This is a genomic window from Pantoea sp. Mb-10 (assembly GCF_021272205.1).
GTDB lineage: Bacteria > Pseudomonadota > Gammaproteobacteria > Enterobacterales > Enterobacteriaceae > Pantoea.
The window spans coordinates 230,687-683,997 of record NZ_JAJSDX010000001.1; the positions used below are offsets into that span (position 1 = coordinate 230,687).

Annotated in this window: 420 protein-coding genes, 13 tRNA genes, 1 other RNA gene, 1 pseudogene, 1 riboswitch and 1 other annotated feature (1 of these 437 cut by a window edge); of the genes and pseudogenes, 175 read left to right on the top strand and 260 right to left on the bottom strand. The window is 57.0% G+C overall.

Annotation, left to right across the window (positions count from 1 at the left end; all coding sequences use genetic code 11):
- A protein-coding gene (locus tag LU196_RS01100; RefSeq protein WP_232757895.1) for a phosphatase PAP2 family protein crosses the window boundary here: on the top strand, positions 1 to 620 show its 3' portion. 136 nt of this gene lie to the left of the window's left edge; the window shows 620 of its 756 coding nt (coding positions 137-756); its start codon lies off the left edge, out of view; its stop codon occupies positions 618 to 620.
- The gene (gene ybjG, locus LU196_RS01105) at positions 607 to 1,212 is read left to right on the top strand and encodes an undecaprenyl-diphosphate phosphatase (protein ID WP_232757896.1); all 606 of its coding nucleotides are present in this window, start codon (positions 607 to 609) and stop codon (positions 1,210 to 1,212) included. Before LU196_RS01100 ends, ybjG begins: the two co-directional genes overlap by 14 nt.
- 903 nt (positions 1,213 to 2,115) lie before the next feature.
- Here the strand turns inward: ybjG and LU196_RS01110 are convergent.
- On the bottom strand, positions 2,116 to 3,321 hold the full coding sequence (locus tag LU196_RS01110; RefSeq protein ID WP_232757897.1) for a serine hydrolase: 1,206 nt from the start codon (positions 3,319 to 3,321) through the stop codon (positions 2,116 to 2,118).
- Positions 3,322 to 3,595: 274 nt separating this feature from the next.
- Between LU196_RS01110 and LU196_RS01115 the strand changes: the two genes are divergently transcribed.
- The gene (locus LU196_RS01115; protein ID WP_232758250.1) at positions 3,596 to 4,249 is read left to right on the top strand and encodes an HAD family phosphatase; all 654 of its coding nucleotides are present in this window, start codon (positions 3,596 to 3,598) and stop codon (positions 4,247 to 4,249) included.
- Here LU196_RS01115 and LU196_RS01120 read toward each other — a convergent pair.
- Both LU196_RS01120 and LU196_RS01125 read right to left on the bottom strand, forming a co-directional pair.
- Complete coding sequence (locus tag LU196_RS01120) at positions 4,179 to 5,384, bottom strand: PQQ-dependent sugar dehydrogenase (RefSeq protein ID WP_304622718.1); 1,206 nt, start codon at positions 5,382 to 5,384, stop codon at positions 4,179 to 4,181. The two genes, LU196_RS01115 and LU196_RS01120, sit on opposite strands and share 71 nt — an antisense overlap.
- 109 nt (positions 5,385 to 5,493) lie before the next feature.
- Entirely contained in the window at positions 5,494 to 6,129 is a 636-nt protein-coding gene (locus LU196_RS01125) for a carbonic anhydrase (RefSeq protein WP_232757898.1), read from the bottom strand.
- 294 nt (positions 6,130 to 6,423) lie between these two features.
- Here LU196_RS01125 and rimO point away from each other — a divergent pair, with 294 nt between their 5' ends.
- Positions 6,424 to 7,749, top strand: a complete 1,326-nt coding sequence (gene rimO / locus LU196_RS01130) for a 30S ribosomal protein S12 methylthiotransferase RimO (RefSeq protein WP_232757899.1) — start codon at positions 6,424 to 6,426, stop codon at positions 7,747 to 7,749.
- On the opposite strand, the gene LU196_RS01135 is transcribed toward rimO, so the two are convergent.
- Complete coding sequence (locus tag LU196_RS01135) at positions 7,746 to 8,195, bottom strand: DUF4385 domain-containing protein (protein WP_232757900.1); 450 nt, start codon at positions 8,193 to 8,195, stop codon at positions 7,746 to 7,748. The genes rimO and LU196_RS01135 overlap by 4 nt on opposite strands.
- A gap of 116 nt (positions 8,196 to 8,311) precedes the next feature.
- Here LU196_RS01135 and LU196_RS01140 point away from each other — a divergent pair, with 116 nt between their 5' ends.
- Complete coding sequence (locus LU196_RS01140) at positions 8,312 to 9,979, top strand: methyl-accepting chemotaxis protein (protein ID WP_232757901.1); 1,668 nt, start codon at positions 8,312 to 8,314, stop codon at positions 9,977 to 9,979.
- A gap of 39 nt (positions 9,980 to 10,018) precedes the next feature.
- On the opposite strand, the gene gsiD is transcribed toward LU196_RS01140, so the two are convergent.
- The 5 genes from gsiD to LU196_RS01165 form a co-directional block, all read right to left on the bottom strand.
- A complete protein-coding gene (gene gsiD, locus LU196_RS01145) occupies positions 10,019 to 10,924 on the bottom strand; it encodes a glutathione ABC transporter permease GsiD (protein ID WP_232757902.1) in 906 nt (301 codons plus the stop codon).
- Positions 10,925 to 10,934: 10 nt separating this feature from the next.
- A complete protein-coding gene (gsiC, locus tag LU196_RS01150; RefSeq protein WP_232757903.1) occupies positions 10,935 to 11,855 on the bottom strand; it encodes a glutathione ABC transporter permease GsiC in 921 nt (306 codons plus the stop codon).
- Positions 11,856 to 11,897: 42 nt separating this feature from the next.
- Complete coding sequence (gene gsiB, locus LU196_RS01155) at positions 11,898 to 13,433, bottom strand: glutathione ABC transporter substrate-binding protein GsiB (RefSeq protein ID WP_232757904.1); 1,536 nt, start codon at positions 13,431 to 13,433, stop codon at positions 11,898 to 11,900.
- A gap of 63 nt (positions 13,434 to 13,496) precedes the next feature.
- Entirely contained in the window at positions 13,497 to 15,350 is a 1,854-nt protein-coding gene (locus LU196_RS01160) for a dipeptide ABC transporter ATP-binding protein (protein ID WP_232757905.1), read from the bottom strand.
- Positions 15,351 to 15,359: 9 nt separating this feature from the next.
- The gene (locus LU196_RS01165; protein ID WP_232757906.1) at positions 15,360 to 16,325 is read right to left on the bottom strand and encodes an isoaspartyl peptidase/L-asparaginase family protein; all 966 of its coding nucleotides are present in this window, start codon (positions 16,323 to 16,325) and stop codon (positions 15,360 to 15,362) included.
- A 226-nt stretch (positions 16,326 to 16,551) separates the two neighbouring features.
- Here LU196_RS01165 and moeA point away from each other — a divergent pair, with 226 nt between their 5' ends.
- Positions 16,552 to 17,787, top strand: coding sequence for a molybdopterin molybdotransferase MoeA (gene moeA, locus LU196_RS01170; protein WP_232757907.1), 1,236 nt, complete (start codon positions 16,552 to 16,554; stop codon positions 17,785 to 17,787).
- Positions 17,787 to 18,566 (top strand): molybdopterin-synthase adenylyltransferase MoeB, encoded by a 780-nt coding sequence (gene moeB / locus LU196_RS01175; protein ID WP_232757908.1) that lies wholly within the window; start codon positions 17,787 to 17,789, stop codon positions 18,564 to 18,566. The genes moeA and moeB overlap by 1 nt, the downstream gene beginning before the upstream one ends.
- Positions 18,567 to 20,056: 1,490 nt before the next feature.
- Here moeB and LU196_RS01180 read toward each other — a convergent pair.
- The 8 genes from LU196_RS01180 to mntR all read right to left on the bottom strand — a co-directional run bounded on the left by LU196_RS01180 (position 20,057) and on the right by mntR (position 30,568).
- Positions 20,057 to 21,649 (bottom strand): ABC-F family ATPase, encoded by a 1,593-nt coding sequence (locus tag LU196_RS01180; protein ID WP_232757909.1) that lies wholly within the window; start codon positions 21,647 to 21,649, stop codon positions 20,057 to 20,059.
- A 353-nt stretch (positions 21,650 to 22,002) separates the two neighbouring features.
- Positions 22,003 to 22,404: an H-NS family nucleoid-associated regulatory protein gene (locus tag LU196_RS01185; protein ID WP_232757910.1), complete on the bottom strand. Its 402-nt coding sequence runs from the start codon at positions 22,402 to 22,404 to the stop codon at positions 22,003 to 22,005.
- 413 nt (positions 22,405 to 22,817) lie between these two features.
- Positions 22,818 to 24,293, bottom strand: a complete 1,476-nt coding sequence (locus LU196_RS01190) for a sugar porter family MFS transporter (protein WP_232757911.1) — start codon at positions 24,291 to 24,293, stop codon at positions 22,818 to 22,820.
- A 248-nt stretch (positions 24,294 to 24,541) separates the two neighbouring features.
- A complete protein-coding gene (locus tag LU196_RS01195) occupies positions 24,542 to 26,059 on the bottom strand; it encodes an efflux transporter outer membrane subunit (protein ID WP_232757912.1) in 1,518 nt (505 codons plus the stop codon).
- Between the two features lies 1 nt (position 26,060).
- The gene (locus tag LU196_RS01200) at positions 26,061 to 27,629 is read right to left on the bottom strand and encodes a DHA2 family efflux MFS transporter permease subunit (RefSeq protein WP_232757913.1); all 1,569 of its coding nucleotides are present in this window, start codon (positions 27,627 to 27,629) and stop codon (positions 26,061 to 26,063) included.
- Positions 27,626 to 28,795: an HlyD family secretion protein gene (locus LU196_RS01205; protein WP_232757914.1), complete on the bottom strand. Its 1,170-nt coding sequence runs from the start codon at positions 28,793 to 28,795 to the stop codon at positions 27,626 to 27,628. Before LU196_RS01205 ends, LU196_RS01200 begins: the two co-directional genes overlap by 4 nt.
- Before the next feature lie 183 nt (positions 28,796 to 28,978).
- A complete protein-coding gene (locus LU196_RS01210; protein ID WP_232757915.1) occupies positions 28,979 to 30,088 on the bottom strand; it encodes an SLC13 family permease in 1,110 nt (369 codons plus the stop codon).
- 21 nt (positions 30,089 to 30,109) lie between these two features.
- Positions 30,110 to 30,568, bottom strand: a complete 459-nt coding sequence (gene mntR / locus LU196_RS01215) for a manganese-binding transcriptional regulator MntR (protein ID WP_232757916.1) — start codon at positions 30,566 to 30,568, stop codon at positions 30,110 to 30,112.
- 255 nt (positions 30,569 to 30,823) lie between these two features.
- On the opposite strand from mntR, the gene LU196_RS01220 reads away from it, so the two are divergent.
- Complete coding sequence (locus LU196_RS01220; protein WP_232757917.1) at positions 30,824 to 31,018, top strand: hypothetical protein; 195 nt, start codon at positions 30,824 to 30,826, stop codon at positions 31,016 to 31,018.
- A gap of 165 nt (positions 31,019 to 31,183) precedes the next feature.
- On the opposite strand, the gene ompX is transcribed toward LU196_RS01220, so the two are convergent.
- Positions 31,184 to 31,696 (bottom strand): outer membrane protein OmpX, encoded by a 513-nt coding sequence (gene ompX, locus LU196_RS01225; RefSeq protein ID WP_232757918.1) that lies wholly within the window; start codon positions 31,694 to 31,696, stop codon positions 31,184 to 31,186.
- Positions 31,697 to 32,063: 367 nt separating this feature from the next.
- On the opposite strand from ompX, the gene rhtA reads away from it, so the two are divergent.
- From rhtA to glnQ, 5 genes are all read left to right on the top strand, one after another.
- Positions 32,064 to 32,972, top strand: coding sequence for a threonine/homoserine exporter RhtA (rhtA, locus tag LU196_RS01230; RefSeq protein ID WP_232757919.1), 909 nt, complete (start codon positions 32,064 to 32,066; stop codon positions 32,970 to 32,972).
- A gap of 286 nt (positions 32,973 to 33,258) precedes the next feature.
- A complete protein-coding gene (gene dps / locus LU196_RS01235) occupies positions 33,259 to 33,762 on the top strand; it encodes a DNA starvation/stationary phase protection protein Dps (protein ID WP_232758251.1) in 504 nt (167 codons plus the stop codon).
- Positions 33,763 to 34,079: 317 nt separating this feature from the next.
- A complete protein-coding gene (glnH, locus tag LU196_RS01240) occupies positions 34,080 to 34,826 on the top strand; it encodes a glutamine ABC transporter substrate-binding protein GlnH (RefSeq protein WP_232758252.1) in 747 nt (248 codons plus the stop codon).
- A gap of 83 nt (positions 34,827 to 34,909) precedes the next feature.
- The gene (gene glnP, locus LU196_RS01245) at positions 34,910 to 35,569 is read left to right on the top strand and encodes a glutamine ABC transporter permease GlnP (protein WP_232757920.1); all 660 of its coding nucleotides are present in this window, start codon (positions 34,910 to 34,912) and stop codon (positions 35,567 to 35,569) included.
- Positions 35,566 to 36,288 (top strand): glutamine ABC transporter ATP-binding protein GlnQ, encoded by a 723-nt coding sequence (glnQ, locus tag LU196_RS01250; RefSeq protein WP_232757921.1) that lies wholly within the window; start codon positions 35,566 to 35,568, stop codon positions 36,286 to 36,288. The genes glnP and glnQ overlap by 4 nt, the downstream gene beginning before the upstream one ends.
- A 104-nt stretch (positions 36,289 to 36,392) precedes the next feature.
- Here glnQ and rlmF read toward each other — a convergent pair whose 3' ends face one another.
- Positions 36,393 to 37,319 (bottom strand): 23S rRNA (adenine(1618)-N(6))-methyltransferase RlmF, encoded by a 927-nt coding sequence (gene rlmF / locus LU196_RS01255; RefSeq protein ID WP_232757922.1) that lies wholly within the window; start codon positions 37,317 to 37,319, stop codon positions 36,393 to 36,395.
- A 168-nt stretch (positions 37,320 to 37,487) separates the two neighbouring features.
- On the opposite strand from rlmF, the gene LU196_RS01260 reads away from it, so the two are divergent.
- Entirely contained in the window at positions 37,488 to 38,120 is a 633-nt protein-coding gene (locus LU196_RS01260) for a flavin reductase family protein (RefSeq protein ID WP_232757923.1), read from the top strand.
- 34 nt (positions 38,121 to 38,154) lie between these two features.
- Here the strand turns inward: LU196_RS01260 and hutH (LU196_RS01265) are convergent, their stop codons facing one another.
- From hutH (LU196_RS01265) to hutI, 7 genes are all read right to left on the bottom strand, one after another.
- The gene (gene hutH / locus LU196_RS01265; protein WP_232757924.1) at positions 38,155 to 39,657 is read right to left on the bottom strand and encodes a histidine ammonia-lyase; all 1,503 of its coding nucleotides are present in this window, start codon (positions 39,655 to 39,657) and stop codon (positions 38,155 to 38,157) included.
- On the bottom strand, positions 39,654 to 40,451 hold the full coding sequence (locus LU196_RS01270; RefSeq protein ID WP_304622719.1) for an ABC transporter ATP-binding protein: 798 nt from the start codon (positions 40,449 to 40,451) through the stop codon (positions 39,654 to 39,656). The genes hutH (LU196_RS01265) and LU196_RS01270 overlap by 4 nt, the downstream gene beginning before the upstream one ends.
- Before the next feature lies 1 nt (position 40,452).
- Positions 40,453 to 41,181, bottom strand: a complete 729-nt coding sequence (locus LU196_RS01275) for an ABC transporter permease (protein ID WP_232757925.1) — start codon at positions 41,179 to 41,181, stop codon at positions 40,453 to 40,455.
- Between the two features lie 10 nt (positions 41,182 to 41,191).
- Positions 41,192 to 41,911, bottom strand: a complete 720-nt coding sequence (locus LU196_RS01280) for an ABC transporter permease (protein WP_232757926.1) — start codon at positions 41,909 to 41,911, stop codon at positions 41,192 to 41,194.
- 12 nt (positions 41,912 to 41,923) lie between these two features.
- Complete coding sequence (locus LU196_RS01285; protein WP_232757927.1) at positions 41,924 to 42,766, bottom strand: transporter substrate-binding domain-containing protein; 843 nt, start codon at positions 42,764 to 42,766, stop codon at positions 41,924 to 41,926.
- Positions 42,767 to 43,041: 275 nt separating this feature from the next.
- Entirely contained in the window at positions 43,042 to 43,833 is a 792-nt protein-coding gene (hutG, locus tag LU196_RS01290; RefSeq protein WP_232757928.1) for an N-formylglutamate deformylase, read from the bottom strand.
- Positions 43,830 to 45,047 (bottom strand): imidazolonepropionase, encoded by a 1,218-nt coding sequence (hutI, locus tag LU196_RS01295; RefSeq protein WP_232757929.1) that lies wholly within the window; start codon positions 45,045 to 45,047, stop codon positions 43,830 to 43,832. Before hutI ends, hutG begins: the two co-directional genes overlap by 4 nt.
- Positions 45,048 to 45,132: 85 nt before the next feature.
- Between hutI and LU196_RS01300 the strand changes: the two genes are divergently transcribed.
- Together LU196_RS01300 and LU196_RS01305 are read left to right on the top strand one after the other, a co-directional pair.
- Complete coding sequence (locus tag LU196_RS01300; RefSeq protein ID WP_232757930.1) at positions 45,133 to 46,488, top strand: formimidoylglutamate deiminase; 1,356 nt, start codon at positions 45,133 to 45,135, stop codon at positions 46,486 to 46,488.
- Positions 46,485 to 47,078, top strand: a complete 594-nt coding sequence (locus tag LU196_RS01305; protein ID WP_232757931.1) for a HutD family protein — start codon at positions 46,485 to 46,487, stop codon at positions 47,076 to 47,078. Before LU196_RS01300 ends, LU196_RS01305 begins: the two co-directional genes overlap by 4 nt.
- On the opposite strand, the gene hutC is transcribed toward LU196_RS01305, so the two are convergent.
- Positions 47,008 to 47,763, bottom strand: a complete 756-nt coding sequence (gene hutC / locus LU196_RS01310; protein ID WP_232757932.1) for a histidine utilization repressor — start codon at positions 47,761 to 47,763, stop codon at positions 47,008 to 47,010. The two genes, LU196_RS01305 and hutC, sit on opposite strands and share 71 nt — an antisense overlap.
- A gap of 51 nt (positions 47,764 to 47,814) precedes the next feature.
- On the opposite strand from hutC, the gene LU196_RS20340 reads away from it, so the two are divergent.
- The 4 genes from LU196_RS20340 to LU196_RS01325 all read left to right on the top strand — a co-directional run bounded on the left by LU196_RS20340 (position 47,815) and on the right by LU196_RS01325 (position 53,884).
- Positions 47,815 to 47,949, top strand: coding sequence for a hypothetical protein (locus LU196_RS20340; RefSeq protein WP_255697696.1), 135 nt, complete (start codon positions 47,815 to 47,817; stop codon positions 47,947 to 47,949).
- A gap of 132 nt (positions 47,950 to 48,081) precedes the next feature.
- Positions 48,082 to 49,635: a histidine ammonia-lyase gene (hutH, locus tag LU196_RS01315; protein ID WP_232757933.1), complete on the top strand. Its 1,554-nt coding sequence runs from the start codon at positions 48,082 to 48,084 to the stop codon at positions 49,633 to 49,635.
- 10 nt (positions 49,636 to 49,645) lie between these two features.
- Complete coding sequence (hutU, locus tag LU196_RS01320; protein WP_232757934.1) at positions 49,646 to 51,331, top strand: urocanate hydratase; 1,686 nt, start codon at positions 49,646 to 49,648, stop codon at positions 51,329 to 51,331.
- Between the two features lie 1,395 nt (positions 51,332 to 52,726).
- Positions 52,727 to 53,884 (top strand): M20 aminoacylase family protein, encoded by a 1,158-nt coding sequence (locus tag LU196_RS01325; RefSeq protein ID WP_232757935.1) that lies wholly within the window; start codon positions 52,727 to 52,729, stop codon positions 53,882 to 53,884.
- A gap of 15 nt (positions 53,885 to 53,899) precedes the next feature.
- On the opposite strand, the gene ybiB is transcribed toward LU196_RS01325, so the two are convergent.
- The 4 genes from ybiB to LU196_RS01345 form a co-directional block, all read right to left on the bottom strand.
- Positions 53,900 to 54,868: a DNA-binding protein YbiB gene (gene ybiB, locus LU196_RS01330; protein WP_232757936.1), complete on the bottom strand. Its 969-nt coding sequence runs from the start codon at positions 54,866 to 54,868 to the stop codon at positions 53,900 to 53,902.
- A gap of 73 nt (positions 54,869 to 54,941) precedes the next feature.
- Positions 54,942 to 57,080: an ATP-dependent DNA helicase DinG gene (gene dinG, locus LU196_RS01335; RefSeq protein WP_232757937.1), complete on the bottom strand. Its 2,139-nt coding sequence runs from the start codon at positions 57,078 to 57,080 to the stop codon at positions 54,942 to 54,944.
- Positions 57,081 to 57,169: 89 nt separating this feature from the next.
- Positions 57,170 to 57,709 (bottom strand): N-acetyltransferase family protein, encoded by a 540-nt coding sequence (locus LU196_RS01340; protein ID WP_370640954.1) that lies wholly within the window; start codon positions 57,707 to 57,709, stop codon positions 57,170 to 57,172.
- Positions 57,706 to 58,269 (bottom strand): helix-turn-helix domain-containing protein, encoded by a 564-nt coding sequence (locus LU196_RS01345; protein WP_232757938.1) that lies wholly within the window; start codon positions 58,267 to 58,269, stop codon positions 57,706 to 57,708. The genes LU196_RS01340 and LU196_RS01345 overlap by 4 nt, the downstream gene beginning before the upstream one ends.
- Positions 58,270 to 58,419: 150 nt before the next feature.
- Between LU196_RS01345 and LU196_RS01350 the strand changes: the two genes are divergently transcribed.
- Both LU196_RS01350 and LU196_RS01355 read left to right on the top strand, forming a co-directional pair.
- Positions 58,420 to 59,157 (top strand): MerR family transcriptional regulator, encoded by a 738-nt coding sequence (locus tag LU196_RS01350; RefSeq protein WP_232757939.1) that lies wholly within the window; start codon positions 58,420 to 58,422, stop codon positions 59,155 to 59,157.
- Between the two features lie 73 nt (positions 59,158 to 59,230).
- Positions 59,231 to 59,338: a hypothetical protein gene (locus tag LU196_RS01355; protein ID WP_232757940.1), complete on the top strand. Its 108-nt coding sequence runs from the start codon at positions 59,231 to 59,233 to the stop codon at positions 59,336 to 59,338.
- Here LU196_RS01355 and LU196_RS01360 read toward each other — a convergent pair.
- The 7 genes from LU196_RS01360 to LU196_RS01390 form a co-directional block, all read right to left on the bottom strand.
- Positions 59,298 to 60,050: an ABC transporter permease gene (locus LU196_RS01360; protein WP_232757941.1), complete on the bottom strand. Its 753-nt coding sequence runs from the start codon at positions 60,048 to 60,050 to the stop codon at positions 59,298 to 59,300. The genes LU196_RS01355 and LU196_RS01360 overlap by 41 nt on opposite strands.
- On the bottom strand, positions 60,050 to 60,985 hold the full coding sequence (locus LU196_RS01365) for an ABC transporter ATP-binding protein (protein WP_232757942.1): 936 nt from the start codon (positions 60,983 to 60,985) through the stop codon (positions 60,050 to 60,052). The genes LU196_RS01360 and LU196_RS01365 overlap by 1 nt, the downstream gene beginning before the upstream one ends.
- Positions 60,982 to 62,124, bottom strand: coding sequence for an ABC transporter permease (locus LU196_RS01370; RefSeq protein WP_232757943.1), 1,143 nt, complete (start codon positions 62,122 to 62,124; stop codon positions 60,982 to 60,984). Before LU196_RS01370 ends, LU196_RS01365 begins: the two co-directional genes overlap by 4 nt.
- Before the next feature lie 18 nt (positions 62,125 to 62,142).
- A complete protein-coding gene (locus tag LU196_RS01375) occupies positions 62,143 to 63,051 on the bottom strand; it encodes an ABC transporter substrate-binding protein (protein WP_232757944.1) in 909 nt (302 codons plus the stop codon).
- A 156-nt stretch (positions 63,052 to 63,207) separates the two neighbouring features.
- On the bottom strand, positions 63,208 to 63,741 hold the full coding sequence (idi, locus tag LU196_RS01380; protein WP_232757945.1) for an isopentenyl-diphosphate Delta-isomerase: 534 nt from the start codon (positions 63,739 to 63,741) through the stop codon (positions 63,208 to 63,210).
- A 205-nt stretch (positions 63,742 to 63,946) separates the two neighbouring features.
- On the bottom strand, positions 63,947 to 65,842 hold the full coding sequence (locus tag LU196_RS01385; RefSeq protein WP_232757946.1) for a methyl-accepting chemotaxis protein: 1,896 nt from the start codon (positions 65,840 to 65,842) through the stop codon (positions 63,947 to 63,949).
- 165 nt (positions 65,843 to 66,007) lie between these two features.
- Positions 66,008 to 67,126, bottom strand: coding sequence for a suppressor of fused domain protein (locus tag LU196_RS01390; protein ID WP_232757947.1), 1,119 nt, complete (start codon positions 67,124 to 67,126; stop codon positions 66,008 to 66,010).
- 224 nt (positions 67,127 to 67,350) lie between these two features.
- Between LU196_RS01390 and LU196_RS01395 the strand changes: the two genes are divergently transcribed.
- On the top strand, positions 67,351 to 67,623 hold the full coding sequence (locus tag LU196_RS01395; RefSeq protein WP_232757948.1) for a hypothetical protein: 273 nt from the start codon (positions 67,351 to 67,353) through the stop codon (positions 67,621 to 67,623).
- Here LU196_RS01395 and LU196_RS01400 read toward each other — a convergent pair.
- Entirely contained in the window at positions 67,620 to 68,495 is an 876-nt protein-coding gene (locus tag LU196_RS01400; protein WP_232757949.1) for an oxygenase MpaB family protein, read from the bottom strand. The genes LU196_RS01395 and LU196_RS01400 overlap by 4 nt on opposite strands.
- A 124-nt stretch (positions 68,496 to 68,619) precedes the next feature.
- On the bottom strand, positions 68,620 to 70,917 hold the full coding sequence (gene bglX, locus LU196_RS01405) for a beta-glucosidase BglX (RefSeq protein WP_232757950.1): 2,298 nt from the start codon (positions 70,915 to 70,917) through the stop codon (positions 68,620 to 68,622).
- 154 nt (positions 70,918 to 71,071) lie between these two features.
- On the opposite strand from bglX, the gene dld reads away from it, so the two are divergent.
- Positions 71,072 to 72,781 carry a D-lactate dehydrogenase gene (gene dld, locus LU196_RS01410; protein WP_232757951.1) on the top strand — a complete coding sequence of 570 codons (1,710 nt, stop codon included), beginning with the start codon at positions 71,072 to 71,074 and terminating at the stop codon, positions 72,779 to 72,781.
- A gap of 43 nt (positions 72,782 to 72,824) precedes the next feature.
- On the opposite strand, the gene LU196_RS01415 is transcribed toward dld, so the two are convergent.
- From LU196_RS01415 to LU196_RS01425, 3 genes are all read right to left on the bottom strand, one after another.
- Positions 72,825 to 75,266, bottom strand: a complete 2,442-nt coding sequence (locus LU196_RS01415; RefSeq protein WP_232757952.1) for a DUF3772 domain-containing protein — start codon at positions 75,264 to 75,266, stop codon at positions 72,825 to 72,827.
- Between the two features lie 161 nt (positions 75,267 to 75,427).
- Complete coding sequence (gene pbpG / locus LU196_RS01420; protein ID WP_232757953.1) at positions 75,428 to 76,366, bottom strand: D-alanyl-D-alanine endopeptidase; 939 nt, start codon at positions 76,364 to 76,366, stop codon at positions 75,428 to 75,430.
- A gap of 180 nt (positions 76,367 to 76,546) precedes the next feature.
- Positions 76,547 to 77,134 carry a Yip1 family protein gene (locus LU196_RS01425; RefSeq protein WP_232757954.1) on the bottom strand — a complete coding sequence of 196 codons (588 nt, stop codon included), beginning with the start codon at positions 77,132 to 77,134 and terminating at the stop codon, positions 76,547 to 76,549.
- Between the two features lie 168 nt (positions 77,135 to 77,302).
- On the opposite strand from LU196_RS01425, the gene LU196_RS01430 reads away from it, so the two are divergent.
- A complete protein-coding gene (locus tag LU196_RS01430) occupies positions 77,303 to 77,878 on the top strand; it encodes a DedA family protein (RefSeq protein WP_232757955.1) in 576 nt (191 codons plus the stop codon).
- Here the strand turns inward: LU196_RS01430 and LU196_RS01435 are convergent.
- The gene (locus LU196_RS01435; RefSeq protein WP_232757956.1) at positions 77,875 to 78,654 is read right to left on the bottom strand and encodes an SDR family oxidoreductase; all 780 of its coding nucleotides are present in this window, start codon (positions 78,652 to 78,654) and stop codon (positions 77,875 to 77,877) included. The two genes, LU196_RS01430 and LU196_RS01435, sit on opposite strands and share 4 nt — an antisense overlap.
- A 118-nt stretch (positions 78,655 to 78,772) precedes the next feature.
- Between LU196_RS01435 and LU196_RS01440 the strand changes: the two genes are divergently transcribed.
- Together LU196_RS01440 and LU196_RS01445 are read left to right on the top strand one after the other, a co-directional pair.
- The gene (locus LU196_RS01440) at positions 78,773 to 80,587 is read left to right on the top strand and encodes a glycoside hydrolase family 15 protein (RefSeq protein WP_232757957.1); all 1,815 of its coding nucleotides are present in this window, start codon (positions 78,773 to 78,775) and stop codon (positions 80,585 to 80,587) included.
- Between the two features lie 198 nt (positions 80,588 to 80,785).
- On the top strand, positions 80,786 to 81,862 hold the full coding sequence (locus LU196_RS01445) for a L,D-transpeptidase family protein (protein ID WP_232757958.1): 1,077 nt from the start codon (positions 80,786 to 80,788) through the stop codon (positions 81,860 to 81,862).
- Positions 81,863 to 81,903: 41 nt separating this feature from the next.
- Here LU196_RS01445 and LU196_RS01450 read toward each other — a convergent pair whose 3' ends face one another.
- Entirely contained in the window at positions 81,904 to 82,929 is a 1,026-nt protein-coding gene (locus LU196_RS01450) for a transporter (protein WP_232757959.1), read from the bottom strand.
- Positions 82,930 to 83,095: 166 nt separating this feature from the next.
- Between LU196_RS01450 and LU196_RS01455 the strand changes: the two genes are divergently transcribed.
- On the top strand, positions 83,096 to 84,709 hold the full coding sequence (locus LU196_RS01455; RefSeq protein WP_232757960.1) for an inorganic phosphate transporter: 1,614 nt from the start codon (positions 83,096 to 83,098) through the stop codon (positions 84,707 to 84,709).
- A 39-nt stretch (positions 84,710 to 84,748) separates the two neighbouring features.
- Here LU196_RS01455 and LU196_RS01460 read toward each other — a convergent pair whose 3' ends face one another.
- The 4 genes from LU196_RS01460 to LU196_RS01475 form a co-directional block, all read right to left on the bottom strand.
- Positions 84,749 to 85,960 carry an MFS transporter gene (locus LU196_RS01460; RefSeq protein WP_232757961.1) on the bottom strand — a complete coding sequence of 404 codons (1,212 nt, stop codon included), beginning with the start codon at positions 85,958 to 85,960 and terminating at the stop codon, positions 84,749 to 84,751.
- Positions 85,961 to 86,034: 74 nt separating this feature from the next.
- Positions 86,035 to 86,994 carry a tRNA dihydrouridine(16) synthase DusC gene (gene dusC / locus LU196_RS01465; protein WP_232757962.1) on the bottom strand — a complete coding sequence of 320 codons (960 nt, stop codon included), beginning with the start codon at positions 86,992 to 86,994 and terminating at the stop codon, positions 86,035 to 86,037.
- Between the two features lie 3 nt (positions 86,995 to 86,997).
- A complete protein-coding gene (gene rhlE, locus LU196_RS01470; protein WP_232757963.1) occupies positions 86,998 to 88,401 on the bottom strand; it encodes an ATP-dependent RNA helicase RhlE in 1,404 nt (467 codons plus the stop codon).
- 195 nt (positions 88,402 to 88,596) lie between these two features.
- The gene (locus LU196_RS01475) at positions 88,597 to 88,989 is read right to left on the bottom strand and encodes a YbhQ family protein (protein ID WP_232757964.1); all 393 of its coding nucleotides are present in this window, start codon (positions 88,987 to 88,989) and stop codon (positions 88,597 to 88,599) included.
- Positions 88,990 to 89,164: 175 nt separating this feature from the next.
- On the opposite strand from LU196_RS01475, the gene LU196_RS01480 reads away from it, so the two are divergent.
- Genes LU196_RS01480 through LU196_RS01490 form a run of 3 tightly spaced genes read left to right on the top strand, consistent with a single transcriptional unit; the run spans position 89,165 to position 92,141 of the window.
- Positions 89,165 to 89,926 (top strand): endonuclease/exonuclease/phosphatase family protein, encoded by a 762-nt coding sequence (locus tag LU196_RS01480; RefSeq protein WP_232757965.1) that lies wholly within the window; start codon positions 89,165 to 89,167, stop codon positions 89,924 to 89,926.
- Complete coding sequence (gene clsB / locus LU196_RS01485; RefSeq protein ID WP_232757966.1) at positions 89,923 to 91,167, top strand: cardiolipin synthase ClsB; 1,245 nt, start codon at positions 89,923 to 89,925, stop codon at positions 91,165 to 91,167. Before LU196_RS01480 ends, clsB begins: the two co-directional genes overlap by 4 nt.
- On the top strand, positions 91,167 to 92,141 hold the full coding sequence (locus LU196_RS01490) for a lysylphosphatidylglycerol synthase domain-containing protein (RefSeq protein ID WP_232757967.1): 975 nt from the start codon (positions 91,167 to 91,169) through the stop codon (positions 92,139 to 92,141). The genes clsB and LU196_RS01490 overlap by 1 nt, the downstream gene beginning before the upstream one ends.
- Before the next feature lie 48 nt (positions 92,142 to 92,189).
- Here LU196_RS01490 and LU196_RS01495 read toward each other — a convergent pair whose 3' ends face one another.
- From LU196_RS01495 to moaA, 7 genes are all read right to left on the bottom strand, one after another.
- The gene (locus LU196_RS01495; RefSeq protein WP_232757968.1) at positions 92,190 to 92,897 is read right to left on the bottom strand and encodes a Bax inhibitor-1/YccA family protein; all 708 of its coding nucleotides are present in this window, start codon (positions 92,895 to 92,897) and stop codon (positions 92,190 to 92,192) included.
- A gap of 60 nt (positions 92,898 to 92,957) precedes the next feature.
- Positions 92,958 to 94,049, bottom strand: a complete 1,092-nt coding sequence (locus LU196_RS01500) for a DUF1615 domain-containing protein (protein WP_232757969.1) — start codon at positions 94,047 to 94,049, stop codon at positions 92,958 to 92,960.
- A gap of 68 nt (positions 94,050 to 94,117) precedes the next feature.
- Positions 94,118 to 94,570, bottom strand: coding sequence for a molybdopterin synthase catalytic subunit MoaE (moaE, locus tag LU196_RS01505; protein ID WP_232757970.1), 453 nt, complete (start codon positions 94,568 to 94,570; stop codon positions 94,118 to 94,120).
- Positions 94,571 to 94,572: 2 nt separating this feature from the next.
- Entirely contained in the window at positions 94,573 to 94,818 is a 246-nt protein-coding gene (moaD, locus tag LU196_RS01510) for a molybdopterin synthase sulfur carrier subunit (protein ID WP_232757971.1), read from the bottom strand.
- On the bottom strand, positions 94,811 to 95,296 hold the full coding sequence (gene moaC / locus LU196_RS01515; protein WP_232757972.1) for a cyclic pyranopterin monophosphate synthase MoaC: 486 nt from the start codon (positions 95,294 to 95,296) through the stop codon (positions 94,811 to 94,813). The genes moaD and moaC overlap by 8 nt, the downstream gene beginning before the upstream one ends.
- A 2-nt stretch (positions 95,297 to 95,298) precedes the next feature.
- Positions 95,299 to 95,814 carry a molybdenum cofactor biosynthesis protein B gene (gene moaB, locus LU196_RS01520; protein WP_232757973.1) on the bottom strand — a complete coding sequence of 172 codons (516 nt, stop codon included), beginning with the start codon at positions 95,812 to 95,814 and terminating at the stop codon, positions 95,299 to 95,301.
- 17 nt (positions 95,815 to 95,831) lie between these two features.
- Positions 95,832 to 96,818 carry a GTP 3',8-cyclase MoaA gene (moaA, locus tag LU196_RS01525; RefSeq protein WP_232757974.1) on the bottom strand — a complete coding sequence of 329 codons (987 nt, stop codon included), beginning with the start codon at positions 96,816 to 96,818 and terminating at the stop codon, positions 95,832 to 95,834.
- Positions 96,809 to 96,941: riboswitch (molybdenum cofactor riboswitch) on the bottom strand. It overlaps the preceding gene by 10 nt.
- 192 nt (positions 96,942 to 97,133) lie before the next feature.
- On the opposite strand from moaA, the gene yvcK reads away from it, so the two are divergent.
- Positions 97,134 to 98,036, top strand: coding sequence for a uridine diphosphate-N-acetylglucosamine-binding protein YvcK (gene yvcK, locus LU196_RS01530; protein WP_232757975.1), 903 nt, complete (start codon positions 97,134 to 97,136; stop codon positions 98,034 to 98,036).
- Between the two features lie 55 nt (positions 98,037 to 98,091).
- On the opposite strand, the gene uvrB is transcribed toward yvcK, so the two are convergent.
- Positions 98,092 to 100,113: an excinuclease ABC subunit UvrB gene (gene uvrB, locus LU196_RS01535; RefSeq protein WP_232757976.1), complete on the bottom strand. Its 2,022-nt coding sequence runs from the start codon at positions 100,111 to 100,113 to the stop codon at positions 98,092 to 98,094.
- 885 nt (positions 100,114 to 100,998) lie between these two features.
- Here uvrB and LU196_RS01540 point away from each other — a divergent pair.
- Complete coding sequence (locus LU196_RS01540) at positions 100,999 to 101,715, top strand: ABC transporter ATP-binding protein (RefSeq protein WP_232757977.1); 717 nt, start codon at positions 100,999 to 101,001, stop codon at positions 101,713 to 101,715.
- An 11-nt stretch (positions 101,716 to 101,726) separates the two neighbouring features.
- On the opposite strand, the gene bioD is transcribed toward LU196_RS01540, so the two are convergent.
- From bioD to bioB, 4 genes are read right to left on the bottom strand one after another with little or no spacing between them, the layout of a single operon-like run.
- Positions 101,727 to 102,398 carry a dethiobiotin synthase gene (bioD, locus tag LU196_RS01545; protein WP_232757978.1) on the bottom strand — a complete coding sequence of 224 codons (672 nt, stop codon included), beginning with the start codon at positions 102,396 to 102,398 and terminating at the stop codon, positions 101,727 to 101,729.
- Positions 102,395 to 103,150: a malonyl-ACP O-methyltransferase BioC gene (bioC, locus tag LU196_RS01550; RefSeq protein ID WP_232757979.1), complete on the bottom strand. Its 756-nt coding sequence runs from the start codon at positions 103,148 to 103,150 to the stop codon at positions 102,395 to 102,397. The genes bioD and bioC overlap by 4 nt, the downstream gene beginning before the upstream one ends.
- A complete protein-coding gene (gene bioF / locus LU196_RS01555; protein ID WP_232757980.1) occupies positions 103,134 to 104,285 on the bottom strand; it encodes an 8-amino-7-oxononanoate synthase in 1,152 nt (383 codons plus the stop codon). Before bioF ends, bioC begins: the two co-directional genes overlap by 17 nt.
- Positions 104,286 to 105,317, bottom strand: coding sequence for a biotin synthase BioB (gene bioB, locus LU196_RS01560; protein WP_232757981.1), 1,032 nt, complete (start codon positions 105,315 to 105,317; stop codon positions 104,286 to 104,288). It lies immediately after the preceding gene.
- Positions 105,318 to 105,403: 86 nt separating this feature from the next.
- Between bioB and bioA the strand changes: the two genes are divergently transcribed.
- Positions 105,404 to 106,696, top strand: coding sequence for an adenosylmethionine--8-amino-7-oxononanoate transaminase (gene bioA, locus LU196_RS01565; RefSeq protein WP_232757982.1), 1,293 nt, complete (start codon positions 105,404 to 105,406; stop codon positions 106,694 to 106,696).
- A gap of 69 nt (positions 106,697 to 106,765) precedes the next feature.
- The gene (locus LU196_RS01570; RefSeq protein ID WP_232757983.1) at positions 106,766 to 107,242 is read left to right on the top strand and encodes a kinase inhibitor; all 477 of its coding nucleotides are present in this window, start codon (positions 106,766 to 106,768) and stop codon (positions 107,240 to 107,242) included.
- A 33-nt stretch (positions 107,243 to 107,275) separates the two neighbouring features.
- On the opposite strand, the gene pgl is transcribed toward LU196_RS01570, so the two are convergent.
- Entirely contained in the window at positions 107,276 to 108,271 is a 996-nt protein-coding gene (pgl, locus tag LU196_RS01575) for a 6-phosphogluconolactonase (protein ID WP_232757984.1), read from the bottom strand.
- 148 nt (positions 108,272 to 108,419) lie between these two features.
- On the opposite strand from pgl, the gene LU196_RS01580 reads away from it, so the two are divergent.
- Complete coding sequence (locus LU196_RS01580) at positions 108,420 to 109,238, top strand: pyridoxal phosphatase (protein ID WP_232757985.1); 819 nt, start codon at positions 108,420 to 108,422, stop codon at positions 109,236 to 109,238.
- Positions 109,239 to 110,670: 1,432 nt separating this feature from the next.
- On the opposite strand, the gene modC is transcribed toward LU196_RS01580, so the two are convergent.
- From modC to LU196_RS01600, 4 genes are all read right to left on the bottom strand, one after another.
- Positions 110,671 to 111,732: a molybdenum ABC transporter ATP-binding protein ModC gene (gene modC, locus LU196_RS01585; RefSeq protein WP_232757986.1), complete on the bottom strand. Its 1,062-nt coding sequence runs from the start codon at positions 111,730 to 111,732 to the stop codon at positions 110,671 to 110,673.
- Positions 111,732 to 112,424 (bottom strand): molybdate ABC transporter permease subunit, encoded by a 693-nt coding sequence (gene modB, locus LU196_RS01590; protein WP_232757987.1) that lies wholly within the window; start codon positions 112,422 to 112,424, stop codon positions 111,732 to 111,734. The genes modC and modB overlap by 1 nt, the downstream gene beginning before the upstream one ends.
- Positions 112,421 to 113,194 (bottom strand): molybdate ABC transporter substrate-binding protein, encoded by a 774-nt coding sequence (modA, locus tag LU196_RS01595; protein ID WP_232757988.1) that lies wholly within the window; start codon positions 113,192 to 113,194, stop codon positions 112,421 to 112,423. Before modA ends, modB begins: the two co-directional genes overlap by 4 nt.
- Before the next feature lie 125 nt (positions 113,195 to 113,319).
- Positions 113,320 to 113,478, bottom strand: coding sequence for an AcrZ family multidrug efflux pump-associated protein (locus LU196_RS01600; protein ID WP_232757989.1), 159 nt, complete (start codon positions 113,476 to 113,478; stop codon positions 113,320 to 113,322).
- Positions 113,479 to 113,594: 116 nt separating this feature from the next.
- On the opposite strand from LU196_RS01600, the gene modE reads away from it, so the two are divergent.
- From modE to gpmA, 6 genes are all read left to right on the top strand, one after another.
- Entirely contained in the window at positions 113,595 to 114,377 is a 783-nt protein-coding gene (gene modE, locus LU196_RS01605) for a molybdenum-dependent transcriptional regulator (RefSeq protein ID WP_232757990.1), read from the top strand.
- 75 nt (positions 114,378 to 114,452) lie between these two features.
- Positions 114,453 to 115,937 carry a molybdate ABC transporter ATP-binding protein ModF gene (gene modF, locus LU196_RS01610; protein ID WP_232757991.1) on the top strand — a complete coding sequence of 495 codons (1,485 nt, stop codon included), beginning with the start codon at positions 114,453 to 114,455 and terminating at the stop codon, positions 115,935 to 115,937.
- Positions 115,938 to 116,167: 230 nt separating this feature from the next.
- Positions 116,168 to 117,211 carry a galactose-1-phosphate uridylyltransferase gene (gene galT, locus LU196_RS01615; protein WP_232757992.1) on the top strand — a complete coding sequence of 348 codons (1,044 nt, stop codon included), beginning with the start codon at positions 116,168 to 116,170 and terminating at the stop codon, positions 117,209 to 117,211.
- A complete protein-coding gene (galK, locus tag LU196_RS01620; RefSeq protein WP_232757993.1) occupies positions 117,212 to 118,360 on the top strand; it encodes a galactokinase in 1,149 nt (382 codons plus the stop codon).
- Positions 118,354 to 119,388 (top strand): galactose-1-epimerase, encoded by a 1,035-nt coding sequence (galM, locus tag LU196_RS01625; RefSeq protein ID WP_232757994.1) that lies wholly within the window; start codon positions 118,354 to 118,356, stop codon positions 119,386 to 119,388. The genes galK and galM overlap by 7 nt, the downstream gene beginning before the upstream one ends.
- Before the next feature lie 151 nt (positions 119,389 to 119,539).
- Positions 119,540 to 120,292 (top strand): 2,3-diphosphoglycerate-dependent phosphoglycerate mutase, encoded by a 753-nt coding sequence (gpmA, locus tag LU196_RS01630; protein WP_232757995.1) that lies wholly within the window; start codon positions 119,540 to 119,542, stop codon positions 120,290 to 120,292.
- A gap of 61 nt (positions 120,293 to 120,353) precedes the next feature.
- On the opposite strand, the gene aroG is transcribed toward gpmA, so the two are convergent.
- Positions 120,354 to 121,406: a 3-deoxy-7-phosphoheptulonate synthase AroG gene (gene aroG / locus LU196_RS01635; RefSeq protein WP_232757996.1), complete on the bottom strand. Its 1,053-nt coding sequence runs from the start codon at positions 121,404 to 121,406 to the stop codon at positions 120,354 to 120,356.
- Positions 121,407 to 121,703: 297 nt separating this feature from the next.
- On the opposite strand from aroG, the gene LU196_RS01640 reads away from it, so the two are divergent.
- The 4 genes from LU196_RS01640 to zitB all read left to right on the top strand — a co-directional run bounded on the left by LU196_RS01640 (position 121,704) and on the right by zitB (position 126,729).
- Positions 121,704 to 122,051, top strand: coding sequence for a YbgS-like family protein (locus tag LU196_RS01640; RefSeq protein WP_232757997.1), 348 nt, complete (start codon positions 121,704 to 121,706; stop codon positions 122,049 to 122,051).
- A 103-nt stretch (positions 122,052 to 122,154) separates the two neighbouring features.
- Positions 122,155 to 122,739, top strand: coding sequence for a response regulator transcription factor (locus LU196_RS01645; protein WP_232757998.1), 585 nt, complete (start codon positions 122,155 to 122,157; stop codon positions 122,737 to 122,739).
- Positions 122,721 to 125,807 carry an ATP-binding protein gene (locus tag LU196_RS01650; protein ID WP_232757999.1) on the top strand — a complete coding sequence of 1,029 codons (3,087 nt, stop codon included), beginning with the start codon at positions 122,721 to 122,723 and terminating at the stop codon, positions 125,805 to 125,807. The genes LU196_RS01645 and LU196_RS01650 overlap by 19 nt, the downstream gene beginning before the upstream one ends.
- Positions 125,776 to 126,729: a CDF family zinc transporter ZitB gene (zitB, locus tag LU196_RS01655; RefSeq protein WP_232758000.1), complete on the top strand. Its 954-nt coding sequence runs from the start codon at positions 125,776 to 125,778 to the stop codon at positions 126,727 to 126,729. The genes LU196_RS01650 and zitB overlap by 32 nt, the downstream gene beginning before the upstream one ends.
- On the opposite strand, the gene pnuC is transcribed toward zitB, so the two are convergent.
- The 3 genes from pnuC to LU196_RS01670 form a co-directional block, all read right to left on the bottom strand.
- The gene (gene pnuC / locus LU196_RS01660; protein ID WP_232758001.1) at positions 126,723 to 127,448 is read right to left on the bottom strand and encodes a nicotinamide riboside transporter PnuC; all 726 of its coding nucleotides are present in this window, start codon (positions 127,446 to 127,448) and stop codon (positions 126,723 to 126,725) included. The genes zitB and pnuC overlap by 7 nt on opposite strands.
- 24 nt (positions 127,449 to 127,472) lie before the next feature.
- Complete coding sequence (nadA, locus tag LU196_RS01665; protein ID WP_232758002.1) at positions 127,473 to 128,534, bottom strand: quinolinate synthase NadA; 1,062 nt, start codon at positions 128,532 to 128,534, stop codon at positions 127,473 to 127,475.
- Positions 128,535 to 128,669: 135 nt separating this feature from the next.
- Positions 128,670 to 129,176, bottom strand: a complete 507-nt coding sequence (locus tag LU196_RS01670) for a methylated-DNA--[protein]-cysteine S-methyltransferase (protein WP_232758003.1) — start codon at positions 129,174 to 129,176, stop codon at positions 128,670 to 128,672.
- 158 nt (positions 129,177 to 129,334) lie between these two features.
- Here LU196_RS01670 and LU196_RS01675 point away from each other — a divergent pair, with 158 nt between their 5' ends.
- A complete protein-coding gene (locus LU196_RS01675) occupies positions 129,335 to 130,804 on the top strand; it encodes an AlkA N-terminal domain-containing protein (RefSeq protein WP_232758004.1) in 1,470 nt (489 codons plus the stop codon).
- Positions 130,805 to 131,250: 446 nt separating this feature from the next.
- On the opposite strand, the gene LU196_RS01680 is transcribed toward LU196_RS01675, so the two are convergent.
- The 21 genes from LU196_RS01680 to sdhC form a co-directional block, all read right to left on the bottom strand.
- Positions 131,251 to 131,326, bottom strand: a tRNA-Lys gene (locus tag LU196_RS01680).
- A 26-nt stretch (positions 131,327 to 131,352) separates the two neighbouring features.
- Positions 131,353 to 131,428, bottom strand: a tRNA-Lys gene (locus LU196_RS01685).
- A 51-nt stretch (positions 131,429 to 131,479) separates the two neighbouring features.
- A tRNA-Lys gene (locus LU196_RS01690) sits at positions 131,480 to 131,555 on the bottom strand.
- Positions 131,556 to 131,721: 166 nt separating this feature from the next.
- Complete coding sequence (gene cpoB, locus LU196_RS01695; RefSeq protein ID WP_232758005.1) at positions 131,722 to 132,522, bottom strand: cell division protein CpoB; 801 nt, start codon at positions 132,520 to 132,522, stop codon at positions 131,722 to 131,724.
- A 9-nt stretch (positions 132,523 to 132,531) separates the two neighbouring features.
- A complete protein-coding gene (gene pal, locus LU196_RS01700; protein ID WP_232758006.1) occupies positions 132,532 to 133,053 on the bottom strand; it encodes a peptidoglycan-associated lipoprotein Pal in 522 nt (173 codons plus the stop codon).
- 64 nt (positions 133,054 to 133,117) lie between these two features.
- On the bottom strand, positions 133,118 to 134,413 hold the full coding sequence (gene tolB / locus LU196_RS01705) for a Tol-Pal system beta propeller repeat protein TolB (protein ID WP_232758007.1): 1,296 nt from the start codon (positions 134,411 to 134,413) through the stop codon (positions 133,118 to 133,120).
- Between the two features lie 114 nt (positions 134,414 to 134,527).
- Complete coding sequence (gene tolA, locus LU196_RS01710) at positions 134,528 to 135,808, bottom strand: cell envelope integrity protein TolA (RefSeq protein ID WP_232758008.1); 1,281 nt, start codon at positions 135,806 to 135,808, stop codon at positions 134,528 to 134,530.
- Positions 135,809 to 135,833: 25 nt separating this feature from the next.
- Positions 135,834 to 136,262, bottom strand: coding sequence for a colicin uptake protein TolR (gene tolR, locus LU196_RS01715; protein WP_034829164.1), 429 nt, complete (start codon positions 136,260 to 136,262; stop codon positions 135,834 to 135,836).
- A 13-nt stretch (positions 136,263 to 136,275) separates the two neighbouring features.
- Positions 136,276 to 136,962 carry a Tol-Pal system protein TolQ gene (gene tolQ, locus LU196_RS01720; RefSeq protein WP_232758009.1) on the bottom strand — a complete coding sequence of 229 codons (687 nt, stop codon included), beginning with the start codon at positions 136,960 to 136,962 and terminating at the stop codon, positions 136,276 to 136,278.
- On the bottom strand, positions 136,959 to 137,363 hold the full coding sequence (ybgC, locus tag LU196_RS01725) for a tol-pal system-associated acyl-CoA thioesterase (protein ID WP_232758010.1): 405 nt from the start codon (positions 137,361 to 137,363) through the stop codon (positions 136,959 to 136,961). The genes tolQ and ybgC overlap by 4 nt, the downstream gene beginning before the upstream one ends.
- 274 nt (positions 137,364 to 137,637) lie before the next feature.
- A complete protein-coding gene (gene cydX, locus LU196_RS01730) occupies positions 137,638 to 137,748 on the bottom strand; it encodes a cytochrome bd-I oxidase subunit CydX (protein ID WP_232758011.1) in 111 nt (36 codons plus the stop codon).
- 15 nt (positions 137,749 to 137,763) lie between these two features.
- Positions 137,764 to 138,903, bottom strand: a complete 1,140-nt coding sequence (gene cydB / locus LU196_RS01735) for a cytochrome d ubiquinol oxidase subunit II (RefSeq protein ID WP_232758012.1) — start codon at positions 138,901 to 138,903, stop codon at positions 137,764 to 137,766.
- 12 nt (positions 138,904 to 138,915) lie between these two features.
- Entirely contained in the window at positions 138,916 to 140,487 is a 1,572-nt protein-coding gene (gene cydA / locus LU196_RS01740; protein WP_232758013.1) for a cytochrome ubiquinol oxidase subunit I, read from the bottom strand.
- Positions 140,488 to 141,074: 587 nt separating this feature from the next.
- Positions 141,075 to 141,950 (bottom strand): succinate--CoA ligase subunit alpha, encoded by an 876-nt coding sequence (gene sucD / locus LU196_RS01745; protein ID WP_232758014.1) that lies wholly within the window; start codon positions 141,948 to 141,950, stop codon positions 141,075 to 141,077.
- On the bottom strand, positions 141,950 to 143,116 hold the full coding sequence (sucC, locus tag LU196_RS01750) for an ADP-forming succinate--CoA ligase subunit beta (protein WP_006118458.1): 1,167 nt from the start codon (positions 143,114 to 143,116) through the stop codon (positions 141,950 to 141,952). The genes sucD and sucC overlap by 1 nt, the downstream gene beginning before the upstream one ends.
- 72 nt (positions 143,117 to 143,188) lie before the next feature.
- On the bottom strand, positions 143,189 to 144,406 hold the full coding sequence (gene odhB / locus LU196_RS01755; RefSeq protein WP_232758015.1) for a 2-oxoglutarate dehydrogenase complex dihydrolipoyllysine-residue succinyltransferase: 1,218 nt from the start codon (positions 144,404 to 144,406) through the stop codon (positions 143,189 to 143,191).
- 15 nt (positions 144,407 to 144,421) lie between these two features.
- Positions 144,422 to 147,229, bottom strand: coding sequence for a 2-oxoglutarate dehydrogenase E1 component (gene sucA, locus LU196_RS01760; protein ID WP_232758016.1), 2,808 nt, complete (start codon positions 147,227 to 147,229; stop codon positions 144,422 to 144,424).
- A 206-nt stretch (positions 147,230 to 147,435) separates the two neighbouring features.
- Positions 147,436 to 148,152, bottom strand: coding sequence for a succinate dehydrogenase iron-sulfur subunit (locus tag LU196_RS01765; protein ID WP_232758017.1), 717 nt, complete (start codon positions 148,150 to 148,152; stop codon positions 147,436 to 147,438).
- Positions 148,153 to 148,166: 14 nt separating this feature from the next.
- On the bottom strand, positions 148,167 to 149,933 hold the full coding sequence (gene sdhA / locus LU196_RS01770) for a succinate dehydrogenase flavoprotein subunit (protein WP_232758018.1): 1,767 nt from the start codon (positions 149,931 to 149,933) through the stop codon (positions 148,167 to 148,169).
- Positions 149,934 to 150,281 (bottom strand): succinate dehydrogenase membrane anchor subunit, encoded by a 348-nt coding sequence (gene sdhD, locus LU196_RS01775; protein WP_232758019.1) that lies wholly within the window; start codon positions 150,279 to 150,281, stop codon positions 149,934 to 149,936. It lies immediately after the preceding gene.
- Positions 150,275 to 150,664, bottom strand: coding sequence for a succinate dehydrogenase cytochrome b556 subunit (gene sdhC, locus LU196_RS01780; protein WP_232758020.1), 390 nt, complete (start codon positions 150,662 to 150,664; stop codon positions 150,275 to 150,277). Before sdhC ends, sdhD begins: the two co-directional genes overlap by 7 nt.
- Positions 150,665 to 151,299: 635 nt before the next feature.
- Here sdhC and LU196_RS01785 point away from each other — a divergent pair.
- On the top strand, positions 151,300 to 152,583 hold the full coding sequence (locus LU196_RS01785) for a citrate synthase (RefSeq protein WP_232758021.1): 1,284 nt from the start codon (positions 151,300 to 151,302) through the stop codon (positions 152,581 to 152,583).
- 28 nt (positions 152,584 to 152,611) lie between these two features.
- Here LU196_RS01785 and nei read toward each other — a convergent pair whose 3' ends face one another.
- The 11 genes from nei to LU196_RS01840 all read right to left on the bottom strand — a co-directional run bounded on the left by nei (position 152,612) and on the right by LU196_RS01840 (position 161,873).
- Complete coding sequence (gene nei, locus LU196_RS01790; RefSeq protein WP_232758022.1) at positions 152,612 to 153,400, bottom strand: endonuclease VIII; 789 nt, start codon at positions 153,398 to 153,400, stop codon at positions 152,612 to 152,614.
- A gap of 11 nt (positions 153,401 to 153,411) precedes the next feature.
- On the bottom strand, positions 153,412 to 154,059 hold the full coding sequence (pcp, locus tag LU196_RS01795) for a pyroglutamyl-peptidase I (RefSeq protein WP_232758023.1): 648 nt from the start codon (positions 154,057 to 154,059) through the stop codon (positions 153,412 to 153,414).
- Between the two features lie 7 nt (positions 154,060 to 154,066).
- The gene (locus LU196_RS01800; RefSeq protein WP_232758255.1) at positions 154,067 to 155,086 is read right to left on the bottom strand and encodes a DUF979 domain-containing protein; all 1,020 of its coding nucleotides are present in this window, start codon (positions 155,084 to 155,086) and stop codon (positions 154,067 to 154,069) included.
- On the bottom strand, positions 155,083 to 155,811 hold the full coding sequence (locus LU196_RS01805; protein WP_232758024.1) for a DUF969 domain-containing protein: 729 nt from the start codon (positions 155,809 to 155,811) through the stop codon (positions 155,083 to 155,085). Before LU196_RS01805 ends, LU196_RS01800 begins: the two co-directional genes overlap by 4 nt.
- A 57-nt stretch (positions 155,812 to 155,868) precedes the next feature.
- A complete protein-coding gene (gene pxpA, locus LU196_RS01810; RefSeq protein ID WP_232758025.1) occupies positions 155,869 to 156,609 on the bottom strand; it encodes a 5-oxoprolinase subunit PxpA in 741 nt (246 codons plus the stop codon).
- Positions 156,599 to 157,531 carry a 5-oxoprolinase subunit PxpC gene (gene pxpC / locus LU196_RS01815; protein WP_232758026.1) on the bottom strand — a complete coding sequence of 311 codons (933 nt, stop codon included), beginning with the start codon at positions 157,529 to 157,531 and terminating at the stop codon, positions 156,599 to 156,601. Before pxpC ends, pxpA begins: the two co-directional genes overlap by 11 nt.
- On the bottom strand, positions 157,525 to 158,181 hold the full coding sequence (pxpB, locus tag LU196_RS01820; RefSeq protein WP_232758027.1) for a 5-oxoprolinase subunit PxpB: 657 nt from the start codon (positions 158,179 to 158,181) through the stop codon (positions 157,525 to 157,527). Before pxpB ends, pxpC begins: the two co-directional genes overlap by 7 nt.
- Before the next feature lie 185 nt (positions 158,182 to 158,366).
- On the bottom strand, positions 158,367 to 159,110 hold the full coding sequence (locus tag LU196_RS01825; protein ID WP_232758028.1) for a type 2 GTP cyclohydrolase I: 744 nt from the start codon (positions 159,108 to 159,110) through the stop codon (positions 158,367 to 158,369).
- 18 nt (positions 159,111 to 159,128) lie between these two features.
- Positions 159,129 to 160,556 (bottom strand): deoxyribodipyrimidine photo-lyase, encoded by a 1,428-nt coding sequence (gene phrB, locus LU196_RS01830; protein WP_232758029.1) that lies wholly within the window; start codon positions 160,554 to 160,556, stop codon positions 159,129 to 159,131.
- An 11-nt stretch (positions 160,557 to 160,567) separates the two neighbouring features.
- A complete protein-coding gene (locus LU196_RS01835; protein WP_232758030.1) occupies positions 160,568 to 161,524 on the bottom strand; it encodes a 2-thiouracil desulfurase family protein in 957 nt (318 codons plus the stop codon).
- Between the two features lie 148 nt (positions 161,525 to 161,672).
- Positions 161,673 to 161,873 carry a YbfA family protein gene (locus tag LU196_RS01840; protein ID WP_232758031.1) on the bottom strand — a complete coding sequence of 67 codons (201 nt, stop codon included), beginning with the start codon at positions 161,871 to 161,873 and terminating at the stop codon, positions 161,673 to 161,675.
- Positions 161,874 to 162,098: 225 nt separating this feature from the next.
- On the opposite strand from LU196_RS01840, the gene kdpE reads away from it, so the two are divergent.
- Positions 162,099 to 162,773 carry a two-component system response regulator KdpE gene (gene kdpE / locus LU196_RS01845; protein WP_232758032.1) on the top strand — a complete coding sequence of 225 codons (675 nt, stop codon included), beginning with the start codon at positions 162,099 to 162,101 and terminating at the stop codon, positions 162,771 to 162,773.
- Between the two features lie 39 nt (positions 162,774 to 162,812).
- Here the strand turns inward: kdpE and pgm are convergent, their stop codons facing one another.
- The gene (pgm, locus tag LU196_RS01850) at positions 162,813 to 164,453 is read right to left on the bottom strand and encodes a phosphoglucomutase (alpha-D-glucose-1,6-bisphosphate-dependent) (protein WP_232758033.1); all 1,641 of its coding nucleotides are present in this window, start codon (positions 164,451 to 164,453) and stop codon (positions 162,813 to 162,815) included.
- Positions 164,454 to 164,477: 24 nt separating this feature from the next.
- Complete coding sequence (gene seqA / locus LU196_RS01855; RefSeq protein ID WP_232758034.1) at positions 164,478 to 165,017, bottom strand: replication initiation negative regulator SeqA; 540 nt, start codon at positions 165,015 to 165,017, stop codon at positions 164,478 to 164,480.
- A gap of 236 nt (positions 165,018 to 165,253) precedes the next feature.
- Between seqA and ybfF the strand changes: the two genes are divergently transcribed.
- From ybfF to fur, 4 genes are all read left to right on the top strand, one after another.
- Positions 165,254 to 166,018, top strand: a complete 765-nt coding sequence (gene ybfF, locus LU196_RS01860; protein WP_232758035.1) for an esterase — start codon at positions 165,254 to 165,256, stop codon at positions 166,016 to 166,018.
- Between the two features lie 168 nt (positions 166,019 to 166,186).
- A complete protein-coding gene (gene ybfE, locus LU196_RS01865) occupies positions 166,187 to 166,462 on the top strand; it encodes a LexA regulated protein (protein ID WP_232758036.1) in 276 nt (91 codons plus the stop codon).
- Between the two features lie 137 nt (positions 166,463 to 166,599).
- Positions 166,600 to 167,130: a flavodoxin FldA gene (gene fldA, locus LU196_RS01870; protein ID WP_232758037.1), complete on the top strand. Its 531-nt coding sequence runs from the start codon at positions 166,600 to 166,602 to the stop codon at positions 167,128 to 167,130.
- Positions 167,131 to 167,484: 354 nt separating this feature from the next.
- Complete coding sequence (gene fur, locus LU196_RS01875; RefSeq protein WP_232758038.1) at positions 167,485 to 167,928, top strand: ferric iron uptake transcriptional regulator; 444 nt, start codon at positions 167,485 to 167,487, stop codon at positions 167,926 to 167,928.
- 63 nt (positions 167,929 to 167,991) lie between these two features.
- Here fur and LU196_RS01880 read toward each other — a convergent pair whose 3' ends face one another.
- From LU196_RS01880 to nagE, 3 genes are all read right to left on the bottom strand, one after another.
- On the bottom strand, positions 167,992 to 168,387 hold the full coding sequence (locus LU196_RS01880) for a hypothetical protein (protein ID WP_232758039.1): 396 nt from the start codon (positions 168,385 to 168,387) through the stop codon (positions 167,992 to 167,994).
- Between the two features lie 235 nt (positions 168,388 to 168,622).
- Positions 168,623 to 170,290: a glutamine--tRNA ligase gene (gene glnS / locus LU196_RS01885; protein WP_232758040.1), complete on the bottom strand. Its 1,668-nt coding sequence runs from the start codon at positions 170,288 to 170,290 to the stop codon at positions 168,623 to 168,625.
- A gap of 148 nt (positions 170,291 to 170,438) precedes the next feature.
- The gene (nagE, locus tag LU196_RS01890; RefSeq protein ID WP_232758256.1) at positions 170,439 to 172,466 is read right to left on the bottom strand and encodes an N-acetylglucosamine-specific PTS transporter subunit IIBC; all 2,028 of its coding nucleotides are present in this window, start codon (positions 172,464 to 172,466) and stop codon (positions 170,439 to 170,441) included.
- Positions 172,467 to 172,803: 337 nt separating this feature from the next.
- On the opposite strand from nagE, the gene nagB reads away from it, so the two are divergent.
- The 13 genes from nagB (at position 172,804) to LU196_RS01955 (ending at position 179,796) form a co-directional block, all read left to right on the top strand.
- Positions 172,804 to 173,604, top strand: coding sequence for a glucosamine-6-phosphate deaminase (nagB, locus tag LU196_RS01895; protein ID WP_232758041.1), 801 nt, complete (start codon positions 172,804 to 172,806; stop codon positions 173,602 to 173,604).
- A gap of 55 nt (positions 173,605 to 173,659) precedes the next feature.
- Positions 173,660 to 174,808, top strand: coding sequence for an N-acetylglucosamine-6-phosphate deacetylase (nagA, locus tag LU196_RS01900; protein WP_232758042.1), 1,149 nt, complete (start codon positions 173,660 to 173,662; stop codon positions 174,806 to 174,808).
- Positions 174,809 to 174,815: 7 nt separating this feature from the next.
- Positions 174,816 to 176,036: an N-acetylglucosamine repressor gene (locus LU196_RS01905; protein WP_232758043.1), complete on the top strand. Its 1,221-nt coding sequence runs from the start codon at positions 174,816 to 174,818 to the stop codon at positions 176,034 to 176,036.
- Positions 176,037 to 176,075: 39 nt separating this feature from the next.
- Positions 176,076 to 176,828 carry an HAD-IIA family hydrolase gene (locus LU196_RS01910; protein WP_232758044.1) on the top strand — a complete coding sequence of 251 codons (753 nt, stop codon included), beginning with the start codon at positions 176,076 to 176,078 and terminating at the stop codon, positions 176,826 to 176,828.
- Positions 176,829 to 177,144: 316 nt separating this feature from the next.
- A complete protein-coding gene (asnB, locus tag LU196_RS01915) occupies positions 177,145 to 178,812 on the top strand; it encodes an asparagine synthase B (RefSeq protein WP_232758045.1) in 1,668 nt (555 codons plus the stop codon).
- A 218-nt stretch (positions 178,813 to 179,030) separates the two neighbouring features.
- Positions 179,031 to 179,107, top strand: a tRNA-Met gene (locus LU196_RS01920).
- 10 nt (positions 179,108 to 179,117) lie between these two features.
- A tRNA-Leu gene (locus LU196_RS01925) sits at positions 179,118 to 179,202 on the top strand.
- Positions 179,203 to 179,223: 21 nt separating this feature from the next.
- A tRNA-Gln gene (locus LU196_RS01930) sits at positions 179,224 to 179,298 on the top strand.
- Between the two features lie 34 nt (positions 179,299 to 179,332).
- Positions 179,333 to 179,407: transfer RNA gene (locus LU196_RS01935), tRNA-Gln, on the top strand.
- Between the two features lie 28 nt (positions 179,408 to 179,435).
- Positions 179,436 to 179,512 (top strand) — tRNA-Met (locus tag LU196_RS01940).
- Positions 179,513 to 179,518: 6 nt separating this feature from the next.
- Positions 179,519 to 179,593 (top strand) — tRNA-Gln (locus LU196_RS01945).
- Between the two features lie 27 nt (positions 179,594 to 179,620).
- A tRNA-Gln gene (locus LU196_RS01950) sits at positions 179,621 to 179,695 on the top strand.
- 26 nt (positions 179,696 to 179,721) lie between these two features.
- A tRNA-Gln gene (locus LU196_RS01955) sits at positions 179,722 to 179,796 on the top strand.
- Between the two features lie 113 nt (positions 179,797 to 179,909).
- Here the strand turns inward: LU196_RS01955 and ubiF are convergent.
- Positions 179,910 to 181,082 (bottom strand): 3-demethoxyubiquinol 3-hydroxylase, encoded by a 1,173-nt coding sequence (ubiF, locus tag LU196_RS01960; protein ID WP_232758046.1) that lies wholly within the window; start codon positions 181,080 to 181,082, stop codon positions 179,910 to 179,912.
- Positions 181,083 to 181,270: 188 nt separating this feature from the next.
- Here ubiF and miaB point away from each other — a divergent pair, with 188 nt between their 5' ends.
- From miaB to LU196_RS02005, 9 genes are all read left to right on the top strand, one after another.
- Positions 181,271 to 182,695 carry a tRNA (N6-isopentenyl adenosine(37)-C2)-methylthiotransferase MiaB gene (miaB, locus tag LU196_RS01965; protein ID WP_232758047.1) on the top strand — a complete coding sequence of 475 codons (1,425 nt, stop codon included), beginning with the start codon at positions 181,271 to 181,273 and terminating at the stop codon, positions 182,693 to 182,695.
- Positions 182,696 to 182,900: 205 nt separating this feature from the next.
- A complete protein-coding gene (locus tag LU196_RS01970) occupies positions 182,901 to 183,971 on the top strand; it encodes a PhoH family protein (protein WP_232758048.1) in 1,071 nt (356 codons plus the stop codon).
- Positions 183,971 to 184,444 (top strand): rRNA maturation RNase YbeY, encoded by a 474-nt coding sequence (gene ybeY / locus LU196_RS01975; RefSeq protein WP_232758049.1) that lies wholly within the window; start codon positions 183,971 to 183,973, stop codon positions 184,442 to 184,444. Before LU196_RS01970 ends, ybeY begins: the two co-directional genes overlap by 1 nt.
- An 82-nt stretch (positions 184,445 to 184,526) precedes the next feature.
- Positions 184,527 to 185,408, top strand: a complete 882-nt coding sequence (gene corC, locus LU196_RS01980) for a CNNM family magnesium/cobalt transport protein CorC (protein WP_232758050.1) — start codon at positions 184,527 to 184,529, stop codon at positions 185,406 to 185,408.
- 4 nt (positions 185,409 to 185,412) lie between these two features.
- Positions 185,413 to 186,939: an apolipoprotein N-acyltransferase gene (gene lnt, locus LU196_RS01985; protein ID WP_232758051.1), complete on the top strand. Its 1,527-nt coding sequence runs from the start codon at positions 185,413 to 185,415 to the stop codon at positions 186,937 to 186,939.
- 429 nt (positions 186,940 to 187,368) lie between these two features.
- Positions 187,369 to 188,262, top strand: a complete 894-nt coding sequence (locus LU196_RS01990) for an amino acid ABC transporter substrate-binding protein (protein WP_232758052.1) — start codon at positions 187,369 to 187,371, stop codon at positions 188,260 to 188,262.
- 161 nt (positions 188,263 to 188,423) lie between these two features.
- Complete coding sequence (locus LU196_RS01995) at positions 188,424 to 189,164, top strand: amino acid ABC transporter permease (protein WP_232758053.1); 741 nt, start codon at positions 188,424 to 188,426, stop codon at positions 189,162 to 189,164.
- Positions 189,164 to 189,841 (top strand): glutamate/aspartate ABC transporter permease GltK, encoded by a 678-nt coding sequence (gene gltK / locus LU196_RS02000; protein ID WP_232758054.1) that lies wholly within the window; start codon positions 189,164 to 189,166, stop codon positions 189,839 to 189,841. Before LU196_RS01995 ends, gltK begins: the two co-directional genes overlap by 1 nt.
- Positions 189,842 to 190,567 (top strand): amino acid ABC transporter ATP-binding protein, encoded by a 726-nt coding sequence (locus LU196_RS02005; protein ID WP_232758055.1) that lies wholly within the window; start codon positions 189,842 to 189,844, stop codon positions 190,565 to 190,567.
- Positions 190,568 to 190,607: 40 nt separating this feature from the next.
- Here the strand turns inward: LU196_RS02005 and LU196_RS02010 are convergent, their stop codons facing one another.
- Positions 190,608 to 191,090 carry a zinc ribbon-containing protein gene (locus tag LU196_RS02010; RefSeq protein WP_232758056.1) on the bottom strand — a complete coding sequence of 161 codons (483 nt, stop codon included), beginning with the start codon at positions 191,088 to 191,090 and terminating at the stop codon, positions 190,608 to 190,610.
- A gap of 218 nt (positions 191,091 to 191,308) precedes the next feature.
- On the opposite strand from LU196_RS02010, the gene leuS reads away from it, so the two are divergent.
- From leuS to lipA, 13 genes are all read left to right on the top strand, one after another.
- A complete protein-coding gene (leuS, locus tag LU196_RS02015; RefSeq protein WP_232758057.1) occupies positions 191,309 to 193,891 on the top strand; it encodes a leucine--tRNA ligase in 2,583 nt (860 codons plus the stop codon).
- A gap of 14 nt (positions 193,892 to 193,905) precedes the next feature.
- Positions 193,906 to 194,505, top strand: a complete 600-nt coding sequence (lptE, locus tag LU196_RS02020; protein ID WP_232758058.1) for an LPS assembly lipoprotein LptE — start codon at positions 193,906 to 193,908, stop codon at positions 194,503 to 194,505.
- Positions 194,502 to 195,533, top strand: a complete 1,032-nt coding sequence (gene holA / locus LU196_RS02025) for a DNA polymerase III subunit delta (RefSeq protein ID WP_232758059.1) — start codon at positions 194,502 to 194,504, stop codon at positions 195,531 to 195,533. The genes lptE and holA overlap by 4 nt, the downstream gene beginning before the upstream one ends.
- Positions 195,526 to 196,170 carry a nicotinate-nucleotide adenylyltransferase gene (nadD, locus tag LU196_RS02030; protein ID WP_232758060.1) on the top strand — a complete coding sequence of 215 codons (645 nt, stop codon included), beginning with the start codon at positions 195,526 to 195,528 and terminating at the stop codon, positions 196,168 to 196,170. Before holA ends, nadD begins: the two co-directional genes overlap by 8 nt.
- A 175-nt stretch (positions 196,171 to 196,345) precedes the next feature.
- Positions 196,346 to 196,663: a ribosome silencing factor gene (gene rsfS, locus LU196_RS02035; protein ID WP_232758061.1), complete on the top strand. Its 318-nt coding sequence runs from the start codon at positions 196,346 to 196,348 to the stop codon at positions 196,661 to 196,663.
- Between the two features lie 3 nt (positions 196,664 to 196,666).
- Positions 196,667 to 197,137: a 23S rRNA (pseudouridine(1915)-N(3))-methyltransferase RlmH gene (gene rlmH / locus LU196_RS02040; protein WP_097094593.1), complete on the top strand. Its 471-nt coding sequence runs from the start codon at positions 196,667 to 196,669 to the stop codon at positions 197,135 to 197,137.
- Between the two features lie 34 nt (positions 197,138 to 197,171).
- A complete protein-coding gene (mrdA, locus tag LU196_RS02045) occupies positions 197,172 to 199,076 on the top strand; it encodes a peptidoglycan DD-transpeptidase MrdA (RefSeq protein ID WP_232758062.1) in 1,905 nt (634 codons plus the stop codon).
- A gap of 9 nt (positions 199,077 to 199,085) precedes the next feature.
- Positions 199,086 to 200,198 carry a peptidoglycan glycosyltransferase MrdB gene (gene mrdB / locus LU196_RS02050; RefSeq protein WP_232758063.1) on the top strand — a complete coding sequence of 371 codons (1,113 nt, stop codon included), beginning with the start codon at positions 199,086 to 199,088 and terminating at the stop codon, positions 200,196 to 200,198.
- A gap of 10 nt (positions 200,199 to 200,208) precedes the next feature.
- Entirely contained in the window at positions 200,209 to 201,300 is a 1,092-nt protein-coding gene (gene rlpA, locus LU196_RS02055; RefSeq protein ID WP_232758064.1) for an endolytic peptidoglycan transglycosylase RlpA, read from the top strand.
- A 127-nt stretch (positions 201,301 to 201,427) separates the two neighbouring features.
- The gene (dacA, locus tag LU196_RS02060) at positions 201,428 to 202,639 is read left to right on the top strand and encodes a D-alanyl-D-alanine carboxypeptidase DacA (RefSeq protein WP_232758065.1); all 1,212 of its coding nucleotides are present in this window, start codon (positions 201,428 to 201,430) and stop codon (positions 202,637 to 202,639) included.
- A gap of 110 nt (positions 202,640 to 202,749) precedes the next feature.
- Positions 202,750 to 203,013 carry a DUF493 family protein YbeD gene (ybeD, locus tag LU196_RS02065; RefSeq protein WP_232758066.1) on the top strand — a complete coding sequence of 88 codons (264 nt, stop codon included), beginning with the start codon at positions 202,750 to 202,752 and terminating at the stop codon, positions 203,011 to 203,013.
- A 69-nt stretch (positions 203,014 to 203,082) separates the two neighbouring features.
- Positions 203,083 to 203,766 carry a lipoyl(octanoyl) transferase LipB gene (lipB, locus tag LU196_RS02070; RefSeq protein WP_232758067.1) on the top strand — a complete coding sequence of 228 codons (684 nt, stop codon included), beginning with the start codon at positions 203,083 to 203,085 and terminating at the stop codon, positions 203,764 to 203,766.
- Between the two features lie 142 nt (positions 203,767 to 203,908).
- On the top strand, positions 203,909 to 204,874 hold the full coding sequence (lipA, locus tag LU196_RS02075) for a lipoyl synthase (RefSeq protein ID WP_232758068.1): 966 nt from the start codon (positions 203,909 to 203,911) through the stop codon (positions 204,872 to 204,874).
- A 115-nt stretch (positions 204,875 to 204,989) separates the two neighbouring features.
- Here the strand turns inward: lipA and tatE are convergent, their stop codons facing one another.
- From tatE to pagP, 5 genes are all read right to left on the bottom strand, one after another.
- Positions 204,990 to 205,193, bottom strand: coding sequence for a twin-arginine translocase subunit TatE (gene tatE, locus LU196_RS02080; protein WP_232758069.1), 204 nt, complete (start codon positions 205,191 to 205,193; stop codon positions 204,990 to 204,992).
- A gap of 119 nt (positions 205,194 to 205,312) precedes the next feature.
- Complete coding sequence (locus LU196_RS02085) at positions 205,313 to 206,119, bottom strand: deaminated glutathione amidase (RefSeq protein WP_232758070.1); 807 nt, start codon at positions 206,117 to 206,119, stop codon at positions 205,313 to 205,315.
- Between the two features lie 35 nt (positions 206,120 to 206,154).
- Complete coding sequence (locus LU196_RS02090) at positions 206,155 to 206,580, bottom strand: GNAT family N-acetyltransferase (protein WP_232758071.1); 426 nt, start codon at positions 206,578 to 206,580, stop codon at positions 206,155 to 206,157.
- Positions 206,581 to 206,927: 347 nt separating this feature from the next.
- Positions 206,928 to 207,137, bottom strand: a complete 210-nt coding sequence (gene cspE, locus LU196_RS02095) for a transcription antiterminator/RNA stability regulator CspE (RefSeq protein WP_010615627.1) — start codon at positions 207,135 to 207,137, stop codon at positions 206,928 to 206,930.
- Positions 207,138 to 207,289: 152 nt separating this feature from the next.
- The gene (gene pagP / locus LU196_RS02100; RefSeq protein WP_370640955.1) at positions 207,290 to 207,862 is read right to left on the bottom strand and encodes a lipid IV(A) palmitoyltransferase PagP; all 573 of its coding nucleotides are present in this window, start codon (positions 207,860 to 207,862) and stop codon (positions 207,290 to 207,292) included.
- 920 nt (positions 207,863 to 208,782) lie between these two features.
- Between pagP and LU196_RS02105 the strand changes: the two genes are divergently transcribed.
- Complete coding sequence (locus LU196_RS02105) at positions 208,783 to 209,028, top strand: hypothetical protein (RefSeq protein WP_232758072.1); 246 nt, start codon at positions 208,783 to 208,785, stop codon at positions 209,026 to 209,028.
- 82 nt (positions 209,029 to 209,110) lie between these two features.
- Here the strand turns inward: LU196_RS02105 and gntT are convergent, their stop codons facing one another.
- Entirely contained in the window at positions 209,111 to 210,427 is a 1,317-nt protein-coding gene (gntT, locus tag LU196_RS02110) for a gluconate transporter (protein ID WP_232758073.1), read from the bottom strand.
- Positions 210,428 to 210,712: 285 nt separating this feature from the next.
- Between gntT and LU196_RS02115 the strand changes: the two genes are divergently transcribed.
- Entirely contained in the window at positions 210,713 to 211,855 is a 1,143-nt protein-coding gene (locus LU196_RS02115; RefSeq protein WP_370640956.1) for an iron-containing alcohol dehydrogenase, read from the top strand.
- A gap of 28 nt (positions 211,856 to 211,883) precedes the next feature.
- On the opposite strand, the gene LU196_RS02120 is transcribed toward LU196_RS02115, so the two are convergent.
- The 3 genes from LU196_RS02120 to LU196_RS02130 form a co-directional block, all read right to left on the bottom strand.
- A complete protein-coding gene (locus LU196_RS02120; protein WP_232758074.1) occupies positions 211,884 to 212,711 on the bottom strand; it encodes a Cof-type HAD-IIB family hydrolase in 828 nt (275 codons plus the stop codon).
- A 108-nt stretch (positions 212,712 to 212,819) separates the two neighbouring features.
- Positions 212,820 to 213,233 (bottom strand): RcnB family protein, encoded by a 414-nt coding sequence (locus LU196_RS02125; protein WP_232758075.1) that lies wholly within the window; start codon positions 213,231 to 213,233, stop codon positions 212,820 to 212,822.
- 614 nt (positions 213,234 to 213,847) lie between these two features.
- The gene (locus LU196_RS02130; RefSeq protein WP_232758076.1) at positions 213,848 to 214,087 is read right to left on the bottom strand and encodes a DUF1272 domain-containing protein; all 240 of its coding nucleotides are present in this window, start codon (positions 214,085 to 214,087) and stop codon (positions 213,848 to 213,850) included.
- Between the two features lie 218 nt (positions 214,088 to 214,305).
- On the opposite strand from LU196_RS02130, the gene LU196_RS02135 reads away from it, so the two are divergent.
- The 6 genes and pseudogenes from LU196_RS02135 to LU196_RS02160 form a co-directional block, all read left to right on the top strand.
- Complete coding sequence (locus tag LU196_RS02135) at positions 214,306 to 215,409, top strand: AI-2E family transporter (RefSeq protein ID WP_232758077.1); 1,104 nt, start codon at positions 214,306 to 214,308, stop codon at positions 215,407 to 215,409.
- A gap of 195 nt (positions 215,410 to 215,604) precedes the next feature.
- A complete protein-coding gene (locus LU196_RS02140) occupies positions 215,605 to 216,159 on the top strand; it encodes a diguanylate cyclase (protein WP_232758078.1) in 555 nt (184 codons plus the stop codon).
- 114 nt (positions 216,160 to 216,273) lie between these two features.
- On the top strand, positions 216,274 to 216,837 hold the full coding sequence (locus tag LU196_RS02145; protein ID WP_232758079.1) for a fasciclin domain-containing protein: 564 nt from the start codon (positions 216,274 to 216,276) through the stop codon (positions 216,835 to 216,837).
- Positions 216,838 to 216,880: 43 nt separating this feature from the next.
- Positions 216,881 to 217,435, top strand: coding sequence for a sigma-70 family RNA polymerase sigma factor (locus tag LU196_RS02150; protein ID WP_232758080.1), 555 nt, complete (start codon positions 216,881 to 216,883; stop codon positions 217,433 to 217,435).
- Positions 217,432 to 218,079 (top strand): anti-sigma factor domain-containing protein, encoded by a 648-nt coding sequence (locus LU196_RS02155; protein WP_232758081.1) that lies wholly within the window; start codon positions 217,432 to 217,434, stop codon positions 218,077 to 218,079. The genes LU196_RS02150 and LU196_RS02155 overlap by 4 nt, the downstream gene beginning before the upstream one ends.
- A 75-nt stretch (positions 218,080 to 218,154) precedes the next feature.
- Positions 218,155 to 218,334: pseudogene (locus LU196_RS02160) on the top strand (integrase); the annotation flags it as partial.
- A gap of 15 nt (positions 218,335 to 218,349) precedes the next feature.
- Here LU196_RS02160 and LU196_RS02165 read toward each other — a convergent pair.
- A tRNA-Arg gene (locus tag LU196_RS02165) sits at positions 218,350 to 218,426 on the bottom strand.
- A gap of 95 nt (positions 218,427 to 218,521) precedes the next feature.
- Positions 218,522 to 219,025 (bottom strand): DUF1198 family protein, encoded by a 504-nt coding sequence (locus LU196_RS02170; protein ID WP_232758082.1) that lies wholly within the window; start codon positions 219,023 to 219,025, stop codon positions 218,522 to 218,524.
- Between the two features lie 168 nt (positions 219,026 to 219,193).
- Here LU196_RS02170 and folD point away from each other — a divergent pair, with 168 nt between their 5' ends.
- The 3 genes from folD (at position 219,194) to LU196_RS02185 (ending at position 226,140) form a co-directional block, all read left to right on the top strand.
- Positions 219,194 to 220,060: a bifunctional methylenetetrahydrofolate dehydrogenase/methenyltetrahydrofolate cyclohydrolase FolD gene (folD, locus tag LU196_RS02175; RefSeq protein ID WP_232758083.1), complete on the top strand. Its 867-nt coding sequence runs from the start codon at positions 219,194 to 219,196 to the stop codon at positions 220,058 to 220,060.
- A complete protein-coding gene (gene ybcJ / locus LU196_RS02180) occupies positions 220,060 to 220,272 on the top strand; it encodes a ribosome-associated protein YbcJ (RefSeq protein WP_232758084.1) in 213 nt (70 codons plus the stop codon). The genes folD and ybcJ overlap by 1 nt, the downstream gene beginning before the upstream one ends.
- A 273-nt stretch (positions 220,273 to 220,545) precedes the next feature.
- Positions 220,546 to 226,140 carry a hypothetical protein gene (locus tag LU196_RS02185; protein ID WP_232758085.1) on the top strand — a complete coding sequence of 1,865 codons (5,595 nt, stop codon included), beginning with the start codon at positions 220,546 to 220,548 and terminating at the stop codon, positions 226,138 to 226,140.
- Between the two features lie 156 nt (positions 226,141 to 226,296).
- Here LU196_RS02185 and cysS read toward each other — a convergent pair whose 3' ends face one another.
- Positions 226,297 to 227,682, bottom strand: a complete 1,386-nt coding sequence (gene cysS / locus LU196_RS02190) for a cysteine--tRNA ligase (RefSeq protein WP_232758086.1) — start codon at positions 227,680 to 227,682, stop codon at positions 226,297 to 226,299.
- Positions 227,683 to 227,890: 208 nt separating this feature from the next.
- On the opposite strand from cysS, the gene ppiB reads away from it, so the two are divergent.
- The 4 genes from ppiB (at position 227,891) to purK (ending at position 230,803) form a co-directional block, all read left to right on the top strand.
- Positions 227,891 to 228,385, top strand: a complete 495-nt coding sequence (gene ppiB, locus LU196_RS02195; protein ID WP_232758087.1) for a peptidylprolyl isomerase B — start codon at positions 227,891 to 227,893, stop codon at positions 228,383 to 228,385.
- Complete coding sequence (gene lpxH / locus LU196_RS02200) at positions 228,385 to 229,101, top strand: UDP-2,3-diacylglucosamine diphosphatase (RefSeq protein ID WP_232758088.1); 717 nt, start codon at positions 228,385 to 228,387, stop codon at positions 229,099 to 229,101. Before ppiB ends, lpxH begins: the two co-directional genes overlap by 1 nt.
- 131 nt (positions 229,102 to 229,232) lie before the next feature.
- On the top strand, positions 229,233 to 229,742 hold the full coding sequence (gene purE, locus LU196_RS02205) for a 5-(carboxyamino)imidazole ribonucleotide mutase (protein ID WP_232758089.1): 510 nt from the start codon (positions 229,233 to 229,235) through the stop codon (positions 229,740 to 229,742).
- A complete protein-coding gene (gene purK, locus LU196_RS02210; protein ID WP_232758090.1) occupies positions 229,739 to 230,803 on the top strand; it encodes a 5-(carboxyamino)imidazole ribonucleotide synthase in 1,065 nt (354 codons plus the stop codon). Before purE ends, purK begins: the two co-directional genes overlap by 4 nt.
- A gap of 44 nt (positions 230,804 to 230,847) precedes the next feature.
- Here the strand turns inward: purK and ybbP are convergent, their stop codons facing one another.
- Together ybbP and ybbA are read right to left on the bottom strand one after the other, a co-directional pair.
- Entirely contained in the window at positions 230,848 to 233,265 is a 2,418-nt protein-coding gene (gene ybbP, locus LU196_RS02215; protein WP_232758091.1) for a putative ABC transporter permease subunit YbbP, read from the bottom strand.
- The gene (ybbA, locus tag LU196_RS02220) at positions 233,262 to 233,948 is read right to left on the bottom strand and encodes a putative ABC transporter ATP-binding protein YbbA (protein WP_232758092.1); all 687 of its coding nucleotides are present in this window, start codon (positions 233,946 to 233,948) and stop codon (positions 233,262 to 233,264) included. The genes ybbP and ybbA overlap by 4 nt, the downstream gene beginning before the upstream one ends.
- On the opposite strand from ybbA, the gene tesA reads away from it, so the two are divergent.
- The 5 genes from tesA (at position 233,916) to LU196_RS02245 (ending at position 237,756) form a co-directional block, all read left to right on the top strand.
- Positions 233,916 to 234,539: a multifunctional acyl-CoA thioesterase I/protease I/lysophospholipase L1 gene (tesA, locus tag LU196_RS02225; RefSeq protein ID WP_232758093.1), complete on the top strand. Its 624-nt coding sequence runs from the start codon at positions 233,916 to 233,918 to the stop codon at positions 234,537 to 234,539. The genes ybbA and tesA overlap by 33 nt on opposite strands.
- A gap of 90 nt (positions 234,540 to 234,629) precedes the next feature.
- A complete protein-coding gene (locus LU196_RS02230; protein WP_232758094.1) occupies positions 234,630 to 235,403 on the top strand; it encodes an SDR family oxidoreductase in 774 nt (257 codons plus the stop codon).
- A 77-nt stretch (positions 235,404 to 235,480) separates the two neighbouring features.
- Positions 235,481 to 236,335, top strand: a complete 855-nt coding sequence (locus tag LU196_RS02235) for a co-chaperone YbbN (RefSeq protein WP_232758095.1) — start codon at positions 235,481 to 235,483, stop codon at positions 236,333 to 236,335.
- A 60-nt stretch (positions 236,336 to 236,395) separates the two neighbouring features.
- Positions 236,396 to 237,301, top strand: coding sequence for an SPFH domain-containing protein (locus LU196_RS02240; RefSeq protein WP_232758096.1), 906 nt, complete (start codon positions 236,396 to 236,398; stop codon positions 237,299 to 237,301).
- Positions 237,298 to 237,756, top strand: a complete 459-nt coding sequence (locus LU196_RS02245) for an NfeD family protein (protein WP_232758097.1) — start codon at positions 237,298 to 237,300, stop codon at positions 237,754 to 237,756. Before LU196_RS02240 ends, LU196_RS02245 begins: the two co-directional genes overlap by 4 nt.
- On the opposite strand, the gene cueR is transcribed toward LU196_RS02245, so the two are convergent.
- Entirely contained in the window at positions 237,732 to 238,148 is a 417-nt protein-coding gene (gene cueR / locus LU196_RS02250) for a Cu(I)-responsive transcriptional regulator (protein WP_232758098.1), read from the bottom strand. The two genes, LU196_RS02245 and cueR, sit on opposite strands and share 25 nt — an antisense overlap.
- A gap of 159 nt (positions 238,149 to 238,307) precedes the next feature.
- Here cueR and copA point away from each other — a divergent pair, with 159 nt between their 5' ends.
- The 3 genes from copA (at position 238,308) to ybaK (ending at position 242,343) form a co-directional block, all read left to right on the top strand.
- Positions 238,308 to 240,812: a copper-exporting P-type ATPase CopA gene (gene copA / locus LU196_RS02255; protein ID WP_232758099.1), complete on the top strand. Its 2,505-nt coding sequence runs from the start codon at positions 238,308 to 238,310 to the stop codon at positions 240,810 to 240,812.
- A 71-nt stretch (positions 240,813 to 240,883) separates the two neighbouring features.
- Positions 240,884 to 241,690 carry a TraB/GumN family protein gene (locus LU196_RS02260; protein WP_232758100.1) on the top strand — a complete coding sequence of 269 codons (807 nt, stop codon included), beginning with the start codon at positions 240,884 to 240,886 and terminating at the stop codon, positions 241,688 to 241,690.
- A gap of 173 nt (positions 241,691 to 241,863) precedes the next feature.
- Complete coding sequence (ybaK, locus tag LU196_RS02265) at positions 241,864 to 242,343, top strand: Cys-tRNA(Pro)/Cys-tRNA(Cys) deacylase YbaK (protein ID WP_232758101.1); 480 nt, start codon at positions 241,864 to 241,866, stop codon at positions 242,341 to 242,343.
- Here the strand turns inward: ybaK and LU196_RS02270 are convergent.
- Positions 242,340 to 243,209, bottom strand: a complete 870-nt coding sequence (locus tag LU196_RS02270) for a LysR family transcriptional regulator (protein WP_232758102.1) — start codon at positions 243,207 to 243,209, stop codon at positions 242,340 to 242,342. The two genes, ybaK and LU196_RS02270, sit on opposite strands and share 4 nt — an antisense overlap.
- Before the next feature lie 91 nt (positions 243,210 to 243,300).
- Between LU196_RS02270 and LU196_RS02275 the strand changes: the two genes are divergently transcribed.
- Positions 243,301 to 243,732 carry a multidrug/biocide efflux PACE transporter gene (locus tag LU196_RS02275; protein WP_232758103.1) on the top strand — a complete coding sequence of 144 codons (432 nt, stop codon included), beginning with the start codon at positions 243,301 to 243,303 and terminating at the stop codon, positions 243,730 to 243,732.
- Between the two features lie 27 nt (positions 243,733 to 243,759).
- On the opposite strand, the gene ushA is transcribed toward LU196_RS02275, so the two are convergent.
- On the bottom strand, positions 243,760 to 245,511 hold the full coding sequence (gene ushA / locus LU196_RS02280; RefSeq protein WP_232758104.1) for a bifunctional UDP-sugar hydrolase/5'-nucleotidase UshA: 1,752 nt from the start codon (positions 245,509 to 245,511) through the stop codon (positions 243,760 to 243,762).
- Positions 245,512 to 246,021: 510 nt separating this feature from the next.
- Between ushA and ybaL the strand changes: the two genes are divergently transcribed.
- Complete coding sequence (ybaL, locus tag LU196_RS02285; protein ID WP_232758105.1) at positions 246,022 to 247,710, top strand: YbaL family putative K(+) efflux transporter; 1,689 nt, start codon at positions 246,022 to 246,024, stop codon at positions 247,708 to 247,710.
- 47 nt (positions 247,711 to 247,757) lie between these two features.
- On the opposite strand, the gene LU196_RS02290 is transcribed toward ybaL, so the two are convergent.
- The 8 genes from LU196_RS02290 to LU196_RS02325 all read right to left on the bottom strand — a co-directional run bounded on the left by LU196_RS02290 (position 247,758) and on the right by LU196_RS02325 (position 256,296).
- Positions 247,758 to 249,059, bottom strand: a complete 1,302-nt coding sequence (locus LU196_RS02290) for an inosine/guanosine kinase (protein ID WP_232758106.1) — start codon at positions 249,057 to 249,059, stop codon at positions 247,758 to 247,760.
- 123 nt (positions 249,060 to 249,182) lie between these two features.
- Positions 249,183 to 249,827 carry an adenylate kinase gene (gene adk, locus LU196_RS02295; protein WP_232758107.1) on the bottom strand — a complete coding sequence of 215 codons (645 nt, stop codon included), beginning with the start codon at positions 249,825 to 249,827 and terminating at the stop codon, positions 249,183 to 249,185.
- Between the two features lie 235 nt (positions 249,828 to 250,062).
- Positions 250,063 to 251,937 carry a molecular chaperone HtpG gene (htpG, locus tag LU196_RS02300; protein ID WP_232758108.1) on the bottom strand — a complete coding sequence of 625 codons (1,875 nt, stop codon included), beginning with the start codon at positions 251,935 to 251,937 and terminating at the stop codon, positions 250,063 to 250,065.
- A gap of 99 nt (positions 251,938 to 252,036) precedes the next feature.
- Positions 252,037 to 252,642 (bottom strand): recombination mediator RecR, encoded by a 606-nt coding sequence (recR, locus tag LU196_RS02305; RefSeq protein ID WP_232758109.1) that lies wholly within the window; start codon positions 252,640 to 252,642, stop codon positions 252,037 to 252,039.
- Positions 252,642 to 252,971 (bottom strand): YbaB/EbfC family nucleoid-associated protein, encoded by a 330-nt coding sequence (locus tag LU196_RS02310; protein WP_031377860.1) that lies wholly within the window; start codon positions 252,969 to 252,971, stop codon positions 252,642 to 252,644. The genes recR and LU196_RS02310 overlap by 1 nt, the downstream gene beginning before the upstream one ends.
- A 50-nt stretch (positions 252,972 to 253,021) precedes the next feature.
- The gene (dnaX, locus tag LU196_RS02315) at positions 253,022 to 254,998 is read right to left on the bottom strand and encodes a DNA polymerase III subunit gamma/tau (protein WP_232758110.1); all 1,977 of its coding nucleotides are present in this window, start codon (positions 254,996 to 254,998) and stop codon (positions 253,022 to 253,024) included.
- Positions 253,619 to 253,680: a sequence feature (DnaX frameshifting element), on the bottom strand. Its footprint overlaps the gene before it by 62 nt.
- 213 nt (positions 254,999 to 255,211) lie before the next feature.
- On the bottom strand, positions 255,212 to 255,763 hold the full coding sequence (apt, locus tag LU196_RS02320) for an adenine phosphoribosyltransferase (RefSeq protein ID WP_232758111.1): 552 nt from the start codon (positions 255,761 to 255,763) through the stop codon (positions 255,212 to 255,214).
- Between the two features lie 149 nt (positions 255,764 to 255,912).
- Entirely contained in the window at positions 255,913 to 256,296 is a 384-nt protein-coding gene (locus LU196_RS02325; protein WP_232758112.1) for a DUF454 family protein, read from the bottom strand.
- 60 nt (positions 256,297 to 256,356) lie between these two features.
- Between LU196_RS02325 and priC the strand changes: the two genes are divergently transcribed.
- From priC to rsmS, 3 genes are read left to right on the top strand one after another with little or no spacing between them, the layout of a single operon-like run.
- Positions 256,357 to 256,869, top strand: a complete 513-nt coding sequence (gene priC, locus LU196_RS02330; RefSeq protein ID WP_232758113.1) for a primosomal replication protein PriC — start codon at positions 256,357 to 256,359, stop codon at positions 256,867 to 256,869.
- A gap of 53 nt (positions 256,870 to 256,922) precedes the next feature.
- Positions 256,923 to 257,168, top strand: coding sequence for a GlsB/YeaQ/YmgE family stress response membrane protein (locus LU196_RS02335; protein WP_232758114.1), 246 nt, complete (start codon positions 256,923 to 256,925; stop codon positions 257,166 to 257,168).
- Positions 257,169 to 257,176: 8 nt separating this feature from the next.
- Positions 257,177 to 257,326, top strand: coding sequence for a pleiotropic regulatory protein RsmS (gene rsmS / locus LU196_RS02340; protein WP_232758115.1), 150 nt, complete (start codon positions 257,177 to 257,179; stop codon positions 257,324 to 257,326).
- Here the strand turns inward: rsmS and acrR are convergent.
- Complete coding sequence (acrR, locus tag LU196_RS02345; protein WP_232758116.1) at positions 257,323 to 257,961, bottom strand: multidrug efflux transporter transcriptional repressor AcrR; 639 nt, start codon at positions 257,959 to 257,961, stop codon at positions 257,323 to 257,325. The genes rsmS and acrR overlap by 4 nt on opposite strands.
- A 141-nt stretch (positions 257,962 to 258,102) precedes the next feature.
- Between acrR and LU196_RS02350 the strand changes: the two genes are divergently transcribed.
- From LU196_RS02350 to ykgO, 4 genes are all read left to right on the top strand, one after another.
- A complete protein-coding gene (locus LU196_RS02350) occupies positions 258,103 to 259,293 on the top strand; it encodes an efflux RND transporter periplasmic adaptor subunit (protein WP_232758117.1) in 1,191 nt (396 codons plus the stop codon).
- A gap of 17 nt (positions 259,294 to 259,310) precedes the next feature.
- Positions 259,311 to 262,460 (top strand): efflux RND transporter permease subunit, encoded by a 3,150-nt coding sequence (locus LU196_RS02355; protein WP_232758118.1) that lies wholly within the window; start codon positions 259,311 to 259,313, stop codon positions 262,458 to 262,460.
- Between the two features lie 129 nt (positions 262,461 to 262,589).
- On the top strand, positions 262,590 to 262,847 hold the full coding sequence (locus LU196_RS02360) for a type B 50S ribosomal protein L31 (RefSeq protein WP_232758119.1): 258 nt from the start codon (positions 262,590 to 262,592) through the stop codon (positions 262,845 to 262,847).
- A gap of 14 nt (positions 262,848 to 262,861) precedes the next feature.
- Positions 262,862 to 263,002 (top strand): type B 50S ribosomal protein L36, encoded by a 141-nt coding sequence (gene ykgO, locus LU196_RS02365; protein ID WP_232758120.1) that lies wholly within the window; start codon positions 262,862 to 262,864, stop codon positions 263,000 to 263,002.
- 44 nt (positions 263,003 to 263,046) lie between these two features.
- On the opposite strand, the gene LU196_RS02370 is transcribed toward ykgO, so the two are convergent.
- The 3 genes from LU196_RS02370 to LU196_RS02380 are packed head-to-tail and all read right to left on the bottom strand — an operon-like array spanning position 263,047 to position 265,447.
- Positions 263,047 to 263,925 carry a metal ABC transporter substrate-binding protein gene (locus tag LU196_RS02370; RefSeq protein WP_232758121.1) on the bottom strand — a complete coding sequence of 293 codons (879 nt, stop codon included), beginning with the start codon at positions 263,923 to 263,925 and terminating at the stop codon, positions 263,047 to 263,049.
- A 32-nt stretch (positions 263,926 to 263,957) separates the two neighbouring features.
- Positions 263,958 to 264,797 (bottom strand): metal ABC transporter permease, encoded by an 840-nt coding sequence (locus LU196_RS02375; RefSeq protein WP_232758122.1) that lies wholly within the window; start codon positions 264,795 to 264,797, stop codon positions 263,958 to 263,960.
- Positions 264,794 to 265,447 (bottom strand): metal ABC transporter ATP-binding protein, encoded by a 654-nt coding sequence (locus LU196_RS02380; RefSeq protein WP_232758123.1) that lies wholly within the window; start codon positions 265,445 to 265,447, stop codon positions 264,794 to 264,796. Before LU196_RS02380 ends, LU196_RS02375 begins: the two co-directional genes overlap by 4 nt.
- 336 nt (positions 265,448 to 265,783) lie before the next feature.
- Here LU196_RS02380 and LU196_RS02385 point away from each other — a divergent pair, with 336 nt between their 5' ends.
- From LU196_RS02385 to LU196_RS02395, 3 genes are all read left to right on the top strand, one after another.
- Positions 265,784 to 266,137, top strand: coding sequence for a hypothetical protein (locus LU196_RS02385; RefSeq protein ID WP_232758124.1), 354 nt, complete (start codon positions 265,784 to 265,786; stop codon positions 266,135 to 266,137).
- A 146-nt stretch (positions 266,138 to 266,283) separates the two neighbouring features.
- On the top strand, positions 266,284 to 266,664 hold the full coding sequence (tomB, locus tag LU196_RS02390; RefSeq protein WP_232758125.1) for an Hha toxicity modulator TomB: 381 nt from the start codon (positions 266,284 to 266,286) through the stop codon (positions 266,662 to 266,664).
- A 24-nt stretch (positions 266,665 to 266,688) separates the two neighbouring features.
- Positions 266,689 to 266,907: an HHA domain-containing protein gene (locus LU196_RS02395; protein ID WP_232758126.1), complete on the top strand. Its 219-nt coding sequence runs from the start codon at positions 266,689 to 266,691 to the stop codon at positions 266,905 to 266,907.
- Between the two features lie 99 nt (positions 266,908 to 267,006).
- On the opposite strand, the gene ffs is transcribed toward LU196_RS02395, so the two are convergent.
- Positions 267,007 to 267,103, bottom strand: an RNA gene (ffs, locus tag LU196_RS02400) — signal recognition particle sRNA small type.
- 156 nt (positions 267,104 to 267,259) lie between these two features.
- Between ffs and LU196_RS02405 the strand changes: the two genes are divergently transcribed.
- Complete coding sequence (locus LU196_RS02405) at positions 267,260 to 267,571, top strand: MGMT family protein (protein WP_232758127.1); 312 nt, start codon at positions 267,260 to 267,262, stop codon at positions 267,569 to 267,571.
- 59 nt (positions 267,572 to 267,630) lie between these two features.
- Here the strand turns inward: LU196_RS02405 and LU196_RS02410 are convergent, their stop codons facing one another.
- Positions 267,631 to 268,188 (bottom strand): YbaY family lipoprotein, encoded by a 558-nt coding sequence (locus LU196_RS02410; protein WP_232758128.1) that lies wholly within the window; start codon positions 268,186 to 268,188, stop codon positions 267,631 to 267,633.
- Between the two features lie 204 nt (positions 268,189 to 268,392).
- On the opposite strand from LU196_RS02410, the gene tesB reads away from it, so the two are divergent.
- Positions 268,393 to 269,256 (top strand): acyl-CoA thioesterase II, encoded by an 864-nt coding sequence (tesB, locus tag LU196_RS02415; RefSeq protein WP_232758129.1) that lies wholly within the window; start codon positions 268,393 to 268,395, stop codon positions 269,254 to 269,256.
- A 45-nt stretch (positions 269,257 to 269,301) separates the two neighbouring features.
- On the opposite strand, the gene amtB is transcribed toward tesB, so the two are convergent.
- The 5 genes from amtB to LU196_RS02440 form a co-directional block, all read right to left on the bottom strand.
- Complete coding sequence (amtB, locus tag LU196_RS02420; protein WP_232758130.1) at positions 269,302 to 270,591, bottom strand: ammonium transporter AmtB; 1,290 nt, start codon at positions 270,589 to 270,591, stop codon at positions 269,302 to 269,304.
- A 33-nt stretch (positions 270,592 to 270,624) separates the two neighbouring features.
- Entirely contained in the window at positions 270,625 to 270,963 is a 339-nt protein-coding gene (gene glnK, locus LU196_RS02425; protein ID WP_003850469.1) for a P-II family nitrogen regulator, read from the bottom strand.
- Between the two features lie 259 nt (positions 270,964 to 271,222).
- Positions 271,223 to 272,998, bottom strand: a complete 1,776-nt coding sequence (locus LU196_RS02430) for a SmdB family multidrug efflux ABC transporter permease/ATP-binding protein (RefSeq protein WP_232758131.1) — start codon at positions 272,996 to 272,998, stop codon at positions 271,223 to 271,225.
- Positions 272,991 to 274,760, bottom strand: a complete 1,770-nt coding sequence (locus tag LU196_RS02435; RefSeq protein ID WP_232758132.1) for a SmdA family multidrug ABC transporter permease/ATP-binding protein — start codon at positions 274,758 to 274,760, stop codon at positions 272,991 to 272,993. Before LU196_RS02435 ends, LU196_RS02430 begins: the two co-directional genes overlap by 8 nt.
- A 22-nt stretch (positions 274,761 to 274,782) precedes the next feature.
- Complete coding sequence (locus tag LU196_RS02440; RefSeq protein ID WP_232758133.1) at positions 274,783 to 275,244, bottom strand: Lrp/AsnC family transcriptional regulator; 462 nt, start codon at positions 275,242 to 275,244, stop codon at positions 274,783 to 274,785.
- Positions 275,245 to 275,361: 117 nt separating this feature from the next.
- Here LU196_RS02440 and LU196_RS02445 point away from each other — a divergent pair, with 117 nt between their 5' ends.
- Entirely contained in the window at positions 275,362 to 276,396 is a 1,035-nt protein-coding gene (locus LU196_RS02445) for a PLP-dependent cysteine synthase family protein (RefSeq protein WP_232758134.1), read from the top strand.
- Positions 276,397 to 276,532: 136 nt separating this feature from the next.
- A complete protein-coding gene (queC, locus tag LU196_RS02450; RefSeq protein WP_232758135.1) occupies positions 276,533 to 277,228 on the top strand; it encodes a 7-cyano-7-deazaguanine synthase QueC in 696 nt (231 codons plus the stop codon).
- Positions 277,229 to 277,360: 132 nt separating this feature from the next.
- On the opposite strand, the gene LU196_RS02455 is transcribed toward queC, so the two are convergent.
- The 9 genes from LU196_RS02455 to bolA all read right to left on the bottom strand — a co-directional run bounded on the left by LU196_RS02455 (position 277,361) and on the right by bolA (position 287,742).
- Positions 277,361 to 277,765 carry a YbgC/FadM family acyl-CoA thioesterase gene (locus tag LU196_RS02455; protein WP_232758136.1) on the bottom strand — a complete coding sequence of 135 codons (405 nt, stop codon included), beginning with the start codon at positions 277,763 to 277,765 and terminating at the stop codon, positions 277,361 to 277,363.
- Positions 277,766 to 277,865: 100 nt separating this feature from the next.
- Positions 277,866 to 278,189 carry a helix-hairpin-helix domain-containing protein gene (locus tag LU196_RS02460; RefSeq protein WP_232758137.1) on the bottom strand — a complete coding sequence of 108 codons (324 nt, stop codon included), beginning with the start codon at positions 278,187 to 278,189 and terminating at the stop codon, positions 277,866 to 277,868.
- Positions 278,190 to 278,327: 138 nt separating this feature from the next.
- Entirely contained in the window at positions 278,328 to 280,196 is a 1,869-nt protein-coding gene (ppiD, locus tag LU196_RS02465) for a peptidylprolyl isomerase (protein WP_232758138.1), read from the bottom strand.
- 236 nt (positions 280,197 to 280,432) lie between these two features.
- A complete protein-coding gene (hupB, locus tag LU196_RS02470) occupies positions 280,433 to 280,705 on the bottom strand; it encodes a nucleoid-associated protein HU-beta (protein WP_232758139.1) in 273 nt (90 codons plus the stop codon).
- 213 nt (positions 280,706 to 280,918) lie between these two features.
- Entirely contained in the window at positions 280,919 to 283,273 is a 2,355-nt protein-coding gene (gene lon, locus LU196_RS02475; protein ID WP_232758140.1) for an endopeptidase La, read from the bottom strand.
- A gap of 189 nt (positions 283,274 to 283,462) precedes the next feature.
- Positions 283,463 to 284,734 carry an ATP-dependent protease ATP-binding subunit ClpX gene (clpX, locus tag LU196_RS02480; RefSeq protein WP_232758141.1) on the bottom strand — a complete coding sequence of 424 codons (1,272 nt, stop codon included), beginning with the start codon at positions 284,732 to 284,734 and terminating at the stop codon, positions 283,463 to 283,465.
- A gap of 125 nt (positions 284,735 to 284,859) precedes the next feature.
- Positions 284,860 to 285,483 carry an ATP-dependent Clp endopeptidase proteolytic subunit ClpP gene (clpP, locus tag LU196_RS02485; RefSeq protein WP_232758142.1) on the bottom strand — a complete coding sequence of 208 codons (624 nt, stop codon included), beginning with the start codon at positions 285,481 to 285,483 and terminating at the stop codon, positions 284,860 to 284,862.
- A gap of 336 nt (positions 285,484 to 285,819) precedes the next feature.
- On the bottom strand, positions 285,820 to 287,124 hold the full coding sequence (gene tig / locus LU196_RS02490; RefSeq protein WP_232758143.1) for a trigger factor: 1,305 nt from the start codon (positions 287,122 to 287,124) through the stop codon (positions 285,820 to 285,822).
- Between the two features lie 303 nt (positions 287,125 to 287,427).
- A complete protein-coding gene (bolA, locus tag LU196_RS02495) occupies positions 287,428 to 287,742 on the bottom strand; it encodes a transcriptional regulator BolA (RefSeq protein ID WP_232758144.1) in 315 nt (104 codons plus the stop codon).
- 266 nt (positions 287,743 to 288,008) lie between these two features.
- Between bolA and LU196_RS02500 the strand changes: the two genes are divergently transcribed.
- The 8 genes from LU196_RS02500 (at position 288,009) to LU196_RS02535 (ending at position 296,935) form a co-directional block, all read left to right on the top strand.
- Positions 288,009 to 288,587 carry a lipoprotein gene (locus tag LU196_RS02500; RefSeq protein ID WP_232758145.1) on the top strand — a complete coding sequence of 193 codons (579 nt, stop codon included), beginning with the start codon at positions 288,009 to 288,011 and terminating at the stop codon, positions 288,585 to 288,587.
- A 53-nt stretch (positions 288,588 to 288,640) separates the two neighbouring features.
- Positions 288,641 to 290,131 carry a muropeptide MFS transporter AmpG gene (gene ampG, locus LU196_RS02505; protein WP_232758146.1) on the top strand — a complete coding sequence of 497 codons (1,491 nt, stop codon included), beginning with the start codon at positions 288,641 to 288,643 and terminating at the stop codon, positions 290,129 to 290,131.
- Between the two features lie 428 nt (positions 290,132 to 290,559).
- A complete protein-coding gene (cyoA, locus tag LU196_RS02510) occupies positions 290,560 to 291,486 on the top strand; it encodes a cytochrome o ubiquinol oxidase subunit II (RefSeq protein ID WP_232758147.1) in 927 nt (308 codons plus the stop codon).
- Positions 291,487 to 291,490: 4 nt separating this feature from the next.
- Positions 291,491 to 293,473, top strand: coding sequence for a cytochrome o ubiquinol oxidase subunit I (gene cyoB / locus LU196_RS02515; RefSeq protein ID WP_232758148.1), 1,983 nt, complete (start codon positions 291,491 to 291,493; stop codon positions 293,471 to 293,473).
- Complete coding sequence (locus LU196_RS02520) at positions 293,473 to 294,090, top strand: cytochrome o ubiquinol oxidase subunit III (protein ID WP_232758149.1); 618 nt, start codon at positions 293,473 to 293,475, stop codon at positions 294,088 to 294,090. Before cyoB ends, LU196_RS02520 begins: the two co-directional genes overlap by 1 nt.
- On the top strand, positions 294,090 to 294,419 hold the full coding sequence (locus LU196_RS02525; protein ID WP_232758150.1) for a cytochrome o ubiquinol oxidase subunit IV: 330 nt from the start codon (positions 294,090 to 294,092) through the stop codon (positions 294,417 to 294,419). The genes LU196_RS02520 and LU196_RS02525 overlap by 1 nt, the downstream gene beginning before the upstream one ends.
- A 13-nt stretch (positions 294,420 to 294,432) precedes the next feature.
- Positions 294,433 to 295,320 carry a heme o synthase gene (gene cyoE / locus LU196_RS02530; RefSeq protein WP_034828090.1) on the top strand — a complete coding sequence of 296 codons (888 nt, stop codon included), beginning with the start codon at positions 294,433 to 294,435 and terminating at the stop codon, positions 295,318 to 295,320.
- Positions 295,321 to 295,570: 250 nt separating this feature from the next.
- The gene (locus LU196_RS02535) at positions 295,571 to 296,935 is read left to right on the top strand and encodes an MFS transporter (protein WP_232758151.1); all 1,365 of its coding nucleotides are present in this window, start codon (positions 295,571 to 295,573) and stop codon (positions 296,933 to 296,935) included.
- A 32-nt stretch (positions 296,936 to 296,967) separates the two neighbouring features.
- On the opposite strand, the gene adhP is transcribed toward LU196_RS02535, so the two are convergent.
- Both adhP and LU196_RS02545 read right to left on the bottom strand, forming a co-directional pair.
- On the bottom strand, positions 296,968 to 298,008 hold the full coding sequence (gene adhP, locus LU196_RS02540) for an alcohol dehydrogenase AdhP (protein ID WP_370640957.1): 1,041 nt from the start codon (positions 298,006 to 298,008) through the stop codon (positions 296,968 to 296,970).
- Positions 298,009 to 298,038: 30 nt separating this feature from the next.
- Positions 298,039 to 299,559: an aldehyde dehydrogenase family protein gene (locus LU196_RS02545; protein WP_232758152.1), complete on the bottom strand. Its 1,521-nt coding sequence runs from the start codon at positions 299,557 to 299,559 to the stop codon at positions 298,039 to 298,041.
- Positions 299,560 to 299,831: 272 nt separating this feature from the next.
- Between LU196_RS02545 and LU196_RS02550 the strand changes: the two genes are divergently transcribed.
- Positions 299,832 to 301,598 carry a sigma-54-dependent Fis family transcriptional regulator gene (locus LU196_RS02550; protein WP_232758153.1) on the top strand — a complete coding sequence of 589 codons (1,767 nt, stop codon included), beginning with the start codon at positions 299,832 to 299,834 and terminating at the stop codon, positions 301,596 to 301,598.
- A 10-nt stretch (positions 301,599 to 301,608) separates the two neighbouring features.
- On the opposite strand, the gene LU196_RS02555 is transcribed toward LU196_RS02550, so the two are convergent.
- A complete protein-coding gene (locus tag LU196_RS02555; protein WP_232758154.1) occupies positions 301,609 to 302,100 on the bottom strand; it encodes a YajQ family cyclic di-GMP-binding protein in 492 nt (163 codons plus the stop codon).
- Between the two features lie 121 nt (positions 302,101 to 302,221).
- On the opposite strand from LU196_RS02555, the gene panE reads away from it, so the two are divergent.
- The gene (panE, locus tag LU196_RS02560; protein ID WP_232758155.1) at positions 302,222 to 303,142 is read left to right on the top strand and encodes a 2-dehydropantoate 2-reductase; all 921 of its coding nucleotides are present in this window, start codon (positions 302,222 to 302,224) and stop codon (positions 303,140 to 303,142) included.
- Positions 303,096 to 303,710 carry a protein deglycase YajL gene (gene yajL, locus LU196_RS02565; protein ID WP_232758156.1) on the top strand — a complete coding sequence of 205 codons (615 nt, stop codon included), beginning with the start codon at positions 303,096 to 303,098 and terminating at the stop codon, positions 303,708 to 303,710. The genes panE and yajL overlap by 47 nt, the downstream gene beginning before the upstream one ends.
- A 43-nt stretch (positions 303,711 to 303,753) precedes the next feature.
- On the opposite strand, the gene thiI is transcribed toward yajL, so the two are convergent.
- The gene (gene thiI / locus LU196_RS02570; RefSeq protein WP_232758157.1) at positions 303,754 to 305,202 is read right to left on the bottom strand and encodes a tRNA uracil 4-sulfurtransferase ThiI; all 1,449 of its coding nucleotides are present in this window, start codon (positions 305,200 to 305,202) and stop codon (positions 303,754 to 303,756) included.
- A 233-nt stretch (positions 305,203 to 305,435) separates the two neighbouring features.
- Between thiI and xseB the strand changes: the two genes are divergently transcribed.
- The 4 genes from xseB (at position 305,436) to LU196_RS02590 (ending at position 309,504) form a co-directional block, all read left to right on the top strand.
- Complete coding sequence (gene xseB, locus LU196_RS02575) at positions 305,436 to 305,678, top strand: exodeoxyribonuclease VII small subunit (protein ID WP_232758158.1); 243 nt, start codon at positions 305,436 to 305,438, stop codon at positions 305,676 to 305,678.
- A complete protein-coding gene (ispA, locus tag LU196_RS02580) occupies positions 305,678 to 306,577 on the top strand; it encodes a (2E,6E)-farnesyl diphosphate synthase (protein ID WP_232758159.1) in 900 nt (299 codons plus the stop codon). Before xseB ends, ispA begins: the two co-directional genes overlap by 1 nt.
- Positions 306,578 to 306,596: 19 nt before the next feature.
- Positions 306,597 to 308,462 (top strand): 1-deoxy-D-xylulose-5-phosphate synthase, encoded by a 1,866-nt coding sequence (dxs, locus tag LU196_RS02585; protein ID WP_232758160.1) that lies wholly within the window; start codon positions 306,597 to 306,599, stop codon positions 308,460 to 308,462.
- A gap of 67 nt (positions 308,463 to 308,529) precedes the next feature.
- Entirely contained in the window at positions 308,530 to 309,504 is a 975-nt protein-coding gene (locus LU196_RS02590; RefSeq protein ID WP_232758161.1) for an aldo/keto reductase, read from the top strand.
- A gap of 41 nt (positions 309,505 to 309,545) precedes the next feature.
- Here LU196_RS02590 and pgpA read toward each other — a convergent pair whose 3' ends face one another.
- The 6 genes from pgpA to nrdR form a co-directional block, all read right to left on the bottom strand.
- Entirely contained in the window at positions 309,546 to 310,034 is a 489-nt protein-coding gene (gene pgpA, locus LU196_RS02595) for a phosphatidylglycerophosphatase A (protein WP_232758162.1), read from the bottom strand.
- Positions 310,024 to 311,001 (bottom strand): thiamine-phosphate kinase, encoded by a 978-nt coding sequence (thiL, locus tag LU196_RS02600; RefSeq protein ID WP_232758163.1) that lies wholly within the window; start codon positions 310,999 to 311,001, stop codon positions 310,024 to 310,026. The genes pgpA and thiL overlap by 11 nt, the downstream gene beginning before the upstream one ends.
- A gap of 47 nt (positions 311,002 to 311,048) precedes the next feature.
- Positions 311,049 to 311,468 carry a transcription antitermination factor NusB gene (nusB, locus tag LU196_RS02605; protein WP_232758164.1) on the bottom strand — a complete coding sequence of 140 codons (420 nt, stop codon included), beginning with the start codon at positions 311,466 to 311,468 and terminating at the stop codon, positions 311,049 to 311,051.
- A gap of 19 nt (positions 311,469 to 311,487) precedes the next feature.
- Entirely contained in the window at positions 311,488 to 311,958 is a 471-nt protein-coding gene (gene ribE / locus LU196_RS02610; protein WP_232758165.1) for a 6,7-dimethyl-8-ribityllumazine synthase, read from the bottom strand.
- An 85-nt stretch (positions 311,959 to 312,043) separates the two neighbouring features.
- The gene (gene ribD, locus LU196_RS02615) at positions 312,044 to 313,156 is read right to left on the bottom strand and encodes a bifunctional diaminohydroxyphosphoribosylaminopyrimidine deaminase/5-amino-6-(5-phosphoribosylamino)uracil reductase RibD (protein ID WP_232758166.1); all 1,113 of its coding nucleotides are present in this window, start codon (positions 313,154 to 313,156) and stop codon (positions 312,044 to 312,046) included.
- 3 nt (positions 313,157 to 313,159) lie between these two features.
- A complete protein-coding gene (gene nrdR / locus LU196_RS02620) occupies positions 313,160 to 313,609 on the bottom strand; it encodes a transcriptional regulator NrdR (protein WP_232758167.1) in 450 nt (149 codons plus the stop codon).
- Between the two features lie 270 nt (positions 313,610 to 313,879).
- Between nrdR and LU196_RS02625 the strand changes: the two genes are divergently transcribed.
- Positions 313,880 to 314,440, top strand: a complete 561-nt coding sequence (locus LU196_RS02625) for a DUF3251 domain-containing protein (RefSeq protein WP_232758168.1) — start codon at positions 313,880 to 313,882, stop codon at positions 314,438 to 314,440.
- Between the two features lie 53 nt (positions 314,441 to 314,493).
- Here the strand turns inward: LU196_RS02625 and secF are convergent, their stop codons facing one another.
- The 5 genes from secF to queA are packed head-to-tail and all read right to left on the bottom strand — an operon-like array spanning position 314,494 to position 319,928.
- Entirely contained in the window at positions 314,494 to 315,462 is a 969-nt protein-coding gene (secF, locus tag LU196_RS02630) for a protein translocase subunit SecF (RefSeq protein WP_232758169.1), read from the bottom strand.
- Positions 315,463 to 315,472: 10 nt separating this feature from the next.
- Positions 315,473 to 317,320, bottom strand: coding sequence for a protein translocase subunit SecD (gene secD / locus LU196_RS02635; protein ID WP_232758170.1), 1,848 nt, complete (start codon positions 317,318 to 317,320; stop codon positions 315,473 to 315,475).
- A gap of 24 nt (positions 317,321 to 317,344) precedes the next feature.
- Complete coding sequence (gene yajC / locus LU196_RS02640; RefSeq protein WP_232758171.1) at positions 317,345 to 317,677, bottom strand: preprotein translocase subunit YajC; 333 nt, start codon at positions 317,675 to 317,677, stop codon at positions 317,345 to 317,347.
- 25 nt (positions 317,678 to 317,702) lie between these two features.
- A complete protein-coding gene (gene tgt / locus LU196_RS02645) occupies positions 317,703 to 318,827 on the bottom strand; it encodes a tRNA guanosine(34) transglycosylase Tgt (RefSeq protein ID WP_232758172.1) in 1,125 nt (374 codons plus the stop codon).
- Between the two features lie 30 nt (positions 318,828 to 318,857).
- Positions 318,858 to 319,928 carry a tRNA preQ1(34) S-adenosylmethionine ribosyltransferase-isomerase QueA gene (queA, locus tag LU196_RS02650; protein ID WP_232758173.1) on the bottom strand — a complete coding sequence of 357 codons (1,071 nt, stop codon included), beginning with the start codon at positions 319,926 to 319,928 and terminating at the stop codon, positions 318,858 to 318,860.
- 106 nt (positions 319,929 to 320,034) lie between these two features.
- Here queA and LU196_RS02655 point away from each other — a divergent pair, with 106 nt between their 5' ends.
- Positions 320,035 to 320,616 (top strand): ACP phosphodiesterase, encoded by a 582-nt coding sequence (locus tag LU196_RS02655; RefSeq protein ID WP_232758174.1) that lies wholly within the window; start codon positions 320,035 to 320,037, stop codon positions 320,614 to 320,616.
- A gap of 192 nt (positions 320,617 to 320,808) precedes the next feature.
- On the top strand, positions 320,809 to 321,618 hold the full coding sequence (locus tag LU196_RS02660) for an inositol monophosphatase (RefSeq protein ID WP_232758175.1): 810 nt from the start codon (positions 320,809 to 320,811) through the stop codon (positions 321,616 to 321,618).
- A gap of 1,439 nt (positions 321,619 to 323,057) precedes the next feature.
- Here the strand turns inward: LU196_RS02660 and proY are convergent.
- The 6 genes from proY to phoB all read right to left on the bottom strand — a co-directional run bounded on the left by proY (position 323,058) and on the right by phoB (position 330,436).
- Positions 323,058 to 324,410 carry a proline-specific permease ProY gene (gene proY / locus LU196_RS02665; RefSeq protein ID WP_232758176.1) on the bottom strand — a complete coding sequence of 451 codons (1,353 nt, stop codon included), beginning with the start codon at positions 324,408 to 324,410 and terminating at the stop codon, positions 323,058 to 323,060.
- A 68-nt stretch (positions 324,411 to 324,478) separates the two neighbouring features.
- Positions 324,479 to 325,798: a branched-chain amino acid transport system II carrier protein gene (brnQ, locus tag LU196_RS02670; RefSeq protein ID WP_232758177.1), complete on the bottom strand. Its 1,320-nt coding sequence runs from the start codon at positions 325,796 to 325,798 to the stop codon at positions 324,479 to 324,481.
- 402 nt (positions 325,799 to 326,200) lie between these two features.
- Positions 326,201 to 327,307, bottom strand: a complete 1,107-nt coding sequence (locus tag LU196_RS02675; protein WP_232758178.1) for a cobalamin-independent methionine synthase II family protein — start codon at positions 327,305 to 327,307, stop codon at positions 326,201 to 326,203.
- 148 nt (positions 327,308 to 327,455) lie between these two features.
- Positions 327,456 to 328,400 carry a PstS family phosphate ABC transporter substrate-binding protein gene (locus LU196_RS02680; protein WP_232758179.1) on the bottom strand — a complete coding sequence of 315 codons (945 nt, stop codon included), beginning with the start codon at positions 328,398 to 328,400 and terminating at the stop codon, positions 327,456 to 327,458.
- An 18-nt stretch (positions 328,401 to 328,418) separates the two neighbouring features.
- The gene (phoR, locus tag LU196_RS02685) at positions 328,419 to 329,732 is read right to left on the bottom strand and encodes a phosphate regulon sensor histidine kinase PhoR (RefSeq protein WP_232758180.1); all 1,314 of its coding nucleotides are present in this window, start codon (positions 329,730 to 329,732) and stop codon (positions 328,419 to 328,421) included.
- A 14-nt stretch (positions 329,733 to 329,746) separates the two neighbouring features.
- A complete protein-coding gene (gene phoB / locus LU196_RS02690) occupies positions 329,747 to 330,436 on the bottom strand; it encodes a phosphate response regulator transcription factor PhoB (protein ID WP_232758181.1) in 690 nt (229 codons plus the stop codon).
- 198 nt (positions 330,437 to 330,634) lie between these two features.
- Between phoB and sbcD the strand changes: the two genes are divergently transcribed.
- From sbcD to LU196_RS02705, 3 genes are all read left to right on the top strand, one after another.
- Complete coding sequence (gene sbcD / locus LU196_RS02695) at positions 330,635 to 331,849, top strand: exonuclease subunit SbcD (protein WP_232758182.1); 1,215 nt, start codon at positions 330,635 to 330,637, stop codon at positions 331,847 to 331,849.
- Positions 331,846 to 335,520, top strand: a complete 3,675-nt coding sequence (locus tag LU196_RS02700) for an AAA family ATPase (protein ID WP_232758183.1) — start codon at positions 331,846 to 331,848, stop codon at positions 335,518 to 335,520. Before sbcD ends, LU196_RS02700 begins: the two co-directional genes overlap by 4 nt.
- Positions 335,521 to 336,937: 1,417 nt before the next feature.
- Complete coding sequence (locus LU196_RS02705) at positions 336,938 to 337,357, top strand: cell envelope integrity TolA C-terminal domain-containing protein (RefSeq protein ID WP_232758184.1); 420 nt, start codon at positions 336,938 to 336,940, stop codon at positions 337,355 to 337,357.
- Here the strand turns inward: LU196_RS02705 and LU196_RS02710 are convergent.
- Together LU196_RS02710 and LU196_RS02715 are read right to left on the bottom strand one after the other, a co-directional pair.
- Positions 337,317 to 338,375 (bottom strand): AraC family transcriptional regulator, encoded by a 1,059-nt coding sequence (locus tag LU196_RS02710; RefSeq protein ID WP_232758185.1) that lies wholly within the window; start codon positions 338,373 to 338,375, stop codon positions 337,317 to 337,319. The genes LU196_RS02705 and LU196_RS02710 overlap by 41 nt on opposite strands.
- Before the next feature lie 149 nt (positions 338,376 to 338,524).
- Complete coding sequence (locus LU196_RS02715; protein WP_232758186.1) at positions 338,525 to 339,529, bottom strand: phosphotransferase enzyme family protein; 1,005 nt, start codon at positions 339,527 to 339,529, stop codon at positions 338,525 to 338,527.
- A 265-nt stretch (positions 339,530 to 339,794) separates the two neighbouring features.
- Between LU196_RS02715 and eat the strand changes: the two genes are divergently transcribed.
- Positions 339,795 to 341,159, top strand: a complete 1,365-nt coding sequence (gene eat, locus LU196_RS02720) for an ethanolamine permease (RefSeq protein ID WP_232758187.1) — start codon at positions 339,795 to 339,797, stop codon at positions 341,157 to 341,159.
- Positions 341,160 to 341,202: 43 nt separating this feature from the next.
- Here the strand turns inward: eat and mak are convergent, their stop codons facing one another.
- Positions 341,203 to 342,120 carry a fructokinase gene (gene mak, locus LU196_RS02725; protein ID WP_232758188.1) on the bottom strand — a complete coding sequence of 306 codons (918 nt, stop codon included), beginning with the start codon at positions 342,118 to 342,120 and terminating at the stop codon, positions 341,203 to 341,205.
- Positions 342,121 to 342,265: 145 nt separating this feature from the next.
- On the opposite strand from mak, the gene rdgC reads away from it, so the two are divergent.
- Positions 342,266 to 343,177, top strand: coding sequence for a recombination-associated protein RdgC (gene rdgC / locus LU196_RS02730; RefSeq protein ID WP_232758189.1), 912 nt, complete (start codon positions 342,266 to 342,268; stop codon positions 343,175 to 343,177).
- Between the two features lie 62 nt (positions 343,178 to 343,239).
- On the opposite strand, the gene ppnP is transcribed toward rdgC, so the two are convergent.
- From ppnP to aroL, 7 genes are all read right to left on the bottom strand, one after another.
- Positions 343,240 to 343,524 carry a pyrimidine/purine nucleoside phosphorylase gene (gene ppnP / locus LU196_RS02735; RefSeq protein WP_232758190.1) on the bottom strand — a complete coding sequence of 95 codons (285 nt, stop codon included), beginning with the start codon at positions 343,522 to 343,524 and terminating at the stop codon, positions 343,240 to 343,242.
- Between the two features lie 105 nt (positions 343,525 to 343,629).
- A complete protein-coding gene (locus LU196_RS02740; RefSeq protein WP_232758191.1) occupies positions 343,630 to 344,307 on the bottom strand; it encodes an AroM family protein in 678 nt (225 codons plus the stop codon).
- Positions 344,304 to 345,242 (bottom strand): DUF1177 domain-containing protein, encoded by a 939-nt coding sequence (locus LU196_RS02745; RefSeq protein WP_232758192.1) that lies wholly within the window; start codon positions 345,240 to 345,242, stop codon positions 344,304 to 344,306. The genes LU196_RS02740 and LU196_RS02745 overlap by 4 nt, the downstream gene beginning before the upstream one ends.
- A gap of 14 nt (positions 345,243 to 345,256) precedes the next feature.
- Complete coding sequence (locus LU196_RS02750) at positions 345,257 to 346,816, bottom strand: OPT/YSL family transporter (protein ID WP_232758193.1); 1,560 nt, start codon at positions 346,814 to 346,816, stop codon at positions 345,257 to 345,259.
- Between the two features lie 184 nt (positions 346,817 to 347,000).
- A complete protein-coding gene (locus LU196_RS02755) occupies positions 347,001 to 347,759 on the bottom strand; it encodes an IclR family transcriptional regulator (protein ID WP_232758194.1) in 759 nt (252 codons plus the stop codon).
- A gap of 279 nt (positions 347,760 to 348,038) precedes the next feature.
- Positions 348,039 to 348,230 carry a YaiA family protein gene (locus LU196_RS02760; protein WP_232758195.1) on the bottom strand — a complete coding sequence of 64 codons (192 nt, stop codon included), beginning with the start codon at positions 348,228 to 348,230 and terminating at the stop codon, positions 348,039 to 348,041.
- 109 nt (positions 348,231 to 348,339) lie between these two features.
- Positions 348,340 to 348,864 carry a shikimate kinase AroL gene (aroL, locus tag LU196_RS02765; RefSeq protein ID WP_232758196.1) on the bottom strand — a complete coding sequence of 175 codons (525 nt, stop codon included), beginning with the start codon at positions 348,862 to 348,864 and terminating at the stop codon, positions 348,340 to 348,342.
- A 287-nt stretch (positions 348,865 to 349,151) separates the two neighbouring features.
- On the opposite strand from aroL, the gene LU196_RS02770 reads away from it, so the two are divergent.
- Complete coding sequence (locus tag LU196_RS02770) at positions 349,152 to 349,847, top strand: DUF2076 domain-containing protein (protein WP_232758197.1); 696 nt, start codon at positions 349,152 to 349,154, stop codon at positions 349,845 to 349,847.
- Here the strand turns inward: LU196_RS02770 and LU196_RS02775 are convergent, their stop codons facing one another.
- Positions 349,848 to 350,291: a YaiI/YqxD family protein gene (locus LU196_RS02775; RefSeq protein ID WP_232758198.1), complete on the bottom strand. Its 444-nt coding sequence runs from the start codon at positions 350,289 to 350,291 to the stop codon at positions 349,848 to 349,850. It abuts the gene before it with no gap.
- Positions 350,292 to 350,435: 144 nt separating this feature from the next.
- Between LU196_RS02775 and proC the strand changes: the two genes are divergently transcribed.
- Positions 350,436 to 351,248, top strand: coding sequence for a pyrroline-5-carboxylate reductase (gene proC / locus LU196_RS02780; protein ID WP_232758199.1), 813 nt, complete (start codon positions 350,436 to 350,438; stop codon positions 351,246 to 351,248).
- Between the two features lie 40 nt (positions 351,249 to 351,288).
- Here proC and LU196_RS02785 read toward each other — a convergent pair whose 3' ends face one another.
- The 3 genes from LU196_RS02785 to iraP all read right to left on the bottom strand — a co-directional run bounded on the left by LU196_RS02785 (position 351,289) and on the right by iraP (position 353,627).
- Positions 351,289 to 352,815, bottom strand: coding sequence for an FAD-dependent oxidoreductase (locus LU196_RS02785; protein ID WP_232758200.1), 1,527 nt, complete (start codon positions 352,813 to 352,815; stop codon positions 351,289 to 351,291).
- 190 nt (positions 352,816 to 353,005) lie between these two features.
- Positions 353,006 to 353,308, bottom strand: a complete 303-nt coding sequence (locus tag LU196_RS02790) for a PsiF family protein (RefSeq protein ID WP_232758201.1) — start codon at positions 353,306 to 353,308, stop codon at positions 353,006 to 353,008.
- Positions 353,309 to 353,372: 64 nt separating this feature from the next.
- Positions 353,373 to 353,627: an anti-adapter protein IraP gene (gene iraP / locus LU196_RS02795; protein ID WP_232758202.1), complete on the bottom strand. Its 255-nt coding sequence runs from the start codon at positions 353,625 to 353,627 to the stop codon at positions 353,373 to 353,375.
- Positions 353,628 to 353,916: 289 nt separating this feature from the next.
- Between iraP and LU196_RS02800 the strand changes: the two genes are divergently transcribed.
- Positions 353,917 to 356,997, top strand: coding sequence for a beta-galactosidase (locus LU196_RS02800; protein ID WP_232758203.1), 3,081 nt, complete (start codon positions 353,917 to 353,919; stop codon positions 356,995 to 356,997).
- A 279-nt stretch (positions 356,998 to 357,276) separates the two neighbouring features.
- The gene (locus LU196_RS02805; protein ID WP_232758204.1) at positions 357,277 to 357,528 is read left to right on the top strand and encodes a biofilm development regulator YmgB/AriR family protein; all 252 of its coding nucleotides are present in this window, start codon (positions 357,277 to 357,279) and stop codon (positions 357,526 to 357,528) included.
- Positions 357,529 to 357,676: 148 nt separating this feature from the next.
- Here LU196_RS02805 and LU196_RS02810 read toward each other — a convergent pair whose 3' ends face one another.
- Positions 357,677 to 357,970, bottom strand: a complete 294-nt coding sequence (locus tag LU196_RS02810; protein WP_232758205.1) for an I78 family peptidase inhibitor — start codon at positions 357,968 to 357,970, stop codon at positions 357,677 to 357,679.
- A 324-nt stretch (positions 357,971 to 358,294) separates the two neighbouring features.
- Complete coding sequence (locus tag LU196_RS02815; protein WP_232758206.1) at positions 358,295 to 360,889, bottom strand: EAL domain-containing protein; 2,595 nt, start codon at positions 360,887 to 360,889, stop codon at positions 358,295 to 358,297.
- A gap of 217 nt (positions 360,890 to 361,106) precedes the next feature.
- Here LU196_RS02815 and LU196_RS02820 point away from each other — a divergent pair, with 217 nt between their 5' ends.
- Positions 361,107 to 361,754, top strand: coding sequence for a CPBP family intramembrane glutamic endopeptidase (locus LU196_RS02820; RefSeq protein ID WP_232758207.1), 648 nt, complete (start codon positions 361,107 to 361,109; stop codon positions 361,752 to 361,754).
- Between the two features lie 38 nt (positions 361,755 to 361,792).
- On the opposite strand, the gene LU196_RS02825 is transcribed toward LU196_RS02820, so the two are convergent.
- Positions 361,793 to 361,978, bottom strand: coding sequence for a hypothetical protein (locus LU196_RS02825; protein WP_232758208.1), 186 nt, complete (start codon positions 361,976 to 361,978; stop codon positions 361,793 to 361,795).
- 207 nt (positions 361,979 to 362,185) lie between these two features.
- Between LU196_RS02825 and LU196_RS02830 the strand changes: the two genes are divergently transcribed.
- Both LU196_RS02830 and LU196_RS02835 read left to right on the top strand, forming a co-directional pair.
- The gene (locus LU196_RS02830) at positions 362,186 to 362,356 is read left to right on the top strand and encodes a hypothetical protein (RefSeq protein WP_007887091.1); all 171 of its coding nucleotides are present in this window, start codon (positions 362,186 to 362,188) and stop codon (positions 362,354 to 362,356) included.
- 109 nt (positions 362,357 to 362,465) lie between these two features.
- Positions 362,466 to 362,705: a hypothetical protein gene (locus LU196_RS02835; protein WP_232758209.1), complete on the top strand. Its 240-nt coding sequence runs from the start codon at positions 362,466 to 362,468 to the stop codon at positions 362,703 to 362,705.
- Between the two features lie 126 nt (positions 362,706 to 362,831).
- On the opposite strand, the gene LU196_RS02840 is transcribed toward LU196_RS02835, so the two are convergent.
- From LU196_RS02840 to lldP, 4 genes are all read right to left on the bottom strand, one after another.
- Entirely contained in the window at positions 362,832 to 363,260 is a 429-nt protein-coding gene (locus tag LU196_RS02840) for an OsmC family protein (protein WP_232758210.1), read from the bottom strand.
- A gap of 73 nt (positions 363,261 to 363,333) precedes the next feature.
- On the bottom strand, positions 363,334 to 364,506 hold the full coding sequence (gene lldD / locus LU196_RS02845) for an FMN-dependent L-lactate dehydrogenase LldD (RefSeq protein ID WP_232758211.1): 1,173 nt from the start codon (positions 364,504 to 364,506) through the stop codon (positions 363,334 to 363,336).
- On the bottom strand, positions 364,503 to 365,291 hold the full coding sequence (gene lldR, locus LU196_RS02850; RefSeq protein WP_232758212.1) for a transcriptional regulator LldR: 789 nt from the start codon (positions 365,289 to 365,291) through the stop codon (positions 364,503 to 364,505). The genes lldD and lldR overlap by 4 nt, the downstream gene beginning before the upstream one ends.
- Complete coding sequence (gene lldP, locus LU196_RS02855; protein ID WP_232758213.1) at positions 365,288 to 366,940, bottom strand: L-lactate permease; 1,653 nt, start codon at positions 366,938 to 366,940, stop codon at positions 365,288 to 365,290. The genes lldR and lldP overlap by 4 nt, the downstream gene beginning before the upstream one ends.
- Before the next feature lie 1,616 nt (positions 366,941 to 368,556).
- Between lldP and dbpA the strand changes: the two genes are divergently transcribed.
- The 3 genes from dbpA (at position 368,557) to LU196_RS02870 (ending at position 372,877) form a co-directional block, all read left to right on the top strand.
- Positions 368,557 to 369,936, top strand: coding sequence for an ATP-dependent RNA helicase DbpA (gene dbpA, locus LU196_RS02860; RefSeq protein WP_232761548.1), 1,380 nt, complete (start codon positions 368,557 to 368,559; stop codon positions 369,934 to 369,936).
- 125 nt (positions 369,937 to 370,061) lie between these two features.
- The gene (locus LU196_RS02865; protein ID WP_232761549.1) at positions 370,062 to 371,024 is read left to right on the top strand and encodes a chemotaxis protein; all 963 of its coding nucleotides are present in this window, start codon (positions 370,062 to 370,064) and stop codon (positions 371,022 to 371,024) included.
- Between the two features lie 299 nt (positions 371,025 to 371,323).
- Entirely contained in the window at positions 371,324 to 372,877 is a 1,554-nt protein-coding gene (locus LU196_RS02870) for a methyl-accepting chemotaxis protein (RefSeq protein ID WP_232761550.1), read from the top strand.
- Positions 372,878 to 374,223: 1,346 nt separating this feature from the next.
- Here the strand turns inward: LU196_RS02870 and LU196_RS02875 are convergent.
- From LU196_RS02875 to proB, 13 genes are all read right to left on the bottom strand, one after another.
- The gene (locus LU196_RS02875; RefSeq protein ID WP_232761497.1) at positions 374,224 to 375,513 is read right to left on the bottom strand and encodes an HAAAP family serine/threonine permease; all 1,290 of its coding nucleotides are present in this window, start codon (positions 375,511 to 375,513) and stop codon (positions 374,224 to 374,226) included.
- Positions 375,514 to 375,918: 405 nt separating this feature from the next.
- Positions 375,919 to 376,914, bottom strand: coding sequence for a glycosyltransferase family A protein (locus tag LU196_RS02880; RefSeq protein ID WP_232761496.1), 996 nt, complete (start codon positions 376,912 to 376,914; stop codon positions 375,919 to 375,921).
- On the bottom strand, positions 376,911 to 378,221 hold the full coding sequence (locus LU196_RS02885) for an oligosaccharide flippase family protein (RefSeq protein WP_232761495.1): 1,311 nt from the start codon (positions 378,219 to 378,221) through the stop codon (positions 376,911 to 376,913). Before LU196_RS02885 ends, LU196_RS02880 begins: the two co-directional genes overlap by 4 nt.
- Positions 378,222 to 379,112: 891 nt before the next feature.
- A tRNA-Thr gene (locus LU196_RS02890) sits at positions 379,113 to 379,188 on the bottom strand.
- A gap of 199 nt (positions 379,189 to 379,387) precedes the next feature.
- Positions 379,388 to 381,136 carry a glycosyl hydrolase family 28-related protein gene (locus LU196_RS02895; RefSeq protein WP_232761494.1) on the bottom strand — a complete coding sequence of 583 codons (1,749 nt, stop codon included), beginning with the start codon at positions 381,134 to 381,136 and terminating at the stop codon, positions 379,388 to 379,390.
- Positions 381,137 to 381,181: 45 nt separating this feature from the next.
- Positions 381,182 to 381,373 carry a hypothetical protein gene (locus LU196_RS02900; protein WP_232761493.1) on the bottom strand — a complete coding sequence of 64 codons (192 nt, stop codon included), beginning with the start codon at positions 381,371 to 381,373 and terminating at the stop codon, positions 381,182 to 381,184.
- Positions 381,336 to 381,629 (bottom strand): hypothetical protein, encoded by a 294-nt coding sequence (locus tag LU196_RS02905; protein ID WP_232761492.1) that lies wholly within the window; start codon positions 381,627 to 381,629, stop codon positions 381,336 to 381,338. Before LU196_RS02905 ends, LU196_RS02900 begins: the two co-directional genes overlap by 38 nt.
- Positions 381,626 to 381,970 carry a hypothetical protein gene (locus LU196_RS02910; protein WP_232761501.1) on the bottom strand — a complete coding sequence of 115 codons (345 nt, stop codon included), beginning with the start codon at positions 381,968 to 381,970 and terminating at the stop codon, positions 381,626 to 381,628. The genes LU196_RS02905 and LU196_RS02910 overlap by 4 nt, the downstream gene beginning before the upstream one ends.
- 2 nt (positions 381,971 to 381,972) lie before the next feature.
- On the bottom strand, positions 381,973 to 382,440 hold the full coding sequence (locus LU196_RS02915; RefSeq protein WP_232761491.1) for a glycoside hydrolase family protein: 468 nt from the start codon (positions 382,438 to 382,440) through the stop codon (positions 381,973 to 381,975).
- Positions 382,441 to 382,605: 165 nt separating this feature from the next.
- Complete coding sequence (locus LU196_RS02920) at positions 382,606 to 382,884, bottom strand: hypothetical protein (protein WP_232761490.1); 279 nt, start codon at positions 382,882 to 382,884, stop codon at positions 382,606 to 382,608.
- 411 nt (positions 382,885 to 383,295) lie between these two features.
- Positions 383,296 to 384,024, bottom strand: a complete 729-nt coding sequence (locus tag LU196_RS02925) for a S24 family peptidase (RefSeq protein ID WP_370640958.1) — start codon at positions 384,022 to 384,024, stop codon at positions 383,296 to 383,298.
- Between the two features lie 353 nt (positions 384,025 to 384,377).
- Positions 384,378 to 385,631 (bottom strand): glutamate-5-semialdehyde dehydrogenase, encoded by a 1,254-nt coding sequence (gene proA / locus LU196_RS02930; RefSeq protein ID WP_232761500.1) that lies wholly within the window; start codon positions 385,629 to 385,631, stop codon positions 384,378 to 384,380.
- A 10-nt stretch (positions 385,632 to 385,641) separates the two neighbouring features.
- Complete coding sequence (gene proB, locus LU196_RS02935; RefSeq protein ID WP_232761488.1) at positions 385,642 to 386,745, bottom strand: glutamate 5-kinase; 1,104 nt, start codon at positions 386,743 to 386,745, stop codon at positions 385,642 to 385,644.
- 247 nt (positions 386,746 to 386,992) lie between these two features.
- Between proB and LU196_RS02940 the strand changes: the two genes are divergently transcribed.
- A complete protein-coding gene (locus tag LU196_RS02940; RefSeq protein ID WP_232761487.1) occupies positions 386,993 to 388,129 on the top strand; it encodes a porin in 1,137 nt (378 codons plus the stop codon).
- Positions 388,130 to 388,231: 102 nt separating this feature from the next.
- Here LU196_RS02940 and crl read toward each other — a convergent pair whose 3' ends face one another.
- From crl to gpt, 3 genes are all read right to left on the bottom strand, one after another.
- Positions 388,232 to 388,633 carry a sigma factor-binding protein Crl gene (gene crl / locus LU196_RS02945; RefSeq protein WP_232761486.1) on the bottom strand — a complete coding sequence of 134 codons (402 nt, stop codon included), beginning with the start codon at positions 388,631 to 388,633 and terminating at the stop codon, positions 388,232 to 388,234.
- A 108-nt stretch (positions 388,634 to 388,741) separates the two neighbouring features.
- Positions 388,742 to 389,989 carry an esterase FrsA gene (gene frsA / locus LU196_RS02950; RefSeq protein WP_232761485.1) on the bottom strand — a complete coding sequence of 416 codons (1,248 nt, stop codon included), beginning with the start codon at positions 389,987 to 389,989 and terminating at the stop codon, positions 388,742 to 388,744.
- 120 nt (positions 389,990 to 390,109) lie between these two features.
- Positions 390,110 to 390,568, bottom strand: a complete 459-nt coding sequence (gene gpt / locus LU196_RS02955; protein WP_007887137.1) for a xanthine phosphoribosyltransferase — start codon at positions 390,566 to 390,568, stop codon at positions 390,110 to 390,112.
- Positions 390,569 to 390,821: 253 nt separating this feature from the next.
- On the opposite strand from gpt, the gene pepD reads away from it, so the two are divergent.
- The 5 genes from pepD (at position 390,822) to LU196_RS02980 (ending at position 397,085) form a co-directional block, all read left to right on the top strand.
- Complete coding sequence (pepD, locus tag LU196_RS02960; protein ID WP_232761484.1) at positions 390,822 to 392,282, top strand: beta-Ala-His dipeptidase; 1,461 nt, start codon at positions 390,822 to 390,824, stop codon at positions 392,280 to 392,282.
- Positions 392,283 to 392,606: 324 nt separating this feature from the next.
- Positions 392,607 to 392,936 (top strand): hypothetical protein, encoded by a 330-nt coding sequence (locus tag LU196_RS02965; protein WP_232761483.1) that lies wholly within the window; start codon positions 392,607 to 392,609, stop codon positions 392,934 to 392,936.
- 550 nt (positions 392,937 to 393,486) lie between these two features.
- Positions 393,487 to 394,992, top strand: coding sequence for a sugar ABC transporter ATP-binding protein (locus LU196_RS02970; RefSeq protein WP_232761482.1), 1,506 nt, complete (start codon positions 393,487 to 393,489; stop codon positions 394,990 to 394,992).
- Positions 394,989 to 395,987 (top strand): ABC transporter permease, encoded by a 999-nt coding sequence (locus tag LU196_RS02975; protein WP_232761481.1) that lies wholly within the window; start codon positions 394,989 to 394,991, stop codon positions 395,985 to 395,987. Before LU196_RS02970 ends, LU196_RS02975 begins: the two co-directional genes overlap by 4 nt.
- A gap of 27 nt (positions 395,988 to 396,014) precedes the next feature.
- Complete coding sequence (locus LU196_RS02980; protein ID WP_232761480.1) at positions 396,015 to 397,085, top strand: sugar ABC transporter substrate-binding protein; 1,071 nt, start codon at positions 396,015 to 396,017, stop codon at positions 397,083 to 397,085.
- 39 nt (positions 397,086 to 397,124) lie between these two features.
- Here the strand turns inward: LU196_RS02980 and LU196_RS02985 are convergent, their stop codons facing one another.
- The 32 genes from LU196_RS02985 to dinB form a co-directional block, all read right to left on the bottom strand.
- Complete coding sequence (locus LU196_RS02985; protein ID WP_232761479.1) at positions 397,125 to 398,537, bottom strand: hypothetical protein; 1,413 nt, start codon at positions 398,535 to 398,537, stop codon at positions 397,125 to 397,127.
- Between the two features lie 487 nt (positions 398,538 to 399,024).
- Positions 399,025 to 399,891, bottom strand: a complete 867-nt coding sequence (locus LU196_RS02990) for a transcriptional regulator (RefSeq protein WP_232761478.1) — start codon at positions 399,889 to 399,891, stop codon at positions 399,025 to 399,027.
- A gap of 239 nt (positions 399,892 to 400,130) precedes the next feature.
- Positions 400,131 to 400,364, bottom strand: coding sequence for an acyl carrier protein (locus LU196_RS02995; protein WP_232761477.1), 234 nt, complete (start codon positions 400,362 to 400,364; stop codon positions 400,131 to 400,133).
- A gap of 22 nt (positions 400,365 to 400,386) precedes the next feature.
- Positions 400,387 to 401,892, bottom strand: a complete 1,506-nt coding sequence (locus tag LU196_RS03000) for a hypothetical protein (RefSeq protein ID WP_232761476.1) — start codon at positions 401,890 to 401,892, stop codon at positions 400,387 to 400,389.
- A gap of 254 nt (positions 401,893 to 402,146) precedes the next feature.
- Positions 402,147 to 403,466 carry a hypothetical protein gene (locus LU196_RS03005; protein WP_232761475.1) on the bottom strand — a complete coding sequence of 440 codons (1,320 nt, stop codon included), beginning with the start codon at positions 403,464 to 403,466 and terminating at the stop codon, positions 402,147 to 402,149.
- A 51-nt stretch (positions 403,467 to 403,517) separates the two neighbouring features.
- Entirely contained in the window at positions 403,518 to 404,753 is a 1,236-nt protein-coding gene (locus tag LU196_RS03010; protein ID WP_232761474.1) for a hypothetical protein, read from the bottom strand.
- Positions 404,754 to 404,777: 24 nt separating this feature from the next.
- Positions 404,778 to 406,055 carry a type III secretion system translocon subunit SctE gene (gene sctE / locus LU196_RS03015; RefSeq protein ID WP_232761473.1) on the bottom strand — a complete coding sequence of 426 codons (1,278 nt, stop codon included), beginning with the start codon at positions 406,053 to 406,055 and terminating at the stop codon, positions 404,778 to 404,780.
- 550 nt (positions 406,056 to 406,605) lie between these two features.
- A complete protein-coding gene (locus tag LU196_RS03020) occupies positions 406,606 to 407,091 on the bottom strand; it encodes a SycD/LcrH family type III secretion system chaperone (RefSeq protein ID WP_232761472.1) in 486 nt (161 codons plus the stop codon).
- Positions 407,092 to 407,197: 106 nt separating this feature from the next.
- Complete coding sequence (locus LU196_RS03025; RefSeq protein ID WP_232761471.1) at positions 407,198 to 408,289, bottom strand: EscU/YscU/HrcU family type III secretion system export apparatus switch protein; 1,092 nt, start codon at positions 408,287 to 408,289, stop codon at positions 407,198 to 407,200.
- A 15-nt stretch (positions 408,290 to 408,304) separates the two neighbouring features.
- Positions 408,305 to 409,069, bottom strand: a complete 765-nt coding sequence (gene sctT, locus LU196_RS03030; protein ID WP_232761470.1) for a type III secretion system export apparatus subunit SctT — start codon at positions 409,067 to 409,069, stop codon at positions 408,305 to 408,307.
- Positions 409,066 to 409,326, bottom strand: a complete 261-nt coding sequence (locus LU196_RS03035) for an EscS/YscS/HrcS family type III secretion system export apparatus protein (RefSeq protein WP_232761469.1) — start codon at positions 409,324 to 409,326, stop codon at positions 409,066 to 409,068. Before LU196_RS03035 ends, sctT begins: the two co-directional genes overlap by 4 nt.
- Before the next feature lie 5 nt (positions 409,327 to 409,331).
- On the bottom strand, positions 409,332 to 410,009 hold the full coding sequence (locus tag LU196_RS03040; protein ID WP_232761468.1) for an EscR/YscR/HrcR family type III secretion system export apparatus protein: 678 nt from the start codon (positions 410,007 to 410,009) through the stop codon (positions 409,332 to 409,334).
- Positions 409,999 to 410,937: a FliM/FliN family flagellar motor switch protein gene (locus LU196_RS03045; protein ID WP_232761467.1), complete on the bottom strand. Its 939-nt coding sequence runs from the start codon at positions 410,935 to 410,937 to the stop codon at positions 409,999 to 410,001. The genes LU196_RS03040 and LU196_RS03045 overlap by 11 nt, the downstream gene beginning before the upstream one ends.
- Positions 410,937 to 411,857, bottom strand: coding sequence for a hypothetical protein (locus LU196_RS03050; protein WP_232761466.1), 921 nt, complete (start codon positions 411,855 to 411,857; stop codon positions 410,937 to 410,939). The genes LU196_RS03045 and LU196_RS03050 overlap by 1 nt, the downstream gene beginning before the upstream one ends.
- A gap of 32 nt (positions 411,858 to 411,889) precedes the next feature.
- Entirely contained in the window at positions 411,890 to 412,342 is a 453-nt protein-coding gene (locus tag LU196_RS03055; RefSeq protein ID WP_232761465.1) for a hypothetical protein, read from the bottom strand.
- The gene (sctN, locus tag LU196_RS03060; protein WP_232761464.1) at positions 412,326 to 413,618 is read right to left on the bottom strand and encodes a type III secretion system ATPase SctN; all 1,293 of its coding nucleotides are present in this window, start codon (positions 413,616 to 413,618) and stop codon (positions 412,326 to 412,328) included. The genes LU196_RS03055 and sctN overlap by 17 nt, the downstream gene beginning before the upstream one ends.
- The gene (spaK, locus tag LU196_RS03065; protein ID WP_232761463.1) at positions 413,618 to 414,019 is read right to left on the bottom strand and encodes an SPI-1 type III secretion system chaperone SpaK; all 402 of its coding nucleotides are present in this window, start codon (positions 414,017 to 414,019) and stop codon (positions 413,618 to 413,620) included. The genes sctN and spaK overlap by 1 nt, the downstream gene beginning before the upstream one ends.
- A gap of 15 nt (positions 414,020 to 414,034) precedes the next feature.
- Positions 414,035 to 416,101, bottom strand: a complete 2,067-nt coding sequence (locus tag LU196_RS03070) for an EscV/YscV/HrcV family type III secretion system export apparatus protein (protein ID WP_232761462.1) — start codon at positions 416,099 to 416,101, stop codon at positions 414,035 to 414,037.
- Positions 416,102 to 416,110: 9 nt separating this feature from the next.
- Entirely contained in the window at positions 416,111 to 417,262 is a 1,152-nt protein-coding gene (gene sctW, locus LU196_RS03075) for a type III secretion system gatekeeper subunit SctW (RefSeq protein WP_232761461.1), read from the bottom strand.
- A complete protein-coding gene (gene sctC, locus LU196_RS03080) occupies positions 417,235 to 418,935 on the bottom strand; it encodes a type III secretion system outer membrane ring subunit SctC (protein WP_232761460.1) in 1,701 nt (566 codons plus the stop codon). Before sctC ends, sctW begins: the two co-directional genes overlap by 28 nt.
- The gene (locus tag LU196_RS03085; RefSeq protein WP_232761459.1) at positions 418,932 to 419,693 is read right to left on the bottom strand and encodes a helix-turn-helix domain-containing protein; all 762 of its coding nucleotides are present in this window, start codon (positions 419,691 to 419,693) and stop codon (positions 418,932 to 418,934) included. The genes sctC and LU196_RS03085 overlap by 4 nt, the downstream gene beginning before the upstream one ends.
- Before the next feature lie 22 nt (positions 419,694 to 419,715).
- The gene (locus LU196_RS03090; protein ID WP_232761458.1) at positions 419,716 to 420,171 is read right to left on the bottom strand and encodes a transglycosylase SLT domain-containing protein; all 456 of its coding nucleotides are present in this window, start codon (positions 420,169 to 420,171) and stop codon (positions 419,716 to 419,718) included.
- An 84-nt stretch (positions 420,172 to 420,255) separates the two neighbouring features.
- Entirely contained in the window at positions 420,256 to 420,717 is a 462-nt protein-coding gene (locus LU196_RS03095; protein WP_232761457.1) for a helix-turn-helix domain-containing protein, read from the bottom strand.
- A gap of 119 nt (positions 420,718 to 420,836) precedes the next feature.
- Complete coding sequence (locus LU196_RS03100; RefSeq protein ID WP_232761456.1) at positions 420,837 to 422,381, bottom strand: winged helix-turn-helix domain-containing protein; 1,545 nt, start codon at positions 422,379 to 422,381, stop codon at positions 420,837 to 420,839.
- A 179-nt stretch (positions 422,382 to 422,560) separates the two neighbouring features.
- Complete coding sequence (locus tag LU196_RS03105; RefSeq protein WP_232761455.1) at positions 422,561 to 423,091, bottom strand: hypothetical protein; 531 nt, start codon at positions 423,089 to 423,091, stop codon at positions 422,561 to 422,563.
- A 188-nt stretch (positions 423,092 to 423,279) separates the two neighbouring features.
- Positions 423,280 to 423,948: a hypothetical protein gene (locus tag LU196_RS03110; RefSeq protein WP_232761454.1), complete on the bottom strand. Its 669-nt coding sequence runs from the start codon at positions 423,946 to 423,948 to the stop codon at positions 423,280 to 423,282.
- Entirely contained in the window at positions 423,926 to 424,462 is a 537-nt protein-coding gene (locus LU196_RS03115) for a hypothetical protein (protein WP_232761453.1), read from the bottom strand. Before LU196_RS03115 ends, LU196_RS03110 begins: the two co-directional genes overlap by 23 nt.
- The gene (gene sctJ, locus LU196_RS03120; RefSeq protein ID WP_232761452.1) at positions 424,443 to 425,204 is read right to left on the bottom strand and encodes a type III secretion system inner membrane ring lipoprotein SctJ; all 762 of its coding nucleotides are present in this window, start codon (positions 425,202 to 425,204) and stop codon (positions 424,443 to 424,445) included. Before sctJ ends, LU196_RS03115 begins: the two co-directional genes overlap by 20 nt.
- Complete coding sequence (gene sctI / locus LU196_RS03125) at positions 425,205 to 425,495, bottom strand: type III secretion system inner rod subunit SctI (RefSeq protein ID WP_232761451.1); 291 nt, start codon at positions 425,493 to 425,495, stop codon at positions 425,205 to 425,207.
- 9 nt (positions 425,496 to 425,504) lie between these two features.
- On the bottom strand, positions 425,505 to 425,783 hold the full coding sequence (sctF, locus tag LU196_RS03130; RefSeq protein WP_232761450.1) for a type III secretion system needle filament subunit SctF: 279 nt from the start codon (positions 425,781 to 425,783) through the stop codon (positions 425,505 to 425,507).
- Complete coding sequence (locus tag LU196_RS03135; RefSeq protein ID WP_232761449.1) at positions 425,773 to 426,978, bottom strand: PrgH/EprH family type III secretion apparatus protein; 1,206 nt, start codon at positions 426,976 to 426,978, stop codon at positions 425,773 to 425,775. Before LU196_RS03135 ends, sctF begins: the two co-directional genes overlap by 11 nt.
- A gap of 220 nt (positions 426,979 to 427,198) precedes the next feature.
- Positions 427,199 to 428,254 carry a DNA polymerase IV gene (dinB, locus tag LU196_RS03140; RefSeq protein ID WP_232761448.1) on the bottom strand — a complete coding sequence of 352 codons (1,056 nt, stop codon included), beginning with the start codon at positions 428,252 to 428,254 and terminating at the stop codon, positions 427,199 to 427,201.
- 242 nt (positions 428,255 to 428,496) lie between these two features.
- Here dinB and dpaA point away from each other — a divergent pair, with 242 nt between their 5' ends.
- Positions 428,497 to 429,240: a peptidoglycan meso-diaminopimelic acid protein amidase gene (gene dpaA / locus LU196_RS03145; RefSeq protein ID WP_232761447.1), complete on the top strand. Its 744-nt coding sequence runs from the start codon at positions 428,497 to 428,499 to the stop codon at positions 429,238 to 429,240.
- Here the strand turns inward: dpaA and LU196_RS03150 are convergent.
- Both LU196_RS03150 and lpcA read right to left on the bottom strand, forming a co-directional pair.
- The gene (locus tag LU196_RS03150) at positions 429,211 to 429,978 is read right to left on the bottom strand and encodes a class II glutamine amidotransferase (RefSeq protein WP_232761446.1); all 768 of its coding nucleotides are present in this window, start codon (positions 429,976 to 429,978) and stop codon (positions 429,211 to 429,213) included. The two genes, dpaA and LU196_RS03150, sit on opposite strands and share 30 nt — an antisense overlap.
- Positions 429,979 to 430,027: 49 nt before the next feature.
- Positions 430,028 to 430,606, bottom strand: a complete 579-nt coding sequence (gene lpcA, locus LU196_RS03155; RefSeq protein ID WP_232761445.1) for a D-sedoheptulose 7-phosphate isomerase — start codon at positions 430,604 to 430,606, stop codon at positions 430,028 to 430,030.
- A 242-nt stretch (positions 430,607 to 430,848) separates the two neighbouring features.
- Between lpcA and fadE the strand changes: the two genes are divergently transcribed.
- Entirely contained in the window at positions 430,849 to 433,293 is a 2,445-nt protein-coding gene (gene fadE / locus LU196_RS03160) for an acyl-CoA dehydrogenase FadE (protein ID WP_232761444.1), read from the top strand.
- Between the two features lie 44 nt (positions 433,294 to 433,337).
- On the opposite strand, the gene mtnK is transcribed toward fadE, so the two are convergent.
- Positions 433,338 to 434,537, bottom strand: coding sequence for an S-methyl-5-thioribose kinase (gene mtnK / locus LU196_RS03165; RefSeq protein ID WP_232761443.1), 1,200 nt, complete (start codon positions 434,535 to 434,537; stop codon positions 433,338 to 433,340).
- A gap of 105 nt (positions 434,538 to 434,642) precedes the next feature.
- Here mtnK and mtnA point away from each other — a divergent pair, with 105 nt between their 5' ends.
- Entirely contained in the window at positions 434,643 to 435,662 is a 1,020-nt protein-coding gene (gene mtnA, locus LU196_RS03170) for an S-methyl-5-thioribose-1-phosphate isomerase (RefSeq protein ID WP_232761442.1), read from the top strand.
- Positions 435,663 to 435,698: 36 nt separating this feature from the next.
- Here the strand turns inward: mtnA and LU196_RS03175 are convergent, their stop codons facing one another.
- From LU196_RS03175 to LU196_RS03185, 3 genes are read right to left on the bottom strand one after another with little or no spacing between them, the layout of a single operon-like run.
- A complete protein-coding gene (locus tag LU196_RS03175; protein WP_232761441.1) occupies positions 435,699 to 436,241 on the bottom strand; it encodes an acireductone dioxygenase in 543 nt (180 codons plus the stop codon).
- A 1-nt stretch (position 436,242) separates the two neighbouring features.
- Complete coding sequence (gene mtnC, locus LU196_RS03180) at positions 436,243 to 436,926, bottom strand: acireductone synthase (protein ID WP_232761440.1); 684 nt, start codon at positions 436,924 to 436,926, stop codon at positions 436,243 to 436,245.
- Positions 436,923 to 437,537, bottom strand: coding sequence for a methylthioribulose 1-phosphate dehydratase (locus LU196_RS03185; RefSeq protein WP_232761439.1), 615 nt, complete (start codon positions 437,535 to 437,537; stop codon positions 436,923 to 436,925). The genes mtnC and LU196_RS03185 overlap by 4 nt, the downstream gene beginning before the upstream one ends.
- Before the next feature lie 131 nt (positions 437,538 to 437,668).
- Between LU196_RS03185 and LU196_RS03190 the strand changes: the two genes are divergently transcribed.
- Complete coding sequence (locus tag LU196_RS03190; protein WP_232761438.1) at positions 437,669 to 438,829, top strand: pyridoxal phosphate-dependent aminotransferase; 1,161 nt, start codon at positions 437,669 to 437,671, stop codon at positions 438,827 to 438,829.
- Positions 438,817 to 439,587, top strand: coding sequence for an amidohydrolase (locus tag LU196_RS03195; protein ID WP_232761437.1), 771 nt, complete (start codon positions 438,817 to 438,819; stop codon positions 439,585 to 439,587). Before LU196_RS03190 ends, LU196_RS03195 begins: the two co-directional genes overlap by 13 nt.
- Positions 439,588 to 439,634: 47 nt before the next feature.
- Here LU196_RS03195 and katG read toward each other — a convergent pair whose 3' ends face one another.
- From katG to hpxU, 10 genes are all read right to left on the bottom strand, one after another.
- Positions 439,635 to 441,833 (bottom strand): catalase/peroxidase HPI, encoded by a 2,199-nt coding sequence (katG, locus tag LU196_RS03200; RefSeq protein ID WP_232761436.1) that lies wholly within the window; start codon positions 441,831 to 441,833, stop codon positions 439,635 to 439,637.
- A gap of 105 nt (positions 441,834 to 441,938) precedes the next feature.
- Positions 441,939 to 442,274 carry a hydroxyisourate hydrolase gene (gene uraH, locus LU196_RS03205; protein WP_232761435.1) on the bottom strand — a complete coding sequence of 112 codons (336 nt, stop codon included), beginning with the start codon at positions 442,272 to 442,274 and terminating at the stop codon, positions 441,939 to 441,941.
- Positions 442,271 to 442,765, bottom strand: a complete 495-nt coding sequence (uraD, locus tag LU196_RS03210; RefSeq protein WP_232761434.1) for a 2-oxo-4-hydroxy-4-carboxy-5-ureidoimidazoline decarboxylase — start codon at positions 442,763 to 442,765, stop codon at positions 442,271 to 442,273. The genes uraH and uraD overlap by 4 nt, the downstream gene beginning before the upstream one ends.
- The gene (gene hpxK, locus LU196_RS03215) at positions 442,746 to 444,029 is read right to left on the bottom strand and encodes an allantoate amidohydrolase (protein ID WP_232761433.1); all 1,284 of its coding nucleotides are present in this window, start codon (positions 444,027 to 444,029) and stop codon (positions 442,746 to 442,748) included. The genes uraD and hpxK overlap by 20 nt, the downstream gene beginning before the upstream one ends.
- Entirely contained in the window at positions 444,014 to 445,261 is a 1,248-nt protein-coding gene (locus tag LU196_RS03220; protein WP_232761432.1) for an alanine--glyoxylate aminotransferase family protein, read from the bottom strand. The genes hpxK and LU196_RS03220 overlap by 16 nt, the downstream gene beginning before the upstream one ends.
- Before the next feature lie 21 nt (positions 445,262 to 445,282).
- A complete protein-coding gene (locus tag LU196_RS03225) occupies positions 445,283 to 446,014 on the bottom strand; it encodes an amino acid ABC transporter ATP-binding protein (RefSeq protein WP_232761431.1) in 732 nt (243 codons plus the stop codon).
- On the bottom strand, positions 445,995 to 446,651 hold the full coding sequence (locus tag LU196_RS03230; protein WP_232761430.1) for an amino acid ABC transporter permease: 657 nt from the start codon (positions 446,649 to 446,651) through the stop codon (positions 445,995 to 445,997). The genes LU196_RS03225 and LU196_RS03230 overlap by 20 nt, the downstream gene beginning before the upstream one ends.
- On the bottom strand, positions 446,648 to 447,316 hold the full coding sequence (locus LU196_RS03235; protein ID WP_232761429.1) for an amino acid ABC transporter permease: 669 nt from the start codon (positions 447,314 to 447,316) through the stop codon (positions 446,648 to 446,650). Before LU196_RS03235 ends, LU196_RS03230 begins: the two co-directional genes overlap by 4 nt.
- A 12-nt stretch (positions 447,317 to 447,328) precedes the next feature.
- Entirely contained in the window at positions 447,329 to 448,114 is a 786-nt protein-coding gene (locus LU196_RS03240; protein WP_232761428.1) for a transporter substrate-binding domain-containing protein, read from the bottom strand.
- A gap of 214 nt (positions 448,115 to 448,328) precedes the next feature.
- Entirely contained in the window at positions 448,329 to 449,168 is an 840-nt protein-coding gene (gene hpxU, locus LU196_RS03245; RefSeq protein ID WP_232761427.1) for a MurR/RpiR family transcriptional regulator HpxU, read from the bottom strand.
- 120 nt (positions 449,169 to 449,288) lie between these two features.
- On the opposite strand from hpxU, the gene LU196_RS03250 reads away from it, so the two are divergent.
- The 4 genes from LU196_RS03250 to hpxZ are packed head-to-tail and all read left to right on the top strand — an operon-like array spanning position 449,289 to position 452,846.
- Positions 449,289 to 450,875, top strand: a complete 1,587-nt coding sequence (locus LU196_RS03250) for a gamma-glutamyltransferase family protein (protein ID WP_232761426.1) — start codon at positions 449,289 to 449,291, stop codon at positions 450,873 to 450,875.
- Between the two features lie 11 nt (positions 450,876 to 450,886).
- Complete coding sequence (hpxX, locus tag LU196_RS03255) at positions 450,887 to 451,072, top strand: oxalurate catabolism protein HpxX (RefSeq protein WP_232761425.1); 186 nt, start codon at positions 450,887 to 450,889, stop codon at positions 451,070 to 451,072.
- The gene (locus tag LU196_RS03260; RefSeq protein WP_232761424.1) at positions 451,069 to 452,457 is read left to right on the top strand and encodes an AtzE family amidohydrolase; all 1,389 of its coding nucleotides are present in this window, start codon (positions 451,069 to 451,071) and stop codon (positions 452,455 to 452,457) included. The genes hpxX and LU196_RS03260 overlap by 4 nt, the downstream gene beginning before the upstream one ends.
- Positions 452,458 to 452,459: 2 nt before the next feature.
- Positions 452,460 to 452,846, top strand: coding sequence for an oxalurate catabolism protein HpxZ (gene hpxZ, locus LU196_RS03265; RefSeq protein ID WP_232761499.1), 387 nt, complete (start codon positions 452,460 to 452,462; stop codon positions 452,844 to 452,846).
- Positions 452,847 to 453,311 lie beyond the last annotated feature (465 nt).

Below are 453,311 nucleotides of genomic sequence, written 5' to 3' on the forward strand. Positions count from 1 at the left end.
GGTCTCGCCACGAAAACCTGGATATCGCGATCAGCCGCATGTGGTTTGACGCGCAGACGGCACGCTTTCCCTGGCAGCATAACCGCTGGCTCGACCTGGTGAATCATCGCTTGGTGAAAGATGTGATTATCGCGGGGGCGATTCTGCTGTTGCTACGCGGCATCCAGCGCCGCCATGGCCGTTACGTGCTGGTGGCGCTGCTGTTTGGCCTCGGCCCGCTGGTGGTCGGCGTGCTCAAGGCGCACAGCGCCCACTCCTGTCCGTGGGATTTAGCAATGTTCGGCGGTAAAGCCGAAAGCTTTGTTCTGCTGGATAGCGTGCCGGCCAACAGCGGCCCGGGGCAGTGCTTTCCCGGCGGACATGCTTCCAGTGGATTTTCGCTGATGGCGCTGTTTTTCCTGTGGTGGCCGGAACGTCCGCGCCGTGCGTTGGTCGCGCTGCTGGTCGGTATTACCGTGGGTCTCTTGATGGGATATGGCCAGGTAATGCGCGGCGCCCACTTCTTTTCCCATAACCTGTGGGCAGGATGGTGGGTGTGGCTCACGCAGGTCGTGGTATTTGCCGGTTTTTCTTTTTGCCTAAATCAGTTGAGGACGAGAAATCATCATGGAAGCGCTTAACCATCGCCTTTTTTTGTGGATCAACGCGACGCCAGACTCACCGGCATGGCTCCTTTCCCTGGCGACCTTTATCGCCAAAGATCTGATCGCTATCGTGCCCTTATTGATCGTGGCGCTGTGGCTATGGGGACCGCGTGAGCAGGTGCCATCACAGCGCGCACTGGTGCTGAAAACCGGCATGGCGCTGCTCTACGCGCTGGGTATCTCCTGGTGTGTTGGTCAGCTCCTACCCCATCCGCGCCCTTTCGCGATTGGCTTTGGCCATCAATTTCTTCCCCACGCGGCGGATGACTCTTATCCGAGCGATCACGGCACCACCATTTTTACCTTTGCGCTGGCCTTTGTGCTGTGGCATCGCCTGTGGTCTGGTGTGCTGTTACTGGCGATAGGCAGTGCCATTGCCTGGTCACGCGTTTATCTCGGCGTGCACTGGCCACTGGATATGGTCGGCGGATTTTTGGTGGGCCTGCTGTCGTGTCTGGCGTCACATATGGCGTGGCAGCTTTATGGCAAGCGGATGCTGGAAGGCACGCATCAGGTGTACCGTACGCTGTTTGCTATGCCGATCAAAAAGGGGTGGATCAGGGATTGAGGCGGGCTCCGGTTGACGTTGAGCGGGTTCCGACCGCTCAGCCGGTTTTTTACCGAACCCTGAGCGGGTTCCGCCCGCTAACCCTGCGGGAGTTGCAGTCGCCCCGCTGCGGCGTACGGGCAAAGGGCCGATGGGCGCGGCCCTTTGCAATCCGCGCCCTGCGCCAGCCTGCGCTGTTCCCTCACTCCGCCGCGCCAGCCTCACGGACCGCGCGGATTCGCCATCCCTGGCTCATGCCGCCCTCTCAGCGGCATCCCTGCCGCTTCGTCCTGGCCGTCGCGCTCCGTTCGGCGCTCCGGATGGCGCTCAACACCACCGTCTGTAAGGGCTTTTTTCTTTTTTCTGTCTGGGGTTGTCTGGGTGGCCGTAAACGGGTCTGCGAAGACAGTGGCTGGCTGGAAAAGACAGAAGACAGACATTAGAAACGGCTTCTGGTTAACACTTCGCGGGCGGGAGGTTGCTTAAAAGTCTTTTCAGCAACGCGCTGGCGTCTAAAGACCAAAAACGCGAAAAAAGGTTGTTACTTAACGCCGCGCGTGCACCTTAAAAATCTTACCGCCACGCGCCGGCTGCGAAAAAAGTCATGGCTTGCAGCGGGGGTTGATAGCGCCATCCCCACTCGCTGAACGACTGAAGGCTTCCAGGGCGAGCGGCATGGATGCCGCGAGAGGCGGCGTTGAGCAGGAGCGAATCGACGCCGGTCCGTCAGGAAGGCTGAGGGAGTGAAGGCACCGCGCAGCGGCGAGCGGGGCTGGCGCAGGGCCGGGGAGTGCAGAGGGCGCGGCCTGGCGCCCTCTGCTCGGTCGCCGCAGCGCGGCAAAGGCACCTGCCGGTGCCATGGCGAACGAAAGTCGCTCCGTGCAAACGAAAGAGCGCGCCTGCAGCCCTAACCCGTGGCAATGATCAATTAAGCCACTTCCCAAACCAGCCGTTGAATTTCATCATAATGAAATCCCAGATGCGTCCGACAAAACCGCCCTCTGGCACCGACTCCATCACCACCAGCGGACGCTGTTCAATGGTTTTGCCATCCAGTTGGAAATCGATGGTGCCAACCACCTGATTCTTGGTAAGTGGCGCTTCCAGCTGCGGATTGGTGAGCGTAAAGCTGGCCTTCAGGTTCTTCATCTGCCCTTTCGGGATGGTGATAGCCGCATCTTTCGCCACGCCCAAATTCACCTGGCTCTTTTCACCGAACCATACGCGCTGCTGTGCGAACGGCTTATCGGCTTTGATGGGCGTCACCGTTTCATAGAAACGGAATCCCCACGTCAGCAGCTTCTCGCTCTCACGAAAACGTATCGCATCCGTTTGCGCGCCCAGTACCACCGAGATCAAACGCATATCCCCTTCGGTGGCGGAAGCCACTAAGTTGTTACCCGCGCCGGAAGTGTGTCCGGTTTTAATCCCGTCCACCTTGAGGTTTGAGCTCCACAGCAGACGATTGCGATTCATCTGCTTAATGTTATTAAAGGTGAACTCTTTCTGGCTGTTCAGCGCATACTCATCCGGCACATCGCTAATAAGACGTTGGCCGATTATCGCCATATCGCGCGCGGTGCTGTATTGCCCTTCCGCATCCAGGCCATGCACCGTCATAAAATGGGTGTTCTGCAGGCCAAATGCTTTGACGTAGTTGTTCATCAGGCCGATAAACGCGTCCTGACTGCCCGCCACATAATCCGCCAGTGCGATGCACGCATCATTGCCCGACTGAATCACAATGCCCTTGTTGAGCTCCGATACCGGAATACGATCGCCCGGTTTCAGGAACATCAGCGATGACCCACGCAGTTTTGGGTTGCCGGTGGCCCAGGCATCCTGACCGATGGTGACGTTGTCATCATTGTGAATTTTACCGGACTTCAGCGCCTGACCCACCACATAGCTGGTCATCATCTTGGTCAAGCTGGCAGGATCGAGACGCTGATCGGCGTTGGATTCCGCCAGCACTTTACCGCTGTTGTAATCCATTAAAATCCACGCTTTCGCATCAATTTGCGGGGCGGCAGGTGCGTCGACCGCATGGGAGGTGACCGGCAGGAACAGCAGCAGCAGCGGCGTGGCTGCCAGCGGGCGCAGCGCGGAGGTGAAGGCATTTTTTCTCATGAGCGTGACCAGATTGTCCTTGTTAAATCAGGTTTTTTGGCGGGTAAGACATGTCTTACGAAAACTACACGCTAAGGCCCTGTGAACAAAACCTTCCAATCGTAAAGTTTTATAGAGTTTATTAGAGTTACCTTGGAAGGCGTGCTGTTACGTTGCCCACTTTCGCACGCCCTCTGCGGCGAAAAAAGTGCGTGAAATTCCGATTTTTCGCAGAACAGTTAAGTCAGTCACAAAACTCAGCTAACCTGATGCCAGTCAGCCGAGGAGAAACATGATGGACTTAGCCGTTTTCGATCTGGATGAAACCCTGATTTGTGAAGACAGCACCAGCCTATGGCTGCGCTGGCTGGTGTCACAAGGGTATGCGCAGGAAGCGCTATTGCAGCAGGAACAGACGCTGATGGCGCAATATCACGCCGGAAAGCTATCCATTGAAGAGTACATGGGCACCACCCTCGCCCCGCTGGCCGGTATGGCCACCCTTACCGTTGAAGGCTGGGCGCGCCGCTTTATCCATCGTGACATCTTGCCGCGCGTCTTCCCGGCCGCGCGCGAACGTATTCGCTGGCATCAACAGCGTGGCGATAAAGTGGTGATCATTACCGCCAGCGGCGATCATCTGGCGCTGCCGATTGCTAAACGCCTTGAAGTGGACGATGCCTTGGCCATTGGCGTGGAGATCGCCGATGAGCGCTACACCGGCCGCATTTACGGTACCGCAACCTATCGTGAAGGCAAAGTGACACGCCTGCAGGCGTGGAAAGCGCAGCAAGCGCAGCCCTTTGCCCACACCTGGGCCTACAGCGACTCCATCAACGACCTGCCGTTATTAACCCATGCCGACAGCGCCTGGGTCATCAATCCGGATGCGATGCTGGCGCAGGAAGCGCAGCAGCGTGGCTGGGAGGTATGCCACTGGACGCGCTAAGTTTGTCGCGCGTGGGACTGGCGGCCTCCGTCAGCCCTACTTTGAGCAGCTTGCCGTTTGCCTCGTCAGTCAGCACGTAGAGATAACCATCTGGCCCCTGCCGCACATCGCGGATACGTTCGCCGCGATCGTGCAGCAGACGCTGCGCCTCCACCACGTTGCTGCCATCCACCTGCAAGCGGATCAGGCTTTTTTCTTTCAGCGCCCCGATGAAAACAGACTGTTGCCACTGCGGAAAACGCGCGCTGTTGTAAAACGCCATACCGCTTACCGCAGGTGAAATTTTCCACCAAAAGCGCGGCTGTTCAGTGCCGGCGACATGGGTTCCCTGCGCTTCCGGTACCTTTTCTCCACTGTAGTCGATGCCGTAGGTCGCCCGCGGCCAACCGTAATTTTTCCCTTTTTCAGGCACGTTGATTTCATCACCGCCGCGCGGACCGTGTTCACTCTCCCACATCTGCTGCGTCCACGGATTCAGTGCCAGCCCCTGCGGATTACGCACGCCATATGCCCATATCTCCGGGCGCGCACCCGCGCGCTGCACAAAGGGGTTATCGGGTGGCACGGCACCGTCCTGCGTCAACCGCACGATTTTACCGGAAAGGGTATTCAGCTGCTGCGCACTCGCGCTAACAAAATTATCGCCAAAGGCGATCCACAAAAAGCCGCGATTATCGAACGCCAGCCGCGTGCCGATATTGGCCCCACGGGAGAGCTTTGGCGTCTGCTCCAGCACCACCTTAAACGCCACCAGCTGGCGCAAATCGCTGCTCAACCGACCGTAGCCCACCACGGCGCCCGCGCGCTGCTGCGCGTCTGCCGTGGTATAGCTCAGCCACACGCGGCGGCTGGTGGCGAAATCCGGTGCCAGCGCTACGTCCAGCAGTCCACCCTGCCGCTCCGCCCACACGCGTGGGACGCCGGCGATCGGCTGCGACAGACCGCGTTGGGCATTCCAGCTGCGCAGCTGGCCGGACCGCTCGGTAATCAGCAATGTGTGGTTATCAGGGAGAAAGGTGACCGCCCACGGGTGATCGAGTTGGTCTTGTAGCACCTCGACGCTCACGTTCGCCGCTCCGGCTGAAAACGCCCCACTCAACGCGCCCATCAGCAGCGCAGCACGTGCGAAACGCATAAGGCTCTCCTTCTTCAACGGTGTGCCGTTAAGCGTAGTCAGAGCATCAGCAAGGGCGCGCGGGATTTACAAATCATTAAGCCCGGCAGGACGCCGGGCTGGAACGCGATTATTCGAAGCAGGTTTCAGGATTGTCAGACAGGGAAATAAAGCTTTCACCGCCTTTGGTCAACGCCATGATTTTGCCGCTTTCAATATCGTAAACCCACCCGTGCAGGCGCAGTTTTCCTTTACGCAATGCCACGGAAACAGAAGGATGCGTTTTGATATTGTTCAGCTGAGCAATGACGTTCTCTTTCACCATTTCAGTGAGACGCGTTTCAACATTGTCGTACTGGCGTTCATCCACCACCGCTTTTGCCGCGTTGGCGTAATGTAACCAGTGATCGACTGCCGGCATATGCTCCAGATCGGCATTCGACGCGATAGCGTTCATCGCACCGCAGTTAGAGTGACCACAGATAATAATTTCTGACACACCCAGCGCCAGCACCGCGTACTCAATGGTGGCGGACACCCCGCCCGGCTCTGGGCCAAACGGCGGCACGATGTTACCGGCGTTGCGGATAACGAAAAGCTGGCCTGGCTCCTGCTGCGTCACCAGCTCCGGCACCAGACGGCTGTCTGAGCAGGAAATAAACAGTGCTTTAGGATTCTGGTTGGACGCCAGACTTTTGAAAAGATCCTTCCTTTCTGGAAACACATTCTGTTGGAAATTCAGAAAACCTTTAACGATCTCTTGCATATGTCTGCTCTCACATTATCCACTTTTGCTCCAGCCTGAAAAAAACAGGCCGTTAGCGCGAGTTAAAATTCTTATTGTTGATAATCACTTACCATCAACAACCCAGCATTTAAGCAAAACAGCACGCCATGCACAACTCTGATCACCCGGTCATGCAGCGACAGGCTAAATAAGCATAGCGCGTACTGGTCCGGAAAGCGTGGCGGAGATTCTTGCGTCACCTATACATTTTCCCCGGCAACCTCTGTACAATCGCCCCCCAATCCACACTAATGATGATGAATTTTTATCCTTATGAGCCATGTCAAAAATCCGCCGCGCGTGGGGTTCGTTTCCCTCGGCTGTCCCAAAAACCTCGTCGACTCCGAACGCATTCTTACCGAACTGCGTACCGAAGGCTACGATGTGGTGCCACGCTACGATGACGCGGAGATCGTGATCGTTAACACCTGCGGATTTATTGATAGCGCCGTACAGGAATCACTGGAAGCGATTGGCGAAGCGCTGAACGAAAACGGCAAAGTGATCGTCACTGGCTGCCTGGGCGCCAAAGTCGATCAGATCCGCGAAGTGCACCCTAAAGTGCTGGAGATCACCGGCCCGCACAGCTATGAGCAGGTGCTGTCGCACGTGCACACTTACGTGCCTAAACCGGAACACAACCCGTTCCTGAGCCTGGTGCCAGAACAGGGGGTGAAACTGACGCCGCGCCACTACGCTTACCTGAAAATTTCCGAAGGCTGTAACCACCGCTGCACGTTCTGCATTATCCCCTCTATGCGTGGCGATCTCGACAGCCGTCCCGTGGGCGCGGTGCTCGACGAAGCCAAGCGCCTGGTAGAAGCCGGCGTGAAAGAGCTGCTGGTGATTTCGCAGGATACCTCCGCCTACGGCGTTGATGTGAAGCACCGCACCGGCTTCTGGAACGGATCGCCGGTGAAAACCAGTATGGTTGGCCTGTGTGAACAGCTCGCGAAGCTCGGCGTATGGGTTCGCCTGCATTACGTTTACCCTTATCCGCACGTCGATGACGTCATTCCGCTGATGGCAGAAGGCAAGATCCTGCCGTATCTGGATATTCCGCTGCAGCATGCCAGCCCACGCATTCTGAAACTCATGAAGCGCCCTGGCGCGGTTGAGCGCACGCTGGAACGCATTAAACGCTGGCGTGAAATCTGCCCCGAGCTCACGCTGCGCTCCACGTTTATTGTCGGCTTCCCCGGTGAAACGGAAGAAGACTTCCAGATGCTGTTGGACTTCATCCAGGAAGCGCGCCTGGATCGCGTGGGCTGCTTCCAGTACAGCCCGGTTGAAGGTGCCACCGCGAACCAGCTGCCGGATCCGGTACCGGATGATGTGAAGCAGGCGCGTTTCGATCGCTTTATGCAGCTACAGCAGAAAATCTCTGCCGAGCGCCTGCAGGAGAAAATCGGCCGTGAAGTGCTGGTGATCATCGACGAAGTGGACGAAGAAGGCGCGGTGGGACGCAGCATGGCGGACGCGCCTGAAATCGACGGTGCCGTCTATCTGAACGGCGATCGCCAGGTCAAAGTAGGCGACGTGGTGCGGGTGAAAGTCGAACACGCCGACGAATACGATTTGTGGGGCACGCGCGTTTAACCGTACTTCTCTTGATGGGCACGCTTCCGCGCCAGATAGTCTGCGTCAGCGCGAAGGCGATCCCAACACGCTTTAAAAATGGCCGCCGCAGCGGCCTTTTCTTTTTCTACCGTGCGCGGTAGCTCTTTGCCTTCGGCATCATATTTGCGACCGCCCTTGTGGTTGCTGTAGCGGCGCGCGCGCGTGTAGCCCATTTGAATAAACTTACGCGCCATGTCCATGCCAACGAAGTCGTCTGCGGCGCGATACGCTTCAAACATTGCCATAATCTCTTGAGAAGACGTTTTGGCCAGTTCTACGGTGCGAAAACGCCAGTGCGGTAAAATCTCGCCTTTATAGGGCTCCACCATCAGTACGCCCTGCTCGCCGCGCCCCACTTGATACAGCTCTGGGTGCTGTCGAAAATCAATGTGCTTGAAATCTTGCTCGTAATTAAACGGCTTCATCTGCTCACTCCCTGTTAACGGCCATCGCTGTCACATTTTTTTGCGCCCGGCACTTAAGCGCTCGGGTTTCAAACCGATAACTTTAGTATCCAAACCTTCCCCACAAAGAGCTTAGTATGTTTAAACAGATGAGAATTGTGACTGCCATCATTGCGATCCTGGTTGTATTTACCGTGATGCAGGCCGTTTCCGGCTCGCTTTTCCTGTCGTCATTGATTTCCGGGCAGCATAATTTTTCCACCAGCGACCAACTGTCACACCAACAGCGTGAGCTAACGGACGGCTGGCAAACGCTGATCAAAACCCGCGTCACCATCACCCGCGTGGCCATTCGCTTTTTGAAAAACCAGAACGATGAAGCGGCACGCGCCGGCATCAACAAGCTGCTGGCCGCGGCAGCCGTCTCCCTTGATGAAGCCAAACAGCACTATGACGCCTATAAAGCGTTGCCGATGCTGCCGGGCCAAAACCTGGACGCCGCGCGCGCCGTAGAAGAAAAGTTTACCGCCTATCAGACGTTGTTAAACCAATCCATGGGGTTCCTGCAAGCCAACAACTATGCCGCGTACGGCGCGCTGGATGCCCAGCAGGCGCAGGATGAATTAGAAGCGGCGTACAAAACCTGGCGTGAACAGAATGTGCAGCTGCTTAACGCGGGCAGCGTGGAAAATGCACAGACGTATCGGCACATGCTGGTCATGATGGCTGGCATGGCGCTGATTGTGCTGCTGCTGGTGCTGGCGGTATGGATGCTGGTGCGCAGCATTATGCTCAAACCCATGAAACAGGTTCAGCAGCATATTGAACGCCTGGCGGAAGGCGACCTCTCGACGCATTTGCACATTGAGGGGCGCAGTGAAATGGCGTCGATTGCCACCAGCCTGGAGCACATGCAGCAGTCGCTGCTGCGTACCATCGTGAAGGTGCGCGACAGCGCCGAAGTCATCTACAGCGGCGCGTCAGGCATTGCCAGCGGTAACACCGATCTCTCCGCGCGCACCGAGCAGCAGGCCGCTTCGCTGGAAGAGACCGCCGCCAGCATGGAGCAGTTAACCGCTACCGTGAAGCAGAACGCCGACAATGCCCGCCAGGCGGCCCATCTGGCGAAAACCGCCTCCGATACCGCCAACAAAGGCGGCAACGTGGTGGATGGCGTGGTAAAAACCATGCGTGATATCGCCCAAAGCTCACAGAAGATTGCCGATATTACCAGCGTCATCGACGGCATTGCTTTCCAGACTAATATTCTGGCGCTCAACGCCGCCGTGGAAGCCGCGCGCGCTGGCGAACAGGGTCGTGGCTTTGCCGTGGTCGCGGGTGAAGTGCGCAATCTGGCACAGCGCAGCGCGCAGGCCGCGAAAGAGATCAAATCGCTGATTGAAGGCTCTGTACAGCGCGTCGAGCTCGGGTCGCAGCAGGTCAGCAGCGCCGGCGACACCATGCAAGAAATTGTCGGTGCCGTCACGCGCGTCAGCGACATTATGGGTGAGATCACCTCGGCGTCTGACGAACAGAGTCGCGGGATCGATCAGATTGGTCAGGCGGTCAATGAAATGGATCGTGTGACGCAGCAGAACGCCACGCTGGTGCAGGAGTCGGCTAACGCCTCGGCCTCGCTGGAGCAGCAGGCCAGCAGCCTTTCGGCCGCCGTGGCGCGCTTCAAAACCGGTGCGCGCCAGGCGAGCGCGGCGGTGGCCCAGCCCGTGAAAACGCTCTCCGCGCTGCCCGCGGCTGCGCCGCGCACCGTCAGCGCAAGCAGTAACGAAAACTGGGAAACGTTTTAACGCTCAGCACCGCGCGGGCGCATCACGCGCCCGCGTCAGTCAACTCTTCAATTTGGGATCGAGCGCGTCACGCAGCCCGTCACCCAACAGATTAAAGGCCAGCACGGTAAAAAAGATCGCCAGGCTTGGGAAGATGGCGACATGGGGCGCCATCACCATGTCGGCACGCGCTTCGTTGAGCATCGCGCCCCACTCCGGCGTGGGCGGCTGCGCGCCAAGCCCCAAAAATGACAGGCTGGCGGCAGTGATAATTGAGGTGCCGATGCGCAGGGTAAAATAGACCACAATCGACGATACCGTGCCCGGTAAAATATGCCGTAGCAGAATGGTCCAGTCTGAGGCACCAATACTGCGGGCCGATTCAATATAGGTTTGGTGTTTCAGCACCAGCGTATTGCCGCGCACCAGGCGGGCGAACGCCGGAATGCTGAAAATCGCTACCGCAATGATCACATTGCTCATGCCGCTGCCCATGATCGCCACTACCGCAATGGCCAGCAAAATACCGGGAAACGCGAACAGCACATCGCACACGCGCATGGTGATGCGATCCCACCAGCCTTCGTAATAGCCCGCCAGCAGGCCAAACAGCGTGCCGATTACGCTGCCGATCGCCACCGAGAAAAAGCCGGCAATCAGGGAAATACGCGTGCCGACCAGCACCCGGCTAAAGATGTCGCGGCCCAGCGAATCTACGCCAAACAGGTGCATCAACGACGGCCCCTCGTTCAGACGGTCGTAGTCAAAATAGTTTTCGGCATCAAAGGGGACAATCCATGGCGCTATACATGCCACCACGATCAACAGCAGCACAAAGCCCCCGGCCAGCATCGCCACTGGCTGCTGGCAAAAGCGCCGCCAAAATTCGCGCCAGGGTGTGCGTACCCGATTTTCCGCGAGCGTTGGCATGCTGCGCAGTGCCGCTTCACGACGCCAGTTCTTCAATTGCAACTCCTTACCTGTAGCGAATAGCCGGATTGATTGCCGCATAGAGCATATCGACAATCAGATTGATCAAAATGAACTCCAGCGAGAACAACAGCACTTCCGCCTGAATCACCGGGTAATCGCGCATCGCCACTGAATCCACCAGCAGGCGGCCAAGACCGGGCCAGTTAAACACCACCTCGACCACGATGGAGCCCCCCAGCAGAAAACCGAACTGCAGCCCCATCATGGTGATCACCGGAATCATGGCGTTGCGCAAGCCATGCTTCACCACCACCAGCGATTCGCGCACCCCTTTGGCGCGGGCGGTGCGCATGTAATCTTCCTGCATCACCTCAACAAACGCGGCGCGCGTAAAACGCGCCATCACCGCCGCCACGGCGGCGCCCAGCGTGATCGAGGGCAGAATATAGTGCTGCCAGCTGTCTGCCCCCACCGTAGGTAGCCATCCCAGCTCTACCGAGAACACCTGCATCAGCAGCATGCCAAGCGCAAACGCCGGAAACGAAATGCCCGACACCGCCAGCGTCATGCCGAGGCGATCCGGCCAACGGTTACGCCATACCGCCGAGACAATGCCAATGGCCATGCCAAACAGCACCGCCCACACCATGCTGGTGAGCGTCAACCACAGCGTGGGGAAAAAGCGCGCCGCGATCTCCTGCGCCACCGGTCGTTTTGACACCATCGAGTGGCCAAAATCGCCTTGCACCGCGTTGAGCATAAAGTGCCAGAACTGCTGAATCAGCGGTTGATCCAGTCCCAACTCCTGCCGCACCAGCGCCACCACCGAGGCGTCAGCTTCCGGCCCGGCAATCAGCCGTGCCGGATCGCCGGGCAGCAGATGCACAAACAGGAACACCAGCACCGCCACAATCAGTAACGTGGGAATCAGCCCGAAGAGGCGCTTTAGAAAATAGTTAAGCATGCGAAATCCTGCGGGCCCGTCCCACCGGACGGGCCGCGTCCATTACTTCAGATCGGCCTCATCGAAATTAAACGAGGTATCGGGCATGACGTAAAAACCACTGAGCTTTTTATTGTTGGCAGACACCAGCTGCTCAACCACCAGCGGAATCCACGGATGATCGTTCCAGATGCGATCCTGTGCGTCTTTGTAGAGCTGGGCTTTCTGCGTGCGATCGGTGGTTTTGAGCGCATCGCTCAGATCCTTGTCCACGTCAGGATTGCTGTAAAACGCGGTATTGAAGATCACCGGTGGCCAGGAGCCGGTAGCAAACAGCGGCGTCAACGCCCAATCGGCTTCCCCCGTAGAAGCGGACCAGCCGGTGTAGAACATGCGCACCCCGCTCTCTTTCTGCCCTTTACCCTCGACTTCAGCAGCGCGCTGGCCCGCGTCCATCGCCGTAACTTTCACCTTCACACCCACCTGCGCCAGCTGCTGCTGGGTGAACTGCAGCACTTTTTGCGCGGTGCTGTGGTTGTGCGATGACCATAGCGTCGTTTCAAAGCCGTTGGGATAACCGGCCTCTTTCAAGAGCTGTCGCGCTTTCGCCGGATCGTAAGGGATGGCCGGATAGCGCTGGGCAAAATCAATCGCGGGCGGCACGATGCCGGTGGCCGGCGTGGCGTAACCGGAAAACGCCACTTTCGCCAGCGCCGTACGGTTAATGGCATAGTTCAGCGCTTCACGCACCTTGGGATTATCGAACGGCTTCTGCGTCACATTGAGGCTGATGTAACGCTGCATGATGGACGGCGTCGTGACGACATCCAGATTGCCATTCGCTTTCAGCCGCTGCGCCTGCTCAAACGGGATGGGGAACGCAAAGCTGGCTTCGCCGGTTTGCAGCATGGCCGCACGGGTGTTGTTGTCCACCACCGGGCGGAACGTCAACGCATCAAGCTTGGGATAGCCTTTTTTCCAGTAGCCGTCCCATTTTTTAACTTTGACAAAATCGGTTTGATTCCAGGCGTCAAACACGTAAGGCCCGGTGCCCACCGGATGGAACCCGATATCTTTGCCGTATTTCTTCAGCGCAGCGGGCGAAATCATCACCGCAGCCGGGTGTGCCAGGTTGTTAATAAAGGCCGAGAACGGTTGTTTGAGCGTAATCTTCACCGTGAGCGGATCGACCGCCTCGGTTTTTTCAACATACTTGAACAGGTTGTAGCGCTTGAGATGGTTATCCGGATTGCTGGCGCGATCGATATTGGCTTTCACCGCCTCGGCATTGAACGGCGTGCCATCCTGGAACGACACGCCCGGACGCAGCTTGATAGTGTACGTCAGGCCATCGCTGCTCGCCGTGTAGCTTTCGGCCAGTACATTTTGCAGCTTCATGTCTTTATCGAAGCCAAACAGGCCCTGATAAAACGCTTTGGCCACCGATTGCGACAGCGTGTCATTGGCATCGTAAGGGTCGAGCGTGGTAAAGGTGGACGCCACGGCAATCACCGCCTCTTTCGCCGCCCATGCCGGTAACGCCAGCGCCGAACTAAGCACGCCCGCTGCGATGGCCCCTTTTCGCAAAATATGGTGCATCGTATGGTTCTCCTGTAGTCCCTGTTATGTGCGACATCGGCTGATGGCGCGCTTGATTGCTGTTTACGCGCCGCTGATCGCATGGCGAGCAACAAAATGCCCCGGTGCAACTTCCAGCAGCGGTGCCACTTCCGGCTCATCATCCAATGGGCGAATCGGGCTGGGAATATCGTCCGCGATCAGCGCCCGCTCGCGGTGCCGATGCGCCGGATCGGCCACCGGCACCGCCGCCATCAGTTTTTTCGTGTAGGGGTGCTGCGGCTGTTCAAAGACCGCCTGGCGTGGCCCCATTTCGACAATTTGTCCGAGATACATCACCGCCACGCGGTGGCTGATGCGTTCTACCACGGCCATGTCGTGTGAGATAAACAGAAACGCGATGTTGAATTCTCGCTGCAAATCCAGCATCAAATTGACGATCTGCGCCTGGATCGACACATCCAGCGCCGAAACGGCTTCGTCGGCGATCACCACTTTGGGATTTAACGCCAGCGCCCGGGCGATACAGATGCGCTGACGCTGTCCGCCAGAAAACTCGTGCGGATAGCGCTGGGCATGTTCCGGCAGTAGCCCCACGCGCTCCAGCAGCCACGCCACGCGCTGCTCGGCCTGGCGTCGGCCCAGGGTCCGGTGCACCAGCAGCGGCTCCATAATGGAAAACCCCACCGTCAGGCGCGGGTCGAGCGAGGCGTAAGGATCCTGGAAAATAAACTGCATTTCGCGGCGCAGTGAGGCCAGATCGCGCCCTCGAAGCGCATCAATGCGCTGCCCGTTAAACGTGATGGTGCCGCCCTGGCTGGCCATCAGCCGCAGCAGCGAACGCCCGGTGGTAGACTTGCCGCAGCCGGATTCGCCCACCAGCGCCAGGGTTTCACCGGCGTAAAGATCAAAGCTGATTTTTTCCACCGCGTGTACCCGCTGTTTCACGCGATTGAATAGGCCGCCGCGCAGGTCAAAGCGCGTCACAAGGTTCTGCACCTGTAACAGAGGCGGCTGGTCATAGCGCACCGTATCCTGTGGCGTGCTGGATTCCTCACAGCCGTTCGCGTGCAGCAGGGGAAATTTGGCCGGCAGCGGCGCTCCGCGCATCGCACCCAGTTTCGGTACCGCCGCCAGCAGCGCGCGGGTGTAAGGCTCCGCCGGTGCCGCAAACAGCTGTTGCACCGGCGCACGTTCGATCACCTCTCCGCGATACATGACCTGCACGCGGTCGGCCATTTCCGCCACCACGCCCATATCGTGCGTGATAAAGATCACCCCCATCTGCATCTCTTTTTGCAGCACGCGGATCAGCTGGAGGATTTGCGCCTGAATGGTCACGTCCAGCGCGGTGGTGGGTTCATCGGCAATCAGCAGGGCTGGCTTGCATGACAGAGCCATGGCGATCATGATGCGCTGGCGCATACCGCCGGAGAGTTGGTGCGGATAGCGCGCCAGCACGCTTTGCGCTTCGGGAATCCGCACCAGATCCAGCATGCGGCGCGCTTCCGCCTGCGCCTGCTGATGGCTTTTGTGCTGGTGCAACCGAATGGATTCCGCGATCTGTTCCCCTACGGTAAACACCGGATTGAGCGAGGTCATCGGCTCCTGGAAAATCATTGCCATATCGGCGCCGCGTACGCGCCGCATCTGACTGGCAGGGGTGCGCATGATGTCGAGCACCTCGCCGCTGCGCCGCTGCAGGAACACCTCCCCGCTGACCTCAGCGTTGCGCGCCAGCAGGCGCATCAGCGCCAGCGACGTCACCGATTTGCCCGATCCGGACTCACCCACCAGCGCCAGCGTTTCGCCGCGATGCACCTCTAACGTCAGGTTGCGTACCGCCTCCGTCACGCCCCCCTCGTGCTGGAAGCGCACCTGGAGATCGCGCACCGCCAGCACCTGATCCGGGGTCAATCGCACAGCCCGATCCGTCATGCCTGCTCCTTAGTTGTCGCGGTAAATGGCAACCTCAATCTCGCCGTCAACGAAAGCGAATCCGCGGTACATGCCTTCGCTGTTAAACGGCAGTACCACGTTGCCGTGGCCGTCCACCGCAATCAGTCCTCCGCTGCCCTCAAGCTCCTGCACTTTATCGTGGATGACGCTAGCAGCGGCCTGTTGCAGCGACCGTCCACCATAAACCATCTGCGCAGCGACATCGTAGGCCGCCAGCGTGCGGATAAACACTTCACCGGTGCCGGTGCAGGACACCGCTGCGGTCTCATTACTGGCATAGCAGCCGGCGCCCGGCAGCGGTGAATCGCCGACGCGCCCTGCCTGTTTATTGGTCATGCCGCCGGTTGACGTCGCCGCGGCCAAGTTGCCGTGCAGATCGCAGGCCACCGCGCCCACGGTCCCCATTTTGCGCTCCGGGTCCAGCGGCTCAGCGCCGCTCTGCGCAGCGGCACCGTCATGGTCCAGCACGCTGTGCTGAAGGGAGATGGCGCGCTGCAGTTGCTCCCAACGTTCGGGCGTGGAGAAAAAGTCGGGTTCGACTGGCTCCAGGCCTTGCGCTTCTGCGAAGGCCTCAGCGCCTGTGCCGATCAACAGTACGTGCGGACTCTTTTCCAGTACGCTGCGCGCCGCCAGGATAGGATGACGAATACGGCTTACGCCGGCTACGGCCCCCACGTCCAGCGTGCGGCCATCCATAACGCACGCGTCCAGTTCATGCGTGCCCTGGTGGGTAAACACCGCGCCCTTGCCCGCGTTAAACAGCGGACAGGCTTCCAGCAGCCGCACGGCTTCGGTCACGGCGTCCAGCGCGCTGCCGCCTGTAGCAAGAATCTGCTGGCCCGCGCTGACCACGGCGCGTAACGCGTCACGAAAGGCCTGCTCTTTCTCCGCGCTCATCGCGGCGCGCGTAATCGCACCCGCGCCGCCGTGAATGGCAATTACGGCTTTAGTCATACCCGATTTCCTGTGGTGAGATCAGTATGAAAAACACTGATTTAAAATGGTTTTCATCATTTTTAAGCAATTTTTGAATATAGAAAGCCCCTTCTGCCTTGTAAAGCAGAAAATGTCTCCTTGGTCATAACGTTTTAATGTGGGTTATGCTTTTTCGTCGCATGTGACGCGGCCGCCCTTTGCCTGCCATAATAGGCACATCTGACGTCTACCCTTAGAGAACACGATGGAACCTTTTACCGCCGGACTACTTTCCCTCGAAGAGGCGCAGCACACCCTGCTGCAACAGCTGACGCCCATCCGTGATTGCCTTGATGTTTCCCTGTTTGAGGCCGCAGGCCGGATCACCGCGCGCGCCATCGCCTCGCCGATCAACGTGCCCTCGTTTGATAACTCGGCGATGGACGGTTATGCCGTCCGCATGGCCGACCTCACGGCGCACAGCGTGCTGCCCGTGGCGGGTAAAGCCTTTGCCGGGGCGCCGTTTAAGGGCGCGTGGCCGGCAGGCAGCGTCGTGCGCATTATGACCGGCGCCCCGCTGCCCGAAGGGTGCGATGCCGTTGTGATGCAGGAGCACACCGAGCCGCGCGACGAAGGCATTGTGATTACCGCCCCCGTGCACGCCGGACAGAACATTCGCCGCGTAGGCGAAGATCTGCAGGCCGGAAAAACGGTCTTGGAAGCGGGCGTGCGCCTTGGCGCTGCGGAGCTGCCGCTGTTGGCCTCGCTGGGCATCACGCACCTGAGCGTGCTGCGCAAATTGCGCGTCGCTATTTTTTCCACCGGCGATGAGCTGCAGGCGGTGGGCAAGCCGCTGGGCGAAGGCCAGATTTACGACACCAATCGCTTCGCCGTCTCATTGATGCTGCACAAGCTGGGGTGCGAAGTGATCGATCTCGGCGTGATTGCCGACGATCCCGCGCAGCTACGCCACGCCTTCGTGGAAGCCGACCGGCAGGCCGATGTGGTGATCAGCACCGGAGGCGTGTCGGTCGGCGAAGCCGATTTCACCAAAGCGATTCTTGAGGAGTTAGGCACGATCAGCTTCTGGAAGTTGGCCATTAAACCCGGCAAACCGTTTGCCTTTGGTCGCCTGGCGAACAGCTGGTTCTGCGGGCTGCCGGGCAATCCGGTTTCAGCGGTGGTGACCTTTTATCAGCTGGTGCAGCCGATGCTGGCGACGCTTACGGGCCAAAGCACGAATATCATGCCGCTGCGCCTGCGCGCGCGCGCCGCAGAACGGCTGAAGAAATCGCCCGGTCGGATTGACTTCCAGCGCGGTATTTTGCACCGCGACAAGGATGGCGAGTTAACGGTACGCAGCACGGGTGCGCAAGGCTCTCACATATTCAGTTCTTTTGCTCTGGCAGACTGCTTTATTGTGCTGGAGCGCGATCGCGGGACCGTAGAACCCGGCGAATGGGTTGACGTAGAACGCTTTAGCAGCGTACTGGAGGGATGATGGAAGGCGCGCTAAGCCATGATGAGATGCTGCGCTATAACCGACAGATTGTGCTGCGCGGCTTTGATTTTGACGGCCAGGAGCGGCTTAAAGCGGCGCGCGTGCTGGTGGTGGGGCTGGGCGGGCTCGGCTGTGCGGCAGCGCCCTATTTAGCCTCGGCTGGCGTGGGCCATCTCACGCTGCTGGATTTTGACCACGTGAGCCTCAGTAACCTGCAGCGGCAGATCCTGCACAGCGATGCGCGCATCGGCCAGCCTAAAGTTGAGTCCGCGCGTCAGCAGCTGACGGCGCTGAATCCCCACTGCGCGCTGGAGGCAGTGAATGCGCAGCTCGACGATGCGCAACTCAGCGCGCTGATTGCCCGCCACGATGCGGTGTTAGATTGTAGCGATAACGTCAGCACGCGTGAGCAGGTGAATCGACTCTGTTTCAGTCACCAAGTGCCGCTGATTTCCGGCGCCGCTATCCGCATGGAAGGTCAGTTGAGCGTGTTTACCTGGCAGGCCGATGAGCCGTGCTACCGCTGCATCAGCCGCCTGTTCGGCGAGCAAACCCTAAGCTGCGTAGAAGCCGGTGTGATGGCGCCGCTGGTGGGGGTGATCGGCACGCTGCAGGCGATGGAAACCCTTAAGGTGCTGGCTAAGGTCGGCCAGCCCGCGCGCAAACAGCTGTTGATGTACGATGCGATGAGCGCAGAGTTTCGCAACATGAAGGTGGCGCGCGATCCCGGCTGCGAGATATGCAGTTTGCGTGCCGCGGGTCGCGGCAAGGTGTTTTAGCCACAGGCCGTGGCGGGGCTTGTGCCACTTGCAGTGGCGGGGCTTATGCCGCAGGCAGCGGCACGGTGCCTTTGCCACAGGCCGTGGCGGCGCTTATGCCGCAGGCAGCGGCACGGTGCTTTAGCCACAGGCCGTGGCGGCGCTTATGCCGCAGGCAGCGGCACGGTGCCTTTGCCACAGGCCGTGGCGGCGCTTGTGCCGCAGGCAGCGGCACGGTGCCTTTGCCACAGGCCGTGGCGGCGCTTGTGCCGCAGGCAGCGGCACGGTGTTTTAGCCACAGGCCGTGGCGGGGCTTGTGCCGCAGGCAGCGGCACGGTGCTTTTCCGCTGGCGCGGTGCTGGCGTTAGCACGGAGCGACTTTCGTTCGCCATGGCAATGGCAGGTGCCTTTGCCGCGCTGCGGCGACCGAGCAGAGGGCGCCAGGCCGCGCCCTCTGCACTCCCCGGCCCTGCGCCAGCCCCACTCGCCGCTGCGCGGTCCCTTCACTCCCTCAGCCTTCCTGACGGACCGGCGTCGATTCGCTCCTGCTCAACGCCGCCTCTCGCGGCATCCATGCCGCTCGTCCTGGAAGCCTTCAGTCGTTCAGCGAGTGGGGATGTCGCCCAGCAAACCTCGCTGTGGGTCTTTTATGTTTTTGTAGCGACCGTGTGGCGGGATGATTTTTAAAGTGCATTCATACCGCGCGGCGTTAAGCAAAACCCTTCTTTCGTGTTTTTACGTCTTTTAAGGTCACTGCGTAGCTGTAAGACTTTTAAGTACCATCCAGACCGCGCTGCGTTAAATAAAAACCTTTTTCCGCGTTTTTGGTCTTTAGACGCCAGCGCGTTGCTGAAAAGACTTTTAAGCAACCTCCCACCCGCGCCGTGTTAGCCAGAAGCCGTTTCTAATGTCTGTCTTCTGTCTTTTCCAGCCAGCCACCGTCTTTGCAAACTGGCTTGCAGCCCCCAGACAACACCACACAGAAAAAAAGAAAAAGGCTCTTAAAGGCGAGGGTGTTGAGCGCCATCCGGAGCGCCGAATGGAGCGTGACGGCCAGGACGAAGCGGCAGGGATGCCGCTGAGAGCGCGGAATGAGCCAGGGATGGCGAATCCGCGCGGTCCGTGAGGCCGTTGCGGCGGAGTGAGGGAACAGCGGAGGCTGGCGCAGGGCGCGGATTGCAAAGGGCCGCGCCCATCGGCCCTTTGCCCGTACGCCGCAGCGGGGCGGCTGCAACTCCCGCAGGGTTAGCGGGCGGAACCCGCTCAGAGCAATGCCGACTGAGCGGTCGGAAGCCGCTCAGAGCAATGCCGACTGAGCGGTCGGAACCCGCTCAGGGTCAGGCCAGCGCAGCGGCCAATGCGCGAGCTCGCGCAAAATAAAACCGACTTTGCGGGCCGGAACCCGCGCAGAGCAATGCCGACTGAGCGGCCGAAACCCGCTCAGAGTCAGGTCAGCGTTCGGCACCCGCCAGGTGCCAAACCGGCTTGAGCGGGCCGGAACCCGCTCACCCTTACTGAATCCCCTGACTCCGCAGGTAATCCTCGTAATTGCCGGTGAAGTCCACGATGCGCTCGCCTTTCATTTCGATCACGCGGGTGGCCAGCGAACTGACAAACTCACGGTCGTGAGAAACAAAGATCAGCGTACCTTCGTACATCTCCAGCGCCATATTAAGCGACTCGATCGACTCCATATCAAGGTGGTTCGTCGGTTCATCCATCACCAAGATATTGGGCTTTTGCATCATCAGCTTACCGAACAGCATGCGGCCTTTTTCACCACCGGACAGCACCTTGGCGGGCTTATTGATCTCATCGTGACCAAACAGCAAACGCCCTAGCACGCTACGAACCGCCTGCTCATCGTCGCCTTCCTGTTTCCACTGGCTCATCCACTCAAACACACTGAGATCGTCGGCAAAGTCATGGGCATGATCCTGCGCGTAATAGCCAATGCGTGAATTTTCAGACCACTTCACCGTGCCGCTTTCTGGCGTCAGTTCACCAATCAGCGTTTTTAACAGCGTGGTTTTACCGATACCGTTAGCACCGAGGATGGCGACCTTCTCACCCACTTCAACCATCAGGTTGAGCTTATTAAACAGCGGGCCTTCATCAAATCCTTTGGTCAGTGCTTCCACTTCCAGCGCATTACGGAACAGCTTTTTGTCTTGGTCAAAACGGATATACGGATTCTGGCGGCTAGAGGCTTTTACTTCATCCAGCTTAATTTTATCGATCTGTTTTGCGCGGGAGGTCGCCTGACGAGATTTAGACGCGTTAGCGCTAAAACGACTGACGAAGGATTGCAGATCGGCAATTTGCGCTTTTTTCTTGGCGTTATCCGCTAATAAACGTTCACGCGCCTGCGTTGCCGCGGTCATATATTCATCATAATTGCCGGGATAAACGCGCAGTTCACCGTAATCCAGATCGGCCATGTGCGTACACACCATATTCAAAAAATGGCGATCGTGCGAAATGATGATCATGGTGCTGTTACGTTCGTTTAGCACCTGCTCCAGCCAGCGAATGGTATCGATATCCAGGTTGTTTGTCGGTTCATCAAGCAACAAAATATCGGGATTCGAGAATAACGCCTGCGCCAGCAGCACGCGCAATTTCCAGCCTGGCGCGATTTCACTCATTGGACCGTAATGCTGATCCACCGGAATGCCAACGCCCAGCAATAATTCACCCGCGCGTGATTCCGCACTGTAACCGTCCATCTCACCGTACGCGACTTCGAGATCGGCAACTTTATAGCCTTCCTCTTCGCTCATTTCCGGCAGTGCATATATCCGGTCGCGCTCTTCCTTAACCGCCCATAATTCGGTGTGCCCCATGATCACCGTGTCCAGCACGCTATATTGCTCAAACGCAAACTGGTCCTGGCGCAGTTTACCGATGCGCTCGTTGGGATCGAGGGAAACATTGCCGTTGGTGGGTACCAGGTCGCCGCCCAGTATTTTCATAAAGGTCGATTTACCGCTGCCGTTTGCACCGATTAAACCGTAACGATTACCGCCGCCAAATTTAACGGAGATATTCTCAAACAGCGGCTTGCTGCCGAACTGCATAGTGATATTGCTGGAAACTAACACGGCATGGACCTTTGTTACGCAGTGGAGGAAAAAACAGCGGGCATTATGCCAGAAGCGCGCTGCTGGGGCCACCTCTGCACGAATGACAAAGCAAGCATCGGCCTAAAACGTCTGATGTCAGGCAAAAAATAGGGCGTGCGGCGCAGGAGGGGCGCAAGAATATTTAGCGCCAGTTAAGTACTAAAGACCGCGTTGGCCTGGCAAAAAAATAACGATGCGCTTAACCTCCCGTGGCAATGGGATGTTTTGCCGCAGCGGTTTCTTTTCACGTTTGAATTAAGAAGAATTATTAAAGAAATAAAAAAGCCGGGGGCGATAACGCTCCCGGCTCCCGTTGACAAGGAGTGTGCGGATTATTTGATCAGGAAGCTATCGAGGCTTTTACCTGCATCCAGCGCTTTCTTAATTGCCGCTGGAGTACGACCCTGACCGGTCCAGGATTTTTGCTCACCGTTTTCATCGGTATAGGTATATTTCGCCGGACGCGGCGCGCGCTTAGCGCGTTTTTTACCGGTTTCCAGTGCACCTAACAATTCGTTCGGGTCAATACCATCTGCCAGCAGCATTTCGCGATATTTCGTCAGCTTTTCTTCTTTTTCACGATTCTGCGCTTCTTCCGCTTCTACTTCTTCACGACGCTCAGTGACCACAACGTTTAATTTTTCCAGAATCTCTTCGAGATCGGAGAGTGGCAGTTCACGAGCCTGCGCACGTAATGTACGAATGTTGTTCAGAACTTTAAATGCATCACTCATCACAATGTCCTTGCTTAAGGGGTTTAAATAAACTGTAGTGCCAAGATTACCCAATTCAAATAAAAAAATAAATTAATTTGTGCGTACAGATAATTCCGAAGTTATTAGTCTATTTCTTAAGGCGGATTTTAAACCCAATGTGCTGTGTTAATTAACCCAACATTAACAGCCGCAGCTTTGCACGTCCCCGCTTTGGTATCGATTTCAGAACAAAATTAGCCGTATTGTTCCATGAGGAAAAGATAATTGGGTGGATGGAAAGGGAACAATAACGGGGAACGCGGGAATGTAGTATCTGGAACACTGTTTTAGCGGATGTTTATACTTCAGCTTGTGGGATAAATCACATTTCGTTAATGCAAAAAAATGGCCGACACATCCGTCGGCCAAATGCCAGGTGAAAGGTACGGTTATTACACTTTTCGCACTGCGGTGTTAAGCGGTTGCGAGGCGCCATCGGATAATCTGTCGTGCAGATAATGCTCGATCTGCTCCAGCGAGCGATTGCGCGTTTCAGGTACGCAGCGCACCACAAACAGGGCGCCACCGATACCGATTGCAGCAAAAATAAAGAACGCACCGGACAAGCCCACAGAAGCCAGTAAAATGGGGAACATCAGTGAGATAAGAAAATTCGCGATCCACATCGCAAATACCGCCCCGCCCATAAATATGCCGCGTAGGCGCGTAGGGAATATTTCTGACAATAATAACCACGTCACCGGTGACAGCGCGCCCTGTTGAAAACTGAGAAACATCAGCATGCCGGCTAACACCATATAACTGCGGAGCAGATCAGGTTGATGATTAACGGCTTCCGGCATCAGATAACTGACGGCACCAATAAACACCAGGCAGGCCGTGCAGCCAAACTGACCGATCATCGTCATAGTACGGCGCCCAATACGTCCCAAAAGCCAAATGCCGACAAAGGTCATCAGCACCGAAATCACCCCGTTGGCGATCGTGGCAAACAGCGCGGCGTTATCGCTCATCCCCACCGCTTTCAACATGGTTGGCGCGTAATACATGATGGTGTTGACGCCCGTTAGCTGCTGGATCACCGCAATCCCCACGCCCATCAGAAAGAGTTTAAACAGCCACGGCTGGCGCAGTTCGCGCAGACGCGGCGGTGCTTTCTGCTGCTCTTCCGCCAGGGTCTCTTCAATTTCGGTGAGCTCCCACTCCACATCCCGTTGCGCCCGCGTGCGCTCCAGCACCTGGCGCGCCTCGGCTAACCGCCCTTTCATCGCGTACCAGCGTGGCGAATCAGGCATAAAAAGCATGCCGAACCACAGCAGCACCGCGGGCACGGTCGCGACGGCCAGCATCCAGCGCCAGGTAGCGTCACCCCCCCAGACCGCATTGAAGCCCGCATTGGAGATATAGGCCAGCATCTGACCGGACACAATCATCAACTCTTGCATGGTCACCAGCTGCCCGCGCTTGTTAGCCGGTGCCATCTCCGCAATGTACACCGGTACGGTTGCTGAAGCGCCGCCCACCGCCACGCCTAATATCAGGCGGAAGAAAATCATCCATTCAACGGCCGGCGCTAATGCGGTGCCGAGGGCGCCTGCCGCAAAAATAATCGCCAGCACCAGAATGATTTTTCTCCGCCCGACCGCCGCCGCAAAATGTCCTGACGCCAGCGCACCGAACGCAGCGCCAAACAGCAGACTGCTGGTGACCAGGCCGGTGGTAAACGGCGTCAGGTGCAAATCATTGCCCATAAACAACAGCGCACCGGAGATGACCCCAGTGTCGTAGCCAAACAGCAGTCCACCCAGCGTGGCGATCAGGGCGATGACTTTTACAAAAGGCTCAGTTGGGGTAGCGCTGTTTGGCCCGGAGGCCTTATTAAGAGTGAGATAAGATTCCCGTGGCATAGCAAACTCCTTTACGGCTGTAAGAGCTGTAAAAATAGATTATTTTTGCCACAAAAATTAATTATGAAACTTACGTTTTGCGCTACAGCGCAGAGTCAGGGGGTAAAAAAGCGCGCTTGATCACATTAACGCGCCTCGCGGGCAATGACTGACGGAAAAAAAACGGGTGGATTTTTCATCAATACGTAGAAAGTGAGCGTTTTTTTCACATGAAGAAAAACACGGGCGCGTCGCCGCGCGCCCGACGTTCACGGCACCGAGGTGGCCGGACCCAACACGCTGTATTCAGGAAGCGTGACGCGCTGGTAAGGTTCCCAGCCGCCGCCCAAGGCTTTGTAGAGCGCCACTAAATCCAATGCGCTTTGGACGCGCGCCTGAGTGGATTGCGCTTTTGCCTGCGCCAACTGACGTTGGGCATCAAGCACATCCAAAAAGGTGGTTAATCCCTGCTTGTAGCTATCGCTGGCAAGATCGAAGGTGCGCTGCAGCGCGCCCGTGGTGTCATCCAGCGCCGTGACCTGCTGCTGATCGGCGCGGTAACTCACCAACGCATTTTCCACATCCTGCAGGGCCGTCAGCACGGTCTGGCGATAATCCAACGCCGCACTCGCCTGCTGAGCCCGCGCCAGCTTCACGCTGGAGACCAAGCGCCCGCCCTGAAAGATCGGGATCGACAACGCTGGTCCGATGCTAAAGAAGTGGCTGCTCCAGTCATCAAGGTAGCTGGCATCGGTGTTGCGCACACCAAGCTGGCCGGTGAGCGACAGGCTGGGGAACAGGTTGGCCACCGACACACCAATATTGGCGGTTTGCGCGTGCAGGTTCGCTTCCGCCTGGCGTATATCCGGCCGCCGCCGCGCCAGCGTGGAGGGAATCCCCACCGCCACCATCTTCGGCAGCGCGGGCAGCGCTTTACTGCTCATTAGCTCGTTATCCAACGCGCCGGGGGTTTTACCTAACAGCACCGCGAGACCATTCATGGCCTGGCGCGCCTGCGCCTGATACTGCGGCAGCTGGGCGTTCAGTGATGCCAGCTGCGCGCGTGCGTTTTCCACATTGGTGGCCGGAGCCAAACCGTTTTGCTGCTGACTCTGAGTAAGCTCCCACGTTTGCTGCGCCAGGGTGATTTGGTCTTGCAGCGTGTCGAGCACGGCCTGTGCGCCGCGCAGTTGCAGATAAGCGCGTGCGACTTCCGCCTCCAGGGACACCAGCGCATCATTGCGCTGCTCAATCGCCGCCTGCTGCTGGGCATCGGCGGCTTCCATTTGGCGCCGCACTTTGCCCCACAAATCGAGCTCCCAGCTCGCGTCAAAGCTGCCCTGATAGAGCGTAACCGAATGCGTGAGGCCGTTAAGCTGATCGGCGACGTCGCTATCGACTTGATCGTAGACGCCGTTAGATTTCAGCAGGCCTTTCAGTCCCAGCTGTTGCCGCGTGACTTTGGCCGAGCCATTGAGCGACGGAAAGAGGCCGCCGCGCGCCTGCGCCAGCTGTTCGCGTGCGCCTGCAATGCGCAGCACCGACTGTTGCAGCGTCAGATTACCCGCGATAGCACGTGCAATCAGGCTATCTAGCTGCGGATCGTTAAAGTTTTTCCACCACTGCGGGTTGGTGGCGGTTGCGAGCGGCTTGGACGCTTCCTGCGAAGGCAGCGCGCGGAAGCTGCCCGGCGTCTGCGCGTGCGGAGGCTGATAATCGGGGCCAACGGCACAGCCAGCCAGCAGCAGTGACAGCGCCAGCAGCGAACGGCGCGGTGAGGTCGTCATTTTAGTGTGCTCCTGCACTGCCTTCGCTCTTGATCGGCGAAAGCAACCAACAAAAAGGAATTAACAACAGCGCGACAAGACTTAATCCCGTAAAGACATCGATATAGGCCAAAATACGCGCTTGGGCGATCATCTCTTGATAAAGCAGGCCGCTGGCCACCTGGATCGGGTCGCCCACCGCGGTGGTAAAATCGCGGATGGCTTGTGCCCAGTGCTGCAACGTCAGGCTGAATTGTTCATTAAGCGGCGTCATGTTATGCACCATATGGGCGGAACGCACCTGCTCACGCTCGGTGATGCCAGCGGTCGCCAGCGAGATGCCAATTGAGCCTGCCACGTTACGAAACATGGTAAACAGGGCGGAGGCATCTGCGTTAAGCCGCTGTGGCACGGTGACGAAGGCAATGGTGGTCAATGGCACGAACAAGAAGCCCAGCCCAATGGACTGCGCGCTGCGCATCAACACAAGCGTGGTGAAATCCACATTCGGCGTAAGCGTGCTGGAGTAGAAGAAGGCCAGCGCCAGGCAGGTGAAGCCAAACGCAATGATGTAGCGGGTTTGCACTATCGGCATCAGCTTCAACACCAGCGGGATCGTGAGGACAATCAGCACCGCGCCGGGCGAAAGCACCAGCCCCGACCAGGTAGCGGTGTAGCCGAGGTCCTGCTGCGCCAGCTGTGGAAGCACCACCGAACTGCCGTAAAGGATCATCGCCATGCCCGCCATCAGCAAGCCTGCGACCCAGAAATTGCGGTCTTTCATGACGGTTAAATCCACGACGGGCTTGCGCGCGTAAAGCAGCCAGTAAATGGCCCCGACGATGCCGACCGCAGCCAGCATGGCGAACAGGCGAATAAAGTGCGACGCAAACCAGTCCTCATCCTCACCGCGGTCGAGAAACACTTGCAGGCAGCCCAGTCCCAGGGTGATAAGGCCAATACCGATGTAATCAATGTTGAGCCGCCCTTTGTCCCATTTCCGCTCCCACGGCGGATCTTCGAGCAGCTGATAAATCGCCAGCACGGTCAGGATCCCGACCGGGATATTGATAAAGAACACCCAGCGCCAGCTGTAGTTATCCGTGATCCAGCCGCCGAGCGTCGGGCCAATCACCGGTGCAACGATGATGGCTATCGACGAAAGGCCAAACGCTTTACCACGATCTTCCGCTTTGAAGTAGTCCAGCAGCACAGACTGCTGAACCGGCTGCAGTCCGCCGCCAAAAAATCCCTGCAAAATACGGAATAAAATGATCTGCCACAGTTCGGTCGCGATGCCGCACAAAAAGGAGCACACGGTAAACATGACGATGCAGATAAGAAAGAAGTTCTTGCGGCCAAACAGGCGGCTAAAAAACGCAGAGATAGGCAAGACAATGCCGTTGGCGACCAGATAGGAAGTCAGTACCCACGTCGATTCGTCATAGCTTGAAGAGAGCGAACCGGCGATGTGCGGCAGCGCCACGTTCACGATGGTGGTGTCGAGGATCTCCATAAACACCGCCAGCGTCACCGTGATCGCCACCAGCCAGGGGTTGCTGGACGGACGCCAGCTTTCACCCCCACTCATTCGACGGTGACCTTAGGTTCAACCGATAACCCCAGCGGCAGCGGGCGATTCGGGTCCAGCCCTTTATCAATCACGATTTTCACTGGAACACGCTGCACAATTTTCACGTAGTTACCGGTCGCGTTTTCTGCCGGGAACGTCGAGAAGCGCGATCCCGATCCCATCTGCACGCTGTCTACGTGCCCTTCCAGCTTCATATCAGGCCACGCGTCAACGCCGATCTCGACTTTATCGCCCGGGTTCATGCGCGTGAGCTGCGACTCTTTAAAGTTAGCGGTAATCCAGATCTCAGGGGAAACCAGCGAGAACAGCGCCGATCCCGCCTGAACCAGCGTGCCTACCTGCACGTTACGCTTAGTAATAAAGCCGTCATACGGCGCACGCACTTGGGTATAGGAGAGATTGAGTTCAGCCGTGTTGAGCTGCGCCTGCGCCTGCGCTACCTGCTGCTGACGCGCTTCGACGTTGGTTTGCTGTTGGCGAATCTGCAGTGCGACCTGAGAGGCCACTTCCACCTGCGCTTTGGCGCTTTGGAATTGCGCCTCGGCCGAGCGCAGTTGCGCGGCGGCCGTATCGATATTGCGCTGGGAGGTGGCGCGCGGATCGACACCGCGCTGGCGACGATAATCTGACTGGGCGTTAAGCAGGTTTGCCTGCGCTTTGGCCTGATCGGCAAGCGCCTGATCGCGCTGGGCTGGATATTGCACGCGCGACAGCGCGAGCTGCGCTTCGGCCTGATGCAATTGGGCCTGCGCTAACCCGAGCTGCGCCTTGGCCTGATCGCGCTGGGCCAGATAATCGCGCGGATCAATTTCCACCAGCACATCGCCCTGTTTGACCCGCTGGTTATCCCCAACCAGCAATTTAACCACGTAGCCAGAGGCTTTAGGCGCAATAGTCGCCGCATTCCCTTCCGTGAAGGCGTCGTCAGTGGATTCAATATTACGGGTGGTAAACCAGAACCACAGCCCCACCAGCAGCATAATCACCACCACAATCACCAGAATAATGATGGGTTTTTTACCGGGACGCTTGCGCGGTTGTTCTGTGTCACTGCTGCTCTGATCGTTCTTCTGCTGATCGTTTTTGGGCTGATCGTTGTCGTTAGAACGGGGAGTGTTGCGATCGTTTTCGTTCTGCGTTGGCTGCTGTTGATTATCGCTCATAAGTTGTCATCACTGGCTGTGGCCCCGATCCTCGGGTAAACGGTCAACTTAACCTTAGATCGGAAATTGACAAAATCCAGTGCAACTTTACATAAGCCAACATTGCGCGCATTTTCTGCACCATCGACAGATAACGCGCTGAATTTTCAACGCGTCATGGGGCAATACAGGAGAGAAAATCGGTCAGCGTAGCCACATTAACAGCAGCCAGCCGCAGAGCATGGACCAGGCCAGCATCGGGAGGGAAAACAGGTGAAACTGCCACCACACGCGGCGATCGTTTGCCATGCGCAGCGCAATCAAATTGGCCAGCGATCCGGGCAATAGACCGAATCCACCAATGTTGACCGCCCAAGCCAGTACCTCAGAAGGCTGAACTTTTTGCAGCAGCAATATTGTCGCAGGCACATTACTGATGATTTGCGAGAGACCAATCCCCAGCAGATAGAGTCCGCCTTCGCCAAGCTGGCTGATGGCGGCGAAACGCGGCTGGAGGATCGGCAGATGCATCAGCAAAAACACATCGATAAACATCGCCACGAACACCAGCAGCAAACTCCAGTCAATGCTAAGCAGCACGCCGCGCGCCATAATCAGGAAGCAGACCGCCACCAGCAGCAGCGCCCAACCGGTGATTTTCAACTCCAGCGCGACGATAAATAGCACGTAGAGCGCCAGGCTGACAAAGAACAGCGGCTTTTGCCACGGATGCGTTTCATCTTGCGCGTGCTTTTGGATACTGTTCGCCGGGAAACTCCACCAGGTGAGTGCCATCAGCGTGATCATCAGCATCACCGCCAGCGGCGTCATCTGCCAAATAAAGCCGGGAACGCTGAGCGAACCGTGGCTCCACAGCAGAATGTTTTGCGGGTTGCCCACGGGCGTGAGCAGCGATCCGGCATTGACCGCCAGCGCTTCGAAAATAATCAGACGCGATATCGGCAAACTGGAGAACTTTTTCAGCGTTAGGGTGAGCGGCACCAAAATAAACAGCGCGACATCATTGGTGAGAAATGTTGAGAGTAGCGCAGCCGCACACACCATAAACAGCGCCAGCGCGCGTTCATGCGCGAAACGCTGAATGAGGCGCGCGCCCAGCACATCAAAGTAGCCGCTGTTTTCAAGGCCTTTGGTCAGCATCAGCAAACCGGTCAGCGTCATGATAGTTTGCCAGTCCACGGCTTTGGGTAAATCAGACCATTGATACTGCGCAAACGGCAGCAAGATAACACCCACGAGTAACAATAAATGCAGAATACGGTCACGCATTAAAGAACGCAGCACGATGGACATGATGGATGGAAGCCTTGTAGGTTAGCGACTTTCGTAAAATTGCTTGAAGATGGCCAGTGTTTCATCACTGACGTGATGCTCCAGGCCTTCAGAATCTCGGCGGGCGGTTTCCGGGCTAACGCCCAGCGCCAGCAGAAAGGTTTCAACAATATGATGACGCACGCGGCTCGCTTCCGCCAGCTTTTCGCCTTCCGCCGTCAGGAAAACGCCGCGGTAAGGCACTTGCTCCACCAAGCCAGTCGTGCTCAAGCGCTTGAGCATTTTCGCGACCGTCGGCTGCGACACGCCTAAACGCGCGGCCATATCAACCTGGCGCGCTTCACCAAATTCACGAATTAAATCAGAGATTAACTCAACATAGTCGTCAATCAATTCACGGCGATGCGCTTCACGCACCTGGCGAAATCCTTCGACATGCGCCTCAATATCTTTAAGCGGCCCTTGGGGCGTGTTGATGGCGCTTTTCGCACGACGACTCATTCAGCTTCCTCTTTATTATTTGACGCACCTTACCTACGGTGCGGCTGGCTCGGCTCATTGTAAACCAGGCACAAATAAGCACAAATTTTTCATAAATAGTGTTGGCTAAAGAGTATAGCCAATGCTATCTTTGTTCGTATTGTAAGCGAATAGCTTATAAAGGAGGCAGCGTCGATGTAGCGTGACGGCTCCTTTTCCTGCTGTGAGTGGCAGGATTTGCTTACTGTGAGAGTGTGTACCAATGCGGAGGTGACCATGAGCACCATGAAAAACTGCCTCGATTGCGGCAAGTGTTTTGGGGTTGAGCAATCTACATCGTCGGTTGAGCTGAAGTCCTGGCTATGCCTGTTGACTCGCTCCCCTTTTGCGCTGCGCTTAATGCTGATCGAAAAACTCACCGGTAAATCACTGACCTCGCGCCCCTGCCCCAATCTTATCTGGCGCGGTTAAACGACATTTCATTTTTTAAAAGGGCGGATTTGCCACGAGCGAGTCCGCCCTTTTTCGTCTTTGAGACACAGCCTTCACCCATAGCGCGGCGCTGACGCGTTTTCAGCGCATAAAAAAACGGCCCCAAAGGGCCGTTTCATAAAGCAATTCGGGTCTACGCTTAACTTAGAAGCTGTAGCCGACGCCTGCGATCCAGGTGCCAACGTCCACGCTGCGGATGCGGCTCTGCTCGTAGCCAACGTCCAGCGCAACGTTTTCGATTGGGTTGAACTGCATACCCGCACCGTAAGAGAAGCCAACGTCGCTTGAATCGTCTTTAGCGCGTGAGTTAGAGACGTTTTCCTGGTATTTGCCGTAGCCGATACCTACTACGCCGTAGATGCTTGCCCAGTCGTTCAGACGGTAAGCAGGACCACCGGTGATGCCGTAGTACTGGCCTTTGTTGTAAACGCCACCTTCAGTACGGTCTTTCTCGGTGTAGGTGAAAGAACCGATCCAGCCCAGTGGGTTAGATCCATCTTCGTAACGATATTTCAGGTTGAAGCCGTTTGCTTTGTTAGCAATACCTTGATAATCACTCTGCGCGTAGCCGGCAGAAACGGTGCTCTGTGCCATGGCTGAACCTGCAGAAACGGCCAGTACACAAGCCAGTGCTGAAAGACATGCAATTTTTTTCATAACCACCTCAAATGTGAATATACTTCTCTCCTGACAACGCTAAAAATATAACAAAACTTAGCGAGAAACTCTGCCCGGATTTTGTTGTCTAACGGATTGTTTCGTGTAACAGAAAGTTAATGAATTTTCATAGGTCATTCATTTTACTTATAAAAACTGTCATTTTCTTGCCATAAAACCCTGCCATGCAAATTGTGCCTTTAAGTAAATTCCTAAACTAACCTGACAATTCTTTACTTATCTGGCCCTGAAAACGGCTACTTTTTGACCTGCTGAGCGTTTTTTTTCATGCTTTCGCTGCTTTCTCCCGGTGCACTTCCAGTACACTGATGCTTCCTCTGCTGCATAAAATGGAACGGATAACAGGATGTCTGCCCCACATAAATCTTCTCCTTTGGCCCCGGTGTTATTGCCCGTTGCCGTACTGCTGATTGCAATGCTTTCGCTACAAGGCGGTGCGTCATTGGCAAAATCGTTGTTTTCAACCGTGGGCGCGCCCGGCATTACCGCGCTGCGTTTGGGGTTTGGCACGTTGATGTTGTGCATTATCTTTAAGCCCTGGCGCTTACGCTTTAGCGTTGCGCAGCGTAAACCGCTGGTGATGTACGGCCTGGCGCTGGGGTGTATGAATTACCTCTTTTATCTTTCCATTCGTACTGTGCCATTGGGCGTTGCCGTCGGCCTGGAGTTTCTGGGTCCTCTTACGCTCGCGCTGGCTGGCGCACGTCGTCCGCTGGATTTCCTGTGGGTCCTGCTGGCGGTCATCGGGCTGTGGTTTCTCTTACCGCTGGGTGAAGGCATTCGCCATATCGACCCGCTCGGCGCGCTGCTCGCCGTGGGTGCTGGCGCCTGCTGGGCGATCTATATTCTGGCGGGGCAGCGCGCAGGGGCGGAGCATGGTCCCGCCACCGTCGCAATGGGCTCGCTGATTGCGTCCGTGATTTTCGTTCCTCTTGGTCTGATTTTTGCCGCCCCGGGCGTTTGGGATTGGCATGTCGTTCCTCTGGCGCTGCTTATCGCGCTGCTCTCCACTGCCATCCCCTACTCACTGGAAATGATGGCGCTAACAAGGCTGCCTGCGCGCATCTTTGGCACGCTAATGAGCCTGGAACCTGCGGTAGCGGCTCTCTCAGGCATCCTTTTCCTGGGAGAACTGCTCAGCGCAAGGCAATGGATGGGCCTGCTGGCCATTATCGCTGCCTCAGCGGGATCCACCCTGACGATGAAACCCAAACGGGCCAAAATAAATCCAATTGACGTGAATGAATCACGTTAAATACCGTTTTGTTCGCCACCGTCTTTGTCTTATATAACGGTGACTTAATCGCTTATCTATATTCGCTGCTGGAGTTGTTATTATTTTGAAACAGGATTGAAACAAGTTGGACATAATTCATAAATCACTGTTTTATAAAAATTAAACCACATGACGCTGCCACTAATCAGTGCCCAGGATTCAACTATCTCTGCCATCGGTTTAAACAATCCGGCAAAGCGAGAATCTGTTGCTATACTTATTCTCGTGATTGATTAGGACAACCATCAATAAGAGGACATTAATGATGAGTACCGCAAAACTGGTTAAAACTAAATCTTCCGATCTGATTTACACCCGTAATGATGTTTCCGATAGCGATAAGAAAGCGACTATCGAGGTGCTCAACCGTCTGGTAGTGGAATTTATTGACCTGTCACTGATCACCAAACAGGCGCACTGGAACATGCGTGGCGCAAACTTCATTGGCGTGCATGAAATGCTGGACGGCTTCCGTACTGCCATCACCGATCACCAAGACACCATCGCAGAGCGTGTGGTTCAGCTGGGCGGCGTGGCGACGGGGACTACCCAAGTTGTAAATGATAAAACGCCGCTGAAAAGCTACCCGCTAAATATCCACAGCGTGCAGGATCACCTTAAAGCGCTGGCCGATCGCTACGCCATTGTGGCTAATGACACGCGTAAAGCGATCACCGAAGTGAGCGACGAAGATACCGCTGACATCTTTACAGCAGCCTCGCGCGATCTTGATAAATTCCTGTGGTTTATCGAATCTAACATCGAGTAACAGCATCACTTCACAAGGCGGGATATCCCGCCTTTTTTATATCTGTAACATTCTGGTGCTTTTTTGACGCCGTTAACACTTCCTTGATCCTCTCTTTCCCTGCTCTCGCGCTTGGTGCACACTGGTCTCGCACCATAACAGCACAACGCACTGTTTTGGCTCACCATAGTGGTGCAAATCATTTTCTCCAGCAAAATCGTGTCAGCTTTCACGATGAAAGTGATGGATTTTGCATGGGCTGAAAAGTTGGCATAGTTTTTTCATATGATAAGCCGTTATCAGGCCAGCAGGCCTGAGGGGTAATAAGGAAAAAAATGATGAAGTCACTGTTAAAAGTCTCCGCGGCCGCGCTGGCGCTGGCCTTCTCTCTCTCTTCAACCGCAGCAGAAAAAAAACTGATCGTCGCCACCGACACGGCTTTTGTGCCTTTCGAATTCAAGCAGGGCGATAAGTACGTCGGCTTCGATATCGATCTGTGGGACGCTATCGCTAAACAGCTGAAGCTGGACTACACCCTCAAGCCCATGGACTTCAGCGGCATCATTCCGGCTCTGCAAACCAAAAACGTCGATCTGGCACTGGCGGGCATCACCATCACCGACGAACGCAAAAAGGCCATTGAATTTTCTGATGGTTACTACAAAAGCGGCCTGCAGATCATGGTGCGTAGCAACGAAAACGACATCAAAGGCATTGACGATCTGAACGGCAAAACCGTGGCGGTGAAAAGCGGAACCGGTTCTGTGGACTATGCGAAAACCCACATCAAAACCAAAGATCTGCGTCAGTTCCCTAATATCGACAACGCTTACATGGAGTTAGGTACTAACCGCGCAGACGCTGTGCTGCACGATACGCCAAACATCCTCTATTTCATCCACACCGCTGGCAAAGGCCGTTTCAAAGCCGTGGGTGATTCCATTGAAGCGCAGCAGTACGGTATCGCCTTCCCGAAAGGCAGCGATGACCTGCGCGAAAAGGTGAACGGCGCGCTGAAAACCCTGCGCGACAACGGTACCTACAACACCCTCTATAAAAAATGGTTCGGTACTGAACCGAAATAATATTGGCTTACGCCGCTTTTTGAGCAGGGAACGCAGTTTCCCTGCTTTTTACCTTTCCGTTGCAACAGATTCTGGAGTTACCCATGGAGTTTGACTGGAGCGTCATTTGGCCTGCCCTACCGATCTTGATCGACGGCGCCAAAATGACCCTGCTTATTTCCGTTCTTGGCCTGGTCGGCGGCCTGATTATCGGCCTGGTTGCCGGCTTCGCGCGCGCGTACGGCGGCTGGATCACCAACAACATCGCGCTGGTGTTCATTGAGCTGATTCGCGGCACGCCTATTGTGGTGCAAGTGATGTTTATCTACTTTGCCCTGCCGATGGCCTTCCCCGATTTACGTATTGATCCCTTCACGGCGGCCGTGGTCACCATCATGATCAACTCCGGCGCCTATATTGCGGAAATTACCCGCGGCGCCGTGCTGTCCATCAACAAAGGGTTCCGCGAAGCCGGTCTGGCGCTGGGCCTGTCGCGCCGTGAAACGCTGCGCTATGTGATTATGCCACTGGCGCTGCGCCGTATGCTGCCGCCGCTGGGGAACCAGTGGATTGTCAGCATCAAAGACACCTCACTGTTTATCGTGATTGGCGTGGCGGAACTGACGCGTCAGGGACAAGAGATCATCGCGGGTAACTTCCGCGCGCTGGAGATCTGGAGCGCGGTCGCCATTATCTATCTGGTTATTACGCTGGTGTTGAGCTTTGTGCTGCGCCGTATTGAGAAAAGGGTGAAAATCCTGTGATTGAATTTAAAAACGTCTCTAAAAACTTCGGTCAGACCAAAGTGCTGCATGACATCAACCTGAAGATCAATCAAGGCGAGGTGGTGGTGATTATCGGGCCGTCTGGCTCGGGCAAATCCACCCTGCTGCGCTGCATCAACAAGCTTGAAGAGATCAGCAGCGGTGAACTGATCGTCGATGGCATGAAAGTGAACGATCCTAAAGTCGATGAGCGCCTGATTCGTCAGGAAGCCGGCATGGTTTTCCAGCAGTTTCACCTGTTCCCGCAGATGAGCGCACTGGATAACGTGGCCTTTGGCCCTATTCGGGTTCGCGGCAGCGGCAAAGAAGAAGCACACAAACTGGCGCGCGAGCTGCTGGGTAAAGTGGGCCTGGCCGAGCGCGCACATCACTTCCCGTCCGAGCTCTCCGGTGGACAGCAGCAGCGCGTGGCCATCGCCCGTGCGCTGGCGGTAAAACCGAAAATGATGCTGTTTGATGAGCCCACATCGGCTCTCGATCCCGAGCTGCGTCACGAAGTGCTGAAGGTGATGCAGGATCTGGCCGAAGAGGGCATGACCATGGTGATTGTCACCCACGAAGTCGGCTTCGCGCAGAAGGTCGCTTCGCGTCTGATCTTCATTGATAAAGGCACTATCGCCGAAGATGGCCACCCGGATGCGTTGATTACCAACCCGCCGAGTGAGCGCCTACGCGAGTTCCTGCAGCACGTTTCCTGATCGGCGTGGCGGCCTGCAGGCCGCCCGTTTTACCTTTTTAGCCGCAGTTTTTCCCGCTTATACGCTGCAATTCAACGCACGTTCTTTTGTCTTTACCCGCTGAATCAACGCCCCATGCGCTGCGCGCGCGTGGCAGGCGGCATAAACGTCCAGGCGAGAAAACGGCTCTGCTTTTGGCCCTGCGCCATATCAATAATACGCACCAGATAGGCGTCGATCGCCTTCAGACGATCGCGCAGCGCGGGCAAATGCTCCTTACGCGAGACCAGCGACGTGAACCAGATAATGCGATCGGCGTACTGCGCGCTCTCCTCAATCATCTGCCCGATAAACGCCTGTTCGCCCCCCTCGCACCACAGCTCGTTATGCTGTCCGCCGAAGTTAAGCGGCGTATCGCGTTTCAATCCCAGATTGCGCACTTTGCGCTGGCTGCCAGCTGCGGCTTCGGCGGCGGAGGCGTGAAACGGCGGATTACACATCACCGCGTGATAGCGTTCGTTTTTGTGCACCACGCCGGAAAAAATCGCGCCAGCCTGTTTTTGTCGGCGCAGGCGAATACCGCGCTGCAGGCCCGGATTGCTGGCTATAATTTGGCTGGCAGCGGTGATGGCATCGGCGCTGGTGTCGGTGCCGGTAAAGCGCCAGCCATATTCCGCGTGACCAATCAGCGGATAGATACAGTTCGCGCCGCAGCCAATGTCCATGATGTCGCGCTCGCGCGGAATAGCGCCGCCGTTATCGCTGGCCAGCAAATCCGCCAGCGCGTGGACATAATCCGCACGTCCCGGCACGGGCGGCGTGAGATAGCCCTCCGGCAGCTGCCAATTGAGGTTATAGAACAGCTTCAGCAGCGCCTGATTTAACAGCCGCACCGCCTGTGCATCGTCGAACGCAATCGACAGCTCGCCGTAACCGTTAGGCCGCACCTTGTCCGCGAGCGGCGGGTGCGCGGCGATCAGCGCAGCAAAGTCGTACCGTCCCTGATGACGGTTACGCGGATGAAAAGGCGAGGCAGCAGCAGACTTGTTCATAGCATCTCCAGAAAATAAGGCGCGTAAGATACTCCGGCTGGCGGCATCGCACAATCTGCTTACGCGATTTTCCGCCCGCGCTATCACGCTGATGCACGCCTTATTGCCGCAAGCACGCGTGCGCCTGAGATATTACGCCACGCAGACAGACCACAACCAGGAGCAGTCATGACACGCCACAAATATTCCTACCAGCCGCGCGCGGGCCACGGTTTACCGCACGATCCCCTGAACGCCATCGTGGGGCCGCGCCCTATCGGCTGGATCAGCTCGCAGAGCCAACAAGGCCAGCGCAATCTCGCGCCCTACAGCTTCTTTAACTGCTTTAATTACACGCCACCGATTATCGGCTTTGCCAGCAGCGGTTGGAAAGACAGCGTGCGCAACATCAGCGAGAGCAAAGCGTTTGTCTGGAACCTGGCGACGCGCCCGCTGGCAGAGGCCATGAACGAAAGCTCGGCCTCGGTGCCCGCTGACCAGGATGAGTTTGCCCTTGCCGGTTTGACGCCGGTGACCGCTTCGCACGTGGATGTGAGTATGGTGGCTGAGAGCCCGGTCAACTTTGAGTGTCGCCTTACGCAGCTTATTCGCCTGCAGGATGCCCACGGCGGTGAACTGGAAAGCTGGCTGGTGCTGGGGGAAGTGGTGGCAATCCACATCGATGAGACGCTGCTGGAAAACGGGATTTATCAAACGGCCAAAGCGCAGCCGATATTGCGCGCCGGGGGGCCTTCCGCTTATTACGCCATCAGCGAGGATCTGCGTTTTGACCTGACGCGCCCGGACGCACGCCGCAGCTAGATCGTTAAGGCGGCCGCAGGGTCGCCTTCTTCACTCAACCTGGCCCGCGCCAGTGCGCCGCATTTTGCTGTAGCACCTGCACCGCCGCGGCGATATCCGGTGCCAACCAGCGATCCGTCTGCCAGTTTTCCACCCGTGCGCGTAGCGCCTGCAGCGCCTGTTGCGTGCCCTGCGCCAGCTGCGCTTCGCCGTGGAAGTCCAGCGCCTGCGCGGCCAGCAGGTACTCAATCGCTAAAATGTGCCATACGTTCCCCACTAGCTTGAGCAGCTTGAGTGCCGCGCCGGTGCCAAGGCTCAGGTGATCCTCCTGCAAGCCGGAGGTGACATAGTTATCCAGTACCGCAGGCTGCGCCAGCTGGCGATTCTCCGCGCACAGCGAGGCGGCGACATATTGGGCGATCATCATGCCGGAGTTCACTCCCGGCTGTGACACCAGAAAGGGGGGCAAGCCGCTCACCAGCGGGTTAACCAGGCGGTCAAGCCGCCGCTCGGCAATGCTGCCGATTTCCGCCATCGCAATGGCCAGGAGATCCGCCGCCATCGCCACCGACTGACCGTGCGGATTGGACTGCGACACCACGCGCCAGTTATCCCGCGTTCCCAGCACCAGCGGATTGTCGGTGCAGGCGTTGAGCTCTGTTTCAATCTGCCGCACCGCGTGATCAAATTGATCGCGGCTGGCGCCGTGCACCTGCGGCATAGATCGCAGACTCATCGCATCCTGGGTACGCACGCCCACGCTGGCGGCCAGCAGGGGACTGTCTTGCAGCAACTGCCGCAGGCGTTGACCGCTGATTTGCATCCCTGGGCTAGCTTTGAGTGCCAGCACCTCCGCATCGAACGCCGCCCGCTGCCCGCGCAGCGCCTCAAAACTCATCGCGCCAGTGACATCAGCGCAGTCCAGCAGCTGGGCGGCCTCACCCAACGCCAGGCAGGCCAATCCGGTCATACAGGGCGTGCCGTTGACCAGACTGAGTCCCTCTTTGGCGCCGGGTTGATAGGGTTCGAGCCCGATGCGCGCCAGCGCCTCACGGGCGGGCAGCGTATGTTGCTGATAATCCACGTCCCCCACGCCGATCAGCGCCAGGCCAATGTGTGCCATGTGGCTGAGATAGCCCACCGATCCTTGCGAAGGCACCTGCGGCGTGATCTGCTGGTTGAGCAGCGCCAGTAAGTGCTGTACCAGCGCAACCGATACGCCCGATTTCCCCTGACTGTAATTGGCGATAGCGGCGCACATAATGGCGCGCGTCTGCGCGCGCGTCAGCAGCGGGCCCACCCCGCAGGCGTGGCTTAATAACGTATTGCGCGACAGCAGACACAGCTGATCGTCGGGCAGCGTGATGTTGCACAGCGCCCCCAGCCCGGTGTTGATGCCGTAGGCGATATGGCCACACGCCACAATGTGATCCACGATCGCACGTCCCTGCGCAATGCGCTGCCAGGCGCCCGCGCTGAGCGTTAGCTCCGCATCCTGACACGCCACCGCCACCACGCTCTGCCAGTTGATTGGCCCATCGCCCCACACCACGCTCATCGCGGCTGCTCCGCAACGTGCTGGTGACGCGAAATGAACTGCTGGAAACGCGGCGAGCCCTCCGCACCAAACAGGCGCTCCGGCGGACCTTCGCAGTCAATTTTCCCCTGATGCATAAACACTACGCGGTTCGACACATGCCGTGCAAAGCCCATTTCATGGGTGACCACCAGCATGGTACGCCCCTCCTCTGCCAAGCTGCGCATCACGCTCAGCACATCCCCCACCAGCTCGGGATCCAGGGCCGACGTCGGTTCATCAAAGAGCATCACCTCCGGGTCCATCGCCAGCGCACGGGCGATCGCGACGCGCTGCTGCTGTCCCCCTGAGAGCTGGGCCGGATAAAAATCTTTGCGGTTCAGTAACCCAACGCGATCCAGCAGCTGCTCAGCCTGCGCGATACAGCTTTTTTTGTCGCGCTTGAGCACGTAGTGCGGTCCTTCAATCACGTTTTGCAGCACGGTCATGTGGGACCACAAATTGAAATTCTGAAACACCATGCCGAGCCGCGCGCGCAACCGCTCAATTTGCTGAGGATTCGCGGCGAGCGCGCGGCCGCGTCCATCGCGCTTCATTGCGATGGTCTCGCCCCCCACGCTCACCACGCCGTTATCTGGCGTCTCCAGCAGATTGATACAGCGTAAAAAGGTGCTTTTTCCCGATCCGCTGGCACCCAAAATGGCGATCACGTCGCCCTGCTGCGCCTGCAGCGAGATCCCTTTTAATACCTCGAGCGCGCCGAACGATTTACTGAGTTCGGTCACGGACAACGTCACAGGTGAAGGCATTGACATATTACTCTCCGGCCAGCGGGTTAATGGCGGGCAGCGTTTTTTTTCCACTGCGCTGCATTGGGGTTAGACGGCGCTCAATCAGCGCGTAAAGTTGCACAATAATAAAATTGAGAAGCAGGTAGATCGCCGCCGCACAGAGAAACACTTCCATTGTGCGATAGGTTCGCTGGATGATCTGCTGCGCCACGCCGGTCACATCCCAGACGGTGACCAGACTGGCCAGCGCGGTAGATTTCACCAGCAAAATGGCCTCGGTGGAGTACGCGGGCAGCGCATAGCGCAGCACAATCGGTGCGACGATTCGCCGCAGCAGCACGCCGCGGGACATGCCGCAGGCCAGTCCCGCTTCCACCTGACCCGCAGGCACCGCCAGCAGCCCCCCACGCAATATTTCAGCGGTGTAGGCGGCGGTACACAGTGATAACGCCAGCACCGCGCAAATAAAGGGTTCACGCAGCAGCGGCCACAGGATGCTGTGTCGCACCGCACCAAACTGGCCCAAGCCGTAATAAATTAAAAACAGCTGAATCAGCAGCGGCGATCCGCGAAACACCAGAATGTAGCCGCGGGCAAACCCGCTCAGTAAGCGCCAGCGACTCATGCGCATCGCCAGAATCACCAGCGCCAGCAGCCCTCCGCACAGGAATGCGCTAATAAACAGCCCCAGCGTCACCGGCAGCGCGGCGCAAAGCGTGAGAAACGTGTCCAGAAGAAAGGCAAAATCAACCATAGAGAGCTCCTTAGGGCTGCGCCGCCGTGCGGCTCTGCCATGCGCGTCCCATGCGCTGTTCCGCACGGCGAAACGCGTGATTCGACAGCAGCGTCAACAGCAAATAGCCGCCCGCGCCTATCAGGTAAAAGGTGAAATAGTTACGCGTGGAGCCCGCCGCCACCTGACTGGCACGCATCAGCTCCACAATGCCAATCACCGAAACCAGCGCCGAATCCTTCAGGCTCATTTGCCAGACGTTAGACAAGCCGGGCAGCGCATACCGCACAATCTGCGGCAACATCACGCGCTGCAAAATGCGCCAGCGCGGCATCCCGATCGCCACTGCCGCCTCGATTTCGCCCGGTGCCAGCGCCAGGCGCGCCGCGCGATACACCTCGCCCTGATACGCACCCGAGATCAGTCCAATCGCCAGCGCGCCAATCAGGAACGGCGGCGCTTCAATAAACCCCTCGGCGCCAAACAGGTGCCCCATCAGCGTGATCATCCCCGACCCGCCGAAGTAGAACAGGTAGATCACCAGCAGCTCCGGGATGCCGCGGAAGCCAACGGAATAGCCTTCACCTGCCCAGCGCCATCGGCGTCGCGTCGACAGCCGCGCCGCCGCAACGGCAGCGCCCGCTATCGCGCCGATCAGCAGCGCCGACAGCGACAGCAGCAGCGTGGTCAACGTGGCCATCAGCAGGAGCCGTCCCCAACCGTCAGCGCCAAAACTCAGCAGGCTCAACATGTCTCACCTCACTCATGGGGTTACGTCGGTTTTAAACCACTTTTCACTGAGTTTCTTCACCGTCCCGTCCGCCAGCGCAGCCTTGATGGCGGTATCGAGTTTGGCTTTCAACGCGCTGTCCGCCATACGCACCCCCATGGCCTCACCCTCACCCCAGATCGGGCCACCTAACTGCGGGCCGCTGAAGGTCAGGTTGCTGTTTTCTTTACGCGCCAGCATCGATTGCGCAAACGTGACATCGTCAAACACCGCATCAATGCGTCCGGCCTGCAGATCCAAAATGGCGTCTGAGGAGGCGGTATATTCCCGGATGTCCGCGATATCTTTGAAATATTTATCGATAAACGGCGTGTAGACGGTGCCCGAAGCAATGCCGATGGTTTTGCCTTTCAGCGCCGCTCTGAGCGGCGCAATAGCCGCTTGTATGGCTTTTTCATCGTCATGCAATTTGAGAATGGTGTGCTCGGCAGGCAGCAGCGGCGCGTCTTTACTGCTGATGAATGTGGCCGGCGTGGAGGCATAGGGAACGGTAAAGCTGACCACTTTTTTGCGCTCCGGTGTGATCACTATCGCGTCCATGATCACGTCATATTTACCGGCGTTCAAACCGGCAATCATGCCGTCCCAGTTTTGCACCACCAGCTTGCACTCCGTGCCCATTCGCTTGCAGAGATCCGTCATCAACTCAGGTTCAAAGCCGCCCAACGCCCCGCCAGGCAGCGTCAGGTTCCAGGGCTCATAACTGCCTTCAGTGGCGATAGTCAGAGGTTTAGCCTGCGCACTCATTGCGCTCACCAGCAGGCTGGCAAACAGCGCGTTAAGACAAAAACGGCGGATCAAAGGGGTGGATGTCATGCGGTTTCTCCTGGTCAAGCGTCAACAAGCACGGTTAAAGGTGTCCATGCAGCAAATGACATTGCATGTATATACAACCTAGCAAGCGCTGTGCCAGAAACGCGCCCGCCGCCTGCTGGGCGTGGACGCGCGGCGGCACAGCGCGCACGCACCTTTTTGGCGCAGCGCGCACGCTTATAGTGAAATGCAGATCGGGAAAAGAAGAGGAGGTGCGGGCAGACGCTGCGCTGAGGCGCGTCGCGCTGCCCGCGGTCTGGCAAGGAAAACGGCGTGGTTCAGACAGCCGCGCCGGCGGCCAGCAGCGCCTTGATAAGCGCTTTTAACACGGTTTGCAACTGTGCGGCGCGCGCCTGCTGCCACGCGTACGGCGGCGTTTCATCCATGTAATTTAGCTGCGCCAGCTCCAGCTGTACCGCCTGTACCCGCTGTTCCGGCTGTCCGTAAGCGCGCGTAATATAGCCGCCTTTGAACCGGCCATTCACCACCCAGCTGAACGCCGTCTGTTGGGCGCACACGGCCTGCAACGCCTCACTAACCGCCGCAGAACAGCTGGCCCCGTCGTTGGTACCGATATTGATGTCCGGCAAGCGTCCGCTAAATAAACGCGGGATCGCCGAAGCAATCGAGTGCGCGTCAAACAGCAGCGCATAGCCGTGTTCCGCTTTCAATCGCGCCAGTTCGCGCTGTATCTGCTGATGGTAAGGCTGCCAGATGGTCTCAAGATCGCGCTGGCGCACCTTTGTATCCGGCGTGTTGCCCGGCGCGAAGGTGGGCGTGCCGTCAAACAGCGTTTCGGGAAAGAGCCCGGTGGTCGCCGTGCTATAGAGCGGCTGATTATCGGCGGGTCGGTTAAGATCGATCACATAACGCGAATAGCGTCCAATGAGCACGCTGGCACCCAGATCGCGCACAAAGTCATACAGCAGCGGTATGTGCCAGTCGGTATCGGGCAGGCCGCGCGCCGCCTCGCTCAATCCGGCTTCAACTTCCGGGGTTAACTGCGTGCCCGCATGCGGAATGCTCACCAGCAGCGGCAGCGTACCGGCGGTAAAATCAAAAGGTGTCATTGCGCGTCTCCACGATAGATAACCTGGCACGGCAGTTGCCCGCCCAGCCAGTAAGCCAACTCTGCCGGGCGCTGCAGATCCCAGCGCACGAAATTTGCTACCTTACCTGGCTCCAGCGAGCCGTGCGTCTGCTCCATTCCCAGCGCTTTCGCGCCCCACAGCGTCACGCCCGCCAGCGCCTCTTCCGGCGTTAAGCCAAACAGCGTACAGCCCATATTGAGCATCAGGCGCAGCGACAGCGCCGGAGACGTACCCGGATTGGCATCGCTGGCCAGCGCCATCGGCACGCCATGTTCACGAAACAGCGCCACCGGTGGACGCTGCGTTTCGCGCAGCAGGTAAAACGCGCCCGGCAGCAGCACCGCGACGGTGCCGTGCTGCGCCATGGCAATGACATCAGCCTCGGTCGCATACTCCAAATGATCCGCCGAGAGCGCACCATAGCGGGCCGCCAGCGCGGCCCCGCCCAGCGCCGAGAGCTGCTCGGCGTGCAGTTTCACCGGCAAGCCCAGCGCGCGGGCTTTATCGAACACCGCGCTGACCTGCGCCGGTGAGAGCGCCAAGTGCTCACAAAACGCGTCTACCGCATCCGCCAGCCCCTCGGCTTTGACCTGCGGCAGCAGTTGATCGCAGATGATATCGATCCAGTCCTGGGGCTGATGGGCAAACTCCGGTGGAAAACCGTGGGCCGCCAGACAGGTGGCGCGCACATCCACCGGCACTGTCTGCGCCAGCGTGCGTATGGCACGCAGCAGCCTCAGCTCGCTGGCCTCATCCAACCCGTAGCCAGATTTGATCTCTACCGTAGTGACGCCTTCCGCCAGCAGGCGCGCCAGTCGCGCGCGCGCACACGCCACCAACTGCGGCTCCGTGGCGGCGCGCGTGGCGCGCACCGTGGCCAGAATACCGCCACCTTGGGCGGCAATCTCGGCGTAGCTGACGCCGTTGAGACGCTGCTCAAACTCCTCGCTGCGGTCACCGCCGAACATCAGATGCGTATGACAATCCACCAGCCCCGGCGTAATGATCCCGCCGTCAAACGTGTGCTGCTGGCGTGCCGAGAACGGCGGCAGCGCGCGACGCGGCCCGACCCACACGATCTTACCGTTATCTACCGCCAGCGCCCCGTCAGGCACCAGGTTATAGCGCCCGTCGCGCATGGTGACGATATCGGCCCCCAGCCACAGGCTGTCGATCTGCTGCGTTGCTGCCATCTTGCTCCCCTTCGCGTCCGGCGATTTACACTGCGCGTTAAAGTATGTATATGTATATACAACTTAATGTGCGCGAGAATCAACCATGGCCGTGTTTTTTGCTCCCTCTGCACTGCTGCCGGATGGCTGGCAGCAAGACGTGACGATTGTCACCAATGATGCCGGTGACATCACCGCAATCGCCGCCAACAGCCAGCCAGGTGAGGCCACGCGCCTGGACGGCGCGGTCATTCCGGCCATGGCGAACCTGCACTCACATGCTTTTCAGCGCGCCATGGCCGGGCTGGCCGAAGTGGCGGGCGATCCGCAGGACAGTTTCTGGACGTGGCGCGACCTGATGTATCGTATGGTGCAGCGTCTCTCCCCTGAGCAGGTGGGCGATATCGCGACCCATCTTTACATTGAGATGCTGAAAGGTGGCTACAGCCAGGTCGCAGAATTTCATTATCTGCATCACGATCCGCAGGGTCTGCCCTATGCCGACGATGCGATGCTGCAGCATCTTATACACGCCGCCGACCGCGCAGGTATCGGCCAGACGCTGCTGCCGGTGCTCTATACGTGGAGCGGCTTTGGCGCCCAGCCCGCCAGCGCGGGACAACGCCGTTTTATTCAGCACACCGACGCTTATTTGCAGCAGCAGCAGCGCGTGGCGCACGCGTGCCGCGCGCATCCGCGTCTTAATCATGGCCTGTGCTTCCACTCGCTGCGAGCGGTTAGCGAGGCGCAAATGCACGAGGTGCTGGCCGCTACGGACGCCAGTTTGCCGGTACATCTGCATATCGCCGAGCAGGAGAAAGAGGTCAACGACTGTCTAACCTGGAGCGGCGAACGTCCGGTGAATTGGCTTTTCAATCGCTTTAGTGTCGATCGCCGCTGGTGCCTGATCCACGCCACCCATCTGGCGGCCGATGAAATTGCGCAGTTGGCCGCCAGCCAGGCGGTAGCGGGCCTCTGCCCCACCACCGAGGCTAACCTGGGCGACGGCATTTTCCCGGCCGTTGAGTATGTCGCACGCGGCGGTCGCTGGGGCATCGGCTCTGACAGCCACGTCTCGCTGAGCGCGCTGGAGGAGCTGCGCTGGCTGGAGTACGGACAGCGGCTGCGCGATCGCCGCCGCAACCGCATCGCGCTGCCCGACGCGCCTTCCGTGGGCGATCTGCTCTGGCAGCAGGCCGCCCTCGGAGGTGCTCAGGCCTGCTGCGTTTCAATGGGCGCGCTGGCGGTTGGCCTGCGCGCCGACTGGCTGGTGCTGCAAGAGGATGCGCTTCTTGCCAGCGTCACGCCCGCTGCGCGCCTTAATCGCTGGCTGTTTGCCGGTCACACGCAGCAGATTCGCGACGTCTTCGTTGCGGGTCAGCAGGTGATCGTTCAGGGTCACCACGCCGAAGAGCAAGCCGCCGTGCAGCGCTTCGTGGCGGCCGTGCGGGCGCTGCAATGAGAGCGTTTTATGCGTTTGAGAGCCTGCCAGTGACGCGCTGGCGCAACGGCGGCGGCGAAACGCGTGAGATCGTGAGCTTCCCTCCCGGCGAGGCGGAATTTGGCTGGCGCGCCAGCATTGCCACTGTCGCCGAAGACGGGCCCTTTTCCCGCTTTCCCGGCGTGGATCGGGTGATCACCTTGCTGGAAGGCGACAGCGTGCTATTACGCAGCGCGCAGGTCGAGCAGCAATTGCAGCGGCATCAGCCGTGGGCGTTTCCCGGCGAGTGGGCGATTCACGCAGAGATTAATGGGCGCTGTCTTGATTTTAATATCATGACGCGCCGCGATAGCTGGCAGGCGAACGTGGCGGTGGTGCAGCAGGCGGTTTCCGGTGTGCAAGGAGTCGCGTGGGTGCTGACTGGCACATGGCGCACCGCGCAGGGTGAAGCGCTGGATGCGCAACAGGGCGTCTGGTGGCTGGATGAGGTACTGGCGCTGACCCCTGCGACGTCAGAGGCCAGCCTGCTGTGGGTGACGCTTAACCGTGTCCCCGAAAACGGCCCAGCAGCTTGTAGCGCGAGCCCGGATAGAGCAGGCGCGCATAAGTAACGATTTTGCTATCGCTCCACGTCTGGCGGCGGATCAGCAGGCACGGCTCGTGCTCGTCCAGCGCCAGATGCTTGCGCTGACGCAGATCGGGCAGCACCGCTTCCACTATGTGCTCGCCGGCGGTCAGGGGTGCCACGCGCATCAAATAGGTATAAGGCGTCACGCTGTGATAATCCTGCGTGAGGTAATCCGGCGCCACCAGCGGATTAACCAGCCGATCCTCTAACTGCACCGGCAGCTCATTTTCGTAGTGCACCATGAGCGAGTGAAACAGCGTTTGCCCGGTTGACAGCCCCAGCACCGCAGCCTGCTCGGGATCGGCCTTGGTCTGACCGATCGATAAAATTTTACAGCTGTGGTGATGGCCGCGCTGAGCGATCTCATCGGCGATGTTGTGTACCTCCAGCATCGCGGTGTAGCCCTTCATCTCAGCAACAAAGGTGCCCACGCCCTGCATACGCACCAGAAACCCCTCGCCGGTGAGCTCACGCAGCGCGCGATTGATGGTCATGCGACTGACGCCGAGGGCGTTCACCAGCTCGCTCTCTGACGGCACGCGCTGATTGGCTTTCCAGTGGCCCTCACGGATCTGGCTGACGATAGCCTGTTTCACGCGCTGATAAATAGGGGCCGGTTCTTCGCCCATCGCTGCGGCCAGCTGCGCCACCGTCCTCTGCTCCGTCATGTGCTGTTCCTTTGATAAAAAGTGCCCAAAGTTTACTGCCTCAGTCTGTAAATGTATATACATCCAGAGGTGCAGCAAACGCGCGCGTGGTGCAGCGGTCGCGCCGTTTCGGTGCAGCGCCTGCGTCATGATGCCACGGTGCCGCCGTTGCGCCAGTTTTTCCAGAATGTGATCGACCTGGCATAGCGCTTGCTACTTGTATAGACAAGAATAGACGCTTGTGTTTCACTCAGGCATATTGTTCCGGTCCGATAGCGGCTAACGCAGCGCAAAGGCTGACGGATCGCCACTGATTACTTGTATAGACAGGAGTAGACTATGTCAGGTTTTGGTCAGGAAATTCGCCTGATTCCCGGTGAAGTGGACCTCGCCACGCTGCGTTGTATTTATCAGCGCAATGTCCATCTCACGCTGGCCGACGAGGCGTATGCGGCCATTACGCGCGCGCAGCAAACGGTGGACGACATTGTGGCCGCCGGTAAGGTGGTTTACGGCATCAACACCGGCTTTGGCAAATTGGCTCAGACGCAAATTCCGGCGCAGCGGCTGGCCGAACTGCAGCGCAATCTGGTGCTGTCGCATAGCGTGGGGCTGGGCGATCTGCTGCCCGACAATGTCACCCGCCTGGTGATGGCTACCAAAATTATCAGCCTGGCGCGCGGCCACTCCGGCGTGCGCATTGAATTGATTAACGCGCTGCTGGCGCTGTTCAACGCAGGCATTCTGCCCTGCATCCCTGAGAAAGGCTCGGTAGGGGCCTCGGGCGACCTCGCGCCGCTGGCACACCTGTCGCTGATGCTGCTGGGTGAAGGCCAGGTACGGGTTGACGGGCAGCGTATTCCGGCAACCGAAGGCCTGGCGCGGGTTGGGTTGCAGCCCATTGTGCTCGGTCCCAAAGAGGGCCTGGCGCTGTTAAATGGTACCCAGGTTTCCACCGCGCTGGCCCTGCGCGGCCTGTTCGAGGCTGAAAACGTCTTTGCCGCCGGTTTACTGGCCGGGGCGTTGTCGCTGGAAGCCATTAAAGGCTCGGTTAAACCGTTCGATGCGCGTATTCACGCCGCGCGCGGTCAGCCCGGGCAGATCGCCGTAGCGGCGGCGGTGTCCGACCTGCTGCTCGGCAGCGAAATCCTGCGCTCGCATAGCGAGTGCGGCCGGGTGCAGGATCCCTACTCCATCCGCTGTGTGCCGCAGGTGATGGGCGCTTGCCTCGACAATCTGCACCACGCCGCACGGGTGCTGCAAATTGAAGCCAACGCAGCCTCCGATAACCCGCTGGTGTTCAGCGACAGCGGTGACGTGATTTCCGGCGGCAATTTCCACGCCGAGCCGGTGGCGTTTGCCGCCGACATCCTTGCGCTGGCGATCGCCGAAATCGGCGCGATTTCTGAGCGTCGCCTGGCGCTGCTGCTGGATACCGGCCTGTCCGGGCTACCTGCGTTTCTGGTGCACGACGGCGGCGTTAACTCAGGCTTTATGATTGCGCAGGTCACGGCGGCCGCGCTGGCGTCGGAGAATAAGTCACTGGCGCACCCGGGCAGCGTTGACAGCTTGCCCACTTCGGCCAACCAGGAAGATCACGTTTCGATGGCCACTTACGCCGCGCGTCGCCTCGGCAGTATGTGCTTTAACACCGCAGCCGTGGTCGGCATTGAAGCCATGGCGGCGGCACAAGGCATTGATTTTCATCGTCCACTACAAAGTTCCGCCGCGCTGGAACAGCAGCTTAGCCGTATCCGCGCACGCGTGGCTTTTCTGGATCGCGATCGTTTACTGGCGCCGGATATTGAGGCCATGCGCCTGTGGGCCAGTAGCGATGTGTGGCCCGATACCTTAACTGCGCTGCTGCCCAGCCAGCGTGCTTTTACCCAGTGAGGAAATGATAATGAGCGAAACGTTAACGCAGGCCGTGGCGCGTGAAATTCGTGCGCCGCAGGGGGACACGCTGCATTGCGCCAACTGGCTGATCGAAGCCGCGTACCGCATGATCCAGAACAACCTTGATCCTGACGTCGCCGAGCGCCCGGAGGACTTAGTGGTGTACGGCGGCATTGGCAAGGCAGCGCGCAATTGGGCCTGCTTTGAACAGATCTTACGTTCACTGCGCGCCCTGCAGCCGGATGAGACGCTGCTGATCCAGTCCGGCAAACCGGTGGGGGTATTTCGCACCCACGCCGACGCGCCGCGCGTGCTGCTGGCGAACTCGAACCTTGTGCCGCACTGGGCCACCTGGGATCACTTTCACGAACTGGATAAAGCCGGCTTGATGATGTACGGCCAAATGACCGCAGGCTCGTGGATTTACATTGGCGCTCAAGGCATTGTGCAGGGCACCTTTGAGACCTTTGCCGAGGCGGGGCGCCAGCACTACCAAAACGATCTCAGCGGCCGCTGGATCCTTACCGCCGGTCTGGGCGGCATGGGCGGTGCGCAGCCGCTGGCGGGCGTGCTGGCAGGCGCCTGCGTGCTGGCAATTGAGTGCCAGGAATCACGCATCGATTTTCGCCTGCGCACCCGTTATGTCGATCACAAAGCCTATACGCTGGATGAGGCGCTGACGCTGATTAAAAACGCCACCGCAGCCAAACAGGCGATCTCGGTGGGCCTGCTGGGCAACGCCGCGGAGATTGTGCCTGAGCTGGTGAAGCGCGCCAAAGCGGGCGGCATGAAGCCCGATATCGTCACCGATCAGACCTCCGCCCACGATCCCATCAACGGCTATCTGCCGCTGGGTTGGGATGTGGCGCGCTGGCAGGCCGAACGCCTGAGCCATCCCAAAGCGGTGGAAAAAGCGGCGCGTGCTTCGATGGCCGTGCACGTCCAGGCAATGCTCGACTTCCATCACATGGGCGTGCCGACCGTGGACTACGGCAACAATATTCGTCAGGTCGCGTTGGAGGAAGGCGTAGCGAACGCCTTTGATTTCCCCGGCTTCGTGCCGGCCTATATTCGTCCCCTGTTTTGTGAGGGCAAAGGCCCGTTCCGCTGGGTAGCGCTGTCGGGCGATCCCGAGGATATTTACAAGACCGATGCCAAACTCAAAGCGCTGTTCCCGGAACATAAAAACCTGCACCGTTGGCTGGATATGGCGCAGACGCGTATCGCTTTTCAAGGTTTGCCAGCGCGTATCTGCTGGCTGGGCCTTGGCGAGCGACATCAAGCCGCGCTGGCCTTTAATGAGATGGTGCGCAACGGTGAGTTAAAAGCCCCGATCGTGATTGGCCGCGATCACCTTGACTGCGGCTCGGTCGCCTCGCCCAATCGCGAAACCGAGGCGATGAAAGATGGCTCCGACGCGGTGTCTGACTGGCCGCTGCTCAACGCCCTGCTTAACACCGCGGGCGGCGCCACCTGGGTGAGCCTGCACCACGGCGGTGGCGTGGGCATGGGCTTTTCTCAGCACTCAGGCGTGGTGATCGTGTGCGATGGCACAGCAGAAGCCGATGCGCGCCTGGCCCGCGTGCTGTGGAACGATCCCGCCACGGGCGTGATGCGCCACGCCGACGCGGGCTACGAGCAGGCGCAGGCCTGCGCGACCAAGTTTGGGTTGAATTTGCCTATGCAGGAGTGAGCGTTGAGCGGGGTCCGGCCCGCTATGTCGGTATGACTACGAGCGGGCTCCGGCCCGCAAAGCCGGTTTTTACTGAACCCTGAGCGGGTTCCGCCCGCTAACCGCACGGCAGTTCCATCCGCCCCGCTGCGGCGTACGGGCAAAGGGCCGGTTCTGAGCGGGTTCCGGCCCGCAGCCGGTTTTTACTGAACCCTGAGCGGGTTCCGCCCGCTAACCCTGCGGGAGTTGCAGCCGCCCCGCTGCGGCGTACGGGCAAAGGGCCGGTTCTGAGCGGGGTCCGGCCCGCTATGCCGGCATGGCTATGAGCGGGTTCCGCCCGCTAACCCTGCGGGAGTTGCAGCCGCCCCGCTGCGGCGTACGGGCAAAGGGCCGATGGGCGCGGCCCTTTGCAATCCGCGCCCTGCGCCAGCCTTCGCTGTTCCCTCACTCCGCCGCGCCAGCCTCACGGACCGCGCGGATTCGCCATCCCTGGCTCATTCCGCTCTCTCAGCGGCATCCCTGCCGCTTCGTCCTGGCCGTCACGCTCCGTTCGGCGCTCCGGATGGCGCTCAACACCGCCGCCTGTAAGGGCCTTTTTATCTTTTCCGTTTCGCGTTGTTTGCATGGCTGCAAGCAGGTCTGTGCAGACAGCGGATGGCTGAAAAAGACAAAAGACAAAAGACAAAAGATTCAAGATAGAAACGGCTTCTGGTGAACACCGCGCGAGCGGGATGGTACTTAAAAGTCTTACCGCCACGCAGTGACCTTAAAATACGTAAAAACACGAACGAAAGTTTTTTGCTTAACGCAGCGCTGCTTGAACGCACCTTAAAAATCTTCCCGCCGCGCGGCGGCTGCGAAAAAAATCATGGCTTACAGCGGGGGTTGATAGCGCCATCCCCACTCGCTGAACGAGTGAGGCCTTCCAGGACGAGCGGCATGGATGCCGCGAGAGGCGGCGTTGAGCAGGAGCGAATCGACGCCGGTCCGTCAGGAAGGCTGAGGGAGTGAAGGCACCGCGCAGCGGCGAGCGGGGCTGGCGCAGGGCCGGGGAGTGCAGAGGGCGCGGCCTGGCGCCCTCTGCTCGGTCGCCGCAGCGCGGCAAAGGCACCTGCCTGTGCCATGGCGAACGAAAAACGCACCGTGCTTCGCGCCAGCGAGAAAGCACCCGCCACGGCAAGTGGCTAAAGCACCCTGCCGCTACCTGCGGCACAAGCCCCGCCACGGCCTGTGGCAAAAAAGGCCCGTGGGCGCGGCCAAGCGCCCGCCCCCAGAGTTATGCCATCCTGTTATAGCCTATAGCCAAATTATCCCCTTCTTTAATGGACGTTGCCTGGCGCTTACCACTAAAGTGGAGACCGGAATCCCCCCATTGGTGAACATCTCACTGATGCTGCTGACGGAGAGCCTTATTGTATGAACCTGCCTGCTGCCCTGTTGGACAATGCCCTGCGCTGGCGTCATCAGTTACACCAACATCCCGAACTCGGTTATCAGGAGCAGCACACCAGTACGCTGGTGGCGCAGGTCCTTGAGGAAGCCGGTTTGCAGGTATTCCGCGGTCTGGCAGGCACCGGTGTGATTGCCACGCTGGAAAACGGACCGGGGCCGACGATTGGACTGCGCGCGGACATGGACGCTCTGCCCATCACGGAAAAAGGCACGCCCGCGTGGAAATCCACTCAGCAAGGCGTGATGCACGCCTGTGGGCATGATGGTCATACCGCGATGCTGCTGGCTGCGGCCTGTCAGCTGGCGGCCACCCGCAGCTTTAGCGGAACCGTGCACTTTCTGTTTCAACCTGCGGAAGAGAACCTCGGCGGTGCGCGCAAAATGGTGGAAGAAGGCCTGTTTACGCGCTTTCCCATGGACGCTGTCTATGCGATGCACAATTGGCCGGGACTGCCGCTGGGCCAGCTTGCGGTAAATCCAGGTGCCATGATGGCCTCGCTGGATTCGTTTGAGATCACCCTTAACGGCAAAAGCTGTCATGCCGCCATGCCGGAAAGCGGTGCCGATCCCATGGTAGTGGCCGCCGAGCTGATTCTCGCGCTGCAAACCATACCCTCACGCCGCTTGTCACCGCTGGCTTCTGCGGTGGTCAGCGTGACGCAAATCCACGGCGGCGAGGCGATCAACGTCATTCCTGAGCACGTGGTGCTGCGCGGGACGGTGCGCTGTTTACAGCCTGAGGTACGCGATCGCGTGCGCGGGCTGATCGAAGAGTTCGTCACGACCTTGCCGCGCCCATTTGGCGTGAGCGGCCACATTACATGGTACCCCGGCTATCCGGTGACGGCGAATCACGCGGCACAGGCTGAACAGGTGCGTGAAGTGGCCAGCGCGCTGCTGGGTGAACGCCAGGTGCGCTGGCAGGTCAATCCGTCCATGGCATCCGAAGATTTTGCCTGCATGCTGGAAGCCTGTCCGGGCGCCTATTTCTGGATGGGGGCCGACGGGGAAACGCCTTCCGCGCCGCTGCATAACGCCCATTACGATTTCAACGATGCGCTGCTGCCGGTGGGCATCGCCTTCTGGCAGCAGTTGGTTGAACACGTGCTGGCAAAAGCCTGACGCCAGCACGCGCGGTCAGATGCCCGCCTGCTGGAGCCGCTGCTCTGCCTGCGCGAGGTCAGCAGATGCGCCGGTAGCGACCAGGCAGCACGCCAATTGCAGACGCAGCGAGTGCGGCACCGCCCGCTCTCCATTGAGCACCTGCTGAATCCACGTCGCCGTGTGCGCCGCGCTTTTGCTCTCCGGCAATGCGAGGCTCACTTCAGGTTGCCGCTCCACCCACGCCACCGCTTCCGTGGCGGCGCCGCCAATATAGTTGATGGCCGGGCAGCGCAGCGGGTTGGCATACACCTCCCCTTCCGTGCCGTTGAGTAAAATCGCCGGGGCGTCGATCGCCTGGAAGAACGTCGCGACGCGCGGCACATACTCTGGATGCGACACGCTAGCCAGGCGCAGCGCCGCGCGCTCGGCAAAGGGCGTGGCCAGCTTAGCCAGCGTGTGCGCACTGTTGCGCACGCCCATGCGCCAGCGCAGCGAGAGCTGGCGCGCCATGGGCGCGCACAGGTGATCGATGGTGATAAACGCCAGCTCGCCGCCGTTCAGCTTTGCCTGCGCCTGCGCCGCCGTGGTCACGGGTGTCACGCCCAGCGCCGCCAGTACCGCTTCCGATGTCACGCGTGTCGGATCGTCGCTGATGCCGTGCAGCAGTACGGGAAAGCCGAGCTTCACCAGCAGCAGCGCCAGCAGCGGTGTCAGGTTGCCTTGACGACGCGCCCCGTTGTAACTGGGGATGACAATCGGCATGGCTCGACCCGCCGGCGCTTCCAGCCGCATCATGTGCTGCTGCATCGCGTGATAAAAACCGCGCATCTCTTCTTCGCCTTCGCCTTTGATGCGCAGCGCAATCAAAATGCCGCCCAGCTCCAGCTCAGGCACGTCGCCTGCCAGCATGGCGTTGTAGAGCGCCACTGCGGTGTCGAAATCGATATCGCGCGCGTGATTTTTACCGCGCCCAATCTCTTTGATAATTTTATTCAATTCCATCAAGGCATTCCTGCGTCCTGGTCGCGCTGCAGAGACGCGACCCTCATTGTGGTAACCGGCCTGTGCCGTGCATTCAGGATTTTTTGCCGCGTCGGGCCGCTTTTTTTGGCGCCGCCGGCACCGCAGGTTGCTCGATAGGAAAAACCGGCAGCGCCGCCAGCAAACGACTGCCGTAGGCTTTGTGCAGCAGGCGGCGGTCATAAATCACAATTTCACCAAAGCAGCTGTGGCTGCGGATCAAGCGCCCCACCTGCTGAATCAGCGTAAACGACGCGCTGGGTAAGCTTTGCACCTCAAACGGGTAGCGCTTGAGGCTTTTCAGCCACTCGCCCTCGGTCAAAATTACCGGACTGTCTACCGGCGGAAAAGCAATTTTGTGAATGTGCACTTGAGACAGCAGCTCACCTTTAAGATCCAGCCCCTCTGCGAACGATTGCAGCCCAACCAGAATGCTGGTTTTTCCCGCCTCAACCCGCTCGCGATGCAGCGTAACCAACCGTGAGCGCGGCTGATCCCCTTGCACCAGCATCAGCAAGCGCAGCGCAGGCAGCTGCGCAACGAATTGCTGCATGGCGCGTCCGCTGGCGAACAGCACCAGCACGCCTTTGTGCTTCTCCTCCACCATTTGCTGCTGAAAGAAGCGCGCCATCTCCGCGATATGCTCGGCCTCGTTAGCCATCAGCGGCTCAAAATGCATTTGCGGGATAATCAGTTTACCTTGCTCAACGTGGTTGAACGGCGAATCCAGCGCCACAAAGCGATCGCCCGCTTTCTCATTCAGCCCCGACATCTCCTGCAGGCGGCTAAAGCTATTCAGCGAGCGCAGCGTGGCGGAGGTAACCACCACGTGCGGAATTTTACGCCACAGCAGTTTCTCCAGCTGATCGCTCACGCGAATGCCCGCGCAGTGAAACAGCAGGTGCGCCTGACCGTCGCGTATCTCGCGCGTGACCCACTTCGATACCGGTGCATTCGAGGCTTTTTCCAGCGCCGCCAGGCGCCATAGCTTGCTGATCGCCTCAAACCAGCCGAAATGGCGATTAAGCTGCAAGATCGCTTTGTGCAGGCGCATGATATCCGCTTTGCCCGTTTGCTCGCCCAGCTCGTTGAGCAAGCCTTCACTCAGGCCACGCAGAGCGTCGCTCAGTTTGAACAGCCGCGCACAGATCGTCATCAGCGTCTCAGGCAACGTGCCAAGCACAAAACGGTACTCGCCCGCTTGATTGTGTGCCGGCAGCAGCGGATGGAGTTCACTGCTCAGCGCGTGCAACAGGTCGCGCATCTCATCACAGTGCCCTTTGAGCCGCTCCGGATTGGTCAGCGGCGGCGGCGATTTAGGCCGAAACTGCGCCATGATGGTTTCTACGAGACGCACAAAGAGGTCGAGCTGCAGGCTGCTCCAGCCGGGGGTAATTTCCGCGCTCATCTCCAGCGCATCGCGCGCGACCTCGGGCAGATGATGTCCTTCATCCATGATCAACATCAGATTTTTAGCCGGCGGCAGCACCGATTCATTCTCCATTGCCGCCATCACCAGCGCGTGGTTCGCCACCACCACGTCCGCCTGTTCGATTTCGCGGCGCGCGACAAAAAACGGGCATTCACGATACCAGCGACAATGGTGTCCGAGGCAATTCGCTTTATCGGTTGAGAGGCGCTGCCACAGGCTGTCGTCAATGGCGACATCGCTGTGGTCGCGCAGGCCATCCCACTGATGACGATGCAGATCTTTCTCCAGTCGGGCGCAGAATTTCTGCTCCTCTTTCGAACCGGTAACCGCCTCGTCATCGAAATAAAACAGCAGATCCCCCTGCTGCTCTTCGGTGGCCGCCAGGGCGGCGAGGTTACGCGGACAGACGTAGCGCCCACGGCCAAAGGCGGCGGTAAACGTTAAGTCAGGAATGATTTTTTTCAGCAGCGGCAGATCCTTGCTGAAGATTTGATCCTGCAGCGCCACGTTGGCGGTGCTGATCACCAGGCGCTTCTCCTCGGCACGGCTGACGGCAATCCCTGGGAGCAAATAGGAGAGCGTTTTACCCACGCCGGTTGGCGCTTCAATCGCCAGATGACGGCCTTCATCGCCAGCCAGGCTTTTTGCCACCTCGGCAATCATCTGGCGCTGTGGTGCGCGCGGAATGAAATCAGGAACCTGCTGCTGCAGCGCCTTATACCATTGCGCTATCTGGCTTTTTATCGCTGCTGTGAGGGCCATGTCGAATACTGTTTGCGAAATTGGCCTGTATTTTTACACAGTATGACCACAGCGTCAGCCTTCACGGCCATTTTTTCGCGCCCGATTCCTTATTCGCCCAGCGGCGCGCTTGTCTCCAACGGTTTAAACATCACCGTGGTGGCTTCAAGCTCGCCGGTGGTGGAGATCGCATAGCCGGGAATCGATCCGGCAATGTGCCAGCCCAGCGACAGATACAGTGACGTCGCAACATCACCGCTACGCGTATCCAGCACCAATAAGGTTTTACCGTGCGCGGCGGCCAACTGTTCGGCCTGCTGCATCAGGCGGCGGGCAATACCCTGGCGGCGCGCTGCCGGGTGCACCAGCAGCTTGGCGATCTCCGCACGATGCCGTCCGTTGGGCATCGCGCTGAACCCCACCATCACAGTCGCCACAATGGCACCCTCGACACGCGCCACCAGCAGATGGTTTTCTCCACCTGCCAGGCTCGCTATTTTGCTCTGCCAGAAGCGCGTCATTACTGCACGATCGCGGATGTCGGTAAAGCCCACGCTGGCCCCGTCGGCCACGCAGCCTTCCAGCACGTTGGTTAAGGCATCCAGCTGTGCGAGCGCATGCGCCGGGCATACGGTTTCAATTTGCATCATGGTTTACACACCACTAAAAGGTAGCGGGCCCCGCGTTCAGCATCCGCTTCAAACGTGGATCTGCCCGTAAGGTGAAAACGCAACGAATCGCCGGCCTGCAGCGTCCAGCGCTGGTCATCCAGCGTGAAGGTCAACCCGCCAGACTGCAGCCAGATATGTTGCTCCATGCCGTGCAGCGGCGGCGCGTCGTAATCAATACGCGCGCCCGGACGCAGCACGCCCTCAATGACTTCGGCTTTGAAATCGCTGGCGGACGGGGAAATACTCCGGCGCTGAAAGCCGCTGGCCACGTCGTGCCACACCGGCTGCTGCGCCGCGTGCAGCAACTGCGGCGTCTCCTCCTCTATGTCACGCAATAGGCGCGACATGGTGATACCGTAGGCAACGCACAGTCGATTAAGCAACGCTGCCGTGGGACTGGTTTCGGCGCGCTCAATGCGCGACAATGACGCGCGGCTGATTCCGGTTGCCTCTGATAACGCGTCTAGCGACCATCCGCGCTGCAAGCGCAGTGCGGCAAGTCGGGCGGCGAGACGCGCGTCGCTATCTGAATTCGTCATGTTTTCTCTCAAATATGGGATTAATTTCTCATATATGAAATAAAGCCTTGATTTGTGCCTGGCGTCAAGTTGTACAGAAAGAAAATCATTGTACAACCCGGCTCTGGCGGTTAAGGTATTGTTATGCAGGTCAGAATTTTTGAGGACGCTATGGCCTTATACAGTATTGGCGACGTCGCCGAGCGCTGCGGAATCAACCCGGTCACGCTTCGCGCATGGCAACGCCGCTATGGTCTGTTAAAGCCTCAGCGCACAGAAGGAGGTCATCGCCAGTTCGATGACGAAGATGTTCAGCGTATCGAAGAGATAAAACGCTGGATAGAGAGCGGTGTGCCTGTGGGTAAGGTAAAAGCGCTGCTCGAGGGCGAATCCTTCAATGTGCATGATGGCTGGACCGCGCTGCAGGAAGAACTGATGAGCGTGTTACGTCACGTCCGTCCTTCTAAACTGCGCACCAAAATTGCGACGATGGGCCGTGAACACCCGGTCGATGCGCTTATCGATCACGTGTTTGTTCCGGTACGTCAGCGTCTGGGTCTCGATCAGAATACGGCACGTACGATGAGCAGTTTACTGGACGGCGCGCTGATCGACTACGTGGCCTTCTGCCTGGCGGGAAGCCGAAAGAAACCGGGCAAAGATGGCCTTATGATCGGTTGGGGCGTAGAAGATCGCACCCGTATCTGGCTGGAAGCCTGGCGTTTAGCCCAGCACGGTTGGCGCATGGACGTTCTCGCTGAGCCGCTTGATATGCCCCGCCCTGAACTCTTTCCCGGGCAAAACCTGTTTATCTGGACCGGCAAAAAGCCTACGCGGCGTCAACTGGAGCAGTTCGAGCACTGGCAAGCACAAGGCTTTGCAACCCACAGCCACGATCCCATGCAGTAAACCGCACACGCGGCCTTTTCCGCGCCGAACTGGCGCGTTATCATGCCGCACTTCATGACTTTTAGGTTTTCCTATGAACTGGACAAAAATTCTGATCGGCTCGCTGTTTGCCCTGATGGCTATCGGCGGCATGGGCGGCGTTATGCTGGTGGGTTACAGTCTGTTGCTGCCTGCCAGCTAAATTGACGCTGGATGCGCGCCAGCAAGCGGTCGCAAATCAGCGCCAGCAGCGCCACTAACACTCCGCCCTGAATCACATAAGCGGTGTTGAAACCGCTCAAGCCAATGATTATCGGCGATCCCAAACTTTCTGCGCCCACCGTGGAGGCAATCGCGGCGGTGCCGATATTAATCATCACCGACGTGCGAATGCCCGCCAGCATCACTGGCGCAGCCAGTGCCAGCTCAATCTGCCACAGCTGCCGCCATGCACCCATGCCAACGCCGCGTGCAATGTCTCGATTGCTGTCCGGTACGCTATCCAGCCCCGCCAGGGTGCCTTGCACAATCGGCAGTAATCCATAAAGAAATAGCGCCACCACCGCCGGGCGCGCGCCAAACCCTATTACCGGCACCGCGATCGCCAATACCGCCACCGGGGGGATCGTTTGTCCTGCCGCCGCCACCGTTTCCAGCAGCGGACGAAAGGCGCGGCCAACGCGGCGCGTGGCGAAAATCGCGCTGCCTACGCCTACTCCAACTGCCAGTAAACTCCCGCTGCCGACCAATATCAGATGCGCCAGCGCCAGCCGCCAGAAGTCATCCTGCTGATAAAGCGGACGGACCAGATCGGGAAACCACCAGGCAAACAGCGGCCCGCTATGGGGCAGTCCCCACAGCAGCAGCAAAAATGCCGCCGCCAGCCAGCAGAGCGGGTCGCGTAGCGCCCGCATCAGTGCGCCGCCTGTTGTTGCAGCAAATCACCGAAGTGCAGCACGCCCAGCGGCTGCTGCTGCGCATCCACCACCGGCAGACGGTCGGCGCGACGCGCGATGAAGTGTGACAAGGCGTCGCGCAGCGTCAGCGTCGCCATAATGGGTTCTCCCGCCAGCCACTCGCCGCGTCGCACCACGCTGCCAACGCTGCCCAGCGCCAGCAGCCTGACGCCCAGCTCGCTGCGGCCAAAGAAAGTACGCACAAACTCGCTGGCTGGCTGCGTCAGCAGCGTGACGGGGCTGCCCTGCTGCACAACGTCACCGTTGTCCATCAGCACCAGCCTATCGGCCAGCGTTAACGCTTCGTCGATATCGTGCGTCACCAGTACGATCGTGCGGCTCGACAGGCGCTGAATGCGCAGCATCTCCTGCTGCAATGCCTGACGGTTAACCGGATCTAGCGCGCCAAAGGGCTCGTCCATTAGCAGCACTTCGGGATCGGCCGCCAGCGCGCGCGCCACGCCAACGCGCTGCTGTTGGCCGCCGGAGAGCTGATGCGGATAGCGCGTCGCGAGGTGCGCATCCAGATTGAGCAACGTCAGCAGTTCGGCTACGCGTGCGTTAATTTGCGCTCGCGACCAACCCAGCAGCGCGGGTACCGTGGCAATATTTTTCGCCACGGTCCAGTGGGGAAATAGCCCAATGGATTGGATGGCATACCCCATGCGTCGCCGTAACGCGCGTGCGTTCAGGTGTTCAATCGCTTCTCCGGCAAAGCGGATCTCTCCGCTGTCGTGTTCAACCAGCCGATTGATCATTTTCAGCGTAGTAGATTTGCCTGAGCCAGAGGTGCCAATCAACACCGTTATGCTGCCTTTTTCAATGTGCAGCGACAGATTGCGCACGGCGGCTTTTCCCGCAAACGCTTTGCTGACCTGGTTAAATTCAATCATGGTATCTCCAGCATAGCCGACAGCAAACGCAGCACGGCATCGGCTAGCACCGCCAGCGCCACCACCGGGATGACGCCCAGCAGCACCAAATCCAGCGCGCTGCTCAGCAGGCCCTGAAATACGATAGCGCCAAAACCGCCCGCGCCAATTAATGCGGCCACCACTGCAAGGCCGATGGTCTGCACCACGACCACGCGCAGGCCAGAAAGCCAGACCGGTAACGCCAGCGGCAGCTCCGCCAGCCAGAATTGTTGCCATGGGCTCATGCCCATACCGCGTGCGGTTTCTCTCACCTCCGGCGATACCTGCTGCAAGCCCGCGACCACGCTGCGCACCAGCGGCAGCAGCGCGTAGAGCACCAGCGCGATCAGCGCCGGGGCCATGCCAATGCCGCTGATCCCTAAGCGCGCCAGTAGCGGAAAAGCGCTGGCCAGCGCCGCCAGCGGCGCAATCAGCAGACCAAACAGCGCCACAGACGGCACCGTTTGAATCACGTTAAGCACGCTAAACGTGCCGCTTTGCCCACGCGGCGAGCGGGCAATGGCGACGCCCAGCGGCACGCCGACCAGCAAGGCGGGCAGCAGCGTGCCCCCTAACAGCCACAGATGCTGCCCCAGCGCGGCGTTAAATACCGTGCGGCGATTGGCATACTCTTTGAGCAGAGAGAGCGTATCAAGGTGGCCGCTGACCAGCAGCGCCAGCGGCAGCAGCCAGAGGTGCAGATTCAGTACGATGCGTACTGCGCTGCGCGCCGTTAACTGACGAATGATCTCTGCCGCCAACAGCAGCGTGAGCGCCACCGCGCACCAGAAACCGCTGCCAAAGGCGGTACGCACCAGCGGGCCGCCCTGCGCCAGCGCGGAGGCCGCCTCCCCGCTGAGCCAAAACAGCAGCGCCAGCAGAAGATCGACCGTTAACAGCATCGCTACCGCCCCAATGCGGCTAATGCGCCCCACCAGCCCGAGCCAAAGCGCCCCCAACGGCAGGAACAACAGCCACCCTTGCGCCACCTGCCACAGCCGCAGCGGCTGGCCCGATACCAATCGGTTAGGCGCGACGCTAAAAAGGGGTAAGGCAAGCAGCGCCAGCGACAGCAGCACCAGCAGCGTTATCAGCACCGGGCGCTGACGCGATGTCATCTCAGGCAGGCACACCGCTTACAGCAGCTTATTTTGCAGTAGCCACTGCTGTGCGACCTGGCTGGCATCCTGCCCTTCCACCGCAATCTGCGCGTTAAGCTGTTGCAGGGTTTTCTCATCCAGTTTGCTAAACACCGGCTTCAGCCACGTGGCGATATCGGGATAGTTTTCGAGTACGCTGGCGCGGATCACCGGCGTTGGCGCGTAGATGGGTTGTACGCCTTTGGGATCGCTCAGGGTTTGCAGGCCCAGCGCGGCTACCGGCCCGTCGGTGCCGTACGCCATCGCCGCGTTGACGCCCGAGGTTTGCTGCGCTGCCGCCTTCAGGGTGACCGAAGTATCACCGCCCGCCAGCGACAGCAGCTGCGACTGGTTGAGCGTAAAACCATACGCTTTTTCAAAGGCGGGCAGCGCATCGCTGCGCTCAATGAACTCGGCTGACGCCGCCAGCTTGAACGTCCCGCCTTTTTTTAGATAGCTGCTAAGGTCGCTGAGTGACGTAAGCTTGTTTTGCTGCGCGAGGTCGCCGCGTACCGCAAGGGTCCAGGTGTTGTTTGCCGGGGCGGGCGTCAACCACACCAGATGGTTTTTCTGCGCATCCAGCGCTTTGATTTTTTCATAGCCCTGCTGCGCATTTTTCCATGCCGCATCTTTTTCATCATTGAAAAAGAACGCGCCATTACCGGTATATTCCGGGTAAATATCCAGCTCACCGGCGAGAATCGCCCCGCGCACGACCTGGGTGTTGCCCAGCTGCACTTTGTTGACCGTTTTGACGCCGTGCTTTTCCAGCACCTGCAAAATCATATTGCCCAGCAGCGAGCCTTCGGTATCGATCTTTGATCCGACTTTTACCGGCTCGGCTGCGTTGGCTGCGCCCAGGCTGATTGCCAGGGCGATCGTCGCCATTAACCCCTGCTTGATCATGCCGCGTTCCTCTGAAGAAATGTCGCTGTGTGATAATCAAGCGTAGCCTGGCGCGGCCGTAAGGCCCATCCAACAGCATCATTTCCATCGGTTTTTGCAACGCAGCGCGCAGCGGGTGCAGGCAATGACTATTTCGCCCCTCCACAGGGGCGAAAATCAGGCGGTCAGGCGAAAGGTGCCAAACGTGGTGGGAATACGCGGGAAGGTGTGCAGAAACCACGGCGTGAACTGCTCGGGCGCGTGCTGCATCTCGTGCTGTACCTGCTCCACGGAGCGGTAGCACCAGGCGTCGGCTTCTTCGGGATTGAGCGCGGGCTCGTCGTCACTGATGGCGAAAAAGACGTGACCGTATTCGTGCTCCGTTAACCCATTACTCAGCGGCAAATTGTAGCTGAGCTCAAACACCGGCGTCAGCTCAAGCTGCATGCCCATCTCTTCGCGTAGCCGACGCTCGGCGGCATCACGCGTGGACTCCTGCGGATAAGGATGCCCACAGCAGGTGTTGCTCCACAATCCCCCGCAGTGGTACTTGTTGCTGGCGCGACGCTGCAGCAGCAGCTCGTGACGAGAATTAAACACGTAAACCGTCACCGCGCGGTGCAGTAACCCTTTTTCATGCACTTCCAGCTTTTCCATTTTTCCAGTGGGGCGATCGAGATGGTCAACGAGAATAACTTCAATGGCAGGCATGACAACTCCTTAAGATAAACCTCAGCTATTGTACACAGGCTGATGTGATGACGCAGAGATTCTGCGCACATTCCGTGCGATGGCGCGATCAACAGTAAGCTTAGCATTCATCACTAGAGGGGGTGAAACGGGCCGGGAGAGGCGGACACAGCAGCGGGAAAGATGAGGAAAAAACAGGGCGCTAAGCGCTAGCGCCCTGATACAGTTACAGTTTAAAGCTTTTCACCACCTGCTCAAGCTGCACGCTTTGCGCTTCCATCCCGCGGGCGGCCGCAGAAACCTGCTCCACCAGCGCGGCATTTTGCTGCGTGCTGCCGTCCAGCTGGGTAATCGCGAGGTTCACTTGCTCAATGCCCATGCTCTGCTCGCGGCTGGCAGACATAATTTCACTCATTAACGTGGTGACGCTGCTGACGCCCTGCATCAGCTCGTCCATGGTTTGCCCGGCTTGCTCTACCAGCTGACTGCCGGTGTCAATGTTCGCCACTGACTCCTCAATCAGCTTTTTGATTTCACGCGCCGAGTTCGCGGAACGCTGGGCCAGGTTACGCACTTCAGAAGCCACCACGGCAAAGCCGCGCCCTTGCTCGCCTGCGCGTGCCGCTTCCACCGCGGCGTTGAGCGCCAGGATATTGGTCTGGAAGGCGATGCTGTCGATCACGCTGATGATGTCTACCACTTTGCGCGAAGAGTGGTTGATTTCACCCATGGTGGTCACCACCTGACGCACCACGTCGCTGCCGCGTGCCGCCACCTGCGACGCGCCGTCGGCCAGCTGATTAGCGTGCGTGGCGTTATCGGCGTTTTGACGCACGGTACCGGTCAGCTCTTCCATCGACGCCGCCGTTTGCACAATTGAACTGGCTTGCGATTCGGTCCGCGCTGACAGATCGGCGTTGCCGCTGGCGATTTCGCGCGAGGCCGCAGTGATGGCCAGCGCACTGTCCCCCACCTGACGCATCAATCCCTGCAGATAAGAGATGAACTGGTTGAAGCTCTGCGCCACCGCGTTAAATTCCGGGCTGTTGCTGGCGGGCAGGCGCTGGGTGAGATCGGCGCCGCCGGAGGACAAGGCTTCAATGTTGCTGTTCAGCAGGCTGAGGCGTTTCATCATGGCGCGCACAAAGCCTAACAGCACCAGCAGCAGGATCACCACCAGCGGAATCTGCACCAGACCAAGACGGGTCAGCATACTGTGCGTCTGCGCATCCAGCAGGCTGGAAGGCACATCGCTGGCCAGATACCACGGGCTGCCAGCAATGGCCTGCAGGAACAGCGTGTGCTCGCCATCTTCCCCTTTAAAGGTGGTTTGCGTGGGCTGAGTGCCCGCCTGCGCCAGCAGCGTTTTCAGCGCACCCGCCATCGGCAGTTGGGTATCGGACAGATTCTCAAGCTTAGGCGCGCTGTTCAGCAGCGCAGCATTGCCCACCACTTTGCCATCCGCTTCCACAATCAGCACGCGACCTTTGATCGCATCGCCCATCTGTTTAGCCAGCTGGTTAAAGAAGCCCAGCGTCACGTCGATGGTGGCAACGCCCCAGACGGTGCCGTCACGGTAGATCGCCATGGCGCAGTTGGTGCGCGGCTGCGGACTGGCCGCGTCCTGGTAGGCTTTCGCCCAGGCACACTGCCCTTTTGCCGCCGCCATGCCGTCTTTATACCAAGGCTGCTCCCAATATTTGTCCGCCGCGTCGGAGTTCCAGTAGGTGTTAACCTGGAGCTGATTGCTGGCGTTGCGCGCAAAGAATGTGCTGTCTTTTTCTTTGGCCGGATCGCGACGATTGGGCAGCGGCCAGATCCCGCCGCCAAACACGTTGCTGTCCTGATACTGATTCACTAACGCCGGCAACAGGGTATCAATGGCCGCACTGTCCATGACGCCCGCCGCTTCAGTAATGGCGCGCTGCTGCGCCTGTACGCGGTTCATCTGTTCCACGATGCGCCCGGCCAGACCGTCCACCTCGTAACGCACTAAGCGGCTTTCGTTTTGCGAGAGCTGCGGCGCGATAAACTGATCGATGACCACCACGGTCACCAGCATCAGGCCAATGATAAACGCGACGAGCGCCGCGGTAAAACGTGACTGCGTAGTTTTTAACATGTGTATGCCCCTACCCTGGTTTGGACGTGCCTTGACGAGGTTAACGGCTTGTTAAAGCGGAACTTGAGGTGAGGAGGATCACAAAAAAGTGAAATAGTTGATTAAGGTGATAATTTACTCTATGGCGCCCGGTTTTGCGTTGCGCTGCACCGGGCAGAACTGCTGTTAGAGGGGAGAATCAGGCGGCGCGACCACTTCCTGACGCGGGCGGAAAATATGGTGATTGCCTTCGGCCAGCAGCCGCTGCAACAACAGCTGTCCACCGCGTTCGTCGGCTTGAGCGAAGCGGCGTTCAGCTTCGGTTATCGGCGTGGCCCACAGCAGCTGCGGGCGATCGCCTTCACGCTTGGGCAGCCGCAGCTGCCCCGTTTCAGGCGCCAGTCCATTCGCCAGCAGAAAACTTTCAAACCCGATGGGCGCCACCTCAGACGCTAAGGTGTGCCCTTCGCCGATCCAGGTCAGCCGCGCCCACGGCAAATGCGCAAATTCCGCCAGCGCACTGGCCATCTGAACCGCGTTGGCTTCGTCCATGACTTCGCCGTCCACGGCCATCGCCAGCTCAACGCGGCGATACTGCGGCGCCAGCTCGTCAAACAGATAATCTACCTGCGGCATAGGCCGAATGCTCATGCCGAGCGTCAAGAAGTACCAGACGCCTTGATGCCAGTGCTGTGAGATCGCCATCGGCGGCCAGCTGCCCTGATCGATAGCGTAATATTTTACCGACGCGCCAAACTGCGCCTCATACACGTCCATCAGCGCGCGCTGCACCTTGTCCCACAGCTGGCCGTCGTGCCAGTCACGCCAGAAGTGGCGCTGCTGCTCGGCCCGCGCGTAATACAGATTGGTGGAAGCGGACCCCAGCGGTGCGGTAAGCCAGTTCTCTTTAATGCAGCCCGCGGAAAAGCTCACCTGCTTGTGCTGATACAGGCTCCAGCCCGGAATCACCGCCAGCAGCTGGCCGTAATACCAGAGTGCGGCACCCTCATCGCTGGGCTCCCATAAAATTTGTAATCCCGCCGGATCGAGCATCGGCTCCGCTTCCAGCGTGCGGCAATATTCCGCGCTCAGCAGCGGTGCGATGCCCTGCTCCATCGCCTCGCGATCCTCTTCGGCAGGCGCGGGCAACAGATTCCGCAGCCAGCAGCCGCGCACCGCATACTGGCTGCGAAACAGATCGTTTGGCCAGATGTAAAAATAGGCGGTGCGGGCATCCTGTTCGACGATGGCGGTCAGTGTGTTTTGCTGATTCGGCACTTCAGCAATCAGGGGTTGATGTGTCATAACGCCTCGATATTGCCCGTAGGGATCCAATCTCCCTGAGAATAGAGCAGGATCGGCAGTCGCACCCTGTGACACAAGGGTAAAACTCTCAAAGTGGCGTTGCAAAACATAAGTTATGTTTATGTCTGTCAGCCGCTTAGCGGACAATGCTTAATATTTATTCGCGATTTATTTCCCGCTGCGCATGGTATTTTATTGACGCTATTCTACGTGGAGCGATGACCATGTTGCTGGATAACCTCAATCTGACCCTGGGCGATGCACTGATGCTCGCCCTGCTGCTGTGGCTGTTTATCCGTGCGCCGTGGATCATGTCAGCGCTGGCGCTGTTGTGCGTCGGGGGCACGCTGCTTATCCTGCTGCCGTTGGATATCTATTACAGCATGCTGCCTCTGCCGCTGTTGGGCCTTGGCCTCGGCATGCTGTTTCACACCCTGTATCAGCGCCGCACGGCTGCACCGGCCGCGCCGGTTCGCGCGACGCCGGGCGAATCCTAATCGCCTTCGCTGCGGCCCACGCGCTGCATGGCGCGCGAGTAGGCGCTGCGCTGAATTGACCAGCGCAGCACACTGCTGAGCACCGTCATTGCACCGTTAACCCGCCACTGCGCCAGTGGGCTCACCGGACGCTCAATGCACTGCTGCGCCCACGCAGGCAGTAACCCTGCCCCGGCCTCTAATACGATGCGCATGGCGGGTTTGGCGAGCCGGCTTGGCGCGGGCGCGTGCATCAGCACGTGCAGCACCTCGCGCGTGCGCGCATCGTAGACCAGTTCCGGGCGCATCGCCTGCAGATACGCGTCCACTTCCGGCACGCTTTTCGGCACCTGCCGCGCGCCCAGCGCTTCTGCCACCACCGCCGCCTCACGGTAATAACGATCTTGATCGGCGCGGCTGAGACACGGATTTTTATAGCGCAGGTGAGCGGCCAAAAAGCTCCGGGTTTCCGCCACGTGCACCCACGTAAGCAGATGCGGATCGCTTGCCGCATAGGCGCGACCATAGTTGTCCGTGCCGGTGACGCGCAGATGAATGCGTTTTACGCGCTCAATGAGCGTCTGTGCATCGGCGCGATTGCCAAAGGTCGTGACCGCAATAAATTGGCTGGTGCGACGCAGGCGGCCCAGCATGTCGTCGCGAAATCCTGAATGATCCCACACGCCAGCCAGCGCGGACGGATGCAGCATTTGCAGCATCAGCGCGCTGATCCCGCCGCAGAGCATGGACGGAAAATCGCCGTGTACGCGCCAGATCACGTGGTCCGGGCCGAATAAACCGGGATCGCCGAGCGGCAGCGAGAGGTCGAATTCGTTCATTGCCAGGCCGTTGATGCGGAAGATCTGTTGTTCGATGCGCGCGCGAAGGTTCATGGTAGCGAGAAAGGCGTCCGGTAGCGGGTAGATTCCGCGTCTAGCATAGCGTGCGACCGCGGTGGACGCACGCTATCCGTGCGGGCGAGCGGCGCTCAGGCCGCTCGCACCTTGAGGCTAACGCTTAGAGATAGTCAAACTCGCCGTGCTGGGTACGCACGGAATCCAGCCCGATAGCCACATTGAATTTGCCCGGCTCGGCCACCTGCTGCATCTTCTGATTCCAGAATTTAAGCGCATCCACGTCAATCTTAAAGCGCACGGTCTGCGACTCACCGGCTTTCAACATGATGCGCTGGAAGCCGCGCAGCTCCTGCACCGGACGACTGATACTGGCCACCGGATCGTTCAGGTACATCTGCACCACCGTTGCGCCATCGCGTTTGCCGGTGTTCGTCACCGTCACGCTGGCCTCCACCGTGCCGTTACGCGGCATGGTTTTCGCGGACATCTTCACCGGCGAGACGGTAAAGGTGGTGTAGCTCAAACCATAGCCAAACGGATAGAGTGGGCCGTTGACCGCATCGTAGTAATGCGACGTGTATTTGTTCGGTTTCGCGAAGTTATACGGACGACCGGTAGGCAGATGGTTGTAATAGATCGGAATCTGTCCCACCGAGCGCGGGAACGACATCGGCAGTTTGCCAGACGGGTTGTAATCGCCGAACAGCACATCCGCGATAGCGTTGCCGCCTTCGGTGCCGCTGAACCAGGTTTCCAGCATCGCATCGGCGATCCGATCTTCGTTGACCACGGTTAACGGGCGGCCATTCATCAACACGATCACCAGCGGTTTGCCGGTGGCCTTGAGCGCGGCCAGCAGTTTTTGCTGGCTGGCCGGCACGGAGAGCTCGCTGCGGCTGGACGCTTCGTGCGCCATGCCCTGCGCTTCACCCACGGCGGCCACGATCACGTCGGCTTTTTTCGCCTGCGCCACCGCTTCGTCAATCAAGGCCTGCGGCGAGCGCGTGTCCACGCTCACGGCGGGTTCGTACTGATTCAGGAAGGCCTGCACGCCCGGATTATCCGTGACGTTTGCCCCTTTGGCATACAGCACCGTGCCCTTACCGGCCATGGCGTTGCGCATACCTTGCAACAGGGTAATCGACTGCTTGGCTACGCCTGCGGCTGACCAGCTGCCCATGATATCGCGCTGACTGTCTGCGAGCGGCCCTACCAGCGCCACCGTCGCCTCTTTTTTCAGCGGCAGGGTGTCACGCCAGTTTTTCAACAGCACCATGCTTTTCCGCGCGACATCGCGCGCTTCAGCACGGTGCAGGCGGCTTTCCGCATTGGTGTCCTGCGGATCGCTGGCTTTTGGCCCTAAATGGCTATAGGGATCGTTAAACAGGCCCATGTCATACTTGACGTTCAGCACGTGGCGCGCGGCGTCGTTGATCTCCGCCATGCTCACCGCCCCGCTTTTCACCAGACCCGGCAGATATTTGCTGTAGTACTCATCGCTCATGCTCATATCAATGCCGGACTTCAGCGCCACGCGCACCGCTTCCTGCGGATCGCCCGCGACGCCATGTTTGATCAGCTCTTTAATGGCACCGTGGTCGCTGATGGTGATGCCTTTGAATTTCCACTCATCACGCAGCACGTCTTTCAGTAACCAACTGTCTGCGGTGGCCGGGACGCCGTTCAGGCTGTTCAGCGCCACCATCACGCCGCCGCTGCCCGCATCAAGCGAGGCTTTGTATGGCGGCAGATAGTCCTGGAACAGCCGCTGCGGGCTCATGTCCACGGTGTTGTAATCGCGTCCCCCCTCCACCGCGCCATAGGCGGCGAAGTGCTTCACGCTGGTCATGATGTTGTAGCGATCGGCGGCGCTGTTGCCCTGCATCGCCTTGACCATGGCGCGTCCCATTTGGGCGGTGAGCCACGTGTCTTCACCAAATCCTTCAGAGACGCGGCCCCAGCGCGGTTCGCGCGTGACATCCACCATGGGTGCCCACGTCATGTTCAACCCGTCGTCGGCAGCTTCATAGGCAGACACGCGTCCCACTTCCGCCACGGCATCCACGTCCCAGCTGGCAGCCAGACCGAGCGGGATAGGGAAAATGGTGCGCTGACCGTGCACCACGTCATAGGCAAAGAACAGCGGAATTTTCAGGCGGCTAAGCTGCATAACCTGATCCTGCATCGCACGGATGTCGGGGCGCGTGACGGTATTAAAAATGGCGCCAACCTGACCGTGCTGAATCATGTCGCGGATCGCCTCTTTCGGCGTATCCGGCCCCACGCTGATTAAACGCATTTGTCCGATCTTTTCATCGAGCGTCATTTTGCTGAGAAGCTGATCCACAAAAGCGTCGCGCGCCTGTTCCGTCATCGGATGGGGGCCAAACAGCGTCTCCGCGAACGCGGGTTGTATAGCAAGGGAAACAGCGAGGCTAACAGAGTAAATCCATTTCATCAGGTCGGGTTCTCTTAAGTAACTGCGCAATATGAAATAACCGGGGCAGTGTGCCACAACATCAGAATAGCAGGTAGCCACAGATGTCACAGTGCGACCACCTCGACGCTGCATGCTACAGTAAAAACGCTGCGTTATAGACAAGGACAGGCTAATGACTACTCACATCTCTCACTCTCCGCTGCTGGCTGAACTGCGTCGCCTCGTCGGATCGTCGCATGTGTTAACCGATGCAGAACAGACCGCACGCTATCGTAAAGGCTTTCGCTCCGGCGGCGGCGATGCGCTGGCGGTTATCTTCCCCGGCTCACTGCTGGAGCTCTGGCGCGTGCTGCAGGCGCTGGTACAGGCCGATGCCGTGATTCTGATGCAGGCCGCCAATACCGGTTTGACTGAAGGCTCAACGCCGAGCGGCAACGACTACGATCGTCCGGTCGCGATCGTGAGTACGCTGCGTCTCGACAAACTGCAACTGATCAAAGGCGGCGAGCAGGTGCTTGCGTTTCCTGGCAGCACGCTTTACCAGCTGGAGAAAACCCTCAAGCCGCTGGGCCGTGAACCGCACTCGGTGATCGGTTCCTCCTGCATTGGTGCCTCGGTGTTGGGCGGCATCTGCAATAACTCCGGCGGTTCCCTGATCAAGCGCGGCCCGGCCTACAGCGAGATGGCACTCTACGCGCAGCGTGATGAGCACGGCAAGCTCAAGCTGGTCAACCATCTGGGTATGGATTTGGGCCACTCGCCGGAAGAGATTCTCGGGCGGCTGGATGATGACCGCTGGCAGCAAAGCGACGTGCGCTGGGACGAGCGTCACGCCTCCGATCATGACTACGCCGAGCGGGTGCGCGATATCGAGGCTGATACCCCTGCACGCTTTAATGCCGATGCGCGACGCCTGTTTGAGGCCTCTGGATGCGCCGGAAAACTGGCGGTGTTCGCCGTGCGCCTCGACACCTTCCCCACGGAGCCTAAACAGCAGGTGTTCTACATTGGCACCAACGATCCTGCGGTGCTGGGCGAACTGCGTCGCCATATTCTCAGCCATTTCGCCAACCTGCCGGTGGCGGGCGAATACATGCACCGCGACATCTTTGATATCGCTGAAGTCTACGGCAAAGATACTTTCGTGATGATCGACAAACTCGGCACCGATAAGATGCCGCTGTTCTTTACGCTCAAAGGCCGCGTGGACGCTTGGCTTAACAAGCGCAGTTTCGTTAAACCGCACCTCACCGATCGCCTGCTGCAGCGGCTGAGCGGCTGGCTGCCGTCCCACCTGCCGGCGCGGCTCAAGCAGTATCGCGACAAGTTCGAACATCACTTGATGTTAAAAATGTCCGGTGAGGGCGTGGCGGAAGCGCAAGCGTACCTGCACGAATACTTCCGCGAAGGCGGCGGCGAGTTTTTCGTGTGCGATGCCAAAGAGGGGGCGCACGCTTTCCTGCACCGCTTTGCGGCGGCGGGCGCAGCGGTGCGCTACCACGCGGTGCACGCCGATGAGGTAGAAGATATTCTGGCGCTGGATATTGCCCTGCGCCGCAACGATCGCACCTGGTTTGAGCAGCTGCCGCCGGAGTTTGACGACGCGCTGCTGCACCGCCTGTATTACGGCCACTTCTTCTGCCACGTCTTCCATCAGGATTACATTGTGAAAAAAGGTGTGGACGTACACGCGCTGAAAGAGAGGATGCTTGCGCTGCTGAATGAACGCGGTGCCGAGTATCCGGCAGAGCATAACGTCGGCCATCTTTATCAGGCGAAACCGCAGCTACAGGCGTTTTATCGTCAGCTGGACCCAACCAATACGTTTAATCCCGGCATTGGTAAAACCAGTAAACAGAAAGGGTGGGCGGTAAAAACCTAAGCCAGACAAGACGGGCGGCTCTCTGGCCGCCCGCGCGTCAATGCTATTGCGTTAGCTCATCGCTCGCTGCCGCCTGTTGCAGCGCACGGCGTTCAATGATCATGGTCTGCGGCGTGGACAGCACAATGCCCTCTTTACGCAGCCGCGTTAGCATATCAAACAGCAGATCGCTCTTGGCGCCCGAGATTTGACGCTGGCTGGCAACGTTACCGGTGACGCTCAGCACAATGCCCGCAGGCGTGAGATCTTTAAAGGAAACCGACGGCTCAGGCGTGTCCAGAATGCGTTCGTTTTCCTGATACACCTCCAGCAAGATTTCACGCACCCGCACCGGATCGATATCCAGCGGGAAGGTCAGCTGGATAGTGACCACGCCCTGCGCGTTACCCATGGTGGCATTACGCACGTTCTGCGAGATGAACTGCGAGTTTGGCACGATTACCGTGGATTTATCCCCCAGCTGGATCTCGGTGGCGCGCACGTTGATGCGGCGGATATCCCCTTCAATACCGCTAATGCTCACCAGATCGCCCACTTTGACCGGGCGCTCGGTCAGCAGGATCAGGCCAGAGATAAAGTTCTTTACGATCTCCTGTAGACCAAAACCGATACCCACCGACAGCGCACTGACGATCCACGCCAGCTTGTTCCACTGTAGCCCCATGATCGACAGCGTCAGCAGAATGACCAACACATAGCCGATGTTGCTAAACAGCGTGATCAGCGAGACGCGCATCCCCACGTCCATGGTGGTTTTCGGCAGGAAGTCCTGATCCAGCCAGCGGCGTACCGCGCGCAGCAGATAGATGCCCACGATCAGACACAGAATCGCATTGACCATGTGCGCAGGCACAATGTTGAGCGACTCCAGGCCTTTGCCGCCCCAGAATTCAATCACTTTCTGGATAAGCTCAATCGGCGTGGACGAGGCGAAGGTGCCGTTCAATAGCGCCAGCGCCACAAAGGCCACCAGCACGGTTTTGCCCAGCGCCGCCAGCAGCGTAGCGGTTTGCTGCAAATGGCGTTCATCAATGTTGAGCGACGTCTGCAACCATTTACCGGTACGGTTACTTACCGAGAACAGGCTGTCGCAGCCATCGTTGAGTAAATGGCTCAGGAAATAGAACGAGCCAAACACGATACCGCAGGTAATGACCTCGTAAGCCAGGAAGCGCGCCAGCGTAACATAGCCGATGATCAGCGAAACCAGTATGGCCAGCGCCGTGAGCGTAAGTCCCAGCTGAATCAGCCCGACAATCGTCGGACGCGCCTCGGGCGCATTGCCCTCATGCGCCATACGTCGCCGTACCCGATTCGTACGCAGGCTGATCGCCAGTCCGGTGAGACCGATCAGCAGCGCGGTCAATCCGTTGGCGAAAATGGTGGTGTTCAGACTGGTGCCAACGCTGTAGTTAAAGGCTTCTACCGTCTGGAAGATAAACACCAGCGCCGCGGTGATCGGCGGGAAGGGTTTCAACGCCAGCGCCACTTCATTTGACAGGCTCGGCAGGCGCCAGCTTGGGCGGCGCGTGGAGAGAAACGCGCGTCCCAGGCCGGCAATCAGTCCGCAATAAACGCTCAGGCGTACCAGGCGATCGATAAAATCCTGCACGTCATCGGCGATTGCATCGCGCCGGGCGAACGCCAGCGCCACAAAGTTAAAGGTCAGCACCACCGCCGCGAGCGTGGTCAGCGCGATTGCGGCGGCCAAGAAACTGCGACGCAGACGCCCTTCCGGCAGCTTATGAATGCTCACCCAGGCAAGAAACTCTTCGCCATAGCGACGACCCAGCGTCATCACCAGCATCGCCGCCACCAGCCAACCAACGGTGCCTACGCGCCAGCCCGACTCCCACGACAGCGCGGCGGTGTCCTGCAGTTCGCTAATAAACTCGCTGATCTTCTCGCCGTCTAAATCCTGACGGCTGATCAGCGGTGCCCAGAAGCGCGGGCCAAAAATACTGCCGGAGTTCAGCGCCAGCTGGCTTTTTAACTGATCGCGCCGCAGGTTGACAATCTGTGAGGAGAGCATCAGCGCGCCATTTTTGATCCCTTCTGCCTGCTTGATTTGGTCGGCGAGCTTGTCTTTCTGGCTGCCCAGCGAGGCGCGTTTGCGCGTCACTTCAGCGGTCTCTTTGACGCCGCTGTCGGGCTTGGGTGCCGGTCCCAGCACCGCCAATTGCGCGTCCAGCTGCTGCATCTGCGGCACCAGCGCCTGCCCCAGGGTTTCGGCATTGCCCGAAAGCTCCAGCGCCATTTCATTCAGCTGATTGAGTTGGTTCTCATTGGTATCACCCGAAACTTGCCCCTTAATTTTGTCGAGAATTTTCTGCATTTTGGGCAGCTCGACAGTCGGATTAGCCTTGGGTGCGGCGTCCTCTTCCTGCTGTGCGGTCGCCGGATTGTCGTCCGCCACGCTAAGCGCGGGCGCCAGACAAACCATCAGCAGCAAGAGAGGCGTTAACAGGAAACGAAGCTTAAACATATCAATGTCATTCCAGCGGAAAACGGCCAATTGAAGAGGAAATCGCGCCCAGTGTAGGGCCTGCTTAAAACGGAAACCATAGGAATGAAGGCGTAAAATGAACGGGCACGCGAAGGGTCATTTACGTCCTCTGCGGGCGGCCAACAGGCCGCCCACACGGCTTACTCTGCGTCAGCAATCTTCGCCGTTTGCGACGATTTTTGCTTTTTATACGCCAGCGCCGCAGCCGGCACCGGCGCCGCTTTGCCGGTTTCCAGCCAGTCGCGCAGGCGGTTGGCATCGGCAAAATGGGTATATTTACCAAACGCGTCCAGCACCACCAGCGCCACCGGACGATTGTTCATCACCGTGCGCATCACCAGGCAGTGTCCGGCTTCATCGGTATAGCCGGTTTTGGTTAACGCAATGCGCCATCCCTCTTTATAAACCAGATGGTTGGTGTTGCGGAACGGCAACGCATAGCTCGGATGGCTGAACACGGCAGTCTCTTCTTTGGTGGTGCTCAGCTGGCCAATCAGCGGATACTGGCGCGTGGCTTTCACCAGCTTCACCAGGTCTTCCGCGCTGGAAACGTTATGAATGGACAGCCCGGTTGGCTCAACGTAGCGTGTGTGCGTCATGCCCAGCGCGCGCGCTTTAGCATTCATCGCGCGGATAAACGCGTCATAGCCGCCAGGATAGTGATGCGCCAGGCTTGCTGCCGCGCGGTTTTCCGATGACATCAGCGCCAGCAGCAGCATATTGCGGCGGCTGATTTCACTGTTCAGTTTGACGCGGGAAAAGACGCCGCGCATTTCCGGCGTGTGGCTGATATCCACCGACAGCTTTTCATCCAGCGGCAGTTTGGCATCCAGCACCACCATCGCCGTCATCAGTTTGGTGATGGACGCGATGGGCCGCACGCGATCGGGGTGGCTGGAGAACAACACTTTATTGTTCTCCAGATCGACAATCATGGCGCTGCCAGAGGCGATTTGCGGTTGGGCAATGGGTGCCAGATTGGCGAGTGACGCGGGCGCGGCCAGCGCGGGCGTCGTAACAGCGGACGCCGTGAACAGCAGCGCCAGTGACAGCAATGAAATACGTACGTTAACAGACATCGTGTCAAAAAAATCCGGTGAGAAGTTTCACGCTGTGTTGAGACACAGGCCGCCGACGTCAGGCCAGAGAGGACGCGGGCTGGCGGCGATATCATAGCGGGTTCCCTGCGAAATTTCTTAGGTAGATTGTTTCCGGGCGTTAAAAAAGGAGGCCCGCAGGCCTCCCTTTTAGAACCGCGGTCAGAACAGCCGCGGGCCATAGCCCCACAGCACCACCGTCAGCGCCAGCAGTACCTCAAAGACCAGCACGCCGATCGCCAGCGTCGATCCAGAAAAGCGCAGGCTCTCGTCGCGATCAATATTAAGAAACACCGGAATACCGACGTACAGCAAGTAACCGGTGTATACCAGCGCCACCGCCGCCACCATCACGCACAGCCACACCAGCGGATAGAGCGCCACCAGCCCGCTAACAAACAGCGGCGTCGCCACATAGCCGGCAAACACGGTACAGCGCTGAACGCCCGGACGCTGCGGATAATCCCGCGCCATCCAGTGGATCACGCGGCCCATCACCGCCACGCCGCCCAGCATAAGAAGATAAAAGATAATGCCCAATCCCAGACCGGTGAGCACATTGAGTTGAACATACTGCCCTTCACCCAGATTCCACCCCAGCTGGGTGGTGCCGATAAACGCGCTGATCACCGGGATCGCCGCCATCATTAGCACGTGGTGGGTGTAGTGGTGCGAGACGCTTTCGTTTTCCTGCTTGATGGCGTGCATTTCCTGATTCGGATGCGCCAGTAGACCCCAGACATGATTCATACAATCACTCCTCTGATGCGACGGGCTGCCACGTCAGCGCTTGGGCTGTCCCACTCAGGCAGCTTCCCTTCAAGTATAATGCGCAGCGCTGTTTTTGCGGCTCGCGCCCCAAAAAAAGCCGCGGGCGTATAAACTGTTACCGGGCTTCGTTTTTACAGGGAGAACAGTTTGCATCTGGATATCAATGGATTAATCACCCAGTACGGCTACTTTGCTTTGCTGATTGGCTGCATTGCCGAAGGGGAAACCTTTACGCTGCTGGGCGGGGTCGCCGCGCATGAAGGCTTACTGCACTTCAGCGGCGTGGTGGTGGCCGCGATGATCGGCGGCATTATCGGCGATCAGCTGCTGTTCTGGCTGGGACGGCGCTACGGCACGCGCATTCTGCGTCGCTTCCGCAAGCACGAAGACACCATTCGCAAAGCCAACCGGCTGATACAAAAGCGGCCAAGCTGGTTTGTGATTGGCGTGCGCTTTATGTATGGCTTCCGCATTATCGGGCCGATCATTATCGGGACCAGCCGCCTCAAACCGCTGCGTTTTTTTGTGCTAAATGTGATTGGCGCGGCGCTGTGGTCGCTGATTTTTGTCACGCTCGGCTACTTCGCTGGCGAGATGATTACGCCCTGGCTTCACAAGCTCGATCAGCACCTCAAACCACTGTTGTGGCTGGTGGCGGCGATCGTCTTTGGCGTGGTACTGCGCTATCTCATTCGCCGCTGGAATCGCCGCCGTGCAGGTTAAGCGTGATAGCCTTTGAACTGGGGGTTGGCGAGCATAAAGCCGCCATCCACCACAAAGGATTGCCCAGTGGTGTAGGTGGCGCCCTCTGAACAGAGCCACGCCACCAGACTGCTGATTTCACGCGGATCGCCGGGGCGCCCCATCGGGATTTCCGGCATGCGCCGCTGATGCGCCTCGTCATCGCCCATGTTGTTCATCGCCGTGGCAATCGCGCCCGGTGCGACCGCGTTCACCAGAATATGGTGCGGCAGCAGGCTCAGCGCCATGGATTTAGTGAGCCCACCCAGCGCGTGTTTGGCGGCGGTGTAAGCGGTAGCGTCCGGCAGCGGCGTATGTTCATGTACCGACGTAATATTAATAATGCGCCCGCCATCGCCTTGATCCACCATGTGGCGCGCGGCGATCTGCCCGCAGATAAATGCGCCATCCACGTCCACGTTGAAGGTCTTGCGCCAGTCGTCAAAGCTGAGATCGAGAAAATCCGCCTTCATCATTACGCCCGCATTGTTGACCAGTACATCGATGCGCCCCAGAGAATTAATCAGCTGGGTTAGCTGCTGCCCGCCCGCCTGTGGATCGGAGAGATCAAGCTGACGCACCTGCGCCACCTGCCCTTTGCTCTCCACCAGTCGCGCGGTCTCCTGCGCGCCCTCCTCGTCTGAGCGCCACGTAATGCCCACGGTATAACCGGCTTCCGCCAGCATGACCGCGCAACTGCGACCAATGCCCGAATCCGATGCGGTGACCACGGCAACTTTCTGTTTGCTCAACGCCATAACGTTCTCCTGACTGATGGGTGTGCCTTCAGTATAGAAGCTATCTCACCGCGCCTCGCCGCTGCTGAAATCGCCGTTTCGGCTATAGTTAACTGTTCCCAACGGCAAAGGAGGCGCAATGAGCGCAATAAAACGCACCATTGACGAACACGGCGTGATCGGCGATTTACGCACCTGTGCGCTGGTAGCCAATGACGGCACCATTGACTACCTCTGCTGGCCAGAACTCGACAGCCCGTCCATTTTTGCCGCCCTGCTCGACAGCGATGACGCGGGCCTGTTCTCGATTGCGCCCGACTGGCCTGATGCCCGTCGCCAGCAACTCTATTTGCCGGATACCAATATTCTGCAAACCCGCTGGCTGGATGAGGCCGGCGTAGCAGAAATCACCGACTACATGCCCATTTGCGATGAGCAGGGCAAAGTGCCGCGCTTAGTGCGGCGGGTCAAGATGGTGCGTGGCTCGGTGACATTTTCGCTGCGCTGCGCGCCGCGTCACGACTATGCGCGGGCCGATACCCGTACGGCGCTGCGCCCCGGCGGCATTGCCTTTCTGGCTGACGGCCAGCCCACGCTGCGTTTAAGCGCCACGGTCGTGATGACGCGTGAAGCGAGCAGCGCCGTGGCGACCTTTACGCTGCACGCGGGTGAGCACGCGGAGTTCGTGTTTGGCAACGATGATGACCCCCACGTGGCGCACATCGCCACCGAACGCTGCTTTCACGACACCCTTAACTACTGGCGGCGCTGGAGCAGCCACAGCTCTTATCGCGGGCGCTGGCAAGAGATGGTGCAGCGCTCGGCGCTGACGCTAAAACTGTTGACGTCACATCAGCACGGCTCCATCGCCGCCGCCGCCACCTTTGGTCTGCCGGAAGAGTTGGGCGGCGAGCGCAACTGGGACTACCGCGCGTCGTGGATCCGCGATGCCTCCTTTAGCATGTACGCCTTGATGCGGCTGGGCTATGTGGAAGAAGCGCGCGATTTTACCCGCTGGGTCGGGCGCTGCGTCGAACACAGCCACGAAGACACGCCGCACTTGCAGGTGATGTACCGTCTGGACAGCGGCACCGAGCTGCATGAAAGCGAACTGCTGAACCTCTCGGGCTACGCCAATTCACGTCCGGTGCGCATCGGCAATGATGCCTGGCGCCAAACCCAGCTGGATATCTACGGCGAGCTGATGGATGCCATTTATCTGGCGAACAAATACGGTGAAGCCATTTCGCAGCGCGGCTGGCGCCACGTTTCCAGCATGATTGATTACGTGTGCGATCACTGGAATGAGCCGGATGCCGGGATTTGGGAGATGCGCGGTGAGCCGGAACACTTCCTGCACTCGCGCCTGATGTGTTGGGTGGCGCTGGATCGCGCACTGCGTTTGGGGATGAAGCGTTCATTGCCCATGCCCTACGCGCGCTGGGATGCGGCGCGCAGCGCGATCCGCGACGATATCTGGCAACATTTCTGGCACCCAGAGCTGGGCCACTTCACCGCCACGCGCGGCGGCCGCTATCTCGATGCGTCCATGCTCCTGATGCCGCTGGTGCGCTTTGTTGGCGCCACCGATCCCGACTGGCTCGCGACGCTGGATGCCATCAAAGCCCAGCTGGTAAGCGATGGCATGGTGCGGCGCTACAATATTCATGAAACCCCTGCCGATGCGCTGGCGGGCGGCGAAGGGGCATTTGCTGCCTGCTCATTCTGGTACGTCGAGTGTCTTGCGCGCGCCGGGCGCGTACAGGAGGCACACGCCGAATTTGAGAAGCTACTCAGCTATGCTAACCCTTTGGGCCTGTATGCCGAAGAGTTCTCCCCGCACGGCAACGCGCTGGGCAACGTGCCGCAGGCATTAACGCACCTGGCGCTGATCAGCGCGGCGTTTTTCCTCAACCGAAAACTGAGCAACGAGATCACGCTGTGGCAGCCATAGTGCTTTTCACATTTTGGGCGATGAGACAAAGAGAATTGTCTGTTTATTACAACTAATTGCGTAAAGTATCTCCAACTGACGCAAATCCTGATTCCCATCATTGCAGCTATGCACATATAATGCGCAGCGGTCGCTTCCGACCACGATGGGTTCGACACACTGACAAGCCTCATTAAAGGCCATAACGACTAGTAAAATATGAAAAAGAGCATTCGCGCGTTCGCTTCACTCGCCCTTGCACTGGCGGCGTTCAGCCAGTCGGCATTTGCAGTAGTCTACCCGCTGCCACCGGCTAACAGCCGCGTGATCGGCGAAAACATTGAAATCACCGTGCCTCAGGACAGCAAGCTGCCGTTGGAGGCCTTTGCTGCACAGTACCAGATGGGCCTCAGCAACATGCTGGAAGCCAATCCGGGCGTGGATGTCTATTTGCCGAAAGCGGGCTCTAAGCTGGTGATCCCACAGCGGCTGATCCTGCCTGACGCACCGCGCGAAGGCATTGTGATCAACAGCGCCGAAATGCGTCTGTATTACTACCCGAAAGGCACGAAAACTGTGGTTGTGCTGCCAATCGGCATCGGTGAGCTGGGCAAAGATACGCCGGTAAACTGGACCACGGCGGTGGAGCGTAAGAAAGCCGGCCCGACCTGGACGCCAACCAAAGCGATGCATGCGGAATACGCCTCGCGCGGTGAAAGCATTCCTGCGGTGTTCCCGGCTGGCCCGGATAACCCAATGGGCCTGTACGCGCTTTATATCGGCCGTCTTTATGCCATTCACGGCACCAATGCCAACTTCGGTATTGGCCTGCGCGTGAGCCATGGCTGCGTGCGTCTGCGTGCGGATGACATCAAGTGGCTGTTCGATAACGTGCCGGTTGGCACGCGCGTTCAGTTCATCGATCAGCCGGTGAAAGCCGCGGTTGAGCCGGACGGCTCGCGCTACATTGAAGTGCACAACCCGCTTTCGACCACCGAAGAGCAGTTTAACTCGCGCGAACTGGTGCCTATCAACCTGACCTCTGCGGTGACCAAAGTCGTTGCTGACGCCAGCACTAACCAGGACGCGGTGAACAACGCGATCCAGGCGCGTACCGGCATCCCAACAAAAATCAACGGTCAGCCTGATGACGCGCAGCCCGCACCCGTGCAGGTGCAAGAGTCCTCTGACGCCATGCCGAAAGAGGAGCCGATGACGCCGCAGGGCGCCAACGGTGCCGCTCCGCAAGCAGAGAGCGCGCCTGCCGCGCAGCCTGCAACGGGCAACAGCCTGTAAGCACTGAGCGCCATGAGAAACCAGCCTACGGGCTGGTTTTTTTATTCCCGCCGTCGACGCAGCGCCAGCCAGCCCGCCGCCAGCGTAAACACCAGCACCACCAGCACCAACAGCAAGAAGCCGTGCGGATTATTGGCCAGCGGGATCCCGCCCACGTTCATGCCAAAAAATCCGGCGATGATATTGATCGGCAGCGCCAGCACGGTGATGACGGTCAGTAAAAATAGCGTGCGGTTACTCTGCTCCAGCAGGCTGGCGGCAATCTCCTCCTGCAGCAGGCGAATGCGCTCCATCAGACCGGCCAAATCGTTCAGCGCCACGCTAAACTCCTCGGTAAAAATGCGCAGCGCCGCCAGCGGTTCCCGTTTCAGCCACGACGGCGGTCGATTGAGTAAGCGAAAGAGCGCCGCAGGCTCCGGCGCCAGCAGCCGCTGTACGCGCAGCAGCATACGGCGCAGATGACCAAGCTCGCTGCGGTTGGTTTTGATCGCCGCGCTCAGCAGCCGCTCCTCAATCACATCCACCGCCTGGCTGGTGCGGCGCACTACCTGCTCCAGCTGCGCCTCCTGCTCTCCCAGCAGCCACAGCAGCATGTCGTCCGGTTGGGTAAAGCCCAATTGATGAATCTGCTCATGCATGCGCTCAATCATGCCCACGGGCCGATAGCGCGCGCTGACCATGAGCTGCGGACAGCACCAGAGCCACAGGGTGGCATTTTGCGTACTGCGCTCCTCCTGCCTGAAGGTTACGTCATTGAGCACCGCCAACAGCGCCGCGTTTTGGTGGGCCAGACGGGTGCGCGGCGACGCGGAGTGGATCTCGTCGAAAAAGTCATTGTCGACAATAAAATGGTCCTGCACCCAGCGCTCGGCCCGCGCGTGATTCAGGTTGATATGCAGCCAGAGAAAACTCGACGGCGGCAGCGCCTGCTGCCCTAGCTGTCCGGCTTCACGTGCGTTGAGCCGCTGCGGCGGCGCGTCTGACGTAAACAGATAGCCGTGAATCAGGCCGGCCACTTCGTTATTGAAGTCCGGCAGCGTGGTGAGCGGCGAAGCAGGTTGGCGCATAGCAGCGTGAGCGTTCCGAAAAGCACAGAGCCACAGCCTGCTTCAGCCCTGTTACAGCAGCATGACAGCCGCCACGCGCCATCATCTTTTTGTCACACAAACCCCGTATCACACTGGCAATAACGGGTGTGGGCTTACGCACCCTTCATTCACACTGGGGTGAGTTATGGCTGAAAACAGTATTCCTGCCTCTTCACGCGTTTCGCCGCTGAGCGGTCGCCCGAATCTCAACCACGGCAACGGCCGCCTGTCGCGCAGCGTATTTTTGCTGCTGCTGGTGGCGGGCTTACTGTTTGCCGGCATAAATCTTTTTAGCGATGTGGAGGACGCCGGGACGCCGGTCACCAGCTATACGCCTTTTCTGTTACTGGGTCTGGCGTTGCTGATTGCGCTGGGCTTTGAATTTGTAAACGGCTTTCACGACACCGCCAACGCGGTGGCGACCGTGATTTACACGCACTCGCTCTCTCCCGGCGCGGCGGTGGTATGGTCGGGATTGTGTAATTTCCTCGGCGTATTGCTCTCCAGCGGCGTGGTGGCGTTCGGCATTATCTCGCTGCTGCCGGTGGAGCTGATTTTGCAGGCCGGCAGCGGCAACGGCTTTGCCATGGTTTACGCGCTGCTGTTCTCGGCGGTTATCTGGAATCTGGGCACTTGGTATTTGGGACTGCCCTCCTCCTCGTCGCACACCTTGATCGGGTCGATCATTGGCGTAGGCGTCGCCAATGCGCTGCTGCACGGGCGCAGCGGCACCAGCGGCGTGGATTGGGATCAGGCGCTCAAAGTGGGCTATGCGCTGCTGCTCTCCCCGGCGGTGGGGTTTGTGTGCGCCGCCCTGCTGCTGCTGGCCATGAAAGCGCTGGTACGCAATCGCCAGCTTTATCAGGCACCCGACAGTCAGCAGCCGCCGCCGGCCTGGATCCGCGGCCTGCTGATTTTGACCTGCACCGGCGTCTCCTTTGCCCACGGCTCGAACGACGGGCAAAAAGGCATGGGCTTGATCATGCTGATTCTGGTGGGCACCATGCCGATGGCCTACGCGCTCAACCGATCGCTGCCGCCAGAGCAAATTCCCCGCGTGGCGGCCCTGACGCAAGTGACGGAACGGCAGCTGCTGGCGATCCAGCCAGCCCCGTCGCCCATGCCCGCGCCGCGCGACGTGCTGACCGAGTATGTGCGTACCACGCAGAACGTGCCGCCGGTGCTGCCTGCGCTGGCGCTATTGCTGGGGGATATCGGCGACCAGATTCGCCAGTATGGGTCGGTGGAGAATATCCCTGCCGCCGCGGTGACCAACACGCGCAACAACATGTATCTCGCGTCGGAAACCATTAAGCATTTACAGTCCGCGAAGGTCGCGCTGCCGGAAGAGACCGCGCGTAACCTTACGGCGGTCAAGCGCGAGCTGGACAGCGCTACGCGCTTTATTCCGATGTGGGTCAAAGTGGTGGTGGCGATCGCGCTCGGTCTCGGCACCATGGTGGGCTGGCGCCGCATCGTGATCACCGTCGGCGAGCGCATCGGTAAAACGCACCTCTCCTATGCGCAAGGTGCCAGCGCCGAGCTGGTGGCGATGGCGACCATTGGTGCCGCCGATGCGTTTGGCCTGCCGGTCTCCACCACGCACGTGCTCTCGTCCGGCGTGGCGGGAACCATGGCGGCCAATCGTTCCGGGCTGCAGCTCGCCACCCTGCGCAATCTGGCGCTGGCGTGGGTGCTCACGCTGCCCGCGTCAGTGCTGCTGTCCGGTTTACTGTACGCGCTGTTTATGCATTTTTAACTGCACACCGGGGCGCGCGTACGCCCCGGGGCTGAAGGGCTAACGCTCGCTCACCGGCGCTGCCGCCGCGCGGTGCTGCTGGTGCAACCGCAGAGTAATGACACCGGCCGCCATCACCGTCAGCGCCGCCGCCAGATAGACCGACTGCATGCCCCACTGGCCAATCAATAGCCCGGCCACCGGGCCGGTCAGCCCTAGCCCTAAATCCAAAAAGGCCGAGTAGGTGCCCAGCGCCGAGCCCTGATCCTGCTGCTGGACGCGCTTCACCGCCTCGACGCCCAGCGCCGGAAACACCAGCGAGAAGCCCGATCCGGTGAGAAAGGCACCGCAGTCCACCAGCCAGCGGCTGTCCGCCTGCCAAATCAGCAGCAGCCCCAGGCACTCCACCAGCAGCGACACCAGCGCCACGCGCAGGCCGCCAAAGCGCATGATAAAGCGGCCGCACGCCAGGCGCACCAGCACAAAGCCGAGGCTAAACAGCGTCAGCGCAAACGCTGCGCCCGTCCAGCCGCGGCCGGAAAAATAGAGAGTGATAAAGGTCGAAATCACGCCAAAGCCCAGCGTGCCAAGCCCCAACGCCAGCCCAAACAGCCAGACGCGACTGACCACGCGGTGAAACGGAATGCGCGTCCCGGCGGTTACGCTGACTGCGGGCTTGCGGCTGGCCAGCCAGAAGCCCAGCACACCCAGTGCCGCGACCAGACCGGCAAAGCCGCTCAGTCCCCAGACGTCATTCAACAGCACGCCGAGCGGCGCGCCGATCGCCATCGCGAAATAGGTGGCGACACCGTTCCAGGAGATCACGCGGGCGGTCTGCAGCGGCCCCACGATATGCATGCCCCACAGCGTGGAGCCGGTGCTGCTAAAGCTTTCGCCCACGCCCAAAAACAGCCTGCCCAGCGCCAGCAGCCCCAGGCTCAGCAGCGGTGAACCGCTGCATAACGCCGCCAGCAGCGACAGCGCGCCGCTGATGCCGCAGCCCAGCGTACCCAGCATCACCACACGCTTGGGCCCGAGCCGATCCGCCAGTCGCCCGGCGTGTGGACGGCTGAGGAGCGTGGCGAAATATTGCAGGCTGATGATTAGCCCAGCGGTAAAGGAGCTAAAGCCAAGCTGGTGATGCACAAATCCCGGTAGCACCGCGAGCGGTAATCCCACCGAGAGGTAGCAAAAAAAGGTGAAGATAATGACGGAGAGAATGCGTTTATTTAACTGAGCGGGGCTCAGTACGGGTACGGCGGCGTCAGACATGGGCAATCGGTCATAGCGTGGATGAGCGTAAGCCTCCACTATAACCGTTAGCCTGCTAGCAGATCGGCTTTTTTTTACGCGGTTGCGCGCATCAGCTGTGCAGCGTGGCGCTCGATAGCGGCGGCAATCTCGGCGGAGACGCGCAGCGTACGGATTTCACTGAACAGACCGTCGGCCTCACGATAGGCTTTACGCAAATACCCCAGCCACTGTTTGATGCGCGCCACGTGATACATGCCGGTATCGCCCTGCTTTTCAAGCTGAGTATATTTCAGCAGCAGCTCCACCACCTGCTGCCACGGCATCGGCGCCGCATTGTCTTTGACGACGCGCCCCAAGTTGGGAATATTGAGGGCACCGCGCCCGAGCATCACCGCCTCGCAGCCGGTGATGCGCAGACAATCCTGCGCGTCCTGCCAGCTCCAGATCTCGCCGTTGGCGATCACTGGAATGCGCAGACGCTGGCGAATCTCGCCAATCGCCTGCCAGTTAATGCATTCGGCACGATAGCCGTCCTCTTTGGTGCGGCCGTGCACCACCAGCTCGGTGGCACCCGCCTGCTGCACCGCGTCGGCGATTTCAAAGCGTCGCGCGCCGGAATCCCAGCCCAGACGTACTTTGACCGTAACCGGCAGGCGATCCGGCACCGCCTCACGCATTGCTTTCGCGGCCTGATAGATCAGCTCGGGATCCTTGAGCAAGGTCGCGCCCCCGCCGCTGCCGTTTACCAGCTTCGACGGACAGCCGCAGTTGAGGTCAACGCCCCACGAGCCCAGCTCAACCGCGCGTGCCGCATTCTCAGCCAGCCACGCGGGATACTGCCCCAGCAGCTGCATCCGCACGCGCGTCCCGGACGGCGTACGGCTGCTGTTGTGGAGCTCTGGGCACAGACGCAGGAAAGATTTTACCGGCAGCAGCTGATCCACCACGCGCAAAAACTCCGTGACGCAAAGATCGTAATCGTTCACGCCCGAGAGCAGTTCGCGCACCAGTGAGTCCAGCACGCCTTCCATTGGCGCCAGTAAAACCCGCATTGCTTAACGGTTTCCGCTGTCTTTTGGCGCAGCGCGACGGCGACCGCTGTTGGCCGCTGGCGCACCGTTACCCGCGTTACCGCCCTGGCGACGCGCGGGACGCGTTTCACCCTGCGGACGTGCGGCTTTATCGCCGGCGCCACGTTGACCGTTGCCGCCGTGCGAACGCGAAACGTTGCCGCCCTGACCGCGCCCCTGGCCTTGACCCTGACCGCGTCCGCGGGGTGCCTGCTGGCGGCCATTGACAATCGGCTCTGCTTTGATGCTGGGATCGGGCTCAAAGCCCGGCAGGGCGATGCGCGGAATTTCACGCTTCAACAAGCGTTCGATATCGCGCAGCAGTTTGTGCTCATCCACGCACACCAGCGACAGCGCCGCACCGGTGGCGGCGGCACGACCCGTTCGACCGATGCGGTGCACGTAATCTTCCGCCACGTTTGGCAGCTCGTAGTTCACCACGTGCGGCAGCTCCTCGATATCCAGACCGCGCGCGGCGATATCGGTGGCGACCAGCACGCGAATGCTGCCGGATTTGAAATCAGCCAGCGCACGGGTACGCGCGCCCTGGCTTTTGTTGCCGTGGATGGCGGCGGCGGTGATGCCGTCTTTGTTAAGCTGTTCAGCAAGGTGATTGGCGCCGTGTTTGGTGCGGGTAAACACCAGCACCTGCTGCCAGTTGCCCTGTCCGATCATCAGCGACAGCAGCTCCCGCTTACGCTTTTTGTCAACAAAGTGCACCTGCTGCGACACCTGCTCGGAGGCGGTGTTGCGGCGCGCCACTTCAACCTGTTCCGGGTTGGTGAGCAGTTTTTCCGCCAGCGCTTTGATCTCATCAGAGAAGGTCGCCGAGAACAGCAGGTTCTGCCGCTTAGCGGGCAGACGCGCAAGCACGCGGCGGATGTCGTGGATAAAGCCCATATCGAGCATGCGGTCGGCTTCATCCAGCACCAGGATTTCAACCTGTGACAGATCAACCGCGTTTTGCTGCGCCAGATCCAGCAGGCGCCCTGGCGTTGCCACCAGCACGTCAACGCCACCGCGCAGTTTCATCATCTGTGGGTTAATGCTGACGCCGCCGAAAACCACCAGCGAACGGATATCAAGATACTGGCTGTACTCGCGCACGTTTTCACCCACCTGCGCGGCTAACTCGCGCGTTGGGGTCAGAATAAGCGCGCGCACCGGGCGACGACCGCGTCCCGCCGAGGGGCGCGCAGAAAGGCGCTGCAGCAGCGGCAGCGTAAAGCCGGCGGTTTTACCGGTACCGGTTTGGGCGCTGGCCAGCAAATCTTTGCCTGCCAACACCACGGGAATCGCCTGACGCTGGATTGGCGTCGGTTCACGGTAGCCCTGTTCTGCTACCGCACGCAAAATATCGGCATTCAAGCCGAGAGAGTCAAATGACATGCAGGTGTATTACTCCGAACCGCCCTGTTCGCCGTTGGCGATGTAGTTTTCAGGGGGGATATGACGCTGCCTGAAGGCAACGTGTGAAAAGGGCACAAACTACCATGCGTAAGTGGGCGAGTTTACCAGCTTTCCGCGCCGTCTGCGACCCACAAAAAAAGGAGCCGCATCGGCTCCTTTTTTGTCGCGACCCAATCAGCCGCGCTTTTTCTCAATGCGCGGCGCGGGCGCTTTGGCGAGCAGTGAGACCAGCGCGGGCCCAACCAGCATCACCACGCCCAAACAGGCAATCAGCAGATTGTTGTGGACAATGCGCGAAATCAAAAACAGCGTCAGCATGGCTGCGCCAAAATAGTAGGTGGTGGTGACCTCTTCCAGAGAGTCGCCAATTCTGCGTAAACGGGCACTACGCTGAAGCGCCAGCATGGCGATAAACACCACAGCATACGCGGCAACCAGGGTACTGCTCACTTCGACCAGCGCCCGATGTTTCCAGCCCCACACCAGTGCGGCAATCACCAGCGCATGCATAGCGATATGCAGGCACGTTTGACCGGTAACAATCTGAACACGATTAGACCATTTCATTCTCTTCTCCTGGCAGACCCAACAGGTCGCCCAAGTGTATCTGGCCGCAGCCAGACGGATTTCCTCAATGTAAAGCAAATTTCAGATAACACCTTAATTTTCCGCTCGCCCCACCACTCAATTGTGACAAAGACTACACTTTGTGCTCTTGAGGATGAAAGGAGCGGGCCGCAGTATGCCACAAAACACGCAAGGATTTTCATTTAAAGTCCTGACGATCAATACCCACAAAGGTTTCACCAGCTTTAATCGCCGCTTTATCCTGCCGGAGCTGCGCGATGCTGTGCGCGCGACGTCAGCGGATATTGTCTTTTTGCAGGAGGTCATGGGCACGCACGCGATCCATTCGCTCAACATTGAGGATTGGCCAGAACGCTCGCATTACGAATATCTGGCCGACACCATGTGGCACGATTTTGCCTATGGCCGTAACGCGGTTTATCCCGAAGGACACCACGGGAACGCGATATTGTCACGATTTCCTATCATTGAACATGAAAATATCGATATTTCTGTGGCAGGTAGCGAAAAGCGAGGCCTGCTGCACGCCCAAATTGCGCTGCCGGATCGCCCGCAGCCGCTGCACGTGTTCTGCGTACACCTTGGCCTAAAGGCCGCCCACCGTCACGCGCAAATGAACATGATTTGTGACCGCATCAACGCCCTGCCGCCTGATGCACCGCTAGTGGTGGCCGGGGATTTCAACGACTGGCAAGTGCACGGCAACCGCTTCTTAAAACGCGGTGCCGGGCTGGTGGAGGTATTTAGTGTGAAAAATGGCCGCCCGGCGCGCACCTTTCCGGCGCGTTTTCCGCTGCTGCGCCTGGACCGCATCTATATTCGTCACGCCACGGTTAACCAGCCTTGGGCGCTGCCGATGAAGCCCTGGTCGCACCTGTCCGATCATGCGCCGCTGGCGGTGGAGATCTTCCTATGAACTTCGATTGGCGCGAAGGCAATCAGCTGCGGCTGCTGGTTAACGGCGATGAGTTTTACCCGCGCGTGTCGGGCGCGATTCAGCGCGCCGAGCGATCGCTGCAGCTGGAAACCTTTATCTTGTTTGAGGATGAGGTGGGCAAGGCGCTGCACCGGGATTTGCTGGCTGCCGCGCAGCGCGGGGTCCGCGTGGAGGTGCTGGTGGACGGCTATGGATCGCCTGATTTGTCTGACGAGTACGTAAACAGCCTGACCGAGGCCGGCGTGCGCTTTCTCTATTACGATCCACGCCCGCTGGTGCTGGGAATGCGCACCAACGTGTTCCGTCGCCTGCACCGTAAAATTGTGGTGATAGATGATGTGCTCGCCTTTGTGGGCGGCATCAACTTCTCGGCGGAACACAACACCGACTACGGCCCGGAGGCCAAGCAAGATTACGCGGTCGAGATCAAAGGACCGGTGGTGATCGACATCGCGCGCTACGTGCGCGACGCCATGGGCAGCGAGCCGGTCACCCGCCGTTGGTGGGGCGGACGCGGCCAGCGCATGGCGGTTAATAACATGCCCGGCGAGGCGCAGGTGCTGTTTGTGTTTCGTGATAACGACGCGCACCGCGACGACATTGAACAGCACTATCTCGATATGCTGCGCAAGGCGAAGCAGGATGTCATTATCGCCAACGCCTATTTCTTCCCCGGCTACCGTCTGCTGCGCGAAATGCGCAACGCGGCACAGCGCGGCGTGCGCGTGCGTCTGATCGTCCAGGGCGAACCTGACATGCCAATTGTCAAAGTGGGCGCCGAGATGCTCTATAACTATCTGGTGGATGGCGGCGTGGAAGTGTACGAATACTGTCGCCGCCCGCTGCACGGCAAGATCGCCGTGCAAGACCAGCGCTGGGCTACCGTCGGCTCCAGCAATCTTGACCCGCTGAGCCTGTCGTTGAATCTCGAAGCGAATGTCATCATCCACGACCGTCAGTTCAATCAAACCCTGCGCGACAATCTGGAACAGCTGCTGCAGGCGGATTGCGTGCGCGTGGATGAGGCAAAACTGCCGCCGCGCACCTGGTGGCATCTGACCAAGAGCGTGATTGTGTTCCACTTTTTGCGCCACTTTCCCGCGATTGCGGGGTGGTTACCGGCCCATACTCCGCTGCTTGCCCAGGCCAGTCCGCCTGTTCAGCCGGAAATGGAAACCCAGGATCGGGTCGAGCCCGACAATGAAGGAGCAAAATCCTGATGAGCAAAAAACCGTCGCGCTGGCAGACAGTAAAAAAAATCCTCACCTGGCTGTTTTTTATTGCGGTGATCGTGCTGCTGGTGGTGTATGCCCGTAAGGTGAACTGGGAGGATGTCTATAACGTTATCACCGGGTATAACCGCTATGCGGTGCTCGGCGCGGGCGCGCTGGTGATTGTCAGCTACCTGACCTACGGCCTGTACGATCTGATTGGCCGCGCCTACTGCGGGCACAAACTGGCCAAGCGTCAGGTCATGCTGGTGTCCTTTATCTGCTATGCCTTCAATCTCACGTTGAGCACCTGGGTGGGCGGCGTGGCGATGCGCTATCGCCTCTATTCGCGCCTCGGCCTGCCCGGTGGCACCATCACCCGCATTTTCTCGCTGAGTATCGCCACCAACTGGCTGGGCTACGTGCTGGTCGGCGGTATCGTGTTTACTGCCGGCATGGTTGACATCCCACCGCGCTGGTTTATCGGCGACGGTACGCTGCACGTCATCGGCGTGGTGCTGCTGGCGCTGGTGGCGGCGTATCTCTGGGCCTGCGCCTTCGCTAAAAAGCGCCGCTGGACGGTCAAAGGCCAGCATCTTCAACTGCCGTCTCTGCGGATGGCGCTGCTGCAATTTGCGGTTTCCAGCGCCAACTGGATGGTAATGGGCACCATTATCTGGCTGCTGCTGGCGCGCCAGGTGGACTATCCTCTGGTGCTGGGTGTGCTGCTGATCAGCAGTATCGCGGGCGTGATCATTCATATCCCGGCGGGGATTGGCGTGCTGGAGGCGGTGTTTTTGGCGCTGTTGGGGGGCGAACATCTCTCGCACGGCACCATTATCGCGGCCCTGCTGGCGTATCGCGTGCTCTACTTTATTCTGCCGCTGCTACTGGCGCTGGTGCTGTACCTGTGGCTGGAGAGCCGCGCCAAGCATTTGCGGCAAAAAAACGAGAAAAAGATGGCCAACGTCAGCGAGCCATAAAACGAAAAGGCCGCGCAGTCGCCGGATGGGCGACTGCGCCGCACAGGCTTAGCGGCGGTTGCCGAAGATGCGCAACAGCAGCAGGAACAGGTTGATGAAGTCCAGATAAAGCGTCAGCGCTCCCATGATGGAATAGCGACGCAGATTCTCTTTATCTGACACGTTAATGCTCTCCCCCATGGCCTTGAGCTTCTGGGTGTCATACGCGGTTAACCCCACGAAAATCACCACACCAATATAGGTAATGGCCCACATCAGCGCCGGACTTTTCAGCCAGAAGTTCACCAGCGAGGCCAGTAAAATCCCAATCAGCGCCATAAACAGCAGGCTACCGAACCGGCTCAGATCGCGCTTGGTGGTGTAGCCGTAGAAGCTCATGGCGCCGAACATGCCCGCGGTCACAAAGAAGGTGCTGGCAATCGAGGCGTAGGTATACACCAGGAAAATACTCGCCATGGTTAAGCCGGTGAGCGCCGAATAGAGCATAAACAGGCCGGTGGCGACGCCGCTGCTCAATCGATGCACCATGCCCGACAGCACAAACACCACCGCCAGCTGCGCAATGATCAGGCCAAAAAAGGTGATGCGATTAGCAAACACCAGCTCCATTACCGCCGGCGTGCGCGCCGCAAACCAGGCGACAAATGCGGTGAGCAGCAAACCGCAGGTCATCCAGCCATACACCTGCGCCATATAGGTTTGTAGCCCGGCTGACGCCTGCTGCACCAGCGAATCGTTACGGGGATATCTTTCCATGCTGTGCCTCCAAAAAAAGGGATTACGTGCCATGAAGTGTGGCGTCTGGACCTGCGCGCGTCAACGCCGCGACAGGCACTGCTGATAGCGGCTGTTAACCCGCTGTGCAAACCATGCGGTGGTGAGGTTTCGGGTGATTTTGGGGCTCTCCAGTTTGATGCCCGGCAGCATCTCACGCGGCACCGTCTTGCCGGCCATTTTATCTGCCAGGGTAAAAACTTGCTTCCACAGCGTGGTGTCGCTGAAGCTGGCGCTGTCGCCCTTTTCCAAATCGCGGCGAATTTCGCGCGGGCTCATATCCAGTGATTTGCTCAAGGTGCGCACCGCGCGCTCGGTGCTGCCCGCTTCGTCGCTGCCGTACTGAATCAGATCGCCGTCCAGGGCCAGCGAGATACCGCTGGCGCGCGACACGGCGGCCTGAAACGCCGCGTTACGGCTGGCATACCATCCGGCGTTGAAATCCGCAAAGCGGTACAGCGGTTGGCTATAGTCAGCCGGATAGCCCAGCAAATGCAGCGTGCCGAAGTAAATACCGCCGCGCCGGGTAAACACCTCGCGACGAATCGAACCGTCAATGCCATAGGGATAGCCTTTGGCATGCGCTTCGGCAAACGCAATGCTGACCTGCATCGGCCCACCGGTATGAATCGGGTTGAGGTTGCCAAACAGCGTCTGCCCCATCGGCACCATGTTGATGAAGTCGTCAAAAATGGCGCTGAGCGCTTTTTCGCTGCGCACCTTGTCCAGCCGCGCGGCGTAGCTCTCGCCGGTGGGGGATTTGATCAACAGCGCTGTGCGCACCAAAAAGGCGGGCACGTGCACGCGCGCCGCGCGCCGATCGATCTCAGCCCAGGCGATTTTAGGCAGCCCCGGCACCGGCGCATCGGCGCTGAAAGTAGACTCCTGGTCGGTCACGGCAATGATGGCGCACACGTTGCTGACGCTGGCGTCAATCTGCTGCACACGCAGCGCGGTATAGATATCTTCGGCCCACGCGCTTTTCTGCGTCACATCGCGTGGCAGAAGCTGCTGAATCTGCATTTTCACATCGGCAGGCTGGCGAGCCGGTGCCTGCGGTTCTTTTTTCGTGCTGCATCCAACCAGCACCAGCGCCGCCAATAGCGCCGCGCTCTTTATTGAGGTGATCTTCATCTTGTTCCCTGATAAGCCTGCAAAACGCTTACCTTAGCGTTTTCAGACGCATGCGGCCATCGGCACGATTAATCCCAGCGCTGCGCGGCCTGCCGATCGCTGTCGCGCGCGTCTACCCAGCGTTCCCCTTCGGCGGTGGCTTCTCGCTTCCAGAACGGCGCGCGGGTTTTCAGATAGTCCATGATAAATTCACAGGCGGCAAAGGCGCTGCCGCGGTGGGCGCTGCTGACGCCGACAAACACAATTTCATCGCCGGGAAACAGCGCGCCAACGCGGTGAATCACCGTGATTTGCTGCAAGGCCCAGCGCTGCCGAGCCTCGTCGACAATCTCGCCCAGCGCTTTTTCCGTCATGCCGGGATAGTGCTCCAGCGTCAGCGCGGCAACGCTGTCGCCGAGGTTGTGGTTGCGTACCTTACCGGTAAACGTCACCACCGCGCCGTCGCTGTCGTGTGCCGCCAGCCGGTGATATTCCGCGCCCACGTCAAACGGCGCCGAACCCACGCGAATGTGCGTCTGCATGGTTATCCTCCGGTCACGGGCGGGAAAAACGCCACTTCGTCACCGTCGTGCAGCGGGTGACTCATGGGCACCAGCGTTTGATTCACCGCCGCCAGCAGCTTGCCTGATTCCAGCGCCAGCGCCCAACGGTCGCTGCGCGCCGCCAGCGTCGCGCGCAGCGCCGCTACGTCGGCGAAAGAGGGCTCAACGGTCAAAGACGGCGTGCCCACCAGCTCGCGGACTTGGGCGAAAAACAGCACATTAATCATGGGCCACCGCCTGGAAATCGCCGGATTTACCGCCGCTTTTGTGCAGCAAACGTAGCTGGTCGATCACGATATCTTTCTGGACCGCTTTGCACATGTCATAGATGGTTAACGCCGCCACCGAGGCCGCCGTCAGCGCTTCCATCTCCACGCCGGTTTTGCCGGTCAGACGGCAGCGCGACGTCACGCGTACGCGGCTGTGTGCGGGTTCTGCCTCCAGCGTCACTTCTACTTTACTCAGCATAAGCGGATGGCAGAGCGGAATCAGTTCCCACGTGCGCTTGGCCGCCTGAATACCGGCGATGCGCGCGGTGGCAAACACATCGCCTTTGTGGTGATCGCCGCGCAGGATCATCTGCAGCGTTTCCGCATTCATTAAAACCAGGGCTTCCGCCTGCGCTTCGCGGACCGTTTCCGCTTTGCCGGAGACATCCACCATGTGGGCTTCGCCTGCGGCATTGATATGGGTTAACGAGGACATGCTTATAACTTCTTCAGGTGAGAAACGAAATGACAGGGACGCGTTCGCGCATCCAACTGCTCTTTGATGATGCGCTCCCAGGCGCTGCGACAGCCGTTGGTGGAGCCGGGCACGGCAAAAATCAGCGTCTGGTTAGCCATGCCGGCGACCGCGCGCGATTGCAGCGTGGCGCTGCCAATATCTTCATAAGAGACCATGCGGAACAGCTCGCCAAAACCGTCAATTTCACGGTCAAACAGCGGCAGCAGCGCCTCTGGCGTACTGTTTTTGGCGTTGAAGCCCGTACCGCCGTTGACGATCACCACCTGCACATCCTCGCTGGCAATCCAGCGCGACACGGTGGCGCGGATGCGGTAGCGATTGTCCGGCACGATAACGTGATCCACGACGTGATGACCGGTTTCTGTTGCGGCTTCGCGCAGGTAATCACCCGAGGTGTCCGTGCTGGCATCGTGACGGTCAGAGACCGTCATCACGGCAATGTTCAGCGCGATAAATTCGCCGGTGGATTGACTCATGGCCGTAACTCCTGTGTTTAGCCGCCAATGAAAGAGAGATTTTGCGTAATGCCGGTGTTGCCCTGGTGCAAAAAGTGCGTCTGTTTTTTCTGCCCGAGGCTATGCGCAATGCGCGCCTGCAGTTCCGCCTGCTGATCGTCCGTCGCCAGCAGATCGCGCAGCGGCACGCCGCCGCTGCCAAACAGGCACAGATGCAGATCGCCCGTCGCCGACACGCGTAGTCGGTTACAGCTGGCGCAGAAATCCTTTTCATAGGGCATGATCAGGCCAATTTCGCCCTGATAATCGGGGTGACGGAACACCTGCGCGGGGCCGTCACTGCGGCTGCGCACTTGACGCTGCCAGCCCTGCATAATCAATTGATCGCGGATTTCGGCGCCGGAGATATGGTGGCGGCGGAACAGATCGCTGCCCTCGCCCGTTTCCATCAGTTCAATAAAGCGCAGCTGAATCGGACGATGGCGAATCCAGTCAAGGAAGGTGCGCAGATGCTGACTGTTGACGTCGCGCATCAGGACGCTGTTGACCTTGACCTTCTCAAAACCGGCCTCGAACGCGGCATCAATCCCGGCCATGACCTCGGCAAACTTATTCTGGCCGGTAATGGCGTGAAACTGCCGCGCATCCAGGCTGTCCACGCTGACGTTGATCTGGGTCAGTCCGGCATCGCGCCAGGCACGAACGTCGCGCGCCATTCGGTAGCCGTTGGTGGTCATGGCAATCTGCCGGATCGCGGCGTTTTCACGCACGGCGGCGATAATGTCCGTGAAGTCACGCCGCATGGACGGCTCACCGCCCGTCAGGCGCACTTTCTCGGTGCCTGACGCGGCAAAGGCGCGCGTAATGCGGCGGATCTCGTCCAGCGAGAGGAAACTTTTGTTGGGTTTGCCGTTGGGTTTATAGCCATCGGGCAAGCAGTAGGTACACCGGAAGTTACACACGTCCGTGACCGACAGGCGCAGATAATAAAAGCTGCGCGCATAGGCATCTGTAAATTGTGGCACCTTAAACACCTTTCCAAATACGGGAGATGCAGGCATTTCTTTCTGCACCCTGGCAGCTGACGCTGCGGCCAGGCATCCTTATCCGCGGACTTAGGACACAAGGCTTGGGAGTTTGCTGTCGAATAGGACAACGCGGTAGCACCAAGAGTAGCGTGATTCTGACAAAGCATCCACGGCAGATTTTCGCTATATATTCTGTTTTATAACGTGTTTTCACCGCCTTTTCCCGCGCGGATAGGCTAAAATGCGCGACAAACCGTGATACCCACCCGTTGTGCCCTGCGTCACAAACCGCACGCAACGTTAAGGAGAGCTATGAATCGCACCCTGGCAGATTTAGACCGCGTTGTGGCATTGGGCGGAGGACACGGCCTGGGCCGCGTCATGTCTGCACTGGCGCCGCTGGGATCGCGCCTGACCGGTATCGTTACCACCACCGACAACGGCGGCTCCACCGGACGCATTCGCCGTTCGGAAGGCGGCATTGCCTGGGGAGATATGCGCAACTGCCTGAATCAGCTGATTACCGAGCCGAGCGTGGCGTCTGCCATGTTTGAGTATCGCTTTACCGGCAATGGTGAATTAGCGGGCCACAATCTCGGTAATCTGATGCTGAAAGCACTGGATCACCTGAGCGTGCGGCCGCTGGAGGTGATTAACATCATTCGTAATCTGCTGAAGGTCGACGCTTTTTTGATTCCGATGTCCGAGCAGCCGGTGGATCTGGTGGCACAGGACAGCGAGGGCAATATGGTGTACGGCGAGACCGCCATTGATGAAATGCACCAGCCGCCGCAGGAGCTGATGCTCCACCCCACCGTTTCGCCAACGCGGGAAGCGCTGGACGCGGTGGCCGAGGCGGACCTGATTTTGATCGGTCCCGGCAGCTTTTATACCAGCTTGATGCCGATATTACTGATGGAAGAGATGGCGCGCGCGCTGCGTCGCACCCCCGCCACCATGGTGTTCATCGGAAATCTCGGGCGCGAACTGAGCCCAGCTGCCGCCGGTCTGACCGTGGCTGATAAGTTGGCGATGATGGAGAAAGCAATCGGTAAACGGGTGATCGACGCCGTGGTGGTGAGCCCGGCCGCCGATATGCGTGAAGTGACGCAGCGCGTCATCGTGCAGGAACCGCTGGAGGCCGCCGACATCAAGTATCGTCACGACCGCCAGCTGCTGCGCGCTGCGCTGGAGCATGCCATTCAGGCGTTTTGACCGCTGCGCCCGCAGCGGTTGTCGGCGCAGCCGGACGCGCGCGATGCCATCGCCGCTATGACGCCGCGATAAACAGTTCGCGCAGTTGATGCAGCTGGTCGCGCACGCTGGCCGCTTCTTCGAACTCCAGGTTTTGCGCATGCTGCTGCATTTGCGTTTCCAACTCGTGGATTTTCTTCTGCATCGCCTGCGGCGTAAGCGCCAGATAACCGGCCTCGTTCTCGGCAGCGGTGCGCGAGGCGGTTTTGCCCTTGCCGCGCGTTTTCACCACATTTTTGCCCAGCTCAAGGATGTCAGTGATCTTCTTGTTGAGGCCTTGCGGCACAATGCCGCGCTCTTCGTTATAACGCTGCTGCTTCTCACGACGGCGCTCGGTCTCACTCATTGCCCGTGCCATGGACGGCGTGATTTTGTCCGCATAGAGAATCGCACGGCCGTTAACGTTACGCGCCGCGCGTCCGATGGTCTGGATCAGCGAGCGCTCGGAGCGCAAGAAGCCCTCTTTGTCCGCGTCGAGGATCGCCACCAGCGAGACTTCCGGCATATCCAGCCCTTCTCGCAGCAAGTTAATGCCCACCAGCACGTTAAATTCACCAAGACGTAAATCGCGGATGATCTCCATACGCTCAACCGTGTCGATATCCGAGTGCAGGTAGCGCACGCGCTCGCCGTGTTCTTCGAGGTATTCGGTGAGATCCTCCGCCATACGTTTGGTCAAGGTGGTCACCAGCACGCGCTCGTTGACCTCCACCCGCTTGCGGATCTCCGACAGCAAATCGTCCACCTGCGTAGCCACCGGGCGCACTTCAAGAATGGGGTCCAGCAGACCGGTAGGACGTACCACTTGGTCGATCACTTCGCTGCCCGATTTCTCCAGCTCATAATTGCCCGGCGTGGCAGAAACATAAATGGTTTGCGGCGCCAGCGCTTCGAACTCCTCAAAACGCAGCGGGCGGTTGTCCAGCGCGGAAGGCAGGCGGAAGCCGTACTCGACCAGGGTTTCTTTACGGGCGCGGTCGCCGCGGTACATGCCACCAATTTGAGGAATGGTCACGTGTGACTCATCTACCACCAGCAGGCCATCGGCGGGCAGGTAATCAAACAGCGTCGGCGGCGGCTCGCCCGGTCCACGGCCAGAGAGGTAGCGCGAATAGTTTTCAATGCCCGAGCAGTAACCCAGCTCGTTCATCATCTCAAGGTCAAACTGGGTACGCTGCGAAATGCGCTGCTCTTCTAACAGTTTGTTGTTTTCCAGCAGCACTTTGCGGCGGTCGCCCAGTTCATCTTTAATCTCTTCCATAGCCTGCAGAATACGTTCGCGCGGCGTAACGTAGTGCGTTTTGGGATAGATGGTGAAGCGCGGCACAACGGAGTCAATTTGCCCGGTAAGCGGATCGAACAGCGAGAGCCGCTCCACTTCTTCGTCAAACAGCTCGACGCGCAGCGCAAGATCGTCAGATTCGGCCGGGAAGATATCAATGACTTCGCCGCGCACGCGGAAGGTACCGCGCTGAAACGCCTGATCGTTGCGGGCATACTGCAACTCCGCCAGACGGCGCAAAATGCTGCGCTGATCGATCAGCATGCCGCGCGTCAGGTGCAGCATCATTTTAAGGTATAGATCGGGGTCGCCCAGGCCGTAGATGGCGGAAACCGACGCCACCACGATCACATCGCGGCGCTCCAGCATCGCTTTGGTGGCCGACAGACGCATCTGCTCAATGTGCTCATTCACCGCCGCATCCTTTTCGATAAAGGTATCGGAACTGGGCACGTAAGCTTCTGGTTGATAGTAGTCGTAGTAAGAAACGAAAAATTCCACCGCATTGTCGGGGAAAAACTCTTTCATCTCCCCATAAAGCTGCGCCGCCAGCGTTTTATTGGGCGCCAGCACCATGGTTGGGCGGTTGAGATCGGCGATGACGTTGGCGATGGTAAAGGTTTTACCCGAACCGGTCACCCCCAGCAGCGTTTGGTGCGCGAGCCCATCCTCCAGCCCTTCTTTAAGTCGGCGAATCGCCTCTGGCTGGTCGCCGGAAGGTTTAAAGGCGGAATTGAGTTTAAAAACTTTACTCATGGTTTTGCAGTTCCTGCTGAAGAAATCGACGGGCAGGCTGGTAATTCTACTCTGCCACGGTAAATTTGCCAGAAAAAAACACTGGATATAATCACAGATACTGGGCAGGATAGCGCGAAAATAGCGCACGTTGCATCAGGCCAGTTTATGCGGCAAACGCTAACTGCTTGTCGCTGCTGGTTATCCCCAAGCGAGGAAAGTTTTTAACAATTGTCAATAGAGCGTCATCAAATTGCACTTTGATGACAGAGCGGAAATTCCTTAGGGTTGCTTTTGTTTAACCTTTTGATTTTTTTGATTATACCTTTAAAGCCCAGATTCTCAGCATAATGTATGCAAACCGCGTATTTCCTCGCTTGCGCTCGGTTTTCAGTCGCTAATACACAAGGTTATCCACAGGAATGGTGGATAACTGAATCCAGCCCCGATCCCACCAGCTGTGTATAAATTTGGGCGCGCCTCCCAATCGTCAGGAAAAATTTTTTTTTGCGATTATTTTTCCTTCACTCTGCCCGGCTTTAACTATCATTTTTAAGCGTTAACGCGCGGCCTACACCCGATATGGGCAAAGTAAGGCCAGGCATTCTTCCGGTTTCTGCCTTCTAAACGTACAGATGCACCAGAAACGCTAAGCTGTCAGCACCGTCAAAGTGCAGCCGGTTTATTACCCGCTGGGATTATTAAGCAAAATTCACCGTTTCCGCATGCGCGCAGCCTGTTTGCGCCCTGAATACCGCTTTAATGGACCTGGCCTGGGAATTGCAAGGTTGAGTTCAGGGTGGCACACCCATGATGACAGCGGCATTTTTTTAATCGTGCACGACTGCATGCCAGACGACACAGAGCGGAAGCATTCAGGCAAACAATCTGGAAGGAGCGTGTCAGATGCTGAGTTTACGTTCGGTGAATCAATTTTATGGTCCTAACCACATTCTCTGGGATGTGGATCTCGATTTGCCGCCCGGCACCTGCACGGGCGTGTTGGGTAGCCCTGGCATGGGGAAAACCACGCTGGTGAATTGCATTATGGGGCGTTTGCCGGTCAATAGCGGGTCGATGACCTGGCAGGAGCACGGCGCGCCGCCGGAGAACTTGCTGTTGCAGCCTGCTGAACAGCGCGCACGCATGGGCATTGGCTATGTGCCGCAGGGACGCCACATTTTTTCGCAAATGAGCGTTGAAGACAATCTGCTGATCGCGCTGATGGCCGCGCAGGATGACCGCAGCCGCGCCATTCCTGAAATGGTGTTTGATCTTTTTCCCGCGCTCTACTCGCTGCGCCACCTGCGCAGCGGCGAACTGCCGCTGGATCAACAGCAGCAGTTGGCGCTGGCGCGGGCGCTGGTATTGCAGCCCAAACTGCTGATCCTTGACGAACCCACCGACGGTATGTCGCCGTGGCTGGAAGAGGAGATGGGGAATCTGATTCGCAGGCTGAATCTGGATTACGGCTTGACGATTTTACTGCTGGAGCAGCGCGTCTCGCTGATCCGCCGCGTCGCCGACTATTTTCTGCTGCTGCACCGCGGGCGTAATGTGGCGCAGGGCAGCGTGGCGCAGCTTGATGACCTTACCGTCAACAAGTGGCTGACGGTAAACTAGCGCCGGACCGGCTAGCGCGGCAGCGTCAGATACTGTCCGCAGTGCGCGTGCTGCGCGCTATCCGGTAAATGGGGAATTTCTCCCAGCATGGGGGCATCCAGCCGCGCGCGCAACGTGTCGAGGTAGGCCTGATGGCGCGTGCCGGGTGGCTGAATGCCGTTGGCGATCCAGCCTGCCAGCCGCAAACCGCTGGCCTGGATCGCCAGCGCCGTGAGCATGGCATGATTAATACATCCCAACTTGACGCCCACCACCAGGATAACGTCCAACTGCTCCGCCTTGACCCAATCGGCATAGGTTTGCGTGGCCGACAGCGGCGTAAACCATCCGCCAGCGCCTTCCACCAGCACCCAGTCCGCCTGCTGTTCCAGCGTGCGCAAACCGGCTGACAGCGCCGCGAAGGTGATCGGTCTGCCCGCTTCCTCGCTCACGATATGCGGCGATGTCGGCTCTTCAAACGCCAGCGGATTGACCTGCTCATAGCGCAGCGGCACGCTGCTGTAGCGCTGCAGCGCCAGCGCATCGGCGTTGCGCATGCCGTGGGGCGTCATCTCACAGCCGGAAGCCACCGGCTTATAGCCTGCAGTGCGCCAGCCAGCATCGCTTGCCGCCTGCAGCAGCGCGCCGCTCGCCACCGTTTTGCCCACTTCGGTATCGGTTCCGGTAATAAACCAGCGTGTCATGTGCGTAGCACTCCATATAATAGGTGATAACTCAAACGGTAACCCTCTGCGTCCTGCGGCCAGTGCGCTTCCAACAGCGCCAGCCGAGACCGGGTCAGTAATCCCGTGCCGCGCCCTTCATGCAGATGGGTGGCGCCGATGCCTTTCAGCGACCGCATGGCGCTCAGGGCACTGGGAAAATGCAGCGTGACGCACTGACGGTGCACCCGCAGCCGTAAACCGGTGCTGGCGGCCTTTATCTGGGCGTCACTGAGAAAGCGGTTGCCGTGGCGGCGCGCATCCAGCTGCGCCCAAGCCAGATGCAGCTCCGGCAGCGACCCCGCCAGCAGCGTGGAGAATAGCGCTATCCCGCCGGGTCGTAGCACCCGCTGGAACTGTCTCAGCGCCGTGCCCAGGTCACTGCTCCACTGCACCGCCAGGTTGCTCCACACGCCATCAATGCTGCCAGCGGCCAGCGGTAGCGCATCGATATCCCCTTGCAGGTAGTGCTGTGCAGAGTGGCGTTCGCGCGCGGTGTGCAGCATCTGGGCGGAGAGATCCAGCGCGGTAAGGTGATGGCCACGCTGACGCCAATAGCGGCTGTACCAGCCGGTGCCGCAGCCCGCGTCCAGCAGGTGCTCGCCATAATCCGCGGGCGCCAGCGCGGCCAGCGCATCGCCGCTCAGGCGCTGCAGCGTGGCGTGCTGCTCGTAGTGTCCGGCGGCGCGGCCAAACGCCTGCGCCACCGCCCGTTTGTTAACCTGCAGCGTCATACAGCGCCTCCAGCAGCCCGTCGATGTCATCCGGACGGTGTGCCGCCGTGAGCGTAATGCGCAGGCGTGCAGTGCCCGGCGGCACCGTCGGCGGGCGTATCGCGTTCACCCAATAGCCCGCTTGCGCCAGCCTGGCCGAGAGGGCAAGCGCCGCCGCGTTTTCGCCCACGATCAGCGGCTGAATGGCACTGCTGGAGGCCATTAGCTGCCACGGTAAACCGGCGGCACCCGCGCGAAACCGCGCAATGTTTTCCTGCAGCCGCGCCCGCAGCGCGTCACCGTGCTGAATCTGCGTAAGCGCAGCGCGCAGCGCGCAGCACTGCGCGGGCGGCATCGCCGTGGAGTAAATCAAGTGACGGGAAAACTGGAGCATATACTCGGCCATCGGCGCATCACAGAGCAGCGCCGCGCCGCTGACGCCAAAGGCTTTGCCGAAGGTGACAATCAACAGTTCGGGTTTGACCTGCTGCTGCCAGCAGCTGCCGCGCCCCTGCTCGCCCGTGACGCCGATACCGTGGGCGTCATCCACCAGCAGCCAGCCGCCCGCCTGTTGGGCGTGTTGCGCTATGGCCTGCAGCGGCGCACTGTCGCCATCCATGCTAAAGATGCCCTCCGTGACCACCAGCGAACCGCCCTCACAGGGCGCAGCCAGCAGCCTGGCCAGACTGTCAGGCTGGTTATGGGCAAAACGCCGGAGCATTGCCGGCGTGTGGCGCGCGGCATCCAGTAGCGACGCGTGTGCCAGCTTATCCGCCAGGATGCGATCCTGCTTTTCTGCCAGCAGATGGATCACCGCCTGATTGGCGGCGAAGCCGGAGATAAACAGCAGCGCGTGGGAATAGCCGAGCCATTCCGCCAGCGCCGCTTCCAGCTGCGCGTGGGTGCGGCTGTAGCCGGTCACGTGGCCGGAGGCACCCGCTCCCACGCCCACGCTGGACGCGCCCTGCTGCCAGGCGGCAATCACCGCCGGATGCAGACTCAATCCCAGATAATCGTTGCTGGAAAAATGGCGGTAGCGCTGGCCATCGAGCGTCAGCGTGCGCACGCGGTTGTCCGTCACCGTGCGGCGCTGCCGCCAGCGCGCGCTGTCACGCTGCGCGCGCAGCGCCCGTTCAATGCGTTGCGACCATGCCATTTACACCGCCGCGTTATAAAACTGCGCGCTGTCTGCCTGCATGAGCTGTTCCGTGAGCAGCTGCTGCTGCGCGTTGTCCCCGGCGGCCGTGGCGGTATGTTCTGGATTGAGGCCGAGTTTGCGGAACAGGATCACATCCTTGTCCTCTTCCGGGTTCGGCGTCGTGAGCAGTTTGCAACCGTAGAAGATCGAGTTTGCGCCTGCCATAAAACAGAGTGCCTGGGTCTGCTCATTCATCTGTTCGCGCCCGGCTGATAGGCGCACGTGGGAGGTCGGCATCATGATACGCGCGACCGCGATAGTGCGAATAAAATCGAACGGATCGACGTCATCGTTATCCGCCAGCGGCGTGCCTTTGACTTTTACCAGCATATTGATAGGCACGCTCTCCGGCGGTACCGGTAGGTTCGCCAGCTGCACCAGCAGCCCGGCGCGATCCTGAACCGTCTCCCCGAGCCCCACGATGCCGCCAGAGCACACTTTGATGCCGGCGTCGCGTACCTTGTCAAGCGTGTCCAGCCGCTCCTGATAGCTGCGGGTCGTGATGATGTTGCCGTAAAATTCCGGCGAGGTATCGAGGTTGTGATTGTAAAAATCGAGGCCCGCGTCGGCCAAATGCCGCGCCTGATCGCTATCCAGCGTGCCCAATGTCATACAGGTTTCCATGCCCAGTGCTTTGACGCCCTGCACCATTTGCGTCAGATAAGGCATATCGCGCGGGTGCGGGTTTTTCCACGCGGCGCCCATGCAAAAGCGGCTCGAGCCCGCCGCTTTGGCTTTCCGCGCGGCGTCGAGCACCGCCTCCACTTCCATCAGCCGCTCGGCTTCCAGCCCGGTTTTATAACGCGCGCTCTGCGGGCAATATTTACAGTCTTCCGGACAGGCGCCGGTTTTGATCGACAGCAGCGTGCTGACCTGCACCTGGCGCGGATCAAAATGTTGCCGATGCACTTGCTGTGCGTCAAACATCAGTTCAAGGAAGGGTTTTTCGAACAGGGCCTGCGCATCGGCCAGCGTCCAGCGGTTTGCCATTGCTTACTCCAGAAAAAGGGTTCATCCCGACAATGATCGTGGGTATACTTGTAAACTAAATCTTTTGAAAATGGTTTACAAGTCACATGTTTTCGCAGGACGACCTCCACTTTGATCGCCAGCATATCTGGCATCCCTACACCTCCATGCGCGATCCGCTGCCCTGCTACCCGGTGGTCGCCGCCCAGGGTTGTCAGCTGGAACTGGCCGATGGCCGGAAGCTGGTAGACGGCATGTCCTCGTGGTGGGCGGCGATCCACGGCTATAACCATCCGCGCCTGAATCAGGCGCTGCAGCAGCAAATGGCGCAGATGTCGCACGTGATGTTTGGCGGCATTACCCATCCGGCGGCCGTGGCGCTCAGCCGTCAGTTAATCAGCATGACGCCTGAGGCGCTGGAGTGCGTGTTCCTCGCCGATTCCGGTTCGATCGCGGTGGAAGTGGCGATGAAAATGGCGCTGCAATATTGGCTGGGACGTGGGCAGACGCGCCAGACCTTCCTGACGCTCAAGCGCGGTTATCACGGCGATACCTTTGCGGCGATGTCGGTGTGCGACCCGCACAACTCCATGCACGCGCTGTGGCGCGGTTATTTGCCTGAACACCTGTTTGCCGAAGCGCCACAGTGCGGCTTTGACGACGCGTGGCAGCCAGCGGATTTTGAGGATTTTGCCCGGCTGGCGGAGCGTCACCACCGCGACATTGCCGCCGTGATTCTGGAACCGATTGTGCAGGGCGCGGGCGGCATGCGTTTTTATCATCCGCGCTATCTGCAGCAGGTGCGCGCGCTGTGCGATCGCTACGGCCTGCTGCTGATTGCCGATGAGATAGCCACCGGATTTGGCCGTAGCGGCACGCTTTTCGCCTGCGATCACGCGGACATCGCCCCCGATATTCTCTGCCTTGGTAAAGCGCTGACCGGCGGCACGCTGACGCTTTCGGCCACGCTGACCACGCGCGAGGTGGCCGATACCATTAGCCGCAGCGCCGCAGGCTGTTTTATGCACGGCCCCACTTTTATGGGCAATCCGCTGGCCTGTGCGGTGGCAATAGAGAGCCTGGCCATGATTAATGAAGGGCATTGGCCTGCGCAGGTGGCGGCGATCGAACAGCAGCTGCGCGCTGCGCTGCTGCCGCTGCGCGACCACCCGGCCGTGGCAGAGGCGCGCGTGCTCGGTGCGATTGGCGTGATTGAGACGCACCATTTGGTCAATATGGCGCAGTTACAGCAGTTCTTTGTGACGCGCGGCGTGTGGATTCGTCCCTTCGGCAAACTGATTTATCTGATGCCACCGTATGTGATATCTGCCGCTGAGCTGCTGCAACTCACCCAGGCGGTGCGTGATGCGTTGGACGTTGAGGCACATTTCCTGCCCTAACCACACTGGAAGTCGTCGCGCTTTTCCACCATGATGAAAGGCTCTGCACAACGCAAAAAAGGAGAAGTGATGCGCATATTCAGCCAGGATTTTAACGACGGCGACAAAATGCCGGAACGTCACGTATTCAACGGCATGGGGTATCAGGGCGATAACCTGTCACCGCATCTGGCATGGGATGACGTACCCGCTGGCACCAAAAGTTTTGTGGTAACTTGCTTCGATCCGGACGCGCCAACCGGCTCCGGCTGGTGGCACTGGGTCGTCGCCAATATTCCAGCTGAGGTCACGGTACTGCCGCAGGGGGCGGGTTCCGGCGTTGCTGAATTGCCCGATGGCGCAATCCAGACGCGCACCGATTTTGGTCAAACCGGCTACGGCGGCGCGGCACCACCGCAGGGTGAGTCGCACCGCTATATCTTCACGGTCCATGCGCTGGACGCGGAGAGCATTGAAGTGGATGCCGGTGCCAGCGGCGCGATGGTGGGCTTCAATGTGCACTTCCACGTGCTGGCAAGCGCCTCTCTCACCGTTACCTACGCATGATAAAACGGCGCCTGCGGGCGCCGTTGTTTTGCATTATGCCAGGGCGTGAATCACCACCCACATCGGCCCTTGTCCCACTGCGTAGCGCGCCAGGGGCTGCAGCAGACCCCGTTCGCCAATGCTATACACTTCAATGTGGTGCGATTTTTGACCTGCTGCCACTACATAGCGACCGCTGTTATCGATATTAAACCCGCGCGGCTGGGTCTCCGTGGCCTGGAAGCCTTCAATGCGAAGCGCATCCCCCGCGTCGCTGACGCTGAACACCGTGAGGGTACTGCTGGTGCGATCGCAGGCGTACAGGTGGCGACCGTCCGGCGTAAGATGAATGTCCGCCGCCCAGCGGGTGCCCGAAAATTCCGGTGGCATCATGTCGAGGCTCTGCACGCGCGTCACCGCGCCGTTCGCGTTTTTCAGCGCGTAAACGTCTACCGTGCTGTTTAACTCATTAACCACATAGGCGTATTTTCCGTTGGGGTGGAATGCCATGTGGCGCGGACCGGCGCCTTTATCAGCGTCAAGCTGCGCCTGCGGGCGCGGTGTGAGCTGGCCATCCTCTCCAAGTTGATAGAGGCAGATACGATCTTGCTTAAGCGCGGGCACAAACAGCGTCTGGTTATCCAGGTCGATATTGGCCGAGTGGCAGCCGTCCAACCCATTAATTACCTGAATCGGCGCCTGCGGCAGGCCGTCACGGTTAATCGGGCTCACGCTTACACAGGCATCGCCGTAGGAGCCACTGAACAAAAAGTTACCGTGACGATCGGTTGAAATATGCGTTGGACTGCCTGGCAGCGGCGCTTCTCCGGCTAGCGTGAGCGATCCATCTGCGGCAATTTTATAGGCTAATACGCGAAAATTGGGACGCACGCCCACGTACAGAAAATCTTTTTTCGGGCTAACCACCATCGGCTGTACCTGACCGGCAACATCCGTCACCTGTAATAACGTCAGTGCGCCATCTTCCTGCATCTGCCAGGCGTGAATCTGTTGGCTTTCGGGACTGGCGGTATAGACGATTTGTTTCATGCGTTCTCCTTGTTCGCTGCCTGCTGAAAGGGGTAACTGTAGCGCGTTTCATTTCGTCGCGCTGGAATCATTTGTGCCGCGCTTTTTGTCTCCGTACCGCCGTCGGGTGTAGACTGCCCGCTCTGTTCACCTCCCGATGGAACCTGTAATGAGCTACCGCGTTATCGCCCTTGACCTCGACGGCACCCTGCTGACACCGGCTAAAACCATTTTGCCAGAATCGCTCGCTGCGCTAGCCCGCGCGCAGCAAGCCGGTGTAAAAGTGCTGATTGCCACCGGTCGCCATCACTGCGCCATTCACCCTTTTTATCAGGCGCTTCAGCTTGATACGCCGGCTATCTGCTGCAACGGAACCTATTTGTATGACTATCCCGCGCAGCGTGTGCTCACCGCCGATCCGCTGGATAAAGCGCAGGCGGTTGAGGTGATTGCCATGCTGGAAGAGGCGCGCATTCACGGGCTGCTGTACGTGGATGACGCCATGCTGTATCAGACGCCCACCGGCCACGTCACCCGCACATTAAACTGGGCGCAATCGCTGCCTGAAGCGCAGCGGCCGATTTTTCTGCAGGTACCCGATCTGGCGCAGGCCGCCCGCGACGCGCAATCCATCTGGAAATTCGCGCTCTCCCACCCTGACACGCGGGCGCTGCAGCAGTTTGCCGAACGCGTGCAGACCGAGCTGGGCCTGGCCTGCGAATGGTCCTGGCACGATCAGGTGGATATTGCTCAGGCGGGCAACAGCAAAGGCAAGCGCCTGCGCGAGTGGGTGGAAAGCCAAGGATTGAGCATGCAGGATGTGCTGGCCTTCGGTGATAACTATAACGATCTCAGCATGCTTGAGCAGGTGGGGCTGGGCGTTGCCATGGGCAATGCCGATGAGGCGATTAAGTCCCGCGCGAAGCGTGTGATTGGCACCAATTTGGAGCCCGGTATTGCGGAGGTGATTGACCAGGAAGTGCTGTAAGAGGGCCAGCGCGCTGGCGGGGCGCTGCGGGAGTCCGGCCCGCAAAGCCGGTAAGAGTTAGCGGGGTCCGGCCCGCTCAGCCGGTATGACTATGAGCGGGTTCCGGCCCGCTATGCCGGTATGACTATGAGCGGGTTCCGGCCCGCTATGCCGGTCTTTAGTTGCGCGGGATCGCGCGTTGACCGCTGCGCTGGCTTGACCCTGAGCGGGTCCGGCCCGCAAAGCCGGTATGACTATGAGCGGGTTCCGCCCGCTAACCGCACGGCAGTTTCAGTCGCCCCGCTGCGGCGTACGGGCAAAGGGCCGATGGGCGCGGCCCTTTGCAATCCGCGCCCTGCGCCAGCCTCCGCTGTTCCCTCACTCCGCCACGCCAGCCTAACGGACCGCGCGGATTCGCCATCCCTGGCTCATTCCGCGCTCTCAGCGGCATCCCTGCCGCTTCGTCCTGGCCGTCGCGCTCCGTTCGGCGCTCCGGATGGCGCTCAACACCGCCGCCTGTAAGGGCTTTTTTCTTTTTTCTGTGTGGTGTTGTCTGGTTGGCCGCAACGGATCTGCGCAGGCAGTGGATGGCTGAAAAAACAGAAGACAAAAGGTTTCTGGTGAACACGGCGCGGGCGGGATGTTGCTTAAAAGTCTTTTCAGCAACGCGCTGGCGTCTAAAGACCAAAAACGCGGAAAAAGGTTTTATTTAACGCAGCGCGGTCTGGATGGTACTTAAAAGTCTTACCGCCACGCAGTGACCTTAAAAGACGAAAACACGAAAGAAGGGTTTTGCTTAACGCCGCGAGGTATGAATGCAGCTTAAAAATCTTCCCGCCACGCGGCGGCTGCGAAAAAAATCATGGCGTGCAGCGGGGGGTGTGAAGCGCCATCCCCACTCGCTGAACGACTGAAGCCTTCCAGGACGAGCGGCATGGATGCCGCGAGAGGCGGCGTTGAGCAGGAGCGAATCGACGCCGGTCCGTCAGGAAGGCTGAGGGAGTGAAGGGACCGCGCAGCGGCGAGTGGGGCTGGCGCAGGGCCGGGGAGTGCAGAGGGCGCGGCCTGGCGCCCTCTGCTCGGTCGCCGCAACGCGGCAAAGGCACCTGCCAGTACCATGGCGAACGAAACACGCTCGGTGCCAGCGAGAAGGCACCCTGCCGCTGCCTGCGGCGAACCCACCCTCTGCTCGGTCGCCGCAGCGCGGCAAAGGCACCTGCCAGTGCCATGGCGAACGAAAGTCGCTCCGTGCCAGCGAAAAGGCACCCTGCCGCTGCCTGCGGCGAACCCACCCTCTGCTCGGTCGCCGCAGCGCGGCAAAGGCACCTGCCACAGCCTGTGGCGAACGAAAATCGCACCGTGCATCGCGCCAGCGAGAAAGCACCCGCCACTGCAAGTGGCTAAAGCACCTGCCGCTGCCTGCGGCACAAGCCCCGCCACGGCAAGTGGCTCACTAAGCAGAAGCGATCGACACGCTCTTGATCTGCGCGTAGAGCCACTGATCGGGCCGGATGCTCAGCTCGTCGCGCGCCCAGGGTGAAATGCGCGCCCACAGTTCGCTGACGCCGATGCGCAACTTCACCTCCACTTGATCGTCAATCTCCAACAGCTCAACGACCTGTGCCGGCAGAATATTGCGGATCGAACTGTTATGCGGCGGTTGCAACACCAGCGACACATCCGCCGAAGCGATGCGGATGCGCAGTGCGCTTTTCAGCGGTTTGTTGACGCGGCTGACCCAAATATGCTGATCCCCCAGCGACAGCGCGGTCATGGGATAATCGGGATGCTGCTCCAGCACCTGCACGCGCAGCACGCTGCTGCGATCGGCGGGCGGTAACCACGGTCGCATGGCGCTGCTGCCCCACACTTTCTCCAGTGCGCCAAACGCTTTCACGCGGCCCTGATCCAGCACCAGTACCTGATCGGCCAGCTGCAAAATCTCATCAAGGCTGTGCGACACATATAAAATGGGCACATCCACCTGCCTGGCCAGCGCCTGAAGATAAGGCATCAGCTCCCGTTTGCGCGGTACATCCAGCGAAGCCAGCGGTTCGTCCATTAACAGCATATCCGGTGCGGTCAGCAGCGCGCGGCCGATCGCTACCCGCTGCTTTTCACCACCGGAAAGCGAAGCAGGAAAGCGATCCAGCAGCGACTCAAGGCCAAGCAGCGCCACTAATGACGAAAACTGCGATTTCATTGAGGCTGCCATACCGTATTTCAGGTTGCCACGCACCCGATAGTGCGGGAACAGGCGCGCATCCTGAAAAACGTAGCCGATGCGGCGCTGCTCGGGCGGCAAATTGATCGCGTGTTGGCTATCAAATAGCAGCCGCTCGTTGAGCTGGATGCGACCGCTTTGCGGCTGCGTTAGGCCGCTAATGGCGTTGATCAAGGAGGTTTTCCCCGCGCCGGAAACGCCAAAAATGGCGGTGATGCCAGAAGCAGGCAGGTGTTCATCAATCTCAAGCTGGTGATCGCCCAGCCGCTGCGAAAAACGAAGCGTCAGCATCAGGCTGCCCCCAGCCGCTTGCGGCCCCATCGCGTCAGCCACTCAGACGCAATTAACGAGAGTAGCGCCAGGGCGATCGCCACAGCGCATAGGCGCGCCGCCGTGCCTTCCGCGCCAGGCGTTTCAATCAGGGTAAACATCGCCGAAGGGATCGTGCGCGTCTCGCCGGGGATATTGGAAACAAAGGTGATGGTGGCGCCAAATTCGCCTAGCGAGCGCGCAAACGCCAGCACGGTGCCCGCGATAATGCCGGGCAACGTAAGCGGCAGCGTAATGGTCAGAAATACGCGCCAGCGCCCAGCGCCCAGCGTGCGCGCCGCCTGCTCCAGCTTACTGTCCACGGCTTCCAGCGCCAGCCGGATGGCGCGTACCATCAGCGGAAACGCCATCACCGCGGACGCCAGCACCGCACCGCGCCAGCTAAACGCCAGCGTGAAGCCAAACCAGTCCCACAGCCACTGGCCAATCACGCCGCGTCGGCCCAGCGACAGCAGGAGCAAATAGCCAACCACCACCGGCGGCAGCACCAGCGGCAGATGCACAAGGCTGTCCAGCAGCGTTTTGCCAGGGAAGTGACGACGTGCCAAAACCCACGCCGTCAGGATGCCAAACGGCAGGCTGCACAGCACCGCCACGCAGGAAACTTTCAGGCTCAGAAACACCGCCTGCCATTCAGGATCGCTCAATATCATTTCTTTGGCGTAAATCCATACTGTTTGAACACGGCAGCGGCTTCCGGCCCCTGCAAATAGCTGTAGAAGGCGTTCACCGCTGCGTTTTGACGATCTTGCACAATGGCCATCGGGTACTCGACCGGCTTATGGCTGGCCCCGGGAAAACGTCCCACTACCTGCACGTTTTTGCTGGCCACGGCGTCCGAGCCATACACGATGCCATAGGGCGCCTCATTACGCTCCACCAGCGCCAGTGCGGCACGCACATCATTTGCCGGCGCCAACTGCGGCGCCAACGTCTCCCACGCGCCCAGCTTTTGCAGCGCTTCTTTCGCGTAGATGCCGGCAGGTACGTGATCCGGATCGCCTACCGCCAGACGCTCACCCTTCAACAGCGCTTTCCAGCGCGTCTGCGCATTAATGGTGACCGCTTTTTCCCCGGCGCTCTTAGGCGCAATCAGCACTAAATCGTTGCCTAAAAGCGTATAGCGCGTGCTGGCGATCACGCTCTTTTTGGCGACCGCATCATCCATCCACTGCTGGTCGGCAGAGATAAACAGATCGGCCGGTGCGCCCTGCTCAATCTGGCGCGCCAGCGTTGAGGAGGAAGCGAAGGACGACACCACCTCGACGCTGTGTTTTTGCTGGTACTGCGCGGCAATTTTTTGCATCGCATTGGTCAGCGACGCCGCGGCAAAGACGGTAATTTTCTCCGCCGCTACGGCGTGCGACGCGGCTGAAAAACTTAATACGGCGGCAGCCGTCCAGCGGATAGTCCTGTTTTGCATGAATCACTCTCCTGTTCGTTGTATAAAACATAATACAACGCTGTAATTCATGCTGTCAGGCTCTATATCGGCAAGAGAGAGAAAGACGTTAAAAAAAACGCCCGCTGAAGCGGGCGCGATGGGAATCAGTGATGAGAGCTGTTGGCGGGACGATCGTCGCGGCGGCCAAATTTTGAGATGACGTTAAACACTTCTCCCAGGCCGTAAATTAACCCGAGCATGATCGCCATCACCACGGGCACCATGATCACAGCAACCGCCAGGCTTTTTAACAGTTCCAGCATGGAAACCTCACGCAAAAGTAAAAAAGTGATTGTAACGGCTGGAGAAAAAAAGGCACTGCCCTTTTCGTGCTTTTACTTTAGACCGTAAACTGGGCGCTTAAATACAAGGAGCTGACATGCAGGCAGAACTCTCACTTCATATTCGTCTTCAGCAGAAACTGTTTGCCGATCCGCGCCGCATCGCACTGCTGCAGCGCATACAGGAAACCGGCTCGATCAGCCAGGGCGCAAAGCTTGCGGGCATCAGTTACAAAAGCGCCTGGGATGCCATCAACGAGATGAACCAGCTGGCCGATCACACGCTGGTGGAGCGCGCCACCGGCGGCAAAGGCGGCGGCGGCGCACGGCTGACGCGCTACGGTGCGCGGCTGGTTCAGCTGTTTCACCTGATGGCGCAAATTCAGGAAAAAGCGTTCAACGTACTGCAACACGATGCGTTGCCGCTGGACAGTCTGCTGGCCGCCATCGCCCGCGTTTCCCTGCAAACCAGCGCGCGTAATCAGCTGTTTGGCACCGTGGTGACGCGCGAAGGTCAGCAGGTGCAGCAGCAGGTACGGGTACAGCTCGCGGACGGCGTCACGCAGATTAACGTCGCCCTCACCCAGCACAGCGCCGAGCGCTTGCAGCTGGAGGCGGGCAAAGAGGTGCTGATTCTGATCAAAGCGCCGTGGGTCCGTATCTGCCACGACAATGACGGCGGCGATAATCAGCTGCGCGCGCACATCACCCATATTGAACCTGGCGACGAGGTGAGCGAAGTGGTCATGTCGCTCCCCGGCGGCGAGAGTCTGTGTGCCACCGTTGCCAGCGCCCGCCTCACGCAACAAACGCTGCGGCCCGGTGATGCCGTCATCGCCAGTTTTGCTGCGGAGCACGCCATTATTGCCACCCTGCTGTGACCGTGGGCCCTGCATTGACTTCGCGCCGAGAGCGGGCTAAAACTGAGCGATACGATGCAAAAAACGGAACAAATCATGGCTTCATTGCATATTTCGCAAGGCATATTTCATCTTAGCGATCGTAAAACGCTGCGGCTGAACGATCTCACGATCAATCGCGGCGAAAGCTGGGCGTTTGTCGGGGCCAACGGTAGCGGAAAATCCTCGCTGGCGCGGGCGCTTTCCGGCGAGATGGCACCGGTTAAAGGCCAGGTGACGCAGGATTTTCAGCGCCCTGTTCGCCTCTCCCTGGAGCAATTGCAGGCGTTGGTCTCACAAGAGTGGGAGCGCAACAACACCGACTTAGTCGGCGAAGGAGAGGACGATACCGGCCGCACTACCGCGCAGATCATCCAGGACACCGTCCACGACGAGGCGCGCTGTGAGAAGCTGGCGCAGCAGTTTGGCATTCACGCCCTGCTCCCGCGCCGCTTCAAATATCTTTCCACCGGCGAAACCCGTAAGACGCTGCTATGCCAGGCGCTGATGGCGCAGCCGGATTTACTGATCCTTGATGAACCGTTTGATGGCCTTGATGTGGCCTCGCGCGCCAACCTCGCGGAGATACTGCACGATCTGCATCAGCAGGGTTATACCGTGGTGTTGGTGTTAAACCGCTTTGATGATATTCCAGACTTTGTCCAGCACGTGGGCGTGCTGGCGGAGTGTACGCTCACGCACGTTGGCGCGCGGGAGGCCATTCTGGCCGAAGCGCTGGTGGCGCAATTGGCACACAGTGAAACGCTACAGGGTATGGCGCTGCCGGAGCCCGATGAGCCCGCCAGGCTGCCGCAACTCGCCAATGACACCCCGCGCGTGGTGCTGCGCAATGGGATCGTGGCCTGGAACGATCAGGTGGTTATCGACGGTCTTAGCTGGCAGGTCAATCCCGGTGAACACTGGCAAATCGTCGGGCCAAACGGCGCGGGTAAATCCACGTTGCTGAGCCTGGTCACCGGCGATCATCCGCAGGGGTACAGCAACGATCTCACGCTGTTTGGTCGCCGCCGCGGCAGCGGTGAAACCATTTGGGAGATCAAACAGCACATTGGCTATGTCAGCAGCAGCTTGCATCTGGATTATCGCGTCAGCTGTAACGTCCGCACGGTGGTGCTCTCTGGCTTCTTTGATTCGATCGGCCTGTACCAACCGGCGTCCGATCGGCTAAAAGCGCTGGCGCACCAGTGGCTGGCGCTGCTCGGCATGGATAATGCGCTCGCCGATGCGCCGTTCCACGCCCTGTCGTGGGGGCAGCAGCGCTTAGTCTTGATTGCGCGCGCGCTGGTGAAACATCCGACGCTGCTGATTTTGGATGAACCGCTACAGGGGCTGGATCCGATTAACCGCCAGCTGGTACGCCGTTTTGTTGACGTGCTGATCGGCGAAGGCCGCACCCAGTTGCTGTTTGTCTCTCATCACGCCGAAGACGCGCCGCAGTGCATTACCCACCGCTTAAGCTTTGTGCCGCATGACAGCGGCTATCGCTATCAACAGGATGTCCTGCGCCCGACCCTTTCCTGAATTTCCCTTGCCGAAGCCGCTGCGCGCGGCTCGGTTTCGGCCATCGGTGTAACCGCTACCACTGACACGGTCAAATATCCATCAGTTGTGCTATTGGACCCCACAAATTGAGAATCATCAGCTTGTGTAAACGATACCATTTATCCAGACTGGATCACGCTTTCAGGCGGTCCTTTATGCTACTTTGATCGCAGATCATTTTGTTTATTTGCCGTTTACCAGGACTCATCATGGAAAAATTCAACCCGGTCGATCATCCGCATCGCCGCTACAACCCATTGATCGATCAGTGGGTGCTGGTGTCGCCGCACCGCGCAAAACGTCCGTGGCAAGGCGCACAAGAGACGCCCTCGCTGGAACAACTTCCGGCACACGATCCCGACTGCTTCCTGTGTGCCGGAAACACCCGCATAACCGGCGACAAAAATCCAGATTATGCACGTACCTTTGTCTTCACCAATGATTTCGCCGCGCTGATGACCGATACGCCAGATGCGCCACACAGCGACGATCTGTTGATGCGCTGCGAAAGCGCGCGCGGCACCAGCCGCGTTATCTGCTTCTCCCCCGACCACAGTAAAACGCTGCCAGAGCTGCCGCTGAGCGGCCTTGAAGAGATTGTGCAGACGTGGCAGACGCAAACCGCTGAACTGGGACAGCAGTATCCGTGGGTGCAGGTGTTTGAAAACAAAGGTGCGGCCATGGGCTGCTCCAACCCGCATCCGCACGGACAAATCTGGGCCAACAGTTTTCTGCCTAACGAAGCGCAAAAAGAAGATGACAATCAGCGCCGCTATTTTGCTGAAAAAGGCACACCGCTGCTGGTGGACTACGCCGCACGTGAACAGGCCGATGGCAGTCGCACCGTGGTGGAAACCGAGCACTGGCTGGCGGTGGTGCCGTGGTGGGCGGCATGGCCCTTCGAGACCTTGCTGCTGCCAAAACAGCACGTGAAGCGCATCACCGACTTAACCGAAGCGCAATCCACCGATCTGGCGCGTGCACTGAAGCAGCTGACCAGCCGCTATGACAATTTGTTCCAGTGTTCTTTCCCCTACTCCATGGGCTGGCACGGTGCGCCCTTTAACGGCGAAGAGAACGCACACTGGCAGCTGCATGCGCATTTCTATCCGCCGCTGCTGCGTTCGGCCACGGTGCGCAAATTTATGGTCGGCTACGAAATGCTGGCCGAAACCCAACGCGATTTAACGGCGGAACAGGCAGCAGAGCGTCTGCGTTCTGTCAGCGACATTCACTTCCGCGAGGCACAATAAATGTCATTACCCTCTCTGACTCAGCAGGTGTTTGCTGACACCTTCGGTTATGCATCAACGCACCTTATTCAGGCGCCAGGCCGCGTTAACCTGATTGGCGAGCACACCGATTACAATGACGGCTTTGTTCTGCCCTGCGCCATTGATTATCAAACGGTGATTGCCTGCGCTAAACGCGACGATCGCACCGTGCGCGTGATTGCGGCCGATTATGACAATGAGCAAGACAGCTTTTCGCTGGATGCGCCGATTACTCCGCTGGACGCGCCCATGTGGGCCAACTACGTGCGTGGCGTGGTGAAACACCTTCAGCAGCGCGACGCCGGTTTCGGCGGCGTAGATATGGTGATCAGCGGTAACGTGCCGCAGGGCGCGGGCTTGAGCTCATCGGCCTCACTGGAAGTTGCCGTGGGTACTGTGTTTCGCGAACTCTATGCGCTGTCGCTGGACGGCGCCGCGATTGCGCTGAACGGCCAGGAAGCGGAGAACCAGTTTGTGGGCTGCAACTGCGGCATTATGGACCAGCTGATCTCCGCGCTGGGGCAGCCCGATCACGCCATGCTGCTGGATTGCCGCACGCTGGGCACGCGCGCCGTTTCCCTGCCTGAGAATGTCGCCGTGGTCATCATTAACTCCAACTTCCGCCGCAATTTGGTGGGGAGCGAATACAACACCCGCCGTCAGCAGTGCGAAACCGGTGCTCGTTTCTTCAACAAACCGGCGCTGCGCGATGTGACGCTGGCCGAGTTTGAAGCCGCCGTACACCAGCTCGATCCGCTGGTGGCCAAGCGCGTGCGCCATGTGATCACCGAAAACGCCCGTACGCTGGAAGCGGCCGATGTGCTGGGTCGGGGCGATTTAACGCGCATGGGTGAACTGATGGCAGAATCCCATGCGTCAATGCGCGATGATTTCGAGATCACCGTGCCGCCGATCGATCAGCTGGTTGATATTGTAAAAGCGGAGCTCGGCACCGCCGGCGGCGTGCGCATGACGGGCGGCGGCTTTGGCGGCTGCATCGTGGCGTTGATGCCAGAGGATCGCGTGGAACAGGTTAAGGCCGCCGTGGCGGAAAAATACCAGGCGCAAACCGGTATCAAAGAGACCTTTTACGTGTGCAAAGCCTCCGCAGGAGCTGGCCAATGTTAAGTGACGTCAATTCTCATGCGCCCGATGGGCAGCCGTGGCGCATTACCGTGTTACGCAATCGCAACGGTATGGTCGCCACCTTTATGGATTGGGGCGCGACCTGGCTCTCCGCCCGCGTACCGCTGCAAGATGGCAGCGTGCGTGAAGCCTTGCTCGGCTGCGCGACGCCTTCGGATTACCTGCATCAAGATGCCTATCTCGGCGCCACCATCGGCCGCTATGCCAACCGTATCGCTCACGCGCAACTGAAGCCGCTTGCGCTGCAGTTAGCGGCGAATCAGGGCCCGCATCAGCTGCACGGCGGCCCAGAAGGTTTTGATAAGCGTCGCTGGCAGATTGTGAGCCAAAGCGAGCAGGTGGTGCACTATCGTCTCGACTCGCCGGATGGCGATCAGGGTTACCCGGGTAATCTCATCGCCCACGTGTGGTTCCAGCTGGACGACGATAACTGCGTCTCGATTCGCTACGAAGCGCAAACCGATAAAGCGTGCCCGGTTAACCTCACCAATCACGCTTACTTTAATCTTGATGCCGATCATGGCGATGCGCGTCAGCATCGCTTACAACTGCATGCCGATCGCTACTTGCCGGTGGACAGCGAGGGGATTCCCAACGCGCCGCTGAAAGCGGTCACAGGCACCAGCTTTGATTTCACCCAGCCCAAGCGCGTGATGGATGATTTTCTGGCGGATGCGGATCAGCAAGCGGTGAAAGGCTACGATCACGCCTTTTTACTGCGCACTTCGGGCGACGTCAGCCAGCCGGCTGCACAGCTGTGGTCAGCCGATGAGAAACTGCAGCTCACGGTCTTTACCACGGCGCCCGCGCTGCAGTTCTACTCCGGTAACTATTTGGATGGCACCCGCGCGCGCGAGCATGAACGCTATACTGCGTTTCAGGGAATCGCCCTGGAGAGTGAGTGCCTGCCGGATTCGCCTAACCACGCGGAGTGGCCGCAGCCGGACTGCTGGTTGCAGCCAAGTCAGCGCTGGGAATCCGAGACGCGCTACCGCTTTACGTCGCGCTGAGCCAGCGGATGAAAAACGCGCACTGCGATGCTGACAGGCTTACGCCGTGCGCGGTTTTCCGTTATGGTATGGCGCTATCAGTGCGCTGCCGGTTAAGGTGGCTGCCGCCGGTTTCGACAACCATTTACATCAAGCATTAAGGAGTAAAGCTATGGCCGTAACTAAGCTGGTTCTGGTGCGCCACGGCGAAAGCCAGTGGAATCAGGAAAACCGCTTCACCGGATGGTATGACGTCGATCTGTCCGATAAGGGTCGCACCGAAGCCAAAGCAGCCGGTCAGCTGCTGAAAAAAGAAGGTTTCGTGTTTGATTATGCCTATACGTCCGTGCTGAAGCGCGCTATTCACACGCTGTGGAACGTGCTGGATGAGTTGGATCAGGCCTGGCTGCCGGTTGAAAAGAGCTGGCGCCTGAACGAGCGTCACTACGGTGCGCTGCAGGGTCTGGACAAAGCCGAAACCGCCGCGAAATACGGTGATGAGCAGGTCAAGCAGTGGCGCCGCGGCTTTGCCGTTACCCCCCCGGAATTAGACCGCAGCGATGAGCGTTTCCCCGGCCACGATCCGCGCTATAAATCCTTGACCGACGCGCAGCTGCCGACCACGGAGAGCCTGGCGCTGACTATCGATCGCGTGATCCCTTACTGGAACGAAAGCATTCTGCCGCGCATCAAAAGCGGTGAGAAAGTGATCGTGGCTGCCCACGGTAACTCGCTGCGCGCGCTGGTGAAATACCTCGACAACATGAGCGAAGATGAGATCCTCGAACTGAACATCCCCACCGGCGTACCGCTGGTGTATGAGTTCGACGAGAACTTCAAGCCGATCAAACATTACTACCTCGGTGACGCAGACGAGATCGCCGCGAAAGCCGCAGCGGTCGCCAACCAAGGTAAAGCGAAGTAATTTTCGCCTCCTTAGCAAAAAGGCCAGACGCGAGTCTGGCCTTTTTTTTGACTAATGCGCCTTAGCCGCGACGCTGTTGGATCGCCTGCGCCAGCTGACGCAGCACGATTTCCGTGTCGTCCCAGCCGATACACGCATCCGTCACGCTCTGACCATACACCAGCGCGTTACCGCTCTCCAGGCTCTGATTACCTTCCACCAGATGACTCTCAATCATCACGCCGGTGATCGCCTGCTCGCCGCCCGCAATTTGCTGCGCCACATCCTGCGCCACCACCATCTGGCGCTGGAACTGCTTGCTGCTGTTGGCGTGACTGAAATCGATCATCACCTGCGGTCGCAGCCCTGCACTCTCCAGCCCCGTTTTCACTGCCGCCACGTGCTCGGCGCTGTAGTTCGGGGCTTTGCCGCCGCGCAGAATTATGTGGCAGTCTTCGTTGCCGCGGGTTTCCACGATCGCCGAGTGGCCATATTTGGTTACCGACAGGAAGCAGTGTGGCGCGCTGGCGGCGCCGATTGCGTCAATCGCCACTTTGATGGTGCCGTCAGTGCCGTTCTTGAAACCCACCGGGCATGATAGGCCGGAGGCCAGCTCGCGGTGCACCTGCGATTCCGTGGTGCGCGCGCCGATGGCGCCCCAGCTCATGAGATCGGCCATGTACTGCGGCGTGATCATATCGAGGAACTCACCGGCGGTGGGCAAGCCCATGTCATTAATTTCCACCAGCAGCTTGCGCGCCAGGCGCAAACCTTCGTTAATTTGGAAGCTGCCGTCCATCCAGGGATCGTTGATCAGCCCTTTCCAGCCGACGGTGGTGCGCGGTTTTTCAAAATAGACGCGCATCACGACTTCAAGCTCCCCTTTCAGTTCGTCACGCAGCGCCAGCAGGCGGCGCGCGTACTCTTGCGCCGCGACCGTGTCGTGAATCGAGCAGGGTCCAATCACAACCAGCAGGCGGTCATCTTCACCGTGTAAAATCCGGTGGATCGCCTGGCGCGACAGCGCAACGGTTTTAGCGGCGCTGTCGGTAGCGGGGAATTTTTCAAGCAGAGCAACCGGAGGCAGAAGTTCTTTGATGTCTTTAATGCGTAAATCGTCGTTCTGGTAATCCATAGGTATTCCATTCAAATTTCTGGCCCAGCGCACGCCGGACGCAACCCGCTCAATGTATCCCGTCAGCAAGCAGGTGTAAAACGCGCCGCGTCGTCAATGGTATCGGTGAAATTTGCATTTATTCCGCAATGAACTAGGCTTATAAACGTTAGCGCTGAAGAATCCCGTGCTAACAATATTTAATTTTTATGCTGATCGTTTTTGATGAAATTTAATTTCGTCACGGCACGCTTTTTCCGTCACTCGGCATCAATGAGTGTCAGACAGCAACTCTTCCTTTATGACAGGAGCATAACGATGAATAAGTTTGCAATTATTTTTCTGACGGCAGCAATGGCATTGGGCAGCGGCGCGGCAATGGCTGACAACAACGGTGAAGCCAATGCTTCAGCGAAAGCCGGTGCAGCAGCGGGCGGCGCAAAAGAGAATCTGCCGCCAAACAAAGTTGATAATAGCAAAATTAATACCGGTAGCGAGAATACCAATACCGTGGCAACGCCTGGCACCAACACCAGCGATATGTCTGCTTCGGAAGTGCATAAAAATACGATGTGTAAAGACGGGCGTTGCCCGGATATGAATAAGAAAGTAGAAACGCAGAGCGGTAAAGACGTTAACACCAAGGTTGACGGCACCACCCAGTAATCACGCGTTTCGCATGACAAAGGGTACGCCACGGCGTGCCCTTTGTTTTTACGCCTGCACTTTTCCGCTATGCTGGAGCGATAAAAGTCTCAGGAATCGTTTCATGGCTTCCCTGCTCCTTATTGATGATCACCCGTTAGTTGAAGTTGCGCTGGAAGCAGCGTGTTTAAACGCCCCCATCCCGTTAACGCTCTATTCCGCGGCAAACGACGCGCAGGCGCGTCACCTCTTAAAGCAGCACGCCATTGACCTTATCGTACTCGATATCGGCCTGCCTGACAGCGATGGGCTGGAGCTGTTACGTCGCCTCCGCGCGCATGATGAGCGCTGTCCGGTGCTGATCTACTCAGCACAGCAGAGCCATCACACGCTGCTGCGCGCCGTTTCCCTCGGCGCGTCAGGCTATGTGGTAAAAAGCCAGAGCATGGCCCAGCTGCTGAGCGCCATTCTGGCGGTGCTGGGCGGCCAGCAGGCGTTCCCCCCTTTACCGCCGCGCGTCGCGCTGCCGCTCACCGACAAAGAGCAGCAGATTGCGGCGCTGCTGGTACGCGGTTTGTCAAATTTGCAGATTGGCGACCAGCTGCACATCAGCAATAAAACCGTCAGCACCCACAAAAAAAACATCCTGGAAAAAATGGGCGTTCAGTCGGTGGTGGAGCTGGCGGAACGTTGGAAGGCGCAGCCGTGAAAGCCTGGCGGCTGCTCGCCCTGCTGCTGTTTAGCCTGCTGGCGCGCGCCGAGCTGCAGCCCGCCAGCAGCGTGATGCTTCCGCCCATGATGCCTACCCCGCGCGCCGAACCTTGGTCCGCCGCCGAGGTGCGCGTGGGCGTGCCTGAGCAGAACAGCGCCCCTTGGTCGATGCGTATCGGCGATCGCATTTGGGGGATTGACGCCGACTACCTCAGCGCGCTGAGCCAACTTACCGGCATCCATTTCAGCCTGCGCGCCTATGCCAGCGAGGCCCAGCTGGTGGCGGCGCTAACGCAAGGCGAGGTGGATATGGTGCTCACGCAGCAGCATCACGCGCTGCCCGAGGATCTGGTTCTCAGCAACAGCTGGTACAGCAGCCCTATCCGTATCTATCGCAACCGCGACAATCAACGTGCGGTGATGTTTAACAGCCAGAATGCGCAGCTGACGATTGCCGCAAGCACCCTGGCACAGCTTCCGCCTCAGCAGGCAGATAAGCATCGCTGGCACGCGCTGCCGGGTAACTTGCAGGCACTTTACAGCCTGCTTAATCAGCAGAGCGATTACCTGGTGGCGGATGAAGCCAGCGCGGGCTTTTTGCTGAATCAGCTGCAACAGGGACAGATCTATGAGATCACCGCCGATCCCGGCGCTGGGGAAGTTTCGCTACGCGCAGTGGCGCGCGATCCGGCGCTGATTCACTGGCTCGATCAGCAGCTGCGCCTGCTGCCCGCCGAATTCAGCTTGCGCGTCCAGCAGCGCTGGAGCCCAGCGCTGCCGCGCTATCAGGACACGCAAACGTTGATGCTCACGCCCGGCGAAAAACAGTGGCTGGCGCAGCATACGGACATCCCTTTTGCCGCCGAAGCGGATAACGCCCCGTGGAGCTACCGCGACGCGCACGGCAACGCGCGCGGTTTCGGTATCGATCTGCTCAACGTGCTCAGCCAAAGCACCGGGTTGCGCTTTATCCCGCGCTGGGTCGCGAATCCGCAGCAGGCCGCGAGCTTACTGCAGCATCAAGAGGTGATGTTTAGCCTGATGCAGCCGCTTTACGACAACGCGGGCGACAGCGCCACGCTGTCGGTATGGCGCGCCATCTGGGGTATTTATACGCCGGTTGCGCAGCAGCCGATGAACTGGCAGGCGCTCGCGGGCAAACGCGTGGGCATTCTGCGCGGCGATCTGGCGCAGCAGGTGCTGCCCGCGGGTATCACGCCGCAGCGCTTTAGCGACCGCGATCAGCTCTGGCAAGCGCTCTACAACGGACAGCTTGATGCGGTCATGGATAACGTACTCTCTGCGCGCTGGCGCATGGCGAGCCGGGCGGACAGTCCCGTCCATTTGGCGTTCGCGGTGAGCGACATTGCCTGGCCTATGGCGATGCCGGTGAGTGACGCGCAACCGCAGCTGCGATCGTTACTCGACCGCGCCCTGCAGCAAATCCCCCCTGAGACGTTGAATCAGCTGCGTCTTAGCTGGTCACAGCCGCCGCAGCCCGGCACCCGCATGTCAATGCGCGCGATACCGCTGATGGTATTGATTGCCGCAGGCATCATTATTCTGCTGCTGCTTATTTTGCTGCTGCGGCGCTACCTGCAACAGCGTCGTGAACGTCTTCAGCGTGAGCAGGCTGAGCGCGCAAATGCCGCCAAGAGCCAGTTTCTTGCGGCCGCCAGCCATGAATTGCGCACGCCGATGCAGGCGATCCTGGGACTGCTGGAATTGGAGCAGCAGCAGCACCCCAACGAAAGGCTTGCGCTTATGCACAGCAGCGCACGCTCGCTCATGGCGTTACTGAATGATCTCCAGGATCACGCGCGCATTGAAAATCAGAGTTTTCGGCTCGCGCCGCGCCCGCTTGATTTGCGGCGCTGGCTGACGCAGCAGCAGCAGTTTTATCATCCGCTGATGCGCGAATCCGGACCGGTGCTGAAGGTTGAAGCACTCACGCCGCTGCCGGAGCGGGTATTGTTAGACGGTGACCGCTTGCAGCAGGTCGTAAATAATCTGGTGGCGAATGCCCTGAAATTCACCCGACACGGCGAAGTGCGGCTGTCGCTGGCGGTCACAGATGCGATCTGCTTAAACGTCGTTGACAGCGGCAGTGGCATTCCGCTGGCGGAACAGGCGCGGCTATTCGAACCGTGGTATCAGGCGCCTTCGGGCCGCAGCCATGCGGTGCAGGGCAGCGGACTGGGCCTGTTTATTTGTCGGGAAATCGTGCAGCGCATGGGCGGCTCGCTGCAACTCACCTCGACGCCGGGCCAGGGCACCCGCGTGGCGGTGCAGCTGCCTCTGGTGCTAAGCGATGCTCCCCTTTCTGCGCCGCCGCCGACGTGGCCACGCTATTCGCAGTTGCGCGTGGCGGTCGTCGACGACCATCCCACCAATTTGCTGGTGATGCAGCAGCAGCTGGCAGCTTTTGGTATTGAAGCCGTGCTGTTTGAAGAGGGGCGCGCGCTGCTGAAAGCGGATGCGGCGCACCCGTTTGATGTGCTGCTGATCGACCAGATGATGCCGCATCCCAACGGTTGGACGCTGCTGCGCATTCTCAGACGGCGCGAGCGAACGCGCGTACATTCGACGCTGCGCATCCTCTGCTCCGCAGATGTGCAGCTATTGAAAAAGCCGTTGCAGGCCAACGAAGCGCTGCTGCTCAAGCCGATTGCGCTGCAGCCGCTGGCCGATCTGCTGGCGCGGGCCGCGGAAGATCCGCTCCACGATCTGGCCCAGAACCTGTTGGCGCTCGCACAACACAATACGGCATTTCTTCCGCGCGTGTGCCAGAGCCTACAGCAGGTGTTGCAGCAAGACTGTGACACCCTGGCCCAAGCCTGGGCGCAGCACGACTGGACGACGCTGGCCAGCGCCGCTCATCGTCTGAAAGGCAGTTGGCTTATGCTCGGCCTTGAGACGATGGCCGCACGCTGTCAGCACATCGCTGACCAAGCGCACGCGCAGCAGATCGATGGCGATGCGCTCAATTTGCTACTATCAACCACTCACAAATTACTTCAACAATTGGAACGTTATGGCACACACTCACTCTCACAGCGAACATAGCGGGAACCGCACGCGGCTGGCCGCCGCGTTTGGCGTGACGGCGATCTTTATGGTGGCCGAAGTGGTCGGCGGCGTGCTGTCCGGTTCGCTGGCGCTGCTGGCGGACGCCGGGCATATGTTAACCGATGCCGCCGCGCTGTTGATGGCGCTGCTGGCCGTACAGTTTGCGCAGCGTAAGCCCAGCGGGCGCCATACCTTTGGCCTGCTGCGCCTCACCACCCTCGCCGCCTTTGTGAACGCCATTGCCCTACTGGCAATCACCGGTTTTATTGTCTGGGAGGCCATTCGCCGCTTCTGGCAACCGCAGCCGGTGCAAGGCGGTCTCATGCTCGGTATCGCGATTGCCGGGTTACTGGCAAATCTGCTGTCGTTCTGGCTGCTGCATCGCGGCAGCGAAGAGAAAAACCTTAACGTGCGCGCAGCGGCGCTGCACGTGCTCGGCGATCTGCTGGGCTCCGTTGGGGCGATCGCTGCCGCCGTGATCATCATGCTCACGGGTTGGACGCCCATTGACCCGATTTTGTCGCTGCTGGTGGCGCTGCTGGTGGTGCGAAGCGCCTGGGCGCTGCTGCGCGAGAGTTTGCATGAACTGCTGGAGGGAGCGCCGGGGAACATTGATTCGGAAAAGCTGGCGCGGGCGCTCACCCGTGACCTGCCAGAGGTGCGCAATGTGCACCATATTCATCTCTGGCAGGTGGGCGAGAAACCGATTCTGACGCTCCATGTGCAGGTGATTCCGCCCTACGATCACGATGCCCTGCTGCTGCAAATTCATCAATATCTGCATCAGCATTATCACATCGCTCACGCCACGGTGCAGATGGAGTATCAGCCCTGTACCGGTCACGAGTGCGAACTTTGTGCCGCCTCACACGACCATTCGTCCCATCCCGTGACGCTAGACGGGCACGCACATCACTGAGAAGCTGAAAGCGCACGCGAGCCGTGCTCGCGTGCGCTTCGCATCCACAATCGCGTACCGTTCAGGGCAATCAGCGTGAGAATGGCGTACTCAAGCGACATAGCATAAACCCCTTGCCGGGCGAAGATCATTACGCTTATCACGTTAATCACCACCCAAAGCAGCCAGTTCTCGACGTATTTGCGCGTCATGAGGATCATCGCCACGATGGAAAGCACCATCATGCAGGCATCCCAGAACGGGAAAGCATCCGGCTGCAGCTGCGGCATCGTTACCGTAAAGCCGAGGTTCTGCATAAGCATCACGGCGATACGCGTCAGGAAGCCAAACACCGGATCGATATAACGCGTCATCAGCGCAATGGCAATGACGCAGGCGGCGCCCCAGCCCAGCGCTTTAGGCAGCGACAACCAGCGGATCTTGAGCGCGGCCTCATTGGCGCTCGTTTGCCGACTCCAGGCGTACCAGCCGTAGACGTTGGCGACAAAAAAGAACAGCTGTAACAGCAAGCTGGCGTAGAGCTGAATCTGGAAAAAGATCACCGCGAACAGGCTAACGTTGATCAGGCCGAACAGATAATTGATGATTTTTTCTTTGCTGGCCAGCCAGATGCAGGCTAACCCGGCCAGCGTGCCGACGGCCTCAATCCATGACAGATCGTACCCCCCCACGCCCAGAGGTATATGCACCAGAATATTTTGCGTGCTAAAGAAATCCATAATTGGCACCTTTGTCATGTTGCATCAGGCATTGCCTTGCGCTTTGCGTTTCAGCTGTGCTGCAAAGTCTAGCATGCGGTTGAGCGGTCGCAGCGCCCCCTCGCGCAGCGCGGCATCGACGTGAATTTCGTGGGCGCTGCCTCCCTGCGCTAAGCCCTCGGCGATGGCCTGCAACCCGTTCATCGCCATCCAGGGGCAGTGCGCGCAGCTGCGGCAGGTGGCGCCCTCGCCCGCAGTGGGGGCTTCTAACAGTTCTTTATCCGGCACCGCCTGCTGCATTTTATAGAAAATGCCGCGATCGGTCGCCACGATCATCTGCGGGTGCGGCAGCGTTTTTGCCGCTTGAATCAGCTGACTGGTTGAGCCTACGGCATCAGCCAGATCGACAATGGCCTGTGGCGATTCCGGATGCACTAACACGGCCGCCTGCGGGTAAAGCGCTTTCATTTGCTGCAGCGCTTGGGTTTTAAATTCATCATGGACAATGCAGGCGCCCTGCCAGCACAACACGTCCGCACCGGTTTGCCTGGCGACATAGCGCCCCAGGTGACGGTCGGGCGCCCAGAGAATTTTTTCTCCTTGCCCATCAAGATAGTCAATCAGCTCAACCGCCATACTTGAGGTCACCACCCAGTCAGCGCGCGCTTTAACCGCCGCGGACGTGTTGGCATATACCACCACGGTGCGATCGGGGTGCATATCGCAGAAGCGAGTAAAGTCGTCGATTGGGCAGCCCAAATCGAGGGAGCACTCGGCCTGTAAGGTGGGCATCAGCACGGTTTTTTCCGGATTGAGGATTTTCGCCGTCTCGCCCATAAAGCGCACGCCGGCCACCAGCAACGTTTTTGCCGGGTGCGTACTGCCAAAACGGGCCATTTCCAGAGAGTCCGCCACACAGCCGCCGGTTTCTTCAGCCAGTGCTTGAATCGCCGGATCGGTATAATAGTGCGCCACCATGACCGCATCGCGCGCCTTAAGTAATCGTTTGATCTCGGACGTTAACGCCTCGGTTTGCTGCGGCGTGAGGCGGGCGGGCTTGGGGGGAAACGGATAGATCGCATTGTCGGGATCGAACATCAGGCTCATGACGCGGCTCTCGTTTTATGCATTTAACCCTGATGCCACAAAATACGCGTAAAAAGCATAAACAGGGCTTTCTTGTTTTGTATGCTAAACAAGATACGCGAAAGCCGCGCCGGTGTCGTGTTTTTTCTGGGTCCGTTACAGCAGAAGTGATCCGCTGGCCAGTGCAGCGGGACGCTCCAGCGCCAGTAAGAACGCTTTCACCTGCAGTCCGCCGGCAAAACCGGTGAGCGTGCCGTTGCTGCCAATCACGCGGTGGCACGGCGCCATAATCGAGAGCGGGTTTTTACCGTTAGCCGCGCCCACTGCGCGCACCGCCTTGGGATGGCCAATCTGTTCGGCGATCTGCCGATAGCTGCGCGTTTCCCCAAAGGGGATCGTCATGAGCGCCTGCCACACTTTTTTCTGAAATGGCGTCCCCACGGTATCAAACGGCATATCAAACTGCTGCCGCTGCCCGGCAAAATAGGCCTGCAGTTGGCGTTCGGCTTCACACAAAAGGGGATGTGCGTCATTACGGCTAACAGGCTGCAGCGGCACGCGCTGCGCGCGTTCGTTTTCCCATAAGATGGCGGACAGTCCACGATCGGTGGCAATGAGGGTCAGCTCCCCCACCGGCGTGTGGGTGGTTTTAGCGTGATACATGGGGCAACCTCCGGTCATAACAAGAGCGGCTATTATCGCACTTTACACGTGATGCACTGGCTGTTTTCGGACACGAGCATAAACTGATTAGCTGTCCGAAAACAGCGAGTACCCACGGCGGCATTAGATAAAGATGCTGTTCTTTGCCGGAGAAGATGATGTTCGATCCAGACACTGCCTACCAGGCGCTCACCGCGCGCGACAGCCGATTCGATGGCCTTTTTTTTGTGGGCGTCACTTCAACCGGTATTTACTGCCGACCCATCTGCCCGGTAAAAGCGCCGATGCAGAAAAATTGCCTGTTTTTTAGCAGCGCGGAAGCCGCAGAGCAGGCGCATTTTCGCCCCTGTCTTCGCTGCCGCCCTGAGCTCGCCCCGGGATTGGCCCCCGTGGACAGCCATCACCGCATCGCCGATCGCCTGATTCGCCGGATAGAAGAGGGGTTGCTGGAAGAGCATGAGACGCTGGCCGACATTGCCCGCGAGTTCAATCTCAGCGAGCGACAGTTGCGCCGCGTGGTACAGCAAGAGTTAGGCGTTTCCCCGTTAGCGCTGCGACAGACGCGACGGATGTTGCTCGCGAAGCAGCTGTTAACGGAAACCGCGTTGCCCATCACCGATATCGCCTATGCCAGCGGGTTTCGCAGTTTACGCCGCTTTAACGCGGTGTTTCAGGCACGCTACCGCATGACGCCGTCCCGACTGCGCAAACACCTACAGCAGGAGGCCGACACGGCCATGCAGGAGAGCGCCACGCTGCGCCTGAGCTATCGTCCGCCTTATGACTGGGACGCTCTGCTGGCGTTTCTTGCCCTGCGCGTGATGAAAGAGGTGGAGTGGGTGCACGCGGGCTTTTACCACCGAACCGTCTCGCTGGGCGGCCACCACGGCTGGATCCGCGTCGGTCATTTACCCGAAAAGCAGGCGCTACACGTCGAGTTCAGCACCACGCTGGTTCCGGTTTTACCTCTGCTGCTGCGCCGCTTGCGCGATCTGTTTGATCTGGATGCTCAGCCACTGCGCATCAGTGAGCAGTTGGGCGCCGATCCCCTGCTGCATGAGAGCGTAACGCGTTTTCCGGGCCTGCGCGTGCCGGGGGCGTTTGATGGCTTCGAGCTGGCGCTGCGCGCCATTCTAGGACAGCAGGTGACGGTTAAAGCCGCGACCACGCTGAGTTGCCGTATGGCGGAGCGCTTCGGCATCCCCTTCACCACGCCGTGGCCTGCCCTCTCTCGCCTGCCCCCTGACGCTGAGCTGCTGGCTGGCGCCTCCGTGGAGGAGATTGCCCCCCTTGGCATCGTACGCACCCGCGCGCAAGCTATCCTGCATCTGGCGCAGGCCTGCACATCAGGGGCGCTGCGTTTTCACGGTGCAACGCCACCTGATGAGGTTCAGCAGCAGTTGATGAGCATTAAAGGTATTGGGCCGTGGACGGCAAGCTATATCGCGATGCGCGCGCTGCGCTGGCCGGACGCATTTCCCAAAGAGGATATCGCGATCCGCAATAATCTAGGCGGCCTCAGCGCCAAAGCCGCTGAGCAGCGCGCCCAGGCCTGGCGGCCATGGCGCAGCTATGCGGTACTGCACATCTGGCAGAGCCTGACGCCGCCGAAAGCAACGAAGCCGTAGCGACCGTCCTGCGGCAGGTTCTCATCCTGCACGTTTTCGTTCCGCGCCCGAAAACGAAAAAAGCGCCTGTTAGGCGCTTTTCTCTAAATCTGGTGGGTCGTGCAGGATGGCCTCGTCCCCTTCGGGGACTCGCCCTGCGGGTGATGCTTACGCATCAGCCTGCATCGCAACGGCGATGCAGTCGACCTGCGGCAGGTTCTCATCCTGCACGTTTTCGTTCCGCGCCCGAAAACGAAAAAAGCGCCCGTTAGGCGCTTTTCTCTAAATCTGGTGGGTCGTGCAGGATGGCCTTGTCCCCTCCGGGGACTCGCCCTGCGGGTGATGCTGGCGCATCAGCCTGCATCGCAACGGCGATGCAGTCGACCTGCGGCAGGTTCTCATCCTGCACGTTTTCGTTCCGCGCCCGAAAACGAAAAAAGCGCCCGTTAGGCGCTTTTCTCTAAATCTGGTGGGTCGTGCAGGATTCGAACCTGCGACCAATTGATTAAAAGTCAACTGCTCTACCAACTGAGCTAACGACCCGCTCGAAAGGCTTCATTCTAATTTGATGGTGGGTCGTGCAGGATTCGAACCTGCGACCAATTGATTAAAAGTCAACTGCTCTACCAACTGAGCTAACGACCCATCAGAATTATGAAGCGCACTGAAGAAGATATCCCAACCATCGTGGAAAGATGGTGGGTCGTGCAGGATTCGAACCTGCGACCAATTGATTAAAAGTCAACTGCTCTACCAACTGAGCTAACGACCCCTCTTCAGCGTTGCCATTACTTATTAAGATATGTCCCGGCAACGGCGGCATATATTACTGATTTAGCGGGAGGGCGCAACCCTTATTTTCCCCCTAAACACTCAATCGCTTACCTTTCATGCTGCAAGACCAGAAATCATACGAAATCTGGTCTTTAATGCTCACATTACAAACTGGCGATACGCTTTTGCGCCAGCTTCGCAGACTCGGTGTTAGGAAACTGCTTGATCACTTGCTGATAGACCGCTTTCGCTTTGGCCGTATCATTTTTGTCCTGCATGATCACGCCCACCTTAAATAACGCTTCCGCTGCTTTCGGTGATTTGGGGTAATTTTTCACAACCGAGGCAAAATAATAGGCCGCGTCGTCTTTTTTACCCTTGTTGTAATACAGCTGACCGAGCCAGTAATTCGCATTAGGCTGATAGGTGGAGTCAGGATATTTCTTCACCCACGCTTGCAGCGCAGCGATTGCCTGATCGTACTGCTTTTTCTCCAAGATCAGCGCCACGGCTGCATTGTAGTCCGTGTTGGCATCACCGGTTTGCGCAGGCGCGGCGCTATCGCCTGCCGCACTATTGCCGGCGGAAGCCTCAGCGTTTCCCGCCGCGTTGGCGGCAGCATCACCGTTTGCCGGTGCGGATGCATTACTGTTGCTGCTGCTCAAACTATCGATCTGCTGATAAAGCTGCTTCTGGCGCTCAATCACCTGATTCAATTGATAGCTATTTTGCTGGATTTGACCACGTAGCGAATCGATATCGCTTTGGTTATCGCCCATCTGCTGCTGAAGCTGCTGCAGAAGCTGTGCCTGAGCATTGGAGATGCGTTCAAGATTGGTGACACGGTCTTCGACCGAGCCAGAGCCAACGTTACTGATTGACGCCTGGGCATTAGCGGCCCAAGGGGCCGCTACGCCAACCAGTAACGACAGACTCAACAGGTGAAGTCTGAAGTTACTAATCATGTGATTCTCTTAGTAAACCAGTACGGCACGACGGTTTTTAGCGTAAGCCGCTTCGTCATGGCCCAGTACAGCAGGTTTTTCTTTACCGTAAGAAACGATAGACATCTGGTCAGCAGACACGCCTTTGCCCTGCAGGTACATTTTCACGGCGTTAGCACGACGCTCGCCCAGTGCAATGTTGTACTCTGGGGTACCGCGCTCATCCGCGTGACCTTCGATGGTGACTTTATAAGACGGGTTGCCACGCAGGAAAGCCGCGTGCTGATCCAGCATCTGTGCGTAATCAGACTGGACGTCGTATTTGTCCAGACCGAAGTAAACGATGTTGTTCTGCTGCAGCTGCTGCATTTGCAGACGAGCCTGCTCATCAGAAGACATGTTGCCGTTCATGCCAGAACCGGAACCGTAAGCACCGTCAGTGCCGCCCATGCCGGTCTGATCGTTGTTGTTGTTTTTGTGAGAGCTACATGCAGCCACCGCGAGAACCGGCAGAGCCAGCATCAAACCCTTCAGCATTTTGTTCAGTTGCATTTTTTTAATCCTATTATTTTGTTTGCCACACATTTACTCCCCCGCCGCGCGAGGGAGCCATGCATCACAGATACGGCGACCAGGCAGGGAATTTGACCTGTCCATCGGTTGCCGGAAGACGCGCTTTGAAACGCCCGTCGGTTGACACTAACTGCAGCACGGAACCCATTCCCTGAGTAGAGCTATAGATAACCATTGTGCCGTTGGGTGCCAGACTTGGCGTTTCATCCAGGAACGTATCCGTTATTGTTTGAACGGCTCCCGTTACCAGATCTTGTTTGGCGACGTGCTGCGCGCCACCGGCGCTGCTAATCATCACCATGGTTTTACCGTCGGTTGACACATCCGCATCCTGGTTTTGCGCACCTTCCCAGGTAATACGTTGTGGCGTACCGCCGTTAATACTGACTTTATAAATCTGAGGCGCACCGGCTTGGTCTGAAGTGTAGGCCAGCGTCTGGCTGTCAGGGAACCACGTCGGTTCAGTGCTGTTGTAACGGCCGTCTGTAACCTGGCGCGTCTGACCAGAGGCTAAATCCATCACGTAAAGGTTCAGGCTACCGGTTTTTGACAGGGCAAAGGCCAGCTTAGAGCCGTCTGGTGAGAAGGCTGGTGCACCGTTGTGACGTGGATAGGAAGCGACCTGACGAATGGCACCGTTTGCCAGCGTCTGCACCACCAGCGCTGACTTGCCGCTTTCAAAGGTCACGTAAGCGACTTTGCTGCCGTCTGGGGACCAGGCGGGCGACATCAGCGGCTGCGGTGAACGATGGACCACAAACTGGTTGTAACCGTCGTAGTCGGACACGCGCAGTTCATAGGGGAACTGCCCGCCATTGGTCTGCACAACGTAAGCAATACGGGTACGGAATGCGCCTTTGATGCCCGTCAGCTTCTCGAAAACTTCATCACTGGCGGTGTGTGCCGCATAGCGCAGCCACTGTTTGGTGACTTTAAAGGAGTTCTGCGCCAGCACGCTGCCCGGCGCACCGCCGGTATCGACCAGCTGGTAAGCAATCTGATAGCTGCCATCGGGATTAGGCGTGACTTGTCCCACGACAACGGCATCAATACCCAATGCACTCCAGGCCGCAGGTTGAACTTCCTGCGCGCTGGTGGGCTGCTGTGGCAAGCGTGAGCGGTCCAGTGGGTTGAACTTACCGCTATTGCGCAGGTCGGCAGAAACGATGCCGCCGATATCTTCCGGCGCGGCACCGGAGCCAGCCCATTTAAACGGAACAACACCAATGGGACGGGCGGTATTCACGCCCTGCGTAATTTCAATGCGTACTTCCGCATGCAGCATGGCTGCCCACAGCAGTACAAAAAAACCTAAGGTTACACGAAGTGCCTGCTTCATTTTTTCTCCCTTACCTGAACCGGGGTTCACGATAATTCGCACAGTTCCTGAAAACACGAGTAGTCATAAAATACGGCAAGCTAACCTTAGTTCAACCTGCCGTAAGTTACTGCATTATTCCGGTTTGAAACGCATCGGCGCGTTTTTAAACACTTCATACACCGCCTGAGAAGGCGGCTTGGGAATACGGGCCTGCTTCGCGGCTGTGATGGCCGCCTGACACAGTGCGGGATCGCCACCTTCAGCTTTCACGTCAATCAGTAAACCATCCGGCGCCAGCTTAATGCGCAGGTTGCATTCCTTGCCACGGAACGTGTCTGCATCGTAAAAGCGGCTTTGAATCGCGCCCACCACTTGTCCAAGGTAGGAGTTGATTTCTGCACCAGAGGCGCCCGCCTTCTTCTGATTACCCTGGCCTGCTGCGCCGCCGCCAGCGGATGAACCGCTTTTCGGCGCATTCTTACCCGAGCTTAGACCGCCGAGCAGATCGTCCACATCGCTTTCATTCTTGGCCGCTTCCGCCGCCGCTTTTTTCTTCGCATCAGCAGCCGCTTTCGCTTTGGCTGCGGCTTCGGCCTTGGCTTTCGCAGCAGCGTCGGCTTTTGCTTTTGCTGCAGCGTCAGCTTTGGCTTTCGCTTCCGCTGCGGCTTTCTCTTTGGCCGCCTCGGCCGCTTTCTCTTTGGCTTCCTGAACGGCTTTGGCCTTCGCTTCTGCCGCCGCCTGAGCTTTGGCTTCCGACTCAGCCTTGGCTTTGGCCTCGGCTGCGGCTTTAGCTTGCTCGGCCGCTTTCTCTTTGGCGGCTTCGGCTGCGGCGGCTTTAGCCTGCGCTTCGGCTTTTTTCTTCGCGTCAGCGGCGGCTTGTTTCGCCTGCTCTTCAGCTTTGGCTTTCGCATCCGCAGCGGCCTTAGCCTGTGCATCTGCTTCAGCTTTCGCATCGGCTTTTGCTTTTGCGGCAGCCGCCTCAGCGGCCTTTTGCTGTTCCTGAGCCTGTTTCGCAGCCGTTTCAGCCGCTTTCTGCTGCTCAGCCTGCTGTTTAGCCTGCTCTTTGGCTTCCTGCTGGGCTTGCAAACGCTCTTTTTCCATCTCTTTCAGGCGCTGCTGCTCGGCGGCTTGCTTCTGCTGTAGCTCTTCTGCCTGCTGCTGTGCCTGCTTTTCACGCTGCTGTTCGGCGCGCTGACTGTCTCGCTGCTGATTCTGCTGGCGGTTATATTGCTCCACCATGGCACCTGAATCGACCATCACCGCATCGATATCACTGCCGCCCCCGCCGCCGCTGGATTCGATTTTTTCGTTAAACGAGCTCCAAATCAGCAGGGCAATAAGCACGATGTGCAGCAGCACCGAAATGATAATTGCGCGTTTTAACTTCTCGTTCTGTTCGGTTGCCTTCGACACTCTCGGTTCCCAAAAACAATTCGCTTTAAATCGGCTGCGTCATCAAACCGACAGATTTCACGCCAGCCTGATGCAGCAGGTTAAGCGCCTTGATGATTTCGTCGTAAGGCACATCTTTCGCACCGCCGATCAGGAAGACGGTTTTTGGATTCGCTTCGATGCGGCGCTGTGCTTCACTCACCACCTGCTCGGGGGGCAGCTGCGTCATGCGGTCGTGATCGACCACCAGGCTGTACTGCCCTACCCCTGCCACTTCCACAATAACCGGGGGATTATCGTCGGTCGATACGGTTTTCGAATCCGTAGCATCGGGCAGATCCACCTCGACGCTCTGCGTGATAATCGGCGCAGTCGCCATAAAGATGAGCAGCAACACCAACAGCACGTCCAGCAGTGGAACAATGTTAATTTCCGACTTAAGGTCGCGACGCCCGCGACCACGCGTTCTGGCCATCGTTAACCTCGACTTACTTGGCGTTGTCGGTGGAGAATGCCTGGCGATGCAGGATAGCCGTGAACTCTTCCATAAAGTTGTCGTAACCCTGTTCCAGCTTGTTAACACGCTGGTTCAGTCGGTTGTACGCCATGACGGCAGGAATCGCGGCAAACAGACCGATGGCCGTGGCGATCAGCGCTTCAGCGATACCGGGCGCGACCATTTGCAAGGTGGCCTGTTTAACGGCACCCAGCGCGATAAAGGCATGCATGATGCCCCAGACAGTACCGAACAGTCCGATATAAGGACTGATGGAACCCACGGTACCCAGGAAAGGAATATGGTTTTCCAGCGCTTCCAGTTCGCGATTCATTGAGATGCGCATTGCACGGCTGGCGCCCTCTACAACGGCCTCCGGCGCGTGGCTATTCGCGCGATGAAGACGGGCGAACTCTTTAAAGCCTGCGTAGAAGATCTGCTCTGAACCGTTGAGTTCATCGCGGCGCCCCTGGCTTTCCTGATACAGACGCGAGAGTTCAATGCCTGACCAGAATTTGTCTTCAAACGCCTCCGCTTCGCGATTGGCCGCGTTCAGGATACGGGTACGCTGAATAATGATTGCCCATGAGGCAATGGAAAAGCCGATCAAAATCAACATGATAAGTTTGACCAGAAGACTCGCCTTCAGGAACAAATCAAGTACGTTCATGTCAGTCACTGCTTGAACTCCGCGACAATAGACTTGGGAAGCGCAATCGGCTTCATTAGATGTGGATTGATGCAGGCAATCAGGACTTCCGCTTCATTCAGCACGTTGCCTTCTGCATTCACGATGCGCTGCGAGAATGTCATGGTCGCCCGCGTCATTGACGTGACTTCGCTCTGAATCTCGAGAAGATCGTCAAGACGTGCCGCAGCCACGTAGTCCACCGTCATGCGCCGTACCACAAATGCCACCTGCTGCTCGAGCAGGGCTTGCTGATTGAAATGACGCTGGCGCAGCATTTCGGTACGTGCTCGTTCATAAAAAGCAAGATAGCTGGCGTGGTAAACCACACCACCGGCATCCGTGTCTTCGTAATAGACCCGAACCGGCCAGCGAAACAGCGTTGTACTCACTCTACATCCCGGTCTCATTTTAAACGTTGCTACTATACGCAAGAGCGATCCGCTTGGGAATGCTCCGCTATGGCCAGGAGAAAATAATTATCACACGTTAACACTCTGAAGGATTTACCGGTGACTTCTTGACCAAAGACTGACACAGGCTCACTTTACAAGGAAAGTTTGCCCTTAAAAGTCCGGTAAATGAGGTTTAAGACGCTCTGGCGCCTCAAGGGAAGGGATAAGCCGGTGAGCAAGGACTCAACGGCCCTTGCTGCACCTTTTCGGGTTACTTTTGGCTCTGCGCACTCACGTCTTCTGCTTGCTCAATGGCCAGCGCCGTAATGATGCCAAACGCACAGGCCAGCAAGGTGCCAAGAATCCAGGCAAAATACCACATGGTGTGTCTCCTTTCTCAATATAGCGAGTGCGTGTTGCGCTCAATGTGTTCTTGGGTAATGCGACCAAACATCTTGTAATAACACCACGCGGTATAAGCCAAAATGATCGGTACAAAGATCATTGCGGCCACGGTCATCACCCGTAGCGTCAGCAGGCTGGAGGTGGCATCCCACATTGTCAGGCTGCTGCCCGGCACCGTGCTGGAAGGCATGATGAACGGGAACATGGCAACCCCCGCAGTCATGATGATGCAGGCCAGCGTGAGCGAAGAGCACACAAATGCCCACGCTCCCCTCTTACGACGCACACAGACAAGGGTCAATAAGGGCAATACAACGCCCAACAGCGGAAACAGCCACAGTGCGGGCGCGTGCTGGAAATTCGCCAGCCACGCGCCTGGTTGTTGCACCACCGCTTTGCCCAAGGGGTTAGAGGCCGCATGGTGATCCACAACGCTATTTAACACATAGCCATCAATACCGTACTTCACCCATGCGCCGGCCAGCGCGAATCCTACCAGCGTCACCAGCGCGCTGATCTGCGCCGTGCGCCCCGCGCGCTGGTGCAATTCCCCCTCGGTGCGCATCAGCAGATAGGTTGCTCCTTGCGTCAAAATCATCGCCACGCTGATCGCCCCCGCCAGCAGACCAAACGGGTTCAGCAGCTGAAAGAAGTTACCGGTGTAAAACAGTCGCAGATACGCATCCGCATGAAACGGCACGCCCTGTAGCAGGTTGCCGAATGCCACACCTATAACCAGCGGCGGAACACAACTGCCGATGAAGATCCCCCAGTCCCATGCGCCGCGCCAGCGCCTGTCCTCAATTTTTGAGCGGTAATCAAAGCCGACCGGACGAAAGAACAGCGACGCAAGCACCAGTATCATCGCAACGTAGAAGCCAGAAAAGGCGGCGGCGTAAACCATCGGCCAGGCAGCGAACAGCGCCCCACCGGCCGTAATCAGCCATACCTGATTGCCGTCCCAGTGCGGTGCAATCGCATTGATCATAATGCGCCGTTCGGTATCGGTGCGACCCAGTACGCGCGTCAGCATGCCAACGCCCATATCAAAGCCATCCGCCACGGCAAAACCAATCAGCAGAACGCCAATCAGCAACCACCAGATAAAGCGTAAAACTTCGTAGTCGAACATGATCGCTCTCCTTTATACGCGCGCAGGCTGTGTCGCCGCAGTGGCAACTTCGTGATGATAACGCCCGGTTTTAAGACTGCTGGGGCCGCGTCGCGCGAATGTGAACATCAGGTACATTTCTGCGATGAGGAATAGCGTGTAGAGCCCACAGATCAGGAGCATGGAGAAGAGAATATCGCCGGTGGTCAGCGAAGAGTTCGCCACAGCGGTGGGAAGCACCTCACCAATCGCCCACGGCTGACGGCCATATTCCGCAACAAACCAGCCGGACTCAATCGCGAGCCACGGCAGAGGAATGCCATACAGTGCCGCCTTGAGCAGCCATCGGCGTTGGCCAATGCGATTACGCACGACGCTCAGGAAAGCGAGCCCGATAATGGCCAGCATCAGTGCCCCACTGAGTACCATGATGCGGAAAGCAAAATAGAGGGGGGCAACCCGTGGTATAGAGTCTTGGGTCGCCTGTTGGATTTGGGCTTCGCTGGCATCGGCCACGTTCGGCGTGTATCGCTTCAGCAGCAGGCCGTAGCCGAGATCCTGCTTGCTGGCTTCGAAATCACGGCGTACAGCGGGATCCTGATTGCCCTCGCGCAGCGCGTTAAGCAGCGCATAGGCTTTCATGCCATTGCGAATGCGCACTTCATGCTGCGCCAACAGTTCTTTCAACCCTGTGACCGGTTTATCCACCGATCGCGTGGCGATAAGGCCGAGCAGATAAGGAATCTGAATCGCATAACGGTTTTCGCGCGTGGTTTGATTGGGCACCCCAAACAGCGTAAACGCCGCGGGCGCGGGCTGCGTTTCCCATTCTGCTTCGATAGCAGCCAGCTTGGTTTTTTGCACGTCGCCCATTTCGTACCCGGATTCGTCGCCCAACACGATGGCAGAGAGAATGGCGGCGATGCCAAAGCTGGCGGCAATGCCGAAAGAGCGTTTAGCAAAGGCCCGATCGCGTCCTTTGAGCAGATACCACGCGCTGATGCCCATGATAAACATGGCGCCCGCGGTATAACCTGCGGCCACCGTGTGAACAAATTTCACCTGTGCAACCGGGTTCAGTACCAGCTGGGAAAAACTCACCATTTCCATGCGCATGGTTTCAAAATTGAATTCCGATGCGATGGGATTTTGCATCCAGCCGTTCGCCACCAGGATCCATAAAGCAGACATATTTGAGCCCAATGCCACCAGCCAGGTTACGGCGAGATGTTGAACTTTTCCAAGGCGATCCCAGCCAAAGAAAAACAGCCCTACAAATGTGGATTCCAGAAAAAAGGCCATTAAACCTTCGATGGCCAGCGGCGCGCCAAAAATATCGCCGACATAGTGTGAGTAATACGACCAGTTAGTACCGAACTGAAACTCCATGGTCAGTCCGGTAGCCACGCCCAACGCAAAGTTAATACCGAATAATTTGCCCCAGAATTGGGTCATGTCTTTATATATTTGCTTGCCCGTTAATACATAGACGGTTTCCATTATTGCCAGTAAAAACGCCATTCCTAGCGTTAACGGCACAAACAGAAAATGATACATCGCCGTCAGGGCAAACTGTAAACGCGACAGCTCGACAACATCTAACATGATGACTCCTTGCTCCCTACGCGAGCGAACGCCGCGCACTCTGCCAACGGCAGTCATGACAGCGTAAAGTAAGATTCAGGAAGGACTGTTCATTCATTTCATCCGCCTAACCGGCAGCGCAACGCGCGCGAGTAAGGTTGATGAAAATTCCCTAAAAGACCGATCGCTTCACTCTGCTTCGTGCGGGAGGGGCGTGAGGGAGAAGGCTAAATTGATGCCATCGCGCCAGGCACAAGCCACTCAATTAACGGAAAAAAGAGTGAATTGATGCAGCGCAATTTATACCTGTTGAATCGTTCATCGCCAGCGATATAGTTGTTTATTTCCACGCCTTTATTGATCTGGATTAAGCCAAAAACTTTCCAAATATGTAGGGTAATAGGCGTTGTTAAAAAATTGTCACTCGTGGCGTAATTGTTCAGCGAGTTAATTACTTTTTGCGCAATTATTTAACGTTAACGCGTACAGACAGGACCGAAGACACGTTCATGGGTGCAGCACATCGGCGAGAAGAAAGTGAAGGCTTCACGACCCTGTTGCAAAAAAAAAGCCACCCGAAGGTGGCTTAAAGCACAAGCGATTGTGGCTTATTTAGCTGGCAACACGGCTTTTACTGCATCGCCGATGTCTGCCAGGCTGCGCACGGTTTTCACACCAGCAGCTTCCAGCGCGGCAAACTTCTCGTCCGCCGTGCCTTTACCGCCGGCGATGATGGCACCCGCGTGACCCATACGCTTGCCTTTTGGCGCAGTTACGCCGGCAATGTAGCCAACAACGGGCTTGGTCACGTGCTCTTTGATAAAGGCCGCCGCTTCCTCTTCCGCGCTGCCGCCGATCTCACCGATCATCACGATCGCTTCGGTCTGCGGATCGTCCTGGAACATTTTCAGGATATCGATGAAGTTAGATCCCGGAATCGGATCGCCGCCGATACCCACGCATGTTGACTGACCGTAACCGATATCGGTGGTCTGCTTAACCGCTTCATACGTCAGCGTCCCTGAACGTGAAACGATGCCCACGCGGCCTGGCTGATGGATGTGGCCTGGCATGATGCCGATTTTGCATTCGCCTGGGGTAATCACCCCTGGGCAGTTCGGGCCAATCATACGCACGCCAGCTTCATCCAGCTTCATTTTAACCGTGAGCATATCCAGCGTCGGGATGCCTTCGGTGATGGTGATGATAAGCTTGATACCCGCCTCGATCGCTTCCAGGATACCGTCTTTGCAGAACGGAGCCGGAACGTAGATAACGGTGGCCGTTGCGCCTGTGGCTTCAACCGCTTCGCGCACAGTGTTAAACACCGGCAGGCCCAAATGCGTGGTGCCGCCTTTGCCTGGCGTAACACCGCCAACCAGCTGCGTGCCATACGCCAGCGCCTGCTCAGAGTGGAAAGTTCCCTGGCCACCGGTGAAACCCTGGCAGATAACTTTGGTGTTTTTGTCGATCAGAATGGACATTATTTACCCTCCGCAGCAGCAACAACACGCTGTGCCGCGTCTGTCAGGCTGGTTGCTGCAATGATGTTCAGACCGCTGTCCGCCAGTTTTTTGGCGCCCAGCTCGGCGTTGTTACCTTCAAGACGTACCACCACCGGCACGTTAACACCCACTTCGGCAACTGCACCGATAATGCCGTCTGCGATGAGATCGCAGCGCACAATGCCGCCGAAAATGTTAACGAAAACCGCTTTCACGGCATCGTCAGACAGGATGATTTTGAAGGCTTCGGTCACGCGCTCTTTGGTTGCGCCGCCGCCGACATCAAGGAAGTTTGCAGGCTGACCACCGTGGTGTTTCACGATGTCCATGGTGCCCATCGCCAGACCCGCACCGTTGACCATACAGCCAATGTTGCCTTCCAGCGCGACGTAGTTCAGCTCCCACTGCGTTGCGTGAGCTTCACGAGGATCTTCCTGGCTTGGATCGCGCATTTCGCGCAGCTCAGGCTGACGGAACAGGGCGTTACCGTCTGCACCCAGTTTACCATCCAGGCAGATCAGATCGCCCTGCTTGGTAATCACCAGCGGGTTGATCTCGACCATGGCCAGATCGCGCTCCAGGAACATGGTTGCCAGGCCCATGAAGATTTTGGTGAACTGGCTGACTTGCTTACCGGTCAGACCCAGTTTGAACGCCAGCTCACGGCCTTGATAAGGCTGAGGACCTGTTAACGGATCCAGCGCCATTTTGTGGATCAGGTGCGGGGTTTCTTCCGCCACTTTCTCGATTTCCACGCCGCCTTCAGTCGATGCCATGAAGATCACACGACGCGTCGCGCGGTCAACCACTGCACCCAAGTACAGCTCTTGATCGATATCTGTCGCCGCTTCAACCAGGATCTGATTCACTGGCTGACCGTTTGCGTCTGTTTGGTAGGTGACCAGGCGCTTGCCCAGCCAGTTTTCAGCAAATGCACGGATATCTTCTTTGCTATTCACTACCTTCACACCGCCCGCTTTACCGCGGCCACCGGCATGAACCTGACATTTAACTACCCACGGGCCAGCGCCAATTTTAGAGGCGGCTTCTTCTGCTTCACGTGGCGTAGTACAGGCGTAGCCAGTGGGTGCCGGCATACCATACCGCGCAAACAACTGCTTCGCCTGGTATTCGTGTAAGTTCATGATGTTCTATCCATTCAGGTCTGAAAAGATTATAAATTTGGGCACATCACGCGGTGACGTGCCCGGCGAAAATTAGACATCCAGCAACAGACGCGCAGGATCTTCCAGCATCTCTTTCACGGCCACCAGATAACCCACGGATTCGCGGCCATCAATCAGGCGATGATCGTAAGAGAGCGCCAGGTACATCATCGGCAGAATCACTACCTGACCATTCACCGCCATTGGACGCTCTTTAATGGCGTGCATGCCCAGAATGGCGCTCTGCGGTGGGTTAATGATTGGCGTAGACATCAGCGAACCAAATACGCCACCGTTGGTGATGGTGAAGTTACCGCCGGTCAGTTCTTCAACGGTGAGCTTGCCGTCACGACCTTTGACTGCCAGCTCTTTAATTTTTTTCTCGATGTCCGCCATGCTCAGCGCATCAACGTCTTTGAGCACTGGCGTAACCAGACCACGCGGGGTGGATACGGCAATGCTGACGTCGAAGTAGTTGTGGTAAACCACATCTTCACCGTCAATCGACGCGTTCACCTCTGGGAAACGTTTCAGCGCCTCAACCACCGCTTTGATATAGAAAGACATAAAGCCCAGACGCACGCCATGACGCTTCTCGAACGCGTCACCGTACTGCTTACGCAGGTCCATGATAGGCTTCATGTTGATTTCGTTGAACGTGGTCAGCATCGCGGTACTGTTTTTTGCTTCCAGCAGACGCTCAGCCACGCGCTTGCGCAGACGGGTCATTGGAACGCGTTTTTCACTGCGGTTTGACACCGCAGGTTGCGCAGTCGCGGCAGCAGCCGGAGCGGCTTTACCGCCTTCCGCTTTCTTCGCCAGATGTTTCTCAACATCTTCCCGCGTCAGTCGACCACCCACGCCAGTGCCTTTGATTTGGCTGGCATCCAGATTGTTTTCAGCAATCAGGCGACGCACCGCTGGGCTCAGCGCATCGTTGCTCTCTTCTTCCAGCGACGCGGTCTGGCGCTGTGCAGGTGCGGACTCGTTGCTCTCAACCTTCGCTGCCGTCTCTTTACCGCCGCTGTTGCCTTCTTTCAGGCGTCCCAGCAGCTGGCGTGACGTCACGGTTGCGCCCTCTTCTTCCAGCACCGCTTCCAGAATACCGTCGGCTGAAGCAGGGACTTCCAGCACGACTTTGTCCGTCTCAATTTCAACCAGAACTTCGTCGCGGCTCACGGCGTCGCCAGGTTTTTTGTGCCACGTTGCAACCGTTGCGTCCGCTACGGATTCAGGCAAATCGGGAACCAGAATTTCTACGCTACTCATTTTCTTTCCTTTTAATTAACCAAGGTTCAGCGCGTCGTTAACCAGGTCTTGCTGCTGTTGTTGATGTACGGACATGTAGCCCACGGCTGGTGAAGCAGAAGCCGGACGGCCCGCGTAACGCAGGGACGCACCAAAGGGAACCACTTCGCGGAAATGATGCTGACTGCAATACCATGCGCCCTGATTCAGCGGCTCTTCCTGACACCAGACAAAATCCTGGACATGGGCATAATCTTGCAACGCGGCCTGCACCGCTTTATGCGGGAACGGATAGAGCTGTTCAATACGCACAATCGCCACGTCGCGTTGTTCATTCTTGCGACGCTGTTCCAGCAGGTCGTAATAGACCTTGCCCGAGCACAGCACCACGCGTTTTACCTGTTTTGGATCGAGGTCGTCGATCTCGCCAATCGCCGGTTGGAAGCTGCCGTTGGCCAGCTCTTCCAGGCTTGAGACTGCCAGCGGATGACGCAGCAGCGATTTCGGCGACATCACGATCAGTGGGCGACGCATACCGCGCAGCGCTTGGCGACGCAGCATGTGATAAACCTGCGCAGGCGTTGAAGGCACGCACACTTGCATATTCTGTTCAGCACAGAGTTGCAGGTAGCGTTCCAGGCGCGCAGAAGAGTGCTCTGGCCCTTGACCTTCATAGCCGTGCGGCAGCAGCATCACCAGACCACACATGCGGCCCCACTTCTGCTCACCCGAGCTGATGAACTGATCGATGACGACCTGAGCACCGTTGGCGAAGTCACCGAACTGCGCTTCCCAAATGGTCAGCACGCGCGGCTCGGCAGTGGCATAGCCATATTCAAACGCCAGCACGGCTTCTTCAGACAGGACGGAGTCCCAGACTTTGAATTGTCCCTGGCCATTGTGGATATGGTGCAGTGGGGTATAAGTGGAACCGTTGGACTGATTATGAATAACCGCGTGGCGGTGGAAGAAGGTTCCGCGACCGGAGTCTTCGCCAGAAAGACGAACCGGAATACCCTCATCAACCAGCGTGGCGTAGGCGAGGTTTTCCGCACCGCCCCAGTCAAACAGCTTGTTACCTTCCGCCATTTCTTTGCGGTCGTTGTAGATTTTCGCCACGCGAGACTGCACTTCTACCGCTTCAGGGATGCTGCTGATACGGCGTGCCAGCTCTTGCAAACGCTTGAGGTCAACCGTTTCAGGGTAGCTCTCATCCCATTCATGGTTGAGATAAGGCGACCAGGTAAAGGAGTGCAGGCTCATCGGACGCCATTCCGGCACGACACATTCGCCCTCATCCAGCGCATCACGATAGAGATTCACCAACTCGGTGGCCACTTCTTGCGTTGCCACACCTTCGCTTTCCAGCTGGTCAGCATAGATTTTGCGCGGCGTAGGATGCTTTTTGATTTTTTGATACATCAACGGCTGGGTTGCACTTGGCTCATCAGCTTCGTTGTGACCATGGCGGCGATAGCAGACCAGATCAATAAAGACATCGCGCTTGAAGGTATTACGGTAATCCAGCGCCAGGCGCGTGACAAAGGCGACAGCTTCAGGATCGTCCGCGTTAACGTGGAAAATCGGCGCCAGCACCATTTTACCGATGTCGGTGCAGTACGGCGTAGAACGTGCATCCTTGGGATTGGATGTGGTAAAGCCGACTTGGTTGTTGATGACGATACGGACGGTGCCGCCCACTTCATAACCGCGCGCCTGCGACATGTTCAGGGTCTCTTGTACCACGCCCTGACCGATCACTGCCGCATCACCGTGGATCGTGATAGGCAACACTTTGTTACTGCTCGGCTCGGCCAGTCGGTCCAGACGGGCGCGTACCGATCCCATTACTACCGGGCTCACGATTTCCAGATGCGACGGGTTAAACGCCAGTGCCAAATGCACTAAGCCACCTTCCGTTTCCACGTCAGATGAAAAGCCCATGTGGTACTTCACATCGCCCGTGCCAAGGTGCTCTTTATGTTTACCGGAAAATTCGTCGAACAAATCTTGGGGTTTTTTACCCAGAACGTTGATTAACACGTTCAGGCGACCGCGGTGGGCCATCCCCAATACCACTTCACGCGTGCCGCTTTTGCCGGCATGGCGAATCATTTCGCGCAGCATCGGCACCAGCGCATCGCCGCCTTCCAGCGAGAAGCGTTTCGCGCCAGGGAACTTAGCACCGAGATATTTTTCCAGGCCTTCCGCTGCGGTCAGCTCTTTCAGGAAACCTTTTTTCTCTTCGCTGCTGAACGAAGGCTGGCCCACCACAGATTCGAGACGCTGCTGGATCCAGCGCTTCTCTTCCGTGTTGTTGATGTGCATATATTCTGCACCAATTGAGCCGCAGTACGTTTTTTTCAGCGCGTCGAACAGATCAGCCAGCTTCATGGTCTCTTTGCCAATGGCAAAAGAACCTACGTTAAAGCTTTCCTGAAAATCGTCGTCGGTGAGGTCGTGGAAGGCCGGGTCTAAATCGGCTACCCGATCCTGCTTCCACAGGCCGAGCGGATCAAGGTTAGCGTGCTGATGGCCGCGGAAGCGGAACGCATTGATCAGCTGCAGCACTTTAACCTGTTTGGAATTGGTTGCCGGATCGGAGACTGTCGATGTATAGCGGGTGGCATCTTTTGCAAGGCGACGGAAATATTCACGCGTAGTGGAATGAAACTGCTCAGGTTTCACGCCAGTGCCGGGCAATTGACGGAAGAGTTCACGCCACATTTCATCAACAGAGTCAGGATCGGTCAGGAAATCCTCATAGAGCTGCTCTATGTAGGATTGGTTCGCGCCGGCCAGCCAGGAAGAGTCCAGCCAGGGTTTCATCGCGCTGTTCTGCATTGTGATCCCTTAAGCATTAATCTGCTTTTTATGAGGTTTCATTTGTTGCCGCTTACGCGACTTGCCGTAGTGAGTTCAGCGATACGAACCTGTGCGCTACCGGCGCCTGGCCCGTAAGGGAACCTTGATAAGCGTGGTAACTACCGCGCTTATCAAGGCTTCCGTAAACGGGTGGAGACCGCGGTCTCCACCCATTACTTCCGTTGTTACGCCCCGCGTTGCAGCAGCATCGATTTAATGTGACCGATAGCGCGCGTGGGGTTTAATCCTTTCGGGCAGACACTGACGCAGTTCATGATACTGTGGCAGCGGAACACGCTGAACGCATCGTTAAGGTTGTCCAGACGCGCATCCGTTTCGGTGTCACGGCTGTCAATCAGGAAACGATACGCGGCCAGCAGACCTGCCGGTCCAATGAACTTGTCCGGATTCCACCAGAACGACGGGCATGACGTCGAACAGCAGGCACACAGGATACACTCGTACAAGCCATCAAGATGCTCACGCTCGGCAGGCGATTGCAGGTGCTCGCGTGCCGGAGGATTTTCGCCATTATTCAACAGATAAGGCTTAATCTTCTCATACTGGGTATAAAACTGGCTCATGTCGACCACAAGGTCGCGTACCACGGGTAATCCGGGCAGCGGTCGGATGACAATTTTTTTGCTGCCGTTGCCTAACGCAGAAACGGGCGTAATGCAGGCCAAGCCATTTTTGCCGTTCATGTTCAGGCCATCTGAACCGCACACGCCTTCACGGCAGGAGCGACGAAACGCCAGCGTAGGATCCTTTTCTTTCAAACGGATCAGCGCGTCCAGCAGCATCATGTCACGTCCGTCTTCCGACTCCAGCGTGTAATCCTGCATGCGCGGCTTGTCATCGACTTCCGGATTATAACGATAAATTGAAAATTCGAGTCTCATGCTGATCTCCGCGATTAGTAGGTACGCGCTTTGGGCGGGAAGGCCGCACGCAGTTTCGGTTGCATATTCACCTCACGGCGCGTCATGCTCTCCGTTTCCGGCACATACAGGCTGTGGCACAGCCAGTTAGCATCATCACGCTCTGGATAGTCGAAACGGCTATGCGCGCCACGGCTTTCGGTGCGGAAGTTAGCCGCCACCGCGGTTGCGTAAGCGGTTTCCATCAGATTGTCCAGCTCAAGGCATTCAATGCGCTGCGTGTTGAAATCGGGAGAACGGTCATCAAGACGCGCATGTTTCAGGCGCTCACGAATGACTTTCAGCTCCTCCAGCCCTTCGCGCATGGCATCGCCTTCGCGGAAAACAGAGAAGTTGTTCTGCATGCAGCGCTGCAGCGCCTTACGAATTTCAACAGGATCTTCGCCGGTAGTGTTGTTTTCCCAGCGGTTGAAGCGTGACATGGCAGCGTCAATCTCATCCTGCGTTGCATCACGCAGCTCGCCCTGCTCTTCAATGCACTCCATCAGGTGCACGCCCGCTGCGCGGCCGAATACGACCAAGTCAAGCAGGGAGTTACCACCCAGACGGTTTGCACCGTGCACCGATACGCAGGCGATTTCACCGACGGCAAACAGGCCCGGGATGACTTCGTCTTCGCCTTGCGCGTTGACGCGCAGCGCCTGACCGGTCACTTTGGTTGGAATGCCACCCATCATGTAGTGACAGGTTGGAATCACCGGAATAGGTTCTTTGATGGGATCAACGTGCGCAAAGGTACGTGACAGTTCAAGGATGCCCGGCAGACGCGATTCCAGCACTTCGGCACCCAAGTGATCGAGTTTCAATTTGATGTGTGGACCCCATGGACCGTCGCAACCGCGACCTTCACGGATTTCCACCATCATTGAACGCGCGACCACGTCACGGCCTGCCAGATCTTTCGCGTTAGGCGCATAGCGCTCCATGAAACGTTCACCGTGTTTATTCAACAGGTAACCGCCTTCACCACGACATCCTTCTGTGACCAGCACGCCCGCACCGGCGATACCGGTTGGGTGAAACTGCCACATTTCCATATCCTGCACCGGTACGCCGGCACGCAGCGCCATGCCAACGCCGTCACCGGTATTGATATGCGCATTCGTGGTGGACTGATAAATACGGCCCGCGCCACCCGTAGCAAGAATGGTCGCTTTGGCTTTGAAATAGACCGTTTCTCCGGTCTCAATACAGATTGCGGTACAGCCGACGATAGCACCGTCTGCGTTCTTCACCAGATCCAGTGCATACCATTCGGAGAAAATGGTGGTTTTATTTTTCAGGTTCTGCTGATAAAGCGTATGTAGCAGCGCGTGACCGGTACGGTCCGCAGCCGCAGCGGTTCTCGCCGCCTGCTCGCCGCCGAAGTTCTTGGACTGACCACCAAACGGACGCTGATAAACGCGGCCATCTTCAAGGCGCGAGAACGGTAAACCCATGTGCTCCAGTTCCAGAATCGCTTCTGGCCCCACGTGACACATATACTCAATGGCATCCTGGTCACCGATATAGTCCGACCCTTTTACGGTATCGTACATATGCCATTCCCAGTTATCTTCATGGCTATTGCCAAGCGCAACGGTAATTCCCCCCTGCGCAGAAACGGTATGGGAGCGGGTTGGGAACACTTTTGACAACAGGGCACACGTCTGGCCCGACTGGGAGATTTGCAGAGCCGCGCGCATACCTGCGCCACCCGCGCCGATCACCACGGCATCAAATTCTCTAACTGGCAAAGTCATTTACACACCCCACACGACAACGGTTCCATAAATTGCATACGACAACAGCGCGACCACGATAACCAACTGGAGGATCAGGCGCGTCGCCAGCGGTTTTACGTAGTCGGTTAACACCTGCCACATACCAATCCAGCCGTGAATCAGAATGGAAAACAGCGTCAGTAGCGTAAACACTTTAGTAAATGAAGAGGCGAAGAAGGCCCGCCAGACGTCATACGTCAGGGTGTCGGTCATCACCACAAAACCGAGGAGGTAGATAATGTAGAGCGTAATCAGGATTGCAGAAGCACGTACTAATAGCCAGTCATGGATACCGTTACGTCCCAATGCAGAAGCGTTGCTTACCATACGAGGACTCCAGCCAAAATTGAGAGCACGACAGTGATAACAAAAACCGCTTGCGCGGTACGGGTTCCCACCTGCAGCGTTTCTGCCGTGTAGCCAAAGTCGGCCAGCATATGGCGAATGCCGCTTGCCGCATGATAAGCCAGCGCAGTCAAAATGCCCCACATGATGAATTTGGCAAAGAAGCTATCCATGATGGATGCCGCTTGCTGGAAACCTTCCGGAGAGGAGAGAGAGAGACCCAATAACCAGAGCAGAATTCCGAGGGCGACGAAGGTAATCACGCCGGAGACGCGGTGGAGAATGGATGATATTGCAGTCACGGGAAACCGGATCGTCGAGAGATCCAAGTTAACAGGTCTTTGTTTTTTCACGGTTTTGCCCACACAGCTCTTTTTATTGTGCTTCCTCCGGTCCTGAGTTGCAGCAGAGCACAGCGCGTGTTCAGACAGCAACCGCCACCAAAATAGCAACATCCAGTGTTAAATGAAGCGGGTAAAACGCTGGGTGGCTCCTGGTGTCAGGGTATTCCGGAGACCTGGCGGCAGTATAGGCGGTTCACATTCTGATTACAATTCCCCTACAAACTGTTTGGTCACATTTAAGCTGAACAGTGATCTTACTCACGATTTTTACAAATCGTGCATTTTTAATTATCTGATTTGACAAAAGATCAACAATTCAGTTACAAACTATGGCGTTAAATTCCTATGATGCGCAAAAGTTATGGGGATACACTTTCCCCTAAGCTCAAGTTATGTAACATTGCCGACATGAGCAACAAAATGCATCAGGTTATTGGTTACCAAGAAGTTATGTCGAGACAGGATCTTTAACATCCGCAATTTCAGCATGTCATGCCCGTACGCCACCAACGAGACCGACACAATTTATTCACTCTGTGACCTTGCATTGTTAACGTTACCGTAAAGTGAAACTGTGAAGATTGTGGTTTTACGCAACATGAAGACTAATCTGGTGTCTAAGATCCTTACCTACTCAGGCGCTATGGAGACGAAAAATGACAGATAAAAAAGTGACGCTAACCCTACAAGACAGCAATGCTATTGAACTGGATGTGATGCAAGGCACGCTGGGACAGGATGTTGTCGATGTCCGCGCTCTTGGTTCAAAAGGCCTGTTCACCTTCGATCCTGGCTTCACCTCTACTGCGTCATGCGAATCCAAAATCACCTTTATTGACGGTGACGAAGGCATCCTGTTGCACCGCGGATTTCCTATTGATCAACTGGCGACACACTCCAATTATCTTGAAGTGTGCTATATCCTGCTGAACGGTGAAGCACCGACGCAGGCACAGTTTGAGGAATTCCGTACCACCGTGACGCGTCATACCATGATCCATGAACAAATTACCCGTTTGTTCCACGGTTTCCGTCGCGATTCACACCCCATGGCCGTGATGTGCGGCGTGACTGGCGCGCTGGCGGCGTTCTATCACGATTCATTAGACGTGAACATTGAGCGTCATCGCGAAATCGCCGCGTTCCGTCTGCTGTCTAAAATGCCGACCATGGCTGCCATGTGTTACAAGTATTCCATTGGCCAGCCGTTTGTTTATCCGCGTAACGATCTCTCTTATGCGGGTAACTTCCTGCACATGATGTTCGCGACGCCGTGTGAAGAGTACAAAGTGAATCCGGTGCTGGAACGCGCGATGGACCGCATCCTGATCCTTCATGCCGATCACGAGCAAAACGCGTCCACCTCTACCGTACGTACCGCTGGCTCATCAGGCGCAAACCCGTTCGCCTGTATTGCGGCAGGTATTGCTTCGCTGTGGGGACCGGCGCACGGCGGTGCCAACGAAGCGACGCTGCGTATGCTCGAAGAGATCAGCACGGTCGATCATATCCCAGAGTTTGTCCGCCGCGCCAAAGACAAGAACGATTCCTTCCGCCTGATGGGCTTTGGTCATCGCGTTTACAAAAACTATGACCCGCGTGCCACCGTGATGCGTGAAACCTGTCACGAAGTATTGAACGAACTGGGTATGAAAGACGATCTGCTGGAAGTGGCGATGGAGCTGGAGCACATTGCACTCAACGATCCGTACTTCATTGAGCGCAAACTGTATCCAAACGTCGATTTCTATTCCGGTATCATCCTGAAAGCCATGGGTATTCCGTCGTCCATGTTTACCGTTATTTTCGCCATGGCGCGCACGGTAGGCTGGATTGCGCACTGGAAAGAGATGCACGACGAAGGCATGAAAATTGCGCGTCCACGTCAGCTTTACACCGGCTATACCGAGCGCGAGTTCACGTCAGCGCTGAAAAAATAATCACTCAGGGCGGGTTATCCCGCCCTGCTTACTTCTGGCATCCCGGACACCAGTAAAAAGGCCGCGATGACAGCACGCCCTTCTCAATAACACTTCCGCAGCGTCGGCACGTTTTGCCTTGTCGATGAAAAACCTCAAAGCGAAATGCCGCCTCGGCATGATACTTTTTCATACTGCCCCGCATTTTGTACGACAAACGCGGTACAGCCAGCATCGCCTGACTGAGACGATCCAGCTGCGTTTCATTTAAATCCTGCGCCCGATGCTGCGCCAGCAATTCCGCATGCCATAAGATTTCCACGCGCAAATAATTGCCCAGCCCGGCCAGAAAAGCCTGGTCCAGCAGCAACCCACTAAACTGGCGGCGGCGAAACTGTGCGGAGAGTAAACGTTCGCGCACCGCTTGCTCGGTGAGCGTGGCATCCAGCACGTCCGGACCGACGCGCTGCAGAAAAGGGTGCGCCGCAAGCGTATCGGCATTCAATAACGCAATGTCAGAGGCGCTATAAAGCAAAATTGTCTGATCCGCGTTCGCCAGGCGCACCCGCAGCTGCCGATTCGTTTGCAGTTCAGTGCCAGTAGGGACGACGCGCCACACGCCATAAAGCTGATTATGGCTGTATAACGTCAACCCGTTGGAGAAGTGCGTCAGCAGCGCCTTTCCACGCGTCTCAAAAGCATTAATCGTTTCCCCTAATAGCGCGGGCTCATAGGTTTTTAGCTGGGGAAACGCAAACCACACGTCGATAAGCGGCTTGTCACTCATCGCCGCCGCCAGCTGATCCGCCGCGCGGCGGATCTCCGGTCCTTCAGGCATAACGGCTCCTGTTAATGCGTCGCACCGCCTGAGGCGCGAATATCCTGATGAGTGCGCAGTATCACGCGCAATGTGGTTTCCAGGGCCTGGATAACCGTGGCGCTGGCCATACTGGGCGCGCCTGCGTGATGGACAGCCTGCTCCGGCATATAGGGAATGTGCAGGAAGCCCCCGCGGGCTGTGCTCTGCGTCGTGTTGATCCAGTGCAGCAGACGATACATAACGTGATTACAGGTAAAGGTCCCTGCGGTTTGTGAGACCGACGCGGGCACGCCCGTCTGCTTTAACGCCGCCACGATCGCCTTGATCGGGAGCGTCGCAAAGTAGGCGGCGGGACCGTCGGCCACGATAGGTTGATCGATAGGCTGCTGCTGCGCATTATCAGGAATGCGGGCGTCATCTACGTTGATCGCCACGCGTTCTACCGTGATGTCGCTGCGCCCGCCTGCCTGCCCTACGCTCAAAATGAGATCGGGCTTCAGCGCATCTAAGGCCTCTTGCAGCACGTCGCCACAGGTGGCGAATACCACCGGGAGCTGCCGAACCTCAATCCGCGCACCGTCGATCACCTGGCCTTCAAAGCGGCGCACGGCTTCCCAAGAAGGATTGAGCACTTCGCCACCGAAAGGTTCAAAGGCGGTCAGTAATACCGTTTTCATGGCAACCTCACAGGAACATCATGAACCAGAGCAGGAAAATATTTATCACCAACAGTAGCACACCGGTAGGGATCTGGGCTTTGATCACCGCGTTTCGATCGGGCAGCTCCAGCAGTCGCGCCGGCACAATGTTAAAATTGGCCGCCATCGGCGTCATCAGTGTGCCACAGTAGCCCGAAAACATCCCGATTGCCGCCATTACCGCCGGATTGCCGCCGTGCTGTAATACCAGAATGGGAATACCGATGCCCGCCGTCACGATAGGAAATGCGGCAAAAGCGTTGCCCATAATCATGGTCAACAGCGCCATACCGATGGCGTACACGGCAACCGCCACCAGCCGATTATTCACCGCCAGATAATGCTCGGTAAGATGTGAAATAGTCGTTCCGACCCCCGCAGTGGTAAACAACAACCCCAGCGTCGCCAAAATTTGCGGCAAAATAAACGCCCAGCCCACTGCATCCAGCAGCCGCCGCGTTTCCTGCATCGACTGCAGCGGCTTTTCCTGCGTAAATTTTAGCGCCAACAGCCAACCCAGCAGACAGCCTACCATCATCGAAAACAGCGTGACCAAGGTGGCGTGGTTGCCCGGCCCAAATACACGCGTTTGCAGATCGGGCAGGTGATTAAACGCCAGAACACCGAGTACGGTGACAACAGGAATCGCCAACGCGGGCAGGAACAGTTTGTTGCCAAGTCGCTGCGCGCTCGCCTCTTTTTGCGTATCACTGCGCTCCGCGTAGCTTCCCAAGCGCACGCCGCCAAACCCGGCAATTAACGCCATGATCACCACTGCAATCCCCACGCCAATATTCAGCGCACGTTTGCCCTGTGCGGCATCGTCCGCCCACTGTGCCGCGAACGCGTAGGCCCCGTCTCCAATCAGGAAGATCAGACCATAGAGCGCCCAGAATAGCCCCGTCGTGAAACGCCGAGGGTTCGCTTTATCACGCCACGACAGCAGCGCCACCATCAGCAAGATCGCGCCGGCCAGCCACATTAAATACTGTTGTTCAAACATTATTTCTCTCCTCTGGCGTGCAGCGCCTGCTGGTTAAGCGCACCGAGTTCACGTGCCAGTTGGCGATCCAGGCGGATCAGGCGGGCGGAATGAATGAGGAAGGCGCAAATCGCAGTGGGAATGCCCCACAGCGCGATGTGTAACGGTTCCGTGCTGATGCCTGCCGATTCCTGCATAAAGTTGTGCATAAAAATAATGGCACCAAACGCGACAAAAATGTCTTCGCCAAAAAACAGGCCCACGTTATCCGTTGCGGCAGACATGGCGCGCAGGCGTTGGCGTACCGCGGGTGATATCTCACCGTAGCGGTTTTCGGTTGCGCCTTCCGCCATCGGTGCCAGCAACGGGCGTACCATCTGCGGATGACCGCCGAGGCTGGTCAGCCCCAGCGCGGCCGTGAGTTCACGTACCAGCAGATACACGATCAGCAGCCGCCCCGCCGTGGCGGTTTTGATCTGCGCGATCCAGGTTTGCGCCCGCTGTTTCAGACCATGGCGCTCCAGTAGACCGATAACCGCGAGCGGCAGCAGCAAGATCAACGGCAGATTGCGGGTATTCAAAAAGCCCGCGCCCAGCTTCTCTAAAATGTCGGCGATGGGCATATTTGCCGCAATACCGGTGACAAACCCGGCCACGATCACCACTAAAACCGGGTTAAAACGTAAAACAAAGCCCAACACGATGGCCGCGATGCCGAGCAATGGCCAAAGATTAACGACGCTCTCCATGGTTTTCCCCTGATGAACAATGAAAAAGCCCGGCCATCAGGCCGGGCGACTAATACATTATGATGCGCTACTGACTTCAATCTGATGCGTCTCAAAGGCCATGCGCAGCGCACGCGCGAACGCCAGTGCGTGCGGCCCATCACCGTGCAGGCAAACGGTTTCCGCATTCACATTCACCCACTCGCCGCTGACGCTTTTCACCTGGCGCTGTTGCACCATCGCCAGCGTCTGTGCCAGCGCCTGTTCGGCATCGTCGATCATCGCGCCGGACTGACCGCGCGGCACTAGCGCGCCACTGGACAAATAGCCGCGGTCAGCAAACACCTCTTCGCGCGTGCGAAGCCCGTAATGCGCACCGGCGGCGATCAGCGCGCTACCCGCCAACCCCACCAGCAGCAGCGCCGGATCGATGGCGTACACCGCGCGGGCGATGGCATCCGCCAGCGTCCGATCGGCGGCAGCCTGGTTGTACAACATGCCGTGTGGCTTGACGTGTACCAAGCGTGTGCCCTCACTTTCGGCTATGTTTTTCAATGCGCCGATCTGATACAGCATCTGCGCGTAAACCGTTTCTGGCGGCAATTGCATTGCGCTGCGACCAAAATTTTCGCGATCGGGAAAGCTGGGATGGGCGCCGACTGCCACGCCAGACGCCTTCGCCCAGCGCACGGATTGCAGCATCGTGATTGCATCACCCGCGTGAAAACCGCAGGCAATATTCGCAGAGCTCACCAGCGCTAACAGCGCACGATCGCTCTCACTTCCTTCACCGAGGTCGGCATTAAGATCAATCTTCATGTGACAGTCCCCAAGCAATATGATCAAGGGCGCGCTGCTGCTGCTGCATGGCAAGCCGCGCCTCATCCAGCGTGCAGTGGATAAAATGAATGGGATCGCCAAGTCGTATCTGCGCCAAATGGTAGAGATCGGCTTCAATGACGCAGGCGATACGCGGATACCCCCCCGTGGTCTGCGCATCTGCCATCAGAACGATAGGCGATCCCTGCGGCGGCACCTGAACCACGCCGGGAACCAGGCCATGCGACAGCATCTCCCTGGGTGCATCCAACGTCAGTTCTCGTCCCTGTAAGCGATAACCCATACGATTGCTTTGTGGACTGAGCTTCCACGGCGTGCGCCAGAACGCTTCCTGCGATTCATGGCTAAAGGCGGTGTATTCTGGCCCAGGCAGCGTGCGCAGGCGATTACCCCACAGCAGCTGGCGCACGCCCGCCTTGCGGGTAAAGCGTCTCGTCGGCTTGCCCAGCGGCAACCTGTCGCCATCCTGCAACTTACGTCCCTGCCAGCCGCCAAAGCCGGCTTTGAGATCGGTGCTGGATGAACCGAGCATCTCCTCCATCGCCAATCCACCGTCGATAGCCAAATAGCTACGCATACCGCTTACGGGTGTGCCCAGCGTCAAGACTTGACCTTTTTTTACCGGCCAGCGCCAGCCCGTCCACACCGGTTTGCCATCCAGCTCCGCCTGGCAATCCGCGCCGGTTAACGCAAACCAGCCCGCCCGCCTGAACTCGGCTTTGAACTGGCCCAGCACGATCTCCAGTACCGCACCGCTCTCTGGATTACCCACCAGCAAATTGGCGGTGCGCATGGAGGGTCGATCGAGTGCGCCACTGAGGCTAATACCAAACTGTCGCCAACCGGGTCGACCACCGTCCTGTACCGAGGTCATGAGTCCTGCGCGTAAAACAGTTAGCATATGCCCTCCTTTTGCGGCACAAAGCGCACGCTATCGCCGGGACGTAGCAGCGTGGGCGGCTGCTGGCGCGGATCAAACAGCGCAAGCGGTGTATGCCCAATCAGCTGCCAGCCCCCCGGCGCCGCCAGCGGATAAATGCCCGTCTGGCTACCGCCGATTCCCACCGAGCCCTGCGGCACGCTGAGTCTTGGCTCGGCCCGGCGCGGCGTATGCAACCGTTCATCTAGTCCCCCCAGATAGGGAAAACCCGGCTGGAAGCCAATAAAGTAGACCACGTAGTCAATGCTGCTGTGTAGCGCCACCGCCTGCTCTACTGATAAGCCGGCATGTTCTGCTACCCACGGCAGATCGGGTCCCTGTGGTCCACCGTACACCACAGGGATCTCCACGCGCTGCGACTCCGGCTGTTGTGTTTCACTCTCTTCCCACCAGCGCTGTAAGCGCTCAACGGTCTCCTGCGCGTTATGCTGCGGATCGCGCAGTAACAGCGTCAGGTTATTCATCCCTGGGATCGCTTCTTCTATCTGCGCATTGTGCTGTAGCTGCTGGCAAAGCCCCCAAATACGCTGCTGGCTGCTTAGCGACAGCGGGGGTTCCAGCTCCAGCACCACGGCGCGTTCGCCCAGTAGATAACACCGTGCTCGTTGCAAACCTGACCTCCTGGTGATGTTAAAAGCGCGCGCAAGCTACTGGCGCAAAAAGAAATAAATAATTGATATGACAATAGGCGGCAGGTAGCAGCCTAAAGGAAAGACACTACGTTATGCGAAAGTGACAGGGATGTGTCAATGATTTTGCGCCTTTAAAACGAGGTTAAAGGCGCAGGAGAAGGATTTTACGCTGGGTTATCAATGTCAATGAAGGTCACGTCGAGACCGTGTTGCTGCGCCAACCACTCGCCCAGCGCTTTGATGCCGCCGCGCTCGGTAGCATGGTGTCCAGCCGCGAAAAAGTGAATACCCTGCTCGCGCGCGCTGTGAATAGTTTGTTCCGACACTTCACCCGTAATAAAGGCATCAACGCCAAACGCGGCCGCGCTGTCAATAAAGCCTTGACCACCGCCGCTGCACCAGGCAATGCGCTTGATGTGCGCAGGCGCATTATCACCACAATGCAAAGGCGTCCGTCCCAGCTTAACGGCAATTTTTTCGGCCAGCGCCTCACCGCTCAGCGGCTCGACCAGTTCGCCCCAAGGTACCAAGGGTTGAACCTCGCCTTTGACCTCGATGTCAAAGAGCGCGGCCAATTGAGCGTTGTTGCCCAGTTGCGGATGCGCATCCAGCGGCAGGTGCCAGCCATACAGGTTAATGTCGTTGGCTAGAAGCGTGCGCAAACGTTGACGCTTCATGCCTTTGATCAGCGGGGATTCGCTTTTCCAAAAATAGCCGTGGTGCACCAGCACCGCATCTGCCTGACGTATCACCGCTTCTTCTAACAGCGCCTGGCACGCGGTTACGCCGGTGATCACCGTGCGAATCTCTGCGCGTCCCTCAACCTGAAGGCCGTTCGGTGCGTAATCGCTAAACGCGCCGGTATTCAGTTTTTGATTAACAATATTTTCTAATTCAAGATTATTCATCGCGGTTTCCTGCACGCCTCAGGTCACGCTGCGCGCGTGCTCGAAGGCGTCTAATGTCTTTTTACGTGCATCCTTATGATCAACGATGGGCGCCGGATAATCGAGCGTCTTGTGATTTTTCTTTGCCCACGCGTGGGGCTGATGAATATCGCTGTCGGGCACACCCTCCAGTTCGGGCAGCCACTGACGGATAAAAGCCCCTTCGCTGTCAAAGCGTTCGCCTTGCGTCGTGGGATTGAAGATGCGGAAATAGGGCGCGGCATCGGTACCGGTAGAGGCGGCCCACTGCCATCCCCCATTGTTCGCAGCCAGATCCCCATCAATCAGCTGCTGCATGAAATAGCGCTCGCCTTCGCGCCAGTCGATCAGCAAATCTTTCACTAAAAAGCTGGCGGTAATCATGCGCAAGCGGTTGTGCATCCAGCCCTGCGCATGCATTTGCCGCATCGCGGCATCCACGATGGGATAACCGGTTTTACCCCGCTGCCACGCCTTGAAATGTGCGGCATTTTTTTGCCACGGCACATGACGCGTCCAATCGACAAACGGCTGGTGCTTGCACAGCGCGGGATAAGCGACCAGCAGATGCCGATAAAATTCGCGCCAGATCAGTTCGTTGATCCACGTGAAGGCTTTGCCCCCTTTCAGCGCATCCGGATGCTCCGTTAGCACGCGGTGCAAACATTGACGGGGTGAAAGCACGCCGGTGGCAAGATAGGCAGACAGGCGGCTGGTCCTGTCCAGGGCCGGCAGATCGCGCTGCGCCGGATAGTCCATCACCGCCGTTTTTGCGAAGTGGCGCAGTTTTTTCAAGGCCGCCTCCTCGCCTGCCGGGAACAGGGTGGCATCAACGTCCTCTGAGGCATAATCGAAAGCAGGAATCGCTTTTGCCGGTTTAAGCGGTGCGCCGCTGCGCGCTTTGGGCGCGTGGACGCACTCGGGCATCCCCTGCTCAAGGCGCTTCACAAACGCTTTACTGAACGGTGTAAAGACCTTAAACATCTCTCCACTGCCGGTTTGCACGCTGCCGGGCGGCAGCAGTAGGCTGTCATCAAACCCCTGACAAATCACGCCCTGTGCATCAAGACGCTTTTCCGCCGCCGCGTCGCGCTGACGCTCGTTAAATTCATACTGATAGTTATAAAAAAGCCGGTCAACCTTGTGCTGTTCACAGAAGTGGCAGAGGTAGTCCACCGATGCGGAAAAATCGTCGCACTGGTGATAGGCGAGCTCGATGCCGCGCTCGGCCAGCGCGGTTTGCAAATGGCACAGGTTTTGGTGAATGAACACCGCTTGCTTGGGTGACATGTGATGCTGCTGCCACTGTCCGGGCGTCGCAATAAATAGCGCAATAACATGGGCATCGCTATCTCTGCATGCCGCAGCAAGCGCGGTATTGTCGTTGATGCGCAGATCGTTACGCAGCCAGAGTAAATGGGTCGACATACTGGCCCTCTTTATTGCCCATAGCGCAGACGCAGCGCTTCGGGATAGGGATCAAAATAGCGTTGGCGCGCGAGCCACGGATGCGGATACTCCGCCATGTAATGCTTCAACATCGTAATGGGTACCAGCAACGGCTGAACCCCTTGGCGGTAACGATCGATGAGCTGGGCGAGTTCCTGACGCTGGGCGGAGGTTAGCTGCGGACGAAAATAGCCCTGAACGTGCATCAGCACATTGGTGTGGTTACGGCGTGATGCCTTGTGCGACATCAGCTGCATCAAACGATGACGGTATTCGAATGCGTACTCATCAAGGGAGTCCCACTGATCCATCGCCGCCACAAAGCGCCCCATTTCGCGGTACTCTTTCTGCGCGTGCGACAGTAAAAGCAACTTATAACGGCTGTGGAAATCCATCAATTTGTGACGAGTCAGGCCGCTGCGCCACATTTCGTTGAACTCGTGAAGCGCGTAAACGCGTGAAATAAAGTTTTCACGAATCGCATCGTCATGCAGGCGACCATCCTCTTCCAGCGGCAGCCAGGGCATCTCTTTTTGCAGAAAAGAGGTAAACACACCGGTGCCGGCTTTTTGATTGTCGTTGGTATCGGGCTGATAGACGCGCACGCGCTCCAGACCACAGCTGGGTGATTTAGCGCATAAAATGTAACCGCACAGGTGATGCAGTGATTTCACCCGCTCTTCGGACCAGCTGCGCATGGCTTCCGTGACCTCCTCTCCACCGTCTTTACTGAAACAGAGATGAATCTCGTCATCGCCCTTCTTCACCAGGCGCAAAGCCGGACGTGGCGTAGGGAGGCCAATCGCCATTTCAGGACACACCGGTTCGAAGTGGATATAAGGCGTGAGTTGGTCAGTTGCAAAAGCAAAACGCTTGTGGCCACCGTCAAATCGGACCTGATTCCCGAGCAGGCAAGCACTGATACCGACCGGAATTTTATCGCTCATACTTGTACAACCTCTAAAAACTTGTAGAGGTTTAATTGTAGCTGAAAACGCGCGAGATAACAGAGGGGAAGCGGGCTAAGCGGCGAAAATTCATATAAAAAAACCGGCGCCTGGGAGCAGGAACCGGTTCATTACGGCAGCAGGATACTTACCAATACGTGCCGCCAGCGGCTTCGGACTGGGCGAGCCATACCGGCTTGTTACTGGTTTTACACCACATGCGGTGAAGATAACTGTAAAAGCGCGCGCGATCGGCACGGAACAGCATAACCGGTAAAGCCAGCAGCCCCACTGCCACCACCAGCGTGCGGCGGAGCAGAATTTTAGAAAGTGGATAAGACCTGTACATCGCGTCCTCCTGGTCGTGCGTCGCGTTAAAATGTGATCCGTGTCTAATATTACTCCGCATCGATTATTTTTACTACTCCTCTGACCACTGATTGGCGGTTTTTTCAACCTCGGCGCGCGGCGCCACGCCCGCATGATTGCCGCTTAACGGGTGGAGATATCGTTACGGACGCCATGATTATTTATTGATAAAGTAAGGCGTTACCCCCTTTTGCCAGGAGTCAGCGTGCCGACCATTTTGATCGTGGAAGATGAAAAGGAAATTCGCCGTTTTGTGCGCCTGGCGCTGGAAAACGAAGGCCTCAAGATTGTTGAAGCGGGCGAACTGCAACGTGGTTTAATCGAAGCGGCGACGCGTAAACCGGATTTGGTGATACTCGATCTCGGCTTGCCAGACGGAGATGGAACCGATTTTATCCGCGAAGTGCGGCAGTGGAGCAGCTTGCCGGTGATTGTCTTATCAGCGCGCGACGACGAGCAGGATAAAATCGATGCGCTGGATGCCGGGGCGGACGACTACCTCAGCAAACCTTTTGGTATTGGTGAACTACTGGCACGCGTTCGCGTGGCCCTGCGGCGTCATCAGCGCACTCAGCCCGAACCGGTGGTGCGGTTTGGTGAAGTCAGCGTTGATTTAGCGGGTCGGCGCGTACAGCGCAACGGGGAAGAGGTTCATTTGACCCCGACGGAGTTCCGCCTGTTGAGCTTGCTCCTGAATAACGCCGGAAAAGTGCTGACGCAGCGCCAGCTCCTGAATCAGGTGTGGGGGCCAAATGCGGTTGAGCACAGCCACTATTTGCGCATTTATATGGGCCATCTGCGGCAGAAGTTGGAAAGCAACCCCACGCAGCCAAACCATTTGCTCACTGAAATCGGGATAGGTTACCGCTTTATGCCATAAAAAAAGGCCGCATTCGCGGCCTTCCATGTTTTCGCCCGATCAGGCGTTTTTCAGCACTTCACTGACAATCTCGACCGCTTCTTTCTCAATCTGCTGGCGATGCTCCGTCCCGAGGAAACTTTCGCAATAGATTTTGTAGGCATCTTCCGTGCCAGACGGACGCGCCGCAAACCAGCCATTTTCCGTCATCACTTTCAGGCCACCGATAGAAGCACCGTTGCCAGGCGCTGCCGTCAGGCGCGCGGTGATAGGATCGCCTGCCAGCGTATCGGCGCTGACCATTTCAGGTGACAGCTTCGACAGCGCCGCTTTCTGTGCGGACGTCGCGGGCGCTTGCAGACGGTTGTAGCTAGGTGCACCAAAACGTGCGGCCAGTTCATCATAGTGTTGCTGAGGATTTTTACCCGTCACCGCCGTGATTTCTGCGGCCAGCAGGCACAAGATGATGCCGTCTTTGTCGGTAGACCATGCAGAACCGTCAAAGCGCAGGAAAGAGGCACCTGCGCTCTCTTCGCCGCCAAAACCAAAGCTGCCATCAAACAGGCCATCGACAAACCATTTGAATCCGACGGGCACTTCCACCAGCTTACGGCCAATGTCGTTAACCACACGGTCGATCATGGCGCTGGACACCAGCGTTTTACCGACCGCTACCTCAGCGCCCCACTGCGGACGATGCTGGAACAGATAGTTGATAGCCACAGCCAAATAGTGGTTCGGGTTCATCAGGCCTGATGGCGTAACGATACCGTGACGGTCGTAATCCGGGTCGTTACCAAATGCGAGATCAAACTTGTCTTTATAAGCCAGAAGACCCGCCATCGCGCATTCAGACGAGCAGTCCATGCGCACCACACCATCTTTATCCAGGTGCATAAAGCGGAAAGTTTGGTCAATAGCATCGTTAACGATGGTCAGATCCAGATTGTAATGCGCGGCGATGCGCTGCCAGTAAGCCATACCGGAGCCGCCCAGTGGATCAACACCGATTTTCAAACCCGCTTTCTGGATGGCGGCAAAATCAATCACCTGAGCCAAACCTTCAACGTAAGGCTGGATGAGATCCTGCTCGATAATGTGACCGCTTTTCCACGCCTGATCCAGTGGCAGCCGCTTCACATCTTTCAGTTCGCCTTTGATCAGCTGGTTCGCACGATCTTCCACCACTTTGGTTACATTGGTGTCTGCGGGACCGCCGTTAGGTGGATTATATTTAATGCCGCCATCTTCCGGTGGATTGTGCGACGGCGTGATCACAATGCCGTCCGCCTGGGCGCCGCCGCGCTTGTTATGCTCAAGAATCGCGTTAGAGATCGCAGGCGTTGGCGTATAGCCATTATCCTGCTGCACGATCACATCTACGCCGTTGGCGGTCAGCACTTCCAGCACCGACAGAATCGCGGGCTCAGAGAGCGCATGGGTATCTTTGCCCACGTAACACGGCCCGGTGATACCATTTTTTGCACGCTCTTCCGCGATCGCCTGAGCAATAGCCAGAATATGCGCTTCATTGAAGCTGTGACGTCCCGCGCTGCCGCGGTGGCCAGAAGTGCCAAATTTCACCGCGTGGTCCGGGTTTGCCGTATCCGGCTTCAGGACGTAATACTGCGAGGTTAACTGTGCAACGTTAATTAAATCGCTCTGCTGGGCAGGCTGCCCGGCACGAGGGTGATTGGCCATTGGCGCTTCTCCCTGACGCTTCCGTTAAATGGTGCCGCAAACTTTCTCGGTCAATTCCTGAGGGAATTGCATGGCCAGCATGATGTGTTCCACCATGCTGCATTTGCGGCCTGTATTGGTGTTCGTAATTACCCAGTATGGCGTACCCGGCACATGTCTGGGCTTGGTGTGGGTGCCATTTTGCAGCAGCGTGTGCTCATCACCCGCAAAATAGACGCGGGTGCGCCCCTGCAGTGACGCAGTGGCGTCAGCAAACGCAGCGGGATCAAGACGATAAAGCGTTGACAGAACCAGCATAAAGCGGTTTACCGCCCGCTTCTGCTCCGCATATTCGTCAGAAAGCAACAACTCACGCACGGCGCGCACACGGTCTTGAGGACGCGCTTCACTGCGGGTGGGCTGCGTCTCTTTTGCCGACGAGCTTACCGCTGCGGCGGCGGTAGTGCTTTGCCCGGCGGTGAATTTCAGCATGCGCCGCAAAATGTCAGACGCGCTTTCACCAATGTGCTGCGTGTGGCTGGCAATATAACGGTAGAGTTCTTCGTCAACTTCGATCGTTTTCATCGTATTCCGTACAATTCTGGCAAAGGGTAGAACCGCGCGTTGATGCCGTTATAAGCAGCATAAAACGTGAGCCAGTTCTAACATAAGGATTATAAAGTTAAATCCGTGACAGTCGAAAGCGCTGGCATCAATTCCATGTAAAAGTCGGAATATGCCCTAATGCCCGTTCGGCTGGCTCCTGGACAGGTTAATCCATGATACCCTAAGCCCGGCTCTCAACCGTAAGAACTTTAACCATGATTTTGAACGCCCGTCTGCAAACTGAACAATCCGCCGTCCACGGCGACCCTATTCTGCTGATTCACGGCCTCTTTGGCAGCCTGGATAATCTGGGCGTGCTGGCGCGCGGCGTGCGCGATGCGCGCCCTACCCTGCAGGTTGATGTGCGAAATCACGGTCTTTCACCACGTAGCGACGAGATGCGTTATGCCGCTATGGCGCAGGATATCGTGGACACGCTCGACGCACAGGCAATCGAACGCGTGGATGTGATTGGCCACTCCATGGGCGGCAAAATTGCCATGGCGCTCAGCGCGGTTGCCCCGCAGCGCATGGGCAAAATGGTGCTTATCGACATCGCCCCCGTGGATTATCAAATCCGCCGCCATGATGAGATTTTTGCCGCCATTCGCGCCGTAACAGCAGCAGGCGTCACGCGCCGCAGTGAGGCGGCAGCGCTGATGCGACAGCATATTGCAGAAGAAGGCGTCATTCAGTTTATCCTCAAATCCTTCGTTGACGGCGAATGGCGCTTCAACGTGTCGGCGCTATGGGATAACTATGCAGCGATTTCCGGATGGGAAACGGTGCCGCCCTGGCCCCATCCGGCACTGTTTATTCGCGGCGGCGATTCGCCCTACCTCGACGGACAGCACCGTGAAGCGCTGTTGCAACAATTCCCACAGGCTCAGGCGCACGTTATCAGCGGCGCGGGCCATTGGGTGCATGCAGAGAAACCGGACGCGGTGCTGCGTGCCGTGCGCCGTTTTTTTAATCTGTAAAAGCAAAAGCTTGCCAGTGATGGTTTAGGATTGGCTTCATAGATAGCGCTGGAGTATGATGTCGCGCTAAAAATTTGCTGCGGGTGTTTTTTCACCGTGGCATGGCCGATAAATGTTTACATCGCGCAGCGCCTTTTCGCCGTTCGCGCCCACGCAGTTTCTCAAATCATGGCAAAAGAACAGACAGATCGAACTACCCTCGATCTCTTCGCAGATGAACGGCGTCCGGGTCGCCCTAAAACCAGTCCGCTGACGCGTGATGAACAGCTGCGTATTAATAAGCGCAACCAGCTTAAGCGCGATAAAGTTCGCGGCCTACGGCGCGTTGAGCTAAAGATGTCGAGCGAGGCGGTTGAGGCGTTGAACAGCTTGGCCGAACAGCAAAACATCAGCCGCAGCGAGCTGATTGAACACATGCTGCTGGCACAGCTCAAGCTGCGTTAGCACGTGCAGACCGCACTCAGGAGCACAAAGTCACCTTGCTGAGCGTTCCGACCTTTTTGCGGTTCTGCTATTATTCGCACTATTACACCGTCAATTCACTGACTTTCACATTCAGGATTTAAGAGGTTACTTAGCCCATGGCAATCGTAGGCATTTTCTTCGGCAGCGATACCGGCAACACTGAAAACATTGCGAAAATGATCCAGAAACAACTGGGTAAAGATGTTGCCGAAGTGCACGACATTGCCAAAAGCACCAAGGAAGATCTCGAAGCATTCGACATTTTGCTGCTAGGCATTCCTACTTGGTATTACGGCGAAGCACAGTGTGATTGGGACGACTTCTTCCCAACGCTCGAAGAGGTGGATTTCAACGGCAAGTTGGTCGCGCTGTTTGGCTGCGGTGACCAGGAAGACTACGCCGAATACTTCTGCGACGCGATGGGGACCATTCGTGACATCATCGAGCCTAACGGCGCGGTGATTGTGGGTCATTGGCCCACTGAGGGTTATCACTTTGAAGCGTCAAAAGGCCTGGCTGACGACAAGCACTTCCTGGGCTTGGCGATCGATGAAGATCGACAGCCTGAGCTCACGAATCAGCGCGTTGACGCATGGGTTAAGCAGATTTACGACGAACTGCAGCTCAAAGCGATTATCGAAGCCTGATCCCCTTTCCCAATGTGGGTTTCGGCTCACATTGGGGCAACGGATTTTCCTATAAAAATAATAGCTACGTTTTTTTAACTTTCCCCGTTAATTCTGTAGAATACCCATAACGGTCATCCGCTTATTCTTCAGCGCAGTAAGACGCTGAGTGAAATGAAAAACAAAGATCAGCACGATCCCCGCCGGCATTAGCGATTTTTCTCCCTATGGCCCTTGGTGATTTCCGACAATTCCGCTGGTTTTCATTTCGCTGCGCGAGCTCTATAATGAGACGCAAATGAGAATGCGTGATGCCCCAAACATCCAAGGCCGCTGCGCCGTAAGTGACTCGCAAAGTAACAGGACAATATCCGCATGACTGACAACAATTCCGCATTGAAGAAGGCTGGCCTGAAAGTCACGCTGCCCAGATTAAAAATTCTGGAAGTGCTTCAGGAACCCGAGTGCCATCACGTCAGTGCGGAAGATTTGTACAAACGCCTGATTGATATGGGTGAAGAAATTGGTCTGGCAACGGTATATCGCGTCCTTAACCAGTTTGATGACGCAGGTATCGTTACCCGCCATAACTTCGAAGGGGGTAAATCCGTTTTCGAACTGACCCAGCAGCATCACCACGATCATCTGATTTGCCTGGACTGCGGCAAAGTGATCGAATTTAGCGATGACTCCATCGAAACACGTCAGAATGAGATCGCCACGCGCCACGGCATCAAGCTCACTAACCACAGCCTGTACCTGTACGGACACTGTGCGCTGGGCGACTGCCGTGAAGACGAGACGCTGCACGATAAGTAATCGCCATCGTTATGGCCTCTCCGTAAAAAACCGGTGCTTGCACCGGTTTTTTTCTGTCTGCGATCAGGCGATCAGCGTTTCCTGCAGATAGCGCCAGCGCGGAATCGCGGTGCTGCAATCTAGCACGGCCAAAGCAATACGACTTTGGTTAGTGCCGTTCATCATCTGCACTTCACGATACTGAATGACAATTTCCTTGCCCTGCTGCGAAATAATCGCATGCTCACTGGTCGCAATGCGCATCCCCTCGCGCTGACCGTGCAGCTGACGAAACAGCGTCTCGACCTGATTAAAATCCAGCTGCTTGCCCTGCGGCGTGACCATCGTAAATTCAGGATGAAAGTGAGACAAAAACAGATCGATACTGTCATCCTGCGCGCTCGATTGATTGAAAATCCGTTCAATAAGCTGATGCAAGATGACGACGCTGTACCGTGCTTCCTGTGCGAGGTTTATCATTTTTTTCCTTAGATAACGCGCAATGATCTGTTTTAGAGCGCATAGCCTACCTGAAAAAAAATTTTTCACACTTGCAATTGGATTAATAATTCTAAAGTCAGAAAAGTCGTAACGTGCGGATAAATGGGGAGTTTTACCGGCGTAGCACAAACTGTTAGCTGCGGCGTCAGGCAGACAATAAAAAAGGGCGAATGCTCGCCCTTGCGTGATTATATTGGGTTAATGGCAAAAAATATTAGTCGCCAATTTTCGTCCAGGTGTCACGTAATCCAACCGTGCGGTTGAACACTAACTGCGTCGGCTGCGAGTACACGCTGTCGGCGCAGAAGTAGCCTTCACGTTCAAACTGGTAAGGTGAAGACGCTGCCGCCTCGCGCAGACCCGGCTCAACAAAGCCGTGTTTGATAGCCAGCGAGTCCGGGTTAATGGTGGTGAGGAAGTCGTCCGCTGCGGCCGGATTCGGCACGCTGAATAAGCGGTCGTAAAGACGGAACTCTGCAGGCAAACCGTGGATAGCAGACACCCAATGAATAACGCCTTTCACTTTACGGCCATCCGCCGGATCTTTGCTCAGCGTATCCACGTCACAGGTGCAGTAAAGACAGGTGATATTGCCATCTTCATCTTTTGCCACACGCTCCGCACGAATCACATAGGCATTGCGCAAACGCACCTCCTTGCCCAACACCAGTCGCTTGTACTGCTTATTGGCTTCCTCACGGAAGTCAGCGCGATCGATCCAGATTTCACGGCTGAACGGCACTTCACGCGTGCCCATCTCCGGTTTACTCGGATGATTCGGCATGGTGAGCATTTCTTCGTGACCGGCTGGCAGATTTTCAAGCACCACTTTGACTGGGTCCAGCACGGCCATCGCGCGCGGCGCATTCTCGTTAAGATCGTCACGAATGCAAGATTCCAGCGACGCCATCTCCACGATATTGTCCTGCTTGGTCACGCCAATACGGCGGCAAAACTCGCGGATAGACGCCGCCGTATAGCCGCGACGGCGCAGGCCAGAAACGGTCAGCATGCGCGGATCGTCCCATCCTTCCACCACGTTCTCGCTCACCAACTGGGTCAGCTTACGCTTCGACATCACCGCGTATTCGAGATTCAGACGCGAGAATTCGTACTGCCGTGGGTGCGCAGGAATGGTGATGTTATCCAGTACCCAGTCATAAAGGCGACGGTTATCCTGGAACTCCAGCGTACACAGCGAATGGGTAATGCCTTCCAGCGCATCAGAGATGCAGTGGGTAAAGTCGTACATCGGATAGATGCACCACTTATTGCCTGTCTGGTGATGTTCGGCAAATTTTATCCGGTACAGCACCGGATCGCGCATTACGATGAAGTTGGACGCCATGTCGATTTTCGCGCGCAGGCAGGCTTTACCCTCTTCAAATCCACCGTCGCGCATCTTCTGGAACAGCGCCAGGTTTTCCTCAATGCTGCGGTCGCGATAAGGGCTATTTTTACCCGGTGCCGTTAAAGTACCGCGATATTCGCGAATCTGCTCGGGCGAAAGTTCGTCAACGTAGGCGAGTCCTTTATTGATCAGCTCAACGGCATAATTAAAGAGTTGATCAAAGTAGTCTGAGGAGTAACGAATGTTGCCGCTCCACTCAAAGCCCAGCCATTGCACGTCACGCTTGATGGATTCAACGAACTCCAGATCTTCTTTAACCGGATTGGTGTCGTCAAAACGCAGGTTGCATTCACCTTGGTAATCTTGCGCAATACCAAAGTTCAAACAAATTGATTTCGCATGGCCAATATGCAGATAACCATTGGGCTCAGGCGGGAAACGGGTATGCACACGGGTGTGCTTACCGCTCGCCAAATCTTCGTCGATGATCTGACGAATAAAGTTCGTTGGGCGGGCTTCAGCCTCACTCATTTCAAAATCCTCAAACAATAGCGGGTGATTGGTATCACGAAGTAACGGAGTATGATCCACAAAGCGCTGACGGGAAACAACCGTTTGTTGGCGGTTTAAAATAAAAAAGGCAGGAATCGCTTCCTGCCTTTTCGCTGACATCAAGAACTTATTTTTTAATTTCGTACAGGGGCGTGACGCCGGCCACCACAGAACCGCTGGCGAGCAGCGTCAGTCCGGCAAACTCATCACTGTTGCTGACCACTACCGGGCTTATCATTGAGCGCGCGTGGGCATTAAGGAAAGCCAGATCCATTTCCAGCACAGGTTGACCGGCCTGCACGGCGTTCCCCTCTTCCACTAAGCGGGTAAAGCCTTTGCCCTCCAGCGCAACCGTATCCAGCCCCATATGCACCACGATCTCCACGCCGTTGGCGGTTTCAAGGCAAAACGCATGGTTGGTGTTAAAGATTTTCACCACGGTGCCTGCGGCGGGTGACACCACCGTTTTGTCCGTGGGTATTATCGCCAGCCCGTCGCCTACCGCTTTACTGGCAAAGGCTTCATCCGGCACGGCATCAAGGGCGACAATGTCACCGCTCACCGGCGCCACCAGCGTCGCCACGACCTGGCGTTCGCTGTTCAACACGGCCTGGGGCTTCGCGGCCGGGACAGGTTCAGCCGCAGAAGAGGCCGCTGTCGCCGCAACCGGACCTTTGTGCAGTACGGTTTTCATTGCACTGGCGATGATTTCCGCCTGCGTACCGACAATGATCTGCACGCTCTGTTTATTGAGGCGAATCACGCCCGATGCCCCGAGACGCTTGGCCACGCCTTCATTTACCTGACTTGAATCTTTCACGTTTAAGCGTAAACGGGTAATACAGGCGTCGATGTTAGTGAGATTCTCTGAACCACCAACGGCGGCAATATAGCGACGCGCGAGCGTTTCTGTCTGCGTTTCGTTGCTGCTGCTTTGATCGACATTAACGTCGTAGCCGTCCGTTTCATCCCCTGCAGACAGTTCACGGCCTGGCGTCATTAAATTGAATTTCTTGATGGTGAAACGGAACACCACGTAATAAATGACAAAGAACACCAGCCCTTGTGGAATCAGCATCCACCAGTGAACGGCAAGAGGGTTACGCGTCGACAGCACCAGATCCACCAGCCCGGCGCTAAAGCCAAATCCGGCAATCCAGTGCATGCTAGCCGCAATAAATACCGAGACGCCGGTTAAAAATGCGTGGATGAGATACAACACTGGCGCCACAAACATGAACGAAAATTCCAGCGGCTCAGTGATGCCCGTAAAGAAGGCGGCAAACGCGGCAGCCAGCATGATACTGCCAACCTTCACGCGATTTTCCGGGCGGGCGCAGTGATAAATCGCCAGCGCGGCGCCGGGCAAGCCAAACATCATAATGGGGAAGAAGCCGGCCTGATAACGTCCCGTGATACCCGGCACGCCGGTACCGTTGGCAATGGACTGCGCGCCTCCCAGGAACTTAGGAATGTCATTAATGCCGGCCACATCGAACCAAAACACCGAGTTCAGCGCGTGGTGCAGGCCCACAGGAATAAGCAGGCGGTTGAAGAACGCGTAGACACCCGCGCCCACTGACCCCAGTTTTTGGATGTGTTCACCAAAGTTCACCAATCCGTTAAAGATCAGCGGCCAGATGTACATCAGCACAAACGCCACGATGATCATCAGGAAAGAGACCAGAATCGGCACCAGGCGACGCCCGCTAAAGAAGGCCAACGCTTTAGGCAATTCAACGTGGCTGAAACGGTTGTACACCTCTGCGGACATAATGCCCACCAGAATACCCACGAACTGGTTACTGATTTTGGCAAAGGCGGCAGGCACCTGCTCCACCGGCATCTTCTGTATCATCGCGACCGCAGCGGGCGAGCACAGCGTAGTGACCACCAGAAAGCCCACATACCCCGACAGTGCCGCCGCGCCATCTTTATCTTTTGACATGCCATAGGCCACGCCAATCGCAAACAGCACTGACATGTTATCGATAATGGCGGAACCCGACTTGATCAACAGCGCCGCTAAGGCATTGCCAGCCCCCCAGCTGTCCGGATCGATCCAGTACCCCACGCCCATAAGTATTGCCGCTGCCGGCAGGGTCGCGACGGGCACCATCAGCGCCCGTCCGACCTTTTGCAGATATCCTAAAATACTCACCCTATTCTCCCCCTATGAGACTGGCATCTGACCGTGCGTGGGTTGTCGTTTTTATCCCACGGGACGGTGTGAGTGACCCTTTTCACTCCGATGCGCAGTGTAAAGATAAATTATTTCGCCTCGCAAATTAAAACCGCGATAACTGTGACTTTAATCACCACATGCAACCATTAATACCCCGAATTGCTGGCATGTACCACAAACTTATTTTATGATGAAAAATATCAGGTCGTAGGCTTTGTCATTGACGACGGCTCCCGCCATGATGGTTGGGCATTCGTATGAGGTTAGATAAGCGACCGCATTTTCCAACTCTTACCGAGGTGAAGACATGAGACTGATCCCCTTAGCCACACCAACACAGGTGGGGAAATGGGCTGCACGCCACATTGTTAACCGTATCAACGCATTCAAACCTACCGCTGAGCGCCCTTTTGTACTCGGTTTGCCGACCGGCGGCACGCCGCTTGAAGCCTACAAACACTTGATTGAGATGCACAAATCGGGCCAGGTCAGTTTTAAACACGTCGTGACCTTCAATATGGATGAATACGTGGGGTTACCCAAAGAGCATCCAGAAAGCTACTACAGCTTTATGTACCGCAATTTTTTCGATCACGTTGATATACAGCCCGATAATATCAACCTTCTGAATGGCAATGCGCCTGATATTGACGCAGAATGTCGCCGCTATGAAGATAAGATGCGCGCCTACGGCAAAATTCATCTGTTTATGGGCGGCGTGGGTAACGATGGTCATATTGCCTTCAACGAACCTGCATCCTCGCTCTCTTCCCGCACCCGCATCAAAACCCTGACGCATGACACCCGCGTGGCAAACTCACGTTTCTTTGACGGCGATGTCGATCAGGTGCCGAAATATGCCCTGACCGTGGGCGTGGGAACCTTGCTGGATGCAGAAGAGGTGATGATTCTGGTCACTGGCCACGTCAAAGCCCAAGCGCTGCAGGCCGCTGTAGAGGGCAACGTGAACCACATGTGGACCATCAGTTGCCTACAGCTCCATGCGAAAGCGGTCGTGGTCTGTGACGAACCCGCGACGATGGAACTGAAAGTGAAAACCGTGAAATATTTCCGCGAAATGGAAGCGGAAAACATGAAAGGCGTGTGAAATACGCAGTCATTAACCTGCGCCTCAGTCCGCAGGCTTAGCCGGGAGGAACGTGATGTACGCATTAGTGAACGGTCGGATTTTTACCGGCCATGAAATTCTGGATAATCACGCTGTTGTGATTGCCAATGGCTTGATTGAACGCGTCTGTCCACGCGATGCCCTTGACCCAGCCCTGACACAGCAGGATGTGGCGGGTGCGTTCATTGCTCCCGGCTTTATCGATTTACAGCTCAACGGCTGCGGCGGCGTGCAGTTCAACGATGATATCGAGGCGTTGAGCGTGGCCACGCTGGAAACCATGCAGCGCGCCAATGAAAAATCGGGCTGTACCAGCTTTTTACCGACGCTGATCACCAGCACTGACGCCTTGATGATACGCGCCATTGACACCATGCGCGCCTACCTGAATAAGCATCAGCATCAGGCGCTAGGCTTGCATCTTGAAGGACCTTGGCTCAACAAAGCGAAGAAAGGGACGCACGATCCCGCCCTGATTCGCCAACCCGATGCAGCGATGGTGGCATATCTGTGCGCCAATGCCGATGTCATTAGCAAGGTGACGCTGGCCCCTGAACACGCAGGCGCCGATGTGATTCACCAGCTTTGCGCGGCGGGCATTGTGGTCTCTGCGGGACACTCAAACGCGACCTATGAAGAGGCAAAAGCGGGCTTTGCTGCCGGAGTAAGTTTCGCTACCCACCTTTATAATGCCATGCCGACGTTTGCCGGACGCGAGCCGGGCCTGATCGGTGCGCTTTTTGATTCGTCCGATATATACTGCGGCATCATTGCAGACGGTTTGCATGTCCATTACGCTAACGTGCGCAATGCCAAGCGTTTGAAAGGCGACAAGCTGGTGTTGGTGACGGATGCCACGGCACCTGCGGGCGCTGCTATAGACAAATTCATTTTTGCAGGCAAAACAATATACTATCGCGATGGTCTATGCGTTGATGAAAACGGTACGTTAAGCGGTTCAGCGCTGACCATGATTGAAGCAGTGAAAAATAGCGTTGAACATTGCGGTATCGCGCTGGATGAAGCCTTGCGGATGGCAACGCTCTACCCGGCACAGGCCATAGGCGTGGCAAAACAGTTGGGTTCGGTGACAGCCGGAAAAGTGGCCAACCTGATTGTCTTTACCCGCGATTATCAAATCATTAAGACGTTCGTCAACGGAGAGGACGTCCTCAGCGAGTAAGCACTGAATGACCACTGGCGGCCAGACTCAAATAGGAAATGTCGATCTTGTCAAACAACTCAACAGTGCAGCTGTTTATCGGCTAATCGATCAGCAGGGGCCGATATCGCGCATTCAAATTGCCGATATCAGCCAGCTTGCGCCCGCCAGCGTCACCAAAATCACTCGCCAGCTTATTGAGCGCGGCCTCATCAAAGAGGTGGAGCAGCAGGCTTCCACCGGAGGCCGCCGCGCTATTTCAATCATCACGGAGACCCGGCATTTTCACACCATTGGTGTGCGCCTTGGGCGCAACGACGCCACGCTCACATTATTTGATCTGAGCGGGAAATCCCTGGCGCAAGAAGATTATGCCCTGCCGGAGCGCACGCAGGCTACGCTGGAAAATGCGCTGTTCAACGCTATCCATACGTTTATGTCCACGCACCAGCGTAAAATCCATGAGCTGATTGCCCTGTCGGTCATCTTGCCCGGTTTGGTGGATCCTATTAACGGTATTATTCGCTATATGCCGCATATTGAGGTCCATCACTGGCCCTTGGTCGCGGCAATGCAGAAGCGGTTCAATGTCACCAGCTTTGTGGGTCACGACATTCGCAGTCTCGCCCTGGCAGAGCACTACTTCGGTGCAAGCCGCGACTGCGCAGACTCGATTCTGGTGCGCTTGCATCGCGGAACCGGCGCTGGGATTATCGCCAATGGCCATATCTTTCTCGGTAGCAATGGCAACGTTGGCGAAATTGGCCACATTCAAGTTGATCCCCTGGGCGAGCGCTGCCACTGCGGTAACTTTGGCTGTCTGGAGACCATTGCCGCGAACGGCGCGATTGAAAATCGCGTACGTCATCTGCTTGACCAAGGCTATCCCAGCAGTTTGACGCAGGATGACTGTTCCATGTCGCAGATTAGCCGCGCCGCCAACCAGGGCGATGCGCTAGCGTGCGAAGTGGTTGAATACGTTGGGCGCTACCTGGGCAAAGCGATTGCCATCGCCATTAACCTGTTCAATCCGCAGAAAGTGGTGCTGGCAGGTGAGATTACCGAGGCGGAGAGAGTGCTGTTCCCGGCGATTGAAGGGTGCATTAACACACAAGCGCTGGACGCCTTCAGGAAAAACTTACCGGTCGTGCGCTCCGAACTGGACCACCGCTCGGCCATTGGTGCATTTGCCCTCGCGAAACGCGCTATGTTGAATGGCATCTTGTTGCAACATCTTTTGGAAGAGTAACCACCGCCTGCAAACGGGCAGGCCCACCGGAAACTATTTATGACCATCAAAAGCGTAATCTGTGACATCGACGGCGTGCTGATGCACGACAACACCGCTGTAAAAGGCGCAAAAGAGTTTCTGCAGCGCATCCTTGAAAAAGAGATGCCGCTGGTGGTGCTGACCAACTATCCGTCACAGACCGCCCAGGATTTGGCCAACCGCTTTGCCAATGCCGGCATCGACGTGCCCGACTCGGTATTTTACACCTCGGCGATGGCCACGGCCGATTTCCTGCGCCGTCAGGAGGGTAAGAAAGCCTATGTGATTGGCGAAGGTGCGCTGATTCATGAACTCTACAAGGCCGGCTTTACCATTACGGACGTGAATCCAGATTTCGTGATCGTGGGTGAAACTCGCTCATTTAATTGGGACATGATGCACAAAGCCGCATTTTTTGTGGCCAACGGCGCACGCTTTATCGCCACCAATCCCGACACGCACGCCCGCGGCTTCGTGCCCGCCTGCGGCGCACTGTGTGCGGGCATCGAGACCATTTCAGGCCGCAAGCCGTTTTACGTCGGCAAGCCAAGCCCCTATATCATGCGCGCCGCGTTGAATAAGATGCACGCCCACTCAGAGGATACGGTGATTGTGGGCGATAACCTGCGCACCGACATCCTGGCCGGATTCCAGGCGGGCCTGGAAACCATTCTGGTCCTCTCTGGCGTCTCGACGCTGAGTGATGTTGACGCCATGCCTTTCCGCCCCGACTGGACGTTCCCGTCCGTGGCGGACATCGATCTCTTCTAACTCGATTATCATGCCTCACGCCCTGCGCGCCTTGCTGGCCCGCAGGGCGTTTTTTTTGCACCACGATCTGCATCCCGTCGCGGAGTGCGCACAAAATAGCCAATTACGCCACTTCATTAGATACCATCTAATAAAACAATCATTATTTTAAATAAAATTTAAAACTAAAGGCTTTGCAACACCTCTTTTATCAGCAGATCGCTTTTTTGCTTGCATTAACAGTACCAAATAGCGCATTTTCTTATACATCACGCAGCCACTGCGCTGTCGGACTAACAACGAAAACATCACCGTCAGGTGCGCTCAGGAGTCAGATATGTGTTCAATTTTTGGTGTGCTGGATCTGAAAACCGATCCCGTTGAGCTGCGCAAAAAAGCGCTGGAATCTTCTCGTCTGATGCGTCACCGCGGGCCAGATTGGTCGGGCGTGTTCGCTGACGACAAGGCCATTCTGGTGCATGAGCGCTTGTCGATTGTTGACGTCAACAACGGCGCGCAGCCGCTGTATAACGCCGATCACACCCACGTACTGGCCGTCAACGGCGAAATCTACAACCACCAGGCGCTGCGCGCTGAATTAAGCGATCGTTATGCTTTCCAGACCGGTTCTGACTGCGAAGTGATCCTCGCGCTGTATCAGGAAAAAGGCCTCGATTTTCTCGACGACCTGCAAGGCATGTTTGCCTTCATCCTGTGGGATAGCGTGAAGCAACAGTATCTGATTGGTCGTGACCACATTGGTATCATTCCGCTGTATATGGGTAACGACGAACACGGCAACCTTTATGTGGCGTCAGAAATGAAAGCGCTGGTTCCGGTATGTCGTTCCATCAAAGAATTCCCACCGGGAAGCTTCCTCTCCAGCACGGATGGCGAAATTCGTCGCTACTGGCAGCGCGATTGGATGGATTACGCTGCCGTTGAGCACAACAGCACCGACGCGGCTGGCCTCAAGCACGCATTAGAAGAGTCGGTCAAAAGCCACCTGATGTCAGACGTGCCCTACGGCGTTCTGCTCTCAGGCGGCCTTGACTCCTCAATCATTTCAGCGGTGACCAAGCGCTTTGCCGCTAAACGCGTTGAAGATGAAGATAAAAGCGATGCCTGGTGGCCACAGCTGCACTCGTTCGCCGTGGGCTTAGAAGGGTCGCCCGATCTGAAAGCGGCAAAATCCGTGGCCGATCATCTGGGCACGGTACACCATGAGATTCACTTCACCGTACAGGAAGGCCTGGATGCCATTCGCGATGTGATTTACCACATCGAAACGTACGATGTGACCACCATTCGCGCGTCCACGCCGATGTATCTGATGTCGCGTAAGATCAAAGCCATGGGTATTAAGATGGTGTTGTCCGGGGAAGGTGCTGACGAAGTCTTCGGTGGCTATCTCTACTTCCATAAAGCGCCGAACGCGCGGGAGTTTCACGAAGAGAACGTGCGCAAGCTGTTGGCACTGCACATGTTTGACTGCGCGCGCGCCAACAAGGCCATGTCAGCCTGGGGCGTGGAGGCACGCGTGCCATTCCTGGATAAAAAGTTCCTGGACGTCGCCATGCGCATCAACCCGGCCGACAAAATGTGCGGCAGCAATGGAAAAATGGAAAAACACATTTTGCGTGAGTGCTTCTCATCGTATTTGCCAGAGAGCGTGGCATGGCGGCAGAAAGAGCAGTTCTCTGACGGCGTCGGGTACAGCTGGATCGATACGCTGAAAGAGGTGGCGGCCAAACAGATTAGCGACCAGCAGCTGGCGACCGCACACTTCCGCTTCCCCCATAACACGCCGGGCTCAAAAGAAGCGTATCTCTACCGTGAAATTTTTGAAGAGTTGTTCCCGTTACCCAGCGCCGCAGAATGCGTGCCAGGCGGCCCTTCCGTCGCCTGCTCTTCCGCGAAAGCGATTGAATGGGATGAAGCTTTCAAGAACATGGACGACCCGTCTGGCCGTGCAGTAGGCGTGCATCAGTCTGCCTATAAATAAGCTTTGGAATGAAGCTCATAAAGGGGGCCGCGCGGTCCCTTTTATGCTGTTTACGCAACGGCCACACGGTAAAGCTGTAGAATAATTCGCCAGCCTGGTTACAACCCAGACAAACAGACTTTCTCAGGCGAAAAACGCTAAAAAACTTGTTGACGCTACTAAACTCAATACGCATAATGCGCCCCGCAACGCCGATGAAGGTTACGCGAAAAAAAAGAGGCTACGTAGCTCAGCTGGTTAGAGCACATCACTCATAATGATGGGGTCACAGGTTCAAATCCCGTCGTAGCCACCATCTTTTTTTTGCGGGAGTGGCGAAATTGGTAGACGCACCAGATTTAGGTTCTGGCGCCGCAAGGTGTGCGAGTTCAAGTCTCGCCTCCCGCACCATTTCAATCTTCGGCAGCCGGATGGGGTATCGCCAAGCGGTAAGGCACCGGTTTTTGATACCGGCATTCCCTGGTTCGAATCCAGGTACCCCAGCCAATCCGACATGCTCTCGTGGATACGAGTCGATAAATGGGATATCGCCAAGCGGTAAGGCACCGGTTTTTGATACCGGCATTCCCTGGTTCGAATCCAGGTATCCCAGCCATCGTCGGATAAAATAAGCAGTATACTCAGGCTACGTAGCTCAGCTGGTTAGAGCACATCACTCATAATGATGGGGTCACAGGTTCAAATCCCGTCGTAGCCACCAAATTTTTGGGGTGTCGCCAAGCGGTAAGGCTCTGGTTTCTGATACCAGCATTCCGGGGTTCGAATCCCTGCACCCCAGCCATATTTAAGACAATTTGAACAGCATTATTGGGGTGTCGCCAAGCGGTAAGGCTCTGGTTTCTGATACCAGCATTCCGGGGTTCGAATCCCTGCACCCCAGCCAATTTAAGACAATTTGAACAGCATTATTGGGGTGTCGCCAAGCGGTAAGGCTCTGGTTTCTGATACCAGCATTCCGGGGTTCGAATCCCTGCACCCCAGCCAAATTGACAAAAAAGCCCGCTTTTGCGGGCTTTTTTGTTTTCTGTCTCTGTACCTTCTCGTTCATTTCTTCCAGCCCGACGCGCTGTCCGCGCCGGGCTGGCCTGATGACTCAGCTACAACCCCAGCGCGTACTTCAGCACGCGACGCTTCATGGGGGCCGCCTTTTCGGCCGCCGTTAGCGCGAGGTTACGCGCAAAGCGCAGCGGAGGCAGATCGTTGCTGAACGCGTAATAGAACAGATCCATTCCGCCCTGCATCAGCACATTATCCCGGTAACGCTGGCGATGATAGCGCTGGAGCACTGCATCGGACGACCATATCTGCGCCTGGCTGCGCGCCTCCACCAGCGTTGCGATCAGGGCATCAACGTCGCGATAACCAAGATTGACGCCCTGCCCCGCCAGCGGATTAATGGTGTGTGCCGCATCCCCCACCAACGCCAGGCCAGGCAGCACATAACGCGTCGCGTGACGGCGCACCAGCGGAAACGACGCCGCCCGCGTGACCTTAATGCGTCCAATACGCGCGGGGAAGTGCGCCGCGATCTCTTTTTCCAGTTGCGATAACGGGAGATTTTGCAACTGACGGATGCGCGCGGGCGCGTCATACCACACCAGCGAAGCATGATGACCAAACAGCGGCAGAAACGCGCGAGGTCCCTGCGGCGTGAACTGCTGCCAGGTCACATCACCTGCTGCCTGTTCTCTTTCCACGCTAATCAGCATGCAAGATTGGCCATACTGCCAGCCGCGGATACCAATCCCGGCCAGCTGACGAACGCGCGAATTGGCGCCATCGGCGCCCACCACCAAGCGCGTATTCAATGTCGTACCGGTGTCTAACTGCAGCAGCCAGCCCGTGCGGTGTGCGGAGAGCGCCTGCAGCGTCGCCGGACAGAACAGCGTGACCCCCTGCGCCTGCATTTTTTCCCACAGCGCGCGCTGCAGCACGCTGTTCTCGACCATAAAACCTAGTTCGGGTAAGCCAAGTGACGCCGCGTCAAAGGTGACGTGCGCGCTCTCCCACTCCCAGGTCTCCAGTTTGCGATAAGGCGCACAGCGCATAGCCTCCACGCGCGGCCATACATCAAGCTGACGCAGCAGCGCGACGGAAGACGCGCCTATCGCGGAGATGCGCACGTCCGGTGCCTGTGCCGCGCTGAAAACCTCCGGCTCTGCACGTTCAATCACGGCAACGCGAAAATTCTGCTGCGTTAGGCCACACGCCAGGGCCGCGCCGACCATGCCGCCGCCCACGATGACCACATCAAAAGGTGAATCCTGCATTGACTCAAATTCCTCCGCTATGCTGCACGCCTGATGAGCGCGCGAGTGCTAAAGTGTACCGGAAATTTGCCCTACATTCTCAGACACAAATCTGGGCGCGAACTCGCATCCGTGCGCTGGTCACAACAGCATCAAAGCATTACACTATGCCCCCTGCATTTACCTGTTCTGAATTAGTGGCTAGTCCGATGACCAAAAAACTGCATATCAAAACCTGGGGCTGTCAGATGAACGAGTACGATTCATCGAAAATGGCCGATCTGCTTAACAGCACGCACGGTTACACCCTGACCGAAAACGCCGAAGAGGCGGACGTTTTGTTGCTCAATACCTGTTCCATTCGTGAGAAAGCACAGGAAAAAGTTTTTGGCTTGTTAGGGCGTTGGAAAAAACTGAAAGCCAGCAATCCGGACGTGATTATCGGCGTCGGTGGCTGCGTTGCCTCGCAGGAAGGTGAACGGCTGCGCGAGCGCGCAAACTGCGTGGATATCGTGTTTGGACCGCAAACGCTGCACCGTTTGCCTGAGATGATTAATCAGGTGCGTGGCAGCAAGAGCCCGGTGATCGATATCAGTTTTCCGGAGATCGAAAAGTTTGACCGGCTGCCAGAACCGCGTGCGGAAGGCCCTACCGCGTACGTTTCTATCATGGAAGGCTGCAATAAATATTGCACGTTCTGCGTGGTGCCTTACACGCGGGGCGAAGAAGTCAGCCGTCCATGCGATGATATTTTGCTGGAGATAGCCCAGCTTGCTGCGCAGGGCGTGCGTGAAGTCAATCTGCTAGGGCAGAATGTCAACGCCTATCGCGGCGCCACCTTTGATGACGGCATCTGTACTTTCGCAGAATTACTGCGCCTCGTTGCCGCGATTGACGGCATTGACCGCATCCGCTTTACCACCAGCCATCCCATTGAATTTACCGACGACATTATCGATGTCTACCGCGACACGCCTGAGTTAGTGAGCTTCCTGCACCTGCCGGTGCAGAGCGGTTCCGACCGCATTTTGACGCTCATGAAGCGCGCCCATACCGCGTTGGAATATAAAGCCATCATCCGCAAGCTGCTGAAAGCGCGTCCGGATATTCAAATCAGCTCCGATTTTATCATCGGCTTCCCGGGCGAAACGCAGCAGGATTTCGAGCAAACCATGAAGCTGATCGGCGAGGTTAATTTCGACACCAGCTTCAGCTTTATCTACTCTGCGCGTCCTGGCACGCCTGCTGCCGATCTGCCTGACGATGTCTCAGAAGAAGAGAAGAAGCAGCGCCTTTATCTGCTGCAGGAGCGTATTAACCAGCAGGCGATGATGTGGAGTCGCCGCATGTTGGGCACCACGCAGCGCGTATTGGTTGAAGGCATCTCACGCAAAAACGTGATGGAGCTAAGCGGCCGCACCGATAACAATCGCGTAGTGAACTTCGAAGCCCCCGTTGAGCTCATCGGTAAGTTTGTGGATGTGGAAATTGTAGATGTCTATCCTAACTCGCTGCGCGGCAAGCTGGTACGCACCGAGGATGAAATGGATTTACGCCTTAGCCAGACCCCGGCGGCCGTTATTGCCCGTACCCGTCGTGAAAACGCCCTTGGCGTAGGCACCTTCCAACCTTGAGCGTACGCATTAAGATGACAGTGCAGCACGCGCTGTCATCTGTTTCACCGCGCTCCCCTTGCTTTCTCGCTCTCGCGCCCAAATATTTTGTTATCAACTTGCGCCGCGGTATTGCCCCATAAATACTTTCATTACGATGCTTACGCCGTAAGCGGTGCCATCTAATGCCTCTTTCAACTGGCCCTGAGTGACCCAAAGGATTCATTTGAACATCGAAACCCGTGAAATTAGCCTTGAACCTGCAGATAATCGCCGACTGATGAGCCTGTGCGGTCCGTTTGATGACAACATCAAACAGTTAGAGCGCCGTTTGGGAATCGAAATCAATCGTCGCGATAACCACTTTAAACTGGTCGGCCGTACGCTAACCGTCGACGCCGCCGCCGCTATCTTACGCGACCTCTATGTCGACACCGCGCCAGTGCGCGGAAACATCCCCGACATTGAGCCGGATCAGATCCATCTCGCCATTAAAGAGAGCCGTGTACTTGAGCAAACTGCAGAAAGCGTACCGGAGTATGGCAAAGCGGTTAACATCAAAACCAAGCGTGGCGTAATTAAGCCGCGTACGCCGAACCAGGCGCAGTACATTGCCCATATTCTCGATCACGACATCACGTTTGGCATCGGTCCGGCCGGTACGGGTAAAACCTATCTTGCGGTCGCAGCGGCGGTGGACGCCCTTGAACGGCAGGAGATCCGTCGTATTCTTCTGACGCGTCCAGCGGTAGAAGCCGGCGAGAAACTGGGCTTCCTCCCCGGCGATCTCAGTCAGAAAGTGGATCCCTACCTGCGTCCGCTTTACGATGCGCTGTTTGAAATGCTTGGCTTTGAGCGCGTTGAGAAGCTCATGGAGCGTAACGTGATTGAAGTCGCGCCGCTGGCCTATATGCGTGGTCGCACACTCAACGACGCGTTTGTGATTTTGGACGAAAGCCAGAACACCACCATCGAACAGATGAAGATGTTTTTAACTCGCATCGGCTTCAATTCCAAAGCGGTGATCACCGGTGACGTCACGCAGATTGACCTGCCGCGCAGCACGAAATCCGGCTTGCGTCACGCCATTGACGTGCTGGCTGAAGTGGAGGAGATCAGCTTTAACTTTTTCCACAGCGAGGACGTGGTGCGTCACCCCGTGGTTGCACGTATCGTTAACGCCTATGAAGCCTGGGAAGAAGCCGATCAAAAGCGTCGCGATCAGCTGGCGGAAGAACGTAAACGAGACGCCCTGGCGGCTCAACAAGCAGCACATTCAACCCCGCAGGAGCAGTAATGAGCGCGGCAATACTGGATTTACAACTGGCGTGCGCCAATGAAGCAGGCCTGCCTGAAGAGGCGGCCTTTCAGCGCTGGCTTGAAGCCGCGGCTACCCCGTTTCAAGCAGAAAGCGAGGTCACGATTCGCCTGGTGGATGAAGCCGAAAGCCACGAGCTTAATTTAACCTATCGTGGTAAAGACAAGCCCACCAACGTGCTCTCCTTTCCGTTTGAAGCCCCGCCAGGCATCGAACTCCCTCTGCTGGGTGACCTGATTATTTGTCGGCAGGTGGTGGAGCAGGAAGCGGCTGAGCAAGGCAAAGCACTGGAAGCCCACTGGGCACACATGGTGGTGCACGGCACGCTTCACCTGCTGGGCTATGACCATATCGACGATGCCGAAGCCGAAGAGATGGAGGCGCTGGAGACCGAGATAATGCTTGCTCTTGGGTATCCCGATCCGTACATTTCGGAGAAAGAAGACGCCTGAGCCTACGGCTTAGAGCAACGCACTGTCGGCCATTGTGCCGACAGTTCCTTTAACTCAAATGAGTGAACAAAATTAAAACGCCATGAGCGACGACCATTCTCAAAACAGCGACGCACCCAGTAGTAAAAAAGGATTTTTTTCCCTGTTGATTAACCAACTTTTTCATGGCGAGCCGAAAAATCGCGATGAACTGTTGGGCTTGATCCGCGATTCTGAGCAGAAAGAGCTTATCGATCAGGACACGCGCGACATGCTGGAGGGCGTGCTGGACATTGCCGAGCAGCGCGTGCGCGACATCATGATCCCGCGTTCGCAAATGATTACCCTGAAGCGCAATCAGAGCCTTGAAGAGTGCCTTGCGGTGATCATTGAATCCGCTCACTCGCGTTTCCCGGTTATTAGCGAAGATAAAGATCACGTTGAAGGCATCCTGATGGCCAAAGATCTGCTGCCGTTTATGAGCAGCGCATCAGAACCCTTCAGTATTGAAAAAGTGCTGCGTCCTGCGGTGGTGGTCCCCGAAAGCAAGCGCGTTGACCGCATGCTCAAAGAGTTCCGTTCACAGCGTTATCACATGGCTATTGTGATCGATGAGTTTGGCGGCGTGTCCGGTTTAGTGACCATCGAAGATATCCTTGAGCTGATCGTGGGTGAGATCGAAGACGAGTATGACGACGAGGAAGATCGTGATATCCGTCAGCTAAACCGCCACACCTACACCGTGCGCGCGCTCACGCCGATTGAAGATTTCAACGAGGTGTTCGGTACCAGCTTCAGCGATGATGAAGTGGACACCATCGGGGGGTTGGTGATGCAGGGCTTTGGTCACTTACCTGCGCGCGGTGAAAGCATCGACATTGAAGGTTACCACTTCAAAGTGGCGATGGCAGACAGTCGACGTATTATCCAGGTGCACGTAAAAATTCCGGAAGATTCACCGCAACCGCAACTGGACGACGAATAATTCTATGGCATTCGCCTCTCTTTACTCGCAGCAGCGGGTTCGCCTGCTGCTGGCCTTGATTCTGGGTGCGGTCGGCACCCTCTCCTTTTCACCTTATGATGTCTGGCCCGCCGCGATCGTCTCGCTGCTCGGCCTGCAGTTGCTTTTGCTTGATCGACGCACGCCGCAGGCCGCCGCGCTCGGTTTTGCCTGGGGCTTTGGCCTGTTTGGCAGCGGTATCAACTGGGTTTACGTCAGCATTGCTACGTTCGGCGGGATGCCGGGGCCAGTGAACGTGTTTCTGGTGGTGCTGTTGGCCGCCTACCTGTCGCTTTACCCGCTGCTGTTCGCTGCCGTGCTCACTCGACTCTGGCCGCGCGCCACCTTATGGCGCCTCGCGCTGGCGGCCCCCGCGCTCTGGCAGATAAGCGAATTTCTTCGCGGCTGGATCCTCACTGGCTTTCCCTGGCTTCAGTTTGGTTATAGCCAGATTGACGGTCCACTGAAGGGGATTGCACCGCTGGCTGGCGTAGAAACGCTCACGTTCCTGCTGATGATCATCGCCGGTTTGCTGGCGCACGCCTGCTATCATCGCACGGTGAAAAGTGCCCTCGTCGCGCTGGCGCTGCTACTGCTGCCGTGGCCGCTGCGCATGCTGCAATGGTATCAGCCGACGCCTGAGCGCAGCGTGGATATTGCGATGGTTCAGGGCAATATTCCGCAGTCTATGAAATGGGATCCTCAGCAGCTGCTGAATACGCTGCGCGTGTATACCGGATACAGTCAGCCGTTTATCGGCAAAGCGCCCATTATTATCTGGCCTGAATCGGCGATAACCGATCTGGAAAGCAACCAGCAGCCCTTTCTCCGGGCGCTCGACGGCGAACTGCGCGCCCGCGGTAGCGCATTGATTACCGGCATTGTCGACTCCCGCGTAGAAAAGGATAACCGCTACCACGATTACAACTCCGTGATCGTATTGGGCGGCAAACAGCCTTACAGCTACCAAAGCATGAATCGCTACCAGAAAAATCATCTGGTGCCTTTTGGTGAATTTGTTCCGCTGGAGAGCCTGCTGCGTCCACTGGCCCCGTTCTTTGATTTACCGATGTCCTCCTTTAGCCGGGGCGCTTACATCCAGCCGCAGCTAAACGTGGCGGGCTATAACCTTACTACCGCCATTTGCTATGAAATCGTGCTTGGCGAGCAGGTACGCGCGAATTTCCGCAGCAATACCGATTTCCTGCTGACCGTGTCAAACGATGCCTGGTTTGGTCACTCCATTGGGCCTTGGCAGCACTTCCAGATGGCGCGCATGCGCGCGTTGGAACTGGGACGCCCACTGCTTCGCGCCACGAATAATGGCGTGACCGCCGTGGTGAACGCGGACGGGAGCGTGGAAAAGATCATTCCGCAATTCTCGCGCCAGGTGCTGGAGGCAAAAGTTACCCCTACGCAGGGTGAAACACCTTACGCACGACTTGGCCTGTGGCCCGTATGGATTCTTACGCTGCTGGGCTTAGTCATCAGCCTGATACGTCGACGCGCTTGATTCTCTGCCACTGATACGAAAGCGAAGCAGTCATGCTTCGCTTTTTTTTTACGCCTTTCCTTCATTTTAACCTCCTAACCATTTTCATGTCGCGATGACACGCACTGGCACGATCATTGCTAACTATTTCAGGGTTTTTCACGGAGCGGGCGCATTGTCAGTCTTTTGCAATATGCGCGCACTATGATCAGGCAATGACGCGCACCAAAAAGTTGCAACCGCCCTTTTATGCGCTTTATTGGTGCGGAGCGGCTCGCAAAAAAGAAACTTTTTTGTTTCATTGCATTAACAGTTCGCTATGTTATTGATACTCACGCGCCTTCGCGCGCAGGCGGGTCAACACACGCAGCACGCAATACGCAATAAACACAACATCCCTTTGGGCGCAGTTTTATGTTCTGCGCGATATCGATAAACAGGAGTAGGAACATGCAGACACGCAAAGTGGCCTTATCACTTCTGCTGTTGGGCGCCACAGCAGGCGCAGCCCAGGCAGAAGATCTCAATGGCACACTGAAGAAAATCAGTGACAACGGCGTGATCGTCGTGGGCCATCGCGAGTCATCCGTTCCCTTTTCTTACTACGACAATCAGCAAAAAGTCGTGGGTTATTCGCAAGATTATTCCAACGCCATCGTCGCGGCCATCAAGGCGAAGCTGAATAAACCGGATTTGCAGATTAAAATGCTGCCTATTACTTCGCAAAACCGTATTCCTCTGCTGCAGAATGGCACCTATGACTTCGAATGTGGTTCCACCACCAACAACCTTGAGCGTCAAAAACAGGCGGCGTTTTCCGACACCGTGTTTATCATTGGCACCCGCTTGCTGGTGAAAAAAGGCGGCGATATCAAAGATTTCCCAGATTTAAAAGGGAAGACTGTTGTCGTGACCTCCGGCACCACCTCTGAAGTCCTGCTGCACAAGCTGAATGACGAACAGAAAATGGACATGCGCATTATCAGCGCCAAAGATCACGGTGATTCATTCCGTACTTTGGAAACCGGACGCGCCGTGGCCTTTATGATGGATGATGCACTGCTGGCGGGTGAGCGCGCCAAAGCGAAAAAACCAGACAACTGGGAAATCGTGGGTACGCCACAGTCAAAAGAAGCCTACGGCTGCATGCTGCGCAAAGACGACCCACAGTTCAAGCAGCTGATGGATGAAACCATCGCAAAAGCACAGACCTCAGGCGAAGCGGCCAAGTGGTTTGACACCTGGTTCAAACAGCCGATTCCACCGAAGAACCTGAACCTGAACTTTGAGCTTTCACCCGATATGCAGGCGCTGTTCAAAGCCCCTAACGACAAAGCACTCTGAATTAACAACGAAAACAAGGGCAGTGATGCTGCCCTCTCGATTGCTGAATAGGCGGTGCGGACAGACAAACTGCAATAGGTCGTTCCCCTGGCGCAGTTCCCCCAGGCCCGCTCAACAATCTTATGGGTAGCTTCGCTACCCTTTTTTTACCGGAGCTCGTTATGGGTATCGATTGGAACTGGGGCATTTTTTTACAGCAGGCCCCGTTCGGCAATACGACTTACCTTGGCTGGCTGTGGTCCGGATTTCAGGTTACCGTTGCGGTCTCCTGTTGCGCCTGGATTATCGCCTTCCTGGTTGGGTCTTTTTTTGGCATTTTACGTACCGTGCCTAACCGCCTGCTGGCGACTATCGGCACTTGCTATGTGGAACTGTTTCGCAACATCCCGCTGATCGTGCAGTTCTTCTTTTGGTATCTGGTTGCGCCGGAACTGGTCGGGGAAAATCTCGGCATGTGGTTTAAATCGGAACTGGATCCCAACGTGCAGTTCTTCCTCTCATCTACCGTGTGCCTCGGGCTGTTTACCGCCGCGCGCGTGTGTGAGCAAGTTCGGGCCGCCATTCAGTCTCTGCCACGCGGGCAGAAAAACGCCGGTCTGGCGATGGGTCTGACGCTGCCGCAAACCTACCGCTATGTGCTGCTGCCCAACGCGTATCGCGTCATTGTTCCGCCCATGACGTCTGAGATGCTGAACCTGGTAAAAAACTCGGCGATTGCCTCCACGATTGGACTGGTGGACATGGCGGCGCAGGCAGGAAAACTGCTTGATTACTCCGCCCACGCCTATGAATCCTTTACCGCCATCACCCTGGCTTACGTGGGAATCAACCTGGTGATCATGCTTATTATGAGTCTGGTTGAACGCAAAATTCGCCTGCCTGGCAATCTGGGAGGCAAATAATGTACGAGTTTGACTGGAGTTCTATTGCGCCCAGCCTGCCCTATTTACTAAACGGCATGGTGGTTACGCTCAAGATCACCGCCGTGGCGGTGGTATTTGGCATTTTGTGGGGCACATTCCTGGCGGTGATGCGCCTGTCGACATTCGCGCCGATTCGCTGGTTTGCCAAGCTATATGTCAACCTGTTCCGCTCGGTACCGCTGGTAATGGTATTGCTGTGGTTTTATCTGGTCGTGCCTAGTTTCCTACAGCAGGTGCTTGGGCTGTCACCCAAAACGGACATTCGCCTGATTTCGGCGATGGTGGCATTTGCGCTGTTTGAAGCCGCCTACTATTCAGAAATCATTCGTGCGGGTATCCAGAGTATCTCTAAAGGGCAATCCAACGCGGCGCTGGCGCTGGGGATGACGCAGTGGCAATCAATGAAGCTGATCATCCTGCCGCAGGCATTCAGAGCGATGGTTCCGCTGCTGCTGACCCAAGGTATTGTACTCTTCCAGGATACTTCGCTGGTGTACGTGTTAAGCCTGGCTGACTTCTTCCGTACCGCTTCCACCATCGGCGAGCGCGACGGCACCCAGGTAGAAATGATTCTCTTTGCTGGCTTGGTCTATTTTGCGATCAGCCTGAGCGCGTCGCTGTTAGTCAGCTATTTAAAAAGAAAAAGGACCGTATAAATGATTAGCCTGAAAAATGTTTCAAAGTGGTATGGTCACTTTCAGGTATTGACCGATTGCTCCACCGAAGTAAAAAAAGGTGAAGTGGTGGTGGTGTGCGGGCCTTCTGGCTCGGGTAAGTCCACGCTGATCAAAACGGTGAACGGCCTTGAACCTATTCAGCAAGGCAGTATTCAGGTTAACGGCACGGAAGTGAATAACAAGAAAACCAATCTGGCCCAGCTGCGCAGCAAAGTCGGCATGGTGTTCCAACATTTCGAGCTGTTCCCGCACCTGAGCATCATCGATAACCTCGTGCTGGCACAGGTTAAAGTGCTGAAGCGGGATAAGACAGCGGCGCGCGACAAAGGCCTGAAGCTGCTGACACGCGTCGGCTTGGCCGCCCATGCCGAAAAGTTTCCCGGTCAGCTCTCGGGTGGGCAGCAGCAGCGCGTCGCGATTGCGCGCGCCCTCTGCATGGATCCTATCGCGATGTTGTTCGATGAACCCACGTCTGCACTCGATCCGGAAATGATTAACGAAGTGCTGGACGTCATGGTAGAACTGGCTAACGAAGGCATGACCATGATGGTGGTCACGCATGAAATGGGCTTTGCGCGTAAAGTGGCTAACCGCGTCATCTTTATGGACGAAGGAAAAATTGTTGAAGACACGAACAAAGATGACTTCTTCAACAATCCCCAGTCGGAGCGCGCCAAAGATTTTCTGGCGAAAATTCTGCACTAAAACCACGCGGGCGCGGCTGCTGCGCCCGCTTATCTTGCGATCAAGGTTCGAATGGCTGACGCTGAAACTGATCGTGTCCGCATTCCGGGCAGCGAGTCAGGCTTTCTGGCGTATAAATGGCGCGCGTGAAGCCGCACTTTTCACACACCAAATTTCCTAACCCAACCACCTCGCCGCTTTGGTAGACGCCGTGATGGCGCAAATCCTGGAACACCTCACGCCACTCCAGTTGGCTTTTATCCGTGATATCCGCAAGCTCTTTCCAGATGCTCTCGCGAATGACGCGGAAGAATACCGAATCCTCCACACCCGTGCTGGATTCCTGGTAGCTTAACGCAAACTCCTGCAGGTCACGTCTCACTGCGCTCATCACCGCATTGACCTCGGCGGGCGTCAGCGTCTGCTTCGCGATTAACTGCGATTCTGCTTCATCGACCAGCGCGTCAACATCGCGATCACCCTGCTCCAGCCGCTGGGTTAATGTCGCCAACGTCGTGCGGTACTCCTGCGTCACATTATTCATTTTGTTCTCCTTTCTGCGGATAGGCTGCGGTTAAGTTTAGCTGTTTTGTCACAAATACCGCGTTGGCGTCTGGCTAAATCCCAAAAGGGTGAAAGCCGCGGCGCATTCAGCAGAAAAGGTGTCGCCTGCGGCGTGAAAAGTTGTTGAGGGGCAGCCTTATGGGTATGCTATGCGGATCTAAGTATGCTTCGCGATTTCATAAAGGACCACAGGCAGCCATGCAAGAGCAATACCGCCCGGAAGAGATAGAATCCCGCGTCCAGCAGCACTGGGACGAAAACGAAACCTTTAAAGTGACCGAACAGGAAGGCAAAGAGAAATACTACTGCCTTTCCATGTTGCCCTATCCTTCTGGTCGTCTCCACATGGGCCACGTGCGTAACTACACCATTGGTGATGTGATTGCGCGCTATCAGCGCATGCTCGGCAAAAACGTCCTGCAGCCGATTGGCTGGGATGCGTTTGGCCTGCCTGCGGAAGGCGCTGCGGTAAAAAACAACACCGCGCCTGCACCCTGGACCTACGACAATATCGCCTACATGAAAAACCAGCTCAAACTGCTGGGCTTTGGCTATGACTGGAGCCGTGAACTGGCAACCTGTCAGCCGGAATATTACCGCTGGGAGCAGTGGTTCTTCACCAAGCTGTATGAGAAAGGCCTGGTGTACAAAAAGACGTCCGCTGTGAACTGGTGTCCGAACGATCAAACCGTGCTGGCTAATGAACAGGTTATTGATGGCTGCTGCTGGCGCTGCGATACCAAAGTGGAACGCAAAGAGATCCCACAGTGGTTCATTAAAATCACCGCTTACGCGGAAGAGTTACTGAACGATCTGGATAAGCTGGAAGAGTGGCCTGAGCAGGTCAAAACCATGCAGCGTAACTGGATTGGTCGCTCAGAAGGCGTAGAGATCACCTTCGATGTGGTCGATAGCACGGAAAAAGTGACCGTTTATACTACGCGACCCGATACCTTTATGGGTGCGACTTACGTCGCCGTTGCCGCAGGCCATCCGCTGGCGCAGCAGGCCGCAGTATCGAACCCTGCGCTCGCCGATTTCCTCGAAGAGTGCCGCACCACCAAAGTGGCCGAAGCCGATATGGCGACGATGGAAAAGAAAGGCATGGCGACCGGCCTGTCCGTTACCCACCCGCTAACCGGCGAAGCGCTGCCAATTTGGGTCGCTAACTTTGTGCTGATGGAGTACGGCACCGGTGCGGTCATGGCAGTGCCGGGTCACGACCAGCGCGACTGGGAGTTTGCCACCAAATATCACCTGCAGATCAAACCCGTGATCCTCAACCTTGACGGCTCTGAACCCGATCTGAGCGCGGCAGCGATGACCGACAAAGGCGCGCTGTTCAATTCTGGTGAATTTGACGGCCTCGATCATACGGCGGGCTTTAACGCGATCGCCGATGCGCTGAGCGCAAAAGGCGTTGGCGTCCGTAAGGTCAACTATCGCCTGCGCGACTGGGGTGTTTCCCGCCAGCGCTATTGGGGTGCGCCTATCCCGATGGTGACGCTGGAAGACGGCACGGTGATGCCCACGCCAGAAGATCAACTGCCGGTTATCCTGCCAGAAGATGTGGTGATGGACGGTATCACCAGCCCCATTAAAGCCGATCCTGAGTGGGCGAAAACCACCGTCAATGGCCAACCGGCGCTGCGCGAAACCGACACCTTTGACACCTTTATGGAGTCATCCTGGTACTACGCGCGCTATACCTGCACCAACTATCAGGATGGGATGCTCGATCCTGCTGCCGCGAACTACTGGCTGCCGGTGGATCAGTACGTAGGCGGCATTGAACACGCGATCATGCACCTGATGTACTTCCGCTTCTATCACAAGCTGCTGCGTGATGCCGGTCTGGTAAATTCAGACGAGCCGGCCAAACGCCTGCTGTGTCAGGGCATGGTGCTGGCGGATGCGTTCTACTACGTCGGCGTCAACGGCGAACGTAACTGGGTTTCGCCAGTTGATGTCACCGTTGAGCGCGATGAGAAAGGTCGCATTATCAAAGCCGTGGATACGCAAGGCCGCGACGTGATTTATGCGGGCATGAGTAAAATGTCCAAATCCAAAAATAACGGCATCGATCCACAGTTGATGGTTGAACGCTACGGCGCGGATACCGTGCGTCTGTTTATGATGTTCGCCTCACCTGCAGACATGACGCTGGAGTGGCAGGAGTCCGGCGTGGAAGGCGCAAACCGCTTCCTGAAGCGCGTGTGGAAACTGGCTTACGATCACGTTGCGAAAGGGCCTACGGTGGCACTGGATGTCAGCAGCCTGAACGATGATCAGAAATCGCTGCGTCGCGATCTGCATAAAACCATTGCGAAAGTGGCCGATGATATTGGCCGTCGTCAGACCTTCAATACCGCCATTGCGGCGATTATGGAGTTAATGAACAAACTGATTCGCGCGCCGCAGGAAAGTGACCAGGATCGGGCACTGATGCAGGAAGCCTTGGTTGCCGTTACGCGCCTGCTCTATCCTTTCACCCCACATGCCAGCTATGTGCTGTGGCAGGAGCTGGGCGGTGAAGGTAACATTGACGAAGCCAGCTGGCCGGTTGCGGATGACGCAGCCATGGTCGAGGATTCTCTGCTGGTGGTGGTTCAGGTCAACGGCAAAGTGCGCGGTAAAATCACCGTCGCGCCCGATGCCACGCAGGAGCAAGTGCAAGCGCGTGCCGCACAGGAGCATCTGGTGGCGAAATATCTGGATGGCGTCACCGTGCGTAAAGTGATTTATGTCCCCGGCAAACTGCTTAACCTGGTCGTGGGTTGAGTTCAGGAGGAACTGTGCGACAACTGATTATCAGACTGTTTGTCCTTGCTGCGGTGATGATCACCGCAGGCTGTGGCTTTCATCCCCGCGGCACCACGGCGGTGCCTGCAGAAATGAAAACGTTAATCGTTCAAACGGGCGATCCGTACGGCCCGGTGGCGCGCGCCGTCCGTCAACAGCTGCGCATTAACGGTATCAACTTAGTGGATAACACTAAAAAAGCCAGCGCGCAGTATCCCACGCTACGCCTGGGTCAGGAATTATCCGGTCGTGATACCGCCTCGGTGTTCATCAGCGGCACCACGGCGGAGTACTCGTTGGTAACGACCTTGACCGCGCAGGTGCTTCTGCCGGGCAAAGGTATCTATCCGATTAGTACGACGGTGTACCGTTCGTTCTTTGATAACCCGAATGCTGCCCTCGCGAAGGATGCCGAGCAGGATATGATTATCCAGGAAATGCGTCAGCGCGCCGCGGAGCAATTGGTGCGCAAGCTGCTGACCGTTCACGCGGCGCAAGAGGCCAACAAGACCACATTGCCGCCTGCGGAAACCATTTTGCCTGGCCAGTCTTCACCTGAAGCGCCATCGTCATCCGCTACCAGTCTGCAATGATTAGGATTTACCCTGAGCAACTCAGCGCGCAGCTTCGAGAGGGGCTGCGCGCCTGCTACTTCCTCACTGGCAATGAACCCCTGCTTATTCAGGAGAGTGCGGATACGCTGCGTACTGCGGCGGCGACGCAAGGCTTTGAAGAGCACTTTAGCGTTAATCTGGATGCCCAAACCGACTGGGATGCCCTCTTTGCGCGCTGTCAGGCGCTCAGCCTTTTTACGCAACGCCAAACCTTAACGCTGCAGCTGCCCGAGAGCGGGCCAAATGCGGCGATGGCGGAGCGGCTTACCCAGCTTGCTGGCCTGCTGCACAGCGATATTTTGCTGGTGCTGCGTATGCAAAAGCTGACGAAAGCCCAAGAAAACAGCGCCTGGTTCAAGGCGCTGAGTGCACAGGCCGTTCTCGTCCCCTGCCAAACCCCGGAGCAGGCACAGTTGCCACGCTGGGTGCAAAACCGTGCAAAAGCGCTGCAGTTGACAATCGATGAGGCCGCCGTGCAGCTTCTCTGCTACTGCTATGAAGGCAATTTGCTGGCACTGGCGCAAGCGCTGGAGCGGCTATCGCTGCTGTGGCCTGATGGCAAACTGACGCTGCCGCGGGTTGAAGAGGCCGTGAATGACGCCGCTCATTTTACCCCTTTCCACTGGGTAGATGCGCTACTGGCGGGTAAGAGTAAACGCGCGCTGCACATTCTTTCCCAGCTGGAAAAAGAGGATGCGGAAGTGGTTATTCTGGTGCGCTCCCTGCAGCGCGATCTGCTGACGCTGCTGCAACTCCAGCGTCAGCAGGGTCAGCAGCCGCTGCGCACGCTGATGGATCAACAGCGCATCTGGCAAAACCGACGCGCTCTGTTTACCGAGGCGCTGCAGCGTCTGGATGCGCAACGTTTAGCGCGCGCGGTGCACCTGTTGGCGGAACTTGAGCTGACCCTGAAGCAAGATTACGGCCAGCATCTCTGGCCGCAGTTACAAACGCTGTCACTGCTGCTGTGTCACCGCAACTTTCCCCTGGAGTTTGCTGATGCCTGAGTTATACGCCCTGTTCGGTGGCACCTTTGATCCCATTCATTATGGTCACCTGCGACCGGTGGAAGCACTTGCACAGCAGATAGGGCTTACCGAGGTCACGCTGCTGCCTAACAATGTGCCGCCGCATCGGCCTCAGCCGCAGGCCAGCGCCGCGCAGCGCGTCGCTATGTTGCGCTGCGCTATCCACGATCGTCCGCTGTTTAACATTGATACCCGTGAGCTGGAGCGAGAAACGCCCTCATGGACCGTTAACACGCTTGAAACGCTGCGCGCCGAACGCGGTGCAAAGCAGCCTTTGGGGTTTATCATTGGTCAAGACTCTTTGCTCACGTTAGCGAAATGGCATCGCTGGCAGGATTTACTGTCGCTGTGTCATCTGCTGGTGTGTAAAAGGCCAGGCTATCCTGCCCAAATGGCCTCATCCGAGATGCAGCAATGGCTTGAAGACCACCTCGCTCATGACATTCAACAGCTGCATGCTGCGCCAGCAGGGAGGATTTGGCTGGCCGATACGCCGCTTTTTGACATATCAGCCACCGACATTCGCGCGCGCCGTCACCACGGCCAGTCCTGCGCGGATCTGCTGCCAGCGCGCGTCATGGCTTACATTGAACGCGCCGGGCTCTATTGCGATTAACGCACCTTAGCGCCCATTAAAAAGCTTAACGTTGCGCCCGCGCCTTGGCGCGGTGAAGTCGAGCCGGAATATATCGCCGCCTGTTTGAGCGTGCTATACTGCGCCGCTTGATTTTAGGCTATGTATTCCGGGCACTCGGCCAGCCCGTCATCACCTGTTTTATGAGGGGAACCTTTTGCAAGGTAAAGCACTCCAAGAGTTCGTTATTGATAAGATTGATGATCTCAAAGGCCAGGACATCGTCGCCCTGGACGTTCAGGGTAAATCCAGCATTACTGATTGCATGATTATTTGCACCGGCACGTCTACGCGCCATGTGTCATCTATCGCCGATCACGTTATGCAAGAGTCCCGCGCCGCCGGCTTAGTGCCATTAGGCGTTGAAGGCAAGGCCGCCGCTGACTGGGTTGTCGTGGATCTCGGTGAAGTCATCGTGCACGTTATGCAGGAAGAGAGCCGCCAGCTGTACGAGCTGGAAAAGCTCTGGAGCTGAGCAGTGAAACTGCAGCTCGTGGCCGTGGGCACCAAAATGCCCGACTGGGTTCAGACCGGTTTTATGGAGTATCTGCGCCGCTTTCCCAAAGACATGCCGTTTGAATTGATCGAAGTGACGGCCGGTAAGCGCGGCAAAAATGCCGACATCAAACGCATTCTTGAAAAAGAGGGTGAAGCGATGCTGGCAGCGGTAGGAAAAGGCAACCGTATCGTTACGCTGGATATTCCCGGTAAGCCGTGGGAAACCCCGCAGTTAGCGCAGCAGCTGGAACGGTGGAAGCAGGATGGCCGCGATGTCAGTTTGCTGATTGGCGGCCCAGAAGGATTGGCCCCGGCCTGCAAGGCCGCCGCAGAACAGAGCTGGTCACTTTCTGCGCTAACGCTGCCTCATCCGCTGGTGCGCGTGCTGGTCGCGGAGAGCCTGTATCGTGCCTGGAGCATCACCACGAATCACCCTTATCACCGTGAATAAACGCCTGACAACCTCCAGACAATAAACGCAGCGGATGAAATTACAGAGCAACGCTTTTCGCGATTACACTGCCGAGCAGAAACTGTTTGTCCGCCGGGCTCTGGTAGCCTTTGTGGTGATTTTTCTGCTCTCCTGCGTATTGGTGGTAAATCTCTACCACCTGCAAATCCTGCGTTTCGAAGATTACAGTACGCGCTCCAACGAAAACCGTATCAAGCTGGTGCCCGTCGCACCCAGCCGCGGCATTATTTACGATCGCAACGGCGTTCCCCTGGCGTTAAACCGCACTATCTATCAGGCGGAGCTGGTGCCTGAGAAGGTCGACGATCTCAAACAAACGCTGGATGCGCTGCGTCCGGTGCTCGATCTCAGCGACGATGATCTCGACGCGTTTGAAAAAGAGCGCAAGCGATCGCGGCGCTTTACGTCCATTCCGGTTAAAACCGGCCTCACGGAAGTGCAGGTGGCGCGCTTCGCCGTCAATCAATACCGCTTCCCCGGCGTTGAGGTCAAAGGCTATCAGCGGCGCTACTACCCTTACGGTCAAACCCTGACGCACGTGGTGGGTTACGTATCCAAAATCAACGATCGCGACGTGGCACGACTCGATCAGGAAGGCAAATGGCCTAACTATGCCGCCACGCATGACATTGGTAAGCTCGGCATTGAAAACTACTACGAAGATGTCCTGCACGGTAAAACCGGCTACGAAGAGGTTGAAGTTAATAACCGCGGCCGCGTGATCCGCCAGCTTCATGAGCAGTCGCCTCAGGCGGGCCGCGATATCTATCTCACGGTTGATCTCAAACTGCAGCAGTACATTGAAACCCTGCTTGCTGGCAGCCGTGCGGCCGTGGTGGTCAGCGATCCGCGCACCGGTGAAATTCTTGCGCTGGTCTCAACGCCGAGCTACGACCCCAACCTATTTGTGGATGGCATCTCCAGTAAAGATTACAAGGCGCTGCTGAGTGATGAAAATCGGCCTCTCTACAATCGCGCGCTGCAGGCCGCCTATCCCCCCGCGTCGACGGTTAAACCTTATGTTGCCGTTTCAGCGCTTAGTGCAGGCGTGATTAACCGCAACACCAGCCTCTTCGATCCGGGCTGGTGGCAGCTACCTGGCTCTGAGAAACGGTACCGTGACTGGAAAAAATGGGGTCATGGCCGTCTTAATGTCACCAAATCGTTGGAAGAGTCGGCCGATACCTTTTTCTATCAAGTGGCTTACGACATGGGCATCGATCGGCTGTCAGAGTGGATGACGCGCTTTGGTTATGGCCATCGCACCGGTATCGACCTCCCCCAGGAGAGTGCGGGAAATATGCCTACGCGCGAATGGAAGCTGAAGCGCTTTAAAAAGCCGTGGTATCAGGGTGACACCATTCCCGTGGGTATTGGCCAAGGGTACTGGACCGCCACGCCCGTGCAGATGAATAAAGCGATGATGATTCTGATCAACGACGGCGTGATTAAAGTGCCGCACCTGCTGCGTGCTACCCGCGAGGGCGATGCGATGGTGCCTTACCGTCAGCAGCCCGAGGCACCTATTGGCGATATTCACTCCGGTTATTGGGAGATCGCCAAAGATGGCATGTACGGTGTGGCAAATCGGCCGAACGGAACCGCGCACAAAAGCTTTGCGGATGCGCCTTACAAAATTGCCGCCAAGTCCGGTACGGCGCAGGTGTTTGGCCTGAAAGAGAATGAAACGTACAATGCGCACAAAATTGCCGAACGACTGCGCGACCACAAGCTGATGACGGCATTTGCCCCGTATGACAAGCCGCGCGTTGCCGTGACCATGATTCTCGAAAACGGCGGGGCCGGTGCCGCGGTCGGTACCGTGATGCGCCAGATTCTTGACCACATTATGTTAGGCGACAACAATACCGTGCTGCCTGAAGCAGCGCCGACGCCGCCCGGCTACGAAGGTGAATAAACGATGTCCATGAACGACAGCCCTCAGAAACGAACGATCTGGACGCGTATCCACATTGATCCGCTGTTTATGCTGCTTATTTTTGCGCTGCTTACCTACAGCGCCATCGTTATCTGGAGCGCCAGTGGACAAGATCCTGGCATGATGGAGCGCAAACTGGGTCAGATCGCCATGGGCACCATTATCATGCTGGTGCTGGCGCAGGTCCCGCCGCGCGTTTACGAAAGTTGGGCCCCTTATCTCTATATTGTTTGTGTGATCCTGCTGGTGGCCGTGGATGCGTTCGGGCATATCAGTAAAGGCGCGCAGCGCTGGCTCGACTTAGGCTTCGTGCGGTTTCAACCCTCGGAAATCGCTAAAATCGCCGTGCCGCTGATGGTTGCCCGCTTTATCAACCGCGATGTGTGTCCGCCCACGCTCAAAAATACCGGCATTGCGCTGGTGCTGATTTTTATGCCCACGCTGCTGGTGGCTGCGCAGCCCGACCTGGGTACCTCAATCCTGATTGCCGCGTCCGGTCTTTTCGTGCTGTTCTTATCGGGCATGAGCTGGAAGCTGATAGCCGTGGCGGTACTGCTGGTGGCCGCCTTCATTCCCGTTCTCTGGTTCTTTTTGATGCACGACTATCAGCGCGACCGCGTCATGATGCTGCTGGACCCGGAGAGCGATCCCCTGGGCGCGGGCTATCACATTATTCAGTCGAAAATTGCCATTGGATCCGGCGGACTCCGCGGTAAAGGCTGGCTACACGGAACCCAGTCGCAGCTGGAGTTTCTGCCGGAACGACACACCGACTTTATTTTTGCGGTACTGGCCGAAGAGCTGGGATTGGTCGGCGTGTTGCTGCTGCTGGCGCTGTACCTGCTTGTGATCATGCGTGGCTTGATCATCGCCGCGCGTGCGCAGACTACCTTTGGCCGCGTCATGGCCGGCGGCTTAATGTTGATTTTATTCGTCTATGTTTTCGTTAACATCGGCATGGTAAGTGGTATCTTACCGGTGGTCGGCGTGCCGCTGCCGCTGGTGAGCTACGGCGGCTCGGCGTTGATTGTGTTAATGGCCGGATTTGGCATTGTGATGTCGATCCATACTCATCGAAAAATGTTATCTAAAAGCGTTTAAGAGGCTGCACATGCGTAAGGACTGGCTTGGGGTTGCACTGGCATCACTGGTATTGGCGGCCTGTTCCACACCGGAACCGCAAAACAACACGGCGCCACCACAGCCGGCCTATAACGGTCCGGTCGTTGAAATCCCCGGCGTAGAGCCTCGCTATGAGCCGATTAATCCGTCAACCAGTCAGGATTACAGCGTCAACGGTAAAAGCTACCGCGTGATCAAAGATCCGTCGAATTACAGCGAAGTGGGATTGGCTACGTGGTATGGCGAGGAAGCGCAGGGCAACCGCACGGCCACCGGCGATACCTACGATCCTGATGCGCTCACCGCGGCGCACCCGACGCTGCCTCTGCCTGGCTATGTGCGCGTGACCAATCTGGCAAACGGTCGTCAGATCGTGGTGCGCATTAACGACCGCGGCCCTTACACGCCAGGGCGCATCATTGATCTTTCTCGCGCCGCGGGTGACCGCCTTAATATTTCCAACAATACGCGCGTACGGGTGGATTACATTAAAGTCGCGCCGGACGGCACGCTCTCCGGGCCGGGCACCATCGGCACCACGGTGGCAAAACAGAGCTATGCTCTGCCCGCACGCCCCGATCTTAGCGGTGGCATGGTGATGACAGGCAGCAGCAACACGGCCGCCGTGCCTGCCTCCGCGCCGCAAGACGTGCGCGCGGTAGACAACAGCACCCTGCAGAACAGCGACGGCATGGGCGCGCCTGTGCACAGCAGCGGGTTTTTAGGGGCGCCGCAGCCGCTGGCTAACGGTGTGTTAGAGGGCAGTGAGCCCCCTGCGCCTGCTGCGCCAGCCTCTACACCTGCCGCCTCTGCGCCTGAGGCCGCCCGCGCCGCGCCCGTCAGCGGCCATGCTACCGGTCATTACGTTGTGCAGGTGGGTGCCATTAATGATTCAGCACGCGCGCAGCAGCTGGCACAAAGTCTCGGCAAGCGCTTTGGCGTTCCCGGCGCCGTTGAAGCCAACGGTAATGTTTATCGCATCCAGCTGGGCGGCTTTAAGAGCCGTGCAGAAGCAGCCGCTTTGCAGCAGCGTTTAACCGCTGAAGCCAATTTGAACGGCTTTATTACCACGGCCCGTTAAGCGGTCTGGCGGGCCGGTATTTTTACAGCTAACACAGATAGCAAAGCAAGATGCTGGCCGCTGGGCCGTTTGCTATAGTGAGGCACTTTTTTTTACCCTTAACCCCACGGATGTTGTAGTCCTGAACATGAATACGCTGAAACCCTCTCGTTTTCTGAAACGCCTGACAGTGGGATCACTGGTCGCCTTCTCGCTCAGCCATGTCGCCATGGCTGATGATGTTAATCTCAAAACGATGATCCCGGGCGTGCCGGATATCGATGCCGAAGCCTATGTGCTGATTGACTATAACTCGGGCAAAGTGCTGGCAGAAAAGAACGCGGACGCGCGACGCGATCCCGCCAGCCTGACAAAAATGATGACCAGCTATGTGATTGGTCAAGCCGTCAAAGCTGGAAAAATTCATCAGGATGACATTGTGACCGTCGGTAAAGATGCCTGGGCTACGGGTAATCCGGTGTTCAAAGGCTCCTCGCTGATGTTCCTGAAGCCGGGAGACCGCGTACCGGTCTCTCAGCTCACGCGCGGTATCGTGCTGCAATCGGGTAACGACGCCTGCGTGGCGATGGCCGATTATGTCGCTGGCAGCCAGGACGCGTTTGTTAACCTGATGAATAATTACGTGGGCGCGCTGGGTCTGAAAAATACCCATTTCCAGACCGTGCACGGGCTGGATGCTGACGGCCAGTACAGCTCCGCGCGCGATATGGCGTTGATCGGTCAAGCCCTGATTCGTGATGTGCCGGATGAGTATGCGGTTTACCACGAAAAAGAGTTCACCTTTAACAATATTCGTCAGATGAACCGCAACGGCTTGCTGTGGGATACCAGTCTGAACGTCGATGGCATCAAAACCGGGCATACTGAAGCCGCGGGCTATAATCTGGTTGCCTCTGCCACCGAAGGTCAGATGCGTCTGATCTCCGCCGTGATGGGTGGACACACCTTTAAAGGTCGTGAAACCGAAAGCAAAAAGCTGCTGACGTGGGGCTTCCGTTTCTTTGAGACCGTAGCGCCACTGAAAGCCGGTAAAGAATTTGCTTCTGAGCCTGTATGGTTTGGTAACAGCGACCGCGTCCAGCTCGGCGTGGAAAAAGATGCCTACCTGACGATTCCGCGTGGCCGCATGAAAGACCTGAAAGCCAGTTACGTGCTGGACAACACGGAACTGCACGCGCCGCTGAAGAAAAATCAGGTCGTGGGCAGCATTAACTTCCAATTGGACGGTAAAACCATCGAGCAGCGCCCACTGGTGGTGTTGAACGAAGTGCAGGAAGGCGGTTTCTTTAGTCGTATCATTGATTACGTGAAACTGATGTTCCACCACTGGTTCGGCTAAAGCGCTTGAAAAATAGCCACCCTGCCACCATATAATGTACTGTCCCCGTTTTACCGTTTCAGGGGAGGCCAACCGGCCTCCCTTCTCAATTTTTATGCACCGGAGTCACGATGAAAACCAAACTCAATGAACTGCTCGAATTTCCTACCCCTTTCACGTACAAAGTGATGGGGCTGGCGCAACCGGAGCTGGTTGATCAGGTGGTGGAAGTGGTGCAGCGTCATGCGCCCGGCGACTACAGCCCGGACGTTAAGCCAAGCAGCAAAGGCAATTACCACTCGGTGTCCATTACTATCACCGCGACGCATATCGAGCAGGTAGAAACCCTTTACGAAGAGTTAGGCAATATCGAAATCGTTCGCATGGTGCTGTAATGCAGGTGCTGGCAAAGGTGACTTTGCCAGCGTTATACTCTGCCCTCAACTCGTTACCGGACCCTCGCTGTGTCAGCTAATACGCTTCTTGTTCGTCAACTCGGCCAGTGCGACTGGCAGCTTACCTCTGATGCGATGCATCACTTCACCGATCGGCGTAACGCGCAAACACCTGATGAGATCTGGCTGGTGGAGCATCCTCCGGTCTTTACGCAGGGTCAGGCGGGTAAAGCGGAGCATTTGTTGCTCACGGGCGATATCCCCGTGGTGCAGAGCGATCGCGGCGGCCAGGTGACTTACCACGGTCCGGGCCAGCAGGTGATGTATGTGCTGCTTGATGTGAAGCGCCGTAAGCTCGGCGTACGGGAACTGGTTACCGCTTTAGAAGAAACGGTGATCGCCACGCTGGCTGATTACGCTATCGAGGCGCGTGCACGTGCTGACGCGCCGGGCGTGTATGTCGGCGATGCAAAAATCTGCTCGCTGGGGCTGCGCATCCGTAAAGGCTGCTCTTTTCACGGGCTTGCATTGAATATTGCCATGGACCTTGCGCCCTTCTTGCGCATCAATCCCTGCGGCTACGCGGGCATGCAAATGACGCAGCTGAGCCATTTCCAACCCGGCATTACCCTTGCCGATGTACAGCCGCGACTGGCGGGACATTTCGCCAGGCTGACACATTTTACTGATACCCAATGGCTAGAAGACCGCACGCTCAACCTTGACCGTCTGTGCGCATTTACAAAATTGTAACTTTTGCCGCTGCTTATCGGCTGATTAAGCGCGGGGGAAATGGTATGATTTTGGCAAATTTTTCAAAAAAAGTTGAAAGCCTGGTTCTCAGTTTGAGTGAGGAAGCTTTCAAATCGCAATCCCGACCGGAACCTGCAGATTTATGAGTAAACCAATTCAGATGGAACGTGGCGTCAAGTATCGTGATGCCGACAAAATGGCGTTGATCCCGGTGAAAACCGTGGTCACTGAGCGTCAGGAGATTCTGCGTAAACCGGAGTGGATGAAAATCAAACTGCCCGCAGACTCCAGCCGAATCCAGGGCATCAAAGCCGCGATGCGTAAAAATGGCCTTCACTCTGTCTGCGAAGAGGCGTCCTGCCCTAACCTTGCAGAATGTTTTAACCACGGCACCGCAACCTTCATGATCCTCGGCGCCATTTGCACCCGTCGCTGTCCGTTCTGCGACGTCGCACATGGCCGCCCTGTGGCACCAGACGCTAACGAACCGCTGAAACTGGCGCAAACTATCGCTGACATGGCGCTGCGCTACGTAGTGATCACCTCTGTAGACCGTGACGACCTGCGTGACGGCGGTGCCCAGCATTTTGCCGATTGCATTACCGCCATCCGTGAGAAAAGCCCTGCTATCAAAATCGAGACGCTGGTGCCCGATTTCCGCGGCCGTATGGATCGCGCGTTGGATATCCTTACCGCCACGCCGCCTGATGTGTTTAACCATAATCTTGAGAATGTGCCGCGCGTATATCGTCAGGTCCGCCCCGGAGCCAACTATGAGTGGTCGCTTAAGCTGCTTGAGCGCTTTAAAGAAGCGCATCCTGATATCCCGACAAAATCAGGATTGATGGTGGGCTTGGGCGAAACCAATGCAGAAATCATCGAGGTGATGCGTGATTTGCGCCGCCACGGCGTCACCATGCTGACGCTGGGCCAATATCTGCAGCCGAGCCGCCATCATTTACCGGTTCAGCGCTATGTTAGCCCAGCCGAATTTGATGAAATGAAGGAAGAAGCAATGGCTATGGGCTTTACCCATGCGGCGTGCGGTCCTTTCGTGCGTTCTTCTTATCACGCCGACATGCAGGCCAAAGGTCTGGAAGTCAAATAAGCGGCGCAGTGAGCAGCCGTTGACGGCCGCTGGCGTGAAACAAAAAACCAGACCCATCGCGGTCTGGTTTTTTTTCGCAACAAAGCCTTACACTTTGTGCCACAGGTGGCAGCGCTTACTCTTTATGCGTAACGCGCTCAGCGGTAGCGTCATCCGCTGTGGTCTTGGCTGCGCTGGATTCGTCATCTTTCATGGCTTTTTTGAAGCCCTTGATTGCGGAACCCAGATCGCCACCCAGTGAACGTAACTTGTTGGTGCCAAAAAGCAGTACGATCAGCGCACCGATAATCAGCAATTTGGCAATACTGATACCTTCCATAATTTACCTTTCAACCTTCGCGAAAAATGAACACTGTTATTAACGCGCAGTTTATCACCACACTCAACTGGAATCTGTAACAGAGTGAGATTATCGCGCTAAACGGTCACGATAGCGCACTAATGAGGCAACGCTTTACACGCTAACGTCGGCTTGGTGAATCGACCATTTTTTAGCACCGGTAACACGCTGCGCGCATAGGCGATGCGCTGCGGATCCAGCACAGCAGTGACCAGCGCAGGCGATTCAGCCGCTCGCGCAATGGCCACGCCGAGCGGATCAATGACCATGCTGTTACCGATATTACGTGGCCCGCACTCCCCTACCGCCACCATATAGCAGGTGTTTTCCAGCGCGCGGGCGCTGCAGAGCAATGCCCAATGCTGCTCTTTCAGCGGCCCTTTAAGCCACGCAGACGGCAGCACCAGCACATCTGCCCCGTCGAGCGCCAGCCGCCGCGCAAGCTCGGGAAAACGCACGTCATAGCAGGTCATCAGGCCCACGTTCATTCCGGCGACCTCAATCAGCGCAGGAATATGCTGACCGGCACTCACACGCTGAGACTCCTGCATGGCAAAGGCATCATACAGGTGCAGTTTGTCGTATGCGGCGATGATGGCGCCATCGCGCACGGCAACCAGCACATTACGCACCTTGTGATCCGTATCGGGAACATGCACGCTCATGATGCTGGTGAGCGCGTGACCGCGACTGGCAGCCAGCAACTGCGACATAAACGGGCCGTCAAGCGGTTGTGCAGCGCGCAGTATCCAGTCGGGATCGGCATTGTCGCGCGCCAGCACCGCTTCAGGCAGCACCAGCATATCGGCCGCCTCCGCGCGCGCATCCTGCATTAGCTGCACGCACAGGTCTGCGTTCTCCTGCCATTCACGACGCACGGCAAACTGCCCCATCGCCACTTTCATTTCCCGCTCCTTTTCTGTGTAACGTCACCGCGTGGCTAGCTTAACGCCTTGATGTGGTAGCAAGGCGATTCAGTGTAGCCTTCCCGCAGATAAAACTGATTCGCTTTAAGGCGCCTGACGTGGCAGTGCACTTCCATCCGATCGCATCCACGCGTTCGCGCGAGCTGCTCAGCATGATTAAGCAGCTGCTGGCCGCACCCTTTGCTGCGTTCGCCTTCCGCAATACAGAAATAGCTGATGCGAGCAAAATCCCCGGCCAGCGCCAGCTGAGGAATGTAGTGCAGCGAGAGAAAGCCGAGCACGTGTTGCCCCTGCTCGGCCACCAGCAAAACAGCGTCGGGATGCGTGCAAAGCTGAGTGAGGCGTGACGCAATAAACGCGTCGGTCCCGCTGTAGCCGAGTTCGGTCAGCAGTGCGCTGAGGGCAAAGCCGTCGCTGGGCTGCGCCTGACGAATATTCATTCTTCCTCCTGGTCCCGCCGCGTTGGCATCGTCGCAGGTCATCACGACGATGAAATTGTTATATGAATGTTACATCAATCTTATGTAGGCAGTGCAGCACAATGTGCGTCGTCATGTGCCTGTCACATGAGCTTAAGGTGGGCTTAATCTGAATCCGGCATGCTGGAGAAAATCCACTTTCGAGGCAGATAATGTGAAAAATTTCTTACCACGCTCAATGGATGAACTGCTGGCGACGGGCATCGCGATGATTGCGTTGATTGGCGGTGCGGTGATGTGGTGGCAGCAGTAGGAGAGACAAAAAAAAACCCGCCTCTAGGCGGGTTTTTAGAATTCTGACTGTTAACTTACAGAGCGGTAACGTTAGCAGCAGATGGGCCTTTAGCGCCGTCGGTGATTTCAAACTCTACACGCTGACCTTCAGCCAGAGTTTTGAAGCCGTTGCTCTGGATAGCAGAGAAGTGTACGAATACATCTTTGCTGCCATCTTCTGGAGTAATGAAACCGAATCCTTTGGACTCATTAAACCACTTAACGTTACCTTTGATCTTGGACATCTATATTACCTTTACATGAAAAATGGACACTAAACTGTGTCGAGGTCTAGTACAGCAATTGCAGTGGCATTTGTCCAGTGCGAATTGATGAAAAAGTGATAATTGTCGTTTTTTTTGCACCGCTTCACACTTTCCCCTCTTGGGCTAACGGGCTAAAACTGGAACCTTAGCCAGGCAAAGTAGACGTTGCCGTTATTGTATGTCCCCGGAATATAAGTCATTTGGAACGTCGCGGGACCATACCCAATGGACGCGAGGGGCAATACAAGTGGTACAGGGATATATTTCCAGTTGTCGCGCGCGGTGACGCCAGCGGTGTAGCCCGCGCCGATATGGAAGTTTTGATCGGTCAGCGGCCGCCAGGTCGCTTCCCAGCCATAACCGGCTATCGGTTCCCATTTGTTGAAGGAGTCTTTAAACGCCATGGCATACAAACCCTGCCAGTTCCCTTTCTCATCCCAGCGCGATATGCCTGCCCCGGCGCCCCATGGCCGCTCGTTATAGCGCTGGATATGTTCGTCGTCATACGTCCAGCGGTTATGCCAGGTTATGGCAGGCAGGTACAAATCGTGGCTTTGTGGCTGTGACCACGTTTCAGAAACCCCTTCACTGAAGGTGTTCCATCCAGATTTTATCCATTGACCAGTGGTTTGTGCTGATGCGGGCGATAGCAGCAACTGCGCTGTGGTGAACAAAGAAAGTCGTGTTAAAACGCGGCGATTCACGTCGTGATCCTGAATTTAATGATGAATAAACGCTGTTTCAAAGAACAGCACTCCCCAGTAGAGCATTTTTATTTTTTCCAGAAGCGTAGCCGGAAAAATGCCAATAATCGCCAGGGAAAGTCTGTTTTGTTAACAAAGAAGGCGCGTAGTTTAGCGCATGCCATGAGCATGAATCGCAACAAACATTAAACGGCTGGTCATGTTAAAAATTGGTCCCAAAGTGCACTGGCAGAAATGCCGTGGATGGAGTGATTGGGCGCTGATTCAAGCAGTTACCACAAAATGATTTACACCCTAAATTAATTAGGATGATTTATCGTTTGAAGTTAGTTCGCGGATAAGATAAATCTCACATTCCAGGACGGATGATGAGGCAGATAAAATGGCATTGCGTTGCAGCTGCTGCGGCGGCAATAAATTTTTTTTCACCCAACCCAGCAGGGAAAATTCTCACAAACCCTATCATCATGGCGCCTGCTGTGCGGCGTGCGGCAAACGATTCAACCTGGATGATTTCGTGCCCGTTTTGCCTTCTGCCCGCACACGCCCTCCGTTGGCACAATGACAAAACAGGCAGCCTGAGCTGCCTGTGATATTAGAAAATAAGCTTAAATACGCCAGTAATTGTCAGTAATCCCACAATAAAGATAATGGCGATAATCCACAGTATTATTTTCATCGTTCGCTCCTTTCCGCTGATTAATGTTCCTCTCGCCATGAGTATAGATGAAGATAATTTTTTTACTTTATCGGTACGCTATCGTGGTCGCGCGCATGCATTAGCATTTTTTCTGCGATAAAGGTCTCAGCCCCAGCGTTTTGCCGCGTTGCGGTCGCGCATCAGACGCCCCAATTGGCTAAAATTAAAGCGCCTATCGCGGCCTCAATTGTTATTCATACCGATGTAACAAGGGGATCTTATGAGCACAATCAATACCAGCATGGGACGTTATAGCCTAAAGGCAAAGGACTCTGGCAGCCGAATTCAGGGAAGTATTGCCATCAATGATGAAGGCGGTACGCAGCTCACGCTGCAGGAGTTTGAAGAGCACTACCTTGACGACGTGGTGAATAACGTCATTTATCCTGTCACGGGTGGTAATCGCGATATTACCCGCGCCTTGCGTGAGCAGATGATAAAAGCAGGGTTTGAACAGCCCCACTGAGTTTTATTGGGCCACCGCTTGTGGCCCAATTATGCGCGATACCCTGCGCTGAGAAGGCGTTTGCCTTTCTCAGCGCAGAACCTTACACCACGCTAGCCAATAACAGACAACCCACCAGCCCACAAACAGAAATGATGGTTTCCAGCGCCGACCATGAGCGGAGGGTCTCGCCGATGGTCAGATTGAAGTACTCCTTGAATAGCCAGAAGCCAGGATCGTTAACGTGCGAGAAGATGACGCTCCCCGATCCCACGGCAATGACCATCAATTCCGGACTCGCCCCGCTGCTGACGATTAACGGTGCCACAATGCCACCGGCAGTAATGGCCGCGACGGTAGCCGATCCCAGCGCAATACGTAACACCGCGGCAATCGACCACGCCATCAGGATCGGGGAGACGTGAGTGTCATGCATTAGGCTGGCGATATATTTGTCAACCCCGCTGTCCACCAGCACCTGCTTGAACGCCCCACCGCCGCCAATGATCAGTAGCATCATGGCAATGATTTTGATGGAGTCGGTAATCGTACCCATAACCTCATCCATGCTGCGTCCGCGGTTCAAACCAAAGGTAAAAATTGCGATGAGTACGGCAATCAGCGTTGCCATAATCGGATCGCCAAAAAACTCCGCATAAGGCAGCAGCACGTGGCCTTTCGGCAACACCATTTCAGCAACGGCACGTAGGGCCATCAATATCACCGGCACCAACGCCGTCCACACGCTCACGCCAAAGCCGGGCATCTCCGCCTCGGTAAAGGTTTTCGGATTCCATAATCCTTCGGGAATCGGTTTATCAATGCCTTTCAGAAAACGCGCGTACACCGGGCCGGCCAGAATCACCGTGGGAATACCCAACAGCGTGCCGTAGAGCAGCGTTTTTCCCATGTCCGCGTTAAACAGCGTGGCAATTGCCGTAGGGCCGGGATGAGGCGGCAAAAATCCGTGTGTTACTGAGAGCGCGGCTGCCATGGGAACGCCCACGTAGAGCAGGGGCACGCGCGCCGATGCGGCAATACTGAACACCAGCGGCAGCATCAGCACAAATCCCACCTCATAGAACAGCGCAAAGCCAACGGTAAACCCCGTCAGCACCAGCGCCCACTGAATATGCTTCTGACCAAATTTTGCAATCAACGTTGTGGCGATGCGCTGTGCACCGCCGCAATCCGCCAGCAATTTACCCAACATGGCACCGAAGCCCATGATCAAGGCCAGGCTGCCCAACGTACCGCCTACTCCGGTTTTGATGGACGCAATCACTTTGTTGACCGGCATGCCCTGCATCATGCCGACCGCCAGCGCCACCAGAATCAACGCAATAAATCCGTTCAGTTTGAACCGAATCATCAGCAGCAGCAGTAGCGCTACACCGATGGCCACATAAAGTAATGGCATGATTACTCTCCACTTATGCGCACGACGAAAGTCGGCTGCGGGTATTAGGGGTGTCCCAGAGGGTTTGATGCGCGTTTATCCACCGTCGCAAAGACGTTGCCGCGCAATGTTACGGGTATCATGTTAAGGGTAACATCGCGCAACGTGCACGGTTCGCGCCGGGGGAATTTCCGTTTTGCGAAGATGATCAACTTTTCTTCCTAACGTGCACACCATGTTTGCCATCTGACACGTCTGGTTTTTCGCTACACTGGCGGCTTTGTCATTTCGCAGAAGGAAACGCCGGTGAGTGAAAATGCCCTCGCGCTGTATAGCAATCAGCAAACTGTATTTGGACGCGGCAGCATTGAGCGTCTGACGCCAATGCTCGCTGAACGCCCACAGCCGACGCTGCTGTTTTGCGCGCGCTCATTTTTAAACGGTCCCACGTGGGCGCGGCTCGAAAACGCACTGCGCGAACAGATCCTCGGCTACGAAATCGTCAGCCATGAAGCGTCACCCGATGAAATCGATGCATGGGTGCAGCGCTGGCGCGGCCAGGTTGACCGCGTGGTGGCCATCGGCGGCGGCAGCGTACTGGACGCGGCAAAGGCCTTTGCCGCCATGGTGCGGCATCCGCTCAACACCGCACGCTATCTGGAGAAGGTGGGCGATACCGCCGTTGACGCCGTCACGCTCCCGCTGATTGCCATTCCCACCACCGCAGGCACCGGCAGTGAAGCCACCCAAAACGCCGTCCTTACCGACCCGCACCATATCAAGGTGAAAGCGTCGCTGCGCCACCCCGCGTTTGTGCCGCAGATCGCCCTGCTCGATCCCGATTTGCTGAAAGGTGCGCCTGACCGCGTATTGGCCACCTGTGCCATTGACGCCTTCACCCACCTTTTTGAAGCCTACCTCTCACGCCAAGGTAATCTGTTCAGTCAACAAACCGCCCTGAACGGCCTGCGGCTGTTTTGCAAAGCGTGGCCCCATCTCAACCATCCCGGCGCCTTGGGTGATGAGGCGCGCGAGGCGATGATGATGGCGTCGTGGTTGGGCGGCGTGTGCTTAAGTAGCGCCGGATTAGGGGTTATTCACGGTATCGCGGGGGAGTTAGGGGCGATCAAAGCCTTTCACCACGGTGAAGTGTGCGGCCGCTTGCTGTTCCCGTTTCTCGACGTGCTGGCGCGCACCACGCATCCTGCACAGCAGCGTCTGATGGCTGAATTGGGGCAACAGCTCTTACCTGATGAGGTCGCACCCGCGCTGGCGCTGAAAGCCTGGCTACAGCAGCACGCTATCGTGCCGTTCTGGCGCGAGGGCCCGTCATTGAGCCCTGCAGAAGTGGAATGGATTGTGGCGCGCGCCAATAGCAAAAATGGCTGGGTTCACTATGATACGGCAACCATGACGGACATGATCGCCGCCGCCTGGCGCATTGCTTGAGTCTCAGGTCAGCCCCTACGTTTGCCTGTTATGAAGTAAACGGCGGCTGCCCTGCCAGCATCTGCTCTATCACCTGCAATACGCCTTCTTCGTTGTTTGCGGGCGCCTGATAGCGTGCCACCTGCTTGACCTTCTGCGGCGCATTGGCCATCGCGAAACTGAACCCCGCGTACTGCAGCATCTCTGCATCGTTGCCGCCGTCACCAAAAGCCAGGATTTCGCTGCGCGCGATCCCCCAGCGTTTAGCAAGCAGATCCAGTCCGTGACCTTTATGGTTGCCTGGCACAATCAGATCCACGGAGCCGTGCCCACTGGAGGTCGCGGCCACGCGCCCCTGATGCAGCCGAGAAATGTCCGCCATCAACGGCTCGACAAATTCATCCGACAGGTTGAGCGCAAATTTGAATAGCCGGTCATCGCCGACATCCTCGAGCGAGCGGATCGCCTTTAGGCGATGGCAATAGTGACGCATTTTCACCAGCCACTGCGCTTCGATACCGTCGAAATAGTAAGCACTTTCGCGCCCACAGAGGATGTAGCGCAGATCGGGGTAGGCACCGTTTTGCAGCGTGGCGATCACCGCCTCTACGTCTTCACGTGAAAAGGCGCCGCAGAATATCTCTTCATCCCGATCGATAATCCATGCGCCGTTTTCCGCCACAAACGTTATTTCGCTAGCGATCTCTGGGAAAAAAGATCGGAGCTGATAGTACTGATTGCCACTGGCCACGACAAACCGTATCCCGCGCGCTTTCATTTGCGCATAGCAGGCAGCAAAACGCGCGCGGTTATACTGCTTTTTGTCATCAAGAAAGGTGCCGTCCTTATCCACTGCCACCATTTTTACCGAGGTCATCAAGACTCCTTAACGCCATACAAGGAAGAAGGGGGTGTGTAGAGGATAACCTGGCGGGCGGAGAAACGCAGGAAAACACGGATGGACAGAGCCATCCGTGCGGTCAGATTAATTAAAGGCGCCGTTCAGAATGAGCGAGGTAATCACGCCTGTCGCGGCGGCAATCAGTACATAGTTGCCATCAATATTCGACCAGTATTCGCCGCGCGGTGGTGCGGGCAGATGGTGCACACGCCAGTCATCAACGCGGTAGTGCGGTCCGCGAAATTCCGGCGGCACCGGGCGGCCGCGGCGAAAATCGTGTCCGTTCCACGCAAAGTAATCGCCGTGGCGACGCGCGTCTTCGCGGTGCCCGTCGCGATCGGGGCCGTGATGCCCTTCCGGACCGCGCGGCCCCGGCCCGCCCGCTTCACCGTGCGGCTGCCAGCGTGGGTCACCCGGACCGTCTGCGCGAGCCATACCTGAAACCATTGTGCTGCATGTAATCAGTGAAGCCAGTAAAAGGGTTGTTGTTTTTTTCATGGTGGTGCCTCCAATCGTAACGGCCCCTAAGCGGCCGTTGCACCACACTATTGCGCAAGCATTGGCACAACGCATTGCCAATATTCTTAAAAAAGCTGGCTTTACAGTCTATTACGCCAAGCTATCACTTTCTTAACACGTTCTCCTTAATAAGCCTTAATCTTGAAGACATTGGCGAGATCGCACGCATAAAAAAGCCCGTCCATAAAGAACGGGCAACGAATATTCAAGCAATAAAATAAAGCGGTCACCCGCTTAAAGAGGGTAAAACTGAAGCACACAACGCCACATCACTAGCATTGCGCTGTCACTTTATCACTTCAGTCACGGATTTTCTTTTTACAGATTTATTTTTCGGAAAAAACTGTATGTGAACTTATAAAATAACAGCATGATTTTATTCTATAAAATGGATGGCCACCTCAGGTCTGTGCTCTGACCACAATTTAAAGCGAAGCCAGTCATGTCTGGTTTGGAAAAATGGCTTTACGTGCGCGAGGTTATATCGTGAAAAAAGGAATCAACAAGAAAAATAATAACTTTTAATGCACGTGTGTATATTGGCGCACGCCTGAATTCCGAATCCAAGACATATAACGCAGATTGATACGCCTTTACTCTGCTGCCGAAGCGGCCGGGTATCGCGTGGTTGATGCAGGATGGCGCACCAGCGCAGCCGCAGGACGCACCGGTCGCCTGACCAGTTCCCCCTGGCAGTTAGGGCAGCGATGCGCCAGCGTGCCCTCCGCGCAGGCAACGCAAAACGTGCACTCAAAAGAGCAAATACGCGCCTCTAACGAGTCTGGCGGCAGGTCTTTATCACAGCATTCACAATTTGGACGCAGTTCCAGCATGATCACTCTCCCGGCTGTTCAAAATTCGTTTTGGCATTCACGTCAGCCTGCACGTGAACATTTCCTGGCAATCGCACGCGCTGCCGATACGCTAAAAGTATTACATTCTGCGCGTCACGTTCTATAGTTCATTCGCGCAATTTACTTCCCCGCCCACGCGCGCGCTATCACTGGATGATCGTAAGGCGGGGCGCCACATTTTTTCGAGGCCTTTTTGAATGCGAATCAAAGGATTAAATCTAGGTTTCTTTATTGTCATTCTGGCGTTGGTCACCTACGCCTTTTTCGATGTGCTTTCCCCCTACTTCTCAGCGATTTTTTGGGCAGCCATTCTGGCGGTCATTTTCCATCCGCTAAAAACCCTGCTGCGGCATAAAATGGGCGATCGTAACGGCCTCGCCTCGTTTGTGACCTTGCTTATTATCTGTCTGATTGTGTTCACACCGCTGGCGATTATCACCTCTTCGATGGTGGTCGAAGTCAACACGGTGTACACCAAGCTACAAACCAGTTCGACCCAATTCCCGGTGGTCTTTGCTGAGTTGATGCAGCATTTGCCAAGCTGGGCGCATCATTATCTCTCTGACCACAACCTCACCAATGCCGCGCAGATCCAGCAAAAGCTGTCTGAATTTGCTCTCAAGGGCGGCCAATACATGGCCGGCAGCGTGTTCCTGATCGGTAAAGGCACCTTCACCTTTACGGTTGGCTTCGGCATTATGCTGTATCTGCTGTTTTTCTTGCTGAAAGATGGCGCCTGGCTGATCAATCTGATCCTTGAAGCCCTCCCGCTTTCCACGTATGTGAAACACCACTTGCTGATGAAGTTTGCCGCCGTGTCCCGCGCCACCGTAAAAGGCACCGTGGTGGTCGCCGTTGTACAAGGCATCCTCGGCGGCCTCGCCTTCTGGATCACCGACATTGACGGTAGCCTACTGTGGGGCGCGCTGATGGCTTTCCTGTCGCTTATCCCCGCCGTGGGCTCGGCGATTGTCTGGGTGCCCGCCGCGATCTTTTTCTTCGCCACCGGCGCGCTGTGGAAAGGGTTATTCCTGGTGGGCTTCTTTGTGGTGGTGGTGGGCCTGGTGGACAATATCCTGCGTCCGCTGCTGGTGGGTAAAGACACCAAAATGCCTGACTACATGATCCTGATCGCCACGCTCGGCGGCATGGAGATTTACGGCATTAACGGCTTTGTGATCGGTCCGCTGATTGCGGCTCTGTTTATCGCCTGCTGGAACCTGCTTTCCGGTCGGGACAACCGCGACAATGCGGAAGAGATTGATGAGGAGTTTATTGAGGAAGGGAAAACCCGCGATTAACCCGTCTGCCGCTTACGCTTGTGTTCCTGGGACGGCGATCTATCGTTAACGTTGTCAGTAAGCATGACAGAGACTTCATCTCTATTTTGGCCCGTTCGCGGGCCATTTTTTCGTGCTGAAGACGTATCGGGACGCCGGGAAAACGTTCTGCCTGCAAAGCGGAACCTGCTCAACGTCAACGAGGCAAGCGCGCACATGCAAACGTTCGATCCTCAGATGCTGCTGTTACTCTATTTCGTCTTGCCCGTTTGGTTGCTTGCCGGATTCGCTGACTGGCTCTGCCACCGCGCCACCGATATTGAACACACCACCGGATTAAAAGAGACCTATATCCATATTTTGATGTTTCTGGAAATGGGATTGCCGCTGCTGGCGGCGCTGTTTCTTGACGTCAATGCGCTGGTCATCGCGGTGATGATCGTGCTGTTTTTTTGTCATGAGGCCACCGCGCTGTGGGATGTGCACTATGCCGTCACCGCGCGTAAGGTAACGCCCATTGAACAACATGTGCACAGTTTTCTGGAGAGGGTGCCGCTGATGGCCCTGCTGCTGGTAATATCTCGGCACTGGCCTCAGTTTCTGGCGCGCTGGGGAAGGGGGGATGAACCGGCCCGGTTTGCACTCCGACTCAGGGCTGAGCCTTTGCCAACCGGTTATATTGTTTGCGTGCTGAGCGGCATTTTTCTGTTGGAGATGCTGCCTTATCTGGAAGAGTACTGGCGCGGCAAAAAAGCGCGCAGGCGCACCTGAATGCGTATTCTCTGGGCGGCGTAAAAAATTTTCGCCCCGCTGCATCCGTTTTTCTCCTCCTTACGTATATCCCTGTGTGAGCAAGTGGGTTGCTCAATTAAAAGAGGATAGACGATGAAAAAGTTACTTAGCCTGGCCGCAGTTTCTGGCGCACTCTTCTTTTCCGCAGGCAGCTTTGCTGCTCAGCACGCAGAGAGCGTGATGGTGGGCGGCGCGGCCATGTACCCGCAAAAAAATATTGTTGAGAATGCTATCAACTCTAAAGATCACACCACGCTGGTTGCGGCAGTGAAGGCTGCTGGACTGGTGGATACCTTGCAGACCAAAGGGCCGTTTACCGTCTTTGCTCCCACCAACGCCGCCTTTGCCAAACTGCCCGCAGGTGCCGTGGATGATCTATTAAAACCGGAAAACAAGGCCAAGCTGACCAGCGTGCTCACGTATCACGTGGTGCCCGGAAAGTTTGACATGAGCGCGCTGGAACAGAAGATCAAACAGGGCGGCGGCCGCGCAGAACTGAAAACGGTGAATGGTCAGTCGCTGTGGATCATGCGCAACGGTCCGCACAATATCCAGCTGAAAGATGCCCAGGGTAACGTGGCGAACATCAGCACTTATGACGTCAACCAGAAAAATGGGGTTATCGACGTCATTGATACCGTCCTGATGCCGAAGTAATTGGCTATACTCGCAACGGGAATATAAGCCAACCGGGAACCTTATGGACGCGTCTCAGGCTGCGCAGTTAACCACGTTGCTCAAGGCGGTCGCGACAGGCGATCGCCTTGCTTTTGAGCAGCTCTATCGACTCAGCTCACCGCATTTATTTGCGGTCGCGCTACGCATGCTGCGTCACCGCGCGTGGGCCGAAGAGGTCTTGCACGATAGCTTTATTGCTCTCTGGCACCATGCCGCGTCGTACAACGACGCACTGAGTTCGCCGATGACGTGGATGACCCATATTGTACGTAACCGCTGCATTGACTGGTTACGCAACGGTGCGGTGCGCCAATCGCTTGCCGAAGAGACCTTCCGTGACGACGAGGCCGAGCTGTTGCCCGCCCCGCACGCTTTTGCAGCAGACGACAAGCAGGCGGCAAAACTGCATCACTGTCTCAAACATTTGAGCAGCGAACAGCGCCAGAGCATTACGCTTGCCTATTTTCAGGGCCTATCGCATAGCGATATTGCCAGCTGGCTGCAGCAGCCAGTGGGATCGGTGAAGAGCTGGATTCGCCGCGGTTTGGATCATCTTCGGGAGTGCGTGGGATTATGACTCCTCACGATCGACGCGACGACGCGCTCGCCGCAGAATATGCGTTAGGCACCCTGCGTGGCAGCGCCCGCTTGCGCTTTCAGCGGCGCATGCAGGCTGAGCCTGCGCTGATGGCGCGCGTGACGCGCTGGCAGTCGCTGCTGTCCGGGCTGGACACGACACTCGCCCCCGTTCCACCACCTGCAAGCGTCTGGAAAAAAATCACCCTCTCCTTACCGCCGGTTCAACGGGCCCGCGCGACGCGCGGCGTTTACCCGTGGCTCGCGGCGGCGGCCATGGCGCTGCTGGTGCTGACCGCCACCTATTTACTGCGCGCGCCTGACTTCACTCCGCTGGCGGTGTTAACCGATGCCCAGCATCGCGAGCAGTGGGTGGTTAGCGCCAACCGCGAGGGCGATCGCCTGAGCCTGGCGCCGCTACACGCGATCTCCCCCGCCGCAGATAAGAGTCTGGAACTGTGGATCATTCCTGCGGGTAAAGCCCCCGTTTCACTGGGCCTGGTGGACGCGCAATCGGCTCGCGCGTTTGCCCTGCATAAACCCAATGCGCTGGCTAACGCCACCCTCGCCATTAGCCTGGAGCCGCGCGGCGGCTCCCCAACCGGTCAGCCCACCGGGCCAGTGCTGTATAGCGCCGCGCTGTAAGCGAGGCGAAGGTTATGATTCCCGGATGCTGCGCACGCGCGGCGCTTAGCGCGGCAAGCGGGCTGATTCAGGCCGGGCGTTCGGTTGTCTGCGCTGCAGGAAATGGGTGGCTGGGAGCATAGTAGTGGTACAGCGATACGCCACCTTGCACCTAATCACTTAACGGAGCATGCGCGGCAAATTGATGCGATTTTTGGCAGTCGTGTCCCAAATCTGTCCCATGTGGAAAATCTGGCAGCCGGAGCAAGGAGGTAAGTCACTGAAAGATATTGGCGCGCCCTACAGGATTCGAACCTGTGACCTACGGCTTAGAAGGCCGGTGCTCTATCCAGCTGAGCTAAGGGCGCATAGAAGATGCGGGGAATTATACGTTGGGATGGTGGCGCGTCAACGTTTTTGCCGCGCGCGGCGGACGAAGTGCTGGTGTAATGAGCAAATTCCCTTAATGTCGCTGTCGCCACTCGTTGAGAGACACCAAATTGCTGGCGGAAGGAGATTCGCCTTCCAGCTCAATACCCTGCGCGCTCACGCAGGCGTTGTACTGCTCGCGCAGGGCGTGCAGCTCCTGACTATCCGGCTCCAGCTGGCGCAAAAATCCCAGCGCCAGCAACAGCTGCTGGCGAGAGATCGTGCCAGAGAAGCCCGCGCGCGTCATCAGGCGATGCCAGCGCGCAACGTTTTCGTCGCTGCCATCCACAATCAGCACCTGCCAAATCAGCAGCACGGCGGCAGCGTTGGCAAGCTGAGTCTCATTACTGCTCGTTAAATAATCGGTATACTCTTTCGCCGCCTCTTTCCCCATTAGCGACAACATGGATTCAACGTGCACCGGCGGCAGCTGCAAGCGCTTATTCAGGGCTTGCACCGCGTGACGCGCGTTCGCCGTGATCAGCTGAAATCCCACGATAAACACCCCCGCGAGCGTCGCGAGCATTATCCAGATCATCCCATCCTCCCCTGAACGTTTTACTGACATCATACGCGTCCTGCCGCCTTAACGTCACGGCGCAATCGCCGCGTCGGCAAAACCAATCTCTACCTGACAGCCGAGCGCGCTTCTGACAAAATAGGCACCTCTCCCGATTTAACCCACTACCGATGGATTTCTTTTCTAATGGCAGCAAACATTATTGACGGTAAAACGATTGCGCAGCAGGTGCGCCTTGAGGTTGCCGAAAAAGTAAAGCAGCGTCTGAGCGCAGGTAAACGCGCCCCAGGATTGGCCGTGGTGCTGGTGGGCGAAAACCCGGCGTCGCAAATTTATGTCGGCAGTAAACGTCGCGCCTGTGATGAAGTGGGCTTCCTCTCGCGCTCATACGACCTGCCCGCCACCACCAGCGAAGCCGAGCTGCTGGCGCTGATTGATACCCTCAATGCCGATGCTGATATCGACGGCATTCTCGTGCAGCTGCCCCTGCCAGCGGGCATTGATAACGTCAAAGTGCTGGAGCGCATCACGCCAGACAAAGACGTGGATGGCTTTCATCCCTACAACGTGGGTCGTCTGTGCCAGCGCGCGCCTACGCTGCGCCCCTGCACACCGCGCGGCATCGTGACGCTGCTAGAGCGCTATAATATCGACACTTACGGCTTGAACGCCGTGGTCGTGGGCGCGTCCAATATCGTGGGGCGTCCCATGAGCATGGAACTGCTGCTGGCAGGCTGCACCACCACCGTGACCCATCGCTTCACCAAAGATCTGCGCCACCACGTTGAGCATGCCGATCTGCTGGTGGTGGCCGTGGGCAAGCCCGGCTTTATTCCGGGCGACTGGATCAAACCGGGTGCGGTGGTGATTGATGTCGGTATTAATCGTCTGGACAACGGCAAAGTGGTCGGCGATGTGGATTTTGACGGCGCCGCCGAGCGCGCCTCTTTTATCACGCCGGTACCCGGCGGCGTCGGACCGATGACCGTGGCCACGTTGATCCAAAACACGCTGCTGGCGTGTGAAGCCTTTCACGATGTGGAGCAAGCATAATGGCGAATTTCTCACTGGGTAAGCATCCGCATGTCGATCTGTGCGATCTGCTCAAACTGGAAGGCTGGGTTGAGAGCGGCGCGCAGGCGAAAGCGGTGATTGACGAAGGCGAGGTGCGCGTCGATGGCAAAATTGAAACGCGCAAGCGCTGCAAAATCGTCAGCGGTCAAACCGTGGAATTTGCCGGGCAGCGCATCACCGTCGTTGCCTGACCCCTAACGTCGTCCCGTTCTCAAGGCCTTGTAAAAGGCCTTTTTTGCGTCTTCTATACCGTCATTCTCGTTTTACTCCGCAGCGTCAACCGCTTTTCGCCCCTGTTCACGTCTCTACACTGCATCAACATCCTCCCTGCGTGCCTGCCTGGTTTATGAAAGCTGGCCGCCACGTAACTTGCCATTATCCGTCCCCGTTTCTGTACTTCGCGACGTGCTGCATCGCGCTGCGCGCTGCGTTCCTTCGCACAGCCTGTTTTAAAGGACGAAAAAATGCCTCTCAATGCCATCCTATTTCCGCCAGTCAACCCACTGGCAGCCGGCACAGCGACGTCTCATCCGCAGCCGGTCAACAGCCCGATGTTAAACGCACTGACAAACGTGCGCGGCGTAGCGGACATACCGTTAAACCCCCGCTTTGAGCCGCCCTTTTCCATCGAAAAGGTGGTGACCAGCATAAAAAACACGGGTCCCAATAGCACAGATGCTTTTCTCTCCAACGCGCCCGCGCAGGCCGCGCAATCCGCAAAAAAGCGCCAAAGCTGGTCCAGCGCCTTTCTCAACATGGTCTTTCCGGGTTACGCGCAGCCCCCGGAAACCCATAACCGGGACGGCTTTCAAGCGCATCAAATCAGCCCAGATACCCAGCACCTGCAAGAACTCGCCGAGACTTACCGGACGCGGAGTTACGCGCCTCAACAAAAAACGGTAGTAAAGCGATCGCTCGCTAGCGATATCGCACCGGCACGCCTTAATAGTCAAACCGCCGCGGCGCAGGTTCAGTCTGCCACAGTCGTTCACCCTGCTCCTTCTGCGCACAGCGAGCTGGAACATATCAGGACGCGCCTCACCTCAACCACCGCGTATGTTGATCACGCTGGCGAGAGCATTATCGTCCACACGGCGATGGAAGAACTGCACGCCCTGTACGACCAATACCGACACGATCTGCACAATCCCGCTTTTCACCGGGCCGCACACGCGCTGTTAGCGCGCTATCACCTGCTCGGCCCCGCGCTGGCGCTGGCTCAGCAGCTACAGGCTGATACCGCAGATGGCACACTTAACGTACAGCCCGTGAAACGCAGCCTGGGCGACAATGCGTTCACCCGCGCCCTTAAAGCGATCGTCTCTCCGCAAAAAAACCGGCGTTATAAGCAGAGCCAGGAAGCGTATTTCAAGGAATGGCAAAGTACGCTGACGCGCCAAGAGAGCTGGCTGAAGGATGCGAATGAAGATGTGCAACATGCGGTAAAAACCGCGCGCGATAATTTTGCCAGCGCGGATATGCGCTATAAACACGCCGTTGCCCGGGTCGCAGTGCACCAACTCGCGCCGGTTCGTGATTTTCTGACAAAGCACGGGGTGTTGACGGCGCCCCACAGCATCACGCTGCGTGCCACCGTTGAGCATTCTGTCGGCCGCCATCGGATCAGCACGGCGGAAACGGTCTCGCTGGCAAATGCCTGGTTCGCCGGCAGTATAACCGCGCTATTGAATGCCGGGGATCTCCGCATCTACGAGAACGGTGTGCTGATGCAGCCAGAGAACCAGCAGCGGCTGGTCGAGGCCTTGACCGCCTTACCACCGGTTGAAGCAGCGCAATTCTTCACCGCCCCGGATCTTTCTGCCGCCTATCATGAGCGGCTCATGGCGCGTTTCGATCAGGTTTCTCTGGAGGCGGATTTCAAAGGCGATCTCCTGCGCGACGGCCATATCAAGGGACTGGATATCATTAATGCATTCCGGCAAGGTAGCAAAGCGATTGTCGCGCAACATGTCGCCTTTTCCATGACGACGCTCAGCGGTGAGCGCCTTGATATCCCGCTTCGTGGTTGGCTCATTCTTGAAGAAAAAGAGGGTGGCATCGTTTTCTTTAACGCTGACGTTGACGAACAGCACTACTTTTTCAAGGATAAAAAAGCGCTGTATGAGTTTATTTCAAAGCGACAACTGCAGCATGAAGTCACCGTTGACCACAAAAATAGCCCCCCACCGCTCGCGATCTCTGCGCAACTGCACGGCAAAAATAACGTTCAATTCGACATTGCGCACTTTTTTTCACAGCTAAAAAGTAAATACGATGCCTGGGATACCTATCAGGCAAAGCTGATATATACCGATATCGACGATCGTGACTATTACAGCGTCATGCGATCTTTTTCCAATCGGCTCTATGACTATCACATCACTGGCCTGGACCGCAGCGTTGAGGTGAAAAACGCCGCGCAAGCTGTGGTTTATGCGAAAAAACACTGGCAGCAGGTGACGCGCGGAAAATTGCTGACGCTGAATGCTTTCACGACCCATCGCATCAAAAACGCGGATATGTTCACGCAATTCTTACGCGACAAAGATGTTTTACGTGGCAGCAAGAAATTTAACCCCGATAAATATCATGTCAGGCTATATGGCACCATGGCGACGTTTACTGAGTATGCAAAAAACGTGCGCCGTGCGCAGGGAAACAGCGTTAATTTTCCGAGAGATGCTGAAATCATCCCGGCGAAATTATTGGAATACCGTATGATTAAGAACATGACGCCTGCGCAGCTTAATGAATTTCAAAAGAAATTGCGCAAGGCAATTAATCGCGGGATCTTACCCAATCATTTACATCCGTACTTCACCTTTATTTCTTCGTTACCTTTGACAGAAAGAAAAAAGCTCTCCAACGCTCTCGCCCTCTATTTTAGACTTAATCACCCTGATATTCGGCAAGGCCTGGATGAAGCACTGAAATCTCTCTATGTCGGTGATGAGCACAAGACCTACTTAACGTCGTTAAAGGATAAAAATTTAGCGGAGAATAACGTATTACACGATGCCTTCATTGCGCAGGAACTGGCGGAATTGACGTATGCGGTGCGTCAACAACAAGCGGATGGCCAACTTTCTCCTGCGGAGGCCAAGCGACTCACCGCCTTGATCAATCGGTATCCTGACACATCCGGTTCCGAGGACACTCTTTCACCGTTAAGGGTCAACGGCGCCAAGATTTCAGGCATGTACCTTCTCACCTTCGCCAACCGCATGGATTCAAGCAGTAAAACCCTGGTGCGCAAGAATTATATTTTTACGCGCACTTACTTCCATGGCAGAAATTTATTTGATGAAGATACCTTTATCGATTTGCTGAAAACCGATCCGCAAGCCAGAGATACCGTAGAGAACTGGGCGCTGATTAAAAATAAAAAACAGGCGCACGAGGGGATCGGTATCCTTAACACTGACATGTTTAAGCTGGGCGCAATGCCGCAGGAAAATTTTAATCTTTATGAAAACATGCTGGACGATCGCATTGAGAACACCTCATCGCTGACGTTAAGCCGCGAAGAGGTGATAAAAGATCTGATCTTAACCGGGGTCAATATGGCGCTTTTACCAGTATGTATCGCCGGTGGCCCGGTAACGAACGCCGCGTGTTTTTTAGGCAGCACGGGCCTGGCAACCTACAACCTTATTGATGCAGCAAACGGGTTACGACAGAGTGAAGGAGAGGATGCCGCCGTCAACTTCCTCTTCAGCTTTGTGGATATTGCTACCGCAGGCATTGATATAATGGACCTCGTTAAACTCTCCAGACAAAGCACCAAAGCGTTTACCGCTATGCCGGGCGGAATGGAAAATTTGCTGCGCTTGAGCCAGCAAACTCATTTCAGCAACATGGCCGACGTGAGGGGCGCGAAAAAGAGCATTCTTCGCCAGCAGCGTTTTTTTCACGGCAACCACCTCAATCGCAATCTTGCCGTAACCGTGGATCTCTCTACGGCAAAACCACACAAAATAGGCGAAAAACACGATGCAGTAATATGGGAAATGGGTGGAAATTATTATATTCGCGACCGGGAGTACAGCGATGAAGCCGACCTGATCTACAGAGTCAGGTTTGAACAAGGCGGAAAAAGGATTCGCTTGATCGATCCGAAACGTCCACTCGGCCCAACGGAAAAAATTGTTTGGCAAGGAAGATGGATGAAAGATCATGCAGGATTGCTAGGGGGTGATCACGTTAATTCCTTGATCAAAGAGGCCTATAGCCTTAGACGTCAAGAAATCGATGAAATGATCATCAACTTAAACAACCATACGCAATTCATCGCCGAGGGATATACGGAAGTCTTGCAGATTTTTCGGGCGCTTCAGGACAATACGCTCCCCTTACACCTAAAGCGACTGGTTGACGAACAAGCTGCGATACTCATTGCGAAAAGCATTCCCGGTTTACCTTCCTCACAAACCAGAAAGCTTCCGCGATTGCTCTCCTCCCGGCATGGCATCGATCCGCAAAGTGAGCAAACGGTACAGGCGCTGCTCGCCTATCGTAGACATACGTCAACCCATGAGCAGCAGGAAATCGTCAAAACCCTCAGCGTCACGCTGGCGCTGTCAGAATATTATCAATTGAGCGCCCGCCAGGCACATATGCTTATGCAAGCCCTTCCCGCCGCTTTTCCACACACAGCCCCCGCGCAGCTAAAGTTGCAATTGCGGCAATTAACGCGATCGTCTGGGGCAGCGCCATTAACGTTTAAACAACAGGTCGATAAAATAAAAAATGACATTTTGATCAAGAGCTTTTTTAATTTTAACGATGCTAACCTGGCCTTTTTCAAGGCTGAGGCGGAAAAAATGCCCTTTGCGCCCCGTGCCGATGACTTGGTTAATCGCTTTCTGAATAACCAGCTTGATGCCTATCAGATGTTGATTTTCATGAAAAGCAAGCGTTTAACCGTAAAGAACAGCCTTGCTGCAATGACGCCCGCAGAAATAAAAGGGAAGCTTGAAACCTTAGATTATACGCCTACTGCAATCGCCAGTTATAATGCAGCTGAAATCAATGCAATAAAACGTTATTATGATTACGCGTTCTTACCCAATGAAATTAAAAATGAACAGCGTACACTGCACGAGATTTCTTGTCCGTTAAACGCAGCCGATGTTCACTTTGCTTTATACGACCCACTCACATCCACACGCGTTGGGGGCCAGAAATTACACGATATCGCCAAGCCGGCTATCGATGCGCAGTATAACCAACTCGCACATGACTATAAGCAGCAGTTGCTCAATCCACACTCCCCTTGGTACCCGCACGGGAATCATGTCATGAATCGCTATCGTAACGTGCTGACTGGCATGAACATGGAAACCTCTGATAACGCAATTAATCATATTTTTTCTATCAGTGACGGTCTTATCATTGGTGAAAGTCACGATAAAATCGTTTCAAAAAATTTTATTTGCAACAACATACCCGCATTTAGCAACAATGGCGTTAACACCCTTTACCTTGAAGGCTTTACAGCGGAATACCTTGCCAATGACTTAGCCAAATTTAATGAAAAAAACGTCATTTCTTTTCGACTAAAAAACGCAATAGAAGGTATTGATAACAGCAACGGCATTGATGAGCGTGAATATAATCTTGATAGAATCTTCCAGCAAGTTCGCATCCATAATATAAATAATCCAGCAAACAAAATTCGAATTATCCCTATCGATGCCGAGGTGATTAATTTTGATGTAAACAGCCGATCGTTAACCAGTGATGTCAATAGTCGGCCCGTCAATGCGGTCGACCGGTTTCAGGTACGCGTTGCCATGGGAAATTACATCATGTCTAAAGCAATTATTGAGGATGCCCCGCAGCGTAATGGAGGCAAGTACGTCGCGCTGGTGGGCGCGGCGCATGTAAACACGCATCATTGGCAAGGCGCGCAGGCGATCGGGATGGCACCGGCGTTGGACGCCGTAGGGATGAGCTGTGAATACGTGCACGGCATGCGAAAAGAAACATTTAATGTGAATACCCAGAACACGGGTTTGGGGTATTTCGACGTGGAATTCCGTTCACCCGTAGATTAATGGGCCCGTTCAGAAAAACCAGCCCAATATGCGGTGAGTCTGTTTGGCCTGTCTCCATGACCATTCAGGCGGGGCGAACAGACATTATCCGCCCCATGATTACGCGCCGTGCTTTCCTCAAGACCTGCCGCGCTGGCAGGTCTTGCCTGACACGGCTTATTTACGACGCCAGCGCGTGCCTTCCGGACCATCTTCCAGAATAATGCCCAGCGCGTTCAGCCTATCGCGCGCCACGTCCGCCTGCGCCCAGTCTTTCGCCTGACGCGCGTCGTTGCGCATTTTTATCAGCGCCTCGATCTCGGCCACCTCATCACCATTCTCCTGGGCGCCGCCCTGCAGGAACTGTTCGGGATCCTGCTGCAGAATGCCCAGCACGTTCGCCAGCTGGCGCAGTTTCGCTGCCAGGCCATTCGCTGCGCCCTTGTCCTCTGTTTTTAGGCGATTGACATCACGCGCCATATCAAACAGCACGGAATAGGCTTCCGGGGTATTGAAGTCATCGTCCATTGCCGCACGGAAGCGCGCCTCAAAAGCCTCGCCGCCCACTGCTTCGGCACCGGCGTCGGTATTACGCAGCGCGGTATAGAGGCGCTCGAGCGCCGCACGCGCCTGGTTCAGATTCTCTTCACCGTAGTTAAGCTGGCTGCGATAGTGCCCTGACATCAAGAAATAGCGCACGGTTTCGGCATCGTAATGCTGCAGCACGTCACGCACGGTGAAGAAATTGCCCAGCGATTTTGACATCTTCTCGCGGTCAACCATCACCATTCCTGAATGCATCCAATAGTTGACGTAGGGGCCGTCGTGCGCGCAGGTGGACTGCGCCACTTCGTTTTCATGGTGCGGGAACATCAAGTCCGAGCCGCCGCCGTGGATATCAAAATGGCTCCCCAGCTGCTTGCAGTTCATTGCCGAGCACTCAATGTGCCAACCCGGACGCCCCTGCCCCCACGGCGATGCCCATGAGGGTTCGTTGGCCTTGGACATTTTCCACAGCACAAAATCCATCGGGTTGCGCTTCACATCAGCCACTTCAACGCGCGCGCCCGCCTGCAGCTGCTCAAGATCCTGACGTGACAGCGCACCGTAGTCCTTGTCGCTCAGCACATCAAACATCACATCGCCGTTTTCCGCGACGTAGGCATGGCCGCGCGCAAGCAGGCGCTCAACCAGTTCGATGATTTCGCTGATGTGGCGCGTAGCGCGCGGCTCCAGATCCGGCGGCTGGATACCCAGCGCGGCAAAATCGCGGTGCATTTCGGCGATCATACGATCGGTCAGCGCGTCGATCGTTTCGCCATTCTCGTTGGCGCGTTTGATAATTTTGTCGTCAATATCCGTGATATTACGCACGTATTTCAGCTGATAGCCTATGTAACGCAGGTAGCGCGCGACAACGTCAAACGCGACAAACGTGCGTCCGTGACCGATATGACAAAGATCGTAAACCGTGATACCACAGACGTACATGCCGATCTGGCCGGCGTGGATGGGTTTAAATTCCTCTTTTTGTCGAGTCAGCGTGTTATAGATCTTCAGCATTGAACGATTCCGTTTTAGACGTTTGCGGGATACGCCTTACCAGCGTAGCGGAATATTGTGCCGTATTTTTCGCTGCTGTGCATCGCTCGCTTAGCCCGCCGTGCTGACGACCCGCGTGAAATTGTGATATAAGAAGCGTCTAGAAAATGCCCCGCCTTAATTCGGGCCGGGCAATTGATACAGCTGACAACCGTACAGGATACAGAAAATGGTCACTTTCCAGACGAACCATGGCGATATCGTCATTAAAACTTTCGATGACAAAGCGCCCGCTACCGTTAAAAACTTCCTGGATTACTGCCGCGAAGGTTTCTACGACAACACCATTTTCCACCGCGTCATCAACGGCTTTATGATTCAGGGCGGCGGTTTTGAACCGGGCATGAAGCAAAAAGCCACCAAAGAAGAGATCCGCAACGAAGCCAACAACGGCCTGAAGAACACCAAAGGTACGCTGGCAATGGCGCGCACCCAGGCGCCGCACTCGGCGACCGCACAGTTCTTTATCAACGTGGCTGACAACGACTTCCTTAACTTCCGCGACGAAAGCCTGCAGGGCTGGGGTTACTGCGTGTTTGCTGAAGTGGTTGAAGGCATGGACGTGGTGGAAAAAATTAAAGCAGTGAAAACTGGCCGCAGCGGCATGCATCAGGACGTGCCGGTTGATGACGTTGTGATCCAGAAAGTCACCGTCAGCGAGTAATGTCGCGCACGCTGTTTATTGCAGATCTGCATCTCTGCACAGAAGAACCGGCAATCACTGCCGGTTTTCTGCATTTTTTGCAGGGTGAAGCCCGGCAGTGTGATGCGCTGTATATTTTGGGCGATCTGTTTGAGGCATGGATTGGCGACGACGATCCTAATCCGCTGCATCAACAGGTGGCTGAGGCGCTCAAGGCGCTGCCGGTACCCACGTTCTTTATCCATGGCAATCGCGATTTTCTGCTGGGTGAACGCTTCGCTGCGGCCTGCGGCATGACGCTGCTGCCTGAAGAACAGGTGTTAACCCTGTATGGCCAGCGCGTGTTGATCATGCACGGTGATACCTTATGCACCGATGACGAAGGTTATCAGCGCTTTCGCGCCAAAGTGCATCAGCGCTGGCTGCAGCGCCTGTTCCTTGCCCTGCCGCTGCGCGTGCGAATGCGTATTGCCGCACGGATGCGCGCCGACAGTAAGCAGGCCAACCAGCATAAATCGCAGCAGATCATGGATGTTAACTCGAAGGCCGTTGAGGCCGCGATGCAACGCCAGCAGGTACGCACCCTGATTCATGGGCATACGCACCGTCCCGCTATTCATCGTATTTCTTGCCACGGTCAGCCTGCGGAACGCGCGGTGCTGGGTGCATGGCATGACAATGGCTCCATGATCCAACTGGATGCCAGCGGCGTCACGCTCATCACGTTTCCTTTTTAAAACCCCGGGCATAACGGCCCGTTTTCCGCCTACGCAACCGTTTTCCTTGAGGTTATCTCGTGCTATTCTCTGTGCCCTTCTTTACCGGCCCGCTCGGCCAAGACCATCTGTAAATCACAGGAGTTGACCGCATGTCATCCACCGCCGCCCCGGCCCGTATCGCCATTGTCATGGGCTCCAAAAGTGACTGGGCAACCATGCAGTTCGCCGAGGAAATTCTCAACACTCTGGATGTGCCGTTTCACGTTGAAGTGGTCTCTGCGCACCGCACGCCCGATAAACTGTTCAGCTTTGCTGAAACCGCCGCGGATAAAGGCTTTCAGGTGATTATTGCGGGCGCGGGCGGTGCCGCCCATCTGCCGGGTATGCTGGCGGCAAAAACCCTGCTGCCGGTGCTCGGTGTGCCGGTACAGAGCGCGGCGCTGAGCGGCGTCGACAGCCTCTACTCGATTGTGCAGATGCCGCGCGGTATTCCCGTTGGCACGCTGGCGATTGGCAAAGCGGGTGCGGCAAACGCGGCGCTGTTGGCCGCACAAATTCTGGCGATTCACGATGCGGCCCTGGCCGCACGCCTTGCAAGCTGGCGTCAAGCGCAGACGGATGAGGTGCTCAACCACCCGGATCCACGGGAGGGCGTATGAAGCCGGTTTGCGTATTGGGTAATGGCCAGCTTGGCCGCATGCTGCGCCAGGCGGGTGAGCCGCTGGGGATCACCGTTCATCCGGTTGGCCTTGACGCCGAACCGGCTGCGCTGCCCATTGCGCAGAGCGTGATCACGGCGGAAATTGAACGCTGGCCGGAAACGGCGTTGACGCGAGAACTGGCACGCCACCCGGCTTTTGTAAACCGGGACATTTTTCCCCGCCTCGCCGATCGCCTGACGCAAAAGCAGCTGCTGGACCAGCTGAACTTAGCCACCGCGCCTTGGCAACTGCTGTCCAGCCCGGACCAATGGCCAGAGGTATTCCGCTCGCTGGGTGAGCTCGCCATCGTCAAACGCCGCACCGGCGGCTACGACGGGCGCGGTCAGTGGCGTCTGCGCGCCGCAGACGCCAACAGCCTGCCCGCCGAGTGCTACGGCGAATGCATTGTTGAGCAGGGCATTCATTTCAGCGGCGAAGTGTCGCTGGTCGGCGCGCGTGGCAACGATGGCAGCACGGTGTTTTATCCCCTTACGCACAACCTTCACCAGGAAGGCATCCTGCGCACCAGCGTCGCCTTCCCGCAGGCAGACGCGGCGCTGCAGCAGCAGGCAGAAACCATGCTGAGCGCCATTCTGGATGCGTTGCAGTATGTCGGCGTGATGGCGATGGAGTGTTTCATCACGCCAGCAGGTTTACTGATTAACGAGCTGGCGCCACGCGTGCACAATAGCGGTCACTGGACGCAAAATGGCGCGTCCATTAGCCAATTTGAACTGCATTTGCGCGCGATTCTTGATCTGCCACTGCCGCAGCCGGTGGTGCTGGCGCCGTCGGTGATGGTTAACCTGATTGGCACCGAAAACAACCTCGCCTGGCTGACCCAGCCGCTGGTGCACCTACACTGGTACGATAAGGACGTGCGTCCCGGCCGCAAAGTGGGCCATTTGAACCTCACGGACAGCGACCCACAGCGCCTCACGGCGGCGCTGCAGGCGTTGGTCCCCTTGCTGCCGACGGAATACGCCAGCGGTATCGCGTGGGCGATCGAAAAGCTTTAAGTTGACAACAGGCCGCCTCAGCGGCCTGTTTCATCCCTGCCCTTTTATCCGGCCTGGTATCCTGCGCGCCAACGCTTACCGTTGAGCAGCCGCACCCCCAACCCGCCGCCGCAGGCGGAAAGCAAGGCGGCGCCGCACAGGGGCAGCATCAGCCATAGCGTCCAATCCGGCTGCCAGGGGAAATCAAATATTTTGCGCTGTAACCCCCACAGCGCCGCTTCCGCCCCCAGCGCTGCCGCCGTGCCCGCCACCAGCCCCAGCAGGGCAAATTCCCACCACAGCGTACTGCGCAGCAGCCGCTTACTGGCGCCCAGCGTGCGGTACACCACCAGTTCCTGTCTGCGCTGCTGCATGCCGACCTGAATCTGCGCCATGAGCAGTAGCACGCCGCACGCGGTTACCAGCACCACCATCATTTCCAGTGCGCGGCTCACCTGCGTCAGTACCTGGCTAATTTGTTTTAGCATTGCGCCCACATCCAGCAGACTCAGCGTGGGGAACGCACGGTTCAGCTGTGCCAGCAGCGCAGGATTATTCTCCATGCGGAAGCTGGTGAGCCAGGTTTGCGGCTGCGCATCCAGCTCGCCCGGCGGAAAAATGAAGAAGAAGTTCGGGCGCAAACTTTCCCAGTCGACCTTGCGTAAGCTGGTTATTTTGGCGTTGAACTGCTGCGTATCACCGCTAAAGGTCAAGGTATCGCCTACCTGCACGCCCAGGCGTTCGGCAAGCGCCGCTTCCATCGACACTTCCCCCGCCTGTGGCGGCCAACTGCCCGCGACCAACGGATTGTGATCGGGCCGATCGCGCTGCCAGGTCAGGTTGAGTTCGCGATTCAGCGCGTTATCCTGTTTGGGATCGGCCGGTTGGCCGTTCAGCGCGATCAGCCGCGCGCGCACGATCGGATAGAAGGTCTGCGGCACGATTTGATGCTGCTGTAAAAAGCTGCGCACCTGCGGCACCTGTTCGGGCGCGATATTCAGCAGAAAATAGTTTGGCGAGGCGGCGGGCAATTGCTGTTGCCAGCGATCCAGCAGATCGCCGCGCATCACCAGTAGCAGCGCCAGCAGCATGAAAGAGAGCGAAAACGCCGCCAGCTGACTCAGCGTGGTTAACGGCTGGCGCAGCAGCCGATTGATCGCCAGCCGCAGCGCCAGATTGCGTACCGTCAGCTTGCGCAGCAGCAGCAGCGTGCCCCAGCCGAGCAGCGCCAGCAAACCGGAAAGCATCACAATGCCCATCAGCAGCACCCATAACAGCGTGCTGCCGCGCAGCAGCAGCGCCAACAGCCCCACCATCACCAGCGCCATGACAGGTAAATAGATACGCAGCGGCCAGACCACCGCAACCGCATCGCGTCGCAGCACGCGCAGCGGTTGGGTCGCCATCAACAGGCGGTAAGGGCGCGCGCCCACCAGCAGTGCGCTGACAAACATCGCGCCGACGGCCCACAGCCACGGCCACGCGCTCGCGGCGGGCAAGGTGGCGGGCAGCACCGGTTTCAGTAGCACCAACAGGAGCGCTTCCATGCCCTGCCCCAGCGCGCCGCCCACCAGCGCCGCCAGGAGCAAGATGGCCAGCCATTGGCCGATGATGAGCCGCCGCAGCGCCTGGCGCGTGGCTCCCAGGGTTTTCAGAATCGCCACCAAATCGTAGCGGCTGCGGCAGTAGTGCCGCATGGCCACGGCCACGGCGGCAATCGCCAGCAGCAACGTGAGCAGCGCTGACATCAGCAAGAATTGCTGCGCGCGCTGCATCGTGCGGCCCAGCGCATCGTCTGAATTTTCAATGCTTATCCAGCGTTCGCCGTTTTTCAGCTGCGGCGTAATCCAGCGGTCATAACGCGCCAGCGGCGCCGCGTCCCCCGCAAAGGTGTAGCGCCAGCTCAGGCGGCTGCCGGGCTGAATCGCGCCGGTTTTCTCGACGTCGACGAGATTCATCAGCAGGCGCGGCGCGGTCTGGAAGGGATTAAATCCGCCGTCTGGCTCCTGAATGAGCTGGCCGGCGATGCGCAACGTGGCGTCGCCGACGTCCAGCGCATCGCCCACCTTCAGGCCCAGCAACGCCAACAGGCGCGGCGCGACGATCACCGTGCCCGGCTGCGGTTTCTGCGCGGGCGGTTCGGTGCGCAGCACGCCAAACAGAGGATACGCCTCATCCACGGCTTTGACATCGGCCAGCTGCGGCGTCTCACCCGCGAAGGTCATGGTCATGAAACTGAGCTGGCGGCTCACGGATAACCCTTCCTCCTGCGCTTTTGCCAGCCAGTCATTGGGCACCGACGTGCTGCTGCGCAGCGTGCGGTCGCCTGCCATAAAGTCGCGGCTCTGCTGACTCAACCCTTTCTCCATGCGATCGCTGATCGATCCCAGGGCCAGCACGCAGGCTACCGCCAGCGTTAAAGCCACCCAGACAATCAGCAGCGACGGCGAACGCCACTCGCGCCAGAACCAGCGCCAAATCATGCGGCCTCCCATAATTTACCGTCGCGCAGCCGCAGACAGCGGTCGCAGCGTGCGGCCAACTGTTCGTCATGGGTAACCAGAATCAGCGTGGTGGCAAAGTCGCGGTTGAGGGAAAACAGCAGATCGGCGATGCGATCGCCGGTTTGGCGGTCGAGATTGCCGGTGGGTTCATCCGCAAACAGCAAACCGGGCCGGCCGCTAAAGGCCCGCGCCAGGGCGACCCGCTGCTGCTCACCGCCGGAAAGCTGTGCCGGAAGATGGTGCAGGCGCGCGTGTAACCCCAGCTGCGCTAACAGTTCCTTCGCCTGTGCGCGGCTGTCACGTTCGCTGTCGCCGCGCAGCAGCGCGGGAAGCTGGACATTCTCCAGCGCATTGAGCGTGGGCACGAGCATAAACGACTGAAACACAAAGCCCACTTCCCGCGCGCGCAGCGCGGCCCGCTGCTCCTCATTCAGACGATTCAGCGGCTGGCCCAGCAACCGCACCTCGCCGCTGCTGCCGTCATCCAGCCCGGCAAGTATTCCCAACAGGGTGGATTTGCCCGAGCCGGACTCCCCAATTAACGCCAGCGTTTCGGCAGGTTTGACAACCAGGTCAACTCCGGTAAGGATGGTTAATTGATGCTCTCCTTGACCGACGGACTTTGTAAGATGATGAACTTCAAGAATGTTTTCCGCTGGCATTATCCCTTCCTGTTGTTGTTATTGCTGGTGTCGCGCGTTGCCGCTGCCGATACCCTGCTGGTGCTGGGCGACAGCCTGAGTGCCGGCTATCGCATGGCGGCAACCGCCGCCTGGCCGAGTCTGCTGGATAAAGCCTGGCAACAGCAGCCGCATGTGGTCAATGGCAGTATCAGCGGTGACACCGTCAGCCAAGGGCTGGCACGCTTGCCCGGCTTATTAAAACAGCATCAGCCCCGCTGGGTGTTAATCGAATTGGGCGGTAACGATGGCCTACGCGGCTTTGCACCGCAAGCGATCGAAGCGGATTTAAAAAAGATCGTGGATGCGGTTATCGCCGCCGATGCCAAGCCGCTGCTGATGCAGATTCGCCTCCCCGCGAATTATGGCCGCCGTTATACCGAGGCGTTTAGCGCCATTTATCCGCGCCTCGCCCAAGACTATCACCTGCCGCTGCTGCCGTTTTTCATGGAACAGGTTTACCTCAAACCCGAATGGATGCAGCAGGACGGCATTCATCCTAATCAAGACGCGCAGCCGTTTATCGCTGACGTGATGGCCAAACAGCTGGCACCGCTGGTCAAACAGCAGTAAGTGTAGGCGGGCTGTGCGTCAACAAGCGGTTGACGTGCGCCCGTGAATTCATTAAGTCTGACGGCTACCTTCACTCGCACTCTGAGAGCTATGCAAAAAAATATCGTGATTACCGGCTGTTCCAGCGGCATTGGCCTTGCGGCAGCAAACGATCTGCTGGCGCGCGGCTATCGCGTGCTGGCCGCCTGCCGCCGCGCGGAAGACGTGGCGCGAATGGAGACGCTGGGCTTCTGCGGTGTGCAGCTCGATCTGGACGATCCTGCCAGCGTTGATGCCGCTGCCGATCGCATGCTTGCCCTGTGCGACGGACGCCTGCACGGCCTGTTCAACAACGGTGGCTTTGGGCAGTACGGTCCCCTGACCAGCGTGTCACGCCAGCAGCTGGAGCGGCAGTTCTCCACCAATCTGTTTGGCACGCACCAGCTCACGCTGCGGCTGCTGCCGGCGCTTCAGGCCAGCGGCGCGGGCCGCATTGTCAATACCAGTTCGGTGTTGGGCTTGATCTCCACGCCCGGACGCGGCGCGTATGCCGCCAGCAAATGGGCGCTTGAGGCCTGGAGCGATGCGTTGCGCATGGAACTGCATGGCTCTGGCGTGCGCGTCAGTCTGATTGAGCCTGGCCCCATCGCCTCCCGCTTCACGGACAACGTGCAGCAGGGTGAGCAGGACAATCCGGTGCGCAATCCCGGCATTGCCGCCCGCTTTACGCTGCCGCCGGAAGCCATTCTCCCCAAGCTGCGCCATGCGCTGGAGAGCGCCCATCCGCGCCTGCGTTATCCCGTCACGCAAGTGGCATGGATGATGAGCCTGCTCAAACGCCTCCTGCCCGGCTGGCTGCTGGATCGCCTGCTGCGTAACAACTAAGCTGGGGCGAGCGCAGCCTTGAACTTCGGCGGTGCGCCCCCATATTCTGAACACACTTTTTGCCAAGAGACGTAGCCATGTCACACGCTTCGATTATCGACATTAATGAATCCAACCTGCACCAGACGCTGGAACACTCCATGCAGCAGCCGGTGCTGTTCTACTTCTGGTCCGATCGCAGCCAGCATTGCCAGGAGCTTACGCCGGTGCTGGAGCGCCTGGCGCAGGAGTATGCCGGTCAGTTCATTCTGGCGAAGCTGGATTGCGATAAAGAGCAGCTGGTCGCGTCGCAGTTCGGCCTGCGCGCTATTCCTACCGTTTACCTGTTCCAGAACGGTCAGCCGGTAGACGGTTTCCAGGGCCCGCAGCCTGAAGAGGCGATTCGCGCGCTGCTGCAAAAAGTGTTGCCGCGCGAGGATGAAATCAAAGCGCAGCAGGCGATGCAGCTGATGGAGGAAGGCAAACCGCTCGACGCGCTGCCGCTGCTTAAAGACGCCTGGCAGATCAGCAATCAGAACAGTGAAATCGGCTTTTTGCTGGCAGAGGTGCTGATCGCGCTGAACCGTAGCGATGAAGCAGAAGCGGTGTTGGCGGTCGTGCCGCTTCAAGATCAGGATACGCGCTATCAGAGCCTGATTTCCCAGATCGACCTGCTAAAGCAAGCCGCCGATACGCCGGAAATTCAGCAGCTGCAGGCGCAAATGGCTGAAGAGCCAGAGAACGCCGGACTGGCGGCCAAGCTGGCACTTCAACTGCATCACGTAGGCCGCAACGAAGAAGCGCTGGAACTGCTGTTCCATTTCCTGAAGCGCGATCTCAGCGCCGGTGAGGGCGAAGTGCGTAAGATGTTCCAGGAAATTCTGGCCGCGCTGGGAACCGGCGATGCGCTGGCTTCGCGCTATCGCCGCCAACTCTATTCCCTGCTCTACTGAGGCCTTACGCTTCACGGGCCGAAGCGACTCGGCCCGACAATCTGACAACCCGGAGGTTTTATGTTGACTGTGATCCCCGCACTCGTGGTGCTGGCGCTGGTGGCCGTATGGGCTGGCGTGAAAATTGTGCCGCAAGGCTATCAATGGACCGTTGAACGCTTTGGCCGCTACACCAAAACGCTGCCGCCTGGCTTGAATCTGGTGGTGCCGTTTATGGACCGTATTGGTCGCAAGATCAATATGATGGAACAGGTCCTTGATATCCCCTCGCAAGAAATCATCTCCAAAGACAACGCCAACGTGACTATTGACGCCGTGTGCTTTATTCAGGTGGTCGATCCGGCGCGCGCCGCGTATGAAGTGAGCAATCTGGAACTGGCGATTCTCAATCTGACCATGACCAACATTCGCACCGTGCTGGGCAGCATGGAGCTGGATGAGATGCTGTCGCAGCGCGACAACATCAACACGCGTCTGCTGCACATCGTGGATGAGGCCACCAATCCGTGGGGCGTGAAAATTACCCGCATCGAAATTCGCGATGTGCGTCCGCCGCAGGAGCTGATCGCCGCCATGAACGCGCAAATGAAAGCGGAACGCACCAAACGCGCCGATATCCTGGCTGCCGAAGGCGTGCGCCAGGCGGCCATATTGCGGGCGGAAGGCGATAAGCAGTCGCAAATTCTCAAAGCGGAAGGTGAGCGAACCTCAGCCTTTTTGCAGGCGGAAGCGCGTGAGCGCCAGGCTGAAGCGGAGGCCAACGCCACCAAAGTGGTCTCTCAAGCCATTGCCGCCGGCGATATTCAGGCGGTGAACTACTTTGTGGCGCAGAAATACACCGACGCGCTGCAAAAAATTGGCGAGGCCAACAACAGCAAAGTGGTGATGATGCCGCTGGATGCCAGCAGCCTGATCGGCGCGATTGGCGGCATCAGCGAACTGTTGCAGGGACGTAAATCGTCATGATGATGGCGCTGATCGCGCATCCCTATGCGTTCTGGCTGACGCTGGGCGGCTTGCTGCTGGCGGCAGAGATGCTCGGTACCAGCGGCTATCTGCTGTGGAGCGGGGTGGCGGCCGTACTGGTCGGGCTGATCGAATGGGCCTATCCGCTGTCATGGGCGGCCCAAGGTGCGCTCTTCGCCGTGTTGACGCTGCTGAGTGTGATCCTGTGGTTTCGCTGGCTGCGCCGACGTGAGGCCAGCCAGCAGCCTAATACGCTTAATCAGCGCGGTGCGCAGCTGATTGGCCTGCGTGTGACGCTGGAGAGCGCGCTGGTCTCAGGCGTCGGCCATGTGCGGATCGGCGACAGCAGCTGGCGCGTACAGGCCCACGACGACTTGCCAGCAGGAACACCGGTGATTGTCACCGGTGTGACGGGCATTACGCTGCTGATTCAACGGGACGCATCCGGCGCCTGACAACAGCCGCTGGCCAGCTGATTGATGATCGGGCACTCGGCATGCTCATCGCCGGGACACGCCGCCGCCAGCGCCAGCAACTGCGCGCGCATCGCCTTGAGCTCGTCGATATGCGCCGCAATTTCTTCCGCTTTCTGCAAGGTGCGCGCTTTCACCTCTGCGCTGTGCCGCGCGGGGTTATTGAACAGCCCCACCAGCTCGCGGCACTCTTCAAGGGTGAATCCCACCTGCCGCGCCTGGCGCAGCAGCAGCAGTTCATCAATGTGACGGCTGGCGTAGCGCCGATAGCCGTTATCACTGCGCAGCGGCGGCGTAATTACGCCCCTCTCTTCGTAAAACCGAATCGCCTTTTGCGTGAGCCCGGTTTTTTTCGCCACGTCACTAATATTCATCTTCTCTCCTTGACCTTCACCTCAATGGAAGGTTTAGGCTTAATTCTGTGATGTTTCAAGCGGCGGCCGGCGCAACCCAGGCGTCACCGCGCAACAAAACAGGCTACTCACTACTGTAAAGCAGGCAGCGAGTCAAATCTGATTACCAAGGAGTTCACGATGTCACATACGCACGTATTGGCGCTGGAGGGGTTAACCTGCGGCCACTGCATTAAACGCGTTAAAGAGGCGCTGGAACAGCGCACCGATGTTGAGCAAGCCGACGTCACGCTTCAGGACGCGCGCGTGATAGGCAGTGCGCCCGTTAGCGATCTGATTGCCACCGTTGAACAAGCGGGCTATCACGCCGCGGTGAAAGCCGACCCAAAGCCTAAGCCGTTGACAGCAGCAGAGCCGCCGCCGGAGGCGCTGACAACGGAACCCGCAGCAACCCCGGCCGATGACACCCTGCCCGTGCACCATTTGCTGATCGCGGGCATGAGCTGCGCCAGCTGCGTCAGCCGCGTGGAACAGGCTCTGCAGCAGGTCGCAGGGGTACAGCAGGCGCGCGTCAACCTTGGCGAACGCAGTGCGTTGGTCCTCGGCGACGTCACGCCTAAAGCGCTCACCGCGGCGGTGGATCGCGCGGGTTATAAAGCCGAAGCGATCGATGATGAACAAACGCGTCGAGAGCGGCAGCAGCAGAGCGCCCGGGAAGCGATGCGCCGCTTTAGCTGGCAAGCGGCGCTGGCGCTGCTGTTTGGCGTGCCGCTGATGATCTGGGGCATGGTGGGCGACAACATGATGCTGACGCCTGCTAATCAGACGCTATGGCGCGTGCTGGGCGGTCTGACGCTGGTCATCATGTTGGTCACGGGAGGGCATTTCTATCGCAGCGCGTTCCGCAGTCTGCGACGGGGCAGCGCCACGATGGATACGCTGGTGGCACTGGGTACCGGCACCGCCTGGCTTTACTCCATGAGCGTGGCGCTGTGGCCAGACTTTTTCCCGCTGCCGGCCCGCCATCTCTACTTCGAAGCCAGCGTGATGATCATCGGCCTGATTAATGTGGGTCACGCGCTGGAGCAGCGTGCACGCCAGCGCGCGTCGCAGGCGCTGGAGCGGCTACTGGATCTGACGCCCGCACAGGCGTGCATTATTACGCCGGAAGGCGAGAAATCCCTGCCCGTTAGCGACGTGACGCCGGGCATGCGCATCAAACTGGTGACCGGCGATCGCGTGCCGGTTGACGGCCAGGTGGTCAGCGGTGAAGCCTGGCTGAATGAGGCAATGCTGACGGGTGAAGCCATCCCGCAAACCAAGCACACAGGTGATACCGTCTACGCTGGCACGCAGGTGCAGGACGGCACGCTGCACGTTGAGGCGCGCGCGATCGGCAGCCGCACCACGCTGGCGCGTATTATCAATCTGGTGCGTCAGGCACAGAGCAGTAAACCCGATATTGGCCGCCTGGCCGATCGCATCTCGGCGGTGTTTGTGCCCGTCGTGGTGCTGATTGCGCTGATGAGCGGCGCAATATGGTACTTGGTGGGCCCTCAGCCGCAGCTCGCGTATACCCTGGTGATTGCCACCACGGTGCTGATCATCGCCTGTCCCTGCGCGCTCGGCCTCGCCACGCCGATGTCGATCATTGCAGGCGTGGGTCGGGCAGCCGAACTCGGCGTCCTGGTGCGCGATGCCGATGCGCTACAGCGCGCCAGCACCCTCGATACGCTGGTGTTTGATAAAACCGGCACGCTGACGCGCGGCACGCCCGACGTCGTGGACGTCATCGGGTATCGTGGCTGGGAGCCAACCCGCGTACTGCAGGCCGCCGCCCAGCTTGAGCAGGGATCGCACCATCCGCTGGCCAAGGCCATTGTGGCCGCTGCGCCCGCGCATCGCGCTGCCGCAATTGCGCAATTTCGTACAATCCCTGGCAAAGGCGTTCGCGCTACCGTAGCGGACAACATGTTATGGCTCGGCAACGACGCGCTGCTGGCGGAAAACGGCATTGATTATCAAGCGGCGCAGGCCGATATCGCGCGCTACGCGCAGCAGGGGGCAACCCCGGTGCTGCTGGCCGATGCTGAAGGGGTGCTGGGCCTGATTGCGCTGCGCGATCGCCTGCGGCCGGAAAGCCGCGCGGCGCTACAGCGGCTGCGTCAGCAGGGATATCGTCTGGTCATGCTGACTGGCGACCACCCCCAAACCGCTCACGCCATAGCCGCAGAGGCGGGCATTGAAGATGTCATTGCGGGCGTGCTGCCAGAGGGTAAAGCGCAGGCCATCAGCCATCTGCAACAGCAGGGACACAAGGTAATGATGGTGGGCGACGGCATCAATGATGCTCCCGCGCTGGCGCAGGCCGAAGTAGGCGTTGCCATGGGCGGCGGCAGCGACGTGGCGGTGGAAACAGCCGCGATAACGCTGATGCGTAACGATCTGCACAGCGTGGTGGACGCCCTGGCCATGGCGCAGGCCACGCTGCGTAATCTGCGCCAAAATTTACTCGGCGCCTTTCTCTACAACAGCCTTGGGATCCCCCTGGCGGCCGGCGTGCTGTATCCGTTTACCGGCCTGCTGTTGAATCCGATTGTGGCCGGTGCGGCTATGGCGCTCTCCTCCATTACCGTGGTCAGTAACGCCAATCGGCTACTGCGCTTTACGCCTGCGCAACGCTGATCGCCCTTACGGCGCTGTTTTTCAACCGGTGAAATCGCTAGCATGGGGTTTTCACTGAACAAGGATGGGGCATGAAACATAGCCTGTGGCATCAGCTTCAATCGCTGATGGGGACGCTGTTCCCGCCCAGCTATCGCTGGCCGGCGACCGATATTCGTCTGGGCGATCGCTTCTTCCACCTGGCGGGCAGTATTCACATGGGCACGCCGAATATGCAGCCGCTGCCCGCTGGCTTATTGCGGCAGCTTCACCGCGCCGATGCCCTGATCGTGGAAGCCGATATCACCCAAGGAAGTTCGCCGTTTAGCGGGAGTGAGCACCAGCCGCCGCTCAGCACGCGTTTGGAGAGTGAGGCGCTCGCCCGACTGGAGGCCCTGTGCGACACGCTCTCGCTGTCGTGCGCGCTGTTCGATACCCTGCCCTTCTGGCAGATCGCGCTCATGCTTCAGGCGCACCAGGCGCAGCGGTTGGGATTGCGCCCGCAGTACGGCATTGATTATCAATTGCTGATAGCCGCAAAAGCCGCGGATAAAACCATCATTGAACTGGAAGGGCCGGATACGCAAATTGCGCTGCTGAAGTCGCTCCCGCAGGACGGACTGCCCCTGCTGCTGGATACGCTGGAGCACTGGCACACCAACGCACGGCTGCTGCAAACCATGATCGGCTGGTGGCTCGATTCGCCGCCCAAACAGCAGCCGGTGGCGCTGCCCAGCACCTTCAGTGGCGAACTCAATGACCGCCTTATGCGGCAGCGCAATCTGCTGTGGCGCGATCGCCTGGCGACGATGCCAAAAGGTCGCTACGTCGTGGCGGTGGGTGCGCTGCATCTTTACGGCGAAGATGACCTGCCAACGCTGCTGAAATCGCTGCGCTAGGCGTCGACGAAAAAAAAGGCCGATATCGCTATCGGCCCGTCAAAGAGGAAGGTGTTTATGATTTTGGTTATCGCCAGGGACACTGGCGCGGGCTAATTCTCGCGCAAAGTTCAGATTTTCGCCAGCACTATTCGCTAAAATCAAAATAAGAATTATCTTAGGAAGACTCGCTGATGACGCCCGCTGTAAAACTGCTTGAAAAACAAAAGGTCCCTTTCACACTGCATCCTTACGACCACGATAGCCACGAAACCCATTTTGGTGATGAAGTGGTGCGCAAGCTCAATCTGGACGCGCGCCAGGTATTCAAAACCCTGCTGGTGGCGCTCAACGGCGACGCAAAAGCGCTGGCGGTGGCGGTAACGCCGGTGTCGTCACAGCTGGATTTGAAGAAAGTCGCTAAAGCGCTGGGCGCGAAAAAAGCCGACATGGCCGATCCGCTGCTGGCGCAGCGTGTGACCGGCTATTTGGTCGGCGGGATCAGCCCGCTGGGGCAAAAGAAACGGCTGCCTACGGTGATTGATTGCCAGGCAAGCGACTTTCCCACCATTTATATTTCCGGCGGCAAACGCGGTCTGGACATTGAACTCTCGGCGCAGGCACTCGCGCAGCTGCTGGACGCGCCGCTGGTGGATATCGCGCGCCGCGATTAGTCCGGTTGCTGGGCGCAGAGCTGATCGATCATCCAGCGCCCTGCCGGTCCCGGCGCATTGCGGCGTGACCAGATCACCTCCACGGCAATGTGCTGTGGCCAGCCCGGAACGGTCAACTCCTTCAGCACGTGATGGCCGAACTGCGCCACCAGCCAGCGCGGCAGCACACTCCAGCCAAATCCCTGCTCTGCCATTTCCAATAGCAGCAAATAGGTGGGCGCCGACCACAGGCGCCCGGCGGGCAGCGGTGCACGGGTTTGCACCCACGTATTAAGGCGCAGCTGACGCAGCTCACTCAGCTGCGCCTCACTGACCTGGGGCTGCTGCGACAAGGGATGGTCCTGATGCAAGAAGATCGCCATTTGCGCTTCGACCTGCAGCCGGGCCCTGACCAGATCCGGCGGCAGTTGGGGCTGCGCACGCACCACGCCGAGGTGCACGCGCCCCGCCTGCAGTAAATCCAGCACGTCATCATCTTCGGCGATCATGCACTCAAATTCGATATCCGGATAGCGTGCGTCAAAGCGCGTCAGCAAGTTTTGATGGTGATCCGCCTGCCAGAAATCTGAAATGGCCAGGCTAAGCCGCGGCTCGACGCCCTGCGATAAACGCACCGCCAGCTCATCCAGCCGCTGGCTGGCCGCCAGGATCTGCTGCACCTGCGCCAGCGCGCGCTGCCCCTGCTCGGTTAACACCGGCTGCCGTCCGCGCCGGTCAAACAGCGCAAAGCCTAAATCGGCTTCAAGGTTGGCGACCGCGCTGCTGATGGTGGACTGGCTTTTCGCCAGCGCGCGCGCCGCCGCAGAAAACGAGCCGCTGGCCACGGTTTGCACAAACGCCTCAAGGGATTCCGGTGAGTATTTCATATCAATCCATCGCTTTTATCGATAGGTAGTCATTTTCATCTTACCACCTACCAGTGAGAAAATAGGCGGCATGATGAAAAAGGAGAGAATTATGCGCACACGTTCGCTAAAAGAACGATTTTGTCACGCAGCTGGGTTTGAAGGCCTGGCGATTGTCACGGTCGCCCCGCTGGCGGCTTGGGTGATGGAGAAACCCCTGTTTCAAATGGGCGCCCTGGCCATCATGCTCTCTACCGTGGCGATGGTATGGAACATGGTTTACAACGCCGGCTTTGATCGTCTGTGGTCGCCGCAGCGCACGCGCGGTCTCGGCCTGCGCGCATTGCACGCCTTGGGGTTTGAGGGCGGCTTTATTCTTATCGGTTTGCCGATTGCAGCTGGGATGCTGCAGATCCCGCTGCTGCAGGCGTTTATGCTGGAAGTGGCGTTCTTTCTGTTCTTTCTACCTTATACCATGGCCTATAACTGGGTCTGGGATAAAGCGCGACAGCGCTGGTGGGGACAGCCATCCTGCCACGGATAAACCCAAGGCGCCCTGCGGCGCCCTGTTTCACTGTTGCGCCGCACGGGGCCAGATCCACGCCAGTATCATCTGCGGATAGCTACGCTTTTTGGCTTTTTCCTGCGCGTTATCGCGCGCCGCTTTCTGCGCCGCAGTGAGGTGCACGATGTTCGGTGGCGTATAGTCGGCCACCTTCAGCGGCGTGTGTTGACTCACATAGTCGCGCAGTGCGTCAGCATCCCGCACGCCGGTGTTGTGAAAACCCGCATGCGTGTCCAGTATCGGATAGCCATCGCCGCCGCTGGCGTTGAAGCTGTTGGTCGCCAGACGATAGCGCTTCTCTTTCTGCAGCGCTTCGCCGTTGATTTTGACGTCGCTCACCGTGCTGCCGTCTGCCACCAGACTGACATTATTGAACTGGGCGAAGCCGCCGGAATTAGGCTGGATATTGGCAACCACGCTCAGATAACGCAGCAGCTCCTCGCCGGTTAGCGTCACCGCGACCACCTGATTGCCAAACGGTTGAACCTGTAACAGGTCGCGCCAGCTCAGGTTGCCCGGTCCCAGCGAGGCGCGAATGCCGCCGCCGCTCATCACCGCCAGATCGGCCTGCGTCGCTGCCCGCTGCGCCCGCAGGATCAGCTGCCCCAGCGAGGTCTGCTTAAAACGCACGTTGTCGCGCTCGCCGCTGAACACGCCGTCGCTGCTGCCGACGCTGATATCCAGTTGCTTGGCGGCACGCAGTTGATAAGGGGTCAGTAACTTCATCATCGCGCCATTCTGCGGGATCGCCTCCTGCCAGGTCAGCCACGAGGTACTGCCATCGAGGTTTTTGATCTGATGCTTGAGGTTCACCGGAATCAGCTTATAGCTCTCCAGCGTCAACTCGCCATTGCGGAAGCTAAAATCACCGCGCCCCACGTATTTGCCCCACTCTTTTGCCTGCATAATCCAGACGCCATTCTGGCGATCGGGCTGGCAGGGTTGTCCGGGCTGGTAGTCCGCCACGCTGACGTTCTCTTTTTCCATGCATACCGCATCCTGCGAGTGCCCACCAATGATGATGTTCAGCGTCCCCGGCGGCAGGCTGCGCGCCAGTTCCACATCGCCCGGCGCGTTGCTGCCGTGTTTGCCGTCGTCATAGTGGCCCATGTGCGTAAGCGCGATAATCACGTCCGGCTTCTCGCTGGCGCGCAGTTCGCGTACCGCTTTCTCCGCCTCTTTGACCGGATCGCGGATATCCAGCGTTGCGATGTTTTCAGGGTTGCCAATGCGCAGCGTGTCCGGCGTGGTCAGGCCAATCACGGCAATTTTCAGCCCCATACGATTAAACACCGCCCAGGGTTTAAACAGACGTGTATCCGTGCCTTTTTGGTAGATATTGGCGGAGAGGAACGGGAACTTCGCCCACTTTTGCTGTTTCTTCAGTACGCTAAGCGGCTTATCAAATTCATGGTTGCCCAGCGCCATCGCATCATAGCCCACCAGGTTCATGCCGCGGATATCCGGCTCCGCATCCAGCAGATCCGACTCCGGCACGCCGGTGTTGATGTCTCCGGCCGAGAGGATCAGCGCGCCACCGCCGTGCGCCTGCACATCGTAGCGCTGTTGATCCATCAAGGTTTTCTGCGCCGCCAGGCCGTACTCACCCTGCGCGTTAGTCCAGAAGCGACCGTGGTGATCATTGGTATGCAGGATGCTGAAACGGTAGCTGCGATCCGTTTCGTATCCCTGCGCCACCAGCGGCAACAGCAGCGCCAGCGCGGCCAGCCAGCGCCCTTTCAGCCATAATGAATGCAAAGTTGATCTCCTTATTCGCACGTTCCACGCGGGAAAAGCTCCCTGATGCGCGATCTTCCCCACTGTGTCGCACAGAACACCGCGTAACTCAAGCGTCAGTGTGATTCTACTGACAGCTTCTGCCCGGCTGTTGAAAAGTGCAGCACCTGCGAGCCACGGGCGGAAACGCCGCTGCGCAGGCAATCGCGCCTGGCGATAAAGTTAGCGCGCCGCTAAGAGTCTCCAGAATGCGTGTAATAACGCACTTGTTACGACGGATAAGCGCTTTTGCCTTTTATTAAGGCGATTATCGCGCTGAGAAAGCATAAGCGCTGTATTTTGCCCCACCCTGAAATGCATCACTGGCGGCCTGACAGGGCGATAATTGCGTAAAATGGTACGTCGGCTGCATTTTTCTGATGTTTTTTCAATTTATTCGCTTTTCGTTGAGAAAAACGCTCAACGCGCAGCCCGGTTGTGCATTACACTCAATTGTTACAAGCAGATACATTTGCTCACAAGGAGACAGGCATGCATCACACCACCCCGTTGATCACTACCATTGTCGGAGGGCTGGTCCTCGCTTTTCTCTTGGGCATGCTGGCCAACCGCCTGCGCATATCGCCGCTGGTCGGCTATTTACTGGCGGGGGTCCTGGCCGGTCCGTTTACCCCAGGCTTTGTCGCGGATACCAACCTGGCGCCGGAGCTGGCCGAACTGGGCGTCATTTTGTTGATGTTCGGCGTTGGCCTGCACTTTTCCCTCAAAGATCTGATGGCCGTGAAAACAATCGCCATTCCCGGCGCGGTAGCGCAAATCGCCGTCGCCACGCTACTGGGCATGGGACTTTCCTGGCTGATGGGCTGGTCATGGATGACCGGTCTGGTATTCGGGCTCTGCCTTTCTACCGCCAGCACCGTGGTGCTGCTGCGCGCGCTCGAAGAACGCCAACTGATCGACAGCCCGCGCGGGCAAATCGCCATTGGCTGGCTGATTGTCGAAGACTTGGTCATGGTGCTGACGCTGGTGTTGCTGCCTGCCATCGCCGGTATGCTGGAAGAAGGCAACGCCAGTCCTCAGCTGCTGCTGTGGGATTTAATGCTGACTATCGGCAAAGTCGCCGCGTTTATGGTGCTCATGATGGTGGTTGGGCGTCGCGTGGTGCCGTGGATTCTGGCCAAAAGCGCAGCAACCGGCTCGCGCGAACTGTTTACTCTGGCGGTGCTGGCGCTGGCACTTGGCATCGCGCTCGGTGCGGTGGAGTTTTTTGACGTTTCGTTCGCCCTTGGCGCCTTCTTTGCTGGTATGGTGCTGAATGAATCAGAGCTGAGCCATCGCGCGGCGCACGATACGCTGCCGCTGCGCGATGCCTTTGCGGTGCTATTTTTCGTGTCGGTCGGCATGCTCTTTGACCCGATGATTTTGGTTGAGGAGCCGCTGGCGGTACTCGGCGCGCTCGCCATTATTGTGCTGGGTAAATCCCTCGCGGCCTGGCTGCTGGTCAGCCTGCTGGGGCACTCGCGTCGCACCGCGCTGACCATTTCGGTGAGCCTGGCGCAAATTGGTGAGTTTGCCTTTATCCTCGCCGGATTAGGTATTTCACTCGGCATGTTAAGTGAGGAAGGACGCAATCTGGTGCTGGCAGCCGCCATTCTCTCCATCATGCTGAACCCGATTCTGTTTACCCTGCTGGAGCGCTATCTCGATAAAAGCGAAAGCCGTGAAGCGCAAACGCTGGAAGAGATCATCGAGGAGGAAAAGCAGATCCCGGTGGATATCTGCAACCATGCGGTGATTGTTGGCTTTGGCCGCGTAGGCAGTCTGCTGGGCCAGAACCTGATGGACGCCGGGGTGCCGCTGGTGGTGGTGGAAAATTCGCGACCGCGCGTGGAAGCGCTGCGCGAGCAGGGCATTAAAGCCGTGCTGGGTAACGCCGCCCGGGCGGAAACCATGGAGCTGGCGCGACTCGACTGCGCCCGGTGGCTGCTGCTAACGATCCCTAACGGCTATGAGGCCGGTGAAATCGTCACCGCCGCGCGTGAAAAGCGTGAGGACATTGAGATCATCGCGCGCGCCCATTACGACGATGAGGTGAGCTACATCATGGATCGCGGTGCCAACCGCGTGGTGATGGGTGAGCGTGAAATCGCCAACAGCATTTTACAGGCGGTGGAAGCGGAGATCGCGCAGAATCCGGTTACCCGCGAGTGCCCCATCTAAGGATGTTGCCTGCGGCTGACGATTCGCCGATCGTCAGCCGCGGTGCGTTATCGATCCCAGTACGACTCTTCCAAACTGTCTTCCCGCTCCGGCAGCCCGCGCGTCAGACGCGGTGAATGCTGGTTCAACACCTGATAGCTCACGCGGTTCGCGTATTTACACACCTGCGCCAGCGAGGAGTAGGTCAGATACTCGCGCGCGTGTTTGCTGGAGTTGGGCACTTTCTGCCGGTGGAAGTTGTTGGCGGTGATGTCGTGCAGCAGCGCCGCCAGTGCGCCATCGCCAGCACCGTTGGTGTTCATGATCTTCTCCGGGCCGCCCATGTACGGCGCAATGTGAGAGAAGATACGCAGCGGCTGCGCGCAATCCTGATGACGCATCGCGCGGCTGAATTCGTACTGGTTGAATTCCGCAATAGCGCCTGGCAGCAGCGGATGATTGGTATTGCGCTTGAACGCCTCTTCGGTGAAACCGGCCATGTAGAGGCCGGTCGGCCCGGCGGTGCACAGCACCAGATCCACCCAATCCAGCGCCATGTTGGCGGCAAGCAGCGGATCGGCCTCGCCGGTTAGCGCCAACGCTTCCTCTTCGTTCATTGCCACGATAGAGACGTGATCGCGCAGGAAATCCCGCCAAAAGCCGGGGTTATCCTGGATGACATATTTGGTGCCCAGCGTGAGCACCACGGGCACGTTGTGCTTTTTGGCGTAGCCTATGGCACGCAGCGTGGCTTCAGGCATCGGTTCACCTGGCTGGCAGCGCACCAGGTAAGAGGTCAATACCAGCGCCGACGCCCCGGCAATCACCTCCTCCGGGATACTGTCCGCGTTGAGCTGGTTCATCAGACCGGGGCTGATGGCAAACGTGCGCTCGCCGTGTTCGCCAATCAGCGTGAAGCAGCGGCCAATCGCGCCGTCTACGCCTTGCAGATGGTTGAGGTCCATGCGGCTCGACGTATTGCACAGGTAGCGATAAGCGTAACCGCCGATTTGGATGTTGTTGCACATCACGCCCAACAGCACCGAACGGTCATCCGCCAGCACGGAATAGTTGTGGAGCGTATTACCAATGGTGCCACCGGCAAACTGATGGGTAATAAGCGCGTCGCGCATCAGCTCATTGTAGAGGGCTTCGGCGGTGGCATCGTCGATCACCAGCGAGTGCCCGGCGCTCAAGCCGTAGCGCTGCAGGAAGTCGTCATCCACTTTGGCTTCGATATCCACCAGCGTTTGATCGATCCCCACCACCCAGCTGCCCTCTTCTTGCTCGTGTTGAGCAGCCAGCAACAGCGGATCGCGCGCGTTAACGGGAAAGTAGTGTTTAGATTTGCGTTTGCCGGGAAATTTCATGAAAGGCTGCCGTCAGGAAAACATCAGGCGGCGGATATTATCACACTCTTGCCCCGGACTTTAACGGGCCGGTTAAGCAAATCGTGGGCAATAAAAAGGGCCGCCTGAGCGACCCTGGCAAACTTAACCGAGGATCTCGGCTAACTGTGCGCTGACTTCGGCCACCTGGCGGGTGCCGTCGATTTTGTGGTACTGCGTGTTACCGGCTTCCGCTTCTTTGCTGTAATAGGCAATCAGCGGCGCGGTCAGCTGATGGTACTCCACCAAACGCTTGCGCACGGTCTCTTCCTGATCGTCTTTACGCGTGGTGAGTTCTTCACCGGTCACGTCATCTTTTCCTTCCACTTTCGGTGGATTGTATTTGACGTGATAAACGCGGCCAGACGGCGCATGCACGCGACGGCCCACAATGCGATCGACGATAAGTTCGTCCGGTACGGCAAACTCCAGCACGTAATCCACGTTAATGCCCGCGTCTTTCATGGCGTCGGCCTGCGGGATAGTGCGTGGGAAGCCATCGAGCAGGAAACCGTTTTTGCAGTCTTCCTGCGCGATACGCTCTTTAACCAGCGCAATCACCAGCTCGTCAGTCACCAGCTTACCGGCATCCATGATAGCTTTCGCCTGTTGGCCCAATTCGGTGCCAGCTTTTACCGCCGCACGCAACATATCGCCCGTGGAGATTTGCGGAATACCGTATTTCTCCATGATAAATTGAGCCTGAGTGCCTTTACCTGCGCCCGGTGCCCCGAGCAGAATAATACGCATTGCGTAATTCCCCTTGCGAATCGCATTGATCAATCTGAGAAGGCCAAGAACATACCATTTATGACCCGCGCACCACAAGGAAAGGGGCGCGCTACCGTCATGCTCTACTTTGACGGGCTTTGACACTGTGCGCCAGCCTAAGGTCGTTTTTTAAGAATTAACGCCAGGCTGTCATACACGACGCGCCGCCATAAAAAAAGCGCCGCTTGCGCGACGCTTTTTCAGAACAGCGCGGTTACGCCGTGAATAACTGGTTCATGCGACGGATAAACTGGTTAGGATCGTCCAGCGTGCCGCGCTCGGCCAGCAACGCCTGGTCCAGCAGCAGCTCAACCCACTCGGCAAAACGGGTTTCATCCTGCGTGTCCGCAACGCGTTTCACCAGGTTGTGTTCCGGATTGATCTCAAAGATATATTTCACTTCCGGCACATCCTGACCGGCAGCGGCAAACAGTTTTGCCATCTGCGTGCTCATTTCGTTGGCGTCGGTGGTCACAATCGCAGGGGTGTCTGTCAGACGGTGCGTCAGACGGACTTCTTTCACGCGTTCACCGAGCAGGGTTTTCACGCGCTCGACAAACGGCTCCAGCGCTTTTTCCGCCTCTTTCTGCTCTTCCGTCTCTTCATCAGCCAGTTTGCTGAGGGATTCGTCCGCTTTGCTCACCGACTGGAAGGCTTTGCCGTCGTACTCGGTGAGATAGCTCATCATCCACTCGTCAATGCGATCGGAGAGCAGCAGCACTTCAATGCCTTTTTTGCGGAACAGCTCCAGATGTGGGCTGCTCTTCGCCGCGGCATAGCTGTCTGCCGTGATGTAGTAAATTTTTTCCTGCCCTTCGACCATGCGGCTCAGGTAATCATCAAGAGAGATCGTTTGCTCTGCGCCTTCGCTTTGCGTGGTGGCAAAGCGCAGTAGCTTGGCAATCGCCTGCTGGTTAGCGTGATCTTCCGCTGGCCCCTCTTTCAGCACCAGGCCGAACTCTTTCCAGAACTGCTGGTATTTCTCCGCGTCATCTTTCGCCAGTTTTTCCAGCATTTGCAGGCTGCGCTTGGTCAGCGAGGCGCGCAGGCTCTGGGTGATGCGGCTGTCCTGCAGAATTTCACGTGACACGTTCAGCGGCAGATCGTTGGAGTCAATCAGGCCGCGCACGAAGCGCAGATAGTTCGGCATAAACTGCTCGGCGTCATCCATAATGAACACGCGCTGAACGTAGAGTTTCAGGCCATGCTTGCTATCACGATTCCACATGTCGAACGGCGCACGCTGCGGGATATAAAGCAGGCTGGTATATTCCTGTTTACCCTCAACGCGGTTGTGGCTCCAGATAGCCGGGTTGCTGAAGTCGTGGGCGATGTGCTTATAGAACTCGGTATACTCTTCGTCGCTGATTTCCGCTTTGCTACGCGTCCACAGCGCCTGCGCTTTGTTGATCTTCTCCCATGTGATGTCGCCGCTCTCTTCATCTTTTTTGGCGATCTCAACCGGCAGCGCAATGTGATCGGAATATTTGCTGATGATGCTGCGCACGCGCCAGTCGTTGAGGAAATCGTCCTCACCTTCGCGCAGATGCAGCGTAATTTCTGTGCCGCGATCGGCTTTCTCGATATCTGCTAGCGTGTAATCGCCTTCGCCTGCGGACTCCCAGAAGACCCCTTCTTCGGCGCTGGCACCGGCAGCGCGGGTGCGCACCGTGACTTTGTCTGCCACGATAAAGGCCGAATAGAAGCCTACGCCGAATTGACCAATCAGCTGGCTGTCTTTCGCCTGGTCAGATCCCATGGATTCCAGGAACGCTTTGGTGCCGGATTTGGCAATGGTGCCCAGATTCTCAATGACCTCATCGCGGCGCATGCCGATACCGTTATCGCTCAGCGTCAGCGTGCGGTTGTCCTTGTCCACGGAGATACGCACGCGCAGCTCGCCATCACCTTCATACAGATCCGGCGTTGAAAGCGCGCGGAAGCGCAGCTTATCGGCGGCGTCAGAGGCGTTGGAGATCAATTCGCGCAGGAAAATCTCTTTGTTTGAATAGAGGGAATGGATCATCAGGTGCAGAAGTTGTTTTACCTCTGACTGGAAGCCACGCGTCTCTTGTCCTTTCATGGTCATTGCTACCTCAACTGAATCAGGGTTGATCAAACGTTGAGGGAGAGATGGGGATGGCGGAAGGATTTTCAAGCCGGTATCTAAAGGGATACCGGCAAGTGATTAGAATTTAATCTTATGACGGCCTGCGAGCGAGTGCGACAGCGTGGTGCTGTCGACCATTTCCAACTCGCCGCCCACCGGCACGCCATGCGCAATGCGGCTGGCGTCGACGCCATATTGTCCACACAGCTCGGCGATGTAGTTGGCGGTCGCCTCCCCTTCCACTGTGGGGTTGGTGGCGAGAATCACCTCTTGCAGCGTCTCACGTTCGAGTCGCTGTTCCAGGCGATCCAGGCCGATATCCTGCGGGCCAATGCCGTCCAGCGGCGAAAGGTGGCCCATCAATACAAAGTAGCGTCCGCCAAACTGGCCCGTTTGTTCAATCGCATGGATATCTGCCGGGCTTTCTACCACGCAAATCTGCCCATTCTGTTGGCGACGCGGGTTCGCACAGATGGTGCAAATCTCTTGCTCGGTGAACGTGCGGCAATCGGCGCAGTGGCCGATCTCCGACATCGCGCGCGTTAATGCCTGCGCCAGGCGCATGCCACCGCTGCGATCGCGTTGCAACAGCTGGAAAGCCATGCGCTGCGCCGACTTCGGGCCCACACCCGGCAGACAGCGCAGCGACTCCATCAATGCTTCAAGCAGTGGACTGGTTTGCATCAGAACGGCATCTTAAAGCCTGGCGGCAGCTGCATGCCAGAAGACACGGAAGCCATCTTCTCTTTCTGCGTTTCATCGATGCGGCGCGCGGCGTCGTTGAATGCTGCGGCAATCAAATCTTCCAGCATGTCTTTGTCATCTTCCAGCAGGCTGGGATCGACTTCAACACGGCGGCAATTGTGCGCCCCATTGATGGTCACTTTTACCAGACCCGCACCGGACTCACCCGTGACTTCCAGCGCGGCGATCTCTTCCTGAACTTTGGCCATTTTATCCTGCATCTGCTGGGCCTGTTTCATCAGGTTGCCCAATCCGCCTTTACCAAACATAGTTTTCTCTCTCTGCTGGGGCTGCGCGCAACGCCTGCGCGGCAGCGTGTTCATACGGGTCGAATACTTTCTGTATCCAGATCGGCATCAAAGAAGCGACGCAGCGTCTGAATATGCGTATCGCTTTCAATGGATTGACGCGCCTGCGCCAGTTTCTCTTCGTAAATCGCCTGACGCCACTCAAGCGGCGTCAAGGTTTCGGGATTATCATCTTCCACAATAGTGAGTTCAACCGCCTGTCCGGCCCTGTCACTGAGTGCCTGCGCCAGCGCCTGCTGCGCGGCGGTGGAATTGAGATGCCGCTGGCTGCTGCGTAAATGCAGCGTCACGCGCTGGCCATCAACTTCTTTCCACGCGTTAAGGGCCACCTGCTGCACCAGCTTCGGCAGCGTTAAGGTGGCAATTTCTGCCGCCCAGGCGTCGCGCTGCTGCGCCTCTTCCGCCAGCTTCAAGGCAAGCTCAGGGGTTTTCTCATGCTCCAGCGCCGAACGCAAGGCTTTTGGCGTGGCGACCGGCTCGGGTGCAACCTCTTCCTGCTGCTGAGCTTTCCAGCGGTAGGCTTCTACTTTAGCCGGTTTTTTTACGGCCGGTTCAGTGACGCGCTGCTGCACGCGCTCGGTGACGCTGGCCAAACGTTCCAGCGCCGGATTGGCCGGCCGCGCGGATGGCGCTGCCGGCTCACTCTTTTTTGCTTTACTGGCCCCCTGCCTCAGCAGCTGCGTGCGCGCTTGCAGCAGTTGGCTGGTGGCATCCGGCAGCGTTTCCGTCGGGCCGGTTGCAGGGCGCGGCGCCGCTTCCGGCGCTGCCGAAGAGGCTGGCGGCGCCATTTGCGGCTGCGCAGGCGTCGCCTGCGATGTGGGCATTGGTTCCTGAGGCGCTGGCGCGGACGGCACGGGCTGCGGCGTCAAGCCGGGGCGCGCCACCGGTTCAGCCAGCGTCGCCTGCGGGTGGAACGCCAGCGCGCGCAATAGCGTCATCTCGACGCCCATGCGGCGATCCGGTGCCAGCGGCAGATCTTTCCGCCCCATTAATAAGGTTTGATAATAGAGCTGCACATCGGCAGGCGGCAGCACGCGCGCCAGTTCGCGCAGGCGCTGCGCCTGGAAAGGCTCATCTTCGCCAAGCGATGCAGGCAGCAGCTGCACCATGGCAATGCGGTGCAGGAGGCGCAGCATCTCCACCAGCAGCGCTTCCCATTCCACGCCGCGCGAGGCGGCTTGGTTTAAGAGCGCCATCACCTGCTCACCCTGCCCTTCAACCAGCGCTTCAATCAGCGCCAGCGGCTGCTCATCGTCCAGCGTACCGAGCATGCGCGCCACGGTTTCCCGCGTCACGCTGCCCTGCCCCATCGCAATCGCCTGATCGCTCAGGCTGAGCGCATCGCGCATGCTACCCTCGGCGGCGCGGGCCAGCAGATGCAGCGCGCGAGGTTCAGCCGCGATCTGCTCTTGCGCTAAAACGTGCGCCAGCTGATGCTGGATCTGCTCTACGTCTAGCGCTTTCAGGTGGAACTGCAGGCAGCGTGACAAAATTGTCACCGGCAGCTTTTGCGGATCGGTCGTCGCCAGCAAAAACTTCACGTGCGACGGCGGCTCTTCCAGCGTCTTTAACAGCGCGTTGAAACTGTGGCGCGACAGCATATGCACTTCGTCGATCAAATAGACTTTGAAGCGGCCGCGCGCAGGCGCGTACTGCACGTTATCCAGCAGATCGCGCGTGTCCTCGACTTTGGTACGGGACGCGGCATCAATCTCGATCAGATCAACAAACCGGCCCTGCTCGATCTCGCGACAGTTATCGCACTGACCGCAAGGCGTGGCGGTGATGCCTGTTTCGCAGTTTAGCCCTTTTGCCAACAGGCGGGCGATGGAGGTCTTTCCTACGCCACGGGTGCCGGAGAAAAGATAAGCATGATGGATACGTCCCAGTGACAATCCGTTGGCCAACGCCGTCAGCACATGTTCCTGACCGACTACGTCAGCGAAAGCCTGGGGACGCCATTTTCGCGCAAGTACCTGATAGCTCATGTGGATTCAATCACTGGATGTTATTAGGTTGGCACAGCGGTGCAGCCGAAAGAACCGGGATCCGCCGTAGAAAAGGGGAAAAATGCCGCTACGCAAACCCTGTTTATTTTGGCAGTAGTTTAACAGCCACAGCAGAATATGCCTATAGCGCTGTGATCCGTTGAAAAGCGGAAATCGTCAGGACGCCCCGCTATCCTGCGGGGCGATCGTACCTTAGTGGCCGGGGAAGTTGACCAGGCTAAAGCACTCTACGCCTTGCGCATTGAGGCGCGCTTCGCCGTTCAAATCAAACAGATTAATGATGAACGCGGCATCTTTCACTTCGCCGCCGGCGCGGCGGATCAGCTTCACAGTGGCTTCAAGCGTGCCGCCGGTGGCCAGCAGGTCGTCTACCACCAGCACCACATCTCCAGCACCAATGGCATCCGTGTGCAGCTCCAGCGCATCGGTGCCGTACTCCAGCTCATAGCTCTCGCGGATCGTTTCGCGCGGCAGTTTGCCTGGCTTGCGCACCGGCACGAAACCCACGCCTAATCCCAGCGCAACCGGGGCGCCGAACAGGAAACCACGCGCTTCTGTTCCAACCACTTTGGTGATGCCTTTGTTGCGATAACGCTCAACCAGAATCGCGATAGCGGCGGCGTACGCCTGCGGATCTTCCAGTAGGCTGGTGACATCGCGGAACAAAATGCCTGGCTTAGGATAGTCGGGAATACTCTTGATGCTGTTTTTGATGCGTTCAAGCTGCTGCGCAGTTGCGGTCATAAATTTACGCCTGGAAAAATATCTAATACGCGCAGCTTCTTACAGCACCAATACCCGGAAACCGGGTTTAGCGAAGACAGTGAGAAAGGGAAGCCACGCACGAAGATGCCCAAATCTATGCAAATAAGCGTCCAAATGCAACCCTGGGGCTATGAATCGCGCTTATCTGTTTGCGTATCCACCACCGGGATTCGCCAGAGAAAGAAAAGTAGCGTCAGGAGCAGTATCAACAGCATGACGCGCACCCACAGCACCTTGACCAGATAGAGCGACAACGCAAAGCTGATGGCGATAAGCGCGATAGCGCGACCTTTGGCACCCGGCGGCATCGCACGGTGTTGCTGCCAGTGGCGTAGGTAACGTCCAAAAGGCGAACGCCACATCAGCCAGTGGTGGAAACGCGGCGAAGAACGGGCAAAGCACCAAGCCGCGAGCAACATGAATGGCGTGGTGGGCAACAAAGGTAATACAATGCCTAGCGTGCCCAGCGCAATGGCCAGCCAGCCGAGACTTAATAGCAGAAGTCGCTGCATACCGATGCCCAAAAAGAAATACATCAATCACGTCAGATTAACACAGTTGGACACCCAGTCATGTCATTACCGCCTGCACACCCGCGCCTGCACGCCGCGCTTGAACGGCTGCGCCAGTATATTGAGCATCAGCCTGACGGCGCGTGTCGCCAGCCACGCTTTGACGCCCAGCTGTTTCGCTGCAAAGGAACGCGACTGGCGGATTATCTGCGCGAGGTGGAGCAGAACGTGGCGCAGTTAACCGCTGCCGACGGAGATCGGACGCGTCAGCAGTGGCTGGCCGAAAAAGTGGTGGATCAAATTGCCGCGCTACAGCGCGAGTGTCAGAGCCAACAGCTGCGCGTGGCGCGCGAACGTCCGCGTCATCGGCCTAACCAGCAGAAACGTGAAGAGTATCAGGGCTATGAAACGCGGCTACTGGCGATGCTTGAGCAGCGCGAGCACGCGCTGGCGCGGGCTGAAACCCTGAGCGTGCAGCAGCAGTTGATTCGTGAAGTAGAACAACTGCACGCGCGCCTGGCGCGCTGCCGAGCCGCACTCTATAAGCTCGATCTGCTGCCGCCTGCGCCTTAAAATTAGTGCGCGCTTTCCTCTATACTTGCTGCAAAGAGGGAGGGACTAACACCATGGCGCTCGTGCTTTGGATACTTATCGGTGTGGCCGCAGGCATAATAAAACGGCGGATATTACCTGGCAGACCGGGCGGATTGATGCCAACGTTGGTGCTGGCCGCCATCGGCGCGTTAATCGGCGGCTACGTTGCCACCTATTTTACCAGCGGAGAACTGGGTACCCTGCATGCCGTCGGCCTCGCCGCCGCGCTGATTGGCGCGGTGCTGATGCTGCTGGTCTCCGTGAAACTGCGCATCTAGGAGAGAGAATGTCACTGGAAACTGCACCTGACGAGATCAAGCTCGCTGTCGATTTGATCCAGCTGCTTGAAGAGAATAATGTGCCGGTGGCCACCGTGCTGGCGGCGCTGGCGATCGTTGAGCGGGATTATCTGCAGAAGCAGGCGGCAGGCGCTTAAGCCGGCGCTGAAAGCGTAGGGCTTAAGCGCAGCATATCTAAAAACGCGTTGACCAACTGCGGCGCATCGGCAGCCAAATCGAATGCTTGAGGGTTAAAAAGCCAGCTCTCCATCATGCCATTAATGTAGCCACACATCATACGCGCCGACTGACGCGTGTTGAGGCCCGCGGGCAGCTGCCTGGAGGCAATGCACTCGCGCAGTACGACTTCAATACGTTCGTAGCTCTCTAACAGCAAGCTTTGCCGCATATCCTGTAAGGTGGTCATTTCACCCACAAACTCGCATTTGTGAAAGATAATCTCCATTAATGCACGTCTTTGCGGATCCTGGGCCGTGGACTCCAGGATATAGATCAGCATCGCACGAATAACCGACAGTGGATCGCCGGGATATTTTGTTTGATACTCAATTTCCACATCGTCCAGCCCAGCATCACACCGCAGCCAGATCTCATGCAGCAGATCGGCTTTGTTTTTGAAATGCCAATAAATGGCGCCACGCGTGACGCCAGCCGCTGACGCGATATCAGCCAGGGAAGTGGCAACCACTCCCTGCTCAGAAAACAGAGATAAGGCAGCATCAAGAATTTGATGCCGTGTTTCAAGAGCTTGCGCTTTGGTTTTTCGTGCCATAGAAGTGTGTTTTTACAAACAGGCAAGTTTACATACATTTGTGAATGTATGTACCATAGCATGACCCGTATTTTAACGCAGCAATGGGTTTTATGGTTTGTGATCCATTGATCAATGATATCGGACACTAGAGGTTTATTTATGAATAAAAACAGAGGATTAGCGCCTCTGGCGGCCGTCCTGATGCTTTCAGGCAGCTTTGTGTTAACAGGATGTGATGATAATAAATCCCAGCAAGCCGCCCAGCAGCAACCGCCTGAAGTTGGCGTTGTAACGTTAAAAAACGCGCCACTGAAGATCACCACCGAGTTACCGGGCCGAACCTCGGCTTTTCGCGTAGCCGAAGTGCGTCCTCAGGTGTCCGGTATCATTCTGAAACGCAATTTTGTTGAAGGCACAGACGTTAAGGCAGGCGTTTCGCTGTATCAAATCGATCCGGCGACCTATCAGGCAGCTTATGACAGCGCGAAAGGCGATCTGGCGCAGGCACAGGCCAATGCGCGCGTTGCCCAGTTAACGTTAAAGCGCTATAAACCGCTGCTCGGCACCAAATACATCAGCCAGCAAGATTACGACAACGCGGCGGCAACTGCGGCACAAACCGCTGCGGCCGTTCAAGCGGCCCAGGCGAACGTTGAAACCGCGCGCATTAATTTAGCCTATACCAAAGTGACCTCACCGATCAGTGGGCGTATTGGTAAATCCGCCGTCACCGAGGGCGCGCTGGTCTCCAGCGGCCAAACCACCGCCCTTGCCACCGTGCAGCAGTTAGATCCCATGTATGTTGATGTGACACAATCCAGCGACGACTTTTTGCGCCTGCGCGCTGAACTGGAGTCGGGCCAGCTGAAGCAGAACGATGGCAAAGCCAACGTGACGCTGTTGATGCAGGACGGTAACGCATACAGCCAGCCAGGCACATTAGAATTCTCCGATGTCACCGTGGATGAAACCACCGGCTCCATCACCTTACGCGCGATTTTCCCTAATCCTGACCACCGTCTGTTGCCCGGCATGTTTGTTCGCGCGCGGCTTGACGAAGGGACCAACCCCAATGCCCTACTGGTTCCGCAGCAGGGTGTCACGCGTACGCCGACCGGTCAGGCGACCGTGATGGTGGTAGGCGCGGATAACAAAGTGGAAGTGCGTAACATTACCGCTAACCAAGCCTTTGGCGATAAATGGCTGGTTACTCAGGGGCTGAAAGAGGGCGATCGCGTGATCACCGTCGGGATTCAGCGTGCTAAGCCTGGTGCTCAGGTGACGCCACAAGAAGTCAAAGATGATGCCAAGGCTGCGCCAGACTCTCAGCCGGCTAAATCATCGTCATAAACAGGAGCCGTTGATACATGGCTAAGTTCTTTATCGATCGCCCCATTTTCGCCTGGGTACTCGCCATCATTATCATGCTGGCCGGTGCGCTATCGATTCTCAAACTGCCGATTGAGCAATACCCTAACGTTGCTCCTCCGGCGGTGGAAATTCAGGCGTCTTATCCGGGTGCAGATGCAAAAACGTTACAGGATTCGGTAACCCAGGTTATCGAACAAAACATGAACGGCATTGATGGACTGATGTATATGTCCTCAAGCAGTGACTCATCCGGTACGTTAACGCTCACCCTGACCTTCCAATCGGGTACGGATGCGGATATCGCGCAGGTTCAGGTGCAGAACAAACTGCAGCTGGCCATGCCGCTGCTGCCGCAGGAAGTGCAACAGCAAGGGATCCAGGTTAAAAAATCCTCCAGCAGCTTCCTGATGGTGGCGGGTTTTGTGAGTGACGACGGCAGCATGACGCAGAACGACATTGCGGACTACGTTGCTTCGAACATCAAAGATCCCATCAGCCGTACGCCGGGCGTCGGTGATACGCAAGTGTTTGGCGCGCAGTACGCGATGCGCATCTGGCTTGACCCGCACAAGCTGAATAACTATCAGCTGACGCCGGTTGACGTGATCAACGCGCTGAAAACCCAGAACACCCAAGTGGCCGCCGGTCAGTTGGGCGGCACGCCGCCGGTTCCGGGCCAGCAGCTGAATGCGTCAATCATTGCGCAGACCCGCCTCACCAGTACCGATGAGTTCGGCAATATTATGCTGAAGGTCAACCAGGATGGCTCACAGGTACGCTTGCGCGACGTGGCGAAAGTTGAACTCGGCGGTGAGAACTACGAGATCATCGCGCGCTACAACGGCAAGCCCGCTTCCGGTATCGGCATCAAGCTCGCCACCGGGGCCAACGCGTTGGATACCGCCAAGGCGGTGAAAGCCGAACTGGGCAAGCTTGAGCCCTTCTTCCCCTCCGGCATGAAAACCGTCTATCCGTACGACACCACGCCGTTTGTTAAGATCTCCATCTTCGAGGTAGTGAAGACGCTGTTCGAAGCGATTGTGCTGGTGTTCCTGGTGATGTACCTGTTCCTGCAGAACTTCCGCGCGACGCTGATTCCTACCATTGCGGTGCCGGTTGTTCTGCTCGGTACCTTTGCGGTCATCAGCGCCTTTGGCTACTCGATCAACACGCTTACCATGTTCGGGATGGTGCTGGCCATCGGCCTGCTGGTGGATGATGCGATCGTGGTGGTGGAGAACGTTGAACGCGTCATGGCCGAAGAGGGCCTGCCGCCTAAAGAGGCGACTCGGCGTTCGATGGAGCAGATTCAGGGCGCGCTGGTGGGTATCGCGCTGGTGCTGTCGGCGGTGTTTATTCCGATGGCGTTCTTCGGCGGCTCAACGGGCGTGATTTATCGTCAGTTCTCCATCACGATCGTTTCGGCGATGGCGCTGTCGGTGCTGGTTGCGCTGATCCTGACCCCTGCCCTGTGCGCCACGCTGCTGAAGCCAGTGGAAAAAGGCAGCCACGGTAAAACCACCGGTTTCTTCGGCTGGTTCAACCGTCTGTTTGATAAAAGTACCAACCACTATGTTGACAGCGTAGGCCATATCATTCGCAGCACTGGCCGCTATCTGCTGATCTATTTTGTGATTGTGGTCGGCATGGCGTTCCTGTTTATGCGTCTTCCCAGTTCGTTCCTGCCTGAAGAAGATCAGGGACTGCTACTGGCGCAGGCGCAGCTGCCGGCAGGCGCAACGCAAGAGCGCACGCAGAAAGTGCTGGATCAGGTAACGGATTACTTCCTGCACAAAGAAAAAGACAGCGTTAACTCCGTGTTTACCGTTAACGGCTTTGGTTTTGCCGGACGTGGGCAGAACACCGGTATCGCGTTTGTTAGCCTGAAACCGTGGGACGAGCGCAGCGACGCCAATCTCAAGGTGCCGGCGATTGCCGGACGCGCCATGCAGGCACTGGGCCAGATCAAAGATGCGATGGTCTTCCCCTTCAACCTGCCGGCAATCATCGAACTGGGTAATGCCACCGGCTTCGACTTCATGCTGACCGATCAGGGCAACCTGGGGCACGACAAGCTCACCGCTGCGCGTAATCAGCTGTTTGGCATGATTGCCCAACATCCGGATACGCTGGTTGGGGTGCGTCCAAACGGCATGGAAGATACGCCGCAGTACAAACTGATTATCGATCAGGAAAAAGCGCAGGCGCTCGGCGTCTCCCTGTCGGATATCAATACCACGCTGGCTGCGGGCTGGGGCGGCTCTTACGTCAACGACTTCATTGACCGCGGTCGCGTGAAGAAGGTGTACGTGATGGGACAAGCCGACTCTCGTATGCTGCCGGATGACATCAGCAAGTGGTTTGTTCGCAACAGCGCAGGCACCATGGTGCCCTTCTCCGCCTTCTCGTCGGCGAAGTGGCAGTATGGCTCTCCGCGTCTGGAGCGTTATAACGGCTTACCGTCCATGGAGATTTTAGGTCAGGCGGCACCGGGCAAGAGCTCGGGGGATGCCATGAATCTGATGGAGCAGCTGGCTGGGAAATTACCGGCGGGGATCGGCTATGACTGGACCGGCATGTCCTATCAAGAGCGTCTCTCTGGCAACCAGGCCCCGGCGCTCTATGCGATCTCGCTGATCGTGGTCTTCCTGTGCCTGGCCGCGCTGTATGAAAGCTGGTCGATTCCTTTCTCGGTCATGCTGGTGGTGCCGCTGGGTGTTATCGGTGCCTTGATCTTCACCACGCTGCGCGGGTTAAGCAATGACGTCTACTTCGTGGTTGGGCTGTTGACCACCATCGGCTTGTCGGCGAAAAACGCCATCCTGATCGTCGAATTCGCCAAGGATTTGATGGAGAAAGAAGGCAAAGGCTTGGTGGAGTCTACGCTCGAAGCGTCGCGTATGCGTCTGCGTCCGATCCTGATGACCTCACTCGCCTTTATTCTGGGCGTGTTGCCGCTGGCAATCAGCACAGGCGCCGGTTCTGGTGCGCAAAATGCCGTAGGCACCGGTGTGATGGGCGGCATGGTTACCGCCACCGCGCTGGCCATCTTCTTTGTGCCGGTGTTCTTTGTGGTGGTGCGCCGTCGCTTCGGCAAACATAAAGCTGAGATTGAGCACGGTCATCCAACCGAACAGAAACACTAAGTAAATCCTGTCAAAAGGCCGCTGATGCGGCCTTTTTTATGTCTGCGGTTTAGCACGCAGTGAGCATTGCAATCCACACGCGTGCAGTTTATGATTGTGTTATATTATAACATTACATAGGCAGAGAGTATGAAACCTGATATCCACCCCCACTATCGCCCCGTGGTGTTCCACGACACCGCAGCAGACGCCTATTTCAAAATTGGCTCAACCATCAAAACCGAGCGCACCATTGAGTATGAAGGCGAAGTATTGCCTTACGTCACGCTGGATGTGTCGTCAAAATCGCACGTGTATTACACCGGCAAACAGAAAGAATTTGCCAAAGAAGGCAGCGCTGCGCGCTTCAACAAACGTTACGGCACATTCTTTACGCGCAATAAGTAAAAGGAGAATTTTCCATGCAGGTACTGAGCTCATTACGATCGGCGAAGATGCGCCACAAAGATTGCAAAGTGGTGCGTCGCAAGGGCCGTATTTATGTGATTTGTAAAACCAATCCGCGTTTCAAAGCGGTTCAGGGAAGAAAAAAGAAAAGATAAATCTGTGTCGTGATCTATTGGCCGGGCCTCTGCCCGGCCTTTTTTTATTTCATGCTGTGCAGCATCACGTCCACGTTGTGTTTAAAGGCGGCAACATAGGTGGGTGCTGGGCCGTTGGCGTCGGACAACGCCTCAGGGTACAGTTCGCCGCCGGGCTGTGCCGCGGTTTCGCTGGCAATCTGCTTCACCAAACGCGGGTCGGTCTGATTTTCCATAAAGTAGGTGTGAATGTGCTCAGCCTTAAGCTGCTTAATCAAGGCAGCCACGTCTGTTGCGCTGGCTTCTGCTTCCGTTGAAAAGCCGACCGGAGCCAGGAAGCTCACGTGATAACGCTGACCAAAGTAGCCAAACGCATCGTGGCTGGTGAGCACTTTCCGCTTGTCCTCTGGGATCGCGGCGAAGGCATTTTTGGCCCACGCATCCAGCTTTTGCAGCTGTTGAATGTAGTTTTCACCGCGTTTACGGATATCGGCCGCATCATCAGGATCGGCTTTAATTAGCGCTTTCATGACGTTTCTCGCATAGATTTCGCCATTGTGCATACTGTTCCATGCATGAGGATCGGTCACGGTTTTGCCCTCTTCCTCCATGCTTCGCGTGCTGATTCCCTTTGATGCTGTCACAAGGGTGCCTTTGTAACCCGACGCGGCAATCAGGCGGTCCATCCAGCCCTCCAGCCCCAGCCCGCTAACAAAAACCACGTCGGCCTTTGCCAGCGCTTCGCTGTCCTGCGGCGTCGGTTCAAACGTGTGCGGATCGCCATTCGGCCCCACCAGCGATTTCACTTTGACGTGATCGCCCCCGACTTGCTGCACAATGTCGGCCAGCACGGTAAAACTGGCAACGGCATCGACCGTTTTTGCCAGCGTCAGCGGACTGACAAAGAGCGTGGCAACCGCCACCCCGGTAAATAATGTTTTCATTGCTATCCCCTTTTCATTTCATTATCGACTCATTATCGACGGCGCAACAGGCCGCCACACGGCCCGACCGCTACTGAGATTAAAAACAGTACGGCGGCGCTGAGCACCACAGACGGCCCCGCAGGCAACGCGCAGTTCCAAGAAATCATGAGTCCAGCCAGCGCGGCAAACAGTGCCAGCAGCATGGCAATACCCAGCACCCAAGCCAGATGACGACTCCAAAAACGTGCGCTGGTGGCAGGCAGCATCATCAAGCCCACGGACATTAACGTGCCCAGTACCTGGAAACCGGCGACCAGATTAAGGACCACCAGCATCAGAAAAATGCCGTGCACCAGCGGCGCGCTCCATTTACCCTGGGCGCGCAGGAAATCCGCATCAAATGCATCGATCACCAAGGGCCGATAGATGATCGCCAGCATGATTAACGTGAACGCGGCGATGCCCCCTACCAGCAACAGTGCCGCATTGTCGACCGCCAGCAGCGAGCCAAACAGCACGTGAAGGAGATCGACACTGGATCCGCGCAGAGAGACCAGCGTGACGCCGAGCGCCAGCGATCCCAAATAGAAGCCCGAAAAACTGGCGTCCTCTTTAAGCGGGGTGTAACGACTGACGGCACCAGAAAGCAGCGCTACCGCCAAGCCGGCTATCAGCCCGCCGATGCCCATCGCCACCAGTGACAAACCTGAAATCAGGTACCCCATCGCGGCACCGGGCAGTACCGCATGGGATAGAGCATCTCCCACCAGGCTCATGCGGCGCAGCGAGAGAAACACACCGAGCGGCGTGGCGCTTAGCGCAAGCGCCAGACACGCCACCAGCGCGTGCCGCATAAAACCAAACTCGATAAACGGTTGCAGTAACGTCACGAGGCCACCTGATGCAAGCGCGGTGCCGAGGAACAGGCTGCGTCCAGCGACAGCACGTCACGGAAATAGCGCGCCACCAAAGGACGATCGTGGAGCACCACCAGCAGCGTCATGCCCGCCCGCTGCTGCTGTTCGAGAATCGACATCAACAGCGTGACGGTTGGGGTATCAATGCCGTTAAACGGCTCATCCAGCAGCCAGATTTTGCTGTGTTGCACCAGCAGGCGGGCAAACAGCACGCGTTGGAGCTGTCCGCCGGAAAGGGTCGCGGGCTGAGCATCCGCAAATGGGCGCATCTGCACCGCATCAAGCGCCGCCGCAATCTCCTGACGCAGCGTGCGATTAATGGCGCCAAACCAACCGCAGCGCGACCAACAGCCCATCGCGACAAGCTCATATACCGTTAGCGGAAAGCGCGTTTCCAGTTCGCTGCGCTGTGGTAACCAGCCAATCTCTTTCTGCGCGGCTCCCAAGGTGCAGGTACCTGCCACCGGTGGGATCAGGCCCGCGATAGTCTTGAGTAAGGTGGATTTGCCCGTGCCGTTGGCCCCTACCAATGCGGTCATGCTTCCGGCAGCAAGGGAGGCAGAAATGAGAGGCGTCACCGGCGTTTCACGATAGCCGCCCTGTAACTGGTTGAGTGCGATCATGCGTGGATCCCCCAGCCAATGGCCAACCCCAGCAGGCTGATAAGCAGCAGCGCGATAAGCAAGCGTCCGCTTAAGGAAAGAAGTAAACCGCTGTAAGTCATGAGAGGCACCAAAAATGTTATAACATAACAATAAGGATACCTGAAATGGCTCGCGATCCGCGCGGCAGAATGTGTATCAAAACTTAAATGGCAGGTATAGCGAGGCCGGTTTGCGCCAGCGGTGAACGAATGGCAAAACCCATTGCAGCGATTAAAAATTTGTGTAATAGGTGGACTTGCTTTATCTCTTCACAAATTCAATGATAGAAGCCACTTCCTTTAAAAAGGATGCTTCATGCGATCTATTATTCATTGTACCGTTAACGAGAATGAAGATGATTGCGCCGTGCTACGTGCAATCATTCAAGGGAATATTCTCAAAATAGCCGAAGCGCTCGCGGGTGATTTACAATGGTATGACCAGAATGCCAAATTATCCGCAGAGAGCTTTAAGATTGTTTCCATTCAACCTCTAGGTAACAATAGATTTAAAATGCTTTATGATTTTCGGTGGGATTTATTTAATGCCTGCCTGGATTTAAATGAAAGTGTGACACAGCGTGAGCAGGTTTCCTTCCAGGTTAAACAGGACGCGCTAGAGTTCGACGTGATTGACAACACGCGCCCCTCGCCTGCCGATGAATTGTAATATTTGGTAATCGAGGTGAGCAAAGCTTATGAATGTGGATTATATTTAACTCGTCGCTAAATTGAATTTATTCGTGATCGCTTCCTGGCCGCTTTTCCTAATCTCGCCGCGCCGCGGTAACCGTGCAAGCTATGGAGGGGAAAAAGATGGACGAATACTCACCGAAACGGCATGATATTGCCCAGCTTAAATTTCTGTGTGAGAACTTGTTCGACGAAAGTATGGCGACATTGACTGACAGTCATCACGGCTGGGTTAACGACCCCACTTCGGAAAACAATTTACAGCTCAACGATTTGATTGAGCATATCGCTTCTTTCACAATGAATTACAAAATTAAGCACGTTGAAGATGAAGCGCTGATTGCGCAAATCGATGAATATCTTGACGATACCTTTATGCTTTTCAGCAGCTATGGAATCAATACGCAAGATCTCCAGCGATGGCAACGTTCAGCAAAACGCTTATTTAACCTGTTTGCCGAAGAGTGCGCTTTTCTCCAACGACAACTCAGCCATTCCTTTTAGCATCAGAGTGAGACCGGTTTATTTATGAGCAACCCAACCCTAACCAAAACGGATTATTTGATGCGACTGCGCCGCTGTCGCTCAATCGACACCCTTGAGCGGGTGATCGAGAAAAATAAGTATGAATTACCCGATGATGAACTTGCGGTATTTTATTCCGCAGCCGACCACCGTTTGGCCGAGCTCACCATGAACAAGCTGTATGACAAAGTGCCAGGTTCGGTCTGGAAGTACGTCCGCTGAGTCTTTAAGACGACACCTTACGATCCCTTCATCCTGCGGCAAAGGAGTGCCCGCGCGGCGCTATCGTCTAAGAAATGTCGAGGCAGAAATGGGTGGAGGCCCTGCCAGCTACATCCCGGCACACGCGTCGCCTGCTGCGGCTGCTTCCTTCCGGACCTGACCGAGTTCACAAGTTAGCGTTGCGGGAGAACCAACAGGGCCTCCATTGAAAAGCCCTCATTTCGAGAGCGCAGGCATTATCGGGGAACCCCCTTTCAATTGCAAGCGCAGGCCAGACAACCGTTGTTTTCTTGAACAGAAGCCCAAAACGCGAACGCATGTTACAGTTGCCTTTTACCCACAAGGAGCGTGCATGCACGACGAAGGCAATTTTCCACACCGCGTCTGGCAGATTATTGCCGCCATCCCCTTTGGCCGAGTGGCCACCTACGGTGATGTTGCACAGCTTGCCGGTTCCCCACGCGCGGCGCGCCAGGTGGGCGGTGTGTTGCGGCGATTACCAAAAGAAACGACCCTGCCGTGGTTTCGCGTGATCAACCGTCACGGTCGAATTTCCTTGCAGGGTGACGATCTTTTACGCCAGCGTGATGCGCTTGAGGCCGAGGGCGTTGAAGTAAGCGATGACGGGCAAATTGATATGCGCGTTTATCGCTGGCGAGGTTAACGTTGCGGTAAAACGGCAGAAAGAGAGGCAGCCGCAGAGGGGCTGCCTTATATTACCTGTTACAGGCGGGTTGGCGCGGGTACAGCAGCAGACGGAGTCACCTGAGTGGGTGACGTCGATGGCACCGTTGTTGCGGCACCCGGCTGCGTGGGCATCGCCATATTGGTCACCGGCACCAGCACCAGATCGGCTTTCGTACCGCCCTGATTGATAACCGGCTTCACTGTGTCAGTGATAAAGGCAACCTTACCGTCAATCGTAATGGCGGCGCTCAACAGAATACGCGCGTTCGGCTGAATGTCTGCCGGATTGAAGGGCAGAATAAAGCTAAACGGTGCCTGTTTGCCTTCAGTGCGCACCACGCGCTGTGCCAGCACTTTAGACGGCACATCGGACTGCGAAGCATCGGATAATGTCACGGTCAGCGCCGCATCAGGCGGCAAAGCAATACGCTGGCGGATATACACCGAACCACTGACGTTAGGCTGCGTAATCGCGGCCTGCTGCCCCGCGATCGCTGAACCCAGCGTTGGCGTAGGCACCGGTTTACTGTGATCGGCACATCCCGTTATCGCTGCAGCTAGCGCTACTCCACTCATCACATGCCAAATTTTCATCGATGTCGTCTCCTTATGAACACTATGATTGTCGGCGGGCTATTTTCTGAATAGCGTTTCAGCCGCCGATTGCGATTAATTCTGGCACAAAAATTCGCATTGCGCCTGAAGTCAGGTTTGACACGACGTGCAGCGGCAAAGCCATTGACGGAAACTGGTCGGATCTTTCACACTTAGCGCCTGCACTTTTGGGAGAAAACACTGATGAGCCAGGCATTAAATAATCTGCTGACGTTATTAAATTTAGAAAAATTAGATGAAGGCTTGTTTCGCGGTCAAAGTGAGGATCTGGGCCTGCGTCAGGTGTTTGGCGGACAGGTCGTGGGTCAGGCGCTGTATGCGGCAAAGCAAACCGTGCCGGAAGCCCGCATCATTCACTCTTTTCACAGCTATTTTTTGCGCCCAGGGGATAGCCAAAAAGCCATTATTTATGACGTTGAAACGCTGCGCGACGGTAAAAGTTTCAGCGCGCGCCGCGTCAGTGCGGTGCAGAATGGCCAGCCTATTTTTTACATGACGGCTTCTTTCCAGGCACCTGAGCAGGGATTTGAACATCAGAATGCGATGCCTAAGGTTCCCGGCCCCGATACGCTGCCTTCTGAGCAGGATCTGGCACAAAAGCTGGCGGCGCACCTTCCACTCACGCTCAAAGAGAAGTTTGTCGCTGAACGCCCGCTGGATATTCGTCCTGTACAGATCCACAACCCGCTAAAAGGACGCGTCGATGCGCCCGCGCGCCAAGTTTGGATCCGCGCCAACGGCACCTTGCCTGATGACCGCCGCATTCACCAATATCTGTTGGGTTACGCCTCCGATCTTAATTTCCTGCCTGTGGCGCTGCAGCCGCACGGCAAAGGTTTTTTGGAGCCGGATATGCAGGTGGCGACCATCGACCACTCAATGTGGTTCCATCGCCCGTTTGATCTCAATCAGTGGCTGCTTTATAGCGTAGAGAGTACATCGGCCTCTGGTGCGCGCGGTTTCGTGCGTGGGGAATTTTTCAGCCAAGATGGCACGCTGGTCGCGAGCACGGTTCAGGAAGGCGTCATGCGTCAGCGCGAGGTATAAAAAAAGGGGCGATAATCGCCCCCTGGATTTGGCCTAAGCGCGTGCTTACTGGTTGTAAGCGTTTTCGCCGTGGCTGTTGACATCCAGCCCTTCGCGCTCCTGATCTTCCGGAACGCGCAGGCCAACAATCATATCGGCCAGCTTGAAGCCGATAAACGCCGCGACCGCTGACCACACCACGGTCACCAAGCAGCTGAATACCTGCACCCAAACCTGATGTCCCATGGTCACGCCTTCTGCGTAGCCCACGCCACCCAGTGATGAAGAGGCAAATACGCCGGTCAGAATACAGCCCAGGATGCCGCACACGCCGTGTACACCGAACACATCACAGGGATCGTCAACGCGCAGCCATCTTTTCAGGGTAGTCACACCCCAGATACCGGCGAGCCCGCCCGCCAGACCGATGATCAACGCACCGCCCACGCCAACGTAACCACACGCAGGCGTAATGGCGACCAGGCCGGCGATGAAACCAGAGCATGCGCCCAGCAAGGAAGGCTTACCGCGCATCGCCCACTCACCAAACACCCATGAGAGTACCGCACCCGCCGTAGCAACGACCGTGTTCAGGAAGGCCAGCGCAGCGATTTCGTTTGCTGCAGAAGCAGAGCCTGCGTTGAAACCAAACCAGCCGACATAGAGAATGGCAGTACCGAGAAACACCATCGGCAGGTTATGCGGCTTGAACGCCTCTTTGCCGAAGCCTGCACGTTTGCCGACCAGGTAAGCACCCACCAGACCCGCCACCGCTGCGTTGATGTGGACAACCGTACCGCCAGCAAAGTCGAGCGCGCCATCCTGAGCCAGATAGCCGCCACCCCACACCATATGGGCAATCGGCAAATAAGAGAGGGTCAGCCACACGCCAACAAAGATCAGCACCGCAGAGAAGCGAATACGTTCGGCAATCGCGCCAACGATCAGCCCAACGGTGATACAGGCAAACGACGCCTGGAATGCGACGTGAATGTACTGGTAGAAGCTGCCCATAACGGCTTTCAGCTCAATGTTCTTCAGCATGACCCACTGGAAGTCACCGAAGAAGGCGTTACCTTGGCTAAAGGCCAGCGAATAGCCATATACCACCCACAGCACGCAAACCAGCGCAAATGTCACCGCAACCTGGGTCAGCATTGACAGTACGTTCTTGCCGCGAATCAGACCGCCGTAAAACAGCGCAATGCCCGGAATAGACATAAAGAGCACCAGCGCGGTACAAATCATCATAAAGGCATTATCAGCCTTGTCCGCCACAGCGGGCGCGGCTGCCATAGCCAGCGACGGTAACAGTGCCAGGCTGGTGAGGCCCAACTTGGTCAAGAGTTTATTCATTTTATTCCATCCCATCACAATTCTGAGCCCCAGTTACAGCGCGGCTTCGTCGGTCTCGCCGGTGCGAATACGAATGACGCGCTGCAGTTCCGCGACGAAGATTTTGCCGTCGCCAATTTTGCCGGTATAGGCGGCTTTACTGATCACATCCACCACTTCATCAAGCTGATCGTCCGCAATCGCGATATCAATCTTTACTTTTGGCAGGAAGTTGACGCTGTACTCAGCACCGCGATAAAGCTCTGCGTGACCTTTCTGGCGACCAAACCCTTTAACTTCGGACACGGTTAATCCCTGAATGCCAATGGAGGATAAAGCTTCACGCACGTCCTCCAGCTTGAATGGTTTGATTACCACGGTAACCAGCTTCATACGTTCCCCTCCGAATAAGAAATTGAATGCGTCGCGCGGACACGCTGATTACTAAGCAATCCCTGTGCCAAATCAGCAAAATATCGAGAGGGTAAAAGGCCGGGCGCGCTGGCAGACGATTAGCACTGTGATCCAGCGCCCAAGTGGGCGCAGATAAGGTGAAGGTGTGTTGCAAAATCGCACTCCTTTGGTGCCTTAAGCCTCAAAGGAGTGCATCAATACAGAACATTCCGAGAATAGTGCGCAAAAAAGGTGCAAATCACCCTTCGGCTGGCACGGGAATGCCCGCCGCGAGTTCATCACCCGCTTGCTGCAGCTGATACATTTGCCAATAGCGCCCCTGCTGCGCCAGTAAGGCCGTATGGGTGCCACGCTCAACCATATGTCCACGGTGCAGAACCACAATTTGATCCGCTTCCGTGATGGTGGACAGCCGGTGTGCAATGACCACCAGCGTACTGTGTCGCCGCAGCGCACGCAGCGCGAGTTGGATAGCCTGCTCAGTGCCAGAGTCGATGTTTGCCGTGGCCTCATCAAGAATCAGAATTTGCGGCGGCGCCACCAGCACGCGCGCCAGCGCCAGCAGCTGTTTTTGACCAACGGAAAGCGTATTCCCCTGCTCCCCGAGCCGCGTATGGATCCCTTTCTCCAACTTGCGAGCCAGCGGCGCCAGCTGTACGGTCTCCAGCGCCTGCCATACCTGCGCTTCTGAAATATCCCGCCCTAAGCGCACGTTAGCCAGCAACGTATCCGCCAGTACCACCGGATCCTGCTGTACCATCGCCACGCTTTGCCGCAGCGCCGCATGGGAAAAGTGCGCCAGGGGGCGGCCGTCCAGTTCAATAACGCCGCGCGTCACCGGATAATAGCCCATCAGCAAATTAGCCAGCGTGCTCTTGCCGCTTCCGGTATGCCCCACCAGCGCGACAAACCCGCGCGAGGGCACCTCCAGATTGATTTCACTCAGCACATCCTGACCTTCGCGATAGGCAAAGCTAACGTCACGCAAGGTAATGCGTCCGGAATTCAGCGGCTGCGGATCGGCGCCGTAATCCTGCTGCTGCGCATCCATGAGTTCGAAAATGCGTTCACCAGAAACCACCGCCTGCTGCAGCATAGATTGCTGCGTGGTCAGCTCAATCAGCGGCTCATTGAGACGCCCCAGCCAGGTGATAAAGGCATAGAGCACGCCCACTTCAAACACGCCGGGCGTGGCGAAGCTAAATAGCATCAGTAATCCGCATAAGATCAGTGCGGAAAACAGGCTTAACAGCGGACGCAGCAAGAAACCATCCAGACGCAGCGTCTCCATGCGCGCCAAATAGTGTGCGCGGCTGGCTTCGCTCATGCGCTCACCGAAGCGTGCCTGCTGGCGAAACTGCTGAATGACGCTCATGCCATTGATAACTTCATTGAAGCCATTGTTGATCTCAGCCAGATAGCTGCGGACCCGCCGCGCAATCGGGGTACTAAAGCGCTGGTAAATCAGCATGACCGCGATCACCAGCGGGAAAATGGTAATGGCTACCAGCGCCATGCGCCAGTCGAGAGAGAACATCGCCACGAGCATCGCGCCAATCAGCGCAGCACTGCGCAATACCGTTGCCACGACGGTGACATAGAGATCTTTAATGACTTCCGTATCATTAGTGACGCGCGAAATAATTTGCCCAACCGGCTGGGTATCAAACGCGCTCAACGGCTGACGCAGCGCGGCGTTCATCACGTCCACGCGCAGCTGTTGCACCACGCCAATGGCGGCGCGATTGAACAGCAGCGCCTGCAGGTAATGCAGCGCTGCAGCCAGCACCTGGAGCAGAATGAAGCTCACCAGCAGTCCCAGCACGATCCCCCACGGCATGCGGTGCTTCGCCACTAAGTTATCAATGAAATAGCTCACCAGCACCGGTCCGGTAACCTCCGCGGCGGCGGCAAGCCACAGCATGCCAACGCCCAGCCACAGCGACTTACGCCAGGGTTTACCGTAGGCCAGCAGGCGTTTTAATGTCGGCCACAGACGTTGTGATTTAGCCACGTGCGTCTCCTTCGGCGATCTCATCCTCGTCCAGCGCCGCCTCAAGCTGCTGATAGCGATACATTTCGCGATACCACCCCTCCTGCGCGAGCAAACTGTCGTGATCGCCACGCTGTGCCACGCTTCCGTGCTGCATCACCAGAATTTCATTGGCTTCTGTTAACGCCGACAGCCGGTGCGCGCTGATAATCACGGTGCGCCCTTTCCCCCACTGCCGCAGGTTATGCAGAATATCGTGCTCGGTACGGCCATCCACGGCTGAAAGGGCATCATCAAGAATCAGAATTTCGGCATCGAGCAGCAGCGCTCGGGCGATAGCAATACGCTGTTTCTGCCCGCCGGACAGCATCACGCCGCGCTCGCCCACTTCGGTGTCATACCCTTGCGGCAAACGCAAAATATCCTCATGCACACACGCCATTTTTGCTACGTGCTCAATGGCTTGCAATGAAGCGTGCGGACAGCCGAGCGCCAGGTTATTGGCCACCGTATCGGAGAACAAGAAGGGCGTTTGGCTCACCACCGCGAGGCGGCTGCGCCAACTGTCGAGTTGCAGCGCAGACAGCGGAATATCGTGATAGCGAATCTCGCCCCGATCAATGTCGAAGTGGCGCTGAATCAGGCTAAGCAGCGTACTCTTACCGCAGCCGGTGGGCCCGCAAAGCCCCAGCATCTGTCCAGGCTGTAGCTGCAGCCTGAGGTTGCTTATCACCGCGCCCGAACTGGCTGGATAGTGAAAGCGCTCAATCGCAACCTCCAGTACTCCCGGATCCTGCGGCAATGTCCGCTGCCCGTCTTTCACCACCGGCGCTTCCGCCAGCAGCGCCCGGATACGACTCCACGCCGCACTGCCGCGTTCAACAATGTTGATCATCCATGCCAGCGCCAGCATGGGCCAAATCATCAGCCCCAGATACATGACAAAACTGGTGAGTTGCCCAAGCGTTAAGCTGCCGTGCCAGACCATCCAGCCGCCACCCGCAATTGCCAGCAGGTTGGAGAAGCCGACGGCAATATAAATGGTGGGATCGAAGCGGGCATCTACGCGCGCTACGTGCAGGTTTTTCTCGCCGGTATCGCGGGCAATGTCGGCAAACTGCTGCGATTGATGCGATTCCAGGCCAAATGCTTTGATCATGCGGATACTGGTCAGGCTCTCCTGCGTTTGATCGTTCAGGCTGGAAAACGCCGCCTGCGCGACTTTGAAGCGCTGATGGAGGCGCGCACCGTCTTTCTGAATGACCAGTGCCATAATGGGCATGGGAATCAGCGCCAGCAACGTCAGCTGCCAGCTAATTTGTATGCTCATCACTGCCAGCACCACGAGTCCCATCACCAGTGAATCCACCAGCGTCAGCACCCCTTCTCCGGCGGCAAACACCACGCGATCGACATCGTTAGTGGCGCGCGCGATCAGGTCGCCGGTGCGATGGCGTAAATAGAATGCAGGATGTTGACGGCTTAGCTGGCGATAAAAATCTTCGCGCAGCTCAACGGCCAGCTGATAGGAAGCACCAAAAAGCAGCACGCGCCAGACATAGCGCAACAGGTAGACAATCGCCGCGGTGGCCAGCATGACGCCGATCCACATGAAAATGCGGCCCGTGGTTAAACTCTGTTGGGTCACGCCGTCGACAATCACACCGACCAAATGCGGAGGGATCAGTTGCAACAGCGCAATGAGGATAAGTAAGCTAATGGCGCCTAAATATCGCCGCCATTCACGCAGAAAGTACCAACTTAACTGGCTGAATAATTGCACACAAATATCTCGTTATCGGCCTCTAAGGCGCTACCGGCAGAGCGGTGGTGTATTTAATCTCCTCCATGGCAAAGCTGGAGGTGACGTCGATCAGGCTCGGCACGCCGTTCACCAAACGCTTATAGAACGCATCATAGCTTTTCATATCGGCAACCTGAATACGCAGCAGATAATCGTATTCCCCCGCCATGCGGTAAAAGGCCATCACTTCTGGCATCTGCTGCACCACGCTAACGAATTGATTAAACCAACTGCTGCTGTGTTGCTGCGTTTTGACAAACATAAATGCGGTCAGAGAAAGTCCGAGCTTCTCGCCGTCCAGCAACGCCACGCGCGCGCGAATAATGCCATCATCTTCCAACTTTTTCAGGCGTTTCCAGCACGGCGTTGTCGTAAGGTTAACGGCGTCCGCCAGCGCCTGCAGCGATTGAGTGCAATCCTGTTGCAGCATTGCCAGCAATATGCGGTCTGTTTTATCTAACATTTGGCGCTCCGGGAGAAAAATTTTCTCTTAGCGAGCCATTATACCGGTGTTAAAGCAAGCTAATTTTCCTGCCAGTGCCTTACACTGTGCACATTTCCCCCCTGCTGGACTTTACACATGCAAACGCCCTGGATTCGTCACGCCATTACAGAAATCAACGCTGATTTCCAGCGCTCCGCCGATACGCATCTGATTCGCTTCTCGCTGGAGTCTTATCCTGGCATTCATTTTTATCTTAAAGATGAAAGTACGCATCCCAGCGGTAGTCTTAAGCACCGGCTGGCGCGTTCGCTGTTTCTATATGGTCTGGCAAACGGCTGGATCCGGGAAAATACGCCCATTATTGAAGCGTCCTCCGGCAGCACGGCGGTCTCGGAAGCCTACTTTGCCCGTTTGCTGGGCCTGCCCTTTATTGCCGTGATGCCCGCCAGCACCGCGAAACGCAAAGTGGAGATGATTCGCTTTTATGGGGGAGAGTGCCATTTTGTAGAGGATCCTTGTCAGCTCTACAGTGAATCAGAGCGGTTGGCGCAATCGCTTAACGGGCATTTTATGGATCAGTTTACCTATGCAGAGCGGGCGACAGACTGGCGCGGCAATAACAATATCGCAGAAAGTATCTTTCGCCAGATGGCGCACGAGCCCTTTCCGATCCCGCATACGCTGATCATGAGCGCCGGCACGGGCGGCACGTCTGCCACGCTGGGCCGCTATATTCGCTACCAAGGATATGAGACGCGCTTGCTGGTGGTGGATCCCCAGCATTCGGTATTTTTTGACTATTGGCATAGCCGCGACCGCCGGCTTCGCAGCGAGCGCGGCAGCGCGATCGAAGGGATCGGACGCCCTCGCGTTGAGCCCTCCTTCTTGCCGGATGTGATAGACGAGATGATCAAAGTGCCTGACGGTGCCACAGTGGCAGCCATGCTCAAACTTGAGACGATTCTCGGTCGCCGCCCAGGCGCCTCAACCGGCACCAATTTCTGGGGCATGCTGCAAGTCGCCCAACGTATGCGTGCGAATGGACAACAAGGCGCGCTGGTTACGCTGCTGTGCGACAGCGGTGAGCGTTACCCGGATACCTATTATAACCCTGAGTGGGTAGCGCAACACTTGGGTGATATCGCGCCGTGGCAGCGCGATTTGGCGTGATTTTTCACTATCGTGCCATAACCCAAGCCGCAGGCCTCCGCGTGTGCGGTCTTGCCTTATCAGAGCAGCCAGCGAGCGCTGTTCAGCCGAAGCCTCAGCCAGTACCATAGGCGGACAGAATGATGAGGAAAGAAAAATGAAACGAGCGGTTGTAGTCTTTAGCGGTGGACAAGATTCCACCACCTGCTTAATTCAGGCGCTGCAACAGTATGACGAAGTGCACTGCGTCACCTTCGACTATGGTCAGCGCCATCGGGAAGAGATTGAGGTCGCTGCCGCGCTGGCGCATAAACTTGGCGCACGCGCGCACAAAGTGCTGGATGTGACACTACTCAATGAACTGGCGGTCAGCAGCCTGACGCGCGATAACATCCCGGTTCCTGCCTACGATCCGCAGGCCAGTGGCCTGCCCAGCACGTTCGTGCCCGGGCGTAATATCCTTTTTCTGACGCTCGCCTCAATTTATGCCTATCAGGTTGAGGCAGAAGCCGTCATCACCGGGGTCTGCGAAACCGATTTTTCGGGGTATCCTGACTGCCGTGATGAGTTTGTAAAGGCGCTGAATAATGCCGTGAGCCTCGGTATGGCGCGTTCCATTCGTTTTGAAACGCCCCTGATGTGGCTGAACAAGGCTGAGACGTGGGCGCTGGCTGATTACTGGCAGCAGCTACCTTTGGTGCGCAAAGAAACGCTGACCTGTTATAACGGCATCAAAGGTGACGGCTGCGGCGAGTGCGCCGCCTGTCACTTACGTGCGCGCGGACTTGCCGATTATCAGGCAAACGCTGCCGAGGTGATGGCCGCCATGAAGCGTAAAAGCGGCCTTCGCTAGCGCTCCGCTCCGGTGGTGGCATGAACCAATGAAACGTTTATGCTCTGTGAGTCAGCCTGGGGTAAACAGCGGTTTAGAGCAAACAGCGGCAATGAATAAACCGGCGTCTTTTCTGACGCCGGTTTATATGCGTTAAACTTCAGGTTGCAGCAGCGCCAACCGCTCGCGTAACTCACCTTCCAATGCGACTGCCTTTTGCGTGCGCAAATCAATACACACAAACGTCAGCGCCGCATCCGCGACCGTTTCTCGGCTCTCTGCCAGCACAACACGCTGATGAATAACACCGCTTCTCCCGTTAAGCTGGCTAATTTCGCTCTCAATCTGGAGCACGTCACCCAATACTGCCGGGCGGCGATAGTTGATATTGATGTTTACCACGACAAAGGCCAGCTGCTTGGCCATCAGCCAGTGAAACGCATTCACATCCTCTAACCACTGCCAGCGTGCCTCTTCGAGAAACTCAAGGTAGCGTGCATTATTCACGTGTTGATAAACATCAAGATGATAGCCGCGCACTTTGATGGTGGTCTGCATGATAACTCCCGTTCAGGCTGAAACATTAACTGGTATGACCTGTCGAGCATAGCACAGCCTGAACGGCGTTTTCGTTAATCCTTCGAAGTCATGCGTCGCTTCACAGTTTCAGCCGTGCGCTGTTACGCTCTACCAGCGCATTGCCAATGCCCGGCACCTCTTTGAGCTGATCGATAGCAGTAAAAGGGCCGTATTGCTCGCGATAACTCACGATTGCCTGCGCTTTTTTGAGGCCAATACCGTTCATGCCTGCGGCCAATTGCTCAGCCGTGGCGTCGTTAATACTTACCGGCCCTTCCGGCGGTGTGGAGACTTGGGCGGCCTGCGTTTCCGTCGGGCTTTCTGCAGCAGAAAGTCCATGCGTGTAAAAAGCACCGCCAAGTGCCAGAGTTACGCATAATGCGCGAAGTGTTGATGTAAACATGCTGTGTTCTCCTTGTGTTAAACAGCCAACGCAGGGTGCCATAGGCTATTTATTGGCTCAAAAGGACGATCACATAAATGGAAAAGGCCGCATAAGCGGCCTTTGATTGTTGCAGTAGCGTCACGGTTTTTGTGAGCCTTACTGGTTTTGTTCGGCTGCACCGTACTTGATTTTGGCCTCTTTACGCAGGTTCTCAAGCAGCGCTTCAAACGCAATTTGCGCGTTGTTCTGCGTGACACCTTTCACCATTTCATCAATCTGCGCCTGCGGCATGGTGCCCGCGCTGACCTTGTCTAAGGCCACCAGCACCACATTACCCTGCATATCCTCGCTCACGCCCCAGGACGGTTTGTTCGCGGCAGGCTGAGGTAAATTGAAGGCGAACTGTGCAATAGGATCCTGCGCATTGCGGTCCACTGACTGGCTGGCGCTCAGGGTGAGCCCCGCCGCGCTCAGCGCGTCATCTTTGCCAGCTTTGAGGTCAGCAAGCAGTTTGTCAGCTTGGGCTTTAGCCTGTTGCGTCGCTTTGTCGTGCTTAAGCGTATCAGCAATCTGCGCCTTCACCTGATCAAGCGGTTTCACCGCCTCGGGCTTGTGCTCACTGATGCGCAGCACGAACGCACGATCGCCATCGACGCTAATCACGTCAGAGTTATTGCCTGGCGCGCCATTTTGGCCGACAAGTCCACCGTTGAAGATGGCTTGCTTGACTGGCTCAAAATCGAGATCGGCGGGCACTGCGTCGCGAGAAATCCAACCGGTTTCCACCACTTTCAGCCCTGAAGCTTGAGCAGCACCAGCCAGCGACTCGTTATCGTTGCTGGCAGCTTCGCTGACTTTTTGCTGCAGTTTATAAAACGCATCAACCGCTTTTTCTTGCTTCACTTTGTCAACAATGGCATCGCGCACGTCAGCCAGCGGTTTAACCTGCTCAGGCTGAATGTCATCAAGACGCGCGACCAGGAAGCCCACGGACGAGTTAATTACGCCCGACAATTGGCCTTTTTGCGTCAGGTTGGCACTCTTCAGCTCGTCCGGTGTGGTTTCGGGTTCCAGCCATCCCATATCTCCGCCTTTGCGTGCGGTAATAGGATCGACTGATTTCGCTTTCGCCAGCGCCGCGAAATCTTCACCTTTTTTCAGCGCGTCCAACACGGCCTTAGCGTCAGCTTCCGTTTTGGTCTGAATAACGCTGTAGCGATTGCGCTGTGGTTGGGTGTAATCCGCTTTATGTTGATCGTACCAACTCTGAATATCCGTCTCGCTTGCCGTTTCCTGCAGGCTCGCCGCATCCATTTTGATATAGCTGACCCGATACTGCTCGGGTGCCATAAAGCTGTTTTGATGCTGCTGATAATATTGATCAATTTCTTGATCCGTAACGGTCTGTTTTGCCGCCAGCGCATTCACATCGATCACCGCCTGACGAATATCACGCTTCTGTGAGACCAAATCGACAAGCTTGGTCGTTTCGTCTTTGAGCATAAAGTCGGTGTTCGCCACGGCGTTGATCAGCTGCTGCGTTGCCAGCTGTTTACGCAGCGCTTCCGCATATTGATCGGCACTGAAGCCCATATTGCCAATCAGCGCGTTGTATTTGCCATTATCAAACTTGCCGTTGGTTTGAAACGCTTTCTGATTGAAGATGGCTTGCTTAACTTGATCGTCACTGATGCCGATGTGCAGATCTTTAATGTACTGATCCAGCAGCGTCTGGTCGATCAGCTGAGAAAGTGCCTGCTGACGCATCTGCTGCATATAGCCTTCGTTGCTTGCCAACTGCGAGAACTGCTCACCCAGCATCTGCTGCTGGCGATTGCGCTCAGTGTTATAAGCCTGTTCAAGCTCGGCACGGCTGATTTCATGACCGTTCACTTTGGCGGCATAATCGTTGCCTCCGCCAATCAAGTAGTTGCCTACTCCGGTCAAAACGAAAGACAGGATGATCAATCCCAGAATAATCTTGAGCACGACATGATTCGACGCCGCGCGTAAATTGTCCATCATGGTATGACAACACTCCGCTGTAGTGTGGATGTAAAGCTCTGACACGATGTCATCATCGTGCAACTGCTGTTCAGGCTGGCAGTTGGCAACCATGCGGAGACACTGACGTGAAGTCAACGTCGCGCATCAAGAATAAAAAAGGCACATCATTCTGATGTGCCCGTATGTTACATGAGAACGGCTTTTTCGTCCTCAATCCAGAGAAGAAAATGCTTCGCCGGAACGACACCCAGTCATTAATTGACGGCGTCTTTCAGTGCTTTACCTGCACGGAAGCCTGGTACTTTACCTGCCGGAATAGTAATTTCTTTACCCGTTTGTGGGTTACGGCCAGTGCGGGCAGCGCGCTCACGAACGGAGAAAGTACCAAATCCAACCAGAGCCACTTCTTCGCCGCTTTTCAGCGCATCAGAAACAGAACTGATAACGGCATCCAGTACACGTCCAGCGGCTGCTTTAGAAATGTCCGCGTCTGCAGCAATTTTGTCGATCAACTGTGACTTATTCACTCTCTTCATCCCCTCTTTTATTATTCATTTCGCACGCAAGCTTCCCGCCCGGTGCGAATGCGCAGCAAGTTATATCAAGCCTGTGGAGCCGAAACAACGGTATTCATCTCAATCGTTGCGTCGGCAGCCCTCTAAATTAGCGGCACAAAAAAAAGCTGGCAAGCTCCATTTAGCCTGCCAGCTCTGCTTTTTAGTAGTTTACACCACGTATTTCTATTTCGCCGTGGCGACCTGCATACCGTAAGGTGCATTTTCCAGCGCCAGGCTCAGCACTTCTTCAATGCGCTTAACCGGGTGGATGCTCAGATCGGCAATAACGTTCTGTGGAATTTCTTCCAGATCGCGCTTGTTTTCATCCGGAATCAGCACCGTCTTGATACCGCCACGATGTGCCGCAAGCAGCTTCTCTTTCAGACCACCGATCGGCAACACCTGACCACGCAGCGTAATTTCCCCGGTCATCGCGACATCAGAGCGAACCGGATTTCCGGTCAGGCATGACACCAGCGCCGTACACATTGCGATACCTGCGCTTGGGCCATCTTTCGGCGTTGCCCCTTCTGGCACGTGCACATGGATATCACGCTTTTCGTAGAAATCACTGTTAATACCGAGTTTCTCCGCGCGAGCACGCACGACGGTCAAGGCTGCCTGAATGGATTCCTGCATCACTTCACCCAGCGAGCCGGTGTAGGTCAGCTTACCTTTGCCGGGAACGCACGCGGTTTCGATGGTCAGCAAATCACCGCCCACTTCCGTCCACGCCAGTCCAGTCACCTGTCCAACACGGTTTTCGCTGTCCGCACGACCGTAATCAAAGCGCTGTACGCCAAGGAAATCCTTGAGGTTGTCGCCATTGATTTTGATGCTCTTTTTAGCTTTGTCCATCAGCAGCGCTTTCACTGCTTTACGGCACAGCTTCGACAGCTCACGTTCAAGGCTACGTACCCCGGCTTCGCGGGTGTAGTAGCGGATGATGCCGACGATAGCGCTGTCGTCCACATTAATTTCTTTTTCTTTCAGCGCATTACGCTCAATCTGTTTCGGCAGCAAATGCTGTTTCGCGATATTGAGTTTTTCATCTTCGGTATAACCCGAAAGACGAATGACCTCCATACGGTCAAGCAGCGGAGCTGGAATGTTCATTGAGTTTGAGGTCGCGACAAACATGACATCGGAGAGATCGTAATCCACTTCCAGATAGTGATCGTTGAACGCGATATTTTGCTCTGGATCGAGCACCTCAAGCAGCGCCGAAGCAGGATCGCCGCGCATATCCGACGACATTTTGTCAATTTCATCCAGCAGGAACAGCGGGTTTTTCACGCCCACTTTCGCCATTTTCTGGATCAGTTTGCCTGGCATCGAACCAATGTAGGTGCGACGGTGACCACGGATTTCCGCTTCGTCACGCACGCCACCCAGCGCCATACGCACGTACTTACGTCCGGTAGCTTTCGCAATAGACTGGCCGAGTGACGTTTTACCCACCCCTGGCGGTCCGACCAAACACAGAATCGGGCCTTTGATTTTGCTTACGCGGCTTTGCACAGCAAGATACTCAAGAATACGATCTTTGACGCGTTCCAGACCGTAGTGATCCATATCGAGCGTTTCTTGTGCTTTACGCAGATCCTTCTTCACTTTGCTGCGCGCATTCCACGGAACCTGCACCATCCAGTCGATGTAGCCACGCACCACCGTCGCTTCCGCAGACATGGGGGACATCATTTTTAATTTTTGCAGTTCAGCTTCAGCTTTCTCACGCGCTTCGACAGGCATTTTTGCCGCATCGATTTTGCGCTTGAGCGCCTCATATTCATCTGGCGCATCATCCATCTCACCCAGTTCTTTCTGGATGGCTTTCATCTGCTCATTCAGATAGTACTCACGCTGGCTTTTTTCCATCTGCTTTTTCACGCGGTTACGAATGCGCTTCTCAACTTGCAGCAGATCGATTTCTGACTCCATCATGGCCATGAGATATTCCAGACGCTCATTGACGTCTGACATCTCCAGCACGGACTGCTTATCCGCCAATTTCAGCGGCATATGCGCGGCAACGGTATCGGCCAGACGCGCAGCATCCTCAATGCTATTTAGCGAGGTTAATACCTCTGGAGGAATTTTTTTGTTGAGCTTGATATAGCCTTCAAACTGATTGAGTGCTGTGCGCACCAGCACTTCCTGTTCACGCTCTTCGATTTCTGGTGAAACCAAATATTCGGCTTGGGCAACAAAATGATCGCCGTTATCCGCTAACGTGGTGATATGCGCGCGCTGCAAGCCTTCAACCAGCACTTTAACTGTGCCGTCTGGCAATTTTAACATCTGCAGTACAGAAGCGACGGTCCCTACGGAAAAGAGATCGTTGATACCAGGTTCATCCGTTGAAGCCTCTTTCTGGGCAACCAGCATGATCTTCTTGTCATGATCCATCGCCGCTTCCAGGCAGCGGATCGATTTTTCGCGACCAACAAACAACGGAATTACCATGTGCGGATAAACCACCACGTCGCGCAGCGGCAACACGGGGATTTCAATGCGTTCAGAACGCTCAGGATTCATAGAGCTCTCTCTTAGTTTAATGTCCGCCAGGTGATGGGAACCGCGGCATACAGGATGTATACGGTTAAGCCCACAGGATTATGAGTATATGGGGATGCTCGTACGACATTCAATGTCACGGATGAGAGAAAAACGAAAGGGGAAACATTTTCCCCTTTTTTAAGATAACAACGTGGTGCAATTGATTACTTATTCACCAGAAGCTTGCGCTTCGTGCTTACCGTAAATCAACATTGGCTCTGATTCACCGTCAATAACGGAATCATCAATAACCACTTTTTCCACGTCTTCCATCGAAGGCAAGTCGTACATGGTCTCCAACAGCGCCGCCTCAACAATCGACCGCAGTCCACGAGCGCCTGTTTTGCGCGACATGGCTTTTTTAGCGATAGCCGTTAATGCTTCGTCACGGAATTCCAGCTCAACGCCTTCAAGGTTAAACAGCGCCTGATACTGCTTGGTCAGCGCATTTTTCGGCTCGCGCAAGATCTGGATCAGTGCTTCTTCACTCAGTTCATTCAGCGTGGCTACCACCGGCAGACGGCCAATGAACTCAGGAATCAGGCCAAATTTAATCAGATCTTCCGGCTCAACTTGAGACAGCAATTGCCCTTCGCTTGCCTTCTCTGATTTGCCCTTCACGGTCGCACCAAACCCAATACCAGAGCCGGTTTCAACACGCTGGGAGATGACTTTATCCAGACCGGCAAATGCACCACCGCAGATAAAGAGGATCTTAGAGGTATCAACCTGCAAGAACTCCTGCTGTGGATGCTTACGCCCCCCCTGCGGTGGGACAGCCGCTACGGTGCCTTCAATCAGCTTCAGTAAGGCTTGTTGTACGCCCTCGCCCGACACATCTCGAGTAATTGATGGGTTGTCAGATTTGCGAGAAATTTTATCAATCTCATCGATATACACGATGCCGCGCTGTGCTTTCTGCACGTCATAATCACATTTTTGCAGCAGCTTCTGAATGATATTCTCGACATCTTCACCCACATAGCCCGCTTCGGTCAGCGTGGTGGCGTCTGCCATGGTGAAAGGCACGTCCAGTAGGCGCGCCAGCGTTTCAGCCAACAGCGTTTTACCGCTACCTGTTGGTCCAATCAGCAAGATATTACTTTTACCCAGCTCGATACCGTTGCTGGTATCGCCGTTGCGCAGACGTTTGTAGTGGTTATACACCGCCACGGACAGGACTTTTTTGGCTTTTTCCTGACCGATAACATAATCGTCAAGGTGATGACGAATTTCATGCGGCGTCGGCAGAGCGCTGCGCTCACGATGCGGCGCAACTTCTTTGATCTCTTCGCGAATGATGTCGTTGCACAAGTCAACACATTCATCGCAAATATAAACTGACGGCCCGGCAATCAGCTTACGAACTTCATGCTGGCTTTTGCCGCAGAAAGAGCAGTACAGCAACTTACCTGAACCGTCTTTGCGCTTATCTGTCATCAGCTAACCTCTTTTCGTTCTCAAACCTGAAGTGTACGGCCTTGCCGTACAACAACGGCCGATATTCATTCAACACATCTCTGGGTGCCCCGTTAACTATAGCGCAAGGGGCAGCCAGATGTGTCTTATTGGCGGTGCGTCAAAATAGAATCGACCAAGCCGTACTCTACCGCTTCACCGGCGGAGAGGAAACGATCGCGCTCAGTGTCGCGCTCGATTTGCTCCAGCGATTTGCCCGTGTGTTCAGCCATCAGCTCATTCATACGCTGTTTGACCTTGAGGATTTCACGCGCATGGATTTCGATATCCGTCGCCTGGCCCTGATAGCCGCCAAGGGGCTGGTGAATCATGACGCGAGAGTTAGGCAGACAGAAACGCTTGCCCTTGGTGCCTGCTGTAAGCAGAAACGCCCCCATGGAACACGCCTGACCCATACAAATGGTGCTGACATCCGGCTTAATGAACTTCATGGTGTCATAAATTGACATGCCCGCCGTGATGACGCCACCGGGTGAGTTAATATAGAGGTAAATGTCTTTTTCGGGATTCTCAGCTTCCAGAAACAGCATCTGCGCCACAATCAGGTTGGCCATGTGATCTTCAACCTGACCGGTAAGGAAAATCACACGCTCTTTAAGCAAGCGGGAGTAAATGTCGTAAGAACGCTCGCCACGCGAGGTTTGTTCGACCACCATCGGCACCAGCGCCATGTGCGGTGCAGTAAATTCACGATCGCCACTGTATGACATTACCGTCTCCTGATAAATTTCATTGGCAACATTCTGTACCGATTTTACGTGAGACGCAGCAGGAAAACTATGCGCGCGCTTCTCACTCCGACAATACGGGACGGTTAATCAGTCAGCTTCACTGTTTTCATGCGTACTCCCTTCATCTGGGGATGCTGCGCAGTTGTTTCAAGCATAACAACCTTTTGTCCGTTCGCTAACACGGAAAAAGAGCATACTCAACAATTTGGCGATTAATTAGTCAAAATAGCGACTTAAATTGCTTAATTAGGCCAGATAAAGAAAAAGCCCGCGACTTTTCAATCGCGGGCTTGGCACATAAGGTTAACGAATGAATCAGGCCGCTGAGGTCTGGTTCATCAGTTCCTGGAAGTTAGTGGCTTTATCGGTCACTTTGGCTTTTGCAAGAACCGCTTCAACGGCTTGTTCTTCCAGCGCAACGTTACGCATATTGTTCATCAGCTCTTCGTTCTTGCTGTAGAACTCAATCACTTCTTTAGGATCTTCGTAAGCGGAAGCCATCTCTTCAATCAGCGCGTTTACGCGCGCTTCGTCAGCTTTCAGCTCATTGATACGGATGACTTCACCCAGCAGCAGACCCACGACAACACGACGCTTCGCCTGCTCTTCAAACAGCTCACGAGGCAGCTCTAGCGCTTGCTTCTCGTTGCCGCCGAAACGCTGTGCAGCCTGACGGCGCAGCACATCGATTTCGCTGTCGATCAGCGCCGCAGGAACGTCGATCTCGTTGGCATTCACCAAACCGTCAATTGCCTGAGACTTCACGCGGTTACGGATAGCGCCTTTGAGCTCGCGCTCCATGTTCTTACGTACTTCCGCACGCAGGCCGGCAACAGAACCGTCTTCAACGCCGAAGCGCTTGATGAACTCTTCGGTCAGCTCAGGCAGTTCGCGCGTTTCAACTTTCTTCAGCACGATCTCGAACTTGGCGTCTTTACCCTTCAGATTTTCCGCGTGGTAATCGTCTGGGAATTTCACATCAATGGTGAAGGTTTCGCCGGCTTTCTTGCCAACAATACCGTCTTCAAAACCAGGGATCATGCGCCCCTGGCCCATTGCCAGTACGAAATCAGAGGCTTTACCGCCTTCAAACTCTTCGCCGTCAACAGAACCGCTAAAGTCGATAGTTGCGCGATCTTCAGCCGTCGCAGCAGCATCCGTTTCTTTCCAGGTCGCCTGCTGTTTCTGCAGGGTTTCCAGCATGGCATCGACGTCAGCATCGGTCACTTCAACCACCGGCTTTTCAACTTCGATCCCGTCTAAGCCTTTCAGCTCAACTTCTGGATAGACTTCAAACTCCACCGCGTAGGTGAAATCTTCGCCTTCTTTATATTCACCTGGCACGTAGTTAGGCGCACCCGCTGGATTGATTTTCTCTTTGATGATGGCGTCAACGAAGTTGCGCGTCATCAGTTCACCCAGCACGTCCTGACGAACAGAAGCACCGTAGCGCTGGTTGATGATGTGAGCGGGCACTTTGCCTTTGCGGAAACCGTCGATACGGACTTTCTTAGCCACTTCCACCAGTTCTTTCTTCACTGCGCTTTCAATTTGGTCCGCAGGGACAGTAATTGAAATGCGACGGCCCAGACCCTGAGTGGTTTCTACTGAAACTGTCATCTTGTTACCTCAAAAAATCACGTGCTCGGTCAACTTCAGACACCACACATAAACAATGCGCCGTATCCAACATTCGGGACGGCCTCTGTAGGCAGAACCTAATCCCTGTTACCAGAAGCGCCCCGAAGACACTCCGGAAAAATAGACGCAGCATTATAGCGGCATCGCTGTGGCGAGTCGAGGCTGCAAACTCACCACTTTTTACCGGTTTTGCTGCTTTTCTGCGCCACAGATCGCGTTTCTCAGGAATTTATTCAACAAAAAACGGCCCGCAGGCCGTTTTAGAAGAGAAAACGTTGGCATTTACGCCAGCGTGCCAGCTCCGCGACAATTGGGCGACGCTAAGACGGTATCTTGCAGACCTTCCCACTCTTTTGATGTGTAAGTGTGCAACGCCAGCGCGTGTACGGTTCCTTCCAGCTCAGCCGTCAATTCGCTATAAATACTGCGATGACGCTGGAGAAAACGCTGGCCGGTAAACAGGTCACTGACAATGACGACTTTAAAATGGCTTTCAGACCCTGCAGGCACGTTATGCCGATAGCTCTCATCGTGCACTTCGAGATGCGCTGGATTGAACGCTTTACGCAGCTTTTCTTCTATTTGTTCGCGAATCATTTTTGACACCTCGTTAAGGCGAGCGCGCTGCCCATCTGTCTAAATCTTAGTTGGTTTTCGACCATAACCGCAGTGTGTGCGGAAAAAATCTTGATGTGGAGCGCATCTTAACGACGGTTAACGCAAGGTCAAGCCAGCATGCTTTCTTCTGCTCTGAAAAAAGCCTTTACAATCAATTTCACTCGGCCCAGGGCTTTTTTCACGTTGCCGCAGTGCTATGATGGCCGCAGTTTTGCAAACCAACCTATAAGCTAACGAGAACGAGTATGTTGAAAAAACTGTTATTCCCTCTGCTGGCTGCTTTCATCTTAGCCGGCTGTGCCAGCAACACGACGACCTTAAATATCCAACCCAAGATCCAACTGCCTGCACAAGATCCCGGCCTGATGGGCGTGACCATCAGCGTTAACGGGGCTGACCAGCGTAGCGATCAGGCTTTGGCGAAAGTGAACCGTGATGGTCAGCTGGTTACGCTGACGCCTTCACGCGATCTGCGTTTCCTGCTGCAAGAAGTGCTGGAAAAACAGATGACGTCTCGCGGCTATATGATTGGTCCGAACGGCGCCGTGGATCTGCAAATCGTGGTGAATGGGCTGTACGCGGACGTGACGCAAGGCAACGTGCGTTATAGCATTACCACGAAAGCGGATATCTCTATCATTGCAACGGCCAAAAACGGTAACAAGCAGGTGAAAAATTACCGCCAGACTTACAGCGTAGAGGGCGCATTCAATGCGACTAACGCGAAAATCACCGATGCGGTCAACGCCACCTTGAGCGATGTCATTTCTGACATGGCGCAAGACACCAGCGTGAATAACTTCATCAAGCAAAACGCTCATTAAGTCCTCGCTCCTCTGCCCGGCCACTGCTGGCCGGGCCTTATCTCAGGTCCGTTATGTCTTCTCACTATCTGCGCATTTTTACCCAACGTAACGCGGCGGTGCTGCTGCTGTTAGGCTTTGCTTCTGGCTTACCGCTCGCGCTCACTGCGGGAACGCTTCAGGCGTGGATGACAGTGGAAAATGTTGATCTGAAAACCATCGGCTTTTTTTCGCTGGTGGGTCAGGCCTATGTGTTTAAGTTTTTGTGGTCACCAATGATGGATCGCTATACGCCGCCATTGCTTGGTCGACGACGCGGCTGGCTATTGCTCACGCAGTTAGCGTTGATTGCCGGTATCATCGCAATGAGTTTTATGCAGCCGGCTCGCGATCTTACGCTGCTGGCAGCACTGGCGGTACTGGTGGCATTTTTGTCTGCCTCGCAGGATATTGTCTTTGATGCCTGGAAAACCGATGTTCTTCCGCCCGAGGAGCGCGGCAGTGGTGCTGCTATCACGGTACTGGGCTATCGGCTGGCGATGTTGATCTCAGGCGGGCTGGCATTATGGTTGGCCGATCGCTTTCTTGGTTGGCAGGCCACTTACTGGCTGATGGGCTTACTCATGGTGCCCGGCGTTATTGCTACCTTGCTCGCCACAGAACCCGCTGCGCCGGCGCGTGAACCTCACTCTTTGCGCCAGGCCGTTGTGTTCCCGCTCAAAGACTTTTTCCAACGCAATAATGCGTGGCTTTTGATTACGCTCATCATCTTGTACAAACTCGGTGATGCGTTTGCCGCCTCTCTCACCACCACCTTTCTGATTCGGGGCGTGGGATTCAGTGCGGGCGACGTAGGGCTGGTCAACAAAACGCTTGGTTTGATAGCCACTATCGTCGGTGCGCTTTACGGCGGCGTGTTAATGCAACGCCTTTCGCTCTTTCGCGCATTAATGATTTTTGGCTTATTGCAGGCTTTTTCTAACTTTGCTTACTGGCTGCTGGCGATAACGCCACCGCACTTATGGAGCATGGCCAGCGCCGTCTTTATTGAAAATCTCTGCGGCGGCATGGGCACGGCGGCTTTCGTCGCGTTGCTGATGGCGCTCTGTAATAAATCCTTCTCGGCCACTCAGTTCGCCTTACTGTCCGCGCTTTCTGCCGTTGGACGCGTCTATGTTGGCCCAGCGGCGGGTTGGCTGGTGGAACTGTGGGGTTGGCCCACTTTTTATGCCTTCACCGTGGTGGCCGGTTTACCGGGTTTACTGCTTTTATGGGTTTGTCGCAGCACGTTGAACACGCTACAGCTGCGTGGCGAATTTACACCGCGTACTTTATGGGCCACGGGTTACCGCTGGACGGTCCGACTTTTCAGTTTGGGCGGCGTGTTTATTGGGCTCTGGCTGATTGCCTTAATGATGCATATCCTGAAGTACTGGCAGGGCGAACGCCTTCTCCCGCTGCTGTTTGAAACGGGACTCGTTTTTGCATTAATTGCCGTTATGCTGGGGGTCATTCTTGATTGTCTGGCGTTAAAAAAACAGGCAGGTTCTGACGTCAGCGAATGATTATTTTTCGCGGTCCATGGCGGCGGAAAAATATCGTGGAAACATTCAGCGTGCGATAGCATTTTTTTTATCGCGAAATAGAAACATTAAATTAACATCCCTGCTGATATTTAAATCCGGTGCGCAATTAGTTTGTTTAAAAGTCATGATGTAAATGATGCGCAATTGTTAATGAAGTGAGCAATAAAAGTACCGTTTATGCTTTCCCTGATTTCTATACGGTTTTATCATCTGTTTTTGTTATATTGACGCCAACTGCTTGTCCCACCTGATAATTTATCACCTTGCGCAACATGTGTGACACCCTTAGCAAAAGGTGTCAACAGCCATCTGACACATCCTTAAGCTGGTTTACACTGCATAAACCTTCCCGTAAAATGCGCGCACACTTAAACGACAATAGAGCCCTTTGTCATTGAGGTCGTTAAATGAGACTCATGAAATACAATAAAAGTTTGGGGATTTTGTCATTAATCGCAGGCGCTGTATTACTCAGCGGCTGTGATAGTGCGTTGTTAAATCCCAAGGGACAGATTGCACTGGAGCAACGTTCACTCATTCTGACAGCATTTGGCTTGATGATGATCGTCGTTATTCCCGCAGTCTTGATGGCTGTTGTGTTTGCCTGGAAATATCGGGCAACCAATACCGACGCGAAGTATAGCCCCAACTGGTCACACTCTAATAAAGTGGAAGCCGTGGTCTGGACCATTCCGATCCTGATCATTCTCTTCTTGGGTGTGCTGACCTGGAAATCAACCCACGCGCTGGAGCCAAGCAAACCGCTGGCCTCTGACGTTAAACCGGTTGAGATCGACGTTGTGGCGCTGGACTGGAAATGGCTGTTCATTTACCCAGAACAGGGTATTGCAACCGTCAACCAGATTGCCTTCCCGGCAAATACGCCAGTGAACTTCAAAATCACGTCTAACTCTGTGATGAACTCCTTCTTCATTCCTACGCTCGGCAGCCAGATCTACGCCATGGCGGGCATGCAGACTAAACTGCACCTCATCGCCAATGAGCCAGGAACGTTCGACGGTATCTCAGCCAACTTCAGTGGTCGTGGTTTCTCTGGCATGAAGTTCAAAGCCATTGCTACCAAAGACGATGCGGAATTCCAGCAGTGGGTTGCCAAAGTTAAAGCGGCACCTAACACGCTGACTACCATGGATGATTTCGAAAAGCTGGCAGCGCCTAGCGAGAATCACCCGGTAGAATATTTCTCAACTGCTAATCCTGAACTGTTCAAGCAGGTTATTGATAAGTTCATGATGAGCCACGGGAAAATGGACATGTCAGAACATAAAGGCATGGACATGAATCACGCCGCTGCTGCGGGAGCCGAGGAATAATACGATGTTCGGAAAATTAACACTGGATGCAGTGCCCTACCATGAACCGATTATCATGGTTACGGTCGCCGGTATCATCATTGGTGGTCTGGCGCTGGTTGCTGCTATTACCTATTTTGGTAAATGGCAGTATCTGTGGTCTGAATGGCTGACCTCCATCGACCATAAAAAACTGGGTATCATGTACATCATCATGGCATTTGTCATGTTACTGCGCGGCTTTGCCGATGCGGTGATGATGCGTACTCAACAAGTCATGGCTTCCGCCGGGGAAGCGGGCATTCTACCGCCCCACCACTACGATCAGATCTTCACCGCCCACGGCGTGATTATGATCTTCTTCGTGGCGATGCCTTTCGTGGTTGGTCTGATGAACATTGCGGTTCCGTTGCAAATCGGTGCCCGCGACGTTGCGTTCCCTTTCCTTAACAACCTGAGCTTCTGGTTTACCGCTATCGGTGTGATTCTGGTTAACCTGTCTCTGGGCGTGGGCGAGTTCGCACAGACCGGCTGGCTGGCTTATCCACCGCTTTCAGGCGCGGAGTACAGTCCGGGTGTCGGGGTCGACTACTGGATTTGGAGCCTCCAGCTCTCGGGCATTGGTACAACCCTGACCGGTATCAACTTCTTCGTAACCATTCTGAAGATGCGTGCTCCGGGCATGGACCTGTTCAAAATGCCGGTATTTACCTGGGCGGCGCTGTGTACTAACGTCCTGATCATCGCGGCGTTCCCGGTTCTGACTGTTACGCTGGCGCTGTTGACGCTTGACCGTTACCTCGACTTCCATTTCTTTACCAATGAAATGGGCGGTAACATGATGATGTACGTCAACCTGATTTGGGTCTGGGGTCACCCGGAAGTGTACATCCTCGTTCTGCCGGTCTTTGGTGTCTTCTCTGAAGTCACTGCGACCTTCTCGAAAAAGCGTCTGTTTGGTTACACCTCACTGGTATGGGCAACCATCGCCATCACCGTACTGTCGTTCATTGTTTGGCTGCACCACTTCTTCACCATGGGTGCGGGTGCCAACGTAAACGCCTTCTTCGGTATCATGACGATGATTATCGCCATCCCAACCGGCGTAAAAATCTTCAACTGGCTGTTCACCATGTATCAGGGTCGTATTGAGTTCAACTCAGCGATGCTGTGGACCATTGGCTTCCTGGTGACCTTCTCTGTTGGTGGTATGACCGGCGTTCTGCTGGCGGTTCCGGGTGCGGACTTCGTGCTGCACAACAGTCTGTTCCTGATTGCTCACTTCCATAACGTTATTATCGGTGGTGTGGTATTCGGTTGTATGGCTGGCGTGACCTACTGGTTCCCGAAAGCGTTTGGTTTCACGCTGAACGAAACCTGGGGCAAACGCGCATTCTGGTTCTGGATTATCGGCTTCTTTGTTGCCTTTATGCCGCTGTACGCACTGGGCTTTATGGGTATGACGCGTCGTCTGAGCCAAGACATTGATCCGCAGTTCCACTCTCTGCTGGTTGTTGCGGCAGTCGGTGCGGCGCTGATTGCTTGCGGTATCCTCTGCCAGCTGATTCAGTTCTATGTTTCTGTGCGCGATCGTGAGCAGAACCGTGACCTGACCGGTGACCCGTGGGGCGGTCGTACGCTGGAGTGGGCAACCTCTTCACCACCACCGTTCTATAACTTCGCGGTTATCCCTCAAATCCACGAGCGTGATGCGTTCTGGGAAATGAAAGAGAAAGGCGAAGCGTACAAGCAGCCAGAAAAATATGAAGAAATTCATATGCCGAAAAACAGCGGCGCGGCCATTGTTATCGCTGCCTTCATGACGGTCTTTGGTTTCGCTCTGATCTGGCACATTTGGTGGCTGGCAGGCCTCACCTTCCTGGGCACGATTGTGACCTGGATTGTGAAGAGCTTCGATGAAGACGTGGATTACTACGTTCCAGTTGCTGAAATTGAGAAGATTGAGAAGAAGCACTTTGATGAAATCAGCAAAGCAGGTCTGAAATAATGCCAACTGAAACTGTGACTAATCACCACCACGACGCCCATGCGGAGCATGGGCATCACGATGCAGGCGCCAATAAAGTCTTTGGCTTCTGGATCTACCTGATGAGTGACTGCATTATCTTCGCAACCCTGTTTGCGACCTATGCAGTTATGGTTAACAACACTGCCGGTGGCCCGGCAGGTAAAGACATCTTTGAACTGCCGTTTGTGCTGGTTGAAACCGCATTGCTGCTGTTGAGCTCCATTACCTATGGTATGGCAGTGATTGCAATGAACAACCAGAACAAAGGTTCAGTCATCAGCTGGTTGGCGCTGACCTTCCTGTTTGGTGCCGGATTTATCGGGATGGAGATCTATGAGTTCCATCACCTGATCGCGGAAGGCTTCGGTCCAAACCGTAGCGGCTTCCTGTCCGGGTTCTTTACGCTGGTTGGTACGCACGGTCTGCACGTGACCTCTGGTCTGGTGTGGATGGCTGTACTGATGTTCCAGATTGCAAAACGTGGACTGAGTGCCACTAACCGCACTCGCATCATGTGCCTGAGCCTGTTCTGGCACTTCCTGGATGTGGTTTGGATCTGCGTATTCACCGTTGTCTATCTGATGGGGGCCATGTAATGAGTCATTCTGTTAACGAACATGGCGCATCTCACGGTAGCGTGAAGTCCTACATGATCGGCTTCATCCTCTCTATCATCCTGACGGCAATCCCGTTCTGGATGGTAATGGATGGCAGCGCCTCACACGGCACCATTTTGGGTGTTGTTCTGGTGTGCGCAGTGGTTCAGGTGCTGGTTCACCTGGTCTACTTCCTGCATTTGGACAGCAAATCAGAGGGTGGCTGGAACATGGTGGCCATTGTCTTCTCCGCAGTCATCATTCTGATTGTGGTCGTAGGCTCACTGTGGATTATGTGGAACCTCAACTACAACATGATGGCCCACTAAAGAGTCACGCGTAATGATTAAGCAATACCTGCAAGTAACAAAACCAGGAATTATTTTCGGCAATTTAATTTCTGTGATCGGTGGATTCCTGCTGGCTTCAAAAGGCAGCATTGATTACCCCCTGTTTCTCTATTCACTGGTAGGCGTATCACTGGTGGTCGCGTCAGGTTGTGTTTTCAACAACGTGATTGACCGTGATATTGACATCAAAATGGAGAGAACGCGGAACCGTGTTCTGGTCAAAGGCCTGATCTCGGCGAAAGTAAGCCTGGTTTATGCAACCGCATTGGGTATTGCTGGCTTTGCGCTGCTGTATTTCGGTGCGAATCCGCTGGCCATGTGGCTGGCGGTAATGGGCTTCGTCGTGTATGTCGGCATTTACAGCCTCTACATGAAGCGTAATTCAGTCTACGGCACGCTGATTGGCAGCCTGTCAGGTGCGGCTCCGCCGGTGATTGGCTATTGTGCAGTCACCAATCAGTTCGACGCGGGCGCCCTGATCCTGCTGGCTATCTTTAGCCTGTGGCAGATGCCGCACTCCTATGCGATTGCCATCTTCCGCTTTAAAGATTACCAAGCGGCTAACATCCCGGTTCTGCCGGTGGTGAAAGGCATCTCGGTCGCGAAAAATCATATTACGCTCTATATTTTGGCGTTTATGATTGCCACGCTGATGCTGACGCTCGGCGGCTACGCCGGGTACAAGTATCTGGTGGTTGCAGCCGCGGTTAGCGTGTGGTGGCTTGGAATGGCACTGTCAGGTTACAAAACCTCAAACGACAAAGTTTGGGCGCGTAAACTGTTCGTGTTCTCCATTGTTGCCATCACTGCCCTGAGCGTGATGATGTCAGTTGACTTCATGACGCCAGCATCAAAAGACTTACTGACTTACGTTTGGTAAATCCAACACCGTAACCAGCTGAAAGGGCGCGAATTTCGCGCCCTTTCTTTTTGTTACCACTGCTTAAGAACAATTGTTTTACCCGCCCTGCCCTGCTCAATAAAATAGAGGTTGATGCCCACAATCATCCGCGTTGCAGGCGAAGGGTCGTGCGCGATTATCCTTGCATCGATTCAGCACAGGATTTCAGAGCGCTCACTCCGCACAGCTGCAATGGGACGTCTGACGGCACAAACTTACAGAGGTTGGAATGAACGACAATAAAATGACGCCAGTAGAGCTGCGTGCTACATGGGGTTTAGGCACCGTTTTTTCCCTGCGTATGCTGGGAATGTTTATGGTTCTACCGGTATTAACGACTTACGGTATGGCGTTGCAGGGCGCCAGTGAAACCTTAATTGGCCTCGCGATCGGCATTTACGGCTTGGCGCAGGCCATTTTTCAGATTCCCTTCGGACTGCTGTCAGATCGCGTAGGCCGCAAGCCACTGATCGTAGGCGGGCTCCTGCTGTTTGTACTGGGCAGCATTATCGCTGCCATGACAACGTCCATCTGGGGCGTAATTTTAGGGCGCGCGCTGCAGGGCTCGGGGGCCATTGCCGCTGCCGTGATGGCACTGCTCTCCGATCTCACGCGCGAGCAAAATCGCACAAAGGCCATGGCGTTTATCGGCATCAGCTTTGGGGTCACTTTCGCCATTGCCATGGTAATTGGCCCGATCGTCACCCATGCATTGGGTCTTCATGCGCTGTTCTGGATGATTGCGATCTTGGCCACGCTGGGCATCGTCATCACCTTGTTGGTCGTCCCGCGTGCGCCTGGGCATGTGTTGAACCGTGAATCTGGCATGGTCAAAGGCAGTATTCGCGCGGTGTTAGCCAATCCCAAATTACTCAAACTTAACGTCGGAATTTTGTGCCTGCATGTGTTGCTGATGTCGAGCTTTGTGGCGCTGCCCGGCCAGTTTGAACAGGCAGGCTTCCCCCCCGCTCAGCACTGGAAAATTTATTTAGTCACCATGCTCGTTGCCTTTGTTGCCGTGGTACCGGTGATTATTTACGCCGAAGTGAAACGTCGTATGAAGCGGGTGTTTGTCAGCTGCGTGGCGCTGATCATTATCGCTGAAATCGTGCTGTGGGGCGCGGCAGGTCATTTTTGGACTTTGGTGATTGGCGTGCAGCTTTTCTTCCTCGCCTTCAACGTCATGGAAGCCATCTTACCTTCGCTGATCAGTAAGGAATCGCCTGCGGGCTATAAAGGCACCGCCATGGGCATTTACTCCACCAGCCAGTTTCTTGGCGTGGCGATTGGCGGCAGCATCGGCGGCTGGATTTTCGGTCATTTCGATGCACAAACGGTATTTTTAGTGGGGGCCATCGTGGCCGCGGCTTGGCTGTTTGTGGCCATGTCGATGCAGGAACCGCCCTATGTCAGTAGTCTACGTCTGGTCTTGAGCGATGCGGTGCTGGCAGTCCCGAACCTTGAAAAGCGGCTCAAGGCGCAACCGGGCGTCAGTTCGGTATTTATCGTGCCGGAAGAGAAAAGCGCCTACATAAAAATCGACAGCAAAGTGACCAGCCGCGTTGAACTGGAAGCGCTGCTGGCCAGCAGTTAAGTTAAGGGCGTCCCCGGGGATGCCCTTGTGCTTTACAGGGACATATCAATAACAATGCGCCCTTCAATTTTCCCGGCGTGCATACGCGCAAAGATATCGTTGATGTTGCTCAGCGGCTCGACCGCAACATTCGCTTTCACCTTATGCCGCGCGGCAAAATCCAGCGCCTCTTGCAGATCTTTTCGCGTACCTACGATGGAACCGCGCACGGTGATCCCATCCAGCACCATATCGAAAATCGACAGATCGAATTTCCCCGGCGGCAGGCCGTTTAGCACCATGGTGCCGCCACGACGCAGCATGCCGATGGCCTGCTCAAACGCTTTCGGCGAAACAGCGGTGACCAGCACCCCTTTGGCACCGCCAAACTGCGCATGGAACGCACTGGCCGGATCGCCCTGACTGGCGTTCGCCACCACGCTTGCCCCGAGGCGTTTTGCAAAGGCCAATTTGTCGTCATCAATATCTACCGCCGCCACGTTCAACCCCATTGCGACCGCGTATTGAATAGCCATATGGCCGAGACCGCCGATGCCAGAAATCACCACCCAGTCGCCTGGTTTGGTGTCGGTCATTTTCAATCCTTTGTAAACGGTGACGCCTGCACACAATACCGGGGCGATTTCGGTATCGCTGAGGTTGTCAGGAATAATCCCGACGTAGTTGGCATCCGCCAGACAGTATTCTGCAAAGCTGCCGTTTACTGAATAGCCCGCGTTCTGCTGGGATAAGCAGAGCGTTTCCCAGCTATCAAGGCAGTGCTCACAGTGGCCACAGGCGGAATAGAGCCACGGAACGCCAACGCGATCGCCGAGTTTCAAATGCTTGACCCCTTCGCCTATTGCGACCACTTGGCCCACACCTTCATGACCGGGAATAAACGGTGGAGAGGGTTTAACCGGCCAATCCCCTTCTGCGGCATGTAAATCGGTATGGCACACGCCGGTGGCGCTGATTTTCACCAAAATTTGCCCTGCGCCGACCTGCGGCACTGGCACGTCTTCAATCACCAACGGTTGGCCGAACGCTTTTACCACGGCGGCTTTCATGCTGGTTTTAATCTGCATCGTCATCTTTCACGCTCCATTTACACGGATGGGAATTCAGAACAAGCCCAAAGGCGCGGTACTGTAACTCACCAGCAGGTTTTTGGTTTGCTGGTAGGCGCTGAGCGCCATTTTGTGCGTTTCACGTCCCACGCCTGACTGCTTATAACCGCCAAAAGCCGCGTGCGCCGGATAAATGTGATAGCAATTCGTCCACACCCGCCCCGCCTTGATACCGCGCCCCATGCGATAAGCGAGGTTAGTATCGCGCGTCCACACGCCGGCCCCAAGCCCAAACTGCGTCTCGTTGGCGATAGCCAGCGCTTCTGCCTCATCTTTGAAGGTAGTTACGCCAATCACCGGTCCAAAAATCTCCTCCTGGAAGCAGCGCATCGTATTCGTGCCCTTGATCAAAGTCGGCTGAATATAGAAGCCCTGTTCAAGTTCGTGCGCCATGCTAGCGCGGTCACCGCCGGTTAAAATCTCGCCGCCCTCTTCCCGCGCGATGGTGATGTAAGAGAGAATTTTATCGAACTGTTGGCGTGACGCCTGCGCCCCGATCATGGTATCGGTATCCAGCGGATCGCCCCGGCGGATCGCCGCCACTTTCGCCATGACGCGCGCCATAAATGGCGCATAAATGGATTCGTGAATCAGTGCCCGCGACGGACAGGTGCACACTTCGCCCTGATTGAAAAAGCCCAGCACTAGCCCTTCAACCGCTTTGTCGATAAATTCCGGTTCGCCGTCCATTACATCAGCAAAATAGATGTTCGGTGACTTGCCGCCTAGCTCGACGGTACAGGGAATGATGTTTTCAGCCGCGCAGGCCATAATGTGACGCCCCACCGGCGTGGAGCCGGTAAAAGCAATTTTGGCGATACGCTTGCTGGTTGCCAGCGCTTCACCGGCTTCCCGGCCAAATCCCTGCACAATGTTCACTACACCCGCCGGAAACAGATCGCCGATAAGCGTCATCAGCAGCGTGATGGCCAGCGGCGTCTGCTCTGCAGGTTTCATGACCACGCAGTTACCGGCGGCCAGCGCAGGCGCCAGCTTCCACGCGGCCATCAGCAGGGGAAAATTCCAGGGGATAATTTGTCCCACCACGCCAAGCGGCTCGTGGAAATGATAAGCCACCGTGGTCTCATCAATCTCCGCCGCGCTGCCCTCTTGCGCACGCAAGCAGCCTGCGAAATAGCGAAAATGATCGATGGCCAGCGGTAAATCGGCGTTCAGCGTTTCGCGAATCGGCTTACCGTTGTCCCAGCTTTCCGCCACCGCCAGCATTTCAAGCTGCGCCTGCATGCGGTCAGCGACCTGCAACAGCAGAGTCGCACGATACTGCGCGCTGGTTTTACCCCATGCCTCAGCCGCCTGGTGAGCGGCATCCAGAGCCAGATCGATGTCGCGCGCGTCAGAGCGCGGAAATTGGGCGATCTCGCTGCCGTCAACGGGCGAGATGTTGGTAAAATATTCACCGCTCAGCGGAGCAATGAACCGACCGCCAATGTAGTTGCCGTAACGTGCCTGAAATGACACAAGCGCGCCAGGGGTGCCGGGATGAGCATAACGCATTGTAAACTCCTTGCCGTAGGGTCAGTTATTATCAGTTTTTCCGTCCGCGTGGGTGCGGTCGTCGACAACGTATTTGCAGGCGGTGTGCCAACCTTGCTTTCGTGACGACATTAAGGAATTTAAGATTGTTATTCAGTGAGTTAACGCAAAAGCTTCGCGTAGCGCTGACTGACGCTACCCATTAAAAGCTGCAGGTGTGTTGCAGTTCGCAACACGCTAAAAACCAAATGGCTACAATGCTGCAACACTGATTACTCGTCATGAGGTCCGTTATGCAGGAAAATCGCGTTGCGTCTGTCACCGCTTCTAGCCCGTTTCTCAGCGACTCTTGGTTCCGCAGCCAGCTATATGGCCTTGACCGCACCGCCGATGATTTTCCTCGCCTGCGGCAGAGCGAACTGGCCGATGCGCTGGTCAACAATCATGCCCTACAGCAATTTGCCCAGCCGGTGATTAAGCAGTTGACGCAACAGCTGCGGGAAAAGCAGGCAGTGGTGATATTGACGGATGCTTCTGGCTTGGTGCTGAACACCGCAGGCGATCTGCCCTCCCTGGAGAAGGCGCAGCGCCACGCGCTGGCTCCCGGTAATCTCTGGAGTGAATGCGGGCGCGGCACCAATGCCATCGGCACCGCTCTGGCAATCGATGAGTGCTGCGAGATTGAAGGGAGACAGCACTATTTAACGGCCAATCAGGCGCTCTACTGCGCGGCCATGCCGCTGCAAATGCCGAATGGGCAAATCGCGGGGGTAGTGGATATCTCTGGGCCGGCGCACTTTTCCCATCCGCATACGCTGAAATGGGTTAAGGTCGCTGCGCAGCAAATTGAATATCTGTGGATCAAGCAGAGCTTGCACCCGCAGCAGTGGCTAATGAGCCTGCACGCCGATCCGGCAGGGATTGATACCCGCGAGGAGTTGCTGCTGGTGTTTTCTGATAACCTGCTCACCGCCGCTAATCGCCTTGCTATGCGCGCGCTAGCGCTAAAGCCCGATCAAGTGGGCACGATCTCGTTCCAACAGCTTTTCCCGGCGTTGCCGCAGCAGGCGAGCCGCCTGCCCTTGCCGGTAAATTATCACCAGCAGCGCTATTATTTTCGGCTGCGCGCGCCCGAACGCCTGATGCTGTCTGTACCGCCCTTGCCCGCAGAACCGCCTTTTACGCCGCCTTACGAGGAGGAAAAACTGGTGCGTCTGTTAAACGCGGGCGTGTCCTTATGTATTCACGGTGAAACCGGCAGCGGCAAAGAGCATGTAAGCCGCGCCCTGCATCAACAGAGCCGCTGGCGCACGGGGAAATTCGTGGCCATCAACTGCGCGGCGCTCCCGGAAACTCTGATTGAATCAGAGCTGTTTGGCTACCAGGCTGGCGCGTTCACCGGGGCCAGTAAACAGGGTTATATCGGTAAAATCCGTGAAGCCGATGGCGGCGTGCTGTTTCTGGATGAAATTGGCGATATGCCGCTGGCGCTGCAAACGCGACTGCTGCGCGTGCTGCAGGAAAAAGAGGTGGCGCCACTGGGTTCCACGCAACGCTGGCCGGTTAATTTTGCCGTGATCTGCGCAACCCACCGTGATTTATCACAGCGTGTCTCCGCAGGCGCGTTTCGCGAAGATCTGCTTTATCGACTGCAAGAGTTCTCCTTGACGCTGCCACCGCTGCGCGTGTGGCCCCATCCGCAGCGATTCATTCAGGCACTTTGGCGGGAGCTGGGCGGAGCGTCGCGATGCATTACGCTCGCGCCGTCGTTACTGGACGCGCTGGCCGCGCAGCCGTGGCCGGGTAATGTGCGGCAACTGCGCAGCGTGTTACGCGTGCTGCTGGCCTTGGCGGACGAGGGAGAACGCTTGACGGAACAGCATCTGCCAGCCGAATACCGTTCCGCTGTGGCAGCCCCCACGTTAGGCAGGCAGCATCACGACGACAGGCTTATTGCTGAAACGCTGCAGCGTTTTAACGGCAATATTTCACAAACCGCTCGGGCGTTAGGCATCGCGCGCAGCACGCTTTATCGTCGAGCTGCGCGCGGTAAGCGGTAAAGAGACGGGGTTAATCGCGGAAGTTTTTGAACTGGAACGGCTGGCCAAGATTGCCACCGCGTACCAGCGCCATCGCGCCTTGCAGGTCGTCGCGTGATTTACCGGTCACGCGTAGCTCTTCACCCTGAATTTGCGTCTGCACTTTAAGCTTGCTGTCTTTGATCAGCTTCACCAGTTTTTTAGCGACGTCCGCCTCGATGCCTTTTTTAAGTTTGGCTTCGACGCTCCAGTTTTTTCCACTGTGCACAATCTCTTCTGGCACCTCAAGGGCCGCGCCCTCAATGCCGCGTTTCAGCAGCTTCTCACGCAGAATATCCACCAGCTGCTTCACCTGGAAATCCGATTCGCTGCTGACCTTAATGGTTTCGTTTTTTTCGTTGAGTTCAATGCTGGCGGTGACGTTGCGGAAGTCAAAACGCGAGGACACTTCGCGGTTAGCATTTTCCACCGCATTACGAACTTCCGACAGTTCAACTTCGGAAACGATATCGAAAGATGGCATCTTTTCTTCTCCTGATACTAAAGTGACATGCATAATACGCATCTTACCGCGCTAATTAAACAGGGTACGCGGAAAGCTATAATGACGGTGTGACAATACTAACCCGCGGGCGGGAGGCTGGATGAAAATTACCGTGTTGGGCTGCGGCGCCTTGGGTCAGATTTGGCTCGCCGCGCTGGCCAGGCAAGGGCATGAGGTGCAGGGATGGCTTCGCGTCCCTCAGCCCTATTGTTCAGTGAACGTGATCGATCCGCAAAGTCAGATGAGCAATGACACTTTCATTGCTAACGATCCGCTGTTCCTGGCGCAAAGTCAGCTGCTGCTGGTCACGCTAAAAGCGCCCCAGGTTTCACAGGCGGTGAAAAACCTGCAAAGCGTTCTGCCCGACGCCACCCCGATTTTGCTGCTGCACAACGGTATGGGTACGCAGGATGAACTGCGCGATCTGCCGCAGCCGCTGTTGCGCGGTTTGACCACGCACGCGGCCATGCACGATGGCACGGTGATAAAACACGTCGCTTATGGCATCACTCATATCGGTCCGGCCAGCCGCAGCGCAGCTGGCCTGAGCGCTATGGCGGATGTGCTGCATCAGGCGCTACCCGATGTGGCCTGGCACGACAATATTATGCCAGCCAGCTGGCTAAAGCTGGCGGTCAACTGTGTGATCAATCCGCTGACGGTGGAGCACGATTGTCATAATGGTGCGCTACGCGCCTGGCCTGAACAAATCGATACGCTTTGCCAGGAGATTGCCTGGATCATGGAGCGCGAGGGGCAGCACATTGCCGTCGATAACCTGCGCAATGTGGTGTATGACGTGATCGACAACACCGCCGATAACGTCTCCTCCATGCTGCAGGACGTGCGTGCGCGGCGACAAAGCGAAATTGACTACATTACCGGCTATTTACTGCAGCGCGCCCGCGCGCAAGGCATAGCGCTACCGGAAAACACCCGCCTGTACGATTTTATTAAACGCAAGGAGTTTCATTATGAGCGCGAACGCATCGGTTCTGGTTTGCCTGGCACATGGCAGTGAAGAGATCGAGGCGGTTACCACGATTGATCTGCTGGTCCGCGCTGGACTGCACGTCACGACGGCAAGCGTCGAAAGTGATGGATCGCGTGAGATTGTTTGCTCGCGCGGCGTGCGTCTCCTGGCGGATGCCGCGCTGGTGAACGTTGCCGATGACGACTTCGACGCCATCGTGCTGCCCGGCGGCCTGAAAGGCGCGGAAACCTTCCGCGACAGCACGTTACTGGTCGAGACCGTGCGGCAGTTTAGCTTGGCCGGGAAAATCGTTGCCGCTATTTGTGCCGCGCCGGGTACGGTGCTGGTGCCACACGATCTCTTCCCGGTGGGAAATATGACCGGCTTTCCCAGCCTGAAAGAGACCATTCCTGATGCCAAATGGATGGAACGCCGTGTGGTCTGGGATCCCCGCGTCAATCTCCTCACCAGTCAAGGGCCTGGCACGGCGATCGATTTTGCCCTGAAGCTGATTGATCTGCTGGTCGATAAAGAGAAGGCGCGGGACGTCGCCTCGCAGCTGGTGCTGGCCGCTGGCATCTATAACTATCAAGAGTTCGAAGAGCGAAACGCATGAAAAAGGCGGCCATCGGGCCGCCTTTGCACGTTACGCGCGCGGTTTACGGACGATAAACCTTGACGTTTTTGAAGCCCTGCTCATGCAGATAGAGCGCCTGCAAGCGGCTCATCACGCCGCGGTCGCAGTACAGTAGCCAGGTTTTACTCTGATCGAGATCGCCAAACTGCGTGCCTAATTTATAAAATGGCAGGGACTTCACCTCCACGCCTTCCAGCGCCAGCGGCTTCTCTTCCTGCTCATCTATCGCACGAATATCCAGTACCACGTCGTTAAGCTGGAAGGCGTCTACGGTTTCAATCTCAACCACTTCTTCCTGGGTGGCTTCGGCGATTTCGCGGATATCCACATTGGTGGCTTCCTGCACCATGCGATCGAGTATCGAAAAATCGAAGTTCTGCTCTTCCGCTTCGATTTTGGCTTTAACGGCTTTCACCGTCGGACTTTTGGAAATTACGCCGCAATATTCCGGCATCGTGCGGGCAAAATCCTCGGTACCAATGGCGCGCGCCAGATCGATGATGTGCTCTTTATCGTGTGAGATCAGCGGGCGCAGAATCAGCGTATCCGACGCGTTATCGATCAGGCGCAGGTTGGTCAGCGTCTGGCTGGACACCTGACCCAGCGCTTCACCGGTGACCAGCGCCTGTACACCGTAACGCTCCGCCACCTGAGAGGCCGCGCGCACCATCATGCGCTTCAGCACCACGCCCATTTGGCCGTCGTCGACCTTTTCCAAAATCTCCCCGACGACCGGTTCAAAATTGATGGCGACAAAACGCACGCGGTGCGATCGGCCAAACCGCTGCCACAGATAGTGGGCCACCTGGCGCACACCGATTTCATGGGCTGCGCCGCCCAGGTTAAAGAAGCAGTAATGCACACGGCAGCCGCGGCGCATGAGCATATAGCTGGACACACCGGAGTCAAAACCACCGGAGATCAGCGACAGAACGTCTTCCTGCGTCCCGATAGGGAAGCCACCCAACCCTTCGTAGCGCTGCGTGATCAGCAGCAGGCGATCGTCCTCGATCTCAAGGTTAACGGTCTCATCGGGATGCGTAAGCTGTACGCGCGCGCTCTCAATATGCTGGTTCAGGCCGCCGCCGACGTAGCGTTCGACGTCGGTGGAGCTGAAGCTATGCTTACCGCGACGCTTCACGCGCACGCGAAAACTTTTCCCCACCAGGCGCTCGCGGTTCAGCGCCAGCGTCTGCTCAAAAATGTCGTGCATATCGGTATACACCCGATCTTCAACCGCCAGCACGTGGTGAATACCGGGGATACGCGTGAGCTCTTCCGCGAGGGTGTCGCGCAGCGCTTCTTTTTTGCTGCGCACTTCAATGTGATCCCAGTGGCGTACCACGGCGATCTCGTCGTCGACGGTGCGTAAGGTGTTACGAATATTGCCGGTCAAAATTTTGATAAAGCGCAGGCGCACCGACTGACTTTTGATGGTGATTTCAGGGAAGAGCTTGATGATAAACTTCATGGCGACACAGCTTTGTTGGCCAAATAAGTGCTAAAAGCAGTGGCACTTAGCTGGTAAGATCATATATTGCGGGTTGAACAGAGGTCCACCGCATCCGAGGCGCGCAAGTATATCACCTTTGCCTGGTGACTGCTTCTGCAACAGCAGTCGCATTGATTATTTTGCTAATTAATCCTCGTCGGCTACCATGACCGATTGCAACATGATTTCCAACCTGTGAGTCGACTCTGAATATGCCAAAAAAAGCCGAAGCGCCAGCCAGTTTTGAACGTTCCTTACAGCAGCTCGAAGAGATTGTGGGCCGACTGGAAAGCGGTGAATTACCGCTGGAAGAGGCGCTGAATGAATTTGAGCGCGGCGTACAGTTGGCACGAACCGGCCAGCAAACGCTGCAGGCCGCAGAGCAGCGCGTCCAGATTTTGTTGAGCGATGATAAAGACGCCGCGCTTGCTCCTTTTACGCCGGAAAATGACTAATGGATTTCGCTAACGCCCTTAGCGCCTATCATGAGCGCGTTAATCTGGCACTTACGCGCTTCATTGCGCCACTGCCCTTTCAGAGTTCTCCTCTGGTGAATGCCATGCAATATGGGGCATTATTGGGCGGCAAACGCCTGCGCCCTTTCCTGGTTTACGCCACGGGCGAGATGCTCCAGGCGAATCCGGCCAGCCTTGATGCCCCGGCGGCGGCCGTTGAGTGTATTCATGCCTACTCGCTGATTCACGACGACCTGCCTGCAATGGACGATGATGCGTTACGTCGCGGACAACCAACCTGTCATATAAAATATGGTGAAGACACGGCAATCTTAGCTGGCGATGCTTTGCAGACGCTGGCATTTTCGATTTTAGCCGAGCAGCCGATGCCGGGCGTTTCTGCCGAGGCGCGTCTTGCCATGGTGCGCGAATTGGCGCACGCCAGCGGCGTTGCCGGCATGTGCGGTGGCCAGGCACTGGACTTAGCCGCCGAGGGCAAACAGATCGGTCTCGACGAGCTTGAGCAAATTCATCGTCACAAAACGGGCGCATTAATTCGCGCCGCGGTGCGCCTCGGCGCACTGACGGCGGGAGAAGCGGGTCAGGCAGCCTTGCCCGCGCTAAATATCTACGCGGATGCGATTGGCTTGGCTTTCCAGGTCCAGGACGACATCCTGGACGTGATAGGCGATACCGCAACGCTGGGTAAAACACAGGGTGCCGACCAGGCATTGGGAAAAAGCACGTATCCCGCCCTGCTGGGATTGGACAACGCGCGGCGTAAGGCCAGCGATCTCCATCAGGATGCGCTAGGCGCACTTGAGACCCTTGCGGCACAGCATTACGACACCACCGCCTTGCAGGCACTGGCAAGCTTCATAATTGAACGCGATAAATAACTTTCATAATGAGTCTCTGATGAGTTTTGATATTGCAAAATACCCGACACTGGCATTGGCGAGCACGGTTCAAGAATTACGTTTATTACCGAAAGAAAAACTTCCGGAACTGTGTGACGAACTGCGTCAGTATCTGCTGGACAGCGTAAGCCGCTCTTCCGGCCACTTTGCTTCGGGTCTGGGCGTTGTCGAACTGACGGTCGCGCTACATTATGTGTACAACACGCCGTTTGACCATCTGGTGTGGGACGTCGGCCATCAAGCCTATCCCCACAAAATCCTGACGGGTCGCCGCGATCGCATTGGCACGATCCGTCAGAAAAACGGCCTGCACCCGTTTCCCTGGCGTGGCGAGAGTGAATACGATGTGCTAAGCGTCGGCCACTCCTCCACCTCGATCAGCGCCGGGCTGGGCATGGCGGTGGCGGCAGAGCGCGAAGGCAAAGGCCGTCGCACCGCCTGCATTATCGGTGACGGCGCCATCACCGCAGGCATGGCGTTTGAAGCCATGAACCACGCGGGCGACATCAAGCCTGACATGCTGGTGATTCTGAACGACAACGAAATGTCGATTTCGGAAAACGTCGGCGCGCTGAACAATCGCCTGGCGCAAATTTTATCGGGCAAGACTTACTCACGTCTGCGCGAGGGCGGCAAGCGCGTTCTCGGCGGACTGCCGCCGATCAAAGAGCTGGTCAAACGCACTGAAGAGCACCTGAAAGGCATGGTGGTACCGGGCACGCTGTTTGAGGAGCTGGGCTTTAACTATATCGGTCCGGTAGACGGGCATGACGTGCTCACGCTGGTGAGCACGCTAAAAAACATGCGCGATCTTAAAGGCCCGCAGTTCCTGCACATCATGACCAAAAAAGGCAAAGGCTATGCGCCAGCGGAACAAGATCCGATTGCCTGGCATGCGGTGCCGAAGTTCGATCCTGCCAGCGGTTCGCTGCCGAAAAGCGTGCCGGGCCTGCCAAGCTACTCGAAAATCTTTGGTGACTGGCTGAAAGAGACCGCCGCTGACGACGCTCGCTTGATGGCGGTGACGCCAGCGATGCGTGAAGGCTCGGGCATGGTGAGCTACTCGCGCGAATACCCGCAGCAATATTTTGACGTGGCGATTGCCGAACAGCATGCCGTGACCTTCGCCGCCGGTATGGCCATTGGCGGCTACAAGCCGGTGGTTGCCATTTACTCTACCTTCCTGCAGCGCGCCTACGATCAGCTGATTCATGACGTGGCAATCCAGAAGCTGCCGGTGCTGTTCGCTATCGATCGCGGCGGCATCGTGGGCGCCGACGGTCAAACTCATCAGGGTGCGTTTGATATCGCCTTCCTGCGCTGCGTGCCCGATATGGTAATCATGACCCCGAGTGATGAAAACGAGTGTCGCCAGATGCTTTATACCGGCTACCACTATCAAGATGGGCCGAGCGCCGTTCGCTATCCGCGCGGCACCGGCACGGGCGCCGCGCTGCAACCGCTGGCCAGCCTGCCGCTGGGCAAAGGGATAGTCAAGCGCCATGGCGAACAGCTGGCCATTCTCAACTTTGGCACCCTGCTGCCAGAGGCCGCCGCCGCCGCCGAGGCGCTCAACGCCACGCTGGTGGATATGCGCTTTGTTAAACCGCTGGATGAGGCCCTGATCGCTGAACTGGCGGCCACGCACGACGCGCTGGTCACGCTGGAAGAAGGCGCGATCAAAGGCGGTGCCGGCAGCGGTGTGAATGAATACGTCATGGCCAAACGCCTGCGCGTACCGGTGCTCAACCTGGGCCTGCCGGATGAGTTTATCCCGCAGGGCACGCAGGAAGAGGTGCGACACGACTACCAGCTGGATGCCGCCGGTATTCAGCAGCAAATCGCCGGCTGGCTGGCGCAGTAATCTCCTCCCTGGCTCCTGCTGCTATGCTTGAGGGACTCTCCCCAAACGCATAAGAGCAGGAGCTCCAATGAAAACCGTTCGTTTAGGCCAGACCGATTTACAGGTGTCCCGACTCTGCCTGGGATGCATGACGTTTGGCGATCCCACGCGTGGCAATCACGCCTGGACGCTGCCAGAAGAGAGCAGCCTTCCGCTGATTAAACAGGCGCTTGATGCTGGTATCAACTTTTTCGACACCGCCAACAGCTACTCCGACGGCAGCAGTGAAGAGATACTTGGCCGCGCACTCAGCCAGTATGCGCGCCGCGAAGACGTGGTGGTCGCAACCAAGGTTTACTTTCCACTCAGCAACTTGTCTCAGGGCCTGTCGCGCAACGCTATTTTGCAATCCATTGATGACAGCTTGAAGCGCTTGGGCATGGAGTATGTGGATCTTTTGCAGATTCACCGCTGGGATTACCACACGCCAATCGAAGAAACCCTGGAGGCGCTGGATACGGTGGTCAAAGCAGGCAAAGCGCGCTATATCGGCGCCTCATCCATGCATGCCGCGCAATTTGAACAGGCGCTAAACCTGCAGCGCGCGCACGGCTGGGCCCGCTTTGTCACCATGCAGGATCAGTACAACCTGATCCAGCGTGAAGAAGAACGCGAAATGCATCCACTGTGCCAGCGCGAAAACATTGCGGTGCTGCCGTGGAGCCCGCTGGCACGCGGCAAGCTGACGCGGCCCTGGGGAGAAACCACCGCCCGTTCGGTATCAGACAATGTGATGGCGCAGCTTTACACGGGGACAGAGGAGAATGATGCTCTGATCGCTGAGCGTCTGGCGGCGGTTGCGGCAGACAAAGGTGCTACGCGGGCGCAAGTTGCCCTCGCCTGGCTGCTGCACAAACCGGTGGTCACCGCACCGATCATTGGCGCCTCGCGCGAGCAGCAGTTTGCAGAGTTAATCAAGGCGGTAGATGTCGCGCTCAGTACCGCGGAGATAGCGGAGCTGGAGAGCGTGTACCAAAGGCATCCGGTGACCGGGTTTGAGTGATCTTAGCGCCCTTCTCCCCCACGCCACGCGTGGGGGAACGGTTAGACCACCAGCCCCAGGCCGTACAGCAGCGCCGCCGCAATCACGCCAGCAATGATGTCATCCACCATAATACCCATGCCGCCGTGCACGTTGCGGTCGAACCAGCGGATCGGCCATGGCTTCCACATATCAAAAATGCGGAAAAGCACAAAGCCCGCCAGCACCCACTCCCAGCGCATCGCGGGAATGGCCATCAGCGTGATCCACATACCGATAAACTCGTCCCACACGATGCTACCGTGATCGTGCACGCCCATATCTTTGGCGGTGCGGTGGCACAAATAGACGCCCACGCTGATGCCAATCAGCACCAGCAGGCAGTAGAGTTGCAGCGGGAGCGCCGTCATCAGCCACCAGAAGGGAATGGCCGCTATCGAGCCGGCCGTGCCGGGCATGATGGGGCTCAAACCGCTGCCAAATCCGGTAGCGAGCAGGTGCCAGGGATTACGCATGCGCAACCGACCTTTGGCAATATCTTTACCGAGCATCAAAGTGATCGAATCCTGTGTAGTTAACGCTGCGCGGCTTGCCGTGTTGCAGCAGCGTCAAGCCTTCGGCGTCCGGTGCAATCTGGCCGATGCAGGTGTAAGGCACGCCCAGGTGGCCCAGCGCCACGTCCAGCGCACCGCGGTTCACTTCTGGTACCGTGAAGCACAGCTCGTAGTCTTCGCCCCCGCTCAGCGCCCAGTTTAGCGCCTGTTCCGCGTCGAAATGGTCACGCAGCGCCGAGGAGAGCGGTAGCGCATCCAAATTTAGCCTTGCGCCAACACGGCTGGCCGTAAGGATATGGCCAAGGTCAGACAACAAGCCATCGGAGATGTCGATCGCGGCGGTGGCGAGATTGCGCAGCGCCTGCCCCTGCAAGACGCGCGGCATCGGGCGCAGATGGCGCTTAATCAGCGCCTCATGCATAGCAGGATCGTTCAGCCGATGATGATGCTGCAACAGCGCCAGGCCCGCCGCGCTATCGCCAAGCGTGCCGGTGACAAAAATCCAGTCGCCCGGTTTCGCGCCCGATCGCTTCAGCGCGCGCCCTACCGGCAGCAAGCCATGAATGCCCAGCGTCAGGCTCATGGGGCCGCGTGTGGTATCGCCGCCGATCAGTTGCATATCGTAATAGTCCAGCAGCTCAAACAGGCTGTCGCTAAACGCCGCCAGCCAGGTTTCGTCGATCTCGGGCAGGGTCAACGCCAGCGTCAGCCAGGCAGGATCGGCGCCCATGGCGGCCAAGTCACTCAAGTTAACCGCTAGCGCTTTATAGCCGAGATCGGCCGGATGGATATCACGCAGGAAGTGAACGCCCGCTACCAGCGTGTCGGTGCTGATGGCCAGCGTCTGTTTGTCAGGCACATTGAGCAAGGCGCAGTCGTCGCCGATGCCCTTTTCCACATCGCGGCGGGAGCTGGTGACGCGATTGAAATAACGTGCGATCAGTTCAAATTCACCACAGGACATAAATCAGGTCTCAATGAAAAAAAAGGCCGGATAACCGGCCTTCGCGTTTATTTTTTATGAGGTCGAATTTGTGGCGCCGCTTTATCAAGTACGCCGTTGACGAACTTATGGCTATCCTCTGCACCAAATACTTTGGCCAGCTCAATACCTTCATTGATGGCGACTTTGTAAGGCACATCGCTGCGCTTGCTCAGTTCATAGAGAGAGAGACGCAGAATGGCTTTTTCCACCTGGCCCAGCTCTTCCAGCTGACGCGACAGGTACGGCTTCATCAATCCATCCAGGTACGCGCTGTTGGTCGCCACACCGGACAGCAGTTCGCGGAAATAGCTAATATCAACGTCTTTGACGTCTTGTTCCGCCAGAAACTGGTATTCCACATCGGCAATGTCGTTGTTGGACAGCTGCCAGGAGTAAAGCGCCTGGACAGCGCACTCACGGGCGCGACGACGAGCAGCAGGTTTCACAAAATTCCCCTTACAAAAATCAGGCTTTAATGGCTTTCAATACGTTAATCATTTCGAGGGCAGTCAGGGCCGCTTCGGCACCTTTGTTACCCGCTTTTGTGCCGGCGCGTTCAATCGCCTGCTCAATGTTTTCTGTGGTCAGTACGCCGAAGGTAACGGGAATATCACTGGTCATGGCCACGTTGGCAATGCCGGAGCTGGCTTCGCCCGCCACGTACTCAAAGTGGGCCGTGCCGCCACGGATTACCGTGCCCAGCGCGACGATGGCATCGTGCTTGCCCGTTTTGGCCAGCGCACGTGCCGCCAGCGGCAGCTCATAAGCGCCGGGTACCCAGACCACGGTGATGTTTTCTGCTTTTACCTGGCCGATACGCTTCAACGCATCTACCGCGCCATCCAGCAGGCTGTCATTAATGAAGTTGTTGAAACGAGCAATAACGATGGCAATATTTGCGTCAGGCGTGGCAACCGCAGCTTCGATAACTTTCATACATATCCTTAGGGTGTTTGTTTTATGGCCCCGCAGAAGGGGGCGGATTCTATCATACTCTTTAGCAACGCGCTCAGGCTTTTCCTTACATGCGCTCGCGTGGCGTCAGCGTCAAGCGCAGGTCGTCGCCAACGCGGCGCACGTCGCTGAAGGCAAAGGCTGGCGCGTCGGCAAGCCGTTCCAGTCCCGGTAGCGTGCAGAGACCACGCGCCGCGTCGCCTAACAGCGTCGGTGCGACATACACAATCAATTCGTCCACCACGCCAGCCTGCAGCAGTGCGCCCGCCAGGCCGGCCCCGGCCTCAACCCATACGCTATTAATTTGGCGCTGACCGAGCAGCATCATCATCGCCACCAGATCCAATTGGGTGTCGCGCAGCGGCACCGCGATTTGGCTCACCGGCTCGGGCCACGGCTGATCATCGCAGTGGCTGCGCATCAGCCATGTCTCACCCGGCTGAGTGATGAGGCGATGCTGCGGCGTCACGCGCTGCTGGCTGTCAATCACCACGCGTACCGGCTGACGCAGGCTGGATTCCGTCTGTAGCGCCTGTGCGTCTGCACTCAGCGCCGACCAGCGTACCGTCAGCGCCGGGTCGTCAGCCAGCACGGTGGCGCTGGTGGTCAGAATCGCAGAACTCTGCGCCCGCAAACGCTGCACATCACGCCGCGCTGCCGCCGAGGTGATCCACTGGCTTTCACCGCTCGCCATGGCGGTGCGTCCATCCAGCGACGCGCCCAGTTTAAGCTGTACCCACGGAAAACCGGTGCGCATGCGCTTCAGAAAGCCACGGTTCAACGCTTCCGCTTCCTGCATCATCAGCCCGTGGCTCACCGCGATCCCGGCCTGCTGCAGGCGATAAAGCCCTCGTCCTGCAACCTGTGGATTCGGGTCCTGCATCGCCGCCACCACGCGCGTCACGCCCGCCGCAATCAGCGCCTCGCAGCACGGCGGCGTGCGGCCATGATGGCTGCAAGGCTCAAGCGTGACATAAGCGGTGGCCCCGCGTGCCGCATCACCGGCCATGCGCAGCGCGTGCACTTCGGCGTGCGGTTCGCCCGCGCGCTGGTGCCAGCCCTCCCCCACAATCTCACCGTCACGTACGATGACGCAGCCAACGTTGGGGTTAGGCGTGGTGGTAAACCGTCCACGTCGCGCCAGTTCCAGCGCGCGCGCCATATAGCGTTCATCGGTCATCACTTAATCCTGTAAGCGGGCAATCTCTTCACCAAAATCACGGATATCTTCAAAGCTGCGGTAGACCGAAGCGAAACGAATGTAGGCAACCTTATCGAGCTTTTTCAACTCTTCCATCACCAGATTGCCAATCAGTTTGCTGGGAATTTCTCGCTCGCCGGTGGCGCGCAGCTGCGTTTTAATGTGGTTGACCGCGTTGTCGACCGCATCAGCGCTTACCGGCCGCTTCTCTAGCGCTTTCATCATGCCGCTGGCCAACTTGTCTTCATTAAACGGCTCGCGCACATCGTTGCTTTTTACCACGCGCGGCATGACCAATTCCGCCACTTCAAAGGTCGTAAAGCGCTCGTGGCACACCAGGCACTGACGGCGGCGACGCACCGACGAGCCTTCACCGACCAGGCGCGAATCAATCACTTTGGTGTCCACGGCGGCGCAAAATGGGCAATGCATGACGTTTCCTGTCGCGATAATAAGGGGCAAACAGTGTAGCGCTTTCTCGAAGGCAACAAAACATAGCGTGCTGAATCAACGCGCTGACGTCGCCGCTGCGCGGCGTAAAAAACGCGCTACGCTTAACGAGGCTTATCGGGCGCCACGTCTGGCCGACCACGGGGAAAAGTATAATGCTCTGAATTTTGTCCGCCCTGCGCTTTGTGCCCTACATCCTGATAAGATCTTTCTCACTCGCTTACGCACGTTTAAAAACAGAAAGGACATTGCATGACGTTCAGGATGCTTTCGGCTTCGGCCGCCTTTTCACTGCTGCTTAGTGGTTGCAGCGCGACGCCGCCTTCTCCGCAGGTTAACGCGCTGCATCAGGAAGTCAGTCAGCTTAATCAACAAATGCGCACCTTGACCCATCAGGCCACGGCGCTGGAAATCCAGGGCCAGCTCAACGGTCAGCTGAATCAGGGTGCCTGGCTGCTGCCGCAGGCCAAAACGCCGGTAGAGCTGGAAACGCAGGTGGGTAAATTGCGTCTGTCGCTGGCGCACGTGCGGGGCGAGCCAGGCGGCAGCCGGGCGGAGTTGACGATTGCCGCGCCCGAAAACCAGCCGCTGCCCGCGCTGCGTGCGCAGGTGGTGTGGGGCGAACTGGATCCCGCCAGCGGTAAACCGCTTGAGGCGGAAAGCGTGAGCCAGCCGCTCACCGTGCCCGCGGGGCTGACGCCGCGCAGCACGGTAACGGTGCCGCTGCGCCTGAACGGGTTCAATCCGCAGCAGCTCGGCTATGTGCGAATCCATCAGGTTGAACCTCTCCTCTCTGCTTCAACGCAGCCCTGATGGCAAAAAAAACGGGCTGCACAGCGCAGCCCGTTTTGATGTTGCCCGAGAGATCAGGGAAGAATAGAAGGCTGATCGGCGCCCTCTTTCTCTACCTTCTGCACCAGCATGTGCTCACGCTTCATACCCAGTTTCAGCGCCAGCGCGGAAGAAACATAGATTGAAGAGATGGTGCCGATAGTGACACCGATCAGCATGGTCAGCGAGAAGCCTTTCAGCAGCGCGCCACCAAAGATGAACAGAATCAGAATCATTGCCAGCGTGGTCAGTGAGGTGATCAGCGTTCGGCTCAGCGTCTGCGTCAGGGACACGTTGGTGATATCGTAAGACGAGCCGCGGCGAATCTTACGGAAGTTCTCACGAATACGGTCCGACACCACGATTTTATCGTTCAGCGAGTAACCGATCACCGACATCAGCGACGCCACAATCGTGAGGTCAATCTCGATGTGGAACAGCGCCAGCAGGCCGCAGGTAATGATGACGTCATGCGCCAGCGCCAGCACGGTGCCCAGCGCCAGACGCCACTCAAAGCGAAAGCCGATGTAGAACAGAATCGCAATCAGCGCCGAGAGCAGTGCCATGGCACCGGCCTGCGCCAAGTCGCTGCCCACGCTGGGGCCCACGAACTCAATACGCTTAACGGTAGCATTTTGCTGCGTGGTTTGGTTGATCGACGCCAGCACTTTACTGCCAAGCTCCTGGCCCGCCGTGCCCGTGGCCGGTGGCATACGCACCATCACGTCACGGCTGCTGCCAAAGTTCTGCACCAGCGGCTCTTCAAAACCCGCCTTCACCAGCCCCTGACGCAGTACGTCCAGATCGGCCGGCTTTTCCAGATTAATTTCAATCACCGTACCACCGGTAAAGTCGAGGCCCCAATTGAAGCCACGCACGCCGATAATGGCGATAGACGCCACGATCAGTAAACCGGAGATGATGAAAGCCAGCGTGTCCCAGCGCATAAAGTCGACGACTTTACGCCCGTGGTTTAGCTGCTCAATACTATATTCCTGTGCCACAACGCACTCCTCAGATAGACAGCTTTTTAATGCGTTTGCCGCCGTAAACCAGGTTAACGATGGCACGGGTGCCGACGATAGCCGTGAACATCGACGTCGCAATACCGATAGCCGTGGTAATCGCAAAGCCTTTGATGGAGCCGGTACCGACCGCATAAAGAATGATGACTTTGATCAGCGTGGTCACGTTGGCATCGACAATACTGGAGAAGGCGCCTTTGTAGCCCTCGTGAATCGCCTGCTGCACCGAACGTCCGTTACGCAACTCTTCTTTAATACGTTCGTTAATCAACACGTTGGCATCTACCGCCACCGCCAGCGTCAGCACAATACCGGCAATGCCCGGCATTGTCAGCGTGGCGCCAGGCAGCAGCGACATGATGCCGACAATCAGTACCAGGTTGCAGAGCAGTGCGCTGGTGGCAATCAGACCGAACTTTTTATAGAACACGACCATGAAGATCACGGACGCAATCAGCCCCCACAGACAGGCTTCAAGCCCCTGCGTGATATTCTGCTGCCCCATGGTTGGACCAATGGTACGTTCTTCAACAATTTGAATCGGCGCAATCAGCGCACCGGCACGCAGCAGCAGTGAAAGCTGGCGCGCTTCATTCGGGTTGTTGATGCCGGTGATGCGGAAGCTGTTGCCCAAGCGAGACTGGATATTGGCGACGTTAATCACCTCTTCCTGCTTCTGCAAAATGGCTCGACCGTTGGCATCTTTCTTACCGCTGTCCTTGTACTCCACAAACAGGGTCGCCATCGGCTTGCCGATATTGTCCTTGGTGAAGTTAGACATGATGTTACCACCGGTGCTGTCCAGCGAGATATTCACCTGCGGCTGGTTGTACTCATCCATGCTGGAGGTGGAGTCCGTGATGTGGTCACCGGTCAGAATCACGCGCTTGTACAGCACAACCGGCTGCCCTTCGCGGGTTTTCTTCACTTCCGAGTCACCCGGCACGCGTCCGCTGGCGGCCGCACCGGGATCAACGGACGTGTTCACCAGGCGGAACTCCAGCGTTGCGGTCGCGCCCAGAATCTCTTTGGCGCGCGCGGTATCCTGGATACCCGGCAGTTCCACCACGATACGGTCTGCACCCTGGCGCTGAACGAGTGGCTCAGCAACGCCCAGTTGGTTAACGCGGTTACGCAGGATCGTAATGTTCTGCTGTACCGCATATTCACGTGCTTCACTCAGACGCGCATCGGTCATCACCGCCCGTAATCCATCGTTGCCTTGGCTACTGATCACCAAATCACGATGACGCGGCGTCAGGTAAGCGATGGCCGCATCGCGGCTCGCGGCGTCGCGGAAGCGCACTTCTACGCCGTAGTTCGCGATTTTATTCACGTTGGTATAGGGAATACTTTTGTCGCGCAGGTCGCTGCGCAGGCTGTCAGCGTTCTGATCTTGCAGCTTGCCCAGTGCCGTATCGACATCCACTTCCATCAGGAAGTGCACGCCACCGCGCAGGTCAAGCCCCAGCTTCATCGGCTCAGCTTTCAGCAGGGTTAACCAGCGCGGCGTGGCCGGTGCGAGGTTAAGCGCCACCACAAAATCTTCACCCAGCGCGCTGGTTAAGGCTTCGCGCGCGCGCAGCTGAACATCGGTATTGTCAAAGCGGGCCAGAATGGCACCGTTTTCCAGCGCGAGGGATTTGCTCTGGATATTGTCCTGTTTCAGGATGGTCTGGATCTGATCCAACGTTTGCTCACTGGCGGCGCCACCGCGCGCACCAGTGATTTGAACGGCCGGATCCTCACCATAAAGGTTTGGAAGCGCATAGAGCAGGCCGACGAGAATCACGACGACCAGCATGATGTACTTCCACAAAGGATAACGGTTTAACACGGCAGTTCCCTTCGGGAAGAAAAATTACAGCGCCTTCATTGTACCTTTCGGCAGAACGGCGGCCACGAAATCACGTTTAATCACTACTTCATTGGTGTCGTTCAGCGCGATGGAGATATAGCCGGTTTCAGCCACTTTCGTTACGCGTCCAACCAGACCCCCGTTGGTCAATACTTCATCACCTTTAGAGATGGAATCCATCAGCTTCTTGTGATCTTTGGCACGTTTCTGCTGCGGACGCAGAATCATGAAATAGAAGATCAGGCCAAACACCACCAGCATGATCACCAGAGTGTAAGGACTTCCCTGCGACGGTGCGCCCGCAGCGGCCACTGCGTCAGAAATGAACAAGCTCATTTAATTTCCCTCATTGATAAAGTTATCAGACGTTTAACGGTGGTACCGCTTTGCCCGTCCGTGTGTAGAACTCGCTAACAAAGTGCTCTAATTTACCCTCTTCGATAGCCTGGCGTAAACCCGCCATCAGCCGCTGGTAATAGCGCAAATTGTGGATGGTGTTGAGGCGTGCACCCAGTATTTCGTTACAGCGATCAAGATGATGCAAGTAAGCGCGCGTGTAATTGCGACAGGTGTAACAATCGCACTCGGCATCCAGCGGCGCGGTGTCATCTTTATATTTGGCATTACGGATCTTCACCACGCCGTCGGTGACGAACAGGTGACCGTTACGGGCATTGCGCGTAGGCATCACGCAGTCAAACATATCGATACCGCGGCGGACGCCTTCCACCAGATCTTCTGGCTTGCCGACACCCATCAAATAACGCGGTTTATCTTGCGGAATTTGTGGACAGACGTGCTCAAGAATACGGTGCATGTCCTCTTTAGGCTCACCCACCGCCAGGCCGCCCACAGCGTACCCATCAAAGCCAATCTCTACCAGACCTTTAACCGAGACATCTCGTAAATCTTCGTAAACGCCGCCCTGAATGATGCCAAACAGCGCATTTTTATTGCCCAGCGCGTCAAAACGATCGCGGCTGCGCTGCGCCCACCGCAGCGACATTTCCATGGAGCGCTTGGCGTAATCCCAGTCAGCAGGATACGGCGTACACTCGTCAAAGATCATCACGATATCGGAGCCGAGATCGTGCTGAATTTCCATGGATTTTTCCGGATCGAGGAAAATTGCGTCGCCATTGATCGGATTGCGGAAGTGCACGCCCGCTTCGGTGATTTTACGAATATCGCCCAAGCTGAAAACCTGGAAACCGCCGGAATCGGTGAGGATCGGCCCCTGCCAGTTCATGAAGTCGTGCAAATCACCGTGCAGCTTCATGATCTCCTGACCCGGACGCAGCCAAAGGTGGAAGGTGTTGCCCAAGAGGATCTGCGCGCCGGTCTCTTTCACTTCCTCCGGCGTCATGCCTTTTACCGTGCCGTAAGTGCCGACCGGCATAAACGCTGGCGTTTCGACGACGCCGCGATCAAAGACCAGACGGCCACGACGTGCGCGGCCATCGGTAGTATCTAATTCAAATTTCAAAGTAACCTCATCAGAAAGACAGTCTGACTTTTATGCCCCAACGGTTTCGTCAGGCGCTTGTGGATTACGGGTGATGTACATGGCATCCCCGTAGCTAAAGAAACGGTACTGCTCTGTCACCGCGCTTTTATACGCCGCCATGGTATGTTTGTACCCGGCAAACGCGGAGACCAGCATAATCAGCGTGGATTCCGGCAAGTGGAAATTGGTGATGAGCGCATCCACCACCTGATAGTGATAGCCCGGATAGATAAAGATTTGGGTATCATCAAAAAATGGCGCAATCAGCGCGTCTTCACAGGCCTTGGCCGCGCTCTCCAGCGAACGTACCGACGTGGTGCCCACCGCGACCACCTTGTTGCCGCGTGCTTTACACGCCAGCACCGCATCTACGACCTCTTGCGGCACTTCGGCATATTCAGAGTGCATGATGTGATCGTTGATGTTTTCCACGCGCACCGGCTGAAACGTCCCTGCGCCAACGTGCAGCGTGACAAATGCCATTTCTACCCCTTTGGCGCGCAAGGCCGCGAGCAGCGGCTCGTCGAAATGCAGGCCGGCGGTGGGTGCCGCGACCGCGCCGGGACGCTCGCTGTAAACGGTTTGGTAGAGCTCGCGGTCCGCCTCTTCATCTGGGCGATCGATATAAGGTGGCAGCGGCATGTGCCCGACGCTGTTGAGAATATCCAGCACCGCGCGATCGTCCTCGAACGCAATTTCAAACAGCGCATCGTGGCGCGCCACCATGGTGGCTTTCACGCTCTCATCGTCACCCAACAGCAGTTCGGTACCCGGCTTGGGGGCTTTTGAGGCGCGCACGTGCGCCAACACGCGCTTGTCGTCCAGCATGCGCTCAACCAGCATTTCGATTTTTCCGCCGCTGGCTTTACGGCCATAGACGCGGGCCGGAATCACACGGGTATTGTTGAACACCAGCAGGTCGCCCGGCTTGAGTTTGTCCAGGACATCGGTAAACACGCCGTGATTCAGCGCGCCCGTTGGGCCATCAAGCGACAGCAGACGACAGCCGCTGCGCTGCGCCTGCGGGTAGTGAGCAATCAAAGATTCCGGTAAGTCAAAAGCAAAATCGGCAACACGCATGGTTCACTTCTTTTCTGGACGCAAAAAACAGGCGGCACAGTTTAGCTGAAAAGTGGACAATTCTGAACAACTGGCTGCGCTGACCCGATTCTGCCTATAATACCGCATGAATTTTCTCGCTCACTTACACCTTGCCCACCTGGCGAACAGTTCACTGCTGGGCAACCTCATGGCCGACTTCGTGCGCGGCAACGTCGCGACGCAGTGGCCCGATGCGGTGGTCGCAGGCATCGCCATGCATCGCCGCCTTGACGTCCTGACCGATAACCTGCCAGAAGTGCGTACCGCCCGTGCCTTTTTCCGCGACGAAACGCGCCGCGTTGCGCCTATTACGCTGGATGTTATCTGGGATCACTTTCTCGCGCGGCACTGGAACACCCTGCATCCCACGCAGTCGCTGTCGGCATTTTCCGCCGCTGCCGAGCGCGCCATCGTGCCGCATTTAGCCGGGGCGCCCGAAGGCTTTGTGGAACTGAATGCCGTGATGTGGCGCGAGCGCTGGTTCGAGCACTACGCGGATCCTGCTCGTCTGGAACGCGTGTTAAACGGCATGGCACATCGCCGCCCGCGCCTTGCCGCGCTGCGCGACTCCTATCAAGATTTTGTTGATCACTACGCGCAGCTGGAGCCGCTGTTTTTCCAGTTTTACCCGCGCCTGATGGACGCCGCACGCGCACAGTTACTGTGATTGCCTGCGTGGTGCTGCGCCCTGTACGGATTGGCTAAAAACGCACCCATTGCACAGCGCCACGGCTTGTCAGCCCAGCCTATTTCCGGCTTAATAAGCCTGGCTTAACTTTTGTAACCGCTCTCATCGCGTAACGCCGCATTTCACGGCGTTTTTCCTCTGCCCTTTAGCTGACAATCATTAGAGGTAAAGATGTCATCTGCCACGCTTACTGAACTTGATGCGCGTTATCATTTTGCGTGCGACGTCGCCAAAACCGCAGCCAGCCGCGCGCTGTCCTGGTATCAGCAGCGTCATCAATTGGTGGTTGAGCATAAAAAGCATCTGCAGGACGTGGTCAGCGAAGCCGATCGCAACGTGGAAGCGCTGGTGAAGCATCTTATTCATGAGCGTTTTCCTGAAGATGCAGTGCGCGGTGAAGAGAGCGGGGGCGAGATTGCCGGGGCGCGCTTTATCTGGGTTATCGATCCCATTGACGGCACCAGCAGCTTCGTCAATGGCCTGCATAACTGGTGCGTGGCGCTGGCGATTGTGTGTGAGGATGAACCGGTCATTGGCGTGGTATGCGACCCAAATCACCATGAAACTTTTCACGCCTGTCGCGGTAAAGGTGCCTGGGTCAATGATACCCGTATCCAGGCCCATAGCGCGCAGGCGCTGAATCAGGGCGTACTGGGCGTTAGCAGCTCCAATAGCCAGCCCGCCGAGGCGTTTATCACGTTAATCAGCGGCCTGCTGGCACAGGGCGGCATGTTTATCCGTAACGGCTCCGGGGCGCTGATGAGCGCCTGGGCGGCCGCCGGTCGCCTGATTGGCTATTACGAAGCGCATATGCATCCGTGGGACGGCTTACCCGGCATTGTGCTGATGCGCGAAGCGGGGGGATGCACCAACGACTACCTGATTCACGCAGGTCTACAGAACGGCAATCCGGTGCTGCTCGCAAACGCTGTGCTTTATCCGCAGCTTAAGGCCCTTCTTCCCGATCACCCCTCGCTCTAGCGCTGCCGCATGCGAAAGGCCCACTGATTGCTCGGCGGGCCTTTCAGGTCATGCATAAGCGTCCATCACCGTTTTTACACGTGCATCTGAGGTTTTTCTCTTTTTTGCGCAGAGCCTTGGCCCGGCGCAAAACTGCGGTATGCTTTCCCGGTCAATCATCCCCTTAGTGGTATATTTTTGTTTCTTTGCTTTTTTTCGGCGACAGGATGCGCCGATTATTTTTTCGGGATACCGTTTTGATGGCCGCTGGCAGCGGGTAGGTTCGCCGCAGTGCCACCGGCCGTGGCGGGGCTTCAGCCGCAGGCAGCGGCAGTTGCTTTCTCGCTGGCGCGGTGCACGGTGCTGCTTTCGTTCGCCACAGGCTGTGGCAGGTGCCTTTGCCGCGCTGCGGCGACCGAGCAGAGGGCGCCAGGCCGCGCCCTCTGCACTCCCCGGCCCTGCGCCAGCCCCGCTCGCCGCTGCGCGGTGCCTTCACTCCCTCAGCCTTCCTGACGGACCGGCGTCGATTCGCTCCTGCTCAACGCCGCCTCTCGCGGCATCCATGCCGCTCGCCCTGGAAGCCTTCACTCGTTCAGCGAGTGGGGATGGCGCTTCACAACCCCCGCTGTAGGTCTTTTATTTTTTGTAGCGACCGCGCGGCGGTAAGATTTTTAAGGTGCATCCGCACCGCGCGGTGTTAAGCAAACCTCTTTCATGTTTTTTGTCTTCAGGTGCCAGTGCGTGGCGGTAAGATTTTTAAGGCGCCTTCAGACTGCGCGGCGTTAAGCAAACCTCTTTCATGCTTTTTGTCTTCAGGTGCCAGTGCGTGGCGGTAAGATTTTTAAGGTGCATTCACACTGCGCGGCGTTAAACAAAATCCTTTTTTCGCGTTTCTTGTCTTTAGACGCCAGCACGTGGCTGAACGATTTTTAAGTACCATCCCGTCCGCGCGGTATTAATCAGAAGCCGTATCTAGCTTGTGTCTACTGTCTTCTGTCTTTTTCAGCCAGCCACTGTCTGTGCAGACCTGCTTACAGCCATACAGACAACACCAGACACAAAAAAAGAAAAAGGCTCTTAAAGGCGAGGTTTGTTGCGCCATCCGGAGCGCCGAACGGAGCGTGACGGCCAGGACGAAGCGGCATGGATGCCGCTGAGAGCGCGGAATGAGCCAGGGATGGCGAATCCGCGCGGTCCGTGAGGCTGGCGCGGCGGAGTGAGGGAACAGCGGAGGCTGGCGCAGGGCGCGGATTGCAAAGGGCCGCGCCCATCGGCCCTTTGCCCGTACGCCGCAGCGGGGTGGCTGGAACTCCCGCAGGGTTAGCGGGCGGAACCCGCTCAGGGTTCGGTAAAAACCGGCTGAGCGGTCGGAACCCGCGCAGAATCAGGCCAGCGCAGCGGTCAACGCGCGAGCCCGCGCAACTAAAAACCGGCTTGAGCGGGCCGGAACCCGCTCACTCTCACACCTTGCGCTTAACCCACGGCCATGCCAGCAGCAGCACCGCGATCCACGCAAATCCGACGTACAGCGACACGCGGGTGTCAGGGAAATAACCGATCAGTCCGATAATAAACGCCAGAAACGCGACGCCAACCCACGCCGTGGCGCTGCCACCCGGCAGAGCAAACTGCAGCTTGCCCGACTCAGCTTTGCCAATCTTGCGGCGGAAGGCAATTTGCGACAGCAGAATCATAATCCACACCCACACGGTCGCGAAGGTGGCAAGCGACGCGATGACAAGGAACACTTTTTCCGGCATCAGGTAGTTGAGGTAAACCGCGATAAGCATGGCCACCATCATGACCACTACCGTGACCCACGGAATACCGCGCGCAGATACCTTCTGGAACACCTTCGGCGCGTGGCCCTGCTGCGCCATACCGTGCAGCATGCGTCCCACGCCAAACACATCGCTATTGATCGCTGAAAGTGAGGCCGTTAGCACGACAAAATTCAGAATTGAAGCGGCGGCGGCAATCCCCAGATGCTGGAAGGTCAGCACAAATGGGCTACCGGCAGTGCCGACCTGATTCCACGGATAGATCGACATAATCACAAACAGCGTACCAACGTAAAACACCAGAATACGCAGCGGCACGGAATTAATGGCGCGCGGAATCGATTTGGCGGGCTCCTCCGCTTCGCCGGCAGTGATGCCGATGATCTCAATCCCGCCGTAAGCAAACATCACCATCTGTAACGACAGCAGCATGCCCACAATCCCGTGCGCAAAGAAGCCGCCCTGCGTCCACAGGTTATGAATGCCGGTGGGCTGCCCCCCGTTGCCAATACCCCAAAAAATCATGCCAAATCCGGCCAGGATCATGGTGATAATGGTGGCCACTTTAAAGAAGGAGAACCAAAATTCCACTTCCCCAAACACCTTCACGCTCATCAGGTTGATCGCGCCGATAATCAGCACCACCGACAGCACCCAAATCCAGTGCGGCACGTCCGGGAACCAGACGCTCATATAGATGCCAAAGGCGGTGACATCGGCAATCGCCACAATCAAAATTTCAAAGCAGTAGGTCCAGCCTGTGATGTAGCCTGCCAGCGGGCCGAGGTAGTCCTGGGCATAGCGCGAGAACGAACTGGCCTGGGGGTTGTTCACCGACATCTCGCCCAGTGCGCGCATAATAATGTAGGCCACTGCACCGCCGATGATATAGGCCAGCAGCACGCTCGGCCCGGCCATTTTTATCGCGTCGGCAGAGCCATAAAACAGGCCGGTCCCGATGGCGGATCCCAACGCCATAAAACGGATGTGGCGCGTGCTCAATCCACGTTTGAGCTTGTTGGTTTCTTGCATAACACCTATAACCTGGTCAATGAAAAAACCACGGGCAAGCCCGTGGTTAAAAGTAACAGCCGTGTCGCTTACTGATGAACGGCGACGCGTTCACGCCCTTTAGCGCGATCAACCAGCGCCGCAACGACCAGCATCGCCAGCGAAGGCGGCAACCACGACAGTCCCTGATCGGCCAGCGGTAAGTGCTGACTAAACAGCGGCAGCACCGCTTTAAAGCTGGTGGTTTTCACTGCATCAATGATACCGAACAGCAGGCTTACCAACATGGTCGGCGCAATGATGCGCGTGCTTTTATGCCACCATTTCAGCGTAAAGCTCAATACCACCAGCACGATACACGGCGGATAAATCGCCGTCAGCACCGGAATAGAAATCTGGATCAGATGGCTCAGACCGAGGTTAGAGACCACCATTGAGAACAGACCTAAAACAAAGACCAGCGCTTTATACGACAATGGCAGGTATTGCGCAAAAAATTCCGCACAGGCGCAGGTTAAGCCCACTGCCGTTACCATGCAGGCAACAAAGATCAGTGCGGCAAGGAAGGTGCTGCCCATACCGCCAAAAGAGTGCTGCACGTAGGCATGCAAAATGGCGGCGCCGTTGGCATTTTGATCCACGATTGCGCCGCTGCCCGATCCCAGCTTAAACAAGCTGAGATACACCAGCGTCAGACCGACGCCGGCGATAATGCCCGCCAGCATGGTGTAACGCGTCAGCAGTTTGGCATCTTCAACGCCGCGCGAACGCGCCGCATTCACGATAACAATACCAAATACCAGCGCACCCAAGGTGTCCATGGTGAGATAGCCATTCACAAAACCGCTGGAGAAAGCGGCACGCTGATAATCCGCCGCGGCCGGTGAAATCCCGCCAGCAGGCCACAGCAGCGCCGCGACGCCCAGAATGGTCAGCGCCACGATTTTCAGCGGGGCCAGAACGTGTCCAACCGTGTCCAGCAGTTTGCCGGGATAAAGCGAAATACCGATAACCAGCGCGAAGTAGATCAGACTGTAGACAAACAGCGGCAGCGCGCCATCGCCGGTCAGCGGGGCAATGCCCACTTCGAACGAAACGGTAGCGGTGCGCGGCGTCGCGAACAGCGGCCCTACCGCGAGATAACACACGGTGGCCAGCAGTAATCCGGCCGCCTTGCCAATCGGCGAACTCAGCGCGTCAATGCCGCCGCCCACGCGCGCCAGCGCGATAACGGTCATGACCGGCAGGCCGACCGCGGTGATCAGAAAGCCCAGTGCGGCTACCCAGACGTGTTCGCCTGACTGTATGCCGACCATGGGAGGAAAAATGATGTTGCCAGCGCCGACAAACAGGGCAAACGTCATAAAGCCCAGCGCCAGGATATCCTTGGAGGTTAAACGATGTGTCATAAACGTCTGTACTGCCTGTAGCTGATGGTGCGGTGGAAGTTGAGTTTGTGTTGTCCTCTGCATGCGCGAATACAGCGGCTTGTCTGATGAGATCAGCGTGTTGTGCGGGCCAAATCGGTACAGCGCAGGTGATTTAAACGGCTTTTCTTCTGTTCGCAGAGGGATAAATCGACAACGGCGCAAATTAAAACGTTTATAGCGAAGAAAGGCAATACGGGATCGAAAAACCAGAAGGTTATGCCAACAAAGTCGGTGAGGAGAGTGATATAGGCGGAATTAGCGCGGAAATGCCTCAGATGATTTGCTTAAAGTTTCCGCGCGCCAACATTATTCTTTGCAAATTACACTTGCCGGGCGCACAAAGGGCGCGTTTTACACGCCTGTGCGCACAGATTTACAGCCTTACCACACCTGTTGCGCCACCTCGACCACCAGACGAATCTTCTGCCACTGCTGCGCCTCGCTCAGGCTATTGCCCTCTTCTGTTGAAGCGAAGCCGCACTGCGGACTGAGGCAGATCTGGCTGAGATCGATGTACTGCGCCGCCTCTTGCAAACGCGCCTTGACTTGTTCAACCGCCTCCAGCTCGCCCGTTTTGGTGGTGATCAGTCCCAATACCGCCTGCTGGTGGCCGGGTTTGATAAAGCGCAGCGGCTCAAAGCCCCCGGCGCGTTCGTTGTCATATTCAAGGAAGAACGCATCCACGTTGACGCTGCCAAACAGGATCTCGGCCACCGGCTCATAGCCGCCTTCAGAAATCCAGGTAGAGCGGAAATTACCGCGACACACGTGCAGACCCACGGTGAGGTCGGCGGGTTTATCCGCTAGCGCGGCGTTAAGGACCTTGGCATAGATGCGCGCCAGCGCCTGCGGGTCGTCGCCGCGCGCACGGATCTGCTGTTGCTGCTCGGTTGAACACAAGTAGGCCCACACCGTGTCGTCCAGCTGCAGGTAACGGCAGCCAATCGCGTAAAAGGCCTGGATGGCATCTTTATAGGTCTGCGCCAGATCGGCGAAGTAAACGTCCAAATCGGGATAGACCGTTGCGTCTATCACCTGACGTCCCCCTCGGAAGTGCAGCACACTTGGGCTGGGAATGGTCATTTTTGCCACTGCGTCACCGGCAACGCTTTGCAGAAAGCGGAAATGGTCCAGCATCGGGTGCTGCGGGTTAAACGCCACTTTTCCGGTGACTTTTACGCCGTGCGCTTTCGTTTGTACGCCGTTGAACTGAATGCCCTGCTCCGCCTCAAACAGCTCGACGCCCTGCAGATCGCCAAAAAAGTCGAAGTGCCACCAGGCGCGGCGAAATTCGCCGTCAGTGACCACCTGCAGGCCGTTGGTACGCTGCTGTTCCACCACGTGACGGATGGCGTCATCTTCCACCTGACGCAGCTGGTCCGCCGTAATCTCTCCTGAGGCATACTGCTCACGCGCCAGCTTGAGCGGCGCGGGGCGCAAGAAACTGCCGACGGTATCGGCACGGAAAGGGGCTGTATTGCGTTGCATGCTCAATCACTCCTGCTGCAGGCTTGGTTGCGGCGGGAAATCATTTCACCGCGTTATTTAAGCCATCTGGACGTCTATATGTCCAGCAAGAGTGTCATGCAGGTGGATGCGGTGCAAGTGAAAAACGTTCAGCGATAGTGAAGAATTTTCACGGTATGTTGACCACCGGGTTGCCGGTGAGCGCTGCGCGCGCCTGCGCCATCTGCCGATCCGACAGCGGGACGTAACCTGCTTCCGCCACGCGGCGCTGTCCCTGCGGTGAGAGCGCCTGTTCAAGAAAAGCCGCTACCCGCGGCGGCAGCGCTTTGCCCGGCGGTTTATTGACGTAAATATAGAGCGGACGCGCCCACGGGTAACGCCCGCTGCGAATCGAGGCTTCATCAGGCATGACGCTGTCGCCCTGCGCGGTGGCAATCGGCAGTACCTTTACGCCGCTAAGATGAAAACCAAAGCTGGCATAACCAATACTTTGCGGGGTTGCCGCCACCGCCTGCACCACGGCGGCGGAGCCAGGAAACTCGGCGACGTCGGCGCGGAAATCGCCTTTGCACAGCGCCTGCTGCTTAAAGAACCCCCACGTGCCTGAGGCGGAATTGCGGCCAAAGCGCTGGATGCTGCGCGTGGCCCACGGACGCTGGCTGACACCCAAATCGCCCCAGGTTTGCGGCACGCGATGGGCGCCGCACAGGCGAGTGATGGAAAACAGCGCATCAAGCTGCGGCTGGCTGATTTGAGAAAGCGGGTTATCCTGATTCACCACCACCACCAGCGCATCCATTGCGACCGGCACTGCCAGCGGTGGATAGCCATAGCGTGCGATAAAAAGCTGGCGTTCATCACTCTGCATCGGTCGACTCATGGCACCGAGCTGCGCGGCGCCGGCCGCCAGCGCGGTAGGCGCCGTTGAGGAGCCCGCCGCCTGAACCTGCACATTTACGCCCGGCGATTGTTGGCTGAAATCCTCACCCCACAGCGTCATCAAATAGCCCAGCGTATCGGATCCCACGCTGCTGAGATTCCCCGCCAGCAGCGGTTGTTGGCCCTGCGCGAGCGCAGAACATAGCATTAGTGTCAACAACAGCAGCGATTTCATGGACGGGTCCCGTGGCGTTTAGTGCGCCACATTCTCGCGGATCCCCTTTGCGACAATCAACCGCGACGGCAGCACAAAGCTAAAACAGGTCTCCTGATGGGGGATGCTGGTGATCTCCAGCCGCGCACCGTGGTGGCTCAAAGCGTGTTTGACGATAGCCAATCCCAATCCACTGCCGCCGGTGGCGCGGGAGCGCGCTTTATCCACGCGATAGAAACGCTCGGTGAGGCGCGGCAGATGCTCTTCGCTGATGCCCGGTCCATTGTCACACACCTTGAACTGCGCGCCCGCTTTGGTGCGTAGCCAGCTGATATCCAACCGCGTGCCTTCTGGCGTGTGGTTCACCGCGTTATACACCAGGTTCGACAGGGCACTGCGCAGCTGTTCATCGTTGCCGTACACGCTGAGATGCGGATCGGTATGGAAATGAATACTGTGGCGTCCCTGACTGAGGGTTTCAGCTTCGCGCTGCAGCAGCAGCAGCATGGTTGGCACATCCACCACCTCGGTGAGGTTCAGCGCGGGCGCCGCCTCAATGCGTGACAGCGTCAGCAGCTGTTTCACCAGGCTGTCCATGCGGCGCGTCTGCTCCTGCATGGTTTGCAGGGCCTTGTCGCGGGTGCGCGCCTGCATCTCCGCGTCGGTCATCATTTCCAAATAGCCTTGCAACACCGTGAGCGGCGTGCGCAGCTCGTGGCTGACGTTGGCGAAAAAATTGCGGCGTGCGCCTTCGAGCTGATGCATCTGCGTCACATCACGCGCCACCATCAGCCACTGGCCTTCGCTGTAGGGCATGACGCGGAACTCCATGTGATGCTGATTGTTCAGCACCAGCGTCAGCGGCTTGTCAAAAAGACGCTGGCGAATGTAGCGGGAAAATTCAGGATAGCGCAGCAGGTTGAGGATATTTTGCCCGTTATCTTCCGGCCAGCGCAGGCCAAGGTGCTGCTGTGCCAGGCCATTGCACCAGAAAATCGTGCCCTCTTCGGTGGTGAGCACCACCGCATCCGGCAAGGACTCCGCGCCGCTGCGAAAGCGCTTGATCAGATGACCCAGTTCGCGGCGACGGCGGCGATTGCGCAGCTGCATTTGGTACAGACCATAAAACAGCGGCTCCCAGCTGCCGCGCCCGGTGGGCGGCGTCATTGAGCGATCCACCCACAGCCAGTGCGACAGGCGCATCAGGTTTCTGAAATGCCAAAACAACGTGCCGGACACCGCGATAAGCAGCATCCAGGGGAGATAACCGAACAACAGACCCAGCACCAGCGCGGGCAAACAGACCAGCGCCAGCTCGGTCAACAATCTCTTCCAGGAGAGTCGTTCCAGCACGGTAAAAACTCCGTTTAGTAGCGGGCAGAGAAACGATAACCTGTTCCGCGAACGGTTTGTACCATACGATCGTGCCCGGACACTTCCAGCGCCTTGCGCAAACGACGGATATGCACGTCAACGGTGCGATCTTCCACGTAGACATTGGTGCCCCAGACGTGGTTCAGCAGCTGTTCACGGCTGTAAACGCGCTCCGGGTGCGTCATAAAGAAATGCAGCAGTTTATATTCGGTTGGGCCCATTTCCAGCGGCGTGCTTTCTGACATCACGCGGTGCGATGAGGGATCAAGGCTCAACCCCTGCATTTCAATCACCTCTTCCACCGCCATCGGCGAAATACGGCGCATGACCGCTTTGATGCGCGCCATCAGCTCCTTGGGCGAAAACGGTTTGGTGATGTAATCATCCGCGCCCACTTCCAGACCGCGCACGCGATCTTCCTCTTCGCCGCGCGCCGTCAGCATCATCACCGGGATATCCCGCGTCATGGCCTCGCGCTTGAGATGCTTGATGAATTGGATGCCGCTGCCGCCCGGTAACATCCAGTCCAGCAGAATCAAATCAGGCCAAGGTTCGATCAGCTTGTTGATGGCGCTGTCATAATCCTCTGCCTCGATCGGCTGGTAGTCATTTTGCTCCAGCACGAAACATAACATTTCACGGATGGGAGCTTCGTCTTCCACAACCAAAATGCGCTTAGCCATTGTTACTCCTGCTTATGTGACAGCGTTGTCACTCGGATTTGCGGCGTCATTATGCGTCACTTTTATGACACTTTTATGAAAAACCACCCCCCGGAGAAAGCGAGATAAAACAGAAATGTGACAAGGTCATGCGCTTTTTTTCTTTCGCTATCTTAAGCGGTTATAATCCGGGCTGCGATTTTCAGGCACGGAGCGACTATGCGCATCATTCATACCGCGGACTGGCATCTTGGCCAGTTCTTTTACAGTAAAAGTCGCGCGCCAGAGCACCAGGCCTTTCTCGACTGGCTGCTGACGCAAATTGTCCAGCACGAGGTTGACGCGTTAATTATTGCCGGCGATCTGTTTGATACCGGCTCGCCGCCCAGCTACGCCCGCGAAATGTTCAACCGCTTTGTGGTAGCGCTTCAGCCCACAGCGTGCCAGCTGATCGTGCTGGCGGGCAATCACGATTCCGTGGCAACCCTGAATGAATCTCGCGCGCTGTTACGCTGCCTGAATACTCACGTGATTGCCAGCGCCACGTTAGACGCCGACCAGCAGATCCTCACCCTGAAGCGGCGCAGCGGCGAGCCGGGCGCGATCTTGTGCGCGATCCCTTACCTGCGTCCACGCGATATTCTGCGCAGCCAGGCAGGACAGTCGGGCCGGGAAAAGCAGATGTCGCTGTTGGAGGCGATCGAAAAGCATTATCAGCAGTGCTATACGGCCGCGTTGGCGCAGCGCGAGGCGCTGGCGCAGCCGCTGCCGATTCTCGCCACCGGCCACCTCACCACCGTTGGCGTGACCAAAAGCGACGCAGTGCGCGACATCTATATTGGCACACTCGATGCCTTCCCAGCGCAGGCGTTTCCCGCCGCTGACTATATTGCGCTGGGCCATATCCATCGTGCGCAGCGCATCGCCGACAGCGAGCATATCCGCTATAGCGGATCGCCAATTCCTCTTAGCTTTGATGAACTCGGCCGCGACAAGAGCGTGTTTTTAGTGGAATTCAGCCAGACGCTGGAGCGTGTCACCGCCCTGCCCATCCCGGTGTTTCAACCGATGCAGATGCTGAAAGGCAGCATGGCCGAGATTGAGCAGCAGCTGGCCCCGTTTCGTGACGGTCAGTCTGACCAACCGGTTTGGCTCGATATCGAAATCACCACGCAAGAGTATTTGAGCGATCTGCAGCGCCGCATTGAAACCTTAACCTGCGACCTACCGGTTGAGGTGCTGCTGGTGCGCCGCAGCCGCGAGCAGCGCCAGCGCACGCTGGCGCGCATGGACAACGAAACCCTCAGCGAACTGCAGCCGGAAGAGGTGTTTGCTCGCCGCCTGGCGCAGGAATCGCAGCTGGACGACGCGCAGATTGCGCAGCTGACCCAGCTGTTTCGCCATCATCTGGCGGCGCTGGAGGATCCTGCATGAAAATTTTGACGTTACGCTTTAAAAACCTCAACGCGCTACGCGGCGAATGGTTCATTGATTTCCGACGCGAACCCTTTGCCAGCAACGGCCTGTTCGCGATTACCGGCGCGACCGGCGCGGGAAAAACCACGCTGTTGGATGCCATTTGCCTCGCGCTCTATCACCAAACTCCGCGCCTCGGTGGGCTGTCGCAAACCGAAAACCAGCTGATGACGCGCGACACCGCCGAGTGCCTGGCCGAAGTGGAGTTTGAGATTAAAGGCGAAGCCTGGCGCGCCTTTTGGAGCCAGAACCGTGCGCGCGGTCAGGCAGAAGGAAAACTGCAGGCACCGCGCGTGGAGCTGGCGCGCGTGGCGGATAACCTGATCGTCGCCGATAAAGTGGGCGACAAGCTCAAAACCATCGAAACCCTGTCCGGCCTCGATTTTGCCCGCTTTACCCGATCCATGATGCTGTCGCAGGGACAATTTGCGGCGTTTCTTAATGCCAAGCCCGGCGAACGAGCCGAACTGCTGGAAGAGCTTACCGGCACGGAAATTTACGGGCAGATTTCGGTGCAAATTTATGAGCGCTGGCGTACCGCGCGCGGCGATCTGGATACCCTGCGCGCACGCGCAGGCGGCATGACGCTGCTAGAAGAGACGCAACGCGCCGCGCTAACACAGCAGCTGGCCGCGCTGGCTGCGCAGGAGAGCCAGCTCAATCAACAGCTCGCCGCCGCACAGCAGCAGCAGCAGTGGCTGACGCAGGCCGCCGCGCTTGAGACCGAACGGCAGCAGGTGCAGCACGCGCTGCAGGCCGCCGAACTGGCGTGGCAGCAGGCGGAGAACGATCGTCAGCGTCTGGCGCGCGCCGAACCGGCGGAGAAACTGCGCGATAAGCTGGCGCAGCGCACGCTGTTGCTGCGCGATGCTCAGACGCTGGCGCAGCAAGCGGAGGGATTAAACCGTCAACACCGGCTTGCGCAGCAGGCGCAGCAAGCCCAGGCGCAACAGTCCCAGCAGGCGCAGCAAGGGCGTGACAAGGCGCTGGCGGAACAGGAACAGCTGGAAACGCTGCTCACGACACAGGTTATTCCGCTCGATCAGCAGCTCAGCGGGCTCGCACAGCAACGCACAGAACAGCAGTCGCTTCTGGCCCAGCAGCAACAGCGCGTCGTGGAGAGCCAGCAGGCACTGCATCAGCAGCAGCAGGCGAGTGAACGCTTACAGGCACAGTGGGAGCAGCAGCAAGCCTTCCGCGAGCGAGAAGCCGCTGTGGCCGGCTGGGGCGGCGAGCTGAGCCGCTGGCAAGCCGAACTCAACCGCCTTGAGGAGCGCGAGCAAACGCTGCACCAACTGCAGACCCAACAGCAGCAGCTGCGTCACCAACTTGCTGAGCAGCAGCAGACCTTTACGGCGCGCGCGCAGGCGGCCCAACCGCTGCAGCAAGCCGAAGCGGAAGCGAGCCAGAAGCGTCTGCAGGCGGAGCAGGCGCTTACTTCACTTGAGGCTGAGTGCAGCACAGCCACGCTGCACGCGGCGCTGGCACAGCACCAAACCCAGCGCGCTGCCCGTCAACAGCTTAGCCTGCTGGCGGCACACTGGCAGTCCGTAAAACCGCAGCGTGCGCAGCGCCAACAAAAACTGGCACAGCTACAGCTGCACATCGAACAAGAGACGCAGGCGCTGGCCTCGTTGCGCACCGAGTATAAACAGGCGCATCAGACGCTGCTCGACCTGCGTAATATTTGCGAGCTGGAGCGCACGATCGTGCAATTGGCCGCAGAACGTGCGCGGCTGCAGCCGGGCAATCCCTGCCCGCTGTGCGGTGCCTGCCAGCATCCCGCCGTTGAGCAGTACCAGCAGCTGCAACCGGATGAAAATCAACAGCGCGCCGCGGCGCAGGAGCTGCGCGTCACGCAACTGCGCGAAGCCGGTACCGCGAAAGCGGAACAGCTCAAGCTGGCGCAGCAGCAGCAGCACACCCTGACGCAGGAAGTCCAGGAACTGGATCAACAGCTCGCGTCCGATGCCGAGCGGTGGCAGAGCCTGAGCGGTGAGCTGGCGCTTACCTTTACGCCGGAACAGGCGGAGGAATATCGCACCTGGCTGCAACAGCAGGAAGCGCAGGAGGCTGAGCAGCAACGGTTATTGCGCCAGCGTGAACAGGCGGCGACCGCGCTGCAACACGCCAAAGACGCGCACCATCAGCAGCAGCAGCGCTGGCAGCAGCAGCAGAGCGAACAGCAGCTGGCGCAACAGGCGCTCGCCAGCCTGCAAAGCGCCCTCACTGCGCTGGATGCGCGCGTCGCCGAGGCCCAGCAGGCCATGCTGCAGTTGGAAGAGGCGCTGACACAGCAGCTGACCGCGCACGATTTTTCCCTGCCGGCACCGGCAGATCGCGCGCAGTGGCTTGAGGCACTGCATCAGCGCTGGCAAGCCTGGCAGCATAGTGAGCAGTTGCTCACAGCCTTGCAGCCGCAGCGGGCCAAAGCCGAAACCGAGCGCCACAATCTGCAGCAAAATCTGGCGCGTGAGCAGCAGCAGCTTACCACCCAGCAGCAGACGCTGGATGCGCTGGAGCAGCACTATGCTCAGATGCAGCAGCAGCGTGTGGCGCTGTTCGGCGAGCGCGCGGTCAGCGACGCGCGCCAGCAGCACAAACAGCAGGTGCAGCAGGCTGAGCAGCATCTGGCCGAGCAGCAGCGGTTGTTGCAGCAAGCGCAGCAGCAGCTGCACAGCCTCACGGGCCAACACGAGCAGCTGTCGAGCCAGCTTGACGCCCTGCGTCAGCGCAGTGAGGCGGCGGAAGCGGCCTTTGCAGCCGCGCTGGCGCAGAGTGATTTTTCTGACGAAGCGGCCCTGCGCGCCGCCCTGCTGGATGACGCCGACGCGCAGCCGCTGCGCCAGCGTCTGCAGCGGCTTGAGCAGCAGCGCCAGCAGCAGAGTGTCCTGCAGGAGCAGGTCGCCCAGCGCCTGCATATCCATCAGCAGCAGCGCCCGGCAACGCTCACTGACGAACACGCCGCCGCGCTCCCCGCCCAGCTGGACGCGCTGCGCACTGCGTTGCGCGACACGGCACACCGGCAGGGCGAAGCGCAGCAGCAGCTGCAAAGCGATGCGCGACTGCGCGATCAGCAGCAGTCACTGCTGGCGCAAATCGCGGAGGAGGAGCGCACGCTGGCGCAATTAAGTCAGTTAAACGACCTTATTGGCTCGGCCAAAGGTGATAAATTCCGACGCTTTGCCCAAGGCCTGACGCTCGATCACCTCGTCTGGCTGGCCAATCGTCAACTGGATCGCCTGCATGGTCGCTACCTGTTGCAGCGACGCCTTAGCGATGAGCTGGAACTGGAGGTGGTCGACACCTGGCAAGCCGACGCCACGCGCGATACCCGCACCTTGTCAGGTGGAGAGAGTTTTCTCGTGAGCCTGGCGTTAGCGCTGGCCCTGTCGGATCTGGTGAGCCACAAAACCCGTATCGAGTCGCTGTTCCTGGATGAAGGCTTCGGCACGCTGGACGCCGAGACGCTGGACGCCGCGCTGGATGCGCTTGACGCGCTAAACGCCAGCGGTAAAACCATTGGGGTGATAAGCCATGTGGAAGCCATGAAGGAGCGCATTCCCGTGCAGATTAAGGTGCGTAAGGTCAATGGATTGGGGTTCAGTAAGTTGGAGCTACCTAAGTGAGTTGGCCAGCGCGCTGGCCGGGCGCCGCGGGGGCCGGTATGACTCTGAGCGGGTTCCGGCCCGCTATGCCGGTGTTTACTTAACCCTGCGCGGGTTCCGACCACTCAGCCGGCATTGCTCTGAGCGGGTTCCGCCCGCTAACCGCACGGCAGTTTCATCCGCCCCGCTGCGGCGTACGGGCAAAGGGCCGGTTTTGAGCGGGGTCCGGCCCGCTATGCCGATTTTTAGTTGCGCGGGCTCGCGCGTTGACCGCTGCGCTGGCCTGACTCTGAGCGGGTTCCGGCCACTCAGTCGGCATTGCTCTGAGCGGGTTCCGCCCGCTAACCGCACGGCAGTTTCATCCGCCCCGCTGCGGCGTACGGGCAAAGGGCCGAGGGCGCGGCCCTTTGCAATCCGCGCCCTGCGCCAGCCTCCGCTGTTCCCTCACTCCGCCGCAACGGCCTCACGGACCGCGCGGATTCGCCATCCCTGGCTCATTCCGCCCTCTCAGCGGCATCCCTGCCGCTTCGTCCTGGCCGTCACGCTCCGTTCGGCGCTCCGGATGGCGCTCAACACCGCCGCCTGTAAGGGCCTTTTTATCTTTTCCGTTTCGCGTTGTTTGCATGGCTGCAAGCAGGTCTGTGCAGACAGCGGATGGCTGAAAAAGACAAAAGACAAAAGACAAAAGACAAAAGATTCAAGACAGAAACGGCTTCTGGTTAACACCGCGCGGGCGGGATGTTAATTAAAAATCTTAGCGCCACGCACTGGCGTCTAAAGACAAAAACATGAAAGAAGGGTTTTGCTTAACGCCGCGCGGTGCGGATGCACCTTAAAAATCTTACCGCCACGCGTTCGCTGCAAAAAACATCATGGCTTGCAGCGAGGGGTGTGAAGCGCCATCCCCACTCGCTGAACGCGTGAGGCCTTCCAGGACGAGCGGCATGGATGCCGCGAGAGGCGGCGTTGAGCAGGAGCGAATCGACGCCGGTCCGTCAGGAAGGCTGAGGGAGTGAAGGCACCGCGCAGCGGCGAGTGGGGCTGGCGCAGGGCCGGGGAGTGCAGAGGGCGCGGCCTGGCGCCCTCTGCTCGGTCGCCGCAGCGCGGCAAAGGCACCTGCCAGTGCCATGGCGAACGAAAGATGCACTGTGCCTCGCGCCAGCGAAAAAGCACCCTGCCGCTGCCTACGGCACAAGTCCCGCCACGGCCTGTGGCACAAGCACCGAGCCGCTGCCTGCGGCAAAAGCCCCGCCACGGCTTGTGGCACAAGCCCCGAGCCGCTGCCTGCGGCAAAAGCCCCGCCACGGCCTGTGGCACAGCACCCCGCCGGGGCCTTCGGCATCCTCCCCCTCTACAGGGGCAAAATCCAGAGTAATGCCATAGCTTTAGCGAGGGCATCCAGTAAACTTGCTCCTTTTACGAGACAACAGGCCATGCCATGACACGTACTATCTACCTGGCAGCCATCCTGCTGCTCGGCGTACTGCTGGGTGGCTGCCAGCAGTCGGCGCCCGCGCCCCGCCCTTCGCTCACGAATCTGTGTGAGCCGGGAACCGCGTCCGACAGCGCAGCCTGCGGATGGAACCGCGCCATGCAGCATCAGCTGAATCACGATTTTCGCGACGCGGCGCGCTACGCCGGTCAACAGTGTTTGGTGCAGTTGGTTTGGCAGGAAACGGGGCGTTATGCCGTGATGCAGACGCAAGGGGATGAGGCGCTCTGCCTACGCGCCTGGCAGTTGATTGGTCAATCACGCGCCCTGCCGCCACCGCCGGATCGCCATCAACCCGCCTGGTTTGGCTTTTCGCCGTCACGGCTCAACTCGCCAGCCCCTCCTGCCGCCACTGGCGCGGGCTGATACCGAACCAGCGGCGGAAGGCGCGCGAAAAGGCGCTGACTTCGGAATACCCCAGCAGCAGCGCCATTTCTGAAATAGGCAGCTGCTTCTGCTGCAGATAATAGGTTGCCATTTCGCAGCGCACTTTATCCACCAACTGCGTGAAGCTAACGCCCTCTTCACGCAGCCGCCGCTGTAGCGACCAGCTCGACAGACCCATTTTTTCGGCAATGGTCTCCAGTACCGGTTCGCCCTGAATCAGTGACACATTGACCTGCGCCCGCGCCTGCTCCACCACGCTCTGCACGGAGGCGCTGCTGTTCAGGCGTCGGATCGCGTCTTGCATCACCATCAGCAGAATCGGATCGTGCTCAGGCATAGTACGCAGCAGGTCGCGCTTGGGTATCAATAAGGAGTTAAACGGCTGATCGAACCATACCGGTGCATCAAACACTTTGCAGTGCTCGTGCCACTGACCGGGACGCGGATGCTCGAAATGCACTTCGCGCGGCGCCCAATTTTTGCCTGCGACGTGGCGGATCAGGTTCAAAAACATGCCCAGCGTCAACTCCGCATCCTGACGGCGACACAGGATCGCGCCGTGGCGCACTTGATAATCAAGCCGCCAGCAGTCGCCTTTGTCCACCAGCCTCGTCAAGGTATCGTGCTGGTGCCAGGGAAACGCATTCACCACATTGTGCAGCGCCTGCTCGAGCGTGGCAGAACAGAGGCCAATGTAGCCAATCAGGCCTAATGACTGCGGTTTGAACTGCTTGCCGTAATGCAAACCGAAGTTATCAAAACCAGAATGGCGCGCCGCTTCCTCCATGACGCGGCAATAGTTCACCAGTCCCAAACTCAACGTCGGGCTGGCCAGCAGCTCTGAATCAATGCCGCTGATGCCAAAGATGCGGTCTACGTCACCGCCTTTATCGGCAATAAAGGAACTGAGTCCGGTCGCGGCGGCGGCCAGTACGCCGCGATGGCTGGCAGACGCCGTGAAGGCGCTGAATGCTTCAGCAGGAATTAGTGCTTGCATGACAACCTCACAGTGCAGTGAAAAAGCGTGAGTGATATGCAGCAATTTTCATACCAGGCACACAGCAGGCAGCCTGCCCGGCGGCGGCACCCGCGCGTACCAGACAGGCTGCGCGCTGAATACGCAGCGCTGCCCGCTGTTGGTGCAATTTACGCTCCCACAGGCAGCAGTTGGGTTTCCAGGTAGCGGCGGCACAGGCGCACAGAGTGATCGGCCCAGTGCGGCCCCAAACTCTGCGCCATCTCGGTGTCGGCGTGGGTCCCCATCCAGGCGGTCATCTGGATGCGACGCTGCATCAGCAGCGTGGGCACTTTCGCCATGTCGGTATCGCTGATATGCGCCACGCGCTCGTAGCCCTGAATCCAGTTATCCACCCACTGCGCCGCGCGTGGATGATGCTCGACAAAGCTGATCGCCGCCGCCAGATCGTGCAGGTACCAGCCCATGCCGCAGTCATCAAAATCGATCACCCGGGTTTCGCCCTTGTGGAGTAGCAGGTTGGTTAGGCGCAGATCGGCGTGGATCAGGCCGTAGCGTTCGGCACTTTTGCCGTACTCCGCCATCTCAACGCCGATGCGCTGCACGGCTTCGGCCACAATGCCGTGATCGGCCGGGTTGAGGTTTGGCGCATCCTGCCAGCGTCCCCAGTGGCTGCGATCGCTTACCATGGTGTCATGATCCCAGATGATGCGCTGGAAACCCGCGGGTTTCTGCCAGTGCCGGCTATGCTGGTGCAGCCGCGCGGTGATCTCACCCAGCTGCTGAAACGCTTTGGGATCGACCTCAGTGGTGGGCATCTCGCCTGCGATCCAGTGAAACAGCACCGCATGTCGCACCGTGCCGTCGGGCAGCGCCAGCGACAGCACCGTTTCGCCATCGCAAGCGGCAATCGCCTGCGGCACCTGGATGCCGGTTTCACGCAGAGCGTCCAGCCACGCCAGTTCGCTCAGAATGTCGGCTTTGCTGTGGTAATCAGGCCGATGCAGACGCAGCGCATAGCGTTGACCGCCGGCCTGCAGCAGAAACGTGGCATTTTCAGAGCGGCACAGCAGTGAGAGTGTGCCGTGCAGCGCGGGCGGGTAACAGGTTAGCGCCTGCTGCGCCAGCTGACTGACCGCGGCATTGCTTAAGGTATCGGATTGTTTGGCACTCATGATCGTTCTCCTGCTTCACGCAATAACAAGGGTATGGCATGAGCATGAGCGGCCCGCGCCTGCGCTGCTTGACCGCAAATAACACAAAGTTGACCTCAAGATGCAGCGGCCGCTTTTTTTGCCGCGGAGTTGACCGCGCAGCACACCACTCGCCGCGCCGACGTCAAGTATTCCCGCGTCAGGCAGCGGCATTATCCCTCCACGGTAGCGCAACGTACGCACCGCACGGTACAAACCACATACGTATGACGACGGGGAGATAAGCATGAACAACACGCTCAAACCTACGCTGGGAACCCTGCATCTGTGGGGGATTGCGGTAGGATTGGTGATTTCCGGGGAGTATTTTGGCTGGAGTTACGGCTGGGGCGTGGCGGGTACGCTGGGGTTCCTGGTGACCACCGCGCTGATTGCCACACTCTACACCTGCTTTATATTTAGCTTTACCGAGCTCACCACGGCCATTCCCCATGCTGGCGGCCCGTTTGCCTACAGCCGTCGCGCATTTGGTGAAACGGGCGGATTGATCGCGGGAATGGCAACGCTGATTGAGTTCGTGTTTGCCCCGCCGGCGATTGCCATGGCGATTGGCGCCTACCTTAACGTGCAGTATCCGGCGTTGAATCCTAAAACAGCGGCGGTCGCGGCTTATCTGCTCTTTATGGGGCTAAACATTTTAGGCGTGAAGCTGGCGGCCATGTTTGAGCTGGTGGTCACGGTGCTGGCGGTGCTGGAGCTGTTGGTGTTTATGGGCGTGGTCTCGCCCGGTTTCAGCATGGCGAATTTTGCCGCGCACGGCTGGGCCGGGAGCGATCGCTTCGGCCTGCCGGCGGTCTCCGGCATCTTTGCCGCCATTCCTTTCGCCATCTGGTTCTTTCTCGCCATTGAAGGCGCAGCGATGGCAGCGGAAGAGGCGAAAGATCCCAAGCGCACCATTCCCAAAGCCTATATCAGCGGTATTTTGACGCTGGTGGTATTGGCGATTGGCGTCATGCTGCTGGCGGGCGGTGCCGGCGACTGGCGCAAACTGTCCGACATTAACGATCCGCTACCGCAGGCAATGAAAATGATCGTCGGCGAGCACTCAAACTGGATGCATATGCTGGTGTGGATCGGTCTCTTTGGCCTGGTGGCGAGTTTCCACGGCATTATTCTGGGCTATTCGCGTCAGTTCTTCGCCCTCGCCCGCGCAGGCTATCTGCCGCGCAGCCTCGCCACGCTGTCGCGCTTTCAGACGCCGCACCGTGCCATTTTACTCGGCGGTGCCATTGGTATCGCGGCGATTTACAGCGATGGGCTGATCAATTTGCAGGGCATGTCGCTCACCGCTGCGATGATCACCATGGCGGTATTTGGTGCGATTATCATGTACATCATGAGCATGTTGAGCCTGTTTAAGCTGCGCCGCAGTGAACCCAACATGCCACGCAGCTTCCGCGCGCCGGGTTATCCCGTGGTGCCGGGTATCGCGCTGGTGCTTGCGCTGGTGTGTTTAGTGGCGATGCTGTGGTTCAATCCGCTGATTGGTGGACTGTTTATCGCGATGATGGCGGTGGGATACCTCTATTTTCGGGCGACCAAAGCCCAGCGTGCCAACGCGCCGCAGGACGCCATGCTAATGGGCGAGTAAGCCGAATGGCAGAGGCGCAGCACGCTGCGCCTCTGAGTCGAGCTTAGTCCGCCGACTGCAGCGGCCACAGCCAGGCCGCGCCGCGCACGCCGCTGGAGTCACCGTGCATCGCCTTGCGTACCGGCGTTTCACACTCGCGGCCAAACACCCACTGCTTCATCAGCGCGGGCACGGTATGGTAAAGCCTGTCGTTATTGCTCATACCGCCGCCCAGCACAATCACATCGGGGTCGAGCAGGTTAACCACCTGCGCCAGCGATTTTGCCAGCCGCGTTTCATAGCGGCTCATGGCCAGCTCGGCAACCGGATCCTGCTGCGCGATCAGCGCGACGATCTCATTGCCTTTACGCTGTTGACCGCTTAAACGCTGATAGTCGATGGCAAAGCCGGTACCAGACACAAACGTCTCAATACAGCCCTGCTGCCCGCAGTAGCACGGCACTTCCGCGCGATAGCGCAGCTCATCTTCGTCCATCCACGGCAGCGGATTATGGCCCCACTCGCCCGCGTTACCGTTGCCACCGATGCGCGACTCGCCGTTAATCGCCACGCCCGCGCCCGATCCGGTGCCAATGATCACCGCGAACACCAGTTCGTGTCCGGCGCCCGCGCCATCGATGGCTTCAGACACCGCCAAACAATTCGCGTCGTTGGCAATGCGCACGTCACGATTCAGCGCCTGCGCCAAATCTTTGTCCAGCGGCTGTCCGTTAAGCCAGGTTGAGTTGGCATTTTTTACCCGATGCGTATAGGGCGACAGCGAGCCTGGAATCCCGACGCCCACACTGCCGCGCTGCCCCGTTTTCTCTTCCGCCAGCGTCACCAGATCAACCATGGCCTGTACGGTCGCGGCATAATTATCGCGCGGCGTATTGACGCGGTGTCGAAACAGCTCATGCCCCTGGTCAGAAAGCGCGATCACTTCAATTTTGGTACCACCTAAATCAATCCCAATCCGCACGATTTATTCCTCATTATTCTTAAAGGAGATCCCTACAGTAGAAGGCAGAATCGGGAAAGGCAATGAAACCCCTCGGATGTTTCGCTATCATGCGCGCTGACTTTAAGACTTGTGCGCCCGATCGCACCCACGGTAAGGAATCCCGATGTTGTGGTTTAAAAATATGATGGTTTATCGTCTGAATCGTGACATTCCGCTGTCCGCAGACGATCTGGAAAAACAGCTTGCGGCCTTTACCTTTTCGCCGTGCGGCAGCCAGGATATGGCGAAAACCGGTTGGGTCTCGCCTATGGGCAATCGCAGCGAGGCGCTGACGCATGACGTTAACGGTCAATTGATTATTTGCGCCCGTACCGAACAGAAAATTCTGCCCTCACCGGTGGTGAAGCAGGCGCTGGAAGCCAAAATCGAGAAGCTGGAGGCCGAGCAGAGCCGCAAGCTAAAAAAAACCGAGAAAGATGCGCTGAAGGATGAGGTGCTGCACAGTTTACTGCCGCGTGCGTTCAGCCGTTTTAGCCAGACGTTTATGTGGATCGATACCGTCAACAATTTGATTGTGGTGGACTGCGCCAGCGCAAAAAAAGCGGAAGACACGCTGGCACTGCTACGTAAAAGTCTGGGATCGCTGCCGGTGGTGCCCCTGACGCTGGAAAATCCTATCGAGCTGACGCTGACCGAATGGGTGCGCGGTGGCGACCTGCCCGCCGGTTTTGCACTGATGGATGAAGCTGAGCTGAAAGCCGTGCTGGAAGACGGCGGTGTGATCCGCTGCAAGAAACAAGATCTGATTTCGGACGAAATCGCCACGCACATTGAAGCGGGCAAAGTGGTCACCAAACTGGCTCTGGATTGGCAAGAGCGGCTGCAGTTTGTCATTGCTGAAGATGCGTCAATTAAACGCCTGAAGTTTAGCGATACCCTGCGCGAACAGAATGACGACATCGATCGCGACGACTTCGCTCAGCGCTTTGATGCGGATTTCATTTTGATGACCAGCGAACTGGCCGCGCTGTTAACCAACCTGGTGGACGCGCTGGGCGGCGAAGCTAAGCGTTAAAGAGTGCGGAAACATCAGCACGCCTCATGGGCGTGCTGAACGTGCGCACAGATGCGAGACCGTTAGAGATAGCGGCACAGATAAGAGGTGGGTTCTGCCACCTGCAGATGAAACTCACTGTGACCGGGGACATTAAACACCGAGCCCGCTTCGTACCATTTCCACTCAACCTCATCCGGCAGCAGCACTTTCAGCGCGCCGCTCACCACCGTCATCTCTTCCGGCTGGCCGGTGCCAAAGGTGTATTCGCCTTCGACCATCACGCCGACGCTAGCGCGGCCAATGGTGACGCTGTCGAATCCGATCGATTTAACTTTTCCGTCGAAATACTCGCTTACGTTGAGCATGTTACTTCCTCACAGCACATTAAGGTGTCTGGCAGATTACAAGGGAACTCTCTGATCTGTCACGCGAAATAAGTACCGGGCAACGCCCGGTGTGACGGCGCGCGATCAGAGGATCAGCTCCGCCGCCAGTTTCGCCACCAGCACGTTAGACAGCAGCACGGGAATGCCCAACATGTTTTGCAGGAAATCACGGTGTTTCTGGTGATAGCCGATACAGTCCAGCACGACCACATCCGCCCCCTGCTCCTGCAGCGATAAGCCTGCGTCGATCAACTCTGACTGCGCTGCCAGATAAGGACTCGCCACGGCGAAGCACGGTGCGCGGTGCAGACTGCGCCATTTATTCGCCTGTTCGGCCACCTGCTCTTTCACCGGCACCACGATGCCCACTTTGTGCTGCTGGACAATGGCGTTGATCAGCGGGGGAATGATGCGATCCGGCTCCAGCAGCAGCGCTTTCTGCGTGGTGAGTGCGCCAAACTCGCCGGTGCACAACAGCAGAATGGTGTCGTAACCCTGCTGCTCCAGCGCGTGGATTTTATCCTGCAGCCCCTGCTCGACGTTTGGCACGGCCAGACGCACCTGTTCGCCTGACAAAAGACGAGAAACCAGCACCGGTTCGCCCGGCGCAGGCGCATAGCGCTGCGCGATAGCGTCGGTGGTCAGGCCGTCGAGCAGGCCCACGTGATCCACCGCGTCTTCGGGCAAATGCGCCTGCAGTAGCGGCATAATATCGCTGCGCGGCGCCTGGCCGATGGTGAGTGTGACCAGGGATTTTTTCATGCGGACGGTTTCCGCGTGCGCAGATGGCCGAGGCTACCGTACAGCGACAGCAGCAGCGCATACTCTTGGCGGTCATAAAAGGCGCAGGTGCCGCGACCAAACTCTTTGGCCACTTCCACCGCAAAGCGCACCGCGTCCGCGATATCCACTTCGTGGCTGGCCCCGGTACCGCAACCTGGCACCACCGATTCGCTACAGATCGCCACCCCCACCACCGGCACATCGGTGGCCGTGGAGGGTTGAAGAATGCTATTGAGGTGGTAAACGCCGTTGCCGTACGGCGTGATATCCTGGGTGGTAATGGGGAACGTGACGGCAGGTTTGCCGCTGGTCATCTCCATAATGCGCAGCAAATCTTCCGAGACGCGCAGAATGTAGCCCTCTTTCACCGTCGGTGAGAGCGCAAAACCTTTGTGGTTCAGGATACGATTGCCTTTGGTGGTGTCGATCGAGAGGATGGCATCCACGCCCTCCACCACTTCATTCTCGTTTATGGTCAGGTCATCGCACGGGGAATCCATAAAATCCACCGGCTCATGCGGACGCGTTGGCGCATCCGGGCAAATGTGGGTGGTGATCACCACATCCCCGTCCAGTACATCGCCTTTGCCCTGCATCTGCGCCAGCTTTAGCGCGCAGCTGACGGCCGCCACGGCGCCATCAGCGTCCGAGACCAACCCGATACGCGTGGGGCGCGCCCCAATGCCGCCCAGCCGACCAATGATACCCAGCGTAGGCGCGCTGCCGCCGCGGCTTTTACCCTGCGCGCCAGGCACGGTGATGCGTACAAAATCGGTGCGCCCTTTTGCCCCGCTAACCCGTGTGGTCGTCGCGCTGATGTCGGGCAAACCCGCAAACAGATCCACGACCTGTTGGCCATCCACATAGGCGCTGTCCAGTAATTCAAAGACCTGAAGTGTTTGCTGTAAGCTCATGATAAGATTCCTGATTATTTCTTTCTGCTGCTGGCAAACAGTGAGTGGAAGAAACTGTAAAGCGCATCCCCCGCGATAAAGCCAGCGGCCATGACTTCCATAGGTGAACGCCCACGCTCGCCCCAGACGCGCAGAATAATAATGCGCAGCGCAATCCCCACCATGACGGCCCAGCCCGCCGCAGCGTTATTGATCAACAGCCCGGTCGCCAGTAGCACACCAAGCTGACGTTTGGGGCCGCCAATCAGCTGCACGATGGCGCCAGGCACGGCCCACATCAGCAGGTTAAGGGCGATGCCGGGCTCAGCACCCGCCTGAATGGTTTTGGCATAGACGCGCGCCACCGGTGGCAGCAGGTTCTCGGCAAAAAACAGCGTGTGCGCGTACCACACCACCGGAATCGCCACCAGGAACGCCACCATGGCGGCGATCAGTTGGATGCGTCGTCCCCACAGCTCCTGCTGCAGATCAGCGCCGTTGCCGCGCAGAACAAACCCCGCTTTTAAATCGTACCCCATGTCGGCAAACGCGGGACCGGTAGCGGCGGTGAAGCCACACAGCAGGCAGAGCGCCAGCGGAGGAAAGCCCAGTAAAATGCCCAAAATCAGGGTGATTAGCGCCACGGCAAACGCCGGGAACCAGCCTGAGTGCATCGCGGCAATGCCCACGATCAGCTCGTGCACAAAGGCGGCAAACGCCGCGTAGAGAATAAACAGCAGCAGCATCGGCAGCGCCATCTCGCTCCACAGGCCGCCTGCCAGCGCCAACAGCGCGGAGATCAGAAGATATCCAACGGTGCCTAAGCCCAGCGACCGTTTCACTTCATCATCGCTGCGACTGGCCTCGGTGCGATCGTGTCGACCGCGGCGGATCACCTGAATCACCTGCACCAGCGCCACCAGTCCTGCCCCGACCATCACGCCGTGAGGAAGATAGAGTGCGTTGATATCAATTCCGGCCACCGGCTGGGCGTACGCGCGCAGGAGAAAACCGATACCCAGCATGCTCAAGGCCCAAATGTTACCGATAAAAGCGGTACCGAAGGCTGACATGGGGATTTTCAACATCGCGCCGCCGATACCGCCCACAATGCCCGCCACCAGCAACCACGCCTGACGTCCGCCTTTATCGCCTGCCTTAATGGCTTCCGCTGCGGCAACGCCCGGTGGCCAGGCATTGCTGGCCGGAAAGACGCGCGTGTCAAACAGGCGATACAGCAGGTAGGCATCCAGCAGCATGGCGGCACTAACGCCGACAAACAGCGGCAGCACCAGCTGCGGCTCCCCCATCGCCCACGGCACCGCAATCGGCATCAGCAGGCTGTTGGCCGCGCCAAAGGTCGCGGAAGAGATGGCCGTCTGCGCCAGGTTTTGCACCTCTACCGAGCGGTAGCGACGAAACCATTGCAGCGGAATGCGCGCCAGCAGCATGGCAATCAGCGCGCCGATAATGGAGGTATTGGGGGTGACCCCAATAGTGGTAATCAGCTGGACGCCAATCACGGCGCCGGCCACAGACAGCAGCACCAGCATCACGCCGACGCCGATACTTTTAAGAGGATTAGATTGACGCATAGTGTTCCTGTGTTTCACCCTGAAGAAAACGCAAAGAGTCCGCCGCTGTTCGACGTGCGACGCAGCAGCCTGATGTTTTATCGCTCTCTGAATAAAAGAAAATAAGCAGGCCCGAAGACCTGCTTTTTTCCCTGGTGTGGCGCGAATAAACGCCTCAAAAATCGGAATACTGGCCTGAGTTGCCTCAGGGGGTAGCGCCATACTTTTCGGCCATCAGTGCAGCCGTTGCGCGCAGTTCGCTGAGCAGCACTTCCGGGTAGCCCGGGGCCGCTTCCTGCGACAGAAACGAAAGGCACAGTGCCGCGCTTTCGCCTCGATATTTATTGGTGACTGCCACCGCCAGCGAACTGATGCCGGGGAGCGTCTCATTGCGCGCCAGCGCCCAGCCCTGCTGACGAATCCGCGCCAGCTCAGCGCATAGTGCGTCAATGCTGCGCGGCGAGTTGGCGGAAGCTGCCTGCCAATTGCGCTCGACCCGCGCGCGCACCGCCTCATCGCTCAGTTGCGCCAGGAGCACCCGTCCGGTGGAAGTGCCGGTCAGGGAGACGCGTGAGCCGGGGGGCGTCACCAGCTGCGTGAAAAAACGTCCGTGATACATGCGCATCACCAAGACATCTTCGCCGTCCAGCACTGAGATATACCCCATACAACCGGTCCGCGCGGCGAGACGCGCCATCGCGTCAGAGGCACTGTCTACCAGCGGCGTAGAGAGGAAATTACCTGCCACTGACAGCAGCACGCGGCCAACCTGAAAACAGCGGCTTTCCGGATCACGCTCAAGAAAACCTTCACTTTCCATGGTGGCCAACAGCCGAGAAACGGTGCTTTTTGGCAGCCCCAGCCCTTCCACTACGTCAGTAAACGTCAGGCCTGGATGGCCCTGAGTGACGCCATAACGCTGGAAAAGCTTGAGGACAGCGGCGGCATTTTCGAGTGTACTCATGCGGCTAGTTTCACTATGTGGAACTGAGTTCCCGTATCAATAAATTGAAAGTAAAACGCTGGGCTTAATGCGTCAAGCGCATATTTTTAGGCAGACAATTCTTAGGCGTTTTAATGCAGAATAAAATAGGGCGTTAAGCGGGAATTTGCTCAGGCTATCGGGGTTTACTACGGGGTTTCAGCGTCTTAAGGGGAAATTAGCCTGCCTGCGCAGGCTTTTAGCAAAAGCGCACATTTTTTGCGGTGCGCATGCTTCATCTGGCGTCCCTGCCAGCGTGCATTACTCTTTTTCTACGTCCTCGTAACGCACTTTGGCATCCTGCGCTTCTGATTCCGATTTGTGCTCGCTGATGAGCGTATCGGGTTTCGGGTGATCGGCGCGTAACTCATACCAGGTGACGGTGTTACCGGGCTGACCTTTTTCAACGGCAACGACGCGAGCTTCGCGGGGATACGGTGGTCTGGATGGCATACATTTCCCTCTTATGTCAGTTTTCCACACGGACAGCGGCTATCCTCTGTCTGGCTTTAAGTATAGACAACGGGTGTTAAGCGCGAGAAAGAGGGATAAATCTGAGGCGTTAGCTGGCGCGCGCGCGAAGCAGCCAGTGCATGATTTGCTCAACAACACGCGCGGGCGGCTGCATGGCGCTGACCTCGTGATGCGCAGCCTGGCGATAGAGCGGTGCGCGCTCGCGTAAAATGTCGCTCATCTCTTCGGCAATGGGTCGTCCGGTCAGCGTGGGACGCTGCGCCGCTTCAGGCTGCTGCTGCAAACGTTCGGCCAGCACATCCGGCGGCGCGCTGAGCCAAATCACCTGACCTTGCTCACGCATATAGCGGCGATTGTTTTCCGCCAGCACCATGCCGCCGCCTGTGGCAATGACGCTGCCGGGCGCAGTGACGGCATGCAGGGCGTCGGTTTCGCGCTGACGAAAACGTTCCCACCCTTCACTGGCCACAATCTGCGCCACGCTGCGCTGTGTCTCAGATTGCAGATGGTGATCGGTATCGCGAAAGGTGTAGCCAAGCGCCTGAGAAAGCGCCTGCCCCACGGTAGTTTTCCCGCAGCCGCGCGCGCCGATCAGATAGATGGGTAGGGACATTAAGGCTCATCCTCCGCCGTGGTGTTGTGCCGCTCGGGCAAGGTCATCAGGTCAATAATGCGTCGCATCATAGCGGGAAATTTATTTATCAGCCACCGGCTAAGCACAGTTTACGCATTAACGGCAGAGAGTGCTTGTCAACCTTATGATTATCAATGAAAAAGCCATGCACGTTTTGTGCATATGCTGTTTTGTAAGTACAAGCAACATTTGCTTACCAGCAGGATGATTTACTTTACTGACGGCAACCCCCATATAAAGGCGTGAGCGTAATTGGAGGCTATCCCATGCAAAATGAAGAGCAGCAGTTAATCGACAATCTGTTCAGCCGCCTGAAACAGGCAGAAAGCCAAGGCAGCCCGCGTGATGCCGGTGCCGAACAGTTGATCAAACAGCACCTGGCCAGTCAGCCCGGCGCGCCGTATTACATGGCGCAGGCGATTTTGATTCAGGAAGCGGCGCTGAAAAAGCTGAACGCGCAGGTTGAAGAGTTGCAAAACCGCCTGGCGCAGGCGCAACAGCAGCAGGCCGCACCGCAGCAGAGCAGCGGCGGATTCCTCTCCAGCCTGTTTGGCGGCGGCAGCCGTTCTGCCACCCCGCAACAGCCGCCGTCGGGTTGGAACAGCGCCCCGCAGCAGCCGCAGTATGCGCCGCCACAGCAGCAATATGCCGCTCCTGCGCGCGGTACCGGCTTCTTGGGTGGCGCGCTGCAAACGGCGGTGGGCGTCGCCGGCGGCGTGGTGATGGCGGATATGCTGACCAGCATGTTCCATCATTCGCAGCCGGAAGAGATCGTGAACATTATTAACGAGCCGGCACTGCCGCAGGTGGATAACAGCCTGGACACCTTTAACGGCAACGACAGCAACAGCGCCTTCTTGAACGATAACGCCAGCTGGAACGATAACAACTATGCCGATAATAACGACTTCGGCGATTTTGGCGGCGGTGACTTTAATGATGACGACGACAGCTTTGTCTAATCAGCGCTGACGCAACCACTTATCCAGTTCGTTGGCAAACAGCTGGCGGTCACGTTGGTTTAACGCAGACGGACCGCCGCTTTGTACGCCGCTGGCGCGCAGCGTTTCCATAAAATCCCGCATGGTAAGCCGCTGGCGAATCGTATCCGGCGAATAGCGTTCCCCACGTGGATTTAACGCCGCAGCCCCTTTCTCCAGCACTTCCGCTGCTAGCGGTATATCCCCGGTGATCACCAGATCGCCCGGTGCCACGCGCTTTACGATCTCGTTGTCTGCCACGTCAAAGCCCGCCGCCACCTGTAGCGTTTTGAGAAAGGGAGACGCTGGCACTCGCAGCGGCTGGTTGGCGACAAACGTCACGGTGATTTCTGCGCGTACCGCCGCGCGATAAAGCACCTCTTTGATCACGCCGGGACAGGCGTCAGCATCAACCCAAATAGACATCTTGTTTCCTTCTTTACACGCGATTGACGGCGATCATGCCGTGCTGCAGCAGAATGGCAAATGTTATTTGCCCGGCTTGTTATTCCGCTCAGCTGTCGTAAGCTACCTCGCTTAAGGTTATCGAATCACTGAAAGGAAAAAGCGATGCTGGAGAAGAAAATCGGATTTGTCGGCTGTGGCAACATGGCACAAGCCATCATCAGCGGCATGGTGAACAGTGGACTTATCGCCCCGGCGAATATCTGGGTTTATGACCGCAAAGCGGAAACCAATCAGGCGCTGGCACAGCAGTTCGGCGTGACGGCGGCAGACAGCGCGGAAAACCTGGCACGTGAGGTCGATATTCTGTTTGGTGCAGTCAAACCCAACGTGATTCTTAAAGTATTAAAAGACCTGGCGGGTCAGCTCAAAAAAGAGGCGCTGGTGGTCTCTATTGCGGCGGGCGTTACCCTGGACGCGCTGGCGGGCGTGCTGGGCCACGATCGTAAAATCGTGCGCGTCATGCCCAATACGCCCGCGTTAGTCAACGAAGGCATGACCTCCGTGACGCCGAATGTGCTGGTTGAACAGCATGAAACGGATGAAGTGGTGCGCATTTTTAGCAGCTTCGGTAAAGCCGCCGTGGTTAGCGAGTATCTGATTCATGCGGTGGTGGGCGTGAGCGGATCGGCGCCTGCCTATGTGTTTATGTTTATTGAGGCGATGGCAGACGCCGCCGTGCTGGGCGGTATGCCACGCGCGCAGGCCTACCAATTTGCTGCGCAAGCCGTGAAGGGCGCGGCGCAAATGGTACTGGAAACCGGTCAGCATCCTGCCGAGCTGAAAGATAATGTCTGCTCACCCGGCGGCACGACCATTGAAGCAGTGAAAGTGCTGGAAGAAGAAGGGTTCCGCGCGGCGGTGATCAAGGCGATGCAGCGGTGCATGGCGAAATCTGAAGCGTTGAGCAAAGCCTAATGCCAGCGCTCTCCGCGCCTTGCGGGGAGCGCTGCCGTTCTTAATGGTGGAAGCGCTCCACAAAAGAGATGGCCTGCGGGAGCGTCATGGGCTGCTGGAGTCTTTCCACCAGCGCCGCCGTTAAGGTGTACATGCCCGCCGAACACACCGCCGCCACCCTGCCCTCACGGCAGTAAAAGGCGATAAAACGCTTCTCTTGCAGCGAGCCCAACAGCCGATAGTCGTCCCAGAACGACGCATGCCCCACGTATTCGTAGCGCGTGCCGTAGTGGGCGGTCCAGAAAAAAGGCACGCGATCAAACTGCACGTCCTGTCCCAGCATATTACGCGCCGCGACTCTGCCCTGCTGCTGGGCGACGCGATAATGCTCAATGCGCAGCGGCCCTTGTGCGCTGGGATACGTCGCAATGTCGCCCGCGACCCAAACGTGGGGCGCCGCGCGTAGATGCGCATCGGTCTGCAGGCTTCCGTCGTCTTCGCGCGTAAGATCGTGGATAAAGCCGGTAGCGGGCTTCACGCCGGTGGCAAACAGCACCGCGCTCGCTGATATGCGCTGGCCCCCTTTTAAGCGTACCGCACTGACCGCGCCTTCCCCTTCTAACGCCTCCGGCTCGCCGGTGACAAATTTCACGCCGTTACTGCGGTGCAAAGTGTGGAAATAGCGGCCGATCTTTTCGCCAAACGTGTTCACAAAGGGCAGCGGCTGGCGAGCAATCACCGTGACGTCAATGTCGCGATTGCGCAGCGCGCCTGCCATTTCCATGCCGATGAAGCTGTTGCCAACAATCACCAGCTGCTGGGTCTCCTCGACCTGCTTCAGTAGCGCATCCGCCTGATCGCGCGAGCGCAAAACATGCACGCCCGCCAGATCGTTACCGGGGATCGCCAGCGGTTTCGGTTCGCCGCCGCTGGCGATCAGCAGGCGGTCAAATTTTATCTGCTCGCCGCTGTCCAGCGTGAGCATCTGGTTCTGCGTATCCAGCGCGGTGACATCGCCGTGAATGCGCACCACGCCACCCAGCACATCGTCTTTCAGCAGCGCAGGCACCTCATCAATCGTCATCTTGCCCGAGGGCACAAACTTACTCAGCGCGGTACGATCGTAGGGCGCATCTGGCTCCCGCTCCACCAGCATGATGCGGCCTGTAAACCCTTCATCGCGCAGCGTCCAGATTGCTGCGCTGCCCGCCGCCCCCCCGCCGAGAATCACATACACCGGCGCGTCGCCACGCGGTGACGGCGCGGAAGCCGGTGACATCGCCTGCGGATTCACCCACACCGTGCCCTTCTCCACCCGAACCGGATAGCGCTTGAGGTTAGCGAGCGCCAGCGGCTCACACATGTTGCCACTCTTTAACTCGAACACGGCTTTGTGCCACGGGCATATCAGCTTGCCCTCGCAGATCGCACCCTGCTCCAGCGGCGCGCCCGCGTGGGGGCATTTCGCCTGCAGCGCCTGGACATGCTCACCGTCGCGGATCAGCACCACGTCTGTTTCACCCACGCTAAATTGCGTCGGTTTTTGCTGCGCCAGCGACGCCAACTCCACCACCGATTGATAGCTCACAAATAGCCTCCTGCGTTGTAAAAGGGTGTATGCGATAAATCCTTAAACGTAAGTGTGGCAAAGCGTGGCGATTTCGCCGCTTCGGCACGCGTCAACCGCATGAAACGTTCGCGACGGTACGTGCAAGGAGAAAGAGGAAAGGCGGTATTTCCCCGAGCGCACCGGCGGTGGTCGGGGACGTGGCGGGCGATCAGGATTTTCTCAGGCAGCTGCTCATAAAGGTTTTTCGGGCGTCGCCGCTCAGGTTTTTACTGCCGGCTTCGGTGTTACAGGATTTCATCCTCATTTGCTGTGGCGTCATGCTGCCCGCTTTACTGTCTTTTTTGAGACAGTCGCGCATGAAGGATTTACGCGCGTCACCAGAGAGTGACTGCGCGGCAGCGTGCTGATTGCAGAGCGTCATTTTGTTCTGCTGCGCGGTTTTTTCTGCTGCGCTTGCGCTGCCCGCGAAAAGTACACTCGCGGCCAGTAACGCTAAAAAAGACGATTTCATAGCCGTTCCTTCCAGGTCGTGATGGCCTTCTAAGCCTGGCAGGAATCCAGCAAAAAAGGGAACGTTAGACGCGTGGATGGTTGAGCAGCTTCTCAATATAATTGCGCAGCATTTGCGCTTCGGCAGTCTCTGCGCCAGGCGCGACCGGTGGCATGGCGCGCGCAATGCCCGCCGCCATGTCGTTGAACTGCGCGGCGTCCATTTTACGTAGCATCGCCGTCAGGACGATTTCCATCGCCTCTACCTGAACCAACAGCTCTTTTGACGCTTCTTCTTTTTCAGCTAGCTTAATCAGAAGTTCCGCAATAAGGTTTTTCATGCAGCGCACTCCTCAAAGTGAATGCTCAAAAGTTAGCACTGCCCTGTTTAAAACAACAAGCGTTATCCCCGCGCCGTTGAAAAAAAATGAGGGGAAGCGTTAAATAAAAAGCGAAGCAAGATCAAGGCCTAACGGCAAAACGTTTCTTTTTTACGCGCCTCTTTCACACGTGAGACCCAACGCAAATATGCGGATAGCGCATGCCTGCTCGGCGCTGATGCTGAATCTCGCTTTACAGCCGCGAGGATTTCACGCAATGTGAGCGCATTACAAATTAAGAGAATTTATCATGATGCTGCCCACGCTTTCGTTGACCGATATCCTTGCGCGCCGCGACTGGGAAAACCCGGTGATCACCAGCCTGAATCGCCTTGACGCGCATCCGCCTTTCGCCAGCTGGCGCGATGAAGATGCCGCACGTGAACGCCAGCCTTCAACGTCGCTGCGCTCGCTCAACGGCCAGTGGATGTTCAGTTATTTTTCACAACCGGAAGCGGTGCCGCAAAGCTGGCTGCTGCAGGATATGCCCGATGCCGGGACGCTGCCCGTGCCCGCCAACTGGCAGCTACACGGCTACGACGCCCCCATTTACACCAATGTTCGGTACCCCATTCCGGTGACACCGCCGCAGGTTCCGTCGCAAAACCCCACCGGATGTTACTCGCTCACATTTGAGGTGGAGCCCTGTTGGCTGGCGCAAGGCCAAACGCGCATCATTTTCGACGGTGTGAACGCGGCGTTTTTCCTGTGGTGTAACGGTCAATGGATCGGGTACTCGCAAGACAGCCGCCTACCCGCCGAATTTGATCTCAGTCAGGCGCTGCGGCCAGGGCAGAATCGTCTGGCCGTGATGGTGCTGCGCTGGTGCGATGGCAGCTATCTGGAAGATCAGGATATGTGGCGCATGAGCGGTATTTTTCGCGACGTCACCCTGCTGCATAAACCCGACACACAGCTGGCCGATGTGCAGATCGATACCGACCTTAGCCCTGAATACAGTCGGGGCGATCTGCGCGTTCATGTGAAGATCGCGGTCGGTACGCTGCCGCTGGCGCGCTGTCGACTGCGCGTCAGCCTGTGGCAAGACGGCAACTGCGTGGCACAGCATGAGCAGTTGCCCGGCAGCGCGGTCATTGACGAGCGCGGTCACTATCCCGAACGCACGCGGCTGGTGCTGTCGGTTAATGCCCCTTTGCTGTGGAGTGCGGAGACGCCGCACCTCTACCGCGCGGTAGTCTCGCTGCTGGATGATGCCGGTACGCTGATCGAGTCTGAGGCGTATGACGTTGGCTTCCGCCGCGTTAGCATTGATAACGGTCTGCTGTGTCTGAACGGTAAACCGCTGCTGATTCGCGGCGTAAACCGCCACGAACACCACCCGGAGAAGGGTCAGGTGGTGGATGAAGCCAGCATGCGCCGCGATATTGAACTGATGAAGCGGCACAACTTCAACGCGGTACGCTGCGCTCACTACCCTAACCATCCGCTGTGGTACCGCCTGTGCGATGAATACGGGCTGTATGTGGTCGATGAAGCCAATATCGAAACCCACGGCATGCAGCCGATGAACCGCTTATCGGACGATCCGCGCTGGTTTGCCGCCTACAGCGAGCGAGTGACGCGCATGGTGCAGCGCGACCGCAATCACGCCTGCATCATTATCTGGTCGCTGGGCAATGAATCCGGCCACGGCAGCACGCACGATGCGCTCTATCGCTGGATCAAAAGCAGCGATCCCAGCCGACCGGTACAGTATGAGGGCGGCGGCGCCAATACTGCCGCCACTGACATTATTTGTCCGATGTACGCCCGCGTCGATCACGATCAGCCCTTCCCCGCCGTGCCGAAATGGTCGCTGAAAAAATGGATCGGCCTGCCCGGCGAGACGCGCCCGCTGATCCTCTGCGAATACGCCCACGCCATGGGAAACAGCCTCGGCGGCTTTGCGAAATATTGGCAAGCGTTCCGCCAGTTCCCGCGCCTCCAGGGCGGTTTTGTGTGGGATTGGGTCGATCAAAGCCTGACGCGCTACGATGCGCAAGGCCAGCCGTGGCAGGCCTACGGTGGTGACTTTGGTGATACCCCGAACGATCGCCAGTTCTGTATGAACGGGCTGGTGTTCGCCGATCGCACCCCGCATCCGGCGCTGTATGAAGCGCAGCGCGCGCAGCAGTTTTTCCAGTTCGTGCGTGACGAGCAGGATCCGTTCCGCTTTACCCTGCACAGTGAATACCTGTTCCGACGCAGCGACAACGAGGTGCTGCGCTGGTCGATCGAGCAGGCTGGCGTGGCAGTCGCCCAAGGCGAGATCGTGCTGGATCTCGATCCGCAGGGCAGTCAGACCTTCTCATTGCCGGCGCCGGACGCGTTGCAGGGCGAAGTGTGGCTCAACCTTGCGGTGCATCAGCCTGCCGCCACGGCTTGGTCGGAAGCAGACGCCTGCGTCGCCTGGGATCAGTGGCCGCTGCCCGCCGCGCTTGCGCCTTGCGCACCGCCGCATGCGCTGACCGCGCCGACGCTGAGCACGCATCCTACGCTGATTGCGGTGGACCTGCCGCAGCAGCGCTGGCACTTCTCACGTGAAAGCGGCGAACTGGTGCAGTGGTGGATGAACGGGGAAGCGACCCTATTAACCCCGCTCCAGGCCTGCTTTGTTCGCGCCCCGATCGACAACGATATTGGCACCAGCGAAGCGGCGAATGTCGATCCCAATGCCTGGGTTGAACGCTGGGCGCGTGCGGGCTTTAACCAGCTCCAGGCCGAGCTGATTGCCATGCAGGCGGACAGCCTCAATCACGCGGTGCAGATTGATACCTGGCATCAATGGCGCCACAAAGAGAATGTGCTGTTTCGCTGCCACACGCGTTACCACATCGGCGGTGACGGCGCACTGCGTATAGATATGAACGTTGAGCAAGCCCCCGGTTTGCCGCCGCCGGCGCGCATTGGCCTACGCTGCCAGCTGGCTAACGTGCCGCAGCAGGTGAGCTGGTTAGGACTCGGGCCGCACGAGAATTACCCCGATCGCCAGCTGGCGGCGCGTTTCTCGCGCTGGCAGCTGCCGCTGGATGCCCTTAGCACGGCTTATGTGTTCCCCGGTGAAAATGGTCTGCGCGGCGGCACGCAGCAGCTCGACAGCGGCAGTTGGCAAGTCAGCGGCGCGTTTGCGTTCTCGCTGAGCCGCTACAGCCTTGAGCAGTTGCGCGACACGTCACACCGTCATCTGCTGCAGCCGGAGGCCGGCTGCTGGTTGCATCTGGATGGCTTCCACATGGGCGTGGGCGGGGACGACTCGTGGAGCCCGAGCGTTAGCCCGGAATTTCTGCTCTCTCAGCAGCGCTGGCACGTCGCCTTCACGCTGCGTCAATAAGCCAAAGCAACAGGCTGGCGAGCCGGTACGCCAGCCTGGTTTTCGCCAACCTGGCGCGTGTCTGGTGACTGATAAGATGCGTCCCGTTTAATGCTATGCCGGAATGAAAAAATATGTCGAACGATTACTGACAATTTTTCGTGCGACAACTATGTTTAAAAAACCACCGATTATCCTCGGTGAGGCGCCGCCCGTCCTGGGCCATTCGCCTGCGTCATCTCTTATTTCCTCAGCGCCAATGTTTGGCGGCAAGCGTTGTTGTCTCTGCGGAGGTCAGCTTTGAGAACCGTTAATAGCAGCACCAGTCGCGCCATTACCGACTATTTCAACAGTCCGGCCTGGCACGGGCCACACGAAAGCGATCTGCTGGCGGCCATCATGCGTGAACTCATGGATGATGGTCAGTCCGCGACCGGCAACGCCATTATTGCGCGCATCATGGCGAGGATGGAGCGAGAGGGAGATGAACAGCAGCTACACCACTATCGTCAGCTGCTGGCGCTGCTGCTGGATGCGCCTGCGTCCCGATAGCGCAGCGCATCAGGCAAAAAAATTCCCGCCGAAGCGGGAAACAAGACGAGCATTGCCTATACGAGAGTGACGAGAAATTCTTCGTAATGCATAACTATCCTCGCCGCTCACCATGACAAGCGAATGACAACGCCGCGTCTTTTCGACGTTATCCGCAATACACCTGCGTAATCTTACCGTCTTTGTCACCCATGAAGTTCAGCCGATGCAGGTTGAAATCCATGGTGGCCGCGCCGTTCCATGGAATCGCGCGGACGGCACCGTCAAAACGCTGATTCTCAAGGCTGGTCAGCGGCTTACCAATATATCCTTGATACGCCGAGGCGCGGCACTGATCGTTATCTGCCGCTGCCGCTGCGTGGTCATCCGGTTTGCTGGCTGATTGACAGGCCGCAAGCGTCAACACCGCTGCCGCCAGCAGCGCTTTTCCAGGGTAATTCATCACCGTCTCCTTATGGATAAAAAAACAAGCGGTTGCAGAGAGTAGCAAAACCCGATGCCCAGGGACAATTTTCTAGCATATTAAGTGGCCCTCAATGCGAAAAGCGCGATTTTAGCGAAGCGCATTTAAGATAAATCGCATTTACTGCCTAAAATCGTGATAGCCAGAGGCTACACTTATCTAGGATTTTTCTGAGGTAAGCGATATGGAACTGATGATTTTTATCGGCTTCGCCGTGGTGATGACGCTGCTCGCGATGCGGGTGCGTTAAGTGCGGTGCGCCCGCCCAGCGACGTCCAGCACGCCGCTCGGGCTGGCCGCCGCTTAACGCTTGCGTGCCACGTTGTCGTTAAGGTGGTGATTAAACGCATCAAGCGGCATCGGCTGTCCAAGAAAATAGCCCTGTCCCTCTTCACAGGAGAGATCTTTTAGCGCCGCGAGCTGTGCTTCGGTCTCAATGCCTTCCGCCGTCACCGTGAGCGCAAACGCGCGCGCCAGCCCGACAATACCGGCAACAACCGACTGCGCCTGGGGCGATTCAGGAAACTCTTTCATCCACGATCGATCAATCTTTAATCCGTTGAACGGGAACGTCTTTAGATAACCCAGCGCGGCGTAGCCGGTGCCAAAGTCGTCCACCGTCAGGCGTACCCCCAACCCCCGCAGGCCCTGCATAATTTCCAGCGCCCGCTCCGGATGATCGAAGGTGACATTCTCCGTGATCTCCAGTTCCAGCCGCGTGGCGGGCAGGCCGCTGGCCACTAGCGCGTAGGCCACGCGCGCGATTAAATCGTTATTCCGAAACTCGACCGGCGAAATATTGACCGAGACGTAACGCGCACCGCCCCACTCGCGCGCATCGCGGCAGGCGCGCAGTAACACCCAGTCGCTGATGGCGCCAATGAGGCCGTGCTCTTCCGCCAGCGGAATAAACCTGTCCGGCGAGATCCACACGTTGTCAGCCACCTGCCAGCGAATCAGCGCCTCCGCGCCAGCCACCTCACCACTTTGCAGTTGATAGCGCGGCTGATAATAGAGTGTAAAGGCATCCTGCTGCAGCGCCTGCTCCATGGACTGCAGCAGCTGGGTGCGGGTTTCCAGCTTATTGGTCATCTCCGTGGAGTACCACACCCAGCGATCGCGTCCGCTGCTGTGCGCCTGACCAAGGGCAATATCGGCCAGCCGCAGCAGTGCTTCCGGATGCGTTGCATCTTGTGGGGCGCAGACAATGCCCATGCTGGCGGTCAGCGTGAGCTGGTGCGACCCGCTGGTGATAGGCTGTTGAATCGCGCGCTGCAGGACGCGACAGCGGTTTTCCATTCCCTGCCGCGAGCGCTCGCGCAACAGCAGGATAAAGACGTCCCCGCCCAGACGCGCCGCCAGCTCATCCGGCCCCATCAAGCTTTGCAAGCGCTGGGAAATTTGATTAAGCACCGCGTCCCCGACCGTGTGTCCCCACGTATCGTTGATCGGTTTGAACTGATCGAGATCCAGGCTAACCACAAACAGCAGCGCCTCGGCAGACGCCGTTTCCAGATGGGCGGTGAGGGATTCCTGCAGCTGTACGCGATTCGCCAGCCCGGTGAGCATGTCATGGCGCGACAGGAACTGGATACGCGCTTCGGCATCCACTTCTTGTGTAACGTCGGAAACCGTGCCACGAAACCCAACCCGCGCGCCGTTGTGCCAAATACTCTTCGCCATCAGCGCGCCGATGCGCCGCTGACCGTTTGCCGCAATGAACTGACAGCGCAGCGGCACGTCCGTGACCTCCTCCTCTTGGCGCTGTAACCAGGCCACCAGCGAGTGGCTGGGATGGGTCAGAAGCTGATCCAGCGGCCGCCCCAGCCAGCTGCTCACCGCGTGCCCGGTCTCGGTGGCAAAGCGCGCCGAGAGATAAGAGAGCCGACCTTGATCGTCGATCTCCCAAATCCAGTCGGATGCCGCCTCGGCCAGATCGCGAAAACGCGCTTCGCTGTTGGCCAGCTTGCGCTGGCTGAGCGCGAGCATTTCGAAGCGGCGATCGGAAATCGCCGCGTTACGTAACGCATGGCGAATCACCCGGCGCGTCACCACGGTCACGGCCAAGGCCGTCAGCATCAGCAGCGGCATCATGAGCCAGATTACGCTGTTACCGGGACTTTTCGCCTGCCAGCGCAGCACCAGAGGTTCGCCATCAATGACCGCCTGCTCAAGCCGGGGTTCATCCTGCGCATCGCGGGGTGAACGGGCGATACGCGGCGCGATCACATTATGCAACGCCCCCAGCCGCAGCAGTTTTTCCGGCGTCATCACCGCAATAAAGATCATCACCGAGAGTTTCTCAGTGGGCGTCTCCAGCGGCGCCACCTTGCCCGGCGTAATGGGCACGGCTACCACAATCGCGGGCTGATGGTTAACCAGCGCGTTGCGGATCACGCCCTGCTGCACATGCTGTCTGGCGCTTGCCAACAAGCGCGCGCTTTGCGTGCCCAGCCAGCTCTCCAGCCGGGCGTTGGATAAGGTACCGTGCTCCAAGGCGTAACGCGTCTGGTTATCGCTACCCACGATAAATACGCCGTCAAAGTGGTAATCTTTGTAGAGGCCGCTGCCGAAGTTCTCCTGATCCCACGCCCACGCTTTATTGATGGTCAGATGGAGGTTTTGCCATGCTTCGCCCCATGAGGCGTAGTCGCGCAGGCTGGTAAGCATGGTTTGCTGCTGCGCGGCCCACGCCTGACGCAGCACGGTTGTATCCTGCTGCAGCGACACATGGTTTTGTCGAAAAGCAATTGCCAGCACCATCAACACCGCGAGCAGCATCACGCCAAACAGCATGGCAATCAGCGTGCGCAGGCTGCGGCGTGTTGTTTGCACGGTATGCGCTTCCCTGCTCGCTCTGGCAAACAGCTGGCGGTGTCGAAGGTTATCAATGCTCATGCACGGTGCTCATAAAGAAAAAGGCAGCGAAGAAAGCGATCGGTAGCGCGCAGGGAGCGATCCGACCGTGTAATGATTGTTGTAGATATCGGCGAAAACAGAGCCAGATTTAGCGCGCCTTGCAGAATATTTGCGCGCCATAATTCTCCGGCGGCCGCTCTCGACAGCGATCGGTGCCGTTGCTACTATGCCTGCTCCTCTGCCCATTGAGCCGCCTATGGACACCCAATCCGACAAAGTGACACTGACGCTGTTTTACGCCGGTAGCTTTGTGGTTTATTACCTTGTGACCATGCTGATTACGCTGTTTCCCAACTACGGGGCGCTGCGCAATAACGGCTTGCTGGTGCCGGTGCTTTGCCTGGTGGAATTTGCGGTGATCTACCCGCTCTACCGCTTCTATTGCCAGCGCCGTTCCGATATTCCGCTGGGCTATTTACGTCCCGTTCAGGCGCTGGTGTTTGTGCTGGGGCTGTTTATCTTGATGGTAGCGCAGACGCAGTTTCTACAGCCGGAAGGGTGGCTCATCGCGCAGAGTCAGCAAGGTCGCAGCTCCATGCTGATGCTTCTGCTCACTGCAGTGCTGCTGGCGCCGGTATTTGAAGAGGTGTTATTTCGCGGGTTCTTGCTGCAAGGGTTTCTACTGTGGGCCCCGAAAAGCCGCTTTGCCTGTATGCTGCTCACCTCCCTGCTGTTTGCTGCGCTGCATACCCAGTATGTGCATTGGGAGACAATCGCGGTGTTAACGCTGTTCTCACTGCTGCTGTGCTACGCCCGCTTGCGCAGCAACAGCCTTGCGCTGCCGATTTTCCTGCATACGCTTAACAACCTTATCGCGATTTTACCCGCCTGGTTTTACGCCTAAAAACAGCGCGATAATCGCGCTGTGCACCCGATAACGCGTCAGGAGATCGCCGAGTCTTTCTGCTTGTCCGCTTCAAAATGCGCTTTAAATTGCTCGTAGATTGAGATCATGTTGGATGCATCACCGTGCAGCGGGCTCAGTTTTCCGGCGCGCACCAGTTCAATCACCAACTGTAAAGCCGCTTGCTTTGGGCTGCTCGCGGGATGGGCAATGTCATGTGTCATAAACTACTCCATTAGGTTCGTTAGGCTGCACAGTTTAGCCCAAATTACGCGGCGTTGACGCATTCGGCTGGCGATAATCCCCGCAGTCGCACCGTGCCGTTGCGCATGGCGATCATTGACGATTTAAGCGTTTAGCTATAATGGTTTTAAAAGGGAACACGCAGTCACACATTCCGTACCACGCGAAGGTGTTAAAGGAGCCTGAACATGCTGATTGGTTTTGTGTTGTTAGTGAGCGCATGTGGTCATGACGCCTGTGACGCCTTGCCGGTCTCTGAGCGTATCTATCCCACTAAGGTAGCCTGCGAGCAGATGGCCGATCGTATTCATAAAGTTCGCCCCAACGTGGTGTTATTGTGTGGCGAAGTCCACCGCTAATCCCGTGACAGCGCGTTAACTTTGTACAAAAAGACGCCAGGGCGCTTGCAGGATTTGCGCCTAACGTTCAAAATATAAGCCGCTTTACACTATCACCGTTGTGAATCCCATGAAAAATACGCGCCCCCGCCGTCCGCATGGACGTTGGGTTTATTACATTTTATATGACGGTATTCTCTGGCCTTGTCCGGTACGCTGGGAGTGGGAAAGCGGCTTCGGCGGCTGGCTGCCGTTTTATTACTCGCCAACCTTTGAGTTTGTGGCGGGCGACCCGCGTAAAGCCTACCGTATTGCACGTCACAATGTGCGCGGGTTGCGCGTGCCCGAAGCGCAGGACGAGTACGCCTGAGCGTCCTGCAGGCACACCACAGTTTCTTTGCGGCTCGCGTTGTAAGCGCGCCTCTCCCCAGCGAAAAAGCAACGATGCGCCCGTAGGCGCACCGTGTTATCTCTCGCTGATATCCTTACAAGGCGATCAATTATTTAGCGTGTAATCCAGCGTGATCTCCGCATTCAACACCTGCGAAACCGGGCAGCCGGCTTTGGCTTTCTGGATGATCTCGTCAAATTTAGCGCTATCAATGCCCGGCAGTACAACGGTGCTGGTCAACGCAATTTTGGTAATGGCAAAGCCATCGCCTTTCTTGTCCAGCGACACGTCGGCGGTGGTATCGATGCTGGTCGGTGGGTGTCCCTCCTGGCCAAGCATCAGCGACAGCGCCATTGAAAAACAGGCGGCATGGGCTGCACCGATTAACTCTTCCGGGTTGGTGCCTTTTTGCCCTTCGAAACGGGTGTTAAAACCATAAGGTTGCTGATTCAGCACACCGCTTTCGGTGCTGACTGTGCCTTTGCCTTTGATGTCACCTTCCCAATGGGCCGATCCTTTCTTGTGAATGGTCATGTCGTTCCTCCTGTTAGTCAGACAGGTAAAGAGTATAGACAACCTCGCGGGTTTTGCCGGGTTCGCGCACCGCTTAGGGCGCGTTCAGCCCCGCCTCTTTTAACAGCATATCGGCTTGTACCAGCGCATCGCGGCCGATTTCACGGATCGACTTCACGCCAGTCAGGGTCATCGCCACGCGCATCTCTTTTTCGACCAGCGTCAGCAGATTTTCCACGCCCTGCTGCCCGTGCGTGGCCAACGCATAAATAAAGGCGCGCCCCAGTAGCACACTGTCCGCACCCAAGGCGATCATGCGCACGACATCCAGTCCGTTACGGATGCCGCTGTCGGCGAGCAGCGCGATCTCCCCTTTGACCGCATCGGCAATGGCGGGCAGCGCGCGCGCGGTGGACAGCACGCCATCCAGCTGGCGTCCTCCGTGATTCGACACCACGATGCCGTCTGCACCAAAACGCACCGCATCGCGTGCGTCTTCCGCGTCCAGAATCCCTTTGATCACCATCGGGCCATCCCAGAACTCGCGGATCCACTCCAGATCTTTCCACGAGATTGACGGATCGAAATTGGCTGCCAGCCAGCCAATATAATCTTCCAGTCCGGTAGGCTTGCCGAGGTAGGCCGAGATGTTGCCAAGGTCGTGCGGACGACCGTTGAGCCCCACATCCCATGCCCACTGCGGATGCGTCACCGCCTGCCAGTAACGACGCAGCGCCGCATGCGGGCCACTCATGCCGGAATGCGCATCGCGGTAGCGTGCGCCGGGCGTCGGCATATCCACCGTAAACACCAGCGTGGTGCAGCCAGCGGCTTTGGCGCGCTCCAGGGCATTGCGCATAAAACCGCGATCGCGCAGCACATAGAGCTGAAACCACATGGGCCGATCGATAGCGGGCGCAACCTCTTCAATCGGACAGAGCGACACGGTGGAAAGCGTAAACGGGATGCCCTTTTTCGCCGCTGCACGCGCCGCCTGCACTTCGCCACGCCGCGCATACATGCCGCACAATCCCACCGGTGCCAGCGCCACCGGCATGGACAGCGTCTCGTTAAACAGCGTAGTTTCGAGGCTAAGATCGGACATGTTCTTCAGCACCCGCTGACGCAGCGCCACGTCAGAGAGATCGGCGACGTTGCGCGCCAGCGTATGCTCCGCATAGGCGCCGCCGTCCAGGTAATGAAACAGAAAAGGCGGCAATTTACGCTGTGCGGCAGCGCGATAGTCACTGGCAGCCGAGATGATCATCCATTGTTCTCCTTGCGATTCTCTTTTATCTGGCCGGGTAGCCGCGTAATGCGCGCCTGCCGGGCCTCATCTTCATGAAGGGATTTCAGGGTGGTGTGGACAAAGCCAAGATGATCCATCGCCGCCTGACGCGCGGCCTCAGCCTCTCCGGCCATCACCGCGTCAAACAGCGCCTGATGCTGCTCATTGAGGCGATTAAAAATCACCGGCTGGGTGTACATGCGCTGGCGGCTATGCAGCACCGACGATTGCAGCAAATCAAAAAAGCCGCGCATGGTGTGCAGCAGCACCACGTTATGCGAGGCCTCGGCAATGGCGAGGTGAAAGCGCAGGTCAGCCTGGGCGGCGAGATCGGGATCGTCACAGTCATGCAGCTTGAGCAGCGCATCAAAGGCGAGGCGTAATTTCTCTTTGTCCGCCTCGGTAGCGCGCATGGCGGCATGCCAGGCGGTGCTAGCTTCAATGGCGTGGCGCGCTTCCAGAATATCCCAGCGGTAGTCAGGATCGTCCGCCAGCAGCTGACGGATGGGCTCCACAATCTGCTGCTCAGCCCAGGGTTCGCCGGACGCGCTGACCCAGGTTCCGCCGCCGCGTTTGCTGGTTAACTCGCCGCGACTGATCAGCTGCTGGATCGCCTCACGCAAGGAGGAGCGCGAGACGCCCAACATCGCCGCCAGCTGACGCTCCGCCGGCAGGCGCATGCCGGGCTGCAAATGCTGTGCGTGAATCCAGGCGCGCAGGCGATCGCGCAGCGTGTCGCCTGCACGGGGCGTGTCGAGGGTCATGGGATCATCCAGGTCAAGACATACGCCTGAAGCGTGGTAATCACGCCAACCAGGCAGGTGAAAATCAAGCTGTGCTTGACGGTAAAACGGAACAGATCCGACTCTTTGCCTACCAGACCAACCGCCGCGCAGGCAATGGCGATCGACTGTGGCGAAATCATCTTACCGGTGACGCCGCCGGTGGTGTTGGCCGCCACCAGCAGCACATCCGATACGCCAATCTGCTGGGCCGTGGTGGCCTGCAATGCGGCAAACAGTGCGTTGGAGGACGTGTCCGAGCCGGTGAGAAACACGCCGAGCCAGCCAAGGAACGGAGAGAAAAACGTGAAGGCGCTGCCCGTGTGCGCCAACGCCAGCGCCAGCGTGGCCGACAGGCCGGAATAGTTGGCGATAAAGGCAAAGGCCAGCACCATGCCAATGGAGTAAATCGGCAGCGCCAGCTCCTTCAGCGTCTCCGCGAACGTATGCAGCGCCGCCGCGGGCTTCATGCGCAGCCAGATAATTGACAGGAGTGCGGCCACCAAAATGGCGGTGCCGGTGGCCGAGACCGCGTCGAATTTGAACAGGGCGGGATACGGGGTCGCCGCGCTGACCACCGGCGGCATCCGCGCAATGCCTTCATGCAGCAGCGGCACCGGCACGCTTAGCACCCAGTCATAGAGCGCGCCCCCTTTGGCAAACAGCGCCTTGAACGGCGGAATGCTCCACAGCGTGACCGTGGCGGTCAAAAACAGAAACGGCATCCACGCGCGGATGATCTGCGCCAGCGAATAGCGCACCGGCGCAGTGCTCGCTTCATCCTGACGATTTTTTTCATCAAAGCGGAAAATGCGTACCGGCTTCCAGCGGCGCAGAAACAGCGTCAGGCAGATCAGCGACGCCAGCGAAGAGATGATGTCTGGCAGCTCGGGGCCGAGGAAATTTGAGCTCAGAAACTGGGCCAGCGCGAACGAGCCGCCCGCGACCATCACCGCAGGCCAGGTCTCTTTAACGCCGCGCCAGCCATCCATGATCGCCATGATCCAAAACAGCACCACCAGCGTGAGAAATGGCAGCTGACGCCCCGCCATCTGTCCGATGTGGAAGCTGTCCAGTCCGGTGACCTGGCCTGCGACAATAATCGGAATGCCCATGGCGCCAAACGCCACCGGCGCGGTATTGACGATCAGGCACAGCCCCGCGGCGTAAAGCGGGTTGAACCCCAGCCCTACGAGTAGCGCGGCGGTGATCGCCACTGGTGCACCAAAGCCCGCCGCACCTTCCAGAAAGGCACCAAACGAGAAGCCGACAATCAGCATCTGCAAGCGCTGATCGTGAGTGATTGAGAGAATCGAGGCGCGAATGATATCGAACTGGCCGGTTTTCACCGAGATTTTATAGACAAACACCGCCGCGACGATGATCCAGGCAATCGGCCACAGGCCATAGAAAAAACCAAACGCCACCGACGCCAGCGCCTGCCCCAGCGGCATACCGTAGAGAAACAGCGCCACCAGCAGCGCAATCACCACCGTCGCCGTTCCCGCCAGATAGCCTTTTAACTTGAGTTTAATCAGCGCAAAAAAGAAGAACACAATCGGGATCACCGCCACCAGGCTGGAGAGCCATAAATTATTGAGGGGATCGTAGTTTTGTTGCCATACCTGCATGCCGCTGTCTCCAGAGATGACCTGTTCATTGCCGCGCAACGGTTAGAGGCATTGCACCAGCGTCTCACCTCCGCCGCAAATTGGTAGGACCAATCTAGCCATGGAAGCGCTATGGCTGAATAGTTAACGGAGTGTTAATGCAACGCAACGGGTTGGCGGAGGTATTTTGTGCATCTGTGATAGGGGAAGCAGGGTGAAGGGGGATTGGTAGGACCAATTGGGGCCACGGGCTGTGGCGGGGCTTTTGCCGCAGGCAGCGGCAGGTGCTTTTGCCACAAGCCGTGGCGGGGCTTTTGCCGCAGGCAGCGGGCCACAAGCCGTGGCGGGTGCTTTCTCGCTGGCGCGGAGCGACTTTCGTTCGCCACAGGCTGTGGCAGGTGCCTTTGCCGCGTAGCGGCGACCGAGCAGAGGGCGCCAGGCCGCGCCCTCTGCACTCCCCGGCCCTGCGCCAGCCCCGCTCGCCGCTGCGCGGTGCCTTCACTCCCTCAGCCTTCCTGACGGACCGGCGTCGATTCGCTCCTGCTCAACGCCGCCTCTCGCGGCATCCATGCCGCTCGCCCTGGAAGGCCTCACTCGTTCAGCGAGTGGGGATGGCGCTTCACAACCCCCGCTGCACGCCATGATTTTTTTGTAGCAACCGCGTGGCTTTAAGACTTTTAAGTAACACCCTGCCCATGCGGCGTTAAGAAAACCCATCTTTCGTGTTTTTGACTTTAAACGCCAGTGCGTGGCTGAAGACTTTTAAGTAACACCCCGCCCGTGCGGCGCTGAGCAAACCCATCTTTCGTGTTTTTGAGTTTAAACGCCAGTGCGTGGCTGAAGACTTTTAAGTAACACCCCGCCCGTGCGGCGCTGAGCAAACCCATCTTTCGTGTTTTTGACTTTAAACGCCAGTGCGTGGCTGAAGACTTTTAAGTAACACCCCGCCCGTGCGGCGCTGAGCAAACCCATCTTTCGTGTTTTTGACTTTAAACGCCAGTGCGTGGCTGAAGACTTTTAAGTAACTCCTGCCCGCGCGGTGTTAATCAGAAGCCCTATCTGGCTTTTGTCTTCTGTTTTCTGTCTTTTTCAGCCAGTCACTGTCTTCGCAGACCAGCCTACGGCCCCCCCAGACAACACCGCACAGAAAAAAAGAAAAGATACCCACAGGCGGGGGTGTTGAGCGCCATCCGGAGCGCCGAACGGAGCGTGACGGCCAGGACGAAGCGGCATGGATGCCGCTGAGAGCGCGGAATGAGCCAGGGATGGCGAATCCGCGCGGTCCTTGAGGCCGTTGCGGCGGAGTGAGGGAACAGCGCAGGCTGGCGCAGGGCGCGGATTGCAAAGGGCCGCGCCCATCGGCCCTTTGCCCGTACGCCGCAGCGGGGCGGATGAAACTGCCGTGCGGTTAGCGGGCGGAACCCGCTCAGAGCAATGCCGACTGAGCGGCCGGAACCCGTGCAGGGTTAAGTAAAGACCGGCATAGCGGGCCGGAACCCGCTCACCCTTTACCGGCTTGAGCGGGCCGGACTCCCGCAGCGACTGGCCAGCGCCCTGGCCCCTATTCCCCATTGATGCGCGCTGCCCTTTCTGCCAGACTGACCGCCGCAATCCTTCCCGCTATCAGAGACATTTCCGTGACCGCTTTTTCTACCCTGACGCAACTGCCCGCCAGCCAGCTCGACAACCTGCGCGAGATGGGATTTGACGCCATGACGCCGATCCAGGCCGCCTCCCTGCCCGCGATTCTTGCCGGACGCGATGTCCGCGCGCAGGCGAAAACCGGCAGCGGCAAAACCGCCGCCTTTGGCATTGGTTTACTGCACCGCATCGACAGCAGCCGCTTTCACACCCAAGCGCTGGTGCTTTGCCCTACGCGCGAACTGGCCGATCAGGTCAGCAACGTGCTGCGTCAGCTGGCGCGCTTCACCCGCAATATAAAAATTCTGACCCTGTGCGGTGGGCAACCCATGAGTGCGCAGCGCGACTCGCTGGCGCATGCGCCGCATATTGTGGTCGGTACGCCGGGACGCATTCTCGACCACCTCAAGCGCGATAACCTGGATCTGGCGCAGCTGGATACCCTGGTGCTGGATGAAGCCGATCGCATGCTGGAGATGGGCTTCCGCGACGACATGGAAGCGATCATCGGCTTCACGCCGGAAACCCGTCAGACACTGCTGTTTTCAGCCACCTGGCCTGACACTATCGCCAGCCTTAGCCAGCGTTTTCAGCGCGATGCGCTCGCGGTCGCCACCGAAGAGAAAACCGAGCTGCCCGCTATCGAACAACAGTTTTTTGAAGCCAGCCCCAGCGAGCGCAGCGCGTTGCTCTGTGCGCTGCTCAGCCAGCAGCAACCGGCATCGTGCGTGGTGTTTTGCAACACCAAGCGCGAGTGCGATGACATCGCCGCCGTGCTCAACGATCGCGGCATCAGCGCCGAAGCACTGCACGGCGATTTAGAGCAGCGCGACCGCGAGCGCGTGCTGATCCGCTTTGCCAACGGCAGTATCCGCGTGCTGATTGCCACTGACGTTGCCGCCCGTGGCCTGGATATCAAATCGCTGTCACTGGTGGTCAACTACCAGCTTGCCTGGGATCCTGAGGTGCACATTCACCGCATCGGCCGTACCGGGCGCGCCGGAGAGCAAGGGCTGGCAGTGAGCTTTGTCGCGCCAGACGAAATGGTGCGCGCCAACGCGCTGGAAGCGTACCTTAATCAAAAACTTCGCTGGGTACCCGCCGCTACGCTGAAAGGCAATAGCACGCAGCCGCTGCCTGCCACAATGATGACGCTTTGCATCGATGGCGGTCGTAAAGCGAAGATCCGCCCTGGCGACATTCTCGGCGCGTTAACGGGTGAAGCGGGCTTCCGTGGCGATCAGATCGGCAAGATCGATCTGACGCCAACCCACGCCTATGTCGCGATTGAAGCCGCGCAGGCCAAAAAAGCGCTGATCAAATTAAAAGAGGGCAAGATCAAAGGCAAAAGCGTACGCGCTATCCTGTTGAAATAACCCTTTTGCGCGGTGGCTCACGCTGCCGCGCGAAATTTCCCCTCCCCTCCCTGCATTTTTTCTCTTCTCTGCCGATAAGTTAAACACTGCCCTTTTCTCCTGCCCGGATTTCGCTTGAGGCCACAATGGATAATTTTCAAAAAGAGATCGATGAACGCGCCAACCTTGCGCTTTCTAATAAATTCGAACTGCTGTTGTTTCGCCTCGGCTCCGATCGGCTGAAAGGCAAATCAGAACTGTACGGCATCAACGTCTTTAAACTGCGTGAAATTGTTCCGATGCCGCCCATCACCCGCGCGGCAGGTATGAACTCTCCGCTGCTGGGTATGGCCAGCATTCGCGGTCAGTTTATTCCCGTGATCGATCTGCCTGCGGTAACGGGCTGTAAGCCTGAGACCGGGCTTAATCTGCTGCTGGTCACGGAATATGCCCGCAGCACCCAAGCTTTTGCGGTGGAGTCGGTAGAGAATATCGTGCGTCTCGACTGGAGCCAGGTCCACACGGCGGAAGCGGGCATCAGCAGCCGCAACATCACCAGCATTGCCTGTCTGGACAGCGATGAGCAGACCAACAGTCTGGCGCTGGTGCTGGACGTTGAACAGATTTTGTATGACATCATTCCGTCGGTGCGCGGCGTCGAGCCGGGCGAAGAGACGGTGAAGAATTTCAACCTGAAGCCGGGCCAGGTGGCCATCGTTGCCGAAGACTCGAAAGTGGCGCGTCAGCTGCTGGAGCAAGGCCTGAAGAGCATGGGCATTCCCGCGCTGATGCATAACACTGGCCTGGAAGCCTGGATTAAAATCAACGAGATGCAAAAAGAAGCGGCGGCGGCAGGCGAGTCAATTCACGACAAGATTGCGCTGGTGCTGACCGATTTAGAAATGCCGGAAATGGACGGCTTTACCTTGACGCGCAACATCAAACGCGATGAAACGCTGCGCCACATTCCGGTGGTTATCCACTCTTCGCTCTCTGGCAGCGCCAACGAAGATCACGTGCGGAAAGTGGGTGCCGACGGCTACGTGGCGAAGTTTGAGATCAATGAGCTGTCCAGCGTCATTCATCGCGTGCTGGCGAAAACCAAGTAATTTCTCTCTTTTTCATCAAAAGGCGCTCAGGCGCCTTTTTTTACGTCTGTCCCGCCTGAAACGCGCCATTTCACTTAGTTTCACACCGTGAATATCACTTATAGAAATGTGATAGAGATCTAAAAAGTTAAAGTTAAAACATTAGCAACCGATAACTTAAAACGTTTGCTAGACCGTTTTTCAGACGGCCCCGCATCTCCATTTCATTTTTTTCCAATACAAAACAGTGACCTGATACGGATTGCATTGTGGCCTTTCCGTGATGAAAACATCAATTTTTGGCATTACAGGGAGAACAAATGTTGAGCTTAAAGAATATGAAAGTTGGCATACGGCTGGGCATCGCCTTTGCGCTGGTGGTCACGCTGTTGGGCGTGGTCGGCGTCACGTCAATCATGAAAATCAACAACATCAAATCGGGCATTACGTCGATCATTGAAGATCGCTACGTCAAAGTCCGCTTGGGCTTCGATGTGCGTGATGGCGTTAACGATCAGATTAAATACCTGCGTGGCATCGTGATCGACACGCTGCGCCCGCAGAACAATGTGCAGCGCTACCAGCAGCTCAATGAAGCCACCGAGCGCACCAATCGCGCGATGAAAAAAATTGAGGCGATTCAAGTCACGCCTATAGGGAAAAAGAAAATTGCCGGCCTGCTCACAGCCAGTAAGCTGTTTGAGCAGCAGAAAGAAGAGGTACTCAAGCTGGTGCGCGACGGCAAGCTCGACGACGCCAGCACTTACGTGCTGAAAAAAATCACCCCTACCCAGAATACTTACCTCACGCTTGCCGAGGCGTTTGCTAACTCGCAGTCGGATCAGCTACGTAACGAAGGCGCAAACATTATTGATGACGGATCAACCGCCATTGAGATTACGCTGATCTTCTCAGCGATCGCGATCGCTGCCGCCGTGGTGCTGGGCTTTATGCTGACGCGCTCTATCGTGCGTCCGTTGAATGAAGCGATCACCGTCGCGGAGAAAGTGGCAGCGGGCGATCTTAGCTCGCGCATTGAGGTGAATGGCAAAGATGAGACTGCGGTGCTGATGCAGGCGCTGCAAACCATGAACGATAACCTGCTGACCATTGTGTCTAACGTGCGTGCGGGTTCTGACACCATTGCCGTGGCATCCAATCAGATCTCCAGCGGCAATATCGATCTCTCTTCCCGCACCGAGCAGCAGGCCAGTTCACTGGAAGAAACGGCGTCCGCCATGGAGCAGATGACCGCCACGGTGAAACACAACGCCGATAATGCGCGCGAAGCCAATCAGCTGGTCGCTACCACCTCCACCGTGGCGCGTGAAGGCGGCGTGGTGATGGAGCAGGTGATTGAGAAAATGGAAGCAATTACCCTTTCTTCCAAGAAGATCGTCGATATTATCAGCGTGATTGACTCTATTGCCTTCCAGACCAATATTCTGTCGCTCAACGCCGCCGTGGAAGCGGCCCGCGCCGGAGAGCAGGGTCGCGGCTTTGCCGTGGTTGCGACGGAAGTGCGTAATCTGGCCCACCGCTCTGCTTCAGCGGCAAAAGAGATCAAAGTGCTGATCGAGGATTCGGTGGTGCAGGTTGATGAAGGTAGCCGCCTGGTGACACACGCTGGCTCAACCATCGGTCAAGTGGTCAACAGCGTGAATAGCGTGGCGAACATCATGAGCGAAATCACCATCGCCAGCAGTGAGCAGAGCAGCGGCATTAGCGAAATCAATCAGGCAATTACGCAGATGGAAGCCGTCACGCAGCAGAACGCCGCGTTAGTGCAGGAAGCGTCTGCCGCGTCACAGGCATTGCAAGAGCAGGCCGATCGCCTGGCCCAGTCAATGAGTGTGTTTAAGACCGCAGTGTAAGGGCGGGTCGGACGCTGAGCGGGGGCCGGCCCGCTCAAGCCGGTACATTATGAGCGGGTTCCGGCCCGCTCAAGCCGGTTTTTAGTTGCGCGGGCTCGCGCATTAGCCGCTGCGCTGGTCCGGCTACTCAGCCGATATGGCCCTGAGCGGGTTCCGGCCCGCTATGCCGGTATGACTATGAGCGGGTTCCGCCCGCTAACCCTGCGGGAGTTTCATCCGCCCCGCTGCGGCGTACGGGCAAAGGGCCGAGGGCGCGGCCCTTTGCAATCCGCGCCCTGCGCCAGCCTCCGCTGTTCCCTCACTCCGCCGCAACGGCCTCACGGACCGCGCGGATTCGCCATCCCTGGCTCATACCGCGCTCTCAGCGGCATCCCTGCCGCTTCGTCCTGGCCGTCACGCTCCGTTCGGCGCTCCGGATGGCGCTCAACACCGCCGCCTGTAAGGGCTTTTTTCTTTTTTCTGTCTGGGGTTGCCTGGGTGGCCGTAAACGGGTCTGCGAAGACAGTGGCTGGCTGGAAAAGACAGAAGACAGACATTAGAAACGGCTTCTGGTTAACACTTCGCGGGCGGGAGGTTGCTAAAAAGTCTTTTCAGCAACGCGCTGGCGTCTAAAGACCAAAAACGCGAAAAAAGGTTGTTACTTAACGCCGCGCGTGCACCTTAAAAATCTTACCGCCATGCGGCGGCTGCGAAAAAAGTCATGGCTTGCAGCGGGGGTTAATAGCGCCATCCCCACTCGCTGAACGAAGGAGGCCTTCCAGGGCGAGCGGCATGGATGCCGCGAGAGGCGGCGTTGAGCAGGAGCGAATCGACGCCGGTCCGTCAGGAAGGCTGAGGGAGTGAAGGCACCGCGCAGCGGCGAGCGGGGCTGGCGCAGGGCCGGGGAGTGCAGAGGGCGCGGCCTGGCGCCCTCTGCTCGGTCGCCGCTACGCGGCAAAAGCATCTGCCATTGCCATGGCGAACGAAAGATGCACCGTGCATCGCGCCAGCGAGAAAGCATCCAGCCGCTGCCTGCGGCGAACCCACCCTCTGCTCGGTCGCCGCAGCGCGGCAAAGGCACCTGCCAGTGCCATTGGCGAACGAAACACGCTCCGTGCTAGCGGAAAGCACCGCAGCCACTGCCCGTGGCGAATCTACCCTCTGCTCAGTCGCCGCAACGCGGCAAAGGCACCTGCCACAGCCTATGGCGAACGAAAGTCGCTCCGTGCCAGCGAAAAGGCACCCTGCCGCTGCCTGTGGCAAAGGCACCTGCCACAGCCTGTGGCGAACAAAAGTCGCTCCGTGCCAGCGAAACGGCACGCCAGCCGCTGCCTGCGGCAAACGCCCCGCCACGGCCCGTGGCCCCCCTACTGCATTAACGAATACGCAATTGACGAAATCGCTAATAGCCCACTGATGGTCACAAACACGTTACTGATCTTTCCGCTGTACTGGCGCATGGCGGGCACTCTGTGAATGGCATACATCGGCATCAAAAACAGAATCATCGCGATGATGGGGCCGCCCAAGGTTTCAATCATCCCGAGAATACTGGGATTTAGCGTCGCCACCAGCCAAGTGGTGAGCAGCATAAATCCGCTCGTCAGACGATTCAGACGCTGCGGAGAAATCGACGTACCACGACTGCGCAGTGATTTCACGATGAGGCCGTTAAAGCCTTCACGCGCGCCAAGATAATGCCCCAAGAAAGACTTAGTGATCGCCACGATAGCCACAATCGGGCCAAGCCAGGCAATGATGGGCGCGTTAAAGTGATTGGCCAAATAAGAGAGAATCGTGATGTTTTGCGACTTGGCCGCCGCAAGATCGGCGGGCGACAGGCTCAGCACACAGCTGAACACAAAGAACATCACGGTGAACACCATCATCAGGTGAGCGCGAGCAAGAATGCGCGAACACCGTTTCTCGGCCCCGGCTCCGTACTCTTCACGTTTTGCCACGGCAAACGAAGAGATGATCGGGGAATGGTTAAACGAAAATACCATGACCGGAATGGCGAGCCACAGCGTCATTAAAATACCGTGCCCGCCGCTCTGCGCGGTGAGCGTCAGGGTGTCCAGCGCGGCGCCGTGCCAGTGCGGCACTAAATACGCGGCCATCAGCATCAATACGGCGACAAACGGAAACACCAGCACGCTCATGGCCTTAACAATCATCTGCTCACCAAAGCGTACCACCGTCATCATACCCACGATCAGCAGCAGAGAAAGCACGGCGCGCGGGGGCGGCACCAGGCCCAGCTGATGCTGCATAAAGCTCTCGACCGTATTGGTAATGGCGACGCTGTACATCAGCAAGATAGGATAAATAGCGAAAAAGTAGAGCAGCGTAATCAGCTTGCCTGCGCCGACGCCAAAATGCTCCTCAACCACATCGGTAATATCATCACCCGGCTGTTTGCCAGAGAGCACAAAGCGCGTTAGCGCGCGGTGCGCGAAGAAGGTCATTGGAAAGGCAAGCAGCGCCATGATGATCAGCGGAATTAAGCCGCCAGCGCCCGCATTAATGGGCAGAAACAGCACGCCGGCACCTACGGCGGTGCCATACAGACCCAGCATCCAAACGGTATCACTCTTGCGCCAGCGCTTTGCGCTGACCTCAACCGATCCCAGGGTATCGGTTTGTGCGTTGCCCATCACTCTCTCCAAAATCACATGCTTCAGAAAAACACGACCCTCTACAGGCCGCAAACCCTGTTCACTGCGCGGGCACATGCTATACGTTTTTTCCGTGCGGCGGGGACTCAAACGCAAGCGTGACGTCACAAAGGCAACAAAAATGCACGATATGGCGATTAAATAATCAAAAATGCACAAATTACGCAGGCAATCGTTTGCTATACCTATTTCACCTTAGAGAGCGGCGGAGTGCAAGGCGGTATAGCAGGAAGGTCATCGCAGAAAGCGGCAGCGGTGTGCTGTTGCCGCAGTGGCATAACGTCAGCAAGCGTGAAACTCTCCCGGTCACTCGCCTCTTGGTCATCAGCGTGCTGCGCGACGCTTAAGATGCACCACAGAGAAGAATGCCGGGAGAATGTCACCTCAGAATGCTCGCATCCTGAAGAGTGCATAAAGGAAATAGTAAGCTGTGAGCGTGTTCAAATTCATTATCACGTATTTTAATTTTTCATTTTTATTAAGCAGGATAAAAATACCTTTTGAATACTTCCCTCGCTTAATTTGATTAATCTCCTGACCAATGTCCGCAGAAGAAAATTTGGAGTGATACATTGCCGTAACGATTTGCATATCCAGCGCCAGCACGCGCTTAGAAATGCCTTTCAGAAAATGATCAAGATCGCTATTTTGATACCTCTCTACCAAACCATCATAAAGTGCAATCAGCGCTTGTTTTCTGACTTTTAATTCACTGTATTGCACTTTTTTCTTGGAGAGCGATCCTGCGACATCTTCATAATGGTAAGCAGCACCGCGCGTCACAAGGAAATTATTCAGACAACTAAAAAATTTCAGATTAAACAGGAGATCCTCACTCATGGAGATGCCTTCAATAAAGCGCAGATCTAATTCTTCAATGATCGCCCGGCGATAACATTTGTTGTGCAGGTAGCCAATATTATCGCTCATCTCCAGATCGCCCAATACGTAAGGGATCTCTTCTCCGTGGAAAAACCCCGCCATGGAGACCTTTCCAACGCGGCTATCATTGAGATTTCCCACCAGCATATCGACGCTTTCATTAGGCAAATCATCAAGATTCTGTTTGAAGAGCATTAAAAAATTATCATCAACCCAATCATCGGCGTCAAGGAACAGCACATAGTCGCCGCGCGCGCGCTGCAGCCCACTATTACGCGCGGCGCTGACACCACCGTTTATTTGATGAATGACATTGATTTGCGGATAGCGGCTAAAGTCGTCCGCGATACGAGCGCTTCTGTCCGTGCTGCCATCATTGACGACCACCACTTCAAAATTACTGTAGGTTTGATTCATTACGCTAGATAACGTGCGCCTGAGGGTTTGCTCAGCGTTATAAACGGGAATGATAATACTGAACAGTGGTTTTTCATTCATGATAAACTCTCTTTGCTATCTGAGGTTTTGTAATGGGTTAATAACAGCCATAGTTTCCTGGGGTTGAAAAAAACTTGGTGAATCCGAATAACAGGTTGCGCCGAGAAGAAATAATTAAGCAGCGAGAATGAAACAAACTCCGTAATAACCACGCTCATCGCGGCACCGGTTAAACCGAATACAGGCACCAGTGCGACGGACGAGGCAAGACAAACCAGTAACACCACAAAGGTCTTTTTGACTAAAAAGCGGTAGCCGTTGTACTTAATAATGAAACGGTCCATTAAGCTGCTTAGCACGCCGCACATAGCACCGACGCTTAGCAAGAGCGTGGGCGCAACGGCATCCAAATAAGCCTCGCCGTAGAAGTGGCGGATAAACCATCCCGAGAGCAGCCAGATCGCTAAAATCACCACGCCCGAGACGCCGACCACCAGCAGGTGCAGTTTTTGCGCTTTGACAATCGACTGCGCATCATCGCGCTCGGCAAAAAATGCCGGGAAAAAGGAGGCCAGCAGCGCATTCGGTAAAAACACCCATGCGGTAGAGAGCGTCATCGCTACCGCGAAGATCCCCGCCTCTTTGACGCCGAGGAAATACGAGACGCTGAGCTGGTTCACACGGGTATAAATGGCAATCGCAATCACTGAAAACACCAGCGAGATCCCCGATGCCAGCATATAGCGCGTATATTTTTTCAGGTGACGCCGCGGCGGCACGGCCACCGCATGACGCTGGTGGCGCATAAAGATCAAAAGCTTAATGCTGAAAGGCAGCAGCGTAGCCAGCACAATAGGGATCGCCAGGTACTGCGGATTCAGCGCGTAATAGGAGATAAAGAAACGCACGCCCAGGCTTATCGCCAGCCCGATGACGTTGGCGATCACATTCAGACGCGCGTTGAGCATCGCCTCGTTATAAATATTCACCAGATCCAGCGAAGAGAAGAGGCACGCTAGCGCAGCCGCAATAACAAAGACCAGCGCGTCTCGGCTCCATGTCTCGCCCATGATAGCCATGCCACCCGCGGCTAACGCGCTGTAGATAACCATGACCAACATGAACGTGGTCATCATCAGGCGGATGCCGGATCGCCGGTTTTGCGCAATACGCTTGAGCAGAATGACATCGCTGCCCATAATCGCCACGGATTGAATAAACTGGAACACCAGCATGGCAATAGAAATAATGCCAAACGTGGTTGGCCCCACATACTTCGCCACATAAGACGTCACGAAGATTAAGCCAAATATTGCGATCAGCTTTTCAGCGATCATCCACATTGAATTCTTTAATTTATCTTTCACAACACAACCTCAATACTTTGTCTCGTTAAGCCTGATTACGCGTTTCCTGTAACAGGCTTAACATTGATATCCGACTTATTTCAGAATTTCCTTAACCCGCTAAACAGCGCGATTAATATCCAGAATAAGCCTCATCAAAATAAGATTTTCGCCAGCGAAATAAGGCTGGTTAACGCTAAAAAAGCCAACGTGCTGGCAGACAGACGATACGGCTTTACCGCACGGTGCATGACAAACGTACTTTTTAGACATAAAAAGGGCCGAGGTATTTAAAAAAATACCTTTAAATACAAACAGATAAAATTAAACCGTTTTACTTATTGTGTAATCTGCTTTGTCACAAAAATACGATGACAGAGATAAACATGGGCAATCGCGTCACAGCGACACTGCAATCACTTTCGGCCCTTTTGTTTATGCACGTCGTCATTACCCTTATTGTTGTTTACCCTGCCCGCCTTCTGCCGCGACAGCGCATTCACGCACAGCCCAGGCCGCGGTGACGTAATGGCATTCAGGTGTTAACCACAAGACTGCAATAGCCTGCGGCCTTTAAATGTGCGATCGTGTTCAAAACTCTTGTCACCATTCTTACCCCGCTCGAGGGTAATATCAATGGCTCCCCGTTTATTACGGAATTTACTCAGCGGGGGAAAATTTAATTAGCATGGTAAGACATTAACGGCCATAAACAGCGCCGAACCCTATTGATTAAAAATACAGGTGAATGGCGTTAAGAAATATCCACGCAAAACGCCACGCGCACGGCCAGCAGGTTCACGTACTCAGTAAGGAAACGCATGGATGCGCGATGCAGTGACGTGACCGGGGTGGCTCTGCCACAAATCAGTGGATGGATGGCGTAAACGATGGATACGTTATTGAGTTAACTGGTGCCGGTAATAGGAGTCGAACCTACGACCTTCGCATTACGAATGCGCTGCTCTACCAACTGAGCTATACCGGCAATGAGAGGGATGCTGCGGGGAAATACCTTAGAAAAATCGGGAGGATGAGTCAAGACACCGCGATGCAGATGCCGCTTTTTTCAACATTTTTCACCCTAACAAGAAAAGTCTGCCCTGTCTGATGAAAACGCATGCACTCACCGCACAATGTTAAAACGAAAAAAGGCGAGGCCGCCGCCTCGCCAAACGTGCTGGTCCTCAATCGTAATAAGGGAGTTTACGATCGACACCATTAATATTGACCAGCACAAAGCCCGTTGGGGTGGTTTTATTGGTTGGCGTACCTGCGGCCGTCGCCACGGTCAGTACGCCCTTTTCATTCGCGCCAATGCCGGCCAGCCCGTTGTGCAGACCAAAACGCGCGGCCGGTTTGAACGGCCCCAGCGTCGTGGTGTCGCTGACCAGTGAAAAATCGGACTGGAACAGCGAGCAGGAACCGGTATCAAAGCGCGTCGGACCGGTACAGGTAAGGTTCAACAGCGTATCGCCACTGTTGGCGCGCAGTTTTACCCACACTACGGCGTAGGTGGTGCCGACGCGGTTATAGCGCATATCGAGGATGGACGGCTGCCCCATATGGTAGGCATCGGCCCATACCGTTTCCAACCGCTGCAGGTTGATCCAGGTTTTTCCGCTGGCGGGCACGTTTACCGGTGAACCGGCGGTGCCGGTCGGCTGCGTGCCATCGGCCTTGCTGATGAACTCCATCACCCACTGCTGGTTAGCATTCGGGAAAAACACCGTCCCGACCCGATACCAGTTATCCGTGCCGGTATTGTTGGTGATTTTATGGCCGCTAAAATAGCCGGCACGCAGCGATCCAGAGAGGAAACTGCCGTAGCTCTCATCGCGGCGATAGCCATACTCAAACGTTGAGAGCCATTTGCCGGGCGCCAGATCGGTGGAGACTTTACCGCCGGACTGCACGTTGATTTGACGCATCAGCACGCGGGCATTATTGAGGTTGAATGGATTGACACAATCCTCAATATTCAGCGTGTCGATGGTCCAGCCGCCATCGGAGAGATCGCCGGGATTGCGCGTGTGTTCAATCCATACGTTGCGCATGATGCCCTGCGTACAGCGCGGCATATATAGCGTGGCGTCACCGTAACCGTTCTGGAAATTACAGTTACAGATCTCAATCGCCGTGGAGTGATCCCACACGCCGTTGGGTGAGTTGGACCAGCCCACGTCAAAGACGCGGCCGTAGGTGGAGACGGTAAAGATCTGATCAAACTTGCTGTCGAGGGTATCCAGCAATTTAATCACGGTACCGCCGTTGTTCTGCGCGCGGAAACAGTAAATGTTGACCGTTTCGCCTTCGATGCAGGTATTTTCGAAGAACGGCTGCACGTTGGTGCACATCTCGGCGGTGATCGTGCCTTTGTTGGCGGTGATGTCGGCGGACGCCTGACCATTCCAGGTAATGCCTTTGATGGCGGTACGGCGCGCCTTCACCTTGAAAACGGGACTGGCGCTCTTATCGGAAATGATTGACGTGCGCGGCATCGCGCCCAGCTCGACGTCGTCACCCTGTAGGCCAAAGAACGGGATTTCACTGGCGCTGATATCAATGGGCGAAATCAAAAAGCGCCCGCCCGGGAAACGCACCGGTAAATCCTTGATCACCGCGTTGTAGTTTTGTGTCCAGGTCAGCATTCGCTTGAATGCCTCGGTGTCATCCGTCACCCCATCGCCTTTAGCACCAAAGTGGTAAACGTTAATGTCACCGGGATTGTTGATGATGCGCTTCCAGTAGAAACCGCTGCCCACCGCCAGCGTACCGCCATCGTCAGTCCCCGTGGGCGTGCCGGTGAAGCCGACAAAATCACCGCCGCCGCGGAAAGCGGAATCTTTATCGGCGTAACGTTTCAGCATGGCGATATCACCCGCTTTGGTGGGCGCAGTGGTACGCAGTTCAGCAAAAGAGTTTACTTCAATCATGGTCGCCTCCTCGGCATTTCAGGTTGGTTATGCAAAGCAGTGCGATCAGCGCGATTGTGCCGGTTGGGCGCAGTGCCGATCCCAGAGATCGTTATGGTTGTTGATGGCACGCACGGTACGGATATCCATGCGTTCGGCATCGTGGCCATGGGTATACAGCGGGGAAAACAGGGTGCAGGCGGAGTCGATAACCTGCGGTTCAGGGTTGGTGGTACTTCGACTGCTGCAGCTTGTCACGAGCGGCAGCGTCATCAAGATTACGGTTGGCAACTTCCACACGTTTGGCCTCCTCACGCAGCTGCTGCTGCTGCTGATTTACCGCCGCGGCCTGCGCGGCCTTGTTTTCGGCGTGTTCAACATCGGCGCGCGCTTTTTGCTGCACCTTGCCGATCTTTTTGCCGCCCAGATAACTCGCCACCAGCGCGGCCACAATGCCTGCCAGCGCCGCGAGCCAGTGCCAGCTACCGCTCAACAACGTACTCACTAGCGTCATGGTTTTGCCTCCAGCGCTTGCTTCTCCTCAACGAGCTTTTTCTGGCGCACAAACTGGGCCAGCACGCCCATCGCCACCAAAAACGCGCCGATTAGCCCCAGGTAGTTGTGAGGCAAAATCGCCTTCACGTCCTGCGGCAGCGCGTTCCAGGCATCGAGCGCTGAAGCAGGAAACGACTGCGCCCAGGCGCTGAGCATCGATCCCAGCGACGCCAGCCATACCGACCAGGTTTTGAACAGCAACCGCGCGTGCCTGACAAACTCCAGCGTGGTAAAGCGCTGGAGCAGCAGCAGCAGCACAATGGCCGCCAGTACCGCGATCACAAACATTGTCCAGCGCAGATTCATAGCAGCCCCCGATAAATGTCATAGTTGCCGCTGCGCATGGCTTCGGCATGGCGGCGCACGCGGCCCGGCGTCTGGACGGCCCAGCGGCTATCCAGCATGGCGTTGGCGGCGGCGTTAAAATCATCCTGCGTAATGGCGGTCAGCATGCTGCGAAACAGCGCCAATCCTTCGACGCCAAGCTGATACGCCATACTCACCAGGACATCGCAGCGCGCCTCGTTACACCGGGTGAGCGCCTGCTGAATCAACGGGCGCTGCTGCATTTGGGCGAGCGTCTCGTCAACCAGACACTGCTTCCATATATCCCCCACTTTTCGCGGCACGCGGAAAATGTAGTGGCTGAGTGCGGCGCCCTTCGGCCCAATACGAATGCCGCCCGCCACGGTCGGGAAGCCTTCCGTGTCGAGATAAGGCGTTTCGCGATATCCCTCTTCAAAGTTCAAAATGGCGATAACCTGACTCATAGCGTCTCCTCATTAACGGGCGTATTGGCCAAAAAGCGCCCCGTGGCAGGCAATACATCACGCTTGCCATAGGGTGCGATTCACGTACCTGGCCTACACACAAGAAAGGTTTAACAGTGAAATAGCCGGCGATGTTCCGTACAAAACTGGAGAACAGGCGCGGGATTAGCGCACGGCGTAGAGGTGAACCTGGGGCAAACAGCAGTTGTCGAAGCTAGGTTTTATGGCGCGGCGCGGGCTCGGTGCCATCACCGCGCGATCCACGCGCGGCTGCGTTTCGCGCTGACAAATACGCTCGGCGGTGCGAAGCGTAGGATGGTCAGGCTCAATGCCAAGGGCGGTGTCGAGGCTGCGTTTCAGGCAGCTAAGGGACTGTCGGCGTCGATGCCGCCGGGTGCGTGCGTTGCCAGTAAAAACGGATTTGCCGTAATGAATAATCGCCATAACTCCTCCTGTGAATGAGTCTTTGGCGATGGGGTGGCAAACGCGGCGTTCCGGCTGGAGCCAGAGCATCCGTAGTTCCACTGGAATCACTCGCAGCGCATGTCCCCGGCGCGACAAGCGGCCAGGTAAAAGCAGAGGAGAGTGAGGACAGAAGGCAACTGACGACGCTGCTAAGTGCGTATCCACCCCATCCCAAAATCCACTGACTTTGGGTGGTTGGTCTCGCGCTTGTGCAGCGCCTCAATTGTTTAAGAGCGGGCTCATCCGGGAGCAGTGATGTTATCCATCCATGCTCAAATTATTAACAGGTTCTAATACATTGGCAAACACCGACAGTTAATTTTTTATTCACCATCAGTTAAATTTTTGATTTCAGCCAGAATATTTTTTTCTCCATTGCGCCACGCAGCCTCATCCCAGAATCTGATAGCCACCCGCCTGACTCAGGATCACCCGTGCCAGTACCTGCAGCGAGGCCGCTTCATCCAGTGTCAGATACCAGGTTTCGTAACGCTTGTTGTCCGAGATCACCGCCACACGTTTGTGCTGCAGCTGCAGCCGCTTGAGGTAAAACTTGTCATCCAGCGTGAAGAGGTAGATGCCATCACCGTCGAAGTCGTGCACGCTGACATCCACAAACAGCTGATCGCGCGGCGCAAAGGTGCTGGCCATCGAGTCTGAGTTAATGGCAATCAGACGGATATGCTCTGCCGGACGGCCGTTGAACAGCGTGCGCGCCTCATCCAGGCCATACTCAATGGCCTGGATGGTTTCCACCAGTTCATCACGCGCCGCAATGCCCTGCGTGCTGTGCTGCCCGATATCGAGGCTCTCCACGCGAAAGCGTCGTTCAGCAATCAGCGTGCGCTGGCTCAGGGCCGGCTCCGGTGTTTCCATACCAAACTGCAACCACTCAACCCGTACACCCAACAGTTGACTCAGCGCCAACAGATTCCCGTCATCGGGGATCGATTGCGCGTTAAACCATTTCCAGACCCCTGGCGCAGAAATCTTGCATCCCTTTTGCTGCAAGGCCTTTGCGACCTGTTTATTTCGTCCGTGTCCGCTGATTCCCGCGCTGTCACATGCGGCAATTAGCCTGGCAGTAAAGGCTTGCTTCGTACTCTCTTTTTTAACCATCAGTTAATGTTCTGCCATCAGTAGAAAGCTGAATGTTCTTTTCTTTTTTGCTGCCAGTTCATTTTATATTACCGTTAGTTTACTACCCAACCGCTTTTATCACTGAATCTGGCCAATCATTATCCCCCGCTCCCTAATGGAAACCCGTGATCGCGGCCTGAAAGCCTGTCTATCAAGGCTTTTCAAGATTGTTCTGTGCGGGCGCGAGCCGCCCTTAAAATAAAAAATGGGTGAAAAGCGCTCTGCGCGCCACAGATGACAGTAATAATTCAAAATTCTCTGGTATTCGCTGGATCGAAAGCCAAAAAAAAGAGCACCGTTTCCGGTGCTCACCTGGTTTATCCTGTTGCCTTTCAGCGACGCAGCGTATCGTCGCCCCAGCCAATCCATTTATAGGTGGTGAGGGCTTCCAGTCCCATGGGGCCGCGGGCATGCAATTTTTGCGTACTCACCGCCACTTCGGCACCGAGTCCAAACTGGCCGCCATCGGTAAAGCGCGTGCTGGCGTTGACGTACACGGCGGACGAATCCACCCGATTCACAAAGCGGTTCGCATTTCGCTGACTGCGCGTCAAAATGCCGTCAGAGTGCTGGGTACCGTGCTCACGAATATGCGCAATCGCGTCATCCATATCGTCCACCAGCTTGACGTTAAGATCGTTCGACAGCCACTCGTCATCGTACTCCCGATCGTTGACCGCGACCACGCTCGCCGGGCCATCTTGCAGCAGCGCCAGCGCGTTGGCATCGGCGTGCAGCGAAATGTTTTCTGCCGCCATGCGCTGCAGGAAAGCCGGAATGAAGGTTGCCGCCAGATCGCGGTGGAGCAGCAGTGTTTCCAGCGAATTGCACGCGCTAGGGCGCTGTTTTTTCGCATTCACAATCACCTCAAGCGCCGGTTCAGTCTCCATGGTTTCATCAACGTAGAGATGACACACACCGATCCCGCCCGTGATCACCGGAATGGTGGACTGTTCGCGGCACAGCTTGTGCAGCTCTGCCCCGCCGCGCGGGATCAGCATATCCACATAGCGATCCAGCTTCAGCAGCTGATTCACCAGTTCGCGGTCAGGATTTTCAATCGCCTGTACCGCGCCAGCCGGCAAACCGTGCTCTCGCAGCGCGTTTTGGATCACGCGCACCGTGGCGGCATTGGTGCGCCACGTCTCTTTGCCGCCGCGCAGGATCGCCGCATTGCCGGTTTTCAGGCACAGCGAGGCAACGTCAACGGTGACGTTAGGACGCGCTTCGTAAATAACACCAATGACGCCAAGCGGAACGCGGCGTCGCTCAATGCGCAGACCGCTGTCTAGCATACCGCCGTCAATCAGCTGCCCGACCGGATCGGCCAGGCGACAGACCTGACGTACATCATCGGCAATGCCCTTAAGGCGCTGCGGATTCAGCGTCAGGCGATCCAGAAGCGCCTCGCCCATGCTGTTCTGGCGCGCATCGGCTAAATCCAGCGCGTTGGCCGCCAGAATCGCTTCACCTTCGGCTTCCAGCCGTTCGGCAATGGTGTACAGCACCTGATTTTTTTGTTCGGTCGACAGCGCAGCCAGTTCCCAGGACGCCGCGCGCGCCGCTTGTCCCATTTCGTTTAACATCATCCCCTCCTTAACTGACGATCATGTCGTCGCGGTGCACGGCGACCGGGCCATACTCATATCCCAGGATGTCGCTGATTTCCTGGCTGTGATGCCCGGCGATCATCCGCATCGCGTCGCTGTTGTAGCGCGTAACGCCGCGCGCAATATCGCGGCCTTGCAAATTGCGAATGCGGATCACTTCACCGCGTGAGAAGTTGCCCTGAACCGTGCGAATGCCCTTCGGCAGCAGCGAGCTGCCGCGCTCCAGCACCGCAGACAGCGCGCCGTCGTCAATGGTGATCTCGCCCGCGGGCGGCGCGCCGAATAGCCAGCGCTTGCGGTTTTCCAGCGGCGACTGCTGCGCGTGGAAGCGCGTGCCTACCGGCTTGCCATTCAGTACATCGCCGATCACGTCCGGGCGGCTGCCCGCAGCGATAATCACCTCAATGCCCGCGCGACAGGCCACGTCCGCTGCCTGCAGCTTGGTGGCCATGCCGCCGGTGCCAAGACCCGACACGCTGCCGCCCGCCAGCGTGCGCAGCGCGTCATCGATCTGGTGCACATCGCCAATCAACGACGCGCTAGGATCGGTGCGCGGATCGGCGGTAAATAAGCCCTGCTGATCGGTGAGCAGCAGCAGTTTATCGGCGCCGCCCAGCATCGCGGCCAGCGCCGAAAGGTTATCGTTATCGCCTACCTTGATCTCAGCGGTGGCCACGGCGTCGTTCTCGTTAATCACCGGCACAATGTGGTTATCCAGCAGCGCACGCAACATGTCGCGCGCGTAGAGGAAACGTTCACGATCTTCCATGTCGGCACGGGTCAGCAGCATCTGTCCGATGTGAATGCCGTAGATGGAGAAAAGCTGTTCCCACAGCTGAATCAAGCGGCTCTGCCCCACCGCAGCCAGCAGCTGCTTTGAGGCGATGGTCGGCGGCAGTTCAGGGTAACCGAGGTGTTCGCGCCCTGCGGCGATAGCGCCCGAGGTCACGATAATGATGCGGTGACCCGCCGCGTGCAGCTGTGCACACTGACGAACCAGCTCCACCATGTGTGCACGATTCAGCCGACGCGAACCGCCGGTCAGCACGCTGGTACCCAACTTGACCACAAGGGTCTGACTGCCACTCATGTTTTTCCTGCCATTGTGAGAAAAAATTCTGCGAACGGACGTTTTAACAGGAGTGAACGATTAAGCCAACACTGACGGGGGGAAAAGCCTAAAAATCCCCTGACAATCGCTTAGACCAAAAGTTCGCAGTTAACAAGAAGCGCGTAAAACTGTCATAAATCTTTCATCGCCGCAGGGTAAAACGTCCCCGAGTTTTACAAAACCTTTCACGGGTACAACAAATTTTACTCATTGGGATTGATAGCAAATGAAGAAAAGCACACTGGCAATTCTGGTCTCTGCGCTGGCGCTGACCTCCGCTGCACAGGCCGCAGAAGTCTATAACAAAGACGGTAATAAGCTGGACTTCTACGGCCGCGTGAAGGCAGAGCACTACTTCAGCGACGCTGACTCCAGCAACGGCGACAAATCTTACGTGCGTATCGGCTTTAAAGGCCAAACGCAGATCAATGACCTGATGACCGGTTACGGCCAGTGGGAATATCAGTACAGCGCGAGCAACTCTGAAGGGTCGGACGCCAACAGCGGTAACAAAACCCGTCTGGGCTTTGCAGGGTTGAAATTTGGCCCTTACGGCTCCATCGACTATGGCCGCAACTATGGCGTGCTGTACGACGTGGAAGCCTGGACTGACGTCTTCCCAGAGTTTGGCGGTGACGGCACGGCACGCACGGACAACTTCATGACCCAGCGCACCACGGGCGTGGCGACTTATCGCAATAACAACTTCTTTGGCCTGGTTGATGGCCTGCGTTTCGCCCTGCAATACCAGGGTAAAAACGACGACACCAGCCCGAATGCACGTGGACTCGGCACCAGTGGCGCGGCCAACGACGGCACGCGCCAAAACGGCGACGGCTACGGCGCGTCACTGGGTTATAGCCTGGGCGACAGCGGCGTGAGCCTGATGACCGCAATCACCTCATCGAACACCACGCTGACGCAGAAAAACCGCGTTTACGGCGGCGGCGATAAAGCGGAATCCTGGGGCGCAGGCGTGAAATATGACGCCAACAGCGTTTACCTGGCGGCGATTTACACCGAAACACGCAATATGACCCCGCTCACCGGCGCGCGCTGGCAGGGTGCGTCAATTGCCTCTGGCGCAGCAAACAAAGCGCAAAACCTGGAATTGGTGGCGCAATACCAGTTCGACTTCGGCCTGCGTCCGTCTATCGGCTATGTGCAGACCAAAGGCAAGGACATGGAAAACGGTATCGGCGATGCCGATCTGGTGAAATACATCGACGTGGGCATGACCTATTACTTCAACAAAAATATGTCGACCTTTGTGGATTACAAAATCAACCAGCTCGACAGCGACAACAAACTCAGCCTGAACGACGACGATGTGGTGGCGGTTGGTCTGACTTACCAGTTCTAACGGGTCTACGCCTGCGCAGGCGCCCTTCCCTCAGTTGTGTCTATAAAAAAAGAGCCGGCTCATCACCGGCTCTTTCTTTTATCTTAACGCACGCGCCAGCAATCAGGCGGTGAGCTTCACCGGCTCATCGTTAAAGCCTTTAGCAGGGCGGAGATCCAGCTTCTGATCGTGCAGCAGCGCTTTCAGTCGCTCGTGGAAATTGCGCAGCGTGCTCTCGACCTTTTCGTTGTTCTCTTTCCCTTTGATGGTCGCCACGCTCCAGTCACCGTCTTTATCAAACAGGCCAAACCGATATTCATAGGTAAAATGATCCTCATGCGCCTCAAGGTTCATCCACCAGCCCCAAAATTCGCGGCTTTCCGGTGCAGGCTTAACGTTGACACAGGCAGCCAGGCAGTCAAAGAAAAAACGCGTCTCTTCGCACTTCCCTTCGCGAATGTACGGCCCCAGTTCAGTGAAGCGCTTCAGCAGGCGACTACGGGGGTGACCACTCGGTAACGTCATGCTAATTCTCCCTCAGTAAAACCGTAAAGTGCTGTCGCTGCGGTTATCGTAACCGCGACATAGATTGTCCCGGCTATAAGTTTTAGCAGAGCGTGAGAGATTCGCCAGTCAGACGCGCAATTGTTTCGCCAACCAATCACAAAGTTGATTCAGCGCCTGATTGAACGGTGCAAAAACCGGCTGGGCAGGAATCAACAGCGTTTTGCCGTGTGCCGAGGAGCTGGCAATGAGTCGCGACTCGTCTTCTGGACTAAAAATGTCGCCAGGCCAGTACGCGGCCAGCAGCGGCACCGGCGTCCGGCGGCCCAGCAAGCCCTGAATTTTCAGCGAGTAGCGATTGAGTTCAATGCGCAGGTTACTGTCCGAGGTCGACGGCATGCCCAGACGGCTGGCGAGCATATCAAGATACATATCCGGTAACTGCTGCTGGCGCGCGGTGTCCACGAATACGCTGTGCACCATGGCACCCAGCGTAGCGACCGCGCGCAGCCGCGGCACTTCCAGATAGGCCAGCCGGGTGGCGATGTTGGCACCAAACCGATAGCCCAACAGCGCCACGCGGGTGTGATCGATCCACGCCACGTTAGGCAGTTCCCGGAGCACATGCTGGTGTAGCTGGCTGGTGTCCTGATTCAGCGTCCATTTGCTGCTGAAGCCCACCGACGGCATATCCAGCGTCAGCATGGCAATCCCGCGCGGCGCCAGATAGTCGTGGAACAAGCGATAGTGATCGCTTTGCAGCGCGTCCAGCCCGCCGCACAGCAGCACGGTGGGATACGGCGGCGATACCTGCGGCGGCATATGCAGAAAAGCGGTCACCGGACTGCCGCCGGGAATCGAGAATGTCAGCGATTTTAGCTCGCCGGGCAGGCGCTGCGTGGCCTCTTCATAGGCACGATTGGCCAGTAATTGCGCCTGGTCGGCAAGCGCATCGCCTTTGATAAACGGGTACGCCGCAAGGCTGTAGAGCAGCGAGGCTTGCAGCCAGTGATGGCCCGCCTCGTCCGACTGCGCCGCGTCCATGGCCTGCTGCTGCCAGCGCGCGCCCTGTTTTGACCACTCATAATTCCAGTTACCGCCGCGGTAGCCCATCACTGTATCCAGCAGACGATCGTCTGTGCGCTCTGCGTTACTGACGGCAATGCGCGCCAAAACGTCGCTGAGCTCCAGCGGCGAGACGCCGCGCCAGGTCCACAGCAGTTTATTCAGCATGCGATACCAGCCGCGCTGCGTGTCACCTTCCAGCGCAGAATGCACCTGGATGGGATGGTGATGCTGACGGCGCACCAGCGTTGAGGTTTCAGGGTGTTTAAAGCGGGGTTTAAAGAGTTCTTCGCTGAGGTTTTTCGTGGACATCTTCGGCGCACTCCTGCGGTAGACGCATCATGCCTAAGAGTTTACTGCAGCGATCGCCGCGGCGCGAGGCGTAGAAAGCGCAACGCCCGGCTTAACCGGGCGCTGTCATCACTGCAATGATTAGCTTTTAACAATAGGCGGAATATAGACCACGCCCATGTCCCACGGCTGCTCAATCCAGGTGTTCTGCGGAATATCCACGATGTAGTCGTCCACCAGCGCACGGCCTGCTGGCTTAGCAAAGATGGTGCAGAAGCGCGCCTTCGGGTACATGTCGCGGATGGCCTGCGCGGTGCCGCCGGTGTCCACCAGATCGTCAATCACGATGAAGCCTTCGCCATCGCCTTCTGCACGCTTCAGCACTTTCATTTCGCGCTGATGATCGTGGTCATAGCTGGAGATGCAGACGGTATCGACGTAGCGAATCCCCAGTTCACGCGCCAGCAGAGAAGCCGGCACCAGACCACCGCGGCTCACCGCGATAATGCCTTTCCACTGTTCCACAGGAAGCAGGCGCTGGGCCAGTTTACGGGCATGAATCTGCAGCATGTCCCAGGTGACGACGTATTTTTCGCTCATAAAAGGAATCCCAACCACGAAAAGTGGCGTAAAAATGTGCAAGGGGGAAAAGGTTGCGCGAGATTATAAGGATCTGACGCGTCAAAAACCAGCACCTGGCGGCGCGGTTGCAGGTTTTTAGCGCGCCTGATACGCACCCGACCAGAAACAGTGATATTCTCAGGCCCACCACGTCAGCCCGGCTGACACCGAACTTTCACTGGAACCTCGCGTGCGAGCGGTCTGTCCGCCACGCTGACACAGGAGACGCGTTGTGTCTGAATTGTCGCAACTTTCCCCGCAGCCGCTGTGGGATATTTTTGCCAAAATCTGTTCGATTCCGCACCCTTCTTACCATGAAGAAGCTTTAGCCGAATACGTGGTCGGCTGGGCAAAAGCACAAGGTTTTTGGGTTGAACGCGATCGGGTCGGTAATATCCTGATTCGCAAGCCCGCGACCGCTGGCATGGAAAACCGCACGCCCGTGGCGCTGCAGGCGCACTTAGATATGGTGCCGCAGAAGAACAACGACACCGTACACGACTTCACCAAGGATCCCATCCAGCCTTACGTCGACGGCGAGTGGGTCAAAGCGCGCGGCACCACGCTGGGCGCGGATAACGGCATCGGTATGGCTTCTGCGCTCGCGGTATTAGCGGATAACAGTCTGACGCATGGTCCGCTGGAAGTGCTGCTCACCATGACAGAAGAAGCGGGTATGGACGGCGCTTTTGGCCTGCAACCTAACTGGCTGCAAGCGGAGATCCTGATCAACACCGATTCCGAAGAAGAAGGTGAGATTTACATGGGCTGCGCCGGGGGTATCGACTTCATCACCACGCTGCCGCTGAACCGTGAAGCCGTGCCTGCCGGTTATGAAACGCTCAAGCTGACGCTGAAAGGGTTGAAAGGCGGCCACTCCGGCGCGGATATTCACCTGGGTCTGGGCAACGCCAATAAGCTGCTGGCGCGTTTCCTTGCCGCGCACGCGCAGGCGCTGGATCTGCGCCTGATCGCCTTTAGCGGCGGCACGCTGCGCAACGCCATTCCGCGTGAGGCCTTTGCCACGCTGGCGGTCGAAAGTCATCAGGTCGATGCGCTGAAATCTGCCGCCGCCCACTTCCAGGCGATGCTGCACAATGAACTTGGCGCAAAAGAGAAGAACATTGTGCTGCTGAGCGAGCCCCTGGCGCATCAGGGCCAGGCGCTGACCGCTGACAGCCGCGATCGCTTCATTAACTTGTTAAACAGCACGCCAAACGGCGTGATCCGCAACTCTGACGTGGCAAAAGGCGTCGTGGAAACCTCGCTGAACGTGGGCGTGGTGACAATGGATGACGCGCAGGCGGAGATCATCTGCCTGATCCGTTCGCTGATCGACACCGGCAAAGATTGGGTGGTGGAGACGCTGACGTCGCTGGGTCAGCTGGCGGGGGCGCAGACTGCGCCGAAAGGCGGCTATCCCGGCTGGCAGCCAGACGCCGACTCGCCGGTGATGGCGCTGACGCGCAAAACCTACGAAGCGCTGTTTGGCAAAACGCCGAACATTCAGGTCATCCATGCGGGCCTGGAGTGCGGACTGTTTAAAAAGCCCTACCCGAACATGGATATGGTCTCGATTGGACCGACCATTACCGGCCCGCACTCGCCGGATGAGCAGGTGCACATTGAGAGCGTCGGCCTTTACTGGCAACTGCTGACCGCCCTGCTAAAGGTGGTGCCGGAGAAAGCGTAAGCGATACCGCGTTGAGGGGGCCATAAAGGCCCCCCTTTTATGTGTCTCGACCACAGCCTCAGATGGGATCTTTCTCACAAAACGTCATACGGCAGTCATTATTTTATCCTGCGCCTGTTGCCTTGTCGCAGCGCGCCTCATCCAGCTTAGTCGTGAAAATAATATTTTTTTCATTACGTTATGCCGCGCGATTTTTAAATCGTTAATCGGCGAATCGCATTCATAAATATATATTAGAAAACCCACTTACTTTACTGACTAATTTAATTCCTTCGCCCTCGTGATAACGTATTTTAAATCACACACAGGCACAAGGAGTCAGTTATGAGAACGTTAAGCCCAGAGGAAATGTCTATCGTCGCAGGCGCAGGCAATTATTCCGATAAACACGGTCCCGGCAGCGGTAACAGCGCAGGAGGCGGTAAAGGCGGGAATTACAGCGGTGTGCCTAAAACCTGTGAGAATCAGGTCGGTGCCGGCATCATTACCGGCATGATAGCGGGCACCGTGGGCGGTGCCGCCGGTATCGTTGCGGGTGGTGCACTCGGCGGCGTGTCGGCCGCGTTAGGTTCCTGTAATAACAGCCCTTATGGTGGCGGCAAAAATGCCAGCAATGGCTCAGGCAATGCTGGCATTGGACAATGCCGTTGGTAATATGGATAACATTACGCAGAACAGGACGAAAATACGTGGCTACAGGCGCGCAATGATAAATATATTCTGGGTGATAACCGCCTTCCCGATTATATTTTCTGACGATCCTCATCGCTATGCAGTAACGGGTAATTCTGTTGCGTTAATCACTGACGTATTTGCCCTTATTGGCATTTATCAGTTTTACACGTTCCTGTTTCAGCGTTGCGAAGCCCTTTATAAAAAAAAGACCTAATCGCGTTTTATCGCCTCACCGTCGGTGAGGCCTTTTCTCGCATTCCCCCCTCTCACGCAGCCTGTGCTGTTGCGGTTTATTCCCATCTGGTTCGTTTTCAGCCTCTGCCCTTATCAGGATAAATCGCTACTTTTTGCGGCTTTCCCCCCTCGCTTCTGCCACGCCTGCGTCTACAGCCAGTTTTAGACGCCATTATGTCCAGATGTCTGGATGGCTAATAAGGATTCGTGCTAGCTTATAGCCTTTCGTTCGTTGCCCGGATGACGGCTTCAGGAAAAAATGCGACCACGCGAATTAACAATAGGTGCCGAAAGAATGCGTGCGATAAACCGCCTTGAGATGCATGACATCTCTCTCGCCTTTGGTGGCTTCGCCGCGCTGTCCCAGGTCAATTTTGTGGCCGACGGTGGCTCAGTGCACGCCCTGACCGGCGCCAACGGTGCCGGAAAATCCACGCTGATGGCGGTGCTCTCCGGTGCGCATGCGCACTACAGCGGCGACATTCTGCTGGATGGTTCAGCCGTCTCGATCCGCTCTCCACGCGACGCCAAACGGCTGGGCATTCATTTGGTCCAGCAGGAAGTGGACGTGGCGCTGGTACCGCAGTTGACGATTGCGGAGAACATTCTGCTCGATCGGCTGGCGGAGCCCGGCCACGGCTTCCGCTGGCGCGATATCCGTCACCAGGCGCGCACGCTGCTGGCGCAGTTGGACGTCAATCTGGACGTTAACCGCCTGGTGGCGCGCTGCTCACTGGCGGAGAAGCAGCAAATCTTGCTCGCCCGCGCCTTGTCCCACCACTGTCGCTTTCTGATTCTGGATGAACCCACTGCGCCGCTCGATCAGCATGAGAGTGCGCGACTGTTTACCGTAGTACGCCGCCTGCAGCAGAACGGTATCGGCGTGGTTTTTATTTCCCACCGCATTCATGAACTCAAGGCCATTTGCGATCGCTTAACCGTGCTGCGCGACGGTCGATTGATAGAGAGCGGGCCGATGGCCGCGCTGAGCGGTGAGCAGATTGTCGAGAGAATGCTCGGTCACGCCCTGACCGATATCTATCCGCCACGGCGTACACCTCAACGCCAGCCGCTGTTGCTGGCCGTGGAAGGGTTACACGACGACCAGCGGCTACGGGATATCTCACTGCGTCTGCACAAGGGCGAAATTCTTGGCATTGCAGGCCTGGCGGGCGCCGGCAAAACGGAACTGTGCAAAGCGCTGTTTGGTGCCACCAAAAGTCGTGTGCAACGCGGTGAGCTACACGGTAAGCCCTGGCGTCCGCAATCGCCGCACCATTCGGTGGCGCAGCGCATGGCGCTGGTACCGGAGGAGCGGCGTAAAGAAGGGATTTTTATTGACGAGTCGGTGAGCATGAACCTGAGCGTGAGCGCCGACAGCAGTTTCTCCCGCGCCAGCCTGTTCAGCTATCGTCAGGCGTGGCGCTGGGCAGAGCGCGTGATCCAGCGGCTGAATGTACGCACCTCGGGGCCAGGGCAAACACTGCGCCGTCTGTCCGGCGGCAATCAGCAGAAAGTGGCGATTGGCAAATGGCTGCGCAATAACGCCGATGTGCTGATTTTTGACGAGCCCACCAAAGGGGTGGATGTCAAAGCCAAAACCGAACTGTTTGCGCTGATTGACGGCCTGGCCCGCGACGGCAAAGGCATTATTTACGCATCAGGCGAATTTTCGGAACTGCTTGGCCTGTGCGACCGCATTTGTGTGCTCTGGGATGGGCGCATTGTGGCAGAGATGGACGCGCGCGAGGCCACAGAAGAGACGCTTTTGCTTTATTCCACTGGAGGAACCCCTGCGTGAGCAGCAAAGAACTATCCCTGAATGCCCAGGCGTCCCTGCGCCACCAGCTTTTCGAATTTCTGTATAAATGGGGCATGTTGCTGACGGTGGTGATCCTGATCGCCGCGTTTGGCCTCGCCTCCGACAGTTTTCTCGAGCCCACTAATATCGTCAACATTCTGCGCTCGATTGCTATCGTCACCGTGATTGCCATCGGCGTATCGATTTCACTGACCATCGGCGGGTTTGACCTGTCGGTGGGGGCTACCGCCTCGCTGGCCAATGCGCTGGTGATCTCACTGTTTGTTTGGCACGGGTTCGGCACTGCCGAAGCGATCGCCGTAACGCTGCTGCTGTGTACCCTGGTGGGACTGTTCAACAGTTTTTTAATCGTGGTGCTGCGCATCCCGGACATGCTGGCCACGCTGGCCACGCTATTCGTGATTCAGGGCGTGGCGATGACCTACAGCTTTGGTGGATCCATCACTGAAAACATGGTGATGCCCAACGGCGATATGGCGGAGGGCACGATCCCTGCCGCCTTTGGCGAATTGGGCCAGGTGCCAACGATAGTGATCATTATGCTGGTGATCACCGTGGTCGCCCAGCTGGCGCTTTCACTGACGAAACACGGCCGTCGCATGTATGCCCTGGGCGGCAATCCGGAAGCCGCGCGCCTCTCCGGCATCCGCACCACGCGCTATCGCGTGCTGGCCTATGTGCTGGCATCCCTGCTAGCGGGGCTGGGCGGCATATTGCTGGCCTCGCGCATTGGTTCATCACAGGTGAATGCCGGCGGCGGTTATTTAATGGATGCGGTTGCCGCCGCCTGGATAGGTTTTTCACTGGCGGGATCGGGGAAACCTAACGCGCTTGGCACGCTGGTGGGCGCAGTGATTCTCGGCGTGCTGCAAAACGGGTTAGTGATGCTGTCGGTGCCTTATTACGCCATGGACATCATCAAAGGTCTGGTGCTGGCGCTGGCGCTGGCCATCACTTACATTCAGCGCCGCTAGGGCGCGACCACGGAGAACGAGAACACAATGAAAAAAATCCCCCTTTCGCTGTTGGCCGTGAGCCTGCTGCAGGCCAGCGCTGCCTTTGCTGACACCCCAACTACCGTGCCTGCGGCGATTGCGCAGCATAACGGTCCGGTGCGTATTGCGATCATCCGTAACCTCGGTTCGGACGACAACACGACGCAATTTGTCGCCGGGGCGATCCAGCAGGGCCGCAAACTGGGTTTTAAGGTCAGCACGTTCCTCAGTAACGGCGATGATGCCCGCTTCCAGGATTTCGTTAACCAAGCCATTAGTCAAAAATATGATGGGATTATTTTGTCGCACGGCAAAGATCCCTATGCCACTGCGCTGGTCAAGCGCATCGCCGATGCGGGCATTAAAGTGTCCGTGTTTGATACGCCCGTCAATACGCCGATCGCGGGCGTGACCGTCACGGCGCAAAACGACGCGTCGCTGGCGCAGACCTCACTCGGCAGCTTGATCAACGATTTTCACGGCAAAGCCAATATTGTGAAGCTCTGGGTAGCCGGTTTTCCCGCCATGGAGCGTCGTCAGGTCGTGTATGAAAAGCTGTTGAAAGAAAACCCAGGTATTCACCAGCTGGAGTCGATTGGCGCGGTCTCTTCCGATGTACAGGGCGATACGGCAAACAAGATAGGTGCCATTCTGGCCAAGTACCCGAAAGGAAAAATCGATGCTATTTGGGGCGCATGGGATGCGTTCAGCCAGGGCGCGTATAAGGCGCTGCAGGAGAACGGCCGCACGGAGATCAAACTCTACAGCATCGACGTTTCTAACCAGGATCTGCAGCTAATGCACCAAAAAGGCAGCCCGTGGGTGCAGACGGTGGCGGTGGATCCCAAAACCATCGGTGCCGTAAATATGCGCCTGGTGGCGAACAAAATCGGTGGCGTCGCCACGCCAGCCAGCTATGAGTTCAAAGCCTCTTCCATCAGCCAACAGCAGCTAAACAGCCAGTCGGGTGCCGTGAACATGGCCTCGCTCAGCAAGATTATTCCCGGCTGGGGGGAGAACCAGGATTTCGTGGCGCCGTGGTTTGCCACGCTGGAAGCGAAGTACGCTAAAAACTAAGCCTGACGCGCCTGCGACAATCCAGCGGCGTCAGGCGCATTACAGCCTTGTCTCTTTAATTCGCGTAGCGCTGTCGTCGGCGTCGGAATCGATGTCCACGACAGTATCACCCGGTGCGGGCCTCTCGGGCACTGGCAACACCCGATGCACGATCACCTCCTGCAGCGCGATATCCTCCCCACCTGACGGCACGCCGTCCGCATGCAGGGTTTGCTGCTCAGACGCATTGTCTGCCGCTGACTGCAGCGCATCGATGACCACCGCCTCCAGCTCGACGTTGGAAAGCGGCGCTTTTTGCTGACCTGCGAACACGAATGGCACATAAGCCAGCGCGATCAGCGCCCCGTTGAGGGTGTACTCGGCCGCTTTGGCCTGCGCCGGTGGCAGCGTATTTTTAAGCACAAGATGAATAAAAGTAGAGCCCAGCACAATGGTTTCAATAAACGACAGTCGCTTGGGTGCCTTTTGAAACAGGATCTCAGTGATTTTACCTGCATTGGCAAGCTCGCGCGGCTGAAGGGCGGCACTCACCGTCAGGGCGTCGTTGTGCTGAGCCAGCGCCTGCGCATTTTTATTCACTAACGTGTCCACAACCTCGCCAGCGGTGTTAATCACGGTATTTGCCATCATGAGTCCTATGGCGTCATTCACCTGCGCAGCAATGCTCTCCTGTGCGAGGCTAACGGCGGATTGATTCAGCCCGTAGGCCACGGCTGAAAAGGTCGTCGCCCGCCTGGAATCCGGACCGCGGTTATTGTCCGCCAGCGCAAACACCACACTCGCCATTTCGCGGATAACGCTATACAGCGTGGCAGAAACCAGCGTGGGGGCAGCCGCAGCCAGCGCAGGCCCCGACACGACAGACAAGCCCGCGCAGGCGGCTACAGGCAGTAGCGCATTAATATAGCTGGCAATCGCACCGGTTTTCGTGGCGGTATCCTGCTGACGATCCGTTGCGATTTGGATGACATTCGCGATAAAAGGCGCTGTTACCGCTGCTGCGCCCAGACCTGCGGCAGAGAAAACGTTGTTCTTAAGCAGGAGGGATACGCCTTCCTGAATCCCCTGCTGCACCAACTTGCAGGCGCCGACCGTCGCGCCGACCTGCAGCGTGGTCTTGCCAATATTTTTTGCGGCGCGTACCAAAGCGTGGTCAGCGGCCTCAGCATGCGGCAAATCAGGCGGCGCGCGCCGCGTGCCCGGCCCGTCAGCGCGGTTACGAGGCGGGCTGTCCGCACGCATCATGGTGCCCATTATCGCGGCGTCAGAAGGCACCGCGTCAACCCTATGCGCATGCACCACCTGAGCCGCAAAGGTGACAGGCACGCTTGTGGCGGGCGAAGCCGCGCGCGCGGGCAGCGCTGAGCACTGATTCACCGCACGCGTGCTGGCTAATTGAGGGATATGGGGCTGCTGCGTTGTCGCGCCTGGATGGCGTTCTACTGGCATCATCGAAGATGTTCGGGGCAAGTTAACCGCTATCATGCTTTTTCCTAAGACAGAATATTCCTGCGACGAACCGTCATTTAAAGCGAGGCACGCCTGCGTGGGCACCCGGAAAAGTAGATGATTGCGCGTGCGGGAAATATCAAAAAACGCTCCTGCAGAGTTGAGAGATAAATCACTGTTGCGTAAGGCTAAATAGCGTCGTCATGGCTTCTGTTGGTGCCCTTACCGCTGGCATCCACCGCGAGCAAAAGGATGAGGGAGGAGAACGATGCGAGCGATACAATGCACAACATCACTGGTCGCCAAGAGATTGCCCCGCCGTGCACTCCACTCAGCCGCTTGCGGATAAACGGCAACGCATCACACCGTTTACCCGACAACGGAAAGCGCAGCGCGCGCTTCACTCGGTCACGCTCACGTTAACGTCCTTCACCTTGCGCCGCCTTCATCACTTATCGCCCATGCCGTCACACCGGGGTGGAGCTCATACCTATTTGCACCGAAGAAAATGCAGCGCGCCCGCATGAAAAACCCCGTTAATGTAAACAACGCGGTCATCACCTTGAAGGCTAAACGCCAAGAGGTTGCTGCGATTAATCCATCTTGTTTTTTCGTGTGCAGAAGGTTGGTCTTGCGCGGTAACATCATGAAAAGCAGGAATGCCGTGATATCGATGGTTTAATGTTGTGAGACTTATATTTTCGAGGCATTGGTGTGGTGTGACAATGTCGATATCACGCGCGCAGAAAAAAATATTCCATACCATGATTAGCACGCAGCCAATAAACAGGAAAAGCATAGCGTAACGCGTCAAACACGGGGGAACTCTCGCGTAAAATGCCTTTCCTTTGCCTGGAGTTGACGAGACTGGCGGGGTCACCACAGCGGCTTGAGCATTCAAGGCGGACGCTTCAGCAAAAGCGGCATTATCCCGCGCCAAGCCATCCTCAATAACCGGCGAGTTCACACACAGCGCCTCCTTCACCGGGGCAATTTTTGCCGCATCGCCGGGTGGATGCTTTAAAAGCCTGACGCGGATTACGTGGTTTAATTTATATCCAATACGCGGCTGTGTAATAAGGGTGTCATCCGGCAGACCCACCTTCTTTATTGCTTTCCGCAGTTGATTAATCATCTGTCTCAGGCTATTTGGCGTGACAACAATTCCCTGACTTCCCCAGCCGGCATAAATCAGCGCTTCGGCGCTCACCACCTCTCCGGGCGTATCTAATAATGCCAGCAGACATCGGGTACCCGCCTGACTTACCGTGGCTTCACAACCATTACGTTGATTTAGTAGCCGACCATATTCAGCATAAAAATAAACAGCGTCATTGAAGAGATATACCTGATTCATAATAAGACAATTCTTGTAGAGGTTATAATAAACAAAAAAAACAAACCAAAATCTGTGACATCCCTTATCCGCAGCTTCCCCTTAATCAGTTCAGCGCGCGTAATAAAGTTCATTAAAGAAAGGACAATAGCACTCTACATTTACTCGAAGTGTAATGAGTTGTCTTAATTTTGAAGTAAATTCTCAGTGGCGGCGAAAAGAGGTCAACAGTGGACCTCTTTATCGCGTGAAGCATGGGATTAAGGCGAGACCGCGCCGCGTTTCTTTTCAACCAGGCGATAAACGTCCCGCACTAAAAAGAGGTTTTGCGTTTCAGCATCGCTGATTTCAATGGCAAAAGCCTGTTCCAGCGCGATAACCATTTCGGTAAACATCATCGAATCCATATACAGATCGTAGATGAGCGAAACCTCTTCCGTCAGAGGATAAGAAAATGTGCATTCCGTGATAATGCGATGAATGGTGTCTTTCATTGATCGTATCTGCTATTTCGCGTTAGGTCGTTTTTTGAAGGTGGCGTTGTATTTCGCGACCTCGAATACCGGAGGTCGCCGAAATATAACGATCGTTGGCGACGATAGCGTGCTTGAACGTTCTCAATGTGCGCGTCGGCGAAAGCGCGGTGGTTTCCCGCCCGCGGAAAAAGGCCAGCTTTTCCTGAAACGACGCGTGTTCATTCATGCCCGTGTTGGGCTGAGCGACGAGCATAGACGGTGCGGGTGGCGGGGTTGCTCCCCCCGCCTTCACCAGCGCCGAAAATGCTGTACGCTGGCCGGTCCGCGCACGCTGAATGAAGGGCTCAACCTGAACGGATTGAACAGGCTGCGCGGCGTGAACCGATGACTCCGTCTGCACGGGCCGCTGAATCGCTTGGGCGGCGTGAGCCGGCGGTGCGGATGCGATTGGCACCCCAAGGCTGGGCGGCGGCATCGGCACGCCGTTGTGAGACCACGAATGGTTGTTGTGAATATGTATTTGCAGGTTTTTCTCTGGCGAGGCACTTACGTCTGCCGGATTTTCGCGCCCAACAGGCACCCGCGCGCGGCGGGCCATCCCCTTGAGCGTCGATGGCTGCGCGTGAGCAGGCTCAGCGTCTGCCGTGTCAGCCTGCTCGTCTTGCTCCGGTAGCGCACCACGCGCCGGGATCGCCGTTCGCGGCAACGTGCTGCGTGTGCCTGACGGGCCCGCTGCGTTTGCTGGCCTGTCGCCCTCTTCATATGCGGTCAGCGGCGTGTCAGAAGGACCTGCTCCTATATCGGGCTGTGCCGGGGGGGCAGAGGTTGAAGAGGGATCGGCTTTATCCGCACCCGAGGTCGCAGGGGGTAGCATAAAATAGCGCAGCGCATCCAGCGCGGTACGCATGGCCATCTCGCGGGTCGCGCCTTGCAACGAAGCATCGATTTTATGCAGTAGGCGATCGAAATAATCAACGCCGATTGTCAGCGATTTCTCGTCCAGACGCGCAATCCCCTGTTGTTTCATTACGGCCACCAAACCAGTGCGTATTGCGGTGCTGACATCGTCTGCGGTAACCGTTTTAATGGCCGTTACCACCGAAGCGACCATCGCTTCAACGTAGGCAGCTGGCTTATGCAGCCCTACCTTTTTTAGCGTGTTAAACACCGCATCGCGCTGCGCGCCATCGATCTCGCCTTTGTTGAACAGCACCATGACGCGCTGGGCAAGCGCCTGTACCTCGACCGATTTAACGCTCAACGTTTCTCCCGTCGCGCGCTGATAGTCATTAGCAACCAGCTCGGTGAAACTTACGCTGGCTGCACCGCCCGCCCGCCGCATATTCGGTGATTCATCGCTTGTGATTTCATCGTAAGCGGCGTGGATATGTTTACTTTCCACGCCGCTGGTGCTCAGCGCATTGCAGAGCGCCGCGCGCTTTTCCTCTTCCTGCTGCTGCGCAGTGAGGTTAACGTTTGCCAGCTGTCGCGCGCCTAAACGTTGGGCCTCAGCGTGCTGCGCGACATCCGCTGTCTTCGACAGCATTGGCGCAGGCCTTCCAGCGTCCTGTGGCCTATTACGGACACCCGCTAACTCCCGCGCCACCCTGGCCATTGAGGATGTGCCGCCACATTGGGGCAGCGGCGGCGCCGGGGGAATGGCTGGCAAGGAAGAAACATTAACAGAAGGACACATAATTTCTCCTTTATATGTTTGGTAAGGTATAAACGTGACGCACGGGCGCACGCTCAGGAAATAAAAGGAATGCCGATCACATTAAAAATAAAATAACACCAACATTAAATGCGTAAAAAATTTATCGCCAGCTCACACATTTGTTTATAGAATTGCGTCACGGTATCCTGCACGTTATTAATTAACTTATTATAATATTCCAGCTGATTCGTTATTTTACTGGTTTTATTTTGCTCGCGCGTAAGAAAAGCATCGACTGCAGAAAGAAAGTTATTGTATGCGGTCAATGAGGTTTTATCATCTGTCAGCGTATCGCGGGCCGTTTTATTCATATCATTCAACTGCGTAATATCAATTTTCACCACCCACTTACCGCTTTTAGGGTCCTGAGTCACCACGCCTGAGCCAAATTTTTCGCGCATACTTCGCGCTTCTTCTTCAGAGTCCGCCTGATGCAATACGCCAGCCTCGCCGCTAAATTGATTAATCATCTCCTCGATAGCTTTAAATATTTCGCTCCGGGTAATCTTGACATTTTTATCATCTTCAGCCTTTACGTTTTTCGCGATGATGTCTCGCAGTGTAGACAGCGTATCATAATAGACACGCATTTTTTCCGCCGCGCCAATAAAGGGCTGCATAAACGCATCCTGCATATGGGTAATTAACTTGAGAATGTCGTTAAAAATCTCTTTGTCGGATTTCATCGGCGGTGGATCATTGAAGGTGTTCATCATGCGCGATAAGGTTTGTTCTCTGGACTCACTGCCTTGCGCCTCGCTGTCCAGCCGCTCGCGCAGATGCTGACGCAGACCGTTCGCCTCGCCGCGCGCGTCCGCTTTTTTCTCTTCCAAATCGTTTAACATGCGCTTTTGTAACTGTTGACGAAACAGGTCTATCTTTGCGCGGTTAAATGCCGCATCCTGGACCTTGTCAAGCAGCCGCTCTGGCGCCGGCACATTCCCTTCATCTACGGTGCTGGCAACGCCCTCATGCAGCGTTTTAAAAGCGAGGTAGTCTGTCGCCTTCTCCAGCATTTCACCCAGCGTCGTGTTACCCAGTGGATTTAATAAAGCATCGGCCAGCGCGGTGCGATCCCCTGGCAGTGGGCCGCCTTCATCTGGTTTCGCAGCCTGGTGCTTTTCTGCCAGACGCAACGCGCCTTCCAGCATCGCTTTCACGGGCCACGCACGCTGCGCTTCGGGCAACTGTCCCATCTGCTCAAATAACCGTTGCAGCCTGTGTCGGGCCGGGCCTGCCTGTGACCTATTACGCGGCTGTGAAGGAGGCTTGTTGTCAATTTCCGGCGCGTTTTCAGCGTTGGCGTTAACCATGCGTCCATGCGTGTCAGGTACCTTGGAGGGTGCCGACATCACGCGGGGCATGATCGGCGTGACGTTTGTTACCGAAGAGAGTGTTGTCATTGGATTCATCTCAATAAGCAGGCGGCTGCGCCGCCTGACGTGACGCGCAGATTACGCTGTGCGCGCGGTGAGTTTGTCTTGGCTGCTGCGTACCTGGTTGAGCAACTGCATCAGGGAATCCATAACTTTTTGGATGGTTCGCAGCAGCTCTTTCAAGGTGTCCAATGCGGTATTGAGATTGAAGGTCGTCTCACGGGCCTGCGACTCAAGCAGCCGCGCTTGCTTCGTCTGCTCTGCTTTATTGATGTCGCTTATTCGATTCACCACAGTTTCCGCTGAACGAATCAGGGCGGTATGCATTTGCAGGCGGTGATTGGCTTCCTGAATCGCGAAATCGTAATTGCGTACTTGTGTGTCGTGCTGCTCGGCCACCCTCTCCGCGTGCAGACTGTTGTTGCGGTCACGCTGCGGATTGCCGGTTGGCACGCTGCCTTCCATCCGCGCTTTGCGCGCGGCTTCACGATGCGCAGTCTGCTTGTTATGCATACGCTGCGTGAGCTTGATGTTTTTCACCGTCACTTTGACGTTGCTTGCGGTCGATACTGCCGAAGAGACAATGCCCACCACCGCGGCTGAAACGGCTGCCGCGAGTTCTTTCTTGGCGGCATCCTGCTCCTGCTTACGCGCCAGTTCGTTAAGCTTCTGGCTCAGTTCTGACAGCATACGGAACAGCTTGTCCAGCGCGGAGCTGTCCGCAAGCTTGGTTTCCATCATTTTGTCGAGAAGCTGGCGAACCTGCGACGCCCATGCGCCAAATTCGCTAAAAGACGCACCGCCCTGCTTTTCATTCGCTTCATGAAGTGGCGATGGCTCTCCACGCGGCTGCTCGTCCTCCGCGATCAGCGTACGCACCAGCGCATTGGCGTCGCGCAGCCACTGTTTCAATGCTTTGTCGCCGTCAGCGGCCTGCGGCTCATCGCTCTCTGCATCATCGTTACCCGCGCCGGATGTCTCCTCTCCCCGCAGCTTGTCTGTGGAGAGCGTCCCGATCAACAGGCTAAGGCTGGCGTTGAGCTTGAACAACGTCGTGTTCAATTCATCGTTTTCGGGTGCACCGCCTGTAGGGAGATGAGCGCGTGGCGCACCGGCGCTGCGTTGGGGAGGCCGCATCGCCACGGGCGGAGGGAAATCGTCATCTGATAACGCGCCCGCCAGCGTCTCCAGCGAGCGAGTTGAGTCAGGGTTTTGCTGCGTGGCAGTTTGCCCGGTACGCGCCGCGTCGGATGCGTTTTTTTCGTTGCGCTGCAGGAGTGACGGAACAGAGGGAGCAAAAGGCGTAATATCCATTATTTTTTCCTTTTTTATTTGGTGTTAACCCGCTTTAGCAGGCAGCAAAATTTTCTTACCCAAGAGCAAATTGTTTTCAATGATTCTTTGCGCCATCTCGCTTAAATTGCGGATGCTGTCTTGCAATCTTTCCAATGACTCCTGCATCATTTCCTCAAGCTCAAGCTGCTTTTCGCGAATGAATTCAAGTTCTTTCACCGCTTGCTCTGCTTTTATTTTCTCAAGGTTGGACTCCGCAACTTTGGCATTCATGGCATTTTGCTGCGCGGTATTCGCCGCACTGGCTACGTCATGCGTTATATTTGCCGCTTTTACAAAAGACTGATTCGTCTTGGCACTCAATGACTGCAACGGTTGCAGGGCTTTCTTTGACATTCCCGCTATATGCTTTAAAAACTGCGGGATATTTTTAAATATGCTCTTGAGCATATTTGACGCAAATTTCATTGCGCCATTAATGACATTTTTCATGACCTGCGCAACGGCACTGCTTCTCAACAACATCACCGCGGCGATCACCGCAACAATCGCAACAATCGTTTTGACCACCGAGCGCACCTGTTCTAAAACATCGGGTGGAAGTGCCTGCTGTAATAATTTCCCTAACGGAGAATTCATCAGCAGAAAATCCACTGCCTTACCGATGGCCTCAATGATGGGCATGATCACCGACTTCATTAACGGCTCCAGCGCTTTGCCGATAAACGAGGTCCCCGTGGCCGCCTGCATGATGCCATCAGCCACCGTCATCACCAGCAGCGCCACCGCCAGAACCGAACCCGCGCCCATCGTCACGACCGACAGCAACACACTCGCAACGGTCAGCAACGCGGTCACGATTTTGGAGATACAGTCGCTCTTCTTTTTCGCCTGCTCGTTTTTTTCATGCTGCTCTTCAATTTTCTTGGCTTGCTCAACGCGCGCGCGCCCCGCCATTTCCGTGTTGAATTCCGCACGTTTCAATTCATGTTCAGCGCGCTGCTTTGCCTCTTCGGCACGGTCTTTAATGCTCTGATTGATCACATTTAACAGGCGCAGCGCCATGTTGTATTGCGCCTTGGCTTGCTCCTCAATAAAGCTCGAGTTGAGCAGGCGGCTGTGCTTACTGTCTTGCAGCGTCGTTGCCACAATATCGTTGATACGCGACTGAATTTCTGTGGCTTTAACCGCCAACTGCTCAGCGTTTGACTTTGCGGCCTGCAGCGCGGTGTGCACATTAGCCCGCTGGCTTTCCAGCCCGGTAAGTTCTGACGAGAGCGCCTGGTATTCCGGATCGTCAGCGCCTACTCCCGCCTGCTGCATAGCAGCCTGCTTTTCTTTGAGGATAGCGATGCGGGCTTCCAGTTTACTCAGCTGACTCTCCAGGCTTTTGACCTGATCACCCGCCTCCTCCAGCGCGTCCAGTGCGCCATTGAGCTCGTTGACCAAGGCATCAAACTGCGCTTTTACGTTCTGCGTGAACGCCGAAACGCCTGCAAGAATGGCTTCCATGGCGTCCGTCAACACATCCTTGCCGCTGGTTTTATCAGCCAGCAAACGGGTTAATACACTATTGATCAGCAGGCGATATTGCTCTGCCGTTCGCGGTTTTTCAGGCGGCGGCGGTCCCTCCAGAAAGGCCTGCTGCTCCTTATCTTCCAGCGTTTCCACCGCAGCATATTGCACCAGCGAGTCCAGCGCGCTTTTACCGCTGCTGCTCTCTCCTGGGCGCATCACTGGCGGATGGTGCAGTCGGTTGGGTTCAACCCGAACGTTGGCATCATTACCGATCCTGCTTATCGTCGAGTCAGGTTGCACAGATTTAAGCGGTTGAGTATTTACTATGTCCATTTCTGCCTCACAGTAGGTGTTTTTACTTAGAACGTTTGCTTTTTATCGTATCTATATAAATTCTTGCGCGAGCTTTTATCTTTTCATCAGAACATTTATCGATGATATTTTTAAAACACTGCAGCGCTTTGCCAATATTGCCCATTAGCAAATTACATTGCCCCCCATAAAGCATGGGCAAGTAGTTCTCTTCAGCCATAACAAACGCCAGTGCGTAAAAGTCACAGGCCTTCTGATAATTTCTTTTCAATTGATGCACAGAGCCTAGCCCGATAACATAATCTGCATTATTAAAATCATACATACAGAGCAACTTGAAGAGCACTTCGGCTTCTTCTAATCTTCTTTCTTGGTAGAGATAATAGGCACACGCATACATCTCCTCCATGGTTTCATCAGAAACATCCTCAATATCTCTGAGCGTGATACCACGCTGGATATACTCCATTAATTGCAATGCCATATCCGAATGATCGTCGTTATGGTCACGGGTTACTTTCATAGCCATAATAATCCTTAGCCCATGAGATGGGGTAAATTACATCATGTCATCGATAATCGCGCTCACAAAGAACGCTCATGGCGCGCATTAATAACGAGAGCACGATGATGTCTTAATTTTCGTCAGAGGACGTTACCTGTTCGGTGGATTTGGCCGTTCCCATTTGTTGTTCCAGCCAATCCATATCAACAAGATCAAGCCACAATAGAATGTCCAGCACCTCGGTAAAACATGCCAGATGAATAAAGCTATTTACCCGATGCGTGGCGTAGAGTTTTCTCGCCAAGGCCACATCTTCAATAATCGGCGTACCTACACGTTTTGCGTAACGTTTTACCGCCAGTGCCTTTTCATTTTTTTCAATCAATGAAATATAGGGAATAAAGGTAACGTCCTTATTGATGTAGATCGCGACGGCGATGTGCGTTGGGTTAACCACGATGGCTGTGGCATTTTGCACCGCTTGCTTCATGGGTTCTGAAAGCATTTCCGAATGCAGCTGTCGCCGCCGGCTTTTAATTTCTGGATTCCCTTGCGACTCTTTATGTTCGCGTTCGACCTCCTTTTTATCCATTTTCAGCTCTTTTAACCATAACAGCACTTCACAAAACGCATCGAATAACACAATCAACACTATGCAGCCCAAGAAAATGATCAGCAGTGAATGAAAGAGCTCCCCGAGGATAACGAAGGTATATTTGGCTTCACTGTTTACACTACCGAGAATAAGGGATGAATTTTTGTGCCAAAAAATATACGCGGCAACGAAAAAAGCCACAATATACATAATGGTTTTCACCAGCTCTTTCAGGGTCCGCAAGTTGAAGATCTTTTTTATACCTTTAATAGGATTAAGACTATCAAACTTCAGCTTCAATGCTTTTAACGCGAGCTGACCACCGGTTTGCATAATGCCGGGAAATACGGTAGCAACAATCGACATAACGAGAACAGGCAGCAGGATTTTCAAGGCCGTAGTTAAACAGAGCAGAGCGTAGTCCTGCGCTGAGAACGTATATTGTGCTTCGATGATGTTTTGCATAATAAATTTGACGTCATCGAGCGAAACAAAGCCGATGATCATTTCAATGCCCACCAGCATCAGGCAGGTGGTGACCATATCTTTACTTTTAAAGGTTTGCCCCTGCTTAGCGGCATCGCGCTTTTTCTTTGGGGTCGGTTTCTCCGTTTTGTTTTGCGACACAGCCCTCTCTGCCTCTTACATTAAATATCGCGCATAAAAACGCTCAAGTTTTATGATTTCACCGGGTAACACGGGAGAGAGATAAATCAGTAACAGCGCAAACCCGACAAAACTTTTTACCGTTATCGCCATTGAAAATGCATTTAGCTGAGGCGTATAGCGTGACAATAATCCCAGCAACACTTCAGTCACTAAAAATACGACCACGATCGGCGCCGCGAGGCGTATGGCTTGCATCATCATTTCACTGGCAAAGCGCAGTATTAACGTGACGTCGGGTAAGGTGACATGACCCGGCGGCGAGAGTCGATAGCTGCTTAGCATCACCTCTAACAGTGTCAGCAGCCCCCCCGCCTGCAGGATCAGCACCACGGTAAACATATTGAAAAAGTTGGCCAATTCAGAGGAATCAATGCCGGTCTGCGGGTTAATGGAACTGCTTAGCGTGGCACCTCGCTGGTTATCAATGTAGCTGCCTGCCGCATGGAGTACCCAAAAGGGAAAGCAGAGAAACAGCCCAATAATTACTCCCAGCAGCACTTCTTTGACCAGCAGTCCCATAAACAGCCACAGTGTCACCTCATGCAGGGTGATACCAGACACCGGCCACAGGCTCGCTCCCATAAAAAAAACCAGCGGGTAGCGAAACAGGTCCGGTACCGTCGACGCGTTTAAAAACGGCAGCATCATAAACACGGGAAACAGGCGGCCACACACCAGAATCACGGAATACAGCCAATAGTTAAGTTCGCTGAACTGCATGAAGGCGATGGCGCTCATTTTTTCCCCAGGGCAAACGTGAGCATTTCTTGGGCATAATTCATTAATGCTCCACCCATCCAGCCGGACAGCAAAAATAAACAGACACACACGCCCAATAATTTAATCCCGAACGGCAACGTCTGTTCCTGCAATTGGGTAACCGTTTGGAATAATCCCACCAGCAAGCCAATCACGGTGGCGACCATTACCGGAACGGCCGAGAGTGTCAGGACCAGCCAGATGGCTTTATTGCCCGCATAAATCACTTCATTCATGATGGTTATCCGCTTATTGAGAGGTACTGCTCAATCAAACTTTTGGAGACCAGCGTCCAGCCGTCCAGCACCACAAACAGCAGCAGCTTTACCGGCACGGAGAGCGTGACGGGACTCATCATCATCATGCCCAGCGTGAGCAAAATGCTCGAAATCAGGAGATCGATGACGACAAAAGGCAAATAGATGTAGAACCCAATCATAAAGGCATCTTTTATTTCACTCAGTGCATAGGCGGGCAGTAGCGCAAGCAGCGATGGGCGGCTTTCCTCTTGGTCCTCCGGTTCAAACGCCTCGCTCTCTTCCGTCCCTAAGGGCTGCGCGCGCTGGGCGTTGTGGAAAAAGGCCGTTAGCGCGGGATCGGCATAACGCTCCAGATAGGCGCGATAACTGCCGAAGCCTTCATTGACAATCTGCTCGATATCCTGAGCGCGATCAAAAGTCAGATTATGTTGCGTGACGTAGTCATAACCTTGTCTGGCGACGGGCATCATGACAACGCTGGCAAGAATCAACGCAATACCATTGAGCGTGAGATTGGACGGTACCTGCTGCAGCCCTATCGCGTTGCGAATCATAATAAATACGACAGAAAATTTGATGTAGCAGGTGCCGCTGGCAAGCAGGAACGGCGCCAGCGACGCCAGCGCCAGCGTCGCAATCAACGAAAAATCATTCTCCACACGCATCACCGTGATACAGCGTTTGAATCTCAACGCAGAGGGTATCGTCGTCCATAGAGACCCATTCCCCCCGGCCCAGCAGCGCGCCGTTGCCTTTAATCATGACGCTATTGGCGCCGCTGCCCGCCGTGGCCAGCGTCATGCCGGGGGTTAACGCCCGGAGTTCCGCCAGCGTCATCACTTGCTCGTGCACCACAAATTCCAGCCGCACCGGAATCGCGTTGATACCGGTTGCGCGGGCGAAATCCCGCGTCTCCCACTCGTCGTCCGCCTCGTGGTTGATCCCCTCGTCGTAATCATCATTTAACATCAAGACATCTCCTTCATGGTCATAGTGGCCCATCGGCCGCCCTTGGATACGCACTTCCTGGAGCAGACGGCTGACGATAAGCCTATCGCCGCACCGCATGCGCCTGACATAGCGCGCGCTTAGCGCGCTTTCGCCCTTTACCAACGAGCAGATGAAGGGCAGGTGTGCCGGAACATAAGGCACCTCACTGCCGGGGGCTGGCTGCGGTGCGCTCGCCACCGCAAGGAGCCATGCGCGTCCGAGTGAGGTGGTCAGTTCCGGCAGGGGTTGGCTGGGCAGGCTGTTTTCCTGCGCCGGACAGTGCTGCGTGAAGCTAAGTGCCGTGCCGTTCGCCCGCGAGAGCTCACAGCAGGCGTCGGCATGATGAAAAAAACAGCGGATTTCATCGGCGGTAAAATGCTCGGTTGCCAATCCCGCCGCATCCGGCCAGGTTTGCGCCAGCCAGTCGCGCAGATCCACCAGCAGCTGATTGCCGTCTGGCGTGGAGAAGTGCTGCAACACCGCCCCCGGCGGCGGCAGGCTATCGCGCAGCCGGTTACCGGCTTGCGTCTGTTCGGTGACAAAGCGTTGCCAGGCCACGTCATGTGGCTGGTAGGCCCGAAGTGAAACGCGCGCCATCAGGCCTCTTCCTCCTCATCAAGAACATAGGATGCGGCGCGGCGTTGCTGCCCTTGCTTCTCGAACAAGGCCAGAGGCGGCGCGTCCGCCTGCTGGATAGCCACGTCCAACCGATCCAGCACCTCGCGGCTCGACACCCTCGCCGTGACCGGCTGCGGCATCTGTCGAGGAATCAGCAGTTCGACCTGCATGGCCCCCGTGGGATCCGTGCGTCGAAACGTATAGGTCAGTCGCCGTAAGCCCGGTGGCGGTGTCGATTCGGCGAGCGGCGCGAACAACGCAGGCGCGGACATGCGCGCTAACTGGCGCGAGGGACCGTCGGTGAGCGTGGTGGAATCGAGCGTAAGAGACGGCACCGGCCCGGCCAAGCCGGTGGCGGTTGCGCTCTGGGGGATCGCCGTTGACGCGTGCGGTTCCTGCTTGTCACTCGGCAGCGTACTGTGTGCGCCGCTTGTTCCCTGTGCGGGCATGAGGTCGGCAATGCGCGGCAGCGGCGCGGCAACCGGGCTATGCGCAATCACATTATTGTGAACAGGGGTAACCGCATCGTGGCTAAGCGGTCTTGCCTGTAAGGCGCGCACGATCGGGCTTTCTTGTGCGGCGTGCCTGAGCGGCGTGACGGAAGGGTCCGACGTGACCTGCATGACTTGGGAGATCCACCTTTGCTGGTTCACTGGCTTGCCCTGTTTTTCCTGCGTGACCCCGCGCCCTTGCCCGGCGTTATCTTGCCCGCCCATCTCAACAGCCGTTGTTGCGGCTTCGGGTGCGTTAAGCGCCCAGCTTAGGCGCGATTCGGGCTGATGCAGCAGCGCATGGAGATACGGCGCAACCGCAGGAATGGGGGCATCAGAAACGGGCTCAAAACGACGCTTCTTCGTGGGTTGCCTGACGCTGTTTTTTTCGTCTGGTGCCGTATACATACGATCACACAGCAGCCGTAATGGCGAAGGGGTTAACGTGGCCAACTGCATTGCTCCTCTATTTCATCGTCAATCTGATTCTGTAATCGCCGCGTCGCGTGGCGGCGAAGATCGCGGGCGCGCTGTTCAAGACGTTGATGCCGCCGCGTCAGCGCCTGCCGCGCATTGCTTGCCTGGCGGCGCGTCTGATCAACCTCACGTTGCTGCTCCCGCTGCTCCCCCTGCTCCAGCATCAAGGTCGCCATTTTGCGGCGTAGCGTTGCCTGCCGGGCTTTTTGTGCCAGGATGGCTTCACGGTGGGTTTCTCCGTCATAGATAAAGCTTTGCGACAGCAGTTGCGCCGCCTGATGCGCCTGTTCCAGCGCGGTAATGCGCGCCGTGATGGCCGCCGTTTGCTGCTGGCAGCGTTGCAGAATCTGCGTCTGTTTCTGGATACGCCGCTCGGCGCTGGCGCACACTTTCTGTAATTTATTGCGTAAGCTCATACATCCTCTGCAAGCTATGCTCGACGCAAACGGTGTCTGAGCGGGACTGACACAGAAATTCGCGAAACGCAGGCATCTGGGCGTAAAGCCGGTCGTTCTCCTCATGCTGACCGGGCTGGTACTCACCAAACTCAATCAGCGTTTGCAGCGTCTCCATGTGGGCCAAGGCCTGACGAAATTTACCGGCGTGCGCCAGATGCGCGGGCTGGCACACGCGGGTGCTAACGCGGCTCAGACTGCGTAAAACATCAATGGCGGGATAGTGGTTGGCCGCTGCTAACTTGCGGCTCAGCAGGATGTGGCCATCCAGAATCGATCGGATCTCTTCTGCCACCGGATCGCTCTCTTCTTCGCTTTCCATCAAGATGGTGAAAAATGCCGTAATGCTGCCCTGATGCGTGACGCCTGGGCGCTCCAACAGCGCAGGCAGCCGCTCAAAAACCGAGGCCGGATAGCCGCGGCGCGCGGGCGGCTCACCTGTCAGCAAGGCCACGTCGCGGAGCGCGCGCGCATAGCGCGAAACGGAATCCAAAAACAGCACCACGTGCTTTCCGCGGTCGCGAAAGTATTCCGCGACCGTCATGGCGATGAGCGCAGCGTTCATTCTATCCGCGGCGGAAAAATCTGAGGTGGCGTACACCACCACGCAGCGTCCCGCCTGAGGGGAAGCGCGCAGCGCATCGATAAACTCGGTGACTTCACGTCCGCGCTCGCCAATCAACGCCACCACAAAAACATCCGCGCTGGCGTGGTTGATGATCATCTCCATGAGCGTGGTCTTTCCGCATCCGGCCGCAGCAAAGATCCCCATACGCTGTCCGCGCCCACAGGGGATCAGGGCGTCGATTGCGCGTATGCCGGTGAGAAACGGTTCGGTGATATTCACGCGCTGATGAAAGCCCGGCGGACGGGCGTTGATGTCGCGCGTCTCCTGATCAACCAAATCAACCGCGTCCGCCAGCCGCGCGACCACGTCGCCGGTGGCCGCGATCACCGCGCCTTGCACATGCGGAGATAGGGTGAGAGAGAAGCCTTTGCCAGTGGGGCTTACCACCGCTTCGCGCGTCAGCCCTTGCGCCGAACCGAGCAGGCTGAGCAGCGCCGAATCCGGTTGCAGACTTAACACCACGGCTCGAGCGATGACGGTGCTATCCCGCCAGCTCCGGTAAATGTCGCACACCTCACCGATACGCAAATGCCGCAGCGGCACTTCTATTAATGCACCGGTAATGCGCAGTGGATGCGCCTGACAGCGCATCAGTGCGTCCAGAGACATTAGCGAAGCACCTCCAGAAATTTTTCTGCGCTGACATAAAAGGCCTCAAGCGCATTGCTGAAGGCGTCGACGTCCTGCAGAGCCGCTGGCTTCACCAGACACTTCAAAACGGTGTAACCGTCATCTTCACTGATTTGCATCTGGTCGGTGATAGCGAAAGGCGCCGCTTCCATCAGCAGGGTGATTAACGCGGGCGCGCAACGTTCAATATGCGGAAGATGATGTTCACAGAGGCGCATCCAGATCAGCACCTGATCGTGGTGAAGAGACAACAGCATGTCTGGCAACGTATTAAATTCCAGACTGATGGTGCTATGGCTGTCAAAGTTTCCCAGCACGGAGGCGTCACATCCATTGGCCAATAGCGCCTGGCGAACCAGCTCGGCTAAATCGATATCCATTGTAATTACCCACATTTAATTAACAGATTTAATGACGTCGATATTGATACTTTCGGTTATTTCGCCAAAAGAGAGCACTTCAAGGTTGCGATATTTATTCTCAATGAATCTTTTCACAAAGCGCCGAATATCAACCGCGGTAAGAATGACGTAATCTTTTTGCGACATAAGGATATCGCCGAGCGCCACATCAAATCGGTCCAGAATAAATTCTGCCACTTCAGGCTCCAGATTGAGAAATGTTCCCCCGGATGTTGAACGAATACCTCGCCGCACTGTTTCTTCCAACTCTTGCGAAATCAGCACTACGCGCAGCGTATTTTGCACGGAAAATTTATGGCTAATATAACGAGAGAGTGCGCCACGCGTGTGCTCAACTAAATTAATCACATCCTTTTCTTTGGCGGCCCAAAATGCCAGCGACTCAATAATAAGCTTGGTGTTTCTTACCGATATTTTCTCGTTCACTAATCGCTGGAGAACCTCTGCAATACGTTGGACCGTCGCATTACGCGTTGCCTCTTTCACTAATTCGGGATAATCCTTTTCCAGCTTATCGAGATGGCTTTTCGTTTCTTGCACGCCAAAATATTCATTGACGTTTCTCACCAGCGTGGTTGAAAGGCTGTAATACAACTCATCAACCGCGCTGCGCGTTAAATAGCCTAACTCTTCAAGCCGCTCATGGTTGTCCGGCGAGGTCCACAGAACATTGTCCTGATTACGAATATCCATGCCTAACTGCGTCAGCTCGTCGGAGCCGTTAATCACCCGAATCTGGTCAAAGTAAATCGGGTATTTATCTGCCTGAATCTCATTGATCAGCAGCGTCACGTCGTGCGATGCGTAACGGTCTGAAGGTTTAACCAGCAGCGGCGGTAAGTGGATCCCGTAATCAATAAAGAACTGACTGCGAAAGCGCTCACTGGCGCGTAAACGCTTGAGCTCGGCAGCCACCTGACGATTGACTACCAGCATCAGCGGAATGGTCACGGGCGTCACGTCATCCAGATTGTCAATTAAGCCGAGCCGCGTTTCGTTGCTGCCTACCGCCTCTTGATGCGCCGCTGGTGCGGGCTCCAGATCGGATTCGGGCTGGGCGGCTGCCGATCGCGCCGCCCGACGCGCCTGATAAAGCTTATAGAAACCGAGTCCGCCGGGGATCAGCGCCAGCAGCACGAAAATCACAAAAGGAAAACCGGGCAACATACCGACCATCAGCGCAATGATCGCGGCAATAAACAGCACAAAATTATTGCTGAGCAGCTGCGACATCATGGTTGCCCCCATGTTGTTCCCCTCGCCGCTCACGCGCGTGACGATAAAGCCCGCGCTAATCGCAATAAGGAGTGAGGGGATTTGCGCCACCAATCCGTCGCCAATGGTGAGCATGGTGTAAACCGACAGTGCGGTAGAAAGATCCATGCCGTGCTGGCTAATACCGACGCTGATACCACCAATAAAGTTGATAAAAATTACGATAATGCCAGCAATCGCATCCCCTTTGATAAACTTCATCGCGCCATCAAATGAGCCATAGAGCTGGCTCTCTTTCTCCAATACCGAGCGTCGCTGCGTCGCTTGTTCAGCCGTAATCGCCTCCGCGCGCAAGTCAGCGTCAATGCTCATCTGTTTTCCCGGCATACCGTCCAAAGAAAAGCGCGCCGCCACCTCCGCCACGCGCTCCGCCCCTTTGGTGATCACCAGAAATTGCACAATGGTCACAATGGCAAAGATCACAAACCCCACCACCAGGTTGTCGCCAATAACAAACAAGCCGAAGGTCGCGATGATGTCACCGGCATCGGCATCATTCAGGATCAGGCGGCTGGTGCTGATAGAGAGCGCAAGACGAAACAAGGTCGTGATTAACAGCACCGCTGGAAATGAGGAGAAGCTAAGAATTCTGTCAATATAAAAAGAAGACAAAAACACCAGCGCCGAAATAACGATATTTAAGCCAATCAGAAAATCCACTAACATCGTCGGTAGTGGAATCACCAGCATCGCAATGACGGTCACCATCAAAAGCAAAATAAACAGCTCAGGATGTGACTTTATTTTTCCCAAAAATTGATTCATGAGGCTTCGTTACCTACCTGATGTTGTATTTTTTAATACAACGACATCCTGTTGCAGATTAAGGAAAATCTCGAGCAACGCGTCTCTATCCTGCTGATTACAGAAAATCGCTAATGGCATTTTTTTTAATTCCGTTAATAACCACTGTACTAGTTGCGAGATTTCGGCTGCGGAAGCAACATGTAAAAAATCGCCAGCCACCTCTTGCAACCCATCATAAAAGGCTTGTGGATTATCGAGTGTGCGCATTAAAAACATAAGCCACGCTTCTTCTGGTTTATTTAAAAGCGCAATAAAACTCTCACCACGGATTAAACGCACAAAATTCACATCGCAGGTGCGGATGACTTTTATCTGGCTTAATCGCCCGTATAAATCTCCAAACTCAACGAGGTTGCAACTGGGTTGATAGGCGTCAATGTCGGTGAGTAAGGCAGACTCCATAAAATCAATCACCACATGGCGACGATCTACGCCATAGCTCGACAACCAGCGCTTATAGAGTGTCAACGCATGCTCATCACTTTGAATAAAATCGCGATAGGCATGCCGCACTGACGCCGGGGTCATGCGCAGCTTACGCCCAAAAATTCGCGCTTTTAGCGCCACGTTCAACCCTGCGCGCGTGGGTTTCGCCTCGCACGCGTCTTCCGCCTGCGCCAATGCTTCGCTGACATCCTCCACCGCCTGAGGCTCGGCCCGACACCGCTTCAACAACACGCGCAGCGCGGCGATTAAACAGCTGCTGTCGGCGAATCGCCGTTGCGCCTGCTGCAACAGGAAGGCGGGCCGACCGCGCGCCTCGCCGCGCAGGATCCGCATCAACGCCTCCAGCTTTTCATCGGCGTCCTCGTCAAGAATGACGTCGGTACCGCTGTCGGTCAGCAGCGCCGTGCGCCGTTCCATATCGCGCCGATTGCGTATCTGCGTCACCAGCGCGCTGAGTTCATCCACGGTATCCAACAGGTTGCGGGCCAGAACGCCGCCCTCCTCTTCGACCTGCTGTCCAGCCTCAGTTGCCTTCTCCGCCGAGCGCGTCGCGCTGGCCTCCAGTGAGGTCTCTGCGCCGCGTTGTCGCGCCTGGCGCGCTTCACGCTGATGCTGACCGAGGGGCGACGCTAAAGGGCGCGGCGTTACGGCATGCGGGCGTTCGATTGCCATGCTTTTCCTGCCAGCAGATTATCCATCCAGTCGAACATGTCACCGTTAAGTGACTTACCGCGCAGCGCCTGCATCATGCCAACGTTTTCCGGAAGGAACTGCGTTACGATCTCTTTCGGCTGTATCAGAAAAACACGCACCAGCGACGCTTGCTTTTGGGATTGATAGCGAAACAGTCCGCCGATCAACGGTAAGCTGCGCATGCCGGGAATCCCGCTCAGCGCCTCGCTGTTCTCCTGTCGCGTGTAACCGCCAATCAGCAAACTTTTGCCTTTAGGAACGCGCGCAATCGTGCTGATGCTGGTACGGCCCACCTCGGGCAGCAGTTCGGAATCCTGCCCTGCGATTTGATTACCGTCTTCCACGCTGAGCAATAACTCGATCTCTTGCTCAGCGCTGAAGCGAGGCAGCACGCTAATGGCCGTGCCATAGGTCACATGCTCCAGACTGCTGGTGCGTTCGCCCACCAATTTGGTATAGAAGGTGCGATTGTTGTCGAACACGGCTGGGATATTTTCCTGCGTCAGGATCATGGGGCGCGACACAATATTGGCCTTTTGATCCTTTGCCAGCGCCGTTACCGCCGCCATAAAGCTTGCGCCGTCCACGGTGCTTGAGCCGCCGTTAAACGCTACTCCTAGCTGCGGCCCCACGTTCAGCGAGCCGCTCCATGAAACGCCCAGCTGATCAAGCTGCTCTTTTTGCAAGTCGACAATCCAGACCGACATCTCAACGTGCCGTCTTGGCAAATCCAGTAAGGCGATCAACTGCTGGAGGCTGCGGACCTGTTCGGCACTGCCGCGTACCAGCAGGCTGTTATTGTCCTGATTCGCCACCACCACCACCGGCTCCTGCGCATGTCGACCACGGGGGCTGAACGGCGTAAGTAACGCAGGTGGAATAGTCGCCGCCTCGGGAAACAAGGCGCGCGCGCTGTCAATACGCTGCTGCGGCGTGGGCGACGCGGCAGACGGTTCCTGTGACACAACCCGATCGGCGGTGACGTCTGCTTTGCCAATCAGTTTTTCAATCACGGTTGCCATGCCAGGGATCACGATTTGTTCATCGCGATAACGATAAGTACGATCAGTAACAAAAGTATTTTTAAGCGGAATAACATGCAGTGATATGCCGCTATGTGTGGCCTGCCCTTTGCTATCAAGCACAGCAGCCACATCTTTTACCAGGCTGACATACACCGGCGGCCCGGAGACATAGAACGTGTTGCTGACGTTATCGGTACGTATGGGATAGCGCTCGTCGTACAAGCCGGACGACATAAGGAAGTGGCGCACGGTGACAGGAGCAACCGTTTTCAAGGAAACGAGCGCGCTCTTTATCTCAGAGGCATCATAAATAAACAGGTTTTGTCCGTCGTCGTACCCTATTAGCCCCATGCGCTGACTCACACGCTCAACCAATGCGATGGGATCGGCTAAATCGAAATGACCGCTAATGCGTTTTTTTAACGCAGCATTGCTGACAACGACAGGCCGTTTTAATTTGGCTGACACCGCATCGAAAAACGTGCGCATGGTGTCTTTTTCAGCCACATAGCGGTCAGAGCTTTCACCCACTTGCTTAGCATGTGCTTCAATCTCCTCAGCAATGGAACATGAAGAAACAAAGATAAAAAGAATAAAAATCGCAGATTGCCATGAACAAATTTTCATTTTTCGCTATCACACAAAGATTTATTTTTTAATTCTCGGGGTGAATAACCCAGAGCTGTTTTGACATCATTTGAAAAATGCGAGAGAGAGGCATAACCATGCTTGAACGCAACATCGGTGATCGTTTCTTCGTGTTCCAGCAGATCAAGCAGCGCGCGTGAAAGTCGCCAGTGGCATAACTCTTCTTTGACGGTATTACCCAGTGCGCTGCGCGACAGGCGCCGAAAATGTGAAACAGAAACACCATATTTCTCGCCCAATGCTTTCAGGGAAAGGTTATCTCTTTCATGTTCTAATAAATAACGAATTAGCCAGTAATGTTCTGAAGATCGCAGTAACGCTAAATACGGTGAAGCGTGCGCCACATCCAGTATATTGATCGTAATTAGCCAACGTTCAAAATGCTTTTGATTGCCTCCTTTTTTTATATTCAACGCTGAAAAAAAATGTGCACCCGTTTTCTGATGAACCACATTGCGCTGCAGCGCTGTATCGATAAAGGCCTGAAGTTTTATCAGCGCTTGAATATTCGCAGGAAACACACTTAACGTGCCCTGTTCAATCATCAGCGTTCTTTCCCTTATCATCAGCACGCCACGTTGATGAGGCTTTAGCACCACTCTATTTTTTACCTTGTCTGCGATCAAACTGAATCGGCAACCTTGTGCAGCATCAGGATGGACTGCGACAATGTTTTCGGCAGAAAAGCGATGACAATCTCCTTTCGCAAGAATATATTTCATTTCATGCTGATTCATGATTACCTCGTTTTCAATGCATTTACCATGGCGACCTGGCATTTCGTTGCACATAAATCGCAGCTATTTTTTGGGCATACTCGTAGCGCCGCGCACGCCTGGCAGGTGAGGTACCCGCGTTATAGGCACCTACCGCTTCCCAGCCAAATCCAAAACGAAAAACCATTTTTTTCAAAATCGAGGCGCCGACCAAAACGGAAATACACGGGTTATCAATAAGCATGGCTTCGCTGATACCTTTATTCCTTAATGCCGGCAGATGTATGCTATTTATTTGCATCAGACCAATATCATAAGTGCCATTACCATTGATATTTTTTGCAGTAGGTCGCATTGAGGACTCGGCTATCGCGATAGCCGAGAGCAATTCAGCTTCAATACCATACGTATATTCTGCTAACGTCCAGCAGGTCGCTTTCGCATCGTGGATAAAAGGTAATAATCCCAGTATTAACAGTAAAGCCCGACGCCTTGTCATTCTTCTTATCCTAACGATATTTTATTCACTTCATTCTGAAAAACATGATGAAAAAATTATCACTTCTATTTTTTACTATCACGCTTAGCTAAAGCGAATGTTCAACACGGAACTGCATTCGAAAACAGGAGGCGTAAAACCTGCCGAATGAGGCTTATTAGCAGACCGCGCTGGTTTGCTTAAATTGCTCAAAACAGGGGTATTCAATACCACACCGTAATGAGGAAGGGTTTTGATAAGCGCAGCCGGGATGTTATGCCTCACTAACAATGTTCGAAACTGGTGTATCAGCTGATGATAATTATTATCCAGAACGTATTTATGGTTTTCGCACCAGATGATTTGAATGATTTTACGTTTACAGGTTATGTTATTCATCAGACACAGCATTAACCTTTTCTTTCTTTTAGAAAGGAGAATATGCACGTTAATAGAATCAAAACTAACGATATTCTTAGCACAATCAAGCGAAACTACACCCTTTATCCCAACAATGTCTTTTCTTGCGATGACAATCTCGTCAGGAGTGTTATTAACATCAACCACTTTATCCTCCGGTATATTTAACGCTAGCTAATAAATCAGATAAAAAACCATATACAAGCAGGATGCGTGTCAAATGCACGCAGTCAATTAGCTCTTTTTAAAAAACAGGAAAAAGCATCTCAATATTTTTCGAAGGTGCGCGTGAGTGCTTTATGATTGGCCTGAATTTCTTGCTTAACCTCTTTTCCCTCGCCTTCTGATACCTGAATCACGCGCTGAAATGGTCGCGCATGTGCACGGCACCGATTGAGCCACACATAAATGGTATCGACCAACTCACAGTGATAACGATGCTGCCTAATTGCGGATAAGGCCTGTTCACACTCGTGATATTTTTCTCGTTTGTGGAATAAGATCACCAGTAGCGCATCCAGGATAATATCGCAGGAGGATTCACGGTATTTAAGTGAGATGGCATAATCCAACGCTGCGTCATGCTCTTCTAATAAAAACCTAACGATAACTAACAGAATGTGCGCGGAAAAATAGTCCGGCTTCAGTGCAATTGCCATATCTAAGTGGCTTTTCGCCCTATGGATTTCACCTTCCACAACTAAATGACAAGCATAAAAGTAATAAATTTTAGCTGTCCCCGGTGAGAGAATTAACGCAATTTGCAACTCAGAAGCGCGACTGTCTGCCATTTCAGGACAAAATACCGTGCGCAAGAGCACCGCCTGTTCACTGCCGGGATCGGTAATAATGATTTTTTCAATTATTTTTAGAATGATCTCAGTGGCCTTAACCTGTTCTATCACGTTTAACGCAGACAAGGCTAAATAGCACCCGACTAAATCATAAAGCGTAGGCGCATCAAATCGGTCGTCACATATCGATGTGTGCGTGCGATGCGCGTCGTGATTAATATTAAAGAGTGGCGGCGGTACTGAAGCAGACCGGAGCATTAACTCATTGCCCGCCACGCTTTTGATTGTTTGCGCAAACTGTTTATTTTTTTCTTGTCTGACGACATCAAGCATTTGATCGAGCAAATGACGCAGAGCAAGGGCATTCTTTACAGGATCGCGGCTGATTATAAAATGTTGCTTTGCTGCGGTTTGCAACGTATTGCTATACACGAGCTCCACGCAAAGCAGCATTTTTTCCTCAAAGCATTGGCGTTTACCCGAAAGAAAGTAATGTGCCCCCGCCTCGCGCAAAAAGGCATACCCGTGATCATCCTCACTCAGCATGGAAGTTAAATTGCTCGACATCATGACGAACCCTTTTTGCGCTAACATCGTGCTGAGATCGGGAATGGCATTAAGAGTGGAAAGTAACGTTTCCTCTTCGCCCTTGAAAGGATAAAGGGCGATAACATTACCATCCAATCCGTCCCCGTCATCGCTGTTACCTGGAGAGTGCACAATTGGGCAAATAAAGCGATAACCTTTCCCGTATATTGTTTCAATATAACGGAGCTTCGATGATTCCTTTAGTATTTTTCGCAAATTATAAATGCAACGGGTGAGCGACTCATCAGTGACATTATCTGAATGCCACACACGCCGAATAATGTCATGTTTAGTCACCAATTTACCTGCGTGCTGTAACAATAAATTCAGCACAGCAAGTTCCTTAGGTGGAACACTGAGTAAACGTTTGTCCCGATAAAGCATATGTTCATTACAGAGCAGATAGGGGCCGAAGCGATAATCTTTCATGTTAATAACTCATTGCTGGTAATTGTTAACCATTTATTATCTAAATCAGTCGAATTTAACCACCCTACTTGTCAATTAAAAAGTCATTTCATGTAAAAAATTCGTTGACAAGATTTTTTTACATACAAAAACATTTATTAATAGCGCAGTAACGCTGCTTAAAAAGCACGAGACAGTAATTAAGCTTTCTTAACCACATCGTTGTCATCGTCGCTAACTTTCCCACTGCAGTGTAAATAGCCTTCGCGTGCATTCTGCCAAGCGATATCATCAAATCGCTGTGTAAGACGCTTCATTCCGCCCACCTCATCAATATATGAGCAAACTTGTTCCAATTTTTCTTTTTCATTAAGTTTAGAAGAAAAGAATTGCCATGCTTGCTCCACCTCAATAGCCGTCAGCGAAGTCAAGGCGTGTTTTATTAGATCATGATGACGCTTGTGATTTATCTCGTTTGGCCTTACCTGATTCTCGTACCAGGTTCCGGTGCCGGCTAACGCAAAATGCAGCGTTGCGAGCTCCATGTTTTGATCGCGAACGCAGGCACGCATAGCTTGATAGTGGCGTTCGGGCGTCATTGCAGCATGAAGTTGCGGCGTACCTGATTCACACATAGCGTCGGAAAAGGCAGTGGACGCATCCTGCCGTGCGGCACACCCCGTCCCCATTAAGATTACTGTACATATTGCCGTTCTTAATAAAAGGTTCATTTACCACTCCTCAGTTTCGGGCGGAATTGTTGTCTGTTGGACAAATACTCTCCAACTGTGCTCCCATAACACTTTTTCAATTAGCGCCTTATTCTCATCGTCAGTGAGCGCATCCGCAGGGGGCCGTGGCGTGTCTACGTTAATATCGTCATGACTGCGATACGGATACGGAATAATATTATTAATGTTCATTTTTTCTCATCTGCAATAAATAGCTGCGCAATATCATTGCGAATGCGCTGATTTAATTGCGCGTGAAGCGATTGAGAACGCCTATTAAGGCTGTTCATTTCTTCACACAGTTGCTGAGCGAAAGGTTCAACCATCAGACGTAACACGTAATCACCCGCCTTTATTTGCAGGACATCACGCTCTTCACGCTCAATCTCAACCCGTACTCCCTGGCCTCTCAGCAATGCGCTTAAGGTGTGTTCTATATGTCGCCAGCCCGTCGGCAACCTGATCGTGACTTTATGCTGTTTGATTTTTGGATACAGGGCTTGCCAGCGTTGAACAAGCGCATGGATCAATTCGGCATCACAGGCCAGCTGGGTAATTTTTTGCCGAACGTCGTCGCGCATCGCTTGGTACTGTTGTTGGTTAACCCGGCACGTTTCAGCAATAAATGTCGCAATAGGGGGCAGGCAGTACAGTAACCCCTGCTCAATACCCTGCTGATAGCCTTGCTCTTTTAGAGCATTGGCCTGTTTTTCAGCGTCGCAAATAATCTTTTTGGCACGCCTTTGGGCCTCATCAATGATGCCTTTAGATCGTCGTGTTGTTTTCAGTTGCTGCTGTGTGATCAATACGCCTTCAATCGCATAAGGCTGAGGGTTAACAGGTGTAATATCTTGCATGTTTTAAGGCCATTATAAACAGTAAGCTATCGGCTTCTTTTTGCGTACCCTCCGCGGTCGCACTGGCGGCAAACATCAGTGTGATTCGCGATAAGAGCGCGCTATCCAACGGCAATGCGCACACCTCCTGGCGTGCCAGCGCCTCCATATTCACCGCATAACGATAAGGTAGGAGCGGCGTTTGTGAGCGCGTAGGAAACATCCTTAAAAAATGATACGCGCCTTTGTCCACTTCCCACCCGGTTACTGACTGCCTTAACAAAGCCTGATGACGGTGGCAGGCCATGTAGTATGCGGCGGTTCTGATCAGAAACCAGTGCTCACAGATGAATCGATGCTGGCCATTCTCAAGAAGTGCATCAGTGAGAGGTTTAAGGTCTAGCGAGCGCGTGAGCACACGGTTGAGCACCGCACGCTGCACGCCCTTTAAGGCACGGCTGCCCGCAGGCAACCGTGATGAATGTAACCAACCGACTGGATCGGCGGCGAAAAGATCAATGGCTCCCACTTTCATTCGAGGCTGTCTCCTGCTTCGGCTGCTCCTTCCTGATCAATCCGTCCCGTTTGATATAAAAACCCACTGCAACCAACACCAGTAACAGCAGCACGCTTCCTGCGATGACCGATGGAAGCCATGTGCTCTTATGGGCGGTGACGTTGCCCGGTATAAACTGCAGCACCGGTGCAACTGGCGTGAGGACGACCGAAATATTGTCGTATTCGGTATTGCTAAAACTGTTTTTTAATAGTCGCTTCACATCCGCTATCATGTTCGTTGCGTTATCGGCTTCATGATTGATGCTCAGCAACGCAGAAATATGCACTGGAAAACGATTTTTATCGGTTTCGGTGTTATTCATGTCATAGCTGACATGCACGCGCGACGTCACCACGCCTTTTAATTGATTTAACGTTTGCTCAAGCCGCTGCTCGATACCTGAATATATTCTTGCCACTTCTGCCCGCGGTGAAGAAATCAGGGCGTCAGCAGGAAATAACGCGGAAATGTCAACCCGTGGTCGGGATGGCAAATTGTAATGCGTCATCAGGTCTACCGCTGTAGCAAAATCTTCAGGCGATACCGTGACGGTAATACCCGTTTTAGCCTGCTCCTTTTTTGTTGCCTGAATATTATTCTTCTGCAATAACGCGACTATCTCGTTCGCCTGCATCTGGTCGAGGCCCGTTAATAGAGCCTCTTGCTTACACCCCGTCAGAAGGCACACACTTAACAGAATAATGTGTGTCCATTTCATTTATGCACGCACCACGGTGTCAATGGCACTTACCGCTTTGCGCGTTAGAGCGGAATATAATGACACTGTCAAATTATATTCAGATGCACGAGTTTGATAGGCATACAGATCCTCCGGCGTCAGCGCATTTTGATAATCCTTGATTCTCTCAAGCTCCGAAATTTTTTGCCGATACTGAGCTTCAATATTTCCCGCAATCCCTTCAAGCAGGGAGTCATCATGTTGAGCCCGCCATTCATGAGGCTGTAGCAAAGCAACATCAAAAAAAGACGCATGGTTAATAGCAGACATATGCCCTCTTTAACGGAAGTTAGAAATGATAGCGGATGAGATATCTTTATAGGTCTTGGTAATATTAGACTGCGCGTTGCGATATAATGTGTACTCCGAAACGAGCGCCTGATACTTTGATAAATTCTCTGGCTTAGAGGGATCTTTTTGCAACTCCTCCAAAGCTTTTTGTATATCAGAATTTAATTTGGAAACGTGATTATCAAACGTCTCTGATTGTACCGTTAAAAAACCCTGCCATTCATAACCTGGATTGCCAGCACGGCCTACGCTATTTTTAATACTCATCTTGCACCTCGATTAGGTTAGTAAAATACCAGTGCTGTGGGGACATTTTCACATATCCTTCGGCTCCGTAAAGAAACGACTTTCCTTTTAGCCGCTCTTTTTCCAGTTCAATTTCAACGGTAATATAATTCCCTTGGTATTGATGACTGAAATTCCTGATCGCTTCCTTGGTGGCATTAAGCGCATTGTCTTGCAACGTTCCTTTTACCCGGTAGGTTGCGCTGTCCGCTTGCTTAATGACAGTGAAGGGACTTAGTGTTTTGATCATTTCTTGCTGTGCCTGCTGCAAAACCACGCGGTCACTGAGGCGAGCAAAATGAATTTCTTTGGCGTAGGGCATTAATCCAAACAGCAGTTGAGTAAACGCGGTCTGCTCTTGCGTACCATTAATACCCGCGCGTTCCGCGCTTAACACCATCTCGGGTTCTGCCACATTATCCAAGCGTAACTGGTGAATGTTGACCTGCGGCCAGCGCGCGCGCACTTCAGACACAATGCGGTTGCGCTCTTCGGGCTTACTGATGACCACCGTGTCGCGCCACTCGCCGGCACGCATGATCGCCCTCTGCGCCCTGACCTTACTGTTTTCATCCTCAGCCATCACATAAAAAAGATTATTTCGTCCTTGCAGGACGGTATAGCGCGTTGTTTCATTGCCAATGAGCTGACGAATGTCTTGCGCTCTTTTTTCGTGCTGAGGCGTTGCGGTAAGAATAAACACACCAACGGCCAGCAACGCTATGGCTGCAGTGGCCGAAATAACAGGCAGCCACGCGAAACGTTTTTTCTTAGGCGTTACTGAAATAGCCGCTCGGGTAGGAAGCACAAAGTCGTTCACCTCGTGTGACCAGGCTTCGTCCTGCTGGCTTTTAATCGCCAGCCACAGGCCCATTATTTCGCAGGGACGCTGCCACGGTAGGGTTTTACCCATTGAATTATCATCAGCCTCAGTGTGTAAACGGACGTCTCCCTCGTGCTCCGTCAGTGAAAACACCGCGCCAATCTGTTCATCGGGGATAAAAACATAGCCCGGCAAGGCTATTTTCTCTTGATGCTGCCTGATCTCAGCAGCCGACGCGATGATATATCGCGTTTCGCTATCCGTTATTTGGTATTCGCAATCTGCCAGCGTGGTATTCAAAAAGCGAATGATGTAGCGCACATTTTCCGGACGATATTTACTATATTCAGACATGGTATTGGTAATTAAGTACAGAATGCCATTACCGTAATCGCTTAGCGGGGACACAACATGATAAAAAAATGAAAAAGCCTCATCATATTTTTAAATATCAATGCAAGACGTAAGCAGAGGGGGACGCTTCACGCTTACCCCGCTAAGTTGTCTTTGCTGGGTTATATAACGCGCGATGAGGGTTTCAAAGCGTGACGTGGCAGACACAGCCGATATCGGCTCAAATGGCCAACAGTAACTGACGTTCCAGCTGGGGATCCAACAAGGTGACGTGGAGCCCCACCAGCCTCACCCCGCGACCGCCGCGCCGCTCGTCCCATACCTGGCGCGCCACGTTAATCATGTCGTCTTTATTCAGCAGCGGCCACACATGCTCTTGGGTGGTTTGCTGAAAATCATTGAACTTGAGCTTTACGCCCTGCCGCGCAATTTGCTTATCCGGCCGAATCAGGCCAAGGCGACGATCCAGTTCCTCATAAAGAAAATCGATAATTTTAAGACACGCCTCCCAGCTATGAATGTCTTCCACCAGCGTGCGTTCTACACCGAGTGATTTGCGCTCGCGCTCGACAATCACATCGCGATCGTCAATGCCGTGACTGCGCTCCCACAGCACCCGGCCAAACTTACCGAAGCGTTTGAGTAATAGCGCCAGATCGGCGTGCTGCACATCGGCACAGGTATGCAAGCCCATCTCTTCCAGTTTGCGGGTTGCCACTTTGCCGACGCCAGGGATCTTGCTCAGGGACAACGAGCGTAAAAACGCGGGCATCGCCTGGGGCGTAATCACATATTGTCCATTGGGCTTGTTAAGGTCTGAGGCGATTTTGGCGAGAAATTTAATCGGGGCGATGCCAGCAGAGGCCGTCAGGCCGGTTTCACGCTGGATATCAGCGCGGATCGCCTGTGCCATTAGCGTCGCCGATCCCTGACAGTGCGGCGTCGCCGTCACGTCAAGATAGGCTTCGTCCAGCGAGAGCGGTTCAATCAGCGGGGTATAGCGTGAAAAAATCTCGCGAATCTGACGCGATGCTTCTTTATAGGCGTCAAAGCGGCCTGGCAGTAGCGTCAAATGCGGACAAAGTTTAAGGGCGGTGGCGGTGGGCATCGCGCTGCGAACGCCGTATTTGCGCGCCGGATAGTTTGCCGTACTGATCACGCCACGCTGCATGCGGCTGCCACCAATGGCAAGAGGAATATCACGTAAGGAGGGATTGTCACGCATTTCAACGGCTGCAAAAAAGCAGTCCATATCGACATGAATGATTTTGCGCATATGCCCTCCCGATACTGGACAAGTATACAGCAGAGAATAAGATCGGCAATCTTTCACGGATGCTGAAATAAAGTTTACAAAATTATGGTCGTCCTGAATGACATAAGCCGCCAATTTCATCGGCGCTGACTTGATTAAACCGCAGACAATGTTAATGTTGCGCTGCGGTAGCGGATATTTCCGATAATGCAATACAAGACGCACTGCGTCATCGTCTCTCTTCACTTCAAGGTACACACAGAATGGGCAGAATCGCACTGTTGTTTGCGATGATTCTTATGCCAGTCCTTAGCTGGGCAATTACGCCAGAACCAGCGCAGCCGCTGGCGCCGGTGAGCAAAGAGTTAAAGAAACAGTTACTGGGCACGCCGGTTTTCATCCAAATTTTCAAGGAAGAGCGGACGCTGGAACTGTATGGCAAAATCGGTAATGAATACCGCCTGCTGGATAGCTATCGCATCTGTAATTTTTCTGGTGGATTAGGGCCGAAGCGACGCACGGGCGACTTCAAAAGTCCGGAAGGTTTCTATAGCGTGAAGCTGAATCAGCTTAAACCCGACAGCCGTTTTTATCGCGCGATAAACACCGGCTTCCCGAACCAGTACGACCGTGCCAAAGGCTATGACGGCAGCTACCTGATGATTCATGGGGATTGCGTCTCAATAGGCTGCTATGCCATGACCAATGCTTCCATGGACGAGATCTTTACTTTCACCAACGCGGCGCTGCGTAACGGCCAGCAGGAAATTCAGGTCAATATCTATCCGTTCCGCATGACTGACACCAATATGCAGCGTCATCGGTACTCTACCTATATTTCTTTCTGGCGTGAGTTGCAGCCTGGTTACGCGTACTTTACGAAGTACCACGTGCCGCCCACGGTGAACGTCACCGCCACCGGGCAATATGCCGTGAACAACACGCCGGTAGTGTCGACACCGGATGCGGCCTCGAAGTCATTCCTCGCGCTCTCCCAGGCAAAATAACGCCCATTCGCCTGGCACAATCCGGTGCCAGGTTTCATTCCCCGTCAGCGGCTGTGTGGCAATCACCGTCACCACGTCGCGCGGTGTGGTTTGCTGTAAAAAATCGATTTCCACGTCCTGATCCAGCAGCTTGGCTTTGCCGAACGGCGCGCGTCGCGTTATCCAGTAGAGATTGGTGGAGCAGAACGCCATCAGGTAACGACCATCCGACAACAGCATATTAAATACGCCCTTCTCGCGCAGCTGCGTGGCCAGCTCGGCGATGAAGCGAAACACCGCGGGCCAATTGCCGGGCGTGCGCGGATAGCGCTGCGCCAGCTGATGCAAAATCCAGCAGAACGCTTTCTCGCTATCGGTTTCCCCTACCGGGCGAAAATTGCCTGTTTCTAACTGGCGATACTGCTTTAGCTGGCCATTGTGCGCATACGTCCAGTTACGGCCCCATAATTCACGGGTAAAGGGATGGGTGTTCTCCAGCGACACCTGGCCGCGATTTGCCTGACGAATATGGGCCACCACCGAGTGTGATTTAATCGGGTATTCCTGAACCAGCCGCGCAATCGGTGAGTTGAAGCTTGGCTGCGGATCTTTAAATGTACGGCACCCTTTGCCTTCGTAAAAGGTAATTCCCCAGCCGTCTTTGTGCGGCCCTGTGCCGCCGCCGCGCTGAACCAAGCCGGTAAAACTAAAACAAATGTCTGTCGGAACATTTGCGCTCATCCCGAGCAATTCGCACATAGCCACCGCCTTCTTATCAAGCCTCCCCACGCGCGGGAGGCGCGCCTCATTACTTCGCCATCTCTTTTTCAACCAGCAGCATCAGGATATGAATCACTTTGATGTGGATTTCCTGAATGCGGTCGGCATAGCCAAAGTGCGGCACGCGGATTTCGATGTCGGCGCTGCCCGCCATTTTGCCGCCATCTTTGCCCGTCAGTGCGATCACTTTCATGCCCTTAGCGCGGGCGGCTTCAATCGCTTTGATGATGTTGGCCGAGTTACCCGACGTAGAAAGCCCTAACAGCACGTCGCCTTCACGGCCTACGGCTTCGATATAGCGTGAGAAGACATACTCGTAACCAAAGTCATTGCTGACGCAGGAGAGATGGCTGACGTCTGAAATCGCAATGGCCGGATAACCGGGGCGGTTTTCACGATAGCGTCCGGTCAACTCCTCAGCAAAGTGCATCGCGTCGCAGTGCGAGCCGCCGTTACCGCAGGAGAGCACTTTGCCACCGGCTTTGAAGCTGTCGGCCAGCAGCACCGCCGCCCGCTGAATGGCGTGAATATTCGCTTCATCACGCAAAAATGTATTGAGCGTATCGGCCGCTTCATTGAGCTCTGCGCGAATAATGTCCTGATACATAGGGATGTCCTTTAGAGGGAAGGTTGACCCGGCAAGTTTAACGGAATGGGCGAAGGCCGCAAAGCGCTGCCGCGCGGGAAAGCCGCAACGGCGGCGCTGCTGTTGGCCTGGCGGCGCTAAAAAGGCTGATTTTGTGAGTTTGGTTGTAATTGCGATGTAAACAGATTGATAAAAGCGGAAGGCTGCTCTAGATCTAACCAGATAACAGGTCAGACCTCTTACTACTTACGGAGCGGTTCATTATGTTGCTTGTCTCAATAATCGCCACGCTGATCTTGGTCGGCGTGCTGTTTTATCATCAAGTGTCCCTCACTTTGAGCAGCGCCATCGTGCTGCTGTGGACGGCAGCGATGGCGGCCGCCGGTCTCTGGACGCCGTGGCTTCTCCTGCCGCTGGCGATTGTTCTGCTGCCCTTTAACCTGCCCACTCTGCGCCGCAGCATGTTCTCTCAACCGATGCTGCACACATTTCAAAAAGTGATGCCGCCGATGTCGCGCACGGAGAAAGAAGCTATCGATGCCGGTACGACCTGGTGGGAAGGCGATCTGTTTCGCGGCAAGCCGGACTGGCAGAAACTGCACAACTATCCGCAGCCGCGTCTGACCGAAGAGGAACAGGCGTTTCTGGATGGCCCGGTTGAAGAAGCGTGCCGCATGGCCAACGACTTCGCGATCACCCATGAAATGGCCGACTTACCGCCGGAACTGTGGGCGTACCTGAAGCAGCACCGCTTCTTCGCGATGATCATCAAAAAAGAGTATGGCGGCCTTGAGTTTTCGGCCTACGCCCAGGCGCGCGTGCTGCAGAAGCTGGCGGGCGTATCTGGCATTCTGGCAATCACCGTGGGCGTGCCTAACTCATTGGGCCCGGGTGAATTGTTGCAGCATTACGGTACGGATGCGCAGAAAGATCACTACCTGCCGCGTCTGGCGCGTGGTGAAGAGATCCCGTGCTTTGCCTTGACCAGCCCGGAAGCGGGCTCCGATGCCGGTGCTATTCCCGACACCGGCGTGGTATGCATGGGCGAGTGGCAGGGTCAGCAGGTGTTGGGGATGCGCTTGACCTGGAACAAGCGCTACATCACGCTCGCGCCGATTGCCACCGTGCTGGGGCTCGCCTTTAAACTCTCCGATCCCGATCGTCTCTTGGGGGATAAAGAAGAGCTCGGCATTACCTGCGCGCTGATCCCCACCCACACGCCAGGCGTGGAAATTGGCCAGCGCCACTTCCCGCTCAACGTGCCGTTCCAGAATGGACCGACGCGCGGCAACGATATTTTTGTGCCGATTGACTATATTATCGGCGGTCCGGCCATGGCGGGCCAAGGCTGGCGCATGCTGGTCGAGTGTCTCTCCGTGGGCCGTGGTATTACGCTGCCGTCAAACGCGACCGGCAGCCTGAAAACCCTGGCAATGGCAACCGGTGCCTACGCGCACATCCGCCGTCAGTTCAAAGTCTCCATTGGGAAAATGGAAGGCATCGAAGAGCCGTTGGCGCGCATTGCCGGTAATGCTTACGTGATGGATGCGGCAGCCACGCTGATCACCACCGGCATTATGCAGGGCGAAAAACCAGCCGTGCTGTCAGCGATTGTGAAATACCACTGCACCCACCGCGGTCAGCGCGCCATCATTGACGCGATGGACATCGCCGGCGGTAAAGGCATCATGCTGGGTGAGAGCAACTTCCTTGCCCGCGCCTATCAGGGCGCGCCGATTGCCATCACCGTCGAAGGAGCCAACATTCTTACGCGCAGCATGATCATCTTTGGTCAGGGTGCCATCCGCTGCCATCCGTGGGTGCTGGAAGAGATGAACGCCGCCGCCAGTAACAACGTGAACGCCTTTGACCGTGCGCTGTTCAGCCATATTGGCCACGTGGGCAGCAACGCCGTGCGCAGCCTGTGGCTGGGATTAACCGGTGGTCGCACCAGCGCCTCACCAACCCGTGACGCGACGCGCCGCTACTATCAGCACATTAACCGCCTGAGTGCCAATCTTGCCCTGCTGTCCGATATTTCTATGGCCGTGCTGGGCGGTAGCCTCAAACGTCGCGAACGCATTTCAGCGCGCCTGGGGGATGTGCTGAGCCAAATGTACCTGGCGTCAGCCACCCTGAAGCGCTATGAAGACGAAGGGCGTCACGAAGCGGATTTACCCCTGCTGCACTGGGGCGTGCAGGACGCGCTGCATCAGGCAGAAGTGGCGATGGACGATCTGCTGCGCAACTTCCCGAATCGCCTGGTGGCCGGCGCGCTGCGCCTGGTAGTCTTTGCCGGCGGTAAGCATAATCCAGCGCCTTCAGATAAGCTGGATCACAAACTGGCTAAACTGCTGCAGCTGCCCTCGGCCACGCGCACGCGTCTGGGGCGCGGCATGTTCCTGACCCCGAGCGAGCACAATCCAGCTGGCCAGTTGGAGCAGGCACTGCAGGATGTGATGGCTGCCGAGGTGATTCACGATCGCCTCTGCCAGCAGCAGAAAAAACACTTTTCCTTTACGCGCCTGGATGCGCTGGCGAAGCGGGCCTTACAAGAGGGCTGGATCGATGAAGGCGAAGCCGCCGTGCTGCAGCGCGCTGAAGTAAGCCGATTGAAAGCGATTAACGTCGATGATTTTGCCCCCGAAGCGCTGGCGTCGCCTAAACCTAATAGTAAAGCGCCCGCCCGCACCAGCGAAGCGGCATAATGAAAAAAGCCTCCGTTACGGAGGCTTTTTTTATCCTCTGCGCGTTACGCTACCTGGCGAATACGCGCCATCAGCGCATCCACATCCTCAATATGGTCGGCGGCCAAAATCAGCGCGCGTCCCAGCGTAATGCAGTTGCGAATACATTCAGTGCGCATGGTGTCGTCCGGGATCGCTTTGAAATCTGCCACGTGCGACATGCCCACCGTGCGGCGAATCAGTTCGGTACCGCAGTAGCCCAAGGTATCGCGCCACACTTTGCGCAGAAACGCCTCGGCATAGCCGGGATACGCCAGCGCCACGTCGCGGGTTTTCTCCGCCGCCAGCGCCAAAAAGCGGCGGGCGAACTGGCTGCAAAGCGTGTGCACATCGCTTAATCGACGCTCGCGCCCTTCCGCTGCTTCGCGCGGTGCCAGCAGCCCCGGCAGGCAACAGTAGTTGATCAACAGGTTACCGATGGCGCTGCCGACATCAAAACCCACGGGGCCAAAATAGCCGAATTCCGCGTCGATCACTTTCAAGCTGCCGTCGGCAACAAAAATAGAGCCGCTGTGCACATCACCGTGCAGCAGCGCTTCCGCATCGGCAAAAAAGCGGTGCTTCAGGCCGGCAACCGCAATTTTGAGGGCATCATCATGGCGCAGGCTCTCCACCAGCGGCTCCAGCGCCGCCGGGTAGCTATTGCGCTCGTGCACGATAAAAGGGTCGTTAAAGAAAAGATCTTCGGTGATTTCGCACATTTCCGGATTAATAAAGCGGGCCACTTCCGCTTTTTTGGTATGCGGATGCAAATAAAAATCGGACGTGTGAAACAGGGTTTGGGCCAGGTATTCGCCCAACTGCCGTGCCGCTTCTGGGTAGTACGCCCCTTGCACCAACTCGCTGCGCCAGATGCGGTGACTGGATAAATCCTCCATCACCATCACCGCCAGCTCGGGATCGAAATGCGTGACCTTCACCGTGTGCTGCGGACAGTGCGCGTAATGTGCGATCAGCGTTTGCGCCTCAAGACGCGCGCGATCCAGCGTCAGCGGCCAGGATTCGCCCACGCAGCGCACGTAGGGCAATGCCTGCTTGACCACGACCCGACTGTGGCCGCGGTCGTCGTAAATCTTAAACACCAGATTGAGGTTGCCGTCGCCGACTTCCTCTGCGCTCACCAGCGCAGACGGATCGGCCACGCCGCCAAATTGTTTAGCATATTCCACAGCGTCAGCAGCGGTGAAGGTACGGTATTGCGACATCGCCTGTTCCTCAGAATTCACCCGTATTAAGCCGTTTGGACGTCTATACATCCGCTAAGCATGTTGGCACAATAGCCGCAGTTAACGCAACCGGGATTTCACATCATGCAAACACTTCGTACCACCAGCCTGGAGGTCCGTGATAACCAACTGTGGATCCTTGACCAACAGGCGCTGCCGCAGCAACAGAACTGGTTGCCGGCCCACACCGTCGCGCAGCTGGTTGAGCACATTCATGCGCTGCGCGTGCGCGGCGCCCCGCTGATTGGTCTCTCCGCCAGCCTGCTGCTGGCGCTGCTGGCGGAGCAAGGGCTGCCACGCGCAGCGCTGGCCGACGCGCTGGCGGTGCTGCGCGCTGCGCGCCCCACCGCAGTGAACCTGATGAACAATCTGGATCGCATGAAACAGGCGCTGCAGGAGGAGAATTACGCTGCGGCGCTGGGTGCCGAAGCCCTGCGCCTGGTGGACGAAGATAAAGCGCTGTGCGCCCGTATTGCGCGCGCCGGCAGCGCGCTGGTGCAACCGGGCAGCCAGCTGCTGACGCACTGCAATACGGGCGGCCTCGCCACCGCGGGCGTTGGCACCGCGCTGGGGGTGATTGCAGCCGCGCATCAAGCGGGACGCGTGCGCAATGTGTGGGTCGATGAAACCCGCCCGCTGTTACAGGGTGGGCGCTTAACCGCGTGGGAACTGGGTGAGCTGGGCGTACCCTATACGCTGATTGCCGATGCCATGGCCGCCAGCCTGATGGCGCGCGGGCAGGTCGATGCGATCTGGGTCGGTGCCGACCGCATTGCCGCCAACGGCGACGTCGCCAACAAAATTGGCACCTACAGCCTCGCCGTGCTGGCGCAGTATCACGGTATCCCGTTCTACGTGGCCGCCCCGCACACCACGCTAGACCGCCAGTGCGTCAGCGGTGACGCCATCCCGATTGAACAGCGGTCAGGTGCTGAAGTCACTGGCGTGGCGGGCAGCTTTGGCAGCGTGCAGTGGGCCCCGGCCAATGCCGCCGTTGACAATCCGGCATTTGACGTCACGCCCGCTGCGCTGATTAGCGGCTGGGTGTTGGATACCGGCGTGGTCACGCCTGAACAGGTCGCGGCCGGGATGTTCCAGCCCTAAACCGCAGCGGGTCGGTAAAAGCCGACCCGTTTCGCGCTAGGCCAGACGCGGATAGGCGTCTGCGATGGCGTCGCCGGTGAAGTTGGCGATCCACCCTTCCTGATTGTCAAAAATGCGGATGGCAGTGAAATGCGGTTCAGATCCCATGTCAAACCAGTGCGGCGTGCCCGCCGGCACGGAAATCAGATCGTTTTTCTCGCATAAGATCTGGTAAACCTCGCCATCCAGATGCAGGCAGAAAAGCCCTGCCCCTTCCACGAAGAAGCGCACCTCATCCTCGCTGTGGGTGTGCTCGTTGAGAAATTTTTCCCGCAGCGCCGCTTTGTTGGGGTTGTCCGCACGCATGCTCAGCACATCCCAGCTCTGATACCCTTTTTCCGCCACTAAGCGGTCAATGGCATGCTGATAGGCCTTGATCACCGTGTCGGCATCGGGATCGGCACCCAGATCGCGATCCGCCTGCCAGCGCTCAAAGCGCACGTTTTTGGCATTAAGACGGGCGCGGATCGCTTCCGCATCGGTGCTATGGAACAGCGGCTGACTGGCTTCGCTATCGCTAAAAATCGTCAATGCACTCATGTTAAAAGGACTCCGGTGTTATCTGGGAAAAATCCGCAACCTGACGATGGCGGCTATGATCGTCCGCCTCGCCCCGAATAAGCTGCACGGTATGCCAGCCTGCTTCTGCGGCGGCGTCCAGCTCCTGATGAATATCCGATAAAAACAGTATCTCAGTGGGTGCTAAATCCAGCTGGCGCGCAATGTTGCGGTACGACTGCGTCTCGCGCTTGGCGCCGACGGCCGTATCAAAGTAGCCGCTGAACAACGACGTTAAATCACCTTCGTCGCTGTAGCCAAATAACAATTTTTGCGCCGCCACCGACCCCGAGGAATAAACGTAGAGCGCAATGCCCTGCGCCTGCCAGCGCGCCAGCGCGGGCCGCACATCAGCATAAAGATGCCCGGTAAACTCACCGTGCACGTAGCCTGCACGCCAGATCAGGCCCTGCAGCGTTTTCAGCCCCGGTGATTTGCGATCTTCATCGATATACGCCCGCAGCGTGGCGAGCGTCTCATCCAGCGTGGCCTGCGGTGTTCCTGCTTCGGCGCGCACCGCCTCCAGCGCCGCACGCACCGTTTCATCCTGCTGATGCGCCCGCACGAATGCGTCCAGATGCTGGCGCGCATAGGGAAACAGGACGGTGTGGACAAACTGAATGTCGCTGGTGGTCCCTTCAATATCTGTCACGATCGCGCGAATCATTTTGCCTCCAGCAGCCGACGTTGGCGTTCACATTCAAACAGGAATTCCAGCCCTTCGAGATGGCGCCGGGCTTCATTAACATCTTTTCCCCAACAGGTCAGGCCGTGCCCGCGCAGCAAGAAACCGTAGCGCAGCGGCGTCTCTGCCGCATACGCCTTGATGCGCTGCGCCAGCGCATCAATATCCTGATCGTTATCAAACAGCGGGATCGCCACGGTGTCCTGATGGGTGTGCTGCCCCGCCAGCGTCTTTTGCATTTCATAGCCGCTGAACCGCAGCGCGCTGCCGCGCTCCACGCGCGACAGCACCGTGGCGTTGACGCTGTGAGTATGCAGCACCGCGCCCGCGTCCGGGAACAGGCGGTAAATCAGCGTATGCAGCCCGGTCTCCGCCGAGGGTTTACGGCCGGACGGTACATGATTGGTTGCGATATCCACCGCAATAAAATCGTCGCGCGTTAGGCTGCCTTTATCTTTGCCAGAGGCGCTCAGTAAACAGGTGTCGCTGTCCTGGCGCACCGACATATTGCCGCCGGTGGCAGGTGCCCAGCCTTTCGCGCCAATCCAGTGGCACGCTGCAATTAACTGCTCTAAGGGGAGAAAATCGGTCATTGTGCGTCGCCGCTCCGCAAGCCAAGTTTAGACGTCTAAGCGTCTCGATTGCCAAATACTAGCATCCTCGGTAGAGTAGCAGCAATACAGGGTTTCTCCGCATCGACATTCGCGCTTAAGGCCATGACACCATGACGCAGCATAACCTGATCCCCGAGAGTAAATTACCGGCGCTCGGCACCACCATCTTCACGCAAATGAGTGCGCTTGCCGCACAGCACAACGCCATCAATCTGTCCCAGGGCTTTCCTGATTTCGACGGACCACGCTATTTGCAAGAGCGGCTGGCGCATCACGTCAGCCAAGGCGCAAATCAGTATGCGCCGATGATCGGCACCCTGCCGCTGCGTGAGGCCATTGCCGAAAAAACCGCCGCGCTTTACGGCTACGCGCCGGATCTTGACGGTGAGATCACCGTGACCGCCGGTGCCACCGAAGCGCTGTTTGCCGCGATCGCCGCGCTGGTGCGCCCCGGCGATGAAGTCATCTGTTTCGATCCCAGCTACGACAGCTATGCGCCTGCGGTACAGTTGGCGGGCGGCGTGCTGAAACGCATTGCGCTGCAGCCGCCGACCTTTCGCGTGGATTGGGCCGCGTTTCAACAGACGTTGAGCAGCAAAACCCGCCTGGTGATCGTGAATACGCCGCACAATCCCACCGCCACCGTATGGCCAAAAAGCGATATCGATGCGCTGTGGCGCTGCATTGAGGATCGGGCGATCTACGTGCTGAGCGATGAGGTGTATGAGCACATCTGCTTTGACGCAGCGGGTCACGCCAGCGTGCTGGCACATGAGGCGCTGCGTCAACGCGCCATCGCCGTCTCCTCGTTCGGGAAAACGTTCCACATGACCGGCTGGAAGGTGGGCTATTGCGTGGCCCCTCCCGCAATTAGCGCCGAGATCCGCAAGGTGCATCAATATCTGACCTTTTCAGTGAATACCCCGGCCCAGCTGGCGATTGCCGATATGCTGCAGCACGAACCTGCCCACTACCGTGAGCTGCCTGATTTTTACCGCGCCCGCCGCGATCGTTTTGTGCAGGCGCTGGCCGGCAGCCGCTTTGAGATCCTGCCCTGCGAAGGCACCTACTTTATTCTGGCGGATTATGGCGCCCTATCCGATCGGGACGACGTCAGCTTCTGCCAGTGGCTCACCCGCGAGGCAGGCGTAGCGGCGATCCCGCTGTCGGTGTTCTGCGACGCGCCGTTCCCACACACGCTGGTTCGCTTGTGCTTTGCCAAACAAGAGGCGACGCTTGACGCCGCTGCGGAGCGCTTATGTCAGCTTTAAACATCACGGTTCTACAGGAAACGCTGCACTGGATGGATGGCGCGGCCAATCTGCGCCATTTTGATACGGTGTTAGCCGACATCCGCGATCGCGATCTGATTGTACTGCCCGAAATGTTCACCACCGGTTTCGCGATGGAAGCGGCGGCGCGTTCGCTGCCGCAGGACGAGGTGGTGCACTGGCTGCACGGCCATGCTCGCCGCACGAATGCGTTGGTCGGCGGCAGCGCGGCGATTCAAACCGCCGACGGGGCGGTAAACCGCTTTCTGCTGGTGGCGCCGGACGGCACGCTACACCACTATGACAAGCGTCATCTGTTCCGCATGGCTAATGAACATCAGTTTTACTTGCCGGGCGAAGCGCGGGAGGTGATCGTCTGGCGCGGCTGGCGCATTCTGCCGCAAATTTGCTACGACCTGCGCTTCCCGGTGTTCTCACGTAACCGTAATGACTACGACCTGGCGTTGTACGTGGCCAACTGGCCGGCGCCGCGTGCGCTGCACTGGCGGTCGCTGCTGCTGGCGCGCGCCATCGAAAATCAGGCCTACGTGGCGGGCTGTAACCGCGTGGGCAGTGACGATAATGGCCATCAGTATCGCGGCGACAGTCAGATCATTTCCCCCACCGGCGATAGGCTGGCATGTGCCGAGCCGGATGCGCGCGCGCGCCTGGATGCCACGCTGTCGCTGGAGGCGTTGCAGGCGTATCGCGCGCGCTTCCCGGCATGGCAAGACGCCGACGCCTTTTCGCTAGCGTAAAAAAAACCCGGCCAGGCCGGGTTTTTTAGGCGAGAACGCGCGCAGCGTTACAGGTCAAAGCGATCCAGATTCATCACTTTGGTCCAGGCCGCAACGAAATCGTTAACAAACTTCTGTTTTGCGTCGGCACTGGCATACACTTCCGCCAGCGCGCGCAAGATGGCGTTCGAGCCAAACACCAGATCGGCACGGGTCGCACTGAACTTCACTTCACCGCTTTCGCGATCGCGCCCTTCAAACAGCTCGGCGCTGTCGTCCGTGGCGCGCCAGGCGGTGCGCATGTCCAGCAGGTTCACAAAGAAGTCAGTGCTCAACACGCCCACGCGGTCGGTAAACACACCGTGCTGACCGCCATCAAAGTTGGTGCCCAGCACGCGTAAGCCGCCCAGCAGCGCCGTCAGCTCTGGCGCACTTAGCGTCAGCTGCTGCGCTTTATCCAACAGCAGGGTTTCGGTCGACGAACCGCCCACGACGCGGCGGTAGTTACGGAAACCGTCCGCCAGCGGCTCCAGCACCGCGAATGACTCCACGTCGGTCTGATCCTGACGCGCATCGACGCGGCCTGGGGTAAACGGCACCTGCACCGCCACGCCCGCCGCCGCTGCGGCCTGTTCAATCCCGACGCCGCCCGCCAGCACAATCACATCTGCCAGTGAGGCTTTACCGGACGCCTGCTGAATCTTTTGCAGCGTCGGCAGCACATCGTGCACCACGCTGGCGTTGACCGCCCAGCTGTTTTGCGGGGCCAGCGCCAGGCGCGCACCGTTCGCGCCGCCGCGCTTGTCGCCACCGCGGAAGGTTGAGGCAGACGCCCACGCCACGGAAACCAGCTGGCTCACGCTCAGGCCAGAGGCGGCGATTTGCGCTTTCAGTTCGCTGAGATCCGCAGGGGTTGGCTGATGCGTGGCCGCCGGCAGCGGATCCTGCCACAGCAGATCTTCGTGCGGCACTTCCGGGCCGAGGTAGCGCGCTTTCGGCCCCATGTCGCGGTGGGTCAGCTTGAACCAGGCGCGGGCAAAAGCTTCATTGAAGGCCTGCGGATCGTTGAGGAAACGGCGCGAAATTTTGCCGAACTCTTCGTCATAGCGCAGCGTCAGGTCAGTGACCAGCATGGTCGGCTTGCGTTTTTTCGACGGATCGAAAGGATCGGGAATGATGGCTTCCGCGTCTGCCGCTTCAAACTGGATCGCACCGGCCGGACTGCGCGTTTGCACCCACTCATATTTGAACAGGTTTTCGAAGAAGTAATTGCTCCACTGCGTTGGCGTTTGCGTCCAAACCACTTCCAGACCAGAGGTAATGGCATCAGCACCGGCGCCGCTGCCATAGCTGTTATGCCAGCCAAAGCCCTGCGCTTCAATCGGCGACGCTTCTGGATCAACGTCCAGGTGCTCGGCAGACGCCGCGCCGTGGGTTTTACCCAGCGTATGACCACCGGCAATCAGCGCGACGATCTCTTCGTCGTTCATGCCCATATTGCCAAAGGTGGCGCGAATGGCGGGCGCGGCAGACTTCGGATCGCCGCTGGCTTCTGGCCCTTCCGGGTTGACGTAAATCAGGCCCATTTCAGTGGCGCCCAGCGGGGCATTGGCAAGGCTTTCTGGATGGCGATGCGCCAGCCACTCTTTTTCATGGCCCCAATCCACATCCATATCCGGCTCCCAGACATCTTCGCGTCCGGCGCCAAAGCCAAAGGTGCGGAAACCGGCATTTTCCAGCGAGACGTTACCCGCCAAAATGTAGAGGTCTGCCCAGGAGATTTTTTGACCGTATTTCTGCTTCACCGGCCACAGCAGGCGGCGCGCTTTGTCGAGGCTGACGTTATCTGGCCACGAATTGAGCGGCGCAAAACGCTGCTGTCCGCGCCCGGAGCCACCGCGTCCGTCGATGGTGCGATAGGTGCCCGCGCTGTGCCACGCCATACGAATAAACAAGCCAATGTAGCTGCCCCAGTCGGCAGGCCACCACGACTGCGAATCGGTCAGCAGCGCGCGGATATCCGCTTTCAGCGCAGCATAATCCAGCTTGCTGAACTCTTCACGGTAGTTGAAATCAGGATTAAGGGGGTTAGAACGGTTGGAGTGTTGGTTTAGCAGATCGACACGCAGCATATTCGGCCACCAGTCGCGGTTACTTGTCCCGCCGCCTGCGCCCCGTGCCAGTACGCTTTTCTCTTCCGAAGCCCCGTGATGAAAGGGGCATTTACCTGTGTTTGCTGCACTTTCGTTATTTTCTGGCGTGCTCATTGTCGGCTCCATTGGCTTCATGTTGTCCGAGTAAGATAACTGCACCCAGCAACAGAATATATTTGGATGGACCGAAGGTTTTGATAGCTTGCAGCTTTCAAGCGGCTAACTGCCGCGATAGGTGGACCATGACCAGGGCGAAATCAAAAACGGCAGGTGGTAATGGCTACCCGCGCGGCCAATCACAAAGTCGATTTGTGCGCTCACGTACAGCGCATCGCGGCCGTCCGCCGCAAAGTAATCGCCGATCTCGGCCGTCAATCGGTAGTGTCCTGGCGTCAGCGGCTCCGGCGTCAAATCGTTTACGCGCCCGTCGCTATCGGTTTCGCTCACCGCCAGGGGGAACCAGCCTTCCGGGCTGTTCTGCTCCAGCGACACCGCCACGCCGATGGCGGGCTTGCCCAGCGCCGTATCCAGAATGTGCGTGGTAATCGTACTCATGTGATGCTCTCCATTAAGCGTAGCAAGGTGATCTCTCGCAGCTGCGCCAGCGCTTCCTGCTGCTCTGTGCTGTCATCATTGTTAAGCCTGCGGCGCAGTTCCGCCAGCATCTCTTCGCCGCTGCGCCCTTTGGCCCGGATCAAAAACACACGCCCGAAACGCTGCTCATAGGTTTGATTGGCGGCCAGCATCGCCAACTGCAGCGCCCCGCCCGCCTGCTGCATGGCGGCCTGCTCCGTGCGCGACAGCGCCGCTTCTTTCGCCTCGCCCACCGCCTTTTCGCCGATGCGCGGATGGGCTTGCAGCGCCTGCGTGAGCTCGGCGCCTTGCCACGCGTGGGTGAGCTGCTCGGCGCGGTGGTACAGCGCCGTCAGGCTGGCATACGGACGCGCTGCGGCGAGCGCCTGACTCCAGGCGGGGATCGCCACGCAGTGCGCCACCGCGGCCACCGCCTCTGCGGCGCTAAGCTGATTAAACTGCGCCAGATCCATACACGGCTCCCTGCGCCAGCTGCCATACCGCCTGTGAAAACGCCTGCACGCCGAGCGCTACATCACTTTCCTGCACCGATTCCGCCGGATGGTGGCTGATGCCGCGGTGGTTGCGTACAAACAGCATGCCCACCGGCCAGCGCGCCGCCATGGCGATGGCATCGTGGCCCGCCCCGCTCGGCAGCGCCAGGCTGCGGCCCTGTACGCCTTCAACCGCACGGTGCAACGCCTGTTGCAGCCCGACGTCGCAGGCCGTCGCGGCAATACGGTAATATTCGTTGGCGTGGAAGCGGAGCCCCCGGCGCAGCGCAATCGCCTCCGCCTGCGCCAACAGTTGCGAGAGCAGCCGTTCCAGCGCTTCATCCTGCGGCCCGCGCACGTCCAGCGTCAGTTGCACTTCGCCGGGGATAACATTGACCGCACCGGGTAAACAGCTTAGGGTGCCGACCGTCGCCACCAGCTGTGGATCGTGCTCAGCAGTGGCGCGCTCCACAAACAGTATCCACTCCGCTGCGGCTGCCAGCGCGTCTTTGCGGTGCGTCATGGGCACCGTCCCCGCGTGACCCGCCTCGCCGACAAAACCGCAGTTAAGGCGACGCGCGCCGTTGATCGCGGTGACCACGCCGAGCGCTAACGCCTCCTGCTCCAGGCAAGGCCCCTGCTCAATGTGCAGCTCCAGGTAAGCGACAATGTCGCTCACCGCCCGCGCCGCGTCGCCGATTTTCGCCGCATCCAAACCGAGATCCTGCATCGCTTCCGCCACGGTAATACCGTTGCCGTCCGGGTGCGTGACCCAACTCTCCGGCCAACTGCCGGTCAGCCCTCGGCTGCCCAACAGCGTGATGCCAAAGCGCGTGCCCTCTTCGTCGCCAAACCCCACGATCTCAATCGCCAACGGCAGACGCTGTTGGCAGTCGTGCAGCCACTGGACGGTTTCAATGGCGCTGAGCACGCCCAGCATACCGTCATAGCGTCCGGCATTGCGCACCGTATCCAGATGCGAGCCCAGCAGCAGCGCTGGCGCGCCCGCTTCTGCACCTTCATAGCGGCCGCAGATGTTGCCTACCGCATCTTGCCAGGTGTGCATGCCTGCCGCCTGCATCCACTCCGCCACGCGCGCATTGGCACGCAGCTGTTCTGGCGACAGATAGACGCGCGTTAGTCCGTCCGGGCTTTCGCTGATCTCCGCCAGCGCATCGCAGCGTGCCATGACGCGCGCCGCCGCCGCCTGGGCCACCTCGGCGCTCATCAAGCCTGATTGCATGCATGGCTCCCGTAGTGATCCCACGCCGCCTGCAGTGCCGCGCCCTGCGGCGCGCGGAAGCCGCGATAGTGCAGCACCGACTCCAGCGCGCTAAGCGTCTGCATGACACAATCCTTGCGCGCGTTATAGCCCATGGTGCCAAGGCGCCACACTTTGCCGTGCAGCGGGCCAAACGAGGTGCCAATCTCAATGCCGAAATCCTCCAGCATCAGCTTGCGCACCTCGTCGCCGTTGATTCCCGCAGGGATCATCACGCCCAGCACATTGTTCATTTTGTGTTTCAGGTCGCCAAACGTTTCCAGCCCCATGGCCTGGATACCCTTCAGCAGCGCGTCACCGTGTAGCTTGTGTCGGGCAATGCCGTTTTCCAGCCCCTCTTGCAGGATCAGCCGCGCCGCTTCACGGGCGCCAAACAGCGCGCTGGTGGCCTCGGTGTGGTGATTGAGCCGCTCTGGCCCCCAATAATCCATGATCATGCCAAGATCGAAATAGTTGGAGTAGATCATCTCGTCGTCACCATCCTGGTGCGCTGCCGTCCGGATCCCCTGCTCCACGCATTTACGCTTACGGATCACCGCTTCCATTTTCGCGCTCAGGGTGATGGGCGACGTCCCGGAAGGGCCGCCCAGGCATTTCTGCATTCCCGCCGATACGGCATCCAGCCCCCAGGCGTCGGTTTCAAGCGTGTTGCCCGCCAGCGATGCCGTGGCGTCGGTGTAAAACAGCGCGCCATATTTCTGGCACAGCGCCCCCAGCTGCTCCAGCGGTTGCAGCATGGTGGTGGAGGTGTCGCCCTGCACCGTCAGCAGCAGGCGCGGCTTCACTTTTTTTAGCGCATCTTCAATCTGATCCGGCGTAAACACCTCGCCCCACGGCACCTCGAGGGTATGCACCTCGGCGCGGCAGCGGCGAGCAATTTCACACAGCAAATGACCAAAACGGCCGTACACCGGCACCAGCACTTTATCGCCGGGGCGGATCGCCGACAGCAGGATCGCTTCAATACCGGCGCGCGAGGTGCCGTCAACCAGCAGCGTCCAGCGGTTTTCCGTGCGGAACACGCCGCGATACAGCGCCATCACTTCATTCATGTAGTGGGTCATCGCCGGATCGTACTGCCCAAGCAGCTGGCTCGACATGGCGCGCAGCACGCGCGGATCGGCATTGATCGGGCCCGGCCCCATCAGCAGGCGCTGGGGCGGATTGATTTGCGAAAACTGGCTGATATCCATCACGGTTTCCTTTTGCTTCAGTTACAGACGGACAGAAGAGATAAATTGCTTGAGTTCGGCGGTCTGCGGCTGAGCAAACAGCGTTTTGCTGTCGCCCTGCTCCCAAACGCGCCCTTGATGCATAAACACCACGCGGTCGCCGACGTCGCGGGCAAAATTCATTTCGTGGGTGACCAGAATCAGCGTCATGCCTTCGGCGGCCAGCTGCTCCAGCACTTTCAGGACTTCTCCCACCAGCTCCGGATCAAGCGCAGAGGTGATCTCATCGCACAGCAGCACTTTGGGCTGCATCGCCAGCGCACGGGCAATGGCCACCCGCTGCTGCTGCCCGCCGGAGAGATTGGCCGGCGCATAGTGCAACCGCTCGCCGAGGCCGACTTTTTCCAGCATCTGCGTGGCCAGCGCGCGGCACGCTGCCTCGCTCTTTTTCAGCACGCGGCGCGGCGCCAGCATCACATTCTCCAGCGCGGTCATGTGGGGGAATAGATTGAAGTTTTGAAAAACCATGCCAATGGACTGGCTGATCTCGCGCGCCTGAGAATCCCGATCGGTGATGGTCATGCCGCCGAGTTTAATGCTGCCTTCCTGATAGCCTTCCAGCCCGTTCATGCAGCGCAGCAGGGTGCTTTTGCCGGAACCGCTGCGGCCGATAATCGAGATCACCTCGCCGTGATCGATATCCAGATCGACGCCTTTCAGTACGTGGTTGTCGCCGTAATACTTCTGGACCTGATTAATGGTGATGAGCGGCATTGAATTTTTTCTCCAGATACTGGCTGTAACGCGACAGCGGATAACACATCAGGAAGTAACCCAACGCCACCAGGCCAAATACCTTAAACGGTTGGTAGGTCACGTTGTTAAGAATGGTGCCGGCTTTGGTGAGTTCCACAAAACCGATGATCGACGCCAGCGCGGTGCCTTTTACCACCTGTACAGCGAAGCCGACGGTAGGCGCAATCGCGATGCGCATCGCCTGCGGCGCCACCACGCGCACCAGCGTTTGACCGAACGTCAGACCCAGGCAGCGCGAGGCTTCCCACTGCCCTTTGGGCAGGGCGCGAATGCTGCCGTGCCAAATATCCAGTAAATAGGCGCTGGTGTAGAGGGTGAGCGCCAGCGACGCGGCGGTCCACGGCGCAACATCAATACCCAATAATCCGACGCCAAAAAACGCCAGGAACAGTTGCATCAGCAGCGGCGTGCCCTGAAACAGCGCGGTATAGCCCTGAATCAAACGCGACAGCCAGCGGCGCTTCAGCAGGCGCAGAAACAGCAGCGGCAGCGTCACCAGCGTGCCGCCAAAAAATGCCACCAGCGATAACAGCAGCGTCCAGCGTGCGGCCAGCAGCAGGTTGCGCACGATGTCCCAATCGGTAAACGTGGTCATGATGGCAGCGCTCCAAACCATTTGCGACCCAGCGCCAGCAGCAGCTGGCGCATGGCAATCGACAACGCCAGATAGATCAGCGTGGTCACCAGATAGACCTCAAAGCTCAGGAAGGTGCGCGACTGAATCAGGTTGGCGGCGAACGTTAACTCTTCGTACGACACCTGCGACACCACCGACGATCCCAGCATCACGATAATGCACTGGCTCACCAGCGCCGGGTAAATGCGCTGCAGCGACGGCGGCAGCACCACGCGCAGAAAGGTTTGCGTGCGGGTAAGCCCCAGCACGCGCCCCGCTTCCCACTGCCCTTTTGGCGTCACCTGAATGCCCGCACGAATAATCTCCGTGCTATAGGCCCCCAAGTTAATCAACATCGCCAGCAGCGCCGCTTCGCCGGCAGTGAGTTTTATGCCGAGATTGGGCAAGCCAAATACGATAAAAAACAGCTGCACCACAAAGGGCGTATTGCGAATGAGTTCGACGTACACGCCCCACAGGCGGCTCGCCCAGCTGGGACGCCCGCTGCGCAACGCCGCGCCAAGAATGCCGAGGCTCACGCCGCCGACCGTGGCCAGCACGGTCAGCTGCACGGTAACCCACAGACCAGCCAGCAACTCCGGCCAGTGCGGCCAGAGATCGGCGAAATTCAGTTGCCCTAACATTGGCCGTTCCCGTTATGCGCCGAGGTTGGCAGGCAGTGGCGCTTTGAGCCACTCTTCTGACAGCGTATTCAGCGTGCCATCCTTAATCCCCTGATCGATCAACGCATTCACTTTCTCTTTCAGCGCAGGCTCGTTTTTCTTGAGGCCAATAAAGCACGGCGAATCCTTCAGCATAAACTGCGAAACCGGGGCTTTAGCCGGGTTCTGGCGGGCAATCGCGGCCACCACAAGGTTGCCAGTGGCGACATATTGCACCTGCCCTGACAGATACGCCGACAGCGTGGTGTTGTTGTCTTCATAGCGCTTCACCTGCGCATCCTTCGGCGCCACCGCGCTCAGAACCATGTCCTCTACCGCGCCGCGCGTCACGCCAATGGATTTCCCGCTCAGCGCTGCGGCATCTTTCAGCGTTTCCCCTTTGGGGCCGAAGACGCCAAGGAAGAACGGCGCGTAGGCGCGGCTAAAGTCGATCACTTTTTCGCGCTCGGCGTTTTTGCCCATGCTGGAAATCACCAGATCCACTTTGTCGGTTTGCAGGTAGGGCACGCGGTTAGCGCTGGAGACCGGCACGAGCTGCAACTTAAGTTTCATCTGTTTGGCAAGGTAGCGTGCCATATCGATGTCATAGCCCTGCGGCTGTAAGTCGGTGCCGACGGAGCCAAACGGTGGGAAATCCTGCGGTACGGCAATGCGAATCACGCCGCGTTTCTGAATATCTTGCAGCTGATCCGCCATCGCGCTGCCCGCCTGCGCCAGCAGCAATGCTGCGCCCGCTACCGCCAATAAAACCTTTTTCATGATGCACCCCGGTGAGATTAATGTGAAACAAAAGATTCTTGATGAATGTTTTTGCAACTAATGTGCCAAGATCGCAGCGGGAAAAAGCGTCGCCTTTACTGGCGTATGGCGCGACATAACGCGAGGAGGTAGCGGATTTTGACGCGTGGACGCGAGCGCACGATCGGCGCGCGTCCGCGATCCAAAAAGGTGCAAAGCACCAAAGCGGGGCCCGTTAGCGGTGTTCCAACTCGTCCAGCTGCTGATAAAGATCGGCGATGTGATGAATACGTTGACGCCCCTGAGACAACATTTCATGCAGCAGGGCATTGGCCAGTAGGTTGACGAGGCTCATGGCGGAGGCGTAGCTGTCGAAGGCCGATACGCTGTCCAGCGGGGCACACAGCTGCCAGCGCGTCAGGGAAACCAAGCCCTGCACCTGCGGCTCACATAGCGCCACCACGGGAATGTTTTGCTGCTGCAGCTGCTGCAAGAGCGGGCGAATGATGCGGGGACGACGGCGAAACGCCATCACGATCACCAGATCGTCCGCCGTCATATCCACCAGCTCTTCACCGAGCGTCTGGCCCGGCTGCGGCAGCACCTGGACCTGCGCGCGCGCTTGCATCAGCTGCTGTCGCAGGTGCAGGGCCACCGGATAGGCGTTACGCATCCCCACGATAAACACGCGCGACGCCGCGCTCAGCGCCTGTACTACCTCGCCAAACTGCTGCGCATCCAGCGCGTTCACCCATTGCGTGAGGTTGGCCATCTCCTGCTTGTAATGGCGCGATAGCAGCGTATTGCCCTGCACCGCATCGCGGTTATCCGTGAGCGGCATACCGCTTTGACGCAGCACGCGCAGCTCATCGCGCATGTCTTTGTATTTCTCATAGCCTAACCGCTTGAACAGGCGGCTTACCGTGGCCTTAGAGACGCCGCTCAGGCGCGCCAGTTCGGCGCTGTTATAGCTGATCAGGTCATCGAAGTGGTCAAACACGAAATCGGCAATGCGCTGCTCTTGTGGCGATAAATGCGCATAGTGACTGCGCAGGCGTTCATCAAGCTGTTTCATGGCGCGTCCTGTAACTTTTGTTTCATCACACGCTAGCATAAATCGTTCCAGCATGGTGTCCGAGCAAAACTGGAACAGCTCTTGCTTGGCTTAGGCCCTGTTCCTGAGAAAGAGTGCACTATGATACAGAGCAACATGGCGCCGCTGGGCATGGCCGTCACGCCGCATCACCTTGCCAGCGAAAGCGCGCTGGCGGTACTGCGTGAAGGCGGAAACGCGCTGCAGGCGATGGTGGCAGCGGCCGCCACGATCGCCGTGGTTTATCCGCATATGAATGGTCTGGGCGGCGACGGCTTTTGGCTGGTGGTACCGCCTCACGGCGATCCCATCGCCATCGACGCCAGCGGTGCGGCGGGCTCGCTGGCAACGCCGGCGTTCTACGCCGGTGAGCCCCATATTCCCCATCGCGGGGCCAAAGCGGCGCTGACCGTGGCGGGCACCGTCAGCGGCTGGGAAGAGGCGCTCACGCTGGCCAACGAACTGGATGCTGCACCGCTGCCGCTCGCGCGCCTGCTGCGCGATGCCATTCGCTACGCCGCAGACGGCATTCCGGTCACCGCCTCGCAGGCCGCCGCGACCGCAGCTAAACAGCATGAGCTACAGCATCAGCCCGGCTTTGCCGGCCACTTTATGCCCGATGGCACCGTGCCTGCCACCGGCAGTCGCTTTACGCAACCGGCGCTGGCGCAGACGCTGAGTCAGCTATGCGAACACGGTTTAGGCAGTTTTTATCGCGGCGAGCTGGCTGACCATATGGCGCGCGAAATGGCAGCGCTGGGCATGCCGATCGCGCGCGACGACCTGGCCCACCAGCGCGCACGGCGCCGCACACCGCTGCATCTGGCGCACAGCGAAGGCGATATCTGGAACATGACGCCGCCGACCCAAGGCCTGGTGTCGCTGGCGATCCTCGGTATCACCGACCGGCTAAACATGCGTGACGCCAGCGAAGCGCACACCGTGCACCGCATTGTGGAGGCCACCAAGCGCGCCTTTACCCTGCGCGATCGGCACATCACCGATCCCCGCCATATTGACGTCGATATTCAGGCGCTGCTGGCAGCCGATCACCTTGACGCGCTGGCGGCGCAAATCCGCGACGACCGCGCGGCGCCTTGGGGCACCGGGCGCGGCCCTGGCGATACCGTGTGGATGGGCGTGATGGACAGCAGCGGGCTGGCGGTGTCGTTTATCCAGAGCCTGTATCACGAATTTGGCAGCGGTATCGTGCTGCCCGGCACCGGCATCACCTGGCAGAACCGGGGCGCCGCATTCAGCCTGCAGCCCAACCACCTACTGACGCTGGCGCCGGGTAAACAGCCGTTTCACACCCTTAATCCGGCGGCGGCGCGACTTAAAGATGGCCGCGTGATGGTTTACGGCTCAATGGGCGGCGATGGTCAGCCGCAGACACAGGCGGCGATTTTCACCCGCTACGGCATTCAGGGCATGCCGCTGCAGCAGGCGGTCAGCGCGCCGCGCTGGCTGCTGGGACGCACCTGGGGCCAGGCCACCGACTCCCTCAAGCTGGAGGCACGCATCAGCCCGGACACCGTGCGGCAGCTGCAGGCGCTGGGTCATGAGGTCGAGCTGCTGCCGGACTTCAGTGAAGTGGTGGGCCACGCAGGTGCCATCGTCAGACACAACAACGGCATGCTGGAAGGCGCGTTCGATCCGCGCAGCAACGGCAGTGCCGCCGGTTTTTAACGGAGAACATCATGAAAACGCAACCTGACTGGGGTGCATGGGTCGCCCAAATGGAGTGCGCGTTAGCGCTGGAGTTAGATGATGCGCGCCGCGCTGAACTGCAAATACAGCTGACGCGCATGGCCGCGATGGCCGCACCGCTCATGGCTTTCCCGCTTGACGATCGCCTTGAGGTCGCCGGAGTGTTCCATCCATGACGCAGGCAGCCCTCTCCCTCACCCAACTGCGCCACGCATTTCAGCAGGGCGATCTCAGCGCCCGCGAGATCGCCCAACAGACGCTGGACGCGATTGCCCGGCATAATCCGCGTATTAACGCCTGGACCGAGGTCACCGCATCGCGCATGTCCGACGAAGCGGATGCGCTGGATGCGCGCCGCCAGCGCGGCGATGCATTGCCCGCGCTGGCGGGCATCCCCTATGCCGTAAAGAATTTGTTCGATGTCGCTGGGCACAGTACGCTGGCGGGTGCGAAGCTATTCCGCGATCGGCCTGCGGCGCGCGACGATGCGTGGGCGGTGAGCAAACTGCGTCAGTCTGGCGCGCTGCTTTCCGGCATGCTGAATATGGATGCCTATGCCTACGGCTTTACCACGGAGAATACCCACTACGGCGCGACGCGCAATCCTCGCGATCTCACGCGCATCGCGGGCGGCTCTTCAGGCGGTTCCGCCGCCGCCGTGGCCGCAGGCATTGTGCCCTTTTCGCTGGGCACCGACACCAACGGCTCCATTCGCGTACCGGCGTCGCTGTGCGGTATTTTCGGCCTGAAGCCCACCTTTGGTCGCCTGTCGCGCAGCGGCAGTCACCCCTTTGTGGCAAGTCTTGACCATATTGGCCCTTTCGCCCGTTCGGTTGACGATCTCACGCTGGTTTACGACGCGCTTCAGGGCCATGATGCCGCCGACGCCTTCCAGGCACCTCAGCCCGCGTTTCACGCCGCCGCCACGCTGCGCGACGGCGCACAGGGACTGCGCAGCGCCGTGCTGGGCGGTTTCTTTGCCCATAACTGCAACGAGGAAGCGCGCACTGCGGTCGCTGCGGTGGCACGCGGTTTGGCCGCACACGATGAGGTGGTGCTCGAACAGGCTGACATTGCGCGCTCGGCGGCCTTTATTATGACCGCCGCCGAGGGCGGTAATCACTACCTGCCCGCCTTGCGCACTGTGCCAGACCAGTTTGAGCCGCATTCGCGCGAGCGCCTGCTCGCGGGGGCGATGCTGCCGTCGGCATGGTACGTGCAGGCACAGCGTTTCCGTCGCCACTTCCAGCAGCAGGTACTGCCGCTGTTTGATCGCGTTGATGTGCTGATTGCGCCCGCCACGCCGTGCAGCGCGACGCTGATTGGCCAGGAGACCCTGCACATCAACGGCCAAGCCATGCCAGCCCGCGCCAGCATGGGCATGCTCACCCAGCCGATTTCATTTCTGGGGCTGCCAGTGTGCACGGTGCCGCTCGCTACCGCCAGCGGCCTGCCGATTGGCGTACAGCTGATCGCCGCCCCGTTTAAAGAGCACCTGGCGCTGCGTGCCGCCTGGGCACTGGAACAACAGGGGCTGACGCTGCCCCCCATGAATGGATAATGATGATGATCCCTGAACACATTGACCGCCCGGCGATTGTGGCCGAAGTCACCGCCGCCTTTTACCGCTACGAGCAGGCATTAGTGAGCAATGACGTTGCCGTGCTGGACGAACTGTTCTGGCACGATCCGCGCACGGTGCGGCTGGGCGCCGGTGAAAATCTGTATGGCATTGAGGCAATCCGCGCCTTTCGCGCCGCCCGCCCCGCCAGCGGACTGGCGCGCACGCTGCACGATACCGTTATCACCACCTTCGGCGATGATTACGCGGTATGTAGCACCGAGTTTACCCGCGAAGGCGTCGCCAGCCGCGGTCGCCAGCAGCAGACATGGGTGAGGTTGCCGATGGGGTGGCGGATTGTGGCCGCGCAGGTGAGTTTAATGACATAAGGGTTTTGGGCTGGGGCTGGGCTTAAGGTTAAGGTCAAGGTCAACGGCGGTTTCGACCGGCTTGCAGCCGACCGACCAAGGGGAGGCAGTCGCCCCTCCCCTTGGAACCCGGGCTTTTGTCGGCCGAATTGCCGCTTCGCGGTGCCTTCACTTCCCTCAAATTCCTGACGGACCGGCTGCGATTCGCTCCTGCTCAACGCAGCCTCTCGCCGCCGTCCTGGCGGCTCGCCCTGGAATTTTCACTCCGTTCAGCAATTCCGACGACGCCCCGCCGCTGGAAGATTTTTTTCACCGGTAAGGTCTTGGTCGCTGTAGGTCCTGTTAAAGGCTTCTTAAGTGATATGGCGCTTATACGAATGCCGACATCTTTCGCTCACGACAAGAAGCTTACCTTCGTTCAGCAATTCCGACGACGCCCCGCCGCTGGAGGATTTTTTTCACCAGTAAGGTCTTGGTTGCTCTAGG

Bases quoted from the DNA above. Each gene is read 5' to 3' on its own strand.
- LU196_RS02740 (WP_232758191.1), bottom strand. From the start codon at position 344,307: ATGAAAAAATCCCTGGTCACACTCACCATCGGCCAGGCGCCGCGCAGC.
- LU196_RS01670 (WP_232758003.1), bottom strand. From the start codon at position 129,176: ATGTATCACGCTAAAACCACCCACACGCCGGTGGGGGAGCTGACCCTC.
- queA (WP_232758173.1), bottom strand. From the start codon at position 319,928: ATGCGTGTTGCCGATTTTGCTTTTGACTTACCGGAATCTTTGATTGCT.
- LU196_RS02710 (WP_232758185.1), bottom strand. From the start codon at position 338,375: ATGCAAGCACTAATTCCTGCTGAAGCATTCAGCGCCTTCACGGCGTCT.
- LU196_RS01350 (WP_232757939.1), top strand. From the start codon at position 58,420: ATGGCCTTATACAGTATTGGCGACGTCGCCGAGCGCTGCGGAATCAAC.
- mntR (WP_232757916.1), bottom strand. From the start codon at position 30,568: ATGAGTCGTCGTGCGAAAAGCGCCATCAACACGCCCCAAGGGCCGCTT.
- sctI (WP_232761451.1), bottom strand. From the start codon at position 425,495: ATGTCTGCTATTAACCATGCGTCTTTTTTTGATGTTGCTTTGCTACAG.
- LU196_RS02715 (WP_232758186.1), bottom strand. From the start codon at position 339,529: ATGAGTGCCAAACAATCCGATACCTTAAGCAATGCCGCGGTCAGTCAG.
- LU196_RS02260 (WP_232758100.1), top strand. From the start codon at position 240,884: ATGAAACATAGCCTGTGGCATCAGCTTCAATCGCTGATGGGGACGCTG.
- cydX (WP_232758011.1), bottom strand. From the start codon at position 137,748: ATGTGGTATTTTGCCTGGATTCTTGGCACCTTGCTGGCCTGTGCGTTT.
- adhP (WP_370640957.1), bottom strand. From the start codon at position 298,008: ATGACGATGCAGATTAAAACCAGCATGAAAGCCGCCGTGGTAAAAGCG.
- LU196_RS02350 (WP_232758117.1), top strand. From the start codon at position 258,103: ATGAATAAAAACAGAGGATTAGCGCCTCTGGCGGCCGTCCTGATGCTT.
- yajC (WP_232758171.1), bottom strand. From the start codon at position 317,677: ATGAGCTTGTTCATTTCTGACGCAGTGGCCGCTGCGGGCGCACCGTCG.
- LU196_RS01445 (WP_232757958.1), top strand. From the start codon at position 80,786: ATGAAAAAGAGCATTCGCGCGTTCGCTTCACTCGCCCTTGCACTGGCG.
- fldA (WP_232758037.1), top strand. From the start codon at position 166,600: ATGGCAATCGTAGGCATTTTCTTCGGCAGCGATACCGGCAACACTGAA.
- modB (WP_232757987.1), bottom strand. From the start codon at position 112,424: ATGATATTGAGCGATCCTGAATGGCAGGCGGTGTTTCTGAGCCTGAAA.
- LU196_RS01540 (WP_232757977.1), top strand. From the start codon at position 100,999: ATGCTGAGTTTACGTTCGGTGAATCAATTTTATGGTCCTAACCACATT.
- lldD (WP_232758211.1), bottom strand. From the start codon at position 364,506: ATGATCATCTCGGCTGCCAGTGACTATCGCGCTGCCGCACAGCGTAAA.
- frsA (WP_232761485.1), bottom strand. From the start codon at position 389,989: ATGTCCACGAAAAACCTCAGCGAAGAACTCTTTAAACCCCGCTTTAAA.
- rhtA (WP_232757919.1), top strand. From the start codon at position 32,064: ATGTCTGCCCCACATAAATCTTCTCCTTTGGCCCCGGTGTTATTGCCC.
- hutH (WP_232757933.1), top strand. From the start codon at position 48,082: ATGTCAGGTTTTGGTCAGGAAATTCGCCTGATTCCCGGTGAAGTGGAC.
- acrR (WP_232758116.1), bottom strand. From the start codon at position 257,961: ATGGCACGAAAAACCAAAGCGCAAGCTCTTGAAACACGGCATCAAATT.
- sdhA (WP_232758018.1), bottom strand. From the start codon at position 149,933: ATGACTTTGCCAGTTAGAGAATTTGATGCCGTGGTGATCGGCGCGGGT.
- lon (WP_232758140.1), bottom strand. From the start codon at position 283,273: ATGAATCCTGAGCGTTCTGAACGCATTGAAATCCCCGTGTTGCCGCTG.
- LU196_RS02410 (WP_232758128.1), bottom strand. From the start codon at position 268,188: ATGAAAATTTGGCATGTGATGAGTGGAGTAGCGCTAGCTGCAGCGATA.
- hpxU (WP_232761427.1), bottom strand. From the start codon at position 449,168: ATGAAACAGCTTGATGAACGCCTGCGCAGTCACTATGCGCATTTATCG.
- bioA (WP_232757982.1), top strand. From the start codon at position 105,404: ATGTTTTCGCAGGACGACCTCCACTTTGATCGCCAGCATATCTGGCAT.
- proC (WP_232758199.1), top strand. From the start codon at position 350,436: ATGCTGGAGAAGAAAATCGGATTTGTCGGCTGTGGCAACATGGCACAA.
- gntT (WP_232758073.1), bottom strand. From the start codon at position 210,427: ATGCCATTACTTTATGTGGCCATCGGTGTAGCGCTACTGCTGCTGCTG.
- LU196_RS02925 (WP_370640958.1), bottom strand. From the start codon at position 384,024: ATGGTTAAAAAAGAGAGTACGAAGCAAGCCTTTACTGCCAGGCTAATT.
- htpG (WP_232758108.1), bottom strand. From the start codon at position 251,937: ATGACCATGAAAGGACAAGAGACGCGTGGCTTCCAGTCAGAGGTAAAA.
- adk (WP_232758107.1), bottom strand. From the start codon at position 249,827: ATGCGTATTATTCTGCTCGGGGCACCGGGCGCAGGTAAAGGCACTCAG.
- LU196_RS03250 (WP_232761426.1), top strand. From the start codon at position 449,289: ATGATACAGAGCAACATGGCGCCGCTGGGCATGGCCGTCACGCCGCAT.
- LU196_RS03230 (WP_232761430.1), bottom strand. From the start codon at position 446,651: ATGACCACGTTTACCGATTGGGACATCGTGCGCAACCTGCTGCTGGCC.
- gpmA (WP_232757995.1), top strand. From the start codon at position 119,540: ATGGCCGTAACTAAGCTGGTTCTGGTGCGCCACGGCGAAAGCCAGTGG.
- spaK (WP_232761463.1), bottom strand. From the start codon at position 414,019: ATGGATATCGATTTAGCCGAGCTGGTTCGCCAGGCGCTATTGGCCAAT.
- LU196_RS01345 (WP_232757938.1), bottom strand. From the start codon at position 58,269: ATGACGAATTCAGATAGCGACGCGCGTCTCGCCGCCCGACTTGCCGCA.
- LU196_RS02535 (WP_232758151.1), top strand. From the start codon at position 295,571: ATGAACGACAATAAAATGACGCCAGTAGAGCTGCGTGCTACATGGGGT.
- LU196_RS02680 (WP_232758179.1), bottom strand. From the start codon at position 328,400: ATGAAATCGCTGCTGTTGTTGACACTAATGCTATGTTCTGCGCTCGCG.
- LU196_RS02755 (WP_232758194.1), bottom strand. From the start codon at position 347,759: ATGAGTACACTCGAAAATGCCGCCGCTGTCCTCAAGCTTTTCCAGCGT.
- lldP (WP_232758213.1), bottom strand. From the start codon at position 366,940: ATGCAGGTATGGCAACAAAACTACGATCCCCTCAATAATTTATGGCTC.
- uraH (WP_232761435.1), bottom strand. From the start codon at position 442,274: ATGAGTACGATTACCACGCACATTCTGGATACGGCGCTGGGCAAGCCC.
- LU196_RS01280 (WP_232757926.1), bottom strand. From the start codon at position 41,911: ATGTTGAGCCTGCTGAGTTTTGGCGCTGACGGTTGGGGACGGCTCCTG.
- hutI (WP_232757929.1), bottom strand. From the start codon at position 45,047: ATGGCAGCAACGCAGCAGATCGACAGCCTGTGGCTGGGGGCCGATATC.
- LU196_RS01205 (WP_232757914.1), bottom strand. From the start codon at position 28,795: ATGAGCGATAATCAACAGCAGCCAACGCAGAACGAAAACGATCGCAAC.
- moaB (WP_232757973.1), bottom strand. From the start codon at position 95,814: ATGAGTCAATCCACCGGCGAATTTATCGCGCTGAACATTGCCGTGATG.
- LU196_RS03055 (WP_232761465.1), bottom strand. From the start codon at position 412,342: ATGAGCTTACGCAATAAATTACAGAAAGTGTGCGCCAGCGCCGAGCGG.
- LU196_RS02140 (WP_232758078.1), top strand. From the start codon at position 215,605: ATGCAAACGTTCGATCCTCAGATGCTGCTGTTACTCTATTTCGTCTTG.
- LU196_RS01390 (WP_232757947.1), bottom strand. From the start codon at position 67,126: ATGACACATCAACCCCTGATTGCTGAAGTGCCGAATCAGCAAAACACA.
- galK (WP_232757993.1), top strand. From the start codon at position 117,212: ATGTCATTACCCTCTCTGACTCAGCAGGTGTTTGCTGACACCTTCGGT.
- corC (WP_232758050.1), top strand. From the start codon at position 184,527: ATGAGCGACGACCATTCTCAAAACAGCGACGCACCCAGTAGTAAAAAA.
- LU196_RS02270 (WP_232758102.1), bottom strand. From the start codon at position 243,209: ATGAAATACTCACCGGAATCCCTTGAGGCGTTTGTGCAAACCGTGGCC.
- thiL (WP_232758163.1), bottom strand. From the start codon at position 311,001: ATGTCCTGTGGTGAATTTGAACTGATCGCACGTTATTTCAATCGCGTC.
- LU196_RS01260 (WP_232757923.1), top strand. From the start codon at position 37,488: ATGACACGCCACAAATATTCCTACCAGCCGCGCGCGGGCCACGGTTTA.
- bioD (WP_232757978.1), bottom strand. From the start codon at position 102,398: ATGACACGCTGGTTTATTACCGGAACCGATACCGAAGTGGGCAAAACG.
- LU196_RS02775 (WP_232758198.1), bottom strand. From the start codon at position 350,291: ATGTCTATTTGGGTTGATGCTGACGCCTGTCCCGGCGTGATCAAAGAG.
- LU196_RS02655 (WP_232758174.1), top strand. From the start codon at position 320,035: ATGAATTTTCTCGCTCACTTACACCTTGCCCACCTGGCGAACAGTTCA.
- LU196_RS01220 (WP_232757917.1), top strand. From the start codon at position 30,824: ATGAGCACCATGAAAAACTGCCTCGATTGCGGCAAGTGTTTTGGGGTT.
- LU196_RS01910 (WP_232758044.1), top strand. From the start codon at position 176,076: ATGACCATCAAAAGCGTAATCTGTGACATCGACGGCGTGCTGATGCAC.
- LU196_RS02815 (WP_232758206.1), bottom strand. From the start codon at position 360,889: ATGAGCATTGATAACCTTCGACACCGCCAGCTGTTTGCCAGAGCGAGC.
- recR (WP_232758109.1), bottom strand. From the start codon at position 252,642: ATGCAAACCAGTCCACTGCTTGAAGCATTGATGGAGTCGCTGCGCTGT.
- nagA (WP_232758042.1), top strand. From the start codon at position 173,660: ATGTACGCATTAGTGAACGGTCGGATTTTTACCGGCCATGAAATTCTG.
- LU196_RS02700 (WP_232758183.1), top strand. From the start codon at position 331,846: ATGAAAATTTTGACGTTACGCTTTAAAAACCTCAACGCGCTACGCGGC.
- moaE (WP_232757970.1), bottom strand. From the start codon at position 94,570: ATGCAGACGCACATTCGCGTGGGTTCGGCGCCGTTTGACGTGGGCGCG.
- dacA (WP_232758065.1), top strand. From the start codon at position 201,428: ATGAATACGCTGAAACCCTCTCGTTTTCTGAAACGCCTGACAGTGGGA.
- LU196_RS02830 (WP_007887091.1), top strand. From the start codon at position 362,186: ATGCTGATTGGTTTTGTGTTGTTAGTGAGCGCATGTGGTCATGACGCC.
- dinG (WP_232757937.1), bottom strand. From the start codon at position 57,080: ATGGCCCTCACAGCAGCGATAAAAAGCCAGATAGCGCAATGGTATAAG.
- dusC (WP_232757962.1), bottom strand. From the start codon at position 86,994: ATGCGGGTTTTACTGGCGCCAATGGAAGGCGTGCTGGACTCACTGGTG.
- LU196_RS02995 (WP_232761477.1), bottom strand. From the start codon at position 400,364: ATGAAAGACACCATTCATCGCATTATCACGGAATGCACATTTTCTTAT.
- tomB (WP_232758125.1), top strand. From the start codon at position 266,284: ATGGACGAATACTCACCGAAACGGCATGATATTGCCCAGCTTAAATTT.
- LU196_RS02170 (WP_232758082.1), bottom strand. From the start codon at position 219,025: ATGATCTGGATAATGCTCGCGACGCTCGCGGGGGTGTTTATCGTGGGA.
- LU196_RS02820 (WP_232758207.1), top strand. From the start codon at position 361,107: ATGGACACCCAATCCGACAAAGTGACACTGACGCTGTTTTACGCCGGT.
- LU196_RS02385 (WP_232758124.1), top strand. From the start codon at position 265,784: ATGCGATCTATTATTCATTGTACCGTTAACGAGAATGAAGATGATTGC.
- ppiD (WP_232758138.1), bottom strand. From the start codon at position 280,196: ATGATGGACAATTTACGCGCGGCGTCGAATCATGTCGTGCTCAAGATT.
- clpX (WP_232758141.1), bottom strand. From the start codon at position 284,734: ATGACAGATAAGCGCAAAGACGGTTCAGGTAAGTTGCTGTACTGCTCT.
- LU196_RS02915 (WP_232761491.1), bottom strand. From the start codon at position 382,440: ATGAGTCAGGTTATCGCCATTTTGAACTTTGAAGAGGGATATCGCGAA.
- proB (WP_232761488.1), bottom strand. From the start codon at position 386,745: ATGAGTGGCAGTCAGACCCTTGTGGTCAAGTTGGGTACCAGCGTGCTG.
- LU196_RS02245 (WP_232758097.1), top strand. From the start codon at position 237,298: ATGATGATGGCGCTGATCGCGCATCCCTATGCGTTCTGGCTGACGCTG.
- asnB (WP_232758045.1), top strand. From the start codon at position 177,145: ATGTGTTCAATTTTTGGTGTGCTGGATCTGAAAACCGATCCCGTTGAG.
- moeB (WP_232757908.1), top strand. From the start codon at position 17,787: ATGGAAGGCGCGCTAAGCCATGATGAGATGCTGCGCTATAACCGACAG.
- glnS (WP_232758040.1), bottom strand. From the start codon at position 170,290: ATGAGTGAGGCTGAAGCCCGCCCAACGAACTTTATTCGTCAGATCATC.
- dinB (WP_232761448.1), bottom strand. From the start codon at position 428,254: ATGCGCAAAATCATTCATGTCGATATGGACTGCTTTTTTGCAGCCGTT.
- yvcK (WP_232757975.1), top strand. From the start codon at position 97,134: ATGAATCGCACCCTGGCAGATTTAGACCGCGTTGTGGCATTGGGCGGA.
- nrdR (WP_232758167.1), bottom strand. From the start codon at position 313,609: ATGCATTGCCCATTTTGCGCCGCCGTGGACACCAAAGTGATTGATTCG.
- LU196_RS02875 (WP_232761497.1), bottom strand. From the start codon at position 375,513: ATGGGCAACGCACAAACCGATACCCTGGGATCGGTTGAGGTCAGCGCA.
- hpxZ (WP_232761499.1), top strand. From the start codon at position 452,460: ATGATGATCCCTGAACACATTGACCGCCCGGCGATTGTGGCCGAAGTC.
- LU196_RS02865 (WP_232761549.1), top strand. From the start codon at position 370,062: ATGGATAATTTTCAAAAAGAGATCGATGAACGCGCCAACCTTGCGCTT.
- bglX (WP_232757950.1), bottom strand. From the start codon at position 70,917: ATGAAATGGATTTACTCTGTTAGCCTCGCTGTTTCCCTTGCTATACAA.
- LU196_RS01305 (WP_232757931.1), top strand. From the start codon at position 46,485: ATGAGAGCGTTTTATGCGTTTGAGAGCCTGCCAGTGACGCGCTGGCGC.
- LU196_RS02155 (WP_232758081.1), top strand. From the start codon at position 217,432: ATGACTCCTCACGATCGACGCGACGACGCGCTCGCCGCAGAATATGCG.
- cyoE (WP_034828090.1), top strand. From the start codon at position 294,433: ATGATTAAGCAATACCTGCAAGTAACAAAACCAGGAATTATTTTCGGC.
- LU196_RS02545 (WP_232758152.1), bottom strand. From the start codon at position 299,559: ATGCGTTATGCTCATCCCGGCACCCCTGGCGCGCTTGTGTCATTTCAG.
- LU196_RS02130 (WP_232758076.1), bottom strand. From the start codon at position 214,087: ATGCTGGAACTGCGTCCAAATTGTGAATGCTGTGATAAAGACCTGCCG.
- LU196_RS01395 (WP_232757948.1), top strand. From the start codon at position 67,351: ATGTTGCTGGATAACCTCAATCTGACCCTGGGCGATGCACTGATGCTC.
- ybfE (WP_232758036.1), top strand. From the start codon at position 166,187: ATGGCAAAAGAACAGACAGATCGAACTACCCTCGATCTCTTCGCAGAT.
- lipA (WP_232758068.1), top strand. From the start codon at position 203,909: ATGAGTAAACCAATTCAGATGGAACGTGGCGTCAAGTATCGTGATGCC.
- LU196_RS01765 (WP_232758017.1), bottom strand. From the start codon at position 148,152: ATGAGACTCGAATTTTCAATTTATCGTTATAATCCGGAAGTCGATGAC.
- LU196_RS02185 (WP_232758085.1), top strand. From the start codon at position 220,546: ATGCCTCTCAATGCCATCCTATTTCCGCCAGTCAACCCACTGGCAGCC.
- LU196_RS20340 (WP_255697696.1), top strand. From the start codon at position 47,815: ATGTATATACATCCAGAGGTGCAGCAAACGCGCGCGTGGTGCAGCGGT.
- bolA (WP_232758144.1), bottom strand. From the start codon at position 287,742: ATGATTCGCGAACAAATAGAAGAAAAGCTGCGTAAAGCGTTCAATCCA.
- LU196_RS02750 (WP_232758193.1), bottom strand. From the start codon at position 346,816: ATGCGTCAATCTAATCCTCTTAAAAGTATCGGCGTCGGCGTGATGCTG.
- LU196_RS03050 (WP_232761466.1), bottom strand. From the start codon at position 411,857: ATGTATACGGCACCAGACGAAAAAAACAGCGTCAGGCAACCCACGAAG.
- LU196_RS02135 (WP_232758077.1), top strand. From the start codon at position 214,306: ATGCGAATCAAAGGATTAAATCTAGGTTTCTTTATTGTCATTCTGGCG.
- lldR (WP_232758212.1), bottom strand. From the start codon at position 365,291: ATGACCCTCGACACGCCCCGTGCAGGCGACACGCTGCGCGATCGCCTG.
- uvrB (WP_232757976.1), bottom strand. From the start codon at position 100,113: ATGAGTAAAGTTTTTAAACTCAATTCCGCCTTTAAACCTTCCGGCGAC.
- moeA (WP_232757907.1), top strand. From the start codon at position 16,552: ATGGAACCTTTTACCGCCGGACTACTTTCCCTCGAAGAGGCGCAGCAC.
- LU196_RS01425 (WP_232757954.1), bottom strand. From the start codon at position 77,134: ATGAATCATGTCTGGGGTCTACTGGCGCATCCGAATCAGGAAATGCAC.
- LU196_RS02290 (WP_232758106.1), bottom strand. From the start codon at position 249,059: ATGAAATTTCCCGGCAAACGCAAATCTAAACACTACTTTCCCGTTAAC.
- LU196_RS02880 (WP_232761496.1), bottom strand. From the start codon at position 376,914: ATGAATGAAAAACCACTGTTCAGTATTATCATTCCCGTTTATAACGCT.
- nei (WP_232758022.1), bottom strand. From the start codon at position 153,400: ATGCCTGAAGGACCGGAGATCCGCCGCGCGGCGGATCAGCTGGCGGCG.
- pxpA (WP_232758025.1), bottom strand. From the start codon at position 156,609: ATGAAGATTGATCTTAATGCCGACCTCGGTGAAGGAAGTGAGAGCGAT.
- yajL (WP_232758156.1), top strand. From the start codon at position 303,096: ATGAGCGCGAACGCATCGGTTCTGGTTTGCCTGGCACATGGCAGTGAA.
- LU196_RS02150 (WP_232758080.1), top strand. From the start codon at position 216,881: ATGGACGCGTCTCAGGCTGCGCAGTTAACCACGTTGCTCAAGGCGGTC.
- hutU (WP_232757934.1), top strand. From the start codon at position 49,646: ATGAGCGAAACGTTAACGCAGGCCGTGGCGCGTGAAATTCGTGCGCCG.
- LU196_RS02675 (WP_232758178.1), bottom strand. From the start codon at position 327,307: ATGCAACGCAATACAGCCCCTTTCCGTGCCGATACCGTCGGCAGTTTC.
- LU196_RS01840 (WP_232758031.1), bottom strand. From the start codon at position 161,873: ATGTACAGGTCTTATCCACTTTCTAAAATTCTGCTCCGCCGCACGCTG.
- LU196_RS01325 (WP_232757935.1), top strand. From the start codon at position 52,727: ATGAACCTGCCTGCTGCCCTGTTGGACAATGCCCTGCGCTGGCGTCAT.
- LU196_RS01455 (WP_232757960.1), top strand. From the start codon at position 83,096: ATGGCTGAAAACAGTATTCCTGCCTCTTCACGCGTTTCGCCGCTGAGC.
- eat (WP_232758187.1), top strand. From the start codon at position 339,795: ATGAACAACACGCTCAAACCTACGCTGGGAACCCTGCATCTGTGGGGG.
- pgm (WP_232758033.1), bottom strand. From the start codon at position 164,453: ATGGCCAATCACCCTCGTGCCGGGCAGCCTGCCCAGCAGAGCGATTTA.
- LU196_RS03110 (WP_232761454.1), bottom strand. From the start codon at position 423,948: ATGCAAGATATTACACCTGTTAACCCTCAGCCTTATGCGATTGAAGGC.
- LU196_RS01880 (WP_232758039.1), bottom strand. From the start codon at position 168,387: ATGATAAACCTCGCACAGGAAGCACGGTACAGCGTCGTCATCTTGCAT.
- tig (WP_232758143.1), bottom strand. From the start codon at position 287,124: ATGACAGTTTCAGTAGAAACCACTCAGGGTCTGGGCCGTCGCATTTCA.
- LU196_RS02920 (WP_232761490.1), bottom strand. From the start codon at position 382,884: ATGGCGATTATTCATTACGGCAAATCCGTTTTTACTGGCAACGCACGC.
- LU196_RS02005 (WP_232758055.1), top strand. From the start codon at position 189,842: ATGATTAGCCTGAAAAATGTTTCAAAGTGGTATGGTCACTTTCAGGTA.
- LU196_RS03070 (WP_232761462.1), bottom strand. From the start codon at position 416,101: ATGAATCAATTTTTGGGAAAAATAAAGTCACATCCTGAGCTGTTTATT.
- glnH (WP_232758252.1), top strand. From the start codon at position 34,080: ATGAAGTCACTGTTAAAAGTCTCCGCGGCCGCGCTGGCGCTGGCCTTC.
- sctJ (WP_232761452.1), bottom strand. From the start codon at position 425,204: ATGAAATGGACACACATTATTCTGTTAAGTGTGTGCCTTCTGACGGGG.
- LU196_RS01355 (WP_232757940.1), top strand. From the start codon at position 59,231: ATGAACTGGACAAAAATTCTGATCGGCTCGCTGTTTGCCCTGATGGCT.
- amtB (WP_232758130.1), bottom strand. From the start codon at position 270,591: ATGAATAAACTCTTGACCAAGTTGGGCCTCACCAGCCTGGCACTGTTA.
- ybbA (WP_232758092.1), bottom strand. From the start codon at position 233,948: ATGCCAGCGGAAAACATTCTTGAAGTTCATCATCTTACAAAGTCCGTC.
- LU196_RS01495 (WP_232757968.1), bottom strand. From the start codon at position 92,897: ATGGAAAGATATCCCCGTAACGATTCGCTGGTGCAGCAGGCGTCAGCC.
- clsB (WP_232757966.1), top strand. From the start codon at position 89,923: ATGAACTTCGATTGGCGCGAAGGCAATCAGCTGCGGCTGCTGGTTAAC.
- gsiC (WP_232757903.1), bottom strand. From the start codon at position 11,855: ATGCTTAACTATTTTCTAAAGCGCCTCTTCGGGCTGATTCCCACGTTA.
- tolB (WP_232758007.1), bottom strand. From the start codon at position 134,413: ATGAAGCAGGCACTTCGTGTAACCTTAGGTTTTTTTGTACTGCTGTGG.
- LU196_RS01825 (WP_232758028.1), bottom strand. From the start codon at position 159,110: ATGAATAATCTTGAATTAGAAAATATTGTTAATCAAAAACTGAATACC.
- LU196_RS02810 (WP_232758205.1), bottom strand. From the start codon at position 357,970: ATGAATTACCCTGGAAAAGCGCTGCTGGCGGCAGCGGTGTTGACGCTT.
- LU196_RS01490 (WP_232757967.1), top strand. From the start codon at position 91,167: ATGAGCAAAAAACCGTCGCGCTGGCAGACAGTAAAAAAAATCCTCACC.
- thiI (WP_232758157.1), bottom strand. From the start codon at position 305,202: ATGAAGTTTATCATCAAGCTCTTCCCTGAAATCACCATCAAAAGTCAG.
- LU196_RS02445 (WP_232758134.1), top strand. From the start codon at position 275,362: ATGCAAACGCCCTGGATTCGTCACGCCATTACAGAAATCAACGCTGAT.
- glnK (WP_003850469.1), bottom strand. From the start codon at position 270,963: ATGAAGCTGGTTACCGTGGTAATCAAACCATTCAAGCTGGAGGACGTG.
- sctW (WP_232761461.1), bottom strand. From the start codon at position 417,262: ATGGCAATCGAACGCCCGCATGCCGTAACGCCGCGCCCTTTAGCGTCG.
- LU196_RS01580 (WP_232757985.1), top strand. From the start codon at position 108,420: ATGAGCTACCGCGTTATCGCCCTTGACCTCGACGGCACCCTGCTGACA.
- dps (WP_232758251.1), top strand. From the start codon at position 33,259: ATGAGTACCGCAAAACTGGTTAAAACTAAATCTTCCGATCTGATTTAC.
- hpxX (WP_232761425.1), top strand. From the start codon at position 450,887: ATGAAAACGCAACCTGACTGGGGTGCATGGGTCGCCCAAATGGAGTGC.
- LU196_RS03260 (WP_232761424.1), top strand. From the start codon at position 451,069: ATGACGCAGGCAGCCCTCTCCCTCACCCAACTGCGCCACGCATTTCAG.
- LU196_RS03090 (WP_232761458.1), bottom strand. From the start codon at position 420,171: ATGACAAGGCGTCGGGCTTTACTGTTAATACTGGGATTATTACCTTTT.
- LU196_RS01165 (WP_232757906.1), bottom strand. From the start codon at position 16,325: ATGACTAAAGCCGTAATTGCCATTCACGGCGGCGCGGGTGCGATTACG.
- seqA (WP_232758034.1), bottom strand. From the start codon at position 165,017: ATGAAAACGATCGAAGTTGACGAAGAACTCTACCGTTATATTGCCAGC.
- ispA (WP_232758159.1), top strand. From the start codon at position 305,678: ATGGATTTCGCTAACGCCCTTAGCGCCTATCATGAGCGCGTTAATCTG.
- LU196_RS02125 (WP_232758075.1), bottom strand. From the start codon at position 213,233: ATGAAAAAAACAACAACCCTTTTACTGGCTTCACTGATTACATGCAGC.
- LU196_RS02500 (WP_232758145.1), top strand. From the start codon at position 288,009: ATGTTGAAAAAACTGTTATTCCCTCTGCTGGCTGCTTTCATCTTAGCC.
- sctN (WP_232761464.1), bottom strand. From the start codon at position 413,618: ATGTCTCTGGACGCACTGATGCGCTGTCAGGCGCATCCACTGCGCATT.
- LU196_RS01285 (WP_232757927.1), bottom strand. From the start codon at position 42,766: ATGACATCCACCCCTTTGATCCGCCGTTTTTGTCTTAACGCGCTGTTT.
- LU196_RS02840 (WP_232758210.1), bottom strand. From the start codon at position 363,260: ATGACCATTCACAAGAAAGGATCGGCCCATTGGGAAGGTGACATCAAA.
- LU196_RS01370 (WP_232757943.1), bottom strand. From the start codon at position 62,124: ATGACATCGCGTCAGCGCCCGGTGCTGATAACGCTGCTGGTGCTGCTG.
- LU196_RS02230 (WP_232758094.1), top strand. From the start codon at position 234,630: ATGCAAAAAAATATCGTGATTACCGGCTGTTCCAGCGGCATTGGCCTT.
- LU196_RS02380 (WP_232758123.1), bottom strand. From the start codon at position 265,447: ATGATCGCACTCAACCAGTTACAGGGCGGCTATCGTGAAACGCCGGTG.
- LU196_RS02550 (WP_232758153.1), top strand. From the start codon at position 299,832: ATGCAGGAAAATCGCGTTGCGTCTGTCACCGCTTCTAGCCCGTTTCTC.
- ompX (WP_232757918.1), bottom strand. From the start codon at position 31,696: ATGAAAAAAATTGCATGTCTTTCAGCACTGGCTTGTGTACTGGCCGTT.
- LU196_RS01440 (WP_232757957.1), top strand. From the start codon at position 78,773: ATGAGCGCAATAAAACGCACCATTGACGAACACGGCGTGATCGGCGAT.
- LU196_RS02745 (WP_232758192.1), bottom strand. From the start codon at position 345,242: ATGAGCTTACAGCAAACACTTCAGGTCTTTGAATTACTGGACAGCGCC.
- LU196_RS02965 (WP_232761483.1), top strand. From the start codon at position 392,607: ATGAGAACGTTAAGCCCAGAGGAAATGTCTATCGTCGCAGGCGCAGGC.
- folD (WP_232758083.1), top strand. From the start codon at position 219,194: ATGGCAGCAAACATTATTGACGGTAAAACGATTGCGCAGCAGGTGCGC.
- LU196_RS02905 (WP_232761492.1), bottom strand. From the start codon at position 381,629: ATGACGCTAGTGAGTACGTTGTTGAGCGGTAGCTGGCACTGGCTCGCG.
- ybjG (WP_232757896.1), top strand. From the start codon at position 607: ATGGAAGCGCTTAACCATCGCCTTTTTTTGTGGATCAACGCGACGCCA.
- fadE (WP_232761444.1), top strand. From the start codon at position 430,849: ATGTTGCTTGTCTCAATAATCGCCACGCTGATCTTGGTCGGCGTGCTG.
- LU196_RS02395 (WP_232758126.1), top strand. From the start codon at position 266,689: ATGAGCAACCCAACCCTAACCAAAACGGATTATTTGATGCGACTGCGC.
- LU196_RS02555 (WP_232758154.1), bottom strand. From the start codon at position 302,100: ATGCCATCTTTCGATATCGTTTCCGAAGTTGAACTGTCGGAAGTTCGT.
- LU196_RS01300 (WP_232757930.1), top strand. From the start codon at position 45,133: ATGGCCGTGTTTTTTGCTCCCTCTGCACTGCTGCCGGATGGCTGGCAG.
- LU196_RS01190 (WP_232757911.1), bottom strand. From the start codon at position 24,293: ATGCCACGGGAATCTTATCTCACTCTTAATAAGGCCTCCGGGCCAAAC.
- LU196_RS01675 (WP_232758004.1), top strand. From the start codon at position 129,335: ATGTTCGATCCAGACACTGCCTACCAGGCGCTCACCGCGCGCGACAGC.
- dpaA (WP_232761447.1), top strand. From the start codon at position 428,497: ATGGGCAGAATCGCACTGTTGTTTGCGATGATTCTTATGCCAGTCCTT.
- ybbP (WP_232758091.1), bottom strand. From the start codon at position 233,265: ATGATTTGGCGCTGGTTCTGGCGCGAGTGGCGTTCGCCGTCGCTGCTG.
- dnaX (WP_232758110.1), bottom strand. From the start codon at position 254,998: ATGAGCTATCAGGTACTTGCGCGAAAATGGCGTCCCCAGGCTTTCGCT.
- modF (WP_232757991.1), top strand. From the start codon at position 114,453: ATGGCTTCATTGCATATTTCGCAAGGCATATTTCATCTTAGCGATCGT.
- modC (WP_232757986.1), bottom strand. From the start codon at position 111,732: ATGCTGACGCTTCGTTTTTCGCAGCGGCTGGGCGATCACCAGCTTGAG.
- cspE (WP_010615627.1), bottom strand. From the start codon at position 207,137: ATGTCCAAGATCAAAGGTAACGTTAAGTGGTTTAATGAGTCCAAAGGA.
- LU196_RS03220 (WP_232761432.1), bottom strand. From the start codon at position 445,261: ATGGATATCAGCCAGTTTTCGCAAATCAATCCGCCCCAGCGCCTGCTG.
- mtnC (WP_232761440.1), bottom strand. From the start codon at position 436,926: ATGATTCGCGCGATCGTGACAGATATTGAAGGGACCACCAGCGACATT.
- LU196_RS02335 (WP_232758114.1), top strand. From the start codon at position 256,923: ATGGCGCTCGTGCTTTGGATACTTATCGGTGTGGCCGCAGGCATAATA.
- LU196_RS02405 (WP_232758127.1), top strand. From the start codon at position 267,260: ATGCACGACGAAGGCAATTTTCCACACCGCGTCTGGCAGATTATTGCC.
- LU196_RS01115 (WP_232758250.1), top strand. From the start codon at position 3,596: ATGGACTTAGCCGTTTTCGATCTGGATGAAACCCTGATTTGTGAAGAC.
- sucC (WP_006118458.1), bottom strand. From the start codon at position 143,116: ATGAACTTACACGAATACCAGGCGAAGCAGTTGTTTGCGCGGTATGGT.
- crl (WP_232761486.1), bottom strand. From the start codon at position 388,633: ATGACGTTACCGAGTGGTCACCCCCGTAGTCGCCTGCTGAAGCGCTTC.
- LU196_RS02895 (WP_232761494.1), bottom strand. From the start codon at position 381,136: ATGATTGAAGTAAACTCTTTTGCTGAACTGCGTACCACTGCGCCCACC.
- LU196_RS03235 (WP_232761429.1), bottom strand. From the start codon at position 447,316: ATGTTAGGGCAACTGAATTTCGCCGATCTCTGGCCGCACTGGCCGGAG.
- LU196_RS02870 (WP_232761550.1), top strand. From the start codon at position 371,324: ATGTTGAGCTTAAAGAATATGAAAGTTGGCATACGGCTGGGCATCGCC.
- cpoB (WP_232758005.1), bottom strand. From the start codon at position 132,522: ATGATTAGTAACTTCAGACTTCACCTGTTGAGTCTGTCGTTACTGGTT.
- uraD (WP_232761434.1), bottom strand. From the start codon at position 442,765: ATGGATCTGGCGCAGTTTAATCAGCTTAGCGCCGCAGAGGCGGTGGCC.
- LU196_RS02455 (WP_232758136.1), bottom strand. From the start codon at position 277,765: ATGCAGACCACCATCAAAGTGCGCGGCTATCATCTTGATGTTTATCAA.
- LU196_RS01135 (WP_232757900.1), bottom strand. From the start codon at position 8,195: ATGAAGCCGTTTAATTACGAGCAAGATTTCAAGCACATTGATTTTCGA.
- LU196_RS03035 (WP_232761469.1), bottom strand. From the start codon at position 409,326: ATGAATGAAGTGATTTATGCGGGCAATAAAGCCATCTGGCTGGTCCTG.
- pal (WP_232758006.1), bottom strand. From the start codon at position 133,053: ATGCAACTGAACAAAATGCTGAAGGGTTTGATGCTGGCTCTGCCGGTT.
- tatE (WP_232758069.1), bottom strand. From the start codon at position 205,193: ATGGAAGGTATCAGTATTGCCAAATTGCTGATTATCGGTGCGCTGATC.
- LU196_RS03115 (WP_232761453.1), bottom strand. From the start codon at position 424,462: ATGAAAGTGGGAGCCATTGATCTTTTCGCCGCCGATCCAGTCGGTTGG.
- sucD (WP_232758014.1), bottom strand. From the start codon at position 141,950: ATGTCCATTCTGATCGACAAAAACACCAAAGTTATCTGCCAGGGTTTC.
- LU196_RS01415 (WP_232757952.1), bottom strand. From the start codon at position 75,266: ATGTTTAAGCTTCGTTTCCTGTTAACGCCTCTCTTGCTGCTGATGGTT.
- nagB (WP_232758041.1), top strand. From the start codon at position 172,804: ATGAGACTGATCCCCTTAGCCACACCAACACAGGTGGGGAAATGGGCT.
- ribE (WP_232758165.1), bottom strand. From the start codon at position 311,958: ATGAAAGTTATCGAAGCTGCGGTTGCCACGCCTGACGCAAATATTGCC.
- moaC (WP_232757972.1), bottom strand. From the start codon at position 95,296: ATGTCCTCGTTAACCCATATCAATGCCGCAGGCGAAGCCCACATGGTG.
- LU196_RS01340 (WP_370640954.1), bottom strand. From the start codon at position 57,709: ATGATGCAAATTGAAACCGTATGCCCGGCGCATGCGCTCGCACAGCTG.
- tesA (WP_232758093.1), top strand. From the start codon at position 233,916: ATGATGAACTTCAAGAATGTTTTCCGCTGGCATTATCCCTTCCTGTTG.
- odhB (WP_232758015.1), bottom strand. From the start codon at position 144,406: ATGAGTAGCGTAGAAATTCTGGTTCCCGATTTGCCTGAATCCGTAGCG.
- LU196_RS01375 (WP_232757944.1), bottom strand. From the start codon at position 63,051: ATGATCAAGCAGGGGTTAATGGCGACGATCGCCCTGGCAATCAGCCTG.
- hutH (WP_232757924.1), bottom strand. From the start codon at position 39,657: ATGAGCGTGGTGTGGGGCGATGGGCCAATCAACTGGCAGAGCGTGGTG.
- LU196_RS01210 (WP_232757915.1), bottom strand. From the start codon at position 30,088: ATGTCCATCGTGCTGCGTTCTTTAATGCGTGACCGTATTCTGCATTTA.
- LU196_RS02460 (WP_232758137.1), bottom strand. From the start codon at position 278,189: ATGTTTACATCAACACTTCGCGCATTATGCGTAACTCTGGCACTTGGC.
- LU196_RS03100 (WP_232761456.1), bottom strand. From the start codon at position 422,381: ATGAAAGATTATCGCTTCGGCCCCTATCTGCTCTGTAATGAACATATG.
- pcp (WP_232758023.1), bottom strand. From the start codon at position 154,059: ATGAAAACGGTATTACTGACCGCCTTTGAACCTTTCGGTGGCGAAGTG.
- LU196_RS02085 (WP_232758070.1), bottom strand. From the start codon at position 206,119: ATGAAAGTGGCGATGGGGCAGTTTGCCGTGCGTCGTGAATGGCAGGAG.
- leuS (WP_232758057.1), top strand. From the start codon at position 191,309: ATGCAAGAGCAATACCGCCCGGAAGAGATAGAATCCCGCGTCCAGCAG.
- LU196_RS02985 (WP_232761479.1), bottom strand. From the start codon at position 398,537: ATGATGCCAGTAGAACGCCATCCAGGCGCGACAACGCAGCAGCCCCAT.
- katG (WP_232761436.1), bottom strand. From the start codon at position 441,833: ATGAGCACGCCAGAAAATAACGAAAGTGCAGCAAACACAGGTAAATGC.
- LU196_RS02440 (WP_232758133.1), bottom strand. From the start codon at position 275,244: ATGTTAGATAAAACAGACCGCATATTGCTGGCAATGCTGCAACAGGAT.
- mrdB (WP_232758063.1), top strand. From the start codon at position 199,086: ATGAACGACAGCCCTCAGAAACGAACGATCTGGACGCGTATCCACATT.
- LU196_RS03195 (WP_232761437.1), top strand. From the start codon at position 438,817: ATGTCAGCTTTAAACATCACGGTTCTACAGGAAACGCTGCACTGGATG.
- pxpC (WP_232758026.1), bottom strand. From the start codon at position 157,531: ATGCTAACTGTTTTACGCGCAGGACTCATGACCTCGGTACAGGACGGT.
- nadD (WP_232758060.1), top strand. From the start codon at position 195,526: ATGCCTGAGTTATACGCCCTGTTCGGTGGCACCTTTGATCCCATTCAT.
- ybaL (WP_232758105.1), top strand. From the start codon at position 246,022: ATGCATCACACCACCCCGTTGATCACTACCATTGTCGGAGGGCTGGTC.
- LU196_RS01120 (WP_304622718.1), bottom strand. From the start codon at position 5,384: ATGCGTTTCGCACGTGCTGCGCTGCTGATGGGCGCGTTGAGTGGGGCG.
- ybeD (WP_232758066.1), top strand. From the start codon at position 202,750: ATGAAAACCAAACTCAATGAACTGCTCGAATTTCCTACCCCTTTCACG.
- xseB (WP_232758158.1), top strand. From the start codon at position 305,436: ATGCCAAAAAAAGCCGAAGCGCCAGCCAGTTTTGAACGTTCCTTACAG.
- LU196_RS03175 (WP_232761441.1), bottom strand. From the start codon at position 436,241: ATGAGTGCATTGACGATTTTTAGCGATAGCGAAGCCAGTCAGCCGCTG.
- lnt (WP_232758051.1), top strand. From the start codon at position 185,413: ATGGCATTCGCCTCTCTTTACTCGCAGCAGCGGGTTCGCCTGCTGCTG.
- ybeY (WP_232758049.1), top strand. From the start codon at position 183,971: ATGAGCGCGGCAATACTGGATTTACAACTGGCGTGCGCCAATGAAGCA.
- holA (WP_232758059.1), top strand. From the start codon at position 194,502: ATGATTAGGATTTACCCTGAGCAACTCAGCGCGCAGCTTCGAGAGGGG.
- sctE (WP_232761473.1), bottom strand. From the start codon at position 406,055: ATGCAGCAGGCGGGAGTAGGCGCTGACGATCCGGAATACCAGGCGCTC.
- LU196_RS02760 (WP_232758195.1), bottom strand. From the start codon at position 348,230: ATGCCATCCAGACCACCGTATCCCCGCGAAGCTCGCGTCGTTGCCGTT.
- rlmF (WP_232757922.1), bottom strand. From the start codon at position 37,319: ATGAACAAGTCTGCTGCTGCCTCGCCTTTTCATCCGCGTAACCGTCAT.
- LU196_RS03150 (WP_232761446.1), bottom strand. From the start codon at position 429,978: ATGTGCGAATTGCTCGGGATGAGCGCAAATGTTCCGACAGACATTTGT.
- miaB (WP_232758047.1), top strand. From the start codon at position 181,271: ATGACCAAAAAACTGCATATCAAAACCTGGGGCTGTCAGATGAACGAG.
- LU196_RS01110 (WP_232757897.1), bottom strand. From the start codon at position 3,321: ATGAGAAAAAATGCCTTCACCTCCGCGCTGCGCCCGCTGGCAGCCACG.
- LU196_RS01480 (WP_232757965.1), top strand. From the start codon at position 89,165: ATGCCACAAAACACGCAAGGATTTTCATTTAAAGTCCTGACGATCAAT.
- galM (WP_232757994.1), top strand. From the start codon at position 118,354: ATGTTAAGTGACGTCAATTCTCATGCGCCCGATGGGCAGCCGTGGCGC.
- zitB (WP_232758000.1), top strand. From the start codon at position 125,776: ATGGCACACACTCACTCTCACAGCGAACATAGCGGGAACCGCACGCGG.
- LU196_RS02835 (WP_232758209.1), top strand. From the start codon at position 362,466: ATGAAAAATACGCGCCCCCGCCGTCCGCATGGACGTTGGGTTTATTAC.
- LU196_RS01125 (WP_232757898.1), bottom strand. From the start codon at position 6,129: ATGCAAGAGATCGTTAAAGGTTTTCTGAATTTCCAACAGAATGTGTTT.
- LU196_RS02790 (WP_232758201.1), bottom strand. From the start codon at position 353,308: ATGAAATCGTCTTTTTTAGCGTTACTGGCCGCGAGTGTACTTTTCGCG.
- LU196_RS01570 (WP_232757983.1), top strand. From the start codon at position 106,766: ATGCGCATATTCAGCCAGGATTTTAACGACGGCGACAAAATGCCGGAA.
- bioF (WP_232757980.1), bottom strand. From the start codon at position 104,285: ATGGCATGGTCGCAACGCATTGAACGGGCGCTGCGCGCGCAGCGTGAC.
- LU196_RS01360 (WP_232757941.1), bottom strand. From the start codon at position 60,050: ATGCGGGCGCTACGCGACCCGCTCTGCTGGCTGGCGGCGGCATTTTTG.
- LU196_RS02360 (WP_232758119.1), top strand. From the start codon at position 262,590: ATGAAACCTGATATCCACCCCCACTATCGCCCCGTGGTGTTCCACGAC.
- gltK (WP_232758054.1), top strand. From the start codon at position 189,164: ATGTACGAGTTTGACTGGAGTTCTATTGCGCCCAGCCTGCCCTATTTA.
- LU196_RS01275 (WP_232757925.1), bottom strand. From the start codon at position 41,181: ATGGTTGATTTTGCCTTTCTTCTGGACACGTTTCTCACGCTTTGCGCC.
- LU196_RS03225 (WP_232761431.1), bottom strand. From the start codon at position 446,014: ATGCCGCTCATCACCATTAATCAGGTCCAGAAGTATTACGGCGACAAC.
- LU196_RS01475 (WP_232757964.1), bottom strand. From the start codon at position 88,989: ATGAAATGGTCTAATCGTGTTCAGATTGTTACCGGTCAAACGTGCCTG.
- modA (WP_232757988.1), bottom strand. From the start codon at position 113,194: ATGCAAAACAGGACTATCCGCTGGACGGCTGCCGCCGTATTAAGTTTT.
- LU196_RS02275 (WP_232758103.1), top strand. From the start codon at position 243,301: ATGCGCACACGTTCGCTAAAAGAACGATTTTGTCACGCAGCTGGGTTT.
- mtnA (WP_232761442.1), top strand. From the start codon at position 434,643: ATGCAAACACTTCGTACCACCAGCCTGGAGGTCCGTGATAACCAACTG.
- LU196_RS02990 (WP_232761478.1), bottom strand. From the start codon at position 399,891: ATGAATCAGGTATATCTCTTCAATGACGCTGTTTATTTTTATGCTGAA.
- LU196_RS01140 (WP_232757901.1), top strand. From the start codon at position 8,312: ATGTTTAAACAGATGAGAATTGTGACTGCCATCATTGCGATCCTGGTT.
- proA (WP_232761500.1), bottom strand. From the start codon at position 385,631: ATGTTAAACGAAATGGGACAAGCGGCGCGCGCGGCGTCCTGGGAACTG.
- LU196_RS01385 (WP_232757946.1), bottom strand. From the start codon at position 65,842: ATGTTAAAAACTACGCAGTCACGTTTTACCGCGGCGCTCGTCGCGTTT.
- gpt (WP_007887137.1), bottom strand. From the start codon at position 390,568: ATGAGCGAAAAATACGTCGTCACCTGGGACATGCTGCAGATTCATGCC.
- nadA (WP_232758002.1), bottom strand. From the start codon at position 128,534: ATGAGCCTGATGTTCGATCCCGACAATGCGATCTATCCGTTTCCCCCC.
- LU196_RS03085 (WP_232761459.1), bottom strand. From the start codon at position 419,693: ATGAATCAGCATGAAATGAAATATATTCTTGCGAAAGGAGATTGTCAT.
- LU196_RS01400 (WP_232757949.1), bottom strand. From the start codon at position 68,495: ATGAACCTTCGCGCGCGCATCGAACAACAGATCTTCCGCATCAACGGC.
- hpxK (WP_232761433.1), bottom strand. From the start codon at position 444,029: ATGCAATCAGGCTTGATGAGCGCCGAGGTGGCCCAGGCGGCGGCGGCG.
- bioB (WP_232757981.1), bottom strand. From the start codon at position 105,317: ATGGCAAACCGCTGGACGCTGGCCGATGCGCAGGCCCTGTTCGAAAAA.
- LU196_RS03010 (WP_232761474.1), bottom strand. From the start codon at position 404,753: ATGGATATTACGCCTTTTGCTCCCTCTGTTCCGTCACTCCTGCAGCGC.
- glnP (WP_232757920.1), top strand. From the start codon at position 34,910: ATGGAGTTTGACTGGAGCGTCATTTGGCCTGCCCTACCGATCTTGATC.
- lpxH (WP_232758088.1), top strand. From the start codon at position 228,385: ATGTCGCGCACGCTGTTTATTGCAGATCTGCATCTCTGCACAGAAGAA.
- cysS (WP_232758086.1), bottom strand. From the start codon at position 227,682: ATGCTGAAGATCTATAACACGCTGACTCGACAAAAAGAGGAATTTAAA.
- apt (WP_232758111.1), bottom strand. From the start codon at position 255,763: ATGACCGCAACTGCGCAGCAGCTTGAACGCATCAAAAACAGCATCAAG.
- LU196_RS02010 (WP_232758056.1), bottom strand. From the start codon at position 191,090: ATGAATAATGTGACGCAGGAGTACCGCACGACGTTGGCGACATTAACC.
- sdhD (WP_232758019.1), bottom strand. From the start codon at position 150,281: ATGGTAAGCAACGCTTCTGCATTGGGACGTAACGGTATCCATGACTGG.
- dld (WP_232757951.1), top strand. From the start codon at position 71,072: ATGACTACTCACATCTCTCACTCTCCGCTGCTGGCTGAACTGCGTCGC.
- hutC (WP_232757932.1), bottom strand. From the start codon at position 47,763: ATGACGGAGCAGAGGACGGTGGCGCAGCTGGCCGCAGCGATGGGCGAA.
- LU196_RS01500 (WP_232757969.1), bottom strand. From the start codon at position 94,049: ATGAAGATCACCTCAATAAAGAGCGCGGCGCTATTGGCGGCGCTGGTG.
- ppnP (WP_232758190.1), bottom strand. From the start codon at position 343,524: ATGCTCAACGTAAGCGAGTATTTCGACGGAAAAGTTAAATCGATCGGA.
- LU196_RS02770 (WP_232758197.1), top strand. From the start codon at position 349,152: ATGCAAAATGAAGAGCAGCAGTTAATCGACAATCTGTTCAGCCGCCTG.
- phrB (WP_232758029.1), bottom strand. From the start codon at position 160,556: ATGTCGACCCATTTACTCTGGCTGCGTAACGATCTGCGCATCAACGAC.
- LU196_RS02370 (WP_232758121.1), bottom strand. From the start codon at position 263,925: ATGAAAACATTATTTACCGGGGTGGCGGTTGCCACGCTCTTTGTCAGT.
- rimO (WP_232757899.1), top strand. From the start codon at position 6,424: ATGAGCCATGTCAAAAATCCGCCGCGCGTGGGGTTCGTTTCCCTCGGC.
- sucA (WP_232758016.1), bottom strand. From the start codon at position 147,229: ATGCAGAACAGCGCGATGAAACCCTGGCTGGACTCTTCCTGGCTGGCC.
- LU196_RS01365 (WP_232757942.1), bottom strand. From the start codon at position 60,985: ATGATTGAATTTAACCAGGTCAGCAAAGCGTTTGCGGGAAAAGCCGCC.
- purE (WP_232758089.1), top strand. From the start codon at position 229,233: ATGTCATCCACCGCCGCCCCGGCCCGTATCGCCATTGTCATGGGCTCC.
- dxs (WP_232758160.1), top strand. From the start codon at position 306,597: ATGAGTTTTGATATTGCAAAATACCCGACACTGGCATTGGCGAGCACG.
- priC (WP_232758113.1), top strand. From the start codon at position 256,357: ATGTCATTACCGCCTGCACACCCGCGCCTGCACGCCGCGCTTGAACGG.
- LU196_RS02310 (WP_031377860.1), bottom strand. From the start codon at position 252,971: ATGTTTGGTAAAGGCGGATTGGGCAACCTGATGAAACAGGCCCAGCAG.
- hutG (WP_232757928.1), bottom strand. From the start codon at position 43,833: ATGACACCTTTTGATTTTACCGCCGGTACGCTGCCGCTGCTGGTGAGC.
- pbpG (WP_232757953.1), bottom strand. From the start codon at position 76,366: ATGTCTGTTAACGTACGTATTTCATTGCTGTCACTGGCGCTGCTGTTC.
- LU196_RS02520 (WP_232758149.1), top strand. From the start codon at position 293,473: ATGCCAACTGAAACTGTGACTAATCACCACCACGACGCCCATGCGGAG.
- copA (WP_232758099.1), top strand. From the start codon at position 238,308: ATGTCACATACGCACGTATTGGCGCTGGAGGGGTTAACCTGCGGCCAC.
- LU196_RS02355 (WP_232758118.1), top strand. From the start codon at position 259,311: ATGGCTAAGTTCTTTATCGATCGCCCCATTTTCGCCTGGGTACTCGCC.
- LU196_RS02705 (WP_232758184.1), top strand. From the start codon at position 336,938: ATGACACGTACTATCTACCTGGCAGCCATCCTGCTGCTCGGCGTACTG.
- LU196_RS01905 (WP_232758043.1), top strand. From the start codon at position 174,816: ATGACCACTGGCGGCCAGACTCAAATAGGAAATGTCGATCTTGTCAAA.
- iraP (WP_232758202.1), bottom strand. From the start codon at position 353,627: ATGAAAAACCTTATTGCGGAACTTCTGATTAAGCTAGCTGAAAAAGAA.
- bioC (WP_232757979.1), bottom strand. From the start codon at position 103,150: ATGACGCTGCAGGTTAACAAACGGGCGGTGGCGCAGGCGTTTGGCCGC.
- cueR (WP_232758098.1), bottom strand. From the start codon at position 238,148: ATGAATATTAGTGACGTGGCGAAAAAAACCGGGCTCACGCAAAAGGCG.
- pgpA (WP_232758162.1), bottom strand. From the start codon at position 310,034: ATGCTCGGTAAAGATATTGCCAAAGGTCGGTTGCGCATGCGTAATCCC.
- rhlE (WP_232757963.1), bottom strand. From the start codon at position 88,401: ATGTCATTTGACTCTCTCGGCTTGAATGCCGATATTTTGCGTGCGGTA.
- LU196_RS03135 (WP_232761449.1), bottom strand. From the start codon at position 426,978: ATGTCTGAATATAGTAAATATCGTCCGGAAAATGTGCGCTACATCATT.
- LU196_RS03005 (WP_232761475.1), bottom strand. From the start codon at position 403,466: ATGACAACACTCTCTTCGGTAACAAACGTCACGCCGATCATGCCCCGC.
- sctF (WP_232761450.1), bottom strand. From the start codon at position 425,783: ATGAGTATTAAAAATAGCGTAGGCCGTGCTGGCAATCCAGGTTATGAA.
- LU196_RS01460 (WP_232757961.1), bottom strand. From the start codon at position 85,960: ATGTCTGACGCCGCCGTACCCGTACTGAGCCCCGCTCAGTTAAATAAA.
- LU196_RS02240 (WP_232758096.1), top strand. From the start codon at position 236,396: ATGTTGACTGTGATCCCCGCACTCGTGGTGCTGGCGCTGGTGGCCGTA.
- LU196_RS03105 (WP_232761455.1), bottom strand. From the start codon at position 423,091: ATGAACCTTTTATTAAGAACGGCAATATGTACAGTAATCTTAATGGGG.
- pgl (WP_232757984.1), bottom strand. From the start codon at position 108,271: ATGAAACAAATCGTCTATACCGCCAGTCCCGAAAGCCAACAGATTCAC.
- LU196_RS02235 (WP_232758095.1), top strand. From the start codon at position 235,481: ATGTCACACGCTTCGATTATCGACATTAATGAATCCAACCTGCACCAG.
- LU196_RS01645 (WP_232757998.1), top strand. From the start codon at position 122,155: ATGGCTTCCCTGCTCCTTATTGATGATCACCCGTTAGTTGAAGTTGCG.
- LU196_RS02825 (WP_232758208.1), bottom strand. From the start codon at position 361,978: ATGACACATGACATTGCCCATCCCGCGAGCAGCCCAAAGCAAGCGGCT.
- sbcD (WP_232758182.1), top strand. From the start codon at position 330,635: ATGCGCATCATTCATACCGCGGACTGGCATCTTGGCCAGTTCTTTTAC.
- mtnK (WP_232761443.1), bottom strand. From the start codon at position 434,537: ATGTCGCAATACCGTACCTTCACCGCTGCTGACGCTGTGGAATATGCT.
- ppiB (WP_232758087.1), top strand. From the start codon at position 227,891: ATGGTCACTTTCCAGACGAACCATGGCGATATCGTCATTAAAACTTTC.
- ubiF (WP_232758046.1), bottom strand. From the start codon at position 181,082: ATGCAGGATTCACCTTTTGATGTGGTCATCGTGGGCGGCGGCATGGTC.
- LU196_RS01805 (WP_232758024.1), bottom strand. From the start codon at position 155,811: ATGGAGAGCGTCGTTAATCTTTGGCCATTGCTCGGCATCGCGGCCATC.
- lpcA (WP_232761445.1), bottom strand. From the start codon at position 430,606: ATGTATCAGGACATTATTCGCGCAGAGCTCAATGAAGCGGCCGATACG.
- LU196_RS01835 (WP_232758030.1), bottom strand. From the start codon at position 161,524: ATGAGCGATAAAATTCCGGTCGGTATCAGTGCTTGCCTGCTCGGGAAT.
- LU196_RS03045 (WP_232761467.1), bottom strand. From the start codon at position 410,937: ATGGCGCGCGTTTCACTTCGGGCCTACCAGCCACATGACGTGGCCTGG.
- LU196_RS01200 (WP_232757913.1), bottom strand. From the start codon at position 27,629: ATGAGTGGGGGTGAAAGCTGGCGTCCGTCCAGCAACCCCTGGCTGGTG.
- cyoA (WP_232758147.1), top strand. From the start codon at position 290,560: ATGAGACTCATGAAATACAATAAAAGTTTGGGGATTTTGTCATTAATC.
- ybcJ (WP_232758084.1), top strand. From the start codon at position 220,060: ATGGCGAATTTCTCACTGGGTAAGCATCCGCATGTCGATCTGTGCGAT.
- idi (WP_232757945.1), bottom strand. From the start codon at position 63,741: ATGCCTGCCATTGAAGTTATTCTCGTTGACCATCTCGATCGCCCCACT.
- LU196_RS01270 (WP_304622719.1), bottom strand. From the start codon at position 40,451: ATGTCAATGCCTTCACCTGTGACGTTGTCCGTGACCGAACTCAGTAAA.
- LU196_RS02660 (WP_232758175.1), top strand. From the start codon at position 320,809: ATGTCATCTGCCACGCTTACTGAACTTGATGCGCGTTATCATTTTGCG.
- aroL (WP_232758196.1), bottom strand. From the start codon at position 348,864: ATGTCCCTACCCATCTATCTGATCGGCGCGCGCGGCTGCGGGAAAACT.
- clpP (WP_232758142.1), bottom strand. From the start codon at position 285,483: ATGTCATACAGTGGCGATCGTGAATTTACTGCACCGCACATGGCGCTG.
- LU196_RS02105 (WP_232758072.1), top strand. From the start codon at position 208,783: ATGAGCACAATCAATACCAGCATGGGACGTTATAGCCTAAAGGCAAAG.
- fur (WP_232758038.1), top strand. From the start codon at position 167,485: ATGACTGACAACAATTCCGCATTGAAGAAGGCTGGCCTGAAAGTCACG.
- LU196_RS02590 (WP_232758161.1), top strand. From the start codon at position 308,530: ATGAAAACCGTTCGTTTAGGCCAGACCGATTTACAGGTGTCCCGACTC.
- LU196_RS03020 (WP_232761472.1), bottom strand. From the start codon at position 407,091: ATGGCTATGAAAGTAACCCGTGACCATAACGACGATCATTCGGATATG.
- moaD (WP_232757971.1), bottom strand. From the start codon at position 94,818: ATGATTAATGTGCTGTTTTTCGCCCAAGTCCGCGAGCTGGTGGGCACG.
- LU196_RS01450 (WP_232757959.1), bottom strand. From the start codon at position 82,929: ATGCGCCAACCTGCTTCGCCGCTCACCACGCTGCCGGACTTCAATAAC.
- LU196_RS02980 (WP_232761480.1), top strand. From the start codon at position 396,015: ATGAAAAAAATCCCCCTTTCGCTGTTGGCCGTGAGCCTGCTGCAGGCC.
- LU196_RS01995 (WP_232758053.1), top strand. From the start codon at position 188,424: ATGGGTATCGATTGGAACTGGGGCATTTTTTTACAGCAGGCCCCGTTC.
- LU196_RS01195 (WP_232757912.1), bottom strand. From the start codon at position 26,059: ATGACGACCTCACCGCGCCGTTCGCTGCTGGCGCTGTCACTGCTGCTG.
- LU196_RS03000 (WP_232761476.1), bottom strand. From the start codon at position 401,892: ATGCTGTCGAAGACAGCGGATGTCGCGCAGCACGCTGAGGCCCAACGT.
- LU196_RS03185 (WP_232761439.1), bottom strand. From the start codon at position 437,537: ATGACCGATTTTCTCCCCTTAGAGCAGTTAATTGCAGCGTGCCACTGG.
- tolR (WP_034829164.1), bottom strand. From the start codon at position 136,262: ATGGCCAGAACGCGTGGTCGCGGGCGTCGCGACCTTAAGTCGGAAATT.
- ybfF (WP_232758035.1), top strand. From the start codon at position 165,254: ATGATTTTGAACGCCCGTCTGCAAACTGAACAATCCGCCGTCCACGGC.
- pnuC (WP_232758001.1), bottom strand. From the start codon at position 127,448: ATGGATTTCTTTAGCACGCAAAATATTCTGGTGCATATACCTCTGGGC.
- LU196_RS02800 (WP_232758203.1), top strand. From the start codon at position 353,917: ATGATGCTGCCCACGCTTTCGTTGACCGATATCCTTGCGCGCCGCGAC.
- LU196_RS01185 (WP_232757910.1), bottom strand. From the start codon at position 22,404: ATGAGTGATGCATTTAAAGTTCTGAACAACATTCGTACATTACGTGCG.
- rdgC (WP_232758189.1), top strand. From the start codon at position 342,266: ATGTTGTGGTTTAAAAATATGATGGTTTATCGTCTGAATCGTGACATT.
- LU196_RS02940 (WP_232761487.1), top strand. From the start codon at position 386,993: ATGAAGAAAAGCACACTGGCAATTCTGGTCTCTGCGCTGGCGCTGACC.
- sctC (WP_232761460.1), bottom strand. From the start codon at position 418,935: ATGAAAATTTGTTCATGGCAATCTGCGATTTTTATTCTTTTTATCTTT.
- LU196_RS02325 (WP_232758112.1), bottom strand. From the start codon at position 256,296: ATGCAGCGACTTCTGCTATTAAGTCTCGGCTGGCTGGCCATTGCGCTG.
- galT (WP_232757992.1), top strand. From the start codon at position 116,168: ATGGAAAAATTCAACCCGGTCGATCATCCGCATCGCCGCTACAACCCA.
- LU196_RS02525 (WP_232758150.1), top strand. From the start codon at position 294,090: ATGAGTCATTCTGTTAACGAACATGGCGCATCTCACGGTAGCGTGAAG.
- LU196_RS01785 (WP_232758021.1), top strand. From the start codon at position 151,300: ATGACAGATAAAAAAGTGACGCTAACCCTACAAGACAGCAATGCTATT.
- brnQ (WP_232758177.1), bottom strand. From the start codon at position 325,798: ATGACACATCGTTTAACCTCCAAGGATATCCTGGCGCTGGGCTTTATG.
- LU196_RS01600 (WP_232757989.1), bottom strand. From the start codon at position 113,478: ATGCTGGAACTGTTAAAAAGCCTGGCGGTTGCTGTGATCATGGTGCCC.
- aroG (WP_232757996.1), bottom strand. From the start codon at position 121,406: ATGGATTACCAGAACGACGATTTACGCATTAAAGACATCAAAGAACTT.
- cyoB (WP_232758148.1), top strand. From the start codon at position 291,491: ATGTTCGGAAAATTAACACTGGATGCAGTGCCCTACCATGAACCGATT.
- mrdA (WP_232758062.1), top strand. From the start codon at position 197,172: ATGAAATTACAGAGCAACGCTTTTCGCGATTACACTGCCGAGCAGAAA.
- LU196_RS02970 (WP_232761482.1), top strand. From the start codon at position 393,487: ATGCGTGCGATAAACCGCCTTGAGATGCATGACATCTCTCTCGCCTTT.
- LU196_RS02090 (WP_232758071.1), bottom strand. From the start codon at position 206,580: ATGAATATTCGTCAGGCGCAGCCCAGCGACGGCTTTGCCCTCAGCGCA.
- LU196_RS02120 (WP_232758074.1), bottom strand. From the start codon at position 212,711: ATGACCTCGGTAAAAATGGTGGCAGTGGATAAGGACGGCACCTTTCTT.
- LU196_RS02625 (WP_232758168.1), top strand. From the start codon at position 313,880: ATGACGTTCAGGATGCTTTCGGCTTCGGCCGCCTTTTCACTGCTGCTT.
- LU196_RS02145 (WP_232758079.1), top strand. From the start codon at position 216,274: ATGAAAAAGTTACTTAGCCTGGCCGCAGTTTCTGGCGCACTCTTCTTT.
- LU196_RS01435 (WP_232757956.1), bottom strand. From the start codon at position 78,654: ATGGCGTTGAGCAAACAGAAAGTTGCCGTGGTCACCGCATCGGATTCG.
- phoB (WP_232758181.1), bottom strand. From the start codon at position 330,436: ATGGCTAAGCGCATTTTGGTTGTGGAAGACGAAGCTCCCATCCGTGAA.
- modE (WP_232757990.1), top strand. From the start codon at position 113,595: ATGCAGGCAGAACTCTCACTTCATATTCGTCTTCAGCAGAAACTGTTT.
- sctT (WP_232761470.1), bottom strand. From the start codon at position 409,069: ATGAGCGCCATCGCCTTCATGCAGTTCAGCGAACTTAACTATTGGCTG.
- ybiB (WP_232757936.1), bottom strand. From the start codon at position 54,868: ATGGAATTGAATAAAATTATCAAAGAGATTGGGCGCGGTAAAAATCAC.
- proY (WP_232758176.1), bottom strand. From the start codon at position 324,410: ATGCAAGAAACCAACAAGCTCAAACGTGGATTGAGCACGCGCCACATC.
- ribD (WP_232758166.1), bottom strand. From the start codon at position 313,156: ATGACCGATGAACGCTATATGGCGCGCGCGCTGGAACTGGCGCGACGT.
- panE (WP_232758155.1), top strand. From the start codon at position 302,222: ATGAAAATTACCGTGTTGGGCTGCGGCGCCTTGGGTCAGATTTGGCTC.
- LU196_RS01990 (WP_232758052.1), top strand. From the start codon at position 187,369: ATGCAGACACGCAAAGTGGCCTTATCACTTCTGCTGTTGGGCGCCACA.
- LU196_RS03190 (WP_232761438.1), top strand. From the start codon at position 437,669: ATGACGCAGCATAACCTGATCCCCGAGAGTAAATTACCGGCGCTCGGC.
- cydA (WP_232758013.1), bottom strand. From the start codon at position 140,487: ATGTTAGATGTTGTCGAGCTGTCGCGTTTACAGTTTGCCCTGACGGCG.
- ampG (WP_232758146.1), top strand. From the start codon at position 288,641: ATGTCTTCTCACTATCTGCGCATTTTTACCCAACGTAACGCGGCGGTG.
- queC (WP_232758135.1), top strand. From the start codon at position 276,533: ATGAAACGAGCGGTTGTAGTCTTTAGCGGTGGACAAGATTCCACCACC.
- ybaK (WP_232758101.1), top strand. From the start codon at position 241,864: ATGACGCCCGCTGTAAAACTGCTTGAAAAACAAAAGGTCCCTTTCACA.
- tesB (WP_232758129.1), top strand. From the start codon at position 268,393: ATGAGCCAGGCATTAAATAATCTGCTGACGTTATTAAATTTAGAAAAA.
- LU196_RS03240 (WP_232761428.1), bottom strand. From the start codon at position 448,114: ATGAAAAAGGTTTTATTGGCGGTAGCGGGCGCAGCATTGCTGCTGGCG.
- LU196_RS01640 (WP_232757997.1), top strand. From the start codon at position 121,704: ATGAATAAGTTTGCAATTATTTTTCTGACGGCAGCAATGGCATTGGGC.
- LU196_RS01160 (WP_232757905.1), bottom strand. From the start codon at position 15,350: ATGACGGATCGGGCTGTGCGATTGACCCCGGATCAGGTGCTGGCGGTG.
- gsiB (WP_232757904.1), bottom strand. From the start codon at position 13,433: ATGCACCATATTTTGCGAAAAGGGGCCATCGCAGCGGGCGTGCTTAGT.
- rlpA (WP_232758064.1), top strand. From the start codon at position 200,209: ATGCGTAAGGACTGGCTTGGGGTTGCACTGGCATCACTGGTATTGGCG.
- rsmS (WP_232758115.1), top strand. From the start codon at position 257,177: ATGTCACTGGAAACTGCACCTGACGAGATCAAGCTCGCTGTCGATTTG.
- cydB (WP_232758012.1), bottom strand. From the start codon at position 138,903: ATGTTCGACTACGAAGTTTTACGCTTTATCTGGTGGTTGCTGATTGGC.
- purK (WP_232758090.1), top strand. From the start codon at position 229,739: ATGAAGCCGGTTTGCGTATTGGGTAATGGCCAGCTTGGCCGCATGCTG.
- ykgO (WP_232758120.1), top strand. From the start codon at position 262,862: ATGCAGGTACTGAGCTCATTACGATCGGCGAAGATGCGCCACAAAGAT.